Below are 441,965 nucleotides of genomic sequence, written 5' to 3'. Positions count from 1 at the left end.
TGATCGCGATGGCGACCAATGCACTGCTCAACGACGGCGACGAGCTGCTGCTGCCGGCGCCCGACTATCCGCTGTGGACCGCGGTCGCCAGCTTGTCCGGCGGCAGGCCCGTGCACTATCTCTGCGACGAGGACAACGGCTGGATGCCGAACCTCGACGACATCCGCGCCAAGGTCACGCCGCGCACCAAGGGCATCGTCGTCATCAACCCCAACAACCCCACGGGGGCGCTGTATTCGGATGAGCTGCTGAAGGGCATCGTCGCGATCGCGCGCGAGCATGGCCTCGTGATCTTCGCGGACGAGGTCTACGACAAGGTGCTCTACGACGGCGTCAAGCACACCGCGATCGCGAGCCTGTCCAAGGACGTGCTCACGCTCACCTTCAACTCGCTCTCCAAGAGCTACCGCTCATGCGGCTACCGCTCCGGCTGGCTGGTGGTGTCGGGCGACAAGAAGCTGGCGCGCGACTACATCGAGGGGCTCAACATGCTCTCGAACATGCGGCTGTGCGCCAACGTGCCCGGGCAATGGGCCATCCAGACGGCGCTCGGCGGCTACCAGAGCATCAACGATCTCGTCGCCCCTGGCGGGCGCCTGCGCCGCCAGCGCGACCTGGCCTACGAGCTCATCACGGCGATTCCCGGCGTGAGCTGCGTCAAGCCCAGCGCGGCGCTGTACATGTTCGTGAAGCTCGATCCGGCGGTCTATCCGATCGAGGACGACCGGCAGTTCTTCCTCGAACTGCTCAAGGAGACCAAGGTGATGCTGGTCCAGGGCACCGGCTTCAACTGGAAGACGCCGGACCATTTCCGCATCGTCTTCCTGCCCCACGAGGAGGATCTGCGCGAGGCCATCGACCGTATCGCCGGCTTCCTCGAGCGCTATCGAAGCCGGCTCGCCTGAGCTTTCCCGATTCCCCGAATTCAAGACGAAACCATGAAACCCATCCAAGTTGGCCTGCTCGGCATCGGCACTGTCGGTAGCGGCACCTTCAAGGTGCTCCAGCGCAATCAGGAAGAAATCAAGCGCCGCGCCGGCCGCGGCATCGAGATCACGATGGTCGCGGACCTCGACACGACGCGCGCCAGGGCGGTGGTCGGCGACGCCGTCAAGGTGGTCGACGATGCGCGTACCGTCATCGCCAACCCCGACATCGACATCGTGATCGAGCTCATCGGTGGCTACGGCATCGCGAAGCAGCTCGTGCTCGAGGCGATCGCCGCCGGCAAGCACGTGGTGACCGCCAACAAGGCGCTGCTCGCGGTGCACGGCACCGAGATCTTCGCGGCCGCGCATGCCAAGGGCGTCATGGTCGCGTTCGAAGCCGCGGTCGCAGGTGGAATCCCGATCATCAAGGCGCTGCGCGAGGGCCTCACGGCCAACAGCATCCAGTGGATCGCCGGCATCATCAACGGCACCACCAACTTCATCCTCTCGGAGATGCGGGACAAGGGCCTCGACTTCGAGACCGTGCTCAAGGAAGCGCAGCGCCTCGGCTACGCTGAAGCCGATCCGACCTTCGACATCGAGGGCGTCGATGCGGCCCACAAGGTCACGATCATGAGCGCGATCGCGTTCGGCATCCCGGTGCAGTTCGACAAGGCCCACGTCGAGGGCATCACGAAGCTCACCGCGCAGGACATCAAGTACGCCGAACAGCTCGGTTACCGCATCAAGCTGCTGGGCGTGACCAAGCGCATGGCGCAGGGCATCGAGTTGCGCGTGCACCCGGCGCTGGTGCCCTCGAAGCGCCTGCTGGCCAACGTCGAAGGCGCGATGAACGCAGTCGTGGTCAACGGCGATGCCGTCGGCACGACGCTCTACTACGGCAAGGGCGCGGGCAGCGAGCCGACCGCCAGTGCGGTCATTGCCGACCTGGTCGACATCACGCGACTGCACACGGCCGACGCGGCGCATCGCGTGCCGCACCTCGCGTTCCACCCCGATGCGATGAGCGACCTCAAGGTCCTGCCGATGTCGGAGGTGGTGACGAGCTACTACCTGCGCATGCGCGTGGCCGACGAAGCGGGCGTGCTGGCGAAGGTCACCGGCCTGCTCGCCGGCGCGGGCATCAGCATCGACGCGGTGCTGCAGCGCGAGGCCGACGAAGTGGGCGGCGAAGGCTCGACGCAGACCGACCTCATCATCCTCACGCACGACACGCGCGAAGGCACGCTCGACGAGGTGCTTGCCCGGGTGCAGGCGCTGCCGACCGTGCTCGCCCCGATCGTGCGGCTTCGCAAGGAAGAGGTGTCCTGATGCGCTACCTGTCCACGCGCGGCCACCCCGAACGTCGCCGCTTCTGCGAAATCCTCCTGGAAGGCCTCGCGCCCGATGGCGGCCTGTACCTGCCCGAGCAGTATCCGAAGGTCGATGCCGCCCTGCTTGCCAAGTGGCGCGGGCTGCCATATGCCGAGCTGGCCTTCGAGATCCTCTCGCTCTATGTCGACGACATTCCGCCGGCCGACCTGAAAGCGATCTGCGCCAAGACCTACACCGAGGAAGTGTTCGGCACGCCCGACATCGTGCCGCTGCGCGAGCTCGAGGACGGCGTCTACATCGAAGCCCTGTCCAACGGTCCGACGCTGGCCTTCAAGGACATGGCGATGCAGCTGCTCGGCAACCTGTTCGAGTACGAACTGGCCCGCCGCGGCGAACAGCTCAACATCCTCGGCGCGACCAGCGGCGACACCGGCAGCGCGGCCGAATACGCGATGCGCGGCAAGAAGGGCGTGCGCGTCTTCATGACCTCGCCGGATGGCCGCATGAGCCCGTTCCAGCAGGCGCAGATGTTCAGCCTCAAGGACGAGAACATCCACAACATCGCCATCGCGGGCGTCTTCGACGACTGCCAGGACATCGTCAAGGCGGTGTCGAACGACCTCGCCTTCAAGCGCAAGTACAAGATCGGCACGGTCAACTCGATCAACTGGGCACGGCTGCTGGCGCAGGTGGTCTACTACTTCGCCGGCTACTTCCAGGCCACGGCAAGCAATGACAAGCCGGTCAGCTTCACCGTGCCCTCGGGCAACTTCGGCAACGTCTGCGCGGGCCATGTGGCGCGCATGATGGGCTTGCCGATCCGCACGCTCGTGGTCGCGACGAACGAGAACGACGTGCTCGACGAGTTCTTCCGCACCGGCGTCTACCGCGTGCGCTCGGCGGCCGATACGCACGAGACCTCGAGCCCTTCGATGGACATCTCGAAGGCCAGCAACTTCGAGCGCTTCGTCTTCGATCTCGTGGGTCGCGACGCGGCGAAGACGCGCGCATTGTTCGAGGGCGAGCTGGGCCGCGCCGGCCGCTTCGATCTCGGCGGCGATCCGGTGTTCGCGAAGGCCGCCAGCCAGTTCGGCTTCGCGAGCAGCCGCAGCACGCACGCCGACCGTCTGGCGACGATCCGCGACACCGACAAGCGCTTCGCGACCCTGATCGACACGCACACGGCCGACGGCCTCAAGGTCGCGCGCGAGCATCTCGCGCCCGGCGTGCCGATGATCGTTCTCGAAACCGCGCTGCCGATCAAGTTCGCCGAAACCATCGTCGAGGCGCTGGGCCACGAGCCGGAGCGTCCCGCGCGGTTCAGGGGCATCGAGGACCTGCCCAAGCGGGTCGTCAAGCTGCCGGCCGATGCCCTGGCAGTGAAGGCGTACATCGCCAAGCACTGCGATTGACATCGCGCGGCGCATGAAAGTCATCGGATTCGCCGGTTTTTCCGGCGCGGGAAAGACGACGCTCGTCGAGCGCTTGATCCCCGTGCTCAAGCGGAAGGGACAGCGCGTTTCGGTGGTCAAGCATGCGCACCACAAGTTCGACATCGACCATCCGGGCAAGGACACCTACCGGCACCGCGAGGCGGGTGCCTTCGAGGTGGTGGTCGGCTCGGACAAGCGCCTGGCGCTGATCCGCGAATTCGAACAGCCGACCCGGCTCGACGTGCACGACCTGATCGCGGAGCTCGATCCCGGCGCCGACTGGGTCCTGGTCGAAGGCTTCAAGCACAGCGACCTGCTGAAGCTCGAGGTGTGGCGCGCGCCGGCCGAAGGCGATGAGCCGCGGCCGGTTCGCTACGTGGAGGACCGCTTCATCGTCGGCATCGCCACCAATACGCCGCAGAGCCTGCCGCAGACCACCGGGCTGCCGATCTTTGACCTCGACGACGTCGATGGCATCGCCGAGTGGCTCCTGCTGCACGCCGAACGATTCGAATACAAGGTGAAGCACCATGGCTGAAACTTCCCCGCGTCCCCCGCTGATGGCGCTCGACGAAGCGCTGTCCCGGCTGCTTGCCGCGGCCTCGCCCCGGCTCGCAGCTGAAAGCGTCTCTACCTTCGAGGCCGATGGCCGGGTGCTGGCGCAGGACGTGGTCTCGGGCCTCACGGTGCCGCCGCGCGACAACAGCTCGATGGACGGCTACGCGGTTCGCGCCGCCGATTGCAGGGCCGCGGGCGCCGTGCTGCGCGTGGCGCAGCGCATTCCGGCCGGCACCGTCGGCACGCCGCTAGCGGCCGGCACCGCGGCGCGCATCTTCACCGGGGCGCAGATCCCCGAAGGCGCCGATGCGGTGGTGATGCAGGAGGACACGCAGGCCTTGCCGGAAGAAGGCAGCCTGGGCAGCGTGCGCATCGAGATCGCGCCGGCGCAAGGCCAATGGATCCGCCGCGCCGGCGAGGACGTGGCCGCCGGCGACATCGTGCTGTCGAAGGGCGAGCGGCTCACGCCCGCGGGCCTGGGGCTGGCCGCCAGCGTCGGTTTGGCGAAGCTGCAGGTCTCGAAGCGTCCGCGCGTCGCGCTCCTGTCGACCGGCGACGAGCTCGTGATGCCCGGTGAAGTGGCGCCCGAGGCGATGAAGCCGGGCTCCATCTACAACTCCAACCGCTTCTTCATGCGCGCGCTTCTCGAGCGCTTCGGTTGCGAGGTCAACGATCTCGGCATCGTGCCGGACCGCCGCGAGGCCACCATCGAGGCCTTGCGCGAAGCGGCGCGGCACAACGACCTGATCATCACCACGGGTGGTGTCTCGGTCGGCGAGGAAGACCACATCAAGGCCGCCGTGCAGCACCTGGGCAGCCTCGAACTCTGGTCGCTGTCGATGAAGCCCGGCAAGCCATTTGCCTACGGCCGCATCGGGGACGCGCACCTGACAGGGTTGCCGGGCAATCCGGTGTCGAGCTTCCTGACCTTCCTGCTGCTGGTGCGGCCGTTCCTGCTCACGCTGCAGGGCGCCCTGCGCGTCGCGGTCGAGCCGGTGGCGATGCGCGCCGACTTCGACTGGCCGCGCGCGGACCGCCGCCGCGAATTCCTGCGGGCGCGGCGCAACGCGGCGGGTGGGCTGGATCTGTTTCCCAACCAGAGTTCCGGTGTTCTCACATCGACCGTGTGGGGCGACGGGGTCATCGACACGCCGGCCGGCCAGCCGTTCAAGGCCGGCGACACGGTCCAGTTCATCCCCTTCTCGTCGCTCTTGGCCTGAACATGAAGATCAACGTCCGCTACTTCGCCTCGGTGCGCGAGGCGCTTGGCACCGGGGCCGAGGCGATCGACACCTCGGCGCCGAACCTCGGCGCACTGCGCGACGAACTGATCGCGCGCGGCGAGCCGCACGCCAGCGTCCTGGCGCGAGGACGGGCCGTGCGAATGGCGCTCGATCAGGTGATGAGCAACGAGCAAGCCCTGCTCCGCGAAGGCAGTGAGGTGGCCTTCTTTCCGCCGGTCACCGGCGGCTGATCGCGGACTGGATCGCGAGCAGGCGATCCAGCAGATTGGCCGGCGAGCGGGTCATCGGCGGACGCAGCTCATCGGCGATCAGCCCGTCGTGCGCGAGCAGCGCCTTGATCGGACCGGGGTTCGCGTCGGCGAAGAGTGCCTCGATGAGCGGCGAAAGCGGCTGCCAGAGCGCCCGTGCCTCCTTCAGCCTTTCTTCGCCCAGAAGCCGCAGCACGTCGACGAAACGCGCGGTCTGCACATGCGCACTGGCAGCGATCGCGCCGGCGCCGCCTTCCAGGGCGGTGCCGAACATCTGCGCGTCTTCCCCCGCCAGCACCTGGAGGCGGCCGCCCGCGATCAGTGCGCGCGTCTTGGCCATGTCGCCGCCGCAGTCCTTGATCGCGCGGATGCGGGGATGCGCGGCCAGCGAGAGCAGGGTGTCGCGCGCGATCGAGGCGCCGGTGCGGTACGGGATGTCGTAGATCACGATCGGCACCGCGCTGGCATCGGCAATGGCAGTGAACCAGTCCCGAATCCCGCTCTGCGACGGACGAATGTAGTTCGGTGCCGGCACCAGCAGCCCCGCGATGTTCTGTTCGCCGAGCCGCCCCACCCAGGCGAGCGTCTTGCCGAGGTGATAGCCCGAAATCCCCATGATGCGCGGCATCGAGGGCGCGGCGCGCGCGACCGTGTCCAGCACCGCGAGTTGCTCGTCTTCATCGAGCGCGGCCGCCTCGCCGGTCGAGCCGCAGACGACGAAGCCGGCGATGCCGGTCGGGGCAAGCCGTTCGACCAGGCCGGCCAGGGCGGGATGATCCACCGCACCGTCGCGAAACGGTGTGATGAGCGGGATCCAGAGCCCGGAGAAGTCGGGGGAGAGGTGTGGGGCGTCTTGCACGCGGATTTCCTTTCAGGAATCGACCGATGGAGGAACCACCGTCGAATGCGCGCACACAACCGGCTGCAGCCTGGGCCTTGCGGTTCCGTCGCTCATCCGACGACGGAACCGAAGCTCCGGTCAGATGAGCTCGGTTTTTTTGGCTTTGCCTTGCAGGCGCGCGCAGGCCGTTTCTTCGAAGGAAGAAAGGAGGCATTGCGATTGCGGGGCGTTGCAGGGCATCGCGCGAGTCTATCGCAGTGCCACAATCCCGGGATGGCCGGTGCGCGCGTTTCGATCCAGACAGAAGACTTCGACCTTCAAGGCGAGATCGCCGCCTTGCGCGCGGGCGACCCGCGTGTCGGCGCGGTCTGCAGCTTCATCGGCACCGTGCGCGACCGCAACGACGGCAGCGACATCGCATCGATGGAGCTCGAGCACTATCCCGGCATGACCGAGAAGGCGATCGAATCGATGATCGACGAGGCGCATCGTCGCTTCGACATCCTCGGCGCGCGCGTGGTCCACCGCGTCGGCCTCCTGCAGCCGCAGGACCAGATCATGATGGTCGCCGTCATCTCCGCCCATCGCGGCGAAAGCTTCCAGGCCTGCGAGTTCCTGATGGACTACCTCAAGACCCAGGCGCCGTTCTGGAAGAAGGAACAGACCCCGGAGGGCGCCCGCTGGGTCGACGCCCGGGTCGACGACGACGCAGCCTTGGCACGCTGGGGCATCACGGCCAGCAACGCCTGAAGAGGGCGATTCTTATTGCGGTTGGAAGCCGCTGGCCTTGATGATCTGTGCCCAGGTCTGTGTGTAGCTGCGCACGCTGCCCGCAAACTGTCCTTGCGGCATGAAGCCGACCGTCAGGCCCATCGCCGTCAGCCGCTCTTTCACATCGGGTATCGCGAGCACCTTGGCCAGCGCCGTGCTGAAGCGGTCGATCGCCGCCTGCGGCGTGCCCACCGGCGCGAAGACGCCGTAGTAGGGCAGGTCCTCCAGCCCCGGAAGACCCAGTTCCTCGAAGGTCGGCACCTGCGGCAGCACCGCCTGGCGCTTCGCGCCGATCACCGCCACCACGCGGATCTTGCCGGCCTTCTGGTTCTCGATGAAGTCGGGGATGGAGCCGATGCCCGCCGAGATCTGGTTGCCCAGCATGTCGGACATCATCGGCGCGCTGCCGCGGTACGGCGCGGCCTGCAGGTCCAGCTTGTACTTGGTGCCGATGAGCTTGACGAGGAATTCGGGGATCGACGCCGGCGCGGGCACGCCGATCGTGTCCTTGCCGCCGCGCTGGGTGCGCACCCAGTTCACGTATTCGCCCATTGTCTTGGCCGGCGTGCCGCCCGAGACCGCGAGCGCGTTGGCGAAGGTCGCAAAGCCCGCGACCGGCACGAAGTCATGCGCGGGATCGAAGCCCGGGTTCTTCACCACCTGCGGCAGGATGGAGATCGTGTGGTCGTGCGTCAGGAACAGCGTGTTGCCGTCGGCCGGCGAGGACTTGAGCACCTGGGCTGCGATCTGGCCGCCCGCGCCCGCGCGGTTGTCGACCACGACGGGTGCGCCGAGTTCGTCCTTGAGCTTTTCCCCCAACATGCGGGCAATCGCGTCGGTGCCGCCGCCGGCCGGGAAACCGACCAGGAGGCGGATCGGCGTTCCGCCCGGCTGCGCGAGTGCCACGCCTCCCGCGGCCAGCAGGCCGGCCGCGAAAAGGCCACGCACCAGGCGCCTGGCGCCACCCCATGTTGACTTGAGCATCTATCGACTCCAAAGATTGCGGATTGAAAAATTCCGGGTCGACTTGATATCGACTCGGAACATCCCTATTTTGAATGCAGGAATCAAGCCATGCGTCAAGACAAACTCACCACCAAATTCCAGGAAGCCCTCGCCGATGCGCAATCGCTGGCATTGGGCAACGACAACGCCTACATCGAGCCGGTCCATCTGCTGGTCGCCATGCTGCGCCAGGACGATGGTCCGCGCGCGCTGCTGGAACGCGCCGGCGCCAATGTGCCCGGCCTGCTCCAGGCGGCCGAGGCGGCGATCAAGAAGCTGCCTCAGGTGCAGGGCCACGACCAGGTGCAGGTGAGCCCTGACCTCGGCAAGCTGCTGCAGGCCACCGAAAAGGAATCCATCAAGCGCAACGACCAGTTCATCGCGAGCGAACTCTTCCTGCTCGCACTGGCCGACAGCAAGGCCGACATCGGCAATCTGGCGCGCAGCCAGGGCGTGACGCGCAAGTCGCTCGAAGCCGCGATCGACGCCGTGCGCGGCGGCCAGGGCGTGAACAGCGCCGACGCCGAAGGCCAGCGCGAAGCCCTCAAGAAATACTGCCTCGACCTGACCGAGCGCGCCCGCCTCGGCAAGCTCGACCCGGTCATCGGCCGTGACGAGGAAATCCGCCGCGCCATCCAGGTGCTGCAGCGCCGCACCAAGAACAATCCGGTGCTCATCGGCGAGCCGGGCGTGGGCAAGACCGCGATCGTCGAAGGCCTCGCGCAGCGCATCGTCGCGGGCGAAGTGCCCGACTCGCTCAAGGGCAAGCGCGTGCTGTCGCTCGACATGGCGGCGCTGCTCGCGGGCGCCAAGTACCGCGGCGAATTCGAAGAGCGCCTGAAGAGCGTGCTCAACGAGCTCGCGAAGGACGAAGGCCAGACCATCGTCTTCATCGACGAGCTGCACACCATGGTCGGCGCCGGCAAGGCCGAAGGCGCGATGGACGCCGGCAACATGCTCAAGCCCGCGCTGGCGCGCGGCGAGCTGCATTGCGTCGGCGCGACCACGCTCGACGAATACCGCAAGTACATCGAGAAGGATGCCGCGCTGGAGCGCCGCTTCCAGAAGATCCTCGTCGGCGAGCCGAGCGTGGAGGCGACCATCGCCATCCTGCGCGGCCTGCAGGAGAAGTACGAGGTGCACCACGGGGTGGACATCACCGACCCGGCCATCGTGGCCGCGGCCGAGCTGTCGGACCGCTACGTGACCGACCGCTTCCTGCCGGACAAGGCCATCGACCTCATCGACGAGGCCGCCGCGCGCATCAAGATCGAGATGGATTCGAAGCCCGAAGCCATCGACCGCCTCGACCGCCGCCTGATCCAGTTGCAGATCGAGCGCGAAGCGGTGCGCAAGGAAAAGGACGAAGCCTCGCAGAAGCGCCTGGCGCTGATCGAGGACGAGATCAAGCGCCTGCAGAAGGAGATCGCCGACCTCGACGAGGTCTGGCAGGCCGAGAAGGCGCAGGCCCAGGGCAGCGCGCAGATCCGCGAAGAGATCGACAAGATCAAGTTCCAGATCGCCGAATTCACCAGCAAGGGCGACTTCAACAAGGTCGCCGAGCTCCAGTACGGCAAGCTGCCGGGCCTCGAGAAGCGCCTGAAGGAAGCCCAGGAAACCGAGTCGAGCAAGGGCAAGTCGAGCGCCCCCACGCTGCTGCGCACGCAAGTCGGTGCGGAAGAAATCGCCGAGGTGGTTTCGCGCGCGACCGGCATCCCGGTCAGCAAGCTCATGCAGGGCGAGCGCGACAAGCTGCTCATGATGGAAGACAAGCTGCACGAGCGCGTCGTCGGCCAGGACGAGGCGATCAGCGCGGTCGCGAACGCGATCCGGCGCTCGCGCTCGGGCCTTGCGGACCCGAACCGTCCGACCGGCTCGTTCCTGTTCCTCGGCCCGACGGGCGTGGGCAAGACCGAGCTGTGCAAGGCGCTCGCGGGCTTCCTGTTCGACAGCGAGGATCACCTCGTCCGCGTCGACATGAGCGAGTTCATGGAGAAGCACTCGGTTGCGCGCCTGATCGGCGCGCCGCCCGGCTACGTGGGCTACGAGGAAGGCGGCTACCTGACCGAAGCAGTGCGTCGCAAGCCTTACAGCGTGTTGCTGCTCGACGAGGTCGAGAAGGCGCACCCGGACGTCTTCAACGTGCTGCTGCAGGTGCTCGACGATGGCCGCCTGACCGACGGGCAGGGCCGCACCGTGAACTTCAAGAACACGGTGATCGTCATGACCAGCAACATCGGCTCGCCGATCATCCAGCAGATGGTCGGCCGGCCGACGGAAGAGATCAAGGAAGCGGTGTGGGAGGAGCTCAAGAACTACTTCCGCCCCGAGTTCCTGAACCGCATCGACGAGACGGTGGTGTTCCACGCCCTCGACGCGAAGAACATCGAGGCGATCGCTGCGATCCAGCTCAAGGTGCTGCAGCAGCGGCTCGCGAAGATGGATCTGTCGCTCGACGTGTCCCCGGCGGCGCTGGCGGAGATCGCCAAGGTCGGCTTCGACCCGGTGTTCGGCGCGCGGCCGCTCAAGCGTGCGATCCAGCAGCGCATCGAGAACCCGCTGTCGAAGCTGTTGCTTGACGGCACCTTCGGTCCGAAGGATACGATCGTGGTCACTACGGACCCGATCCAGGCGCCCGGCCAGTTCAGCTTCGAAAAGGCCGGGGAACCTGCGGCGAAGGCCGTGGCCTAAATCCGATGGTCAATTTTTTCGTCCGACTGATTCTCTTCATGCTGGGGCTGGTCTTCGCGGCCAGCCTCGCCGTCGCCGTGCTGCTGCTGGCGGCGGTCTGGGGCTTGCGCTACGCCTGGGCGCGGCTCACCGGCAAGCCGGTGCAGCCGTGGGTCATGCGCTTCGATCCGCGCAGCGGGTTCGATCGCTTCCGCTCTGCCGGGCGGCCCCAGGAGCCTACGGCGGCGGACGTGGTGAGCGCCCGTGCACGCGGCCAGGCGACCGACAGCCCGGTGCGCCTGAACGATGCGGGCAGCGTCACCGACGTGTCCGTGAAGCCGCCCTGCGGCGAATAAGCCGCTGCACGACGCGCTGCCTGCATGCTGCGGCCCACGGTCCTCGTCGATCCGTCCGAGGTCGAATTCAGCGCCATCCGCGCGCAGGGCGCGGGTGGGCAGAACGTCAACAAGGTGTCGAGCGCGGTGCACCTGCGCTTCGACATACCGGCCAGTTCGTTGCCGGACGACGTCAAGGCGCGGCTGCTCCACGCCCGCGACAGCCGCATCACCCACGAAGGCGTGCTGGTCATCAAGGCGCAGCGGCACCGCAGCCAGGACATGAACCGCATGGATGCCCTGGCGCGCCTGCAGGAACTGGTGGATGCGGTCGCGGCGCCTCCGCGCGTGCGGCGCGCCACCAAGCCGAGCTATGGCGCGAAGCAGCGCCGGCTCGAGGGCAAGAGCCAGCGCTCCGAGATCAAGAACTTGCGACGGCCGGTGCGCGATTGAGCGCGACCGGCGGCTCGTCCGGCACGGGACCGAGCGTGAGCGCCGCCAGCGCCTCGGCATCGGTGCGATAGCTGAAGAGCATCGGCCCGGGCGCCAGCAGCCCGGCACGCTCCAGTACCTGTTGCGCCGGCAGCTTGAGGCCCGAGATGTGCAGCCTCACCCCTTCCGATTCGAGCAGGCGGCGGATGCTGCCGAACACTTCCGCGCCGGTGATGTCCACCCGGTTGATCGGGTAGGCGAACAGGCAGACGTCGGTCAGCTTTTGCCGGGCGAGTGCGACGCTGATCGCCCGTTCGAGCGTGCTGCCCGATGCGAAGTCGAGCTCGGCATCCATGCGCAGCGCATAGAGGCTGGGCGCGAGCGGCGGCAGGTGCCACAGATGGCGGTCGCGCAGGCTGCCGTCCGGGTGCAGGCCGACCTCGATGATGCGCGGATGCAGGTGGCGGTACATGTAGTGCGCCAGCGCCGCGAGCAGGCCGCCGAGCACGCCCCAGTAGATCGAAGGGGCCGTCGCGATCGTGAGGCAGAAGGTCCCGAATGCGATCGCGGCTTCGATGCGCGAGATGCGCCACAGCGCCACGAAGGCGGAAGGCCGCAGCAGGCCGATGGTCGCGGTCGCCACGATCGAGGCCAGCACCGCCTGCGGCACGTGATAGAGCAGCGGCATTGCCCACAGCAGCGCGGCAGCGACCACCGCCACGCTGAACAGCGTCGACCATTGCGACTTGGCGCCCGCGTAGAGCGTGATCGCCGAGCGCGAGAACGACGAGCTCGTCGGGAACGAACCGGTGAGGCCCGATGCGATCTTGCCGAGGCCCTGGCCGATCAGGTCCTGGTTCTCGTTCCAGAGCTTGCCGGCACGCGCGTTGTCCACCTTGGCGCTCGACGCGGTCTCCAGGAAGCTCACCAGCGTGATGAGAAACGCCGGCAGCAGCAGGTTGCCGAATTGTTCGAGCGAACGCCAGCCCGGCCAGTAGAACGAAGGCAGGCCCGAAGGCAGGGCGCCGATCACGGCGCCGCCGCGCAGCGCATAGCTGAGGGCCGCGCTGATGACCGCTGAAGCCGCGACCAGCGCCATCGTCGTTGGAAAGCGCGGCACCCATCGCTTGCCCAGCCAGAGCGCGGCCATGCCGCCGAGCCCGAAGGCGATCGCGACGAGGTCCGGCGGCGGACCGTGCAGGACTTGCACCACGGTGCGTCCGGTGAAGCCCAGCAGCGCGGGCAGTTGCGACAGCGTGATGAGCACGGCCGCGCCCTGCGTGAAGCCCATCAGCACCGGCGAATTGACCAGCCGGAGCAGCCAGCCGAAGCGCGCCGTGCCGAGCACGACCTGCATGAGGCCGGACAGCAGCGTGAGCCAGACGGCGAGCGCCACCCATTCGCTGCTGCCCCGGATGGCCAGTGGCGCGAGCGATGCGCCGACCAGCAGGCTGGTGAGCGCCGTCGGCCCCACCGAGAGCCGGGCCGAGGAGCTGAAGAGCACGGCGACGAGCGCCGGGAAGAGTGCCGCATACACGCCGGTGACCAGCGGCATGCCCGCCAGCGCGGCGTAGGCCACGCCTTGCGGGATGACCATCAGCGCGACCGTGATGCCGGCCGAGGCTTCGGTGAAGAGGAGCGCGCGATCCGGTCGCGGCCATGCGAGAAAGGGGAGCCAGCGCGCGAGCTGGTCGCGGTTCAAGGCCATGGCCTCGGGGCGCGGGAGGTTGGGGCGTGCACCCGCCGATGATACGAAAGCGGCCGCGGCACTCGGCCTGCAGCGCTCAGGCTGCTGCGGATGCCGGGCTGACGTCGTTCGCCGCGCGCCGCTTGTGCTGGAAGGCGGTCGGCGACTTGCCGGTCGCGGCCTTGAACATCGCGCAGAAGGCGCTGTCGGTGGCATAGCCGCTGGCCGACGCGACCTGGCTCACCGCCATCCCGCGCGCCAGCAGCGGCAGCGCATGGGCGAGCACCGCCTGCTGCCGCCACTGCTGCCAGCTCATGCCGAGCTGGTCGCGGAAGAGGCGCGCCACGGTGCGTTCGCTCGCGCCGATGGACTCGGCGCGCTCCGCCAGCGTGGCCCGGCTCGCCGGGTTGCGCAGCAGCGCCTCGCACAACTGACGCAGCCGCTTGTCGGCGGGTAGCGGCACGTCGATGCGGATCTGGGTGGCGCGCTCCAGTTCGTCCACCAGCAGCGGGGCGATCCAGCGCTCGCGTTGCGCGGCATGCGGATCGACCGGCGGCAGGCCGTCGGGCGTGGTGTCGAGCGCGAGCATGAGCGCGCGCAGCAGGGGGCTGATCTCCAGCACTTCGCATTTTTCCCAGTTGGGGCCGAGCCAGCTGTGCAGGTACACGGTGCGCAGCTCCGCGTCCTCGATCAGCGTGATGCTGTGCGCCATGTTGGCCGGCACCCAGAGCGCGCGCGAGGGCGGCACGATGTAGCTGCCGTCCTCGGTGCTCAGGCGGATCACGCCGCGCGTCGAGAAGGTGAGCTGCGGCCACGGATGCGTGTGCAGCTCGACCAGCGTGTCGGCTTTGAGGAAATGTTCCTTGGCGCGCAGCGGGCGCAGCGCGTCGGGGGCGTAGAGGTGCGGCGTGAGCGGCCCCACGCTGTTGGTCGGTGCCGGATAGGGCGGGGTGGCGCGACGCGCGGGCGTGTCGACGGGCGCCGTGGACTGGGCGGCTGCGGACGGCATGGTTTCGACAAATATTGTCTCTGTATCGCCATTCTGCCGCCGCCCGGCCGCTTAGGATCGGTGCCCAACCCAGTTTCTTGTTGCAATCCATGTCTTCCAACACCGCCGCCGCCGGCGCGCCCACGCTGGGTGCCGACGCCAAGCTGATCGGCCTCGTGGGCCTGGCGCACGCCGTCAGCCATTTCAGCCAGCTCATCCTGCCGCCGCTGTTCCCGTGGCTGAAGGACGCCTTCAACGTGAGCTACACCGAGCTGGGTGCGGTACTGACCGTGTTCTTCGTCGTCTCGTGCATGGTGCAGGCGGCGTCCGGTTTCATCGTCGACAAGCTGGGTCCGCGCCCGGTGCTGTTCGTCGGCCTCTCGATGCTGGGTCTGGCCGGCTTCGGCTATGCCGCGGCGCAGAGCTACTGGATGCTGCTGCTGTGCGCCGTGGCGGCGGGCGTGGGCAACGGCGTGTTCCATCCGGTCGACTACACGCTCTTCAACCGCAAGGTCGCGCCGACGCGGCTCGGCCACGCCTACAGCGTGCACGGCATCACCGGCAGCCTGGGCTGGGCGCTGGCCCCGGCTTTCGTCGTGCCGCTGGCCATGGCCTTCTCGTGGCGCGTTGCGCTGGCCGGGGCCGGTGCGGTCGCGGTGGTCGTGCTGCTGATCCTGTGGGTCAACCGCAGCGTGCTGTCGCTCGACGCGGCCGCGGTGCACAAGGCCACGGGCACCGCAGCGGCGGGCGGCGAATTCGCCTTCCTCAGGATCCCGGCCGTCTGGATGTGCTTCGGCTTTTTCTTCTTCTATGCGATGGCGCTCAGCGCGGTGCAGACCTTCGCGCCGGCCGCGGCCGGCCGGCTGCACGCGGTGCCGGTGGCGCTGATCGCCATCTGCCTGACGGTCTACATGGTTGCGAGCGCCACGGGCATGGTGGTCGGCGGCTTCCTGGCGTCGGACCCGGCGCGCTGCGAGCGCATCGTCGGCGCCGGGATCGGCGCTGCAGCAGGCATCGCGCTGATCCTGGCGCTGGCGGACTTCGCGCCGGTGCTGGTGCCGGTGCTGTTCGGCGCGATGGGCTTCGCCGCCGGCATCGCGGGTCCTTCGCGCGATCTGCTGGTCAAGCGTTCGACGCCGGCCAATGCGTCGGGCCGCGTCTACGGCGTGGTCTACGCGGGACTCGACATCGGGCAGGCGGTCGCCCCGCTGATCTTCGGCCGGCTGATGGACCACGGCCAGTACACGAGCGTGCTGGTCGGCCTCGCAGTGGTGCAGGGCGTGCTGATCGTGAGCGCATTCAACGTGCGCCGGGTGCGCCGGGAATCGCTGGTCCCCGCGTCGGCGTGACTGGGCCCTATTGCTTCGGCAGAAGGTCGAGCACCAGGTCCGCCGGCCGGCACAGGCGCGTGCCGACGGGTGTCTCGACGATCGGGCGGTTCATCAGGATCGGATGCAGGGCGATGAAATCGAGCAACTGGTCGTCGGTCCACTTCGGATCGCCGAGGCCGAGCTCGTCATAGGGCGTGCCCTTCTGACGCAACACTTCACGCACCGGCACGCCCATCGCCTGGACGAGCGACTTCAGCCTGGCCTTGGTCGGGGGCGTCTTGAGGTACTCGACGACCTGCGGCTCGATGCCGTGTTCGCGGATGAGCGCGAGCGTGTTGCGCGAGGTGCCGCACGCGGGGTTGTGGAAGATGGTGACGGAGGAGGTTTCGTTGGCCATCGGGCGATTGTCCTCCGCGATCAGGCCGTCTCCGGACCTTCCCATCCCGGCTTGAACGGAAAGCGCGCCGCCCAGAAATCCGCAAGGCGCGGATCGGCATCGACGCGGCGCACCACCGCGGCCATGCGCGGCGCTTCGCGGTAGAAGCGGGTGCGTCCCGGTGTCCAGCGCGAGACCACTGCGACGTAGATGTCCAGCACGCCGATCCGGTCGCCCAGCAGGTAGGCTGTCCCGCGCGGCACCTGGGCATCCATGAGCCGCCAGCATTCGGCGATGCGCTCGCGCGTGCGTTCGAGGATCACCTTCTCGGCCTCCTTGTCCGCAGCGAGCCGCGAAGGCTCGTCGCGCACCCAGTACATCGCATAGATGGACGCGGGCACATAGGCCATCCATCGCAGGTACTGCGCACGCAGGGGATGATCGACCGGTGGTGCGAGCCCCGCCTCGGGATGCTGCTCGGCGAGCCACATCAGGATCGCGGCGCTCTCGGTCATGACTTCGCCCGACGGCAGCACCAGCGCCGGCGCCTGCCGCATCGGATTGACGTGCGCGAGCTTCTGGCGCTCGGCTTCGCCTTTCCACGGCGCGATGTCGACCGTCTCGACGGGCACCCCGATGAGCGTCAGCGCGGCATGAACGGGCGTCGCGCCCGAACCGGGCGCGCCGTAGAGGGTGCAGGGCGTGGCGACGATGCTCATCGTGCGAGCCTACCCGGTCGGGTGAGCCGCCTCGCCGAAGACCGTTCAGGCGGTGAGGATTGCGTCCAGCCGCTGCAGGCCTTCGATGGTCTTCACGCAGGCTTCGGCGGCCTCGGTGCCCTTCACCGCGAAATGGCGGTGGAAGTACTTGCGATGCTCCACGTGCTCGTGGAAGTGGTGCGGCGTGAGCACGGCGGAGAGCACCGGCACGTTGGTTTCGAGCTGCACCGTCATCAGCGCATTGACGACGGTGTTGGCGACGAATTCATGGCGATAGATGCCGCCATCCACGACGAGCGCCGCCCCCACGATCGCTGCATAGCGGCCCGAGAGCGCGAGCCGCTTGGCGTGCAGCGGAATCTCGAACGCGCCGGGCACGTCGAAGATGTCGATGGTGTCCAGCGGCACGCCCAGCCGCTTCATTTCGGCGAGGAAGGCGTCGCGCGCCTGGTGGACGATGTCCGAATGCCATTGCGCCTGGACGAATGCGACGCGGCGGCCGCGCGGTGCATCCTGCGCCGGGACGGCGGAGAGGGGAAGGTCGTTGATCTGACTCATGGTTTGCCTTTGAAGGGTTTGCCTGAATCAGGGCGCACGAAGCCGACGCCCGGCATGCGCGCGAACGCGCCCGCCCGGCAACGGCATCGCGCTCTCTTTCATCCGGACTGTGACCGTCGGCCCCGGAATCGCACCGGGTCTGCTGACCCCAGGGCGCATTGCACGCCGCGGGCGCTCGCGGGCTCGTACGGCCTTCGCCGCCATCACCGCCGGTGGGGAATTTCGCCCCGCCCTGAGAACGCTTGGCTCCAGCCTGGGCCGGAGCACCGGCGATTCTAGGCAAGCGGCGCGCTCGGCGCTGTCACGCACGAGGCAAAGCCCTGGAACTCGAGCGGTTCGCCTTCAAGGCGCGCGGATAATCCGCGCACCCCATTTGAAGCAGAGAGGCGCATCGCACATGAGCTCACCACAACCCGCAGGGCACCTGATCGTCGAGTGTCTGATCGAACAGGGGGTCGAGCTGGCCTTCGGCGTTCCGGGCGAGAGCTTCCTCGCGGTGCTCGATGGCTTTCACCAATACGGCGAGCGCATCCGCTTCATCGTGAATCGCCAGGAAGGCGGCGCGGCATTCATGGCCGAGGCGCACGGCAAGCTCACCGGACGGCCGGGCGTGTGCTTCGTCACGCGCGGGCCCGGCGCCACCAACGCGTCGATCGGCGTGCACAACGCGTTCCAGGATTCGACGCCGATGGTGCTGTTCGTCGGCGACGTCGGCAGCGACTTCCGCGATCGCGAGGCCTTCCAGGAGGTCGACTACGGCAGCTTCTTCGGACCGAGCACCAAGGGCTTCGCCAAGCGCGTGGAGCGCATCGACGATGCGAACCGCATCCCGGAGTACATCGCGCGGGCGTTCGCGACCGCGATGAACGGGCGTCCCGGGCCGGTGGTGCTGGTGCTGCCGGAGGACATGCTGCGCAGCACCACGGCATCGCGGCCGCTGCGCCGCGTGGAGGCGGTCGAGCCGTGGAGCGATCCCGGCGCATTGCGCACGCTGCGCGAGCTGCTGCTGAAGTCGCAGCGCCCGCTCGTGATCGCCGGCGGCGGTGGGTGGACCCCGCAGGCCGCGCAGGCGCTGCAGCGCTTCGCCGAGAACTGGAAGCTGCCGGTGGCGAATGCGTTCCGCTTCCAGGACACCTTCGACAACCACCATCCGCTGTATGCGGGCGACGTCGGCATCGCGATCAATCCAAAGCTTGCCGAGCGGGTGCGGCAAAGCGATCTGATCCTTGCGATCGGCCCGCGGCTCGGCGAGATGACGACCAGCGGCTACACGCTGCTCGAGGCGCCGAAACCGAAGCAGACGCTGGTGCACATCCACGCCAGCGCGGAGGAGCTCAACCGCGTCTACCAGGCCGACCTCGCGATCAATGCCGGCATGAGCGCGGCCGCACGCAGCCTCGAAGTGCTGACTGCGCCGACGGAGCTGCCGTGGGAAGCCTGGACCGCTGCGGCGCATGCCGATTACGTCGCGAACCTCGAACCGCAGGCGCTCGCGGGCCTGCCGCCCGAGTCACCACGGGGTGCGGTCGACATGGTGGCGGTCGTCCAACTGCTCCAGAAGCACCTTCCGCCGGATGCGGCGATCACCAACGGCGCGGGCAACTTCGCGAGCTGGGTGCACCGCTATTTCCGCTATCACGGTCTTGCGAAGGGCGCGAAGACGCAGCTCGCGCCGACCAGCGGCGCGATGGGCTATGGGGTGCCCGCCGGCATCGCGGCCAACCTCGCGACCGGGCGCGTCGCCTTCACGATCGCGGGCGACGGGGACTTCCTGATGACCGGGCAGGAGCTCGCCACGGCCTCGCAGCATGGCGGCAAGAGCATCATCGTGCTGCTCAACAACGGCATGTACGGCACCATCCGCATGCACCAGGAGCGCGAGTACCCGACGAAGGTGAGCGGCACGGAACTGCGCAACCCGGACTTCTGCGCGCTCGCGAGGGCGTACGGCTATGCGGCCGAGCGGGTCACCGAGACCACGCAGTTCGAGGGTGCGCTGCAGCGCGCGCTGGCGGCCGATACGGGCACGCTGATCGAGATTCCGCTCGACCCCGAGGTGATCACCACCCGCGGCACGCTGAGCGCGATCAGGAAGGCGGCGCAGGCGCGGTAGCGCGCAGGACGAAAAAAAGCCGGCGGATGCCGGCTTTCTCGATGGAGCGTGCAAGACGCCCCGGTGCTTACTTGACGTGCTTGCCGATCAGCGAGGCCAGTTCGAACATCGAGACTTGCGGCTTGCCGAAGATTTCCTTCAGCTTGGCGTCGGCGTTGATGTTGCGCTTGTTGGCCTTGTCCTGAAGGTTGTTCTTCTTGATGTAGTCCCACAGCTTGCTCACCACAGCGGTGCGCGGCAGAGGCGTCGAGCCGACCACGGCGGCGAGCGCCGGGCTGGGGGTCAGTGCCTTCATGAACGCGGCGTTGGGAGTGCGCTTCTTGGCGGGAGCCTTCTTCGCAGCAGCCTTCTTGGCCGGAGCCGCCTTCTTGGCGGGTGCTGCCTTCTTTGCAGGAGCAGCCTTCTTCGCGGGCGCGGCGGCCTTCTTGGCCGGAGCCGCCTTCTTTGCCGGCGCTTTCTTGGCCGGAGCCTTCTTTGCAGTTGCCATGGTTGATTTCCTTTTTTGGTTGGACGCTTTCACCAATGAGAGTGTGTCTCTTCACCGGCACTGCGGATGCTAAAGGAGAAGAAACACGTTTCCAAGGGAAAAAGGGGTTTTTTCATTGGGAGCTGTTGTTTTTTCAGAGGGAAGAAGCACAGCGTTTTCCCTTGGAGGCACTCTGAGAGCCTTTCAGGCACGTCGCACGGGCCATGTCGCGAGCACGACGCCGAGCAATGCCAGCGAGAACGCGACCACTTGCGGCGTCGAAAGGCTCTCGCCGAGCACCACGACGCCGACGAGCGCCGCACTCACCGGCAGCATCACGGTGAACACGCCCGCCTGCGATGCGGGCACGCCCTTGAGGCCGGTCATCCAGAGCCACACGGTCCAGATGCTCGCTGCGAGCGCATACACCACCAGCAGCCCCCACAGGCCCATCGGCACCGCGCCGAAGTCGAAGCGAAGGGCGAACCAGATGCCGAACGGCGTCGAGAGGACGAAGCCCCAGAGGTTGATGAGCGACGAGATGCGCTTGGGTCCGAGCCGTCCCGTGAGCGACTTGCCGATCACCGCATACGAGGCTTCGCACACCACGGCCGCGAAGACGAGCAGATTGCCCAGCCAGGCCAGGCGGCCCGCCGGCGTACCGGCCCCGTGCGTTGCAGCTTGCGCCGGTGCAAGGGCAAGCAGCCCGATCCCGAAGGCCGCGCATGCGATCGCGAGCCCGACGCGCGGGGTGATGCGTTCGCGCAGAAAGAGCCAGCTGCCGATCGCCACCACGGCCGGAATCGACGCCATGATCACGCCGGCCGACACCGCGCTCGTCAGGCTGACGCCGAAGAGCATGCAGATCGAGAACATGAAGTTGCCAAGGAAGGACTCGAGGAAGACGAGTCCGCGCGTGTGCCGCGTCATCGGCGGCTCGCCGCCGGGGCGCCGGAGCCAGTGCGGCATCGCCAGCGCCGCGATGCCGAAGCGCAGCCACGCGAGCAGCAGCACCGGAAATGCGGCAACCAGCGGCTTGGAAAGGGCGACGTAGCTGCCGACGAGCGACATGCTCAGCGCGAGGCAGCCATAGGCGACGAGACGGCGAGGTGCCGGAAGTGCGGTGTTCAATAGAGTGGAAGACGTGGAGAAAGGAGTCTCTGGATGATGCCGCAACCCGACCCCACGGCCCGTCATGTGTTCGTCTACGGCACGCTTCGCCGTGGCGGCAGCAACGACATCTCGCGCTTCACGCCGGCGCCGCAGCACGTGGCGAACGGCGAGATCGCGGGCACGCTCTACGACCTCGGGGCGTATCCGGGCGCGGTCCTCGGCGGGGCAGGGCGTATCAAGGGAGAGGTCTACAGGATCACGCCCGCGCTCGAAGCCCAGCTGGACGTGCTCGAGGAAGTGAAGCCCGATGGCACGGGGGAGTACAGCCGGCGCGAAGTGATGGTGGCGCTTGGCGATCGCTCGATCTGCTGCCTGGTGTATGAGATCCATCCGGCTCGCATCGGGGGCAAACCGATGATCGCGAGCGGCGACTGGATGGCGCGGTGTTGAGGCCCGCTGGCTGGCCGTTTCACGACGCAAAAGCGATTGCGTAATGTGGAAAGCGCAAGTGTTGCGCCGCAATAATTTTTCTCAATACAAGAAAAATTATTTCGCATTGAGAAAAATATTCGTAAGTTGTTGATTTTGTTGATTCAAAAATAACTCTTCTATAAGACATAAGAGTCGCGCGTCGGGCGTACAGTAGTCCCCAAGGACGCGAAGCGACCGACCCTTTCAACAACTCTCGGAGTGACCATGCCTCAGACCCTCACCGAACAGCTCAGCCGCGAACAGCAGATCGCCGCCCTCGAAAAAGACTGGGCCACCAACCCGCGCTGGAAGGGCGTGAAGCGCGGCTACAGCGCCGCCGACGTGGTCCGCCTGCGCGGCTCGCTGCCGATCGAATACACGCTCGCCCGCCGCGGCGCCGAGAAGCTCTGGGAAAAGATCAACGGCGGCGCCCGCAAGGGTTATGTCAATGCCTTCGGCGCCATCACTGCGGGCCAGGCCATGCAGCAGGCCAAGGCCGGCCTCGAGGCCGTGTACCTCTCGGGCTGGCAGGTGGCCGCCGATGGCAATACGTCCGAAACCATGTACCCGGACCAGTCGCTGTATGCCTACGACTCGGTGCCGACCATGGTCCGCCGCATCAACAACACCTTCAAGCGCGCCGATGAAATCCAGTGGTCGCGCGGCATCAACCCCGGCGACAAGGAATTCATCGACTACTTCCTGCCGATCGTGGCCGATGCGGAAGCCGGCTTCGGCGGCGTGCTCAACGCCTTCGAGCTGATGAAGAACATGATCGCCGCAGGCGCTGCCGGCGTGCACTTCGAAGACCAGCTCGCTGCCGTCAAGAAGTGCGGCCACATGGGCGGCAAGGTGCTCGTTCCCACGCAGGAAGCTTGCGAGAAGCTGATTTCCGCGCGCTTCGCCGCCGACGTGATGGGCGTCTCGACCATCGTGCTGGCCCGCACCGATGCTGAAGCAGCGAACCTGATCACCTCCGATCACGACGCCAACGACAAGCCGTTCCTGACCGGCGAGCGCACGCAGGAAGGCTTCTACCGCGTGAAGAACGGTCTCGAGCAGGCCATCAGCCGCGGTGTCGCCTACGCACCGTACGCCGACCTGGTGTGGTGCGAAACCGGTACGCCGGACCTCGGCTTCGCCCGCGAATTCGCACAGGCCGTGCATGCGGCGAGCCCGGGCAAGCTGCTGTCGTACAACTGCTCGCCGTCGTTCAACTGGAGGAAGAACCTCGACGACAAGACCATCGCCGCGTTCCAGGACGAACTCTCGGCGCTGGGCTACAAGTACCAGTTCATCACGCTCGCGGGCATCCACGTCAACTGGTACAACACCTTCAAGTTCGCCCATGCGTATGCGAACGGCGAAGGCATGAAGCACTACGTCGAGATGGTGCAGGAGCCCGAGTTCGCAGCGCGCGAACAAGGCTACACCTTCGTGTCGCACCAGCAGGAAGTCGGCGCCGGCTACTTCGACGACGTGACCACGGTCATCCAGGGCGGCTCTTCGAGCGTCAAGGCACTGACCGGTTCGACCGAGGAAGAGCAGTTCCACTGATCCGCATCGTCGTCAGTCGCTGACCGAATCCCCGCGCGAGAAATCGGCGGGGATTTTTCTTTGAGCGCTCCATTCGAGGTGTTGACCCTCTTCCGATCGCTGGTTTGGATGCGCCTAGAGTGGATTCCGGTCGTCGCAATCATGCGCAACCGCATCCACAGGAGCCACCATGATCAAGTACGCACTGTTCGCCCGTCTCGAAGCCAAGCCGGGCAAGGAAGCCGAAGTCCAGCAGTTCCTCGAGGCCGGCCTCGCGATGGCGCAGGACGAGAAGACCACGCCGATCTGGTTCGCCCTGCGGCTCTCGCCGAGCACCTTCGGCATCTTCGATGCGTTCGAGGACGAGGCCGGCCGCGAGAAGCATCTGAACGGTCCGATCGCCAAGGCGTTGATGGCGAAGGCGCCGGACCTGTTTGCCAAGCCGCCATCCATCGAGCCGATCGAGGTGCTGGGCCTCAAGAACGCCGCGCCGGCATCCTGAGCCGCTCGCGGATAGAATCGCCAGTTCCATCTCAGCAGCAACAAGAGCGAGAAAGGCACCCTGGTTATGACACCGCGAACTACGCCGCAAGGATTCAGCGGTCTTTTCCCTGAAGGAAAAGGCCGGTAGGCCGCGCACGCCGGGTTCCGGTACACCAAACAAGCCAAGCGCGGTCCCGTACCGCGCTTTTTTGTTTTCTCGCTCGAGGTTTTCCAATGATCCAGATCACGCTTCCCGACAACTCCCGCCGTGAGTTCCCCGGCCCGGTTTCAGTGGCCGACGTTGCCAAGTCCATCGGCCCCGGCCTCTCGAAGATGACGGTCGCCGGCAAGGTCGACGGCCGGCTGGTCGACGCCAGCGACGTGATCGATCGCGATGCCAAGCTGCAGATCATCACGCCGAAGGACGAGGAAGGGCTGGAGATCATTCGCCACTCGACGGCCCACCTCGTCGGGCACGCGGTGAAGCAGCTCTACCCGACGGCCAAGATGGTGATCGGTCCCGTCATCGAAGAGGGCTTCTACTACGACATTTCCTACGAGCGCCCCTTCACGCCCGAGGACATGGAGGCGATCGAGAAGCGCATGCGCGAGCTGATCGCGCAGGACTACGACGTCGTCAAGAAGATGACGCCTCGCGACGAGGTCATCGCGGTCTTCAAGGAACGCGGCGAGGACTACAAGCTGCGCCTCGTCGAGGACATGCCCGACGAGAAGGCGATGGGCCTCTACTACCACCAGGAGTACGTCGACATGTGCCGCGGCCCGCATGTGCCGAACACGCGCTTCCTGAAGGTCTTCAAGCTGACGAAGCTGGCGGGCGCGTACTGGCGCGGCGATGCGAAGAACGAGCAGCTGCAGCGCATCTACGGCACGGCCTGGGCCGACAAGAAGCAGCTCGACGACTACATCAAGCGCATCGAGGAAGCCGAGAAGCGCGACCATCGTCGCCTCGGCAAGGAGCTCGACCTCTTCCACATCGACGAGGTCGCGCCCGGCGTGGTGTTCTGGCACCCCAAGGGCTGGGCCATGTGGCAGCAGGTCGAGCAGTACATGCGGCAGGTCTACAAGGACACCGGCTACCAGGAGGTGAAGGGCCCGCAGATCCTCGACCGGAGCCTGTGGGAGAAGACGGGCCACTGGCAGAACTACCGCGAGAACATGTTCACGACGGAATCGGAGAAGCGCGACTACGCGCTCAAGCCGATGAACTGCCCGGGCCACGTGCTGATCTTCAAGTCCGACCTGCGCAGCTACCGCGATCTGCCGATCCGCTACGGCGAGTTCGGCCAGTGCCACCGCAACGAGCCCTCGGGCGGCCTGCACGGGATCATGCGCGTGCGCGGATTCACGCAGGACGACGGCCACGTCTTCTGCACGGAAGACCAGATCCTGGACGAATGCGTGGCCTACACGGCCCAGTTGCTCAAGGTCTATGCCGACTTCGGCTTCACGGACATCCTCTACAAGGTCGCGACGCGGCCGGAACACCGGATCGGCTCCGACGACCTGTGGGACAAGGCCGAAGGCGCCCTGATGGAGGCTTTGCGGCGCTCTGGCGTGGAGTTCGTCATCTCCCCGGGCGAGGGGGCCTTCTACGGCCCGAAAATCGAGTACACGCTGCGCGACGCCATCGGCCGCCAGTGGCAGTGCGGCACGATGCAGGTGGACTTCAACATGGCCGAGCGACTGGGTGCGGAGTACGTGACGGAGAGCAGCGGCCGCGCCCACCCCGTCATGCTGCACCGGGCCATCGTCGGCAGCCTCGAGCGTTTCATCGGCATGTTGATCGAACACCATGCGGGCGCGATGCCTTCATGGCTCGCTCCGGTGCAGGTGGCGGTGCTCAACATCAGCGAAGGACAGGCCGACTACGCATCTCAAGTTGCGAAAACGCTGCAAAATCAAGGGCTTAGAGTTTTGCTCGATCTGCACAACGAAAAGATTACGTATAAAATACGGAAGCATTCGTTGCAAAAGCTTCCCTACATCCTGGTCGTCGGTGACAAGGAGAAGGAAGCAGGAGCCGTCGCAGTGCGCGCCCGGGGCAATCTTGACCTCGGTGCCATGTCGGTCGAGGCGTTCTCCCAAAAGATCGCCCACGACATCCAACACAAGCTTTGAATTTTGAACAAATTCAAGGGCCGATTTTTCGATCAACCTGGCTTGTGAGCGCGAACGCATCGGTACCCGCTACGGTTTTGTAGCAATTTGTTTGAAGGAACTGACCATCGCTACTGCATTTCGCGACCGCCGCCACCGCGAGGAACGCCAACACCGCCTGAACCGGGAAATCATGGCCCCGGAAGTCCGCCTGATCGGGCCGGACAACGAGCAATTGGGAGTCGTGAGCCTGGCCGAGGCATTGCGCTTGGCAGGCGAGCAGGACGTGGATCTGGTGGAGGTCGTTGCTGCGGCCAACCCGCCCGTCTGCCGGCTGATCGAGTACGGCAAGTTCAAGTACCACGAGCAGAAGAAGGCGGCCGAAGCGAAATCGAAGCAGAAGGTCATCGAAGTCAAGGAAGTCAAGTTCCGGCCCGGTACGGACGAAGGCGACTACAACATCAAGATGCGCAACATCCGGCGCTTTCTTGAGGATGGCGACAAGTGCAAGATCACGCTGCGTTTCCGCGGTCGCGAGATCACGCACCAGGAGCTCGGTCTGGCGCTGTTGCAGCGCATCCGCGACGAACTCGGCGACTCGATCATCGTGGAGCAGTTCCCGAAGCTCGAGGGCCGGCAGATGATCATGATGATCGCGCCGGGCCGCAGGAAGGCCGGCGGCGGGGCTGCAAAGCCCGCTGCAGAGCCATCGGCCGCCCCGGCGGCGGCCTAGGCTTTCGGCGTAGACGAGGTTATTGAAGGGATTTCGCTTCTGCCGGCACTCCGGTGCCGGCAGGGCGGGATGAAGAAGTGTCTCGGGGCCAACAAGTCCGTGGAGTATCCGCGGCGCCTCACGAGCACAAACTAAAGGAGCATTCACATGCCCAAAATGAAGACCAAGAGCAGCGCGAAAAAGCGTTTCCGCGTTCGTCCCGGTGGCACCGTCAAGCGCGGTCAAGCCTTCAAGCGTCACATCCTGACGAAGAAGACCACCAAGAACAAGCGTCACCTGCGTGGTGCAACGGCAGTGCACGAGACCAACATGGTTTCGATGGCCGCCATGTTGCCCGGTAGCGGCATTTAATCCAGACGAACAAGGAGTACACACATGCCTCGCGTCAAACGTGGTGTAACGGCTCGCGCCCGTCACAAGAAGGTTCTCGCACTCGCCAAGGGTTTCCGTGGTCGCCGCGGCAATGTCTTCCGCATCGCCAAGCAGGCGGTGATGAAGGCAGGCCAATACGCCTACCGTGACCGCCGCAACAAGAAGCGCGTGTTCCGCCAACTGTGGATTGCGCGTATCAATGCCGCTTCGCGTGAACTGGGCCTGACCTACAGCCAGTTCGCCAACGGCATCCGCAAGGCCGGTATCGAGATCGACCGCAAGGTCCTCGCCGATATCGCCGTGCACGACAAGGCCGCTTTTGCCGGCATCGTGGAGCAGGTCAAGGCCAAGCTGGCTGCTTGATTCCGCAAAGCAGGTTGCCGCCTCCGGGATGGCCGCCTGCGCCCACGGCACAAGGGCTGGCGCTTGAAAGGGCACCAGCCCTTTTTTCATCGCTCCAGAGCCCGTTTTTCCTTTTGACCTCGAAATATTTCCCATGAACGAGTTGGACACCCTGGTCGAAACCGCACGTGCCGCCTTTGCCGAGGCGAAGGCGCCTGCCGAACTCGAGAACGCCAAGGCTCAGTTTCTCGGCAAGTCGGGTCGCATCACCGAACTGATGAAGGGCATGGCTGCCCTGAGCGTCGACGAGAAGAAGACCCGCGGCGCGGCCATCAACGTTGCCAAGCAGACCATCGAGGCGGCCCTCTCGGAGCGTCGCCAGCAACTCGCCGATGAGGAATTGGCCGTGCAATTGCGCGCCGAAGCGCTCGACGTCAGCTTGCCCGGCCGCCGTCGTGTCTCCGGCGGTTTGCATCCGGTGAGCCGCACGATGGAGCGCATCGAGGCGATCTTCTCGAGCATGGGCTTCGACGTCGCCGACGGCCCGGAGATCGAGAGCGACTGGCACAGCTTCACCTCGCTCAACAATCCGCCCAACCATCCCGCGCGGTCGATGCAGGACACCTTCTACGTCGACATCGACGGCGAGGACGGCATCCCGTACAACCTGCGTCCGCACACCAGCCCGATGCAGGTGCGCTATGCGCATCAGCACATCAAGAAGTACGCCGCGCAGTTCGAGGCAGCGGCGGCGGACACCACCGGCACGGTCAAGGCGCCCGAGATCCGCGTCATCGCACCTGGCCGCACCTACCGGGTCGACAGCGACGCGACGCACTCGCCGATGTTCCACCAGTGCGAAGGTCTCTGGCTCGGCGAGAATGTGAGCTTCAAGGACCTGAAGGTCGTCTTCACCGACTTCTGCCGCACCTTCTTCGAGAGCGACGACCTGATCCTGCGCTTCCGCCCGAGCTTCTTCCCGTTCACGGAGCCGAGCGCCGAGATCGACATCCAGTTCCAGAGCGGCCCCTTGGCCGGTCGCTGGCTCGAAGTGGCCGGTTCGGGGCAGGTGCATCCGAACGTGGTGCGCAACATGGGCCTCGATCCGGAGCGCTACATCGGCTTCGCCTTCGGCATGGGGCCCGACCGGCTCACCATGCTGCGCTATGGCGTGAACGACTTGCGCCTCTTCTTCGATGGCGACCTCCGCTTCCTGAGCCAATTCCAGTAACAGAACGAGAACGACGAGATGCAATTCCCCGAGTCCTGGTTGCGCGAGTTCTGCAACCCGCCGCTCAGCAGTGCCGAACTGGCCGAAACGCTCACGATGGGCGGCTTCGAAGTCGAGGAGCGCCGGCCGGTGGCGCCGCCCTTCACGAAGGTCGTGGTCGGCGAGATCAAGGAAGCCGCCCAGCACCCCAACGCCGACCGCCTGCGCGTGTGCCAGGTCGATGCGGGGCAGGGCGCCTTGCTGAGCATCGTGTGCGGTGCGCCGAATGCGCGCGCCGGCATCAAGGTGCCGCTGGCGCTGGTCGGCGCCGAACTGCCTGCGGGCGAGGACGGCAAGCCGTTCTCGATCAAGCTCGGCAAGCTGCGCGGCGTCGAGAGCCAGGGCATGCTTTGCTCGGCGCGCGAACTCAAGCTGAGCGATGACCATGGCGGCCTGCTCGAACTGGCCGCCGACGCGCCGATCGGCGCCGATGTGCGCGACGTGCTGAAGCTCGACGATTCGCTGCTCACCCTCAAGCTGACGCCCAATCTGGCGCACGGTCTGAGCGTCTACGGCATCGCGCGCGAGCTCGCCGCGTTGACTGGTGCCCCGCTCAAGACGCCGGCGATCACGCCGGTGGCGGCCATCGCTTCGGACAAGCTTTCGGTCAAGGTCGAAGCGCCCGAACTGTGCGGCCGTTTTTCGGGCCGCGTCGTGCGCGGCGTCGACACGAAGGTCGCCACGCCGGCGTGGATGGTCGACCGCCTGGCCCGCTGCGGCCAGCGCAGTGTCTCGCCGCTGGTGGACATCTCGAACTACGTGATGTTCGAGTACGGCCAGCCGTCGCACATCTTCGATCGCGACAAGATCCACGGCGGCCTCGTCGTGCGCTGGGGCAAGCCCGGCGAGCAGCTCAAGCTGCTCAATGGCAATACCGTGACCGTCGATGAAAAGGTCGGCGTCATTGCCGACGACCGCGAGGTCGAATCGCTTGCCGGCATCATGGGCGGTGACGCGACAGCCGTGTCCGACGACACCCGCAACATCTACATCGAGGCCGCTTTCTGGTGGCCGGAGAGCGTGCAAGGCCGCTCGCGGCGATTCAACTTCTCCACCGACGCGGGCCATCGCTTCGAGCGCGGCGTCGACCCGAGCCGTACCGTGGCGATCATCGAGCGCATCTCGCAACTGGTGGTCGAGATCTGCGGCGGCGAAGCGGGTGCTATCGACGACCAGATCCTGCGCCTGCCGCAAGCCAAGCCCGTCACCCTGCGCGTGGCGCGTGCAGCACGCGTGATCGGCATGCCGCTCTCGCAGACCCAGTGCGCCGATGCACTGCGCCGCCTCGCGCTGCCGGTCGAGGAGGGCAAGGGCACGCTGGTCGTGACTCCGCCGCCGCACCGTTTCGATCTGGTGATCGAGGAAGACCTGATCGAGGAAGTGGCCCGCCTCGTGGGCTACAACAACCTGCCGACGACGCCGCCGCTGGCGCCGATCACGGCGCGCGTTCGGCCCGAAGCGCGGCGCAGCCGCTCGGCGGTCCGGTACGGTCTTGCCGCGCTGGGCTATCAGGAGACGATCAACTTCAGCTTCGTCGAAGCGCATTGGGAGCACGATCTCGCCGGCAACGCCAACCCGATCAAGCTGCTGAACCCGATCGCGAGCCAGATGAGCGTGATGCGCTCTTCGCTGATCGGTTCCTTGCTGCACGTCCTCAAGTTCAACGTCGATCGCAAGGCCGCGCGTGCCCGCGTGTTCGAAATCGGCCGGGTTTTCCTGCGCGACGACACGGTGGCGACGACCGACAGCACCGTCCAGGGCATTCACCAACCGATGCGCGTCGCAGGCCTGGCCTGGGGCGATGCCGAAGAAGCCCGATGGGAAGGCAAGGGGCGCCGCACCGACTTCCTCGACATCAAGGGCGACGTCGAGGCGCTCTTGGCGCCGCGCGTGGCGACGTTCGAGCCGGTGGAGCATCCCGCCTTGCACCCGGGCCGCTCGGCCCGTGTGCTGCTGGACGGTCACCCGATCGGCGTCGTCGGGGAACTGCATCCGCGCTGGCGGCAGAAGTGGGACTTCGCCCATGCACCCGTCCTCTTCGAGCTCGATCTCGACGCAGTCGTCCAGCGACAGGTGCCTGCTGCACGGCCCGTTGCCAAGCACCAGGCGGTGGAGCGCGACGTCGCCTTCGTCGTCGCCGAATCGATCACGCACGATGCGCTGATGGGCGCGATCCGTGAAGCGGCCGACAGCAGCCTGTTGCGCGAGCTCACGCTGTTCGACATCTATCGTCCTGCGGTTGCCCGCGATGGCAGCGCCGTCGCCTCCGGCGGTCTGGCGCCGGGCGAAAAGAGCATGGCCGTGCGGCTCAGCTTCAACAGCGAAGCGGCGACGCTCACCGACGAGCAGGTCGAGGCGGCGGTGCATGCGATCGTTGCTCAACTCGGCGCCAAGCTCGGCGCGCGTCTGCGGGTATGAACGCCATGGAATTCACGCTCGAGGCCCTCGAAACGCCGGCGCTGACCAAGGCGCACCTGGCCGATCTGCTGTTCGAGCAGATCGGCCTGAACAAGCGCGAGTCCAAGGACATGGTCGAGGCTTTCTTCGACCTGATCGCCAGCAGCCTGATCGAGGGCACGGACGTGAAGATCTCGGGCTTCGGCAACTTCCAGATTCGCGTGAAGGCGCCTCGTCCGGGGCGCAATCCGCGCACCGGTGAAGCCATTCCGATCGGCGAGCGCCGCGTGGCGACCTTCCACGCGAGCGCCAAGCTCAAGGAACAAATCCACGGAAGCATCGCCGAGGATGCGCCGCAAGAGGTCGAATGGAGCCTCGGCGCGGAGTAGGTTTCTTGTTTTGCCGCTCCGAGGTGGAGTAACCTCTAAGGTTTCGCTCGCACCGTATTGATTTCAATGGAGAAAGCCCTCCCGCCGATACCCGTCAAACGCTACTTCACGATCGGTGAGGTCGGGGAGTTGTGCGGCGTCAAGCCGCACGTGCTGCGCTATTGGGAGCAGGAGTTCACGCAACTGCGCCCCATGAAGCGGCGCGGCAACCGGCGCTACTACCAGCATCACGAAGTGCTGATGATCAGGCGCATCCGCGATCTGCTGTACGACCAGGGCTTCACCATCAGCGGTGCGCGGAACAAGCTGCAGGAAATGGTCCAGTCGGAGCGCGAGCGCCGCAAGTCCGGCAACGAAGTGCCGCTCGAAGGAATGGAGGCGGTCGAGATCGATCAGGAGGAGTTCGACGCAGCCGTTCAGGACGACAAGGCTGCGCCGCAGCCGCCGGTTCGCACCGTGGACCTGTCGCAGTTGCTCAACCTTCGGCGCGAACTGAATGAAATTCGTGAGCTGCTGACGCCGAGTCACTGAATTCACACGGCTATAATCCAAGCTTCGGTGTGTGGCGCAGCCTGGTAGCGCACTTGCATGGGGTGCAAGGGGTCGAAGGTTCGAATCCTTTCACACCGACCAAAATCGCCAGATGGATCAACGGCTTACGCTCACAAGGCGTAGGCCGTTTTTCTTTGGTTTTGCTCTGCCGTATTGGGTCTTGGGCTGATTCATTGCGACCAGCCGCTTAGCCCGGTTGACTTGGCCAGAACCTTCAGCCACTAGCCCCACGCCGGAAGGTTCCGCAAGGCACCGTTGGGTCGATCAAGGATGTCGACGCCGGTGATGTCTCGTCCCCCCGGCAAGAGCTGAACATCGCAAATGACTTCCCATGCGTGGCTTTCGGTGCGCCGCGCAAGGCAGACCTCCTCACCGGAGGCTATGAGATTGACGCACTCCCCGATGCTGATGCGCCTTGCCGCGCCAAGCTCGAACTCTGTCGAACCGAACTCCTTGTCCACGACCGGATGAACGGCCACGAGATCGATCTTGTCGCCCTCGTAGTGAATGGCAGTGATTGCATGCTGGGCCATACGCGACCTCCATTCGAGTAGAGATGGTAGCGCTTGCACTGGCAGGCGGTCTGCCGGAGCTTCAGACAGCCCGCGTTGTCCCGCAGCGCGCGCTCGTGACCCCGCCACGCCTGCACGCCCGACACTATGTCGTCTGGCCGGCGATGAACTCGCACCCCAAATCCAGCCTCAGCGGTGGAACTTTCCCGGCCAACCTGGCGAGGATGTGTTCGGCTGCGCGTTGCCCGATGCTATGGCGTGGCGACTTGATGGTCGTCAGCCGAAGTGGCACGGCTTCGCCTATTTCCAGTCCGTTGAATCCTGCGAGCGCCAGGCGACCCGGCACCTCGATGCCTGCGACCAGACAATGCATCAGCCCACCGACAGCCATGTCGTCGTTCGAGAAGTAGACGGCATCCAAGTCCGGGTGAGCAGCGATCAGTTGCGCCAATCCGGACCGACCCAGCAGCAGCGACGAGGGCTGTTGGGCGGTGAAGCGGGCCTTCAGTTCCAGGCCGTTTTCTGCCAGTGCTTGTTCAAAGCCCTCTTTCCGTTTGGCGGCGCGCAGGTCGCGACTCAGATCGCCGCCCACATAGCCGATCCGACGGCGCCCCATGTCGGCAAGAAACCGGCCCATGTCGCGGCCTGCTTGCATATTCGAGAACCCAACCGCCATGTCAATTGGCTCTCCGTCGGTGTCCATCACTTCGACAACCGGACTGCGAACCTCGCGCAATATCTGCAGGGCACGGGGCGTGTGTTCGAGGCCGGCAAGAATCCAGCCGGACGGCCGCCACGCCTGCATCGCGGCAATGATCCGTTCTTCCTTCTCGAGGTCGTAGTCCGAAACACCGATGACGGCCTGGTAGCCAGCGGCGTCGAGGCACTCGTTGGCGCCTCGAAGTACCTCTGGAAAAACGATGTTGCTGAGTGATGGGACGATCACTGCAATCAATCGCGTCCTTGCCGTGGTGAGTGCGCCAGCCAAGCGATTTGGCACGTAGCCGAGGGCGGTCACTGCGGCTTGGACCTTGGCCCGGGTTTGTTCGGAGACGTTGACGTGGTTTTGCAGTACGCGAGACACCGTCATGCCGCTGACGCCGGCCAGGCGTGCCACATCCTCCAGGGTAATGGAGGTCGCCGGTTCGGATTGCACTTTCATTGTTCGCCTGCTTGCTTTTCGCTCTACGCAAAGCATAGCGGCCGCTTCGAACCGTTCACGTTCGGCGCCAACGCCTAGCTCCGGGGTTTGTACCTATTTGTTTGCGCAAACATTCGAACAAAATCAGATTGTTTGCGCAAACAAGTGTTGTGGTTGCGCAAACATTTCGGTGAGACACAACGCAACCAGGAGACCTTATGACCACATTGACCGCAGCCTCCGGTGAGGGGGCTGCCCTCGTCGCCGAGACTGACCGAACCTACGCAAAGGTGTTTTGGCGCATCGTGCCGTTGCTGATGCTCTGCTACGTGGTTGCGTACCTCGATCGCGTCAATGTGGGCTTCGCGAAACTGCAGATGTCGCAGGACCTGGGCTTCAGCGAGACCGTCTTTGGTCTGGGCGCGGGTCTTTTCTTCATTGGCTACTTTCTGTTTGAAGTACCAAGCAACGTCCTCCTGCACCGTGTAGGCGCGCGGGTCTGGATCGCCCGAATCATGGTCACGTGGGGGCTGTTGTCGGCCGCCTTCGCCTGGGTGCAGACGCCAACCACCTTCTACGTGATGCGCTTTCTGCTCGGGATCGCCGAAGCGGGTTTCTATCCTGGCGTGATCCTCTACCTGACGTACTGGTACCCCGCGCACCGCCGCGCAAAGATCATTGCGCTGTTCATGTCGGCGATTCCCGTGGCGGGCATCTTCGGCAACCCGCTCTCCGGCTGGGTCATGGACATCTTTCATGGTGCTAGCGGTTTCCGCGGCTGGCAGTGGATGTTCATCATCGAAGCCCTGCCTGCGCTGGTGATGGGATTGGTCGTCTTGGCTTGCCTCGACAACGGCATTCGCAGTGCGAAGTGGCTCGACGAGCGCGAGAAGCAGCTGCTTGAGCGCGAGATCGCCTCCGATCAAAAGGGAACCGAAAGCAAGCACTCCATCGGCGCCATCTTCGGCGACCGGCGCGTTTGGCTGATGTGCCTGATCTACTTCTGCTTCGTGATGGGCCAGTACGGACTGACGTTCTGGATGCCGACGCTGATCAAAGCCACTGGCGTCACCGGCAATCTCAACATCGGACTCTTCAGCGCGATTCCCTTTGGCTGCGCAATCGTGGCGATGAATCTGATCGGCCGAAGCGCCGATGCCCGCCGCGAGCGCCGCTGGCACCTGGTCGTGCCGGCCTTGTTCGGTGCGCTCGGCTTCGTCATCGCCGCTTCATTCGTGCACAACACCGTCGTCTCCGTCGCGGCGCTCTCGCTGGCTGCTGCGGGCGTGCTGACCTGTGCACCGCTCTTTTGGTCGCTGCCGACTTCATTCCTTTCCGGTGCGGCCGCTGCCGTAGGCATTGCTGCGATCAATTCGGTGGGCAATCTGGCCGGCTTTGTGAGTCCCTATCTGATCGGCTTCCTGAAGGACGCAACGCAGAGCACTCAGAGCGGCATGTATGTGCTGGCCGGCATGTTGGTGGCAGGCGCCATTGCGGTGCTGAGGACGCCGGCCAAATTGGTCAATCGTTGAGGAGAGAGAACATGAGCAATATCGGAGTCATCGGTCTTGGCGCCATGGGCTCGGGCATGGCGAAGTCGCTGCGGCGTGCAGGGCATACCGTCCATGTGTGCGATGCACGGCCGGGTGCAGCCGAGGCATTCGCCCGGGAAGGCGGTGTCGTGTGTGCCTCCCCCGCCGAGGTGGGCCGGGCCTGCGCGGTGGTGGTGTCGGTGGTCGTCAATGCGCAGCAGACGGAGACCGTGCTGTTTGGCGCCGAAGGCGCTGCCACGGCGATGGCCGCCGGCAGCCTGTTCGTGATGTGCTCCACGGTGGACCCCAACGTTTCGATTGCCTTTGAAGGCCGACTCGAAGCCCTCGGTCTGCACTATCTGGATGCGCCGATCTCCGGCGGCGCCGCCAAGGCGGCCTCCGGTGAAATGACGATGATGACGTCCGGAAAGCCCGCTGCCTACGCCTGCTGCGAGGGCTTGCTGGAAGCGATGGCCGCCAAGGTCTACCGGCTGGGCGACACGGCGGGCAACGGCAGCAAGGTCAAGATCATCAACCAGTTGCTGGCCGGTGTGCACATCGCCGCGGCGGCCGAAGCCATGGCTCTTGGCCTTCGCGAAGGCGTGAATGCCGCGGCCCTGTACGAGGTCATCACGAACAGCGCAGGCAACAGCTGGATGTTCGAGAACCGCATGGCCCACGTGCTGAAGGCCGACTACACGCCGCTGTCGGCGGTCGACATCTTCGTCAAGGACCTCGGGCTGGTGCTCGACACCGCGCGCGCCAGCAAATTTCCGCTACCGCTCGCGAGCACTGCGCACCAGATGTTCATGCAGGCGTCGACCGCCGGCTATGCGAAGGAAGACGACGCTGCGGTCATCAAGATCTTCCCCGGCATCGAACTCCCGAAGGCCGACCAATGAGCGCCGTGCAACCTCTGCTCGGCTGCATCGCCGACGATTTCACCGGTGCCACCGACCTGGCCAACAACCTGGTGCGCGCCGGCATGCGCACTGTACAGATCATCGGCGTGCCTGAGGACGAAGCGGCAGCGGTCGATGCCGATGCGATCGTGGTCGCACTCAAGTCGCGCACCATCGCCCCGGCCGACGCGGTGGCGCAATCGCTGACCGCGCTGCGTTGGCTGCAGGCTCAGGGGGTGCAGCAGGTCTACTTCAAGTACTGCTCGACCTTCGACTCCACGCCGGAGGGCAACATCGGTCCCGTCACCGACGCGCTGCTCGACGCGCTTTCCGATCTGCCGCAGGGCGGGTTCACCATTGCCTGCCCGGCGTTTCCGGAGAACCAGCGCACGGTCTTCAAGGGCCATCTGTTCGTCGGTGACCAGTTGCTCAGCGACAGCGGCATGCGCAGCCATCCGCTGACGCCGATGACGGATGCCAACCTCGTGCGCGTGCTTCAAATGCAGACGAAGCACAAGGTCGGCCTGGTGGCCTATGACGTGGTCGCACAGGGTGCGCGCGCCATTCGCGAGCGCTTCGCGGTGCTACAGGCCGAAGGGGTCCGCATCGCGGTCGTCGATGCGGTTTCGAACGCGGACCTGATGCACATCGGCGCGGCGCTGCAAGGCATGCCGCTGGTGACCGCCGGTTCCGGCGTGGCGATCGGCCTGTCGCAGAACTGGCCCGCCATCGAGCCAGGTGGGGCAGGCGCAAGAGCCGGCAAGCTGCCACCGGCAACGGGTCTTCGTGCGGTTGTGTCGGGGAGCTGCTCGCAGGCGACGAACGCGCAGGTGCTGCACTTCAAGCGCAGTGGACGGCCGAGCTTTGCTGTCGACCCGATGGCGATTGCGGCCGGCGACGACGTGGTCGGCGAGGCTTTGGCCTGGGCCGCCCAGCATGTGTCCGATGGGCCGGTGCTGGTGTATGCCACCGCCGAATCGGCGGCGGTCAAGGATGTGCAGGCGCAACTTGGGGTCGCCCGGGCCGGCGAGATGGTCGAACAGGCGCTGTCCTGCATCGCGCTCGGGCTGGTCGAGCGCGGCGTGCGGCAACTGGTTGTGGCCGGCGGCGAGACTTCGGGCGCAGCGGTGCGCGAACTCGACGTCCGCCAAATGAGCATCGGCCCGCAGATCGACCCGGGCGTGCCGTGGACGGCCGTGCAGTCGCCGGCTTGTGCCGGCGAGACGCTGCACGTGGCGCTGAAGTCCGGCAACTTCGGAAGCACGGATTTCTTCACGAAGGCCTTCGATCGGTTGGAGGCGGCATGACCAGCGCCCTGCGCGAGGAAATCTGCCGCGTTGGCGCGTCGCTGTTCGCCCGCGGATACGTGCACGCCACGGCGGGCAACATCAGTGTGCGCACCGACAGCGGCTTCCTGATCACGCCGACAGACGCCTGCCTCGGCGGCCTCGACCCGGCGCGATTGGCGCAGGTGAACCGCGAAGGCGTGCAGACAGGCGGCGACCGTGCATCCAAGACGCTGGCGCTGCATCGCCGCATCTATGCGGCCGATCCCGAGGCGCGCTGCGTGATCCACACCCACTCGACCCATCTGGTTGCATTGACGCTCGCGGGCGTCGGCAATGCGGATGACATCGTCCCGCCCATCACGCCGTACTTCGTGATGAAGGTCGGCCACGTCCCGCTGATTCCCTACCACCGGCCGGGCGACCCGGCGATGGGTGACGAGGTGGCGCGGCGCATCGAACACATGCGCACGGTGGGCTCGCCGATCCGCGCCGTGATGATGGAGCGGCTCGGTCCCAACGTGTGGCACTCCGATCCGGCGCAGGCCAGCGCGGTGCTCGAGGAACTCGAGGAGACGGCGCGGCTTTGGCTGATGACTCGCCCCACCCCTCTGACAGCGGCGCAGATCGATGAATTGCGCAGCGATTTCGGCGCGAAGTGGTGACTGCGCGCGAGAGCGATTCACCCCTTCCTTTCCATCCAGGAGTGCACCCGATGCCGCGTTTTGCCGCCAATCTCAGCATGCTCTATCCGGAGCTGGCTTTTCTCGACCGCTTCCAGGCAGCCGCACAGGACGGCTTTACAGCCGTTGAGTATCTGTTTCCCTATGCCTTCGAGGCTGAAGCTCTGGCTTCGCAACTGGCCGACCACGGATTGCAGCAGGTCCTGTTCAATGCCCCGCCAGGTGACTGGGACGCCGGCGAGCGCGGTACCGCCTGCTTGCCGGGGCGCGAGGCGGAATTCCGCGGCGGATTTGCCAAGGCGCTCGAGTATGCGCAGGTGCTGGCATGCCCTCGCGTGCATGTGATGGCCGGGCTTGCGCCTGAAGGCGTGGAGCGCGCGCGACTCCAGGCGGCCTACGAGGCCAACCTGGCATGGGCCGCCGAGCTGGCCGCGAGCGCCGGCCGCGACGTGCTGATCGAGCCGATCAACCGGCGCGACATTCCTGGCTTCTTCCTGAACCGGCAGGACGAAGCCCACCGCGTCGTGCAAGCGGTTGGTGCGCGCAACCTCAAGGTACAGATGGATCTGTACCACTGCCAGATCGTCGAAGGTGACGTCGCGATGAAGCTGCGCCAGTATCTGCCGACCGGCCGGGTCGGCCATCTGCAGATCGCGGGCGTGCCCGAACGCCACGAACCTGACCTGGGCGAACTGAACTACGACTACCTGTTCGATGTGATCGACGCGCTCGGGTTCGACGGATGGGTCGGGTGTGAGTACAGACCCAAGGAAGGCACGTCGGCTGGCTTGCGGTGGCGAACCCGCGGCGGGCACCGGGCGCTCAGATGACGCTCAGCTCGGCTTCCGCTTCCACGCGGAAGTCGACCGCCCTGAGCCAGACGGCGGACAGTGGCGCCGCATGATGGCGTTCCAACGCCTTGGCCTCGATCCGGTCGAAGTGGGCCTGGCAGGCGGCAGCAAGGTTCGCATCGTCACGGCGTGCGCCGAAGATCCGGTGCAGCGCATCGTCGGAGATACGGGCGATGATGCGCGGTCCATCGAAGCCATCCGGGTAAATCGCGAATCTGACAGTCTGCGTATCGCGGCAATGGATCGCTTCGCTGAACATGGTGATCTCCTTTTTCTCAAGCTTTTGGATTTCACGCTTTCATGAAGCAAGATGGACGCGGCATACTTCGTCAACCGCAGACAGATGCCGCCTACAGGAGGTGCTCGTCCATGAACGACCCCTTCGACTTGCAACGCTTCGTCGATGCCCAGGCCGACGTGATCGACACGGCGATGGATGAGTTGCGCGCCGGCAAGAAGCGCAGCCATTGGATGTGGTTCGTCTTTCCGCAACTGGCGGGCCTGGGCCGCAGCGCAATGGCTCAGCACTACGCCATCTCGTCGCTCGAGGAATCGCGTGCGTATCTCGAGCATCCCGTGCTGGGCGCGCGTCTCAGGGCGTGCAGCGAGATCGTGCTGGCCCTCAAGGACCGCACCGTCGGGGACGTTTTCGGAGCGCCGGACGACCAGAAGTTCTGGTCGTCGATGACGCTGTTCTCGATCACGGCCGATTCCTCGACCCCCGTGTTCAGCTCATGCTTGCAGAAGTACTTCGGCGGTAGCTCGGACCGCGGCACGCTGCTGCTTCTGCAGGGTGCCACGCCTTAGTTAGGGCCTGTTCACGCTATTTCCGGGGCGACCCCGGAAATAGTGTGAACAGGCTAGTGCAGGTCGCCGCTGAGGTACGGCTCGGGGTCCACCGCCACGCCCTGCTTGCGGATCTCGAAATGGAGCTTCACGCGGTCGGCGCCGCTGTTGCCGATCTCGGCGATCTTCTGGCCTTGCCGCACCACCTCGTTTTCCTTGACGAGGATCGTCTGTGCGTGCGCGTAGGCGGTGAGATAGGTGTCGTTGTGCTTGACGATGACCATGTTGCCGTAGCCGCGCAGTTCGCCCCCCACATAGACCACGCGGCCGTCGGCCGATGCGACGATGGGGTCGCCCATGTTGCCCGCGATGTCGATGCCCTTGTTGCCCGTGCCGTCGAACTTCGAGATCGTCCGGCCGGGCGCGGGGCGCAGGAAGGTCGCTGTCTTCGCGGGTGGCGCGGGACGAGCCGCGGCGGGTGGCAGGGGGTAGAAGCCGGGTGCGGGCCCCTGGTTCTGGTTCAGGGGCGTCGACTTGCAGGCGACCAGCATGACGGCCGTCGCCATGACGGCAGCGGTGCGAAAAAAGTGGTTGTGTACTTTCATGGCGGCTCTTTCGAACGCGATGGACGCCAGGGGGTTCCCGGCCTCACGACAGAAGGCCATTTTTAGCACGGCGCCGGCAGCACCGGTGCCACGAGTCCTGGCAGCATCGGCTGGCGCGCGTTTTCTCTGTTTCTACTTGACGGGGATCGGCGCCCCGCGATCGATGGGCACCGCGGTGACGCTGTTTTTCGGGGAACCGTCGACGAGGAAATCGGAATAGGTCAGGTAGACCAGCGTGTTGCGCTTCGCGTCGACCATTCGCACCACGCGAAGCCGCTTGAAGAGGATCGACTGGCGTTCGCTGAAGACCTCTTCGCGCTTGGGCAGCGGTTGCGCGATGCTGACCGGGCCCACCTGCCGGCAGGCGATCGACGCCTCGGCCTTGTCCTCGGCCAGCCCGAGCGCGCCCGAGACGCCGCCTGTCTTCGCGCGCGAAACGTAGCAGGTCACGCCGCTCACCTTCGGGTCGTCGTAGGCATCGACCACGATCTTGTGGTCGGGTCCGATGAGCTTGAAGGCGGTGTCGACGTCGCCGACCTGCTCGGCGCGGGCCCATATCGAGATCGCCGACAGGCCGAAGACGGCAGCGCGGTGCGCGAAACGGTTCATACGATGTCCAGCGTGTGGACGCGATCGAAGCTGCCGCGCCGCCGGTCCTCGAAGTAGCGCTCCAGCGCCGCCTTGACGGTGCGGAACGCGATCTCGTCCCAGGGGATTTCCTCTTCGGTGAAGAGCCGGGCCTCGAGCGTCTCGTGGCCCGGGTCGAAGCGGTCGCTCAAGAGGCGCGCGCGGTAGAACAGATGGACTTGGCCGACCCGCACCACGCTCATCACCGCGAAGAGGCCTTCCATCTCGTATTCGGCGCCGGCTTCCTCGTCGGTCTCGCGCGCCGCGCCCTGTTCGGTTGTCTCGTTGAGCTCCATGAAGCCGGCGGGCAGCGTCCACTTGCCCCAGCGTGGTTCGATGTTGCGCTTGCACAGCAGCACGCGATCGCCCAGCACGGGGATCGTGCCCACCACGTTCAGCGGGTTCTCGTAGTGGATCGTGTTGCACGCCGGGCAGATCGCGCGCTCCTTCGTGTCTCCGTCATCGGGGACACGGTAGACCACCGCGGTGCCACAGTTCTTGCAGTGCTTGATGGGAACGCGCAGGAACATGGATCAGTCCGCTCGCCGGGCCGCCCCAAGGGCGGACTGCGCCCCCTCGGGGGGCAGCGAACACACGAAGTGAGAAGCTTGGGGGCTCATGAACTTGTTCAGACCACCTTGACCGTCAGTGCCGGCAGGCCGGTGATCTCGCCGACCAGCGTGTCGCCGGCGACCACCGCGGCCACGCCTTCGGGGGTGCCCGTGAAGATCAGGTCGCCCGGCTGCAGTTCCCACGCGGCCGACAGGTGCTCGATGGTTTCGGCGATGTTCCAGATCAGCTTGCTCACGTTGCTGCGCTGGCGGTCGGCGCCGGCGACCTGGAGGGAGATCTCGGCCTTCTCGACGTCGCCCGCCTTGGCGACCGGCACGATCGGGCCGATGGGCGCGCTCTGTTCGAAGCTCTTGCCGATGTCCCAGGGACGGCCCTGCTTCTTCATGTCGTTCTGCAGGTCGCGGCGCGTCATGTCGAGGCCGACCGCGTAGCCGAAGATGTGCTTGTGCGCGTCCGCCGCCTTGATGTTCTTGCCGCCGGTGCCGATGGCCGCGACGAGCTCGATCTCATGGTGCAGGTTCTTGGTGAGGGTCGGGTAGGCCATGGTGCCGGTGGCGCCGGCATCGACCACCACCACCGCGTCGGCGGGCTTCATGAAGAAGAAGGGCGGTTCGCGGCCGGTGAAGCCCATTTCCTTGGCGTGCTCCTCGTAGTTGCGGCCGACGCAATAGATGCGATGCACCGGAAACCGGGCGGCTTGCCCGACGACGGGGATCGAGACCACGGGATGCGGGGTGAATACGTACTCGGAGGCCATGGAAATACAGTCCTTTTCAGCGCTTTCTTGCGAAAACGGCAGTGTGCCAGACGGCAGCGCGGGCCGCCCTCCGGCCTTGCCCTGCCTGCCTTGCTGGCCGCTGTCATGGCGCAGCGATATGCTTGCCGCATGATGAAGCTGCACAACTACTTCCGCTCCTCGGCCTCGTTCCGGGTGCGCATCGCCCTCCATCTCAAGGGCCTCGACTTCGAATACATCCCGGTGCACATCGCCCGCGGCGACCACAAGACCGGCCCGTTCTCCGCGATTTCGCCCGACATGCTCGTGCCGCTGCTCGATGACGACGGCGAGCGCCTCACCCAGTCGATGGCGATCATCGAGTACCTCGACGAGGTCTATCCCGAGCCGGCGCTGCTGCCGCACGATCCGGTGGGCCGCGCGAAGGTGCGGGCGCTGTCGCAGTCGATCGCCTGCGAGATCCATCCGCTGAACAACCTCCGCGTGCTGAAGTACCTCGTGCGCGAGCTCAAGCTCGACGACGACGCCAAGAACGCCTGGTATCGCCACTGGGTGCGCGAAGGTTTGCTGGCGTTCGAGCGCCAGCTGGCGCTGCTGCCCGCGGGCACCTACTGCTACGGCAGCACGCCCACCATGGCGGACTGCTGCCTCGTGCCGCAGATCTTCAATGGACAGCGCTTCGACTGCGACTTCAGCGGCCTGCCACGCACCATGGCGGCGTTCGAAGCCTGCATGCAGCTCGAGGCCTTCCAGCGCGCGCAACCCTCGCAGTGTCCCGACGCCGAAGCGTGACCCCCCTCGACTGGATCACCCCCGACTGGCCGGCGCCGTCCGGCGTGCACGCGGTGTGCACCACGCGCGCCGGCGGCGTCTCGAGGGGCAGCTACCAGGGCTTGAATCTCGGCGACCATGTCGGCGACGATCCGATCGCGGTGCGCTCGAACCGTCAGGCGCTCGCAGACGCGATCGGTGCGCGGCCGGTGTTCCTCCAGCAGGTGCACGCGGCCGAGGTGGCCGTGTTGGGCCGCGACGCAACCGATGGCATGGCCGCCGACGGCTGCACCACGGTCGAGAGCGGCGTCGCCTGCACGATCATGGTGGCCGACTGCCTGCCGGTGCTGTTCACCGATGAAGCCGGCCGTCGCGTGGCCGCGGCGCATGCGGGCTGGCGCGGTCTGGCCGCTGGTGTGCTCGAGGGCACGCTCGATGCCTTCAGGGAAGACGGCGATGCGACGCGCGTGATCGCATGGCTTGGCCCGTGCATCGGCCCTGATGCGTTCGAAGTCGGCGATGAAGTTCGCGTTGCGTTCGAAGCCATCTCACCCGAAGCGAGACAGTGCTTCGAGCCTGCAGGAGCGCAAGGGAAGTGGATGGCCGATCTCGCGGGCCTCGCACGTCTGCGTCTCTGCGCAGCGGGCGTCACGCGGCTGTACGGCAACGACAGCACGGATTCGTGGTGTACGGTGCACAACCCGTTACGATTTTTCTCGCACCGGCGCGACCGCATCAGCGGACGTTTCGCCGCCTGCGTCTGGCGCGACTGAGGCTGTGGCATGTGCACGAATGGCTGCATCGCGCTCGGCGGCTTCGCGTTCTCTCAGCGCGCGCCGGCGTGCCGGCGTGCCCATCAGGTAGAGCACCAGGGCGACCGGAATCAGGCCGTAGAGCAGAAACGTGAAGACCGCGCCCAGAACCGTGCCGTTGGTGTTGGTGGCCTCCGCGACCGCCATCATCACGGCAACATACAGCCAGGCAATCACGACGAGGTGCATAGGTGATATTTTCAGCAAGGTATCGAACGCCGCGCTGGTGGGGGCTGCTTGAATGCAGCATACTCAAATCCCGTTCGGAAGAGGTGAGGAAGCAGGAGACACCATGAAACAAGAACACGCCGCGGCAAGCGACACCTTCGCGCCGTTCCAACAGGCGCTTTCGCAGGGATGGAGCCAGGCACTCGAAGCATTCCAGTCGCTCGGCGCACACGGCAACGGACAAGGCCCTCGCTGGGAGCTCCCCAGGATTTCGCTGGACCCTGAAAGGCTCCAGGAACTGCAGCAGCAGTACCTGAGCGAAGCCGCCGAACTCTGGCAGCAGGACGTTGCGGCCCGCACCAGTGGCGACAAGCGTTTCGCCGGCGAAGCCTGGAGCCACAACCCCCTCTCGTCCTTCGCCGCTGCGGTCTACCTGCTCAATGCGCGGACCCTGATGAGCATGGCCGAGGCCGTCGATGCCGACGACAAGACCCGCGCGCGCGTGCGCTTCGCCGTCGAGCAATGGATGGCGGCTTCATCGCCGAGCAACTATCTCGCCTTCAATGCCGAGGCCCAGAAGAAGGCGATCGACACGCAGGGCGAAAGCATCGCCAAGGGCATCCAGAACCTGCTGCACGACGTGCAGCAGGGCCACATGAGCATGACCGACGAGAGCGCCTTCGAAGTGGGCCGCAACGTCGGCTCGACCGAAGGCGCGGTGGTCTTCGAGAACGAGCTGTTCCAGCTGCTCGAATACAAGCCGCTGACGCCCAAGGTCTACGAGCGGCCGCTGCTGCTGGTGCCGCCGTGCATCAACAAGTTCTACATCCTCGACCTGCAGCCGGCCAACTCGCTCATTCGGTATGCGGTGGAGCAGGGGCACCGCGTCTTCGTGGTGAGCTGGCGCAATCCGGATTCGTCGATGGCCCAGTACACCTGGGACCAGTACATCGAGGACGCCGCGATCAAGGCGATCCAGGTCACGCAGGCCATCACCGGGCAGGACAAGGCCGGCGGCAAGATCGACGCGCTCGGCTTCTGCGTCGGCGGCACGATCCTGAGCACCGCGCTGGCCGTGCTCGCTGCGCGCGGCGAGCAGCCGGCGTCGTCGGTCACGCTGCTGACGACCCTGCTCGACTTCACCGACACCGGCGTGCTCGACATCTTCATCGACGAAGCCTTCGTGCAGTTCCGCGAGATGCAGATGGGCAACGGCGGGCTGTTGAAGGGCGGCGAGCTCGCGTCCACCTTCAGCTTCCTGCGCCCCAACGACCTGGTGTGGAACTACGTGGTCGGCAACTACCTGAAGGGCGAGGTGCCGCCGCCCTTCGATCTGCTCTACTGGAACAGCGACGCGACCAACCTGCCGGGGCCGATGTACTGCTGGTACCTGCGCAACACCTACCACGAGAACAAGCTCGCCCAGCCCGGCGTGCTGACCGTGTGCGGCGAGACGGTGGACCTCGGCAGGATCGATGCGCCGGTCTACATCTACGGCTCGCGCGAGGACCACATCGTGCCGATCGGCGGCGCCTATGCGTCGACGCAGATCCTCTCCGGCAAGAAGCGCTTCGTGATGGGCGCTTCGGGCCACATCGCCGGCGTGATCAATCCGCCCGCGAGCAAGAAGCGCAGCCACTGGATCCGCGCGGACGGCAAGCTGCCGAAAACGCAGGCCGAGTGGCTGAGCGGTGCCACCGAGCATCCCGGCAGCTGGTGGACCGACTGGTCCGACTGGCTCAAGACGCACTCGGGCAAGCAGACCGCGGCCCCGAAGTCCTACGGCAAGGGGAGCGCCTACAAGGCGAGCGAACCCGCGCCGGGCCGATACGTCAAGGCAAAAGCCTGATCTTTTTTCTTTTCCCCCGCTGGGGCTGTTTTTTTAAGCACTGGAGAGCACCATGGAAGACATCGTCATCGTTTCGGCTGCACGCACCGCCGTCGGCAAGTTTGGCGGATCGCTGGCCGGCATCCCGGCGACCGAGCTCGGCGCCACCGTCATCAAGGAGGTGCTCGCACGCGCCAAGGTGGCGCCCGACCAGGTCGGCGAAGTCATCATGGGCCAGGTGCTGGCCGCCGGTAGCGGCCAGAACCCGGCACGCCAGGCGCTGATCAAGAGCGGCATCGTCAAGGAAACGCCCGCGCTCACCATCAATGCGGTGTGCGGCTCGGGCCTCAAGGCCGTGATGCTCGCCGCGCAGGCGGTGGCGACCGGCGACAGCGAGATCGTCGTGGCCGGCGGCCAGGAGAGCATGAGCCTGGCGCCGCACGTGCTGCCCAACTCGCGCAACGGCCAGCGCATGGGCGACTGGAAGCTGCAGGACACGATGATCATCGATGGCCTGTGGGACGTGTACAACCAGTACCACATGGGCATCACGGCCGAGAACGTCGCCAAGAAGTACGACATCAGCCGCGCCGCGCAGGACGAGCTCGCACTGGGCAGCCAGACCAAGGCGGCGGCCGCGCAGGATGCCGGCAAGTTCAAGGACGAGATCGTCGCGGTCAACATTCCGCAGAAGAAGGGTGATCCGGTCGTCTTCGACAAGGACGAGTTCATCAACCGCAAGACCAACGCCGAAGGCCTCGCGGCCCTGCGTCCCGCGTTCGACAAGGCGGGTGGGGTGACGGCCGGCAATGCCTCGGGCCTGAACGACGGCGCCGCCGCGGTGCTGGTGATGACCGCCAAGAAGGCCGCCGCGCTCGGCCTCAAGCCGCTCGGCCGCATCGCGAGCTATGCGAGCACCGGCCTCGATCCGGCCTTCATGGGCATGGGCCCGGTGCCGGCATCGCAGAAGGCGCTGCAGCGCGCCGGCTGGAAGCCGCAGGACCTCGACCTGCTGGAGATCAACGAAGCCTTCGCGGCACAGGCCTGCGCGGTGAACCGCGAAATGGGCTGGGATGTGAACAAGGTCAACGTCAACGGTGGCGCCATCGCCATCGGCCACCCGATCGGCGCGTCCGGTTGCCGCATCCTGGTCACGCTGCTGCATGAGATGCAGCGCCAGAATGCCAAGAAGGGCATCGCCTCGCTGTGCATCGGCGGCGGCATGGGCGTGGCTCTCACCATCGAGCGCTGAGCGCCGCAGCGCCAATCGAAAGCCGCGCCCCATCCGGGCGCGGCTTTTTTCTTTCCGGAACGACATTCACGACAAGGAGACAAGAAGGATGAGCGACAACGACAGCACCCTGTTCCAGCAGATCCGCGACGAGCTCTTAGTCGCCGCCGTGGGCGACGTGCTCGACACGATGGGCTATCACCATCAGTTCCTCCCGGCGGGCATCGCGCCGCTTCAGAAGTCGATGCGCATCGTCGGGCGCGCGATGCCGGTGCTCGAGGCCGATGTGATCAACGACGGACGGAAGTCGGCGGGCCCGCTGTCGGGCAAGCCCTTCGGCCTGATGCTGGAGGCGCTCGACGATCTCCGGCCCGGCGAGATCTACATCGCCACCGGTGCCTCGCTGCGCTATGCGCTCTGGGGCGGGCTGATGTCCACGCGCGCGCAGCACCTGAAGGCGGCGGGCGCCATCCTCGACGGCTACGTGCGCGACGCCAACGAGATCGAGCACCTGGGCTTCACCGTCTTCTGCCGCGGCACCTATGCGCAGGACCAGGGCGTGCGCGGCCAGGTGATCGACTACCGCTGCAGCATCGAGATCGAGGGCGTGCGCATCGCGCCGGGCGACCTGCTCTTCGGCGACCGCGAGGGCGTGCTGGTCATCCCGCGCGCGGTCGAGGCCGAGGCGGTGCAGAAGGCGCTCGAGAAGGCCCGCACCGAGAACAAGGTCGCCGACGCCATCCGCAACGGCATGAGCGCGTGCGAGGCGCTCGCGACCTTCGGCGTGATGTAGAACGATCCCGCGGGCTTAGGGAAAACAGAAGCCCGTCTTCCGAATTCGCAGATTGCGCGCCCGCCGGCCGGCAGCCACGATGCCATTCCGAGAGTTATCAAGGAGGCATGAATGAAACGCAAATCGGCATTTTTCGAGGCGCTCGCGTGGGCAGCACTGGCGTGCGGCCTGACCGGCCCGCAGGCATCCACGGCGGCAGAGGGCCCATGGCCCGACAAGCCCGTCACGCTGGTCGTGCCCTATTCGGCCGGCGGCCCCACCGACGTGGTGGCGCGCCTGCTCGCGGTCCCGATGGGCAAGTCGCTCGGCCAGACGGTGCTGGTCGAGAACACGGTCGGCGCCGGCGGCACCATCGCGCCGGCGCGCGTCGCCAGGGCGGCGCCCAACGGCTACACGATCCTCATCCACCACATGGGCATGGCGACCGCGCCGGCGCTGTACAAGAAGCTGCCCTACGACCCGCTCAAGGACTTCGAGTACATCGGGCAGGTGATCGACGTGCCGATGACGCTGCTCTCGCGCAAGGACTTCCCGGCCAACGACTTCCGGGAACTGCTGAGCTACGTGAAGGCGAACAAGGACAAGGTCTCGCTCGCCAATGCCGGCGTCGGCGCGGTGTCGCAACTGTGCGGGCTGCTGTTCACGAGCCAGATCGGCGTGGACCTCACGAGCGTGCCGTACAAGGGTGCCGGCCCCGCGCTCAATGACCTGATGGGCGGGCAGGTCGATCTGCTCTGCGACCAGACCACGCAGACCGCGCCGGTGATCAGGGACGGCAACCGCGTGAAGGTCTTCGGCGTGACCACGCCCAGGCGCCTGCCGAACCTGCCCGGCATCCCCACGCTCGACGAACAGGGCCTGAAGGGCTTCGACGTGCGCGTGTGGCACGGCGTCTATGCGCCCAGGGGCACGCCGAAACCGGTGCTCGACAAGCTCAACGTCGCGCTGCGCGCCGCGTTGCAGGACGACATGGTCAAGCGGCGCATCGCGGACCTGAGCTCCGAGATCGTGCCGATGGACAAGGTCACGCCCGAGGCCTTGCGCACGCACCTCGTGTCCGAGGTCGAGAAGTGGGGCAAGGTGATCCGCGCAGCCGGGATTCAAGGTGAGTAGAAAGCTCACCCCCAGCCTCGCGGCTCCGCGGTGTTTCCCGGCTAAGCCGTCAACTCGATGAAAACGGGCTGGTGGTCGGAGGCCTGGGTCTGCAGATCGACTTCGATGCGGCGCACGTGCGGTGCCAGCGAATCGCTGACGAACACGAAATCGCAGGCCATCGGGACGGGACCGTAGGTGCGGTCGAACAGGCGGAAGGTCGGGTCGTGCGGCCGGCCCGGATGGGCGAGCGGCCATGCATCCTGAAGGCGCTTGTCGGGCGCCCCGCCCGCCGGCGGCGCCGGATCGCGGAAGGGGCGCTGGATCTCGTCGTAGCCCGCATCGGTTGCCGGCATGTTGAAGTCGCCGCAGAGGATGGCTTGCGCGGCGTGCAGCTTGGCCTGGAAGGGCGTTCCGATCGTGTCCGGCACCGGCGGCGCGGCGGCCAGGGCGCAGGCCTCGACATGCAGTTCGCGCAGCGCCCTGGCCTGCGCGAGACGCTGCGATGCCGAGTAGTACTCGAGGTGCGTGGTCATTACCCGCAGCGCGCCCAGGTCGGGACAGCTCAGCGTCACGGTCGTGCACATGCGCGGCATGCTGGTCGCCTTCGGGTCGGGCGGCCAGGGCAGCGGGTGATGCTGCACGCGCGCGACCGGCAGGCGGCTCGCGATCAGATTGCCGAATTGCTGGTGCTTGCCGTTGGCATCGAACTCATCCACCGCCGAGCCGAAGAAGATCTGAAAGCCCGGCAGCAAGGACTTCACCTCCGCAGGCTGGTCGCCGGGTCGTCCCGGCATGCCGCCGAATCCGCAGGCGATCTCCTGCAGGCAGAGCACGTCGAAGTCGGCCATGGCTCGCGCGCCCTCGATGATGCGCTTCACGCTCACGACCCCGTCGAGGCCGCAGCACCATTGGGTGTTCCAAGTGACGAGTTTCATGGGGCGCCTCACTACCGTTGATGGGACCGTTTTATCAGCTTGGCTTGGCCCCGGCGCGTCATCCTGCTTCGCTTCGGCCGGAAGTCCTTGCGCAGTTCTTCGATCGTGGCCGCGGCGCTCGCGATGAATCGCTCGAGGGCGGGACTCATCCGTGCCGGGTTCCACACGAGCAGGGCCGGGGCGATCGCAGGTGCGCCGGTGAACGGCACGAACCGGACGTTGTCCACGTTCGACCGCGCGAGCGAGCGCGGAACCAGCGACACACCGAGCCCCTCGGCCACCATCGCGACGATGGTGAGCCACTGGCGCGCGGCGTGAACGGTCTTCGGATGCACGCCGGCGCGGCTGAAGATGGCGACGACGTTGTCGTAGTTCGCCGGTGACACCTCGCGCGAGAACATCACGAAACGTTCGTCGGCCAGCTCGTTCAGCTCGACGGCCTTCGCGCCGGCACAGCGGTGCGACGCCGGCAGGCAGAGCACGAATTCATCCTCGATGAGCGGCAGCGAGCGCAGCTGCGGCGGCACGACGAAGGCATTGAGAAAGCCCGCGTCCAGTTGCCCGTGCAGCAGGCCCTGGAGCTCTTCCGCAGTCGACATCTCGCGCAGGATCAGCTCGATGCCGTGGTCGTCGGCATTGAACCGCTGGACGATGGCCGGCACACCGCGATAGACGAGCGAGCCGGTCATGCCGACCTCCAGCCGGCCGCGGCTGCCGCTGGCGACCGCCAGCGCGATGGAAGAGGCGCGCGCCACGCGATCGAGGATCTGGCGGGCCTCCTCCAGAAAGGCCGAGCCGGCCGGCGTCAGTTCGACGTGCTTGCTGCTGCGCAGCAGCAGCTGCACGCCGAGCTCCTCCTCCAGTGCCTTGATCGCGAGGCTCAGCGGCGGCTGGGTGATGGCGAGACGATCGGCGGCGCGGCCGAAATGGAGCTCCTCGGCGAGCACCGTGAAGTAGCGCAGGAAGTGCAGCTTCATGCGGAACGATTCTAGAAATGAATCGTTCGAGCCGCAAAGTGAATTGGACGCAAATGATCGACGTCCCCAAGATGCGAGGCGTCGCGATCAGACGACGGACATTCAGGAGACAAGTCATGCAGCTTTTTCGACGGGCCTTCGCGCTGCTCGCGCTCGTGTCGGCACCACCCGCTTTCGCCCAGGCCTATCCCTCCATGCCGATCACGATGGTGGTGCCGTTCGCGGCCGGCAGCGGCACCGATGCCGTGGCACGCATCGTCGCGAAGCGCCTGGGCGAGCGGCTCAAGCAGCCGGTGCTGGTGGACAACAAGGCCGGCGCCAGCGCGCAGATCGGCGCGCAGTTCGTCGCCAAGGCCAGGCCGGACGGCTACACGCTGTTCATGACCACCAACACCTCGCATTCGGCCAACCCCGCGCTGTTCGCGAACCTCAAGTACGACCCGATCAGGGATTTCACGCCGGTCGCGCGCATCGGCGAGCTGCCTTTTGCGGTGGTGGTGGATGCGAAGTTCCCGGCCAAGAGCATGAAAGAGCTGATCGACTACGCGAAGGCCAACCCCGGCAAGCTCTCCTACGCCACGCCGAACAGCACGTCGCTGGTGGCTTCCGAGACCATCCGGCGGATCGCCGGCATCGACGTGCTCGGCGTGCCCTACAAGTCCAGCCCGCAGGCGCTGACGGACCTGATGGGCGGGCAAGTGCAGATGTACGTCGCCGATCTCGGTTCGAGCATGTCGATGATCAAGGCGGGCAGCGTCCGCGCGCTGGCGGTGACGACCCAGGGGCCCGTGAAATCGCTGCCTGGTGTTCCGCCGGTGGCGGATGCGGTCAAGGGCTTCGACCTCACCTCGTGGAACGGCGTCTTTGGGCCGGCCGGCATGCCCAGGCCGGTCGTCGAGAAGCTGGACATCGAACTGCAGCAGGTGCTGGCGGAGAAGGAAGTCCAGGCGCAGCTTGCGCAGCTCGGCTTCGAAGTCTGGCCCAGCAGCAGCCCGGACGATTTCGCGAAGTACGTGGCCGACCAGCTCGCGCACTGGACCACGCTCATCAAGCAGGCCGGCATCCGGCAGGAGTAGGCATGACGCAGCAGGCAAACTCCACGCGCGGCGGTCCACTCTCGGGCGTGCGCGTGCTCGACATGACCTCCGTGATCATGGGGCCGTACGCGACCCAGATCCTGGCCGAGCTGGGCGCGGAGGTCATCAAGCTGGAGAGCCCGGACGGGGACAACATGCGCCACGTCGGGCCGATGAACAACCCGGGCATGGGGCACATCTTCCTGCACACCAACGCGGGCAAGCGCAGCATCGTGCTCGACCTGAAGCACGAGCGCGGACGTGAAGCCGCGCTGAGGCTCGCCGAGCGCTGCGACGTGCTCATCAGCAACGTGCGCCCCAGGGCGATGGCGCGCCTCGGGCTGGACTACGAAGCACTGAGGGAGCGTCATCCGCAACTCATCCACGTGAGCTGCTGCGGCTTCGACCAGGACGGACCCGACGCGGCGCGGCCGGCCTACGACGACCTGATCCAGGGCGCCACGGGGCTGCCCTGGCTCATGCAGCAGTACGGCGCGCCGGAGCCGACCTACGTGCCGACGACGATCTCCGACCGGGTCACGGGCCTGCATGCCGTCTATGCCGTGACCGCTGCGCTCTATGCGCGCAGCCGGACGGGCGAGGGGCAGGCCGTGGTCGTGCCGATGTTCGAGGCGATGTCGCAGTTCATCCTGGGCGATCACATGGCCGGATCGACCTTCGACCCGCCGCTTGGAACGCCGGGCTACGCGCGCCTGTTGACGCCGCACCGCAAGCCCTATGCGACCGAGGACGGATGGCTCTGTGTGCTGATCTACAACGACAAGCACTGGCGCAGCTTCTTCGCCGCCATCGGCGAATCGGATGGCCTCGGCGCGGACCCGCGATTCGCCACGCACGGCGCGCGCGCCGCGCATATCGATGCGGTCTACGCCGAGGTCGCGCGCATCATGCGCACGCGCTCGACCGCGGCATGGCGCGCGCTGCTCGATGCGGCCGACGTGCCGAACATGCCGATGAACAGCCCGGCCGACCTGCTCTCGAATCCGCAGCTTCGCACCACCGGCTTCCTGCGCGACGCCGTGCATCCGACCGAAGGGCCGATGCACGTGATGGCGCATCCGACGCGATGGTCCCGCACGCCGCCTGAGCGCGAATCCGCGCCCGCGCCTCGTCTGGGGGAGCACACCGTGGCGCTGCTGCGCGAGGCCGGCTATTCGCAGGCCGCTGTCGACGAACTCCTGGCAAGCGGCGCGTGCGCCGCTGGGCCCTCCGAAGCGACGCTTGACCCATGAAACCGAAATACCTGATTCGCAGCGAAGACGTTCCCGCCTACCAGCCGGCCAACCATCATCACACGAGCAATCGTCGGCTCATCGGCGCCGACACCGTGGGCGCGCAGCAGATGGAAGTGCTGCTGGGCACGCTGCACAAGGGCGGCGGCGCATTGCCGCATGCGCATCCCGGCATCGAGCAGGCCTGCCATCTGCTGGAAGGCAGCGCGCATGTCGAGGTGGCGGGCGAAGCCTTCGAGATGGTGCCTGGCGACACCTGCTTCTTTCCGGCTGATGCGATGCATCGCTTCGAGGTGACGAGCGACACGCCGGTCAAGCTGCTGGTGATCTACAGCCCGCCCTACGGCGAGTCGCCGGACAAGGTGCGCCGCCCGACGCAGGATTGAATCAGGAGACGAACATGAACTTCAGCCTCACGCCGGAGCAGGCGCAGATCCGCGACGCGATCGAAAGGGTTTGCGCACCCTTCGATGCCGACTACTGGCTGCGCAAGGACCGCGAGGGCGGCTTTCCGGACGACTTCCACCATGCGCTCGCGGAATCCGGCTGGCTCGGCATCGCGATGCCGGAGGAACATGGCGGCGCGGGGCTGGGCATCAGCGAGGTGGCGTTGATGATGCACACCATCGCCGCCACGGGTGCGGGCCTCTCGGGCGCGTCCGCGGTGCACATGAACATCTTCGGCCTCCATCCGGTGGTCGTCTTCGGCACTCATGAACAGAAGCGGCGCTGGCTGCCGCCGCTGATCCAGGGCCGGGATCGCGCCTGCTTCGGCGTGACCGAGCCGAACACCGGGCTCAACACGCTGAAGCTGAAGACGCGCGCGGTGCGCGAGGGCGATCACTACGTGGTGCATGGGCAGAAGGTCTGGATCAGCACGGCGCAGGTCGCGAACAAGATCCTGCTGCTCGCGCGCACCACGCCGGTCGGGGACTGCAAGGGCACCGAAGGCCTGAGCCTGTTCTACACCGAGCTCGACCGCTCGACGGTCGAGGTGCGCGAGATCGAAAAGCTCGGCCGCAAGTGCGTCGATTCCAACCAGGTCTTCATCGACGGCCTTCGCATCCCGATCGAGGACCGCGTGGGCGAGGAGGGCAAGGGCTTCGGCTACATCCTGCACGGGCTGAACCCGGAGCGCATCCTGATCGCATCCGAAGCGATCGGCCTGGGCCGCGCCGCGTTGAAGCGCGCCGCCGGCTATGCCAACGAGCGCGAGGTCTTCGGCCGGCCGATCGGCATGAACCAGGCGATCCAGCATCCGCTGGCGAAGTCATGGATGGAGCTCGAAGCGGCCCACCTGATGGTGCAGAAGGCCGCATGGCTCTACGACCAGCACCTGCCTTGCGGCGCGGAGGCCAACAGCGCGAAGTTCCTGGCGGCGGAAGCCTGCTATGCGGCCTGCGAGAACGCGATCTTCACGCACGGCGGCATGGGCTACGCGAAGGAATACCACGTCGAGCGCTACCTGCGCGAAGCCTGGATTCCGCGCCTCGCGCCGGTGAGCCCGCAGCTCATCCTCTGCTTCATCGCCGAGAAGGTGCTGGGGCTGCCGAAATCCTATTGAGCCTTGGCGCGGGGCTTAGCTCGATGGCGGCGCGCATGAAGCTCTGGGCGCGGCTGCGCTCGGGCGGTACGCCCAGGTCGAGCAGCTCGGCTGCGTTTCTCAGGCCGAAGCGCGGTTTCGGCGGCGGACACCTTGCGCACCGACAGGCTGAAGCCGATATTGTCGACCGACCGACCGAGGTGAGGTCGCGGCCATCGTGATCAGCGCGATGGAAGACATCGGACCAGTATATGGAGCGGTTGTGACACCCGGTTGCAAAGAGGGGTCAGTGTTTTCCTGATCGGGCGTTGGTGAGAAACTTCGATAAAGTGACCATCGCCTGTTCAGGCTTCACCTCTATAAGGAACACTCATGAGCAAGAAAGTCGCATACGTCACCGGAGGCATGGGAGGCATCGGAACAGCCATTTGCCAGCGCCTTCACAAGGACGGATTCACCGTCATCGCAGGATGTGGTCCGACCCGGGATTACGCCAAGTGGCTGGCGGAACAGAAAGCCCTCGGCTTCGAGTTCCACGCATCGGTGGGCAATGTCGGGGACTGGCAGTCCACGGTCGAAGCCTTCACCAAGGCCAAGGCCGAGCACGGCACCGTCGACGTGCTGGTCAACAACGCGGGCATCACGCGCGATCGCATGTTCGTGAAGATGACGCCCGAGGACTGGAGCGCGGTGATCGAAACCAACCTCAACAGCATGTTCAACGTGACCAAGCAGGTCGTCGGCGACATGGTGGAAAAGGGCTGGGGCCGGGTCATCAACATCAGCTCGGTCAATGGCGCGAAGGGCCAGGCCGGCCAGACCAACTACTCGGCCGCCAAGGCCGGCATGCACGGCTTCACGATGGCGCTGGCGCAGGAACTCGCCGGCAAGGGCGTGACGGTCAACACCGTGAGCCCGGGCTACATCGGCACCGACATGGTGAAAGCCATCCGCCAGGAAGTGCTCGACAAGATCGTCGGCACCATCCCGGTCAAGCGCCTGGGCGAACCGGGCGAGATTGCCTCGATCATCGCCTGGCTGGCATCCGAGGACGGCGGCTATTCCACCGGCGCGGACTTCCCCGTGAACGGCGGATTGCACATGCACTGAGGAGGCCCGCAGCCTCGATGAAGCGAAGACCCGCCCTGGCGGGTCTTTTTTGTGCGCCCAGCATGGGCGCGATCTTCGGGGTGGAAGTCCCCGGCCGAGCTGACCACAGTGAGGCAAGCGAAGCGCAACTGCGTGAGGGCGACCGAGCGTGGAAAGGAAGCGTGGAGCGTAAACCGTGAGTCGAGGTACACGAACCTCATCTGAGGCGCTGCCGAGCAGGGCGAGCAGGCAAAAGGCTGCGAAGCTCTTGTGGTCAAGGCGAGGTGGCGTAAATGGGGCGACTGTGCGGTGAAGGATCGCGTTCTTACCTGGGGAGATCTCGCCTTATGCCTGAAAGGGCGACGGGCTTGTCCGGAGCGAGAAGTCAGCAGCGGTCGTAGTAGTCGGGGCGACCTGACGAAGGGCCAAACGAGAAGGACAGTGACGAGACATGTCGCTCGGAAGTGAATCGCATCAGAAGCCCGCTGGTTCAGCGGGGCGCGTAGGCCGCGCACAGGGTGAAGCCCGGTGTGAGCCCGCACGTGATGAATCGCGACCGGCGCGGGATGAACAAACGCACTGGGGGCCAGAGGACCTGCTTGGGCAGGCGCTGGCGAAGCGCAACATGGCGGCGGCGTGGAAACGCGTCAAAGCCAACAAGGGAAGCGCCGGCGTCGATGGGCGCACGGTAGAGCAGACCGAGGGGTACCTCAAGCGCCACTGGCCTGACATCCGGCAAAGTCTTCTGCTTGGAACGTACCGGCCCAGTCCGGTGCGCCGCGTGCAGATTCCGAAACTGGGCGGTGAGTACAGGGAGTTGGGTATCCCTACGGTTGTTGATCGACTGATCCAGCAGGCCCTGCTGCAAGTGTTGCAACCGGTGATCGACCCTACATTCAGCGAGCACAGCTTCGGGTTCCGGCCCGGGCGCAGCGCGCACGGGGCCGTATTGCTGGCGCACAGCTATGTCCAGCAGGGATGCACGGTAGTGGTGGACGTGGACCTAGAGAAATTCTTCGACCGCGTGAACCACGACATCCTGATGGAGCGACTGGCCCGACGCATCGCCGACAAGGCGGTGCTGTGGCTGATCCGCAAATATCTTCAGGCCGGGATCATGGACGGCGGGCTTCAACTGGAGCGCCACGAGGGCACGCCGCAAGGCGGGCCTCTGTCGCCTCTGCTGGCCAACGTGATGCTCGACGAAGTGGACCGCGAACTCGAACGCAGGGGGCACAACTTCGTGCGCTATGCCGACGACTGCAATGTCTACGTCAAGAGCATCGCGGCGGGTAAGCGGGTGCTGGCAGGACTGCGGCGCTGCTACGCGAAACTGCGCCTGTCGGTCAACGAGGCCAAGACGGCAGTGGCGCTGGTTTGGAAACGCAAGTTTCTGGGCTACTGCTTCTGGCTCTCGAAGACCACAGGCAAAGTCCATAGGGATGTGGCGGCGGCAGCGCTACAGCGCTACCGTCAGCGGGTGAGGCAACTCACCCGGCGGCAGACCGGCCGCAGCTTTGATCAGATCGCCAAGGACTTGCAGGCATTCATGCCCGGCTGGAAGGCCTACTTCCGGTTGACGCAGACGCCCAGCACGTTCCGCGAACTGGACAGTTGGCTGCGCCATCGGCTCAGAGCGATCCAGTTGAAGTTCTGGTGCCGTGGAACGACCGTATTCCGGGAACTTCGCGCCTTGGGCGCTTCTGTCGATCTGGCCGCGCAAGTGGCTGCCCACGCCCGTCGCTGGTGGTATTGCAGCGCCAACCTCGTCAATCGGGTGCTGACCAACGCGTACTTCGACAACTTCGGCATTCCCCGGCTATGCTGACCTCAACTTCTCGAACCGCCCGGTGCGGACCCGCATGCCGGGTGGTGTGGGAGGGGTCCGGTCTTCGTGACCGGCCCCTATCCCGATTGTTGGGAGGAACCAGGAGCCAGAATATGGGCCAGGCGTGCGGCAGTCGCGCCGATCCATAACAACCAGAGCAAGGAGTTCCTCCATGACCCCAGACGCACCGGCGCGCAAGAAGCCTGCGATCTATCAATCCCTCTACGCCCAGGTGATCACCGCGGTGATCATCGGCGTGCTTCTCGGCCATTTCTTCCCCGCGGTCGGCGAATCCATGAAGCCGCTGGGCGACGCCTTCATCAAGCTGATCAAGATGCTGATCGCACCGATCATCTTCTGCACCGTGGTGGTCGGCATCGCGGGCATGGAGGACATGAAGAAGGTCGGCAAGACCGGCGGGCTCGCGCTCTTGTATTTCGAGGTCGTGAGCAGCATCGCGCTGGTGGTGGGGCTGGTGCTGGTCAACCTGCTCAAGCCGGGCGCGGGCATGAACGTCGATCCGGCCTCGCTCGATACGCGCAGCATCGCGGCCTACACCGGGCCGGGCAAGATGCAGGGCACGGTCGACTTCCTGATGAACATCATCCCGAACACCGTGGTCGACGCCTTCGCCAAGGGCGAGATCCTGCAGGTGCTGCTGATCGCAGTGCTGTTCGGCTTCGCGCTGCACAAGTTCGGCGGCCGCGGCACGCTGGTGTTCGACGTGATCGAGAAGGGCTCGCACGTGCTCTTCGTGATCATCAACTACATCATGAAGCTCGCGCCCATCGGCGCCTTCGGCGCGATGGCCTTCACCATCGGCAAGTACGGCGTGGGCTCGCTGTTCCAGCTCGGCAAGCTGATGGGCACCTTCTATCTGACCTGCCTGCTGTTCATCTTCGTGGTGCTCGGGTCGATCGCGCGCTTCCACGGCTTCAGCATCTGGAAGTTCATCAAGTACATCAAGGAAGAGCTGTTGATCGTGCTCGGCACCTCCTCGTCCGAATCGGTGCTGCCGCGCATGATGGAGAAGATGGAGAACCTCGGCGCCCGCAAGACGGTGGTGGGGCTGGTGATCCCGACCGGCTACTCCTTCAATCTCGACGGCACCTCGATCTATTTGACGATGGCGGCTGTTTTCATCGCGCAGGCGACCAACACGCCGATGACGCTGATGCAGGAGATCACCTTGCTGGCGGTGCTGCTGCTGACCTCGAAGGGCGCGGCGGGCGTGACGGGCAGCGGTTTCATCGTTCTTGCGGCGACGCTGTCGGCGGTCGGGCATGTACCGGTCGCGGGGCTGGCGCTGATCCTGGGCATCGACCGCTTCATGTCCGAAGCGCGTGCGCTGACCAACCTGATCGGCAACGGCGTGGCGACGATCGTGGTTGCCAAGTGGACCGACGAGCTCGATGAGGAGCGGCTGCAGGCGGGGCTGAACAACGAGACCTGGATCGAGGCGCAGGAGCCCGAAGAGCTCGTCACTGCCCGCGAAGGAAAAATGGCCACCTGAAACCGGGGCAAAAGCATCGCTCTTGCAGAATGCAAAGGCGATGCCCCACAGCGTTTCACTGATCAACACCCTTGCCGCCGGCTTCGGGCTGGCGCTGTTGCTCGGCTTCCTGGCGGCGCGGCTCAAGTTGCCGGCGCTGGTGGGCTATCTGCTTGCCGGGGTCATCATCGGGCCGTTCACGCCGGGGTTCGTGGCCGATGCCGGCATCGCCGCGCAACTCGCCGAGATCGGCGTGATGCTGCTGATGTTCGGCGTCGGGCTGCATTTCTCGCTCGACGATCTGCTGGCGGTGCGCCGGATCGCGGTGCCCGGCGCGCTGGTGCAGATCGCGGTGGCGACGATGCTCGGCGGCGCGCTCGCAAGCTTTTGGGGCTGGGACCTCGGCGCCGCGCTGGTCTTCGGCCTGTCGCTCTCGGTCGCGAGCACGGTGGTGCTGCTGCGCGCGCTGGAGAACCTCGGCATCCTCGATTCCTTCACCGGGCGCATCGCGGTTGGCTGGCTGGTGGTGGAGGACCTCGCGATGGTCCTCGTGCTGGTGCTGATGCCGCCGCTCGCGACCGCGCTGGCCGGTGCCGATCCGGGGCCGCGGACCGGGCCGATCTGGCAGACGCTGGGCCTGACGCTGCTGCAGGTCGGCGGCTTCGTCGCGCTCATGCTGGTCGTGGGGCGGCGCCTGTTTCCCTGGGTGCTGTGGCAGGTGGCGCGCACCGGATCGCGCGAGCTCTTCACGCTCTGCGTGGTCGCGGCGGCGGTGGGCATCGCGTTCTCGGCCGCAGCGCTCTTCGGGGTGTCGTTCGCGCTGGGCGCCTTCTTCGCGGGCATGGTGATGCGCGAGTCCGAGTTCAGCCATCGCGCCGCCCGGGAATCGCTGCCGCTGCGCGATGCCTTCGCGGTGCTGTTCTTCGTCTCGGTGGGCATGCTGTTCAACCCGGCGGTGCTGGTCGAACGGCCGCTGCAGGTGCTGGCGGTGGTGCTGGTGATCGTGGTGGGCAAGTCGGTGGCCGCGTGTGCGCTGGTGCTGCTGCTGCGCTACCCGCTCGGCACTGCGCTCACGGTCAGCGCCAGCCTCGCGCAGATCGGCGAGTTCTCGTTCATCCTGGCCTCGCTGGGCGGCAGGCTCGGTCTGCTGCCGGCCGAGGGGCAGAGCCTGCTGCTGGCCGCAGGGCTGATCTCCATCGCGACCAACCCGCTGTGGTTCAGCCTGATCGCGCAGATCCAGAAATGGCTGCACGCCCATTCCTCGCTCGCGCGCGGCCTCGAAGCGCGCGACGATCCGCTGGCCGAGCTACCGGTGAGCACCGCTGCGAAGTACCTGTCGAAGCAGGTGGTGCTGGTCGGCTACGGGCGCGTCGGCCGGCGCATCGCGGCGGCGCTGTCGGCCCATGACATTCCCTTCGTCGTCGCCGAGCAGAACCGCGAGCTGGTCGAAAAGCTGCGGGCGCAGGGCATGGCGGCGGTGTGGGGCGACGCGGCCGATCCGGGCGTGCTGATCCAGGCGCACATCGCACGCGCCCGGGTGCTGGTGGTGGCCACGGCGGATGCGATCAACGTGCGGCAGATGATCGAGGCGGCGCGCACCCTCAACCCGGCGATCGAGACCGTCATCCGCAGCCACAACGAGGACGAGGCCCGCCTGCTCGCGCACGAGCTGTCAGCCACCGTGTTTCTCGGCGAGCACGAACTCGCCCAGGCCATGGCCCGCGCGGTGCTGAAGTAGAGCGCTCCCTGGAATCTACAAGTCCTCGATCACGAGCGTGCGGTAGCGCTGCGCGATCGAGTAGGGGACGGTGCGCACGAGCTCCATGAGCCTGTTGGCGGTCGCCTCGTCCCGGGTCCGCACGAGCAGCGCGGTATGGCCCTCGCGCGCGAGCTTGGTATAGGCCCGCACGGTGGCTGCATCGGTGCCGGCGGAAGGCAGCGGGTTGGCGTCATCGCGCACCGTAGGCGTGATCTGCTCGATGATCACATGCGGCGGGATCAGGTAGACCTCGTCGCCGCTGAAGCCGTGGTCGATGAGCTGGTGGCCCACACGGCTGGCATCCGCGGCGTCCGGAAACATCACCATCGAATGGCCGGTGGGATAGAAGGCTCCCCCGACGACGGCCGTCATGTGGGGGTCGAGGTTGAAATGCTTCATGTCTCCTCCTGATCGTGGATGGACATGAATCAGCTTAGGCGCGGCGCCCGCCGGGCGTTGTAGGGAAAGCTTGGTGACCGCGCCTGAAGGCCGATTCCGGCTCGATTCTGGGCTCTGGTGCATCCAGGGACTTGTCAAAAGTAAATCTTTTGGTCACATTTGTGACTAATCGTGAAATTGTACTTAGGCGTTAATAGGCGAGTTGACTAGCATCGGACGACCTACGAAGACCCGTGCCTAACCCTATGTCGCAATTGCGAAATATCGCGCTGACCGTTCAAGAACTCGAAGAGGGCGAGTTCTATTGGGTCTTGCTGGAAGCCACTGACGACGAGATGGACGACGACGCGCTGCCTTACCTGCCCATCGAGGCCGCGACCGATCCGTACGTCAGTTATTCCAACGCCCTGGTCGCCGGTGTCGCCGCGATCCGGAAACTGTTCGGCAAGGACGGCCCGCGAAGCTGAGCGGAACGCCGTCGATTCCTGAGGAAAGCATGCGAAAACTTGGAGGAGTGGCGATCGGCGCCGGCATTGGGATCCTGGTGGTGGTGGGCTGGTTCTTCCGGCCCACGACGTCGGCCGAATGGGCCGGCTGGGTGCAGACGATCGGCGTCCTGGCGGCCATCTTCTGGTCCGTGCGGCTGCAGTCGACGGCCTCGCGCCAGAGCCTGCGGCAAGCCGGCCAGGTCGCCGCCATGTTCGCGAGCCACATGCACTGGGTGTTCCGCGAGCTCAACGACGCCTGCATCAAGCGCAGTTGGGCCGACTACAGCGTCCATCGCCGCATCCTCCAGGAGGTGCTGATGCGGGGACGCGAGGTGACGCTGCAACTGCTGGACGGCCGTTCGCTCGCCATGGTGAGCAGCCTGCGCACCATCGCGGTCGAGGCGCTGGAGAAGACCGAAGGCCACACCGAATCGGGCAACTGGATGCAGTTGCAGCTGTACTTCGACCGCCGCCTGCCGAGCATCGCGGCCTGGTTGTCGGCGACCGGCAATCCGCCGGAGAGCAGCGGGCCGACCGACTACGCGGGGCTCAGGACCTCGTTCGGGCCGCTGGGCGATCTCTAGTCTAGGCTGGCTTAGAGCGGTGCGGGGAAGCTCGGATCCCTCGCCCAGATGTTCAGTGTCCGGCCGTCCAAGGGTCGATGATCGGGACGCCCGCCGCCTGAAAGGTGCTGGCGTCGCGCGTGGCGACCGCGAAGCTGTGGGCGGTGGCGATGGCGGCGATGTAGCCGTCCGGCGTGGGAAAGCCCTTGCCCGCATTTCGGGCCGCGACGGCAAGGTCGGCATAGTGACGGGCGGCCTCCGTATCGAAAGGGAGGATCCTGCCGTCGAACAGGCCGAGAAGCCCGTCGAGCGTCATGACGAGCTTCTGCTTGCGCCGTCCGTCCGGCAACGCGCCGATACCGAACAGCAGTTCCGCGACGGTGACGCTGGAAAGATAGAGGGTTTCGGCGACCTGCTCATCCAACCAGTCGCGCACGGCGGGGGCCGGCTCCGGCTTCATCGCCTCGGAGACGACATTCGTATCCAGAACGATCATTCGAAGCTCATGGGCGTGGCGGGCGTCCGGTCGCGGCTCTGTTCCAGCGCCTCGAAATCGGCATTGGTCAACCCGGCGTCGCGGCTCAACGCCGACAGGGCGGAGCCGAGACGGAGGCGACTGGCGGGACGAACCGCCGTTTCCAGAATGTCGCGCATTTCGGCCTCGGTGCTGCGACCATGATGCGCCGCGCGCACCTTGAGGGCGCGGTGCGCTTCTTCCGACAGGTTGCGGATGGTAACGGCGGGCATCTGATAGCGTCTCTCGAAATATGATGGCAATGATATCAATATAGTCGAAACGATATCGCACTGCCGGAACCGTGCGGAATCAAGTGGTCAGAGGCTTCCCCGCTGAGAAGCTCGATCGCAAGGCCGCGTAGAGCCCCTGGAAGCGGGCATGGCGCGTTGCGGTCATGCCCGCATGCGCGAGGTCCGGTTCGAAACGCTGCCGCACCGACGGCTGCCGGCAGACCGCCGCTTCCGATCCCCCATCCGCCAGCCAGGCAAGCCGCGCCGCACCCAGCGCACCGCCGGCTTCGCTGCCTTCGCACACCGCGAGCGGCACCTGGAGGATGTCGGCGAGCAGTTGCGCCCACCAGGCGCTGCGCGCGCCGCCGCCCACGAGCAGCAGGTCGCCGGCGGGCTTCTGGAGCGTGTCCAGCCCGTCGCGAAGCCCGAAGCCCACGCCTTCGGCGACCGCATAGGCGATCTCCGCCGGCCCATGCGCATGTGTGAGGCCGAACAGCACGCCCTCCGCATTCGCGTCGTTGTGCGGCGAGCGTTCGCCGGACAGGTATGGAAGAAAGAAGGGCGCCCGCCGCCGACCGTCCGCGCCGACAGTCGCCGCCGCCGCGAGCAGCGCGGCTTCGTTGCCCAGCCCGAAGCTGCGCGCGGCCCAGGTCACCGCGCTCGATGCCGAGAGCATCACCGACATCTGGTGCCACCGGCCCGGCAGCGCATGGCAGAACGCATGCACCGCGCGCGCCGGATCGGGCGCGAAGCGGTCGCCGCACACGAAGATCACGCCCGAGGTGCCGAGCGACACGAAGCCCTGTCCGGCCGACACGAGGCCCATGCCGACCGCGCTGGCCGCGTTGTCGCCGCCGCCCCCGGCGATCGGGATGTCGGCGGCGAGGCCCCAACGCGCCGCGAGTTCGGACTTGAGCCTGCCCGCGGCCGCACTGCCTTCGACGAGTTCCGGCATGTGTCTGCGGCCGAGCCCGCACGCGGCGAGGATCTCGTCCGACCAGTCGCGCGCCGCCACGTCGAGCCACAGCGTGCCCGAGGCATCGGACATGTCGCTCGCGCGCGTACCGCTGAGCATGAAGCGCAGCCAGTCCTTGGGCAGCAGCACCGAGGCCGTTCGCGCGAAAAGTTCGGGCTCGTGCTTGCGCATCCAAAGCAGCTTCGGCGCGGTGAAGCCCGGCATCGCGAGGTTGCCCGTGATGTCGGCGAGACGCGGCACGAGCGCCGCGAGCTCATCGCATTGCGCGGCGCTGCGGCCGTCGTTCCAGAGGATCGCGGGACGCAGCACCTGTCCGGTTGCATCGAGCGCAACCGCGCCGTGCATCTGGCCGGAAAGCCCGATCGCGCGTACTGCCGACAGCGCATCCGCATTGCCTCGGCGCAATGCCGCCATCGCGGCCTCCAGCGCTTCCCACCACTGCGAGGGCAGCTGCTGCGACCACAGCGGCTGCGGCCGGCTCACGGTCAGCGGCGCACGTGCCAGCGCGACGATGCGGTGGTCGTCGGCCAGCAGCAGCGCCTTCAGCTCCGAGGTGCCCAGATCGATCCCGAGGTACATGGGGCGGGTCATGGGACGCCGAAGCGGCTGTCGCTTTGCCGTCTGAACTCGGTCGGCGTCATGCCCTTGATTTCGAGGAAGCGCCGGTTGAAGTTGGCGACGTTGTTGAAGCCGACCTGGTAGCAGATGTCGGTCACGTAATGGTCGGTCTGCATCAGCAGGTGGCAGGCGCTGTTGATGCGCACACGGTTCACGAAGTCGGTGAAGCTGTTGCCGGTGGAGCGCTTGAAGAAGCGGCTGAAGCGGCTTTCGCTCATGCCCAGCTGGGTGGCGATGTCGGACATCACGATCGGCTCCGCGAGATTCGAGGTGATGCGGTTGACGATCACGTTGATCTGGTCGACCTCGGCATCGCCCTCGACACCCTGCATCTGCACGTTCGAGAGCAAGCGGTAGTCGGTGCACTTCACCAGCTCGGCCAGATATTCGAGGAAGCGCGCGAGGCGCTGCAGCCCATGCGTGGCCTTGACCGCTTCCCAGTGCTCGAGCGCGCGGTCCGCGATGCCGAAGAACTCGATGCCGTGGCGCGAGCGTTCCAGCAGTTGCAGCACCTCGCGCAGCTCGGGGATGCCCGAGGCCGCGCTCTCGATCGGCTCGTGCAGGAACTGGATCACGCGATCGCGCTCGGCCACGCCGCCTTCGGGCGCATCGAGCGAGAGCCAGTTGTGCGGCAGGCGCGGCCCGCACAGCACCAGGTGGCCGGGCTGGAAGGGGCCGATCCAGTCGCCGACGAAGGCGCGGCCCGAGGTCTCGGTGATGAGGTGCAGTTCATACTCCTCATGGAAGTGCCAGCGCACGAGCGGGCTTGGAAAGCCGTGCGCGAGGCACCGCACGAGGCCGGATTCCTCCGGCGCTTCGTAGCCGAGCGAAGGCGAGCGCGTGATCTCGCGCTCCAGCTCGGGCTCGCGATGGCGGGGAAGATGACGTTGGCGCGCCGCTGTCATATCAGCTCATGACGTTACCACCGTCGACGTTGAGTGTCTGCGCGGTGATGTAGCGGGCCTCGTCACTCGCGAGGAATACGGCGGCGCCCGCGATGTCGTCGGGGGCACCCATGCGGCCGAGAGGGACTTCGAGGCCGACCCGGCGCTTCTTCTCGCCCGGCGGGAGGTTCTGGAATTTCGCGAAGAGCGAATCGACATGGTTCCACATCGGCGTGTCGACCACGCCCGGCGAGATCGCGTTCACGCGGATGCCGTGCGGCGCCATCGCGAGCGCGGCGCTCTGCGTGTAGCTGATCACCGCTGCCTTGGTCGCGCAGTAGTGCGACACCAGCGCCTCGCCGCGCCGGCCGGCCTGCGAGGCCATGTTGATGACCGAGCCCCCTTTCACGCCCTCGTCGATCATGTGCTGCAGCACCCGCTGCATCACGAAGAACATGCCCCGGACATTGACCGCGAACAGGCGGTCGAACGAGGCCTCGTCGCTTTGCAGCAGCGGCGCCATGTCGAAGATCGCGGCGTTGTTGACCAGCGTGTGGATCGTGCCGTGCGCCGCGCGCGCCGCATAGAGCATGCCGCCGACCGACGGCGCCTGCGTCACGTCGGTCTCGACGTAGGCGAGCGCCTGCGGATATTTGCGGCGCAGCTGCTCCACGCCTTCGGAAGGCCTCGCCGCGAGGTCCGACAGCGTGCAGCGCGCGCCCTCGGCGAGGCAGGCCGCGGCGATCGCGAGCCCGATGCCGCCGCCCGCACCGGTGATCAGCACATGGCGCTCTGCGAGACGGCCGCTCATTGGGTAACCTCGACGCAGCAGCGCTGCGGTATTCGCCTTGGGGCGGCCCGGCGGCTCACTGGACTACCCTCGCGCAGCAGCGCTTCGGGATTCGCCTTCGGAACGGCCGGGCGGCTCATGGCGTGCGCCCCTGGATGAAGTCCCGCACCCGCGCGTCGGCCTTGCGCAGCGCTTCGACCAGCCGCGCATCGCCGGCCGTATCGCTCCACAGGGTGCGGCTGGCGGCCAGCGCCGCGACCGGGTCGGGCGCATCGCAGATCGCGTGTGCCGCCGCCTCGTCCATGCCCTGGTCCTGGTAGACGTACGGCAGCCCACCCCGGTGCCAGCGTTGCAGGAAGGCGAGGAACAGCGCCGGCAGCATCGCGACGCTGTCGATGCGCTCGCCGCGCGCGAGCCGCTCGCGCACCGTCGGCGCGATGAAGCCCGGGATCTTCGAGAAACCGTCCATCGCCACCCGCTGGTTGGTGTCGCGGATCGCGGGGTTGCCGAAGCGTTCGAGCACCACGTCGCGGTACGCCGGCAGGTCGACGGGGCTCGGGCGCTCCGGCGAATGCAGGCAGGGGATCACGTCGTCCGTCACGTAGTCGAAGGCCATGCGGCGGATCTCCGCGTCGCGCGTGCCTTCGTGGATGTACTGGAAGCCCGCGAGCGTGCCGGCCCAGGCGATGCAACTGTGGCTGGCGTTGAGGATGCGGATCTTCGCTTCCTCGTAGGGCGCGACCGACTCGACCAGCTGAACGCCGACACGGCCCCAGTCCGGCCGTCCGTTCGCGAAGTCGTCCTCGATCACCCACTGGATGAAGCTCTCGCCTGTCACCGGCGCGGCGTCGTCCCGGCCGGTGGCTTGCAGCACGCGCTGCCGCAGCTCGGGCGGCGGCCGCGGCGTGATGCGGTCGACCATCGCGTTGGGACAGGTCGTCTGCGTGCACACCCATTCGAGCAGCTGCTTGTCGCCCGCCTTCTCGATGAAGGCGAGCAGGCCCTTGCGGAAGCGTTCGCCGTTGTGACGCAGGTTGTCGCAGTTCAGCAGCGTCACCGCACCGGCATCGGCCGAACGGCGCGCGCGCAGGATCGCGCAGACCGCACCGTAGATCGTGGTGCCGGCTTCGCCGCGCCGCGCGCGATCGAGATCGGCCGCAAGGTCGGCGGCGGCGAAGTCAAGCCGGTCCGCCGGATCGAGGTAGTAGCCGGCCTCGGTCACGGTGAACGAGATCACGCGCGTGCGCGGATCGGCGCCGCGCGCGATCACCGCGGCAAGCGTCGGATCGTAGGGCAGCACTTCGCGGATCGATTCGATGCGCTGGTAGCGGTACGCGCCGGCAGGCGAGACGGTCTCCAGGATGTAGGCGCCGCCTTGCCTGACGAGCGCGGCTTCGACATCGGCCATGTCGGGCCGCAGGTTCGCGCCCGCGAGCGACCAGCGCGTGTCGCCCGCATCGATGAGCGCCTGCAGGTACACGGCCTGGTGTGCTCGATGAAAGGAGCCGAGTCCGAGGTGCAGCACCACGGATTCGGAGGGAGCAGGGTGGGCCATTGCAGCGACTCAGGCGGCGACGGCGCGACCGTCGCGATTGAAGAAGTGAAGCACCGAGGGATCGAGCTCGACGCTGACCGCATCGCCGGGCTGGAGTTCGGTGCGCTCGTTCTGCCGCGCGATGAGCGGCACACCCTCGACGTTGACATAGATCAGCGTGTCGGCGCCCAGCGCTTCGATCAGGTCCACGCGCGCCGTTGCAGCGCCGGCGTGGCCGTTGCGATGGACGTGCAGTTGCTCGGGGCGAACGCCGAGGAATCCGTCCGAGGGCAGCCGCCCGCCGGAGAGCGCGGAGAAGCTCGGGATCGCCTTCGCCTGCACCATGTTCATCGACGGCATGCCGATGAACTGCGCGACGAACTGGTTCGCGGGCCGGTCGTAGAGCTCCATCGGCGTGCCGACCTGCTCGATCAGCCCGTCGCGCAGCACCACCACGCGGTCGGCCAGCGTCATCGCCTCGACCTGGTCGTGGGTGACGTAGATGCTGGTCGCGCCGAGCGCGCGGTGCAGCTTGTGGATCTCCACGCGCGTGTTGCCGCGCAGCGCCGCATCGAGGTTGGAGAGCGGTTCGTCGAACAGGAACACCTTCGGCGCCCGCACGATCGCGCGGCCGATCGCGACCCGCTGGCGCTGGCCGCCCGAGAGCTCCTTCGGCGTGCGCTGGAGGTACTGCGTGAGGTTGAGCGTCTTCGCCGCGTATTCGACCTTGCTCTTGATGATGTCCTTCGACACCTTCGCGAGCTTGAGCGCGAAGGACATGTTGTCGTACACGCTCATGTGCGGATAGAGCGCATAGCTCTGGAACACCATCGCGAGATCGCGCTTGCCCGAGGGCGTGTGCGTGATGTCCTTGCCATCGAGCGAGAGCTTGCCGCTGGTGATCGATTCGAGCCCTGCGATCAGCCGCAGCAGCGTCGACTTGCCGCAGCCCGAGGGGCCGACGAAGACGATGAATTCGCCCTTGTCGATCTCCAGGTTCACGCCCTTGATGACGTGCGTGTCGCCGAAGCTCTTCTGGATGTTGTCGAGTTGGAGGTAGGCCATGTCAACGTCCTCTCTGAATTCGTTACTTCACTGCGCCGAAGGTGAGGCCTTGGACCAGTTGCTTCTGGCTGAACCAGCCGAACACGACGATCGGCGCGATCGCCATGACCGAAGCGGCGGAGAGCTTGGCCCAGAACAAGCCCTCGGGGCTTGAATACGACGCCATCATGGTGGCCAGCGTTCCGGCCTTCGCGGAGCTGAGATTGAGCGCCCAGAAGGCTTCGTTCCAGCTCAGGATCAGGCACAGCAGGCCGGTGGAGGCGAGGCCGCCGATCGACAGCGGCAGCACCACGTGGCGGAACTCGGTCCACAGGTTGGCGCCGTCCATGCGCGCGGCCTCGAGGATCTCGGGCGGGATGTCCTTGTAGCTCGTGTAGAGCATCCACACCATGATCGGCAGGTTCGACAGCGTGAAGACGATGGTGAGCGCGGTGCGCGTGTCGAGCAGCCCGGCGGTCTGCGCGATCACGTAGATCGGCACCAGCGCGCCCACCGCCGGCATCATCTTGGTGGAGAGCATCCACATCAGGATGTCGCGGGTGCGCCTGGTGCGGAAGAAGGCCATCGAATACGCGGCCGGCGCGGCGATCGCGAGGCCGATGATCGTCGAGCCGATGCTCGTGATGACCGAGTTCTTGGCGAACAGCAGGTAGTCGCTGCGCCGCTGAACTTCGGTGAAGTTCTCCAGCGTCGGCTCGAAGAAGACGAGCGGCGGCACGTGGATCGCCTGCAGCTCGGTCTTGAACGAGGTCAGCAGCAGCCAGCCGAGCGGGAAGAAGAGCAGCAGCGTCGCGAGCCACGCGGCGGCCGTGCGAAGCAGCAGGGGGAGGCGGCTTTGGTCAGACATGGCGTCCGTCCCTTCAGTCGAGGTTCTTGCCGATGATGCGGATCAGGAAGGCGGCCACGATGTTGGCCAGCACCACCGCGAACAGCGCGCCCGCGGAGGCCACGCCGACGTCGAAGTTCATCAGCGACTGCTTGAAGATCATGTACGTGAGGTTCGTGCTCTCGTTGCCGGGGCCGCCGGCAGTCGTGATCGCGATCTCGGCGAACACGGAGAGCAGGAAAATCATCTCGATCATGATCACCACCGCCATCGGCCGCGCGAGGTGGGGCAGCGTGAGATAGCCGAAGCGCTGGACCGCGGTCGCGCCGTCCATGCGCGCGGCTTCCATCTGCTCGCGGTCGAGCGATTGCAGCGAGGTGATGAAGATCAGGACGGCGAACGGCAGCCACTGCCACGCCACCATCACGATGACCGAGAACAACGGCAGGTCGGTGAGCCAGTCAACCGGCTCGGCGCCGAAGCTGCGCCAGACGTCGGCCAGGATGCCGTAGATCGGATTCATCATCATGTGCTTCCACAGCAGCGCGTTCACCGTGGGCATCACGAAGAAGGGCGAGATCAGCAGCACCCGCACGATGCCGCGCCCCGGGAAGGGCTCGTTCACCAGCAGCGCGAGCGCCACGCCGAGCACCACCGTGATCACGATCACGCTGCCGATCAGCACCAGCGTGTTCCACACCGCGGGCCAGAAGTCCGGGTCGGTGATGAAGTACTCGAAGTTGGCGAGCCCGTTGAAGGTGCGCTCGCCGGGCTGCATGAGGTTGTAGTTGACGAACGAAAAATAGATCGACATCAACAGCGGCGCCAGCATCCAGAGGACGAGGGCCACGACGGCCGGCGCCATCAATGCGCGGGGCAGAAGGCGGTTCGGGGCAGCGTCCGCTTGGCTGCGCCGGGCGCCGCCGAGGATCCGGCTCGGCCGGTCCGCCGGCGGCGTCCCCGGGGCGGGGGTGGGAAGATGCGACACGGCGAAGTGTCCTCAAGTCCGGGGGTTACTTGTAGTACCCGGCCTTCTTCATCTCGCGTTCGGCATTGGTCTGCGAGGTCTTCAAGGCCTGGTCGACGGTGACCTTGCCCGAGAGCGCCGCGCTCATCTGCTGGCCGACCGCGACCCCGATGGCCTGGAATTCCGGAATGGCCGCGTACTGCACGCCGACGTACGGCGACTTGGGCAGCGTGCTGTCGTTCGGGTTCGCGGTGTCGATCGCCTTCTTCTCGGCCTCGGCGAAGCGTGCCGCCTTGACGAACTCGGGCGTGGCGTAGGTCGACTTGCGCGTGCCGGTCGGCACCGAGCCCCAGCCTTCTTCCTTCGCGACCAGCTTGATGTAGTCCTTGGAGGTCGCCCACTTGATGAAGGTCTGCGCCGCATCGACCTTCTGCGATCCGGCGGGAATCGCGAGCGCCCAGGCCCAGAGCCAGTTCGCGCCCTTCGGTGTCACCGCGACCGGGGCCTGCGCGAACGCGACCTTGTCAGCCACCCTCGACTGCTTCGGATCGCTCACGAACGAGGCCGCGATGGTCGCGTCCACCCACATGCCGCACTTGCCCTCGTTGAAGAGCGCGAGGTTCTCGTTGAAGCTGTTGGCCGATGCGCCGGGCGGGCCGTAGGCCTTCATGAGGTCGACGTAGAAGCTGATCGCGTCATGCCAGGGCTTGGAGTCGATCTGCGGCTTCCAGCTGGTGTCGAACCACTGGCCGCCATTGGTATTGACCATGGTGGTCAGGAGCGCCATGTTGTCGCCCCAGCCCGGCTTGCCGCGCAGGCAGATGCCGTAGACGCCGTTCTTCGGATCGTGGATCTTGCCGGCGAGCTCCTTCACCTGCGTCCAGGTCGGCTGCTCCGGCATCGTGAAGCCGACCTTGTCCGCGAGGTCCTTGCGGTACATGAGCATCGAGCTTTCGCCGTAGAACGGCGCGGCGTAGAGCTTGCCATCGGCGGACAGGCCGGTGCGCATCGCCGGCAGCAGGTCGTCGACGTCATAGGCGGCGTCGGTTGCGATCGGGATCAGCCAGCCCTTCTTGGCCCAGATCGGCGTTTCGTACATGCCGATGGTCATCACGTCGAACTGGCCGCCCTTGGTGGCGATGTCGGTCGTCACGCGCTGGCGCAGCGTGCCTTCCTCCAGCGTGACCCACTTGAGCTTGATGTCGGGGTTGGCCTGCTCGAAGAATTTGGTGAGCTTCTGCATCTCGATCATGTGACCGTTGTTCACGGTCGCGATGACCAGTTCGGTCGCGGCATGCGCCAAGCCCGTGCCCGCAATCGCGAGCGCCAGGCCCGCCTTCAGAAATCGCTTCATGTTGGTCTCCTTGGATCGACGACGGCGGGTCGCCGTGATCGGATTCTGGAGACTCCGAATTGCGGGTTTGGTACTCGGATTGCCGTTGCCGATACTCAGATGCACCGATTGATTGGTGACTTCCCTAGCTTCGAGCAAGCAGGGATGTGCGAAAGGATCGGATGCCGCTCAGGCCGCCTGCAGCGACGAGGGTGCGCGGTCGCCGAGGCGGCTGCTCCATGCGGCCAGCGCCAGCGCGCCGAGCGTGATCGCCGCGCCGGCCCACGGCAGGTCCGCCAGCGGCATGCCGGCCGCGAGCATGCCGCTGCCGATCCAGGCGCCGGCGGCATTGCCGAGATTGAAGGCACCCTGGTTCAGGGTCGAGGCGAGATTGGGCGCGGCGCTCGCATGCTGGACGATGAGCGTCTGCAAGAGCGGCACGAGCGCGAAGGACAAGGTGGTCCACACCAGCATCGCCGCCACCGTCGGCGCGCGCATCGGCAGCACGAAATGCAGCAGCCCGAGCACCGCCGCGTTGAGGCCCAGCACCAGCAGCAATGAAGGCACGAGCCGGCGGTCGCCGAGCCTTCCGCCGACGGTGCTGCCGATGGTGAGCCCGACGCCCAGCAGGAGCAGGATCGGCGCGACCGCCGCGGCCGCGAAACCGCTCACGTGTGTGAGCAGCGGCGCGATGTAGGTGAAGACGACGAACAGGCTCGCCGAGACCAGCGCGCTGGTCGCGAGCGCCAGCAGCACGCGTCCGTCCGCGAGCACGGTGAACTCGCGCAGGATGTTGCCCTTCTGCATCTCGATGTGCCGCGGCAGCAGCGCGACGAGCGAGACGACCGCGGCCAGCGCGATCAGCACGATGGCCGCGAAGGTCATGCGCCAGCCGTAGTGCTCGCCGATGATGCGGCCGAGCGGCACGCCCAGCACGTTGGCGAGCGTGAGGCCGGTGAACATCAGCGCGATGGCCTGTGCGCGCTTGTTGGGCGCGACGAGTCCGGCGGCGACCACCGATCCGATGCCGAAGAAGGTGCCGTGCGCCAGCGCCGTGACCACGCGCGCGGCCATCAAGAGCCCGTAGCTCGGCGCCAGCGCGCACAGCAGATTGCCCAGCACGAACAGCGACGCCAGCGCGATCAGCGTCGCCTTGCGGGGCAGCCGCGCGGTCGCGACCGCGAAGACCGGTGCGCCGACGACCACGCCCATGGCGTAGCCGGTGACCAGCAGACCCGCCTGCGACAGCGTGACGCCGAGGTCCTGCGCCATGTCGGGCAAGAGCCCCATGACGACGAATTCGCTGGTGCCGATCGCGAACGCGGCGGCGGCGAGCGCCAGCAGGGCGATGGGCATGCGGGATGAAGCGGCGGGCGGCGTCTCGGCGGGGGTGGTCATGCGTTGGCTAGGGTTAACCCTTATTATCCCGGGAGCTGCTCCGAGGGGGCCCGCAAAAGGGCATTGCGGCGGAACTCCGTCGCATAGAACAGCAGCGCAACGACCGCGAAGCCGCCGCCGAGCAGGCTCAGCCCGTTCCAGCCGTGAAAGGCATAGACGGCCGCCGCCAGCCCGGAGGCCACGGCTGCACACAGAAAGATGAAGGTGAGAAAGAGGCCGTTGAGCCGCCCGCGCAATTCGGGCGCGAGCACGTAGAGGCTGCGCAGGCTGAGCACGTTGCACAGTTGCACCGCGCCGTCGAGCAGGATGCCGGCCGCGACCAGGGCGGTCAGCGACCTGTAATGGACCCCGACCGCGCCCAGTGCGAAGGACAGCAGCGCGGCGGCCATGGCCCAGCCGGTCGCCGGCCGCGCGAGGCCCCGGTCTGCCAGGCGGCCGGCCCAGGGGGCGGCGAGCGCGCCGGCCGCGCCCGCGAGCGCGAAGAGCGCGATGCCGGCCTGGCCCATGCCGAACTCGCGTGCCAGCGCCAGCGGCACCGCGGTCCAGAACGCCTGGAAGCCCGCGAACATCATCCCCTGGTAGAAGGCCCGGCGCCGCAGCAGCGGCGTGCGCCAGACGATGCCCGGCAGCGATGCCATCGTGCGCGCATAGCCGAACGAGGCATGCGGCCGGCGCTGCGGCAGCGCCCGCCAGAGCACGACGGCGAGTGCCGCCATCAGGAGCGCGGAAATCGCGAACACCGCGCGCCATCCGAGCGCCGAGGCCACGACGCTGGAGAACGGCCGCGCGAGCATGATCCCCGCGAGCAGCCCTGCCATGATGTTGCCCACCACCTTGCCGCGCGTCGCTTCGGGCACGAGATGCGAGGCCAGCGGAACCAGCACCTGCGCCGCCACCGCGCAAGTCCCGACCAGGAAGGACGCGGCGAGGAAGGTCGCCGCCGAATTCGAGAGCGCGATTCCCACCAGCCCGACCACCGCGCCGGCCATCGCGAAGATGATCAGCCGGCGGTTCTCCACCACGTCGGCGAGCGGCACGAGCAGCAGCAGGCCGGTTCCGTAGCCGAGCTGTGTCAGGGTCATGATCAGCCCCGCGAGGCCCGCGTGGAGTTGCAGGGCGGCGGCGATCGGCCCGATCAGGGGTTGCGCGAAGTAGATGTTGGCGACGCAGAGACCGCATGCCACGGCGAACAACAAAGTGAGGCCGGTGGAAAGACCGGCGGAGGCGGGTATGGCGGTGCGCGACAAGACGGATTCTTTCGACTCTTTTTTAGGGGTTAACCCGAGGGGTCGGCACCTTAGCACTTCTGCCGCGAGCCTGCAGCGCGAGGGGCGAGCGCGCCGCGCGGCATACAGCGAATGGCGCATGGCCCGCCGTGTGCGAAGCGGCCACACTGATGCGCATGAAGAGACTGATCGCAGCGGCCGTGCTGGCCTTGGCGGGCCTCGCGGGCTCCGGGACCGCGATGGCCCAGTGGCAGAACAGTCCGCAGTTCGATCGCAATCTCCATTTCTGCAGCTTCAGCCACAACTTCGAGCGCTGCATGTGGGACCGGGGCTGGCAGCGTGGCCAGGGCAAGCGATGGCTGCGCCGCGGGCCGGGCCAGCATTGGCACCAGCCTCCGCCGCCGAACTGGCACCAGCCGCCCCCGCCGCGGCGCAACCAGCCGAGGCTGAGCGACATGCAGCGGCGAGCCCTGGAGAACTGCAACTTCCTGCCGCCCAACGAGCAGCCGAGGTGCCGCGCCACCGTCTGGTCGACGGTTCGCTGAGGCCCGACGCCGGCGTGGGTCGGCGAGGCTGGGACAATGCGGGGAACAAAGCGTTTTCGAGTTCCCCGATGATCGACAAGGATCGACCCAACCGCCAGCTCGCCGCCATGCGCGTGAGCGTGGCGCCCATGATGGACTGGACGGACCGCCACTGCCGCTTCTTCCATCGCCTGCTCACGCGCCGCGCGCTGCTCTACACCGAGATGGTGACCACGGGCGCGCTGATCCACGGCGACATCCCGCGTCATCTGCGCTTCAGCGCCGAAGAGCATCCGGTCGCCCTGCAACTGGGCGGCAGCGAGCCCGCCGATCTCGCGCATTGCGCCAAGCTGGGCCAGGAATGGGGCTACGACGAGATCAACATCAACTGCGGCTGCCCGAGCGAACGGGTGCAGCGCGGGGCCTTCGGCGCCTGCCTGATGAACGAGCCCGAGCTCGTGGCCGATTGCGTGAAGGCGATGGTCGACGCGGTGGACGTGCCGGTCACTGTCAAGCACCGCATCGGCATCGACAAGGTCGAGAGCTACGAATTCGTGCGCGACTTCGTCGGCAAGGTCAGCGAGGCGGGTTGCGATACCTTCATCGCGCACGCGCGCAACGCGTGGCTCAAGGGCCTGTCGCCCAAGCAGAACCGCGAAGTGCCGCCGCTGCGCTACGAGATCGTGCACCGGCTCAAGCACGACTTTCCGGCGCTGCGCTTCTCGATCAACGGCGGCCTTAATGACAACCTGCAGGTGCAGGCGCATCTGCGGCTGCTCGACGGCGTGATGGTTGGGCGCGAGGCCTACCACAACCCCTGGTGGCTGGCGCAGTGGGATGCGGCCTTCTTCGGCGAAGCGCCGTCCGCGCTCACGCGCGAAGAAGTCGAAGAGCAGATGTGCGACTACATGGCGCGCGAAGCCGCCGAGCACGGCACGCCCTGGTCGAACATCGCGCGCCACATGCTCGGCCTGCGCAATGGCCTCCCCGGCGCGCGCCGCTGGCGCCAGGTGTGGAGCGACCATCGCCTGAAGTCGCACGCGCCGCACGAAGTCATGGCGATCGCGCGCGAGCCGGTCGCGCAGACGGCCTGAGCTCCTTTGGCCGCTGATCGCGGTCAGCCTGCGGCTTCGAGCCCGTTGCGGAAGTGCTGCTGCATGCGCGCCATGGCGGTCGCCGCGTCGCGCTCCTTGATGGCGGCCATCACGGCGCGGTGCTCCTTGAGCGATTCGGTGATCCGGCCCGACTTGAGCAGCGAGTTGTGGCGGTTGAGCTTCATCACCTTGCGCAGGTCGGCCACGACCTGGTCGCGCCAGCGGTTGTTGGCGATCGCGAGCAGCCGCATGTGAAAGCGCTCGTTGACCGCGAAGAAGTTCTCACGATCCACCTGGCCCGGCCTGCCCGCGGCTTCGAGCTCGCGATGGAGCGCCTCTAGCTCGGCCAGTTCGGCATCGGTGGCGCGCTCGGCGACCACGCCGGCGGCGTCGCTTTCCAGCAGGCTCAGCAGGTGGTAGACGTCGGCCAGGTCCTTTTCCGACACCTCGGTGACGTAGGCGCCGCGCCGGACCTTCATCGTCACCAGGCCTTCGGCTGCGAGCACCTTCAGCGCCTCGCGCAGCGGCGTGCGGCTGATGCCGTATTCCTCGGCCAGCTTGAGCTCGTCGATCCAGCTGCCCGGTTCGAGCTCGCGTTTGAAGATGCGCTGGCGAAGCAGCTCGGCGACTTCTTCGTAGAGCGCACGGGGAGTAAGGGTGGCGGCTGACATGGTTAGGACTGTAACCCAAAAAATGGGTTTGAATTAATAATTACAGATCGGTTAGACTCGGGTCATTCCGAGCGGCGCCACTGCGCGCCCATCCCCGAGACCCGACCGACACAGCAAGACGGCGCCATGAGCAAATCCGAACCGCAATTTTCCAACGCCACCCTCGAAGCCTGGGCCAAGGCCGCCGCCAAGTCGGCGCCGGGCGGCGACGTGAACGCATTGAACTGGATCACGCCCGACGGCATCAGCGTCAAGCCGCTGTACACGGCCGCCGATCTCCAGGGCCTCAAGTACGCCGACACGCTGCCCGGCTTCGAGCCCTACCTGCGCGGCCCGCAGGCCACGATGTACGCGGTGCGGCCGTGGACCATCCGCCAGTACGCGGGCTTCTCGACCGCCGAGGAATCGAACGCCTTCTACCGCAAGGCGCTCGCCGCCGGCGGCCAGGGCGTGAGCGTGGCCTTCGACCTCGCCACCCACCGCGGCTACGACAGCGACCATCCGCGCGTGACCGGCGACGTCGGCAAGGCCGGCGTGGCGATCGATTCGGTCGAGGACATGAAGATCCTGTTCGACCAGATCCCGCTCGACAAGGTCAGCGTCTCGATGACGATGAACGGTGCGGTGCTGCCGGTGCTCGCGGGCTACGTGGTGGCTGCGGAAGAGCAGGGCGTGGCGCAGGACAAGCTCAGCGGAACCATCCAGAACGACATCCTGAAGGAGTTCATGGTCCGCAACACCTACATCTTCCCGCCCGAGCCGTCGATGCGGATCATCGGCGACATCATCGAGTACACGGCCAAGAACATGCCGAAGTTCAACTCGATCTCGATCAGCGGCTACCACATGCAGGAAGCCGGCGCGAACCAGGCGCTCGAACTCGCCTTCACGCTCGCCGACGGCAAGGAATACGTGAAGACGGCGCTGGCCAAGGGCCTCGACGTGGACGACTTCGCGGGTCGGCTCAGCTTCTTCTGGGCCATCGGCATGAACTTCTATCTCGAAGTCGCCAAGATGCGCGCCGCGCGGCTGCTGTGGTGCCGGATCATGAAGGAGTTCGAGCCCAGGAACCCCAAGAGCCTGATGCTGCGCACGCACTGCCAGACCTCCGGCTGGTCGCTCACCGAGCAGGACCCGTACAACAACGTGGTCCGCACCACGATCGAGGCCATGGCCGCGGTCTTCGGCGGCACGCAGAGCCTGCACACCAACGCGCTCGACGAGGCGATCGCGCTGCCGACCGAGTTCAGCGCCCGCATCGCGCGCAACACGCAGCTCATCATCCAGGAAGAGACGCACATCACGAACGTGATCGACCCCTGGGCCGGCAGCTACATGATGGAGAAGCTCACGCAGGACATGGCCGATGCCGCCTGGAAGATCATCGAGGAGGTCGAGGCGATGGGCGGCATGACCCGCGCCGTGGACAGCGGCTGGGCCAAGCTCAAGATCGAGGCCGCCGCCGCCGACAAGCAGGCGCGCATCGATTCGGGCAAGGACGTCATCGTCGGCGTCAACAAGTACAAGCTCAAGGACGAGGACACGCACGAAATCCTCGAGATCGACAACCTCAAGGTGCGCGAAAGCCAGATCGCCCGGCTGAACGCCATCCGCGGCAAGCGCGACGGTGCGGCGGTGCAGGCGGCGCTCGATGCGCTCACCGCGGCCGCCGACAGCGGCCAGGGCAACCTGCTCGACCTGAGCATCAAGGCAGTGCGCCTGCGCGCCACGGTCGGCGAGATCAGCGATGCGCTCGAGAAGGTCTACGGCCGTCATCGCGCCGACACGCAGAAGGTCACCGGCGTCTATGCCGCTGCCTACGACTCGGCGGAAGGCTGGGAAGCGCTCCAGAAGGAAATCGCCGACTTCGCCGAGGAACAGGGCCGCCGTCCGCGCGTGATGATTTCCAAGCTCGGCCAGGACGGCCACGACCGCGGCGCCAAGGTGGTCGCCACCGCCTTCGCCGATCTCGGCTTCGACGTCGACATGGGGCCGCTGTTCCAGACGCCCGAGGAATGCGCGCGGCAGGCGATCGAGAACGACGTGCACGCGGTGGGCGTGAGCACGCTCGCGGCCGGCCACAAGACGCTGGTGCCGGCCATCATCGAAGAGCTGAAGAAGCAGGGCGCCGACGACATCATCGTGTTCGTGGGCGGCGTCATCCCGCGCCAGGACTACGACTTCCTCTACGACGCGGGCGTGAAGGGCATCTACGGCCCCGGCACGCCGATCCCGGCCAGCGCCAAGGACGTGCTGGAGCAGATCCGCGCGGCGGTTGCCGCCTGAGCATGCCGGTTCGATCAACGGTCACTGTCGAATCCGTGGTGGCGTCGGAAGGTCCTGCGCAGCGGCGTGCGATCGCCAAGACGATCACGCTGCTCGAATCGACCCGCGCCGATCATCGCGCGCAGGCCGACGAGTTGCTGACTGCCTTGCTGCCGCACACGGGCCAGTCGTTCCGGCTCGGCATCTCGGGCGTGCCGGGCGTCGGCAAGTCGACCTTCATCGAGGCGCTGGGGTTGTACCTGATCGGGCGCGGGCACCGGGTCGCGGTGCTGACCATCGATCCTTCGTCGACTGTGTCCGGCGGCTCCATCCTCGGCGACAAGACGCGCATGGAGAAGCTCTCGGTCCACGAGCGCGCCTACATCCGGCCCAGCCCCTCGTCGGGCACGCTCGGCGGCGTCGCCGAGAAGACGCGCGAGGCGATGCTGGTGTGCGAAGCCGCCGGCTACGACATCGTGATCGTCGAGACGGTCGGCGTCGGCCAGAGCGAAACCGCGGTCTCGGGCATGACGGACATGTTCGTGCTGCTGCAGCTGCCGAATGCGGGCGACGACCTGCAGGCGATCAAGAAGGGCGTGATGGAGCTCGCCGACCTGGTCGTCATCAACAAGGCCGATCTGGACAAGGACGCCGCCACGCGTGCGCAGGCGCAGATCACCTCGGCGCTGCGCCTCTTCGGGCACCACGGCAATCCGGCGCATGCGCATATCGTCCATGGGGCGCATGCCGCACCGGGTTCGGCTGCGCCGGCCGTTCAGTGGCAGCCCAAGGTGATCCAGATCAGCGCGCTGGTCGGCACCGGCGTGGATGCGTTCTGGGAAGCCGTTCTCGAATTCAAGTCACTGCAGACCGCCAACGGCCGGCTCGCCGCGCGCCGCGAGAAGCAGGCGCTCGCGTGGATGTGGGAGCGCATCGACGCCGGCCTCAAGCAGGCCTTCCGCCAGCATCCGGCCGTTCGCGAGCTGCTGCCACAAGCCATCGCCCAGGTCGCGGCGGGCAGGCTCCCCGCTTCGACGGCGGCGCGCAATCTTCTGGCGTCGCAGGGCGGACAGGCGTAGCCTGCCGCCCATGCCAAATGCCGAGAACCCGACACCCAACAAGATCAACTCCGACACCCATCAAGCCATGAAAGAAATCCTCGAAGAACTCGAAAAGCGCCGCGAGCAGGCACGCCTGGGCGGTGGACAGAAACGCATCGATGGACAGCACGCCAAGGGCAAGCTGACCGCGCGGGAGCGCATCGAGCTGCTCCTCGACGACAACACCTTCGAAGAGTGGGACATGTTCGTCGAGCACCGCTCCAGCGACTTCGGAATGGCCGACAGCAAGATCCCGGGCGACGGCGTGGTCACCGGCTACGGCATGATCAACGGCCGCCTCGTGTTCGTCTTCAGCCAGGACTTCACCGTCTTCGGCGGCGCGCTCAGCGAAGCGCATGCCGAGAAGATCTGCAAGGTGATGGACCAGGCCATGAAGGTCGGCGCACCGGTGATCGGCCTCAACGATTCGGGCGGCGCGCGCATCCAGGAAGGCGTGGCTTCGCTCGGCGGCTATGCCGAGGTGTTCCAGCGCAACGTGATGGCCTCGGGCGTGGTGCCGCAGATCAGCATGATCATGGGCCCGTGCGCCGGTGGCGCCGTGTATTCGCCGGCCATGACCGACTTCATCTTCATGGTCAAGGACAGCTCGTACATGTTCGTGACCGGCCCCGAGGTGGTGAAGACGGTGACGCACGAGGACGTGACCGCCGAGGAGCTCGGTGGTGCCTCCACGCACACGTCCAAGAGTGGCGTGGCCGACATGGCCTTCGAGAACGACGTCGAGGCGCTGATGATGCTGCGCCGCCTCTACAACTACCTGCCGCTCAACAACCGCGAGAAGCCGCCGGTGCGCCCGAGCGGCGACCCGGCGGACCGCGCCGACCTGTCTCTCGACACGCTGGTGCCGGACAACCCGAACAAGCCGTATGACATGAAGGAGCTGATCCTGAAGGTGGTCGACGACGGCGACTTCTTCGAGCTGCAGCCCGACTATGCGAAGAACATCGTGATCGGCTTCGCGCGCATGGAAGGACAGAGCGTGGGCATCGTCGCCAACCAGCCGCTGGTGCTGGCCGGTTGCCTGGACATCAAGTCGTCGATCAAGGCGGCGCGCTTCGTGCGCTTCTGCGACGCCTTCAACATCCCGGTCGTGACCTTCGTCGACGTGCCCGGCTTCATGCCCGGCACCAGCCAGGAGTACGGCGGCATCATCAAGCACGGCGCCAAGCTGCTCTATGCGTACGCCGAGTGCACGGTGCCGAAGATCACCGTCATCACGCGCAAAGCCTACGGCGGCGCCTACGACGTGATGGCCTCGAAGCACCTGCGCGGCGACGTCAACCTCGCCTGGCCGCGTGCCGAGATCGCGGTGATGGGCGCCAAGGGCGCGGTGGAGATCATCTTCCGCGAAGACAAGAACGACCCCGAGAAGCTCGCCGCGCGCGAAGCCGAATACAAGGCGCGCTTCGCCAATCCATTCGTGGCCGGCGCGCGCGGCTACATCGACGACGTCATCCTGCCGAGCGAAACCCGCAAGCGCATCTGCCGCAGCCTCGTGATGCTGCGCGAGAAGAAACTCGAGAACCCGTGGCGCAAGCACGGCAACATCCCCCTCTGAGCGCGCGAGAGAGAAGAAACATGTTCAAGAAAATCCTGATCGCCAACCGCGGAGAAAGCAGCCGCGAAGCGGCTGTTTCGGCGAAGCCAAAGTGCCTGCGTGCTCAGCACGCGAAGGCGATTTCTCCGCGAGGTCACCATGTTTAAAAAAATACTCATTGCAAACCGCGGAGAGATCGCCTGCCGCGTCATCAAGACGGCGAAGAAGATGGGCATCCTCACGGTGGCCGTCTATTCGGACGCCGACAAGGAAGCGCGCCATGTCGAGCTCGCTGACGAGGCCGTGCACATCGGCGCATCGCCGAGCCGCGAGAGCTACCTGCAGGCCGACCGCATCATCGAGGCCTGCAAGAAGACCGGCGCCGAGGCGGTGCATCCCGGCTACGGCTTCCTGTCCGAGAACGAAGCCTTCGCGCGCAAGGTGGAAGAAGAGGGCATCGTCTTCATCGGCCCCAAGCACTATTCGATCGCGGCCATGGGCGACAAGATCGCCTCGAAGAAGCTCGCGGGCGAAGCGCGGGTCAACACCATCCCGGGCTGGAACGACGCCATCGACTCGGCCGAACGCGCGGTCGAGATCGCCAAGGACATCGGCTACCCGGTGATGATCAAGGCCTCGGCCGGCGGCGGCGGCAAGGGCCTGCGCGTGGCCTTCAACGACAAGGAGGCGTTCGAGGGCTTCACCTCGTGCCGCAACGAGGCGCGCAACAGCTTCGGCGACGACCGCGTCTTCATCGAGAAGTTCGTCGAGGAGCCGCGCCACATCGAGATCCAGGTGCTGGGCGATGCGCACGGAAACGTGATCTACCTGAACGAGCGCGAATGCTCGATCCAGCGCCGGCACCAGAAGGTGATCGAGGAAGCGCCGTCGCCCTTCATCAGCGAGGCGACGCGCAAGGCCATGGGCGAGCAGGCGGTGGCGCTCGCCAAGGCCGTGAAGTACCAGAGCGCGGGCACGGTGGAGTTCGTGGTCGGCAAGGACCAGAGCTTCTACTTCCTCGAGATGAACACCCGGCTGCAGGTGGAGCATCCGGTGACCGAGGCGATCACCGGCCTCGACCTGGTGGAGCTGATGATCCGCGTCGCCGCGGGCGAGAAGCTGCCGCTGGCGCAGCAGGACGTGAAGCGGGATGGCTGGGCCATCGAGTGCCGGATCAATGCGGAAGACCCGTTCCGCAACTTCCTGCCCTCGACCGGGCGCCTCGTGCGCTTCCAGCCGCCGAAGGAGACGATGTTCTCGGCCGATACCGAGCACCTCTACGGCGTGCGGGTCGACACCGGCGTGTACGACGGCGGCGAGATCCCGATGTTCTACGACTCGATGATCGCCAAGCTGATCGTCCACGGGCGCGACCGCACCCACGCGATCGCGATGATGCGCGAGGCGCTCAACGGTTTCGTCATCCGCGGCATCAACAGCAACATTCCCTTCCAGGCGGCGCTGCTGGCGCACCCGAAGTTCGTCAGCGGCGAGTTCAACACCGGCTTCATCGCCGAGCACTACGGCAAGGGCTTCCATGCGGAGGACGTGCCGCACGATGATCCGGACTTCCTCGTCGCGCTCGCCGCCTACATGAACCGCCGCTACCGGGCGCGCGCCTCGGGCATCAGCGGGCAGCTCAATGGCCACGGCGTGAAGGTCGGGGAGAAGTTCGTGGTGGTCGTGCTGGACGAGAGCGGGCAGCACGTTCACAAGCAAGTGTCGGTCACCGACTTCCACGGCCAGACGGGCTCGAGCGCCGTGACCGTGGGCTCCAACAGCTTCAAGATCGACAGCAAGGCGCCGCTCGGCAGCATCCGCGTCGAGGGCACGGTCAATGGCCGCGCCTTCACCGCGCAGGTGGAGCGCGGGGCGGGCAAGAACCCGCTGGCGCTGCGCATCTCGCACAACGGCACGCAGATCGAGGCGATGGTCCTGTCGCCGCTGGGCTCGCGCCTGCTCAAGCTGATGCCCTACAAGGCGCCGCCGGATCTCAGCAAATTCCTGATGTCGCCGATGCCGGGGCTGCTGGTCGAAGTGTCGGTGCAGCCGGGCCAGCGCGTGCAGGCCGGCGAGAAGCTCGCGGTGATCGAGGCCATGAAGATGGAAAACGTGCTCTTCGCGGCCCACGACGGCGTGGTCGGCAGCATCGCGGCGGCGAAGGGCGAGTCGCTCTCGGTCGACCAGGTGATCCTGGAGTTCGCGTGATGGCGCGGCCGTTCAAGGTGCTGGGCGTCCAGCAGATCGCGATCGGCGGGCCCGACAAGCTGCGCCTGCGCAAGCTGTGGGTCGAGATGCTGGGGCTCGAGGTCACCGGCACCTTCAAGAGCGAGCGCGAGAACGTCGACGAAGACATCTGCGCGATGGGCAGCGGGCCGTTCAAGGTCGAGGTCGACCTGATGCAGCCGCTGGACCCCGAGAAGAAGCCTGCGGTTCACACCACGCCGCTGAATCACGTCGGGCTGTGGATCGACGACCTGCCGAAGGCAGTCGAATGGCTCACGGCGCAGGGCGTTCGCTTTGCGCCGGGCGGCATCCGCACGGGCGCGGCGGGCTTCGACATCTGCTTCCTTCATCCCAAGGGCAACGAGGAATTTCCCATTGCCGGCGAGGGTGTGCTGGTCGAACTGGTTCAGGCGCCGCCGGAGGTGGCCCGGGCCTTCGCGGCGTTGGCCGCGGCCTGACGCGGCGCGCGCTCAGGCGCCCGGGCGGCGCCAGACCGCGAGCGTGGCCGCCAGCAGCCACATCCCGGCCGCGCAGCCGCGATTGAGCGCCCGCAGGCTGCGCTGCGACAGCCATCGCACCGCCTGCGTGCCGGCCATCGCATAGCCGAGCATCACGCAGGTGTCGATGCCGACGAAGACCGCACCGAGGATCAGGTACTGCGTGCCTTGCGCACGAGCCGTATCGACGAACTGCGGCAGGAAGGCCGCGAAGAACAGCAGCGATTTCGGGTTCGACAACGCCACCGCCAGGCTGCGCGCCAGCGCGAGCCGTCCGCGCAGCGGTTTGGCCGCCGCTGCGGTCAGTTCGGAGGCGACGTCCGTCGGCCGGGTGCGCCAGAGCCTGACGCCGAGCCAGACGAGGTAGGCGACGCCGAAGATCCGGATCGCGTTGAAGAGGTATTCCGAGGCGGCGAGCAGCGAACCCAAGCCGAGCGCCACCGTCCCGATCACGATGGCGCTGCCGAGCGAGGCGCCGGCGATGCCCCAGGCCGCCGCCCGCATTCCACCTGCGATCCCGTTGGACATCGCCAGCAGCATCGTCGGGCCCGGCGTGATCGCGAGCGCCAGCGAGGCGATGACGAAGAGGAGGAGGGTGTCGATGCTCATGGCTTTCCGGATTCGGGGCTGGATTTGCCGGCGCGCGCCCGCGCGAGCGCGGCCTCGATGATCGCGCGTTTGCGGTCCACCGGGGCGGCCGGCGCCGCTTCCGCCGCCGGAGTGGGTTTCTCGCGCCGTCGCTGGCGGGCTTCGTAACGCTGGCGCGCATGGTCCGCCTGCTGTTGCGACCACGCCTGCCAGCCGGTCCTGCCCGGCGTGGCGGATTCGAGCGAGATGCAGTCGACTGGGCACACGGGGATGCAGAGCTCGCATCCGGTGCAGTGCGGCTCGATCACCGTGTGCATGCGCTTGTTGATGCCGACGATCGCATCGGTCGGGCAGGCGTCCAGGCAGAGCGTGCAACCGATGCACCAGGCTTCATCGATGACCGCGAGCATGCGCGGCCCCTCGACGCCGAAGTTCGGATCGACCGGCCCGGCAGGCTTGCCCGTCAATCGCGACAGGCGAATGACCCCTTCGGCCCCGCCGGGCGGGCACTGATCGATACCGGCCTCGCCGGCTTCGATCGCCTGGGCATATCCCGCGCAGTCCGGATAGCCGCAACGCGTGCATTGCGTTTGCGGCAGCGCCTCGAGGAGGCGCGCGGCCAGCGGGCTCACGACGTCACTTCGATTTGCGCGCGGTCGTGCGGGCCCGGGGCGCGCTGGTCTTGCGTGCCGCCGCCATGGCCGGGTGCTTCCTGGCCGTCGCCGTGGGGAGATCGGCATCTTCCTGCGCCAGCACCGACTGCGGGGCGCGCGTCTGCGGCTGGTCGTGCTCGAGGATGAAGGCCTTGACCTCAGGGTAGACCTTTTCGCGCCAGCGACGGCCGCTGAAGATGCCGTAGTGACCGGCGCCCTTGACTTCCAGATGCCGTTGTTCGTCGGACACGATGCCGGTGCACAGGTCGTGCGCGGCGCGCGTCTGGCCGGCGCCCGAGATGTCGTCGAGTTCGCCTTCGATGGTCAGCAGGCCGGTCGAACGGATGTCCTGCGGACGGACGAGTTCCGCAGCGCCCTTGGGATTCTTCACCTCCCAGGTGCCGTTCACGAGGTCGAACTTCTGGAAAACCGTGCGGATGGTTTCGAGGTAGTAGTCCGCATCCATGTCGAGCACGGCGTTGTACTCGTCGTAGAAGTTGCGGTGCGCCTCGGCACTCGCATCGTCGCCCTTGATCAGGTTCTTGAAGTAGTCGTAGTGGCTGCTCGCGTGGCGGTCCGGGTTCATGGCCACGAACCCGGTGTGCTGCAGGAAGCCCGGATACACGCGACGGCCCGCGCCCGGAAAGCCGTCAGGCACCCGGTAGATCACGTTGTTCTCGAACCATTCGAAGCTCTTGTTCATCGCCAGGTTGTTGACCGCGGTCGGCGACTTGCGGGCGTCGATGGGGCCGCCCATCATGGTCATCGAGAGCGGGGCCTTCTCGCCGCGGCTCGCCATGAGGGACACCGCCGCCAGCACCGGCACGGTGGGCTGGCAAACGCTGATGACGTGGCAGTTGCCGTACTCGGCCTGAAGGTAGCGGATGAACTCCTGGACATAGTTGACGTAGTCGTCGAGATGGAATTCACCCTTCGACAGCGGCACGAGGCGGGCGTTGACCCAGTCGGTGATGTAGACCTTGTGGTCCTGCAGCATGGTGCGCACGGTGTCGCGCAAGAGCGTCGCGTAGTGGCCCGACAGCGGCGCGACGATCAGGACGACCGGCTGGCTCTTCAGCGTCTGAAGTATCTTGGGTTCATCCGTGAAGCGCTTGAAGCGACGCAGCTGGCAGAACGGCTCGTCGACTTCGATGCTTTCATGGATCACGACGTCCCGGCCGCCGACCTTGACGGTCTTGATGCCGAATTCCGGCTTCTCGTAATCCTTGCCCAGCCGGTAGAGAAGGTCGTACCCGGCGGCCATCCGTTGCCCGATGGCGGTCTGGCCGAACACGGCGCCCTGGCCGTAGAGTTTGGAAGCTGCCTGCGCGAAGTCCGCAAAGGGCTCCATCAGGGAGCGTTGGGCTTCATAGAGTTGGTAGAGCATCGGAGGGGCCAATTGATTATTGCGATGCAATATATCAGCAGCTCAACTATGGAAATAGAGTGTGACCCCCACTCGGAGGCCACAGTTGTGACATTGAGCCTATGCGAGCGTTTGCAATACGGGGCGAATGCTTCAGGCGCCGTCGTCCACGGCCACCGGACGGCGTAGTCCGGTGCCTGCGCCTGAAGCTGATGAAGCGGCGCCGCGGGTCCTTCGCGGCGCCGATCGAGGTCAGAAAACCTTGGCGATGCTCTGGCAGACGTGGTCGATGTTCTTGCTGTTGAGCGCGGCCACGCACATGCGGCCACTGTCGGTGCCGTAGACGCCGAATTCCTCGCGCAGGCGGACCATCTGGTCCTTGCTCAGTCCGGAGTAGCTGAACATGCCGATCTGGGAGGTGATGAAGCTCATGTCCTGCTTCACGCCGGCGGCCTTGAGGCCGTCGACCAGCTTCTGGCGCATGGCCTTGATGCGGACGCGCATCTCGGCGAGTTCTTCTTCCCAGACGGCGCGGCGTGCCGGATCGTTGAGCACCGCGGCCACCACAGCGCCGCCGTGGATCGGCGGGTTGCTGTAGTTGGTGCGGATCGCGATCTTCAGCTGCGACAGCACGCGTGCGGCCTCGTCCTTGTCCTTGCACAGGACCGACAGGGCGCCGACGCGCTCGCCGTAGAGGCTGAAGCTCTTGGAGAACGAGGTCGAGACGAAGAAGGTCAGGCCGGCGTCGACGAACTTGCCGATCACCGCGCCGTCCTCGGCGATCCCGTTGCCGAAGCCCTGGTAGGCCATGTCCAGGAAAGCGGTGAGATTGCGAGCCTTGACGGCGGCGATCACCTGGTCCCACTGGGCGGGGGTGATGTCGTAGCCCGTCGGGTTGTGGCAGCAGGCGTGGAGCACGACGATGGTGCCGGCGGCGGCGGTCTGCAGGGCCGTGAGCATGCCGTCGAAGTTGATGCCGCGCCTGGCGGCGTCGTAGTACGGATAGGTTTCGACGGTGAAGCCCGCATGGGTGAACAGGGCGCGGTGGTTTTCCCAGCTCGGATCGCTGATCAGCACCTTGGCCGACGGGGCGAGCTTCTTGAGGAAGTCGGCGCCGACCTTGAGGCCGCCGGTGCCGCCGATCGCCTGGATCGTGGCTACACGGCCCGACTTGACGGGTTCGCTGTCGGCGCCGAAGACGAGGCCCTTGACCGCGTTGTCGTAGGCGGCGATGCCGTCGATCGGCAGGTAGCCGCGCGCGCTGGGGGCCTTCATCATGTCCTGTTCCGCCGCCTGGACGCACTTCAAGAGCGGCAGCTGGCCGTTGTCGTCGTAGTACACGCCAACGCCCAGGTTGACTTTTTGCGGGTTGCCGTCGGCAGCGTATTGCTCGTTGAGGCCCAGAATCGGGTCGCGGGGCGCCATCTCGACGGCGGTGAACATAGACATGGAGAAATCCTTTGGGGGGTGGTCGATTCGCGTGGATCCGGGGCAGCGTTTAAGCTTTCCGGTTCGCTTGAATTTTACCGGCCGCGCCCGCACCTTTTCCCAGTCCACGCCATGCCAGAAGCCTCCCAAGCCATTCCAGAGTCGCCACACGCCGAGTCCATGGACCCGGTGAAGCAGGGCGAATTCATCAGGTTTCCCGGGTCGCCGTTCGAGCTCTACCAGCCGTATCCGCCTGCGGGCGACCAGCCCACGGCGATCGCGGGCCTGGTCGAAGGCGTGCAGGACGGCGAGGTTTTCCAGACGCTCCTGGGCGTGACCGGCTCCGGCAAGACCTACACGATGGCCAACGTGATCGCGCGCCTGGGCCGGCCCGCCATCGTCTTCGCGCCCAACAAGACGCTGGCGGCGCAGCTCTACAGCGAATTCAGGGAGTTCTTCCCGAAGAACGCGGTCGAGTACTTCGTCAGCTACTACGACTACTACCAGCCGGAAGCCTACGTTCCCCAGCGCGATCTCTTCATCGAGAAGGACAGCTCGATCAACGAGCACATCGAGCAGATGCGGCTCTCGGCCACCAAGAGCGTGCTGGAGCGGCGCGACACCGTGATCGTTGCTACCGTGAGCGCCATCTACGGCATCGGCACGCCCGAGGATTACACGCAGATGCGTTTCATCATGCGCGAGGGCGACAGGATCGGGCAGCGCGACGTGATCGGCCGGCTGATCCGCATGCAGTACACGCGCAACGAGCAGGACTTCGCGCGCGGCACCTTCCGCGTGCGCGGCGACACCATCGATGTCTTCCCGGCCGAACACAGCGAGCTGGCGATCCGCGTCGAGCTGTTCGACGACGAGATCGAATCGCTGCAGCTCTTCGACCCGCTCACCGGGCGCATCCGGCAGAAGATTCCACGCTTCACCGTCTATCCGTCGAGCCACTACGTCACGCCGCGCGACAAGGTGTTGCGCGCGGTCGAGACCATCAAGCTCGAACTGGACGAGCGGCTGAAGTTCTTCCTGGCCGAAGGCAAGCTGGTCGAGGCGCAGCGGCTGGAGCAGCGGACGCGCTTCGACCTTGAGATGCTGGCCGAGATCGGCCACTGCAAGGGCATCGAGAACTACACGCGGCACCTCTCGGGCGCGGCGCCGGGCGACCCGCCGGCCACCCTGACCGACTACATGCCGAAAGACGCGCTGATGTTCCTCGACGAGAGTCATCAGATGATCGGCCAGCTCAGCGCGATGTACAACGGCGACCGGGCGCGCAAGACGACACTCGTCGAATACGGCTTTCGGCTGCCGTCGGCGCTGGACAACCGCCCTCTCAAGTTCGAGGAGTTCGAGACGCGGATGCGGCAGTGCATCTTCGTCTCGGCCACGCCGGCGCAGTATGAAAAGGACAACGCCGGCAATGTCGTCGAGCAACTGGTCCGGCCGACCGGCCTGATCGACCCGGAAGTCGAGGTCCGCCCCGCGACCCATCAGGTGGACGACGTACTGCAGGAAATCCGCCTGCGGGTCGAGAAGGGCGAGCGCGTGCTCATCACCACGCTGACGAAGCGGATGGCCGAGCAGCTCACCGACTACCTCGTCGACAACGGTGTCAAGGTGCGCTATCTGCACAGCGACGTGGACACGGTGGAGCGGGTCGAGATCCTGCGCGACCTGCGCCTGGGCGCCTTCGACGTGCTGGTCGGCATCAACCTGCTGCGCGAGGGGCTGGACATCCCCGAGGTGTCGCTGGTGGCGATCCTGGACGCCGACAAGGAAGGCTTCCTGCGCGCGGAGCGCTCGCTGATCCAGACCATCGGGCGGGCGGCGCGCAACCTGAACGGCAAGGCGATCCTGTACGCGGACCGGGTCACCGATTCGATGAGGAAGGCCATCGACGAGACCCTGCGCCGCCGGGCGCGCCAGATCGCCTACAACGAGGCCCACGGCATCACGCCGCGCAGCATCGTGAAGCAGGTGCGCGACCTCATCGACGGGGTCTACAGCGAAAAGGCGAGCAAGGAATCGGCCAAGCGCGACATCGAGCGGGCCAAGGTGGAGGACATGTCCGAAAAGGACATCGCGCGCGAAATCAAACGGCTCGAGAAGACGATGCTGGAGCACGCCCGCAACCTCGAATTCGAGAAGGCGGCGCGGGTTCGCGACCAACTGGCGCTGCTGCGCGAGCAGGCTTTCGGCGGTCCCGGGCACGACAACATCGTCCCGTCCGCCCCCGGCGAATCGACCGCTTGAGACCGTCCGGTCCTGCAATCGGGTTTACCCGAGCGCGCGACAGGGCCTTCTGGTATACTTGAGCGAAATACTCAACAAACTAGAAACTTCGCGATGAAGGGCCGACTCCCATTGACAGGTTCACCGGTCAAGCAGGGTCGGGCAGGGCGGAGACGACGTCACCAGGCCCTGGCCGCGGTGTCATTTCAACGGTAAGCACTCAAGGAGCTTGCGATGCGTCTCACTACCAAAGGCCGCTTTGCGGTGACAGCCATGATCGATCTGGCGCTGCGCCAGAACACCGGTCCAGTCACGCTGGCCGCAATCAGCCAGCGGCAGCAGATTTCGTTGTCCTATCTGGAACAACTGTTCGGCAAGCTGCGCCGGCACGAGCTGGTCGAATCGACCCGCGGCCCCGGCGGCGGCTACTCGCTCGGCCGCAAGGCTTCGGATATCACCGTGGCCGATATCATTGTTTCCGTCGATGAGCCGATCGATGCCACGCAGTGCGGCGGCAAGGAAAACTGCCTCGGCGAGGCCGGCCGGTGCATGACGCACGAGCTCTGGGCATCGCTGAACCAGCGCATGGTCGAGTTCCTCGATTCGGTCACCCTGCAGAAGCTGGTAGACGACCAGATCGCCAAGGGCGTGCAGATCGAGAACAAGCCCGCCGTCAAGCGCGCGATCTCGAGCCAGCCGGTCGTCAAGCCGATCCGGGTCAATGCGCCCAATTCGGTGTTCGCGCTCGGCAACGCCTTCGCGAAATCCTGAACCCGAAGGCGCCTTCGGGCGCCGATTCGCCGCACGAAAAGAACCCACCCCACGCCAGCCCGAGCCAGCCATGGACGTCACTCCCCATTTCCCGATCTACCTTGACTACGGCGCGACGACGCCGGTCGATTCGCGCGTCGTCGACGCGATGATTCCGTGGTTGCGCGAGCACTTCGGCAACCCGGCGTCACGCAGCCACGCCTGGGGTTGGGAAGCCGAGGAAGCCGTCGAAAAGGCGCGCGACTACGTGGCGGACCTGATCGGCGCCGATCCGCGCGAGATCGTGTGGACGTCCGGCGCCACCGAATCGAACAACCTGGCGCTGAAGGGCGCTGCCCATTTCTACAAGGGCAAGGGCAAGCACCTGATCACGGTGAAGACCGAGCACAAGGCCGTGCTCGACACCATGCGCGAACTCGAGCGCCAGGGCTTCGAGGTCACCTATCTGGACGTGCAGCAAGACGGCCTGCTCGACATCGAGGCCTTCAAGGCCGCGATCCGGCCCGACACGATCCTCGCGAGCGTGATGTTCGTGAACAACGAGATCGGCGTGGTGCAGGACATGGTGGCGCTCGGCAACATCTGCCGTGAGAAGGGCGTGATCTTCCACGTCGACGCAGCGCAGGCGACGGGCAAGATCGAGATCGACGTCAAGACGCTGCCGGTCGACCTGATGAGCCTGGCCTCGCACAAGACCTATGGCCCGAAGGGCATCGGCGCGCTGTACGTGCGCCGCAAGCCGCGCGTGCGGCTCGAAGCCCAGATGCACGGCGGCGGCCACGAGCGCGGCATGCGCTCGGGCACGCTGCCGACGCACCAGATCGTGGGCATGGGCGAGGCTTTCCGCCTCGCCAAGCTCGAAATGAAGGAAGACATCGCCAAGGCGCGCGCCCTGCAGAAGCGCCTGCTCGACGGCCTGAAGGATGTCGAACAGGTCTTCATCAACGGCGATCTCGAGCACCGCGTGCCGCACAACCTGAACATGAGCTTCAACTACGTCGAAGGCGAGTCGCTGATCATGGGCATCAAGGGAATAGCAGTGTCCAGCGGTTCCGCCTGCACCTCGGCCAGCCTCGAGCCCAGCTACGTGCTGCGCGCGCTGGGCCGCAGCGACGAGCTGGCCCACAGCAGCCTGCGCATGACGATCGGCCGCTTCACGACCGAGGAAGAGATCGACTATGCGATCTCCACCATCAAGCACAACGTCGCGAAGCTCCGTGAACTGAGCCCGCTCTGGGAGATGTTCCAGGAGGGCGTCGATCTCAGCACGATCCAGTGGTCGGCTCACTAAAAGTCCAAGAGGTACCCCATGTCTTATTCATCGAAAGTCATTGACCACTACGAAAATCCCCGTAACGTCGGCTCCTTTGAAAAGGGCGACGCCTCGGTGGGCACCGGCATGGTCGGCGCACCCGCCTGCGGCGACGTCATGAAGCTGCAGATCAAGGTCAACCCCGAGACGGGCGTGATCGAGGATGCGCGCTTCAAGACCTACGGCTGCGGTTCGGCGATCGCTTCGTCCTCGCTCGTCACCGAGTGGGTCAAGGGCAAGACGCTCGACGAGGCCGCCGCGCTGAAGAACGTGCAGATCGCCGAGGAACTGGCGCTGCCGCCGGTCAAGATCCACTGCTCGATCCTCGCGGAAGACGCGATCAAGGCGGCAGTCAGCGACTACAAGGCCAAGCATGGCGCTGCCACGAAGGCGGCGGAGGCTGCTCATTGATGAGCGCAGCGCAGGGCCGCCCCAAGCAAGCTCGCACCCCCTCGAGGGGCAGCGAGGACACGAAGTGCCGAGCGTGGGGGCAAGTATGGCTGTGACCCTGACCGAATCCGCCGCGCGCCACGTCGCCCGCTACCTCGGAAAGCGAGGCAAGGGCGTGGGGGTGCGGCTGGGCGTCAAGACCACCGGTTGCTCGGGCCTGGCCTACAAGCTCGAGTATGTCGACGAGCTTTCGCCCGAAGACGTGGTGTTCGAAGACCATGGCGTGAAGGTGCTGGTCGACCCCAAGAGTCTCGCCTACCTCGACGGAACCCAGCTCGACTTCGTCCGCGAAGGCCTCAACGAGGGCTTCAAGTTCAACAACCCGAACGAACGCGACCGCTGTGGTTGCGGCGAGAGCTTCCGCATCTGATCTCCTCAGGCCTCGAGCCCGAGCCGCCACCATGTCATGTGCTGGCGGCTTTTTGACAACCATGCCAGGGGCGGCCCGGCGACCTGCCTGATGAACCTCACCGATACCGACTTCGAACTGTTCGCCGTCCCGGCGACCTTCGCCCAGGACCGCGCGGCACTCGATGCCCGCTGGAAGGAACTTCAACGCGAAGCGCACCCGGACCGCTTTGCCGCCCAGGGCGCCGCCGCGCAGCGGGTCGCCATGCAATGGTCCGTGCGCATCAACGAGGCCTACCAGCGGCTCAAGGATCCCATCAGGCGCGCGACCTACCTTTGCGAGCTGAACGGCGCACCGATCAATGCCGAGAACAACACGGCGATGCCGCCGGATTTCCTGATGAACCAGATCGCGTGGCGCGAGGAACTCGAGGAGGCGGATGACGATGCCGGGATCGAGAAGCTCCGCGGCGAAGTGGAAGCCGGCCGTGCCCGCGCGCTGTCGTCGCTCGACTGGCTCATCGACGAAAAGGGCGACTACCCGGGGGCGGCAAAACAGATCAGAGCCCTCATGTTCATTGAGCGCTTTGCCCACGACATCGAAGTCAAGTCGGACCAGTTGGGACAATAGAACCATGAACCCCCACGCTCATCACTTCGTGTATTCGCTGCCCCCCGAGGGGGAGCAGGCCTCCCTTGGGGCGGCCCGGCGGGAGGCCTGATGTCACTGCTTCAGATTTCAGAACCCGGCCAGGCGCCCGATCCGCACCAGCGCCGCATCGCCGTCGGCATCGACCTCGGCACCACGCATTCGCTCGTGGCCGCGGTTCGCAGCGGGGTGGCCGAGTGCCTGCCCGATGGGGAAGGCCGCGTGCTCCTGCCGTCGGCCGTCCGCTACCTCGACAAGGACCGCCGCCAGATCGGATTCGATGCCCTGGCGGCGCGCGCCGAAGATCCTGCGAACGTGATCACCTCGGTCAAGCGGCTGATGGGCCGCGGCGTGCAGGACATCGAGAACCGCGATGCCATGGCCTACCACCTCACGGACGAGGCCGGCATGGTCCACGTCGTGACCACCGCCGGCGAGAAGTCGCCCATCGAGGTCAGCGCCGAGATCCTCGCGACGCTGCGCTACCGGGCCGAGGACACCTTCGTCGATGACCTGTATGGTGCGGTGATCACCGTCCCTGCGTACTTCGACGAAGGCCAGCGCCAGGCGACCAAGGACGCCGCGCAGCTCGCCGGCCTCCATGTGCTGCGCCTCATCAGCGAGCCGACGGCGGCCGCCATTGCCTACGGGCTCGACAACGCGAGCGAAGGCGTCTACGCGGTCTACGACCTGGGCGGCGGCACCTTCGACATCTCGATCCTGCGGCTGACGCAGGGGGTGTTCGAGGTGATCGCGACCGGCGGCGACTCGGCCCTGGGCGGCGACGACTACGACCTCGCGCTGGCCGAATTCGTCCTCGCGCAAGCGGGGTACAAGGCCAGCAGCGATGCCGACAAGGCCGCACTGCTGGTGGCGGCCCGGTCGACGAAGGAAGCGCTTTCCACGGCCGAGGCGGCCACGTTCTCGGCCAGCCTCCAGGCCGGCGAAGTCAAGCTCGAAGTGCGGCGCGAGCAGTTCGAAGCCGCCACCGAAAAGCTCACCGCACGCACGATCGCATCGGTCCGCAAGGCGCTGCGCGACGCGCGGCTGCAGCCGGCAGAGCTCAAGGGCATCGTGCTCGTCGGCGGCGCTACGCGCATGCCGCAGATCCGCAACGCGGTCGGCAAGTTCTTCGGCCGCGATCCGCTGACCAACCTGAACCCCGACGAAGTGGTGGCCCTCGGTGCCGCGATCCAGGCCAACCAGCTGGCCGGCAACGGCGGCGCCGATGACCTGCTGCTGCTCGACGTGATTCCGCTTTCGCTCGGCATCGAGACCATGGGCGGGCTGGTCGAACGCATCGTGCCGCGCAACCAGACCATCCCGACCGCGATGGCGCAGGACTTCACGACCTACGTGGACGGCCAGACGGCGCTGGCGCTGCATGTCGTGCAGGGCGAGCGCGACCTCGTGGCCGACTGCCGCAGCCTCGCGCGCTTCGAATTGCGCGGCATTCCGCCGATGGCCGCCGGTGCGGCGCGCATCCGCGTCACCTTCACCGTCGATGCCGACGGGCTGCTGAGCGTCAGCGCGAAGGAGCAGGGCAGCGGCGTGGAGGCGAGCGTCAAGGTCAAGCCGTCCTACGGGCTCACCGACGAGCAGATCGCCACCATGCTGCAGGAGAGCTTCTCCACCGCGCAGCAGGACATGCAGGCGCGTGCCCTGGTCGAAGCCCGCGTGGATGCCGACCGCATGCTGCTGGCCACGCAGAGCGCCCTGGATGCAGACGGGGCTCTCCTGTCCGTCGAGGAGCGCGAAGCCATCGATGCGCGGATGGATGCGCTGCGCCGCGCGCAGTCGTCCGGCGACGCGGCGGTGATCGAGGCCGCCACCAAGGCGCTCGCGGACGGCACCGAAGCCTTCGCGGCGCAGCGCATGAATGCCGGCATCGCGCGCGCGCTCGCAGGTCGCCAGATCGAGTCCCTCTAGAAGAACGCGCCATGCCCACGATCAAGATCCTTCCCCACGCCGAGTACTGTCCCGAGGGCGCCGAAATCAGCGCGCCCGCGGGCACCTCGATCTGCGAGGCCCTGCTCGAGAACAACATCCATATCGAGCACGCCTGCGAGATGAGCTGCGCCTGCACCACCTGCCACGTGATCGTGCGCAAGGGCCTCGAATCGCTGAACGACGCGGAGGAAGAGGAAGAGGACCTGCTCGACCGCGCCTGGGGCCTGGAGCCGCAGTCGCGCCTGAGCTGCCAGGCGATCCTTGCACAATCGGACCTCACGGTTGAAATTCCGAAGTACTCCATCAATCACGCCAAAGAAAATCATTGATGACCCGGCAGATCGTCCTCGACACCGAAACCACCGGCCTTTCCGCCGAGAACGGCGACCGCATCATCGAACTGGGATGCGTCGAACTGTTCAATCGCAAGCTCACCGGCAACGACCTGCACATCTACTTCAATCCCGAGCGTGAAAGCCATGAAGACGCGCTCAAGGTGCACGGCCTGACCACCGACTTCCTGCGCGACAAGCCCAAGTTCGGCACGCTGGCGAACGACATCATCGAATACCTTCGCGACGCCGAGCTGATCATTCACAACGCGGCCTTCGACGTCGGCTTCCTGAACAAGGAACTCGAACTGGCGGGGCTGCCGCCGCTGCGCAGCTTCGTTTCGGAGGTGACCGACACGCTGGCGATGGCGAAGTCGGTGTACCCGGGCAAGCGCAATTCGCTGGATGCGCTTTGCGACCGCTTCGGTGTCGATCGCTCGAACCGGACCTTCCACGGCGCCAAGCTGGATGCACAGCTGCTCGCGGACGTCTACATCAATCTCACGCGCGGACAGGACGCGCTGCTGATCGACGTCGCGACCGACGAGCCGAAGCAGGGCACCGTCCTGGTCGTCGACCTGCGCACTTTCGAGCTGCCGGTGCTCGTTGCCGCGGAGCATGAACTGGCCGAGCACGAGGAAGTCCTGGTGCAGCTCGACAAAAGTAGCGGCGGCCGGACGCTATTTCGCAAAATCGGCGAAATGGCTGTGGCATAATCTAAGGCTTCGCAGCGCAAGGCATCGCCGGCGCTTCGGGCGGTTAGCTCAGGGGTAGAGCACAGCATTCACACTGCTGGGGTCGCAGGTTCGAAGCCTGCACCGCCCACCAATTCCCTCTCTTCGGTTTCTCCGCTTCCTGCGCCCGGGTTGGCGCCTGCGAAGCCGCGAAGGGAACGGCCTGTTGCATCGCGTCTTCACCTCCCGTAGAACGGTGTGGTTGAAGGAGAACGCCATGGCCACCAGTCCAGATCTTCCGCCTCCCATCACGCCCGACCCACCGGACGTTCCCGAGCTTCCCGTCGAGCCCGACGAAGGACCCGCGACGCCGCCCGGCGATCTCGCGCTGCCGAAGACCGCATCCGCCGGCAAGGCGGGGTGATCGGCGGCCCCGCGCCGCTATGCTCGCGGCATGGATGAATTCGATTGCGCCGTCATCGGCGCCGGCGTGGTCGGTCTGGCCGTGGCGCGGGCCCTCGCCTTGCAGGGGCGCGATGTCATCGTGCTGGAAGCCGAGGGCGCCATCGGCACCGGCACGAGCTCGCGCAACAGCGAGGTGATCCACGCCGGCATCTACTACCCAAAGGGCTCGTTGAAGGCCCGGCTGTGCGTGGAGGGCAAGAAGCTGCTCTACGACTATGCCCGCGAGCGCAGCGTGCCGCATCGCCGCTGCGGCAAGCTCATCGTCGCGACCTCCGAGACGCAAGTCGAACAGCTCACCGGGATCATGGCCAAGGCGGCCGCCAATGGCGTGGACGACATGGTCCTGCTCTCGGGCGAGGAGGCGCGCGCGATGGAGCCGCAACTGGCATGCACCGCCGCGCTGCTTTCGCCGAGCACCGGCATCGTCGACAGTCATGCGTTCATGCTGAGCCTGCAGGGCGACCTGGAGCATGCAGGAGGCGTCGTGGCGCTGAAGTCGGGCGTCGCGAGCGCCCGGTGCGAGGGCGGGGGCATCGTGCTCGTGACCGCAGACGGCACGCACCTGCGCTGCGCCAGCGTGGTGAACGCCGCGGGACTCGCGGCCCCCGCATTGGCGCGGCGCTTCGAAGGGCTTCCTTCCGAATCGCTGCCGCAGGCCTTTTACGCGAAGGGAAATTACTTCACCCTGGCCGGGCGCGCACCTTTCAGCCGGTTGATCTATCCGGTCCCCGAGGCGGCGGGCCTCGGCGTGCATCTCACGCTGGACCTGGGCGGCCAGGCCAAGTTCGGGCCGGACGTCCAATGGGTGGATCGCCCGGACGACCTCGTGGTCGATCCCGCTCGCGGCCAGGGCTTTTACGCGGAGGTCCGCAAGTACTGGCCCGGACTGCCCGACGGCGCGCTCCTGCCCGGCTATGCGGGCATGCGGCCCAAGATCTCCGGCCCGACGCAGGCGCCTGCCGACTTCATGATCGCCGGGCCGGCCGACCACGGCATTGCGGGCCTCGTCAACCTGTTCGGGATCGAATCACCGGGCCTGACGAGCAGCCTGGCCATCGCACGTCAAGTGGCCGGACTTCTGTCGTAGATGCGGAGAGGCATGTACCATGCGGCGGTGCGTCGCTTGTCGGCGTGAGTTGCCGGCGCGGTGCCGGCGCGTTGAGGAGGACCTTTTTCAATGACTGCAACCACCAATCTCGAAGAGGCGGCAAACGCTGTAGCGGAAGACATCGCAAGCGACGTGCGCGGTGTGCTCGCCAGCAAGGATCTCGACTCCGTCCCTCACATCAAGGCCCTTCGCCAGCGCATCGACAGCAAGCTGGCGATCGCCCGCGAGCTGGCTGCCGAAAAGAGCCGCATCGCCGCCAAGAAGGCGCGGGAGGCCGCCAGCTCGGCCAACGCCTACGCACACGACGAGCCCTGGCAGATCGCCGGCGCTGCGCTGGCAGTGGGCGTCCTGGTGGGCCTGCTGCTTGGCCGCCGCTGAGTTGATCCGCCTCCGCGCCGCCGGGAAGCGGACCCGGCCCCGCTTCTGGCGGGGGGCTCGCGGGGCCGGCGCATGAGGCTGTCGTCGCTGTTCGGGATCAAGTCCCAGCTGCGGCGCCTGCGCATCCTGATCGGTGAGGGCGCCCTGGCGGCCGAAGACCGGGCCGAACTGCTGCGCTTTGCCTGGGAAGACGAGAAGAAGCGCCTGCGATGGATGCTCGGACTCGTCATTGCGGTGGCCGGACTCACCACGATCGCGATCGCGCTGCTCTCGGTGGCGATCGTCGTCCACTTCTGGGACACGCCGCAGCGCGCGGTCGCCGCCTGGCTGGTGGCGGCGGTCTGGGTGGCGCTCTGGCTGGCCTCGGTGGTGGCTCTGCTGTCGATGACGGGCAAGTCGTCGGCGGCGTTCGAGCCGGTCCTTCGCGAGTTCGAGCGCGACCGCGCATGGCTGCGTGAAAGCCTTGGAAAGGCCAAGCCGGGCGCGGCACCGCGCGAGCCCCGACCGCACACACGCGAGGAATTGCAGGCGCGCATCGAAAAGCAGCGCGTGCGCATTGCCACGCTCGAAGCCGCTTCGTCGCGACAGGGAGAAGCGCCGGTGCCGAACGAAAGCTCCAGCGCGGTGGCGATGCGCATCGCGCGCGAGCACCCGGTCGCGGCCGGCGTGGCTGTCGCGGCGGTGGTCGCCGTCCTCGGGCCGCGCCGCATCGTGCGCTGGGCCAGCGTGATCGTCCCGGTGCTCTGGCGGATGCGCTGATCTGGTCGGCCGCTCAGGCGCCGCCGCGGCGCAGCGCCTGGGCCACCTGCCGGACCAGCCCCGGCCCGCGATAGATCAATCCGGTGTAGATCTGCACCACGTCCGCACCGGCGTCGATCTTCGACTTCGCATCGGCCGCGCTCAGCACGCCGCCGACACCGATGATCGGGAACTTGCTTCCCAAGGCGGCCCGCAGCTGCGCGATGACGCGATTGCTGGCTTCCCTGACCGGTGCGCCCGACAGGCCGCCGGCCTCTTCGGCATGCGGCAAGCCCGCCACGGCCTCGCGCGACAGCGTGGTGTTGGTGGCGATGACGCCGTCCATCCCGTGCCGCAGCAGCGTCGCCGCGATCACCTTGACCTGGGCTTCGTCGAGATCGGGCGCGATCTTCACGAAGAGAGGCACCCGCCGGCCTTGCCGCGCGGCGAGCGCCTCGCGCTTGTCGGCCACGGCGCCGAGCAGTGCATCGAGGGCTTCGTCGCTCTGCAGCGAACGCAGGTTCGCGGTGTTGGGGCTCGAAATGTTGATCGTCACGTAGTCGGCATGCGGATACACGCCGTCCAGGCCGATCAGGTAGTCGTCCACCGCGCGTTCGATCGGCGTGGCGGCGTTCTTGCCGATGTTGAGGCCGAGCAGCATCGGCAGCTTCGAGGCATCGCGGCGGAAACGCGCGCGTTGCACGTTCGCGATGAAGGCCTCGAGGCCTTCGTTGTTGAACCCCAGGCGGTTGATGAGCGCCTGCTGCTGCGGCAGCCGGAACATGCGCGGCTTGGGATTGCCGGGCTGTGCCTTGGGCGTGACGGTCCCGACTTCGACGAAGCCGAAGCCCATCGCGGCGAAGGCATCGATGCAGCGCGCGTTCTTGTCGAGGCCGGCCGCGAGACCGACCCGGTTGGGAAAGGTCAGCCCCGCGAGCGTGATCCGATCCTCCACGCGCGGCGCGGCGTAGACGCAGGCGAGCGGCGTGTTCTGCGTGCGCGCGAGCGCATCGAGGGTGATTTCGTGGGCGTGCTCGGGGTCGACACCGAACAGGAAGGGACGTGCAAGTCCATAAAGCGACGAGGGCAACGGCAGGGGCATCGGATAATTCTCGACTTCAATCAGCCAAGGATTCTCCCCGATGACTTCTCCCGCTCCTGCACCGGCCCCGACCCAGGACGAACTCAAGGCGCAAGTTGGCCGTGCCGCACTGGATTTCGTCGTCAAGGGCGAGATCGTCGGCGTCGGCACCGGCTCGACCGTGAACAAGTTCATCGACGCGCTCGCCACCATCAAGTCGCAGATCCGGGGGGCAGTTTCCAGCTCGGTGGCATCGACCGAGCGGCTTCGGGCGCTGGGCATCCCGGTCTTCGACAGCAATGAGGTCGAGGAGCTCGCGGTCTACATCGACGGCGCCGACGAGATCGACGGCCGCGGCTACATGATCAAGGGCGGCGGCGCGGCGCTGACGCGGGAGAAGATCGTGGCCGCCCAGTCCCGGCGCTTCGTATGCATCGCGGATGCGTCCAAGCTCGTCAATACGCTGGGGGCGTTTCCGCTGCCGGTGGAGGTGATCCCGATGGCGACGCAGCGGGTGATGCGCCAGTTCGCCCGCCTCGGTGGGCAGGCCCAGGTGCGGCAGAAGGACGGGGCGCCGCTGGTGACGGACAACGGCCAGCACATCGTCGACGTGACCGGCCTGCGGATCACCGATCCGCTCGGCTTCGAGACCGAGGTGAACCAGTGGCCCGGCGTCGTCACGGTGGGGGTCTTCGCCCGCCAGCGGGCCAGCGTGTGCCTGCTGGGCACCTCGTCCGGCGTGCGGACGATGCGCTTCGGCTGAAGTCCTCCTAGAACTTGATGCCGGCGGGATTGCTCGGCGACGGCCCGCTCGACGGGGCCGCGGGTGCCGGGGTGGCGGCAGGCGCGGACGCTTCAGCGGCAGGCTTGGCGGCGGGCGCCAGGGCCACCAGCGGCTGGGCCGGCGGATTCTGATAGCTCGCCGGCAACTGCGAACTCTTCGGATAGCCCGCGGCGTCGAGGTACTGCGACCACTCGCTGTCCGAGAAGCCCTTGAGCTGCTGCGAGCCGATGGTCAGCAGCGGCACGCCGATCTGGCCGCTCAGGCGTTGCAGGGCGGCGATGTCCTCGTTGCTCTTGACCGTGCGTTCGCTGAATGGCACGCCGCGCGTCGTCAGGAGCGAACGCGCCGCACCGCACGGGCCGCACTCTTCGCCGGTATAGAGCGTGACCGGATAGCGCTGGGCCACCTGCCGCAATTCGTAGGGAAGCCCCGCGGCCGAACCGACCGTGTTGCCGGCTCGCGGCGTGGCGGGTTGCGAAGAGGCCGTCGGCGGCTGGTCGGAGAAGCTGACCCGGCCGTCCTTGTCGACCTGGCGATAGACCGCTTGCGCGAAGGACGAGGTGGCGACCAGCAGCAAGGCGAGGCCGGCGATGGCAGAGTGGTGTTTCATCGAGATTTCCCGGAGTCGGATGACGCCGAGTATCTCCGAAGCCTCAGGCCGGCTGCGTCTCGGTCATCCCCTGATGGCGCAACAGTGCATCGATCTGCGGTTCGCGGCCGCGGAAGGCCTTGAACGACTCCATCGCGGTGCGGCTGCCGCCCGCCTCGAGGATCGCTTGCCGGTACTTGCGACCCGTCTCGATGCTCGGCTCGCCGTGGGCGCCGGCGGTTTCCTCGAAGGCCGCGTAGGCGTCGGCGCTCAGCACCTCGGCCCACTTGTAGCTGTAGTAGCCGGCCGCGTAGCCGCCCGAGAAGATGTGGCTGAAGGTGTGGGGCGTGCGGCTGAAGGCCGGCGACGGCATGACCGCGACTTCCTCGCGCACCTTGCCGAGCAGGGCCAGCACGTCGCCCGGCTTGGCCGTCGTGGCGTCGTAGATGGTGTGCAGCAGCATGTCGAACAGCGAGAACTCGATCTGCCGCAAGGTCTGCAGGCCGCTCTGGAAGTTCTTGGCCGCCGTCATCTTGTCGAACAGTGCGCGTGGCAGGGGCTCGCCGGTGTCGACGTGCGAGGTCATGTGCGCGAGGACATCCCACTCCCAGCAGAAGTTCTCCATGAACTGGCTGGGCAGCTCGACTGCGTCCCACTCCACGCCGCTGATGCCCGAGACATCGCGCTCGTTGATCTGCGTCAGCATGTGGTGCAGGCCATGGCCGAACTCGTGGAAGAGCGTGGTCACGTCGTCGTGCGTGAGCAGCGGCGGCTTGCCGTCGACGCCCTCGGCGAAGTTGCAGACCAGCTGCGCGACCGGCGTCTGCAGCACGCCGTTGTCGGGGCGCAGCCAGCGCGCGCGCACGTCGTCCATCCAGGCGCCGCCACGCTTGGCCGGCCGGGCCGACGGATCGAGATAGAACTGCCCGACCTTCTGTCCGTTGCGTTCGATGCGGTAGAACTGGACGCCCGGATGCCAGACCGGCGCCTCGTCGCGGCGGATCGACACCTCGAACAGCGTCTCGACGATCTTGAACAGCCCCGCCATGACCTTCGGCGCGGTGAAGTACTGCTTGACCTCCTGGTCGCTGAAGGCATAGCGCGCTTCCTTGAGCTTCTCGCCGATGTAGCTCCAGTCCCAGGGCTGCGGATCGGCGATGCCGAGCTGCTCGCCCGCGAAGACACGCAGGTCGGCCAGATCGCGTTCGCCGTAGGGCTTGGCCTTGGTCGCCAGATCGCGCAGGAACTTGATCACCTGGTCGGCCGATTCGGCCATCTTCGGCACGATCGAGAGCTCGCCGAAATTCGGGTAGCCGAGAAGCTTGGCTTCTTCCTGGCGCAGTTCGAGGATCTCGCGGATCAGCTCGGTGTTGTCGAAGGCCGGATCGCCGAGCTCGCTCGCGCGCGTGACGTAGGCGCGGTAGAGCCGCTCGCGCAGTGCGCTGCTCCTGGCGAATTGCATCACCGGCAGGTAGGAGGGCATCTTCAGCGTCAGCTTGTAGCCTTCCTTGCCTTCGGCCTCGGCGGCCGCTCGGGCGGCGCTGATCACGTCTTCGGGCAGGCCCTCGAGCTCGCCGATCGATGCGTACCAGGCAAAAGCGTCGGTGGCATCGAGCGCGTGTTCGCTGAATTTCTGGCTCAGCTCGGCCTGGCGCTCCTGGATCTCGGCGAAGCGAACCTTGGCGGCACCCTGCAGCTCGGCACCGCCCAGCACGAAGTTGCGGATCGCGTTGTGATGCGCCTGGCGCTGTTCCGCGTTGAGCGTCGCGGGGTCGATCGCCTTGTACTTGGCGTAGAGGCGCTCGTCGGAGCCGAGCCGCGTCCAGAAGGCGGTCACGCGCGGCATCGCCTCGTTGTAGGCGGCGCGCAGCTCGGGCGTATCGGCGACCGCATTGAGGTGGCCCACCGCGCCCCACGCGCGGCTGAAGCGCTCGGATGCGACGTCGAGCACCCGCGAGATCGCCAGCCAGTCCGCCGGGAACTCCGGCGCGGTCACGCTCTGCAGCGCCGCTTCGGCGTCGGCCAGCAAGGCGTCGACCGCCGGCGCGACGTGCGCTGGCCTGATCCGGTCGAAGAGCGGGAGATCGGTGAAGTCGAGGAGGGGGTTGTCAGTGGTGGCCATGGTTTTACTTTGCGGCGCGTTCGGCGGCTTCAAGGGTGTTGGCGAGCAGCATGGCGCGGGTCATGGGCCCGACACCGCCGGGCACCGGCGTGATCCAGCTCGCGACTTCCTTGACGCCGTCGAAATCCACGTCGCCCGCCAGCTTGCCGTCTTCCTTGCGGTTCATGCCGACGTCGATGATGACCGCACCGGGCTTGACCATGTCCGCCGTCAGGATGTTGCGCTTGCCGACGGCGGCGACCACCACGTCGGCCTGGCGCGTGATCGCGCCGAGGTCCTTCGTCGCGCTGTGGCAGATGGTGACCGTGGCGTTCTTGGCCAGCAGCATCATCGCCATCGGCTTGCCCACGATGTTGCTGCGGCCGATGACGACCGCGTGCTTGCCGCGCAGGTCGTAGCCGATCGATTCGAGCATCTTCATGCAGCCGTGCGGCGTGCACGGCCAGAAGCCCGGCTGGCCGACCATCAGGGCGCCGGCGCTGGCGACGTGGAAGCCGTCCACGTCCTTGGTCGGCGAGATCGCCTCGATGACACGGTGGCTGTCCATGTGCCGCGGCAGCGGCAGCTGGACCAGGATGCCGTGCACCTTGGGATCCTCGTTGAGCGCGTGGATGCGCGCGAGCAGCTCGGCCTCGGTCATCGTGGCCGGATAGCGCTCGAGATTGGCGGCAAGGCCCGTTTCGCTGCTGTCGTTGACCTTGTGCTTCACGTAGACCTGGCTCGCCGGATCGTCTCCGACCAGCACGATCGCGAGCGTGGGTTCGACGCCGCTCGCCTTGAGCGCCGCGATGCGGCCGGAGACGTCGGCGCGGATTTTTCGGGACAGCGCATTGCCGTCGATCAGTTGGGCTGTCATCGTTTTCCTGTCTTCCAAGTAAAAACGCCCGCTTGCGCAGGCGTGGGGTGCGAGAGAGTGGCCGGCCGGGCTGCTTGCTAGGCCTTGGCGGGAGCCGCCTGGCCGAGGGCGATCTTCAGCAGGTCGGCCACGGTGTTCGCGTTGAGCTTTTCCATGATGTTGGCGCGGTGCGCCTCGACCGTCTTGATGCTGATGCCGAGGTCGTCGGCGATCTGCTTGTTGAGCCGGCCCGCCACGATGCGTTCCAGCACCTGCGCTTCGCGGCCGGTGAGCTTGGACAACAGGGCGTCGCGGCTGGCGGACTGCTGGTGCTGGGCAAAGGCGCCGCGGGCGTGTTCGAGCATCCGCTCGACCAGGGCCACGAGGGCCTCGTCGTTGAAGGGCTTCTGGATGAAGTCCATCGCGCCCTTCTTCATGCTGTCGACCGCCATCGGCACGTCGCCGTGACCGGTGATGACCACGATCGGCAGCGGCGAGCGGCGTTCGATCAGGCGGTCTTGCAGCTCGATGCCCGACATGCCGCCCATGCGGATGTCGACGATCAGGCAGGCGACTTCGCGCGGGTCGTAGCGGGAGAGGAACGATTCGGCCGAATCGAAGCAGCGGACCCGGTAGTCCTTGCCCTCGAGCAACCATTGCAACGAATCACGAACCGCCTCGTCGTCATCAACGACATACACCGTGCCCTTCTTGGGAATCAAACTCATGCAGGTACCTTCGCCTCGTTGCTTGCTATTGAATCGATAGCGTCAAACACCGGTATCCAGAAGGAAAAACGGCATCCGACCACATCCGGACCATTGTAGATGTTCTCCGCCTGCATCCGCCCCCGGTGGGATTCCACGATGGTGCGGCAAAGGTTCAGGCCGATGCCCATGCCTTCGGCCTTGGTGGAGAAGAAAGCCTCGTACAGCCGGTCCATGACTTCGGGCGAGAGGCCCATGCCGGTGTCCTGCACCGAGAACTCGACCGCGTTGTGGCCGTCGATGATCTTCGGCAGCACCCGCAGCTCGACGCTGCGGCGTGCCAGCGGCCGGTTCGCGAGGTCGATGGATTCGGCGGCGTTCTTCAGCAGGTTGACCATCACCTGCTCGATCAGGATCGGATCGACGCGCAGCACCGGCAGGCGGGCAGCCACGTAATGGTTCAGGCGCACGTTGCGGCGCCGCAACTCGATGCCCGCCAGTTCGACCGCTTCGCTGACCATCGTCGCGACCTCGGCCGGCGTGCGGTTGGGCTCGCTGCGCTTCACGAAGGAGCGGATGCGCTGGATGATCTGGCCCGCGCGCTGGGCCTGCTTCGAGGTCTTGTCGAGCGCCGCGAGCAGGGCGTCGGAATCGATCTGGTTGCCCTTGATCCGCGACATCATCCCGTTGCAGTAGTTGGTGATGGCGGTCAGGGGCTGGTTGAGTTCGTGCGCCACGCTGGAGGCCATTTCGCCCATCGTGATCAGGCGGCTGGCGGCATGCGCCCGGTCGGCCTGCGCGGCAGCCAGGTCCTCGGCGTCGCGCCGCGGCGTGATGTCGGTCGCGATCACGAGCTGGGCGAGCCGGCCGTCGACCCAGGTCAGGTAGCGCGAACGCACTTCGAGCCACTTGCCGAGTTCAGGCACGAAGATCTCGTTGTTCGCCGGCTGGGCCGCAGTGAGCTGGTCGATCGGGAGCCCGGCGAAGGGGTCCACGTCGTCGAGCTCCTCATCGCGCGCATGCGAAGTCGGAACCCCGGCCTGCGCCACCATGTTCAGGTGGCCGACGGTGTTGGAGCCGAACCAGAGGCGGTACAGCTTGTTCGCGAACACCAGCTCCTCGCTGCCGAGCGGCGCCACCGACACCGAGGCGTCGAGCGCTTCCAGCACGGTGGTGAAGCGCTCGTAGGAAGCCGACAACTGCTCGCGGATGCGCGTCGGCTCCGTGATGTCGGTCATCGAGGTCATCCACCCGGTCTGGTGGCCGCGTGCATCGATCAGCGGCGAGACGTACAGCCGCGCGTTGAAGACGCTGCCGTTCTTGCGCTTCACGCGGACCTGGAAGCCGCCAGGGAGCGCGCGGCCGTGCAGTTCTTCCTCGAGGCGCTCGTTCATCACCTCGCGGTCGGATTCCAGCCAGTAGGGGAAGGGCGGCGTCTGGCCGACGAGCTCGTTCTCGCTCCAGCCGGTCATCGCGCAGAAGGCCGCGTTCACGTAGGTGATGCGGCCTTCGAGATCGAGCACGCGCATGCCGGTGAGCATGGAGTTCTCCATGGCGCGGCGGAAGTTGGTTTCGGCCACCAGCGCCTGTTGCGCCTGCAGGCGGCGCCGGGTGTGGCGCCAGGTGCCGATCAGCATCCAGCTCGTCAGCACGCTGAGCGCGCCGACCAGCCAGAAGAGCCCGTTGCCCACCACGCCCTGGGAGGTTCGATAGGCCTGCGCGCGCAGCACCAGCGCATTGCCGACCGGCGACACGGGCACTTCGTATTCGTTGGTCCGCGCCCTCCACGGCAACAGGCGGTTGCCGGCGCCCCTGGGTTTCGCGACGGTATTGCCGGCGATCAGGCCGCCCTTGCCGTCGAGCAGCGACACCGCGTAGCGTGCCGAGACTTCGGCCGGCATGCCGTAGCGCAGCAGGCCGTCGATGGAGAACTCGCCGAGCAGCATGCCCGCGAACAGCCCCTGATCGAACAGCGGGATGTGAAGCTGCAGCATCGGCGCCGGATCACCCCCCGCCAGCGGTTGCGAGAACACCGGCTGCCGCAGCTCGCGCGCCAGGGCGTAGTTGCTTTCGGTGTCGCCGGGGCGCAGCACTTCGCCGACCGCGCGTTGCTGTGCGGGATGCACGCTGGGCGCCGCATAGCTGGCCTTGACGCGGCGGCGGTCATCGAGCCAGGTGACGGCCTGGAGTTCGGGGAACTGGCTGACCAGCGACTCGGCGCGGCTGGTGAATTCGGCGGTGTCGATCTCGCGGTTGGAGGCGTCGCGCGCCAGGCGCATGAGCTGCTCCTGGCGCTCGAGCAGCCGCAGGCGCACGCGCTGCTGCGCGTACTCGACGTCGCGTCTGACGGATTCCTGGACGCGCTCCATTTCCTCCGCGCGCAGATACCAGAAAGCCGAGATGATGGCCGCGAGAAAGAGCAGCACGGCGGCAAGCGGCGCGAGCATCGCCACCGCGTCCTGCAGCATCGGCGTCTGCCGGCGCCACCAGCGGCGCCACCATGAAAGCGGCGACGCGTGCACCGCGCTGCGCGCGACCGCGATCGGGGAGGTTAAGGGCATCGGTCGAGTTTAGGTGATCACCTTTCGGGCCGGGTGTCAACCAGCGCATTGAAAGGGCGAGGCAGGGGGCAAAGTCGCCAGAAAAGAACCAGCAGTTTCATTGGTGAATTTCATAATAAGAAATCGCTACGCACTATTTGAAATCTTGGGATTTCTATGAGAAACTCCCGCGGGCTGCCAAATCCGGCACTAAATTACTGCCACAACCCCCCTCACAAAGGAGACAAGCATGTCGGCGAATCCTCAGAACCTCTTCGGTTCGGCCGCTAACGATCAAGACGCGCAGGAAACCCGCGAATGGATGGATGCCCTCTCGGCAGTCATCGAAAGCGAGGGGCCGGAACGGGCGCATTTCCTGCTCGAGCAACTGCTCGAACATGCCCGCCAGAACAGCATCGACAAACCGTTCTCGGCCAACACGGCCTACGTGAACACCATCGAAGCCGACCAGGAAGAGCGCGTCCCGGGCAACATCGAAATCGAAGAGCGCCTGCGTTCCTACATGCGCTGGAACGCGATGGCGATGGTCGTGAAGGCCAACCGCCACCACCCGCCCGAAGGCGGCGACCTCGGCGGCCACATCGGCTCCTTCGCCTCGCTGGCGACCATGTTCGGCGCCGGCTTCAACCACTTCTGGCACGCCGAGAGCGAGAACCACGGCGGCGACTGCCTCTACATCCAGGGCCACGTATCTCCCGGCATCTACGCCCGCGCCTACCTCGAAGGCCGCCTGACCGAAGAGCAACTGCTCAACTTCCGCCAGGAAGTCGACGGCAAGGGCCTGTCGAGCTACCCGCACCCCAAGCTGATGCCGGAGTTCTGGCAGTTCCCGACCGTCTCGATGGGCCTGGGCCCGCTGATGGCGATCTACCAGGCGCGCTTCCTCAAGTACCTGCATGCGCGCGGCATCGCCAACACCGAGAACCGCAAGGTCTGGGTCTTCTGCGGCGACGGCGAGATGGACGAGGTCGAGTCGCTCGGCGCCATCAGCCTTGCGGCGCGCGAGAACCTCGACAACCTCGTCTTCGTCATCAACTGCAACCTGCAGCGCCTGGACGGCCCGGTGCGCGGCAACGGCAAGATCATCCAGGAGCTCGAAGGCGAATTCCGCGGCTCGGGCTGGAACGTCATCAAGCTGCTTTGGGGCAGCAACTGGGATCCGCTGCTGGCGCGCGACAAGGAAGGCGCGCTGCGCAAGATCATGATGGAGACCAACGACGGCGACTACCAGTCGTTCAAGGCCAATGACGGCGCCTACGTGCGCAAGCACTTCTTCGGCCGCGATCCGCGCACGCTCGAGATGGTCGCCAAGATGAGCGACGACGAGATCTGGGCGCTGCGCCGCGGCGGCCACGATCCGCAGAAGGTCTACGCGGCCTTCCATTCGGCCGTGAACCACAAGGGCCAGCCCACGGTGCTGCTGATCAAGACCGTCAAGGGCTTCGGCATGGGCAAGATCGGCGAGGGCAAGAACACGGTCCACCAGACCAAGAAGCTCGGCGACGAGGACATCAAGGCCTTCCGCGACCGCTTCAACATCCCGATCCCGGACAGCCAGATCGCCGACCTGCCGTTCTACAAGCCGGCCGACGACACGCCGGAAATGAAGTACCTGCACGAGCGCCGCAAGGCCCTGGGCGGCTATCTGCCGCATCGCCGCACCAAGGCCGACGAGAGCTTCACCGTGCCCTCGCTCGAAACCTTCAAGGCCGTGCTCGAGCCGACCGCCGAAGGCCGCGAGATCTCGACCACGCAGGCCTACGTGCGCTTCCTCACGCAACTGCTGCGCGACCAGGCGCTCGGTCCGCGCGTGGTGCCGATCCTCGTCGACGAGGCGCGCACCTTCGGCATGGAAGGCCTGTTCCGCCAGGTCGGCATCTACAACCCCGCGGGCCAGCAGTACACCCCGGTCGACAAGGACCAGGTCATGTACTACAAGGAAGACAAGGCCGGCCAGATCCTGCAGGAAGGCATCAACGAAGCCGGCGGCATGTCGAGCTGGATCGCGGCGGCCACGTCGTACAGCACGAACAACCGGATCATGGTGCCGTTCTACGTGTACTACTCGATGTTCGGCTTCCAGCGCATCGGCGACCTCGCCTGGGCGGCGGGCGACATGCAGGCGCGCGGCTTCCTGCTCGGCGGCACCTCGGGCCGCACCACGCTGAACGGCGAAGGCCTGCAGCACGAGGACGGCCACAGCCACATCCTCGCCAACACGATCCCGAACTGCGTGAGCTACGACCCGACCTTCGCGCATGAAGTCGGCGTGATCCTGCACCACGGCCTCAAGCGCATGGTCGAGCGGCAGGACAACGTCTACTACTACCTCACGCTGCTCAACGAGAACTACGCGATGCCCGGCCTGCAGCCCGGCACCGAGGAGCAGATCATCAAGGGCATGTACCTGTGCAAGCAGGCGCCGGCACTCAAGGCCAAGTCGCCCAGCGTGCAACTGCTCGGCAGCGGCACCATCCTGCGCGAAAGCATCTTTGCGCAGGAACTGCTCGAGAAGGACTGGGGCGTGAGCGCCGCGGTCTGGAGCTGCCCGAGCTTCAACGAGCTGACCCGCGACGGCCAGGAAGCGGAGCGCTGGAACCTGCTGCATCCGACCGAGACGCCGCGCGTGCCCTTCGTCGCGCAGCAGCTGTCGGCCAGCACCGGCCCGGTGGTGGCTTCGACCGACTACATGAAGGCCTACGCCGAGCAGATCCGCCCCTTCGTCCCGAAGGGCCGCAACTACAAGGTGCTCGGCACCGACGGCTTCGGCCGCAGCGACTTCCGCGCCAAGCTGCGCGAGCACTTCGAGATCAACCGGCACTTCATCGTGCTGGCCGCGCTCAAGGCCCTGGCCGAGGACGGCACCATCCCGGCACAGAAGGTGGCCGACGCGATCAAGAAGTACGGCATCAACGCCGACAAGATCAACCCGCTCTACGCATAAAACACCAACCAACAACCTACTGCGCCCTAGGGCGGGAGACACGATATGGCTACAGTGGAAGTCAAGGTGCCGGACATCGGCGATTTCGAGGAAGTCGCGGTCATTGAAGTGCTGGTGAAGGTCGGCGACACGGTCAAGGCCGAGCAGTCGCTGATCACGGTCGAGTCGGACAAGGCCTCGATGGAGATTCCGTCGAGCCAGGCCGGCGTGGTGAAGGAACTCAAGGTCGAGGTCGGCAGCAAGGTGAGCGAAGGCTCGGTCGTGCTGCTGCTCGAGGCCGAAGGCGCGGCTGCCGCGGCACCGGCACCCGCCGCCGCGGCGCCCGCCACTGCGGCGCCGGCCCCCGCGCCTGCTCCGGCGGCGGCGCCCGCGCCCGCCGCTCACGCAGGTCCGATCGAAGTGAAGGTGCCCGACATCGGCGACTTCAAGGACGTCGCGGTGATCGAGGTGCTGGTCAAGCCCGGCGACACCATCAAGGAAGAGCAGTCGCTCATCACCGTCGAGTCGGACAAGGCCTCGATGGAGATTCCGTCGTCGGCTGCCGGCGTGCTCAAGGAACTCAAGGTCAAGGTCGGCGACAAGGTCAACATCGGCGACCTGATCGCGGTGATCGAAGGCGCAGGCGGCGCTGCGGCCGCGCCGGCTCCGGCCCAGGCTGCCGCGGCGCCCGCGCCGGCGACCGCCTCGGTGCCGGCACCTGCACCGGCCGCAGCGCCTGCGGCATCCGCCGTCGCGCCGGCTCCGCATGACCCGACCGTCGCGCCCAGCGGCAAGCTGCCGCATGCATCGCCGTCGGTGCGCAAGTTCGCGCGCGAACTCGGCGTGCCGCTCGACGAGGTGAAGGGCAGCGGGCTCAAGGGCCGCATCACGCAGGAAGACGTCCAGAACTTCACCCGGGCGGTGATGACCGGCGCCGCGACCACCAAGGCCGCGGCCGCCAAGGCGCCGGCCGGTGGCGGCGGCGAGGCGCTCGGCCTGATCCCGTGGCCCAAGGTCGACTTCACGAAGTTCGGCAGCGTCGAGCGCAAGGACCTGTCGCGCATCAAGAAGCTCAGCGGCGCGAACCTGCACCGCAACTGGGTGATGATCCCGCACGTCACCAACAACGACGAAGCGGACATCACCGAGCTCGAAGCCTTCCGCGTCTCCACCAACAAGGAGAACGAGAAGTCGGGCGTCAAGGTGACGATGCTGGCCTTCGTGATCAAGGCTGTGGTCGCGGCGCTCAAGAAGTTCCCCGAGTTCAACACCAGCCTGGACGGCGACCAGCTCGTCTACAAGCAGTACTACCACGTCGGCTTCGCGGCCGATACGCCCAACGGGCTGGTGGTGCCGGTGCTCAAGGACGCCGACAAGAAGGGCATCATCCAGATCAGCCAGGAGATGGGCGAGCTTGCCAAGAAGGCGCGCGACGGCAAGCTCGGCTCGGCCGACATGCAGGGCGGCTGCATGTCGATCAGCTCGCTCGGCGGCATCGGCGGCACGCACTTCACGCCGATCATCAACGCGCCCGAAGTGGCGATCCTCGGCCTGTCCAAGAGCGCGATGAAGCCGGTCTGGGACGGCAAGCAGTTCGTGCCGCGCCTGACGCTGCCGCTGTCGCTGTCGTACGACCACCGCGTCATCGACGGTGCCGCGGCCGCCCGGTTCAACGCGTACCTGGGTCAGGTCCTCGCAGACTACCGCCGCATCCTGCTATGACGACGGTCGTGGCCGTCCGCAAAGGCGGTCAGGTCGTGATGGCTGCCGATTCGCTGGTGACGTTCGGCGACACGCGCTTGTCGTTCAACGCCGAGGCGAACCGGAAGCTCTTCATGGTCAACGACGCGGCCGGCCAGAGCATCTTCGCGATGGCCGGTGCCGCGGCGCACTACCTCGTGCTGCAGCACGCGCTGGCGGGGCAGCCGGTGGAGGCGCTGCGCTTCGGCAGCAAGGACGAGATCTTCCAGACCTTCACGCGGCTGCATCCGGTGCTGAAGGACTCGTTCTTCCTGCAGGCCAAGGAAGACGAGCACGAGCCCTACGAGTCGAGCCAGTTCACCATGCTGCTGGCCAACGCGAGCGGGATCTACGGCATCTACAGCTATCGCGAAGTCTTCGAGTTCAAGCAGTTCTGGAGCATCGGCTCCGGCCGCAGCTTCGCACTCGGCGCGATGCATGCCGCGTACGACAAGGCGCGCTCGGCGCGCGACGTGGCCGAGGCCGGTGTGGCCGCGGCCTGTGAATTCGATCGAAATTCGGCCGGACCGGTCGACTCTCTCACACTCAAACTGAAGGTGTCCAAATGAGCGAAGTACAAGTCAAAGTGCCGGACATCGGCGATTTCAAGGATGTCGCCGTCATCGAGGTGCTCGTGAAGGCGGGCGACACGGTCAAGGTCGAGCAGTCCCTCATCACGGTGGAGTCGGACAAGGCGTCGATGGAGATTCCCTCTTCGCATGCGGGCGTGGTCAAGTCGGTCGCCGTGAAGGTGGGCGACAAGGTGAGCGAAGGCTCGGTGGTGCTGATGCTGGATGCGGCCGAAGGTGCTGCGTCCGCGCCGGCACCGGCGCCTGCACCGGCGCCCGCTGCCGCGGCACCCGCTGCGACGCGCGCGCCTGCCCCCATCGCTGCGCCGGCGGCGGCATCGACCTATGGCGGCGCGGTCGATCTTGAATGCGACGTGCTGGTGCTCGGCGCCGGCCCCGGCGGCTACTCGGCCGCCTTCCGCGCGGCCGACCTGGGGCTCAAGGTGGTGCTGGTCGAGCGCTACGCGACGCTGGGCGGCGTGTGCCTCAACGTGGGCTGCATTCCGTCGAAGGCGCTGCTGCATGTGGCGTCGGTCATCGACGAGGTCCGGCACTTCGCCGACTACGGCGTCGCCTATGGCGAGCCCAAGGTCGACCGCGACAAGCTGCGCGCCCGCAAGAACCAGGTGGTGGGCAAGCTCACCGGCGGCCTGGCGATGATGGCCAAGATGCGCAAGGTCACGACCGTGCGCGGCATCGGCGAATTCATCGATCCGTACCACCTCAAGGTGCAGGAAACCGCGGGCGAGGCCAAGGACCCGACCGGCAAGTCGCAGGTCGTGAAGTTTCGCAACTGCATCATCGCGGCCGGCTCGCAGGCGGTGCAGCTGCCGTTCATGCCGAAGGACGATCCGCGCGTCGTCGATTCCACCGGCGCGCTGGAACTCGGCATTGAACCCAAGCGCATGCTGGTGCTGGGCGGCGGCATCATCGGCCTCGAGATGGGCTCGGTGTACTCGACGCTGGGCGCGCGCCTCGATGTCGTCGAAATGCTCGACGGCCTGATGCTGGGCGCGGACCGCGACCTCGTCAAGGTGTGGCAGAAGATGAACGCGCCGCGCTTCGACAACATCATGCTGAAGACCAAGACTGTCGGCGCCGAAGCGACCAAGGACGGCATCCGCGTGAGCTTCGAGGGCGAGCAGGCGCCGAAGGAGCCGCAGGTGTACGACCTCGTGCTGCAGTCCGTCGGCCGCAGTCCCAACGGCAAGAAGATCGGTGCCGAGAAGGCCGGCGTCGCGGTGAGCGAGCGCGGCTTCATCCCGGTCGACGTGCAGATGCGCACCAACGTGCCGCACATCTTCGCGATCGGCGACATCGTCGGCCAGCCGATGCTGGCGCACAAGGCGGTGCACGAGGCGCACGTGGCTGCCGAAGTGATCGCGGGCGAGCAAAAGGGCGACCATGAACTCGCGAGCGCGGCCTTCAATGCGCGCGTGATCCCGAGCGTGGCCTTCACCGATCCGGAAGTGGCCTGGGTCGGCCTCACCGAGGATCAGGCCAAGGCCGAGGGCGTGAAGGTGGAGAAGGGCCTGTTCCCGTGGACGGCTTCCGGCCGCGCGATCGCGAACGGCCGCGACGAGGGCTATACCAAGCTGCTGTTCGACGCCGAGACGCACCGCATCGTCGGCGGCGGCATCGTCGGCACCCATGCGGGCGACATGATCGGCGAGATCGCGCTGGCGATCGAGATGGGCGCGGATGCGGTCGACATCGGCAAGACCATCCATCCGCACCCGACGCTGGGCGAAAGCATCGGCATGGCGGCGGAGATCGCGCACGGCACGTGTACCGACGTGCCTCCGGTGAAGAAGCGCTGACCCGCAGCCTTGCCCAACAAAAAACCCGCCGGCGGCGGGTTTTTCTTTTGGCGTGGCGCGGGGTCAGTCGCCCGACGTCTTGAGGCCGTCGTCCTGCGCCGAAATGACGCGCCTTGCGCCGCTGAAGCGGCGCTGCCAATAGCTGCCGCTCATGTCTTCCACGCGAACCTGGGCGCCAGGCTTGGGCGAGTGGATGAACTTGCCTTCGCCGACGTAGATGCCCACATGGCTGAACGCGCGGCGCATGGTATTGAAGAAGACGAGGTCGCCGGGCTTGAGCTCGCTGCGGTCGATCTTCTGGGTGGCCGCGGCCTGTTCCTCGGCGCGGCGGGGCAGCAGTTGGCCGACCGTCTGGTTGTACATGGCGCGGACGAAACCGCTGCAATCAAAACCGGTCTCGACCGTGTTGCCGCCGCGGCGATAAGGGACGCCCAGGAAACCCATGGTCGTGACCACGAGGTCGGAAGTGCGGTCGACGACCGTCTGGCGCACTTGCTGGAACTGGCCCTTCAGGCTCTTGTCGACGACCTGCGCTTCGACAGCAGCGTCATCGCCGAAGTCCTGGCGCTGCTGCAATGGCGCGGCGTGGACCGAAAGCGCGAGCAGCAGGCTGGCGGTGAGTAGGATTAAACGCATGGCGCGTAAGGATATGGATGACACCGCTGGGTGTCAATTTGAAGCGAAACCGAGATTTTGCACGTAAGTTATTGCTGCTGATGGGGTTTTTCGATCCTCTCACATCAAAAAATGTAAAGGTTTCGGTTATCGCCCATAAACGTCGACAGGCCTGTAATGCAAAAGTCTTTGAAATTGGCTGGAATGACCAAACGATTGCAAATCCCGCTCCTTCGAAAGATGCACATGAGATCCTTGACGACGAACGGCCGTGCATGGGCTGCGCGGCTTCTCTGGATGGCGACCGCAGCCGCGGGAGCGGCGGTCGCGGCGCCCAGGCCGGAGGTGATCGCGTCCGGACTCGAGAACCCCTGGGGCGTGGCCTTTTTGCCGGGCGGCCGGTTCCTCGTGACCGAGCGACCGGGCAGGCTGCGCGTGGTCGGGCCCGATGGCAAGGTCGGTGCGCCGGTCAAGGGACTTCCGCCCATCGCCGCCGGCGGGCAAGGTGGCCTGCTGGACGTGCTTGCCGATTCCGGCTTCGAGAGGAACCGGACCTTCTACTTCTGCTTCTCCGAGCCCGATGCGAACGACAGCCGGGCCAACAGCACCGCGCTCGCCCGCGCCCGGCTGTCGACCGATGGCGGGCAGCTCGAGGAGCTGAAGATCATCTTCAGCCAGCAGCCGAAGGTGGTCAGCCGCAACCACTTCGGCTGCCGGATCGTGGAAATGCCGGACGGCACGCTCTTCCTCACGCTGGGCGAACGCTTCAGCCGCAAGGAAGACGCGCAGAAACTCGACAACCATCTCGGCAAGATCGTGCGCGTCACCAAGGACGGTGCGGCGCCGAAGGACAACCCCTTCGTCGGCAGGCCGGGCGCGCTGCCGGAGATCTGGAGCTACGGCCATCGCAACGGCCAGGGCGCGACGCTGGGGCCGGACGGCAGGCTGTGGATGCACGAGCACGGCCCGCAGGGCGGTGACGAGATCAACATCCCGGAGGCCGGCCGCAACTACGGATGGCCGGTCATCACGTATGGCGAGAACTACGGCGGCGGCAAGATCGGCGAAGGCATCACGCACAAGGAAGGCATGGAGCAGCCGCTTCACTACTGGGTGCCGTCGATCGCGCCTTCGGGCATGGCGTTCCTGACCAGCGACCGCTACGGGGCAGCGTGGAAGGGCAATCTCTTCATCGGCTCGCTCAAATTCGGCTATCTCGACCGCATCGAGCTCAAGGACGGCAAGGTGGTCGCCGAGCACAAGCTGCTCGAAGAAGGCCATGCGCGCATCCGCGACGTCAAGCAGGGGCCGGACGGCCTGCTCTACATCCTGACGGACGAGTCCAACGGCAAGTTGATGCGATTGCTGCCGGAATAGGGCACGGGCGCTTGTTCGATAATTCGGACCTTCCGAAAGACACTCCCCCATGCTGCTCGACGCATCGCAATCCCAACTGGTTCTGGTCGACTATCAGGCGCGCCTGATGCCCGCGATTTTCGAGGCCGACGCCGTCGCCAAAAATGCGGTGCGCCTCGGCAAGCTGGCGCAACTCGTGGGCGTGCCGGTCTTCGGCACCGAACAGAACCCGTCCAGGCTCGGCGAGAACCTGCCCGACATCCGCGCGCTGTGCCAGCGCACGCTCGCCAAGATGCATTTCAGCGGCGCCGAAGAAGGCCTCGGCGAATGGCTCCGCGCGCCGGCCAAGGCGCCGCAAGGCAATGCGCGCAGCTTGCCCAAACACCTTCAGAAGCAGCAGGCGGCCGAGGAGCGCAACACCATCGTGATCGCCGGCTGCGAAGCGCATGTGTGCCTGCTGCAGACCGCGCTCGATCTGCTGGAGGACGAATTCGAGGTCTGGGTCGTGACCGATGCCTGCAGCTCGCGCACCGAGCGCAACCGCGATGCCGCTTTCGACCGGCTGGCCGGCGCCGGCGCCGAGCTCGTGACCACCGAGATGGTCGGCTTCGAATGGATGCGCACGGCGGAGCATCCGCGCTTCAAGGATCTGCAGGCGCTGATCCGCTGAGCGCGATCAGTCGACCTCGAGCGAGCCCCGTCGCTCCACGATCAGGTCGTGCAGCGACTGTGCGGCGATCGAAAGGCTCCCTTCGCGCCGCTGCACAAGATGCACGGTGCGTGTGAGTCCGGCCACCGGGAGTGGCCGCGTCACCAGCGATTCGCGGCGGAAGTGAAACAGCGTGAGCCCCGGCACGATGCTCACGCCGAGCCCGGCTTCGACGAGGCCGGTCACCGTCGCGAGGTGCTCCACCTCGAACACCGCATCGAGCCGCACCGGATGAAGCGCTGCGTCCAGCGTCTGGCGCACGCTGCTGTTGCGTGCCATCTGGATGAAGGGCCAGCGCGCGATCTTCCTCGGCGTGAGGCGCGGCTCGTGCGCGAGCGGATGGTCGGCGCGGCACACGAGGTGAAAGCGGTCGGTGCACAGCGTGCGGCTCTGAAGGTCGTTGCCTTCCGACGCGCCGGCGCCTGAGGCGGCAAGCGCGAAGTCCGCCTGCCCGCCACGCACCAGCGCGAGGCAGGCATCCGACAGCGCATCGCTCAGGTCGATCGTGATGCCGGGCCACTTCTGCATGAATTCGGCGAACACGCCCGGCAGCCAGCCGGCCGCGAGCGAGGGCAGGGCCGCCACGCGGACGCGACCCTTGCGCCGCTCGACGTGATCCGCCAGATCGCGGATCGCACCGCCCATGTCCTCGAGCAGCCGGCGCGCCGAGCCCTCGAAGAGCCTGCCCTCGGGCGTGAGCTGCACGCTGCGCGTGTCGCGGTCGAAGAGCCGGGCGCCGAGATCGTCCTCGAGCGCGCGGATGAGCGCGCTGAAGGCCGGCTGCGACAAATGGCAGGTCTGGGCAGCGCGCGTGAAGTTGCGCTGGTCCGCCAGCGCCAGGAAGGCCCGCAGCTGGCGCGTCGAAAGCTCCGGCATCGTCTTCATGATTGATCCGTGATTTGGATGAATTCATCCGAACTTTCGATTTTACGGATGACGATCGGGGTTCTACAGTCGGCGGCATGGACAAACCTCCGCTCCTCGTCGGCTGTGCCGCAGGCTTCTCCGGCGACCGGACCGATGCCGCCGGCCCGGTGGTCGATACCCTGATTGCGCGGCTCGAAGCCGGCCCCGCGGGTCAGCGCGCCTTCCTGATCTTCGAGACCCTGGCCGAACGCACGCTGGCGCTGGCGCAGCTGCGGCGGCGTGCCGATCCCGAGGCGGGCTACGAGCCCTTGCTCGACGCGATGCTGCGGCCCGTGCTGGCGCGCTGCCTTGCGAACGGCATCCGCGTCGTGAGCAACTTCGGGGCGGCCAACCCGCGCGCAGCGGCGCGGCTCGTCGCACGCCTGGCGCGGGAGCTGGGCGCCGAAGCGCCGCGCATCGCGGTGGTCGAAGGCGACGATCTCTCGTCGCCCGGGCATCTCGCACTGCTGCGCGAGCAGTTGGGCGCACGCATGGATGGCATCCGCATCGTCAGCGCCAATGCCTACATCGGCGCGGAGCCGATCAGGGAGGCGCTCGATGCCGGCGCGCAGATCGTGGTGTGCGGCCGCGTGGCCGACCCATCGCTCACGGTCGGGCCGGCGATGTCGCACTTCGGCTGGCGCAGCGACGATTGGGACAGGCTCGGCCGCGCCACCATGGCCGGGCATCTGCTGGAATGCGGCGTACAGGTTTGCGGCGGCTATTTCGCCGACCCCGGCTACAAGGACGTGCCGGGCCTCGAGGCGGTCGGCTTCCCGATCGCGCAGATCGATGCCGACGGCGGCTGCACGATCGGCAAGGCCGACGGCACCGGCGGGCTGGTGAGCGAGGCGACCGTGAAGGAGCAACTGCTCTACGAAGTGCACGACCCGGCTGCCTACCTGACGCCCGACGTGGTCGCCGACATCTCCGAAGCCGAGGTGCATGCGCCGGGCCGCGACCGCGTCGTGCTGCGCGGCGTGAAGGGCCATCCGCGGCCGTCGCACTACAAGGTCAACGTGTGCCATGAAGGCGGCTGGCTGGCCGAAGGCGAGATCTCCTACGCCGGACCACGCGCCGAGGCGCGCGCGAGGCTCGCGGCGGATGTGCTCCGAAAGCGCCTGCCCGGACTGCAACTGCGCATCGACCTCATCGGCGCAGTCAGCGTGTTCGGCGACGACGCGGGCCGGACGCTCGCCGCCACCGCCGATGCGGGCCTGCGGGATGTACGCCTGCGGGCGGCCGCGGCCCACGACGATCGCGCGCAGGCCGAGCGGCTCGTGCGCGAAGTCGTGGCGCTCTACACCTGCGGGCCGGCTGGCGGCGGCGGTGTGCGGACCGCGCTCACGCCACGCCTCAACACCCTCTCGTGCCTGCTGCCGCGCGATGCGGTGCCGGTGCGCCATGTTTTCATCGAGGAGCCGGGGCCATGAGTTTGCACATCGAAGTGCCGCTCTACCGCGCCGCGCATGGCCGCACCGGCGACAAGGGTGATCGTTCCAACATCAGCGTGATCGCTTGGCACCCGGACCTGTATCCGCTGCTGGTCGAGCAGATCACGCCCGAGGCCGTCGCCGCGCAATTCCGGCACCGCGCGCCGACGCAGGTGCAGCGCTTCCTGCTGCCGAAGCTGCATGCGATGAACTTCGTGCTCGACGGCGTGCTCGACGGCGGCGTGAACGATGCGCTGAACCTCGACACGCACGGCAAGGCGCTGTCCTTCCTTCTGCTCGATCTTCCGATCCGCGTGCCGCGCGAACTCGCCGACAGGCTCGCGGGCCCCGATCAACTTTGACTTCCATTCGCGACCTTCAACCATTCAGGAGACCAACAGATGAATCGCTTTTCTTCCTTCGCGCTGGCTGCCGTGCTGGCCGCCTCGGCGGCGCATGCCGAGAGCTTTCCCGACAAGCCGATCACCTTCGTGGTGCCGTTTGCCGCCGGCACGGCCACGGACCAGATCGCGCGTGCGCTCGGCAACGGCGTGACCGCCGAGACGAAGCAGGCGGTGGTGATCGACAACAAGGCCGGCGCGAGCGGCTTCATCGCATCGCAGCAGGTGGCCAAGGCGCCGGCCGACGGCTACACGGTGCTCATCACCACCAACACCACGCATGCGGCCAACGAGCACCTGTTCAAGAAGCTGCCCTACGACCCGGTGAAGGACTACGCGCCGATCGCCGCGCTCGGCAAGGGCGGGCAGATCATGGTGGTCAACCCGTCGTTCCCCGCGAAGACGGTGGCGGAGTTCGTCGCGATGGCGAAGAAGAATCCGGGCAAGTACAGCTTCGGCAGCGGCAGTTCGTCGAGCCGCATCGCGGGCGAGCTGTTCCAGCAGATGGCCGACATCAAGCTGCTGCACGTGCCGTACAAGAGCAACACGCTGGCGGTGACCGACCTGCTGGGCGGCCAGATCGACATGATGATCACCGACACCGCGACCGGCCTGCCGCAGGTCAAGTCCGGCAAGCTGCGCCCGCTCGGCGTGTCGAGCTCGAAGCGTTCGCCGCTGGCGCCTGAAGTGCCGACGATCGCGGAGGCCGGCGTGAAGGGCTACGAGATGGGCTACTGGTTTGCCGCCTACGCGCCGGCGAAGACGCCGCCGGCCGTGGTCAAGCGCCTGAACGAACTGCTGGTGCAGGCCGCGAAGAGCGACGCCGCGAAGGCCGCGTTCTACGACCCGACCGGTACCGAGGTGTTCACCACCTCGCCCGAAGAGCTCGCGAAGTTCCAGGCGTCGGAGTCGCAGAAGTGGGGCCGGATCGTGAAGTCGGCCGGCATCGAGCCCGAGTGAGCGGCTGGTCGGCCGGCTACTTCTGAAGCCGCCGATAGGCGCTGAAGTGCCGGATCGCCTCGCGCCGGTGGCCGAGGTGGTCGTGCAGGCGCCCGACGTTGAAGTGCGCGTCGCCGATGCTCGGGTCGAGCTTGAGGCAGCGCTCGTAGGACCGGATCGCCTCGTCGAGCCGGCCCAGGTCTTCGAGCGCCACCGCGCGGTTGAAGTGCAGCAGCGGCACGTCGGGGAGCCGGCGCAGCGCGTCGTCGTAGAGCTCGGCGGCCTCGGCCTGGCGATCGGATTCGCAGAGGATCGCGCCGAGGTTCAGATAGGCGTCCGCGTGATCGGGCGCGATCGTGAGCACCGTGCGGTAGATGGTTTCAGCGGCTTTCATGTCGGTGGATTCGAGCGCTTCCGCCCGCGCGAAGAGCTCGTCCGCCGACACCGGAGGCGCGGCGACATGGCGCCGCCGGTCCACGAAGGCGACCGAGCCGCGCGCCGCGGCGACGTCGAAATCCATCAGCAACTGGCCCGTCTCGGCTTCCCACTGGCTCTCGCGGTCGCGCACCGCGATGGCGTTGCCGACCGCGGTGATCCTGAGGCCGGTCAGCGGCAGCTCTTCCGGCAGCGTGGCCTTCAGGCGCTGCAGCGCGCGGAGGATCTTGCGCGTCGGGATGTCCGCCTGCTTCAGATCGTGCGCGGTGCGCAGCAGCACGACGTCGCGGAACGAGAAGCGGTAGGCGTTGCGCGGCCCGCGCCTGGGGCTCACGAAGCCGCTCGCGATCAGCCCCGTGATGGCGCTGCGCGAGAGGCCCAGCATCTCCTGGATGCTGCGCAAGGTGTGCGGCGTTTCGTGATGCAGGGCCGTCACTTCCTGGATCGCACCTTGGCGGGGGCGGCTTCGACTGCGGCCTTGGCGGCCCGCTTGGCGCCCTTGCGTTCGTTCGCGGCCATCGGTGTGACGACTTCCTCGGCCGGCGCCCGGGCGGGCCGCTTGCCCGCGCCGGACTTAGCGAGGCTGGCCTTGAGCATTTCGGTGAGGTCGATGATCTGCCCGCCGCTGGCAGCCTCTTCGTGGTGCTCGACGGCGACCACCTGCTTGCCGGCGATCTTCGCGTCGATGGCCGCGAGGACTCGCTTCTTCTCCTCGTCGACGAACTCGGTCGGGTCGTAGCCGTCCTGCGAGATCTGGTCGATGAGCTGCAGCGCGAGCTTCACCTCGGCCTCCGAGGGCGTGACTTCCTCGATCTGGAGTTCCTTCATCGAGCGCACTTCGTCCGCGTAAAGCAGCTGCTGGAGCACGAGGCCATCCTCGTGCGCGCGCACCTGCACCACGTACTGCTTGCCTTTCCAGGTCCACTTGGCGAGCGCGCACTGGCCGCTCTTGCGCATGGCGGCGAGCAGCAGGGTGTAGGGCTTCGCGCCGCGCTTGTCGGGGGCGAGGTAGTAGGCCTTGTCGTAGTAGATCGGATCGACCGCCGGCCCGGGGATGAAGGCGACGATCTCGATGGTGTGGGTCGCGCTGTCCTCGACGGCCTTGAGCTCGTCGGGCGTGAAGATCACGTAGCGGTCCTTCTCGAATTCGTAGCCTTTCACCATCTCCGTGCGCGGCACGACGATCGACGGGTCCTTCTCCGAGACGTACTGCTGCTTGACGCGCGAGCCGTCCTTGGCGAGCAGGTTGAAGCGCACCGTCGCGCTGCTTTCCGTGGCGGAGTAGAGCTTGACCGGGATCGAAACCAGGCCGAAGCTGAGCGACAACGAAGCCAGTGAACGAGCAGCCATGCAGACCTCCGGGGATGGCGTGGAGCGAGTCCGGCCCAAGAATGCCACGTTCCGCGCCGGCCGGAAAGGCGCGTGGCGAAACGTCCACATCCTAGCGGGAGGCGCTTGGCAGTTGCGTCGGACGGGCCTCCACGACCCCGTCGATGACGATCCGCAGGTCGCGCGCCCCGGCTTCGATCGGACCCGCGCTGCCGATCAGGTCGCCTTCGGCGGGCATGGCCTGGCCGCTTGGCGAGATGCGCGCCTCCACGATGACACGGCCTGCGCCCGACAGGCGGTGATCCGGGCGCATCGCGAGGCTGTCGTCCAGCGTGAAGCTGAAAGGCAGTTCGCCCGCGCGGCGCTTCATCACGGCCAGGGGGATGCGCGGACCTTCGGCGGCGCGCGCGTAGACGAAGACGGTCTCGTTCGCTGCGGGCGTTCTCGGCAGCTGGTCGGCGAGGCGCACGCGGCCGGTGATCGCTTCGGCCGGCAGGGGCTGCGGGCCAGCCTTGTCCGGCGCGGCCTGCGTGCCGATCTGCGCAATGTTCGCCGCCACGCGCGCGGCCGTCTGGGAATCGGGCGGCAGCAGGCGGTGCAGGTGCTGCCACTGGCGCAGCGCTTCCTGCGTGTCGCCGCGCTCCATGGCGGCGCTGGCGGACAGTGCGAGCGCCTTCGGCTGGTCGGGGTCGAGCGCCAGCGCGCGCTGGATCTGCGCGAGCGCGAGCCCGTTGAGCACGCCGCCCTCGACGCTCGCGAGCACGTCGGCGTAGTCGGCGCGCAGCGCGGGCTCATCCGGCGAGAGCGTCACGGCCTTCGCGAAGGCCATCGCGGCGTCGCCCGGCCGCTCCAGCGCGGCGTAGGAGCGCGCGAGCATGACCCAGCCTTCGGGGTCGTCGGGCTCGCTGCGCAGGCGCTGGGCGAGCTGGTTCACCATGCCTTCGATCTGTGCGGCGCTCGGTGCGCCGGTCACTTCATGCGCGTGGTCCGGGTCCGCCGCTTGCCAGAGCGCGATGGGATTGCCGAGATGGAGGTACAGCACGATCGCTGCGCTCGGGATCAGCGCGAGCAGCAGGGCCGCCAGCAACGGGGAGGGGCGGCTCGCCGCAGAAGACCGGGCGGGCGATGCCGCTTCGAGCGAGGCTGCGTCATCGAGCAACCGGCGACCCACTTCGTCGCGGGCTTCGCGGCGATGCTCCGGCGCCACCGTACCGGCGCGGAGGTCGGCTTCGAGTTCGTCCAGCTGGCCGCGGTACAGATCGGCGGCCGTGTCGGTGTCGGCACGCTGCGGCGCCCGGCTGGCGCGCAGCAGCGGCGGCAGCAGGCCCGCCATCGTGACCACGATCAGCGCTGCCGCGAGAAGCCAGAAGATCGTCATCGCGGCGACTCCGGTGATCGTTCGAGCAGCGCATCGAGGCGCTGGCGCTCGGCATCGTCGAGCGGTGCCGGCGATGGGCCGCCGCGCCACCGCTTGCGAGCGATCGCAATGACCACCAAGGCCAGCAACAGCGAGGGCCCGAACCAGAGCAGCCAGGTCGAGGGCTTGAGCGGCGGCTTGTAGAGCACGAAGTCGCCGTAGCGCTGCACCAGGTAGTCCTTGACCGCCGCGTCGCTCGCGCCGGCACGCATCTGCTCGCGCATCTGCCGCCGCAGGTCCACCGCGAGATCGGCCTGGGAGTCGGCCAGCGTCTGGTTCTGGCAGACCACGCAGCGCAGTTGATGCGACAGCGCCTGCACGCGCGCGTCGAGTTGTTCGTCGCCCGTGGGCGCGGCAAGCGCGCTCGCGCAGGCCAAAGCCAGCAGGGTGGAGGCGATGCGTCTATGCATGACCTTCCTTCTCGCGCTCCAGTTCGCGCAGCAGCGGTGACAGGGTGCGCTCCAGCACCTCGGGCGTCATCGGCCCGGCGTGGCGGAAGCGGACCCTGCCGGCGCGATCGATCACGAAGGTCTCCGGCACGCCGTAGACGCCGAAGTCGATGCCGGTGCGGCCGTCGGCGTCGCGCATCGTCGCGGCGTAGGGATTGCCGAGCCGCTGCAGCCAGGCGCGTGCGGCCGCCGGCTGGTCCTTGTAGTTGAGGCCGTAGACCGGCACCCGCGTGCGCGCCGCGAAGTCGACCAGCAGCGGGTGCTCCAGCTGGCACGGCGTGCACCAGGAGGCCCAGACATTGAGCACCCACACCTTGCCCTGCATGTCGCTGCTGCGCAGGCTGCGCCCTTCGTCGTCGAGCAGCGGAAGCTCGAAGGCCGGGGCGGGCCGGCCGACCAGCGGCGAGGGGAGCTCGCGCGGGTCGCGACGCAGCCCGGCGGCGAGCGCAAGCGCGAGCGCGAGGAACACCCCGAGCGGCAGCAGGAAGCGCGTCATGCCTGGGCCTTCCCGGTGCCGGGCAGAAGCGGTGCCGGCGCGACGCTGTCGGCAACGCTCGCGCGGCGCGCGAGGCGATAGCGCCGGTCGCTGGCCGCAAGCAAGCCGCCGAGGGCCATCAGCAGGCAACCGAACCAGATCCAGCCGACGAAGGGCTTCACGTAGAGCCGCACCGCCCAGCCGTGCTCGCCGAGCGATTCGCCGATGGCGACGTAGAGATCGCGCGTGAAGCCGACGTCGATCGCGGCTTCGGTGGTCGGCACCTGCTGGCTGCGGTAGACGCGCCGCTGCGGCGACAGCGTTGCGACCGGGTGCCCGCCCTGCGTCACGGTCAGCGTGCCGGCCAGCGCTTCGTAGTTCGGGCCGACCGCCGGCGATACGCCATCGAAGCGGAACGCATAGCCCGCGACTTCCACCGTGTCGCCGTTCTTCATCGGCAGCTCGCGCGTGCTTTCCTGGCTGCTGACCAGCGTGACGCCCGCGATGAACACGCCCACGCCGGCGTGGGCCAGCAGCATGCCCACGTAGCCGGCGGGCAACTGGCGCAATGCGGTGAGCCGGCGGCCGCTCTGGTGGCGCAGGCGGTCGGCCAGGCTCGCGGCGGCGCTGGCGACGGCCCAGCAGGCGAGCGTCAGGCCCAGTCCGGTGAGGGCGGAGGCGTTGCGCAGGACGGCCAGCAGGCCGAGCGCGATCGCAAGGCTTGCCGCGGCGGACCAGCGCAAGCGCTTCGACAGCTCGCCGAGTTCGCTCCTGCGCCAACGCACCAGCGGCGCCGCCCCCATCAGCAGCACCGCCGGTGTCATCAGCGGCACGAAGACCTGCTCGAAATACGCCGGCCCGACGGAGATCTTGCCGGCCCCCAGCACATCGATCAGCAGCGGGTACAGCGTGCCGAGCAGCACCGTCGCCGCGGCCACCGCCAACAGCACGTTGTTGGCCAGCAGCAGGGCCTCGCGCGAGACGGCCGCGAACTCGGTGCGCCGTGCGAGCGCGGGCGCGCGCAATGCGAAGAGCAGCAAGGCGCCGCCGGTCACCAGCCCCAGCAGCGCGAGGATGAAGGTGCCGCGCAGCGGATCGACCGCGAAGGCATGCACCGACGTCAGCACGCCGGAGCGCACGAGGAAGGTCCCGACGAGGCTCAGCGAGAAGGTGAAGATCGCCAGCAGCACCGTCCAGGCGCGGAACGCGCCGCGCTTTTCCGTGACCGCCAGCGAATGGATCAGGGCGGTGCCGGCGAGCCAGGGCATGAAGGAGGCGTTCTCGACCGGGTCCCAGAACCACCAGCCGCCCCAGCCGAGCTCGTAGTAGGCCCACGCGCTGCCGAGCATGATGCCGATCGTGAGAAAGGCCCAGGCCGCGAGCGTCCACGGCCGCGCCCAGCGCGCCCATGCGGCATCGAAGTGGCCGGAGATCAGCGCGGCGACCGCGAACGCAAAGCTCACCGAGAAGCCGACATAGCCCATGTAGAGCATCGGCGGGTGCAGCACCATGCCGGGGTCCTGCAGCAGCGGATTGAGATCGCGCCCCTCCATCGCGGGCGGCAGCAGGCGCAGGAAGGGATTCGATGCGAACAGGAGGAAGAGCAGGAACCCGACGCTGATCGTGCCCATGACACCGAGCACGCGCGCTACCATCGCGGGCGGCAGCCGCCGGCTGAACAGCGAGACCGCGACCGACCAGAGCGCGAGCATCAGCGTCCACAGCAGCATCGAGCCTTCGTGCGAACCCCAGACGGCAGTGATTCGGTAGGCCAGCGGCAAGGCGGTGTTGGAATTCGCTGCCACATAGCGCACGCTGAAGTCGTTGTCGACGAAGGCCCAGGTGAGCGAGACGAAGGCCGTCAGCACCAGCGCACCCTGCAGGCGCGCAGCCGGGCGGGCCACGGCCATCCAGGCGCTGTTGCCAGTGGCCGCGCCGGCGAGCGGTAACACGGCCTGCACGGCCGCAACGAGCAGCGCGACGATGAGGCAGAAGTGGCCGAGTTCGACGTTCATGGCTTCTTCGGATCCGGCGCGGTATCGCTTGCATCGACCATCTGCCGGCGCACCTGATCGGCCTTCTTCAGCGCGTCGGCCGCCTCGGGCGGCATGTAGTTCTCGTCGTGCTTGGCGAGCACTTCCCTGGCGACGAAGACGCCATCGCCGCCGAGCTTGCCGTTGGCGACCACGCCCTTGCCTTCGCGGAACAGGTCCGGCAGAAGCCCGTGGTAGACCACGGGCACGGTGCACGCGGTATCGGTCACGACGAAGCGCACCGTCAAGCCATCGGCTTCGCGCCGGAGCGAGCCCGGCGCCACGAGGCCCCCGAGGCGGAAGGTGCGCATGGCCGGTGCTTCGTGCGCCGCCACCTGCGAGGGGCTGAAGAAGAAGACGAGGTTCGAGCGGAAGGCATTGAGCACCAGCGCCACCGCCACGCCCGCGCAGGCGAGTGCCGCGATCAGCATGAAGAAACGGCGTTGCCGAAGGGTCATGGGCGATCGCCCCGCGCGGCCTTGAAGCGCCGCCGCAGCGCGATGAGTTCGGCCGCCAGCAGCAGCGCCGTGATGCCGAAGGCCGCAGCTACGTAAGTTGCGTGGCCGCCAGATAGAAGCTGTGCAAACCAGTCCATCCGCATCTCCCGATTCAGGCGCCCAGCACGCCGCGCTCGCGCAGGATGCAGCGCACCCGCACCAGTGCGACCGCGATCGAATACATCCAGCAGGCCAGCGTCATCAGCAGCATGCCCAAGAGCATCGTCATCGCCATCGACGGCGCGGCCGTGAGGCTGACGGACGCGCCCTGGTGCAGCGTGTTCCACCAGCGCACCGAAAAGTAGATGACCGGCACGTTCAGCGAACCCACGAGCGCCAGCACCGCGCAGGCGCGTTCGGCGCGGCGCGGCTCGTCGATCGCGGCTTCGAGCGCGATGTAGCCGAGGTAGAGGAAGAAGAGGAGCAGCTCGGAAGTGAGCCGCGCGTCCCACACCCACCACGTGCCCCAGGTGGGTTGGCCCCAGAGGGCGCCACTCACCAGCGCGATCGCGGTGAACAGCGCGCCGGTTGGCGCGAGCGCGGAGGCCATCATCGACGACAGCCGGGTATGGAAGACCAGCGCCAGCGCCGAATACATCGCCATCACGAGGTAGATGAACATCGACATCCACGCCGCCGGCACGTGGATGAAGATGATGCGGTATACCTCGCCCTGCTGGGAATCGGTCGGTGCGACGACGAGGCCCACGCAGAGGCCGGCCAGCGCGAACACGATCGCCGCCGCGAAGAACCACGGTGCGAGCCGGCGCGCGAGCGGATCGAAGCGCCGCGCCGAGGCGAAGGCGAACCATCGCCAGCGTGAAGCGCTTGCCGCGTCGGGCGCATGAGGCGATGCATCCAGCAGATGGCTCATCGATGTGCTCACTCCATCGCGATGCGCAGCCCGGCGGCGGTGGCGATCGGGCAGAGGAAAAGGGACAGCGCCAGACACGCACCCAGCAGCGAGAGCTGCGGCGCGACATCGAGCCCCGCATCGGCCGCCGCACCCGCGCCCGCGCCGAAGATCAGCACCGGCACGCACAGCGGCAGCACGAGGATGCACAGCAGCACCGCGCCGCCGCGCAGCCCCAGCGTGAGGGCGGCGCCGACGCCGCCGATCAGGCTCAGCACCGGCGTGCCGATCAGCAGCGAGACGGCCAGCAGCAGGGAGGAAGACACGGGCAGGCCGTACTGCTGCGCGAGCAGCGGCGTGAGCAGCATCAGCGGCAGACCGCTCGTCACCCAGTGTGCGCAGATCTTCGCCAGCACCAGCAGCGCCAGCGGATGCGGGGACAGCAGGAGCTGGTCGAGGCTGCCGTCCGCATGCTCCTGCGAGAACAGGCGCGACAGCGAGAGCATCGAAGCGAGCAGTGCCGCGACCCACAGGATGCCCGGCGCGAGCGCGCGCAGCTGCTGCGGATCGGGGCCGATCGCGAGCGGAAACAGGCTGCTCGCGATGACGAAGAAGACGAGGCACGACAGGATGCTGCCGCGCCGCCGCCAGGCCAGTGAAACGTCGTGCAGCACGATGGCGCTGAAGAGCCTGGCCATGCGCCTATCCGCCCAGTTGCAGCGTGCGGCCACCGGCGGCCAGGCGCTGGTGCGTGGCGACGACCGCGATGCCGCCCGCGCGCAAGTGCGCATCGAGCGCTGCATGAAAGCACTCGCCGGCGCGCTCGTCGAGCGAGGCCAGCGGCTCGTCGAGCAGCCACAGCGTGCGCGGCAGCAGTGCCAGCCGCGCGAGCGCGACGCGGCGCCGCTGGCCTTGCGAGAGCGTGCGCACCGGGGCGTGCTTCGCCTCTTCCATGCCGAACGATGCCAATGCGCTTTCGATCTGCGCGAGCGTCGGCGTGCCGCCTGCCACGCGCATCGCGAACTGCAGGTTCTCGATGGCGTTCAGGTCGGGGTCGATGCCGTCGGCATGGCCCAGGTAGGCCAGCGATTGAAGGTAGCCGGATTCGCCCGCCCGCACCGGCCGTGCGCGCCAGCGCAATTCGCCCTCGTCGGGCGGCAGGAGGCCGCTCAGCACGCGCAGCAGGCTGGTCTTTCCGCTGCCGTTGGCGCCGATCACCTGCAGGAGTTCGCCCGGTCCGAGCGCGAAATCGATGCCGCTGAAAACAGGCCGCCCGGCGCGGCGGAAACCGAGCCCGCTGGCCGTGAGGCCGGATTCGATGACAGGGTCGTGAGGGCGGTCGGGCACGCGCTAGGGTTCCTTCGCCTGGCCCACGTCGGGCAGGCGGTGGGCGATGCCCTTGTGGCAATCGATGCAGGTCTTCTCGCCGTTCGCGAGGTAGGTCGAATGCGCGGTCTGTGCGCGCTGGCTCTGGCGCGTGAAGTCCATCGACTGGTAGTCGTGGCAGTTGCGGCATTCGAGCGAGTCGTTGGCTTTCATGCGCTCCCACTCGTGCTGGGCCAGGACGAGACGGTGGTCGAGGAACTTCTCGCGCGTGTCGATGGTGCCGAAGATCTTGCCCCACACCTCCTTCGAGGCCTGCATCTTGCGCGCGATCTTGCTCGTCCAGCGATGGGGCACGTGGCAGTCGGGGCACCGTGCGCGCACGCCGCTGCGGTTGCTGTAGTGGATGGTGGTCTGCAGCTCGGGGTACACGTTGTCGCGCATCTCGTGGCAGCCGGTGCAGAAGGCCTCGGTGTTCGTCAGTTCGAGCGCGGTGTTGAACGCGCCCCAGAAGACCACGCCGGCGATGAAGCCGCCCAGCGTGAGGAAGCCCAGGCTGAAATAGGCGCTGGGCCGGTTGATCGTGATCCAGTAGCGCTTGATCAGCTTGAACATGGCGGGCCCGCGCTACTTCGTCGAGCCCAGGACGCCGGGCTTGCGTTTCAGGAGCTGCTCCACATCGACGAAGTTGTTGCCGATGAGCGGCTTGGCATCCGCCTGCGCCACGTGGCACTGGGTGCAGAAGTAGCGGCGCGGCGAGACGTCCGCGAGCATGTTGCCGTTGCGGTCCTGGTAGTGCGTGATGCTCACCGGGATCGCGCCCGTCTCCTGCGTTTGCGTGCGCGCGTGGCAGAACATGCAGCGGTTGAACTCCTTGTCGACCTGGTAGCCGTCGATGGTGTGCGGGATGGTCGGCGGCTGCATCGCGAAGTTGCGGGTGCGCCGGATGTCCTTGTTCTCGGTCGGGAAGATCGGCGGCGGCTTGGTCAGCTCGGGGATCGGCGTCGGTCCGCGCATCGGGTCGACAAGACCCTGCGACGAGGCCGGCGGTGCGAAGAAGAGGACCGAGCAAGCGGCAAGCAGCATCGCCCACAACGTGCGCGGCAGGGTCCAGGATCGGCTCGGCTTCATCATGGCGGCTCCTAGACTTTCGTGATCTTGATCGCGCACTTCTTGAAGTCCGTCTGCAGCGAGATCGGGCAGGTCGCATCCAGCGTGACCTTGTTGATCAGCTGGCTGGCGTCGAACCACGGCACGAACACCAGCCCCGGCGGCGGCATGTTGCGCCCGCGCGTCTCGACGCGCGTGCGCATCTTGCCGCGCCGCGATGCCAGTTCGACCTCGACGCCGCGCCTGAGGCCGAGCTTCTTCGCATCGTCGGGATGCATGAAGCACACCGCGTTGGGCACCGCGCGATAGAGCTCGGGCACGCGGCGAGTCATCGATCCCGAATGCCAGTGTTCGAGCACGCGACCGGTCGCGAGCCAGAACGGGTATTCCTTGTCCGGCGATTCCGCGGGCGGCTCGTAGGGCAGCGCGAAGATCACCGCCTTGCCGTCCGGGTTGCCGTAGAACTGGAAGCCGGTGCCGGCCTTGACGTAGGGGTCGCTGCCTTCGCGATAGCGCCAGCGCGTCTCCTGGCCGTTGACCACCGGCCAGCGCAGCCCGCGCGTCTCGTGGTACATGTCGAAAGGCGCGAGGTCATGGCCGTGGCCGCGGCCGAACATGGCGTATTCCTCGAACAGCCCCTTCTGGATGTAGAAGCCGAAGGCCTTGGCCTCCATGTTGCTGTAGTCGGGGTCGGTGTCCTTCAGCGGGAACCTGTCGACCTGGCCATTGCGGTAGAGCACGTCGAACAGCGTCTTGCCCTTGACTTCGGGCTTCTTCTCGATGAGCTCGGCCGGCCAGACTTCCTCGACCTTGAAGCGCTTGGAGAACTCCACGAGCTGCCACAGGTCGGAGCGCGCATCGCCCGGTGCGTCGACCAGCTGGTGCCAGAACTGGGTGCGGCGCTCGGCGTTGCCGTAGGCGCCTTCCTTCTCGACCCACATCGCGGTCGGCAGGATCAGGTCCGCCGCGAGCGCCGTCACCGTCGGATAGACATCCGACACCACGATGAAGTTGTCGGGGTTGCGATAGCCGGGCCATCCTTCCTGCTGGAGATTGGCCGCCGCCTGCATGTTGTTGTTGACCTGCACCCAGTAGGCGTTGAGCTTGCCGTCCTTGAGCATGCGGTTCTGCAGCACCGCGTGATAGCCCGGCTTCTCGGGGATGGTTCCTGCGGGCAGCTTCCAGATCTCTTCGGCATGCTCGCGGTGCTTCGGGTTGGCCACTAGCAGGTCCGCGGGCAGGCGATGCGAGAAGGTGCCGACCTCGCGCGCCGTGCCGCAGGCGGAAGGCTGGCCGGTCAGCGAGAAGGGGCTGTTGCCGGGCGTGGCGATCTTGCCTGTCAGGAGGTGCAGGTTGTAGATCATGTTGTTGGCCCAGGTGCCCCGCGTGTGCTGGTTGAAGCCCATGGTCCACAGCGACATCACCTTGATGTTCGGGTCCGCATAGAGCTCCGCGAGCCGGTCGAGATGCTCGCGCGACACGCCCGAGAGCTTGCTGACGTAGGCGGCGTCGTACTTCGAGACGAACCTGGCGAACTCCTCGAACGAGATCGGCGTCGCCGCGTTGGGGTCGCCGGCGTTCTTGGCCGCCTGCTGCAGCGGGTGCTCGGGCCGAAGGCCATAGCCGATGTCCGTCACGCCCTGCTTGAACACCGTGTGCTTGTTGACGAAGTCCTGGTTGACCTTGTTGTTGCGGATCAGGTAGTTGGCGATGTAGTTCATGATCGCCAGATCGGTCTGCGGCTTGAAGACGATCGGCAGGTCCGCGAGATCGAAGGAACGGTGCGTGAAGGTCGAGAGCACCGCCACCCTGGTCTTCGGGGCGCTGAGCCGGCGGTCGGTGACGCGCGTCCACAGGATCGGATGCATCTCGGCCATGTTCGAGCCCCACAGCACGAAGGCGTCGGCGGCTTCGAAGTCGTCGTAGCAGCCCATGGGCTCGTCGGCGCCGAAGGTGCGCATGAAGCCCGTGACCGCCGAGGCCATGCAGTGGCGCGCGTTCGGGTCGATGTTGTTGGTGCGAAAGCCCGCCTTGTAGAGCTTCGATGCGGCATAGCCTTCCCAGACCGTCCACTGGCCCGAGCCGAACATGCCGAGCGCGTTCGGGCCCTTTTCCTTGAGCACGCGCTTCCACTGCTGCTCCATCAGGTCGAAGGCCTGGTCCCAGGTGACGGGCTTGAAGTCGCCGTCCTTGTCGTACTTGCCGTTCTTCTGGCGCATCAGCGGCTTGGTCAGCCGGTCGCCGCCGTACATGATCTTCGAGAGGAAGTAGCCCTTGACGCAGTTCAGGCCCTTGTTCACCTCGGCCTGGGGGTCGCCTTGCGTGGCGACCACCTTGTTGTCCTTGACCGCCACGGTCACGCCGCAGCCGGTGCCGCAGAAGCGGCACGGCGCCTTCGACCACTTGAGCTTGGTCATGTCGCCGTCGGTGACGAAGTTCGCCGCATCCGCCGGCAGCGTCACGCCGGCGACCGAGGCGGTCGCGGCGACCGCGGTGCGTTTAATGAAATCCCGGCGCGTGGTCATCGGTCATCTCCTCGGCCATGGCATCGGCGTCTTCGTTGTGCTGGTAGACGAGCGCGGCTGAAATAACACCATCCAGCCGGTGCAGGTATTCGAGCTGCGCGGCGATGGCGCGCATGCTGGGCGCTTCGAGCGTGACCACCAGCTTGCCGGCATCGTTGCCCGCATGGATTTCGGCGCCGGCCATCGTGTCGATGGCGGCGCGCACTTCGCCCAGCCTGGCCGGAAGGGCGTGCACGACGACGCCCGCGATATGCCATTCGTCGGCATGCCGTTCGGGCTCGATGTGGATGAGGCGCTTGGCAATTGCCACTGTGGATCTCCTGCGACTGGGACCATAGCTGTACGGAGCCGCGGGCGAAAACCGCCCGGCTCTTGTCAATTGCACCCGCGCACCGCCGTCAGTGCGTAGGAGGGCCGCTCAGCAGCTGATACATCCAGACAAGGAATCCATAGCCGCCGACGACGACGACGGACAGCACGGGCACCATGACGGCCGTCAGGAAGAGAAAGCTGCGAAGCTCCTCCTTCCTGCGCTGCGGATCGAGCGCGTCCTTGCTTTCCATCGTGGTCGTCCTCCGGGTGTGGATCAACCCTGCTGCTGATGAGCAGTACGGGGCAAATTAAAGGCATGTGCCCTGGGCTTGTCAAGAAAGGGCGGGGCGCGTTCTTACGGTTCGCAACGCTTGCACCAACGGGCCATTGACGCGGCTGCGCGCCGTCGGATACAGGGTGCCGTTCAGTCTCCGGCGTCGCCGGCGCCGCCCTGCATCTCGTCCACGCGCTGCATGTTCTCCAGCATCTGGAGCAGGTAGTGCAGCGTGTGGGTGATGTCGTTCACCGAGAAGCCCGCGAGCGCCTGCTCGTAGTAGTCGTGGATCTTCGGCTGGGCCTCCTTCAGCCACACATGCCGGCCCGACCTGGTCATCGTGATGAGGCGCGAGCGGCGATCGCGTCCGTCGGGCGCGATGCTCACATGCCCGTCGCGCTCCATGCGGCTGAGCAGGCCCGACAGGTTCTGCCGGCTGACCATCAGGTAGCGCGCCAGATCCCCCACGCTCATCCCGCCTTCGGCCTGCTCCCGCGACAGCGCGCCGAGCACCGCCCACTGCTGCGTCGTCAGCCCCTGGGCTTCGACGGCCTTGGTCCCGGTTTTATGCAACATGTTTGCACATTGGTACAGGCGAAAGAACACGCGATTGGCGAGCTCCATGCGTGCGGAATCCTTGTTTTCCCTAGGTTCTCTCATTGAAATTCTCACAAAAAGGGGCTTGCAAAGCACGGGCGGTGCCGCCAATAATATGACAACACATTGACGTATATGCAGCCGGCCACCGGCCGGACTGTTCCGACGATAGCAAGCATTCAGACGCAAGGAGAACCGAGATGCAGAGATTCGAAGGCAAGACCGTGGTGGTGACCGGCGGCGGCGGCGGGATCGGCGGCGCGACCTGCCGCCGCTTCGCACGCGAAGGCGCGAAAGTCGCGATCTGCGACCTGAACCCCGAGGCGGCCGAAAAGGTCGCCGCGCAGATCCGCGCCGAGGGCGGCGAGGCCGTGGCCCTCTGCTGCGACATCACCGACCGCACGAGCGTCGATGCGGCGGTGCAAGCCACGCTCACGCAGCTCGGCCCGATCGACGTGCTGGTCAACAACGCGGGCTGGGATGTCTTCAAGCCCTTCACCAAGACCGAGCCCGTGCAGTGGGACAGGCTGATCGCCATCAACCTGACCGGCGCGCTGCACATGCATCACGCGGTGCTGCCGGGCATGGTGGCGCGCAAGGCGGGGCGCATCGTCAACATCGCCTCCGATGCGGCACGCGTCGGCTCGTCGGGCGAGGCGGTGTACGCGGCCTGCAAGGGCGGGCTGGTGGCGTTTTCGAAGACGCTGGCGCGCGAGCATGCGCGCCACGGCATCACGGTCAACGTGGTCTGCCCGGGGCCGACCGACACCGCGCTCTTCGCCGACTACAAGGAAGGCGCGGGCAATCCCGAGAAGCTCATGGAAGCCTTCACGCGCTCGATCCCGCTCGGCCGCATCGGCCAGCCGGAGGACTTGCCCGGCGCCATTCTCTTCTTCGCCAGCGACGACGCCGCCTTCGTCACCGGCCAGGTGCTGAGCGTCTCCGGCGGCCTGACCATGGTCGGATGACCGACCTTCTCCCCCTTCATCACCGAAAGATCACCATGGACTACGAAGACATCCTCTACGAAGTACGCAACCACGTGGCGTGGATCACCATCAACCGGCCCGAGAAGATGAACGCCTTCCGCGGCCAGACCTGCGACGAGATCATCCGCGCCCTGAACCGCGCGGGCTACGACCGCGAGATCGGCGCGATCGTGCTCGCCGGTGCGGGCGAGAAGGCCTTCTGCACCGGCGGCGACCAGTCGGCGCACGACGGCAACTACGACGGGCGCGGCACCATCGGCCTGCCGATGGAAGAGCTGCACACCGCGATCCGCGACGTGCCCAAGCCGGTCATCGCGCGCGTGCAGGGCTTCGCGATCGGCGGCGGCAACGTGCTGTGCACGATCTGCGACCTCACCATCTGCTCGGAGAAGGCGATCTTCGGGCAGGTCGGTCCCAAGATGGGCTCGGTCGATCCGGGCTACGGCACCGCCTTCCTCGCGCGCGTCGTCGGCGAGAAGAAGGCGCGCGAGATCTGGTACCTCAACAAGCGCTATTCGGGCCAGGAGGCCGTTGCCATGGGCCTCGCCAACATCTGCGTTGCGCCCGAGAAGCTCGACGAGACCGTGCAGGAGTGGGCCGAGGTGATCTGCGAGCGCAGCCCGACCGCGATCGCCATCGCCAAGCGCAGCTTCAACATGGACACGGCCCACCAGGCCGGCATCGCGGGCATGGGCATGTATGCGCTCAAGCTCTACTACGACACCGACGAATCGCGCGAGGGCGTGGCCGCGCTCAAGGACAAGCGCAAGCCCGAGTTCCGCAAGTACGCGAAGTAGGCATCGCCGCCCGCGCCACCCCAGGAGACAAGAGATGAACCCCTATATCGACGACGACCTTGCGACGCTGGCCGAACATGCGCGTCGCTTCGCCCACGGGCGCGTGGCGCCGGGCTTCCTGGAGCGCGACAGGACGCGCGTGCTCGACCGCACGCTGATGCGCGAGATGGGCGAGATGGGCTTCATCGCGCCCGAGCTGTCCGAGGAGCAGGGCGGCCAGGGCATGGGCTGCCTCGCGGCCGGCGTGATCCACGAGGAGATCGCGCGCGCCGACCTGAGCCTGAGCTACGTCAACCTGCTGGCCTCGCTCAACGGCCAGATCCTGTCGCACCACGGCCGGCCCGAAGTGGCGCAGCCGTGGCTTCAGAAGCTCACGCGCGGCGAGGCGCTCCTGGCGATCGCGCTCACCGAGCCGCGCGGCGGATCGGACGCGGCCAACCTGCGCCTGCGCGTCGAGCGCGTGGGCAACGACTACGTCATCAATGGCGAGAAGACCTCGATCTCCGCCGCCGACCAGGCCGATGCGGCGGTGGTGTTCGGCCGCACCGGCAGCGTCGAATCCGGCGCGCATGGCGTGACCGCGCTGCTGGTGCCGATGGAACTGCCGGGCATCACGCGCAGCCCGCTTCGATTGCCACGGCCAGCGCGCCATCGGCCGCGGATCGCTGTTCTTCGAGAACGTGCGCGTGCCCGTCGACCATCGACTCGGGGAGGAGAACAAGGGCTTCGTGCAGGTGATGCAGGGCTTCGACTTCTCGCGCGCGCTGATCGGCCTGCAGGTGCTGGCGGTGGCACGTGTCGCGCTGGAGGAGACCTGGGAGTACGTCGCGCAGCGCGAGGCCTTCGGCAAGCCGCTGTCGGCCTTCCAGGGCGTGTCGCATCCGCTCGCCGACTTCGACACGCAGGTCGAGGCTGCGCGCCTCCTGTGCCTGCAGACGCTCTGGCTCAAGGACAGGGGCGCACCGCACACCGCCGAGGCCGCGATGTGCAAGTGGTGGGCGCCCAAGCTCGCCTACGACGTGATCCACCAGTGCCTGCTGATGTTCGGCCACGGCGGCTATGACCGCGGCCCGATGGAGCAGCGCCTGCGCGACGTGCTGGGCTTCCAGATCGGCGACGGCACCGCGCAGATCATGAAGACCATCATCGCCCGCACCCGCGCCGGACGCGAAGCCGTGCCGGCCTGAGCAATTACAACCAGGAGACAGAGCATGGAATTCGACGCCGTCCTCATTGCGCCGCGCCGCGCGCGGATGGTCGCGCAGGGCCACTGGCACGACCGCACCATCAACGACGACCTCGATGCCTGCGTCGCGGCCTGCCCGGACAAGGTCGCGCTCACCGCGCTGCGCGTGGAGGAGGGCGACACCGCCCGCCTCAGCTACCGCGAGATGGCGCGCATGGCCGATCGCATCGCGGTCGGGCTCGCGCGCCTCGGTGTGGGGCGCGGCGACGTGGTGGCGTGCCAGTTGCCCAACTGGTGGCAGTTCACGCTGAGCTACCTGGCGTGCGCGCGCATCGGTGCGGTGATGAACCCGATCATGCACATCTTCCGCGAGCGCGAGCTGTCGTTCATGCTCAGGCACGGCGCGGCCAAGGTGATGATCGTGCCGAAGCGCTTCCGGGGCTTCGACTTCGAGGCCATGCTGACCGGCCTGCAGCCGGATCTGCCCGACCTGAAGCAGGTGGTCGTGGTGGGCGGCAGCGGCGACAACAGCTTCGAAGCGCTCCTGAGTGGCCCGGCATGGGAAGAGGCCGCCGATGCGAAGGAGATCCTCTCGCAGAGCCGCCCGGGCCCCGACGACGTGATGCAGCTCATCTACACCTCGGGCACCACCGGCGAACCCAAGGGCGTGATGCACACCGCCAACACCACGATGGCGAACATCGTCCCGTATGCCGAGCGCCTGCGGCTGGGCAGCGAAGACGTGGTGCTGATGGCCTCGCCGATGGCGCACCAGACCGGCTTCATGTACGGGCTCATGATGCCGATCATGCTCAAGGCGAGCGTGGTGCTGCAGGACATCTGGGACCCGGCGCGTGCGGTGGCATTGATCCGGTCCGAGCGCGTGAGCTTCACGATGGCATCCACGCCCTTCCTCACCGACCTCACGCGTGCGGTGGCAGAGGGCGGCGGCGCGCTGCCTTCGCTGCGCACCTTCCTCTGCGCCGGTGCGCCGATCCCCGGCCCGCTGGTGGAGCAGGCGCGCAGCGTGCTCGGCAGCAAGATCGTCTCGGCCTGGGGCATGACCGAGAACGGCGCGGTCACGCTGATCGAACTCGACGATGATGACGAGCGCGCCTTCAACACCGACGGCCGCCCGCTGCCGGGGGTGGAGATCAAGGTGGTCGACGTGGACGGCAGGACGCTGCCGCCGGGCGTCTCGGGCGAGCTCATGCTGCGCTCGTGCTCCAACTTCGGCGGCTATCTCAGGCGCCCGCATCTCAATGGAACCGATGCCGAGGACTGGTTCGACACCGGCGACATGGCGCGCATCGACGAGCGCGGCTACCTGCGCATCACCGGCCGCAGCAAGGACGTGATCATCCGCGGCGGCGAGAACGTGCCGGTGGTGGAGATCGAGGCGCTGCTCTACCGCCACCCGGCGGTTCAGATGGCGGCCATCGTGGCCTACCCCGACGAGCGCCTCGGCGAGCGGGCCTGCGCGGTGGTCGTGCCGAGGCCCGGCCAGCGCATCGACCTGCCTTCGATCGTCGATTTCCTCAAGGGGCAGAAGGTCGCGCTGCAGTACATCCCCGAGCGCCTCGTGGTGCGCGACGCGATGCCCGCGACGCCCTCGGGAAAGATCCAGAAGTTCAAGCTGCGCGAACTGCTGCGGGGGGAGGGCGCATGAAGCAAGCCACCACGGCCGAGGCGCCGGTGCTCGTCGAGACGCACGGCCGCGTCGGCCTCATCACCCTGAATCGGCCGCGCCAGATGAACGCACTCGACGACGCGCTGATGGACGCGCTCGGCGACGCGCTGCGCGCCTTCGATGCCGACGAATCGATCGGCGCGATCCTGATCACTGGCAACGAGAAGGCCTTCGCCGCCGGCGCCGACATCGCGGCCATGGCCGACTGGGGCTACATGGACGTGGTCAAGTCCGAGTTCATCACGCGCAACTGGGAGACCATCCGCAGCGTGCGCAAGCCGGTGATCGCGGCGGTGGCGGGCTTCGCGATGGGCGGCGGCTGCGAGCTCGCGCTGTCGTGCGACATCGTCGTCGCAGCCGAGAGCGCGAAGTTCGCGCTGCCCGAGATCAAGCTCGCGATGCTGCCCGGCGCGGGCGGAACGCAGCGCTTGCCGCGCGCGATCGGCAAGGCGAAGGCGATGGACATGTGCCTGTCGGCCCGCATGCTCGACGCGCTGGAAGCCGACCGCTACGGCCTCGTCGCGCGCGTGGTGCCCGATGCGGAGCTGATGTCCCGAAGCCTTGCACTGGCCGCGAAGATCGCCGCCTTCTCGCTGCCGGCGCTGATCGCGATCAAGGAATCGGTCAACCGCGCCTTCGAGGGGTCGCTCTCCGAAGGCATCGGATTCGAGCGCAGGCAACTGCACGCGCGCTTCGCGAGCGACGATGCGCACGAGGGCATGAAGGCGTTCCTGGAGAAGCGCGCTCCGGTCTTCGCGCATTGCTGAGGGACGGGCGCTACAACTCCAGAAGATCGAAATCCGAGGATTCAAGAAGCACAGGCCGGCCGCAGCACGCGACGTGGCGCTCGAGGGCCCGTGCGTTGATGAGTCCGGCATTCCGCTCGTAGGCCTGAACCAGGCTCTCGCCGCCGCCGTCTGCCCCGAAGTAGTCCCTCAGGGGGTCTTCACTGATTTCCGCCACGACGCGGCCGCCACCCTCTGGGTAGATCGCGAACCGCACCGTCGCCGTATCGAAGCAGTAGATTGCCTCTGCTGTCATGGATGTCTCCGTCTATGCGCCGGCGGACTCGCCGCCGACCAGCGCGGCTCCCGGAAAGGCGCGCAGTAACTGTGCCACCGATAGCCTCTCGCTGGAAGCATAGTGGCGGATACCCGTGATGCAATCCTCGAATTCGAGCACCCCGGTCCCGGGCGGCAAGAGCAGTTCGGCGCCCTCCCACGCCTGGCCCGACCAGCCGCTGCTCGCGCCGGTGGTGCGCCAGACGGCGGGCCCGTCGAGCGTCGCGAAGAAGCGCACCGCCAGCGCGATCAGCACCCGGCCGCGATGCCGCCGCATGAAGGCTACGAGGTGCCGCGCGCGCGGCCCCTGCACTTCGAGCGGCTCGTAGCTGCCTTCGCGGAAGAATTCCGCCTCCCGCGCGCGCAGCGCCAGGAGACGCCAGGTGAGCCACAGCTTGGCGCGGCCGTCGGTGGCGGTGTCGACGAGTGCGCGCACCGCGGGCGCCAGTTCCGGTTCGGGGCCGGATGCAAGGGATTGCAACTCCTGCAAGCGCCTTTCTCTCTGCGCGTAGTCGACCGCCCGGCGGTTGTCGGGGTCGACGAGGCTGCGGTCGATGAGTTCGCAACCCTGGTAGATGTCCGGCACGCCCGGCGAGCAGAACTTGATGAGCGCGAGGCTGATGCCGTTGAGTGCGCCGTAGCGGTCCAGCGCGCCGGCGGCGCGGCGCAGCTCGCCCAGGAAGCGGTTGCCCGGGTCCGACGCCAGCACGCCGTAGACGAAACGCGCGAGCGACTCCTCGTAGGCCGGATCGGGATGCGTCCATGAGGTGCCGCGCTTGCCCTCGCGCGCGGCCTTCAGCATGTAGCGCTCGATGCGGTCGATGTAGGCCGCGCGCGCGTCCGCGTCTTGGGTCGAGGGGTCCATCGTGCCGAGCAGCGTCTGGTAGAGAAGGTATTCGTGCATCGCCGACACCGCGCCGCGATGCGGTGCATTCATCGCATGCCAGCGGCCGAGCGCGAGGCGCCAGAGTCCCGGGCATTCCGACAGCACGTCGATGCGCAGGCGCACGTCCTCGGAGCGCTTGTTGTCGTGCGTGGAGGTGGCGAGCATCGTGTGCGGCCATCGCCGCTGGCGGTCGGCGCTGGCTTCGTGGAATTCGGCCAGCGACATGCCGATGCGGTCGGGCTCGCCGCCGACCTCGGCGAGCGAGCAGAGCGGGAAGTAGCGATAGAAGGCCGTGTCTTCCATGCCCTTGGCAGCGGCCGGCGCGCTGAACTGCTGGAAGCGGCGCGCGAAGCGCACCGCCATGCGCGAGACGGCCGCATCGGCGCCTTCCGGCGCATGGCCGAGCAAGGCGTTGCGCACGAAGCCGAAGACCGAATCCTCCGGCAACTGGAGCTTCTCGCGCGCGAGCTCGACCGCCTGATCGACGAAATGCCTGTCCTGCGCGGTCGATACGTCGGCGTTGTAGGTGCGGTAGACCGTCAGCGAGGCGGCCACCGTCGCGATGATCTCGCGCAGCGTGTTGAGCGTGTAGTCGCAGCTGCGGCGGCTGCTCTTGGCGATGCGCAGCAGCGTGAGCGCGAGCACTTCGAGATCGGAGGCCAGCGCGCCGCGCACCACCTCGTGCTTGGCCTGCCGGACGACCTCGTCGAAGCGCTCGCGCGTGCCGGTGAAGGCGCGCCAGATCCTGTCGAGCCGCCGGGCCGACCCGCGCTCCACCAGCACCGCGTTCGCGACGTTGGCGAAGCGATAGCCGGTGGTGCCGTGGATGGCCCAGGATTCGGGCACTTCCTCGTGCGGCGCGGCGATCTTCTCGGCCACCACGTAGAGCGGTCGCAATGGCCGTCCATCCGCGCCGGCGAGGCCCATGGGTTCGCCGCAACGCAGCGCGAAGCCGTCCTGCAGGCGCTGGAAGTACTGCGCCGGGTCCAGCAGGCCGTCGGGGTGGTCGATGCGCAGTCCCTCGACCCAGCCGCGCGCCGCGAGATCGAGTGCGAGCGCATGCGTGGCTTCGAAGACGGCTTCGCGTTCGGTGCGCAGCGCCGCGAGCTCGTTGACGTCGAAGAAGCGGCGGTAGTTGATCTCGTCCGCCGCGGTGCGCCAGTACGCAAGCCGGTAGGACTGGGCGTCGATCAGCCCGTGCAGCGCGTCCCGCTGGCCGGGCGCGTTGAGCTCGTCGACCGCGGCGGCGATGGCCTCGGCGATCGCCGGCCGGCCGGCGGCCAGTGCGGCGAGTTCCGATTTCAGGCGCTGCCGGTGGCGTTCGCGCTCGTCCCAGCCGTCGCGCGCGGCGGGCGGCGCACAGGGAAGCTCGCGGAATGCCCAGGCGATACCGTTCAGCAGCGAGGTCTCGCCGGTGTCTTCGCGGCACAGCCGCACCGCGCGCTCGACGATGACGGCGTGGCTCTTCGGCGCGAGCGGAAAGCGGTGGTCGTAGTAGCGGATGCCGAATGCGCCGTCGACTGCATCCCATGCGAGGCGCAGTTCGCCGCGCTCCAGCACCTCGCCGTAGGGCGAGCCGAGCACCGGCACCAGCACCTTGCCCAGAAGGCCCGGCGTCGGCGAATGCCAGTCGATGTCGAAGTGGCGCGCGTAGCGCGAGGACGCGCCGTGCTCGAGCACGTCCATCCACCACCGGTTGTCGGTGCCGAGCACGCCCATGTGGTTCGGCACGAGGTCGATGAGCTGGCTCATTCGGTGCCGGCGCAGGGCCTGCGTGAAGCGCTCGAACGCCGGCATGCCGCCGAGTTCGGGATTGATCTCGTCGTGCGCCACCACGTCGTAGCCATGCATGCTGCCGGGCCGCGCGCGGTGGATCGGCGAGCAGTAGACGTGGCTGATGCCCAGGCTCGCGAGGTAGGGAACGATGCGCGCCGCGTCGTGGAAATCGAAGCCGCCGTGCAGTTGCAGCCGGTAGGTCGCGCGGGGCACGCGCGCGGGTGCGCGGCCGCGGTCCACGCCCGAGCGGTCCGGCTGCGGCCGGATGCGCACCATCGCGGCGTTGAGCTTTCGCATCGTCTCGGCGTCCCACAGCGTTTCGACCGGCAGCGCGTACTTGCGCCGCCAGTTCGGATGCTCGACGGTGGTGCCGGGGAGGTTCGGCTGTTCGACCTGTGCAAGAGCGTCTTCGAGCTGCACCATCATCACGCTCGAAGGCGCGCGGGCGAGGAAGGCGTGCAGCGCCGCGACATCGTCGGCTCCCGGCGGCGACTCGGCGCTGCCGGGGTCGGGCAGCGATTCGTGGCCGTCGGCGCGCACGGCGTCGAGCAGGCGCTGCCGGTCGTGCCTGCGTTCCTCGCGCAGGCGTTCGAGCGCCGCGTCGTCGACGAGGCCGAGCGCGCGCCGTTCCTTCAGGTCATGTGCCGACCACCAGCCCGCGAGCGGTGGCAGGTCATGCGTGCTCACGGCGGCGACGGCCTGGCGCGGGTAATCGGCCGGGGCGCGGAACCGGCCCGCGGCGTCGCGCTCGAAGTACAGCAGCCGGTACGACAGCACGCCGTAGCGGTCCAGCGTGTTGCGCATCTCCTCGGGCACCGTGCCGAGGTCCTCGCCGATCACGAGGCAGCGATGGCGCTGGCTTTCGAGCGCAAGGATCGCGAACAGCTCCGGGACCGGATAGCTCACGTAGGTGCCGTCGCGCGCGGTGCCCTGCGCAGGAATCCAGAAGAGCCGCATCAGCATCATCACGTGGTCGATGCGGATCGCGCCCGCGCCGCGCATGTTGGCGCGCAGCGCCTCGATGAAGATGCGGTATTGCGATGTGCGCAGGCGGTCGGGGCGCAGGGGCGGGAGTCCCCAGTCCTGCCCCCGCGGATTGAACGCATCGGGCGGGGCACCGACGCGCGCCGTGAGCGCGAAGGTGCGGCGATGCCGCCATGCGTCGGAGCCCGCGCGATCCACCGAGACCGCGAGATCGAGATAGAGCCCGAGGCCCATGCCGGCGGCTTTCGCTCTTTCGCCAGCGGTCTCCAGTTGCCGTGCGGCCTGCCACTGCAGGTACTCGTAGTAGCCGACGTGTTCGGCGTGTTCGATTGCGAAGCGGGCCACCGCGGGCGACGACGGATCGCCGTACTCCGGCGGCCATTCGGGCCAGCCCCAGATGTCGGCGTCGACCGCATGGAAGTGCGCCTGCAGGGCGTCGAAGAGCGCGTGCTGATGCAGCGCTTCGCCGCCTTGTTCGCGAAAGCGTGCGAAGGCGGCGGATTCGGCATCGGCCGGCTTGCGTCCGCGAAAGTGTGCATACAGCAGCCGCAGCACCTCGTGCTTGGCGGCTGCCACACCGGCGTAGTCGATCAGCGTGGCGGAACGCAGCGCCGACAGCCTCGCCTGGAAAGTCTGCGATTGCGCGCGTTCGCGGGCCGGGCCGCAATCGCGGAAGTCCGGCACCGCCTCGACGTCGATGTAGAGCACGTTCAGCTGCGCACGCGACGAGGGGCTGTACGGACTGGCGTGCAGCGGGTTGTGGGGGAACAGCGCATGCAGCGGGCTGAGGCCGACCACGTCGGCGCCTTCGCGCGCGGCATGTTCGGCGAAGTCCGCGAGATCGCTGAAGTCGCCGATGCCCCAGTTGCGCCGCGAACGCAGTCCGTAGAGCTGGAGCGTGAATCCCCAGATGCGCGCATCGCTGGCCAGCGCACCCGGCTGGTGGCAGCGCACGGGGGCACAGACCAGCAGGGTCTCGCCGGGAAATCCCACCAGGCTCAGCTGGTGATAGCCCTCGGGCAGCGCAAGGGTGAGCGGCAATCGGTAGTGCGCGTAGGCCTCGTCCTCGAAGCTCGCGCGCTCGATGACGTCGAGCCGCTCGGCGCGCACCGCGCCTTCGTGGAACGCGCCGCTCTCGTCGACCACGCGCCACTTGAAGTGCGCGATCTGGCTGGGCAGGCGGACGTCGATCTCGAACGCCTCGGCGCCGGGCGCGACGACCTGCACCGTCGGCAGCGGGTGGCGCCAGGCATCGAGCTCGGCCGTCGCCTGCGCGGCGGCGAAGGGCCGGTCGCCGCCGGATGCCGCGGCGGAGCCCGAATGCGCGACCAGGCCCGCATCGGCGAGCAGCGCCGCGAGCGCTTCGTGGGAAACGGCATGGCGGTGGCCGAAGGCATCCACGTAGTCGGTGGCAATGCCGTGGCGCCGGCAGAGTGCGAGAAGCGCCTCGGCCTCGTTCGGCGGCAGCGGGCCGGTTTCAGTCATTGGGCGCCTCGTCGATCGATGCGCACACGCCGCCGGGCAGCAACTGGATCTGCGCGGCATCGCCGGGCGCTTGCCTCGCCCGCATCATGTGGACGATGCGGCCCGGCGGCCATGCAACGCGGCCGGGCGCGCTGCCGAAGTGGGCGATCAGGTGCAGGCAGCCCGGCGCACGGGCATCGCCATGGCCTTCGTCGAGCTGCCACACGATGCGCAGGGTGTCGCCTTCGCAGGACCAGCGCTCAACGCGGGTGGCGTCGCCGAAGCGCGGCACGAGCTCGATCTGGCGCAGCACGAGCAAGGCAGCGATCGTGCGCAGCGCCTCGGCGTGCCAGCCGGTGCTGTGCTCGCTCCAGTCGAGCCGCGACGCGAGGAAGGTGGCTTCGTCGTTCGGGTCCGGGAGCCCGCCCACCGCGCCTGCGCCCGCGAAGGCGTCGAAGCCGCCGAACTCTTCGCGCCGCCCGGCGGCCACGGCGGCGGCCAGCTCGGGGCCGAAGTCGCAGAAGTAGCGGAACGGCGTCTTCGCGGCGTATTCCTCGCCCATGAACAGCATCGGCGTGTGCGGCGAGAGCAGCACGCAGGCACGCGCCGCGAGCAGGCGCGCGGGGTCGGCGAGCGCATCGATGCGCTCGCCGAGCGCGCGGTTGCCGACCTGGTCGTGCGTCTGCAGGAAGGAGACGAAGGCGGCCGGCGGCAGATAGTCGCAGGGCTCGCCGCGCGCTTCCCCGCCCCGGAACGGCGAGGGCTGGCCGGTGTAGACGAAGCCCTGCGCGAGCGCGAGGCCGAACTGCTCCAGCGGCCGCCGCGCGTAGTCGGCGTAGTAGCCGTCGGTCTCGCCGGTCAGCAGCACGTGGGCGGCGTGGTGCAGGTCGTCGTTCCACTGCGCGGTGGCGGCGATGGGCGTGCCTTCCAGCTCGCGTTCGAGCCGGTGGGACTCGTTGCGGTCGTTCTCCAGCACGATGTGGATCTCGCGATCGCGGCCCGGGCCCTGGCGCAGCGCGGTGCAGATCTCCTCGACGATCGGCGTGGCCGAGCGGTCGTGGATCGCATGCACCGCATCCATGCGCAAGCCGTCGAAGCGGTATTCCTCGATCCAGTAGAGCGCGTTGTGGACGAAGAAGTCGCGCACGGTGCGCGAGGCCGGCCCGTCGAAATGGATCGCCGCGCCCCATGGCGTCTGCCGCGCGGGGTTGAAGAACTCCGGGCAGTAGACGTGCAGGTAGTTGCCTTCGGGCCCGAAGTGGTTGTAGACCACGTCGATCAGCACCATCAGGCCCAGCCCATGCGCTGCATCGACGAAGGCCTTGAGCTCGGCCGGCGTGCCGTAGCTGGCATCGGGCGCGAAGGGCAGCACGCCGTCGTAGCCCCAGTTGTGCCGTCCGGGAAAGTCGGCCAGCGGCATCAGCTCGATCGCGGTGATGCCGAGCGCCGCGAGCTCGCCGAGCCGCCGCTGGGCACCGGCGAAGCTGCCCTCGGGCGTGAAGGCGCCGATGTGCAGTTCGTAGATGACGGCTTCCCTCCACGGGCGGCCGGTCCAGTCGTCGTCGTGCCATGCGTACGCGCGCGGATCGACGACCTCGCTCGGTCCGTGCACGTCGTCGGGGTTGCGGCGCGATGCCGGGTCGGGCACGCGCAGGCCGTCGGGCAGGCGGTAGCGATAGCGGTCGCCGGCAGCGGCTTCGGCGAGCGTGCATTCGTGCCAGCCGCCCTCGACGCGCTGCATCGCGCGCTCGCGCCATGCCCCCGCAGGCGCCCATTCGAGCGTGACGGAGGGCAGGCCGGGCGCCCACAGCCTGAATCGCACGCCGCGCCCGTCCAGGGGCGCGGCGCCGAAGGGCATGGCGTGCAGGTGCTTCATTGGGCAACCTCCGCGCAGCAGCGCTGCGGTATTCGCCTTCGGAGCGGCCGGGCGGCTCATGGCGTGTCCAGGCTTCGCCGCAGCAGGGCCAGCGAACGGTCCTGCAGCCGATACGGCGGCTCGGCCGCCGCCGCCGAGGTCGCGCTCTCGTGCGCGGTGTCGATCAGCCGCGTCCAGTGCCTGCCCGAGGTCGGGAGCACGAAGGGCAGGGGCTCGTGGTAGGCGTTCAGCAGCAGGAGGAAGTCGTGGTCCCGCTGCTGCTCGCCGCGCGGCCCCACGTCGATCAGGCCGGTGCCCGAGAACAGCATGCCGAGGCAGCGCACATGCGGACCCCAGTCGGCCGCCGCCATCTCCTCGCCGTCGGGACGCAGCCACACCACGTCCTTGGCCACGCCCTGGGCCGCCGGCTCGCCGCGGAAGAAGCTGCGGCGCCGGAAGGACGGATGCAGCCGCCGCGTGCGGATCAGCAGCGCGACGAAGGCCTGCAGGGCATCGGCCTCGGGCGAGGGCGTCCAGTCGAGCCAGGTGAGCTCGTTGTCCTGGCAGTAGGCGTTGTTGTTGCCGCGCTGGCTGTGGCTGCGCTCGTCGCCCGCGAGGAGCATCGGCACGCCCTGCGACAGCAGCAGCGTCGCCAGCAGGTTGCGCTTCTGGCGCTCGCGCAGCGTGTTGACTGCGGGGTCATCGGTGGGCCCTTCGGCGCCGCAGTTCCACGAGAGGTTGTTGTCGTGCCCGTCGCGGTTGGCCTCGCCGTTCGCCTCGTTGTGCTTCTGGTTGTAGGCGACGAGGTCCTGCAGCGTGAAGCCGTCGTGCGCCGTCACGAAGTTGATGCTGGCATGCGGCCCCTTGCCGGACCAGCCGTAGAGGTCCTGCGAGCCCGCGAGGCGCTTGGCGACTTCGCCGGCCAGGCCTTCGTCGCCCTTCCACCAGCCGCGCATGCCGTCGCGGTAGCGGTCGTTCCATTCGGCCCAGCCGGGCGGGAAGTTGCCGACCTGGTAGCCGCCATGGCCGAGATCCCAGGGCTCGGCGATGAGCTTGACGCAGTTCAGCGTCGGGTCCTGCCGGATCGCATCGAAGAAGCCGCCGAGGTTCTCGACCTTGCCGGCCTCGCGCGCGAGCGCGGATGCGAGGTCGAAGCGGAAGCCGTCGACGTGCATCTCCTCGGCCCAGTAGCGCAGCGAATCCATCACGAGCTGCAGCGCGCGCGGCTGTTCGAGGTTGACCGTGTTGCCGCAGCCGGTGAAGTCGTCGTAGTAGCGCGGCTGCTCGGCGTTGGCGATGTAGTAGGAGGCGTTGTCCACCCCGCGCATCGACAAGGTCGGGCCGAGGTGGTTGCCCTCGCAGGTGTGGTTGTAGACCACGTCGAGGATCACCTCGAAGCCGGCCGCGTGCAGGGTCTTGACCATGGTCTTGAATTCCTTCACCTTGCCCGATGCGCTGTAGCGCACCTCGGGGGCGAAGTAGCCGAGCGTGTTGTAGCCCCAGTAGTTCTGCAGGCCCTGGTCGGCGAGGTGGCGGTCGTTCAGGAAGGCGTGCACCGGCAGCAGCTCGATGGTGGTCACGCCCAGGCGCTTCAGGTGCTCGATCGCGGGCTCGGTGGCGAGCGCCCCATAGGTGCCGCGCAGGTGCTCGGGGATGTCCGGGTGCAGCTTGCTGAAGCCGCGCACGTGCATCTCGTAGATGACCATGTCCTGCCACGGCACCTCGGGCCGGCGGTCGTCGCCCCAGGTGAAGGCGGTTTCGAGCACCCGGCCCTTCGGCATGAACGCCGCGCTGTCGCGCCGGTCGAAGGAAAGGTCCTGCCGCTTGCTGCCGACCGAGTAGCCGTAGAGCGCGTCGCTCCAGCGCAGCTCGCCGATCAGGTCCTTGGCGTAGGGGTCGAGCAGCAGCTTGTGCGGATTGAAGCGGTGGCCTTCCTCGGGCTTGTAGCGGCCATGCACGCGATAGCCGTAGGCCATGCCGGGACGCGCCTCGGGCAGGTAGCAATGCCAGACGTCGTTGGTGCGCTCGCGCAGGCGGATGCGCTGGCGCTCATGGCGTCCCTTGTCGTCGAAGAAGCACAGCTCCACGCCTTCGGCGTGCCTGGAGAAGAGCGCGAAGTTGGCGCCGTGCCCGTCCCACGTGGCGCCGAGCGGGTACGGCCTGCCGGGCCAGATGGCCGAGAGCAGAACATGGTCGCGCTTCGTCACGGATGCGGCCGGTCGTGGTCGTTGCCGCGATGCGGCCAGCCGGCGACGTGCGGCCTCGGCGGGGTGGGCGCCTCACGCTGGATCGGCGGCTCGCGCAGGTTGCTTCGCGGCGGCACCGGCTGTTCGCGCGGCCACCATTCCTCGATGCGCCGCGCGGCCCAGTCCTTGCCGGCGAGCCCGAAGGCCAGCGCGAGCGCGAACACCACGCCGGCCAGGATGATGAGGAAGCTCTGGCGCACGATGTCGCCGCCGATCTTCACCTGGTCGAGCGCGATCAGCACCACGAACAGGAGAATCGCGTACTGCGCGACCTTGCCGAGCAGCAGCGAATCCTGCATGCCGGTGCTGCGGCCGTAGGTGCTCACCGCGTCGCCGACGAAGCGGGCGAAATAGGCGCCGAAGGCCAGCACCAGCAGGGCCACGATGAGATTGGGCACGAACCACATCACGCGGCCGAGCAGGTCGGTGACGTAGGCCAGGCCCAGGCCGTTGAAGGCGATCACGAGCGAGGCGAGGATCACCATCCAGTACGCGAGCACGCCGAAGACCGCGGTCGCATCCGACACCATGCCGCCCTGGCGCAGGAAGCCGTCGAGGCCCGAGCGCTCGGTGAGCACCTGGAAGTTGACCGCGTGCAGCCCGCGCACCACGGCGAAGCGCACCGCCTTCGCCAGCAGCCAGCCGACGGCCACCGCGAGCACCGCGAAGAGCAGCCGGGGGAGGAGGGCACCGATCTGGATCAGGAAGGCGCGCAGCGGTTCGAGATGCATCGAGAAGCTTTCCATGGAACTCTCCTGTGTCAGTTCTGAGGCCGCCGGGGCTGGTTCACAGCATCGCGAGGATGCCCTGGAGGGGCACGGGTATCCAGTCGAGGCGGTTGTCGAGTTCGTAGCGCAGTTCGTAGAACGCCTTCTCGAGTTCGAAGAGGTTCAGCAGTTGTTCGTCGACCGGGCCCAGCGCGGGCGAGAGCGCCTGGCTGTAGCCGGAGAGGAAGGCGTCGCGTGTCTCGGCCTCCCATTCGCGTGCCGCGGCATCGAGCCGGGCCAGCTCGTCCGCGTTCTGCGCGGCACGGCGCAGGGCACTCCAGCGCGCGTAGTTGAAGGATCGCAGCATGCCCGCGACATCGCGCAGCGGCGACTGCTTGCCGCGCCGCTCCTCGATCGGCCGCGCCGGCTCGCCTTCGAAATCGATGATGACGAAATCGTTGCGGGTGACCAGCACCTGGCCGAGGTGGTAGTCGCCGTGGTAGCGCGTGCGCCGGCCGGTCTTGCCCTCGATCGAGACGCGGTTGATGAAGGCGTTGATCGCGTCGTGCATCGACAAGAGGCGCGTCGCGTCCTCGGCCACCGACGCGGGCGGGTTGGTGCGCAGGTATTCGCGCAATTGCGCGAGCGTGGCGCCCGCTTCGGCGCGCACCGTGTCGCGCAGGTGTTGCAGATCCTGCGCGGTCAGTGGTTCGGGGGCGAAGGCCTTGTTGCCGGTGGGCCGCCCGAGCGCGTTGTGCAGCTCGGCGGTGCGGCGCCCGAGGATTTCCATCAAGGCCATGAAGGCGCCGTGCGAATCGGCGAGTGCGGAGGGATCGGTGTCCCGCAGCTCGTCGAGCACGCGCTCCAGGTAGGCGAGCGTGTATTCCCAGCCGTCGCCCTGATTCGGCACGTAGGCCTGCAGCAGGCCGAGCGTCATCTCGGTGCCGTCGCTGCCGGTGTATTCGATCGCGCCGACCACCGGCACGCCGTGCACGAAGCCGGCATCCTCGGCGAGGTAGCGGCCCATCTCGAGCTCCGGATTGACGCCGTAGCGCACATGGCGGTAGCCCTTGAGGAAGAGCGTCTCGCCGAGCGTGACCACGGTGTTGCTGCTGACCGGGCTGGGCTGGCTCACGCGCAGCGCGTCGATCGCCTCCAGCGCGAAATCGCGGCCGAGCGAGGTGGGACGGAAGTGCAGCCTGCCGTGTGCGGTCGGCAGGGTGGTGTCCTTCACGATCGCGCGGATGATTTCGCGGCAGAAGGGCTCGTCGTAGAAGGCGTCGGCCATCACGCCCACGTTGGCCTGCTGCCGCACCTTGGCGATCGCCGCGGGCTGCAGCGCCTTCATGCGATCTTCGTCATGGTCTTCCCACGCGAGCGCGAGCGGCATGAAGTAGATCGCGGGCTCGGGCGGGCCCTCGAGCGAGAGCAGCGGCAGCATCCAGTTGAAGGGGCCGATCGGCCAGACCGCATGGTCCCAGAACTGCGCGCGCGCGATGAGCGCGCCCTTGGTCGCATACCAGCGCTGGGCCTCGATGTGGCGCGGCAGCGTGTCGGTCTCGACCTGCTTGCTCAGGCGGTCGGCGAAGCCGATGCGCCACGGCACCACGCGGTCGCGGAACAGGCTGGTCCAGCCGTCGAAGAGCACCAGCACCGGCCGGTCCAGCAGCGCCACGCCTTCCTGGTGCCAGCTCGGCATCGGCGCCTCGTCGGCCAGCCTGAACCAGTAGAAGCCGTGCGTCGGCAGGGTGAGCAGGTAAGGCAGCTCGCCGATCGGCGGGAAGGAGGTGCGGCCCAGCATCTCCACCGGCACGCGGCCCTTGAAGGCCGACAGGTCGAGCTCCACCGGCTGCGCCGCGCGCGAGAGATTGAACACCGACAGGATCACGTCCTCGCCGTGTTCGCTGATGTAGGCCAGGATCTTGCGGTTGCCGGGCTTGAGGAAGGTGCGCTGGCCGCGGCCGAAGGCGCGGCTGGTCTTGCGCACCGCGAGCATGCGGCGCGTCCAGTGCAACAGCGAGCTCTTGTCGCGCAGCTGCGTCTCGACGTTGACCGCCTCGTAGCCGTACATCGCGTCCATGATCGGCTGCAGGTACAGGCGCTGCGGATCGGCGCGCGAGAAGCCGCCGTTGCGGTCGGGGCTCCACTGCATCGGGGTGCGCACGCCGTTGCGGTCGCCGACGAAGACGTTGTCGCCCATGCCGATCTCGTCGCCGTAGTAGATGATCGGCGAGCCCGGCATCGACAGCAGCATGCTGTTCATGAGCTTGATGCGGTCCTTGTCGTTGTCCATCAGCGGCGCGAGCCGGCGGCGGATGCCGAGGTTGATGCGCGCCTGCACGTCGGCCGCGTAGGTGGTGTACATGTAGTCGCGCTCGCGGTTGGTCACCATCTCCAGCGTGAGCTCGTCGTGGTTGCGCAGGAAGATCGCCCACTGGCAGTTCTCGGGGATGTCCGGCGTCTGCTGCATGATCTCGACGATCGGATCGCGGTCCTCCTGCGCGATCGCCATGTACATGCGCGGCATCAGCGGGAAGTGGTAGGCCATGTGGCACTCGTCGCCCTCGCCGAAATAGCCGCGCACGTCCTCGGGCCACATGTTGGCCTCGGCCAGCAGGAAGCGGTTCTTGTAGTTGGCGTCGATCGCGGCACGCAGCTGCTTGATGACCTCGTGCGTTTCCGGCAGGTTCTCGTTGCTGGTGCCGTCGCGTTCGATCAGGTAGGGAATCGCGTCGAGCCGGAAGCCGTCCACGCCCATGTCGAGCCAGAAGCGCATCACGCGGAACACCGCTTCGAGCACCTGCGGATTGTCGAAGTTGAGGTCGGGCTGGTGGCTGAAGAAGCGGTGCCAGTAGTAGGCCTTGGCGACCGGATCCCAGGTCCAGTTCGATTTCTCGGTGTCGGTGAAGATGATGCGCGTGCCGCTGTAGAGCGTGTCGGTGTCGCTCCACACATAGAACTCGCGCTCGGGCGATCCGGCCGGGGCGGCGCGCGCGGCCTGGAACCATGGGTGGTCGGTCGAGGTGTGGTTGATGACCAGTTCGATGATCACGCGCAGCTCGCGCTTGTGCGCTTCGCCGAGCATCTCGCGGAAGTCCTCCAGCGTGCCGTAGGGCGGGTGCACGCTCTCGTAGCCGGCGATGTCGTAGCCGTCATCGCGCAGCGGCGAGGGGTAGAAGGGCATCAGCCAGATGGTGTTGACGCCCAGGTCCTTCACGTAGTCGAGCTTGCTGGTGAGGCCCTTGAAGTCGCCGACGCCGTCGGCATTGGAATCGCTGAACGCCTTGATGTTGACCTGGTAGATGACGGCATCGCGATACCACGTCGGGTCCTCGGAGGTGTCGATCTCGGTGGTCTCGAGGACCAGTGACGGCAGGGGAGCGTTCATGGGGTCACTCTCATGCGTAGTAGTCGAAGTCCCGCTCGTCGCGCAGGCGCCGCCGCACGGCCATGACGTGGGCCGGCATGCGGTACGGATCGAGCTCGATGTAGTGGTGCGTGCCGCGCCAGACGAAGCGCTGGTCGGTCAGCAGGTCGTGCATCTGGAAGGGCCGATCGCGCGCCACGCCGATGTCGTCGGGCGCGAGGTGCAGCCAGCCGGTCTGCGTGCGGTGCGGATCGAGGTTGACCACCGTGACCACCGCGCGCGATTCGTCCGGCGAGGTCTTCATGTAGGCGATCAGCTGGTCGTTGTCGATGTCGAGGAAGCGCAGGCTGTGGTCCCACTGCAGGGCGTCGTTGGCGCGGCGGATCTGGTTGATGCGCGTGATGAAGGGGCGCAGGCCCGCATCGGCGCTCCAGTTCCAGTGGCGAAGCTGGTATTTCTCGGAGTCGAGGTACTCCTCGCTCGACGGTCCGCGCGGCAGGTGTTCGAAGAGCTCGAAGGCCGGCCCGTACATGCCGTAGTTGGCCGCGAGCGTCGCGGCGAGCACCAGCCGTGCCCTGAAGACCGGCTCCTCGCCGGTTTGCAAGGAGGCATGCAGGATGTCCGGCGTGTTCGGCCACACGTTGGGGCGGAAGTACTCCCGGCCCGGCGCGGTGTTGAGCTCGGTGAAGTACGCGGTGAGCTCTTCCTTGCTGTTGCGCCAGGTGAAGTAGGTGTAGGACTGCGTGTAGCCGAGCTTGGCGAGCCGGTGCATCACCTTCGGCCGCGTGAAGGCTTCGGCGAGGAAGATCACTTCGGGGTGCTCGCGCTTGAGCTCGGCGATCACCCATTCCCAGAACGCGAAGGACTTGGTGTGCGGGTTGTCGACGCGGAAAATCGTCACGCCCTGCGCGATCCAGTGGTCGAAGACCGACTTGAGTTCACTCCAGAGCCCCTCCCAGTCGACGCTTTCGAAGTGAAAGGGATAGATGTCCTGGTATTTCTTCGGCGGGTTCTCGGCGTACTGCACCGTGTTGTCGGGCCGCCAGCGGAACCAGGTGGGATGTTCCTTCACGTAGGGGTGGTCCGGCGCGCACTGGAACGCGATGTCCATCGCGATGTCGAGGCCCATGCGCGACGCCGCCGCGACCAGATGGCGGAAGTCCTCCGCCGAGCCGAGTTCGGGAAGGATGGCCTTGTGGCCGCCTTCGGCCGCACCGATGGCCCAGGGGCTGCCCACGTCGCCGGGCTCGGGGGTGAGCGTGTTGTTGCGCCCCTTGCGCTGCACGCGGCCGATCGGATGGATCGGCGGCATGTAGAGCACGTCGAAGCCCATCGAGGCGACGAGCGGCAGCCGTTCCTCCACGTCGCGGAAGCTGCCGTGCACGCCCGGCGTCGAGGAGGCCGAGCGCGGAAAGAGCTCGTACCAGGTGCTGAAGCGCGCGCGTTCGCGGTCCACCACCAGCGGGATCTCGGCGGCGAAGCGCGATTCGAGGTGGCGGTCCGGATGGTGCGCGGCGATCTCGGCGAGGTCCTCGTCGAGCGCGAGCGCCTTCAGCGCGGCGACTTCCATCGCGCGGTCGTCGGCGCCTTCCTGCAGCGAGCGCGCCCAGTGCGCGAGGGTTTCGCGGTCCTCGCCCTTGGCGCGTTCCGCGGCCCCGGTGATCTCCAGTGCGCCGGTGCGGGCGGCGAGGCGGATGTCGTCCTCGTCGACGCGGCGGGTCAGCTCGTGCCGCCACGACTCGAAGGCATCGACCCAGGCCACCACCGTGTAGTGGTAGCGGCCGATCACCGGCGGGGTGAACTCGGCATGCCACTCGTCGTTGTAGCGCAGCTTCATCGGCAGCTCGTGGCTGCGCGCGTCGCCGTCCTTCCACCACTGGAGCATCACGCGCGGCACGTCGTGTCCGTCGGTGAAGACATGTGCGGTGACGCGCAGGCTTTCGCCGACCGTGCGCTTCACCGCGAAGCGCCCGCGGTCCACGATCGGGAGGACCGCATCCACTACGGCGCGGCTTCGGCCGTCGACCGCGTCGACCGGCGCGGGTGCATCGTCACGCAGCAGGAGCTTGCTGATCATCGGCAACGACCTTCAGGAAGAGGGTGGACAGGGGCGGCAGCGTCAGGCACACCGAGTGCGGCTGGCCGTGCGAACGCATCGGCGAGGCGCGCACCGCGCCGAGGTTGCCCCAGCCCGAGCCGCCGAATGCGCGCGCGTCGCTGTTGAGGATCTCGGCCCAGGTACCGTCGGTCGGAACGCCCACGCAGTAGTTCTGGCGCGGCACCGGCGTCATGTTGGAGATCACCAGCAGCGAGCCGGCCGAGCGCGAACGTCGCAGGAAGGCAACGACGCTCTGTTCATGGTCGTTGGGTTCGAGCCACTGGAAGCCGTCGGACGAGAAGTCGAGCTCGTGCAGCGCCGGCTCTTCGCGCAGCAGGCGGTTGAGCTCGCCCACCAGGTGCTGCACGCCGCGATGCTGCTCGGACCGCAGAGACTCCCAGTCGAGCTCGCCTTCGTGCGTCCATTCGTGCCGCTGGGCGAACTCGCCGCCCATGAAGAGCAGCTTCTTGCCCGGGTGTGCCCACATGTACGACAAGAGCAGCCGCAGATTGGCGAACTGCCGCCAGTCGTCGCCTGGCATCTTGCTGATCAGCGAGCCCTTGCCGTAGACCACTTCGTCGTGCGAGAGCGGCAGCACGAAGTTCTCGCTGAAGGCGTAGACCATCGAGAAGGTCAGCCGGTGGTGGTGATAGCGCCGGTGCACCGGGTCCTCGCGCATGTAGGCGAGGGTGTCGTGCATCCACCCCATGTTCCACTTCATGCCGAAGCCGAGGCCGCCCGCGTCGGTGGGCCGAGAGACCTGCGGCCAGGCGGTCGACTCCTCGGCCACGGTGAAGGTGTCGGGATGGTCGCGGTAGGTGGCGCGGTTGAGTTGCTGGAGAAAGTGGATCGCCTCGAGGTTCTCGCGGCCGCCGTGGCGGTTGGGAATCCAGCCGGTGCCCTGGCGTGCGTAGTCGAGGTAGAGCATCGACGCGACCGCATCCACCCGCAGCCCGTCGATGTGATAGCGGTCGAGCCAGAAGAGGCCCGAGGACATCAGGAAGCTGCGCACCTCGTTGCGGCCGTAGTTGAAGATGGCCGAGTTCCATTCCGGATGGAAGCCCTGGCGCGGGTCCGCATGCTCGTAGAGGTGCGTGCCGTCGAACGAGGCGAGTCCGTGCGGGTCGGTCGGGAAGTGCGAGGGCACCCAATCGAGCAGCACGCCGATGCCGCGCTGGTGCAGGTGGTCCACGAAGTACATGAAGTCCTGCGGCGTGCCGTAGCGCGAGGTGGGCGCGAAATAGCCGGTGGTTTGATAGCCCCACGATCCATAGAACGGATGCTCGGTGATCGGCATCAGCTCGACGTGCGTGAAGCCGATCGAATTCACGTAGTCGGCCAGCGCGTGCGCGAGATCGCGCCAGTCCAGCGGCTGGCCGTCGTGGCGGCGCCACGATCCGGCGTGCACTTCGTAGATGGCGATCGGGGCGTCGGCGGCGTTGCGTGCGGCGCGTTGCCGCATCCAGTCGCCGTCGCTCCAGGTGTAGTCGAGCGACCAGAGGCGCGACGCGGTGGCCGGCGGCGCTTCGGCGAAGAAGGCGAGCGGATCGGCCTTTTCGAGCACGCGGCCGCCGTGCGCGGTGATGCGGAACTTGTAGGCCTGCCCGTGGCGGGCGCGCTGGCAGCGGCCTTCCCAGACTCCGGTCGAATCGGCGCGCGGCGCAAGCGCGTCGGCGTGGCCGTTCCAGTCGTTCCAGTCGCCGATGACCGACACCGAGGTCGCGTTCGGCGCCCAGACCGCAAAGGATGCGCCCTGTCCGTCGCCGGCCAGATGGGCGCCCAGCCTGTCATGCAGGCGCGAATGGGTGCCTTCCCGGAAGAGGTAGGCGTCCATGTCGTCGAATGCCTGGGTAAGGGGTGCAGCGCTCACGAAGTGTTCTTTCCACGTTGAGTGCCCCGGGCCAGGGCCGAACGTCATTTCTATGACGCCTCGCCGCGTTCGTGCAGGTGTCGAGTGCTGATCCGGCTGTCGGACAGCGGCTTACTGTCGAGTGGTCCGCAGGGGCGGCCGGTGCTCAGTTCGCCGGCTTGAGGGCGCGCTCCGGCAGCCGCACCGGCACGTAGGCCAGCCGCCGGTCGCGCATGACCAGCAGGGCGACGCTGCGGCCCGGCGCGACGGCCGAGAGGCTGCGCTGGAAGTCCTCGATGCGTTCGACGCGGGTGTCGTTCACCGCGACGATTAGATCGCCCGCGCGGATGCCCTCGCTGCGGGCCGCGCCGGCGGCTTCGCGCACCATGAGGCCACCGTCGATGCCGAGTTGCAGGCGCTGGCTGGACGACAGCTCGCCCAGGCTCAGGCCGAGGCCGTCGCCCCATTCGACCGCGACGCTCGGCCGCAGGATGCTGCGCGGCGCGGGCTCTTCGGACAGGACGACCCAGAGCGTGCGCGCCGCGCCGCGCCGCCACACCTCCAGCGCGCTGCGGCTGCCGGGCCGGCCTTGCGAGATCCGCTGCTGCAGGTCGGTGGAGCGCACGATCGGCTTGCCGTCGAAGGCGGTCACGACGTCGCCGCGCAGCAGTCCGGCGGATCGCGCAGGGCCGTTCGGATCCACGCCGACCACGAGCGCGCCGGCCGCCTGCTTCAGGCTGAAGGATTGCGCCAGCGCGGGGGTCATCTCCTGGAAGTCGGCGCCGATGCGCGCGCGTTGCACGCGACCGGTGGACTTCAGCTGCCCCGCGATCTTCATCGCCAGGTTGATCGGCACCGCGAACGACAGGCCCATGTAGCCGCCGCTGCCGCTGTAGATCATCGAATTGATGCCGACGACTTCGCCGCGGCTGTTGAACAGCGGGCTTCCCGAACTGCCCGGATTGATCGCGACGTCGGTCTGGATGTAGGGCACCTCGCCGCCGCCGGCGACATAGCGGTCGACCGCGCTCACCACGCCGGCCGTGACACTTCCGTGAAAACCGAAGGGCGCGCCGATCGCCGCCACCCAGTCGCCCGGCGCGAGGCCGGTGGAATCGCCGATGACCGCGGGCGCAAGGCCGCTGGCGTCGATCTTCATGAGCCCCACGTCGGTGCGCCGGTCGATGCCGACCACGCGCCCCGGGAAGCGCCGGCCGTCGTCGAGGCGGACCTGCGCTTCGTCCGCGCCCGCAACCACGTGCGCGCTGGTCAGGATCAGGCCGTCGCTCGTGAGGATCACGCCCGAGGCGAGGTCGCGGGTCTGGCTCAGCCGAACGCTCCCCGGCAGGGGCGAGGCGAGCCGGTCGGCGAAGTCCAGCTCGGGCGCGAGCTCCAGTTCGACCGCCCTGTCGTCGGCGCCTCCGATGCGCAGCGTGCTGATGTCGACGATGCTGGCGCTGCGGCTGGCCACGAGGGAGGAGAAGGCGGGGGCGGATGCCGCAGGTGCCGATGGCGCGCTGACAACGGCGATCGGGTCAGGCGGCGAGGATGGGGACGCGCACGCGCCGAGCAGGCCGGCCAGCGCGAGCATGACAACACGCTCGATCGAGCGGCTCGGCGCTCGATCGCTCGGGCTTGGCCCCCGGCCTGGCGTGATGAACGGGCACATGACGCTGGGTTGGATCGGCGCGCCAGCAGTCTGGTTCCTCGCAGTGAGAAGTCAGCCGAGGTACTTGCCCCGCAGGTACTCGAGGTAGGCCTTCGATTCGCGCGAGACGTAGGGCGAGACGAGCGCGAGCGTGTAGAACGCCGCCAGCCCCGGGTCGGCCTCGCGCAGCGCATCGCGGCCCGGCACCAGCCGCTCGAACGACAGCCAGCAGGTAGTGGTGAAGACCATCTGCAGCGCGAGCATCTGTGCTTCCTCGACCGTTGCCTCGATGACGCCCGCGGCCGCCAGCGCCTCGCACAAGGCCTGGGCCGCCAGCAGGTTCTGCGCGGTGAGCGCCCGCGCGCGCTCGCCGAGCACCGGGTATTCGCCGCTCAGGTAGGCCATGTCGCGATAGACGAAGCGGTATGCATCGATGGCCTCGAAGCGCAGGTGCAGCGACAGCCAGAGATCGTCGATCGCGCGCACGTTCGCCGCCGAGGCGTTGAGGAGTTCCAGCCGTTCCTCGAAGCGGCGGAACAGCCGCTCGACGATGAGCTGCTTGGCGTTGAAGTGGTAGTGCAGGTTGCCGGGGCTGATGCCGAGCTCGGCCGCGATGCGGTGCGTCGACACCGCCGCGAGCCCCTGCGCGTTGAAAAGCGCGAGGCTGGCCTCGAGGATGCGTTCGCGGGTTTTGAGACTGGCCACGGCTGGCGCGCTGCGGTCCGTTCGTCTTCAGCGCCTGCGGCGGTTGGGACTTTCGCCGCCGCGTTCCAGCCGGTCGATGCGCTCCTGCAGCAGGCGTACCTGCTCGTGCAACGCCTGGACTTCCTCTGCGCGCGGCAGGCCGAGGCGCTGCATCGCCGCTGCCACGCGCTGGTCGAACACGTCCTCGAACTTGCGCAGCCCGACGTCGAGCGCGGGAAATGCGCGCGCCGCGGCGCTCCTGCCGCTGACATTGCTGGTCTTCGGCATGCCGAGCAGGGTCTCGATGACGTTGGTCTGATGCTTGACGACGTCGTCGCGCACGCTGCCCAACGCCTGGAGGCCCGCGCGCAGCAGCCCCTTGGCGCTGCCGGTGCCCTGGGCGGGTGGTTCCGGCGTTGCCTCCGGCTTGCGCGCCGCCGGCTTCCTTCGCGGCGCGGCCTTGGTGGCGGGCGCGGTCTTGCCGGCGGCCGCCGGCGCCTGCTCCTTCTTCTTCAGGTTGTCGGTCTCATTGCGGCGAGTCGCCATGCCTTGCTCCAGAAGGATGTTCCGAAAGAGGGCCCGCGGCCCACTCGGGCATCGGGGTCAGGCCTTGAGCGCGCGCGACCCGCGCGGGGTGCGACGGCGCGCGGCGGGCGTCGCCCTCGACTTCGTCGCTTGTGCCCCATGCGAGCCGGATTCCGCGCTGCCGGCCACGCGGCGCTCGATTTTCTTCGCACCGGCAGCGACAGTGTCGGCGATCTTCACCGACGCGCTGGCGATCGGCTGGTGGACGCGCGCGAAGGCGTTGATGACGGAAGTGGTCAGCGGCGCTTCGACGCGCGCCGCGGCCTTGGCGATGGATTCGATGCCGCTCGTGGCGCTCTCGGCGAAGCGGTCCATGAGGGCGACCAGGCGGCCGGTTTCGATGTCGACGCGCTTCGCCAGGAAGCCCGTGCCCCCGAGCAGGCGGTACGCGCCTGCGCGATAGGCGTTGACCAGGGTCTTGCCGGCGTCGTTGTATTGGCCGACGACGTGGATGGCGGCCGAGGAGATGTTCTGCGTGGACATGAAGCTTCCTTTGAAGTGAATCGGTCTTCGCCGGATTGGCGCGACGGGTTCATCTTCTTCGCAAACACCTAGGCCGGGAAAGCTAGATCGGTTCGATAGTTAGGCCAACTGCCCTAGTGAATCGCCCTCGCACTGGCTGGCCCCGCAACCTGCGCCATGAAGGTCGTCAGGGCTTCGACGCGGGGGATGTGGATGTCGCGCCGACCCTTTTCCATGAAGCGGATGACATCGCTGCGGGCCAGGCGGGACAGCGCGCGGCTGACGGTCTCGAGCGTCATGCCCAGGTAGTTCCCGATCTCCGCGCGCGTCATGCGCAGGGAAATCTGGTCCGTGCGCAAGCCGCGCCGTGCCATCGCTTCGGCCCAGTAGTGCAGGAACCCTGCCACCCGGGCATCGGCCGGCAGCGCGCACAGGGACTGGAGGGACTCGTGATCGCGTGCCAGCTGCCTGCTCATCGCTTCGTGCAGCGCGGTCAGCAGCGCCGGCGTCCGCAGGGCGGCGCGCAGGAGGTCGTCATAGCGGAACGACCACACTTCGCCCGTGTCCATGGCAACCGCATCGCAGCCGTAGTGGCCGCCGGCGATGCCGTCCAGACCCAGCCAATCGCCCCGGAAGTGCAGGGCGACCACCTGTTCGCGGCCTTCGCTCGAAAGGTTCACCATCTTGACCAGGCCCGAATTCACGACATACAGCGAGCCGAACTCCTGGCCCACCTGGTAGATCGTGTCGCCGGCGTGAACCATGCGCCGTTGCACGGGCAGTGTCGCCTGCACCAGTTGGAGGGTGTCGGCAATACGCTGCGCGAACGATGCCTCATCCACTGCCCGCTGGTCGAATACCTGTGTCATCGCATTTGCTCCTGATCCTAATGAATGACCGTGAGCCTAGGCTTGCGATGAAACAGTTCGCGGAACGGAGAAAGCGGTTGCGTAACGCTGCGTAAATGCTCTGTAAACGAGAACAGCGAGCGCAGCGCGGCGTCGGGGCACGCCGGGGCAGCCAGGGAACCCGCAGGTCAGTCGATCATGAGGTCATTGACCACCGAGCTCACGCCGGGCGCCGACCAGGCCGCGCCCTGCACCGCGTTGAGTTCCGCCCAGGAGTGGACCCTGCCTTTGAGGCGGACCTCGGAGCCCTCCACCGTGACCTGGATGTGGCCGGCTTCGCGGTCGGCCTGGCGCGACAGGGCGTCGTGAAGCCGCTTCTCGATATCGACCACCTTCACCTTCGGAATGATCCTGATCGCGTTCGTGACGCCGGTGACGCCCATCAGGTTGCGCACCGCCTTCTCGGCGGCCCGGCGCTGGTAGTCCCACTCGACTTCGCCGTTCAGGGTGACCCAGCCGTTCTCGACCTCCGGCTTGATCGTGGCGGCCGGCACGAGCGCCGACCATTCGAGGCCGCGTTCGGCCGCGAGGGCGATGTCGGCGTCGCTGCGCGTCGCGTCGTCGGGCAGCTTGACGGTGATCTCCACCGCCAGTGCCTTGACCCCCTTGACGCGACGGGCCGCGGATTCGGCGGCGTGCTTCTCGGCGTGGCTGGCGACGTGGCCCGTCAGGGTGACGATGCCGTCCGCGGCGATCACCCCGATCTGGGTCGAGTGGATCGCGGGATCCCAGTCCAGTTCGGCCTGGACGTCGCTCCTGAGTTGTGCATCGGATCGCATGTGACTTCCTTTCATGGGGTGATGGCGCCAGGATGGGCGCTTAAAGGGTGGCGGTGGCTGCTTCGAGCGGGCCAGGCCGCGGTAGGTGGTGCGAGCCGTCCGCTCAGCGAAGGCCCTCGGGCACGAAGGTCCGCACGAAGTCCAGCGACGAGACGACGCCGGCAATGCCGTTGCGGTCGCTCACGGCCACGTGGTGGATGCCGCGCTCGACCATGAGCGCGGCCACCATGGCGACCGGTGTCCCGGCGTCCACCACGACCGGCTTGTAGGTGCACATCTGCCAGGCACGGGTCGTGGCGGGATCGCGGCCCTGCGCGTGGAAAGCCACGAGATCCGCGGCGCTGATGATCCCGGCCACCTCGCGATTCGTCGGCTCGAGCACGGGGACCCAGGTCAGGTGCCGGCTGGCGAGCAGTGCCTCCACCTGGGCCACCGTGTCGTCCATGCCCACGCTGACGACGGGACGCTGCATCAGGGAGGAAATGGCTTGGCTCATGTCGACTCCTCAATGCGCCATGAGGACCGGAAGCGTCATCGAATCCAGCACGGTCCGCGTCGCCCCACCGAGCAGCAGCTCGCGCGCGCGGCTGTGCCCGTAGCAGCCCATGACGAGCAGATCGGCATCGCAGTCGGAGGCGATCGAAAGGATCGCCTCGCCGTCGCTGTCCGGCGCGAGCCTTGCGTGCTCGTGGACCCGCTCGATGCCATGCAGGCGCAGGTAGTCGCGCACGTCGATGGGCACGGAATGCCACTCGGCCCCGTCTTCCTCGACCAGATGGACGTGGTGTGCCTTCTGCAGGAAGGGAATCGCCGCCGCGAGCGCGCGCGCGCACTCGCGCGTGGGCTTCCACGCCACCAGTGCGCTGTCCGGCGAATCCGCGATCTCGCCGGCGAAGGGAATGATCAGCGCCGGACGCCCGCTGCCGATCACGACCGATTCGACGAAGTCGGCAGGAACATCGAAGCCGGTCGCATCGGCCGGATCGCGCTGGCCCAGAAAGAGCAGATCGGCGAGCAGCGCCCGGCGGGTGAAGGTCTCGATGACCGGATCGCCGTCCAGTTCGAGCCATTCGCAGGGCTGGTTCGCGAGGGCGCAGGAGCGATCGTAGGTCGCCAGCGCACGTCGGCGGTGTTCGGCCTCGATGCGCGCGTCCGGCGGCAGCGGCGGCATGCCGGGGCCCACCGGCAGCAGGGGCAGGTGGCTCGGAGCGACCGCAAACAGTGCGCTGACGCGGGCCCGCCAGGCGAGCGCGAGTCTGAGCGCGAGGTTCATGCGCACCGCGGCGCGCGCCGTGCCGTCCAGGTGCACGAGAAGGGATTGAAACGCGGTCATGGTCCTTTGCCCGTCTTTCCGGACGCGCCTCGCTGTTCGGCTACTCGATCGACAGTGCCCCGGTCGGCTGGTGGATGCGGATCGCCTCGTTTTTCGCGTCCGCCTGCTTCCCTTCGTCTTGCGCACGCACCAGCAGGACCGGCACGGGTGCGAGGCGAAGAATCTGTTCCGCGCTGCTTCCCATGACGAGCCGCGAGACGCCGCGGCGCCCGTGCGTGCCGAGCACGATCAGGTCGGCACGCCATTGCGTGGCTTCCGTGATGACGACGTCCTGGACCGGGGATTCAGAGATGACCGCGGGGTATGCCGTCGCGGTGTAGCGTTCGTGCAGCGCGGTCTCGACCTCGACGCCGGCCGCCAGTGCGCTGCGCTTCGCGTCCTCGATGACACGCGCACCGTCGTCGCGTGCGGCCTGAAGCCACTTTCCCGGCGTGCCGGACTGAGCGTCCATGGCGAGGGCCAGCGACAGGTCGTCGACGACATGGACCAGCCGCAGCCGGCCATGGGTCAGCTGGGCGAGGCGGATGGCCTCTTCGAGTCCGTGCTGCGAGACCGGGCTGCCGTCGACGGGGACCAGGATGCGTTGGTACATGGAGCCTCCTTCGGTGCGGTGCAGGTAATGCGATGCGCCCAGTATCGAAAGGGCAGCGAAGGACGCGCTTGATCTGGCGCAAACGAGGGTCATCGGGTGCCGCCCGACGAAAGACTCAGGCGCTGCGCAAGGCGTCGACCAGCACGGCCTGCATGATGCGGCGGTGGTTGTCCTGCGCGGCTTCGTCGTCGACCGCCATGTCGCCGATCCACAGGACCCAGCGGCCGGGCCCGGAGGCGTCCGCGACCGCCGCCATCTTCTCGCCGCCGCCCTCGGCGCGGGTCTTCGTGAGGATCGCGACGCCCATCGCGCGGGCCGCGGCCATGAACATCCGGGCCCGCGCCCTGCGTCCGTTGCCGATGAAGACGATCCGCCGGTCGCCCGGGCCCTGGTGCTCGCAGAGCGTCCAGAGGTCCGCGATCACCCGGGCCGGATGGGTATCGAGTTCCAGGCCGGGGAACACCGGCACGCCGGCCTGCGACTCGATCAGCCGCCGGATCGAGGCATGGAGATCGGCGCAATCGATGCCGTCGTACATGCGGCCGAGCAGACGGGCCAGCGTACCGACCTCCTCGTCTGCTTGGCGGGTCCGCGCGGGGCGGGGAAATTCCAGCATGGCCACGCGGGCGCCGATTTCCTCGGCGGCATGTTGCAGGCTCGACGGCCCGGCGGAGGCATCCGGACGCAGCAGCGCGAGGTTCTTGCCGCGCAGCGGACGCGCGGCTGCGGGCCGCCGCAGTTGCTCGGCGGTCGCAATGAGGGAGGCAATCCCGGCGGAAGACAGGGGGTCGGCCACCGGAGGTCGCACGGCATGAGAGGCGATCACGCGGCCAACGCTACGCCGGTTGCGACGGGCGGACTTGACGCCGCTCAATATCGATGCGTCCTCAAGCGCCTGACAGGCGCCCGTGGCTCATTCGATCGCCAGCGCGCCGCTGGGCAGCGTCACGCGAAGCGGCTTGCGCCCGGCCTCCGCCTCCGTCTTTTCGCCCTCGGTCGGCTGTTCGATCGCGCGCACCAGCAGGATGGGGACGGGCGCGATGCGCAGGATCTGCTCGGCGCTGCTGCCGAGGAACAGGCGCTTCGCCCCGCGGCGGCCGTGGGTGCCCAGCACGATCAGATCGGCCGGCCAGCTCGCGGCCTCCTTCGTGACGAGCTCGGGCACCGAGCCGTCGAGGTTGTCGCGCAGTATCGTGTCCGCTGCGATGCCGGCGGCCAGGGCCTTCTGCCGGCATTCGGCCAGGAGCTTGCTGCCGTTCTCGCGCAGCAGGCCCACCCAGTCGCCGACATAGCCGGAATAGGCGTCCATCGCAAAGGCGGCGGACAGCTCGTCGACCACGTGGATCAGCCGCAGCCTGCCGTTGACGAGTCGCGCCATGTCGATGGCCTGCTCGAGGCCCTGCATCGAGGTCGCGCTGCCGTCGACGGGGACGAGAATCTGCTGGTACATGGCGTGCTCCTTGTGGGTGTTCTTGAACGAGCCCCAGTATGGCGCGCAGCCCGCGATCGCGATTGACGCAGGTCAAGCGCCGCAGGGGCCGATGCCGCTTGATCCGGATCAAGCGGCAGCGATATCCGCCAAAATAGCATCGAACGACCCAGGGAGGGCAAGGCCCACGCGGCGCACCGGACGAGACCATGAGCAGCATGACTTCGATGTTGGCGACCCTTGTGGCGGGATGGCTGCTTGCCTTCAGCGCCACCTGCCAGGCCGCGGCGGATGCCGGGGACCTCGCATCGAAGGCGTCGGCGCCATCCGCCGCCGCCCAGCCCGACGAAGCCGCCACGCTGCGCATACTCCATCGCGACATCCTCACGATGCGGGGGCGCATCGCCGGCATGACGCCGCAGGCGCGCGTGCGGCGGGCCCGCGAACGCCTGGAGGCGTTGCCGGACGAGGCGGTTGCGCTGCCGATCAATACCGTGCAGTTCCAGTCCGGCGGCGGCCGCGGCGTGCAGTTCCTGGTCGGCGACCTTCCCTTGTTCTCGGTGGTCGAGGGTGACGTCGACGCCGACACCAAGCAGGATTTCGACGCCCTGGTCGCCCAGACGCGCGACCACATGGAGGAGGTCCACGCCGCATGGGGCGAGATGCGCAGCAGGCCGCTGTTGCTGCAAGGCCTGTTGCGGTCGGCTGGTGCCACCTTGCTCTTCGTTGCGTTGGTCTGGGGCGCCTATCGGGTCATGGCCCGGGTGGTGGTGCTGATGGAAAAGAGGCGGGACGTGCTCGCGGCACGCTTTTCCCACGTCGACTGGCGCGAATTCCTCGCCAGGGTGGCGGTCGTTGTCCTGCAGGTGCTCCAATGGATCGTCCTGCTCGCGCTCACCTATTCATGGGCGCACTTCGTGCTCGGCAGCTTCGTGGCCACGGCGCCGATCGCGCGCGATCTCGGCGATTGGCTGGTGCACAAGCTCTCCTGGCTGGCCGAGGGCGCGCTGGACAGCCTGCCGGGGTTTGCAACCGTCGTGATCGTCCTCGCATTCACACGCCTGGTCGTCGACCTGCTGGGCTACCTGTTCGATGCGCTGCAGAAGGGCCGCCTGCGCCTGCCGCTGTTCCACCCCGAGACCGTGAGCGCGACCCGCCGCATCTTCACGGTCTTTGCCTGGTGCGTCGGCATCGCAGTGGCCTATCCTTTCCTGCCCGGCGCGAGCAGCGATGTGTTCAAGGGACTCTCGGTCCTGTTCGGCCTGATGATCACGCTCGGGTCCACCGGGCTGGTCACGCAACTCATGAGCGGGCTGGTCGTCATCTACTCGCGCTCGCTGCACAAGGGCGACTTCGTCGACATCAACGGCGTGCAGGGCGTGGTCACCGAGGTGGCCTCGCTCGCGACCAAGATCGTCAACGTGCGCAACGACGAAATCACGATCCCGAATTCGGTCGTGATCTCCAGTCCGATCCACAACTATTCGAAGCTCTCGGGCACGCACGGCACGCTGCTCAGCACCAAGGTCACCATCGGCTACGACGCGCCCTGGCGGCAGGTGCATGCACTGCTGATCGACGCGGCGCGCAGGACCCGCGGCGTGCGCGCGACGCCGGAGCCCTACGTCTACCAGCGCGCGCTGTCGGACTTCTACGTCGAATACGAGCTGTTCGCCAGCATCGAGAACCCGCCGGACCGCATCCCGATCCTTTCGGCCCTTCACGAGAGCATCCAGGACGCCTTCAACGAGCACGGTGTCCAGATCATGTCGCCGCACTTCCTGGGCCAGCCGGACCACGCGGTCGTGGTGCCGAAGACGCAGTGGTACGCGAGCCCCGCCTCGCCGGGCCCGCAGGTGTCATCCGTGCGCGGCCGCCAGGGGTGAGGGCAGGAGGGGCTCGTCGGCTGCGAGCGGCTCGGCGGCCGCGCGCAACTGCCGCAGCACGGCGGCGTCGGCCTCCGAGGCATCGGATGTGCGGGCGGCGAGGCGCTCGCGCAGGACCCCATCCGGTGCCTGGCAGGCGAGGATCTGGAACCGCACGCCGCACCGGCGTGCGAGTTCATGTGCCGCGTCGCGCTCGGCGCGACGCAGGAAAGCCGCATCGATCACCACGCTGAAGCCCGCGCCGAGGAGGGTGCGCGCGAGCGCGAAGAGCTGCTCGTAGGTGCGCGCCGTCGCCTCGCGCGAATAGATGTCGAGCCCGTGCGCGCGCGAGCTCTCGAGCGCACCCAGGCCGAACAGGCGCTTGCGTTCCACGTCGGAGCGCACGCGGATCGCCCCATGCTGCTCCAGCAGCCTTTGGGACTGGAAGGTCTTGCCGGAGCCGGGCAGGCCGTGCGTGATCACCAGGCGCGGCAAGGCCGGGTGCGACCATTCGAGTGCCGCGCGGACGTAGGCCGTTGCCGCGGCGCAGCGGCCCGCGCGCAGGTGCTCGACCTGGGCGCGCACCAGTGCCCGGTAGACGAGCGCGTAGCGCAGCACGCCTGCGGCTTGCTGCTCGCCGGTGGCGTCGAGCCATGCGTTGAGGAATCGCCAGGCGAAGTCCGGCCGCCCGCGCGCCGCGAAGTCCATCGCCGGAAACGCTGCATCTTCCGCAACGTCGATCCATCGCAGCGCGGGGTCGAACTCGATGGCGTCGAAGCCGGCGACCGCCCCGTCGAGGTCGACGATGTTGTCCAGGTGAAGGTCGCCGTGGCATTCGCGGACATGGCCGCTGCGGCGGCGCGAGACCCATTCGGGCTCGAGCTTGCGGGCGCCTGCCTCGAGCCACGCCTGCAGGCCTGCGCTCTCGGCGGCGGAGAGCATCGGGCGCACGCCCTCGAGCGCAGCCAGGGCGCGGCGCAGCGGGGGCGCGTGCCCCGTGTGCTCAGCGGTTACGTGGCGCCGGACGGGCGCTGCAGCGTGCGCAGCGGCCAGCATGGCGGCAAGCTCGTCCACGTCGCGCGCGGTGAGCGTGCCTGCGGCCAATCGCTCGCTGAAGAGGGCTCCATCGGCGAAACGTCGCATGTGCACGGCATAGTCGAGCACCGGCCCGGCGCCGTCGATCTCGGGCGCCGATGGGTTCCCCGTGATGCGTGCGACACCCAGGTACAGCGAAGGCGCCGTGCGGCGGTTCACGCGCACTTCCTCGTGGCAGAAGTGCCGCCGCTTGCGCAGCGTGGCGTAGTCCAGGAAGGCGAGGCGCACCGGCTTCTTCAGCTTGTAGGCGTGAGCGGGCGTGAGCAGGATCCAGGAGATGTGGGTCTCGATCACCCGCGCGCCCAGTCGCAGCGCGAGCGCGCGCACCAGGGCTGCGTGCTCCGCCAGCCGGCCCCGCGGGGGCGGACCGTCTGGTTCCGGGGTTGGCACGTGCACTGACTCGGGCGCCGGGTCAGTGGGCCATCAGCACGGGCACGGTCATGTGCGCGAGGATCTCGCGCGTCATCCCGCCCAGCACCAGCTCGCGCACGCGCGAGTGGCCATAGCCGCCCATCACGAGCATGTCGCTCTGGAGGTCGCACAGCCGTGACAGCAGCGCGTCGGACATCGGCACGTCGCCGACCAGGCGGTCGACCGTGGCCGCGATGCCGTGCCGGTCGAGCCAGCCGGCGAGATGCAGCTGCATCATCGGCCGCGCGTCCTCCGTGTCATCCTTCCCGGCGACATGGAGCAGCGTCACCTGGTCGGCGCGCGACAGCACCGGCAAGGCCGCGCCGAGGGCCAGCGCGGATTCGCGCGAACCGTTCCAGGCCACCATGACGCGGCGCGGGGCTGCCTTGAACTCTCCGGCGTAGGGCACCACCGCCACGGGGCGGCCAAGTCCCAGCATGACCTCGCCCACCAGCCCGTGGGAGGGGGTATCCGTCCGGTCGCCGCCGCCTTCCTGGCCGAGCACCACGAGATCGCTGGTGCGCCCATGCTCGATCAATGCGTCGGTGGTCAAGCCGTCGACCTGGCGCAACTCGAAGGAGACGGATCGCGAGGCCTTCATCTGCGTGCGGAAGGTCTCGGCGATGCCTTCGGCGCGCTGCTTCAGGTAGGCGGCCGATTCCGCAATGAAATCGCCCGCACCGGTGTCGATCGCGCCGGCCGGGATCGAGCCTTCGTAGAGGCCCGTCGGCAGCAGGCCGACCACGTGGGCATCGTGCTCGTGCGCCAGTGCCGCAGTGAAGGCGATGCGCGCCGCGCAACGGCTGCTGTTGTCGAGGTGGACCAGGATCGTCTTGTAGCTCACCGCTGTGCCCTTCTTCATGGATGCGATGCCGCATCTTCGCGCGCAGGCGCCGGCGGCGTTTGCGCTTCGTCAAGGCCGGGCGTCGAACTCCGGTTTGATCCAGCACAAACCGGCACGCCGGCGTCTTCCCTACATTGGGCCGAAGCGGGGGCCTCATGCCTCGCTCCCCATGTGAAAGGAATGCCATGAAATCCGATGCACCGGTCCCAAGCGGCGTGTTGGCCGAGCTCGACCGCCAGACCTTGCGCAGGCAGCTCGAGACCCTGAAGCAACGCACGCTGGACGAGCTGTGTCGGCGCACCGAGCCGCTGAACCCCCTCCAGGAGCGCGTGTCGTACGAACATGAGGTCCACGACAACGCGGACGATGCGGAACTGGAGCGCAGCGAGGACCTGCGCTTCGCCGAGATCGACGCCGATCGCCAGCGCCTGCGTGAGATCGAGCAGGCCCTGCGGCGAATGGACGAGGGCCGCTATGGCGTGTGCGTGGACTGCGCAGAAGGCATTCCGCGCGAGCGCCTCATGGCCTATCCGACGGCGCTGCGCTGCGGCGCCTGCCAGCTGGCCAGCGAAAGGCAGCGCCGCACCTGAAGTCGAAGGCCGCCGGCCGGGTTACGATGGCCCGGTGAACACAGTCGCCACCCCGCATCTCGCCGTCCTCGACGACGAGGTCGAGATCACCCGCATGCTGTCCGTCTACCTGAGCGCCCAGGGCTATCGCGTCAGCGCGGTCCACTCGGGATCGGACCTGATGGCGTTGATGGCCAGCGATCCACCGGCCCTGCTCCTGCTCGACCTCGGCCTGCCGGGGGAGGACGGTTTCGCGATCGCCCGGACCGTGCGCGAACACTGGCACTGCGGCCTCATCATCGTGACGGGCCGCGGCGACGCGGTGGACAAGGTGGTGGGGCTGGAGGTGGGGGCCGACGACTATGTCACCAAGCCCTTCGATCTGCGCGAGCTGCTGGCCCGCATCAAGGCCGTGCTGCGGCGCGTGGCGCCGGCCCCGCCGCCGGCTGCCCCGGCCGTGGCTTCGCCGCCGGCCCCGAATGGGCAGGTGCTGCGCTTTGCGAACTGGGCGCTCGACACGGCCGCACGACGCCTGCTCGATCCGAACGGCACGGAGACCGTGCTGACCACCGGGGAGTTCGAACTGCTCAGCGTGCTCGCAAGCCACCCGAACCGGGTGCTGTCGCGCGATTTCCTGCTCGAATCCACGCGCGGGCGCGAGGCGGGCCCGTTCGACCGGACCATCGACGTGCAGATCGGGCGTCTGCGCCGCAAGCTCGAAGCCGACCCGGGCAACCCCCAGATCATCAAGTCGGTGCGCGGGGCAGGCTACATCCTGGTCGCGAAGGTCGAAGCCGGCTGAACCCGGAGCCGTGGCCGGGTCGTGCCAGCGACCGTCATGGCTGTCGCACGAGGGTGGCCGGAAGTCCCGGTACATCGACGCGCAGTTGCAGAACGCAGCCGGACCACGGCATGGCTGCCAGCTCGTCGGCCGGCCGCTTCTCTCGCGCCGTGGTGATGTAGAGGGTGCGCAGGTCCGCCCCTCCGAAGCAGGGCATGGTCGGGCAACGCACGGGGAGCTGAACCGTGCGCAACAACTCGCCCTCTGGCGAGTAGCGCAGCACCCGGCCGCCTTCGAACATCGCCACCCAGTAGCAGCCCTCCGAATCGACGGCGGCGCCGTCGGGCCGGCCGGCGTAGTCTCCGGAGGGCGGGTGTGCGGCCGGTGGGTCGAAGCGCGCGAAGATGCGGCGGTTCGCGGGCTCGCCGCGCTTGAGGTCGTAGTCCCAGGCGGTGACCGTGTGGGCCTTGGTGTCGGCCCAGTACATCGTGCGGCCGTCGGGACTGAAGGCGAGGCCGTTGCTGGTCGTGATGTCGCCGGCGACGCGCTGCAGGCCCTGCGGATCGAGCCGGTACAGCGATGCCAGACGCTGGTCGCGTGGTTCGTAGATCGTCCCGACCCAGAAGCGGCCGCGCGGGTCGGTCTTGCCGTCGTTGAAGCGCTCGAACGCCGTGTCGTAGGGGGCGCTGGCCATCACGGTCCGCCCGCCGGTCGCCGGATCGAAGCCGAGCAGGCTGTCGCGCTGCGCCACGATCAGCGTGCCGTCGTCGCAGGCGGCGCAGCAGCCGAGATCGTGCGCGAAGGCCCAGCTCGCGTGTGCCTGGCTGCCGGGGTCATAGCGATGCAGGGTGCGGCCCGGGATGTCGCACCAGTACAGCGCCTGCTCGCGCGGATGCCACAGCGGCGATTCGCCGAGCAGGCAGGGTTCGACGGGCAGGCGTTCGATGTCCATCACATCAGGCGAGCTCGTCGCGCCGCGGCATGTCCGCGCCGCGGCGCGAACAGGTGATCGCGGCGGCGCGTGCGGCGAATCGCAGCAGCGCATCGAGCGATGCGGCATCCAGTTTCGACAAGGCTTCTGGCGCGAGCGCACCGTGCTCGTCCAGCCAGGTCAGCAGCGCCGCCTGGAAGGTGTCGCCCGCGCCGACCGTGTCGATGACCTTCGTCTCGGGCGACGGCACATTCGCTTGCGCGCTGCGGGTCCACGCGCTCGCCCCGTGCCGGCCGCGCGTCACGGCCACCAGCGATGCGCCCTGCGCCAGCCAGCGCGCCGCGACCTGCTCCGGTGTCTCGGCCGGGTAGAGCAGGCCCAGGTCCTCGTCGCTCACCTTCACCAGATGCGCGATCGACACCATCTGCTCGACCACCGCGCGCCAGTGCCCGAGGTCGGGCTCGACATTGAGCCGCACGTTCGGGTCGTAGGCGATGAGGCGCCGGTCGCGCTCGCGCGCCGCCAATGCTCGGAGCGCACTGCCCACCGGCTCCACCACCAGCGCATACGAGCCGAACTGCAGCACGCGCGTCGCCGCCGGCAGCGCAGGGAGCGTGTCCTGCGTGATCTGCCGGTCCGCCGCGCCGTTGCCGTGGAAGGCGTAGCGCGGCACGCCGCTCGCGTCGACGCTCACCACGCTCAGCGTGCTCGGCGCGTCGCTGCGCAGGATCAGCGAGGTGTCGACCCCTTCGTCCCGAAGCGAGGCCAGGAGCCGCTCGCCGAGCGCATCGCTCGACAGGCCCGTCAGGAAGGCGACGGGCCGCGCCAGCCGCGCCAGGCCCTGCGCCACGTTGAGAGGCGAGCCGCCGATGCGCGCATCCAGCGTCATGCCCGTGGGCGTGGACTCGCCCATGTAGACATCCATCAGCGCTTCGCCGCAGACCACGAACATGACGGTTCCTCCCGGCTTCAGCGCGGCGCCTGCCAGCCCTTGTAGTCCTTGACGTTGGTGCGCGTGATCAGCGTCGAGGGCAACAGCGTCATCGGGGACTCGGGCTTCTTGCCGTTGAGGATGTCATGCCCGATCTCCACCGCCTTCACGGCGATCATGTAGGGGTCCTGGCTGGCCGAGGCCTGCACCTGGGTGTCGCCCTTGAGCGCGGTCTCGATGTCCGGCGCGCCGTCCACCGAGGTGATGATGATGTTCTTGCGGTTGAGCTGCTTGGCCGCCAGGTCGGTGCCGATCGCCTGCGGGTCGTTGATGGCGAACACCGCATCGATCTTGGGGAAGCGCGTGAGGTGGTTCTGCATCACGTTCAGGCCCCCTTCGCGCGAGCCCTTGGCGTCCTGGTCGTCCGAGAGGACCTTGATGTCGGGGCTCTTCTTGAACACCGTCTTGCAGCCGTTGACGCGGTCGATCACGGCCGACACCTGCGGGCCGTTCTGGATGATCACATTGCCCTTGCCGCCGAGCTTGTCGGCGATGTACTGGCAGGCGATCTCGCCGGCCTGCACGTTGTTGGTCTGCACGGTGGCATCGGCGCCGTTGGCCGCCACGTCCACGCCGACCACGATGATGCCGGCCTTCTTGGCCTTCATCAGCGCCGGCTCGATCGCCTTGGCATCGACCGCGTTCACCAGGATCAGGTCCGAGCCGGCGGAGATGAAGCCGTCGATCTGCGAGAACTGCTTGTTCAGGTCGTAGTCGGCCGACAGCGCCGTGACCTTCACGTTCGGGTTGTACTGCTTGGCCCTGGCTTCGGCGCCCTTGGCGAGCGAGACGAAGAAGGGATTGCCCATCGAGCCCAGCGTGATGCCCACGTTCTTGAATTCCTTGTCCGCGGCGTGTGCGAGGGGCGCCGCGAGGGCAGCGGCAATGGCGGCGAGGGCGAAGAGTTGCTTGCGCATGAAGAGTCTCCAGGTGGTGGTTGGTGGGTGGGTTGAGGGGAAGCGATGCGGGGGTCAGGTCCTTGCGGAGCCCTTGCGGCGGTAGCGATCGAGCGCGACGGCGCCGATGATCACGAGGCCCTTGACGATGTATTGCCAGATGTCGGACACGCCCAGCAGGATCAGGCCGTTGGTGAGCACCGCGATGATCAGCGCGCCGACCAATGTGCCGACGATCGAGCCCGTGCCGCCGACGAAGCTGGTGCCGCCAAGGATCACGGCGGCGATCGCGTCGAGTTCGTAGGAGGCGCCCAGCTGCAGTCCATTGGCCGCGTAGAGCCGCGCCGAAGCCATCACGCCGCCCAGGCCCGAGAGCAGCCCCGAGGTGCAGTAGACGAACAGCAGCACCGCCCAGACCTTGATGCCCGCGAGGCGCGCGGCTTCGGGGTTGCCGCCGACCGAGTAGATGTTCAGGCCCAGCACCGTGCGGCGCAGGATGAACCACGACAGCGCGATCACCGCGAAGGCGATGATCACCAGCCATGGCACGCCCAGCACGTCGCCGTTGCCGATGAAGGCGAAGGGCAGCTGCGGGTTGAAGACGGTGGCGTCGTTGCCGATCAGCCGCGCGATGCCGCGCACCGCGGTGAGTGCACCGAGCGTCACGATGAACGGCGGCAGCTTCACGAAGGCCACGAGCACGCCGTTGATCAGGCCGAAGACGAGGCCGCAGCCGAGGCCCGCGGCGATGCCCAGCATGCCGAGGCCGGGAACGTTCGACATCAGCATGGCCACCACGGCCGAGGCCGCCAGGATCGAGCCCACCGACAGGTCGATGCCGCCGGTGAGGATGACGAAGGTCATGCCCGCGGCGAGCACGATGTTGATCGAGGCCTGCTGGGTGATGATGGAGAAGTTCTGCCAGCTGGCGAAGTTCTCGCTCGACACCGCAAAGCCGATGCACAGCAGGATCAGCACCGGCAGCATGCCGATGGCGCGCAGGAGGTCCTTGCTGCGCGATGTCGGCACGACGGGCTTCACGTGCTCCGTGACGGGAACGGCGGGCGTGCTGCTGCCGTCGGCGATCGGGGCGGCTGCCGGGAAGGGATCGGGCAGGGCCGGGTCGGCCGGGTGCGATGGGTTCATGGTGTGTCTCCGGATGCGTAGGGGTGAAGGGGTCAGTGCACGGTCGGGACGGTGCCGCTGGTGGCGCCGGTGGCCAGGGCCACGATGTTTTCCTGGGTGATCGCGATGCCGGTGTCGCCGCCGACTTCGCCGACGAGATGGCCCTCGCGCATCACGATCACGCGGTCGCAGATGCCGACCACTTCGGCCAGCTCGCTCGAGATCACGAGCACCGCGACGCCGCGGCGCGCGAGCTCGTCGATCAGGCGATAGATCTCGCTCTTGGCGCCGATGTCCACGCCGCGCGTGGGCTCGTCGAGGATCAGCACCTTCGGCTTGAGCTCCAAGAGGCGCGCCAGCAGCACCTTCTGCTGGTTGCCGCCCGACAGCGATCCCACGTTGACGCGCGGCGAGGCGACGCGGATCGAGAGCTGCCGAATCGCATCGCGGGCGCGCTCGACGGCGCGCCGGCCGTCCATCACGCCGCCGGCCTGGGCGTCCAGCGGGCAGACCATCACGTTGATGTTTTCGCGCACGCTCAGGTCGAGGAACAGGCCCTCGCCCTTGCGGTCTTCGGTCAGGTAGAGGATGCCCGAGCGGATGGCGTCGAGCGGCTGCTCGATCTTGAGGGGCTTGTCGCCCAGCTGCACTTCGCCGCTGGTGCGGGCATCGGCGCCGAAGATCAGCCGCGCCAGTTCCGTGCGTCCGGCGCCGACCAGGCCGGCAAGGCCGAGCACCTCGCCCGCGAACAGCTCCAGGCTGCAGTCGCGCACGCGGCGGCCGTCGGACATGTTGCGCACCGCCAGCATGCGCTCGCCCGTGTGCAGGCCCTGGTGTTCCTTGCGGTAGAAACCCGAGAGGTCGCGGCCGACCATCATCTTCACCAGCTTGTCGCGCGAGAGCTCGGCGCGCGCCAGCGTGCCGACGTAGGTGCCGTCGCGCAGCACCGTGACCTCGTCGGCCAGCTCGTCGATCTCGTCCATGCGATGGCTGATGTAGAGGATCGCGATGCCCTCGCTGCGCAGGCGCTTGATGAGCGCGAAGAGGCGGTCGGTCTCGTGGGTGGACAGCGGCGTGGTCGGCTCGTCCATCACCAGGATGCGGCAGTCGAAGTGCACCGCGCGTGCGATTTCCACCAGCTGGCGCTGCGCGATGGAGAGCGTCTCGACGATGGTGGACGGCCCGAAGTCCGCACCGAGGCGCTGCAGCGTGGCGGCGCACGATTCGGCCATGCCGGCGCGGTCGACCAGCGCGCCCTTGACCATCGGGCGGCCCATGTAGATGTTCTCCGCCACCGTGAGGTTGGGCGCGAGGCTGAGCTCCTGGTAGATCACTGACACGCCGAGCGCCTTGGCCGCCAGCGGGCCATCGATGGTCACGGGCTTGCCGTCGATGCGGATCTCGGCGCCGGGGTCGGGCATGTAGGCGCCCGAGAGGATCTTCATGAGCGTCGACTTGCCGGCGCCGTTCTCGCCCATCAGGGCATGCACGAGGCCCTTGTTGGCTTGCAGTTGCACGTTCTGCAAGGCCTTCACGCCGGGGAAGGTCTTGGAGATGTTGCGCAGTTCGAGCAGGTGAGGGGTGCCTTCAGGCATGGGTGGTCTCCTTGGCGGTGTGGGAGAAAGCGGAGGCGGACTGTCCGCGCAGCACGTCGGCGCGCGGCGAGAAACTGAAGAACATGGGCAGGCTGGCCGCGCCGACGGCGCCGGCATTGGCGCCGAAGCTGCCGCGCAGCAGGCGCGGCGTCTGCCGGGCTTCGGGTGCGATCTGCCTGAGGCCCGCATCGACGCGCCGGATGAGCTGGTCGACCAGGCCTTCGTCGATGTCGCAGTCGATCACCACGGCGGGCAGGTCGAGCACCGCGAGCGATGCGCGCAGCGAAGGAACGAGGGCATCCACGCAGTCGTCGAGCCATTCGTTGACTTCGCGGCCGCCGGATTGGACGCGCGCTTCGAGGTCGTCGTGGTTGCGCACCGGCAGGCCGTTGTGGCGCAGGTGGCGCGCCAGCGAATTCAGCGAGGCGCGCGACAGCAGGATGTCCCATTGACGGTCCAAGGGCGGGGCCGATGCCAGGCGGCTGGGCGGGACCGGCATGAGCCCGAGGTCGGCCGCGTTGCCGGTGCTGCCGCGCAGGCTCTCGCCGCCGATCACGGCGCCGGCGCCGAGCGCGGCGCCGATGAAGACGTAGAGGAAGTCGTTTTCCTCGCGGCCGACGCCGAAGAAAAGCTCGGCGATGGCGGCGGCGTTGCCGTCGTTTTCCTTGAACACCGGCTGCTGGACGGCCTGGGAGAGCAGGGCGCCGAAGTCGACGTCGTCCCAGATGCGGAAGTCGGCTTTCAGGTCGAGTTCGCGCAGCCAGCTTCCGAGGTTGTAGGGCTGGGCCAGGCCCACACCCATCAGGCGGCCGCGCTGCTCGCGGTCGAGCGCCGCGACCATGCGGGCCACGTCTTTCGTCACGAGCGCCAGCGCGCGCTCGGGATGGGGCAGGAGAAGGTCATGCGCTTCACGGGCGAGGATGCGGCCGCCGAGGTCGATCAGCACGGTTTCGATGCTGGTGCGGTCGAGCCGCACGCCGATGCCGTAGGCGCCTTCGGGGTTGATGCGGTAGAGGCCGGCGGGCTGGCCGCGCTGGCCTTCCTGGCGGCGGCCGGCCGTTTCGATCAGGTGGGACTCCTCGAGCGACTGGACGATGCTGCCGACGGCGGTGTTCGTGAGCTGGGCCCAGCGCGCCAGATCGGCCTTCGAGGCCTCACCGGCGCGGCGCAGGCGCTGCAGCAGCGTGCGCTCGTTGTAGAGCCGCAGGTTCACCGAATTCGTACCCCGTCCGGGGCCGCTTTGTCTCACCGCATGTCTCCTTGAGTGCCGGGCCGGCATTCGCATCGTCTCGGCTATTAATTAATTCAAGTTGAAGAAAGTTTAGTGCGTGGGTCGAGATGCGCGATCAGGGATTTCCCGATGTTTCGTTTCCGCGGATCCGGGTCCGACGGACGGTTGGGATCGACTCGGTCCAGGCTCAGGCCAGGCAAGGGCAAAGGACGGGTTGCCGAGGCGGGGCCTGGCGCTCCTTCCGCTGGGTCAGGGATTAGGGAGAACACTAAATAAATTCAATTGATTTATTAATATGAAGTGCCCATAATCCCCTTGTCGCAAGGGCGACAGACCAAGGAACCGCGGTCGGTCCGTCGACCGGCCGCACGTGGAGACAAGCTTGCTGAAGAACATCGACCCGCTCCTTTGCCCCGAACTGCTCAAGGTGTTGTGCGAAATGGGGCATGGCGACGAGATCGTCCTGGCCGATGCCAATTTCACGGCCGCGTCGCTCGGCCGCGGCAAGCCGATCCTGCGCCTGTCCGGCGTGGGGATGCGCGAGGCCTGCAGAGCGGTCCTGTCCGTGTTCCCGCTCGATGCAGCCGTGACCCAGCCGGTCGCGTTCATGCAGGTGAGCGGCACCCCCGAGGGCTATCGCTCGGCGCTGCAGCGCGACGTCATCGGCCAACTGGTCTCGCGCCGCGATGCGACGGACGCCCAGTGCGAGCCGGTGGAGCGTTTCGCGTTCTACGAGCGCGTGCGCGGCGCCTACGCCATCGTGCAGACGGGCGAGTTGCAGCCCTACGCCAACTTCCTGTTCAGGAAGGGCGTGATCGCACAGGACCTCCTGCCATGAACAGCGCCCAGGGTGCCGATGGGGTGCGTCCGCGCGGTTCCAACCAGGTGGGCATACGCCAGTTCAACGAGCGCGTGGTGCTGCAGGCGATCCGCCTGAACGGCCCGCTGCCGAAGGCAGAGATCGCGCGCCTGACCCATCTCTCGGCGCAGACGGTGCAGATCATCATCTCGCGCCTGGAGGCCGACGCGCTGGTGGTCAAGCGCGCGCCGCTGCGCGGCAAGATCGGGCAGCCGTCCGTGCCGATGGCGCTGAATCCCGAAGGCGCGTATTCGATCGGCATCAAGATCGGGCGGCGCAGCCTCGACGTGCTGCTGGTCGACTTCACCGAACAGGTGCGCGAGCGCCTGACGCTGGCCTACGAGTTCCCCGATCCCGACACCTTGTTCGACGAGATCCGCGCGCGCCTGAAGACCTTGCGCCAGTCGCTCGGCCCCGAGCGTGCGGAATTGCTGTACGGCATCGGCATCGCGGCGCCGCTGTCGCTCGGCGGCTGGCAGTCGCTGCTCGGCGTGGCGCCGGAGCAGGCCGCCAAGTGGAACGACATCGACATCCGCGCGCGGGTGGCTGCCATGACGTCGCTGCCGGTCGAACTCGTCAAGGACACGGCAGCCGCCTGCGTGGCCGAACTGGTGGCCGGGCGCGGACGCAGCGTCCGCAGCTTCCTGTACGTCTTCATCGACACCTTCATCGGCGGGGGGCTCGTGATCGACAGCCACCTGCGTCCCGGAGCCACCGGCAACGCCGGGGCCCTGGGGTCGATGCCGCTCGGGCTCGGCGGCGCCGACGGCGCTGCGCCGCGCCAATTGCTGAGCGTGGCATCCCTCTTCACGCTCGAGAAGATGTACGCGCAGGCGGGGCTCGACGCGCGCGCCGTCGCCGATGCGCGCGCGGTCGAGGCGCCATGGCTGCCCATCACGCGCGAATGGATGCAGGGGGCGAGCCCGGCGATCGCCATGGCCATTCATAGCGCGACGGCGCTGCTGGAGCTCGACGGCGTGATCGTCGACGGGTCGTTCAGCCGCGAGATGCTGGCTGAGGTTCTGGCGCAGATCGATGGCGCGCTGGACCGGTTCAGCTGGGAAGGCATCGCGCGTCCCGGACTGCTCGCCGGCGCCATTGGCGCCGATGCACGCGCGATCGGCGGCGCGATGTTGCCGCTGTACGCGAACTTCGCCCCCGATCGCGACCTGTTCCTCAAGCTCGATCGCTGATCCCCAACCCTACGGAGACCCCATGACCACCGACCGCAGCGCCCAACTCGCACAGCACTTTCCCGCTCCCGAGGACATCCCGGCCGAATACCGCCTGGCCGAACAGATCCACCAGCGCCACTCGCTGGTCGCCGGCCGGCTGATCGAATGGAGCGGCCCGAGCAAGACCGTGCTGTCGCCGGTGTGCACGCGCGATGCTGCCACCGGCGAAGTGCGCCAGGTCGAGATCGGCAGCTACCCGGTGATGGGCGAGGCCGAGAGCGATGCCGCGCTCGACGCCGCGGTGGCCGCCTATGCCAACGGCCGCGGCGAATGGCCGACCATGGCGGTGGCCGAGCGCATCGCCTGCATGCAGGAGTTCGTGCGCCGCATGGCGCAGCAGCGCGAGGCGATCGTGAACCTGATCATGTGGGAGATCGGCAAGAGCCTGGCCGATTCGCGCAAGGAGTTCGACCGCACCGTCGAGTACATCCAGGCCACCATCCAGGCGCTGAAGGACCTGGACAACGCGAGCTCGCGCTTCGAGATCGCCGAGGGCACCATCGGCCAGATCCGGCGCACGCCGCTCGGCGTGGTGCTCTGCATGGGGCCGTACAACTACCCGCTGAACGAGACTTTCGCGACGCTGATCCCGGCACTGCTGATGGGCAACACGGTGGTGTTCAAGCCGCCGCAGTACGGCACGCTCTTGTTCCATCCGCTGCTGGAGGCCTTCCGCTCGGCCTTTCCCGCGGGCGTGATCAACACCATCTATGCGCCCGGTGCGCTGGTGGTGCCGCGCCTCTTGGCCTCGGGCAAGGTCAACGTGCTGGCGCTGATCGGTTCGAGCAAGGTGGCCGACCACCTGAAGAAGCAGCATCCGAAGTCGCACCGCCTGCGGGCGATCCTCGGCCTGGACGCCAAGAACGCCGCCATCATCCTGCCCGACGCCGACATCGAGCTCACGGTCAAGGAATGCCTCCTGGGCGCGCTGTCGTTCAACGGCCAGCGCTGCACGGCGCTCAAGATGCTGATCGTGCACCGCTCGATCGCCGACCGCTTCCTGCAGCGCTTCGTGGAGGAACTCGACAAGCTCAAGATCGGCATGCCCTGGGAGAGCGGCGTGAGCATCACGCCGCTGCCCGGACTGCACCGCACCGCCTACATGACCGAGGCGCTCGACGATGCCCGCGCGAAGGGCGCACGCGTCGTCAACGAGGGCGGCGGCGAGTTCTGCCAGACGCTGTTCCATCCCGCGGTGGTGTACCCGGTCGCCGAGGGCATGAAGCTCTACCGCGAGGAGCAGTTCGGCCCGCTGGTGCCGGTGATGCCCTTCGACGACATCGAGACCGCGCTCGACTACGTCATCACCTCGGACCACGGCCAGCAGGTCAGCATCTTCGGCTCCGACCCGGGCCAGATCGGCGCGCTGGTCGACCCGCTGGTCAACCAGGTGTGCCGCGTCAACATCAACTGCCAATGCCAGCGCGGCCCGGACGTGTTTCCCTTTGCCGGCCGCAAGGACTCGGCCGAGGGCACGCTGTCGGTGGCCGATGCGCTGCGCGCCTTCTCGATCCGCTCGATGGTGGCCGCCAAGCAGACCGAGCAAGCCAAGAAGCTGCTCAACGCCATCGTGCAGGACCACCAGTCCAGCTTCATCAACACCGGCTTCATTCTCTGAAGGGGCGGGCCATGCATCGCCAACGCCAAGCCAAGATCGTCGCCACCCTCGGGCCGGCGAGCTCCGACGCCGAGACCATCCGTGCGCTCTTCGATGCCGGCGCCGACGTGTTCCGCTTCAACTTCAGCCATGGCAGCCATGAGCAGCACCGCGCGCGCTACGACATCGTGCGGCGCATCGAAGAGGAGACCGGGCGGCCGATCGCCATCCTGCTCGACCTGCAGGGGCCCAAGCTGCGGGTCGGCAGCTTCGCCGATGGTCCGGTCACGCTGATCGCCGGCAACTCTTTCCGCCTCGACCTCGATAGCGCGCCGGGCAGCGCGCGGCGCGCACCGCTGCTGCATCCGGAGATCTTCGCGGCGCTCGAAGCCGGCACCGATCTGCTGCTCGACGACGGCAAGATCCGCCTGCGCGTGCAGGCCTGCGGCCCTCATTTCGCGGACACCACGGTCATCGCGGGCGGCATCCTGTCGGAGCGCAAGGGCGTCAACGTGCCCGGCGTGCTGCTGCCGATCTCGGCGCTGACGGCCAAGGACCGCGCCGACCTGGACTTCGGCCTGGCGCTCGGCGTCGACTGGGTGGCGCTCTCGTTCGTGCAGCGGCCCGAGGACATGCAGGAGCTGCGCGGGATCGTGCAGGGCCGCGCGGGGGTGCTCGCCAAGCTGGAGAAGCCGGCGGCGATCGAACGGCTCGACGCCATCGTCGCGCTGTCCGATGCGGTGATGGTCGCCCGCGGCGACCTCGGCGTGGAGATGCCGGCCGAGCAGGTGCCGCGCATCCAGAAGCGCATCGTGCGTGCCTGCCGCGATGCCGGCAAGCCGGTGATCGTCGCCACTCAGATGCTCGAGTCGATGATCGGCGCGCCGGTGCCCACGCGTGCCGAGGCCTCGGATGTGGCGACGGCGATCTACGACGGCGCGGACGCGGTGATGCTGTCGGCCGAATCGGCCTCGGGCCGATATCCGCGCGAGGCGGTCGCGATGATGGACCGCATCATTGCCGAGGTGGAGCGCGATCCGCACTACCGCACGGTGATCGACGCATCGCACAGCGCGCCCCAGCCGACGGTGGCCGACGCGATCTGCGCGTCGCTGCGGCAGACCGCGAGCCTGGTGCCGGTGACGGCGATGGTCACCTACACGCGTTCCGGCTCCACGAGCCTGCGCGCGGCGCGCGAGCGCCCGGTGGTGCCGGTGCTTGGCATCACGCCCGAAATGCCGGTCGCACGCCGTCTTGCGCTGGCCTGGGGCGTGCACCCGGTGCACCTGGAACACGACGTCGGCGACGTGCCGGCCATGGTCGAGACGGGTTGCGCCGTGGCACGCAACGAAGGCCATGCGAACCCCGGCGACATCGTCGTGATCGCCGCCGGCATGCCCTTCGGCAAGGCCGGAACCACCAACCTGCTGCACATCGCGCGCGCCTGAAGGCCCACCCACCTCCGTTCGAGACCACCAAGATGAACCTCCATCCAGTGCTTGCCGCGGTCACCGACCGCATCCGCCTGCGCAGCGCGGCATCGCGCACCAGCTACCTGTCCCGGCTCGAGCGGGCCCGCGCCAAGGGCCCGATCCGTCAGGCCCTCGGCTGCACGAACCTGGCCCATGGCTATGCCGCGGCACCCGCGGGGGACAAGATCATGCTGCGCGAGATGCGCCGGCCCAACCTGGCCATCGTCTCGTCGTACAACGACATGCTGTCGGCGCACCAGCCCTTCGAGCGCTTCCCCGAGATCATCAAGCGGGCGGCGCGCGAGGCCGGCGCGACGGCGCAGTTCGCGGGCGGCGTGCCCGCGATGTGCGACGGCGTCACGCAGGGCGAGCCCGGCATGGAGCTGTCGCTCTTCAGCCGCGACGTGATCGCCATGGCCACGGCGGTGGCGCTGTCGCACAACATGTTCGACGCCGCGCTGTGCCTGGGCATCTGCGACAAGATCGTCCCGGGCCTCCTGATCGGCGCGCTGCAGTTCAGCCACCTGCCGGTGATCTTCGTGCCCGGCGGGCCGATGCCCTCGGGCATGTCCAACGACGAGAAGGCGCGCGTGCGCCAGCGCTTCGCCAAGGGGGAGGTGGGCCGCGAGGCGCTGCTCGAATCCGAGGAGAAGTCCTACCACGCCGCGGGCACCTGCACCTTCTACGGCACGGCCAACAGCAACCAGATGCTGATGGAGGTGATGGGACTGCACCTGCCGGGCGCGGCCTTCGTCAATCCGAACACGCCGCTGCGCGACGCGCTCACGGCGGCGGCGGCCAGGCGCGCCGCCGAGATCGGTGCCGCGGGCGCCGAATACACGCCGATCGGCCGCGTGGTCGACGAGCGTGCGATCGCCAACGCCATCGTCGGCCTGCTCGCGACGGGGGGCTCGACCAACCACACGATCCACCTCGTCGCGATCGCGCGCGCCGCCGGCATCGCCATCAACTGGGACGACTTCCGCGACCTGTCGGGGGTGGTGCCGCTCTTGGCCCGCGTCTATCCGAACGGCAAGGCCGACGTCAACCAGTTCCATGCGGCGGGCGGCATGGGCCATGTGATCGGCGAGCTGCTCGATGCCGGCTTGCTGCACGGCGACACGCTCACGGTGGCCGGCCCTGGCGGCCTGGCGCGCTATCGCCAGCAGCCTGGCCTGGATGACGGCGGCCAGCTCGCATGGCGCGATACGCCACGGGTGAGCAAGGATTCCGGCATCCTGGCGACGGCCTCGGCGCCGTTCAGTGCCGACGGCGGCTTGAAGCTGCTCACCGGCAACCTCGGGCGCGCCGTCATCAAGACCTCGGCCGTGAAGCCGGAACACCGCGTCGTGCAAGCGCCGGCGATCGTGTTCGACTCGCAGGAAGCGGTGATCGCCGCCTTCGATCGCGGCGAGCTGCAGCGCGACTTCGTGGCCGTGGTGCGCTTCCAGGGGCCGCGCGCCAACGGCATGCCCGAGCTGCACAAGCTCACGCCGATCCTCGGCGTGCTGCAGGACCAGGGCTTCCGCGTCGCGCTGGTCACCGACGGCCGCATGTCGGGCGCCTCCGGCAAGGTGCCGGCGGCGATCCACCTGACGCCCGAGTGCCTCGCCGGAGGACCTCTGGCGCGGGTGCGCGACGGCGACCTCATCGTGCTGGACGGCGAACGCGGGCTGCTCGAAGTCCGCGTCGTCGCCGCCGACTGGCGGGCGCGCCAGCCCGCCGGCGCCGATCTGGGCGAGTCGCACCACGGCATGGGCCGCGAACTGTTCGCGGCGTTCCGCGCCAACGCGCTGGGTGCCGAGGAGGGCGCGGTCACCTTCCATGCGGCCGAGCCCGGCGCATCGGCCACCGGGGCGCAAGGGGTACACCCCGCGCCCGTTCACGACCATTTCGCATTCGCACAAGGAGCCACGGCATGAACGTCCTTTCCATCATGCGCACCGGACCGGTGATCCCGGTCATCGTCATCGACCGGCTGGAAGACGCGGTGCCGCTGGCGCGCGCGCTGGTGGCAGGCGGCATCCGCGTGCTCGAAGTGACCCTGCGCACGCCGGCGGCGCTGAAGGCCATCGAGGCCATCGCGAACGAGGTCGAGGGCGCGATCACCGGCGTCGGCACCATCACGCAGGCGAAGGATTTCGACGCCGCGCTCAAGGCCGGCGCGCTGTTCGGCGTCAGCCCCGGGTTGACGCCGGAGCTGGTCGCCGCCGCCCGGGACAGCGCGCTGCCCCTGCTGCCCGGCGTGATGACGCCATCGGACGTGATCGCGGCGCGTGCCGCGGGCTTCACGGAACTCAAGCTCTTTCCGGCCCAGCAGGCCGGCGGCATCGGCATGCTGAAGGCGCTGGGCGGGCCTTTCCCCGAGCTGCGCTTCTGCCCCACGGGCGGCATCAGCGCCGCCACCGCGCCGGACTTCCTGGCCTTGCCCAACGTGGCCTGCGTCGGCGGCTCGTGGCTGACGCCGGCCGGCGCGGTCGCCGCGCGGGACTGGGGCCGCATCACGGCGCTGGCGCGCGAGACCGCCGGCCTGTCGCGCGCCGCGGACTGACACCACTCACGCAAGCAGGAACCCCCATGCCCAAAGTCAATTCATTCGATCTGCTCCTGTTCGGCGGCACCGGCGACCTCGCCATGCGCAAGCTGCTGCCCGCCCTCTACTTCCGTCACCGCGATGGCGACCTGCCGCCGCATGGCCGCATCCTGGGCCTGGCGCGCGAGACCCTGAGCCGGGCCGAGTTCATCGCCAAGGTGGAAGCGAGCTTCGACCGGTTCGTGCCCGCCGCCGACATCGACAAGGCGACCTTCGAGACCTTCGCCGAGCGCCTGGACTACGCCAAGGTCGAGGCGAACACGCCGCAGGACTTCGGCGTGCTGGCCGATACGCTGAAGGACTCGCCGGCACAGGTGCGGGTCTTCTTCCTTTCCACCGCACCGGACTTCTTCGCCCCGATCTGCAAGAACCTGGCGGCGGCCGGCCTGGTCGACGCGAACTCGCGCGTCGTGCTGGAGAAGCCCCTCGGGCGCGACCTGGCCTCGGCGCAGAAGATCAACGAGGACGTGGGCAGCGTCTTCACCGAGCCGCAGATCTTCCGCATCGACCACTACCTCGGCAAGGAGCCGGTCCAGAACCTGCTCGCGCTGCGCTTCGCCAACGCGCTGCTGGAGCCGCTGTGGAACCGCACCTGGGTGCGCAACGTGCAGATCACCATCGCCGAGCAGGTCGGGGTGGAGACCCGGGGCGATTTCTACGACCGCACCGGCGCGCTGCGCGACATGGTGCAGAACCACCTCCTGCAGTTGCTGTGCATCGTCGCGATGGAGCCGCCGACCTCCATCCACCCGGACGCGGTGCGCGACGAGAAGCTCAAGGTCCTGCGCGCGCTCGCGCCCATCACGCGCGCCAACGTCGGTGCCTGCACCGTGCGCGGGCAGTACCGCGCGGGGACGGTCAACGGCGCCGCGGTGCCGGGCTACCTCGACGAAGCCGGCATCCCGCCCGACACCTCGACGGAAACCTACGTGGCCATCCGCGCCGAGCTCGAGAGCTGGCGCTGGTCGGGCGTTCCGTTCTACCTGCGCACCGGCAAGCGGATGGCCGAGCGCGTGGCCGAGATCGTCGTCAACTTCCGCAGCATCCCGCATTCGATCTTTCCGTCGGCAGGCAAGGAAACGCTCGGCAACCGGCTGGTGATCCAGCTCCAGCCGGAGGAGGGGCTCGAGCTCTTCATGATGGCCAAGGTGCCGGGCGACACCATGAGCCTCAGGCCGGTCGGCCTGAACCTGGACTTCGCCGAGCAGTTCAAGCAGCGCCCGATGGAAGCCTACGAACGGCTGCTGCTGGACGCCATCCGCGGCAACCTGACGCTCTTCATGCGCAGGGACGAGCTGGACGCCGCGTGGCGCTGGTGCGAGCCGATCCTGGACGGCTGGCAGGCCTCCGGCGAGATGCCCAGGCCCTACGGCGCCGGCTCATGGGGGCCCGCCGCCTCCAGCGCACTCGTCGGACGCGACGGCGCGGCCTGGCGCGAGGAGTCCTGAGTTCCACGCAACCCCATTCCGAGACACACGATGAACACCCCTCGCTGCGATCAGACCCAGGCCTGGCGCGCCCTCGCCGAGCACTACCAGTCGCAAGGCAGCAGCTTCGACCTGCGTGACGCCTTTGCCCGCCACCCTGGACGCTTCCAGGCGCTCTCCTTCGAGGCGCCAGGCCTCTTCGCCGACCTGTCGAAGAACCTCGTCGATGCCCAGACGCTGCGCCTCCTGTTCGAACTGGCACGCGAATGCGAACTCGAACAGCGGCGCGACGCGATGCTCGCGGGCGCGGCGATCAACACCACCGAAGATCGCGCGGTGCTGCACACCGCCTTGCGCGCCCCCCGTGGCGACGGGCCCTTCAGCGACGAGGTGCACGGCGTGCTGGACGCGATGCTCGCCTATGCCGAGTCGGTGCGGGACACCCCGGCCAGCGGCATCCGCCACATCGTGAACATCGGCATCGGCGGCAGCGACCTCGGGCCGCAGATGGTGGTGCCGGCGCTCGAGGCCTTCGTGCACCCGCAGCTGCGCTTCCACTTCGTCTCCAACGTCGACGGCCACGACATCAGCTCGGTGCTGCGCCACCTGCATCCGGCCGACACGCTGTTCGTCATCGCGAGCAAGACCTTCACGACGCAGGAGACCATGGCCAACGCCCATGCGGCCAAGTCCTGGTTCCTGGCCAACGGCGGCAGCGACACGGCGAAGCACTTCGTGGCCACCACCACCAACGTGAAGGCGGCGGCCGAGTTCGGCATCGAGACCACCTTCGGCTTCTGGGACTGGGTCGGCGGGCGCTATTCGCTGTGGTCGGCCATCGGCCTGCCGATCGCCCTGGCCATCGGCGCGGACCACTTCCGTGCCCTGCTGGCCGGCGCCCACGAGATGGACCGCCACTTCGCCACCGCGCCTCTCGCAAAGAACCTGCCGGTGCTGCTGGGGCTGATCGACGTCTGGTATCGCAACTTCCACGGTTTCACGACCCGCAGCGTCGCGCCTTATCACCAGGGGCTCAGGCGGCTGCCGGCCTACCTGCAGCAACTGGAGATGGAATCGAACGGCAAGTGCGTGGACCAGGATGGCAACGCCTTGCCTTTCGCGACCAGCCCGGTGGTGTGGGGCGAACCCGGCACCAACGGCCAGCACGCCTACTTCCAGATGCTGCACCAGGGCACCGACGTGATCCCGGTCGAATTCGTGCTCGTCAAGCACCCGACGCACGACCTGGCCGACCAGCACACCAAGCTCCTGGCCAATGGCCTGGCGCAGGCGCAGGCCCTGATGCTCGGCAAGCGGACGGACCAGGCGCTGTCGGAGCGCGCGCCGACGGCCGCGAAGTCGCTGGCGCCGGAAGTCGTCGCGCGGCACCGGACCTTCCCCGGCAACCGGCCCAGCACCACGCTGCTGCTCGACCGGCTGACGCCTCGCAGCCTGGGCGCGCTCGTCGCGCTGTACGAGCACCGCGTCTTCACGAGCGGCGCGCTGTGGGGCATCAACAGCTTCGACCAGTGGGGCGTCGAGCTCGGCAAGGCGCTCTGCAACGAGCTGCTGCCGCGCATTGCCAGCGGCGACACGCAGGGCCTCGATGCCTCGACCGCGGGGATGATGAAGCGCCTGTTCGGCTGAGGCGGATCGGCCCGGTCTGCCTACTTGGCCGGGGCCTGCGGCGCGGCGGGTCCGGGACCGCGGGCCGTCTCGACGGCCTTCGCCGCGGCCTGCGCCGCCTTGCGGGTCGCCTCGGCGGCAGCTTCGAGCGCTTCGCGCGTGGCCTGGGCCGCCTTCTCGGCCTCCGCCTCGGTCGACTGCGCGGCAATCCTGGCGGCCTCTTCCGCGCGCCGCAGGGCCTCCTCGCTGGCCTGGGTCGCCTTCCTGCCTTCTTCCAGCGCCGCGTTCGCGGCTTCCTTGCTGGCGTCCAGTGCCATGGCCGACGATTCCGAGGCCTTTTCCTCGAAGCGTCTCGACGCGTCCGTTGCCTTCTTCGCGGCGCGCCGAATGGCTTCCGCCAACGCCTTCGAAATCTTCCCGGCGTTGATCTTGCCTTGCTCGGCGGCGGCGCTCGCGGCGTCGGCCGCATTCTTGGCCGCGCGTTGCGCCTCCTGCGCGGCCTTGCTGGCGGCGTCCTTGGCCTTCTGGGACGGCGTCGACACCGGGCTCAGCTGACCCGGAGGCTCCAGGCCCGCGGCGGAAGAGGCGGTGCCGAGGGTGAGGGCAAGAAGGGCGATCAGGATCTTCATCGGCATGGCTGGCTCCCAATGATCGATAGGGCGAGCTTCATGCGGGCAAGGCCCGAGGTGGTTGAGCTATCGCAAAGAACCTCGCTCGTCCTGCCATCGGCATCCATGTCTGCTGCTTCAGCGGACCGAAGCAGCGCAGAACAGCGCCAGTTCGGCCATGACCTGGCTGGCGGCACGCTGTGCGGCGATCACGCCGCCGTAGGGGTCCTCGGTGGGCGCGTCGACGCGGGCGTCGAACTCGCGGCTCGCCACGACCTTGCGGGTCGCGGTGTCGATCAGGGCCGCGCGCAGCGTCAGGCGCACATGGCTCGGTGTCGTCGAGAAGTCCTGCTGCAGCCGCACGATTTCGGTCTCCAGCCGGAACTGGCCGACCGCCGAGGTGGGCGTGCCCAGAACGGCGTGGAACGCGCCGGTGCCTCCGATCGCGCGCACCATCTGCGGGGCCAGCATGTTCGACGGCGTGTCCACCCATTGGTTGTGCGCGAAATACTCGATCTCGTAGGGCCGCCGCACGTAGGCGATCTGCGAGCTCTCGAAGCCCGGCGTGGCGCGTGGAAGATCGACGATCAGTGTCCGCGTGGGCGCAACCGGTCCCGCCGTCGCAGCGGACGCCTCGCTCTCGCCGGAAAGCGCGAACAGCGTCGGCGAAGCCGCCGGCTCCGGCAGGAGCGACCTGGCGCAAGCGCCCAGCAGGGCCGAAAGCAACGCGGCGATCAGCGCTGTGCGCGCGGCATGACCGGACCGGCGCATCATTTGGCAACCTCCGCGCAGCAGCGCTTCGGTATTCGCCTTCGGAGCGGCCGCGCGGCTCATGGGCGAGCCCCTTCGCCGGGGCCGGGCCTTCTCGTGGGGGCGCCCACCAGCAGGCTGTTCGGATTGCGTTCCGTCTGTTCGCTCAGGCGCTGCAGGGAAACGGCGAGCTGGTTCATCTCGCCCAGCAAGTTCGCCAGCGCGGGCGCCGCGTCGGCACTGACCGCCTGGAGGCCACCCGCCGCCGCCTCGACGCTGCGGCCGACACGCTCGCTCGCATCGTTGACCTTGCCGGCCATCCTGTCGACCGAGTCGGCGGCCGCCGCGATGCGGTCGACCGCACGATCGAGATGCTCGCTCGCGCGGGCCGTGTTGCCGGCGGTGCGCGCCGCGTCGGCGATGCCGCTCGAGAGCGCGGCCTGCTGCTCGGCCAGGGTATGGGTCAGGGCCGCGGTGTCCGCGAGCATCTGCTTCAACGCGGCCCGCGTATCGGCATCGAAGATGGCGTTCAGGTTCGAGGACATGCGGTCCACGCTGGCGAGCACCGTGGAGAGCACGCTTTCGAGCCGGGTGCTCAGCGAGGGCTTGGAGGGGATGGTGGGAATGTCCTCGGCATTGGCGGCGCGAAGCGGCGGCGAACGGGCCGTGCCGCCGCTGAGCTCGACATAGGCGATGCCGGTGAGCCCCTGGGTCTTCAGCACCGCCTCGGTGTCCTTCTTGATCGGCGTTCCCTGCTCGATCAGGAAGCGCAGCCGCACCTGGCTCGAATCCGCGGGATCGATCGCGATTTCCTTGACCTTGCCGACGTCGACGCCGAGGTACTTGACCGGCGCATCCACGTTCAGCCCGGAGACGGATTCGCGCATGATCGACTGGTAGGTCCCGTAGCGCTTGCCGCCATGGGCGCCGGCGGCCAGCCACAGCACGCCCGCCACCAGCGCGGCGCCGAGCAGGAGCACGAATGCGCCGACCAGTCCGTAGTTCACCTTGTCGTCCATGGCGCCTCCTTTTCGCGGCGATTCTGTGCCGCCGATGCGGCGGCCCGCTGCTGGCGCGGGCCCTCGAAGTAGCCGCGCACGATCGGGTGCTCGTGCCGCGACAGTTCCTCCATCGAGCCGCTGGCCAGCACCCGCCCTTCGCCGAGAACCGCAACGCGGTCGCAGACCTGCCACAGCAGATCGAGGTCGTGCGTGATGATCACGATCGTCAATCCATAGAGCGCGTGGGTGCGCAGGATCAGCTCGCTCACGCCCGCGGCGCTGTCCGGGTCCAGCCCGGAGGTCGGTTCGTCGAGGAACAGCAGCTCGGGGTCGAGCGCGATCGCGCGCGCCAGCGATGCGCGCTTGAGCATGCCGCCGCTGAATTCGCCCGGCTGCTTCAGGCCGGCATCGGGCGGCAGGCCGGTGAGGGACAGCTTCCACTCGGCGATGCGGTCGATCAGCGCGCGGTCGAGCCGGCTGTGCTCGCGAAGCGGAAGGCCGATGTTCTCGCGCACGTTGAGCGCGCTGAACAAGCCCCCGTGCTGGAACATGACGCCCCATCGCAGCCGCAGCGCATGCGCCTCGGTCACGCTGAGCGTCGCGGCGTCGTGGCCGAACAGATGGATCGAACCCGAAGTCGGGCGCTGCAGCAGGATCATCTCGCGCATGAGCACCGACTTGCCCGAGCCGCTGCCGCCCGCGATCGCGAGGATCTCGCCGCGCCGGACCTCCAGGTCGAGATCGGCGTGCACCGTATGGCTGCCGAAGCGGGTGCAGACCTTGTTCATCGCGATCACCGTGTCGGGGGGCGGCGCCATGGGTGCCCGGGCCCTACAGGTCCAGCATGTTGAAGGCGACGGAGAACAGGGCGTCCGCCACGATCACGAGGAAGATCGACTGCACCACGCTCTTCGTCGTCTGCCGGCCCACGCTGTCGGCGCTGCCACGGGTGCGAAAGCCCTGGAAGCAGCCGATCAGCGCGATCACGAGCGCGAACACCAGCGACTTGCCGACGCCCACCAGCAGCGTGGTTGCGTGCATCTCGCGGCCGAAACGATCGAAGAATTCCGGAAAGCCGATGTCCAGTTGCGCTCGTGCCATCACCATGCCGCCCAGCACGCCGGTCACGTCCGCGAACATGGTGAGCAGCGGCAGCGAGACGGCAAGCGCCATCACCTTCGGCAGCACGAGCAGCTCGATCGGATCGATCGCGATGGTGCGCATCGCATCGACCTCCTCGGTCACGACCATGGTGCCGATCTGGGCCGCGTAGGCGGAGCCGGAACGCCCGGCGATGATGATCGCGCTGATCAGCGGGGCGAACTCGCGCAGCATCGCATAGCCGACCAGATCGACCACGAACACGTTGGCGCCGTAGTGCCTCAGCTGGTCCGCGCCCTGGTAGGCCACGACCACGCCGAGCAGGAACGAGGTGAGTCCGATGATCGGGAGTGCGTCGAAGCCGTCGATCTGGATGTTGCGCAACGCGGTGCGCCAGCGGATGCGGCGCGGGCGCATCAGCAAGGCCAGCGCGGCCGTGGCGGCCTGTCCCACGAAGCGCAGCAGCCCGAGCGCCTGCTGTGCCGCGGCCTCGGCCTGGCGGCCGAGTCGCTCCAGGGGGGACCGCGCGGGCGGCTCCAGCAAGGGTCGATCGGGCTCTTCGCCGACCCGTGTCATCAGCATCTGCATGCGGGGCGGCCAGTTGCGCAGCGCGGCCTCCGCACCGTGCCGGCGCAGCCAGCGCTGGAGCACCCAGGCACCCGCGCTGTCGATGGCCGCGAGCGAGGCGCCATCCAGCACGACCGTGCCGGTGCCGCAGGCGTGCGCGTCGAGCGCTTTGGGCAAGTCGCCCAGACCGCGCACCGTCCAGCTGCCGGCCAGCGACCATCCACCATCGGCCAGCGGGGACATGCTGGCTTGGGACGGTTCCACGGTGGCGTGCATGGCGAGGATCAGGGGTTGTCTGCCGCACCCGGATCGAGCGCCGCGGCGATGGCATCGTAGACCGTTTCGGATGATCAGCCCATGCTAGGAACCGGAGCCTCCGGTCGATTGACGCATATCAATTGTTCGCTCGATCCCGTGCCGATGCGGCATGGACACGCGCATGGCAGGCTCCTACGATTTCCTGCACGTGCAGGCGCTGCGCGCCTCGCGGGATCGAATCGGCAGATGCAACGCCAGTGGAAAGGTCGATCATGAAGACAGATGCCCAACTCAAGAAGGACGTGGAGAGCGAACTCGAGTGGGATCCGGCGATCAACGCAGCCCACGTCGGGGTCATGGTGGAGAACGGCGTGGTCACGCTCACCGGGCACCTCGGCACCTACGGGGAGAAGTTCCTGGTGGAGCGCGCGGTCCAGCGCGTGCAGGGCGTCAGGGCGCTTGCGCTCGAGCTGGATGTCAAGCTTGCGCCGAGTCACCAGCGAAGCGATTCCGAGATCGCGGCCGCTGCGGAAGATGCGCTGACGTGGAGCGCGCAGGTCCCTGCCGGCATCAGCCTGAAGGTCGAGCAGGGATGGGTCACGCTCAAGGGCGACGTGGAGTGGGAGTACCAGCGCAATGCGGCGGCGCGCGCCGTGCGCTCGCTCAAGGGGGTGGTGGGTGTCAGCAACAGCATCGTTCTGAGGCAGCGTGCCGCTCATTCCAATGTGGCGACCAAGATTCGCGAGGCATTGGTTCGCCAGGCCGAGAAGGAGGCAGAGGACATCGACGTGGTCATCGATGGATCCGAGGCGACACTGCGTGGCACCGTCCACTCGTGGGCGGAGCGTACGGCCGCGCAGGCTGCCGCATGGTCCGCCGTGGGCGTCACGAGTGTCGTCAACGAACTGAAGGTCGCGAACTGAGGTCCTGCGGCCGAGCTCGAGGCCATGCCGCCCGTCATGCCGCCGCCGATCGATCCCTGGCTCTGGGGGACGATCGCGATGGACGTTGCGATGGCGTCCCACGCCAGTCGCGACGCCCTGGAGGAACGGCGCCGGCAGCGCCTGCGCCACCTGCTGGCCTGGGCCAGGGAGCGCTCGCCGTTCTACGGGCGTGTGCTGCGCAACCACGATGTCGACAGGGTCCGCCTCGAAGACCTGCCGGTGGCGAGGAAGTGCGAGCTGATGAGCCATTTCGACCAGTGGGTCACGGATCCCGCGATCCGGCTCGACGGCCTCTGCCGCTTCGTCTCGGATGCCAGCCGCATTGCCGAACCCTTCCTGGGCCGCTACCTGGCGTGGGAGAGCTCCGGCAGCAGCGGCGAGCCGGGTGTCTTCGTCCAGGACGATCTCGCACTCGCGGTGTGCGACGCACTCGACGCGGTCCGTGGGCCGATGTCCCGGGCCATGCGGCAGCTCTTCGGCCCCTGGGCGTGGGGCGAGCGGATCGCGTTCGTCGGCGCGACGAACGGCCATTTCGCGAGCACGGTCTCGATCGAGCGGCTGCGGCGGCTCAATCCCGCGCTTTGGCAGCGCTTGCGCTGCATCTCGTTCATGCAGCCGATGGAGGCCATCGTCCGGGACATCGATGCCCTGGCGCCGACGGTCATCGCCACCTATCCGAGCGCGGCGGCGCTGCTGGCTGAGGAGCGGCTCGGCGGACGGATGCGGACGGTCCCGCGCGAGGTGTGGACCGGTGGCGAGGATCTGTCGCCCGCCAAGCGCGACTTCATTCGCCGCGCCTTCGACTGCCGGCTGATCAACAGCTATGGGGCCTCGGAGTTTCTGTCGCTCGCCTTCGAGTGCGAACGGGGCGCCATGCACCTGAACTCCGATTGGGCCATCCTGGAATCGGTGGATGACCGGGGCCGCGCGGTGCCGGCCGGCGAAGCCGGCGCGACGGTGCTGCTGACGAATCTTTCCAACCACGTCCAGCCGATCATCCGATACGACCTGGGCGATCGCATCGTCGTGCATGCGGACCCATGCGCGTGCGGCTGCCATCTGCCCGTGATCGAGGTACAGGGTCGTTGCGAGGACACGCTCTGCCTGGGCAGCGAGCGCGCCGGTTCCGTCAAGGTGCTCCCGCTCGCATTGAGCACCGCGATCGAGGAGGGGGCCGGGCTCTTCGATTTCCAGCTCGTTCAGAAGGGGCCGTGCGATCTCCTGCTTTGCACCGGATCGCGCAGTGCCGATGCGGAACTCGCGCTCCGGAGGGCGCAGCGCGTGCTGGGCGAGTTCCTGCGATCGCAGGGGGCGACCGACGTGCGGATCGAGTGCCGATGTGGAGAGCCGGGGCGCGTCGGCCGCAGCGGCAAGGTGTCGCGGGTGGTGGGCGCTCCCGCGCCGTCTGCCTGACGCAGGATTCAGGCGCCGAGCAGGGTGTGGACCAGCACGGCCTGCATGATGCGCCGGTGGCTTTCCTGCATGGCGTCGCGGTCGATGGCCACGCCGCCGATCCAGAGGATCCAGTGGCTGGCCCGGGAGGCGTCCGCGATGGCCGGCGTTCCTTCGCCCCCGGCATCGGCGAGCGACTTCATGAGGATCGCGATGCCCATCGTGCGGGCCGCCGTCACGAACATCTGGGCCCGCCGACTGCGTCCGTTCCCGACGAAGACGATCCGCCGCCCAGCCGGCGCCTGGCGCTCGCAGAGCGTCCAGAGGTCTGCGATGACCCTGGCCGGATGGGTGTCGAGCGCGAGGCCCGGGAAGACGGGCACGCCGGCGTGCAACGCGATCAATCGCTGCGCCGAGGCGCCCAGGTCGTCGCAATCGATGGCGTCGTACATGCGGCCGAGCATGCGTGCCAGCGTGATGAGCTCGCTGCTTGCATCGGCGCTGCCGTCCTGGGGAGCGAAGTCCAGCAGGGCCACCCGCGCGCCGAGCGCTTCGGCGGCATGTTGAAGTTGCGACGCCCGGGGAGCCCCCTTGGCGCGAAGCAGCGCGAGGTTCTTGCCACGCAACGGCGCGGCCGAGGACTGCCGCAGCTGGTCGGCGGTCGCGATGAGTGAAGCGATCCTGCTGGCGGACGTCAAGGGATCGTCCGCTGCACTTCGCACGGCATGAAGCATCGTCACGTGGACGACGCTACGCCGGTTGAGCCCGCCGGACTTGACGCTGCTCAAGTCTGCTGTGTTCTCGCGTGGACGCAGTTTCAGCGCAGCTCACTGCGCCCGGTTCTTGAGCACCCGGCCGATCGCGCGTTCGAGCTCGGCGCGGGTATAGGGCTTTGCCAGCACCTCCCACCCCATCGGGTCGTCGAGCAATTCACCGGAATAGCCCGACATCAGGAGGATCGGAAGGCCGGGGCGTCTGCGCCTTGCCCTGGCCGCCACCTCGGTGCCACGCAGGCCGGGGCCGAGGAAGACGTCGGTCAGCAACAGATCGACCGGCTGGTCTTCCAGTACCTGCAGGGCCTGCTGACCGTCCGTGCAGGGCAGCACCTCGAGGCCCATCGATGTCAGAAACTGCCGGACCACGGCGATGACTTCCGGGTCGTCCTCGACGAGCAGGACCTTCAAGCCCTTGGGGATATTCGCTCTGGGGCTGGCGCTTTGCACTTCGGCCTGGACCTCGCCGCCGCCCACGCGCGGCAAGTACAAGGTGACGGTGGTGCCGTGGCCCGGCGTGCTCTCGAGGGTGGCCGCCCCCCGCGATTGGTGTGCGAAACCGTACACGGTGGCCAGGCCGAGCCCGGTGCCTCGCCCGCTTTCCTTGGTGGTGAAGAAGGGTTCGAACGCCCGCTCGCGGACGGCTTCCGGCATGCCTTCACCGGTGTCCGAGATCTCGATGGCGATGAAGCCTGCCGCGCCCGCCTCCGCGAGCTCGAGTTCCGGCGGCTTCGTCACGGCCACATGGCAGTTGAACCTCAGGGTGCCCCCCTTCGGCATGGCATCGCGCGCATTGAGCGCAATGTTCAGGAGCGCGGACTCGAGCTGGACGGGATCGACCGTGCACCGCAGGTCGACGGCGACGTCGAGTTCGATCGCGATGCGCTGGTCCAGCGTCCGGCGCAGCATGCCGGTGAGGGAGCGCAGCAGAACGCCGAGGTCGACCACGGTAGGTTGAAGCACCTGGCGGCGCGAAAAGGCCAGGAGCTTGGCGGTGAGTTCGGCGCCGCGCTGCGTGGCGCGGAGGGCCGAGTCGACCAGCGGCTGCACGAGCGCATCCGATGCGTACGCGGGCACATCGCGCAGGATCTGGAGATTGCCGGAGATCACCGTGAGCAGGTTGTTGAAGTCATGCGCGATGCCACCGGTGAGCTGGCCGACCGATTCGAGGCGCTGTGCATGGTTCAGCGCATCTTCGCTGCTGGCGCGCTGCAGGACCGTCGCCAGCAGGCTCGACAGCGATTCCAGAAAGTTCAGTTCGTCCTCGCCAAAGGTGCGCCGGGTGCGGGAACGCACGGCCAGCGCCCCGATCGTGCGGCCCCGGTCCGCCAAGGGCACCAGCAGCTTGCAGACGACCCCGGTCTCGCGATCGCTGGGCGTCAATTCGAGGCTTCGTTCGGCGTGCCCGTCGCTGTCACCCGCCACGACGGCCTTGCCTTCGGCCAGGACCATTTCGAGCGCGGAGCCCGGCTCGATCGCGAGCCTGAGGCCAATCCTCTGTGCCGAATCCGGGCCAGCGGCCGTGGCGACCCGGACCTTGAGTCCGTTCGGCTCGAGCAGCCGGACTTCGGCCATTTCCACCTGCAGTGCATCGGCAGCCACGACGGGCACCTCGGCCAGGAGTTTTTCCGATTCGCGGGCATCCACGGCGAGGCGCCCGAATTTGGCCAGGTGCTCCGCATAACGCGCCCGCTGAAGCGCCTGCTTGACGCGCGGATAGTCCGTGATGTTGCGGATGGCCGCCACCACGTAGGGCAGCCCATGGTCCTGCAGCGGGCTGAGGGCGATCTCGACCATCACTTCGCGCCCGTCACGGCGCCTGGCGACCAGGTCCATCTGCGTTCCCATCGGACGGGGCCGCGGGTGCGCAGCATAGGCATCCCGGTACGCCGCATGGCGCGGACGGATGGCATCGGGCACGAGGACATCGACGCCGAGGCCCAGCAACTCGTCGGCTTCGTAGCCCAGGAGCGCGAGCGCGGCGGGATTGGCCAGGCGAATGATGCCTTCCAGATCGACCACCAGGAGCGCGTCCGGATAGGCAGCGAAAAGCGAGCGGAAGACCGTACCTTCGTCGAATTCGGGAGCTTCGTTCATGGCGCTCATTCTCGGCCACCGCGCGGTTCCACCGAAGCAGCGGTCATGGGCCGGCCCGCGGCTCGCGGGTGGCGAAAGACCATGGCGGTTCAGGCCTGGCGCGTCCGCGCCCGGCGGACAGGCATCCGATGGCCCCGCCTGGACGCGAGGTGAAGGTAGAAGAAGCGCTTCGCGATCTCCACCAGCACCAGATAGGTCGCCACCATGCCCGCGAGCCAGGCCAGGAAGACCGTCGGCGGCGGCTCCAGGTGCACGAGCCGGCCGAGCGGCGCGTAGGGCAGCGCCAGGGCAACGGCCACGACGGCCAGCGAAGTGCCCGTGAGCATCGCGCCGGGCCGGCTGCGCCAGGGCCGGTCGCGCGTGCGGATCACGAAGATCACGAGCACCTGGGTGATCAGCGACTCCATGAACCACCCGGTGCGAAAGAGCGTGGCATCCGCGTGCAGCACGCCGAGCAGGACCCAGAAGGTCAGCGCGTCGAAGGCCGAACTGATCAGGCCGAAGAGCCACATGTAGCGCTGGATGAACCCCATGTCCAGCGTGCCGGGTCGGCGCAGGCCCTGTTCGTCGACGCGGTCCAGCGGGATCGCCGCCTCCGACATGTCGTAGAGGATGTTGTTGAGCAGGATCTGCGTCGGCAGCAGCGGCAGGAAGGGCAGGAACAGCGCGGCGCCCGCCATGCTCAGCATGTTCCCGAAGTTGGAGCTCGTGCCCATCATGATGTACTTCATCACGTTGCCGAAGGTCCGCCGGCCTTCGAGCACCCCGGCGTGCAGCACGCCGAGGTCGTGGTCGAGCATCACCATGTCGGCCACTTCGCGCGCGACGTCGACCGCGGAATCCACGGTCAGGCCCACGTCGGCCGAGCGAAGCGGCGGCGCATCGTTGACCCCGTCGCCCAGGTAGCCCACCACGTGGCCGCGCGCCTTCAGCGCGAGGATGATGCGGTTCTTCTGCGTCGGATTGACGCGGCAGAAGAGGTTGGTCCTCTGCACGCGCGCGCGCAGCGCGGCCTCGTCCATGGCGGCGATCTCGCGTCCCGTGAGCACGCCGGTCACCGGAATATGGAGCAGCTGGCACAGGTGCTCGACCACGAGTTCGCTGTCGCCGCTGACGATCTTCACGGCGACGCCGCTTCGGGACAGCGCCGCGAGCGCTTCGCCTGCGCCGGCCTTGGGCGGGTCGATGAAGGCCGCGAAGCCGGCGAACACCAGGTTGCTTTCGTCGCGCACGTCGGCGTGCGGATGATCGGGCGCCACGTCGCGCCACGACACACCGAGAACGCGCAGGCCCTGCCGCTCCAGCTCGCGGCATTGCGTGCGCAGCCGCTGCCTCGCGGGGTCATCGAGTGGCACCCGCGAGCGGCCGCCGTCGACTTCGTGATGGCTGCATGCGGCGATGACATCGTCCGGCGCACCCTTGACGACCAGCCAGCGCGCGTCGCCGCGATCGACCAGCACCGAAACCCGCCTGCGCTCGAAATCGAAGGGCACTTCATCGATCTTCTTCCACGGCCCAGCGTCGATCTCGCGGGCGAGGATGGCCTCGTCCAGCGGGCTCTTGAGACCGCTCTCGAAGACGCTGTTGAGGTGGGCCAGCATCAGCACGCGCTGGCTGTCCCGCCCCTCGGGATCGATGCAGCGCTCGAGGCTGATCCGGGCCTCGGTCAGCGTGCCCGTCTTGTCGGTGCACAGCACATCCATGGCGCCGAGGTTCTGGATCGCGGGCAGCCGCTTGACGATGACGCGGCGCTGCGCCATGCGCAATGCGCCGCGCGAGAGCGTGACGGTCACCACCATCGGCAGCAGCTCGGGAGTCAGGCCCACCGCCAGCGCGACGGCAAACAGGAAGGATTCGAGCAGCGGCCGGTGCAGCACCAGGTTGACCAGCATGACGAACAGCACCATCCACAGCGTCACGCGCACGAGCAGCATGGCGAAGCGGTGCATCCCCGCTTCGAACGCGGTCGGCGGCGGCTCCGACTGGATGCTGTGGGCCACTTCGCCGAGCGCCGTGGCGGCGCCCGTCGCCATGATGCAGACGCGCGCACTGCCGGACACCACCGTGCTCCCCATGAATACCGCGTTGGAGGCCTGCTGCAGCTCCGTCGCGCCGCGATCCAGTTCGCCCGGACGCTTCTCGACGGGATAGGACTCCCCGGTCAGCAGGGCCTGGTTGACGAAGAAGTCACGCGCCTCGATCAGCCTGCCGTCGGCCGGGATCCGCTCGCCCGCGGCGAGCAGCACGACGTCGCCAGGAGCCAGCTGCGCCACCGGCAGTTCCTGCTGCCGCCCCTCGCGAATCACCGTGGCGCGCAGTGCCACCGATTCGCGCAGCTTTTGCGCCGCGCGGTTGGCCCGATGTTCCTGGACGAAGTCCAGCGTGACGCTGAGCAGCACCAGCGCCATGATGATGAAGAAGTTGGCAGCGTCGCCGGTCGCGGCCGAGACGGCGCTGGCGGCCAGCAGCACGAGCACGAGCGGGTTGCGAAAGCGTTCGAGGAACTGCAGCGCGAGCGGACGCTCGTTGTGCGCCTCCAGCGTGTTGGGGCCGTGCCGGGCCAGCCGCTCCTCAGCCTCGGACCGGGACAGCCCTTCCGTCGCCGCCGGTGCGGGATCGACCCACCAGGCGGAAGAAGGTTCGGGAGAGCCCACGGCGCGGCTAGGCGGGGTCTGCGCCGGGGTGCCGGACGAGCAGGACAGGCACCGGAGCGGCGCGCACGACCAGTTCCGCATCGCTGCCCAGCGTCAGGCGGCTGACGCCCCGGCGTCCATGCGTTCCCATCACGATCAGGTCGCAGCCGGTGGCCTTCGTTTCCGCGAGCACGATGGTGGCAATGCGCGCCCCCGTCACCTCGCGCAAGGCGACCTCGGCCTTCACGCCGGACTTGGCCGCGAGTTCCTGCGCGTCGGAGAGCAGTTTCTCGCCGTAGTCGCGCAGCGTCTGCAGCACGTTGCCGTAGGCAGCGACATCCGTCAGCTCCCCGAGCATCGGGAAATCATCGATCACATGGAGCAGGTGCAGGCTGGCCTTCTGTTCTGCAGCCAGGCGAATGGCTTCCTGCAGGCCCTGTGCCGCAGTCTTGCTGCCGTCGATGGGGACGAGGATACGGTGGTACATGGCTGAGCCTTCCTCTAGGTCGACGCCGCTGCTTCACCTTGGGACGCGCCCTCGGGCGCGCGCACCAGGAGGACCGGAACGGGCGCCGTGCGCAGGATGTTCTCGGCGCTGCTGCCGAGGAACAGCCGCTTCGCTCCGCGGCGTCCATGGGTGCCCAGCACGATCAGATCGGCAGGCCAGCTCGCGGCTTCCTTCGTCACGAGCTCGTGCACCGGTCCGTCCAGGTTGTCGCGCAGCACCGTCTCGACGGAAATGTCGGCCGCCTCGACCTTCTGCAGGCAATCCTGCAGCAGCTTGGCGCCGTTCTCGCGCAGCACGCCCAGCCAGTCGCCGGTGTAGCCCGCATAGCCATCCGTCGCGAGCGCGTAGGACAGCTCGTCGACGACGTGGATCAGGCGAATTCGACCGTTGGTGAGCCGCGCCATCCCGATGGCCTGCTCGAGGCCCTGCATCGACGTCGCGCTGCCGTCGACGGGAACGAGGATCTGCTGATACATGGAAGACTCCTTGCGCTGGTGTCCAGAAACATTCAGTATCCGCCCGCAGGGCACCGGACCATTGACGCCGCGCAAATCGCGAGCGTTGTCATGGTGTCGTGCGTCAGGCCTGACGGCAAGAAGAAGGAGACACGATGCGCATCCGGTTTCTCGGTGGAACCGACACGGTCACCGGGTCGAAGTACTTGCTGGAGCACGCGGGCCGCCGCCTCCTGGTGGATTGCGGGCTGTTCCAGGGCCTGAAGCAATTGCGCCTGCGCAACTGGGAGCCCTTGCCGGTCAAGGCCTCCGAGATCGATGCGGTCTTGTTGACGCATGCGCATCTCGATCACAGCGGCCTCGTTCCGCGCCTGATCAAGCTGGGCTTCAACGGCCCCGTCTATGCCACGCAGGCGACGCGCGATCTGTGCGAGTTGCTGCTGCCCGACTCCGGCCACCTGCAGGAGGAGGAGGCCGATTACGCCAATCGTCACGGCCATTCCCGCCACAAGCCCGCACTGCCGCTGTACACGGAGGACGATGCGCGTGCGGCCCTCGAACGCTTCGAAGTCCTGGATTTCGACAAGACGCATGCCCCCTGGCCGGGCTGGACATGGCGACTGCGACGCGCCGGGCACATCCTCGGCGCTGCGAGCATCCACCTTGCCTGGGAGGGCGGCAGCATCCTCTTTTCCGGCGATCTGGGCCGGGATGACGATCTGGTGATGCGCCCGCCCGAGCGGCCGGAGCCTGCCGACTACGTGGTCATCGAATCCACCTATGGCGATCGCCTGCATGCCAAGGTCGACACCTTGTCGGCGATTGCAGAAGTGATCGACCGGACGGCCGCGCGGGGCGGCATCGTCGTGGTGCCGGCCTTCGCGGTGGGCAGGGCCCAGACACTTCTGCACTGCATCCACCTGCTCAAGGCGGCGCGCCGGATTCCCGACCTGCCGGTGTATCTCAACAGTCCGATGGCAGCGGATGCGACGCACATCCTGCGGCGTCATTCGGACCAGCATCGCCTCGATGCCGCGCAGTGTGCCGCGCTGAGCAAGGAGGTGAAATTCGTCAACACGGTCGAAGAGTCGAAGCGGCTGAACGGGCTGAGCTTTCCGTCGATCATCATCTCGGCGAGCGGCATGGCGACCGGCGGGCGCGTGCTGCACCACCTGGAAGCGTATGCGCCCGATCCGAGGAGCACGATCCTCTTCGCCGGCTACCAGGCCGCCGGGACCCGTGGCGCGGCGATGCTGGCCGGGGCGAGGGACATCAAGATCCATGGCGCCTATGTGCACGTGCGCGCCGAGGTGGTCGGGCTGGACATGCTCTCGGCGCATGCCGATCGCAGCCAACTCCTGGCCTGGCTGGAAGGATTGCCGGCGCCGAAGCGCGTGTTCGTGACGCACGGCGAGCCGGTCGCCGCCGACGCGCTGCGCCTGGCGATCGAAGAGCGGTTCAACTGGCAGGCCGGCGTGCCGGACTATCTGCAGACGGTGGCCCTTTGATTCCCGCGCCGTCGGCTCAGGGCATGTACTTGCCGCCGTTGATCGACAAGGTGATGCCGGTGATGAAGCCCGCGTCCTCCGATGCGAGGAACACCACCGCGCGCGCGATCTCGGCAGCCGTCGCGAGGCGGCCGACCGGCACGGTCTTGAGGATTCCTGCGAGCACCTCGGGCGGCACCGCGCCGACCATGGCGGTGTCCGTGTAGCCGGGCGCGATCACGTTGGCCGTGATGTTGCGCGAGGCGCCCTCCAGGGCGAGGGACTTCGTGAAGCCGATCATCCCCGCCTTGGTTGCCGCATAGTTGCACTGGCCGGCCTGCCCCGCGAGCCCGTTGACGGAACCCATGTTGACGATGCGTCCATGGCGGCGCTCCCGCATGCCTTCGATGACAGCGCGGCACATGTTGAAGCAGCCACCCAGGTTGACGTCGATCACTTCGCGCCAGTGCGCGTCCGACATCTTGTGCAGCATGGCGTCGCGGGTGATGCCGGCGTTGTTGACCAGCACGTCGACGTGGCCGAGCTCGGCTTCCACGCGGGCCACGCCCTCACGGCATGCGACTGGGTCGGCCACGTTCCATGCAAACGCAGGAATGCCCGTGCACTCGGAGAGGCGACTTGCGTCTCTTCATGGGGGGCAGTGCGAGAGGCTGATATGACCGCGCGCCGGCGGGAGGCCGCTCGCTTGACCTAGCGCAAGCCCGGAGTCGAGAAGAAGGCGAAAGATGTCAGCAGGAGGTGTCTTTAGAGATGTCGGCCAAGAAACTGCTGTTTCGCGAGGAGGCTCGCGACAAGATCCGCCGTGGGGTCGATACCCTGGCCGAGGCGGTCAAGGTGACGTTGGGGCCAAGAGGGCGCACGGTGGTGCTCGACCGCGAGTTCGGCGCGCCCCAGATCGTCAATTCCGGCGTGGTCGTCGCGAAGTCGATCGAGCTCGAGGACCGCTTCGAGAACATGGGCGCACAACTGATGCGCGAAGTCGCCGCGCGCACCAGCGAGATGGCCGGCGACGGCACCACGACGGCCACCGTGCCGCTGGAAGACGTCGCGGTGCTGCTGTACGACCAGAAGCTCTCCGGCCTGCAGGAGCTCGTGCCCTTGCTCGAGTCGAGCTCGAAGGCCGGGATGCCCCTGCTGGTCGTCGCCGAAGAGGTGGATGCCGATGCCTTGGCGACGCTGGTCGTGAACAGCATCCGCGGTGTGCTCAAGACCTGCGCCGTCAAGGCGCCGGGCTTCGGCGACAGGCGCAAGGCGATGCTGGAAGACATCGCGCTGGTCACCGGCGGGCAGGTGGTCTCCGCCGAACTGGGCCTCACGCTCGAGAAGGCGAAGCTCGAGCACCTCGGCCGCGCCCGCCGTGTCGTGGTCGACAAGGAGAGCACGACCATCGTCGGCGGGGCGGGGGATGCTTCCGCCATCCGCGACCGCATCGTGATGCTGAAGAAGGAGCGCGAGAAGCTTGCCAGCGACTACGACCGCGAGAAGCTGGACGAGCGCATCGCCAAGCTGTCGGGCGGCGTGGCGGTGATCAAGGTCGGCGCCGCCACGGAAACCGAGCTGAAGGAGCGGAAACTGCGTGTCGAGGACGCCTTGCACGCCACGCGCGCGGCGATCGAGGAGGGCATCGTTCCGGGCGGCGGGGTCGCCTTGCTGCGTGCACGCAAGGCGCTGCAGGGCGTGACGCTGCCCACGCTCGACGAGGACTCGGGCCTGAAGATCGTGGTGCGCGCGCTGGAGGAGCCGATGCGCCTCATCGTTCTCAATGCGGCGCAGGAACCGTCCATCGTTCTGGACCGCGTGGATGCCCATGCGCAGCCGAGCTTCGGCTACAACGCGGCGCGCTGCGAATATGGCGACATGCTTGCGATGGGGGTCATCGACCCGGCCAAGGTGACGCGGCTCGCGCTGCAGAACGCGGGTTCCATCGCAAGCCTGATCCTCACGATCGACTGCATGGTGGCCGATGCGCCGAAGAAGGAACTGCCGCCACCCGGCGTGCCCTCGCCCGACATGTTCTGAGGCGGTCACGGCCGCCGCCGCGGCGCCGGCAGCGTGACCATGTCGGTGTCGAGATTGAGGGGCAGCGTCATCGGAATCTCCTGGCAAGCAGATACCCGGCCGGCCCGGCGGGACCGGAGCCCGGGGCCGGCACCTGCGCTTACTCGATGAGAATCTTCGAAGCGGTGGCGGGCGCCTTCTTGGGGAGTTCCAGCGTCAGCACGCCATCGGCGTACTTGGCCTGCACCTTGGTGTCGTCCACGTCCTGGCCGAGGCTGAAGGTGCGCGAGATCGAGCCGTAGTAGCGCTCGCTGCGCAGGACCTTGTCGCCCTCGCCGCGGGTTTCCTTCTCGCTCTTGGTCTCGGCATCGATGCTGACGATGTGGCCCTCGACCTTGATGCTGATGTCTTCCTTCTTCACGCCGGGGATGTCGGCCTTCACGTTGAAGGCCTTCTCGTTCTCGGTCACGTCGATGCGCATCTTCAGCGGGGCGGGCTCGCCCTCGAAGACGGCGGGGGAGAGGAAACGGCGCAGCGCCGTTTCGAAGTCGTTGCCGAACACCGGGTCCAGCAGTCTCAGGCTGTTCATGATGGCTCCTCAGGATCGAAAGTGGATGATCAAGCGTGGCTACTTTGAACCGCGCAAAATTCAATGTAGGCCGCTGCAGGAGCGAGCGGCTTGATCTGGCTCAATCGCTCGCGTGAACCCGGTTTCGACAATGCCGACATGAAACGATGCTGCACGCCCGTCCTGGTCCTCGCGGGCGCCATTTGCTTCTTCTTCTCGACTGCGACCCTGAGTGCGGCGCTGCCGTCCCCCCAGGAATTGACCGCGGCCTACCGCAGCCAGGTGGACCGCGCATTCGCCGTGCCCGCGGGCGAAGTGCGGCGCTATCGGAGGCTCGCCGAGACGGCCCTGCGCGACGCGCAAGCGGACTTGTCCAGCGCGCAGTATTTGCTCGTGGTCGATCGCGACCCCAGGGTGCAGGCGGCGCTGCTGTTCTGGCGCTCGGAATCCGGCGACTACCGCTTCATCGGCGCATCGCCGGTGTCCACGGGACGTCCCGGTACCTTCGATCACTTCGAGACGCCCGCGGGCGTGTTCGAGCATTCGCCATCCAATCCGGACTTTCGCGCCGAGGGGACCTTCAACAGCAACGGGATCCGCGGCTATGGCCGAAAAGGCATGCGGGTGTACGACCTCGGCTGGCAACGTGCACCGAAAGGCTGGGGCGATCGCGCGACCATCGACATGCGGCTGCAGATGCACGCGACCGAGCCCGATTCGCTGGAGCATCGCCTTGGCAGCGTGCAGTCCAAGGGCTGCGTCCGCATTCCGGCCACGCTGAATACGCTCCTGGACCACTATGGCGTGCTGGATGCCGAGTACGAGCGGCTTGTGGCCGACGGCCAGGCGCCATGGGTCCTGAAGGAAGACCGCGAGACGGTTGCCGACCCCGGTCGCTATGTCGTCATCGTGGACAGCGGCCTGAAGGCGCGGGCGGCCTGGACCGTCTCGCCGAAAGCGCCGCAGGGACACGCACAGGGCGGGTGAAACTTGACGCGCCGCAAACTCAGCAGTGCGCTGCGCGGCGACGATCGGGCGATGGATCAATCCCGTGTTTGCCCTGCCGGTCACGGACCGGCTGTCATGGATCTGCCGCTCAAGCAGTGGATTGCACAGCTTGCCAACGGCATCTCTCCCGCTTCGCTCGCGCAGGCGCAGTCGGACTGGCTGGTGCACCTGCTGGTGTCGCCGGCGAAGCAGGCCGAGCTGTCGGCGAGCGCACTTCGCAAGTCGCTGGCGTGGTGGCTGGCCCTCGTGTCGAGCGAGCACGATGCGCAGGCGGATGAGGCCATGGCCCGACAGGACAGGCGATTCGCGCACAAGGAGTGGGCAGAGCCGCCCTTCGACGCAATGGCTCGTGCCTTCCTGTCGGCTCAGCAGTGGTGGGAGGAGGCGACGCATGGTGTGCGCGGTGTCTCGAAGCACCACGAGGATCAGGTCGCCTTCGTTGCGCGCCAGTGGCTGGACATGCTGTCGCCGTCCAACTTCGTCGCGACCAATCCGGAGGTGCTGAAGCGGACGCTGACGACGGGCGGCGCCAACCTGGCGAACGGATTCGTCAATTGGGCGCGCGATGCGGTGACGGTCGCGGGCAATGGCAAGGCCCGCGGCGTGGAGGACTTCCTGCCGGGCCAGGCCGTGGCGCTCACGCCGGGCAAGGTCGTCATGCGCAACGAGCTGGCCGAGCTGATCCAGTACGAGCCCGCAACCGCGACCGTTCTGCGTGAGCCCGTGTTCATCGTTCCGGCATGGATCATGAAGTTCTACATCCTCGACCTCACGCCGCAGGATTCGCTGGTGAAGTACCTCATCGAGAACGGCCACACCGTCTTCATCGTGTCGTGGCGCAACCCGCGAAGCGAACAGGCGGGCCTGGGAATGGAAGACTACGTCCGGCGCGGTGTGCTCGATTCGCTCGCCACCATCCGGTCGCTGTATCCGAAGACCGGCATCCATGCGGCAGGCTATTGCCTCGGCGGTACGCTGCTGGCCATCGCCGCGGCACTGCCGGAATGCCGGGACGTGCTGCGGACACTGACGCTGTTCGCGGCGCAGACCGACTTCTCCGAGCCCGGCGAGCTGGGGCTCTTCATGGACGAGAGCCAGGTGGCCTTTCTCGAGGACCTCATGACGGAGAACGGATACCTCGACGGCAGGCGGATGGCCGGGGCTTTCCAGCTCATCAATTCAAAGGACCTGGTGTGGTCCAAGCTGGTGCACGAGTACCTGATGGGCGCCACCACACCGATGACCGCGCTGCGCGCATGGAACGCCGATGCCACACGCATGCCCGCGCGCATGCACGCGGAGTATCTGCGGCATCTGTACCTGCGCAACGATCTGGCCGAAGGCCGCTTCTGCTGCACCTCGCGCGACCCGGTGGACCTGTCGCGGATCAAGGTCCCGATGTTCGCCGTCGCGACCGAGAGGGATCATGTGTCGCCGTGGAAATCCGTCTACCGGGTCCATCGACTCGTCGATTCCGACATCGACTTCGTGCTGACGTCGGGCGGCCACAACGTGGGCATCGTCAACCCGCCGCAGGGGCCTGCCGCGCATGCGGCCGCTTCATACCGCCAGATGCACCACGCTGCGCACCAAGCTCCGGCGGAGCCCGACGACTGGCTCGCCGGCGCGCAGCGATTCCAGGGCTCGTGGTGGCCGGCGTGGACGCATTGGCTGCGCGAGCACTCGAGCGGAGAAACCGCGGCGAGGGCCGTCCGCAGCGTCACGATCGACGGACGGATCGTTCCCGCGCCGGGCGCGTACGTGCGAGAGTCCTAGCCGGCGCGTGACGGGAATCGCGGCCCGAGTGCTGAGTTGACGCGGCGCAAGGCGGCGCGCCCAACCAGGGCGCAGACTGCCGGCGACCAAAGCGTTGAAAGGAACGGCCGTGCAGACCCCGAAGTCCATCCTGCTCCATCTCGACAGTTCGCCGCGCGCCACGGTGCGGATCCAGCTTGCGCGATCCTTGGCCGATGCCTTCGAAGCGGAGGTCACGGGCCTGCCCTGCACCCTGACGGCCCTGATGCGCTATCCGTACGCATTGAGCGCGGCGCCGGATGCGATCTCCATCATGAAGGAGCTCGACAAGGAACGCCGGGACAAGGCACTCGCCCTCTTCGTGGATGCCGCTGCCGGCTCGCCGCGCCTGCATTGGGAAGAAGCCTTGGGCGACGAGCCCTGGGCGTTTGCCCGGCGGGCGCTGTATGCCGACCTGCTGGTCCTCGGCCAGCGCAATGAAGAGGATCCCGACGCGGCGGACCTGCCGCCGGAGTTCGTGTCCAGCGTGCTCGTCGAATGCGGCAAGCCCGCGTTGATCGTGCCCTACGCGGGAACCGTGGCGGCGGTCGGGCAGACCGTCCTCATCGCCTGGAAGGAAACGCGCGAGTCCGCTCGCGCCGTGACAGCCGCGCTGCCCTGGCTCTCGCGTGCGCGCTCCGTGCAGGTGGTGGCTTACGGCGAGGCGGCCGAAGCTTCACTGCGCCGGCTGCAGACCTATCTGCGGACGCAGGGCGTCGATGCCTCGGTACGAACGGGCGGGGTGGACGACGGCGAGATCGGCGAGCGCTTGTTGTCGCTCGCGGCCGATGTGGGTGCAGATCTCCTGGTGATGGGCTGCTACGGTCACAGCCGCGCGCGCGAATGGGTGGTCGGCGGCGCCACCCGTTCGATCCTGCAATCGATGACCTTGCCGGTGCTGATGGCGCACTAGCGCTTGCAGAAGCGCTCAGCCGTCGAGCGGGACGCCGCCGCCGAAGCGTGCGGTCCATCGATCCCAGGCGTCCTGGTAGAGGGCGACAAAGGTCTGCGTCCACTCTCCCATGGCATGAAGCTGCGCTTGCTGGAGCTTTTCCAGCTGTTCCTGGAACAGGTGTTGCCACCCGAGTGCGGAAAGAAGAAAGGCATCCTGAAGATGCGCCTGGGGCGATTCGGAGCTGTTCATACGGGGGTCTCTTCGCTGGTGGGGCTGTGCTCGTTTCCATGCTAGGCGCCTGCGCGGGGAGCCTGTTGATCTGCGTCAACGCAAGCGAGGGCGCTGCGTTGACAGGCAGCGGGCATTGGCGATGATTCTGAGTGCACCCGGTGCCTTCGCACCGGGAATGGAAAGGGGGCCTGCATGGCATCCATTTCACCCAGCCGCCGCGGCGCTGTGGACGGCGCGGCGACCCGGCCTCCATGGGCTTCGATCTGCGTGCTCGCCGCGATGCTGGCCACGCCGTTGACCGTGGCGCAGGCGCAGACGCCGCCGCCCGCGGAACAGGCGCCCGCGGCTGCGCCTTCGAAGCCCTGTTCCGTCTGCGGCAAGGTCGAATCCGTACGTCAGGTCAAGAGTTCGAAGCCGACCTCCGGCGTGGGTGCCGTGGCCGGCGGCGTGGTCGGTGGCGTGATCGGCCACCAGATCGGCAGCGGCAGGGGGCGGACCGTCGCCACCGTCGCCGGCGCGGCCGGCGGCGCCTACGCGGGCAACACGGTCGAGAAAAAGAAGAACGCCAAGACGGCCTACGAGGTCAGCGTGCGGATGCAGGACGGCTCGATGCGCACGGTTCAGACCACGACCGCGCCACCGGTCGGACAGGCGGTCACGCTGAAGGGGGACGTGCTGCAGCCGGCGAGCAGCAAGAAGAAGTAGCCGCCGGGCCTTCGGTGCCTGGCGGGCTAGGTTTTTGTTTCATCCTGCTGCGTCAGATATTTTTCGATGCGCGAGTCGGGCAGGAACCAGAGCGCGGCCATCGCCGTGAGGATGGAGAACGTGGCGATCGTGCTGTACAAGCTGCAGCCCACGGCCAGGGCGTAGACCAGGAGGGAGAGCTTTCCCTTGCGGTCCTTGCCCAGGGTGCTGGCGAGCACCGAGGCTTTGCCCTCCGACGCGATGATGGCGCGCTCCAGCACCCAGTAGGCGGCGGAGCACATGAAAAGCACCAGGGCATACAACGCCGTCGGAAGCGCCAGCAGCCCCGACTTTCCAGCCCAGGTCGTGGTGATCGGAATCATGGTCAGCCAGAACAGCAGGTTCAGGTTGGCCCACATGATCCGGCCGTTGATGCCGCGCACCACCTGGAACAGATGATGGTGGTTGTTCCAGTAGATGCCGACATAGATGAAGCTGAGGACGTAGCCGAAGAAGTGATAGGCCTCGGTCTGCAACCCGTTCCAGGTGAATTCGGCCGGCAGCTGGATCTGATAGAGCATCAGCGTCAGGCTCACCGAGATGACGCCATCGCTGAAGGATTCGAGCCGGCTCTTGTTCATGCTCCGAATCCTGCGTCAGATGAACTGCTTGCGAAAGGACAGGCTAGCCAGGTACAGGACGACCAGCATGAAGGGCAGCACGCTCCAGAACCCCAGGCGCACGTAGAGCACCGCGCCCAGAAACGCGCCGATCACGAAGCCCGCCACGACGCTGCCGCTCTTGAACAGGGCCTGTCCATGCTCGCGGCTGGGCTCGCGCATGAAGTTGGACAGGTCGATGCCGAACTGGGTGGTATTGCCCGTCATGATGGTGCTGGGGCTGATGTGCTTGATCAGCGTCTTGCTCGCCGTGTTGCGGATGGCCAGGGCCATGAGTCCCAATGCGCCGGTCAGTGCCAGGGTGCCTGCATTGGGGTCGCTGAACGGCTCGAACCTGAGGCCCGCCAGCATGAAGCCCGACAGGAACACCGCCTCCGCCACGAACATCCAGCCGATGGTCTTGTGGGACTGGCTGCAGCGGTCGATCCACATCTTGGTGAGCATGACCGTGGCGATGAAGAGCGGTATGGCGCCCAGCTTGATCCAAAGGCCCTCGCCCCCCTTCACGAAGGCCGCGCCGGCCAGCACCAGGTTGCCGGTCACATGGGCCGTGAAGAAGCCCAGCAAGGCGATGAAGCCGATGGTGTCGATGGCGCCACCCACGATGGTGAGCAGGACCGGCGCGCGGCATTGCTCCCAGAGGCCCGGAGCCTGTTCGATGGCCGGTGACGATGAGTTGGAGGCAGTCATGCGTGTACGTCTCCTCTAGGTACTCCAGATATTGGCCGATCGTCCGCGGCCCTCAGTCCGCGGCCCGGCTTGGCTGCAGATCGAGCCAGGCCACGAGCAGAAAGCCGCCGACCAGGCCCAGATGCTCGAAAAAGGAATTGGCCGCCATGAAGCGCTCCTGGCCCGCGGGCAGCTCCCAGAAGCGCAGTGCCAGCAGCGTCGCCAGCAAGGTGAAGCCCGCCAGCGCCAATGCGCCCAGCCAGCGCAGCCGCCCAACCAGGATCAGCGCGGAAGCGCCCAGCTCCAGCACGATCACCAGCACCGCGAACACGGGCGCCGGCGCCAGGCCGAAATGATGCATCTCGCCGATGGCACCCTGAAAATCGCTGAGCTTGACGAGTCCGCCCTGCAGATAGGCTGCGCACAGGCCCAGATAGGCCAGCCAGCGCAGCGCACGGCTGCCGAAGACGGGCCGGGCAATGGGTGCCAAACGGCCTTCGATGCTGAGGTTTGTCATCGCGGCGCTCCTGCTTCAAGCCATCCAGCACGAGCAGCCGAGTGCGCCGAAGAAGCTCTTCGGGTCGGACGCCGGAACACTCGATGCCCATGCATTGGCATGGCTGTGGCCATGCAGGCCGCAGCGGGTGCCACAGGCGCAGGCAGCCATGCTGCGGTAGCGCGCCGGATGGAGCGAATTCCTGCCGGCGCCCTCGGGCTCGCCCCAGGCTGCGTAGCCGCCAAAGCGGCGCACCGGCGACCAGTCGGGCATGGCGGGCGGCAGCGGGTTGTCGTCGAAGCGCTGGAACACGCCCGCACCATAGACCACCCGGCCGCCGACCACGGTGAGGTCGGAAGTGAGAAAGGCGATCTCGTCCTCGGGCACGCCGAAGTAGTCCTTGCTCGGCACGATCAGGTCGGCGAACTGGCCGGCCTCGATGCGGCCGCGACGGCCTTCCTCGCCCGAGAACCAGGCCACGTTCTCGGTCCACATGCGCAGCGCGGTTTCGCGGTCCAGCAGGTTGCGCTCGGGGTACATCTTCATGCCGCCCACGGTCTTGCCCGTCACCATCCACGACAGCGACACCCAGGGGTTGTACGAGGCGACGCGGGTGGCATCGGTGCCGGCAGATACCTTGACGCCCTTCTCGAGCATGCGCTTGATGGGCGGCGTGGCCTCCGCGGCGCGGGCGCCGTAGCGCTCGGCGAAGAATTCGCCCTGGTAGGCCATGCGATGCTGCACGGCGATGCCGCCGCCCAGCGCGGCGATGCGGTCGATGGAGCGGTCCGAGATGGTCTCGGCGTGGTCGAAGAACCAGTTCAGGCCCGCGAGCGGCGTTTCCCGGTTGACCTTCTCGAACACATCGAGCGCGCGCGAAATGGTCTCGTCGTAGGTGGCGTGCAGTCGCCAGGGCCATTGGTTCTGCACCAGGACGCGCACCACGTCCTCGAGCTCGCTCTCCATGTTCGGCGGCATGTCGGGGCGCGGCTGGCGAAAGTCCTCGAAATCCGCGGCCGAGTACACGAGCATTTCGCCCGCCCCGTTGTGACGGAAGTAATCGTTGCCTTGCTTGTATTTCACGCTCGAGGTCCATTGCAGGAAGTCCTGCTTTTCCGCCTTGGGCTTTTGCGTGAACAGGTTGTAGGCGAGGCGCACGGTGATCTGGCCCGCGTCGTCGAGCTTCTTGATCACCTCGTAGTCTTCGGGGTAGTTCTGGTTGCCGCCGCCCGCATCGATCACGCCGGTGACGCCGAGCCGGTTGAGTTCGCGCATGAAATGGCGCGTGGAGTTGACCTGGTAGTCGAGCGGCAGCTTGGGCCCCTTGGCCAGCGTGGCGTAGAGGATGGTGGCATTCGGCTTGGCCAGGAGCAGGCCCGTGGGATTGCCCTGGGCGTCGCGCGTGATTTCGCCGCCGGGCGGCTCGGGCGTGTCCTTCGTGTAGCCCACGGCACGCAGCGCGGCGGCGTTGAGCAGGGCACGGTCATACAGGTGCAGCAGGAACACCGGGGTATCGGGTGCCACGGCGTTGATCTCGTCGATCGTGGGCAGCCGCTTTTCGACGAACTGGTGCTCGGTGAATCCACCCACCACGCGCACCCACTGCGGCGCCGGGGTGACCGCCACCTGGCGCTTGAGCATGTCCATGGCGTCCGCGAGCGAGCGCACGCCGTCCCAGCGCAGCTCCATGTTGTAGTTGAGCCCGCCGCGGATCACGTGCGTGTGGTTGTCGAACAAGCCCGGCAGCACGCGGCGGCGCTGAAGGTCGATCCTGCGCGTCGCACCGTTGGCCAGGGCCAGCACTTCTTCGTCGCTGCCCACGGCGACAAACCGGCCGCCTTTGATCGCCACGGCGCTGGCGACGGGATTGCGCTTGTCCAGCGTGGTGATCTGGCCGTTGTGGAAGATGACTTCGGGCATATCGGTCGGCATGTCGGTGGTTCCTGGTTCCTTGGGGTCGCAAACGAATCTCAGCTGTCGCGCTGCTCGTTCTGGATGGAACGAGTCTTGAGAGCGGTCGAAGTACGCCCAGGCAGTTGCCCCAGTACATGCTCCGTCGCCTGGGTCTTCTCGCAAGCCGTGCCGAAGGCCGTGCCGTGCAGCAGTTGCTTGCCCACGGGAATGACCTGCTCGCCGACCAGAATGCCCAGCAGCCCGACCAGCGCGACCAGCGGCGGGGCCGGCGAGCGCACGTCCAGCAGGTTGTAGATGATGCCGACCAGCAGGCCGGCGCCGAGTGACATTGCATAGAGCTTCATGGTCGGGCCTCCTGCCTGCTGCTTACTTGGCCGGGTTGGGGCCGATGCGCTCGCCATGCTGCACGCGTTCGGGCGCCTTGTGCACCATGGTGTAGGCATAGTCCACGCCCATGCCGTAGCCGCCGGAGTGCTCGCGCACGATGTCGATCACCGCGTCGTAGGTCTCGCGGCGTGCCCAGTCGCGCTGCCATTCCAGCAGCACCTGCTGCCAGGTCATGGGCACCGCGCCGGCCTGGACCATGCGGTCCATGGCGTAGTTGTGCGCATCCAGCGAGGTGCCGCCCGAGGCGTCGGCCACCATGTAGATCTCGTAGTCGCTGTCGTGCATGGCCGACAGGGCGAAGGTGGTGTTGCACACCTCGGTCCACAGGCCCGAGACGATGATCTTCTTGCGACCCTGCGCGGCGTTGGCAGCGAGCGAATCGCGCACGTTCTGATCGTCCCAGGAGTTCATCGAGCTGCGCTCCAGAATCCTCTGCTCGGGGAACACGGCCAGCAGTTCCGGATAGGTGTGGCCCGAGAAGGCCTCGGTCTCCACCGTGGTGATGGTGGTCGGGATACCGAAGGCCTTGGCCGCCTTGGCCAGGCCGACGACGTTGTTCTTCAGGACCTGGCGGTCGATGGACTGGACGCCGAAGGCCATCTGCGGCTGATGGTCGATGAAGATGAGCTGGCTGTTCTGCGGGGTCAGGACTTCGAGGTACTTGCGGTTGGACATGACGGACTTCTCCTTGGCGGGGGGTGGATGAAAGTGAAGGAAAGGGGTGGATCAGTGCACTGCGGCGGCGTCCACCAGCACGATCTCGGTGTCTTCGCTCGCAGTGATGCGGATGCTTTTCTCGGCGTGCATGGCAGCACCGTCGCGGGCAGCCAGTTGCACGCCGTTGACTTCGGCGCTGCCCTTGGCCAGCACCAGGTAGCCATAGCGATCGCCCTCGGCGAATTGGTATTCGGCGCTCTCTCCGGCCTTGAGCGTGGCGCCCAGCACCCGGGCGTCGGCGCGGATCGGCAAGGCGTCTTCGTCGCCACTGGCGCCGCTGGCCAGCGTCACGAAGTGACCTGCGCGGTCGCCCTTGGGAAAGGGCTTGGTGCCCCAGGAGGGCAGTTCGCCCCGCTGGCTCGGCAGGATCCAGATCTGGAAGATGCGGGTGACCCCGGGCTCGAGGTTGTATTCGGAGTGGCGAATGCCCGTGCCCGCGCTCATGACCTGCACGTCGCCGGCCTCCGTGCGACCCTGGTTGCCCAGGTTGTCGCGGTGCGTGATGGCACCTTCGCGCACGTAGGTGATGATTTCCATGTCGGCATGCGGGTGGGGCGGAAAGCCCGTGCCCGGCGCGATGGTGTCGTCGTTCCACACCCGCAATGCGCCCCAGTGCACGCGCTTGGGATCGTGGTATTCGGCAAACGAGAAGTGGTGCTTGGCGTCGAGCCAGCCATGGCTGGCGGCACCCAGGTTGTCAAAGGAACGGCGTTCGATCATGGTGTTCTCCGGTGGCTTCGTGAATGACGATGGAGGCAGTCTAGAAGCCGGGGATCACAATGAAAATATCAATGATGGAATTCCATCCTTTCCATTTTTGACATAGATTCGCAGCAAACGACCTGCCCGGCCAACGTACGCCGCGAGGATGTCGTCCCCAAGACCGATCATGAAAAAACTGCCAGACCTGGAAGCCTGGGCGATCTTTGCCAAGGTCGCGGAAACCGGCTCGTTCGCGCGCACCGCGGCCGAGTTCTCGCTGTCGCAAGCCACGGTGTCCAAGGCCGTCTCGCGGCTGGAAGCGCGCATGAAGGCCACGCTGTTCCACCGCACCTCGCGCCGCATATCGCTGACCGCGAACGGCCATGCAGCGCTGGGGCGCGCCGCGCGCATCCTCGAGGAGGGCCAGGCCGTGGAAGCCGAGGTGGCGGAGCAATCCACGAGCCTGCGCGGCGTGATCCGGCTGTCCGCGCCCATGTCTTTCGGCATCGTGCGGCTGGCGCCGGTGCTGCCCGGCTTTCTGCAGGCCCACCCCGACGTGGAACTGGACGTGAAGTTCAGCGATGAGCAGGCGGACCTGGTGGGTGAGCGCTTCGATCTGGCCCTGCGCATCGCCAACCTGGTGGACTCCAGCCTGCTGGCCCGCGAGCTGTGCAAGGTGCGGATCCTGCTCGTGGGTTCGCCCGCCTACTTCGAGCGCCATGGCCGGCCGCGCCACCCCAGCGACCTGGCCCGCCACAAGGCGCTGCAGTACAGCTACCAGAGCAGCGGCACCCACTGGCGCTTCAAGCATTCCCGGCATGGCGAGTTCACCCAGTCGATGGCCGTGCAGATGCAGGCCAACAATGCCGATGCGCTGACGCCGGCGCTGCTGGCCGGCCTGGGTGTGGCGCTGCAACCCGCCTTCCTGGTCTGGCAGGAGTTGCAGACGGGCGCGCTGGAAGCCGTGATGGAGGAATGGCAGGTCGAGCCGATCGCGCTGCACATCCTGACCCCGCCGGGCCGCAACCGCCCCGCACGGGTGCAGGCCTTGATCGAGCACCTGGCCCAATCCTTCACCAACGAACCTTGGGCCGGGGTAGGGTAGCGAGCGCGGCCCCTCCGCCCTAGGACGCGGCCGACCTCAACTGCGTCTTCATATCTCCCTTCCCTTTCGGCTCGGTCGCCACATCTTGACGCCTTGTTGCGTGTCCCCGCACTGTGGCCTGTCCGAGCGACACGCCCGTGGTGTAGGTCTTGCTCATGAAGTCGATGAAGTTGTCACGGAACTGGCGCGTGTGCGCATGCGCCAGTTCGTCGGCCTTGGCGACGTCCCGCGCTCGGATCGCCTCGAGCATCTCGTCGTGCTCGTCCGTCAACAGGTAGCCCTCGCTGGTCCGTTCGAGGAAATTGAAGTGCATGTGCATCATGCGCCGTCCCTGGTCGAGCAGGCGCTCGTAGAACCCCGCGAGATATGGGTTTTGCCCCGCATGCGCAATGGCCATGTGGAAGTCCTTGTTGGCAGCCGACATGGCCAAGTGATTGCCCGTCTTGACGGCTGTCTCGAATCGCCGCTGCTGGCGCGCAATGATCTTCAGGTCCTCTTCGGTCCGACATTCGGCAGCCAAGCGCGTATTCATGCGCTGAGCGATGTCCAGTGCGTCAACGTATTTCGGAAACGCCGAAAGCTCCAGCGGAGCAACGATCGTGCTGCGATTGGGCAGGGTCACGACCAAGTCCTCGCCGGCCAAGCGGATGAGGGCCTCGCGCACGGGCGAGCGTGACATCTCGAAGCGCTCCGCCAAGGTCGTTTCATCGAGCAGCTGACCGGGCGGCTGCTCGAGGGACAGGATTTCCGTCCTCAGCGCGTCGTAGACGCTCTTCCAGCCCGTGCCCTTGGCACGCTTGACCTCTTCTTCCAGTTCCATTTCTTGCCTCTTCGGGTTCCGAATCAAACATACCCGTGCGGGCAGTGTGTCGACATAGTGTATTCCCTATGCATCTTGCCGACATTGTGCCGACATACTTTCGTGTCGGCAGCGTGCCGACACAAGCTCGGGGCGCCAGCCGGCGCAAGCAAATTCGTTAAAGGAGATAGAGATGTCATTGAAGCTAACGAACCTCGCAGCACGGCTGTTCGCAGTCGTCGCCATTGGCGCCGCCGCCGTGGCCGCCACGGCCCAGACCCCTGCCCAGGGCTATTGGCAAGGGGTTCAGAAGGCCGGCGTGCTGCGCTGCGGTGCCGCTGTCGCGCCGCCGTACGTCATGCGGGACCCCGCAACAGGTGAGTACTCGGGATTCTTCGCGGACCTTTGCCGGCAGTTCGCGGACACCCTCAAGGTCAAGCCGCAGTTCGTGGATACGAACTGGGACAACATCGTTGCCGGCCTGCAGTCGGGAAAGTGGGATATGTCGCTCGCGTTGAACCGTACGCCGGCGCGTGCAATGGCCGTGAATTTCTCGATCCCGGCGATGCAGTACTCGATCTCGCTGGCCTACAACAAGACCAACCCCAAGGTCCAGGCCAATCCGCGGGGCGTTGCAGACATCGACAAGCCCGAGATCACGCTGGCCGTCATGTCCGGAACGGCAGCGGACAAGGCCATTTCGGCAGCAATCAAGAAGGCCAAATTGCTCCGCCTGCCCAGCGCCGACGAGACGCGCCTGGCCGTGATCTCCAAGCGCGCAGACCTGGTCGTGGACGCCGCCGACACCAACCTTCTCTTCGTCCAGTCCAACCCCGATTGGGCGGTGGCGTTCAACCCGTCGCCCGCATTGGCTTCCCAAGGGGTCGCGTTCGGCTTGCCGTTGCAAATGGCGGCCTCCGATGTCGCGGTCGTGAACATCTTCCTGGAGGAAAAGGTCGCCACGGGAGAGGTCGATGCCTTGATCCACAAGTCGGTCGACCAAGTGCTCAAGAGCGTGGCGAAGAAGTAGGGGACCGCCATGCAAGCAATAGCGCCCGACACGGGCGTCAATCGGCGCTCCGTCCTGCAAGGTCAGACCTCCGGAACTACCGCTCGCCAGCACGAGGATTCGACCGTCGTCTCCAGCGCGACCCAGCCCCTCGTGAAGGTGACCGGCCTGCACAAGAGCTACGGGCCGCAGATCCAGGTGCTCAAGGGCCTGGACATCGAAATGAAACCCGGCGAGCGCATGGTGGTGATCGGCCCGAGCGGCGGTGGCAAGAGCACCCTGCTTCGCGTCATGATGGGCCTCGAACAGATCGACCAGGGGTGTGTCATGTTCGACGGCAAGCCCTACATCAGCGTCAAAGAGGGCCAGCGCAAGACCCTGATCGACACCGCGGTCCGCCGAGAGATTGGCATGGTGTTCCAGCACTACACGCTGTTTCCGCACCTGAACGTCGTGGAGAACTTGATCCTTGCGCCGTGCAAGGTGCGCGGTGAGGGCAAGCGGGAGGCCACCGAACGTGCTGAAGGTCTGCTCGCGCGCTTCGGGCTGAGTGCCAAGACGCGCGTCTACCCGAGCCAACTGTCCGGTGGGCAAAAGCAGCGGGTTGCAATCGCTCGTGCGCTCATGCTTGAGCCGAAGCTGATGCTGTTCGACGAGGTCACGTCCGCCCTTGACCCGGAGCTGGTGGCCGAAGTGGAGCAGGTGATCATGCAGCTTGCCGGCCAGAACATGCCGATGATGATCGTGACCCACGACATGTGGTTCGCGAAGCACATTGCCTCTCGAGTCGTGTTCTGCGCCGGCGGGGTCGTCGTGGAGGATGGCCCTCCCGAACAAGTCCTGGGATCGCCGCTGTGCGCGCGGACCAAGGAGTTCATCGACCGCGTTTTCCACATCCGTCAGTGAGGCGCGCATGTCATACGCATTCGACTTTCACTCGATCACGCAAAACCTCGGACCGCTGCTCGAAGGCCTCGTCACGACCGTCGAACTGACGATCGCCGCCAACGTGGTGGGTCTCACGTTGGGGTTCGTGATCGCGATGCTCACGCTCAGCCGCTGGAAGGCGCTTCGCTTGCCGGCCACCTTGTTCGTCGAGTTCTTTCGGTGCACGCCGGCAATCGTTCAGGTGATCTGGATCTTCTATTGCGTGCCGATCCTGTTTGACGTGTATTTCGACGCTATCGCGATGGGTGTACTCGCGCTGGGCCTGAACCTCGCCGCTTTCAACGCGGAGGCCTATCGCGCTGCAATCCAGGCAGTTCCGCGTGAGCAATTGGATGCGGGCGTTGCCCTTGGGCTCAATCCGCTGCAGCGCGTCTTGTACATCGTGCTTCCCAGCGCCGTGCGCACTTCGGTGCCAGTGCTCATCACCAACGGCATCGGCACCTTCCAGCAAAGCGCACTGGTTGCACTGGTCGCCGTTCAGGAATTGATGTACGTCGGCAAGTCCCTGGCGACCGAGTCGTACCGGCCGATCGAGACCTTCACCGTCGTGGCGCTGGTCTATTTCGCGGTCTCCTTTCCGGTGTCGCAACTCGTCGAGTACTTCGAGCGGCGTCGCGGCGCGGCTGGAATTTGAAGGAGTTTCGCCATGAAGACCGATTTCACCATCTTGCTGGGCTTCGAGGCGGCCCTGTTCCAGGGCCTGCTGACAACGCTGAAGCTGACGCTGATCTGCATCCTCCTGGGTTGCGTGCTTGGCTTCTTCGTCGGTTTGGCGCGGGGCTCGAGCAGCCGCTGGCTGCGCGGTATCACCCGACTCTATGTCGAGTTCTTCCGCGGCACCCCGGTCATCGTGCAGCTGTTCTGGATCTTCTTCTGCCTTCCCCTCGTGCTCGGCGTGGAGCTGTCGAACCTCACGTCTGCCGTGATCGCTCTCACCTTGTACATGGGCGCCATTACCAGCGAGACGTTTCGCGCGTCCCTCAGGAGCGTGGGGCGAGAGCAGCTCGATGCGTGCGTGGCCCTGGGCCTTCCGAAACGAGTGCAGGTAGCCAATGTCATCTTGCCCCAGGCATTACTGAGGTCCATCCCGACGCTGCTTTCGAACTGCGTCAGCCTCTTCAAGGAGAGCGCGCTCGTCTCCGCGGTCGGAATGGCCGATCTGATGTTCGTTGGCCAGAACATTTCCAACAACACAGCCCGCCCGATCGAGGTCCTGACGGCTGTTGCGCTGATCTATTTCGCTATCGCGTTCCCTCTCACCCGTGCTGTGACGGGCGTGGAAAGGCGGCTGCTTTCAAAGCTCGCTGCCTGACCTGTTCCCGACTTTCAACCATTCCATCCAGGAGATCATCATCATGAAAATGACCGGCGTCATGCCTGCCCTCGTCACCCCGTTCGACGCGAACGGAAAGATCGACTTCAAGAGCTTCGAGAAGTTGCTGCACAAACTGCGCGCCGATGGCGTGAAAGGGTGGGTGCCATGCGGGTCCACCGGCGAATACAACGCGCTAACGGCTGCCGAGCGCGCCTCGGTCCTCAAGTTCGTCGCCGAGTTCGCCAACAAGGACGAGCTGCTGATTGCCGGCACAAACGCCGGCTCCACCTGGGAAGTCATCGAACACACCCGGTGTGCCCGCGAACTCGGCTACAAGACCGTCCTGCTGTCAGCTCCCTTCTACGCAACCCCGGCTGTCGATGAGCTCATTCGACACTATCAGTCGGTGCTCGATGCCGTGGATGTCGAGATCGTCCTCTACAACTATCCGCCCAAGGTCGGGGTCGAGGTCGGCCTGCCGGTGCTGGAAGCGTTCAAGGACAACCCCCGGGTCATCGGCATCAAGGAATCCAGCGGCAACCTGCTGCGCGCGATCGACATCCGCGCACGCTTCGGCGATCGCTACCAGGTCACGAACGGATCCGATGACCAGACCTTGGACTTCTACCTGTGGGGCGCCACCTCCTGGATCTGCGGTCCGGCCAACTGCATGGCCAAGGCATGCGTGGACTTGGTCAACACCATCGAATCCGGCGACTGGCTCGCCGCGCGCGACAAGATGCAAGTCATCTACGGCGCCATGTCGAGCCTGGAGAGCGGAAAGTTCGTCCAGAAGGTGAAGTACGGCTGCGAACTCGCCGGCACGCCGGTGGGCCTTGCTCGCCAGCCCTTGCTCGAGCTCACGGCCGAGGAGAAGGCGGCCTTCCGCAGAGCCATGGAACCCGTGATCGGTTGATTGCCGTGGCCTCCAGCGGACTCAATTCGGTCACCGTTGTCGGCGCGGGGATTGTCGGCACGGCGGTAGCACTTGAACTCCAGCGCCGCGGAGGCCGGGTGACGCTCGTTGATCGGGACGAGCCTGGCAGGGGCGCGTCATTCGGCAACATGGCGAGTATCGCGGTGACCGAATTCATGCCTTCATCGCGGCCTTCGATGTGGTCGCGCCTGCCGGGCTGGATCCTTGACGCCGAAGGACCGGTCCGGCTCAAGCCGTCCTACTTGCCGCAGCTCACGCCTTGGTTCCTGCGTTTCATTGCTGCGAGTACACCCCGGCGTGTGAAGGAACTGGAGGCCGCAGGCGCTGTTCTGTGCAAGCGGGTCTACGAAGACCTGCTGCCGATGTTGCGGGAGGCAGGAGTCACTGAAATGCTCAGCGAGGAAGGCTGTCTCAGCCTCTACGCCGACGATGCGGAATTCAAGGCCGACCGCGAACATCTGGAGGTCATCGATCGCTTCGGTTTCGAGACACGCATCCTCGAAGGCGAGGCAATCCAGGGTCTGGAGCCGGCGATCAGTCGCCAGATTCGCCGGGCCGTTCTGTTTCCGCAGAACCGCTCCATCAGCAGTCCCTATGGGCTTGTCTGCGCGCTGCTTCGCCGGTTCAAGGAACTTGGCGGGCGGGTCGAGCAAGGAGATGTCGGCGGGTTCGAACGCGCAGGCTCCTCGCTTGCCGCGATCAAGCTCAAGGATGGCCGTCGCCTCGAGGCGCGCTCGGCGGTCATCTGTGCCGGCGCGTACACCGGCAGGCTGTCCAGGATGCTCGGCGAATCGATCCCGATGGAAACCGAGCGTGGCTACCACACGCAGATCATGGCCTCGGGGGTCAGCATGCGGCACTCGATCATCTGGCCTGCCAAGGCTTTCATGGTGACCCCCACCGCTGGCGGAATTCGCGTGGGAGGCACGGTGGAAATGGCCGGACTCGACGCGCCGCCGGACTTCCGACGCGCGCGCGTGCTGGTCAAGCGCGCGCAAGAGGCCTTGCCCGCCTTGCGAGTCGAGCAGCATTCCGAATGGATGGGCCATCGCCCGGCCTTGCCGGACACCGTGCCGGTGATCGGACCGTCTGCGACGACGCAAGGCGTCTTCTACGCGGCAGGGCATGGCCACTTGGGTCTGACCTATGCCGCGACGACCGCGCGGCTGGTCGGCGACCTGGTCAACAAGGTGGCCCCACCGATCGACATGTCGCCCTACCGGGCCGACCGCTTCTAAGAGGGTGCAACATCATGAGAAACGAACTCTTCATCAATGGCGAATGGATCCTGCCCGCCAAGCGCGGCACATTCGACGTTATCAATCCCGCGACCGAGGAGGTGATTCACCATGCCCCGGCAGGCACTGCCGAGGATGTCGATGCAGCGGTGCGGGCCGCGCGCGCTGCATTCGACCATGGCCCGTGGCGACGCACGACCGGCAAGGACCGCGCTGTCTTTCTGAGGGGGTTTGCACGGCTCATCCGCGAGCGACTCGATGAGTTGTCCGAGATGGAAGTACTGGACAACGGCAAGCCTCTGCCCGAAGCAAAATGGGACATCGGGGACGCGGCTGGCTGCTTCGAGTATTACGCGGGACTGGCCGAGGAACTGGATGCGCAGCCGAGCGAGCCTGTCGCCCTGAGCGATGACCGATTCACCTCGAAGATCGTGCGCGAGCCCACCGGAGTCGCGGGCGCCATCATCCCTTGGAACTACCCCTTGCTGATGGCTGCCTGGAAGGTTGCGCCCGCACTGGCTGCCGGATGCACCATCGTCTTGAAGCCATCGGAACTGACGCCGCTCACCGCCCTCGAGCTGGGTACGATCGCCCAGGAGATCGGCCTTCCTCCGGGCGTGCTCAACATTGTCGCGGGACTCGGGCCTGAGGCTGGGCGGCCCTTGTGCGATCACCCGGGTGTGGACAAGCTGGCGTTCACGGGCTCCGTGCCCACCGGCGCAAAGATCATGGCCGCCGCGGCTCGCGACATCAAAAACGTGAGCCTCGAGTTGGGCGGAAAGTCGCCCTTCATCGTTTTCGAAGACTCCGACATTGAGCAGGCCGTCGAATGGATCCTGTTCGGGATCTTCTGGAACCAGGGGCAGGTCTGCTCGGCCACATCCCGTGTGCTCGTCGAGCGGTCGCTCTACCCGCGGCTTCTGGACCGCTTGGTCGAAGAAACGCGCAAGATCCGAATTGGTGACGGCATGAAGGCGGGCACGCTTCTGGGGCCTTTGGTCTCGAGCGCGCAGTACGAAAAGGTGCTCGCTGCGATCGCGCAGGCGGAGCGCGAAGGCGCAATGATCGCGTCCGGTGGCGCCCGCGCAAAAGGCATGGAAGCCGGCTACTTCGTGGAGCCAACCATTCTGGTCGATGTGCCGCTCGAAAGTGCGGCCTGGAAGGAAGAGATCTTCGGACCCGTGGTCTGCATTCGCGCCTTCACGTCTGAGAGCGAGGCGGTTCAACTGGCCAACGACAGCCCCTTTGGCCTTGCTGGCGCAGTGATGTCAAAGGACGAACGCCGCGCCGAAAGAGTCGCGGCGGCACTGCGTGCCGGGATCGTGTGGATCAACTGCTCGCAGCCCACCTTCACGGAGGCACCCTGGGGCGGCTACAAACAGTCCGGGATCGGGCGTGAACTGGGCCGCCGGGGTCTGGACAACTACCTGGAGACGAAGCAGATCACCCGCTACGTCGCCGACACGCCGTGGGGCTGGTACATCAAGTAGGAGCTCATGATGGAACCCCTTCGCTGGAACAAGTCGATCGAGCTCCTGCTGGTCCACTGCCAGGGCGAGATCGGCAAAGTCATCGTCGATGGTGCACCGGAAATTCCCGGGGCCACGATGCTCGAGAAGATGAACTACATCAACGAGCGCGACGACAGCTTGCGCCGGTTCGTCACGCTCGAACCTCGTGCAAGCGTCAACATGTCGGTCAACTTGCTGCTTACTCCGACTCGCGACGATGCAGATGCAGGCTTCATCGTTCTGCAGTCCGATCGGGCTCATCCCATGTCCGGGAGCAACTGCATCTGTGTGGTGACGGCGCTGCTCGAATCGGGGCGTGTGAAGATGACGGAGCCTGAAACGACGGTTCGACTCGAGACGCCCGCGGGCCTCATCACGGTCAAGGCCCGTTGCGAGGACGGTCGTTGCCAGTCGGTCAGCCTGGACAACGTTCCGGCCTTCGTGGAGGCGCTGGACAAGATCATCAGCACGCCGAAGTGGGGGGACATCCCCGTCGACGTCGCGTTCGGAGGGGTCTACTACGCCATCGTGGACGTGAAGCGGGTCGGTCTGTCGATCGCTCCGGAAAATGCGAGAGCGCTCGCCGAAGCAGGCATCGAAATCAAGCAGTTGATCGCGGACCAGGTTCGAGTCAGTCACCCCGAACTCCCAAGCGTGAATCAGATCGCCTACGTGATGTTCCGCGATCAGGAGGCCGACGGCAGTGTGCGTACCTGCACAACCCTGCTTCCCGGGCGGGTGGACCGCTCGCCGTGCGGCACAGGCAGTTCCGCGAATCTCGCGGTGCTTCACGCCAGAGGGCTCGTCAAGCCCGGCGATAGCCGGCGCTCGCGTTCCATCATCGGTGGCGAATTCGTGGCGACCGTTGTTGGCGAGACCAGAGTCGCAGGTCGTCCCGCCATCTATCCCCGGATCACAGGCCAGGCATGGATCTATGGCGTCGAGCGCCTCCGAATGGACGCGTCGGACCCGATGGCAAAGGGCTTCGTGCTTTCGGATTCGTGGGGTCCCTACGTCAACGCGCTCTGATCGACAACTGCCGCAGCGGCTTCGGCTGGGAGGAGGGCGGTTGGTCTGATTGGACAGTTAAGTTTGCTGCATTCCTGCCAAAGAACCGTAGAAGTTTCGGGTTTGATGCCCATAAAGTCGGTGAATCGACCTTCCGAATCAACATCTTCCAGCAGGGTTTGACGATGAAAGTACCTGTTCTCGGCGGCGGCGTCATCGGCACCACCACGGCCTACTATCTCGCCCGCGGGCTGGCGATGGATCGCTACGCCAGCACCGCGCGCCTGCGCGCGCGGCAACCTGCTGGTCTCCCGGCATGAGCCGCCCCAGCCGGGCGCTGATCGACATTCAAGCCCTTCGAAGAAACTATCGCCTGGCTCGAGAGCTTCATGGCGGCCGGGCCCTCGCGGTCCTCAAGGCGAACGCCTATGGGCACGGTGCTGTCGCGTGCGCACAAGCGCTGGAGTCGACAGCGGATGGGTTCGCAGTCGCATTTCTTGACGAAGCGATCCAACTGCGCCAGGCCGGAATCGAGGGCCCTATCCTTATCCTGGAAGGATGCTTTACGCAGGCCGAGCTTGTCGAGGCGCATGCACACAACTGCTGGGTTGCTGTTCACCAGGAAGAGCAACTGAGAGCCTTGGAAAAGGCGCCTTCGCAGATCCGCGGCATCCATGCATGGCTCAAGTTCGACAGCGGCATGCGTCGGGCGGGATTTCCACTCGCCTTGGCCGATACGGCCGCCCAACGCCTGCAACGCTGCGAGGCGGTGTCGCGCATGACGCTCATGACTCATTTCGCCAGGGCGGACGAACCTGATTCGCAAGCCACCGAAAGGCAAATTGCAGCCTTCGATACCGCGACCGCCGGAATCTCCGCCGAACGAAGTCTTGCAAACTCGGCCGGTCTTCTCGCGTGGCCCGCTGCCCGTCGTGACTGGGCTCGTCCTGGAATCCTGCTTTACGGCGCGGACCCGCTTCCGGGAAGCCCGAGCGCACTCTTGCCGGTCATGACGCTGGAGAGCGAGGTCTTCGCGGTGCGCAAACTGGAAGCCGGTGACGCACTCGGCTATGGCGCTCACTATGTTGCCGCCGCGCCGCGGAGAGTCGGCTTGGTCGCGGTCGGCTACGCGGACGGGTACCCACGAACGGTGCCGCAGGGAACCCCGGTGATGGTCGGGGCGCACCGGACTCAGATCATCGGCCGGGTCTCAATGGATATGTTGACCATCGACCTGACGGACGTTCCGGGCGAGGGGGTGGGAAGCAAGGTCGAGCTCTGGGGAAAGAACGTTCCGGTCAACGACGTCGCATCGGCGGTCGGGACGATCGGGTATGAACTGCTGTGCCACGTTCAGCGGGTGCCTCGCATCTACCAGGACGCGATCGCGACGGGCTGACAGCCGAGCCGGAAAGCCTGCCCGCTCGGCGGCCTTGAATCGACATGCAGGAATGGAAAGACGGCGCGCCGGAGCTCTGAGCCGGCGCGACGCGAGCATCTTGTCATGACGGAAAGCGTCTGGAACGGCAGTCGAGCCTGCGCCGACGAACGCCTTGGCATAAGGTCCGGCATGGAATGACGCCAGCGACACGCCAAAGTGACAGGTTGCCATTCGATCGCAGAAGCGCCCCAAAATTCGACACTCTATTTCGCGTTTCGACACTCTATTTGCTCGCAACACGAGTAGTGGTGTGTGTGTGGTGCCGACTGTCAGTTCCCTGCAAGCAGACCATCAATAATTATGAATTCAGTTTCTGGCTATTCCGAAACCTGAACAAGGAGACACGCCTCATGGACCGTTATGCAGAGTTCTATCGCCGTTCCATCGACACGCCGGAGGCCTTCTGGGCAGAGCAGGCGAAGCTCATCGACTGGAAAACGCCGCCCGGGCAGATCCTCGATGCGAGCCGGCCGCCGTTCGTGAAATGGTTTGCCGGCGGAACGACCAACCTCTGCCACAACGCGGTGGACCGGCACCTGGCGAGCCGTGGCGACCAGCCGGCGCTGATCTTCGTGTCCACCGAGACCGGCGTCGAAAGAAGCTATTCCTTCCGCGAGCTTCACGCCGAAGTCCAGCGCACCGCCGCGAGCCTGATGGAGCTCGGCGTGGGCCAGGGCGACCGGGTGCTGATCTACATGCCCATGATCCCGGAGGCGGCGTTCGCGATGCTGGCCTGCGCGCGCCTCGGCGCCATCCACTGCGTGGTGTTCGGCGGCTTTGCCAGCGGTTCGCTGGCGTCGCGCATCGAGGATGCGACGCCGAAGGTCGTCGTCAGCGCCGATGCCGGCTCGCGCGGCAACAGAGTGCTGGCGTACAAGCCGCTGCTGGACGAGGCGATCCGCCTGTCGGCGCACAAGCCGCAGTCGGTGCTGCTGGTGGACCGGGGCCTCGCGCCGATGGACCTGGTGCCGGGGCGCGACCACCTCGCCGCCGCGCTGCGCGACCGGCACATGGATGCGCAGGTGCCGTGCGCCTGGCTGGACGCCACCGACATCAGCTACACCATCTACACCAGCGGCACCACCGGCAAGCCCAAGGGGGTGCAGCGCGACACCGGCGGCTACGCGGTGGCGCTGGCGGCGAGCATGAAGCACATCTTCGACGGCCGCGCGGGCGAAACCTACTTCTCCACCAGCGACATCGGCTGGGTGGTCGGGCACAGCTACATCGTCTACGGCCCGCTGATCGCCGGCATGGCGACCATCATGTACGAGGGGCTCCCCACGCAGGGCATCGACCGCGAGCCGGACGGCGGCATCTGGTGGCGCCTGGTCGAGAAGTACAAGGTGACGGTGATGTTCAGCGCGCCGACGGCGGTGCGCGTGCTCAAGAAGCAGGACCCGGCGCTCCTGAAGAAACACGACCTGTCGAGCCTGCGCGCGCTGTTCCTCGCTGGAGAGCCGCTCGACGAGCCCACCGCGCGCTGGATCAGCGACGGCCTGGGCGTGCCGATCATCGACAACTACTGGCAGACCGAATCCGGCTGGCCGATCCTCACGGTGGCGAACGGCGTCGAGCGCATCCCGAGCAAGTTCGGCAGTCCGGGCATTCCTATGTACGGATTCAAGGTCAAGATCCTCCACGAATCGACCGGCGAGGAACTCACCGGCGCCAACGAGAAGGGCGTCGTCGTGATCGAGGGGCCCACGCCGCCGGGCTTCATGCAGACGGTGTGGCGGGACGACGCCCGCTTCGTCAACACCTACTGGAACAGCATTCCGGGCAAGACGGTCTATTCGACCTTCGATTGGGGTATCCGGGACGAGGACGGCTATTTCTATATCCTGGGGCGCACCGACGACGTGATCAATGTCGCCGGGCATCGGGTCGGCACGCGCGAGATCGAGGAGAGCATCTCCGGTCATCCGGGCGTGGCCGAAGTGGCGGTGGTCGGCGTCGCCGATTCGCTCAAGGGGCAGGTCGCGCTGGCGTTCGTCGTCTCGAAGGAAGCCGCGGCCGTGATCGATGCCGATTTGGCCTTGCGGCTGGAAGGGGAAATCATGAAGCGGGTGTCCGACGACCTCGGCGCGCTCGCCCGGCCGGCGCGGGTGCGCTTCGTCAGTGCACTGCCCAAGACCCGCAGCGGCAAGCTGCTGCGCCGGGCGATCCAGGCCGTCTGCGAGCACCGGGACCCCGGCGACCTGACGACGATCGACGATCCGTCCACGCTCCAGCAGATCAAACAGTTGCTCTGACGCCACTGCACCCGAAGGGCCGCCAGGGCCGGGCGCTTCGGGTTTTCCCGATCGGTGGCACAATGCGCAGCCGTACTCAGGCCCTTCCCAGCCACAGTCGCATCCGCCAATCGGTTCAGCCGTGTCGCGGAAGGTTTCTTAACCAGCTCGTGCTTCCCCCAGGGGAGCGAAGGTCAGCGCAATATGAGCGATTCATCGTCGGCTCCATCCGTCTACACCGCCTATCAAGGCAATACGTACCTCTTCGGCGGCAACGCACCGTATGTCGAGGAGATGTATGAAAACTACCTCTCCAATCCCGGCAGCGTTCCCGACAACTGGCGCGCGTACTTCGACGCGCTGCAGAACGTGCCCGCCACCGACGGCAGCCACACCAAGGACGTTCCCCACCTTCCGGTCATCAACGCCTTCGCCGAGCGCGCCAAGGCGGGCACCACCAAGGTCGTCCAGGCCAGCGGCGCCGATTCCGAGCTCGGCCGCCAGCGCACCGCCGTCCAGCAGCTGATCGCAGCCTACCGCAACGTCGGCGCCCGCTGGGCCGACCTCGATCCGCTCAAGCGCGCCGAGCGTCCCGCCATTCCCGAACTCGAGCCTTCGTTCTACGGCTTTTCCGACGCCGACCTCGAGACGGTGTTCAACACCAGCAACACCTTCTTCGGCAAGGACACGATGTCCCTGCGCGACCTGCTCAACGCGCTGCGCGAAACCTACTGCGGCACCATCGGCGCCGAGTACATGTACATGACCGACCAGTCGCAGAAGCGCTGGTGGCAGCAGAAGTTCGAAAGCGCCCGCACCAACCCCAAGCTCAGCGCCGACCAGAAGAAGCGCGTGCTGGACCGCCTCACCGCCGCTGAAGGCCTGGAGCGCTTCCTCCACACCAAGTACGTCGGCCAGAAGCGCTTCTCGCTCGAAGGCGGCGAAAGCTTCATCGTCTCGATGGACGAGCTCATCAACCAGGCCGGCGCCCGCGGCGTGCAGGAAATCGTCATCGGCATGGCCCACCGCGGCCGCCTGAACGTGCTGGTCAACTCGCTGGGCAAGCTGCCCGCCGACCTGTTCGCCGAGTTCGACCACACCGCGCCCGAAGACCTGCCGAGCGGCGACGTGAAGTACCACCAGGGCTTCAGCTCGGACGTCTCGACCCCCGGCGGCCCGGTTCACCTGAGCCTCGCGTTCAACCCCTCGCACCTCGAAATCGTCAACCCGGTGGTCGAGGGCTCGGTGCGCGCCCGCATGGACCGCCGCGCCGACCCGCTCGGCAAGCAGGTGCTGCCGGTCATCGTGCACGGCGACGCGGCCTTCGCGGGCCAGGGCGTCGTGATGGAAACGCTGGCGCTGGCTGAAACGCGCGGCTATTCCACCGGCGGCACGGTGCACATCGTCATCAACAACCAGATCGGCTTCACCACCAGCGACCCGCGCGACAGCCGCTCGACGCTGTACTGCAGCGACATCGTCAAGATGATCGAGGCGCCGGTGCTGCACGTGAACGGCGACGACCCCGAAGCCGTGGTGCTCGCGACCCAGCTCGCCCTCGAATTCCGCATGGAATTCCAGAAGGACGTGGTGGTGGACATCGTCTGCTTCCGCAAGCTCGGCCACAACGAGCAGGACACCCCGGCGCTGACGCAGCCGCTGATGTACAAGAAGATCGCCCAGCATCCCGGCACGCGCAAGCTGTACGCCGACAAGCTGGCGGCCCAGGGCCTGGGCGACACGCTCGGCGACGACCTGGTCAAGGCGCAGCGCGCGGCCTTCGATGCCGGCAAGAACACCACCGACCCGGTCATCACCAACTTCAAGAGCAAGTACGCGGTCGACTGGACCCCGTTCCTCAACAAGAAGTGGACCGACGCCGGCGACACCGCGATTCCGCTGGCCGAATGGAAGCGTCTCGCCGAGCGCATCACCAAGTCGCCCGAACACTTCACCGTGCATCCGCTGGTCAAGAAGGTGCTCGACGACCGCGCAGCCATGGGCCGCGGCGAAGTCAACGTCGACTGGGGCATGGGCGAGCACATGGCCTTCGCCTCGCTGGTCGCCAGCGGCTACCCGGTGCGCCTGTCGGGCGAGGACTGCGGCCGCGGCACCTTCACGCACCGCCATGCCGTCCTGCATGACCAGAACCGCGAGAAGTTCGACGAAGGCACCTACGTGCCGCTTTCGAACGTGGCCGACAACCAGGCGCCGTTCGTCGTCATCGACTCGATCCTCTCCGAAGAGGCGGTGCTGGCCTTCGAATACGGCTATGCCTCGAACGACCCCAACACGCTCGTGATCTGGGAAGCGCAGTTCGGCGACTTCGCCAACGGCGCGCAGGTCGTGATCGACCAGTTCATCGCCTCGGGCGAAGTGAAGTGGGGCCGCGTCAACGGCATCACGCTGATGCTGCCGCACGGCTACGAAGGCCAGGGTCCGGAGCACAGCTCGGCGCGCCTGGAGCGCTTCATGCAGCTGTCGGCCGACACCAACATGCAGGTCGTGCAGCCGACCACGGCCAGCCAGATCTTCCACCTGCTGCGCCGCCAGATGGTGCGCAACCTGCGCAAGCCGCTGATCATCATGACGCCGAAGTCGCTGCTGCGTAACAAGGACGCGACCTCGCCGCTGTCCGAGTTCACCAGGGGCGGCTTCCAGACCGTCATTCCCGACGTCAAGGACCTCAAGGCCGAGAAGGTCAAGCGCGTGATCGCCTGCTCGGGCAAGGTCTACTACGACCTGGCCAAGAAGCGCGAGGAGAAGGGCAACGACGACGTGGCGATCATCCGCGTCGAGCAGCTCTATCCGTTCCCGCACAAGGCCTTCGCTGCCGAACTGAAGAAGTACCCCAATCTGGTCGATGTCGTCTGGTGCCAGGACGAGCCGCAGAACCAGGGCGCCTGGTTCTTCGTGCAGCACTACATCCACGAGAACATGCAGGAAGGCCAGAAGCTCGGCTACGCCGGCCGCGCCGCGTCGGCATCGCCGGCCGTGGGCTACTCGCATCTGCACCAGGAACAGCAGAAGGCGCTCGTCGACGCCGCCTTCGCGAAACTCAAGGGCTTCGTGCTGACCAAGTAAGAAGAACTCGAACCATCTCACAAGAAACGCGAAGCGGTATCACAAATGTCCATCGTTGAAGTCAAAGTCCCCCAGTTGTCCGAATCCGTGGCCGAAGCCACGATGCTCCAGTGGAAGAAGAAGCCCGGCGAAGCGGTCGCCGTCGATGAAATCCTGATCGAGATCGAGACCGACAAGGTCGTGCTCGAAGTGCCGGCGCCCGCCGCCGGCGTGCTGGCCGAGATCGTTGCCGGCGACGGCGCGACCGTGGTGGCGGATCAGCTGATCGCCAAGATCGACACCGCAGCCAAGGCCGGCGCGGCCGCGCCCGCTGCTGCGCCTGCCGCAGCACCGGCTGCCGCCCCCGCAGCGGCCGCTGCCGCTGCCGGCGGCACGTCGAAGTCCGACGTCGCGATGCCCGCCGCCGCCAAGCTGCTCGCCGACAACAAGCTCGCTACCTCCGACGTGACCGGCACCGGCAAGGACGGCCGCGTCACCAAGGGTGACGTGCTGAGCGCCGTGGCCGGCGGCGTGACCGCGAAGGTCGCCGCCCCCGTGGCGATCCCGACCGGCGCGCCGAAGACCGCGCTGCCCCAGGTCGCTGCGCCGGCCAGGGCGCCCGAACTCGGCGACCGTCCGGAAGAGCGCGTGCCGATGAGCCGCCTGCGCGCCCGCATCGCCGAGCGCCTGTTGCAATCGCAAGCCACCAACGCGATCCTCACGACCTTCAACGAAGTCAACATGGCCCCGGTCATGGAAATGCGCAAGCGCTTCCAGGAGAAGTTCGAGAAGGAGCACGGCGTCAAGATCGGCTTCATGAGCTTCTTCGTGAAAGCCGCGGTGCACGCGCTCAAGAAGTACCCGGTGCTCAACGCCTCGGTGGACGGCAACGACATCGTCTACCACGGCTACTTCGACATCGGTATCGCCGTCGGTTCGCCGCGCGGCCTGGTGGTGCCGATCCTGCGCAATGCCGACCAGATGAGCTTCGCCGACATCGAGAAGAAGATTGCCGAATACGGCGCCAAGGCGCGCGACGGCAAGCTGGGCATCGAGGAGATGACCGGCGGCACGTTCTCGATCTCCAACGGCGGCGTGTTCGGCTCGATGCTGTCGACCCCGATCATCAACCCGCCCCAGTCGGCCATCCTCGGCGTGCACGCGACCAAGGACCGCGCCGTCGTCGAGAACGGCCAGATCGTCGTCCGTCCGATGAACTACCTGGCGATGAGCTACGACCACCGCATCATCGACGGTCGCGAAGCCGTGCTCGGCCTCGTGGCCATGAAGGAAGCGCTCGAAGATCCGGCGCGCCTCTTGTTCGACATCTGACCCACCCCCGTTGCTTGCTCACTTCGTGTAGCCGCCTCCCCCCTCGAGGGGGCACCGCCAGCGGCCCGGCAAAGCCGGTTCCGCGGCGGTTCCCGAACGGCCCCGCTTCGCGGGCCTTGAACGGGATGGATGCGTGATGAGCACGGTCACCACATAGAGAAAGACTCACATGTCCAAACAATTCGACGTCGTCGTCATCGGCGGCGGCCCCGGCGGCTACGTGGCCGCGATCCGCGCGGCGCAGCTCGGCTTCAACGTGGCCTGCATCGACGAGTGGAAGAATGCCAAGGGCGGGCCCGCCCTCGGCGGCACCTGCACCAACATCGGCTGCATCCCCTCGAAGGCGCTGCTGCAATCGTCGGAGCACTACGAGCACGCCGGCCACGCTTTCGCGGACCACGGCATCAAGGTCGAAGGCCTCGGCATCGACGTCGCGAAGATGCTGGCGCGCAAGGACAACGTCGTGAAGCAGAACAACGACGGCATCGCCTACCTGTTCAAGAAGAACAAGGTTGCCTTCTTCCACGGCCGCGGCTCGTTCGTGAAGGCTTCCGAAGCCGGCTACGAGATCAAGGTGGCAGGCGCCGCCGAAGAGAGCATCACCGGCAAGCACGTCATCGTGGCGACCGGCTCGAACGCGCGTCCGCTGCCGGGTGCGCCGTTCGACGAGGAGAACATCCTCTCGAACGACGGCGCGCTGCGCGTCGGCGCGGTGCCGAAGAAGCTCGCGCTGGTCGGCTCGGGCGTGATCGGCCTCGAGATGGGCTCGGTGTGGCGCCGCCTGGGTTCGGAAGTCACGGTGCTCGAAGCGCTGCCGACCTTCCTCGGCGCGGTCGACGAGCAGATCGCCAAGGAAGCCAAGAAGGCCTTCGACAAGCAGGGCCTGAAGATCCACCTCGGCGTGAACGTCGGCGAAGTCAAGTCGGGCAAGAACGGCTTGAGCATCGCCTACACCGACTCGAAGGGCGAAGCGCAGAAGCTCGACGTCGACAAGCTGATCGTCTCGATCGGCCGCATCCCCAACACCATCGGCCTGAACCCCGAGGCGGTCGGCCTGCAGCTCGACGAGCGCGGCGCGATCGTGGTCGACGACGAGTGCAAGACCAGCCTGCCCAACGTCTGGGCGATCGGCGACGTGGTGCGCGGCCCGATGCTCGCGCACAAGGCGGAGGAAGAGGGCGTTGCCGTGGCCGAGCGCATTGCCGGCCAGCATGGCCACGTCAACTTCAACACCATCCCGTGGGTGATCTACACCTCGCCCGAGATCGCGTGGGTCGGCCAGACCGAGCAGCAGCTCAAGGCCAGCGGCCGTGCCTACAAGGCCGGCACCTTCCCGTTCCTCGCGAACGGACGTGCGCGCGCCCTGGGCGACACGACCGGCATGGTCAAGTTCCTGGCCGATGCGGCCACGGACGAGATCCTTGGCGTTCACATGGTGGGCCCGATGGTCAGCGAGCTGATCTCGGAAGCCGTCGTCGCGATGGAATTCAAGGCCAGCGCCGAAGACATCGCACGCATCTGCCACGCGCATCCTTCGCTGTCCGAGGCGACGAAGGAAGCGGCGCTTGCCGTCGACAAGCGCACGCTGAACTTCTGAAGCCTTGACCGTTCTTCAGGCTTACGAAGCGGAACTGGCGGCGCGGGGTTTCAAGAGCGACCCCGCGCAGCTGCGTGCCGTCCAAGCGCTCGATCGCTGCGCCCGCGAGTGGGCCGGGTACAAGGCGCAGCGCTCCAATGCGTTCAAGAAGCTGATCAACCGGCCGGAGATCCCGCGCGGGGTCTACATGTACGGTGGCGTCGGCCGCGGCAAGAGCTTCCTGATGGACTGCTTCTACAACGCGGTCCCGCTGCGCCGCAAGACGCGGCTGCACTTCCACGAATTCATGCGCGAGGTGCACCGCGAGCTGGCCGAGCTGCAAGGCACGGTCAATCCGCTGGATGAGCTCGGCCGCCGGATCGCCAAGCGGTACAAGCTCATCTGCTTCGACGAGTTCCATGTCGCGGACATCACCGACGCGATGATCCTGCATCGCGTCCTGGCGGCGCTGTTCGAGAACGACGTCGGCTTCGTCACCACGTCCAACTTCAAGCCCGACGACCTGTATCCGGGCGGGTTGCATCGCGATCGCATCCTGCCGGCGATCCAGCTGCTCAACGAGAAGCTGGAGGTGGTCAACGTCGACAACGGCACGGACTATCGTCGCCGCACGCTGGAACAGGTCCGGCTCTACCTGACGCCGAATGGTGCCGAGGCGGACAGGGAGATGCGCAAGGCCTTCGAGCGCCTGGCGGAGTCCGCGGACGAGAATCCCGTCTTGCACATCGAGGCGCGCGAGATCCACGCGCTGCGCAAGGCCGGGGGCGTGGTGTGGTTCGATTTCAAGACGCTGTGCGGCGGTCCGCGCTCGCAGAACGACTATCTCGAGATCGCGACCCAGTTCCACACGGTCCTGCTCTCGAATGTGCCCTACATGCCGGTGCGCATGGCGTCGGAGGCCCGGCGCTTCACCTGGCTGGTGGACGTGTTCTACGATCGACGTGTGAAACTGATCATGTCGGCTGAAGTCCCGCCCGAACAGTTGTATACCGAAGGGCCTCTGGCCCACGAATTTCCCAGAACCGTTTCGAGACTCAACGAGATGCAATCGGCCGAGTTCCTGGCGCTGGAACGCCGCGTCGTCGATACCCGCCTGACATGAAAGCCAAGCTTGCCGCCGTCCTGATCGGGCTGTCTGCCCTGCCTCTTGGGGCGCAGACGACGGCCACGACCGCCGGTGCCGACTTCGATGCCGAGCGCGCGCGCCTCGTCGAGGAGCAGAAGGCCATCGACGCGCGTTACCTGACCGAGCAGAAGGCCTGTTACCAGAGATTCGCGGTCGAGAGCTGTCTGCAGGACAGCCGCCACCGACGGCGCACCGCCACCGACGACGTCAAGCGTCAGCAGGCGGCCATCAACGATTTCGAGCGCAAGCGCCGGGGCGCTGCCGAGCTCGAAAAGCTCGAGCAGCAGAATGCCTCGCAAAAGTCGCGGGAGGCGGATGCACAGCGCGAGCAGTCGCTGAAGTCGCAGCGGGAACGCGAGCAGCGCGCGGCCGAACATGCCGCCAGCCGTGAGCAGGCCGCTGCGCAGGAGGCGGAGAACCGCCGGCAGTTCGAGAACAGGCAGCGCGAACATGCGCAGCAGCAAGCCGACGCCGCCAAACGAAAGGCCGAGGCCCCGGCAGCGCGTGCCGAATACGACGAGAAGCTGAAGAAGGCCGCAGAGCATCGCGCCGAACTGGAGCGCAAGAACGCGGCAAGGGACAAGCCGCGATCGGCGCCGCTGCCGGATCCCGGTGCGGCGGCTCCGGCGCCCAAGAGCCCCTGAGCCTTGTTGCCGCCCCCTTATTCGGCCGGGGGCAGATCCTCGATCTTCAGCACGGCGATCGAGAGGTTGTCGCCGGTCCCGCGCGCACGCCGGCGCGCTTCGGCGACCAGCAGCTCAACGGCCGCGCGTGGCGGCTGGTCGGCGAGGAGGGCGCCCATTTCCTCCGGCGTGAAGTAGTGCCAGAGCCCGTCGCTGCAGGCCATGAGCACATCGCCGGGCGCAAGGCGCGGGATCAGGTGGACATCCACCGGCGGCGGGGTCGACTTCATGCCCAGGCAGCCCAGCAGGATGTTGCTTTGCGGGTGCAGGCTCGCTTCCTCTTCGTCGATCTCGCCGCGGTCCACGAGGACCTGGACATACGAATGGTCCTTGGTGCGCTTGACGAGCCGGCCCTGATGGAAGTGGTAGATGCGCGAATCACCGGCATGCACCCACGCGCAGTCGCCCTCGGGATTCAGCAGGAAGGCGGCCAGCGTGCTGTGGGGTTCCTGTTCGCTGGACACGGCGGTGAGCTTGATGACCGTGTGGGCGTCCTCGAGGATCTGCCGAAGGACGCCGACCGGTTCGTCCCGGCCCGGCTTGTAGCGCGCGAACAACTGGCGCGCCGTCATGAGGACCTGATCGGATGCCTTGCGCCCGCCGCTGCGTCCGCCCATGCCGTCGGCGATGACGCCGAGCACGCAGCCCGGCACCCGGGGGTGGGAGAGGACCATGACCTGGTCCTGCTGATAGGGGCGATCGCCCTGGTGGAGGCCGGTGGCGGCGGAGAGTCGAAAGTTTCGAGTCATGCTGGCGCTGGGGCGCCAGTGGCGCGATCTCTCATGGTTTTCTTGTTGCAGCGAAACGAAGACGTATTATCGAGTCAACACAGGCAGGGGAAGCCCCGCCGCCCGTGCCGTTCGTGAATTGCGCCCGTTGGACTCCAATCTTCATTCCCTTTCGCGTCAGCTGATCGAGCTGCGGATCGAGCACGCCGACCTCGATGCCTCGATCGATCGCCTGGCGGACGCCGTCTCGCGCGACGAACTTCTGCTGCGCCGCCTGAAGAAGAGGCGCCTCGCGTTGCGCGACGAGATTGCGCGCCTCGAGCGCCTGCTCGATCCCCAAGAGCCCGCCTGATGTCTCTCGAGCAGGAAGTGCGCGAGGCGTTTGCGCAGGACGGGGTGCTCTCGCAGGCCGCGGAGCAGTTTCGCGAGCGCGAGGGGCAGACGCAGATGGCGCTCGCCGTCGCCCGCACCATCGCCCAGGGCGGGGTGCTGGTCGTCGAGGCCGGGACCGGGGTGGGGAAGACCTTCTCCTACCTCGTGCCCGCGCTGTTGAGCGGCGAGCGGGTGCTGCTCTCCACCGCGACGAAGACGCTGCAGGACCAGCTCTTCGGCCGTGATCTGCCGCGGCTCGTCGCCGCCCTCGGGTTGCCGGTGCGCACTGCCTTGCTCAAGGGGCGGGCCAGCTATCTGTGCCTGCACCGGCTCGACCTGGCGCGCCATGACGCATCTCCGGAACGCGCATCGCTGCGCACGCTGGCGAAGATCGAGCAATGGTCCAAGGCCACGCGCACCGGCGACCTCGCTGAACTGCCGGGCCTCGACGAGCGCTCGCCGGTGATCCCGCTGGTGACTTCCACGCGGGAGAACTGCCTGGGCGCCCAGTGCCCGCAATTCAAGCCCTGCCACGTCAATCTCGCCCGGCGCGAGGCGATGGCGGCCGACGTGGTGGTCATCAACCACCATCTGTTCTTTGCCGATCTCGCGGTGCGCGAATCGGGCATGGCGGAATTGCTGCCGACGGTGCGGGTCGTGGTGTTCGACGAGGCGCACCAGTTGAACGAGACCGGCGTCCAGTTCCTCGGCGTCCAGCTCGGCAGCGGGCAGGCGCTGGATTTCGCACGCGACCTGCTCGCCGCCGGACTTCAGCACGCGCGCGGACTGGTCGACTGGCAGCAACGGGCGGCCGGGATCGAGCACGCTGCACGGGAGCTTCGGCTCGCGGTCGGCAAACAGTACCCCGGCGCCAAGCTGCGCTGGTCGGGCGGATCGCCGGAAGGGGTTCCGACCGAGGCGTGGCAAGGCGCGCTGGAAGCGCTGGGGCAGGCCTTCGCCGAAGCGGCGCGCGGGCTCGATACGGTGAGCGAGCTGTCGCCGGATTTCGTCCGGCTCCATGAGCGTGCCTTGCAGCTTTCCGAACGCGCGTCCCGGTTTGCGCAGGCCTGTCCGACCGGATCGGTGCGCTGGGTGGACGTGGGATCGCAGCTGCGGCTGGTCGAATCGCCGCTCGACATTGCCGAGGCGGTCCGCACGCGCGTTCTCAAGTCCGAAGCGGCCGAGCCCGACGATGACGGCCGTGCATGGGTGTTCACCTCGGCCACGCTGGGCGACGATCCGCAGCTCAAGTGGTTCACCGAGCCCTGCGGCCTCGAAGACGCCGAAGTGCTGCGTGTCCGAAGTCCCTTCGACTATGCGCGCCAGGCCGCGCTCTACGTGCCGCGCCGATTCCCCAAGCCCAGCGATCCCGCGCACGGACACCACGTGGCGCGGCTCGCGGCCCATGGCGCTCGCCGCCTCGGCGGCCGCACGCTGGTGCTGACGACGACCCTGCGCGCCCTGCGCACGGTGGGCGACGCGATCCGGCAGGACTTCGAGACGCTGGAGCCCGCGCAACGGCCGGAGGTGCTGGTGCAAGGCGAGTTGCCCAAGCGCACGCTGATGGATCGCTTCCGCGAAGGTGCGGCCCAAGGGCGTGCCGGCTGCGTGCTGGTCGCATCGGCGTCCTTCTGGGAAGGCTTCGATGCGCCCGGCGATGCACTGCAACTGGTGGTGATCGACAAGCTGCCGTTTCCGCCGCCCAATGACCCGCTGGTGGAGGCGCGCTCCCAGCGCCTCGAGTCGCAAGGCCGCAGCGCGTTCAGCGACTATTCGCTGCCCGAGGCGGCGGTGGCGCTCAAGCAGGGCGCCGGCCGGCTGATCCGGCGCGAAACCGACACCGGCGTGCTCGTGATCTGCGATACGCGCCTCGTTGCGATGGGCTATGGCCGGCGCCTGCTGGCGGCGCTCCCCGCCATGCGAAGAATCGAGGACGAGACCGGGTTCGACGCCGCCCTGCAGGACCTCAAAAACAAAATGCCCGGGGATTAGCCCGGGCATTTCAGGGGGAGGGGTTGCGCGAAGCGCCCTACCAGACCTTCCACCAGGGATCGTCCTTGGCGCGGAAGCCGCGGGACAGGTACTCGCTCTTCGGATAGTTCTGGGTCAGCACGCGCTTGGCGTCGTCGCGCAGCTCGGTCATGCCGAGCTTGTCGTACGACATGTACATGATGTAGAGCGCCTCCTCGAGCGCCGGCACTTCGCGGTAGTCCGCGAGCGCGATTTGCGCGCGATTGACGGCCGCCAGGTACGCGCCGCGCTCGTAGTAGTAGCGCGCCACGTGCACTTCATACTGGGCCAGCGAGTTGACGATGTAGTTCATGCGCTGCCGGGCATCCGGCGTGTAGCGCGAGTCGGGGAAGCGGGTCACCAGCTCCTTGAAGGACTCGAAGGATTCCTTCGCGGCTTTCTGGTCGCGCTCCGAAAGGTCCTGGCGCGTCATGAACGCGAAGAGACCGAGATCGTCGTTGAAGTTGATCACGCCCTTGAAGTAGAGCGCGTAGTCGATCGCCGGGCTCGCGGGATGCAGCTTCATGAAGCGATCGAGCGTGGCGATGGCGGCGGGCTTGTCGCCCGCCTTGAACTGGGCATAAGCCTTGTCGAGCTGGGCCTGCTGGGCCAGCGGCGTGCCGGCAGCGCGGCCTTCGAGCTTTTCGTACAGCGGAACGGCCTTGTCGTAGGCGCCCGAGTCGACTTCGTCCTTCGCTTCGGAGTAGATGCGATTGGGGCTCCAGTTCGCGGTCTTGTCGACGTCGGTCGACGAGCAGCCGGCCACCAGCCATGCCGCCGCACAGAGGGCCAGCCAGCCGGGGACAACCGATAATTTGGCGCGAAACATCAAGTAAGGCTTTCGTGAAACAGGTGCCCTCAATTATATCGACCGGCCCCTCGGGCGCCCCCCCGGACGCGGCGGAGCACGACGAGGCGGGCGAGCTCTCCGACGCCAGCGAAATCCGCACTTTCCGGATCGGCGAGAGCCAGCACGCGCAGCGCCTGGACCGGGCACTTGCCGCGCTCGTGCCGGAGTTCTCCCGCAGCTATCTCCAGCAACTCATCGACGCCGGCATGGTGGAGGTGCAGGGCCGCCTGGTCACCAAGCCCTCGGCGGTGGTGCATGCCGGCGAATCGGGGCGCATCGAGCTTCGGCCGACGCCGCAAAGCCAGGCTTTCCGGCCGGAGACGATGCCGATCGAGGTGCTGCACGAGGACGAGCATCTGCGGGTGATCGACAAGCCGGCCGGACTCGTGGTGCACCCGGCGCCGGGCAACTGGAGCGGCACCTTGCTCAACGGATTGCTGGCGCTCGACCCGCGCGCGGCGCTGCTGCCGCGCGCCGGCATCGTGCATCGGCTCGATCGCGACACGAGCGGGCTGATGGTGGTGGCCCGCAGCCGGGCGGCGATGGACGCGCTGGTGGCGCTGATCGCGGCGCGCGAGGTCAAGCGGCAGTACATCGCGATGGCGCACCGGACCTGGCAGGGCGCCGAAATGCGGCACGTGGACAGCCCGATCGGCCGGGATCCCCGCAATCGCCTGCGCATGGCGGTGGTCGATCCGGACCGCCACCCGGGCAAGCCGGCGCGGACCCTGATCGAAGCACTCGACAGCAACGAACTCGGCTGTGCGGTGCGTTGCACGCTCGAGACGGGGCGCACCCACCAGATCCGTGTGCACATGGCTTCGATCGGACATCCGCTGGTCGGCGACACCCTGTACGGAGGGGCCGAGGCGGCCGGGCTGACGCGGCAGGCGCTGCACGCCTTCAGGCTCGGCCTCGTGCATCCGGTGACCGGCCGGAACATGGAGTTCCAGTCGCCGCCGCCGGCCGATCTCGTGCAAGGCATGTCACTTTGGGGGCTGGATTACAATCGTGCCTGACGGTCCCGAGGGGCCGCGCCGGCGACCTGATGTCGGCTTCGCGTTGCGTATGCCGCGTGCCCGCAGCGCCTTCTTCCATCCATCTGAACAAGCGTCCCCGTGGCGCCTTTTCCCGGATAACGCGAACCATGAATACGGCGGATGCCAAGCGCATTCTCGAAACCGCCTTGATCTGTTCGACACAGCCGTTGCCGGTGCGCGAACTGCGCGTGCTGTTCGACGACGAACTGGGTGCGGACACCATCAAGTCGCTGTTGCTCGAGCTGCAGGAAGACTGGTCGCAGCGCGGCCTCGAACTCGTGAGCGTGGGAAGCGGCTGGCGCTTCCAGAGCCGCCCCGAGATGCGCGATCACCTCGACCGCATGCACCCCGAGAAGCCGCCGCGCTACACGCGCGCCGCGCTCGAAACGCTGGCCATCATTGCGTACCGCCAGCCGGTCACCCGCGGTGACATGGAAGACATCCGGGGCGTCACCATCAATTCGCAGATCCTCAAGCAGCTCGAGGACCGCAGCTGGATCGAAGTCATCGGTCACCGCGAGACGGTCGGACGGCCCGCGCTGTATGCGACCACCCGGCAGTTCCTTGACGATCTCGGCCTCGCTTCGCTCGACCAGTTGCCGGTGATCGAATCGCCGGCGCAGCAAGGGGCGCTGATCGACGCGCTGGACCGGGCGGCCGATGGCGAGCAATCGGCCTTGCCGATCGACGAGCCGGCCGACGAGGGCCAGCCGGTGACCGCCGAGAGCGATCCTTCCGCTGCGCTTCTCGTGGCCGACCCGCAGGACGTCTCGCCGGCCCCGCCCTCATTCACCCCTGTCGATGCAGAGGCCGCGCCCGAAGAGGCCGACATCACCGCTGTCACTTCCGGAACCCGATCATGAGCTCCAACGATCCCCACGACGCAGCGACGCTGCCGACCGAACCCGTTTCAGAAGAACGCGGGGATATCGCGCAGACGCCTTCCGAATCCGACGCCGCCGTCCAGACGGCAGATGCCGCGGCCGAAGCGCCCCGCAAGCGTCGCCCGCGCCGTCGCAAGCCCGCTGGCGATGCCGAGGCCGCGGCGCAGCAGCCTGTCGAATCGGCCGAGCCGGTCGGGCCGGTCGAGGCGGCCGAATCCGACGCTGCCGTCGTCGAAGTGCCCCCGGTGCCCGCGCCCGAAGTGGCGCCGGTGGTTGAAGCACCGCTCGCCGCGGAAGCCGACGGCGAACACGAAGACGAAGACGAGGAACCGGACGAGGAGGAAGACGATCTCGACCGCGCCCGTCGCGCCGCGGAGCGCGAGCAGCGCAACGCACCGCCGCCCGAGCCGATCCGGTTTGCCGACGTCATCTCGGGCCAGTTCGACGCCGACGAGGAAAGCCCGGAGGTGCCGCCGCTCAAGCGCGTGCTGCTGCCGGAAGCCGATTCGCCCAAGCTGCACAAGGTCCTGGCCCAGGCGGGCCTGGGTTCGCGGCTCGAGATGGAGCAACTCATCCTCCAGGGCCGGATCTCGGTCAACAACGAGCCGGCCCACATCGGCCAGCGCATCCAGTTCGGGGACCAGGTCAAGATCAACGGCAAGCCAATCCGCTTCCGCATCGCGCCGCCGCCGGCCCGCGTCATTGCCTACCACAAGCCCGTCGGCGAGGTCGTCACGCACGACGATCCGCAGAACCGGCCCACCGTCTTTCGCAAGCTCCCGCGGCTGCAGCAGGGCAAGTGGCAATCGGTCGGCCGGCTGGACCTGAACACCGAAGGGCTGCTGCTCTTCACGAGCTCCGGCGAACTGGCCAACCGGCTCATGCATCCGCGTTTCGGGCTGGAGCGCGAATACGCCGTCCGGGTGCTCGGCGCACTCAGCAACGAGGAAAAGCAGCGCCTGCTCGAAGGGGTCCGCCTCGACGACGGCATGGCGCAGTTCGGCACGATCGAGGACGGCGGCGGCGAAGGCTCCAATTGCTGGTACCGCGTCACCATTTCCGAAGGCCGCAATCGCGAGGTGCGGCGCCTGTTCGAGTCGGTCGGCCATGCCGTGAGCCGCCTGATCCGCATCCGCTACGGCGCGATGGTGCTGCCGCGCGGGCTCAAGCGCGGGGCGTGGATGGAGCTCGACGAGCGCGACATCCGCGCGCTGTTCCAGGCGGCCGGCGCGCCTGTCGAGCGCGCCGGGCGCTCCGGCGGAGGCGGCAAGCCGCAGGAGGGCGGCGGAAGAAACGGCCGCGGTCGGAAGCGGCGCGGCAACCGCAACGGCAGCGGCAGCGGCAATGGCACGCAGGGCGATCGCGAGGCATCCATCCCGAATCCGTTGACGCACGGTCCGGCGGCACGGGCCGAGCGCGGCGGAAAGGGCCCGTCCCAGGGCCGCCGCGGCCGAGGTGGCCAGGGGCAGGGCCAGGGCCAGGGGCAGCAGGGTCGCAACCGGCAGGGCGAAGATCGCCAGCCGGGCGGCGCCAGTCAGCCCGATCCGATGAAGACCTCGCTGGGCTACATCGGCGCCGACAGCTTCTCGCGCCAGCGCAAGGAACAACGCCAGGGCGGACGCCGTGGCGGTCCGTCCGGCGGCAACTTCGGCGGGCAGGGCGGCGGCGGAGGCCGTCGCCGCGGCCGCTGATATCCAGCACGCGCGGCAATGTTTCGCCCGCACTTTTGCGGGTCGACCCTGCCCTGCAGGTTAAAATCAAAGGCTTTGTCAAGGGCCGCAATCCCGCGTTGCGGCACTGATGGAACCCTATTCACATCCAAGTACTCAGGAAAGCACTTCCATGGCTATCGAACGCACCCTCTCCATCATCAAGCCCGACGCAGTGGCCAAGAACGTGATCGGCAAGATCGTCTCCCGCTTCGAGGCCGCCGGCCTGAAGATCGTGGCCGCCAAGCTGGTCCAGCTGTCGCGCGCCGAGGCGGAGCAGTTCTACGCCGTCCACAAGGAGCGTCCCTTCTTCAAGGACCTCGTCGAGTTCATGATCTCGGGTCCGGTCTTCGTGCAGGTGCTCGAAGGCGAAGACGCCATCGCCAAGAACCGCGACCTGATGGGTGCCACCGACCCCAAGAAGGCAGCTGCCGGCACCATCCGCGCCGACTTCGCCGACAGCATCGATGCCAACGCTGTGCACGGCTCGGACGCTCCCGAAACCGCTCGCGTCGAAGTTGCTTTCTTCTTCGCCGGCCTCAACGTCTACGCACGCTGAGGACCAGACTCCCCGCGCAATGACCACGGCCAACCTGCTCGACTTCGATCTGGAGGGATTGGCCGCGTTTTGCGAGCGGCTGGGAGAAAAGCGCTTCCGCGCCACGCAGCTGTTCCGCTGGATCCACCAGCGGGGCGCCAGCGATTTCTCTCAGATGACCGATCTCGCGAAGTCGCTTCGCGAGAAGCTCGCCACCACGGCGCGCGTCGAGGCGCTGCCGGTGCTGACCCAGCATGAATCCGCCGACGGCACGATCAAGTGGCTGTTCGACGTCGGCGACGGCAACGCGGTCGAGGCCGTGTTCATCCCCGAGGACGACCGCGGTACCTTGTGCGTCTCCTCGCAAGCCGGCTGCGCGGTCGGCTGCCGCTTCTGTTCCACCGGCCACCAGGGCTTCAGCCGCAACCTCACGACGGGTGAAATCGTGGCGCAGCTGTGGTTCGCCGAGCATTTCCTGCGCAAGCACCTGCAGCAGGGCGAGCGGGTCATCTCGAACGTCGTGATGATGGGCATGGGCGAACCGCTGCAGAACTACGCCGCGCTGGTGCCGGCGCTGCGCACCATGCTCGACGACAACGCCTATGGACTGTCGCGCCGCCGGTTGACGGTCTCGACGTCGGGCGTCGTTCCCATGATGGACCGGCTGGGCGAGGACTGTCCGGTCGCGCTCGCGGTGTCGCTCCACGCGCCGAACGATGCGTTGCGCAGCGACCTGGTGCCGCTGAACCGCAAATACCCGATCGCCGAGCTGCTAGAGGCCTGCAAGCGCTACCTCGCGCACGCGCCGCGCGACTTCATCACGTTCGAATACTGCATGCTCGACGGCGTGAACGATCAGCCGGAGCATGCGCGCCAACTGGTGGAACTGGTGCGTTCGCAAGGTGTCTCCTGCAAGTTCAACCTGATCCCGTTCAATCCGTTCCCGGCCTCCGGCCTGGTGAGGTCGCCCCAGCCCCGGGTGCTCGCTTTCGCCAAGGTTCTGAGCGAGGCGGGGATCGTGACGACGGTACGAAAGACGCGCGGCGACGACATCGATGCCGCCTGCGGCCAGCTGGCCGGCGACGTCAAGGATCGCACCCATGCGGCCGAGCGCATGGCGCAGCGGCGAACCGTTGTTTTGCATCCGACCCTTGCGAGGGCCGCCAAATCCACTGCCAAGGAGCAATGATCCGATGAGCAAGGCTTTTCCCTTTGCGCATGAGATAGCGCTGCGAGCGCTTTTCGCGCTTGCAGCGGCATTCCTGCTGGCCTCTTGCGCGACCAAGGACGGTGCTGTGCCGAGCACCTCGGGCGGCACCAATGCCTCTGCCATCGTGACCGAGTCGGATGAATCCAATGCCCGCAAGCGCGCGAAGCTGCGCGTCGAGCTGGCCATCGGCTATTTCCAGCAAGGTCAGACCACCGTGGCGCTGGACGAGATCAAGCAGGCCCTGGCGGCGGACCCGACCTTCCCCGATGCCTACGTCCTGCGCGGCGTGGTCTACATGCGTCTGGACGACCCCGCCGGCGCCGAGGACAGCTTCCGGCGTGCGCTGGCCCTGAATCCGCGCGAGCCCAATGCGCTGCACAACTACGGGTGGCTGCTGTGCCAGCAGAACCGCTTTGCCGATGCGCAACAGCAGTTCAACGCGGTGCTGTCCATCCCCAGCTACGCGGACCGCGCCAAGACCCTCATGACGCAGGGCGTCTGCCAGCTCAAGGCGGGGCAGCGCGCGGAGGCGGAACGCAGCCTGACGCAGGCCTACGAGATCGACGCCGGCAATCCGGTGATCGGCTACAACCTCGCCTCGGTCCTGGCGCAGCGCGAGGAGTGGTCGCGCGCCCAGTTCTACATCCGTCGCATCAACAACGGCCCGTCGGCCAGCGCCGAGACGCTCTGGCTCGGCATCAAGATCGAACGCCAACTCAACAACCGTGAGGCGGCTGCGCAGCTGGGTGCCCAGTTGCAGCGTCGCTTCCCCCAGTCGCGGGAGGCGCTGGCTTTCGAGCGCGGAAATTTCAATGATTGAGCGGGCAAGCGAATTCGGGGCATCGGCTGCGGTGCCCCTGGTCGGTGGCGACAGTACGAACATGACCGCTGGCGGCATGCTGCGCGAAGCGCGGGAGGCGCATGGTCTGCACCTCGACGTGGTGGCGGCCGCGCTCAAGGTGTCGCCGCAGAAGCTCGCGGCATTGGAGGCCGACGACATCGCCTCCTTGCCCGACCCGGTCTTCGCCCGTGCGCTGGCGGCAAGCGTCTGCCGGGCCCTGCGGATCGATCCGGCGCCGGTGCTCGCCAAGCTGCCGGGCGCCCAGCGTCCCGCCCTGGCGGAAGCCGACCGCACCATGAGCAAGAGCCTGCGCTCGGCCTCGCCGCGCTCGGGCGGCGCGGGCGCCTTGCCGTCCCGGCCGCTGGTGATCGTGGTCGTCCTGCTGCTGATCGGCGCCGCGGTGCTGTTCTGGCTGCCGCAGTCGCTCTTCGATCGGGTGAGCGAATCGATCTCCCACCTGGTCCAGCGCGATGCCTCCAGCGAGCAGGCGGCAGGTTCATCGAAGCCCGAAGCTTCGGCTCCAGGGGGCGCGACCGAGGCGGTTACGCCCGCGCCGGCGGCCGAGCCCGTGCCACCGCCCGCGGAGGCGGCCCCGGTCGAGCCCGCGCCGGCAGCTGCCGCTGTGGCGGCGCCCAGCAACGACCTGATCGTCTTCGTCGCCCGCGACGACACCTGGATCTCCGTGAGCGAAGCCGGCGGCAAGCAACTGCTGCATCGCACCGTCAAGGCCGGCGAAACCGTCGGATTGACCGGCACGCTTCCGTTGTCGGTGATCGTCGGCCGCGCCTCCGGCGTGCAGGTGCAGGTTCGCGGCAAGCCCTTCGACCTCGCACCGCTTGCGCGCTCCGGAGGCGTGGCGCGGTTCGAAGTCAAACCTTGAGCGAGACACCATGACCGATAGCGCCAGCAATCTTGGCTGCCTGCCGATCGAAGCCGCCGCACCGAAGGCGCGGCGGTCGCGGCAGGCCAGCGTGACGTGGGGGCCGCGCACCGTCACGATCGGCGGCGATGCGCCGGTGCGCGTGCAGTCGATGACCAACACCGACACCGTGGATGCGATCGGTACCGCGATCCAGGTCAAGGAGCTCGCGCTCGCTGGATCGGAGCTCGTCCGCATCACCGTCAACACGCCGGAAGCGGCGGCGCAGGTGCCGTACATCCGCGAGCAGCTCGATCGCATGGGCGTCGACGTTCCGCTGGTCGGCGATTTCCACTACAACGGCCACCGGTTGCTGACCGAATTCCCGGCCTGCGCCGAGGCGCTGAGCAAGTACCGCATCAACCCCGGCAACGTCGGCAAGGGCGACAAGCGCGACCGCCAGTTCGGCCAGATGATCGATGCGGCGATGCGGTGGAACAAGCCGGTGCGCATCGGCGTGAACTGGGGCAGCCTCGACCAGGAACTGCTGGCCAGCCTGATGGACACCAACAACCGGCGCGCGGAACCCTGGGATGCGAAGCAGGTGATGTACGAGGCGCTGATCACCTCCGCCATCGAATCCGCCAGGCTTGCCGAATCGATGGGCATGGACGGCAAGCAGATCATCCTGAGCTGCAAGGTCAGCGGCGTGCAGGACCTGATCTCGGTCTATCGCGAGCTCGCGCAGCGCTGCGACTACGCCTTGCACCTCGGCCTCACCGAAGCCGGCATGGCCACGAAGGGCACGGTGGCTTCGGCGACCGCGCTCTCGATCCTGCTGCAGGAGGGCATCGGCGACACGATCCGCGTGTCGCTCACGCCGCAGCCGGGCGAATCGCGCACGCAGGAAGTCGTCATCGCCAACGAGATCCTGCAGGCGCTCGGCCTGCGCGTATTCGTGCCCAGCGTGACCGCATGCCCTGGATGCGGCCGCACCACCAGCACGACCTTCCAGGAGCTTGCCAAGCAGATCGACGATTACCTGCGGATGCAGATGCCGGTCTGGCGCACCCGCTACCCGGGCGTCGAGACGATGAAGGTCGCCGTGATGGGCTGCATCGTCAACGGCCCGGGCGAGAGCAAGCACGCCGACATCGGCATCAGTCTTCCCGGCACCGGCGAAGCGCCTGCGGCGCCGGTCTTCATCGACGGCGAGAAGGCGCTCACGCTGCGCGGCGACGACATCGCGCGCGAGTTCCACAAGCTGGTCGAGAACTACGTAGAAAAACGCTTCGGCGGCGAGCATGCCGCGCAAGCTGTCTGAGCACTGCATCCATGGCTGAAAAACTCAATGCCGTCAAAGGCATGAACGACATATTGCCGCCCGAGTCGGCGCGCTGGGAATGGCTCGAAGCCACCGTGCGCGAGGTGATGGCGCGCTTTGCCTATCGCAACGTCCGCACGCCGATCCTCGAGCACACGGCGCTGTTCGTGCGCGGCATCGGCGAAGTGACCGACATCGTCGAGAAGGAGATGTATTCCTTCCAGGACCGCTCGGACAAGTACGGCGACAACGACCACCTGACGCTCAGGCCCGAGAACACGGCGGGCCTCGTGCGCGCGGTGGTCGAGCACAACATGCTCTACGACGGCGGCAAGCGCCTCTGGTACATCGGTCCGATGTTCCGGCGCGAAAAGCCGCAGCGCGGGCGTTTCCGCCAGTTCCACCAGATCGGCGCCGAGGCGCTGGGCTTTGCCGGGCCCGACGTCGATGCCGAATTGATCCTGCTGGCCCATGCGCTCTGGAAAGCGATCGGCCTCGCCGACGTGCGCCTCGAGCTGAACAGCCTGGGCCAGCCGGCCGAGCGCGCGCAGCACCGGGCCCAGCTGGTCGCCCATTTCGAGCGCCACGCCGAGCTGCTCGACGAAGACGCGAAGCGGCGCCTGCACAGCAATCCGCTGCGGATCCTGGACACCAAGAATCCGGCAATGAAGGAGATCGTGGAGTCGGCGCCCAGGCTGATCGACTTCCTGGGCGCCGAATCGCTCGCGCACTTCGATGGGCTCAAGGCCATCCTCGACGCCAACGGCATCGCCTACACGATCAATCCGCGCCTGGTGCGCGGTCTCGACTACTACAACCTCAGCGTGTTCGAGTTCGTGACGGACCGCCTGGGCTCGCAGGGAACGGTCTGCGCCGGCGGCCGCTACGACGATCTGATCGCGCAGATCGGCGGCAAGTCTGCACCGGCGGTGGGCTGGGCGATCGGCGTCGAACGGATCCTCGAACTGGTGAAGGAGCAGGGCGCCGCGATCCCGGTTCCGGTGCCCGATGTCTACGCCGTGGTGCCTGATGCGGCAGCGATGCCCGTCGCGCTGCGCACCTTGCAGCAACTGCGCGAAGCCGGCGTGCGCGCGCAGATGCACGCGGCCACCGTCGATGGTCTCGGAAGTTTCAAGTCCCAGTTCAAGAAGGCCGACGCCAGCGGTGCGAACTATGCGCTGATCTTCGGGACGGATGAACTCTCTCGCGGAGAAGTCATGGTGAAGGCGCTGCGCGACGGCACCGGCGCCCAGACGGCCCGTCCGCTGGCCGACCTGGCCGTTTGGGCTGCCACCCTACAATCCTCGGCTCCCAGGGAAACGCCGGGCCGTTCCCAAGTTTCCCTGTCCCCCTCGGGGGGCGGACTCGGCGAGCCGAGTCCTGGGGGTCTTTCAACCAATAGATAGCGCATGGCTACCCACCTCGATCTCGAAGAACAGGAACAGCTCGACCAGCTCAAGCATTTCTGGAACACCTACGGCACCCTGATCACTTGGGGCGTGCTTCTCGTGGCCGGCGCCTTCGTGGCGTGGAACGGTTGGCAGTACTTCCAGCGCAACAAGGCAGCGCAGGCATCGGCGCTCTATGACGAAGTCGAGCGCAGCGCGCAGGCCGGCGACACCGCCCGCATCGAGCGCGCGCTGGCCGACATGAAGGCCAAGTTCGCCGGCACCGCCTATGCGCAGCAGGCGGGCCTGCTGGCAGCCAGGACGCTCCACGACAAGGGCAACGCGGAAGCGTCCCGTGCGGCGCTCGCGTGGGTGGCCGAGAACGCGGTCGATCCCGGCTACAGGATGGTCGCGAAGCTGCGGCTTGCCGGCGAATTGCTGGATGCCAAGTCCTACGACGAAGCGCTCAAGCAGCTTTCCGGCGACGTGCCGAAGGAATTCGACGCGCTGGTGGCCGATCGCAAGGGCGACATCTATCTCGCGCAGGGCAAGCGCGAAGAGGCCAGGGCCGAGTACCAGAAGGCGTGGTCCGCCTTCGACGCGCGCACCGACTATCGCCGTCTCGTGGAGATCAAGCTCAACGCCGTCGGCGTCGATCCGAAGAGCCTGGCGCCCTCGGCCGGTGCCGCATCCCCTGCCAAGAACAACACACCATGAATCTCAAGCGTTATCTGCCCTCGGCGCGCGTTTTGCGCACAGGGTCCGCCGTGGTCCTGATCGCCGTGCTGGCGGCCTGCTCCGGGACGCCGCGTCCGAAGCCGGTCGAACTGCCTGCCAACGTGGCCGTCATGGGCGTGCGCCAGGCCTGGACCGTGCGCATTCCGGCGGCCAACTTCCCGTTGGCGACCAACGTCGCCGGCGACAACGTCGCGGTCGCTTCGAGCGACGGCACCGTCGTGGTGATCGATTCGCGTGCGGGCCAGGAAGTCTGGCGCGCGAATGCGGGTGCGCCGCTGGTGGCGGGCGTCGGCAGCGACGGCACGCTGGTGGCCGTGATCACCACCAACAACGAACTGGTCGCGCTGCAAGGCGGCAAGGTGCTCTGGAAGCAGCGCCTGAGCGCCCAGGCCTTCACGCCGCCGCTGGTGGCGGGTCGCCGCGTCTTCGTGCAGACGGCCGAGCGCACCACCAGCGCGTGGGATGGCCAGACCGGGCGGCGCCTGTGGGCGCAGCAGCGCACGGCCGAGAACCTGGTGCTCAAGAAGCCCGGCGTGCTCCTTGCCGTGGGCGATACGCTGCTGGTCGGCGTCGGCGGCCGGCTGGTCGGTGTCAACCCGGCCAACGGCACGAGCCGCTGGGAAGCACCCATCGCCGCGCCGCGCGGCACGAACGACGTCGAGCGGCTGGTCGACCTGACCGGCAGCGTGAGCCGCGTGGGCGACAGCGTCTGTGCGAGGGCTTATTCGGCCAGCGTCGGATGCGTGGACGCCGTTCGCGGTGCGCTCGTCTGGAGCAAGCCGGCATCGGGCGCGGACGGCATCGGCGGCGACGATCGCTTTGTCTACGGCACCGAGGACAACGGCACCGTGGTGGCATGGCGCCGCGCCGATGGCGAGCGCGCATGGCAGCAGGCGGACATGCTGAAGTACCACTTCCTCACCGCGCCGCTCGCCGTGGGCCGCTCGCTGATCATCGGCGATGCAACCGGCCAGGTGCACTTTCTTTCCCGTGACGATGGGGCGCCGCTGAATCGCATCACGCCGGATGGCTCGCCGATCGCGGCAACGCCGGTGCTTTCCGGCAACACGGTCGTGGTCGTCACCCGCAACGGTGGCGTGTTCGGCTTTCGGCCGGAGTAATCCGATGAAAGGGCGCCTTCAATGAAGCCGGTCATCGCACTGGTCGGGCGTCCGAACGTCGGCAAGTCGACGCTGTTCAATCGCCTGACGCAAACGCGCGACGCGATCGTCTCGGATTTCGCGGGACTCACGCGCGATCGCCACTACGGCAACGGCCGCCTGGGCAGGCACGAGTTCATCGTGATCGACACCGGCGGCTTCGAGCCCGATGCCGGAAGCGGCATCTTCAAGGAAATGGCCAAGCAGACGCGGCAGGCGGTGGCCGAGGCCGATGTGGTCATCTTCGTGGTCGACGCGCGGGAAGGCCTGTCGGCGCAGGACCATGACATCGCCAACGAACTGCGCCGCCTCGGCAAGCCCTGCCTGCTCGTCGCCAACAAGGCCGAGGGGATGCAGGACAGCGCGAAGCTGGTCGATTTCTACGAGCTCGGGTTCGGCGAAGTGCACGGCATCTCGGCGGCGCACGGGCAGGGCATCCGCGGCCTGGTCGAGCTTGCGCTCGAACCGCTCGATCTTCCGGAAGACGACGAAGACGAGGAAGAGGACGCCAACAAGCCGGTCAAGCTGGCGGTCGCCGGCCGTCCGAACGTCGGCAAGTCGACGCTCATCAACACCTGGCTCGGCGAGGAGCGCCTGGTCGCCTTCGACATGCCGGGCACCACGCGCGATGCGATCATGGTGCCCTTCGAGCGCAACGGGCAACGCTTCGAGCTCATCGATACGGCCGGCCTGCGTCGCAAGGGCCGGGTGTTCGAGGCGATCGAGAAATTCTCGGTGGTCAAGACGCTGCAGGCCATCGAGTCGGCCAACGTGGTCCTGCTGCTGCTCGATGCGACGCAGGGCGTCACCGACCAGGACGCCCACATCGCGGGCTACATCCTCGAAAGCGGCCGCGCCGTGGTGATCGCGATCAACAAGTGGGACGCGGTGGACAGCTATCAGCGAGAACAGGTCCAGCGCCAGATCGAGATGCGCCTGCCGTTCCTCAAGTTCGCGGCGCTGCACTTCATCTCGGCGGCCAAGCGGCAGGGGCTGGGCCCGCTCTGGCAATCGATCGTGCAGGCGCACAAGTCGGCGACGCGCAAGATGTCGACGCCGGTCCTCACCCGGCTGCTGCTCGAAGCCGTGCAGTTCCAGGCGCCGAAGAAGTCGGGGATGTTCCGGCCGAAGATGCGCTACGCCCACCAGGGCGGCATGAACCCGCCGGTCATCGTGATCCACGGCAACTCGCTGGAGCACGTGACGGACGCCTACAAGCGCTTTCTCGAAGCGCGCTTCCGCAAGGAGTTCGACCTCATCGGCACACCCTTGCGGATCGAGCTCAAGACCTCGCACAATCCATACGCGGACAAGGACGCCTGAGCGGCTCGGTGCCGGGCGAGAGACGCCTTTTTTTCGAAGGCTTTTGGCGTTTTTTGCTGCGGCGCGGAATCGCTGTGTTAAGGTGACCGGTTCAACAACAACTCTTGAACACGGAGAATATCGTGAGCAATAAAGGGCAACTTCTACAAGACCCATTTCTGAACACCCTGCGTCGAGAGCACGTGCCGGTTTCGATCTACCTGGTCAACGGCATCAAGCTGCAAGGTCAGATCGAGTCTTTCGACCAGTACGTCGTGTTGCTTCGCAATACGGTGACCCAGATGGTCTACAAGCACGCCATCTCCACCATCGTGCCCGGGCGGGCCGTCAACTTCTCGGTGACCGAGAGCGACGAAGCGGCAGCCTGAGAAGGCACGGAGCGCGGTGGACCACCCACCGCGCTTTCCCCCAATTTGATTCCGATTGTCTGAGCCAATCCCCCGGAAAGATGGCGCCGTCGTTCTTGTCGGCGTGGACTTTGGGCTGCCCCATTTCGACGGCGAGCTCGAGGAACTGGGCCTGCTCGCGCAAACCGCCGGGCTCGAACCCGTTGCTCGCCTCGTCTGCAAGCGCAAGGCGCCCGACGCGGCGCTGTTCGTCGGAAGCGGCAAGGCCGAGGAAATCCGCGAACTTGCCGAGCTGTACCGTGCCAGCGAAGTCATCTTCGACCAGGCCCTGAGTCCGGCTCAGCAGCGCAACCTCGAGCGACAGCTCGGCGTCGCGGTCTACGACCGCACCTTCCTCATCCTCGAGATCTTCGCCCAGCGTGCGCGCTCCCACGAGGGCAAGCTGCAGGTCGAACTGGCGAGGCTGCAATACTTGAGCACGCGGCTCGTTCGCCGCTGGTCCCACCTCGAGCGCCAGCGCGGCGGCATCGGCACGCGCGGCGGTCCGGGCGAAACGCAGATCGAACTCGACCGCCGCATGATCGGCGAGGCCATCAAGCGCACGCGCGAGCGCCTCTCCAAGGTCCGGCGCCAGCGCGGCACCCAGCGCCGGCAGCGCGAGCGGCGCGACACCTTCAACATCTCGCTGGTCGGTTACACGAACGCCGGGAAGTCGTCGTTGTTCAACGCGCTGGTCAAGGCGCGTGCCTACGCAGCCGACCAGTTGTTCGCCACGCTCGACACGACCACGCGCCACCTCTACCTGGGCGACGCGAGCCGCAAGGTCTCGCTGTCCGACACGGTCGGCTTCATCCGGGAGCTGCCGCACGGGCTGATCGATGCCTTCAAGGCCACCTTGCAGGAGGCGGTCGATGCCGACCTGCTGCTCCATGTGGTCGATGCCTCCAATCCCCACCACCCCGAACAGATGGCCGAAGTGCAGGCCGTGCTCAAGGACATCGGCGCGGACGGCGTGCCGCAGCTGCTGGTATTCAACAAGCTCGATGCCATCGAGGCGAACCGGCGACCGCTCCAGTTGAGTGACGAGATCAACATCGACGGGGTGCAGGTGCCCCGGATCTTCCTCAGTGCCCGAACGGGCGAAGGGCTGCCGGCAATGCGCGCCGAACTGGCGCTGCGCGCCCGTCCGGAGCCCGAGGAGGGCATGACCCCAAGGGCCGGCGCCGAATTGCACGATGCCGCCAGTTGAATTGGGCACAATCAGCTTCAACTGACTCAAGAACACCAACCGAATGAATGCAAAGCCAGTGTGGAGAAGGTTTCATGGCATGTTCAATCTGAACGACGGCCGGTGGGGCCGTGGCGACGATTCCTCGTCCAACGGCGACCGTCCCGCCGCCAACCGGCCTGATGGCGAACCTCCGGCGCCGCCGCCTTCTGGCAACAACAACAGGCCGCGAGGGCAGGGTCCCAACCAGGGGCCGCCGGACCTCGACGAACTCTGGCGCGACTTCAACCGCAAGCTCGGCGGCCTGTTCGGCGGGCGTGGCGGTGGTGAGCGCCCGAACGGCGGCAATGGCGGCGGCCTCAAGCCCGACATGAAGAACGCGGGCTTCGGGCTCGGCCTAGTGGCGGCGGTGGCCGTGCTGATCTGGCTCGGCACCGGCTTCTTCATCGTCAACGAAGGCCAGCAGGCGGTCATCACGCAGTTCGGCCGCTATAAGGCGACCGTGGGCGCCGGCTTCAACTGGCGCCTGCCCTATCCGATCCAGCGCCACGAGGTCGTGGTGACCACGCAGATCCGCTCCGCGGACGTCGGGCGCGACACCATCGTGCGCTCCACCGGCCTGCGCGAATCGGCCATGCTGACCGAGGACGAGAACATCGTCGAGATCAAGTTCGCGGTCCAGTACCGGCTGAACGATGCGCGCGCCTTTCTCTACGAGAGCAAGGCGCCGGCCGACGCGGTGGTGCAGGTCGCCGAGACCGCGGTGCGCGAAGTGGTCGGCAAGATGCGCATGGATGCGGCGCTGGCGGACGAGCGCGACCAGATCGCTCCGCGCGTGCGCAATCTCATGCAAACCATCCTCGACCGCTACAAGGTCGGGGTCGAGATCGTCGGCATCAACCTGCAGCAGGGCGGCGTGCGTCCGCCCGAGCAGGTGCAGGCGGCCTTCGACGACGTCCTCAAGGCCGGCCAGGAACGCGAGCGCACCAAGAACGAGGCGCAGGCCTATGCCAACGACGTGGTGCCGCGCGCCACCGGCACCGGCGCCCGCCTGAAGGAGGAGTCGGAAGCCTACAAGGCACGGATCATCGCCCAGGCGCAGGGCGACGCGCAGCGCTTCAGCTCGGTGCTCGCCGAATACCAGAAGGCCCCGCAGGTCACGCGCGACCGCATGTACACCGATGCGATGCAGCAGATCTACAGCAGCACCACCAAGGTGATGGTCGATTCGAAGCAGAACTCGAACCTGCTCTATCTCCCGATCGACAAGCTGATGCAGATGGCCAGCCAGAACAGCAATGCCGCCACGCCGTCCGATGCCGCCAGCCCCAACGTGGCTGGATCCACGCCGCCGCAGTCGTCCGTCATTCCGGTCGCGCCGGCCGATTCCCGGGCGCGCGATGGCCGCTCACGTGACCGCGACGTGCGCTGAGGACTGACCCCATGAACAGAATCGGATTCATCGTTTCCTCGATCCTCGTCGTGCTCGCGCTGGCCAGCTCGACGCTTTTCGTGGTCGACCAGCGCCAGTTCGGCGTGGTCTACGCCCTGGGCCAGATCAAGGAAGTCATCACCGAGCCGGGCTTGAACTTCAAGCTCCCGCCGCCGTTCCAGAACGTGTCGTACATCGACAAGCGCCTCTTGACGCTGTCCAGCCTCGATCCCGAGCCGATGCTCACGGCCGAAAAGCAGCGCGTGGTGGTCGACTGGTACGTGCGCTGGCGCATCACCAACCCGTCGGAATACATCCGCAACGTCGGCCTGGACGAGAACGCCGGCGCGGTGCAGCTCAACCGCGTGGTGCGCAATGCGTTCCAGGAGAACGTCAACAAGCGCACCGTGCGCGACCTGATCTCGGTGCGCCGCGAGCAGCTGATGTCGGACGTCCAGCGCGAGGTGCTGGAAGTCGTGAAGGGCGCGAAGCCCTGGGGTGTCGACATCATCGACGTGCGGATCACCCGCGTCGACTACGTCGAGGCCATCACCGAATCCGTCTACCGCCGCATGGAGGCCGAGCGCAAGCGCGTGGCCAACGAGCTGCGTTCGACCGGCGTGGCCGAAGGCGAGAAGATCCGCGCCGACGCCGACCGCCAGCGCGAGGTGATCGTCGCCAACGCCTACCGCGATGCGCAGAAGATCAAGGGCGAGGGCGATGCCCGCGCCGCGAGCCTGTATGGCGAAGCCTTCGGACGCGATCCGCAGTTCGCGCTGTTCTACAGAAGCCTCGAAGCCTACAAGCAGAGCTTCAACAAGAAGAGCGACGTGATGATCCTGGATCCGTCGTCCGACTTCTTCCGCTCGATGCAGAGTTCCGGCTCCACCTCGAACGCGCCGCGGCGCTGAGCGCGGATCCGGGGCGGCATCGGCCTGAAGTCGGTCATGGACTCCGATACCTTCTGGAACGCCATCGCGCTGGTGCTGGTGATCGAAGGGCTGCTGCCGCTCTTCTCGCCCGGCGGATGGCGAAAGGGCTTCGGCCAGCTCATGCAGCTGCGGGACGGACAGCTCCGGTTCTTCGGTCTTTGCAGCATTGTCCTGGGGCTCTTCCTGCTCTGGCTCTTGGCCTAGGTTGTGTGCGCCCCCACGCTCCCTCACTGCGTGTGGTCGCTGCCCCCCAAAGGGGGCCGCAGGCCACCTTGGGGCGGCCCGGCGTCGGCTGCGGTGCCGGTAGAATTCCGGTTTAACCACGCCGCCGATCCCCATGTCCGCCTGGGTCCTTCCGGATCACATTGCCGATGTGCTGCCCTCCGAGGCGCGCCACATCGAAGAACTTCGACGCCAACTGCTCGACACCGCCCGTGCCTTCGGCTACGAGCTGGTCATGCCGCCGCTGCTGGAGCATCTCGAATCCCTCCTTTCGGGCACCGGCGAGGCGCTCGATCTCCAGACCTTCAAGCTGGTGGATCAGCTTTCCGGCCGCAGTATGGGCCTGCGGGCCGACACCACGCCGCAGGTCGCCCGCATCGATGCCCATCTGCTCAACCGGGCCGGCGTCACCCGGCTGTGCTACTGCGGCCCCGTCCTCCACACCCGGCCTGACCGCCCGCATGCGACGCGCGAACCGCTCCAGTTCGGTGCCGAGATCTACGGTCACGCCGGACTCGAAGCCGACACCGAGGTGCTTCGCCTCGCGCTCGACTGCCTGAACGCAGCCGGCGTCACCGGCCGCGCGCAGGCGCCGGTGATCGTGGACATGGCCGACGCGCGCATCGTGCGCTCGCTGTTCGCCGGCGTGCCGGTCGATGCGGCGGTGATCGCCCGGGTGCACGCGGCGCTGGCCGCCAAGGACGCCAGCGGCCTGCGCGAACTCACCGCGGACTTTCCGGCACAGTCGCGCGAAGGCCTGCGGACGCTCGTCCAGCTGTACGGCGACGTCGCCGTGCTCGACGAGGCGGCCAAGGTCCTGCCCGACAGCGCCGGCGTGCGGGCGGCGCTGTCGGACCTGCGTCAGCTCGCCGGCCGCATCGACGGCGCGCAGGTCAGCTTCGATCTGGCCGATCTCCGTGGCTACGCCTACTACAGTGGCATGCGCTTCGGCATCTACACGACCGGCGCCAGCGACGCGCTGGTGCGTGGCGGGCGCTACGACGAAGTCGGCGCCGTGTTCGGCCGCAACCGCCCGGCGGTCGGCTTCAGCCTCGACGTGCGCGAACTGGTGGGCGTGCTTCCGGCCCAGCCGCTGCGGGCGGCCATCCGTGCGCCGTGGAGCGATGCCGAATCCCTGAACAAGACCATCGCCGCGCTGCGCAGCGAGGGCGAGACCGTCGTGTGCGTGCTGCCCGGCCACGACAGCGAAATCGACGAATTCCATTGCGACCGAGAGCTCGTCGAGCTGGGCGGCCAATGGCGCGTGCAAGCCATCTGAATCCTCTGAAGCGAAACATCATGAGCGTAACCACCGGAAGAAACGTGGTCGTCGTCGGCACCCAATGGGGCGACGAGGGCAAGGGCAAGTTGGTCGACTGGCTGACCGAGAGCGCGCAGGGGGTCGTGCGATTCCAGGGCGGCCACAACGCGGGCCACACGCTGGTCATCAACGGCGTGAAGACGGCACTGCACCTGATCCCGAGCGGCATCATGCGGCCGGGCGTCAAGTGCTACATCGGCAATGGCGTGGTGCTGTCGGCGGCCAAGCTGTTCGAGGAGATAGAGGGTCTGGAGAAAGCCGGTGTCGAGGTCCGCTCGCGCCTTCGCATCAGCGAGGCCTGCCCGCTGATCCTGCCTTTCCATGCGGCGCTCGACATCGCGCGCGAGGCGTACCGCGAAAAGGGCGGCATCGAGAAGATCGGCACCACCGGCCGCGGCATCGGCCCGGCCTATGAAGACAAGATCGCCCGCCGTGCGCTCAGGGTGCAGGACCTGAAGCATCCCGAGCGTTTCGCGAGCAAGCTCAAGATCCTGCTCGAACTGCACAACCACGTGCTCACGGAGGTGCTGGGCGCGTCACCGATCGGGTTCGATGCCGTCTACGACGAAGCCATGCGCCACGCCGAACTTCTGAAGCCCATGATGGCCGACGTGTCGCGCGAGCTCAACGACGCCCATCGCGACGGCGCCAATCTGCTGTTCGAAGGCGCGCAGGGAACGCTGCTCGACGTGGACCACGGCACGTACCCGTATGTCACCTCAAGCAACTGCGTGGCGGGCAATGCCGCAGCCGGGTCCGGCGTCGGGCCGGGCCTCTTGCACTACATCCTGGGCATCACCAAGGCCTACTGCACGCGCGTCGGCGGCGGTCCGTTCCCGACCGAGCTCGACTGGGAAAAGCCCGGCACGGTCGGCTACCACCTGAGCACCGTGGGCGCCGAGAAGGGCGTGACCACCGGGCGCAGCCGCCGCTGCGGCTGGTTCGATGCGGCGCTGCTCAAGCGCTCGGCCCAGGTCAACGGGCTCTCCGGCCTGTGCATCACCAAGCTCGACGTGCTCGACGGCCTGAAGGAACTCAAGCTCTGCACGGGCTACATGCTCGACGGCGAATACACCGACATCCTGCCCATGGGCGCGGACGAGATCGAGCGCTGCACGCCGGTCTACGAGACGCTCGAAGGCTGGAGCGAAAGCACCGTGGGCGTCACGCAATACGAGAAGCTGCCGGTCAACGCGCGGCTCTACCTGCAACGCATCGAACAGGTCACTGGCGTGCCGATCCACATGGTCTCGACCAGCCCCGACCGTGATCACACGATCATGATGCGCCACCCCTATCTCGCAGACTGACCCACCGCAGGAGACGATCCTTCATGTTGACCGAAGACGGCAAGCACCTCTACGTAAGCTACGACGAGTACCACAACCTGATCGAGAAGCTCGCGATCAAGGTGTACCAGTCGGGCTGGCAGTTCGACACCATCCTGTGCCTGGCGCGCGGCGGCATGCGGCCCGGCGACGTTCTCTCGCGCATCTTCGACAAGCCCCTGGCGATCATGTCGACCAGCTCCTACCGGGCGGACGCCGGCACGGTGCAGGGACACCTGGACATCGCGCGCTACATCACCACGCCCAAGGGCGAGATCGCGGGCCGGGTGCTGCTGGTCGATGACCTCGCGGATTCGGGCCACACGCTGCACGCGGTGGTCGAGATGCTCAAGAGCAGCTACAAGCCGATCAGCGAGCTGCGCAGCGCGGTGCTCTGGACCAAGGCGCTGTCGACTTTCACGCCCGACTATTCCGTCGAGTTCCTGCCGACGAATCCGTGGATCCACCAGCCCTTCGAGGGCTACGACTCCCTGGGCGCGGAAAAGCTCGTGGAAAAGTGGTCGGTGTAGCAGCTCGCCACCAGCCTTGCCCACTTCGTGTGGCTCGAAGTGGGCAAGCAACGGGGGTGGGTAACATTCCAGTATGCCCACGAAGCCCATCACCGACCTGATCCACCATCCTTATGTGCCTCCCGCGAAGTTCGGCTCGCCCCAGGTGGGCGTGTACAAGGCATCGACCGTGTTCTTCGCCGACGTGGCCGCCATGCGCGCGCGGGACTGGAAGACCAAGGCGGGATACACCTACGGCCTTCACGGCACACCGACCACCTTCACGCTCGAGGAGCGGCTCGCCACGCTCGAGGGCGGCGCCGAATGCCTGCTGGTCCCCAGCGGCCTGGCCGCCATCTCGCTGGTGTCCTTCGCGCTCTTGAAGACCGGCGACGAAGTCCTGATCCCCGACAACGCCTACGGCCCGAACAAGGCGCTGGCGAACGGCGAGCTCGCCAATTTCGGCATCACCCACCGGCTGTACGACGCGATGAATCCGGCGGATCTCGCGGCCAAGATCTCCGATCGCACCAAGCTGGTCTGGGTCGAGGCGGCGGGCTCGGTCACGATGGAGTTTCCGGACCTGCCGGCGCTCGCCAAGGTCTGCCGCACGCGCGGGGTCATCGTTGCGCTCGACAACACCTGGGGCGCGGGCCTGGCCTTCGCGCCGTTCGACTTCAACGGCAGCGGGCAGGGCGTCGACATCTCGGTCCAGGCGCTGACCAAGTACCCGAGCGGTGGCGGCGACGTGCTGATGGGCAGCGTGACCACGCGCGACGAGCGCCTGCATCGCGCGATCAAGCTCACCCACATGCGCATGGGCTGGGGGATCGGCGTGGGCGATGTGGAGACGGTGCTGCGATCCCTGCCCAGCATCGCCCTGCGCTACGCGGCGCACGACCGCAGCGCGCGCGAACTGGCCCTGTGGCTGCAGGACCGCGCCGAGATCGCGCAGGTGCTCCATCCCGCGCTGGAGGGCTCGCCGGGGCATTCCAACTGGCTGCGCCTCTGCGGCGCCACCGACCTGGCCGCCGGACTGTTCTCGGTGGTCCTCGATGCGCGCTACGGCACCGAGCAGGTCGACCGCTTTTGCGACAGCCTGTCTCTTTTCAAGCTTGGCTACTCGTGGGGCGGCCCGATCAGCCTGGTCGTACCCTACGACATCGGCCTCATGCGCGACCCCAGCGTCGCGCCCTGGCCGCACAAGGGCACGCTGGTGCGCTTCTCGGTCGGCCTGGAGGACGTGGACGATCTGCGCGCCGACCTCGAACAGGCGCTCGCGGCACTCTGAAGGCGGACCGATATCGCGTACAGTGCGACGAAGTGCAGGCACCGTGCCTGCCTGGCGTTTGAAGGAGCAGCCTGTGGCAACACCCAACTACGGCTATGAGAAGCGACAGAGGGAACTGGCGAAGAAGAAGAAAAAGGAAGACAAGGCCAGAGAGAAGGCACAGCGCAAGCTCGTGCCCAGCAGTGACGGGCTCGCGCCGGGTGACCCGGAAACCGACGTGGCTTCGCTCGAACACGATCCGCCGACCATTCCCAACCTGCCCACCAAGAACGGCTGAGTCGGCCCGTTTCAATCAGCAATAAAGCCGCTGCGGCGCGAGGCCGCAGCGGCTTTATTGCTTATCGGGGTCACTTGGGCAGCATCTTGCGCAGCGGCGGCCAGACGTTGTCGAGCATGCGCGGCTGCGCGGCCGCGGTGGGGTGGATGCGATCGGCCTGGAAGAGCATCGCCGCGTCGGGGCTGTCCGCCACCCCTTTCAGCAGGAAGGGCACCACCGGCGCCTTGGCCGCGCCGGCCACCTTGGGAAAGATCGCCTCGAAGCGCCGCGTGTAGTCGCTGCCGTAGTTGGGCGGCACCTGGATGCCGACGATCAGCACCTGGGCGCCCGCGGCCTGCGCCGCCTTGGCCATCTGGAGCAGGTTGTCCTCGGTGCTGGTGAGCGACAGGCCGCGCAGCGCGTCGTTGGCGCCCAGCTCGAGCACCACGTGCGTCGGCTGGTGCTGGGCAAGCAGCCCGGGCAGGCGCGAACGACCACCTGCGGAGGTGTCGCCGCTGATGCTCGCGTTGACCACCCTCGCCGGGATCTTCTGTTCCGCGAGGCGCTTCTCGAGCAGGGGCACCCAGCCATCGCCGCGCCGGAGCCCGTATTCGGCGGACAGGGAGTCGCCGAGCACCAGGATCACGGGCGGCTTGTCCGTGGCGGCCAGGGCGGAAATCGAAAACCCTGCCGCCGCGCCGCTCAAGATAAAGTGACGTCGATTCACTACGCGATACCTTTCAATGTCCTCAATCCAATCGGGTGGCTCGTCCGCAGCAGCCATCGTTGCCGTCGAGCATGTCTTCAAGTCCGTCACGGATTCCACCGGAACGCTGGACATTCTGCGTGACATCGACTTCACGCTGGGCGCCAAGGAGACCGCCGCGATCGTCGGCGCATCGGGGTCGGGGAAAAGCACGCTGCTGTCGATCGTCGCGGGCCTGGACACGCCCACCCGCGGCACCGTGAAGCTGGCCGGGGAGGACCTGTTCGCCATCGACGAAGACGAACGTGCGGCCCTGCGCGCGCAGAAGGTCGGCTTCGTGTTCCAGAGTTTCCAGCTGCTCGGCAACCTGAGCGCGCTCGAAAACGTGATGCTGCCACTCGAACTGGCCGATCGCAAGGACGCGCGCCGGGCGGCGACCGAAATGCTCGAGCGTGTCGGGCTCGGCCAGCGGCTCGGCCATTACCCCAAGGTGCTGTCGGGCGGCGAGCAGCAGCGCGTGGCGCTCGCGCGCGCCTTCGTGGTGCAGCCGGCGCTGCTGCTGGCGGACGAGCCGACCGGCAGCCTCGACTTCGCGACCGGCGAGCAGGTGATGGAACTGATGTTCGATCTCAATCGCGAGCTCGGCACCACGCTCGTGCTGGTCACGCACGACCGCGGCATCGCGGCACGCTGCGACCGGCGGATCACGATCGAGGCGGGCCGGGTGGCCGCCGAGGACCGCAGCGCCTGAGCGCTCGCGATAATCGCCCAATGTCTTCCCCCAAAGTGATCTTCGGCTTCCACGCCGTGGGCGTGCGCATCAAGACCGCGCCGAAATCCGTCATCGAGGTGCTCTTCGATGCCAGCCGGCGCGATGCGCGCATGCGGCAGTTCATCGCACGCGCGCAGGAGGCCGGGGTCCGGCTGATCGAGGCCGACGGCCTGCGCCTGTCGAAGCTCGCCGGCAGCCACGGCCACCAGGGCGTGGCTGCCCGGGTCGAGCCGATCCGCCAGACCCATTCGCTCGACGAACTGCTCGAAGGCCTCGAAAGCGCCGGCACCATGCCCTTGCTGCTGGTGCTCGACGGCGTGACCGATCCGCACAACCTCGGCGCCTGCCTGCGCGTGGCGGATGGCGCAGGCGCGCACGCGGTCATCGCGCCCAAGGACCACGCGGCCGGCATCAATGCCACCGTCGCCAAGGTGGCGAGCGGCGCGGCCGAGACGATGCCGTATTTCATGGTCACCAACCTCGCGCGTACGCTGGGTGAGCTCAAGGAACGCAACATCTGGTGCGTCGGCACCAGCGACGATGCGCCGGGCACGCTCTACCAGTGCGACCTCAAGCGCCCGCTCGCGCTGGTGCTGGGCGCCGAAGGCGAGGGCATGCGCCAGCTCACGCGCAAGACCTGCGACGAACTGGTGAGCATCCCGATGGCGGGGGCGGTCGAGAGCCTCAACGTCTCGGTCGCGAGCGGTGTGTGTCTCTACGAAGCCATGCGCCAGCGGCTGGCCTGAGGCCGCCCCGCCGATGGCGCCTGCCCTGACCTACGACCCGAATCCCTCGGCGCCGCGGCTGCGCCTGCCGGCGGGCGCGTGCGACGCGCACGTGCATGTGTTCGGGCCGGCCGCCCGTTTCCCCTTCGCGCAAGACCGCGGCTTCACCCCGGCCGATGCACCGAAGGAAGCGCTCTTCGCGTTGCATCGCCAACTGGGCATCGATCGCTGCGTCATCGTCCAGTCGCTCTGCCACGGGCTCGACAACCGGGTGGTCGAGGACGCGATCGCCGCGGGCGGCGGCAACTACCTGGGCGTCGCGCTGCTGCCGCTCGATGTGAGCGATGAAGAGCTTGCGCGCCTCGCGGGCGCGGGCTTTCGCGGCGTTCGCTTCAATTTCACGCAGGCGCCCAACCCGGCCTTCGACGTGGATCGCGTGGTCGCCTTCGCGCGGCGCCTCGAGCCGCTTCGCATGCACCTGCAGGTGCATTTCGAACGTGGCCTGATCCACGAACTCGCGTCGCCGCTGAGCCGGAGCGCGGTCCCGGTCGTGGTCGATCACATGGCGCGGGTCGATGCCGCCCAGGGGCTGGACCATCCCGACTTCGTTGCGCTTCTGGCGCTCATGAAGAACCCGCTGTTCCGCGTGAAGCTCAGCGGCATCGACCGCATCACGCGCGATGCGGGCCGCGATGGTTACCGCGCCGGCATCGCGGTCGCGCAGCGCTTGCTGCGGGAGTATCCGGAGCGCTGCTTCTGGGGCACCGACTGGCCGCACCCACTGCACGATCATGTGCCGGACGACGGCGTGCTGGTGGATGCGCTGGAACGGATCGCACCCGATGCCGCGCTGCGCGAGCAACTGCTGGTGCACAACCCGCAGCGCTTCTACCGCTTCGCCGCTTCGTAAGAGGGCTACAGCAGCGCGAAGAAGCGCATCACCACCTGCGCGGGATGCCGGACGCCGACGCCGACGAACATGCGGTCGTTGATCCAGCCCAGCGCCTTCGACGAGGTCTCGAAGCGCGGATGGCAGCGGAAATAGACCTGCGCCGGATCGACCGGCTCGCCGCGCAGCAGCTTGGCCATCACATCGGCCGGCGCGGCGCGCACCGCGTGGTTCTGCACGTAGATCAGGTCGCCGGCATCGGTCTCCAGCCCGTAGCGGGCGTCGAGCTCGGACAGCGTGTCGCTCACGATGAGCTGGAAGTCGGTGCCGCCCGGCAGCACGCGCGCGGTCCAGCCGTTGCCGCGGGCGCGGCCGCCGGTGATCGGCACCAGCCGGCGCATGCCGCGCGCGCCTTGGCCGAGCACCTGCGGCGTGGCGACTTCGACCTCGAGGTCGGCGAAGTGGTCGAGCGAGGGCGGGGCGAGCGGGTCGACGGTGGTCATTAGGTAACCTCCGTGCTTCGCACTGCGGTGCGAGCCCCCTTCGGAACGGCCGGGCGGGGGCTCATCCGCTCACTCTTCCGCGCTGGCCTTGTCGAGCATCGCGATGATTTCGGCGTCGAGCTCGAGCTGCGCCGCGGCGACCAGCTCGTCGAGCTGTCCGATCGAGGTGGCGCTGGCGATCGGCGCCGTGACCGCTGGCCGGGCGATCTGCCAGGCCAGCGCGATCTGCCCTGGCTTGGCGCCGATCGCCTTCGCCGCCTTGTCGAGCGCATCGAGGATGCGCAGCCCGCGCGGATTGAGGTACTTCTTGGTCGTGCTCGCGCCGCGCGCGCTCTTGGCCGCGTCGGCCTCGGTGCGGTACTTGCCCGTGAGGAAGCCCGCCGCCAGCGCGTAGAAGTTGATCACGCCGACGCCGCGCTCCTTGCAAAGCGCCTCCAGGTCCTTTTCGAACACGGCGCGGTCGTACAGGTTGTAGAGCGGCTGCAGGCTCTCGTAGCGCGGCAGCCGCTGCTTCTCGGCAACGTCGAGCGCTTCCTGGAGCCGGGGCGCGCTGAAGTTCGAAGCGCCGATCGCGCGCACCTTGCCAACCCTGATGAGTTCCGCAAAGGCTTCTGCCGTGTCCGCGAGCGGCGTGTCCGGATCGTCGTCGTGCGATTGGTAGAGATCGATGTGGTCGCATTTCAGCCGGCGCAGCGACGCATCCACCGCCTCGCGGATGTAGGCCGGGGAGAGGCCCTGCTTGCCATCGCCCATCGGCTTGCCGAGCTTGGTCGCGAGCACGATGCGGTTGCGCTTGCCGGTCTGCCTGAGCCACTTGCCGATCAGGGTCTCGGACTCGCCGCCGGTGTGGCCGGGGACCCAGCGCGAATACACGTCGGCGGTGTCCACGAAGTTGAAGCCCGCATCCACCCAGGCATCGAGCAGGCGGAAGGACATGGCTTCGTCGGCCGTCCAGCCGAAGACGTTGCCGCCGAAGGCGAGCGGGGAAACCTGCAGGTCGGAGCGGCCGAGGGTGCGAAGTTGCATGGATCGATTCCTTGACGAAGTTTCAGACAAGGCCCACAGCGCCGAGCAGGGCCCCGGCGCCCAGGAGCCACAGAAGATGGATGCGGGTGCGCCACACGATAAAGGCGGCGACGCCGGTCAGCAGCCACAGATGCCAGGCGGGCGCGTTGCCCGAATGGTTACCCGATGCCAGCACCCAGCCGGTGGCGATCAAGAGGCCCACCACCACGGGCGCCATGCCCTGCTTGAAGGCGCGCACGCCGCGCCTGGTGCGATTGCGGTGGCCCCATCGCGTCGCGAAGTAGGTGAGGGTGGTGCTCGGCAGCATGATGCCGACCATCGTTGCCGCGAGCCCGAGCAGGCCCGTCAGCCATGCGTGCGGGCCGGCGCCGATGCCGCCGCCGGCATTAAGCCCGACGTTCCAGCCCATCAATGCGACGAACAGCACGTTCGGGCCCGGGGCCGCCTGCGCGATCGCCACCGACGAGCTGAACTGCGCGTCCGTGAGCCAGCCGTGCTGCGCGACCAGGTAGCGGTGCATGTCGGGCACCGTGGTGATCGCGCCGCTGATGGAGAGCAGCGAGAGCAGCATGTACTGCCCGAAAAGGGCCAGCCAGTCATGCCAGTGCATCGTGATGCTCATGTGTCGAGCCTCCACCACGTCCACACGCAGGCCGTGCCGCCCACCACGATCAGGACCCAGCCGAGCGGCACGCGCGCGAAGGCGATGGCCGCGAACACCAGCGCCACGATGCCGGTGCACGCCGCGAAGCCCAGCGGATGCCTTCGCAGCGCGGGGATCAGCTTGATGCCGGTCGCCGCGATCAGCCCGCCGGCCACCGCGCCCATGCCGCGCAGCGCGCCCGCCACTTGCGGATTGCCGGCGTAGTGGGCATAGAGCACCGCGAGCACGAGGATCACGCCCAGCGGCACCGTCAGCATGCCCGCCACCGCCGCGATCGCGCCGCGAAGGCCGAAGTGGCGATCGCCGATCATGAGCGCGAGGTTGATCACGTTCGGACCCGGCAGCACCTGGGCCACCGCCCAGTCCTCGAGGAATTCGTCCGCGGTGAGCCAGCGCCTCTTCTCGACCATCTCGCGCTGCACGACGGCCAGCACGCCGCCGAAGCCCTGCAGGGCCAGCCAGGTGAAGGAAAAGAAAAGGTCGCGAATGGACTGGGGGTGCGGCCGGTCGCTCGCCGGTGCCGCAGAGTGGAGGGCCTGGTGCATCGCCGGCGATTATGCGCGGCGGTTTCGCGGCGCGCTGGCCGCCAAAGGCTGCGACACTGCGCGCATGAAAGCCCTACGCGCGCTTTTCGACCTCTGCAGGCAGTCCTTCGAGTCGTGGCGGGCGGACTACGCCCAGAGCATGGGGGCGGCACTGGCCTACTACACGGTGTTCTCGCTCGCGCCGCTGATCCTGATCGTGATCTCGGTGGTGGGGCTGGTGTTCGGCCGCGACGAGGCGCGCGGCGAGATCATGCAGCAGATCTCGGGCCTCATGGGCGCAGACGGCGCGCGTGCGGTGCAGGTGATGCTGGAGCATCTGAACCGGCCCGCGCAGGGTGTCGTCGCGACGGTGGCCGGCATCGGGCTCCTGATCGTCGGCGCGACCACGGTCTTCGGCGAGTTGCAGGACGCCTTCGACCGCATCTGGCGCGCACCCGCACGCGACGACACCAACGGGCTGCTGAACCTGGTGCGTACGCGGCTGCTGTCGTTCAGCATGATCATGGGCATCGGCTTCCTGCTGATCGTCTCGCTCATCATCAATGCGGCCCTCGCCGCACTCGGCGAATGGTGGGCGCCGTACTTCGGCGGCTGGGCGCACCTGGCGCAGAACGTGAATTCCGCCTTCGGCTTCGCGATCGTGACCGTGGGCTTCGCGATGATCTTCAAGATCATGCCGCGCGTGAGCGTGCAATGGCGCGACGTGTGGATCGGCGCTGCGGTCACGGCGGTGCTGTTCATCATCGGCAAGTACCTGATCGGCCTGTACATCGGCAAGACCGGCGTGGCATCGGGCTATGGCGCGGCGGGGTCGCTGGTGGTGGTGCTGGTGTGGGTGTACTACTCGGCGCAGATCTTCCTGCTCGGCGTGGAGTTCACGTGGATCTACGCGCACGAGTACGGCTCGTTCAAGGGGCGCCCGCGCCCCGGTGCCGAGCGCTCGCCGATGCGCGCTGACGGGGCCGACGGCGCAGGCAACGAGGGCGAGGCCTCCCGGTCAGCCTGAGAAGCCGCCGCCGTCGAGGTAGGCCTGCTCCTCGGGCGTCGTGCTTCGCCCGAGCACCCTGTTGCGATGCGGAAAACGTCCGAAGCGCGCGATGAGGTCGCGATGCAGCACCGCGAAGCGCTGCGTGTTGGCGTCGAGCGCGGCATTGAGCGCGACCGAGCGCTCCTGGTCGGCCAGCGACTCCGAATGCATGAAGGGCAGGTAGAAGAACGGCCGCAGCTGCGGATCGACCTGCCGGTCGTGCCCGGCGTCGATCGCGGCGCGCGCGATCGCCAGCGCCTTGCCGTCGGTGGCGAACATGTGGCCGCTGCCGCGCCACGCATTGCGCGGGAACTGGTCGAGCAGTACCAGCAGCGCGAGCGCGCCTTCGGCATCGGCGGCCCAGCCGTCGAGCGTGCCGGTCGCGGCGGCATGGTGCGCGGGCTCGAAGCGCGACTTGAACTCGGCATCGAAGGCGTCGTTCTTGTCGAACCAGCGGCGAGGGCCCGCTTCGTGCCAGAAGCGCACGACGTCCCGGGCGGTGGGGAGTTCGTTCATGGGGCACGAATCATGCCATTGCGGCATCGAATTCGGGTCGATGGCCGACAGCGCGCGCTCCCGATGCTTCCTATGCTGGCCGCTCGTCAACCAAGGAGATCGCACATGACACGACGCTATGGCTTCCCCCTTCGCATGCTCGTGGTGACCGGCATCGCGGCCACCGCCCTCGCAGGCTGCGGGATGATGTCCAGATCCAACACGGTGGCCTTCAGCGGCGCCATGAACGCGGCCAGCGAAGTGCCTCCCAACATGACGCGCGGCAGCGGCATGGCCGAGGCGACGCTGAACAAGGAGACCAACGTCCTCAAGTACAAGGTCACCTATGACGGCCTGAGCGGCCCGGCCACCGGCGCCCACTTCCACGGACCGGCCGCGGCCGGCGTGAACGCGGCCATCGTGCTGCCCTTCAACAGTGCCTCGAGCCCGATCGAGGGCACGGCGACGCTCACGCCCGCGCAGGCGGCCGACCTGATGGCTGGCCGCTGGTACGCCAACGTCCACACCGCCGCGAACCCGAACGGCGAGATCCGGGGGCAGATGCTGCCGAAGATGTAGCACCGCGGGAGGCGGAGGGCGGCCGCTCTGGTGTCCAATGGCGCCATGGCCACGAAGAAAAATTCCTCTTCCTCCGCATCCTCCTCCGATTCCGTCCGTCCCGGTTCCAGCTTCGACTTCGCCGCCGTCAAGAAGGCGCTCGTCCTTCAGGGCGGCGGCGCGCTCGGTGCGTACCAGGCCGGGGTCTACGCGGGCGTCTTCGAGCGCCACAGGTCGCTCGACTGGGTCGCCGGCGTGTCGATCGGCGCGATCAACGCCGCGCTGATCGCCGGCAATGCGCCCGAGATGCGGGTGCAGCGGCTGCGCGAATTCTGGGACCTGGTGTCCTCCGGCCCGGCGCAGCGCGTGCCCGCATGGTGGGCCTTCGACCGGTCCTCGTTCAACCAGTGGAGCGCGACCTCGGCGGCGGTGTTCGGCGTGCCGGGCTTCTTCGAGCCGCGACGCTCGCCCTCGCTGCTTCTTGGCGGGGCCGCGCCGCTGCTCAGCTACTACGACACCGCGCCGCTCAAGTCGACGCTGGAGCGGCTGGTGGATTTCGACCGCATCAACCATGACAGCGTGCGCTTCAGCGTCGGCGCGGTCAACGTGCGCACCGGCAACTCGATCTACTTCGACAACCGCACGCAGCGCATCGGCCCGGAGCACATCATGGCCAGCGGCGCGCTGCCGCCGGGCTTCGCTCCGGTGCACATCGACGGCGAGGACTACTGGGACGGCGGCATCGTCTCGAACACGCCGCTGCAGTACGTGCTCGACGCGCATCCGCGCAGCGAGCCGCTGATGGTGCTGCAGGTCGACCTGTTCAGCGCGCACGGCATCATGCCGCGCACGCTTGCCGAGACCCTGGAGCGGCAAAAGGACATCACCTATTCGAGCCGCACCCGGATGAACACAGACGCGCTGGCCTCGAACATGAACCTGCAGCAGGCGCTCGCGGACCTGCTGACCAAGCTGCCGCCGGGCCTGCGCGACGACCCGAGCGTGACCTCGGTGTGCGCCGCGCTCTCGCACAAGCCGATCGAGATCGTGCACCTGATCTACCGCGACAAGCCCTACGAGCTCGAATCCAAGGACTACGAGTTCTCGCGCGCTTCGGTCGACGAGCACTGGGACGCCGGCCTGCGCGACATCCGCAACACGCTCGACCATCCGGATTGGCTGGTCAGCGCGTCGCAGACCAACGGCGTCACCACCTTCGACCTGACCGAGCCGAACGCGCGGCGCGTGCGCCGGCCGATGAACCTGCCGCACATCCCCGCTGCGCAATGAGAACGGACCTACAAGCGGAGGATCTCGGCGGATTGACGCTCAAAGCCTCAATTCCCAGGTCTCGCCGACCAGCTGCCGGCCGAAGCCCTCGTAGGGCTCGGACTTCACGAGCCTGAAGCCGCGCGCCGCGTAGATCGCGCGCGCCGCGGTGAGGCAGCTGTTGGTCCACAGCACCATCTTCCTGTAGCCCTTGCTGCGCGCGAAGGTGATGCACTCGTCCGTGAGCCGGCCGCCGAGCCCGAGGCCGCGCGCTTGCGGCGTGAGGATCAGCATGCGCAACTGCGCGGTGGTCGCCGATTTGCGCACGACGAAGATCGCGCCGACGCGCTCGCCGTCGAGTTCGGCGATCCAGCAGCGCTCCCACGCGGGCTGGAACTTGCGCAGGAACTGGCCGGCGATGTCGGCCACCAGCGCCTCGAACTCGCTGTTCCAGCCGTATTCGCGGGCATAGATCTCGCCGTGCTGCTGCACCACCCAGCCGATGTCGCCGGGTGCGGGGTCGCGCAGGATGACGGTCTGCGCCTTGGCCGGCGGCGCGGCGGCGGGCGCCAGCAACCGCTGCAGCGTGCCCATGGCGCCGATCAGCTGTGCGCGGTCCGACGGCGAAAGCGGCGAGAGCAGGGCGGCGGCTTCCTCGCGCGACTTCTGCTGCAGCGGCGCGAAGGCGGCATGGCCGGCCTCGGTCAGCCGCAGCAGGCTTTGCCGCGCATCGCGGGGGCTCGCCTCGCGCACCAGCCAGCCCTGCGCCTCGAAGCGGCGGAGGATGCGGCTGAGATAGCCCGCATCCAGTTGGAGGTCCTTGCCGATCTCGCTGGCGACCGGCGATTCGCGGTGCGCGAGCTCGTACAGCACGCGGACGTCGGTGAGCGACATATCGCTGCCCAGATAGGGGTCGAGCACGCCGATGCAGCGCGTATAGAAGCGGTTGAACTGGCGGATCGCCTTGACGGCGGAAACGTCCGGCGGGAAGGTGGCGGCGGCATCCATGACTGCCATTGTCAAGCGATTGATTGACAAAAGCAACAAATTGCCCGCCCGACGCCGCGTACGGGAATCGCCTTCCGGGGCGACAGTTCCAATGGAAAACCCTAAAATCGAGGGTTGCCCACGAGGCCCTCCGGCCTAATCCACCCCCGATGAACGCCCCCGTCGACGTCTCCTTTTTCGCGCGCGCCGCCAAGCCGCTGACCAGCTACCGCAAGTACTGGGCGGCCCGCTTCGGCACGGCCAAGTTCCTGCCGACCTCGCGCGCCGAGATGGACGCGCTCGGCTGGGACAGCTGCGACATCGTCGTCGTCACCGGCGACGCCTACGTCGACCATCCGAGCTTCGGCATGGCGGTGATCGGCCGCATGCTCGAGGCGCAGGGCTTCCGCGTCGGCATCATTGCGCAGCCCGACTGGCACAGCGCCGACCCGTTCAAGGCGCTCGGCAAGCCGAACCTGTTCTTCGGCGTGACCGCCGGCAACATGGATTCGATGATCAACCGCTACACCGCCGACCGGAAGATCCGCAGCGACGACGCCTACACGCCCGGCGACGTCGCGGGCAAGCGGCCGGATCGCGCCGCCATCGTCTATTCGCAGCGCTGCAAGGAAGCCTGGAGCGACGTGCCGATCGTGCTCGGCGGCATCGAAGGCTCGCTGCGCCGCATCGCGCATTACGACTACTGGCAGGACAAGGTTCGCCGCTCGATCGTGGTCGATTCGAAGTGCGACCTGCTGCTCTACGGCAACGCCGAGCGCGCGATCGTCGAGATCGCGCATCGCCTTGCGGCGCGCGAGCCGGTGCACCGGATCACCGATGTGCGCGGCACCGCCTTCGTGCGGCGCGAGACGCCGGAAGGCTGGTTCGAGATCGACTCCACCACGGTGGACGAACCGGGCCGGGTCGAGGCGCACATCAATCCCTACCTGATGGTCAGCGAGCAGGCCAAGGCCAACGGCGCGAGCTGCGCGCGCGAAGAGGAGGCGCAGGCCGTGGCCGAGGCGGCCGAGGCGGCCGAGGCGGCCGGCAGCGTCGCGAATGCGGCGATCCAGCCGATCCGGTTCGTGCCCAACCCGGCGCTGCAGGGCAAAGGCAAGGTCAAGGTGCCGCCGCGCGACCGCTCGGTGATCCGATTGCCTTCCTACGAGCAGGTGCGCGCCGACGCGGTGCTCTATGCGCACGCCAACCGCGTGCTGCACCTCGAAACGAATCCCGGCAACGCCCGCGCGCTGGTCCAGGCGCACGGCGAAGGCGCCACCGCGCGCGACGTGTGGATCAACCCGCCGCCGATCCCGCTGACCACGGCCGAGATGGACCACGTCTTCGACCTGCCGTACGCGCGCAGCCCGCATCCCGGCTACGCCGACGCGCACGGCGGCCACGACGGCGAGACCCGGATCCCGGCGTGGGAGATGATCCGCTTCAGCGTGAACATCATGCGCGGCTGCTTCGGCGGCTGCACCTTCTGCTCGATCACCGAGCACGAGGGCCGCATCATCCAGAGCCGCTCCGAAGACTCGATCATCAAGGAGGTCGAGACCATCCGCGACAGCGTGAAGGGCTTCACCGGCACCATCTCCGACCTCGGCGGGCCGACCGCCAACATGTACCGCATCGGCTGCAGGTCGCCCGCGATCGAGGCCGCCTGCCGCAAGCCGAGCTGCGTGTATCCGGGCATCTGCCAGAACCTCAACACCAACCACGACCCGCTCATCAGGATCTACCGCCGGGCGCGTGCGCTCAAGGGCATCAAGAAGATCCTGATCGGCTCGGGCCTGCGCTATGACCTCGCGGTCCAGTCGCCCGAATACGTCAAGGAACTGGTGCAGCACCACGTCGGCGGCTATCTCAAGATCGCGCCCGAGCACACCGAGCAGGGCCCGCTCACCAAGATGATGAAGCCCGGCATCGGCAGCTACGACCGGTTCAAGCAGATGTTCGAGAAGTACTCGGCCGAGGCGGGCAAGAAGCAGTACCTGATCCCGTACTTCATCGCCGCGCATCCGGGCACCAGCGACGAGGACATGATGAACCTCGCGCTCTGGCTCAAGAAGAACGGCTTCCGCGCCGACCAGGTTCAGACCTTCTACCCGTCGCCGATGGCGACCGCGACGGCGATGTACCACTCCAGCAAGAACCCGCTGCGCAAGATCACGCGCGACAGCGAGACGGTGGACATCGTGCGCGGCGAGAAGCGCCGCCGCCTGCACAAGGCCTTCCTGCGCTACCACGACGCCAACAACTGGCCGCTGCTGCGCGAGGCGCTCAAGGCCATGGGCCGCGCCGATCTCATCGGCAACGGCAAGCACCACCTGATCCCGACCTGGCAGCCGCTGACCGACGGCAGCTACCAGAGCGCGCGCCGCAAGAACTCGACGCCGGTCGCGCAGAAGACGGTCAAGCCCGTCAAGGGACGCATCCTCACGCAGCACACCGGGCTGCCGCCGCGCGAGACCGGGGCAGGGCGCGCGAAACCGGCGCCGGCCAAGCCGATCCGCAAGGGCCGGTAGGCCTGCGCTGACGGACCGCGACACCGCCTCGTTGTATGGTGTCGCCCATGAACGCATCGCTGGCCGCGCTTCTCGTCCGTCTCGGCGTCCGGCTCTTGCTCGGCGTTGCGGCGCTCGGCTCGCTCGCGGCAGAGGCGAAGCTCGAAGCGGGTTCCGCGCAGGCGATGCGCGAGCTTCATCGCCAATACGCCGACCCGCTCGCCCACAGCCCGCTCAAGCGGGCGGTGGTCATCGATTCGGCGGAGACCGACGGCGGCCTGCAGGGCGACATCTATGCGATCGTCGACCACCCGATCGACGAGGTGCGCCGCGCACTCGAGCGCTCCTCGCAGTGGTGCGACATGCTGGTCCTGCACATCAACAACCGGCGCTGCCGCGCGATGCGCTCGCCCGACGGCGAGAAGCTCACGCTGAGCGTGGTGCCGCGCTACGACAAGCCGATCGAACAGGCTTTCGAGCTCGGCTTCGTCCACCGCATCGTCCATGCGACGCGCGACTACCTGCAGGTGGAGCTCTACGCCGAGGAAGGCCCGATGGGCACCAGCCAGTATCGCGTGATGCTCGAAGCGATCCCGCTCGGCGAGCGCCAGACCTTCCTGCACTTCGCCTACGCCTACGACCACAACATGGTCGCCCGCCTCGCCACCATGGCCTACCTCGCCACCTTCGGCAGCAGCAAGGTCGGCTTCACGGTGGTGGGCAAGACCTCCGACGGCCAGCCCGACTACATCCGTGGGCTGCGCGGGCTGATGGAACGCAATGCGATGCGCTACTTCCTCTCGCTCGACGCCTACCTCGACGGCTTCGCCGTGCCACCGCCGGAGCGCGCCGACAAGCGCCTCCACATCTGGTTCCAGTCGGTCGAGCAGTACCCGACCCAGCTGCACGAGGTCGACCTCGCGACCTACCTCGCCGTCAAGCGCGAAGACCGGCAGCGCGATGCCGTGTCGCGTTGAGATTCAGCGCAGCACCAGCACCGGCGTGTGCGAGTGCGTCAGGACGTGCAGGGTCTCGCTGCCCATCAAGAGGCGCTTGATGCCGCGCCGGCCGTGCGAGGCCATCACGATCAGGTCGCAGTGGTGCACGCGGGCGGCTTCGATGATGGCCTCGGAAATGAGCTCCCCCTGCATCACGAGGGAGCGCGTGCTTTTCACGCCGCGGCCGTCCGCCTTCTCCTTGACGGCGTCGACCACGCGCTGCGCCTCGGCGTCGGCCTGTTCGCGCAGGCGCGAGACCTCCGTCTGGCTCAGCAGCAGGGAGCCTTCGAAGTAGCTGGCGGGGTAGTGATGCACCACCTTCACGACCATGAGTTCCGCCTGCGTCAGGAGTGCCAGATCGATAGCGCTGTTGACCGCCAGATCGGACAGCTCGGAGCCGTCGGTGGCGACGAGGATGCGTTCATACATGGCCTTGCTCCCCGGGCGGGAGACGCCCGCCCGCACGGGGAGCGTAGTACGGGCGGGCGGGCGCGGCAAGGCGCCGGCAGGCATCTAGACGGGCCTGCCTAGCCCATCTTTCTCAGAGAAAGATGGGCTAGCGCCGGCGGGTCACTGGCCGGCCCAGTGCGTGCCGAACGGGTTCGACGCGCCGATGGCCGGGAGGTCCACGAAGGCCTGGCTGCAGTCGAGCACCTTGTCCGCGTCCACCTTCAGGCTGGCCTCGCCGTTCACCACGATGCGGTTGGCGGTCGAGGCCTGGATCGGCAGGTTCACGTTGGCCAGCGTCAGGTTCGCGTCGGACGAGATCAGCGAGATCTGCGCCGGATCGTCCGCGGCCACGTCGGTCATCGACATGACCAGCGGGTAGGCCGGCAGGTAGCCCGTCGGGTAGGCCGCGGTCGGCGTGAAATAGCCGCCCGTGTTCGCCGCGAAGCCCTGCAGCTTGACCTTGGACGCGCCGAGGATGCGCACGTTGTTCAGCGCGATGTCGTGGAAGTTCGGCACCTTCGGTCCGCCCGCGGGCAGCGCCTTGGTGCTGTAGTAGGGGGTGAACAGCAGCGCGTTCTGCGCGTTCTTGATGCAGATGTCGCGGTAGTTGATGTTGCTCACCTCGCCGCCGCGTGCGTAGTCGGACTTGATGCGCAGCCCTTCTTCCGAATCGAGGAAAGAGTTGTCGTAGACCTCGACGTTGGTCACGCCCGCGTTGGTCTCGCTGCCGATCGAGATGCCGTGGCCCCAGTAGATGTGGTTGTGCGCGACCACGATGCCCCAGGTGCGGTCGCCGCGCTTGCCGCGGTTGCCGTCGATGCCGAAGCCGACCGCGTTGGGGTTGCTGCTGCCCTTGAGCGCCATGTCGTCATCGCCCGTGCTCACGTAGTTGTAGGCAAAGACGAAGTTCTTCAGGTAGCCGTCGAAGGACATCTTGGCGGGCGAGCTGGTCGTGCTGCCGGTCGTGAGCGCGTTGGACTTGGCGCTCCCCGCGGAGCCCGGATCGAAGGCGTCGGTGTTCTTCACGTTGTCGGCGTTGAAGGTCTCGCCGGTGTAGAGCGGATTGCCGTTGCCCGCCGGGTTGGCGAAGGCCGCCAGCGTCGGCGTCTGCACCTTGACGTTCCAGACCGTGAGGCCATCGACGCCGCTCGGCACCACGTGGAAGTTGGCGCTGTTTTGTCAACAGTTGTCGTACAACTGGCGGGATTTCATCAGACCGAATTTCGACTGTCAACGGAGAGAAGTCATAGCAAAAACCCGTATGCGGGTGAATTGGATCCTCGCCAAGTCATACGATGTCATATGACAACTGACGTGATTTGGAGACATTCGGGGGATCTGTCCCAAGCGTTCCGGCCAAATAGCCTAGACCGTTATTTAAGGTTTGCTGAGGGCTTCGTTAAGCAATTCTTAGCGGCGGGCGAAAGGCCCGATTCCTAGACTTTCTTCCCAGCAGGAGAGCGCACGGTGCGCCCGCCGCTGAACCGGAAGAGAAGGACTCCCATGAACATCGATCCGCGCGAAATGCGCCAAGTCGCGGCGGCCTCCGCCCCCCGTGTCGACCTGTATGCCGGCATCCACAAGGCCCTGCGCGCGCTGATGGCCGACACCCTGCTGGCCCTGGGGCGCATGGACCATGACGATGCGCTCGAACTCGCGCAGACCACGCAGCGCGTGCTGGAATTGCTGGGGTTCTGCGGCGCGCACCTGAAGCACGAGAACGACTTCGTGCACGCCGCGATGGAATCGCGCGCCGCCGGCTCCAGCGGCCGGATCGCGCACGAGCACCAGGAGCACGTCGAGGCGATCGAGGCGCTGGCCAGCCAGACGACTGCGCTGCTGCAGTGCGACGCCGCATTGCGCGCCGAACGCACGCTTGCGCTGTACCGCGCGCTGTCGGTCTTCATCGCGCACAACTTCGAGCACATGCACGTGGAGGAAACCGCGCACAACGCGGTGCTGTGGGCGCGCTTCACCGACGCCGAACTGATGGAGATCCACGGCGCACTGGTGGCCTCGATCCCGCCCGAGGAAATGATGTTCGTGGTGCGCTGGATGGTGCCCTTCATGAACCCGGCCGAGCGCACCGAGATGCTCGGCGACATGCGCGCCCATGCGCCCGCGCCGGCCTTCGCCGCGGCGCTCGAGGTGGTGCGCCCGCACCTCGCCGACCGCGAATGGGCCAAGCTCGCCGCGAGCCTGGGCCTGCCGGCGTCGTCGTGGGTGGAGCAGGGCTGAGCCAGCGCCGGCTCAGCCCGCGATCTCGGTGAGCGTGACCGGCCGTTCCACCTGCAGCCTGAAGCGGCCGCGACCGGTCTTCTCGATGCGCAGGTGCGGGCTGTTCTCGGCCAGCCGCCGTTGCAGCAGCACCAGCCGCGCCTCGAGGTTGTCCGCGAGATCGGGCAGGCGGATCGACGGGTCGAGCCGCAGTTCGCGGTTGCTGAACTCGGTGCGGCCCTGCTGCGAATACTCGCGCAGCAGCTTGCCGAGGATCGCGCCGGCAACGCCCTTGATCAGGTAGTTGTCGGCGACGAACACGCTGTTGTTCGCGAGGTAGTGCCGTACCGGCAGCGGCGCACCGCTGGCCGATGGCGCGGCGGGCGGCGCCGGCTCCTCGGCGGCGGGCTCGTCGGCCTGGCGCAGCAGTTCCAGCGCGGCGCCGAGATGGCTCGCGATCGCGACCAGCGCATCCTCGTCCTCGAAGCTGAAGTGCATGTCCAGCGGGCTTTCGACGAACAGCGCGCCGAGCAGCCGCCCGCCCGACACGATCGGCGCCGCCAGCTGGCTGTGCGGCTCGGCCAAACCCGGGAACGGGATCTCGGTATCGAGCGCGATGCCCGGCTCGGTCGCCCGCAGGCTGCTGCGCACCGCGTGGCTGTAGCTCGCCGCGTTCGTCATATGGCTGATCCGCACCGGCGTGCGCTCGCGCGCGGCGACGCCGATCACGCCGTGGCCCATCTCGATCTCCGAGCCGATGCCGGAAATGGCGTAGCCGCAGCTTGCCACGGTGTAGAGGCGCTGCGTCGCCGCGTCCAGCATCAGCACCATCGCATGGCGCACGCCGAGGTGGTCGTTGAGCGCGGCGAGCACCGTCTGCAACAGCTCGTCGGTCGCGCAGCATGCCGCCATGCGCTCGGCGGCCCGGCGCACGCCGGCAAGCAGGCCGGGCTTCGGAGGGGAGACCGGCGCGAGCCGTTCGCCCTCGACGCTCTCGACGGCCTCGACCTCGTAGACGTCGGCACCCAGCAGACGGAACACGCCCGCCATGCCCGAATGCGAAGCGATACCCGCGAGCTGCGCCTTCATGCGCTCGAACAGCGCGCCGCCGGACTCGGTGCGCAGGTAGCGAAGCCGCAGCCGGTAGAAGGCCGCGATGACCGGGTCCATCAGCAGCACGCTCGCGCGGGGGTTGGCGAGGATGTTCGCGCGGGTCTTGTTGAAGAACTGGTAGGACAGCGCGACATGCCGCTCGTCCACGTAGTGCACCTGGGAGATGTAGGCCACATTGGGCGTGCCGTCCCGGGCGCAGGTCGCCATGATGGCCGGGATCGCGCCTTCGAAGCAGGCCCGGATGTCGTCCAGGGATGGCGGGCAGGTGCTCATCGCTTTTCGTCGCCTCACGCCGCAGGCAGGGCGCTGCCGGCCTTGGGGCCCGGGGTCTGGTCGAAGGCTTCGGCGGGCGTGAAGCTGATCGCCACCAGGTCGTCGAGCCGGAAGGCCAGCATGGCGCGCACGAAGGGCACGTCGACGCCGACCGCGCCGACCTCATCCTCCATCGACGCCAGGTAACGGCGCAGCACCGGCAGGTCGTCCTCATGCGCCGGGCGAAGCTCGGCTTCGGTGGCCTTGACCTGCACGGTGCGATGGCTCAGCGGCTGGCTGAAGACCACGGCGACACGGCCGGTGGCGGCGATGTCCTGCAGAAGCTGGCGCGACTGGCTGCGCGCGACGAAGACGGTGATGTGCGTGCCGTCCGCCGAGATGCGCGTGCCGACCGCGCGCATCAGGCTCGGCCTCAGCGCCGCGTCGCGCGAGGCCACGATGGCCGACACGCCCTTGTCGATCAATGCGATGTGCTCGGGACTCAGCAGTGGAGGAGGTGCGGCGACGTCGGGCATGGCTTGGTCGGGAAAGAGACGGGATTTTGATTCAAAAGTCCTCTTTCCCGACAGGGCCTGCGCCGTCGGCCTCAGGTTCGCCAGCGTGCGCGGCGCTTCCTTGCCGGCGGCGGCTGCTGCTGCGCCGGCGGGGCGAACACCAGCCGCAGCGAGGCTTCGAGCGCCAGTGCGCGCTCGGTCGGCGCCATGCGCGGCCCGTCCTTCAGGAGCAGCGGGTCGCCGAAGATCCTGCGCAGGTGCCGCAGCGCGGTGTCGACCGCGTCGCGCGACCGGCCCAATCGGGTGGCGGTCCGCGCGAGGCTGCGCTCGTCCATCAGCGTGCTGAAGACGCGCAGCAGTTCGACGTCGGCGGTGGCATTGACGGTGGCGTTGGGGCGTGACATGGCGCTCATCGCACAGCCTTGGTGCCGCGATGCACCGGCGCCGATCGCCGATGGCTTGGCGGGCAGGCCTGGCCGTGTTCCAGCCCTGACGCAAGCGATTGGCGTGCCATGGTCTCGTCCGCGCCCGGGCATCGGTCTTGCTCGGCGAGCCCATGACCACCCCCCACCATCCCACGCGCCGCGGCGCGCTCCAGCTTCTGGCGGCCGGCGCCGCCTCGTTCGCGCTGCCGGCGTTCGCGCAATGGCCGGACAAGCCGATCAAGATCATCGTCACCTTCCCGCCCGGCGGCTCGAGCGACATCCTCGCGCGCATCATGGCCGAGCAGCTCGGCAAGAAGCTCGGGCAGCCGGTGGTGGTCGACAACAAGCCCGGCGCGGGCGGCACGATCGGCGGCATGCTGGTCGCCAGCGCGCCGGCGGACGGCACCATCTTCATGCTCTCGAACACCACGCCGCTCGCGCTCGGTCCGTTCCTGCTCGAGAAGCAGCCCTACGATCCGGTGACCGCCTTCACGCATGTCGCCTACCTCGGCTCGGCGCCGCTGGTGATCATGGCGAGCAAGCCCTCGGGCATCACGAGCTTCGCCGACGTCGAAGCGCGCGCCCGCAAGGACGGCCGTCTCGATTTCGGTTCGGGCGGCCCCGGGTCGATCGGCCACGTGCACGGCGAACTCATCCGGAAGATCACCGGCGCCAACCTCGTGCACGTGCCCTACCGCGGCGGCGCGCCGATGACGACCGACCTGATCGCCAACGTGATCCCGGTGGGCATCGACGTGATCACGGCCTACGTGCCGTACTTCAAGGGCGGGCAACTCGTGCCGCTGGCCGTGACCAGCAGCGCGCGCTCGCCGCTGATGCCGGACGTGCCGACCATCGTCGAGCTGGGCCAGCCCAGGCTGGTGCTGGAGAACTTCTTCGGACTCAGCGGCCCGGCCAGGCTGCCGCCCGAGTTGGTCGCGAAGCTCAACAGCGCGTGCAACGAGGTGCTGGCGATGCCGGAGGTGCAGAAGAAGCTGATCGAACTCGGCATCGTCGCCAGGCCCGAGAGCGCCGCGCGCTTCGAGGCGGTCGTGAAGGAGCAGGTCGCGGTGCTCGCGCCGACCGTCAGGAGCGCCGGCATCAAGCTCTGAGTGGCCTTCCGGGGCGGCGCTTGCGCGAGCCGGCGCACGGACAGATGATGCCGGTTCGCTGGACCCAAGGAGGTTCCGATGCTCCGACATTCACGTCCCGACCCGATCCGCCGGGGCCTGCTCGCGGCGGGCGGCTGGGCTCTGCTGGTGGCGCTCGCACCGCGCAGCGCAGCGCAGCAGCGCAGACGACTTTCGGCATGCGCATCGGCATCATCGGCGCGGGCCGCCTCGGCGGCACCATCGGCGGCCTGTGGGCGAAAGGCGGCCATCCGGTGATGCTGTCGTCGCGCCATCCGGAAGAACTCAAGGACCTCGTCGCGGGCCTCGGTCCGCTCGTCAAGGCCGGCACGGTGGCCGAGGCGATCGCGTTCGGCGACGCGCTGTTCATCGCGGTGCCCTACGGCGCGCTGCCGCAGATCGGCAAGGATTACGGCGATGCGCTCAAGGGCAAGATCCTGCTCGATGCCTGCAACGCCGTGGCCGGGCGCGACGGCAGCGCCGTGGCCGACGAGGTGGAGCGCGAAGGCATCGGCGTGGTGTCGCAGAAGTACCTGGACGGCGCACGGCCGGTGCGCGCCTTCAACACCATGTCCTACGCGATCTTGGCGCGCGAGGCCAACCGGCCGCCGCCGAGGCTCGCGATCCCGATCGCCGGTGACGACCCCGAAGCGGTGAAGGTCGCCGCGGCGCTGGTCACCGACGCCGGCTTCGATCCGGTGCTGGTCGGCAAGCTGGCCGATGCGCGCAAGTTCCAGCGCGGCGGGCCGGGCTACGGCCAGCCGGTGAGCGCGGCCGAACTCAGGCAGAAGCTGTCGCTCGCGCCATGATGTCGCAGGGGCCCTGGCTGCGGCGGGTGGTTCCGGCCACGCCGCAGGAGCTGGCGGCTGCGCTGTGGTCCTTCGGCTATTTCTTCGCGCTGCTCGCGGGCTACTACGTGCTGCGGCCGCTGCGCGACCAGATGGGCATCGCGGGCGGCACGGGGGCCTTGCCATGGCTCTTCACCGCCACTTTCGTGACGCTGCTGGCGGCGCAGCCGCTCTACGGTGCGCTGGTCGCGAAGCTGCCGCGGGCGCGCTTCATCCCGGTCGTCTACCACTTCTTCGTAGTCAATCTCGCGCTGTTCTGGGTGCTGCTCGCACTGGGCATCGCGCCGGTGGTCGTGGCGCGGGTCTTCTTCGTCTGGGTCAGCGTGTTCAACCTGTTCGCGGTGGCGGTGTTCTGGTCCTTCATGGCGGACCTCTTCACGAGCGAGCAGGCCACGCGGCTCTTCGGCTTCATCGGTGCGGGCGGGACCGCGGGTGCGCTGCTGGGGCCGGCGATCACCATCGCGCTCGCGGTGCCGCTCGGTCCGCACAACCTGCTGATCGCGGCGATCGTGTTCCTGGAGATCGCGGTCTTCTGCGCGCATCGGCTCGAAGGAAGCGTCGGCGTGCGGCAGGGCGGGCCCAGCGAGCCGGCGCGCCTGGGCGGCAGCGCGTTCGCGGGCCTCTCGGGGCTGTTCCGTTCGCCGTACCTGCTGGGCGTGGGCGCGTGGGTCAGCCTGCTGTCGTTCGGCGCGACGATCCTGTATTTCATGCAGGCGAACGTGGTGTCGGCGACGATCCAGGGCGCCGGCGAGCAGACGCGCATCTTCGCCAGCATCGACCTCGCGGTCGGGCTGCTCACGCTGGCGACGCAGGTCTTCGCGACCGGGCGCTTCCTGCAGCGATTCGGAACCGGCATCGCAGCCGGGGCGCTGCCGGCGGTCTATGTCATCGGCTTCCTGGCGATCGCGTGGTCGCCGGGCCTGGCGGTGGTGCTCGTCTTCCAGGTGCTCCAGCGCTGGATGAACTTCGCGATCGCGAACCCGGCGCGGCAGGTGTTCTTCACCGTCGTCGACCGCGAGGACAAGTACAAGGCCAAGAACCTGATCGACGTGGTGGTCTACCGCGGCTCCGATGCGCTCTCTGGCTGGGTCTACGACGCGCTGCACGCCGCGGGGATCAAGATCGGCGCGATCGCCTTGTTCGCGCTGCCGGTGGCGCTCGCCTGGCTGCTGCTGTCGGGCGCGCTCGGGCGCACGCACGAGCGCCGCGCATCGCAATCCGCCGGCAACGCGCCGGCTCCTGCGTCGACTCGAGGAGAGGCGTCATGGAATCGATGACACGGCGGCACTTTTCCGCACTCGCGGCCACGGCGCTGTGGCCACTTTCCGGCTGGGGGCAGGGCAAGGAGGCCGCGCTCGTCACCCGCGCCATTCCGTCGAGCGGCGAGCGCATCCCGGCCGTGGGACTGGGCACGGCGGTCGTATTCAACAACGACGACGCGAGGATCCGCGAGACCGCGACGCAGATCCTGCGCACGCTGCTCGACAACGGTGGCCGGCTCATCGACACCGCCTCGTCCTACGGTGACGCGGAGCTGGTTCTGGGCCACGCGATGCCTGCCGCAGCCTCGCGCGACAAGTTCTTCGTCGCGACCAAGCTCGAGTCGCCCGATGCCGCCGAGCTCGAGCGTTCGCTGACCCGGCTCGCAACGCGCCGCATCGATCTGCTGCAGCTTCACAACGTGCGCGACCCGGCACAGTCGCTGGCGCAATTCAAGACCTGGAAGACACAGGGCGTGTGCCGCTACGTCGGCATCACGTCGACCTCCCGGCGTGCCTACGGTGCGGTCGAGGCGGTGCTGCGGCGCGAAAAACCGGATTTCGTGCAGATCGACTACTCGCTCGACAACCGCGAGGTGGAGGAGCGCATCCTGCCGCTGGCCGCCGAGGTCCATGCCGGCGTGCTGACGGCGCTGCCCTTCGGCCGCGGCCGGCTGTTCCGCGCGGTGCGCGGCAAGTCGCTGCCCGACTGGTCGGCGGTCTTCGCCGAGAGCTGGGCGCAGTTCTTCCTGAAGTACCTCTTGGGCGACGAGCGGGTGACGGCCGTGATCCCGGGCACCTCCGATCCGGCGCACATGGCGGACAACCTCGGCGCGATGCGCGGCCGCCTGCCCGATGCGGCCGAGCGCAAGCGCATGGTGGCCTTCGTGCAGAGCCTGTGACGCCCGCCGGGCGCCTGAACTCGGGCGCTCCGCCGGAAGTCCAACACGGGATTCCAGTGGAGGTGCTCCATGAAGAGACTCGCACGGGCCCTGATGGTGGCCGCCGTGGCTGGCGGCGTGACGATGACCAGCCTGGCCTTCAACGGCATGCAAGGGGGCGGCGCCGGCGGAGGGGGGCGTGGCATGCGCGGGGGCGGTGGGCATTCCATGGCCGTCGTGCCGGCGCACAACGGGTTCGTCGGGCATCCGGGCTTCGCGGGGCATCCGGGCTTCGGGCATCCAGGCTTCGGGCATCCAGGCTTCCCGGGGCGCCGGGTGTTCGTGACTCATTCCGGCTTTCCCTTTCACCGGGCCGTGGTGGTCGGTGGTCCGTTCTTCTTCGGGACACCGCCGGTGGTCTTCGTGAGCGGCTTTCCGGCGATCTGGTATTGCCAGGACCCGATCGGCTATTTCCCGACGATCCAGGCCTGTCCGGTCGGCTGGATCGAGATGTCGCAGTACTGAGAGCCCTGAGGGCCGGTGCGTTCAGTCCGCCAGCGTGAGCAAGGGCACGTCGCGTTCGCGCGCCATGGCCTCCAGTTCGGAGCGGGTGCGCGTGGCGATCCAGCGCGCGATCGCTTCATGCGTCTCGGCCGAAGCCATGTTCTTCGACGCCGCGCCCGCCGCCTCGCACAGGCGGGCGGCGAAATGCGGCTCCAGCGCCGCCACCGCCACGCGGCCGTCGGCGCACGGGTAGACGCGATAGCCCGCATGCGCGCCGCCCACCGCGCCGCTCGGCGTGGTGAGACCCCAGGTGCGCGGCAGCGCCAGCCAGTCGGCGGCGGCGTTGAGCGCGACTTCGAGGCAGATCCCGGAAGCGGGCGACGACGTCTTGTGCAGCGCCGCCTTCAGCACGGCTTCGCTCGCAAGCAGCGCGCCGCCCATGTCGGCATAGAGCGTGGGCGGCAGTTCGGTGCCGGTGACGAGCCCGCATTCGGCGAGGTAGGTGAGATCGTGTCCGGGCTCTTCGGCGCGATCGCCCGGTGCGCCGACGATCGCCACCTGCGAGAGCTTCGGGTGCCGGGCATGCAGCTCGTCCCAGTCCAGTCCCAGCTTCGAGAGCGCCGAGGGCCGGAACGAAGTCAGCAGCACGTCGGTCGCCTCGAGCAGGCGATGCAGATGCTGCTGGCCCGCCTCAGTCTTGAGGTCGGCGACTTCGATGCTCACGCCCTCGTGCAGCGCCGCATAGGCGGCACGGTTGTAGTGGCCCATCGGATCGCCCGACGGCGGTTCGAGCTTGGTGCAGGTCGCGCCCATGGCGCGGCAGCGCATCAGCGCGGCGGGGCCGGGCAGGTTGAGCGCGAGGCTCAGCACCCGGAGGCCGGCCAGCGGCGTGAAGGCTTCGGAAGCGGAAGAGGGCGCGGACATGGATCGGATCCCCGGTTGAAAACCTGTCCGGGAGCTTACCGGTTCGCGGCCGCCGATCTACGATGCGCGCTGCACAGCCCGTTCAATCCGACGAACCCAAGGAGACCCGCATGTACCAATCCGATCTGATGGCCGGCCAGCGCATTCTCGTGACCGGCGGCGGCACCGGCCTCGGCCGCGCGATGGCCGAGCGCTTCCTGGGCCTGGGCGCCGATGTCGCGATCTGCGGCCGGCGCCAGAGCGTGGTCGAGCAGACCGCGAGCGAATGGCGCACGCAGTTCCCGGGGCGGCGCGTCGACACCTTCGGGGTCGACATCCGCAACGCGCAGGCGGTGGAGGAGATGGTGGAAGGCCTCTGGCAATCCGGCGGCTTGACCGGGCTCATCAACAACGCGGCGGGCAACTTCGTCTCGCCGACCGAGGCGCTGTCGCCGCGCGCCTTCGACGCGATCGCGAACATCGTCTTCCACGGCACGTTCTACGTCACGCAGGCGGTGGGCAAGCGCTGGATCGCCGAGGCGAAGGCAGGCCAGTGGAAAGCGGGCGACCCCTACCGCAGCGTGATGAGCATCATCGTGACCTGGGTCGACAACGGCGGCCCCTACGTCGTGCCCTCGGCGATGAGCAAGGCCGGCATCGAGGTGATGACCAAGTCGCTGGCCATCGAGTGGGCGCGCTACGGCATCCGCCTGAATGCGGTCGGGCCGGGCGAGATCCCGACCGAAGGCATGAGCAAGCGCCTGAACCCCGGCGAGGAGCCCGGCGCGCGCAGCAAGGCGCTGAACCCGATGGCGCGCACCGGCCAGATGAGCGAGCTGCAGAACCTCGCGGCCTTCCTCATGGCACGCGGCCAGTGCGACTGGCTCAACGGCCAGAGCATCATGATGGACGGCGGCGGTGCGCTCGCGACCGGCGGCAACTTCTACGAGCTGCGCCAGTGGAGCGATGCCGACTGGCTCGCGGCGCGCGAGCGCATCGAGGCGCAGAACCAGAAGGACAAGGCGCAGCGGTAGAGCTTGCGCATCGCGGACCCGGCTCTGCCGGGCCGCTACAGGCCGGCGCCGGGCCGCCCCAAGGCGGCCTGCGGCCCCCTTGGGGGGCAGCGACTACACGGAGTGAGGGAGCGTGGGGGCTAGGTGCGCCCCCTCGAGGGGGCGCGCCGAAGGCGCATGGGGGTGTCTTCATCATTCAGCGGGCGGCGCGCCCACCAGGCGGCGAGCCCGAGGCCCGCGATCATTTCCCAGAAGCCCCACATGCCGGCGACCACCGCCATGCCGCCGAGACCGCCGAAGAAGCTGAAGATCAGCGCCAGCCCCAGGCCGCCGTTGCGGATGCCAACCTCGAAGCTGACCGCGCGGCGGTCGTATTCGGCAAGACCGGTCGCGCTGGCGCAGGCATAGCCGGTGGCGAAGGCCAGCGCGTCGTGCAGCGCGACCGCCAGCAGCACGAGGCCCGCATAGTCCACGAAGTAGCGCCAGTTGCCCGCGATGGCCGCGAGGATGAAGCCGATCAGGCAGACGAGGCTCAGGATGCGTGCCGGCTTCTTGATGCGTTCGGTGAGCTTCGGCAGATAGTGCGCGCATGCGATGCCGATCACGAACGGCGCACCGATGATCGCGATGATGTGCACGACCACCTCGCCCGGATCGAGTGCGATGGTCTTCAGGAGCGGCGCGGCCGTCGGATGGATGCCGCCCCAGAACGCGAAGTTCAGCGGCATCACGAAAATCGCGATGAGGTTCGACAGCGCCGTCATCGACACCGACAGCGCCACGTTGCCGCCCGCGCGATGCGTGAGGATGTTCGACGTGCTGCCCGGCGGGCAGCAGGCGATGAGGATCATGCCCAGCGCGATGCTCGGTCCCGGCTCGAGCAGCAGCGTCAGCGCGAAGGTGGCCGCCGGCAGGACGATGAACTGCGCCGCGACGCCGACCGCCATCGCCACCCGCATCTGCATCACGCGCCTGAAATCCGCGACGCGCGTGTCCAGCGCGATGCCGAACATCAGGAAGCCGAGCACCGCATTGAGCAGCGCCAGCGAGGCCGGATTGAAATTCAGGCGCACTTCGTCGAGTGGGAGCATGGGACGTGTTCTCGGTGCCGGGGGTTCAGATCAATGCCGCAGAATGCGCTGAGGCGGCTCAGGCGCCTTTTTCGGGGACGATGTCGGCGCCGCGCTCCGCGAGCAGCGCCCGCAGGAACGACCGATGGCAGCGCGCCTCGTCCTCGCAATAGCAGCCGATCGAGAACGAGGCCTGGTGCGACAGCGCGGCGAGCAGGTCCAGGCTGCGGCTCGCGTCGGGCTCGGCCATCTCGCTCCTGAACTTGCGGCCGAAGGCGTTCCATTCCGAGGCCACGCCCGAGGCCTGCGCGGCCTGCGCCATCTTCATCGTCTCGGGCGACGGCGCGAGGTTGGGGTACCACACGTCGTACCAGTTCTGCGACGAAAACTCGCCCTTGGGCACGCCGCGCGGCGGGCGGCGCACGGTGCCGATGCGCAGGCCTTCGCCGGGTGCGCGCTCGCTGCCGAGTCGAACGATGCGGATGGGCATTTGTCTTTTCCTCCTGGGTGTCTCTGCGATGTTGGGTGGGCGACACCCCGATCATCGCCGACCGCGCATACTCGGGCGAGACCAGGAGACACCGCATGAACGACCGCATCGAATCCATCCGCCACGCCGACGGCGTGGTCGAACTGCACCTGAACCGCGCCGACAAGATGAACGCGCTCGACCCCGCGATGTTCGATGCGCTCATCGACGCCGGCAGCCGGCTGCAGGGCGATGCCAGCGTGCGCGCCGTGGTGCTGGCCGGTCGCGGCAAGGCCTTCTGTGCGGGGCTGGACATGCAGTCGTTCGAGCGCATGCAGGGCGACGCCGCGAACATTGTCGGCGACGCTTCGAACGGCAAGGACCTGACCGATCGCACGCACGGCATCTCCAACGCCGCGCAGTACGTGGCGATGGTCTGGCGCGAACTGCCGGTGCCGGTGATCGCCGCCGTGCACGGCGTGGCCTTCGGCGGCGGGCTGCAGGTGGCGCTCGGCGCGGACCTGCGGCTGGTCGCGGCCGACACGAAGATGTCCGTCATGGAAATCAAGTGGGGCCTCGTGCCCGACATGGGCGGCATGGTTCTCATGCGCGAGCTGGCGCGCAACGACGTGGTGCGCGAGCTCACCTACACCGGTCGGATCTTCTCGGGCGCCGAAGCCGTGGCGCTCGGCTTCGCGACGCGGGTGGCGGCCGATCCGCTGGCCGAGGCGCTGGCGATCGCGCACGAGATCGCGCAGAAGAGCCCGGATGCGATCCGCGCCGGCAAGCGGCTGCTCAACGCCGCCATGGGCCACGGCGCGACCGAGCTGCTGCTGGCCGAATCGGTGGAGCAGAAGGCGCTGATCGGCAGCCCCAATCAGGCCGAAGCGGTGCGCGCCAACATCGAGCGCCGCGCGCCGAAATTCAAGTAACTGGCTCACCCCCAGCCTCGCCCACTTCGTGTGGCTCTGCACCCCCTTGCAGGGGGCAATCCCAGCGGCCCGGCAAAGCCGGTTCCGCGGGATTCCCCGAACGGGCCTCGCTTCGCTTGCCGGTTTCTTTCATGCGTCGCAGAGGACGCGTGGCGACGTGGGGGTCTACCTCAGGCACCCCTGAAGCGCAGCCATTCCTCGGCGGGCGCGCGGTCGCTCACGAGGCCGTTCACCGGGTGGTCCGGATCGCGGTGGCCGATCGCCATGCCGCAGAACAGCATGCGCTCCGGCGGCAGCCCGATGGCCCGGCCGATCGTCACCGGGTAGATCGCCCAGCATTCCTGGGCGCAGCTGTCGAGCCCTTCGCCGCGCAGCAGCAGCATCACGGTCTGCAGGTACATGCCGAGGTCGGACCACTGCGGCGGACCCATCGAGCGGTCGACCGAGCAGAACAGCGCCGCCGGCGCACCGAAGAAGTCGAAGTTGTTCGCGAACCAGCGGCGGCGCGCGGCCTTGTCCTCGCGCGGGATGCCCAGGCGCGCGTACATCGCCTCGCCGACCTGGAAGCGCCGGTCGCGCCAGGGCGAGCGCAGGTCGGGCGGGTAGATCGCGTAGTCGGTGGGCTCGGGTTCGCGGCCTTCCATGAGGTTGCGGCGCATCTGCGCGCGCAGCCCGGCGAGGGCGTCGCCGGTGAGCACGTCGATGTGCCAGGGCTGGAGGTTGCCGCCCGAAGGTGCGCGTGCGGCCAGGGTCAGGACCTTGCGGAGGGTCTCCGGATCGACCGGCGTCGGCAGGAATGCGCGGATGGAGTGGCGGCTGGCGACGGCTTCCTGGATCTGCATGGGCGGCGGGGTGGATGTCGATGGCTCGATTTAAGCAGTTTCTCATTCGGCAGGCGGCATACTCCCGGGCGTGCCAATGCATCTACTCCACCGTCTGGCGGCCCAAGAGCTGCCCATCGCCGTCACGGGCGGCCAGCAGGTCGACGCCGTCCGCGTCCTGAGCCTCGCCGGCCACGTCAAGGCGTCGATCCCGAAGCCGGTTCGCACGCTCGACGGCTTCGAACAGCCTGCGGCGATCGTTTCCGAGATCACCTCGCTCGGGCGCAGCATGCTCAAGCGCTTTCCGCTCAAGTAGCCGGTAGCCCGCAGTGCCCCGCAAGGGGGCGAGCACACCACGTACGCAATAGCGAACTTGCTTCCGGACCATCCCCGCGGGGCAAAGGGCCGCCCGGATTGCGTGGCCCCTCGGGCCCGCCGGACGGCCTGTTCGAGTTCGGGATCGAGTGTCGGATCGTGATGGTGTCGTCGTCAACGACGACCTCCTTGACGAGCAGCCTGACGATGCGCTGTCGTTCCAGAACGTCCAGATCCTGCACCTGCATGCGCAGGCGTTCAAGGAACTCGCCCAGTGTGTGAGCGAGGCGCAGATAAATTGCTTGATCGGCCAATTGGCTTCGCAACGATTCGATTTCCGCCTTCAACCGTGTCTCGCGCTGGCGCAACTCGGGCATGCGTCGGCGTAGCTCGTCCAGGCTGAGCAGGTCCTCTTGGTAGGCCGTCAGCAGCCGGTCAACGCGCCGCTGAACCTGCAGCAACTCGCGCGTGATCCTCTCCTGGTTGCGTTGGGCCGGATGGGATGTGCGCGCCGCCTCCACCCGCCGGGTCAGTTCGGCCTGAATCAGCCCAGGGTCTTCGAGCAATCGAGCAACCTCGGTCCACACCGTATCCTCCAGCAGATCGAGCCGGATGGGCCGCGCATTGCACCGCGCCTTCCCTTGGTAGCGCCACGCGTCCGATCCCAGGCATCGGTAGTAGTAGATCTTGCGCGCGCTGCTGCACGTGGAAGTCCGATACAGCGCATAGCCGCATTCGGCGCAGTGCACCAAGCCCTGCAAAATACTCGGCTCGACCGTACGGCGTGGGGAGAACTTCTTGTTGTCTTGCAGTCGCTCTTGCGCCAGATCGAATGTCTGCTCATCCACCAGCGCAGGAACGGGGATCTGTATCCACTGATCAGGGGGCGTTTCGTGTTGGGTTCGAGTACCGCGCCGCGGTGGTCGGCTGCTCATGCGCACGGCACGGCTGCTGCGGCGCTGTCGCGGGGCCTCTTGTGTCTTGCCGAAGCAGGCCAAGCCTCGATACGCCGGATTGCGCAGCATCGCCCAGATCGTCGAGCGCTCCCAGCAGGACTGCCCCTTCCTCGTGGGCACGGCGACCTCGTTGAGTCGCCGCGTGATTGCACCGATGCTCAGCGCCTGCGCTGTGTACAGATCGAAGACCTGACGGACCACCTCGGCCTGCTCCTCGATGACCTCGTAGTAGGCCGCTCGTTCCTCGGTCTTGCGCATGTAGCGATAGCCATACGGGGCGCCACTGAGCACGCTGATCTCGCCCTGTTTGGCGCGGTGGCGCTTGCCGCGGCGCGAGCGCTCCAGGATCTGGGCGCGTTCGTATTCGGCGATCATGCCCTGGAACTGCAGCAGCAACTGGTCCTCAGGTGTTTGCGACTGCGGCGCTTTGATGAAGATCGTCTCCACGCCGTGACGCAGCCATTCCTCGGTGAGCAGGACCTGGTAGGCATACTTGCGACTGAGTCGATCCGGCGATAGCACCAGAACGGCCTGAATCTGACCTTCAGCGACGAGGTCTCGGACTCGCTCCAGGCCTGGTCGAATCAGTGTGGCTCCGCTAAAGCCCTCGTCCTCGAAGATCCACTCAGCCGGTACGCTGAAACCTTGGCTTGAAGCGAACGTCATCAGTGCGGCCGTTTGACTGTTGATCGTCTTGTCCTCCTTCTGCTGGTCGGAGGACACCCGTGCATAGATCGCCGCTGTCTTCATGAGCGTGCCCTCCTATTCGGCCAGCCTCGCCGGTACGGCGGGTTCGATCGGGAACCAGGATGTCATAGACCTGTTCGAGCTTGGCGCTGAACAAGCGGTCAAAACAATATTCGAATCGGACCTGGCGACTGTGGCGGCGCTCAGCCACGCCGACGCTCCCGAGCCACCAAGGCCGAGACGGCACGCGAAACCACATCGCCGATCGTCGAACCCGTGGCATGCGCGTGCTCGCGCAGCGTCGTGACGATGTCCCCGGGCACCTTGATGGTGATGGCCACGCTGGGTGCCGAGACCGCCACAGGGCGTTTGATCGTCTGGGCTTCCTGCAAATAGCGATAGGCTTGGCGCTGCGACAACCCGAACTGTTCGGTCAGCATCGCCGCAGCCTGCGCGACAGCATGGCCTTGAGTGAGCAGATCGAATGCAGCGTTCAAGCGTTGGGCCCTTTCGGCGCCGGAGGATCGCGACATTGGACGCAAACATATTACCTCTTGCGTCTAAAGTCAAGAATCGATCGCGTCCGGCACAACGCAACGCACCGCTCAAACTCGAAGTTGCCTTTTGCGTCTATGGCGTGTGTTTTCCCTTATGCGGGGCATACAGATCGGCCTCAAATGTCCTATTGACGGGACAAGAGAACGGCGCAACCATCGGGCCCCATGTCCCAGATGCCGCTGCCGAAGTACCACCAGATCTATCTGTTGCTGTGCGAGCAGTTGGCCGAAGGCCGGTTCGAGGGCGGGCTGCCCGGCGAGTTCGCGCTGATGGAAGAGTTCGGCGTCGCGCGCGTCACTGTGCGCCGCGCGCTGGAGAAGATGGCGGCCGAGGGCCTGATCTCGCGCGAGCCGGGCCGCGGCACGCGCCCCATCGGCCGACCGCCTGTTTCCATCGACCAGGGCGGGCACGACGTGCAGCGCGCCAACCTCGGCGGCCTGCTCGAAAACCTCGTCAGCATGGGCCTGCGCACCTCGGTCAGGGTGATCGACGTGCAGACCGTCACCGCGTCGGCCAGCGTCGCCGCCGCGTTGCAGTTGAAGCCCGGCGACGCGGTGCAGAAGGCGGTGCGCGTGCGTTCCACGCGCGAAGGGCCACTGTCCCACATCACCACCTACGTGCCCGCCGATGTCGCGCGCCGCTTCGGCCGCCGCGAGCTGGCGCGCAAGCCGATCCTCGTGCTGCTCGAAGAAGCGGGCGTGCAGGTCGGCCGGGCGCACCAGACCATCACGGCCAAGCTTGCCGACGCGGCGCTGGCTCAGCACCTCGACGTCTCGGTCGGCTCGGCGCTCCTGGCCGTGCGCCGGCTGGTCTACGACGTCAACGAAAGGCCGGTGCAGTGGCTGCACGGCCTGTACCGGCCCGACCGCTACACCTACGAGATGCAGTTGTCCCGCGTGGGCGGCATCGACGCCAAGGTGTGGGTCAGCAAGGAGCTCGGGGCGCAGTTCACCTAGCCCTTCTTCACCGATTCACCACGATTCACAACGAGGAGTCCCCATGGAAAACCGCCGTCGCTTCCTGTCGCAGACCGCCGCCCTCGGCACGTCGCTCGCCTTTCCGCTGATCGGGGGCGCGCAGCCCAAGCCGGTGCGGGTCGGCGTGCTGCATCCCGTGACCGGGGCGCTGGCCTATTCCGGGCAGCAATGCCGGCTCGGCGCGCAGATGGCGATCGACGACATCAACCAGGCCGGCGGCATCAAGTCGCTGGGCGGCGCGAAGATCGAGGCGATGCTGGGCGATGCGCAGTCGCAGCCGCAGGCCGGCGCTGCCGAGGTCGAGAAGATGAACGAGGCGGGGGTCTCGGCGGTCGTCGGCGCCTACGCCTCGGCGATCTGCCTGGCCACCACGCAGGCGGCCGCAAAGTACAACCTGCCGCACGTGGTCGACGTCGGCGTGGCCGACCAGATCGTCGAGCGCGGCCTGAAGAACACCTTCCGCTTCGGGCCCGGCTACAAGAAGTCCACCGAAGTCGCGATGGCGAACCTGCTGGTGCTCAACAAGGCGGCGGGCAGCCCGGCGAAGACCGTGATGATCATCCACGAGGAGTCGCTCTTCGGCACCGGCACCGCGCAGCTGCTGTCGCGCGAGCTGCCGGGCTACGGCTTCGAGGTGAAGGAAGTGGTGAAGCACGCGAACCCGACGCGCGACTTCAACAACATCGTGCTGCGCATGAAGTCCGTCAATCCGGACATCGTGATCCCGGCCAACTACTACAACGAGTACGCGCTGCTGGTGCGCACCATGCAGCAGCAGAAGGTGCAGCCGAAGGCGATCTTCTCGGTGCTCGGCGGCGCGGCGTCGAGCTACAAGTTCGTCAAGGAGTTTCCTGAGGCTGCCAACGGCATCATCGACTGCAACCACTGGTTCAACCCGAAGGACAAGCGCTCGCAGGAGCTGCGCAAGCGGGTCGAGGCCAAGGGCCAGTTCTTCAGCTACGAGGTCTTCATGACCTACACCGCGATGATGCTGCTGGCCGATGCGCTGGAGCGCGCCAAGTCGAGCGAGCGCGCCGCGATCATCGATGCGCTGGAGAAGAGCAGCTTCTCGAACCACATCATGCCGTACGGTCCGACGAAGTTCGTGGGTGGGCAGAACGAAGGCGCGCAGCCCTTGATGACGCAGGTGGTGAAGAACGACATCAAGGTCATCATCCCGCGCGACTACCGCGAGGTGGAGCCGGTCTTCCCCCTGCGTGCGGCCTGAGCCTGGAAGCGGGATGTTCGATTTCGCCATTCTCTTCCCGTCGGTCCTGAACGGACTGACGACCGGCGCGGTCTATGCACTGATCGCGCTCGGGCTCACGCTGATCTACGGCGTCCTGCACATCATCAACTTCGCGCACGGCGCCTGCCTGATGCTGGCGCTGTACGCGGTGTACTTCCTCAAGGAACGGCTGGGCATCGATCCGTACCTGGCGCTGCCGATCGTGGTGCCGGGCATGTTCGCGCTCGGCTATGGCTTGCAGCGCATCGTGATCAACCGCGCGGGCCACGGCAAGGACGAGAACATCCTGCTCGCGACGCTCGGCATCGCGATCGTGATGGAGAACCTCGCGCTGCTGTTCTTCAAGTCCGATACGCGCAACATCGACACCGCCTATTCGCTCGCCACCGTCGCGATCGGCCCGGCGATGATCGCGGTGCCCAAGCTGGTGGCCTTCGCCGGCGCGCTGGTGGTGTCGGCGGTGCTGTTCTGGATCATGGGCCGCACCGACCTCGGCCGCGCGATCCGCGCAGTGGCCAAGGAAAAGGAGGGCGCGAAGCTCATGGGCATCGACGTGGATCATGTCTATGCGATGAGCTTCGGCATCGGGCTCGCATGCCTCGGCGCGGCAGCCTGTTTCCTGCTGCCGGCCTATTACGTGAATCCGCAGGTCGGCGGCGGCTTCGTGCTGGTGGCCTTCACCATCGTGGTGCTCGGCGGCATGGGCAGCTTCGTGGGTGCGCTGGTCGGCGGCTTCCTCATCGGCGTGGTCGAGTCGCTCGGCGGGCTCTACCTGGGTGAATCGCTGGGGCAGATCGGCATCTTCGCGATCTTCATCGGCGTGGTGCTGTTCCGGCCCCAGGGCATGTTCGGAGCACGGGCATGAGCGCGGCTTCCAGCGTATCGAACGCCGGTCTGCGGCATCTGGCCGGCATCGCGCTCTTCGCGGTCCTGGTGGCCTGCCTGCCGCTCGTGACTTCGTCGGGCGTGGCGCTCAACTTCGCGATGATGGCGCTCTACGCCACGTTGATCGCGCAGGCCTGGAACATCCTCGGCGGCTTCGGCGGCCAGTTCTCCTTCGGGCATGCGCTGTTCTTCGGAACCGGCGCGTACATCCAGGCGATCGCGCAACTGCAGGGTGGGATCAACGCGTGGGTGGCGCTGCCGATGGCGGTGGCGGGCAGTGCGCTCGTGGGTTTGTTCGTCGGCGCGCTGACGTTCCGCTACGGGCTCAAGGGCTCGTACTTCGCGCTGGTCACGCTGGCTTTTGCGGAGGTGTTCCGCATCCTCGCGCTGTCGGTCAATTTCACCGGCGGCGGCGTCGGGTTGATGGTGCCGCTGCGCGAGTCGGCGGCCAATCTGCAGTTCGCCTCGCGCGCCGGCTACCTGTGGGTGGTGCTGGCCTTCGTCATCGCGGCGCTGCTGGTCACATGGTGGCTGCGCAACGGCCGCTTCGGCGCCTATCTGCAGGCAGTGCGCGACAACGAGGATGCCGCGCGCGCCGTTGGCGTCGATCCGTTCCGCATCAAGCTCGCGGCCATCGCCATCTCGGGCGCCTTCATGGGCGCCGCGGGGGCGTTCTACGTGCAGGTGTTCCAGTACATCGATCCCGGCATCGCCTACGGCTCGGCCACCTCCGTGGAGGCGCTGGTCGCGGCCATCGTCGGCGGCATGGGCACGCTGTGGGGGCCGGTGCTCGGCGCCGCCGCGCTGCATGTGCTGTCGGACTTCACGCGCAACCTGTTCGGCGAGCTGCCGGGCATCAACATGGTGATCTACGGCGTGGTGCTGGTCTTGATCGTGATCTTCCTGCCGCGCGGCATCGCGGGCATCGGGCTGTCGGTGCGGCAGCTCTGGGCAGGGAAGGGGGGCCGCCGTGGCTGAGCCTCTCCTGGTGCTCGACGGCATCTCGCGCTCCTTCGGCGGGCTGAAGGCGGTGCAGAACGTGAGCCTCTCGGTGCGCGAAGGCAGCCTGAGCGCGCTGATCGGCCCGAACGGCGCGGGCAAGACCACGCTGTTCGCGCTGATGTCGGGCTTCCTCGAGCCGGACACCGGCAGCGTGCGCTTCGCGGGGCAGGACATCACCGGGCGCGAACCGCATCGCAATGCCCTCCTGGGCATGACGCGCACCTTCCAGATCGTGAAGCCCTTCGCGGCGCAGACGGTGCGCGAGAACATCGCGGTCGGCGCGCACCTGCATGTGCGCGCCCGCGGCGAAGCGCTGCAGCGTGCGGAGGATGTCGCGGCGCGCGTCGGCCTTGCACCGCAGCTCGACAAGCCGGCATCCGATCTCACGGTGGCCGGACGCAAGCGCCTCGAACTCGCGCGCGCACTCGCGACGCAGCCAAGGCTGCTGCTGCTCGACGAAGTGCTCGCCGGACTCAACCCGCAGGAGATCGCCGAGATGATGCCGGTGGTGCGCGGCATCGCCGACGATGGCGTGACCGTGCTGATGATCGAACACGTGATGCAGGCGGTGATGAATCTTGCCGAGCATGTCTGGGTGCTGGCGCAGGGCCAGTTGATCGCCGAGGGAAGCCCGGCAGAGGTGACCTCGAACGACAAGGTGGTCGAGGCCTACCTGGGCCATGGCACCGCGGCGCGTCTGCGCAAGGCGGCTGCTGCGAATGCACCGCAGGAGGCCGCGGCATGACCACGCTGCTCGACATCCGGAACCTGCGCGGCGGCTACGGCCGCGTCGAGGTGCTGCGCGGCGTGGACCTGCGCGTGAACCCGGGCGAGATGGTCGCGCTGCTCGGCAGCAATGGCGCGGGCAAGTCGACGCTCAACAAGATGATCTGCGGCCTGTGCCCCGCCTGGAGCGGCACCGTCCATTTCGACGGCCAGGACCTGAGCGGCGCGCATTACCGCGAGGTGGTGAAGGCCGGGCTCATCCAGGTGCCCGAAGGGCGCAGGGTGTTCCCGAACCTCAGCGTGCTGGAGAACCTCGAACTCGGTTCCTTCACCCGCGCGCGCGAGCGCCGCGCAAGCAACCTCGACAAGGTGTTCGGCATCTTCCCGCGCCTGAAGGAACGCAGCGGCCAGCCGGCCGGGACCATGAGCGGCGGCGAGCAGCAGATGCTCGCCATCGGCCGCGGGCTGATGGCGGAGCCGGTGCTGCTGATCCTCGACGAGCCTTCGCTCGGCCTGTCGCCGCTGCTCGTCGAGGAAATGTTTTCGCTCATCCGCCAGCTTCGCGAGGATGGTCTCGCGGTACTGCTGGTCGAGCAGAACGTCGGCCAGTCGCTCGAGATTGCCGACCGGGCCTATGTGCTCGAAAACGGAAGCGTCCGCTTCTCCGGGCTGCCGCGGGAACTGCTGGGCAGCGACGAGCTACGCCGCGCGTACCTGGGCCTTTGACGTCCGTCCGCGTCGCGCATTCATCGAACGAGAGACAACATGAAACGTCGAGACATTCTTCTTTCCTCGGCCGCGCTCGCGCTGGCCGCGGGCGCCCGGGCGCAGATCGGCGGCGTGCCGGTGCGCATCCTCGTGGGGGCGCCGGCCGGCGGTTCCACCGACACGCTGGCGCGCACGCTGGCTGCCAGCATGGGGCCTGCGCTCGGCCGGACGGTGATCGTCGAGAACCGCCCCGGCGCAGGCGGCAACATCGCGGCCGAGCTGGTCGCCAAGGCGCCGCCGGACGGCAACACGCTGCTGATGAGCTTCACCAGCCATGCGATCAACGCGACGCTCTATCCCTCGCTGCCCTTCGACCCGGTCAATGACTTCACCCCGCTGACGCTGGTGGCGACTTCGCCATCGATCCTCGTCGCGCATCCCTCGGTGCCGGCCAACGACGTGAAGGAGCTGATCGCGCTCGCGAAGGCCAAGCCGGGCCAGCTCAACTTCGCGATCGGCTCGGTCGGCTCGTCGCTGCACATGGCCGGGGAGGCCTTCAAGATGCAGTCGGGCGTGGACATTGTGAACATCCCGTACAAGGGCACGGCGCCCGCGGTGCAGGACGTGCTCGCCGGCCAGGTGCAACTGATGTTCGCGGCCGTGGGCAATGCGCAGGCGCACATCCAGGCCGGCAAGCTCAAGGCGCTGGGCGTGACCACGGCCAGGCGGCTGCCGCAGTTCCCCGAGGTGATGGCGATCGCCGAAGTGCTGCCGGGGTATGAATCGAGCGCCTGGTTCGGCCTCTTCGGGCCCGGCCGCATGCAGCCCGACTCGGCGCGCAAGATCAGTGATGCGGCGCGTCAGGCGATTGCCACGCCCGAGATGCAGAAGCGCCTCGAAGCCGAGGGCGCGATCCCCGTCGGCAATTCGCCCGAGCAGTTCGCCCCCTTCGTGCAGAGCGAGATCAAGCGCTGGGCCAAGGTCGTGAAATTCTCCGGAGCCAAGCCCGAATGAACGCCATGGCCTCCGCCCACACGCTGGCGCAGAAGCTGATCGCGCGCGCGAGCGGGCGCGAAAGCGTGGCGGTAGGCGACATCGTCACCTGCGGCGTCGATCTCGCGATGTTCCACGACTCTTCCGGTCCGCGCCGGCTCCAGCCGATGCTGGAGGAACTCGGTGCGCAGATCTGGGACCGCTCGCGCGTGGTGCTCGTGATGGACCACTACGTGCCTGAGCGCGACGACGATTCGCGCCGCATCGTGCGCATTGCGCGAGACTGGGCGCGCGACCAGCAGTTGCCGCACGTCTACGACAGCCAGGGCATCTGCCATGTGGTGGTGCCGCAGCATGGGCACATCCGTCCCGGGATGATGTGCGTGGGCGGCGATTCGCATTCGCCGACCGGTGGTGCTTTCGGCGCCTACATGTTCGGCGTGGGCAGCACCGAGATGCTCGGCGTGGTGGTGACCGGCGAGATCTGGCTGCGCGTGCCCGAGACGATCCAGATGTGGTGGGACGGCGCTTTGCCGAAGGGCGTGACCGCCAAGGACATGATGCTTCACATGATCGGCCGCTTCGGCATGAACGGCGGGCGCTACCAGGCGGTGGAATTCTGCGGGCCGGCGGTGACCGCGCTGTCGATGCAGGAGCGCATGACGCTCTCCAACATGAGCGCCGAGCTCGGCGCGCAGGCCGGCTTGATCGCGCCCGATGCGACCACGGCCGCCTATCTGGCGGGGGCCGGTGTGCCGCACGTCGACACCCGGCCGTGGTTCACCGACGAGGACGCCGAGTTCACGCGGCACCGCTTCGACGCGAGCACGCTGGAGCCGCACATCGCCGCGCCGCACAGCCCGGCCAATTCGCATGGTGTGAGCCGCTTTGCCGGCATGCCGATCGACATCGCCTACATCGGCGCCTGCACCGGCGCCAAGCTCGACGACCTCCGCGCAGCCGCCCAGGTGCTGCGCGGACGCAAGGTCGCGAAGGGCGTGCGGTTGATGGTGGCGCCCGCGAGCGTGCGCGACCAGAAGCTCGCAGAGGAGGAGGGCGTACTGCAGGCGTTGACCGATGCGGGCGCGGAGCTGTTCCCGACGGCGTGCGGCGCCTGTTCCGGCTATGGCGATCCGATGGGCGACGACGTGACCGTCATTTCCACCACCGCGCGCAACTTCAAGGGCCGCATGGGTTCGCCGACCGCACAGGTCTATCTGGGCTCGCCCTATACCGTCGCCGCCGCCGCATTGCGCGGCAGCATCGCCGATCCGCGGGAGGTGCTCGCATCATGACCATCTCGACGCAGCACCGCGTCTGGCGCCTGGGCGCCGACATCGACACCGACGCGCTCGCGCCCGGCCATGCGATGAAGCATGGCATCGACATCATCGCCAGGCACTGCCTGGAGGCCGTTCGCCCGGAGTTCGCGGGGGACGTGCAGCCAGGGGACGTGATCGTGGCCGGTCCGAACTTCGGCATCGGTTCATCGCGCGAACAGGCCGCGGCCGTTCTGGTGAAGCTCGGCGTCGCGGCCGTGATCGCACCGGCCTACAGCGGACTCTTCTTCCGCAATGCGTTCAACCTCGGCCTGTTGCTTCTGAGCTGCCCGCAGGCCGAGACGCTGCGCGAAGGTGACCGCATCGAGATCGACCCCGCGATGCCTGCGGTGATCGCACCGGACGGCACGCGCCTCGAATGCGAGCCGGTGCCTTCGTTCCTCATGGACATGGTCCGCGCCGGCGGACTGTTGAACCAGCTACGCCAGCGTGCTGGCAAGAAAGCAAGCCATGCCTGATCCTTCCCATGCCCCAGCCATCGACCCCGTGACGCTGGCCGTGCTTCGCGGCCGGCTCGAACAGGTGGCCGACGAGATGGACGCGACGCTCTACCGCAGCGCGTTCAACCCCATCATTGCCGAGGCGCACGACGCCTGCCACGGCCTCTACGACGCCACCACCGGAGACACGCTGGTGCAGGGCAAGTCGGGCCTGCCGGTGTTCGTCGGCGCGATGGCCTTCGCGGTGCGTGCCACCGCCAAGGCCGCAGAATCGCGCGGCGGCATGCAGGACGGCGACATCTGGATCAGCAACGATGCCTACGACGGCGGCACGCATGCCAACGACTTCAAGCTGGTGCGGCCCTTCTTCCGCAACGGCAAGCTCTACTGCCAAATGGCCTCGGCCGCGCACTGGCACGACGTCGGCGGCGCGGTGCCCGGCAACTACAACCCGGCGGCGACCGAGTGCTGGCAGGAGGCGGTGCAGATCCCGCCGGTGCGCATCGTGCGTGATGGCGTTCTCGACCGCGACGTGCTCGCGATCCTGCAGGCCAACACGCGCCTGCCCGACAGCCTCTGGGGCGACCTCAACGGCCAGCTCGCCGCGCTGGAGCTCGGCGCGAAGCGGCTCCATGGCCTGCTCGACGAATACGGCGACGAGCTCGTGCTGCAGGCGCTCGGCGAACTGCGCAGCCGCGCGCTGCGCCTGATGCGCTCGCACATCGGATCGTTGCCGGACGGCCGCTACAGCTTCGAGGACGTGCTCGACAACGACGGCATCAGCCCCGAGGCGCTGACGATCGCGCTGGACATGACCGTTTCCGGCGACCGGCTGCTGCTCGACTTCTCGCGCACCTCGCCGCAATGCGCGGGGCCGGTGAACATCTCGCGCGCGACCGCGATCGCGGCCTGCTACGTGGCTCTCAAGCACCTCTTCCCCGATGTGCCCGCGAATGCCGGCGTGCTCGACGCGGTGGACTTCGTGCTGCCGGAGCGCCTCGTCATCAGCGCCGAGCGGCCGCGGCCGGTGGGCGGCTACACCGAGACCATCCTGCGCATGATCGACGTGATCTTCAGCGCTGCCGCGAAGGCCGATCCGAAGCGCGCGGTGGCGCAGGCCTACGGCACCATCAATGCGCTGTCGATCGCGGGCCTGCGCAGCGACGCCGGCCGCGAAGGCCAGCGCTGGGTGATGTTCAGCTTCTTCGGCGGCGGGCACGGCGGTCATGCGGGCGGCGACGGGCTGTCGCACGGCAATGCGCCGATCTCGACCGCGACGATTCCGCCGCTGGAGATCCTCGAGGCGGCCTATCCGGTGCGCTTCACCGAATGGGCGCTGCGTCCGGATTCGGGCGGCGAAGGCCAGCATCGCGGCGGACTCGGCGCGGTCTACGAAATCGAACTGCTGGAGAAGGACGCCGAGGTGTTCGTCTTCGGCGAACGCGGCACCTCGCCGCCCAAGGGCATCGCCGGCGGCGGCGCAGGCGCGCTGAACGTCTTCCGCTACGAGAACGACGGCGCATGGCACGTGCCGCCGATGGTCTCGAAGATGCGCGGCATCCGCCTCGTGCGCGGCGAGCGGGTGCGCCTCGAAACTCCCGGCGGCGGCGGGTGGGGCAGTGCGGCCGAGCGACAGCCCGAAGAGCGCGAGCGCGACCGCGCGATGGGCTACGTGACCACCGGCGCCGACGCCGGCAGGAAAGCATCCGAATGAATTCGAAACAACCCTCTCTCGTCGTCGGCGTGGACGTCGGCGGCACCTTCACCGACCTCTTCGTGCTCGACGATTCGAGCGGCAGCGCGCGCATCGTCAAGGTGCCTTCCACGCGCGGCGAAGAAGCGCGCGGCTTCATGAACGGCGTGGCGCGCGTGACCGATTCGGCCGCCGCGATCGCGACCATCGTGCACGGCACCACGGTCGGCACCAATGCCTTGCTCGAACGCAAGGTGGCGCGCACCGGCATCATCACCACGCGCGGCTTTCGCGATGTGCTGGAGATGCGCCGTCGCGATCGTCCGCAGACCTGGGGGCTGCGCGGCAGCTTCACGCCGGTGGTGCCGCGCGACCTGCGGCGCGAGGTCGACGAGCGCGTGCTGGCCGACGGCACGCTGCACACGCCGGTCGACCTCGACCAGGTGCGCGCCGAGGCGCGTGCGCTGCTCGATGCGGGCTGCGAGGCGGTGTGCGTGTTCTTCATCAACACCTACGCCAATCCCGAGAACGAACGGCGCGCGGTCGCCGCGGTGCGCGAGATCTGGCCCAACGCGCACGTCACCTCGGCGAGCGAGGTGCTGCCCGAGATCCGCGAGTTCGAGCGCTGCTCGACCGCGACGCTCAATGCATCGCTGCAGCCGGTGGTGGGCGGCTATCTCGCGCGGCTCGAATCCGATCTGCGCGCGCAGGGCTTCGGCGGTGAATTGCTCGTCGTGCAGAGCAACGGCGGCGTGATGTCGCGCCAGACCGCAAGCGATCTGCCGGTGCGCACCGCGCTCTCCGGCCCGGCGGCGGGCGTGATTGCCTGTGCGGCCATCGCGCGCGCGGCGGGCTTTCCGAATGCGATCACCGGCGACATGGGCGGCACGTCCTTCGACGTGTCGCTGGTCGCCGAGGGTGAAGCGGCGCTCGCGGCGCAGACGGCGATCGAGTTCGGCATGGTGATCCGCTCGCCGATGATCCAGATCGAGACCATCGGCGCGGGCGGTGGCTCCATTGCTTCGGTGGATGCGAGTGGCATGCTCCAGGTCGGTCCCGAATCGGCGGGCAGCGTGCCCGGGCCGGCCTGCTATGGGCGCGGCAACATGCGGCCGACCGTCACCGATGCCAACGTGCTGCTGGGCCGCATCGCCGCGGACCGGCCGCTCGGCGGCGGGCTGCTGGCGGCTTTGGATGCGGAGAAATCGCGCCAGGCCATCGAAGCGCATGTCGCGCGGCCGCTCGGGCTCGATGTGCATGCGGCCGCGGAGGCGATCCTCACGGTGGCGAATGCGCGCATGGCGGGTGCGATCCGGCTGGTGTCGATCGAGCGCGGCCACGATCCGCGCCGCTTTGCCTACATGCCCTTCGGCGGCGGTGGCGCGCTGCATGTGTGCGCGATGATGCGCGAGGTCGGCGTGGGCACGGGCATCGTGCCGCGCTATCCGGGCGTCACGTCGGCGCTGGGCTGCGTGATCGCGGACATGCGGCATGACGCGGTGCAGACCATCAACCGGCCGCTGACCGAAGTCGACGTGGCCGATCTGCAGCGGCGCATCGACGAACTCGCCGCCGCGTGCCAGCGGCGCCTCGATTCGGCGGGCGTGCGCTTCGAGGCGGTGCGCGAGGTGATCGCGCTCGACATGCTCTACGCGGGGCAGACGCACACCTTGCCAGTCGAGCTCCCGGATGCGCGCAGCAGGCCGCTCACGGTCGATTCGATCCGCGCGGCCTTCGAGGCGGCCTACACCACGGCCTTCGGTCGCGTGCTCGACGGCATTCCGATCCGCGTGATGAACCTGCGCTATGCGCGCATCGGCGTTCGGCCCAAGTTCGATCTGGCCGTTCTCGCACCTGAGGGCGCGGGCCGCGTCGAATCGCTCGGCACGCAGCGCGTGTTCCACGAAGGCAAATGGCACGACGCGCTGCGCCATGCGCGGCTCGAATTGCCGGTGGGAACGCGCATCGACGGGCCGGCGATCCTCGAACAGCCCGACACCACCGTGTGGCTCGAACCCGGCTTCCATGCCGAGGTCGATGCCCACGGCAACCTGCTGGTGAGGCCGTCATGAGCCGCGCGGCCGTTCCGGAGGCGAATCCCGAAGCGCCGCTGCGCGAGGTAGTCCAGTGAGCGCCGGCGCACCCCTCGTCGGCGCCAAGAGCGCGCTGGTCATCATCGACCTGCAGAACGATTTCCTCGACCCGAAGGGCGCCTATGCGCGCGGTGGCGACAGCAATCCGCCGGCGCTGCTCCTGCCCGCGCGCGTGGCCGAAGTGGCGCGTGCGATGAAGGCCAGGGGCGGCATGGTGGCCGCGAGCCAGTTCACGCTGTGGCCGGATGCGTCGGGCGCGCCGATGGTGTCGCCGCATCTCAAGGCGCTGCGGCCGTATCTGAAGAAGGGCGACTTCGCGCCCGGAAGCTGGGGGCAGGCGAATGTCGACGCGCTCGCGGGGCTGGTCGATGTGTCGGTCTGCAAGGTCGCGTATTCGGCCTTCTTCAATACGCAGCTTGATTGGGTGCTGCGCCGCGCGGGTATCGACACGGTCGCGGTCTGCGGCATCGTGACCAACGGCGGCGTGGCCAGCACGGTGCGCGATGCGCACATGCGCGACTACCGCACGCTGGTGCTGTCCGACGGCTGCGCGGCCTTCGGCGACGAGCGGCACCAGACCTCGCTCGCCGACATGCGCAACGTGGCCGAGGTCACCGACTGCGCGGCCTTCATCCAGGCGCTGGGTCGGTGATGGCCGAATCATCTCCCCGCCGAATCCGGCGTGCGCCAGCCATCGATGCCGAGGCGCGAGTGCCCGTGGCGATCATCGGCGGCGGCGCCTGCGGACTCACCGCGGCGCTGATGCTCGCCGATGCCGGCGTCGACTGCGTGGTGCTCGAACGCGATGCGGTGCCGAGCGGATCGACGGCGCTGTCTTCAGGATTCATCCCCGCGCCCGGCACGCGCGTGCAGCGCGAACATGGCGTGAGCGACGACAGCCCCGCGCGCTTTGCGGCCGACATCCAGGCGAAGGCGCACGGGCGCGCATCGCCCGTGCGGGTCGATGCCTACTCGAAAGCGGTCGGTCCGGCGCTGGATGCGCTCCAGGCGCGGCATGGCCTCGACTGGATCCTGCTCGACGGCTTTCTCTATCCGGGCCACAGCAGGCACCGCATGCACGCCTTGCCGCAGAAGACCGGCGCCGCGCTGATGGCGGGGTTGCAGTCGGCCGCCGAAGCGGCGGGCATTCCGGTGCTGACGCAGGCGGTGGTCGATACGCTGGTGATGAGTCCGGACGAGCGCGTGATCGGCATCGAATACCAGCGGCCGGACGGCCATCGCGAGACGCTGGGTTGCGATGTGCTGCTGCTGGCCTGCAACGGCTTCGGCGGCAATGCCTCGATGGTGCGCGAGTTGCTGCCCGAGATGGCCGAGGCCACTTTCGGCGGCCATGTCGGCAACGACGGCAGCGCGATCCTCTGGGGTGAAACGCTCGGTGCGCGGCTGTGCGATCTCGGCGGCTATCAGGGGCACGGCTCGTGGGTCACGCCGCAGGGCGCGCTGATGTCGTGGGCGGTGATCATGGAAGGCGGCGTCCAGGTCAACCGCGAAGGCCGGCGCTTCCACGACGAGACGCAGGGCTATTCCGAAGCCGCGGTGCATGTGCTCGCGCAGCCCGGCGGCATCGCGTGGAATGTGTTCGATGCGCCGCTGCTCGAACTCGCGCGCGGCTTTCCCGATTTCTGCGATGCGGAGGCGGCCGGTGCGCTGCGGCGCTGCGAGACGGTGGCCGATCTGGCGGCCTGCATCGGCTGCGACGAGGCGGTGCTCGCGGCCACGCTGTCGGCGTTGCAGGAGAAGCAGCCGCAGCCCGATGGCCGCGTGTTCTCGCGCGGCATCGAAGCGCCGTACTTCGCGGTGAAGGTGACCGGCGCGCTGTTCCACACCCAGGGCGGCCTCGACACCGGGGACGACATGCGCGTGCTGCGCGCGGACGGCACGCCCTTCGTCAACCTGCTCGCGGCAGGCGGCGCGGCGGGCGGCGTCTCGGGCGATGCGGTGTGGGGCTATCTCTCGGGCAACGGATTGCTGAGCGCGGTGGCCGGCGGCTACATCGCTGCGCGGACGGCCGCGGCGCTGCTTTCTTCCAGGGAGTCGATGAAATGACGGACAAGACATTCAAGGCGCGTCTGGCGTCGAAGGACATCGTGCTCGCGCCCGGCGTCTACGACGCGCTGAGCGCGCTGGTCGCCGAGCAGGCGGGGTTCGAGGCGCTTTACCTCTCCGGCGCTTCGATCGCCTACACGCGACTGGGCCGCTCGGACATCGGCCTCACCACCTTCACCGAAGTCGCCGACACGCTCGCGCGCATCACCGAGCGCGTAAGCCTGCCGGTGATCGTCGATGCCGACACCGGCTTCGGCAACGCGCTCAACACCCAGCGCACCGTGCGCGGCTTCGAGCGCGCCGGCGCGGCGATGGTGCAGATCGAGGACCAGACCTTTCCGAAGCGCTGCGGCCATCTCGACGGCAAGGCGGTGGTGCCCGAGCGCGAGATGGTCGGCAAGCTCAAGGCCGCTCTGGATGCGCGCGCCTCCAGCGACACGCTGATCCTCGCCCGCACCGACGCGGTGGCGGTCGAAGGGCTCGACGCCGCGCTCGATCGCGCCGAGGCCTATCTCGAATCCGGGGTGGACGCGCTCTTCATCGAGGCGCTGCGTTCGCCCGAGCAGATGGACGCGGCCTGCCGGCGTTTCGCGCATCGAGTTCCGCTCCTGGCCAACATGGTCGAAGGCGGCAAGACGCCGATCCAGGATGCGGACGCCTTGCAGGCGCACGGCTTTCGCATCGCGATCTTCCCGGGCGGTACTGCGCGCGCGGTGGTGCACACGCTGCAGGGCTACTACGGGAGCTTGCATGCGCATCGCACCACGCAGCCGTGGCGTTCGCAGATGCTGGACTTCGATGCCCTGAATGAAGTGATTGGCACGCCCGACCTGATGCGCACCGGGCGACAGTACGAATAGCGGCGCACCCAAACCCAGAAATCCCGCGGAACCGGCTTCGCCGGGCCGCCGGGATTGCCCCCGGAGAGGGGGTGCCCGAGCCACACGAAGTGGGCGAGGCTGGGGGTGAACTTAGTTTCAGGCGCAGCGCGCGTACACCAGGGCGAGGTAGTCCGTGTGCTTGCGCAGCGCCTCGAGCTGCTGGAGCGTCGTGCCGGTCACGCGGTCATCGGGGTCGAACTTCAGGCTGCCGTCCGGAAGCAGGACAAAATGCGTGGCGCCGCGCGGCAGGCCGGGGCGGTTTCCGACGTTGACATAACCGCAGCCGGCACCGGTGGAGCGGTTGTACTTGACGCCCGAGAAGGTCGCGAATCCATCGGGAAGCTGCTTGCGCACGCTGGTCTCGACCTTCCAGACCGGAAAGTAGAACCACCACACGGCAAGGCAGCCGACAAAAAGCGCGATCCCGACCAAGGCCGATACGAGCACTCTCATGTTTCGCTCCTTTCCCCCAGGAGTGAAACATTTTAATAACAATTAAAACTTTTGTTTAATTCTCGGCGCCATATTCCGATCGGCCGGTTGGCATTGTTCAGCGTACGGTCGACATCACCGTGGCGCGGCACCGGCGCTGCTCGTGCGGCGCCAGCAGCGAGCAATTGTCGAGGGCGCGTTGCTGCATGTCGCTCAGGCGGGGGCGCGAGGGCTGGGCGTAGTAGCCCGACGCGTAGCCCGGTGCGTAGGCAGGTGGCGCCGGACGGTAGTAGGCGGGTGGGGCGGGCGCCGGGTAGTAGACGGGCGGAGGCGCCTCGTAGTAAACCGGGGGCGCAGGCTGGTAGTAGGCCGGCGGCGGCGCCACGTAGGCGGGTGCGGGTTCGTAGTAGACGGGACCGCCGACACCGACGGACACGCTCACTTCCGCATGGGCCGCCACGGCAGCCGAGAGCGCGGTTGCTGCGATTGCAGCCGAAAAAGCCAGTTTGGCAAGCGAAGAGCCATTGAAGCTCACTGAAATTCTCCGAAGTTGGATATGTCCGTCAGATCTGAACGCGGCGCACGGGAGGGCGGTGGACACGCCCAACAATCTGTGACGCCTGCAGCGTACCTGACGCGATTTTGCCTTCGTCGACCCGCAAATCGGGATAGGGGCCGGTCACGAAGACCGGACCCCTCCCACACCACCCGGCATGCGGGTCCGCACCGGGCGGTTCGAGAAGTTGAGGTCAGCATAGCCGGGGAATGCCGAAGTTGTCGAAGTACGCGTTGGTCAGCACCCGATTGACGAGGTTGGCGCTGCAATACCACCAGCGACGGGCGTGGGCAGCCACTTGCGCGGCCAGATCGACAGAAGCGCCCAAGGCGCGAAGTTCCCGGAATACGGTCGTTCCACGGCACCAGAACTTCAACTGGATCGCTCTGAGCCGATGGCGCAGCCAACTGTCCAGTTCGCGGAACGTGCTGGGCGTCTGCGTCAACCGGAAGTAGGCCTTCCAGCCGGGCATGAATGCCTGCAAGTCCTTGGCGATCTGATCAAAGCTGCGGCCGGTCTGCCGCCGGGTGAGTTGCCTCACCCGCTGACGGTAGCGCTGTAGCGCTGCCGCCGCCACATCCCTATGGACTTTGCCTGTGGTCTTCGAGAGCCAGAAGCAGTAGCCCAGAAACTTGCGTTTCCAAACCAGCGCCACTGCCGTCTTGGCCTCGTTGACCGACAGGCGCAGTTTCGCGTAGCAGCGCCGCAGTCCTGCCAGCACCCGCTTACCCGCCGCGATGCTCTTGACGTAGACATTGCAGTCGTCGGCATAGCGCACGAAGTTGTGCCCCCTGCGTTCGAGTTCGCGGTCCACTTCGTCGAGCATCACGTTGGCCAGCAGAGGCGACAGAGGCCCGCCTTGCGGCGTGCCCTCGTGGCGCTCCAGTTGAAGCCCGCCGTCCATGATCCCGGCCTGAAGATATTTGCGGATCAGCCACAGCACCGCCTTGTCGGCGATGCGTCGGGCCAGTCGCTCCATCAGGATGTCGTGGTTCACGCGGTCGAAGAATTTCTCTAGGTCCACGTCCACCACTACCGTGCATCCCTGCTGGACATAGCTGTGCGCCAGCAATACGGCCCCGTGCGCGCTGCGCCCGGGCCGGAACCCGAAGCTGTGCTCGCTGAATGTAGGGTCGATCACCGGTTGCAACACTTGCAGCAGGGCCTGCTGGATCAGTCGATCAACAACCGTAGGGATACCCAACTCCCTGTACTCACCGCCCAGTTTCGGAATCTGCACGCGGCGCACCGGACTGGGCCGGTACGTTCCAAGCAGAAGACTTTGCCGGATGTCAGGCCAGTGGCGCTTGAGGTACCCCTCGGTCTGCTCTACCGTGCGCCCATCGACGCCGGCGCTTCCCTTGTTGGCTTTGACGCGTTTCCACGCCGCCGCCATGTTGCGCTTCGCCAGCGCCTGCCCAAGCAGGTCCTCTGGCCCCCAGTGCGTTTGTTCATCCCGCGCCGGTCGCGATTCATCACGTGCGGGCTCACACCGGGCTTCACCCTGTGCGCGGCCTACGCGCCCCGCTGAACCAGCGGGCTTCTGATGCGATTCACTTCCGAGCGACATGTCTCGTCACTGTCCTTCTCGTTTGGCCCTTCGTCAGGTCGCCCCGACTACTACGACCGCTGCTGACTTCTCGCTCCGGACAAGCCCGTCGCCCTTTCAGGCATAAGGCGAGATCTCCCCAGGTAAGAACGCGATCCTTCACCGCACAGTCGCCCCATTTACGCCACCTCGCCTTGACCACAAGAGCTTCGCAGCCTTTTGCCTGCTCGCCCTGCTCGGCAGCGCCTCAGATGAGGTTCGTGTACCTCGACTCACGGTTTACGCTCCACGCTTCCTTTCCACGCTCGGTCGCCCTCACGCAGTTGCGCTTCGCTTGCCTCACTGTGGTCAGCTCGGCCGGGGACTTCCACCCCGAAGATCGCGCCCATGCTGGGCGCACAAAAACAGCCCGCGCGAGGCGGGCTGTCTGCTTGCTCAGAAGAACGGGGCGGGGCTCAGGGCACGTTGGCCGTGTTCATCTGGTAGGGCTTGCCGGGCAGCGCCATCGCGCCGCCGTACTCGGCCGCGGAACCGTTGATCGCGTTGATCGGGCAGCCGGTCGGTCCTGGACATGCACCGCCGTCGCTGAAGATCACCGGTCCGTAGCGGTAGTTGCGCACCGCCTTGCCGGCGTAGTCGAGCGCGCTCAACACATAGCCCTGGTTCGCGAAGTTGTCGGCGTCCTCCACGGCGATCAGGTCCTTCATCTCGCTGTGCTGGATCGTGCGAACGACGCTGCCGCTGTTGCCGTTGGAGGCGAAGCGCACCCAGTTGATCTTGTTGTCGCCGCGGGAGGCAACGATCACCTGCTGGCTGCTCGGCTCGATGCTGGTGTCGCCCGGTTCGCCCTTGGAGGTCGCGAGCGACGTCGGGTTGCGGCCGATGCCGGTCACGGTGCCCACTTCGGCGATGTTGCTCGCCGGCGGGTTGGCCACCATCTGCCAGCCGCCAGCCGGCGTGAAGCCGTCGAGGCTGTAGATGTGCAGCGTGCCGTCCTGCGTCGCGATCCAGGCGCGCGGGGTGGAGCCGAAGACCGTGGTCTTCACCGCGGTCGGGCGCGCACCCAGCGACACCGTCTTGAGCACCGTCGGCTTCTGCGAGGCCTGCACGTCGAAGGTGAACGGCCACTGGTTGGCCGCCTGGCCGAAGTTGGTCGTCTGGCTCACGTTCGAGCTGAAGTACATGCCGTTGATGTAGCTGAACAGCGGCTTCAGGTCGATGAACGCGGCCTTCTGCTCCGACTTGGAGATCACCACCGCCACGCCGCCCTTGGCGTAGTTGTAGTAGTTGGCGCCACCGCTCGCGAAGCTCTGCCAGTTGTTCGTCAGTGGCGAGTTGTCCAAACCGATGAACTGGCCGACCTTCGAGCCGGTCTGGTAGAGCGTCTTGAACTGGTCCATGCCGGTGGTGACGGCGATCTCGGTGGGCGCGTTGATGCCCGGCAGGTCGACGTAGCCCAGGATCTTCATGAAGGCGATGTCGCCCATGTTGGCAAGACCCGGGTAGACGCCCATCCACTCCTGCCACCAGTTGTACCAGGCCGAGTAGCCGATGCCGTTCGTCGTGTGGTCCGCGGTGCCGTTGTACGGATCGCAGCCATCGCACAGGCCGGCCAGCGCGATCACCGCCACTTGGCCCTTGAGCGCCTGCGTGTCCCACACCGTGACCAGCGCGAATTCGCTGTTGTTGGTCATGGCGATGGCGGTCGGCACCTTGTTGGCGGGCAACTGCACCGTGGTCCGGTTGCGCGCAGTGTTGCTGCCGAACGTGCCGATGACACCGTTCTGGAACGCGACCAGGCCCTCGGCGCAGAAGCCGGGGCGGCCGGTGCAGCGGCCGACGGCGATCGGATTGCCGCTCACGATGCCCTGGTCACGGTAGCCCATCACGTTGATGCTGTCGATGCCGCCTCCGGTGACGGCAGCGCGCGTCCAGCTCAGCTGAGGCAACTGGGCGAACGTGTTGTACATGTAGTTCGAGACCTGGATGTCGGACACGCCCACGCGCTGCGTCGGGTCGTCCGCGACGAAGGTGATCGAACCCTGGTTCGATGAGTAGGAACCGGCATTGCTGGATGCCTGCCCGACCTGCCACCAGAACGGGTAGTCCGGTGCCGGCGAGGTGAGCTTGGTGTCCGTGCGCTTGTACAGCGCCGGGCCGGTGTTGGCCGTGCCGGAAGAGATGGCGTCCGGGCCGTAGCGATAGGTGATGCCGGCGTCCTGGCTCAGCTGGGCGGCCATGGCGGTGTATTGCGCCGGGATGATGTTCAGGCTGCTGTCCACGATGTCGCCGGACACGGGTGCCGGTGCCGGCGCGGGGGCCGGGGCCGGAGCGGGTGCGGGTGCCGGAGCGGGTGCGGGTGCCGGAGCGGGTGCGGGCGCCGGAGCGGGTGCCGGAGCCGGTGCGGGTGCCGGAGCCGGAGCGGGTGCCGGAGCCGGTGCGGGTGCCGGTGCCGGTGCGGGTGCCGGAGCCGGTGCGGGTGCGGGTGCCGGTGCGGGTGCCGGTGCGGGTGACCCGCCCCAGCGGCGCCATTTCTCCAGATCCGCCTGATCCTTGGCTGCGCTCGTTCCGCTCGCAGCGGAGCCCGACGTGCTGCCATCTGCGACTGTCATCGCGCTTCCATCCACAGTGGCCGCGGCGACCGTTCCGGTGCCTGCGCTGGTACCCGCGAGCGCGCTGATACCACCACTGCTACCCCCACCCCCACAACCTGCTAGCGTTCCTGCTGCAATAAGCAGCAAAAGAGAACTTTTCTCTATGGTTTTCACAAAAAAGACCCCACGATTAAGAAGAATCCGGTTTGTACGTTGACCCTTCTTGCGTCGCAAGCTTTCTTTCAAATCCTTTCCCAATGTTTTTCTTATGCTTAGGCGGCGGTTACAACGGTAGTTCTCAGTGACGTCTTTGCCGTTAACTTCCTTCTTATTTGCAAAATCTGCATGTAACCGTAGGCAACCCCTTTCATCATCTGGGATGCGAAAATTGATGAATTCTGGCTGCGTTTCTCGCCTACATGCGTTCGGGATGGCGTGCCACGACGCGCGGCTTTTCATCCGCCTAGATTGAACGGTGAACCCCTAGAGGCTCACTGTTCGAAAGGAGCGTTGAAATGTTCAGCAAGGATTGCATCCGCACGCCGCCGCTTCTGCGAATTGCGGTCATCGCGGCGTCGTGCATCCTCGGCGCGGCGGCATGCACCGACCGTGCTGCCGACGAATCCACGAAGCGGCAGGTGGACGCCGCGGTGGATCAGGTCGGCAAGACCGCCTCGGCGGCGGCCGACAAGGCCACGGAACTGGCGGAAATCGCACGCGACAAGACCAAAGCTTTCGTGACCTCGCCGGAGGTCAAGCAGGACGCCGTTGCAGCCAAGGAAGCCATCAAGCACCTTGGCGAGGCGACCGTCGCGAGCACCGACGACGCCGGCGTGACGCTCGCGGTGTCCGCGGCGCTGGCCCGGGACCCGGATCTGACCGTCTCGCGCATCGACGTCGAGGCCCGCAACGGCGCGGTCCGGCTCACTGGTCCGGCGCCGAGCGAGGAGGCCAAGGCGCGGGCAGGCGAGATCGCCAAATCGGTCAAGGGCGTGGTTTCCGTCGACAACGCGCTGGAAGTCAGATCCACTGGTTAACCCTGACGGAAGAACATGCAGCTGTATGAATATCGGTCAATCAACCTGTTCTGAAATCAGGCGAATGACCATCTTCTCGAATGAGGAACCAGCCGGGTCGAGGGCGCACGATGGTGGCACGGAGTGTGCAGGTTTCGGGCATCGCTTCAGGAGACTCGCATGGATCATCGCCAAGACCCCGTCACTGCCGCCGCGGCCGCGCACCCGGTTCTGGACGCCGACATCGCCATCCTCGATCTTTCGCTGCGCACGACCAACGTGCTGCGGCTGAACGAGCTCCACACCGTGCGCGATCTCACCCGGCTGCCGGCGCGCAAGCTCTTCGTGCTGTCGAGGCTGGGGCGGAATTCGCTGCGGGAGATCGTCGAAAGCGTCAACCGCAAGGGCCTTCGTCTCGCCGATTGAGGCTTCAGCGGCCCTGGTTGAGCCGCCGCATCCCCTGCTCAGTGAGGAAGTTGCTTCCCTGTCGGTCGGACGTCACCAACCCGTTCGACCGGAGGCGTTCAGAGACCCTGATTGCATCCGTCGGCAACTTCTGGGTGTGCGCTTCCAAGAGCGCCTGTAAGGTGTTCCATTGCTCATCATTGAGCCGAATCTTCTTGACCACGGCATCCCCACTTTCCTGGCGGCGAGTCTGAAACAACTTGTGCTTGATGGCCTCCTCAAAACGGTTCTTGCATTTCGGCGAAGTTCGGGTTAGGGAAAACGATGAAGCAAACTGCCCGCGCGTCGTCATAGGCGCGACGCGGCGCGCGGCGCCTTGCTGGTAAAACCGCCCGCAACCATGTCCATTCCCACGAATTCCCCGACGGCGGCGCCGCTGCGGCCCGTGCGTACCGCCGCCACCCTGATCGTTCTGCGCGATGGCCTCGCCGGCATGGAGGTGCTGATGCTGCGCCGTGCCGAGAAGGAGGCCGACCAGAACAGCGGCGCCGCCGTGTTCCCCGGCGGCACGGTGGATCCGAACGACCGCGCGCTGCATGGGCTTTGCGCGGGCGTGGACGACGTTGCGGCAAGCCTGCGCCTGGCGATGCCCGCGAACGGCCTCGATTACTACGCCGCCGCCGTGCGCGAATGCTTCGAGGAAGCCGGACTGCTCTTCGCCACCGGTGCCGACGGCCGGCTCATCACGCTCGACGGCCTGCCGTCCGCGGAACTCGCGGCGCTCCGGGCGACGGTGGAGGCGGGCGGCGACGCCATGCTGCGCCTGTGCGAACGCCAGGGCTGGCGCCTCGCGGTCGACCGGCTGACTTACTTCAGCCACTGGCTGACGCCGCCCGGGATGCCGAGGCGTTTCGACACGCGCTTTTTCGTGGCGGTGGCGCCGCCGGCGCAAAGCGCACGTCCCGACGGGCGCGAGACGGTCGAACACCTCTGGCTCCGGCCCGCCGATGCGCTGGACCCGGCGCGAGGCCTGCGGCTGATGAACGTCCAGCGGCGCATCCTCGAGCAGCTCGCGACCTTCGGCAGTGCGCTGGATTGCGTGGAGCACGCGCGTGGCCTGCGCGAAGTCCGCCTGGTGATGCCCCGGCTGGCCGAAGGCCCGGGCGGCCGTCGGCCGGTGAATCCGGGCGAGCCGGCCTACGAGGAGATTTCGCTGATCGATCCCGACGGCCAGTGCCACGGGCGCTACGAGCTCACGCCGGGGCTCGCGATGCGGCTGTCATCGCGAGTGGTGCGCGTGACGGGCCGCAGCGGCGATCTTCTGGTCAACAGCTATTTCGTCGGCGGCGAAGGCGGCGATTGGGCGCTGATCGATGCCTGCCCGGGCGACGAGGCGCATGCCGCGATGCTGCTCGCATCGGCGCCCGGCCGGGTGCGATGGACCCTGGCGCTGCGCGGCACGGTCCCGTTGCCCGGCGACCGGCTGGCCATTGGCGGATGCACCCTGCGCGTGCTGCGACCGGCGGACCAGCCGGATTCGGCGGCCTGTCTGCTGCTGGAGGAGGAGAAGCTGCTGTTCCTGCGCGAAGCGGATCAGCGCTCGCCGCTGGCGGCCGAAGGCGTCGAATGGCTGGCGCCGGCCAGCGGCTTTCTCAGGCGGGCCTGAGCTTCGGTCTGGTCGCGCGCGAGGCCGGATCGTTCTTCGAGGTCGCGGGCCAGGACGCCGCATTCGAGCAGCGAGATGTCGGGATCGCCTTGCCGGATGCGGACATCCAGCAGGCATCTGCGGAGCAGGGCCATGGTCGGTGAAGAGGAAAGGCTTCCTTTCGGAGGCCGATCTCGCGATTCTCGATTTGCCGGACCCGCCGGGTTTCTGCGCCTTGAGGACGGGTCGTCCATGAAAGCGAAACAATGGCCTTCCTCGGCGGGCGCTCAGCCGACGATCTTCGCGATCAACGCGACATCGGCCACGCCGTTGGCCGGCAGGCCGTGCTGGGCCTGGTAGTCCTTCACGCCGCGGAACGAGGCCTGGCCGAACACGCCGTCGGCCTTGATGTCGGCGCCCAGATCGGACAGCCCCAGCTGCAGCAGCCGGACGTCGAGCCCGCGCGCGAGCGGCGACTGCACCGTGAGCACGCGCGAACCCGGCGGCGGTCCGTCGTAGCAGCCCGGCGGCATGGCCGAGAGCGTGGCGGCCGAGATCTCCTGCCCGCGCACCACCAGTGGCAGCTCGAGCCCCCAGAAGCCCTGGTCGATCAAGCGCTGGAAGGCGTCCATGCGATACACGGTCGCGCGGATGTCGGCGCGCTTGTTCGTGGCCATCCAGTCGCGCCGCGCCGAGACGTAGGCCTTGATCCACGCCTGCTCGCCCGCTGTGCCGACCTGCCCGACGGCGGCGATCGTCCGGTCGCGGATCAGCGCCCACGAGCCATGCACCGTGCTGTCGTAGACCACCGCGACCCCGAGCGGCGAGACGATGCCGAGCTTGCCTGCGGCGGCCAGCGCGGGCTGCCAATAGCTGTCGTCGAAGAAGGCGTCCTGCGTCTCGCGCATCACCGGATCGTCGGCCGAGGCGCGCAGCACGTTCTGGAGCTTGCCGTCGTTGTCGAGCGTGAGGTCGCGCTGCTGGAAGCGCGGCAACGCTTGCGCAAGGCGCGCGCCGAAGCGTGCGCCGAGGTTCGCGCAATAGCGCTGCAGCAGCGTTGCGAGGTTGCCGGAACCCAGCGTGGTCTGCGAGCGGCCGTAGGTGAGATGGCCCGTGTCGCCGGGGATCAGCGTCACCTGGCCGTAGTCGCCCAGCACCGAGCCGGTTTCGAACACGTTCACGATCGCCTGCGCGCTCTTGACCTGGGTCGAGGTGAGCGGTGCGCCCGCGGCGGGGGCAGTGGCCATTGCGTTCCTCCTGCAACCGTATCGGCGGCGATTGCAGCAGAAAGGCATGACGCCTGCCATCCACCATTCAGTGGATGGCCGTTCGTGGAGGCGAGCGATGCGCCCTGTTTTCGCTGTACAGGCCGAGGCGTTGCCGCTACGCTCGCGCGGATTCGCCAACATGGCCGGAGGAGTTCGAATCGTGATCATGTACCCCTTGCCCGGTTCCCGTGACTACCAGGAACGGCTCTTTCCCGATCCCGCGCTGCTCGACCCGGCGACGCGCGCGAAGCTGAAGCTCGACACCTACGAGGACGTCATCGCGCACTTCACCGCGAGTTCGCTGGCGGAAGACGGCATCCAGATCGAGGCCGGATCGCTCGCCGTGACCAAGGGGGCGGGCGCGACCGGCTACATGGTCGCATTCCGGGCGCTGCCGGCCTTCGCGCAGCAGGCCGAGCACTTCGCTGCCATGCACGTCGCGATGCTCGATGCGCAGCATGCGGGCCTCGCGCTCGACGGCTGCGATGCCTGCCGCGAAACGCCCGCCTGGAATCCGATGTCCGGCTTTCCGGTGAATCGCAGCGACGGTCCTTCGCAATGGCTGCCGTGCCTGCCGGTCGGCATGCCGATCGCCAACCACCAGGCGGTGACCTTGATGCACTACCCGCCGATCGTCGCCTACCAGACCGCGAACTACCTCAACAACATGACGCTGCGGCGCTGGGCGCAGATCCTCAAGTGCGCGGGCATCGGTTCGCCGGAGCGCTATCACGCGATCCTCGATGTCAATCCGATCGCCGCGCCGGGGTCGGGCGAGAGCGAATACCCCAACGACTACTTTCCGATCAGCCTCACCTCGATGTTCTTCGACAACGACGCGCGCGGCCTGACCTACGTGCGCTCGATGCTCGAACTCATGCTCAACCCGCCGTCGAATGCGGAGAATCCGCTGACCCTGCCGCTCCTGGTGTGCGGATCGCCGCTCTACGACCCGCAGGCGCCCGGCTGGTTTCGCACGCGCTACAAGGAGCATCTGCCGAAGGACGCCAACGGATCGCCGACGGTCAACGTGCTGCAGGCGGGCTTCATCCGGGTGTTGCCCGGCAGTCCGAAGAAGACGCCTTACCTGATCGCCAACCACATGATCGCCGCCGGCGTGACCGGCCGCTGCACCGACAACCCGGGCCAGATCCCGGACATCCGCAAGTACGAGGCCCAGGACCTCGCGGCCGCAAGCTTCCTGGGCCTGTGCGCCGATGCGGCGAAGCGCGGCGAGGAGGTCGATCCCGGCGAGGCCATCCGCACGGCCTGCGAGCGCTGGTTCGGCCCCAACCAGGGCGACGGCAGCGGTGCGCCGAACCCGGCCAGCGAGAACGACCGTCTGACCATCTGCGCACTGGCGCAGATGGACCTTTGCTTCAATCCGAAGACGATCTCGCCGACCTATACCTACGAACAAGCGCTCGCGCGCTGCCAGAGCAAGGGCGGCGCCGATTTCTCGCCCTGCTTCGGCTGCGCCTGAGCGCCCCGGGGGCCCGGCCCTACTTGTGGAGCAGGCGCTCGAACCCTTCCCACTCCTCGAGGGGTTCGCGCATGTAGCGGGTGCAGCGTTCGATGAAGATGCGTGGGACGGGATCGTGCGGGTCCGCAGCGCTGGCCTTTTCGAACAGACCGAGCGCGGCTTCGAACTCGCCCTCGAAGTACAGCGACATCGCCGAATCGAGCCGCTCGCGGGTCGCGAGCTTGGCATCGCGGCGCTCGGGCGCCTCGGCATCGATGACCTCATAGACGTCCACGGCGATGTTCTTGCCCTTCACCGCCACGCGATCGACGCGCCGCAATGCGAAGGCCTCGGGCGCGCGCAGGGCGTGGTAGGTCGCCTCGCCGATCAGCAAGCGCGCGTGGTAGACCTTGGTGAGCTGCTCGATGCGCGAAGCGAGGTTGACCGGGTCGCCGATCACCGTGCACTGGATGCGCTCGTCCCCGCCCACGGTGCCCAGCAGCAGCGGTCCGGTGTTGACGCCGATGCCGGCCGCCAGGGTCGGCTGGCCGCGGGCGACGGCGCGTTCGTTGAAGACTTCGAGCGCCCGGCACATCGCGATGCCGGTGCGCACGGCGGCGTCGGGCTCGGTGTCGAAGAGCACCTTGATCTCGTCGCCCGCGAAGGAGTCGATGAAGCCGCCGGCCTGCTTGATCTGAACCTCCATGCTGCCGAAGTAGCGGTTGAGCAGGTCGATGGTGCTGCGCGGGTCGAGCCGCTCGGACAGCGGCGTGAAGTCGCGCAGATCGGAGAACAGCACGCTCATGGTCTTGGCGACGCTTTCACCGAGGCTCACGCGCGCGATGTCGCGGCGATCCAGGCTTTCGAGGAACTGGCTGGGAACGAAGCGGCGCTGCGCCTCGATCAGGCGCTGCTGCCGCTGGTAGAGCCGCGCGTTCTCGATGGAGATCGAGACCTGGGCGGCGAGCAGCTGGATCACTTCGATGCGCTCTTCGGTGAAGACGCCGCCCGTCAGGCTGTTCTCCATGTAGATCGCACCTTCGCAGCGGCCGTGCTGGCGCAGCGGAATGCACAGCACCGACTGCGGCTGGCGTGCCTGCAGATAGGCATCGCGCGAAAAGCGTCCGGCGCGCGCCGCATCGTGCAGGACGATCGGGCTCTCGGTGTTCAGCACGTGGTAGACGATCGAGATCGGGAGGGCGAGCGCACCTTCGTTGCTGTCGAAGGGAACGGCGCGCGACGGCACCGTCGCTTCCTGGCCTGCCTCGCACAGTCCTTCGATGACGAGCTGTTCGTCTTCGCGCACCACGAAGCAGCCGCGCTGCGCACCGGCGTTCTCCAGCATGATCCGCATCGTCGCGGTCCAGAGCTGATCCAGCGCGATCTCGCTCGCGATGGCCTGCGAGGCCTTCATCACCGAGGCGAGGTCGAGCGAGGCGGAGTCGAGATTGGCGGCGCTGGATTTCGACGCATCGCCGCGCGGCCGCGTCGCCGATGACGACTGCGCGAGCGCCGGGAACTCCTCCTCCATGTGGGCGACCTTGCGCCGCGCGCCCCAGCCTTCGTAGAGATTGCGCGCCGCGCGCAGGTAGCCCTCGGCGGCCTTGCGACGGCCCGAGGCGAGCAGGTGGCGGCCCGCGAGTTCGTTGGCCATCGCCTCGTCGCGCCGGAAGCCCGATTCGTGCGCGGCGGCCATCGCCATTTCATAGGCCTGCAGAGCGGCCTCGACGCGACCGTCGAGGCGCGCGAGCTCTGCCTGCATCAGCCGCTGCAGGTGCAGGAAGTTCGCTGCGCAGTGGCTCGCCCAGCGCGTCATCCGCCGAAGATCGGCGCGCATCCGCGCCCGGGTGGCCGCCTGCTCGTCGGCCGGCATGCCCGGCAGGCAGGCCGCCAGCGTAAGGTAGGCCACGATGTAGAAGCGCGCGAGCTGCGGCAGCGACATCGCCGAGGCGATGAGCTTGTCCTGTTCGCGCACATGGGCCAGCGCCTGCTGGTGCTCGCCGTAGAACCAGAAGATCTCGGCCTTGTAGATGTGATAGTTGGCCACGCCCGTCATGAAGCGGCGCTGCCGCATGCCTTCGAGGCAGCGCGCTTCGTCGAAGCTCGCATCGTTCATGGAGCACAAGCCGTCGGTCTGGCCGAGGAAATTGCGCTGCATCTGCAGGAACAGCGTCCCCGAATCGAGCGAGTCCTGGTATTCGCAATCGCGCACGATGGTGAGGAAGTCCGCGTGCTCCTGAGCGGCGGCTTCGAGATCGAGCTTCGGGTCCCAGATGATGCAGTCCTGCGCGCTGTAGGCCAGGTAGAGCAGGTCGCCCGACTGGTAGCCGGCCTCGATGCCGCGCCGGAACCATGGCGTCATCGTCGACCAATGGTTGCTCCAGTGGTGCACGAACATCGCATAGACGTAGATCACGCGCGACTTCAGCGCGATGTCGTCGCTCAGGTCGTTCATCGCGACCGCGAGCTGGCCGTACTCGTAGCCGAGCGGCGCGTCGTCCAGCGCGCCGCACAGCAACATGCCGTAGGCCGCGTAGGCAAAGGCCGATTCGGGGCTGTTGCCGTGGCGCAGCGAGATGTTCACCGCGCGCAGGACGAGGAACGGGAAGAGATTGCCGCTGCCCGAGAGAAAGGCCGCCGGGAAGATCTCCATCAGGAGCCGGATCGCGACCTGCTGCACCGGATCCGACATCGGCGGCGCGTCGATGAGATCGGCGATCCTGCGCCCGCCGAGGTTGCGCCGCACGGCGGCGATCTCGCGCCCGATCGCCGCTCGGTCCGGGTCGTCGGTGATCCGCATGCCGAGCAGCGCGAGGCCGGTGGTCGCGGCGCGGATCGACTCGGCCATCTTGCCGATGGTGGCGTACTGGCGCGTGCGCATCGAGAGGATCTCGGCCTTTTCCAGGTTCGATCGCGCATGCGCGAGCATCTGCTCGATCCACGACTCGGCCTCGCTGTAGTTCGCGGTGAGGTAGGCGCATTGCTGGTACTCGGTCGCGAGCGCCATCTTGAGGTCGAGGTCGCTGGTCCACGCATCTTCCGGCAGCAGCGCGAGCCCGTGGCCCAGATAGGCGAGCGCCGATTCGTAGGCCGACGAGCGCAGCGCGCGGCTGCCGGCTTCGAGGTTCATGCGCGCCAGCGCCTTGCGTTCGGCCGGATCGTCGATGAGCCGGTGGCATTCGTTGAGGTGGCCGACGATCTCGATCAGCCGCTCTCCGCGTTCCTCGGGCGTGGCGTGGCGCTGGATCAGCCGGCCGATCGAGAGGTGCACGCTTTCCTTGCGATCGGCGGCGATCAGCGCGTAGGCCGCCTGCTGCACCCGGTCATGCTGGAAGCGGTAGCTCGGATTCAGCCCGGCGGTGGCCGCCTCGCCGCCGCTGCCGACCAGCTTGTAGTCCTCGTTGAGCGGCACCACCAGGTGGCGCTGCATCGCGGGCAGCAGGTCGGCTGCGGTGCGCTCCATCGATTGCTCGTGGATGATCGACAGCGTGCGCAGATCGAAGGTGTCGCCGATACAGGCCGCGAGCTCCAGCACGCGCTGTGTCGCGGCCGGCAGCTTGCGCAGGTTGGCGAGCACGAAGTCGACCACGTCGCTGCCCAGGCCGCTGCTGCGCACCGCCTCCATGTCCCAGCGCCAGCGGCCCGATTCAGGCGCGAAGGCGATGGCGCGCGCCTGCTCGAGCGCGCGCAGCAGCGCCGTGAGGAAGAAGGGGTTGCCCTGCGCGCGTTCGTGCAGCAACTCGGCCAGCGGCCGGCACGCGGCCACGTCGGCGTGCAGCGCATCCGCCACCAGTTGCTCGACCGCGGGCAGCGCGAGGGGCCGCAGGGCCAGTTCGTGGATCGCACGGCTTTCCTGGATCTCGTTGAGCGCCAGCCGCAGCGGATGGCCGACGTCGACCTCGTTGCTCCGGTATGCGCCGATCAGCAGCAGATGCCGCAGGTCGCGCGCCGTCGCGAGCCAGCGCAGCAGGTTGAGCGTCGACGCGTCGCTGAACTGCAGGTCGTCGAGGAACACCACCAGCGGCTGCTCGCTCGCGAGCGCGCGCACGAAGTTCAGGAAGGCGATCTGCAGTCGGTTCTGCTGCTCGTTGGGCGGCAATGCGGGCACGGGCGGCTGGGGGCCCATGATCTCTTCGAGCTCGGGAATCAGCTCGACGAGCAGCCGGCCGTTCGGCGCGACCGCCGCCACCAGCTTCTCGCCCAGAGTCCGGCGGCGGTCCAGCGATTCGGCCATCAGCTGGCGCGCGAGGCTGCGAAATGCCAGCGCCACCGCGGAGTAGGGCGTGCTGCGCTGGAACTGGTCGAACTTGCCCTGGATGAGGTAGCCCTCGCGGCGCACCAGCGGCTTGGCGATCTCGTTGACCAGCGCCGACTTGCCCACGCCGGAGGGACCCGAGACCATGCAGAACTCGGTGCCGCCCGCGGCCACACGCTCGAACAGCGCGAGCAGCGCGGCCTGCTCGGCTTCGCGTCCGTAGAGGCGCTGCGGGATGTTGAACTTGCGCGAGACGTCGCGATACCCGAGCGCGAAGGGCGAGATGCTGCCCGTTTGCGCCAGTTCGCGCTGGCAGCGGCCGAGGTCCTCGATCAACCCGTAGCTGCTCTGGTAGCGGTCCTCCGCGTTCTTCGCCATCAGCTTGAGGACGATCGCCGACACCGGCTGCGGGATCGCCGGGTTCATGTCGCTGGGCGAGGGCGGCGCCTTGCCGATGTGGCTGTGCACCCATTCGAGCACGGTGCGCGCATGGAAGGGCAGCTCGCCGGTCAGCAGCTCGAACAGCGTGATGCCGAGCGAATAGAAGTCCGAGCGGTAGTCGAGCAGCCGGTTCATGCGTCCGGTCTGCTCGGGCGACATGTAGCGCAGCGCGCCTTCGAGCCGGCGCGACAGCGCGTCGTTCTGGCGCTCCAGCGAGAGCTCCGACGCGATGCTGAAGTCGATCAGCCGGACGTCCTCGGCCGCGTCGACGAGGATGCTGTGCGGCTCGATGTTCTTGTGCACCACGTCGAGCTCGTGCACGCGCGCGAGCGCCTCGGCCAGCGCGATCGCGATGCGGAACAGGCTTTCGAGCGGCAGCCCGCGCTCGCCCTGTGCGGCGGCCTGCTCGGCCAGCGAGTGGCCGAAGGGCTCGAGCACCAGCGCCACGTTGCCGTTGCCCCAGGTCTCCAGGGCATGCACCCGCACCACCGATTCGATCGACTGCAGGCGCTTGAGCAGGCTGTACTCGTGGCGCAGTTCGGCCACTTCCTGCCGGCCGGGGTATTCGGCATCGAGCGTCTTGATGACGACCGGATGATCGTCCGCGATGCGCACCGCGCGATAGATCGCGCGGCGCTGGGACTGGTGGATGCGCTCGCCGATCCGGTAGCCGGGAATCGTGACCACCGCGCTCCGATCCGGCGCCTAGGCGCCGAACACCTGGCGTGCGCGCTCGGCGTAGGCCTCGGCCGCGGTGTCGCGCAGCGGCGTGCCGTGCCCGCACAGCGCATGGCGGTAGGGCATCGCGCCGAGGCGCGCGTAGTCGCCGACCTTGGGCTGGTTGACCTGCATGAACAGCGGGCCGAAGTTGGCCGGCTGGAAGAAGCCCATGCCGCGCATCATCTCGCGCGACTCGTCGGAGAAGTACTCGTTGGGTTCGACCCAGTTCTGCAGCGCGTCACAGGCCACCAGGATGCCGCCCGCGCGGTCGATGCGCAGCACGCACTCGGGCATGCGCGTGGTCTCGAATGCGAACACGGTGCAGCCCTCGAACGGCACTTCCGAGTCGGGCTTGAGCACCTTGTCGGGCACCAGCCCGTAGGCGTGCTGCGTGCCCGGCGGCGCCCAGAAGGTCGCGCCATAGCGCAGCTTGTAGAAGGCGTTGTCGCGGTCGTGCAGCGAGCCGATCTGCACCACGTGGGCGATGCGGCCGAGCGATTCGAGCTTTTCGAGTCCCGCTTCATCGAGCCGCATCGGATTGACGAGCGTCAGGTCACTGCCGTCGCGCACCACGGTCATGTTGCGGCTGAAGTGCCAGGGGGCGTCCATGAGGACGGTCTTCATCGTGCCTGTCACGAAAAAGACATCGGGAAAGACTTCCTCGATCTCGCCGTGGGGCAGGGCTGGCGGCAGTTCGTGCAGCGCGTCCATCAGATAGCTCCTTTGCTTGGGTAGGCGCGAGCGTACCGTACTTCGGTGCCTGCGGCGCGGCAAGCCAATTCATGCATAGTCGAACCGCCCCACATACGCGTATTCGTGCATGTAAGCGTGCAGGTACTCATCGAGATAGCGCCGCTGCGCCGGCGTGAAGCGGCCGAGGCGTACGTCTTCGAGGGTTTCGCGGCCGTCGGATTCGTCCAGGCGCTTGAGGTGGAAGAGCGTCATGTCGCGTCCGCCGAAGTAACGCTGCAGATAGCGGTGGTACGCGCGCGCCGCGCTCATGTCGAAGACGCAGCCCGCGAGCGCGGTGTACTGCGGCCGGCGGGCGAGTTCCTCGGCATCGAAGACGGGGTAGTTGCCCGGCGGGGGAACGAAGGGCGGCGGCTCGGGATTGGTCTGCACCGGATGGCGGCGCAATGCATCGACATAGGCCGCATCGAGTCCCGCATGCGTCGCGCCCTGCACCAGGATGTTGAGGTAGCGCTGCGTGGGCAGGCAGGCGTCGTTGAGGAAGGCGGGCAGGCCGGCGTAGGCGATGGCCGGCTGGCGGCCCTCGTCGGTGTCCAGCGTGACTTCGATGCGGTCGTAGCCGTGGCCGTAGGCTTCGGCGGCGTCGAGCAGCGCCATGTGCGCGTCCTCGCAGAGATGAAGCACGCCGCGCACCACGTCGGACGGATCGCCCGTGCGCTCGATGTTGCCGACGCCGCCTTCGTGGCGGAAGAAGTGCTGCACGTTGAAGCGCAGCCGCCAGCCCTGCAGCGCGGCGCGGCGCGACCGGTGCGGCTCCACGCCCTTGGCGCGCAGGGACGTCATGTCCATGTTCGATCCGTAGCCGAAGTACCAGAACACGAGAATCCTCCTGTACAGCCGGCGGCCGGCACCATTAGTATTCGCCGCTGGGGAGTTGGGGCGACCGGGCCGCTGTGGCTGCGGGATTGTCCGTGAAGGCGACATCAGTCTTCAATCAGGAGTTGCGAAAAGTGAGCCACAACACACCCGCGAGCCAGGACTTCGTGATCAGCCGCACGCCCGCCCGGGGCGCTTCCAAGGGCAGCCCGGGCTATGGGCTCTGGCGTTTCGATCCCGATGCGGACGAGATCCTGGAGCCGATGCCACTGGCGTCCAACGCGGCATTCGACCCCACCCACTCGCTGGTGCCGATCGGCCGCTACCTGCTCGAATGGGGGCCGCTGATGCTGCAGCCCTACCAGCCGTGCTTTCCGTACCGGCTGTTCGAGTTCGACCCGCAAAGCCCCGATCCGCTGAACGCCACCGCCTTGCAGCACGGCCTGTGGACCAAGGCGAAGTTCTGGCAGTACCGGCCCGACTTCGGCAATCCGCAGGGCGCGCACGAGGGCTACGACTCGGGCAACGAGCTGCTCCTGCTGCCGCTCGGCGGCTTCATGCTCAACGTGATTCCGACCGAAGGGCGCGGCACCTTCCAGCTGTGGAACTTCGACCCCAGCCCGCTCAAGCCGGGCGCGGCCGATCCCTTGCCCGTGCCCTATACGCCGCAGGGTTCGTTCGACAGCATCCAGTTCGGCCACGAACTGATCCCGCTGGGCAACTACGTGCTCGACCGCGTGCCCGAGACCGGCGAGTACTGGGTCTGGAGCTTCGACCCGCAGAGCGTGATGCCGCTCGGCCAGCCCGCGATCCAGCGCGGCCAGTGGACCGACATCGACGCCAGCCACAGCCTCGCGGTGATCGGCGACCTGGTGCTTGACTGGACGCCCGCCGACGGCGCCTACCGGCTCTGGCGATTCGATCCGGCGAGTGCCAATCCGCTGACCGGTCCGCTGCGCCAAGGCACCCTGCCGGAGGGCCTGCGCAGCGGCGTCGAGCTCACGGGCATCCAGTCGCTGCGCGCGATCGACCCGGCGCGCGCCGAGATGCCGGGCACCATCGACTTCATGCGCTCGAAGATCAAGCATGTGGTCTACCTGATGCTCGAGAACCGGTCCTTCGACCACGTCTGCGGCTGGCTCTACGGCAAGGGCGAGACCGGCATCCACTTCGTCGGCGACGACCGGCCCTTCGACGGCGTCGACGAAGCCATGTTCAACCTCGACCCCGGCATGCCCGACAAGGAGGGCAAGCCCACGCCGGTGTTCGTCAAGAAGTACAAGGACGGGCAACTGAGCGAGGACTGGGACCTCGACTTCCTGCCCGAGGACCCGTATCACGACAAGTCCGACGTGCTGCGCCAGCTCTTCTTCTCGAACCGCGACGGCTACGCGCAGCGCGCTGCGCCGGACATGGGCGGCTTCGTGTGGAACAACGGCGTGCACGAGGTGATGTGGACCTACATGCCCGAGCAGCTGCCGGTGCTCAATGGGCTCGCGAAGGGCTTCGGAATCTCCGATGCGTGGTTCAGCGCGATGCCTGGAGCGACCGATCCGAACCGCGCGATGTCTTTCACCGGCTCGGCGCTCGGGCAGCTCAACAACTTCCAGAACGGTACGCAGTACACCTACTGGCCGCTGTCGCCGCACCGCCAGTCGATGTGGAAGGTGCTGTGGAGCAACGGCTTCACCGACTGGAAGATATACAACTCGGTGGAGTGGATGAACTTCGTCCACACCTACCACCTGTACCTGCAGGGCCAGATCCCGTCGGTCGACGCCGCGATCTCGCAATGCCAGACGAGCTTCATCGAAGGCATCCAGAAGTTCAAGGAGGATGCGCGCGCCGGCCGGCTGCCGGCCTTCAGCATGCTGGAGCCGGCGTGGATCGCGACCTCGGGCACCTCGTCCTACCACCCGGGCGCGGACTTGGTGCCGGGCGAGGTGGCGCTCAACGAGATCTACGATGCCCTGCGCGCGGGGCCGGCGTGGAACGAGACCCTGTTCGTCATCACCTTCGACGAGCACGGCGGCATCTTCGATCACGTGAAGCCGCCGTATGCGGTGAACCCGTGGCCGAACGACGTCAACGACGGCTTCCGCTACGACATCATGGGGGTGCGCGTTCCGACCATCGTGGTGTCGCCGTGGATCAAGGAGAAGACGGTGTTCCGCTCGCCCAATGAAGTGGCCTACGACGGCACCTCGTTCGCGGCGACGCTGCTGCGCTGGTTCGGCATTCCCGAATCGCGCTGGTGCATGGGCGACCGCATCCTGCAGGCGCCGAGCTTCGAAGGGGTGCTCCAGTGCACCAGCCCGCGCACGGATGCGCCGACGCTCACGCCGCCCTACGACAAGACCTTCCCGCGCGAGGGCAAGTCGGGCCGCAAGGAGCGTCTGCACGACCTGCACCGCCTGATGGCGCCGCGCGCGGTGACGGCGCTTGCGGCAGGCAAGCTGAGCTCGGACGAGATCAACAGGATCTCGCAGCAGATCCTGGCCGACGCGACCGACCTGAAGTCGTTGCACGCGATGATCGATGCGCTCGCGAAGCGGCTGGCGTAGGGCCTGCTGACAGGCCCCGACTACAGAAGCTCTTCATCCACCATCGCGGCGAGCATCTGCAGGCGCAGCCTGCGCGCCGCGGTGGCGTTCGGCTCCTGGCTCAGCACGACTTCCTCCTTGCCGCGCTGCGAGACCCATTCGATGCCCTGCCGGCCGGGCGTGCTGCGCACCTGGTAGCTGCGCGGCAGGCGGTCGTTGCGGAGCAGTCCCGCCACCTGCGATGCGAGGGCGGGGCTGTCGACGATCAGGCTCATCTCGGTGTTGGCGTTTGCCGAGCGGCGGTCCATGTTCATCGAGCCGATCGAGAGCCAGCGGCGGTCCACCACCGCGAGCTTCGCGTGCAGCCGGCCGAGCGAGGCGTGCGGGCCATCGGCATGCGCTTCGTGCTCGTCGTCGCCGGGCATGAGCTCGTAGAGCGCGACGCGGCGTTCCAGCAGCGCCTGCCGGTAGCGGGCATAGCCGAAGTGCGCGAGCGGCTCGTCCGTCGTGGCCAGCGAGTTGGTCATGATCGACACGTGCACCTGGTTGTCCGCCGCCTGCTGGAGCACTTCCATGGTGCGCCGCCCCGGCACGAAGTAGGGCGAGGCGATCAGCACCTCGGAATGCGCCGATTGCATCAGGTCGAGGTTGCCGTTCATCACCACGCCGTCGGCGAGCGATTCGTGGCCCGGATCGGCCTTGCGCGGTGAATCCGCGACCACGCGCACCGCGGCCATCTGCAGCTGGATGCGGCCGGCGGCGATCTGCGGGCCGATGGAAGTCTGGCCGAGCGAATCTCGCGCCGGCGCCGCGTCGGATGCGGCCGCCGATGCGGTGATCCTGTCGAAGTGCCAGCGCGCCGCTTCGGTGCTGATGCCGGTCGCGAGATGCTCGATCGGGTAGGCGTGCGGGCTGTTCCAGTAGGCGTCGAAGACGGCCGTCATCTCGGCCACCACGGGACCGGCGGACAGCATGTCCATGTCGATGAAATTGGCGGGCTCGCTGCGTCCGAAGTACTCGTCGGCGATGTTGCGGCCGCCGCTGATCGCAAGAACGCTGTCGGCGACGAAGAGCTTGTTGTGCATGCGGCGGTTGATGCGCGAGAACTCGTTCATCGAGAAGAACACCCGCGCGCCCACGCTGCCTTCGCGCACCGCGAGCGGATTGAACATGCGCACCTCGATGCCGGGATGGGCCGCGAAGCCGGCGAGCAGCGCGTCCTGGCCCGCGGCCTGCAGGTCGTCCACCAGCACGCGCACCCGCACGCCGCGGTCGGCCGCATTGCGCAACTCGCGCAGGAATTGCCGGCCCGTGGCGTCGTCCGCGATCTGGTAGTACTGCGCGTCGATCGACTTCTCTGCCGCGCGTGCCAGCGCGATGCGGGCCTCGAAGGCCTGGTCGCCGGCCGGCAGCAGGCGCAGGCCGGAGAGGTGCGGGGGCTCTGCATCGACCGACGCCGCGGCCACTGCCGCGAGCCGCGTGTCGGCGACGTCGGTGGCCGCTTGCGACACGGGCCTTTCGACACCCGGCGGCAGGCTCGCACAGCCCGCGAGCACGGCGAACATCAGCAGCAGCGCGAGGATGCGAAAGACCCGATTCGACATGCTGCGAATCTAGGTCGTGCGCCACTGCTTCGCCATGAAGCAGTTCCCAGGCCGAAAGTGACATTGATCACATCCCCTTGCGGGTTTGATAATCCCCCGCAGGTTGCCGAACCCCACGCCGCGCAGCCCGGAGCATCCGATGAGTTCCGCCAGCGACCGCCTGCCGCAGTCCCTGCTCGACGCCATTGCGCCGCGTGGCGTGACCCGCGCTTTTCCCGCGCACGCGATCCTCATCAACGAGGGGGACACCACCGATTCGCTCTATATCGTTCTGAGTGGCCGCGTGAAGGTCTATGCGAGCTCCGAAGACGGTCGCGAAGTCGTGTTGACCGAGTACGGCCCCGGTGAATATTTCGGCGAGCTGGCCATCGACGGCGAGAAGCGCTCGGCATCGATCAAGGCGCTCGGCCCGTGCACCTGCCGCGTGGTGCAGGGCACCGATCTGCGGCAATTCCTGGTCGAGCAGCCGGACTTCGCGGTGCATCTCACGCGCAAGCTGATCCGCATGGTGCGCCGGCTCACCGACCAGGTGCGCAGCATGGCGCTGCAGGATGTCTACGGCCGCATGGTGCGGGTGCTGACGGAGCTTTCCGACCCGGTAGGCGAGGAGCGCCTGATGCGCAACAAGCTCACCCAGCAGGACATCGCGGACCGCATCGGCGCATCGCGCGAGATGGTCAACCGCGTGATGAAGGAGCTCACCGCCGGCGGCTACATCGGCCAGCGCAACGGTCGCATGGTGATTCTTCGCAAGCTGCCTTCGGCCTGGTGAGGGCGGGCGACCCGGCTGGTTTTCGCCGGGAATCTTCTCTTTGATGCAGCGGCCCGATGGCAGGCCGATGCACCGTCACTACACTGCCCCCGCTTCATCAACGACCGCCGGCAAAAAAAGGCGGCTCAGGGGGACTTCCATGAAACTGACGTCGAGCCAGGCACGGCTCCTCTACGCCCTCGAACAGGAAGGGGGGCGTGTCGTCACCGCGCCTTATCTCTGTCTGCGCCTGACGGGCCAGCCGATCGGCAAGGCGGGCGCTGCCGAGCGTTCGGCGATCCAGCACGACATTGCGGCGCTGTGCGAAGACGGTCTCGTGCTGCGGTCCTGTTCGGGCGACCGGGACGTGATCGCCATCACCGTCCGCGGGCGCATCGAACTGAGGTGGGGACCGCGCACCTGGAAATGTCGTTTTGCGACCCTGTTCGGCTTCGGCCTTCATCCGGTGCCGGAGGACTCCGGCGCGATGGCGGTCCGCTTCTCGCATCCCACCCGCTGATCGTGCCGCCGGCGGACTGCCGGCGGCCGTCCGCATTCAGGCTCGCGCGCCTTCGGCGCCCAGTTCGGCGCGCTGGTCGTGGCCGACCACGAGCACGAGCGCGATCGCCACCACCGACAGCGCCGCGAGGAACAGCACCGCGTAGAAGTCGTTGCCCATCCGGTCCTTGAGCACGCCGAAGATCGTCGGCCCGATGTAGCCACCCAGGTTGCCGATCGAGTTGATCCAGGCGATGCCCGCGGCGGCCGCGACGCCGCTCAGCAGTGCGGTCGGCACGGTCCAGAACACCGGCAGCGCCGAGAAGATGCCCGCGGCGGCCAGCGTGACCGCCGCCATCTTCGGCACCGGCGAGCTGATCTGCGCTGCCGCCACCAGTCCCACGAAGATGCAGGCCAGCGGAATCAGCAGAAAGAGCTTGCGCTCGCGCCGCGCGTCGGACCAGCGCGACCAGAGCACCATCGCGATCGAGCCGACCAGATACGGAAACGCATTGATGAAGCCGATCTCGACATTGCCGAGGCCGCCGAAGCCCTTGATGATCTGCGGCAGGAAGAAGCTGAGCCCATAGAGCGGCACCGTGATGCCCATGTAGACGATGCCCAGCGAGATCACCTTCCAGTTGAGCAATGCCTGCTTCCACGAGATGCGGTGGATCGACTCGCGATGCACCCGCTCGGCGTCGAGCTTCTTCTGAAGCCAGTCGGCTTCGTCGGCCGAGAGCCACTTCGCATCCTTCGGACGATCGGGCAGATACAGCAGCACGACGAAGGTCAGCACGATCGCCGGTATCGCCTCGAGGATGAAGAGCCACTGCCAGCCGCGCATGCCCCAGAAGCCGTCCATATTGAGGATGTAGCCGGAGATGGGGGAGCCGATGACGGTCGAGATCGGGACCGCGAACATGAACCAGCCGACGATGCGCGCGCGGTACGCAGCCGGAAACCACAGGGTCAGGTAGAAGATCACGCCGGGAAAGAAGCCGGCCTCGGCCAGGCCCAGCAGGAATCTGACGACGTTGAAGCTCGTCGCGCCGCCGACCCAGGCCTGCGCCATCGAGAGCACGCCCCAGGTGAGCATGATCCGCGCGATCCAGCGCCGCGCGCCGAAGCGCTCGAGCGCCAGGTTGCTCGGCACCTCGAACAGGAAATAGGCGATGAAGAAAATTCCCGCCGCGTTGCCGAACACGGTGGCGCTGAAGCCCAGGTCCTTCGACATCGACGCGCCGGCGAAGCCGAGGTTCACGCGGTCGAGGTAGGCGATGAAATAGCTGACCATCAGGAGCGGCAGCAGCCGCCAGCTGATCTTCGAAATGATGCGTTGTTCGATGGGTTCCATGTTGTTGTCTGTCTCTTTCCTTTTTTGTCGCCCACACGGCGGGGCCGATGTTTATACATCGGCGATATGGGCGATGCGGGCGATGCGGGCGAGGCGGGCGAGGCGGGCGGCGCGGGCGCGCGCTCAGTCGTTCGCGCCGCGTGCGCGCAGCCGGTCGAACAGCACCGCGACGATGATGAAGCTGCCGACGAAGGTCCCCTGCCAGAAGGTGCTGATGCCGAGCAGGATCAGGCTGTTTCGGATCACTTCGATCAGCGCCGCGCCCACCACCGCGCCGAACGCGGTGCCGATGCCGCCGGCGAGGTTGGTGCCGCCGATCACCGACGCGGCGATCACCGACAGCTCCATGCCTTGCCCGAGGCTGGTCGTGACCGTGCCCAGCCATCCGACTTCGAGGATGCCCGCGATCCCCGCGCAGAGGCTGCAGAACATGTAGACGCTGACCTTCACCGGCTTCACCGGCACGCCGGTCATCGTCGCGGCGCGCTCGTTGCCGCCGATGGCGTAGAGATGGCGGCCCCATCGCGTCCAGCGGAAGGCAATGCTGGCGATCACCAGCAGCACGAGGAGGAAGATCACCGGACTCGGAATCCGTATCGGGTCCATGAGCGGCAGCGAGAGGTTGACGAAGCCGCCGCCGAGCGCCAGCAGCCTGGGCTGGTCGGGCCCGAACTCGTACACCATGCGGTTGTTCGACAGCACCATCGCGAGGCTGCGCGCGATCGACAGCACGCCCAGCGTGACCACGAACGGCGGCACGCCGACATACGCGATCATGAGCCCGTTGAATGCGCCCACCGCCAGCGACACGCCGAGCGCCAGCGGAACCGCCAGCCAGATCGACAGGCCCGCATGCATCGTCATGCCGATCACCATGCCCGAGAGCACCAGCACTGCACCCACCGAGAGATCGATGCCGCCGGTGATGATCACGGCCGTCATGCCGATCGCGATGATCGCGACGAAGGCGAAGTTGCGCGTGACGTTGAACAGGTTCTGCTGCGTCGCGAACACGTCGCTGGCGAGCGAGAGCGCGACGAAGGCCACCACCGCGGCCACCGAGACCCAGAAGGTCTGCTGGCTCACGAGCCAGCCGAGCCAGTTGCCGTGAGCGCGGCGGTCGATCTGTTCTTCGAGCGTCGCGGCCATGTCATGCCTCCTGCCGAGCCGCCTCAAAGGAGGCATGCGCCCCCTCGGGGGGCAGCGAATACACGAAGTGATGAGCATGGGGGCACATGTTTTCCTCAGGCTCAGGCAAGCTCGATGGCGCCGGTGATCAGCCCGGTCACTTCTTCGGGCGAGCTCTGCGCGATCGGCTTGTCGGCCACCTTCGCGCCGCGCCGCAGCACCACGATGCGGTCCGCGACCGCGAAGACGTCCGGCATGCGGTGGCTGATCAGCACCACCGCGATGCCGTGGTCGCGCAGGCGGCGGATCAGGCTCAGCACCTCGGCGATCTGCCGCACGCTGATCGCGGCGGTCGGCTCGTCCATCAGCACGATGCGCGGGTCGGCCAGCCGCGTGCGCGCGATCGCGACCGCCTGCCGCTGGCCGCCGGACATGCGCCGCACCAGGTCGCGCGGCCTCGTCTCCGACTTCAACTCGGCGAAGAGCTCGCCGGCGCGCTGGAACATCGCGCGGTAGTTCAGCACCTTGAACGGGCCCAGGCCGAAGGTCAGCTCGCGGCCGAGATAGACGTTCTCGGCGGCCGTGAGGTTGTCGCACAGCGCGAGGTCCTGGTAGACGATCTCGATGCCTTCCTCGCGTGCGTCGGCGGGCTTGTGGAAGACCACCTTGCGGCCTTCCATGCTCACCATGCCTTCGCTCGGCGGGTAGTTGCCCGCGATGATCTTCACCAGGGTCGACTTGCCGGCCCCGTTGTCGCCCATCAGGCCGACGACCTCGCCGGCCCTGAGCGACAGGGACACGTCGCAGAGCGCCTGGATCGCGCCGAAATGCTTGGAGATCCGGGACAGCTCCAGCACGGATGGCGCCGCAAGCTGGCCCGTCGATTCGCCGGTCACTTGGCCGGTCACTTCGCCGGGCACTTGTCCAGGTTGGTCGGCACGCATTCGTCCAGGCCCGTGTAGAGCGGGTCCGCGACCTGCTTGCCGTTGATCAGGTCGATCAGCACGGCCGGCGCGCGGTGGCCCATCTCGAACGGGCGCTGGCCGATCTGCGCATGGCTGCGCCCGGCCTTCAGCGCATCGAGCTGCGGCGGCAGCGTGTCGCCCGCGATGACGATCAGTTCCTTGGACTTCAGCTTGGGCATCACCTGGTCGGTCACCTGCGCATAGGCCTGCGGGCCGAACTGGGCCCAGCCGCCCACGAGGATGAAGGCATTGAGCTTCGGGTTCTTGGTGAACACGTCCGACATCTGCTGGTTCGCGAGGTCGATCTGGTCGTTGGTGAAGAGCGGACAGCCGGCGACCTCGGTCCAGCCGCCTTCGCCCTTGAGCCGGTCGATGCCCTTCTTGCCGCTGATGGTGTCGCGGAAGCCCGCCGCGCGCGCGTTGATGTTGTCGGCCGCGACATTGCCGAGCTGCATGCACACCGTGCCGCCCTTGGGATTGAGCGCCTTCAGGTGCTTGGCCATCAGCACGCCCATGTCGTAGTTGTTGGTGCCGAGGTAGGTCTTGCGCAGCGCTCGATCCGAAGCCGCGAGGTCGGCGTCGATCGTCATGATCGGCATCTTCGGGGCCTTGGCCTTGAGCATCGTCGCCATGGCCGGCGCGTTCGACGGCGAGATCGCGATGCCCGCGACGCCCTTGTTGATGAGGTCCTCGACGATCTGGACTTCGCCTGCCTCGTCGGCGCTCGATGCCGGGCCGGTGTAGAGGCAGGTGTACTCGGCGCTGGCGTTCTCCTTGTTCCAGAGCGCGCAGCCGTCGCCGAGCACGGTGAAGAAGGGGTTGTCCAGGCCCTTCACGACGACGGCCAGCGTCTTCTTCTGGGCCATGGCCGGCGCGGCGGCGAGGAGGGCGGCGAGGAGGGCGGCGAGCAGGGTGCCTGCGACCATGAGAATCGACTTTTTCATTGCGTCTCCTTCGAGGTGGATATGCACTGTCGAGCTCTCCTGCGCCACGGGCAGCGGCGGCATCTTCCGGGGGGCTGTCGCGGCCCAGGAGGAAAGCGACTATAGGACTCGCATTCCCCCGTGTCGAGTCGGCGCCGCCGGCAGCCAGGGAGGAACACAATCGGCGGTCAGCTCATCGGTTCAACTTGTTTTCAGCGTGCGACTCAAGATTCATCACATGACGGCCCGCCTGGCGGGAATGGCACTGGCCTCGCTGGCCTTCTCCGGGGGCGTGCGCGCAGCCGATGACGGCGACGGCGCGCCGCCCATCACACCCTATCGGCCCTCGGTCTCCAGCCCCGCTCAGCTGCCTGCGCCGGGCCAGCTCGAACTCGAACTCGGCGGCCAGCGCAGGAGCGACAGCCAGTCCTTGCGCAACAGTGCGCCCTACCTCCTGAAGCTGGCCTTCGACGATCAGTGGGGCGTGCTCGTCGGCGGCGAGGCCTACGTCTCGCAGCACGGCGACATCGGCCGCTCGCAAGGCGTGGGCGACACCGTCCTGACCTTGAAGCGGGCATGGGTCGTGGACGCCGCGACGGCGTTCGGCATGGAGTTCGACGTCAAGCTGCCGACCGCCAACGACGTGATCGGCAGCGGCAAGACCGACTACACGATCAACACCATCTTCAGCCGCGACCTCGGACCGGTGCACATGGACGCCAATCTCAACGCAACGCAGCTGGGCCAGGCCGACCCCGGCAGCTCGCGCACGCAGATCGGCGCGTCGACTGCGTTCTCCACGTCGCTGTCAGGCCCCTGGGGGCTGACCGGCGAGGTCTCGGGCACTCACCGCAACGGCGCCGACAACGGCGTGCAGCTTCTTGCGGCGCTCACCTTCAGTCCCACGCGGCGACTGACTTTCGACGTGGGCGTCGCGCGCGCATTCCGGCCCCGGCCTGCGGCAACCTCGCTGTTCACCGGCGTCGTGCTGCCCCTGGCCCGGCTCTGGTGAGAGCGCAAGGCACGACGGCCCCCTACGGGTGCTCGTGCGTGTGGTGTGCATCCGGCACATGCGGATGCGAATGCTGCAGGGGCTCGTGGCGATGCGGGTGACTGTGCGGGCCGGCGGGCACCGGGTCGTGCGTGTGCATGTGGTGCCCGTCGTCATGCGAGTGCGCATGCTCGTGCTCGAGTTCGTCGTGAGCGTGTTCGTGGCCGTGCGATTCCGCCAGATGCAGCACGACGCCCGCGAGCATCAGCACGCCGCCGAAGGCCATGCCGGCACTGAGCGACCGGTCGCCGAGCGCGATCGCGCCGAGGGCGCCGATGAAGGGGGCGAACGCGAAGACCGAGCCGGTGCGCGCGGCGCCGAACGCGCGCTGCGCCAGCAGGTAAAGCCGCAGGCTCAGGCCGTAGCCGCTCGCGCCGATCGCCAGCAGCCCGAGCGCGGCGCCCCAGCCGGGCACCGGCTCGCCGGACGCGATCGCCAGCAGGGTGGTGATCGTCGCGCCCAGGAGGGACTTGCCGAACACGACTTGCCCGGGATCGCGTTCTGCCAGCGGGCGCGACAGCGTGTTGTCGACGCCCCAGGCGGCAGTGGCGCCGAGCACCGCGAGCAGGCCGAGCCCTTGCATGCCGCCGGTCAGCCCCCGATCGAGCACGAGCGCGACGCCTCCGGCGAGCAGCAGGAGCATCGCCGTCCACACGCGGCGATCCATCACCTCGCGGTACAGGAGGCGGGCGAGCACCGCGGTGAACAGCGCCTCGAGTGCCAGCATGAGCGAGGCACTGGTGCCGCTCGTGTGCTGCAGACCCCAGGCGAGCGCAACCGGTCCGATGCCGGCGCCGAAGAGCGCCATCAGTGCCAGGCGGCCGAGATCGCTGCGTCGCACGGCCGCCTCGCGTTCGACCGGCTGGCGCAGCAGCGCGCCGATGACGGCCGCGCCGGCATAGAGCAGCGCTGCGGTCGAAAAAGGCCCGAGCCCGGTGCCGGCACGCTGGACGAAGGGCGTGCTGACGCCGAAGAGCGTCGCGGCCAGGAGCGCGAGGAGGCCGCCTCGGACGGCGGGCAGGGTGTTCATGGGGCGATGCTCGGGCGGTTGGGATCGGACGCTTCTACCGCACCGAGTAGACACGAATTTCCGCCGCCGCTGAAGCGCCTGCCGGAACGGCAATGAAGAGCGCGGAAAGGTCCGGCACGAACAGGCCGGTTCGAGCCCCTGGTGCGGTGGGTATGCGCTCCGACAGTTCGAAGCGCTGGGCGTCTCGCCGAATGACGTCGATCCGGCCCTCGCCGCATACGACGTAGAGCCGCTGGCGTGGTTCATCGAAGAACAGCTCATCGGCATCCCGACAGGCGGGAAGCCGGTCGACCTCCTTTCCGGTCCGGGTGTCGAAGACGACGAGCAGCGCCGGCGATCGGGTCACGACGAACAATTGGTGCCCGCTCTCATCGAGCGCCATCGGGAAGTTCCGTGCGGCCCTTTCGATCGGCCAGGCCGCAATGACCTTCCCGAGCTCGCGATCGACGACTGCCACATGGCCTGCGTCGGGGACGTCGACGTAGATCCTGGCGCCTGAGCGATCGATCTGGAACGACTCCGGGTGCCCTGCAAGAGGGATGCGCTGGACGACCCGCAGGGTGTCCGGGTCGAGCGCGACCAGCGCCTTGCCGGCGCCGACGTACACCTTGCCGCTCCACGGGTCCAGGCGCAGGTTGTCTGCATCATCGAGTGACGCCTGACGGGCGACTGGCGACGCGCCATCGCCGAAGGCCTGTACGCCACCGCCAGCGCCGTTCGCAACCAGCAGGCGCTTGAGGCGCGCCAGATAGAGCACGCCCTGCGGCTCGTGCAGCGATGTGATCCGGTTTGCACGCCTGCCTTCGCGCAGATCGACGATTTCCAGCGAATCGGACCCCAGCGCCGCGACAAAAAGCCGCTGCCCTTCGAGGTCGACCGCCATGTGATCGATGCGGCCCCGGACCGAAGGCAGTTCGATCCGGCGCCCCGGCACCAGCGACTGTGCCGTGGCCGACGGAACGAAACCGCCCGGGAGCCATGCACTCAGTGCCGCCACGACCAGAGCGCCAAGGCGCACCCGGCGCCGGGTCGAGCCCCTGGAGCCGCCTTGACCCCCTGAGGCCATCAGGGTCGAATTCATGTCATAGAGTCTACATAGATGTAGGATTATCTACATGAACACAACGGACCCATCGTGGTTATTGCTGATCGTCTCCTTGCCGACCTCGAGCGCGACGGCGCGCATGCGCGTCTGGCGCGGGCTCAAGGGGCTCGGCTGCGCGGCCTTGCGCGACGGCGCGCATCTGCTTCCTGCGCGGCCCGAGCACGAGAAGGCCCTGCAGGAACTCGGCGACGAGTGCCTGCGCGAAGGCGGAAGCGCCTGGCTGATGTCCGTGCAGCCTCGCTCCGACGAGGACGCCATGGCCTACCGCCAGCTGTTCGATCGCAGCGACGACTACGCGCAGCTGCGCAAGTCGTGGAAGGAGTCGAATCGCGGCCTCGCATCGATGGGCCCCTCGGAGCTCGCACGATTGCAGCGCAAGCTGCAGCGCGAATTCGATGCGACCCGGGCGATCGACTTCTTTCCCGGCGATGCGAGCGCCGAGGCGGAAGCGGCATGGACCGACTTCGACAAGCGCATCGAGACCCTGCTCTCGCCCGACGAGCCGCACGAGACGGAAGGCCGGATTCCCCGGCTCGAGATCGGCGACTACCAGGGCCGCGTCTGGGCCACGCGCCGTCGCCTGTGGGTCGATCGCGTCGCGAGCGCATGGCTGATCCGCCGATTCATCGACCGGGATGCCCGATTCCAGTGGCTTGCCAGGCCTTCGGACTGCCCGAAGCGTGCACTCGGCTTTGACTTCGACGGCGCCACCTTCACGCATGTGGGCGATCGGGTCACATTCGAAACGCTGCTGGCCAGCTTCGGACTGGAACTCGACCCGGCACTCGCGCGCCTCGGGGTCATGGTGCACGCGCTGGACGTGGGCGGCGATCCGGTGCCCGAAGCCAAAGGATTCGAAGCCGTGATGGCCGGTGCGCGCGAGCGCCTGGCCGACGACGACGCGCTGCTGGCCGAGATGGGCACGGTGCTGGATTCGATCTACGCGCACTTCCAGCGCGAAGCCCAGCGAAACAACGGAAACAACGAGAAAGCGCAAACACGATGACCGAGATGAATGAGATGAACGAGATCAAGCCTTCGCAGCCCGGCTACTCGCTGTGGCAGATCGCGCGCTACATGCTCGCCCTGGGCACCTGGGGCTTCGGCGGGCCCGTGGCGCTGGTCGGCTACATGTATCGCGATCTCGTCGAGCGGCGCCACTGGATCTCGGAAGGCGAATACAAGGAAGGCATGGCCCTGGCGCAGCTGATGCCCGGCCCGCTCGCCGCGCAGCTCGCGATCTACCTCGGCTACGTGCACTACCGCCTGCTCGGTGCCACGCTGGCCGGCCTGGCCTTCGTGCTGCCTTCGTTTCTGATGGTCGTCGCCATCGGCGCGGTCTACAAGGCCTATGGCGGCATTGCGTGGATGCAAGCCGTGTTCTACGGCGTCGGTGCGGCCGTGATCGGGATCATCGCCATGAGCGCCTACAAGCTCACGACGAAGAACATCGGCAAGGACAAGCTGCTGTGGGCCATCTTCGTGGTGAGCGCGGCAGTCACGGTGATCACCCAGTCCGAGATCGTGTGGATCTTCCTCGGCGCCGGCGTCCTGGTCTGGCTGTGGCGCGCACCGCCGAAGTTTCTCTCCGGCGGCACCGTGAACAGCGTCGCAGCGCCGCTCGCGGCCTTCTTCGCGATCGACGCGCTGGACTGGCACAAGCTCGGCCAGATCGGGGCCTTCTTCGCCTATGCCGGCAGCTTCGTGTTCGGAAGCGGCCTGGCGATCGTGCCATTCCTCTACGGCGGCGTGGTCCAGGAGCACCACTGGCTGACGGACCGCCAGTTCGTCGATGCCGTGGCGGTCGCGATGATCACGCCCGGGCCGGTCGTCATCACCACAGGATTCATCGGCTTCCTGGTTGCCGGCTTCTGGGGTGCGGTGGTCGCGGCGGCCGGCACCTTCATCCCGTGCTACCTCTTCACCATCCTGCCCGCGCCGTACTTCAAGAAGCACGGCAAACGCCCCGGCATCGTGGCCTTCGTCGACGGTGTGACCGCCGCCGCCATCGGGGCGATCTCCGGAGCGGCGATCGTCATCGGCCAGCGATCGATCACCGATCTGCCGACGGCTGCCCTGGCACTGATCACCGTCGGTGTGCTGTGGCGCTTCAAGAAAGTACCGGAGCCCGTCGTGGTGGTTGTCGCCGCGCTGGCCGGGCTGGTGCTCTATCCGCTGGCCGTCCATCCATGATGGTGAACACCATGGCCGCCCCGCGCCCGATGTCCGTGGCCTTGCTCTACCCAGGCGATCGCGCGGCGCGCGAGCGCAGCGATCCGGCCGAGAGCCGCTTCGCGGCGCTGTTCGCGGCTTTCGCGGCGGCCGGCGTGGCTGCGGAGCCGGCCGTCTACCACGACGATTTTGCCGATGAGGTGGCCGCCCAATTGCGGCGCGTCGACGCCGTGCTCGTCTGGTGCAACCCGATCGAGGGCGGCCGGCGGCGCGATCGGCTCGACGCCGTCCTGCGCGAGGTGGCGCAGGCGGGCGTCCTCGTCAGTAGCCATCCGGACACGATCCTGCGCCTGGGTACCAAGGATGTCCTGGTCGAGGTGCGCGACTTGCCGTTCGGCAGCGATGCGGTCCGGGTGGAGAGTCTGGATCAGCTCGCGGCCGGCTTGCCCGATCGCCTGCGCGCCGGGGCGCGGGTGCTCAAGCAGTACCGGGGGCACAGCGGCATCGGCGTGTGGCGGGTGGAGCACGTCGAGGGCTCGCCGCTGCTTCGCGTGCGGCATGCGCAGCGCGGCAGCGAGGAGGAGCGCATCGACCTGCCGGCATTGCTCCAGCGCATGGCGCCGTACTTCGAGCCCGCCAACGGCGGGCACATGATCGACCAGGCCTGGCAACCGCGCCTCGTCGACGGCATGGTGCGCGCCTATCTCGTCGAGGACCGCGTGACCGGCTTCGGTCACCAGGCGATCAATGCCCTCTATCCGGCGCGGCCGGGAGAGGCGGCGCCGGCGCCCGGGCCCAGGCTCTACCACGACGCGGAACTGCCGCAATTCCAGGGACTCAGGCGGCTGCTGGAAACGCAATGGATCGGGCAGCTCAGAGAGCGCGCGGGATTGACCCGCGCCGAGTTGCCGCTGCTGTGGGACTGCGACTTCATGTTCGGCGAGCCGGCGGCCGGGCATGCCGAACGCTTCGTGCTCTGCGAGATCAACGTCAGCAGCGTGTCGCCGTTCCCGCCGTCGTGCATCGAGCCGCTGGTCCGCGCCGTGATGGCGCGCGTTGCGTTGCACGCTGCCTGAGCGGGGCGGCGGGCGCAGCGCGAGAGAATGCGAGGGATGCAGAGAACCAACGCCCCATTGCTTTGCCGCGCGCGGCGCACTGTCTCCGTGCTTGCCTTCGCGACCCTGGCGGGTTGCGCCACCACCCAGCAGCCGCCTGTCGCGCCTGCAAGCCCCGCCCAGCCATTGCCGCCGCCGGCTCGGCCGCAGGCGCCCGCGGCCCAGAATCCGCCCGGCCCCGAACAGGGATTCGCCCAGTGGGTCAAGGACTTCCGCGCCGAGATGCGCGCGGCCGGCGTCGGCGAGGCCGCGCTGCGCGATGCCTTCGACAAGGTGCAGTACCTGCCGCGCGTGATCGAGCTGGACCGCGCGCAGCCCGAATTCGTTCGCCCCGTGTGGGACTACCTCGACACCGCCGTCTCCGCGCAGCGGGTCGCAACCGGCCAGGAAAAGCTCGCGCAGATCCGTTCGGCTGCCGATGCGGCATCGGCGCGCTACGGCGTGCCGCCCGGCGTCATCGCGGCGATCTGGGGCATCGAGAGCAACTACGGTGGCAACTACGGCAATACGCCGGCCATCGATGCGCTGGCGACGCTCGCCTACGAAGGCCGCCGTCGCGACTGGGCGCGCGGCGAGTTGCGCGCGGCGCTCAGGATCATCGAGAACGGCGACATCGACCACGCGCACATGGTCGGCTCCTGGGCCGGCGCGATGGGGCAGACGCAGTTCCTGCCGTCGAACTTCCTGCGCTATGCGGTCGACGCCGATGGCGATGGCAAGCGCGACATCTGGGGCAGCATGCCGGACGTGATGGCGTCCACTGCGAACTTCCTCGCGAGCTCGGGATGGCAGCGCGGCCAGCCCTGGGGCGCGGAGGTGCAGTTGCCTTCGAACTTCGACTACGGCCGCGCCGATTCGAGCGTGCGGCAGGCGAGCGGCCAGTGGGCCGCCGAGGGCGTGCGCAGCATGGACGGCCGGCCGCTGCCCGACTTCGCCGATGGTGCGATCCTGCTGCCGGCCGGTGCGCGCGGGCCGGCCTTCCTGGTCGGGCCCAACTACCGGGCCGTCCTGCGCTACAACAACTCGGACAGCTACGCGCTCGCGGTTGGCCTGCTGTCGCAGCGCCTCGAAGGCGGCCCGGGCGTGCAGGCGCAATGGCCGCGCGAGCTGACCCCGCTCACGCGAAGCCAGATGCGCGAGCTGCAGACCGTGCTGAACCAGGAGGGCTTTTCGAGCGGCGAGCCCGATGGTCTGCTCGGCCCGGCGACCCGCGCCGCGGTGCGCCGCTACCAGCACAGCGCGGGCCTCGTCGCCGACGGCTTCCCGACGCTGGAATTGCTCCAGCGTCTGCAGGCGCCCTGAGCGGTCAGCGGAAGAGCTCGTTGAGTTCGGCGCCCGACGCCGCGTCCGCGAATCCGTCGAAGCGGCCCTCGGCCAGCGTGCGGGTGGCGCGCATGAAGCCGCCCCAGGCCGCGCGCGCGAGTGCGCCGCCGACGCTCACGCGCCGCACGCCCATGGCCTCGATGTCCGCGAGCGTGAACTCGCTGGTCGCGCCGACCAGCAGGTTGACCGGCTTCGGCGCGACCGCGGCAACCACCGCCGCGATCTGCTCGCGCGTGCGGATGCCCGGCGCGTAGAGGCAGTCCGCGCCCGCCTCGGCGTAGGCCTTGAGCCGCCGGATCGCGTCATCGAGATCGGGCCGGCCGGCGAAGAAATTCTCGGCCCGGCCGACGAGCAGTGTGTCGCCGCCTTCCTGGTCGATCGCGCCGCGTGCCGCGCGCATCCGCGCCACCGCGACATCGAGTTCGAAGAGCGGCGCGGCCGGATCGCCGGTGGAGTCTTCGATCGACAGGCCTGCGACGCCGGTGTCGATGGCCATGCGCACGCTTTGCGCCACGCCTTGCGGATCGCGCGCAAAGCCGTTCTCGAAGTCCGCATTCAGCGGCAGGTCGGTTGCGGCGACCATCTGGCGCAGATGCGCGAGCACCTTCTCGCGCGTTACAGCGCCGTCGCGGCAGCCCTCTGACCATGCGTGGCCCGAACTCGTCGTCGCGAGCGCCTTGAAGCCCTGGCTCTGCAGAAAGCGCGCGCTGCCGACGTCCCACGGATTGGGCAGGATGAAGCAACCCTGTTCATGAAGCGCGCGGAAGGCCGCGCGCTTTTGTGCAACGGTCAGTGTCATGGGCGTCGATTGTGGATCCTCGGCGCGAAGCCGGATAGTGCCAGGGGTGAGACCTCCCGGCAGCATCGCCGATCGGCGCCGGGCGCGGACTTACTTGAGATCGTGCACCACTTGCCGGAGCTCGCGCAGACGGGCGTTGCGCGGCGGCGGCCGCTCGGCGGAGCTGCTTTCCTGGCCGTGCCAGCCGGTCGGATGCCGCAGTCGCGCCTCGATCGCGCGCCGGCGACGCGCCTTGCGCGATTCCACCGAATCGACGAAGGCCACGATGATGAGGCCCACGATCGAGGCCACGCAGGACACCAGCGCGGCGACCATGATCAGGAGCTGGAAGTCGTACAGATCGATGTCCATCGCCGCATGGCTTCCGAGCGCGTCGGCCAGGACCGCCGAGGACTGCGGAGAGATCCTGACGCCCTGCGGAAAGAACACCTCCAGGGCGATCATCGCGAACATGAGAAGCGCGGATACGACGAAGGTCCAGGCGAAGAAGCGCCGCAAGCCGTCGCGTGTTTCTGCTGTTGAGTTTTGCATGATGCCCATTGCGCGCTCCACCGCTCCTGCGGAAATTCGCAAGCTACCGTTTTCATGCGGCGCGGGCCTGCCGGCTGTCAGACGAGGGCTGATGCGTCTGTGCGTCTGGAAGCGCTGCGACCGTGCCGAGGGTGGCGTGTACCGGGCCAGCGGACTCAGCCGCTGGCCTTGCCATGGCCTGCGGCTTCGTCGTCGATGGCCTTCTGCACGGCCTTGTAGAAGGCCTCCCGCGCTTCGACGTCGGCGCGGTTGTTGGCGCCGCCGGCCCAGTCGCCGTTGGAGGCGATCACGAGCCTGCGCCTGGGGTCGATGAAGATGCCCTGCCCGAAGATGCCGCGCGCCGCGAAGCTGCCGTCGTCGTAGGTCCACCATTGGAAGCCGTAGCCGCGGCCCGGCCGGCCGATGTCGGCCTGCCGGGTGGTGGCCTGCGCGAGCCAGTCGTCCGGCACGATGGGCTGGCCGCCCACCTTCGCACCGCCGAGGACGAACTGCCCCAGGCGCGCGAAATCGCGCGTGGCGGCCTGGATGCAGCAGCCGCTGATCTCCTGGCCGGTGCGGCTCAGGATCCAGGTGGCCTTTTGTTCCATGCCGGCCGGGATCCAGATCTTTTCGGCGAGGTAGCTGGCGAGCGGCTTGCCGGTCGCGCGGGTCACCAGGATGCCCACGAGGTTGGTTTCGCCGGTGCTGTAGTTCCAGCGCGTGCCGGCCGGCGCGGCCCGGGGCAACTTGCGCAGGTAGCTCACGAGCGCATCGACGCCTTCCTCGGGCTGGTGGTTGACGAAGCGCGCCACGTCGGAATTCGGATCGGCGTAGTCCTCGTTCCAGCGCACGCCCGAGGTCATGGTCAGCAAATGCCGGATGCTGACGTCGTCATAGGCCGAGCCTTTCATCTCCTGGATGTAGTCGCTGACCTTGTCGTCGAGGCTGCGGATATGGCCGTCGCGCACCGCAGCGCCGAGCAGCGTGGAGGTCATGGACTTCGCGACCGAGAAGCTGGTCCAGCGTCCGTCGCGGTCGAAGCCGAGGCCGTAGCGCTCCAGCCGCAGCTTGCCGTCGTGCAGGATCACGATCGCGGCGCTGCGCTGCTGCGCCATGTAGGCATCGAGGTCCAGCGGCAGCGCCAGGGGCGGGCCGGGCGGCAGGGGCGACGGCGTGCCGCCGGCCGGGACGACGCGCGCCTTGGCGAGGAACGGAAGCCGGTCCAGCGCACGGAAAGCCGCATCGCGCTCCGGCTGGCTCCAGAACAGCACGTCGCGATTGGTCGGCAGCGTGGCGAGCACGCCGCGCGTTTCCTTGTCCAGGCTGAACCATCCCGCTGCACCGGCCACCACGGCCACGGCCAGCGCCCCGAGAACGACCTTGCCAGGCTTCATGCTGCAAATCCCTTGTTGATGAGCAGCGCATTGGACATCAATCGGGCCGATGCGCCATCCGCATCGGCCCGATGAGTGCTTCAGAAAGCGGCAGGACCTGTCGCATAGAGGACGCCGCGCGGCGCGCGGCACAGGCCCCAGAGCCGCAGCCCGGAAAGCCGGGCCATCTGCACGCCGGTCGCGGTCGGCGCCGAAATGGTCGCCAGCGCCGCGATGCCGAGCCGTGCGCACTTGCGCACCAGCTCGTGGCTGGCGCGGCTCGACATGACGACGAAACCGGGCTCGCTCAAGCGGCCCGCGCGGGCCAGCGTGCCCAGCAGCTTGTCGAGCGCGTTGTGGCGGCCGACGTCTTCGAGCACGTCGGTGAGTTCTCCGCCCAGCGTCGACCAGCCGGCGGCATGGATCGCGCCGGCCTCGGCATTGAGCACCTGCCGCGCAGGCAACGCAGCGAAGGCGCGCAGCACCGCCTCCAGATCGATGCGCTCGATCCACGCACGCCGCGCGACCGGGGCGGGCGCGAGATCGAGCGCCGCGAAGCTTTCGACGCCGCAGACGCCGCAGCCGGTGCGGCCGGCCATGCTGCGGCGGCGGCCCTTGAGGCGCTCGAAGCAGCGCGGCGAGATGTCGAGATGCACCTCGATGCCGTCGAGGCCGCCAGGCAAGCCGGCGTCCGTCGCGTCGACCGTGCGCACCTCGATGTCGCGGCAATCGCGCACGTGGTCGATGATCCCTTCGCTCTGCGCGAAGCCGAGCGCGAACGATTCCAGGTCGGCCGGCGTCGCCATCATCACCGCGTGCGAGACGCCGTTGAAGACCAGCGCCACCGGCGCCTCGGCGGCCAGCGTGTCGTCGCAGAAGCGGCCGGCCGCGGGTCCGCCGGCTTCGCCGAGCACCCGCACCCGATGCCGTGACAGCGGCGGCGCGAGCTGCGCCGGCGGCGCGTCCTCGATGAGCGTGCTCAAGGCGCCACCTCTTCGGCGGCGGCCTCCGCCTCGGGCGTGGCGTCGTGCAAGGTGAGGATCACCGGAATCGACTTGGACGCCGGCGTGCCCGCGTTGCGCGCGACCGCGTCGAGCGGCACCAGCGGATTGGTCTCCGGGTAATAGGCCGCGAGATTGCCGCGCGGAATGTCGTAGGCCACGAGACGGAAGCGGTCCGCGCGACGTTCCTCGCCGTCGTCCCAGACGGTGTGCAGATCGACCCAGTCGCCGTCCTTGAAGCCCAGCGCGCGGATGTCGTCCTGGTGGATGAACACCACGCGGCGCTGGCCGAACACGCCGCGATACCGGTCGTCGAGCCCGTAGATCGTGGTGTTGTACTGGTCGTGCGAGCGCGTGGTGAGCAGCGTGAAGACGATGGCATCGCGCACCCGCGCGCGGGCCAGGTGCGAGGGCGTGTCCAGCGGCACCGCATGCGTGGCGAAGTTCGCGCGGCGCGTGGGCGTCTCCCACACGCGCTCGCTGGCTGCGTTGCGCAGGCGGAAGCCGCCGGGCACGGCCACGCGGCGGTTGAAATCCTTGAAATCGTCGAACACCGCCTCGATGCGGTCGCGGATGCGGCCGTAGTCCTCGATGAGCCAGAGCCACGGCGTCCGGCTGCGCTGGCCGATGGTCGCGGCCGCGAGGCGCGCGACGATTGCGGGCTCCGACAGCAGATGCACCGAGGCCGGCGGATTGATGCCGCCCGAGATGTGCACCATGCCCATCGAATCCTCGACCGTCACGCCTTGCGGGCCGCCGGCCTGCATGTCGATCTCGGTGCGGCCGAGGCAGGGCAGGATCAGCGCCTCGCGACCGTGCACCACGTGGCTGCGGTTGAGCTTGGTCGTCACGTGCACCGTGAGGTCGCACTTCTGCAGCGCCTTCCAGGTGGTCGGCGTGTCGGGCGTGGCGGCCGCGAAGTTGCCGCCGAGCGCGAAGAAGACCTTGCCCTTGCCATCGAGCATTGCGCGAATCGATTCGACCGTGTCCCAGCCGTTGCTCCGCGGCGGCTCGAAGCCGAAGACATCGCGCAGGCGGTCGAGCAAGGCGGCGGGCGGCTTTTCCCAGATGCCCATGGTGCGGTCGCCCTGTACGTTGCTGTGGCCGCGCACCGGGCAGGGCCCCGCGCCTTCGCGGCCGATGTTGCCGCGCATGAGCAGCAGGTTGACCAGCATCTGGATCGTCGCGACCGCATGCACATGCTGCGTGATGCCCATGCCCCAGCAGACGATCGCGCTCTTCGCGTGGCGATACACCTCGGCCGCGGCGCGGATCTGCGCTTCGGTGAGGCCCGATTCGCGTTCCAGCAGCGGCCACGATTCGGCGCGCAGGTCGGCGGCCAGCGCGTCGAAGCCGGTGGTGTGCGCTGCGATGAAGGCATGGTCGAGCACCGCATCGCCCGCATCCTCGCGCTCGACGAGGTGCTTCATCATCCCCTTGACCAGCGCGAAGTCGCCGCCCACGCGGAGCTGGAAGTAGTGCGTGCTGATGGGCGTGGAGCCCAGGGTCGCCATCTCGAGCTTGTCCTGCGGATCGGCGAAGCGCTCGAGCCCGCGCTCGCGCAGCGGATTGAAGCTCACGATCTTCGCCCCGCGCCGGTGGGCCGCTCGCAGCTCGCCGAGCATGCGCGGGTGGTTGGTGCCCGGGTTCTGGCCGAAGATGAAGATCGCGTCGGCGCGCTCGAAATCGTCGAGCGTGACCGTGCCCTTGCCCACGCCGATCTGAGCACGCATGCCGCTGCCGCTGGGCTCGTGGCACATGTTCGAGCAGTCTGGGAAGTTGTTGGTGCCGTACTCGCGAACGAAGAGCTGGTAGAGAAAGGCGGCCTCGTTGCTGGCCCGGCCGGAGGTATAGAAGATCGCCTGGTTCGGATCCGGCAGCGCCTCGAGGTGGCGGGCGATCAGCGCGAAGGCGTCGTCCCATTCGATGGGGCGGTATTTGTCGCTTGGGGCGTCATAGACCATCGGGTGCGTGAGCCGGCCCTGGTCTTCGAGCCAGAAGTCGCTCTGCTGCGCGAGCTCGGCCACGGTGTGGCGATCGAACAGCTCCGGGCCCGCGCGGCGCGCGGTGGCTTCGGCCGCGACGGCCTTCACGCCGTTCTCGCAGAACTCGAAGCTGGAGCTGTGGTTGCGGTCCGGCCAGGCGCAGCCGGGGCAGTCGAAGCCGCCCGGCTGGTTGGCCGAGAGCATCGTCTGCGCGCCCTTGATCGGGATGTCCTGCTTCAGCAGCGTGTGGGTCACGCTGCGCAACGCGCCCCAGCCGCCGGCCGGTCCCTTGTAGAAGGCAATTCGTTGTTCCTGCATCCGGCGAGTTTTCAAAATCCGCCGGCTCCGGGTCAAATTGAATCGCGACATGCCGCGATTCAATTCGGAAATGATCGCGGCCGCGCCTCACTTCGTGTCCGGCGGCACGCTGGCGTCGCTGCGGCCGGATTGCTGGACGTTGTCGTCGTCGTGCGTGGTGTCCTCGTACTCGAGGTCGGCGTCAGGCACCGTCGGCGGGGACTTGTCCGCGGGTAGGGCCGGCGCCTTGCTCTTCGGGCTCTTCGGGCTCTTCGGGGGAGCATTTTCCTTTGTCATCGTCGTTCCTTTCGGTTTTCGCGGCCCGATGGCCGCGCAGCCTTTCAGTGTGGCGGCCCGGCCGCCGGGACGCTGTCGGCGGAGCGATGAGGCGCTTGTGCGACTTGGCCTAGGCGCGAACCGTCATCGCACTGCCATCTGCGGCCGGTAGATTCGGGGGAATCCATGAGTTTCCGCCAGTCCGTTCACATGCACGTCACGCCGATCGCAAAGATCCTCGCCACCACCGCCGCCGCGTGGATGCTCGCGAAAGATGACCGCGCACGCGCCGCAAAGCCCGACGCCGCTCAGTCACGCCAGCGCTGACGTCAAGAGGGCACCGCCGCGCAGGGGCGGTTCATGAGACCATCCGCAGATCCGCATCCAGCATCGCGCGCATTTCGCGCTCCTGCCAGATGTCCGCCACTGCACCACCGCTGATCGAGACGCTCACCGAGGTCAACATCGTCGACATCCTGGATTCGGCTGGCCTGTTGCGTCTTCGTGGCACGCCTTTGCGCCACATCTTCCGGCCGACGGCTCGCCGCTTCGCCCTGACTGCCCACGAATTCGACACGCGTGTCGGCAACGAGGGTCTTGCCCAGGGCAGTGCGTGGTTGATGAGCCGCATGACAGCCGGCCTCGTCACGTCGGGCATCGAGCATGTTCCGGTGCAAGGCCCTCTGATCGTTCTGGCCAACCACCCTGGAATGACGGATACGGTCGCTCTCTTCACCAGTCTCGCGTTGCGGCCGGACCTGCGGGTGATTGCCTCGGATCGCCCCTTTCTGCGCGCCTTGCCCAATGTGGCGCGACAACTCTTTCTTCTGCCTGAGGACCGGGCAGGGCACTTGGCCGTCATGCGAGGTGCCGCAAGGCATTTGCAGGAGGGAGGCGCTCTGTTGACCTTCCCGGCGGGAGACATCGAACCCGACCCTGCGACCTTTGGTCCGCAGCGGGCCGTTGCCTCGTTGCGGAACTGGTCCAGCAGTTTTGCCTTGTTCGCCCGGCTGGTCCCTCACGCGCGATTCGTGCCTGCGCTGGTGAGCAATGTGATTTCGCCGGACGCGCAGAGGCATCCGCTCACCCTGTTGCGTCGCACGGCGCGCGACAGAGAGAGGCTTGCTGCCGCGATGCAGGTTGCGCTTCCTCGCTATCGCGGGCTTGTCGCCAGAGTCGCGTTCGGCCGCGTGTCGAACGCAGGGCCGGACCGGGCCCATGAACTCAGTGCATCCGTTGCTGCGCAGATGCGTCACCTGATTCTTGCGGAACGCGCGGCCCAACGCATGGACCAGGCAAGAGCTGGGCGAGGGATTCCCCGGGGGTGAGGCCGGCTTCAGCCCTTGGCGTCTTGCGTGGCCTGTGCGGCTTGTGCCGCGGCCATCAGGCGCCGCTGCCGCTCCGGATACCAGCTGGTGAACCAGAAGGCAAACACCATCGCACCCACCGACAGGGCGATGCCGATCCATAGCGGCACCTGCGGCATGCGCGCCATCACATGGTCGGCCGCGGTGAGCACCAGGAAGGCCAGCGCCCACACGCCCGAGAGGATCTGGTTGACGCGCAGGAACTGCGGCCTGGCGGCGATCTCGGGGCTGACGCGTTCGCGTGCATATTGCAGCGTGAAGGGCTGGCGGATCAGCATCGAGAAGGCCACGATGAGGAACAGGCCGCCGTCCACCCAGAAGCGCACCTCGGCAATGCCCCATGCGCCGCCGCGTGACCAGGCAACGAGTGCCAGGCCGCAGAAGAGCAGGGCGGTGCCTACCTCGAGGATCCTGATGCTGCGCTTGTGGCGCGCGACGTCGTTGAGCAGTTGGACGATGGCCACCAGCGCGGCCGCGGCGAGCGCCAGCGTGACCGGGACCATGCGCGAAAGAGCGGCGAAGGCGATGAAGGGCGCGAAGGCCAGCAGGATCTGCATCATGCGTCTCCAAGGTTGAGGCCCGATTCGGACCAACGGCACCCGAAAGTGCCGCTGGCTGTCTGCAGTGGAATGCATGCCGTAGTGCTGTTCACGCTGGTCGTTGGCGAGCAAATCACTCCGGCGTGATCCGTGCACTGCGGATCAGCTCGCGCCACACGGGGGCCTCGCGCTGGATTCTCTCGATCATCGCCTCGCCGCTGCCGGGCTCCACGATGCGGCCGATGGCCTCGTAGTCCCGCCGCAGCGCCAGCGCCGCCCGCGACATCTCGGCCTGGATCGCAACCCGGGTTGCGGTGGGCAGCCCCGGCGGCGCCACCAGCCCCATCCATATCTCACCGATGCCAGGCACGCCCAGCTCGTCGAAGGTCGGCACCTCCGGCAGCACCTCGAGCCGCCGGCTGCCGCCCACGGCCAGCGCCCTCAAGCGCCCGCTGCGGATGTAGGGCAGCAGCAGGGCCACGCCTTCGAGGGTGAGGTCGACTTCGCCCGCCAGCACGGCCTGAATCCCGGCGGGGCCGCCATGGTAGGGAACGTGCAGGAGCTTCATGCCGGTGTTGGCGCGCAGAAGTTCCAGGCTCAGATGCTGGGGCGAGCCGACATTCGGCGTGGCATAGCGCAAACCCTCGGGGCGCGCCTTGGCCAGCGCGATCAGTTCAGCGAAGTCGTGCACCGGCAGCGCGGCCGGCACCACCAGCACCTGCACGCCGACGAACAGGATGCCGATGTGGGTGAAGTCGTGCACCGGGTCGTATGGCAGCTTCGGAAACAGCGCCGGTGCGGCCGTCATCTGCATGGCATAGACGAGGCCCAGTGTTCGCCCGTCGGGCGGTGCCCGGTGGACGAGGTCCAGGGCGACGATGCCGCCCGCGGTCGGCCGGTTGTCGACGATGAGCGTCTGGCCGGTCCGCGCCATGAACGCCTCGCCGATCTGGCGGGCGACGATGTCCATGGTACTGCCGGGCGCAGAGCCCACCAGCAGGCGCAGTGGCTGTTCGTGGAGTTGCGGCCATGCCGCGCCGCACAGGCCCGCCAGCGCCGCGCCGAGCAGCGATCTGCGGGCCATGGAGGGGATGTTGTCACGGAGCATGATGAACTCCTTTCAACAGCGGGCAGTGGTCAGGGCCGGGCGCGCCGCGTGCCTGGCGAGGCGGCGCGCCGGGTCGAGTCCACGGCGCCAGGTTCATCCGGGCGCCTGGCGGCGCGGGCCGGGCGCCGGCGCCCGTTGCCGGGACGTACGAGCGCCGAATTGCCCTCCACGACCCGCGTCAGCAGCTCCAGGAACAATTGGCGTTCCTTCTCGGTGAGCGGCTCTAGCACCCGGTCCTGCGCCGCCAGCACCAGCGGGCGCAGACGGCTGCGCAGCCGGCGGCCCGCCTCGGTCAGATGCAGCGCATAGGCGCGCCGGTCGCTCGGCACCGGTTCGCGGCGAACCAGGCCCATCGCCTCCAGCTCGTCCACCAGCCGGCTGGCCGAATTCGGGTCGATGCTCTGCCGCTCGCAGAGGCGCTGCTGGCCAATCCCCGGCTCGAGCTGGATGGCGCGCAGGACCCCCCAATGCATCGACACCAGACCCGAGCCCTCGAGCGCGCCTGACATGGCCCCGAGCGTGATCTGGTGCAGACACCGGGCCAGGTAGGTTTGCCCACGCCGGTGCACGACCGGCTCGGCGCTGTCCCGCTGCGGCGCATCGGCACCGAGGTAGCGCTGCATGAATGACGTTGCGGCCATGATTCGCGTATATCGTTAGAATTATGATTATCATAATAGTGAAAAGCGCCTTGTTCAAGGCGCACCTTGCAAGCGCACAATCCCTGCGATGGAAGAAGAAGTCGCTGCGAAAGGAGCGTCGCCATGAACACTGCGCCCCAGATGGCCTTCGCCCATATCGGCATCTACGTCACGAACATGGCGCCGATGACGGACTTCTATACGCGCGTGCTCGGCTTCTGCGTCACGGACCGCGCCCGGATTCGCGGCCGCGACCTGGTCTTCCTGTCACGCAATCCGCAGGAGCACCATCAGATCGTGCTGGTGCCCGGGCGCGATGGCGCGGCGGTCTCGACCATCAATCAGATCTCGTTCCGCGTGGTTTCTCTGGCTGAACTCCGGCGCGTGCACGGCCTTCTGCGCGAGGAGGAGGTGAAAGGCCTGGATCCCACCAACCACGGAGGCGCGTGGTCGGTGTACTTCCTTGATCCGGAAGGCAACCGGATCGAACTCTTCGCCCAGACGCCCTGGTACGCGCCGCCCGTGTCGGTGCCGCTCGATCTTTCGCTGTCCGATGACGCAATCCGCGCGCTGACCGAGGCCATGGTCAAAGCCACTCCAGGGCACATGCCGCGAGCCGACTGGCACACGCAAATGCGGCGCCGGATGCTTGAAGAAGGGACCTTGGAGCAGCGCGCTGTCGCACCTTGGTGACCCGATCGCTTGCGTCGACCCCCGAACACCGTGAGAAATAGAACAACCCGACGCACGCTGCCGATCCTGACAGCAAGGGAACGGCCTTTCGGGCCGTCGCGAGTTCAGCGGCCCATGACCTTCCTTCCCAGTGCCCAGATGAATGGCGGCACGATCATGCGCGCAATGGTCTTGGCCTGGTCGATTCGCGCGGGGTGCAGGAAGGTCGATGCCGATTCATCGCCATGGCGCTTGCCCGCGAACGGGCTCGTGTAGAAGTACGCGGCTACCGAACGCCTCGGCCGTCCGTCCGGTGTCTTCAGCGGCTTCGTATGCCCGTGATAGCTCACGGGACCGTGGGGCAGGATCATCGTCCTGCCGAACTCGGGCTGAATCGACTTCGCGCAGCGATCGGCCTTCTTGTCCCACAGCTCCAGCGCCGAGCCCCATTCGGGCTGCCACCCCTTGTTCAAGTAGGTGATGAAGACCATCGCATTGCGCAAGCCGATGTCACGGTGGCGGTAGAAATCGCGATGGATCGAGAAGGCGCCGCCGGACCGGCTTTCGTGCAGCCCACCGCCCCACAGTTTGGGATCCGACAGCAAGTAGGGCACGCCCGTGATCGAAGTCAGCCACGCGGTGAACCAGCCCGAACTCACGATGTCGAAGTACAACTGCGAAGCGGTCTGCAAGCTCTCGCCCGGCAGCAAGCGGCGCGTGCATTCGTACGGGCTCTTGACCTCAGCCCAACTGGAGGCAGGCTGCGTATCGAACTCCTCTGCGACGAGTTCCAGCAACGCCGGATGGAACAGGCCATCGAGCACGAGATGCGGGAAGGGCTGGGCAAGCTCCAATTGCTGGCGCAGGCGCTCACGTTGCTCGGGGGCGAAGAAGGATCGGTCGACGAGTTCCGAGTACCGCAACCGGACGCCGCGGATGCACACATGATCGTCCAGCAAGGGCCGCGGCGATTCAGTGCCTTCAACGGGCAACGGCGATTGTTCCGCGCGTGACCGCCCGGATTCGGTTGGCATCAGAGCTGACATGACAGCACCTCCTCGTGTTCATGGAAGTTATGGCTCTTCAGTCCGTTGGGCCACTCTAAATCAAGGTGGGCAAGCCCCTCAAGGAAGGATGTCACACGCGCCCTGATTTCGTCACCTCGAGCCTGCGCACGGTCGCCTCGCATTCAGCAAATTCCGGCGCTGCGCGTGCACTTCTTCACGACGCAAGCTGTCCGCGGCGAGGCAAACTGGTTCCATGCTGCGGGCATTCTTTCTCCTTCTTGCTGTCCTCGTGCCGGTTGGACTGGTCTACGCGTGTGGCTGGTGGGTACTGCTGGCGCTATTCGGAGTCTCGGCCACAACACTGTTCCTTTCAACGCGGCAGGCGAGCGGCGCCGAGGAGACGCAGGGCGGCCGGCTGACTGAATACGGCACCACCACGATGTCGAACTTCTAGGCGCTGGCCTCGTACAGACCGCATTTTCGTGTGCGGACCGGAGTCGCTGCGGCAGAATCTGGGCCCGAGCCGTGGCTCGCGGGCACCTTCCGCCTATGCTGTCAGACATGAAGCGCAGCACTCTTCCTGACCTTGAACGCCGGCTTGTCGCGATGGTCCGTTCGTCGGAAGAGTTGATGGTGGCACTCAGGGGCGTCGCTGGGTAGCGGACCTTCGCGTCGCGCACAACTGTCTGCGGCCGTACGATGACGGGCCATGCCCATATCCGCCTTTATCGTGAAAGTCCCCGGCGCCGAATCGCTGGTTGGGCCGCTGCGCGAGCGCTTTGACGCCACATCCAAGCTCGGCGTCCCGGCGCACATCACGGTGCTGGTTCCTTTCATGGACCCCGGCGACATCACCGCCGGCGTGCTGGAGAAGGCGCGGCGCGCCTTGGAGCGGACCGGAGCGTTCCCCTTCGAGCTGCGCTCAGTCGGCAGATTTCCTGCGACAGCCTACCTCGTGCCTGAACCAGCAGCGCCGTTCGTCGCGATGACGCGAGCGATAGCAGAAGCCTTCCCTGACTTCCAGCCGTATGCAGGCGAACATCATGGCGTCGTGCCACACCTTACGGTGGCACATGGAAGTGCCGCCGAAGCCGACGAGGCAGCGGAGACACTCCGGCTGCGCCTCGACCGAGGTGCCAAGGTGACGGCGCACTGCAGTTCTGTCGCCCTGATTGAGAGCTCGTCGGGCCGGTGGAAAGACCTGCTCGAGTTCCGTCTTCCGCAGACCGTTTCCGTGCCCAATCGTGCCCCTGAGCAGGAAGCGACACCGCAAGAGCCGAAGAGAATTCGAGTCCGGCCTGCAACGGAAGACGATGCAGCTGCCGCGTGCAAAGTCATCAGGAGCTCAATCCTTGAGTGTTGTCGCGAGGACCACCGCGACGATGTCGCAGTAGTCGAAAGATGGCTGCGCAACAAGACACCCGAGTTCATTCGAAAGGTCATCGCCGCTCCGACCGCGTTCTCGTTTCTCGCCAGCGTTGGCGACGAAACAGTCGGGTTCGCGTCCGCGTTGGAGACAGGAGAGGTGACGCTTTGCTATGTCGTTCCTTCCGTGCGGTTCACAGGCGTGGGCAAGGCATTGCTTGCAGCAATCGAAGGACTCGCGGCCGCTGAGGGGGTCGAGGCATTGCACCTGGAGAGCACCCGCACAGCCCGGTCGTTCTACCTGCGCAACGGATTCGTTTTCGACGGGCCTCCGATTTCGGCGTTCGGTATCGAGGGCCTACCCATGCGAAAGCAGCTCAGGCCTGAGGGCTAAGACGAGCGGCACCTGGAGAGCACAAGGGGCCACGAGCGGGCATTGGTCGTGGGCCCCTACTTGAGAACGCGATGAACCCCAAACTCTTGATCGACGGCGGCAATCACATCCAGCTCTTCGCCGTAGAGCGCAGGAGAGCGAACTTAACGACCAGGAGAGGCCAGAGGAGCCAGCCAGCCGCCGCCGCCGCCGGGCGCGCGCCACAATCACAAGACTGGCCTGCCCGGAGGGGATCGAACCCCCGACAACCTGCTTAGAAGGCAGGTGCTCTATCCAACTGAGCTACGGGCAGCGAGTGTGGGTGCGAGATTCTAAGGCGGCGAGGGGATCCGCTGGCCGGAAGGGCTCAGACCACCATCGGCGTCGCCGCGCCATCCATCGAGACAATCGCGCCGGAGATATAGCTCGCGCCCGGCGATGCGAGGAAGACCACCGCGTTGGCGATGTCCTCCGGCAGGGCGAGGCGGCCGAGCGGCAGGCGCGTCTGGGCGTCGCGCAGCACCTCGGCTTCGGGAATCTGGCGCAGGCGGGCATCGGCCGCGATGCCTTCGGCCATGCGGTCGGTCAGCGTCAGGGCCGGATTGACCGCGTTGACGCGGACGCCGCGCGGCCCGTAGGCCGCGGCGAGGCCGGCCGTGGCCAGCATCAGCGCCGCATTCGCGGCCCCGCCCGCGAGATGCGTCGGCGTGGCCACCTTGCCGCCCATGCCGATCACGTTCACGATTGCGCCCGAGCCCCGTTCGGCCATGCGCTTGATCACCGGGTCCATCACGTTGATGTAGGTGAAGAATTTCGCCTGCATCGCATCCTGCCAGGTCTGCGGCCGCAGTTCGTCGAAGGGCGTGCGGCGCGCGGCGCCGGCGGAGTTGACGAGGATGTCGATCGGGCCGGACTCGGCCTCTACCGCGTCGACCATGTTCTGCGCGGCACGCGGGTCGCCCAGGTCTGCGCTGTAGCCGCCGACCGCGTGACCTTCAGCCAGGAACTGCGCGGCGGCCGCGTCGAGATGCGCCGGGCTTCGGCCCGCGATGCTGACCTTCGCGCCTTCCTTGAGGAACGCACGCGCGCAGGCCAGCCCGATGCCCCGACTGCCGCCCGTGACGAGTACGTGTTTGCCGGTCAGTTGAAGGTCCATGTCATCTCCAGGAGGTCGTTCGCAATCGATGCATTGTGAGGTGTTGCCGGGACTGGACTCGTCCATACTGCCGGCACCTGAATCGCCACCTGGGGATATTCTTGATGAGACCTCTTCTGCTTGTCGCGATCGCGTTGCTCGCCGGGTGCGCCAATCTTGGAAAGCCCGCCGGCAGCGCGCTGGACCCGCCCTTGATGGGCCACTATTGCGATGCGCCGGTGGAGGGGGCCTGTCTGGGCTGCGACATCCGCTGCCCGTACCAGGAGCGCGCGAGTTGCAAGGCCGGCGTGACGACGCGCGTCGCGGGAAGTGCGCAAGGCGTATGCACGCGGGGCGCGGTGTGCGAGTGCAAATGAAGAATGCCCGCAGCGACTGGCGTCGATGCGGGCATTGCGTTTTGATGGTCGGGGCGGCGGGATTCGAACTCGCGACCCTCTGCTCCCAAAGCAGATGCGCTACCAGGCTGCGCTACACCCCGACAAGCCTTTTATTCTAACCTGACAGCGGCGCACTTCCGGGCGCAGCGGATCAGCGACGCTGGTATTGCGTCTTTCCGAAGAGGATCTCGCGTTCCTTTTCGCCCGTGATCGGCGTGCGCAGGTCCGCGAGGACCTTGACGCCGCGCTGCACCGCGGGCCGCGCCGCGATGCCTTCGAACCATCGCTTCAGGTATGGAAAGTCCTCGAGCGTGATGCCCTGGTTCTCGTAGCTGCGCAGCCACGGGAAGATCGCGATGTCCGCGATCGAATAGCTGTCGCCCGCGATGAACTTGTGCGTCGACAGCTGCTTGTCGATCACGCCGTAGATGCGCTTGGCCTCGTTCGAGTAGCGGTCGATGGCGTAGGGGATCTTCTCCGGCGCGTAACTGCGGAAGTGGTGGGTCTGCCCGAGCATCGGTCCGACGCTGCCCATCTGGAACATCAGCCACTGCAGCACCGCGAAGCGGCCGCGGTCGTTCTCGGGCAGGAACTTGCCGGTCTTGCCGGCCAGATAGACGAGGATCGCGCCGGATTCGAAGAGCGAGAGGGGCTTGCCGTCCGGCCCTTGCGGATCGGTGATCGCGGGGATCTTGTTGTTGGGACTGATCTTCAGGAAAGCGGGTTCGAACTGGTCGCCCTTGCCGATGTTGACCGGATGCGCGCGATAGGGGAGGCCGCATTCCTCCAGCATGATGTGAACCTTGTGGCCGTTCGGCGTGGCCCACGAATAGACGTCGATGGGGGCTTGAGACATGTCTCGGGATTCCAGGGAGTGATGACGGGCCGGCCAGCATAGCCGTCGCCGCCGATTCGTGCAGGGGATGCCTTCAGGCCACCGCGCCCTCGCGTGCCGCGAGGTGCTGATGGATGAGCGCGACGACTGCCGCGCCTTCGCCGATGGCGCCGCCCACTCGCTTGACCGAACCCGAGCGCACGTCGCCGACCGCGAACACGCCGGGCACGCTGGATTCGAGCGGCGCAGCCACCTTGGCCGGAAAGCCGCCGCGCGCCGCGGCCCCCGTCAGCACGAAACCGTTCCTGTCGAGCGCGACGCCGCAGCCTGCGAGCCAGTCCGTTTCCGGCACCGCGCCGATGAAGAGAAAGATGTTGTGCGCCGGGCAGTCGTGCTGATCGCCGCTGCGGCGGTCGCGCCAGGTGGCGCCGTTGAGGCCGGTGGCCGGCTCGCCATGCAAGTGCACGAGCTCGGTGTAGGGTTGCAGCGAGATGTTGGGCGTGGCCTCGATGCGGTCGATCAGGTAGCGCGACATGGTGGCCGCGAGCGACGGGCCGCGCACCAGCACGTTGACCTTCGCGGCGTGCTGCGAGAGGAACACCGCGGCTTGTCCCGCCGAATTGCCGCCGCCCACCAGCGCGACTTCCTGCTGTGCGCACAGCTTCGCTTCGAGGGAGGATGCCCAGTACCAGATGCCGCGCCCCTCGAATTCCGCCAGGCGGGGAACCTCGGGCCGCCGGTAGCGCGCGCCGCTGGCGATCACCACCGTCCTGGAGCGCAGCCGCCGGCCATCCACCAGTTGCACCGAGATCTCGCCCTTCGATTCCGCCGCTGTGCAATCCAGCGAGGACACCTGCGCCGGGATCAGCATCTCGACGCCGAATTTCTGCGCCTGCACGTAGGCGCGGCCGGCCAGCGCGCCGCCGGAGATGCCGGTCGGAAAGCCCAGGTAGTTCTCGATGCGCGCGCTCGCGCCGGCCTGTCCGCCGAAGAAGCGGCAATCGACGACGATGACGCGAAGCCCTTCCGATGCCGCGTAGACGGCGGTTGCGAGCCCGGCCGGACCGGCGCCGACCACGAGGACATCGAAGAGCTCCTGCCGCTCGATGGTGTCGACCATGCCCAGGCAGCGCCCCAGGGCGTTCTCCGTCGGATTGACCGAGACCGAGCCGTCGGGGCAGACCACCAGCAGCTCCGCCTCGCCATATTGTTCGAGCAGGGCCGCGGCGTCGCGGTCCTGCGTGGCGTCGACCACGTGGTAGGGATGGCCGTTGCGGCCGAGGAAGTTCTGGATCCGCAGCAGATCCGCCGACTGCGGCGGGCCGATGAGGACCGGGCCGCTGGCGCCGGATTCGATCAGCGCGACCCGCCGCAGGATCATGGCGCGCACCAGGCGCTCGCCCAGGTCGGCCTCGGCGATGATCAGCGCGCGCAACTGGTCCGGCGGCACCAGCAGGGTCTCGACCCGGCCTTCGGCATGGCCGTCGACCAGCGCCGGGCGTCCGGAAAGCTGGGCGACTTCGGCCAGGAACTGGCCGGGCCCCTGCCGTTCGATCGGCACCACGCGCCCCAGGCCGTCGCGCTGCGTGATCGCCACCACGCCGTCCAGCACGACGAACATGCCCGGCCCGGGCTCGCCGGCCGTGAAGAGGCACGCCCCGTCCTCATAGTGGCGGACGGTGCCGAAGCGGCGGATGCGCGCGATGTCCGCGGCGCTCAGCACCGGAAACATCTGGTGGCGGCGGGTCTCGACCTCGATACGTGCTTCGTTGGCCATGAAAACTCCAGGACTCCATTGAGCGAATTCCCGGCATTAAACGCCGATACGGCCGATTGGGTGCGAGTCACGCAATTGCCACCGGACTGACACGCTTGTTTCACCGCGGATGCCGAGACTCCGTCCGCAGAAAGGGACCCCGCATGAAAGAACTGCCCACACCGACGTTTCCGTTCTCGCAACTGGGCCTGCGTGCCGCCCTCTGGCCCGCCCAGACCCCGGTGCAGCGCTCCGAGGCAATCACCGTGCCGCGCGCAGCGCAGGCGGCGGCGAAGGAGGCGGCTGGCGGCATCAGCGTGACCTGGGCGCGTCATCTGGATGAAGTGCGCGCGGCGCAGCGCCTGCGCTACGAGGTCTTCGCCGGCGAGATGGGCGCCCGCCTCTCGACCCCGATCGAGGGTCACGACGTGGACCTGTTCGACGACTTCTGCGAGCACCTGCTGGTGCGCGACGATGCGACCGGCCGCGTGATCGGCACCTACCGGGTGCTCACTCCCGCGCAGGCCCGGCGGGTCGGCAGCACGTACAGCGACACCGAATTCGACCTGACCCGGCTGCGCGACCTGCGCCAGCGCATGGTCGAACTGGGCCGAAGCTGCGTCCATGCCGAGCACCGCCAGGGCGGCGTGATCCTCGCACTCTGGGGCGCGCTGGCGGATTTCATGAGCCGCAACGGCCTCGACACCATGATCGGCTGCGCCAGCATCCCGATGTGGCACAACGGCGTGACCAGCGGTGACGCGGCAGCGAGCATCTGGAGCCAGTTGTCGGCAACGCACCTTGCGCCTATTCAATACCACGTGCAGCCGCGCCTGCCGCTGCCGGTGCACCGGCTCAACGACGCGCTCGACATCGAGCCGCCCGCGCTGATCAGGGGCTACCTGCGGCTCGGCGCCAAGGTGCTCGGGCCGCCGGCCTGGGATCCGGATTTCAATACGGCCGACTTGCCCATGCTGATGCGCATCGAAGACCTGCCGGCGCGCTACCGCAAGCACTTCCTGGGTCATCCGGCCGATTGAGACAGCGGGGAAACACCGTCACACGAATGTCATGCAACTGTCATAAGTGGTGGTGAAACTGTCATGTTTTGGTCTATGGTTGCATCTGTGTCGGCTGATCCTGAGTTCGTTTCCCCCTTGCCGGAATCCGGCGACGTCCTGAACGCCCCCGTCAAACCCGGGCTCACGCTGCTCGATCGTGACCACAGCATCCTGGCCTTCAACGAGCGCGTGCTCGACTGGGCGCATCGCACCGAGGTGCCGCTGATCGAGCGGCTGCGCTACCTCACGATCGTTTCGTCGAATCTCGACGAGTTCTTCGAGGTTCGCGCCGCGCCGCATCTGGCCGCGCATCTCGCCGGCGAGCACAAGGGCAACTACAACGTCGAATCGTTCGAGCGGCTGGCCGAGGCGGCACACGCGCTGGTGGACCGGCAGTACGCGCTGTACAACGACGCGCTCATCCCGGCCTTCGCGGCCAAGGGCATCCAGATCATCTCGCATGGCGAACGCAATGCGGTGCAGCGCAAATGGGTGCACGACTATTTCGAGCGCGAGGTCCGCCCGCTGCTCATCCCGGTCGGGCTGGACCCGGCGCATCCGTTCCCGCAGGTTGCGAACAAGTCGCTGAACTTCATCGTGCGCCTGGGCGGCAAGGACGCCTTCGGCCGTGAAAACCCGATCGCGATCCTGAAGGTGCCGCGGGTGCTGCCGCGCATGATCCGCATGCCGGCCAAGGTGTCGGGCGGCAAGACGCTGTTCATTGCGCTGTCGAGCGTGGTGCGGGCGCACCTGTCGAGCATGTTCCCGGGGCGCGAGGTCGGCGAGTTCTCCCAGTTCCGGGTGACGCGCCATTCCGACCTCGCGGTCGACGAGGAGGACGTCAAGAACCTGCGCACCGCGCTCAGGCAGGGTCTTCAGCACCGTCATTTCGGGCAGGCCGTGCGCCTGGAGGTGTCGTCGAGCTGCGCCGAGTCGCTCGCGAGCTTCCTGCTGGCGCAGTTCGACCTGCCGCCGCAGGCGCTGTATCGCGTTCACGGGCCGGTCAACCTCGCGCGGGTCGCGCAGATGATCGACCTGATCGACGAGCCGCAGCTCAGGTTTCCGCCGTACCAGGCCTCCTACCCGGTGGCGCTGTCGCCGGGGCAATCCTTCTTCGAGCGACTGCAGCGCGGCGACGTGCTCATCCACCAGCCTTTCGAGAACTTCGAAGGCGTGCTCGCGTTCCTGCGCGAAGCGGTGCAGGACCCGCAGGTGCTCGCGATCAAGCAGACGATCTACCGCACCGGCGCCGACTCGCAGATGATGGACCTGCTGCGCGAAGCGGTGCGGCGCGGCAAGGAAGTGACCGCGGTCGTGGAGCTCAAGGCGCGCTTCGACGAAGAGGCCAACATCAATTGGGCCGAGATGCTCGAATCGATCGGCGCCCAGGTGGTCTATGGCGTGGTCGGCCTGAAGACGCACGCGAAGATGCTGCTGGTCACGCGCCGCGAGGGCAAGCAGATGCGCCGCTACGGGCATCTGTCGACCGGCAACTACAACCCGCGCACCGCGGCGCTCTATACCGACATCAGCCATCTGACGGCCGACCCGCTGCTCACGGCCGACATGGAGGCCGTCTTCGTCCACATGGCCAGCCAGAGCCGCCTGCCGAAGCTCAACCGGATGTGGCTTGCGCCCTTCGACCTGCATCGCAATCTGATCGCGCGCATCGACGCGCTGGGCGCGGCCGCGGCCGCCGGCGAGCCGACCCGCATCGTCGTGAAGATGAACGCCCTGACCGACGAGGCCCTGATCGCCGCGCTGGTGAAGGCAGGACAGAAGGGCGTGAAGATCGACCTGATCGTGCGCGGGGCCTGCACCTTGCCGGCGAAGGTGCCGGGGCTGACCGACAACATCCGCGTGCGTTCGGTGATCGGCCGCTTCCTGGAGCATTCGCGCGTCTTCTATTTCCGGCAGGGCAACGACGAATCGCTCTACCTGTCGAGCGCCGACTGGATGAACCGCAACATGCTGCGGCGCATCGAGCTGGCCTGGCCCGTGACCGACCCGGTGCTGCGGCAGCGGCTCATCGACGAATGCCTGGTGGCCTACCTGCATGACGGGCGCGATGCCTGGAACCTGGATTCCGACGGCGTCTACCACCGCGTCTACAAGGACACCCACGCGGGCGAGGAGGGCGCATCGCGCACCATCGAAGCCCATGGCGCGCAGACGGCGCTCATGAATCGTTATGCATCGCGCGGACTCCAACGCGCTGCACCACGGAGCTGACAGCATGGATCTGATTTTCTGGCGCCACGCCGAGGCCGATGAGTCGGTCGAGGGCATGGACGACATGCAGCGCTCGCTGACCCCGCGCGGCGAGAAGCAGGCCAAGCGCATGGCCGCATGGCTGGACCGTCAGCTGCCGGAAGGCACCCGCATCGTCTGCAGCCCCGCCCGCCGCTGCGAGCAGACGGTGCTCGCGCTCGGCCGCAAGTACAAGCTGCGCAGCGAGCTTGCGCCCGACACGACGCCCGATGCCTTGCTATCCGCCGCGGGTTGGCCCAACGGCAAGTCGGTGGTGCTGATGGTCGGCCACCAGCCTTCGCTCGGGCAGGCCATTTCGCTGCTGCTCGGCCTGCAGCAGGACAGCTGCCCGGTGCGCAAGGGCTCGGTCTGGTGGATCCGCACGCGCGAACGCGACGGCGACGTGCAGACGGTCGTGGTGACGGTGCAGGCGCCCGAGCTGCTGTAGATTAGGCGGCCGCCTTCATCAGCCCGCCGGCGAGCTCGACCCGCCAGTTGGTCTTCTGCCACGACAGGACCTCTTCCCGCAGGAGGTGGCTCGATTGGGGATAGATCTCGGCCCATTCCGGCCTCGTGGTGATGGTGAAGAGCCGGCTGCCGGGGGTGTGGCCGATCCTGAAGCCCTCCAGGTCCGGATCGCGCCGTGCGTGGCAGAGGATCACCGCCAGCCGCAGGGCGAGCAGCTGCCAGACGAAGGCCTCGTCGTCCAGCACCATTTCCAGCTTGCGCAGCTTGCCCCGGTGGCCGAGCACGAGCTGGCTGAGCCAGTGCATCTCGTTGACCGCGAAACCGGGCGCCTCGGTGTTGTCCAGGATGTAGGCGCCGTGCTTGTGATAGTCGCTGTGCGAAACATGGGTGCCGATCTCGTGCAGCTTCGCGGCCCATCCGAGCTTGCGCAGCGAGCGGCCGGGACGGCTGGTGGTGCTGGCGCCGCGTGCGCGCGGCTCGAGCTGCAGGAACAGTTCGGCCGCGGTGTCGCCGACCCGCCGGGCCTGCGCGGCATCCGCCGCAAAGCGGTTCGCCAGCCGGGCGACCGTGGAACTGCGCAGATCGGCCACGACATGGTCGCGTTCCAGCAATTCGTAGAGCACGCCGTGCCGCAGGGCGCCCTGGGCGACCCGCATCTCCTCGATCTCCAGCAGGTCGAACACCGCGCGCAGCACGCTCACGCCGCCGCCGATCACCGCCTTGCGGTCCTCGCGCATGCCGTCGATGCGCAGGCGGTCCGCGCTGCCGGCCTTCAGCAGCCGGTCGAGCAGCCAGTCCAGCCCCTCGCGCGTGATGCTCCCGGGCTCGCTGCCGGCGGCCGCGAGCACGTCGCCGACCGCGCCGATCGTGCCCGACGAGCCGTAGGCCACGTCCCAGCGGTCCGGCACGTAGGTGGACAGCGCATCGTCGAGCACCGCCTTGGCCGCGACCTCGGCGGCGCGGAAGGCGGCGGGCGTGAACAGGCCCTGCCCGAAGTGCTTCATCGACCAGGCGACGCTGCCCACGCGGTAGGACTCCATGGCCTCGGGCTCGAGCCCCTGGCCGAGGACGATCTCCGTCGAGCGCCCCCCGATGTCGACGACCAGCCGGCGCTCGGTGTTCGAGGCGTCGGTGTGCGGCAGCATGTGGGCGACGCCCAGATAGATCAGGCGCGCTTCCTCGTGACCGGAGATCACGTCGATCCCGAACCCCAGAATGGTGCGTGCGCGCAACAGGAACTCGTCGCGGTTGCGAGCCTCGCGCAGCGTCTGCGTGGCCACCGCGCGGACTTCCGAGCGCTTGAAGCCGGCCAGCCGTTCGGCGAAGCGGGCGAGGGTGTCCCAGCCCCGCTGCATCGCTTCGGGGGTGAGATTGCGGGCGCTGTCGAGGCCGTTGCCCTGGCGGACGGTCTCTTTGATGTACTCGGTACGGTGGATCTGGCCGTGATCGACCCGGCCGATTTCCAGGCGATAGCTGTTCGAGCCCAGGTCGACCGCGGCGAGGCGGGTTCCGTTTTGCATGTTGAAGTTGGAATTTCGGGGCTTGATCGTAGCCGGACGGGCGCAATGGCCGTTTCCGGCGAGGGGACAAGGCTAGGCGCGCCATATGACGGTTCGATGACAGCGTCACACACCGGCGCCTGTTCCGGGGCATGATTCTCCTCTGTCGAATGTGTCATCGCACTGTCACACAAGCTTTCTAGAGTCCGTGCCAACCCCTGAGAGGGGGCTTTTGTGCATACCAAAGGAAGCCTTTATGAAAATGATGTTCAAGTTCGCAGCAGCCGCCGGCCTGATTGCCGCCGCGTTCGCCGCGCATGTTTCCGCCTTCGCCGAAGAGGCCACAGGCGCCGGTGCCAGCTTCCCGGCGCCGCTGTATTCGAAGTGGGCCTCCGACTTCAACAAGGCCACCGGCGCCAAGATCAACTACCAGTCCGTGGGTTCGGGCGCCGGCATCAAGCAGATCGACGCCAAGACCGTGGACTTCGGCGCCTCGGACATGCCGCTGTCGGACGACGAGCTCAAGAGCAAGGGCCTGATGCAGTTCCCCACCGTCATCGGCGGGGTGGTGCCGGTGGTCAACATCCAGGGCATCAAGGCCGGCGAGCTCAAGCTCAGCGGCCAGGTGCTGGGCGACATCTACCTGGGCAAGATCGCCAAGTGGAACGATGCGGCCATCAAGGCGCTGAACCCGTCGCTGAACCTGCCGGACGCGGCCATCGCGCCGGTGCGCCGCGCGGACGGCTCGGGCACCACGTTCCTGTTCACCAACTACCTGAGCAAGGCCAACCCCGAGTGGAAGGCCAAGGTCGGCGACGGCACGGCCGTGAACTGGCCCACCGGCGCGGGCGGCAAGGGCAACGAGGGCGTTGCCGCGTTCGTGAACCGTCTGCCCAACTCGATCGGCTACGTGGAGTACGCCTACGTCAAGCAGAACAAGATGAACTACGCCCAGATGCAGAACAAGGACGGCCACTTCGTGTCGCCGGACGATTCGGCCTTCAAGGCGGCTGCGGCGGGTGCGGACTGGTCCAAGAGCTTCTACCAGGTGCTGACCGACCAGGCGGGCAAGGAGTCGTGGCCGATCACCGGCGCGACCTTCATCCTGATGCACAAGACGCAGGACAAGCCGGCGCAGGCGACGACCACGCTGAAGTTCTTCGACTGGGCCTACAAGAACGGTGACAAGACCGCCGGCGACCTGGACTACGTGCCGATGCCCGACAAGGTCAAGGGCGTGATCGCCACCGCCTGGGGCGACATCAAGGACGCGTCGGGCAAGCCCGTCGCTCCGGTTTCGGGCAAGTAAGCAAGACACCCGGCGCGCCCATGGGCAATCCGCTTGACGGCGCGCCGCTTTCGGAGCGACCTGTGTCAACCACATTTCCTGCGAACGCCGCGCCGCTCGACGTGACCACCGAGCGCGCCCGTGCGAAGGCGAGCCCGCCGCCGGCCAAGCGCCCGCGCTCCGGCCCCACGGCCGATCGCCTGTTCGGCCTCGCCGCAAAAGGCGCGGCGCTGCTCACGCTCGCGATGCTGATCGGCATCCTCCTTTCCTTGCTGGCCGGCGCCTGGCCGGCCATCTCCAAATTCGGTCTCGGCTTCCTCACCAGCAGCGTGTGGGATCCCGTGCAGAACGAATTCGGCGGCCTCGTGATGATCTACGGCACGTTGGCCACCTCCTTCATCGCCCTGGTGATTGCCGTGCCGGTGAGCTTCGGCATCGCGCTCTTCCTCACCGAGATGTCGCCGGCCTGGCTCAAGCGGCCGCTCGGCACCGCCATCGAACTCCTTGCGGCCGTGCCTTCGATCGTCTATGGCATGTGGGGCCTCCTGGTTTTCGGCCCGATCCTTTCCACCTATGTGCAGCAGCCGCTGCAGAAGCTCTTCGCGGGCGTGCCCTACCTCGGCGCGCTGGTGTCCGGGCCGCCGGTGGGTATCGGCATCCTGTCGGCGGGGATCATCCTCGCGATCATGATCATCCCGTTCATCGCCGCGGTGATGCGCGACGTGTTCGAGGTCACGCCCGCACTGCTCAAGGAATCGGCCTACGGGCTCGGCTCCACGACGTGGGAAGTGGTGTCGAAGGTCGTGCTGCCCTACACCAAGGCCGGTGTGATCGGCGGCGTCATGCTCGGCCTGGGCCGCGCGCTCGGCGAGACCATGGCCGTGACCTTCGTGATCGGCAACACCAACCAGCTCGCATCGCTGTCGGTCTTCGAGGCCGCGAACAGCATCACCTCCGTGCTCGCCAACGAGTTCGCCGAAGCCGGCGCGGGCCTGCACCAGGCATCGCTGATGTATCTGGGCCTCGTGCTGTTCTTCATCACGTTCGTGGTGCTGTCGCTGTCGAAGCTGCTGCTGCAGCAGATGCGCAAGAGTGAAGGGAAGAAGGCATGACGACCGCTGCTGAACGTCTGCGCAATGCCAAGGCGCTCGAACAGACGCGGGCGGCCAAGTTCGCCGGCCGCAAGCGCGTCAACATCATCGCCCTGGGGCTGTCGCTCGCCGCGATGGCCTTCGGCGTGTTCTGGCTCATCTGGATCCTCTGGGAGACGCTGCGCCTGGGCTTCGGCGGGCTCACGCTGGCCGCGCTGACCGAGATGACGCCGCCGCCGAACGAAGCCGGCGGCATCGCCAACGCGATCTTCGGGTCGGTGGTGATGGTGGCCCTTGCCACCTTCATCGGCGCGCCGATCGGCATCATGGCCGGCATCTACCTGGCCGAGTACAACCCCAAGGGCTGGCTGTCGGCCGTCATCCGCTTCGTCAACGACATCCTCCTGTCGGCGCCGTCGATCGTGATCGGCCTGTTCGTCTACGCGCTCGTCGTCGCCCAGTTCAGGTCGTTCTCGGGCATTGCCGGCGCCGTGGCGCTGGCGCTGATCGTGATCCCGGTCGTGATCCGCACGACCGAGAACATGCTGCAGCTCGTGCCGCCGGGCCTGCGCGAAGCGGCCTATGCGCTGGGCACGCCGAAGTGGCGGGTGATCCTGAGCATCACCCTGCGTGCCGCGCGTGCGGGCGTCGTGACCGGCGTGCTGCTGGCCGTGGCGCGCATCGCAGGCGAAACCGCGCCGCTGCTCTTCACCGCGCTGAGCAACCAGTTCTGGACTGCCGACCTGACGCAGCCGATGGCCAGCCTGCCGGTGACGATCTTCAAGTTCGCGATGAGCCCCTACGAGAACTGGCAGCAGCTCGCCTGGGCCGGCGTGTTCCTGATCACGCTCGCGGTTCTTGCACTCAACATCCTCGCGCGCGTCCTCACGCGCAACAAGCTCTGAACAACATGCCATCCACCATCGCTCAACCCACGCGCGCGAAGATCTCGGTCAAGGACCTGAACTTCTACTACGGCAAGTTCCACGCGCTCAAGGGCATCAACCTCGACATCCCCGAGAACAAGGTCACGGCCTTCATCGGCCCCTCGGGCTGCGGCAAGTCGACCCTGCTGCGCACCTTCAACCGCATGTTCGAGCTGTACCCGGAGCAGCGCGCCGAAGGGGTGATCGCGCTGGACGGCGAGAACCTGCTGACCTCCAAGCAGGACGTGGCGCTGATCCGCGCCAAGGTCGGCATGGTGTTCCAGAAGCCGACGCCGTTCCCGATGTCGATCTACGACAACATCGCCTTCGGCGTGAAGCTGTTCGAGAACCTGAGCTCGTCCGAGATGGACGACCGCGTCGAGTGGGCGCTCAAGAAGGCGGCGCTGTGGACCGAGGTGCGCGACAAGCTCCAGCAAAGCGGCTCGGGCCTGTCCGGCGGCCAGCAGCAGCGGCTGTGCATCGCGCGCGGCATCGCGATCAAGCCCGAAGTGCTGCTGCTCGACGAGCCCTGCTCGGCACTCGACCCGATCTCGACCGCGAAGATCGAGGAACTGATCGCCGAGCTGAAGAACGAATACACCGTGGTCATCGTGACCCACAACATGCAGCAGGCCGCCCGCTGCAGCGACTACACCGCCTACATGTACCTCGGCGACCTGATCGAATTCGGCGCGACCGAAGAGATGTTCTTCAAGCCCAAGCGCAAGGAGACCGAGGACTACATCACCGGGAGGTTCGGTTGACCACCCCCAGGCTGCGCGCACTTCGTGTCGCTTCGCCAACCCCCTTCGAGGGGGCAACACCAGCGGCCCGGCAGAGCCGGTCCCGCGGTGTTCCCCGTAAAGATGCGCGCTGACCAGGAGTTATGAGATGACAGAAAAGCACCTTTCCAGCCAGTTCGACAGCGAACTGAACATGGTGTCGTCGCGCGTGATGGAGCTCGGCGGCATCGTGGAATCGCAGATCAACCAGGCGGTCTATGCGCTGCAGGAGTTCGACTCCGAGACGGCCGAGCGCGTCATGGAGACCGAGAACCGCGTCAACGCGATGGAGATCGAGATCGACCGCGAACTGTCGTCGATCATCGCGCGCCGCCAGCCGACCGCGCGCGACCTGCGGCTCCTGATCGCCATCTCCAAGACCACCGCCAACCTCGAGCGCGTGGGCGACGAGGCGAACAAGATCGCGCGCATGGTCAAGTCGATCATCGAGAGCGGTGCGGCGCGCGCCTTGCCGTCGACCGAGCTGCGCATCGCCGCGGACCTGGCCTCGGGCCTGCTGCGCAAGGCGCTCGATGCGTTCGCGCGGCTCGATACCGCCGCGGCGCTGTCGATCCTCAAGGACGACGACCTGATCGACAAGGAGTTCGACGGCTTCGTGCGCAAGCTGGTCACCTACATGATGGAAGACCCGCGCACGATTTCCGCGAGCCTGGACCTGCTGTTCCTCGCCAAGGCGATCGAGCGCATCGGCGACCACGCGAAGAACATCGCCGAGTTCATCATCTACATCGTGAAGGGCGCGGACGTCCGCCACGCCTCGATGAACGAGATCGAAGCACAACTGCAATGAGCACGCGAGGCGGTCGTGTGCCGCCTTGCGAATGAACGGAGAATCTGAGGATTCATGAAGAAACCACGCATTCTGATCGTCGAGGACGAGTCTTCGATCGCCGAGCTGATCGCCGTCAACCTCCGGCACAACGGTTTCGAGCCGATCTGGGCTGAAGACGGCGAATCCGCGCAGCGCGAGATCGATGCGTTCCTGCCGGACCTGGTGCTGCTGGACTGGATGCTTCCGGGCCAGAGCGGATTGCAGCTCGCGCGCCAGTGGCGCAAGGACCCGCGCACCAAGACCATCCCGATCCTGATGCTGACCGCGCGCGGCGACGAGCCCGACAAGGTCGCCGGGCTGGACGCCGGCGCCGACGACTACATCACCAAGCCTTTCTCGACGCAGGAGATGCTCGCACGCATCCGCGCGGTGCTGCGCCGCCGGGCGCCCGAAGTCGTGACGGAGCGCGTCGAGATCGGCGAGCTTGCGCTCGACACCGCGACGCACCGCGTCACCTGGCAGGGCAATCCGCTGAAGGTCGGGCCGACCGAGTTCAAGCTGCTGGGCTTCCTGATGCAGCATGCCGAGCGCGTGCACAGCCGGGCCCAACTGCTCGACAAGGTCTGGGGCGACCACGTCTACATCGAGGAGCGCACGGTCGACGTCCACGTCAAGCGCCTGCGCGAATCCCTCGGCCCGGCCGCGCCCATGGTCGAGACGGTCCGGGGTGCAGGCTACCGGCTCACCGCACAGGCCACCGTCTGAGAGGCCCGCCCGCTGAGTTGGGCGGGATAATGTCCGGGCATGCCGTTTCGTATCGCGACTTTTCTCCTGGCTTCGCTCGTGGGCGGCGGCGTTGCTGCATTCGTCGCCTGGCGCCACATCTGGCTCGGTGCATGGGTGGGTGCGCTGGCGTGGCTCGCGCTCGACACATGGCGCGCACACCGGCTCCTGAATGTGCTGCGCAACGATGCCGTCGGGCTGCCTTCGCGTGGCCCGGGGCTCTGGGTCGAACTGGCTGAGCGCATCCGCAAGCTGCTGCGCGATCGCGAAAAGCTCGCGCAGCAGGCCGAGGAGCGGCTGCAGGAGTTCCTCGCAGCGATCCAGGCCTCGCCCAACGGCGTGGTGCTGCTCGACGAGCAGGGCCGCATCGAATGGTGCAACCAGACGGCGGGGGAGCAACTCGGCATCGACACCGAGCGCGACCTGCTGCAGCACCTTTCGAACCTGGTGCGCGACCCGGCCTTTGTCGCTTACCTGGCTTCGTGGAACTACAGCCGCGATGTAGTGATCGATGCGCCCTCGAAGGCGATGCACCGCAACCAGCCCTGCCGTTTGTCGGTTCAGGTGCACCCCTATTCGGGCAACCGCCGCATGCTGCTTACACGCGATGTCACGGCCCTCGAGCAGGCCGAGGCCATGCGGCGCGATTTCGTGGCCAACGTCTCGCACGAGATCCGCACGCCGCTGACCGTACTGGCCGGGTTCGTCGAGACCTTGCAGAACCTGCCGCTGGATGCCGAGGAGCGCGCCCGCTACCTCAACCTGATGAGCCAGCAGTCGCACCGCATGGAAACGCTGGTCAACGACCTGCTGACCCTGTCGCGCCTCGAAGGCAGCAGCGCACCGCCGCCCAACCGGTGGATCCGCGTGCGCGCCTTGCTGGCCCAGTGCGAGGACGAGGCGCGCGGGTTGTCGAGCCGCCTGTCGCAGCAGGGCCATCGCCTGTCGTTCAGCATGGAGGCGGACTCCGAGATCGCAGGCGTGCCCACCGAACTGCAAAGCGCCATGTCGAATCTCGTGAGCAATGCCGTGCGCTACACGCCGCCGGGCGGCGAAGTCACCGTGGTCTGGCGCGTGCTGCCTGACGGCCGCGGTGAGTTCTCGGTGCGCGATACCGGTCCCGGGATCGCCGCCGAGCACATCCCGCGGCTCACGGAGCGCTTCTACCGCATCGACCGCAGCCGTTCGCGCGAAACCGGCGGCACCGGCCTCGGCCTCGCGATCGTCAAGCACATCGCGCAGCGGCACGGCGCCGAATTGCGCATCGAGAGCAAGGTGGGCGAGGGCTCGCGCTTCACGCTGGTGTTTCCGGTCACGCGGCTGCGCAAGACTCCTGCTGCGGTCACCGCCGTCGCCTGACGGTCCACGCGAGCAGCACCAGAAAGAGCACGGCCGTGATGAAGAGCGCGACCGCGCTCATGAGCCAGAACGCGAGCGGTGACTGCATCGCCGCCCAGGGCCCGATCCCGCGATAGGCCAGCAGATAGCTGCCCCCCAGGCCGACGCCCCACAGCAGCGTGCAGTAGAGGATCAACGGCATCACCGTCACCTGATAGCAGCGCAGCACGAAGACGCACAGCGTCTGCAGCGCGTCGGCAAGGTGATAGGAGGAGGTTGCCAGCAGCAGCGTCGCGCCCAGCGCGATGACCGCAGGATTGGCCGAATAGATGCCGGCCAGCTGCCAGCGCAGGAGCGCCATCGCCGATGCAACGAGCAGCGCGAAGAGTACGGTCAGCTGGAAGCCCTTGCGCCCCGCCTGCCGCGCGAGCAACGGATCGCCCGCGCCGAGCCAGAAGCTCACCCGCGCGCTCGTGGCGATGGCGAGCGACAGCGGCACCATGTAGGCGACCGCCGTCAGGTTTGCAGCGATCTGGTGCGCCGCCGAGGCCGTTGTCCCGAGGCGGGCGATGAACAGCGCCATCAGCGTGAACGAGGTCACTTCCACCAGCACGGCGAGCCCGGCGGGAATGCCCAGCCTCCCGAACCGGCGCAGCTGGGCCCAGTCCGGCGGCTCGATCCGCTGCCAGAAGCGGTACTCGCGGTACGAAGGCTCGGCGCGCAGCAGCCAGAGTGCCGCACCGAGCATCGCGTAGTTCACCACCAGCGTGGCCCAGCCGCATCCGACGAGGCCCATCGCCGGCAGGCCCGCACCGCCGAAGGCGAACCAGATCGACAGCGGCAGCTTGATGCCCAGCGACGCCAGCTGCAGCCAGGTCACGAGCTGCGGCTTGCCGAGGCCCTGGTTGAGCGTGCTGAAAAGGCGAAAGGAGAGGGCCGGCGCCAGCGCGAAGGCCAGCACGCCGAGATAGGCCTCGACGTCGCCGCGCATGCTTTGGGGCACCTCGGTCCAGCGCAGCATCGGCGCGGGGAACAGCAGGATCGCCATGCCGATCGCGATCGCGGCGCCGCAGACATAGAGGGATTGCCGGACCGAGCGCCCGACCTCGGATGCGCGCCGTGCGCCGTGGAGCTCGGCCCAGATCGGCAGCAGCGCCTGCAGCGCCCCCATCAGCGAGACATAGACACTGATGAAGATCGCGGAGCCCACCGACAGTGCCGCCAGCGCGCCTTCGGCATAGCGGCCCGCGACGATCGTGTCGGTGACGCCGAAAGCCATGACCGCCATCTGCCCGACGAAGACCGTCGCGGCGTGGCGTCCGATGACGCCCCGTTCGCTAGCCACCGATGGGCGTCAGTCGCTGGTACAGCAGCAGGTCGTCCGCGGCGCTGGTCGGACGGCGCAGGGTGCCGACGAGGCGCCAGCTTTCGAGATTCACGATCTCGTGGAGCTTCGCGATCGCGTCGGGGTTGACCAGCAGCCAGGGGCAGGGCGGACCGCCGATCAGCGGCTGGACGTTGAAATTGCCGTGATAGCGCAGCGCCGCGATGTGCGGCCGGCCGAGCGCAAGCTCGGAAATGCAGCCCGGCTGGCCGACACGCTCGGCGATCGCGTTGACCTGCGGCACATAGCTGCGGGCAAAGTCGAGCACCGGCAGCCACAGGGTCATGACCAGCATCCAGCAGAGGGCGGCGCCGCCGGCGGGCAGGACGAGGGTCTTCCACAGCGCCGCGCGATGGCGGCCGGTACGCCAGCGCACGAGCCAGGCCCAGGCCAGCGTCGCCGTCAGCGCGAAGATGAAGGGCGCGAAGGAAAAGTGCGGGACGAACCCGGGGGCCAGCTTGGCGACGTTGGCGGCGGGCTTGGCCGGCACGCCGGTCTGCATCGCGACCCAGATCACCCAGATGATGATCGCCGAGCCGCTGAAGAACAGGAGCGTGAACCAGTCGATCAGCGCGGCCACGCTGCGCCGGAATGTCGGCAGCGCGAAGGCGGCGAGGGTCGCGAAGGCCGGCAGGCCGAGCAGCAGCGACCGTTCGGAGAAGTTGGTGGTCCAGGTCGCCAGCAGGGGCACGGCCGCGAACCAGAGGGGCAGGGCGACATGGCGTGCGGTCAACTGCCGGCGCCAGCGCCAGAGCGTCCAGATGGCGAGGGGCCAGGTCGGCCAGGTGAACCAGAGCAGGAGCCTGGCCTGGTTGCGCACTTCGGGCAGCAGGCGCTGGGACGTCGGCAGATCGATCCGCCACTCGAAGAGGCCGAGTGCGGCCGCCAGCGCCACCGCAAGCAGCGTGATGCCGAACACCGCCGCGATCGAGGCCGTCGTGTAGGTGGGTTCGGACGCGGGCACTTCCTCGGCCGGCAGCCGCTTGCGTTCGACCAGCAGGATCACGCCGCAGCCGATACCGAGCGTCAGGCCCACCGTCGGGCCGCCGCTGAGCGCCAGCCCGAAGGCGCCCACGATCAGCGCGGCGACCGGGCCGATGCGCCGGTACGGCAGCGCCGCGACACCGAAGAACAGGTTCGAGGCGAAGAACAGTTGCGCGAGGGCGGGCGTGGTTTCGTGCCCCAGTTGGGCCAGTCCGAGCGATGCGATCAGCGCGAGGAGCGCGCCGTCGGCGATGGCGCGCGCATAGTCGGTCGGCCGCGCCTCGCCGCCGAAAGCGAACGCCACCGGCTGGGCCCGGTACGTGCGTGCCAGGTAGTAGACGGCATACCACGTGGCGGTGAAGGCGCCCGCCAGAAGCAGCGCGAAGGCGATGCGCACCGCCAGGTCGGGATTGATCCACGAGGGGGCGATCTTGATCGCCCAGGCCCCGATCCAGTAGGGAAGCAGGGCCGGCGTCTCGGGCCGCAGCCCGAGCAGCACCGGGTCGAACCAGGCGGCAATGCCGTCCCTGCTCTGGGCCAGTTCGGCCATGTAGCCGAACGCAGTGATGTCCGCGCTCTTCCAGGGGCCGCGGCCGAGCAGGCCGGGCATCAGGTACGCCGCGCACAGGAGCAGCAGTGCAATGCGCGGCAGCCGGCGCACTGCGCTCTGGGCAACGATGGCGGGCGTCGGGTGATTCACCTCGAAAGGAGAGCGTGCTCGTTGGGAAAGAAAAAGGGCAGCGCGGTAAACCGGGCTGCCCTCGACACGAAAAGCGCCTTCCTTACTTGGAAGCCGTCTTGCCGAAGCGGTTGCGGAATTTCTCGACGCGGCCGCCCATGTTATCGACCGACTTCTGCGTCCCGGTATAGAAGGGGTGCGATTCGCTCGAGGTATCGAGCTTGAAGAGAGGCAGTTCACGACCATCGTCGGTCTTGCCGGTTTCCTTGGTGTTGACGCACGAACGGGTCACGAACTTGAAGCCGTTCGACAGGTCGACGAACAGAACTTCGCGGTAGTTCGGGTGAATGCCTTCTTTCATGATGATTCCTTTGGTCGATGCGAGAGCCACAACCACGCGGCACAACGCCGCGGTGCACTTTTCGCGAAGCCCGCAATTATCGCATACTGGACCTTTTATGCGCCAGAGGCCCCAGCCATGTCCCAAACCACCCTGCGTGCCGGCCTGGTCGGCTATGGATTCGCCGGTCAGACCTTCCACGCCCCGGTGCTCTCGGCCGTGCCCGGATTGGAGCTCGGCGCCGTGGCGAGCTCGCAGCCGCACAAGGTGCATGCGGACTGGCCCGGGGTGGATGTGGTCCCGGACGTGGACGCGCTGTTGCGCCGAACCGACATCGATCTGATCGTCGTCGCGGCGCCCAACGCCCAGCACCACCCGGTCGCCAAGGCGGCGCTTGCGGCCGGCAAGCATGTGGTGGTGGACAAGCCGTTCACCCTCGATGCGGGGCAGGCGCGCGAACTGGCGGCGCTGGCCGAGCGGCAGGGGCGGGTGCTTTCCGTCTACCAGAACCGCCGCTTCGATTCGGATTTCCTGACCTTGCGAGACGTCCTGGCCAGCGGTGAGCTGGGGCGCCCGGTGTATTTCGAATCGCATTTCGACCGCTTTCGGCCCGAAGTGCGGGCCCGCTGGCGCGAGCAGCCCGTGCCGGGCGCCGGTCTCTGGGTCGACCTCGGTTCGCATCTCGTCGACCAGGCGGTCCAGCTGTTCGGCCGCCCCGATGCACTTCAGCTCGACAGCGCGGTCCTGCGCGATGGGGCGCTCGTCGAGGACTACTTTCATGCCGTGCTGCGCTACGAGAGCGGTCCGCACGCGCCGCTCAGGGTCGTGCTGCACGCGACCACGCTGGCTGCATACGCGGCGCCGCGGTACATCTTGCATGGCACCACGGGCAGTTACGTCAAGCGCGGCGTCGATCCCCAGGAAGACGCCTTGCGCGCCGGTGGGCGTCCTTCGGATGCCGCATGGGGCGCGGATCCGATCGACGGCGAACTCACGCTGTGCGCGGCCGACGGCCGCATGCAGACGCGCAAGCTGCCCACGAAGGCGGGCAACTATGTCGCCTACTACACCGCGCTGCGCGATGCGATTCTGGGGCAGGGCCCGAATCCGGTGCTGCCGGAACAGGCGGTCGAGCTCATGGAACTGCTCGACCTCGGCCGACAAAGCGCCGCCGAAGGGCGGGCCCTGGCGGCGCGCTGATCAGCCGCCGCGACGCATCATGTCGAAGAACTCGACATTGGTCTTGGTGGCCTTCATGTTCTTGAGCATGAGCTCCATCGCCTCGATCTCGTCCATGTTGTACATGAGCTGACGCAGGATCCGGGTCTTCTGCAGGATCTCGGGCGGCAACAGCAGTTCTTCGCGACGGGTGCCGCTGCGGTTGAGCTGGATCGACGGGAACACGCGCTTCTCGTAGAGGCGGCGGTCGAGGTGGATTTCGGAATTGCCGGTGCCCTTGAACTCTTCGAAGATCACTTCGTCCATGCGGCTGCCGGTGTCGATGAGGGCGGTGCCGATGATCGTCAGCGAGCCGCCTTCTTCCACATTGCGCGCCGCGCCGAGGAAGCGCTTGGGACGCTGCAGGGCGTTGGAATCCACGCCGCCCGTCAGCACCTTGCCGGACGAGGGCACGACGTTGTTGTAGGCACGGGCGAGGCGGGTGATCGAGTCGAGCAGGATCACCACGTCCTTCTTGAGTTCGACCAGGCGCTTGGCGCGCTCGATCACCATTTCGGCGACGTGCACGTGGCGTGCTGCGGGCTCGTCGAAGGTCGAGGCAATGACCTCGCCCTTCACGGTGCGCTGCATCTCGGTCACTTCCTCGGGCCGCTCGTCCACCAGCAGCACCATCATGTGCACCTCGGGGTAGTTGGCGCTGATCGCGTGCGCGATGTGCTGCATCATGACCGTCTTGCCGCTCTTGGGCGGGGCCACCAGCAACGCGCGCTGGCCTTTGCCGATCGGGGCGATGATGTCGATGATCCGGCCGGTGATGTTCTCGTCGCCCTTGAAGTTGTCGCGTTCGAGGCGCATCAACTGCTTGGGGAACAGCGGGGTCAGGTTCTCGAACATGACCTTGTGCTTGTTCGCCTCCGGCGGACCGTCGTTGACCTTGTCGAGCTTGGTCAGCGCGAAATAGCGCTCGCCGTCCTTGGGCGTGCGCACTTCGCCTTCGATCATGTCGCCGGTGTGCAGGTTGAAGCGGCGCACCTGGCTCGGCGAGATGTAGATGTCGTCCGTGCTCGCGGTGAAGCTGGTGTCGGGGCTGCGCAGGAACCCGAAGCCGTCGGGCAGGATCTCGAGCACGCCGTCGGCAAACACCTGTTCGCCGGCCTTCGCACGCTTCTTGATGATCGCGAACATCAGTTCCTGCTTGCGCATGCGACCGACGTTTTCGATCTCCAGGGCCTCGGCCTGCTTGAGGACTTCGGAGACGTGAAGTGCCTTGAGTTCGTTTAAGTGCATGGAACGACCCCTTGCGGGGATAGCTGTCAAAACTTGGGGGGGAGGTTTGATGTGAAGCGAGAGATGCCTCACAACCCGGGGAACTCGAACCGGGCCCCGGAAAGGGCCGGTGAACTGCGGGTAATTATGACAGGAAAAAAGCCGCCAACGCATTGCGCGCTGGCGGCCGGGAGACTCTTTTCAGGCGAGCTGCTGGTCGATGAAGGCGGTCAGTTGCGCCTTGCTCATCGCACCGACCTTGGTCGCGGCGAGCTGGCCGTCCTTGAACAGCATCAGGGTAGGGATGCCGCGGATGCCGAACTTGGCGGGGATGTCGCGGTTCTCGTCGACGTTCATCTTGGCGATCTGCAGCTTGCCTTCGTAGGTGCTGGAGACCTCGTCGAGGATCGGCGCGATCATCTTGCAGGGACCGCACCATTCGGCCCAGTAATCCACGAGCACGGGCTTGCCGGACTTGAGCACGTCGGCTTCGAAAGAAGAGTCGGAGATGTGTTTGATGAGTTCGCTGGCCATGGATGTGTCCTTCTGCGCTGAGAGTTTCGGTGCAGCTAAAGTGCGGGTCATTGTGACAGAAACCAAGTTCCGGCGTGACCGGCGCGGAAGCTATGGCTGCGATAGCCAAAGCACGCCTTCGACATCCCATGCATCCTTCTGAGCAGCACCCTGCGCACGCGCTCTGGTGCGACCCCGGCCGCGGCATCGTCGGCCGCATCGCGCGCCTCGTGGCCGAGCGCGGCCTGCATCCTGCCCGCACGGTGGTTCTGGTGCCGTATGCGCAACTCATGCAGGCTGCGCGCGCCATGTGGGCGACTCACGGTGCGCCGGGTTTCGCGCCGCGCTTCGAGACCACGCGCAACTGGGCGCGCAGCATCGGCGGCTTCGTGCCGGACGCGGACGACATCGCCTTCGACATGGCGCGCGATCTCCTCACCGCACAGTCGCTGCTGGGGCGGGCCGGGTTCGGCGCGTCGCGCAATGCGCTTGCAGGGCGCCTGGTCGAGATCGCATTGCAGTTGGCGCCCCTGGCCGCGGCCGAGTTGCCGGACGAACGCATGGCATGGATGCAGCGCGTGCGCGAGTCGATCGAGGCCGGGCGCGGCTCGGAGTGGTTCGACGTCGAAAGCGCGCTGAACGGCGTGGCGCTCGCCTGGGCTGGCAGTTCGGGCTACGCGACCGATGTCCTGTTCGCCACCGGTGCCCTGGCGCAGGTGGATCAATTGATCGTGCTCGACGGCCTGCAGCCCGATCCGCTCATCCGCAAGCTCGCCGAGCGATTCGGCGAACGTTGCCTGCGCCTGCCGCTCGCGACGACGAACCAGCCGTCACAGGTTGCCCTTCATGCGGCCGGCGATCCCGAGGACGAGGCGGAACGGGCTGCCGCCTGCGTGCTGCGCCACCTGGCGCAAGGCCGGGCGCCGGTCGCCCTGGTGGCCACCGACCGGGCCCTCACGCGACGCATCAGCGCGCATCTCGCCCTGCACGGCGTCGCGCCGCACGACGAGACCGGCTGGAAGCTGTCGACCACACGCGCGGCGGCCGGATTGATGAGCGCGCTGCGCGCCTCGGTCCACGACGCCGGCAGCGACCAGGTGCTGGACTGGCTCAAGCATGCCGACGCCTTCGATCGCGGCGCAGTGCTCTCGCTCGAGTCGCGCCTGCGCGACCGCGCCATGCGCGACTGGCGCGGCTGGTGCTCGTTCGTCGCGGCCAGCGCCAAGCCGCAGGACCTGGCGCTCGCGACGCTGACGGAAACCGTCGAGGCGCTGCGTGCCACGCTGTCGCGCCCGCGTCCTCTCGGCGAGTGGCTCGCCGACACGCGCGCGCTGCTCGACGCCAGTGGCCAATGGCTCGGCCTGATGGGCGATGTCGCCGGTGCGGAGGCGATCTCTGCGCTGCATCTGGATGCCGAGTCCGGGGAGATCCGCGGCCCGCGCTGCACGCTGGTCGAGTTCACGGCGTGGGTGCGCGATGTGCTCGAAGCGGCGAGCTTCGTGCTGGTGCCCGCCGAATCGGAGCCGCTTCAGGTCGTGATCCTGCCGCTCCATCATCTGCTCGGTCGCCCCTTCGCCGCCGTGGTGGTGCCGGGCTGCGACGATCAGCGTCTGCCGGCGTCACCCGAGCCGCCCGGCGACTGGAGCGCTTCGCAGCGCGAAGCACTGGCACTGCCCTCGCGCGAGGCTTTGGAGGCCGCGCAGCGGGCCGGCTGGGCCGTTGCGACGGGCGCGCCGCATTGCGACGTGCTCTGGCGCCAGTTCGATGCGAGCGGCGAGCCGGTGCGGCCGAGTCCTCTCGTGCAGATGCTTCATCTCGACGGCGCGGCCGAAGACGCGGCCGATCCACGCCAGCCCGTGCAAGTGGCGACGCAGCCGACGCCGCATCCGCGCCCGCACGGCGATGCGCTGGTGCCGGCCACGCTCTCGTCGACCGCGTACGAAGACCTGCGCCGCTGCCCCTACCGGTTCTTCGCGCTGCGCCAGCTCGGCCTGCGCAGCAGCGACGAACTCGACGCCGAGCTCGACAAGCGCGACTTCGGCAACTGGCTGCATGCGGTGCTCGGCCACTTTCATGAGGCGCTGAAGAACGACCCGACTCCCGAACTGCAGGCGCGGCGAAGCATGATGGCGGCCGCCGAAGAACAGGCGACGCGCGAATTCGGTCTTTCCGAAGCCGAGTTCCTGCCGTTCGCCGCCGCCTGGCCCGCGACGCGGGACGGATACCTCGCCTGGCTCGCGGGCCATGAGGCCGGCGAGGGCGCGGTGTTCGTGGAATCCGAACCCTGGAAGGAAGTGCCGCTGGCGCGCATCAGGCTGGTCGGCCGGCTGGATCGCGTCGATGCGACGCCCGACGGCCGGGCCTTCGTGATCGACTACAAGACCGAGTCCGCCGACAAGACCCGCGACCGCGTGAAGGACCCCTGCGAGGACACGCAACTCGCGTTCTACGCCGCCCTTTTCCCGGACGACACGCTGCGCGCCGCCTACGTCAACGTCGGCGAGAAGTCGTCCGGCACGCGCACCTTCGAGCAGGAGGACATCGTGCAGGCCCGGGACGCGCTGGTGAACGGCGTGATCGATGACCTCGATCGCATCGCCGAGGGCGCTGCGCTGCCGGCGCTCGGCGAGGGGCAGGTCTGCGAGCACTGCGCCGCGCGCGGCCTCTGCCGCAAGGACTTCTGGGAGGGGCAGCCATGATTGCTGCCGCCTACGAACACAACAGCGCGCATGTTTCGCGCGAGCGTTTCTACGAGATCGCGTGCGATCCGCGCCGCTCGGTCGCCGTGGAAGCGTGTGCCGGCGCGGGCAAGACCTGGATGCTGGTCTCGCGCATTCTTCGCGCCCTGCTCGTGGACGGCGATGCCGCCTGTGCGCCGCACGAGATTCTCGCGATCACCTTCACCAAGAAGGCGGCCGGCGAAATGCGTGAGCGGCTGGACCAATGGCTGGAGAAATTTGCCGGCCAGCCGATCGAGGAACTGGTGCCCGAGCTGCGGATGCGCGGCATGGCGCCCGAAGCGGCACAGGCCGCCGCGCCGCGGCTGAAGGGCCTCTATCGCGAGCTTCTGGGACACGGCCGGCCGGTGCAGTTCCGCACCTTTCACGCGTGGTTCGCGGGCCTCTTGCGCAGCGCGCCGGTCGCGGTGCTCGAGCGATTGCGGCTGCCCGCCAACTACCAGTTGCTCGAAGACGATGCGAAGGCGCGAGTACGTGTCTGGCGCCCGTTCTACGCAGCGGTGACGGCGGACGCGCAGGCCTCCGAGGACTACCGCGCGCTGGTCGCCAGGCATGGCCGATCGCAGGTGGCCAAGGCGCTCGACGAAGCGCTCACGCGCCGCGTCGAGTTCGCGCTCGCCGACGCGCACCAAGCCGTCGACGGCGCCGTCACGCCGATGCAGGGGATGGATCCCGCCTTCGCGGGTGCCGAGTCGCCGGACGACGTGCTGCTGCACGACCCCGCCTGGCGCGGCGCGCTGCTGGCGGCTGCGCGCGCGCTGGGCCGCGCGAGCGCGTCGACCTTCTCGCGCCGCGGCGTCGAGCTCGAGCAGGCCGTGACCGACGGCGATGCCGAGGCGGTGCTCGATGCGCTGCTCACCCAAAAGGGCGAGCCGCGCAAGTTCGGCGAAAAGCTCGCCGGCATCGAGGATGTGCGCGCGGCACAGCAGCGCGTGCTGCAGTACTGCGCGGCGCGCGCCCAGCACGAAGCGTGGCTCTACCAGCAACGCATGGCCCGCCTGACGCGGCTGCTCGTCAGCTGCTTCGCCGAGGTGAAGGTGTCCAACGGCTGGGTCGACATGAACGATGTCGAACAGGCGGCGCACCTGTTGCTCGGCAATGCGGAGCTCTGGGGCTGGGTGCAGGAGCGGCTCGACGCCGGCGTGCGGCACCTGCTCATCGACGAGTTCCAGGACACGAACCCCTTGCAATGGCAGGCGCTCAACGGCTGGCTCGGCAGCTATGCCGGCGCGGGTGCGCGGCGGCCGGGCGTGTTCATCGTCGGCGACCCTAAGCAGAGCATCTACCGCTTCCGCCGCGCCGAGCCGCAGGTCTTCATCGCCGCCAAGGAATTCGTGCAGCAGGGGCTCGGTGGCGACCTGCTCAACTGCGACCACACGCATCGCAACGCGCAGGCCGTGATCGGCCTCGTGAACGCCGCGATGGACGAGGCGCAGCAGGCGGGCGAGTTCAGCGGCTTTCGCGATCACACAACCGAATCCGGCAGCGCGGGGCGCATCCTCAAGCTGCCGCTGATCGGGCGCGACGCGATCGCTTCGGCTTCGCCGGACGAGGCGGCGGACATCGCGCCTGCGTGGCGCGACAGCCTGACGACGCCGCGCCTGCTGCCCGAAGAGAAGCTGCTGCAGAAGGAATGCCAGCAGGCCGCCCGATGGATCGCGGCGCGCATCGCCGAGGGCCTCGCACCGAGCCAGATCATGGTGCTCGCGCGGCGCCGCAGCCGCCTCGCGGTGATGCAGGACGAGCTGCGCAGGCTCCATGTCGCGGTCCAGCAGCCGGAAAAGAACGAGCTGCACGACGCACCGGAAGTGCAGGACATGGTCGCGCTCATCGATGCGCTGGTGTCGCCGGACCACGACCTGTCGCTCGCGCGTGCGCTGAAGTCGCCGCTGTGGGGCCTCCCCGACGACGCGCTGGTGCAGATCGCACTCCGGCAGCGCGATACCCGCACGAGCTGGTTCGATCTGCTGCAAGCGCCGGGTTGGCCGGCGCCGCTGGCCGGCATCGGTCCACGGTTGCGCGAATGGCAGCAATGGCTGCACGACCTGCCGCCGCACGATGCGCTCGCCGCGATCTATCACGACGCCGACGTGCTTTCGGCCTTCGCCGCTCCCGCGCCGGCGGCGATGCGGGCCTCCGTTCTCGCCAACCTCCGAGGGCTTCTGGCCGCATCGCTCGAACTCGACGGCGCGCGTTTCGCGACACCCTACGGCTTCGTGCGCGCGCTGCGCGCCGGCGGTGTGCGCGCGCCTTCGCTGTCGGTGGCGGAGGCGGTGCAGCTGCTCACGGTCCACGGCGCCAAGGGCTTGGAGGCCAAGGTGGTGCTGCTGCTCGACACCGACGCTTCGGCGCAACGGGCGCAGACCATGGGCGTGCTCGTGAAGTGGCCCGGCCATGCGCCCGCGCCCGAGCGCTTCGTGTTCATCGCGAGCGAAAAGAATCCCCCGGCCTGCGCGACGGACGACCTCGCGCAGGAACAGTCGGCAAGGCATCGCGAGGAAATCAACGCGCTCTACGTGGCGACCACGCGCGCGCGCGAGGAACTGGTCGTTTCCGCCGTCGCCGCCGCGCGGGCCAATGGCCAGAGCTGGTGGGCGCGGCTCGAACCGCGCTGCGATGCCATCGAGGACGTGGCGGCGGCTGTTGCCGCATCGTCCGTGCCGGCACCGCCGTCGTTCGAGATGCTCGGCCTTCCCGATCTGGCGACGGAGGCGGTCGCGAGGCCGTCCGGCCCCGCGCTTCGTCGCACCGACACGCGCGCTTCGGCGCTCGGCCAGGCGATGCATCGCCTGCTCGAATGGACGCAGCCGGGCGCACCGCTGGCGACGGAGCATCTGCGCGCCGCCGCGCGCGAATTCGCGCTCGATCTGCAGGCCACGCGCGCGGCGGCCGCGATGGCGCAGCGCATTCGCGTCGGCGCGGGCGCCTGGGCGTGGGACATCGAATCGCTGGACTGGCACGGCAACGAGGTCACGCTGGTCCACCAGGGACAGGTCCTGCGCATCGACCGGCTGGTGCGCCATCGCGAGAGCGGCGCGTGGTGGGTGCTCGACTACAAGTCGGCCGCCCGCCCCGAACGCGACGCGGCGCTGATCGCACAACTGAACCGCTACCGCGATGCGGTGCGGGAAGCCTATCCCGGCGAAACCGTGCGCGCGGCATTCCTGACCGGGCAGGGCGAACTGGTCACACTCGAATGAACAAAGACAAGTCAGTCGCCATCGTCGGCGGCGGTCCCGCGGGATTGATGGCGGCCGAGGTCCTGAGCCGGCAGGGCGCCCAGGTCCATCTCTACGACGCCATGCCGTCGGTGGGACGCAAGTTCCTGCTTGCGGGGCGCGGCGGGCTCAACCTCACGCATTCCGAGCCCTTCGACCGCTTCGCCCTGCGTTTTGGCGAGCGACGTGCGCAGGTGGAGCCGCTGCTGCGCCGGTTCGGCCCCGACGCGCTCTGCGAATGGGCCCACGGGCTCGGGATCGAAACCTTCGTCGGGACATCGGGCCGGGTCTTTCCGAAGGACATGAAAGCCGCGCCGCTGCTGCGTGCCTGGCTGCACCGGCTGCGGCAGGCCGGGGTGCAGTTCCACATGCGTCATCGTTGGACCGGATGGGCCGATGATCCGGCGCCGGCGACCACCTTGCGTTTCAGGGCGCCGGGCGGCGATATCGCCGCGTCGCACGATGCGGTCGTGCTCGCGCTCGGCGGCGCGAGCTGGGCGCGGCTCGGCTCCGATGGCGCATGGGCGCCGTGGCTGGCGGCGCGCGGCATCGATGTCGCGCCGCTGGTCCCGGCAAACTGCGGTTTCGATCTCGGGTGGACGCCTTACTTCGCCGAGCGCTTCGCCGGCATGCCCTTCAAGTCGGTGGCGATCTCGTTCACCGACACGCGGGGGCGCCGATTTGCACGCAAGGGCGAATTCGTCGCGACCGCGACGGGCATCGAAGGAAGCCTGGTCTACGCCGCGTCCGACTTGCTGCGCGACGAGATCGCGGCGCATGGCAGCGCCACCTTGGCGCTCGACCTCTTGCCCGACCGCACGCCGGAGCAGGTGCGCGCCGCGGTGCTGCATCCGCGCGGTTCGCGATCGGTTGCGAGCCATCTGAAAAGCCGGCTGGGCCTCGATGGCATCAAGACGGCCGTGCTGCACGAAGTGCTCGCGAAAGACGAGATGCATTCGCCCGAAAGGCTCGCCGAAACGATCAAGGCGGTCCCGCTTCGGCTGGTCGCGCCGAGGCCGATCGACGAAGCCATCAGCACCGCCGGCGGTGTGCGCTTCGAGGCGCTCGACGGCAACCTGCAGAGCCTGGCATTGCCGGGCGTCTTCGTGGCCGGCGAGATGCTCGATTGGGAAGCGCCGACGGGCGGCTATCTGCTGACGGCCTGCATGGCCAGCGGCGTCGTCGCGGCCGAGGGCGCGCTTCGTACCCCACATAGCGTGAACAGGCCCTTCTATGAGGACTGAATTGTCAAGGGGTTTCACATCCAGATATCGACAGTGGCGTTGATTGCGGTAGGTGCGGGCAAGAGTGCGATGGCCGTTCGGAAGGAGTGCCTCGTGATGCGAGGTTGGGGCGTGACAAGCGTTCGAGCCAAGGCTCGGACAACCTTCTATCCGTGCCGGGTATGCGCATCCGGCACCACATGCAACATGCACGCATCGCGCTTGGGCTTACCCCTGTTACCGGCGCGCCCCATCTAGTAGGACGGTCCCTGTGCGGTGACCCTGGCCTGTTTCGGGCGCGTCGACCTGTGATCATGAAGATGCCTTCGTCTGGGCCAGGGTGGCTTCTACGCGACGCCCTTGAGCGTGGCGCCCGCTGGGATCTCGCCATGCTCGAGGTAGCGCCACAACGCTACCGCCAGGCGGCTTCTACGCGACGCCCTTGAGCGTGGCGCCCGCTGGGATCTCGCCATGCTCGAGGTAGCGCCACAACGCTACCGCCAGGCGGCGCGCCAGCGCCACGATGCCGATGCGTCGCATACGCTTGGCGCCTGCACCGAAGCGACGCATGAACCACTGGCTCAAGGCACTGTCGGGCTGATAGCGCAACCAGCTCCACGCCAGCTCCACCAGCAAGGTGCGCGCTCGTTTGTTGCCGGCCTTGTTGATGCCTTGCTCGATCTGGCTGTTGCCGCTGGCATAGGGCGTGGGTGCAAGCCCCAGACAGCCTGCCAATTCGCGCCGATTCGCAAAGCGTCGCCAGCCGAACAACTCCTTGACCAGCAACCAGGCGCTAGCGACTCCGATCGAGCGCAGCTTGGCCAGTTGCGACACCTGTGGCTGCACGCGGTCTTCCACTTCCTTGCGCTGCGTCGCCTCGAGCGTGCGCATCTGCTGTTTGACCAGCATCAGCCGCACACACTCGCGCTCGATCTCGCCGCGCAGCGCCGGCGGTACCTGCGCGCAGTGGCTGTCCCACCACGCCTGCCAGTTTCGCCCACCGATGCAATGCACTCGCAGGTTGTGCAAAACCAGCAACGAGCCGATGCGGTTGGTGTGGGCGGTGTGTTCGTGCGACAGTCGCTGCAGCTCGCGGTGCAACCGGCGCGCGTCTTCCTGCCGTGGCGTGGGTTCGCGCAGCACCGACCATACGCGCACCTCGCCCGCGCGATAGCGCTGCAGCATCGCCAACAGCTTGTCGCCGTCGAGTCGATCGGTCTTGGCACGTCTGGCGTGCCGGTTGACCTCGATGCTGGCCGAGTCGACCACGATGTTGTGGATGCCTTGCTCGACCAGCCAGCGGTGCAGCCACCAGCCATCCCGACCTGCTTCGTAGCACGCGTGAACCGCCGCCTCGGCTGGTATCCCAAAGCGCACTCGGGCCTTGCCAATACGTTCGAGCACGGCCGTGCAATCGCCAGCGGCCACAGTGCACCGGCTGGGGCCACGGATGCCGTCGCCGAAGGTCAGGTTCCAACGCTTGTCACTCAGCTCCAAACTCATGTACAGATCGTGCGCATTCGTCCTATCCTTGCCTTGAAGGACTGTCTCGGGTGCAGACATGGCCGTGCTCCTTTGGTTTGCTGCCTGGGAGTTCCCGTTCTAGCTCAATGGGACTCGCCTGGGGCAGCCCTTCATAGCATCTAGCCTACACCGCCGCCGGACGAAGCCGCCAGTGCCTCACGGTGGTGGCGATGACCCGCGCCGCATGGGTCTGGAGGCTGACTTCGCGCGCGGTCGGAACAGCCGAAGCGATGGAAAAGGGCCACGAAGATCGGCCGACCCGCGGCCGAGGTGCAAATGGAAGCACTCGCGCTGCGGCCTGGGGGGAAGGGTGGGTGGTCATGTCGTCGCCTCGAGATTGTTCTTGGAGACGACGAATTCTACTCGGATCACTGTATTTAAATGCGGCGTATCCGCTTAGCTCCACTGACTGAAATAACTGGATGTCCATCCAGCAATACTAGTCCTTTTGGCGCCCGGCCGCACCTGCCTGGACCACGTCCTCGTAGGTCACCGGAGCGGTGACCACGGACTGCTGCAGGAGCCGGTAGAACAGCATGCCGCGCGAGCTCGATGTGCGGCGGTTGAAGCGGAAGACGAACTCATCCAGATAGGCGTCCAGGTGCTCGGGCTGCACCGAGCCGTGGTGGGTGCCCAGAATCCAGCGCTTGACCAGCGCCGCCACCCGGTGCACGCCGGCCATGGACACATGGGCGGGCGCGTCCGAGCCCAGCATGACCGTGCGCTGGTGCTCGTAGCCCAACTCCTTCAGCGAGCGATAGGCCGCGGAGCCGTCTGTGCACACCTGGGTGCCCGGCTCGACGGAGTCCTGCACGAACGGGATGACATGGGCGGCGGAATCCCTGGGGATGCGGCGCAGGCGAATCCGGCCGAACCCCTTGGGCTCCAGCAACTCGACGGCCACCGCGACCAGAATCTTCGAGGTATTGCTCTTGCGCCCCTGCGGTGAGGCGGGCGCTTCGCGGTCCGTCAGCGCCAGATAGGTTTCATCCACCTCCACCACGCCGTGCAGGCGGTCACGACCCGGGCGCACCATCGCGCGGCGAAACCGGTGCAGCATGGCCCAGGCGGTTTCGTAGCTGCCCAGGCCGAGCACGCGCTGCAGGCCCAGGGCGCTGACGCCTTGCTTCTGGTTGGTCAGGTACCAGGCCGCAGCCAGCCACACGCGCAGCGGCGTTCGCGTCTTCTCGAAGATGGTGCCGGCGGTCACGCTGCCCTGGTATTTGCAGTCCCGGCACATCAGACGGGTGCGGCTGGCACGGTACGGCTCGGCCGTGCTGCCGCAGCGCGGGCAGACGAATCCAGCGCCCCAGCGCAGCCGCTCCAGGTAGGCCAGACATGCCTCCTCGGAGCCAAACCAGTCGAGAAACTCGTTCCAGTTTCGGGGGTAGTCCTTCCCGGCTTCCGGTACTACGATATGGACATCCATCCAGTCATTGTGCGCCGAGTGGAGCTAACTGGATACCCCTTATTTAAATACAGTGTTTTCGAGCTTTGAAATGAGGTTGACGAGCCTTACCCCCGGCACTGGCTACGCAGTTAGGGCTGCTTGGTTCCCCACCTGACCCGGTTGGCCGCTTCACCATGCGGGGAGGCCCGTCAACCTACGATTGTAGGCGACGATTCACCACGCCTTCTTGCCAAGACGAGCGGTCTTGAATTCCGACTGCAAGAAGGCCTGGATCGCGGCCGGGGCGCATCGGCGGCCGACCTAAAATGCGCCGATGGCCTACCTCGTGCTCGCTCGAAAACACCGTCCAAGAACCTTCAGCGAGATGGTGGGGCAGGAGCATGTCGTGCAGGCGCTCGAAAACGCGCTGACCTCGCAGCGCCTGCATCACGCCTATCTCTTCACCGGGACGCGCGGTGTCGGCAAGACCACGGTGTCGCGCATCCTGGCCAAGTCGCTCAACTGCCAGGGCCCGGACGGGCAGGGCGGCATCACCGCCACGCCGTGCGGCCTGTGTCAGGCGTGCCGGGACATCGATGCGGGCCGCTTCGTCGATTACACCGAGCTCGATGCGGCTTCCAACCGCGGCGTGGACGAGGTGCAGGCGCTGCTCGAACAGGCGGTCTACAAGCCGGTGCAGGGCCGCTTCAAGGTCTTCATGATCGACGAAGTGCACATGCTCACCGGCCATGCCTTCAATGCGATGCTGAAGACGCTGGAGGAGCCGCCCGAATACCTCAAGTTCGTGCTGGCCACCACCGATCCGCAGAAGGTGCCGGTCACGGTGCTGTCGCGCTGCCTGCAGTTCAACCTGCGGCCGATGGCGCCCGAGACCGTGCTCGAACATCTCACGCGCGTGCTGGAAACCGAATCGGTCCCGGCCGAGCCGCAGGCGCTGCGCCTCATCGCACGCGCCGCGCGCGGGTCGATGCGCGATGCGCTGTCGCTCACCGATCAGGCGATCGCTTTCGGCAACGGCGAGCTCCAGGAAACCGGCGTGCGCCACATGCTGGGCAGCGTCGACCGCGGCCATGTGTTCCGGCTGATCGAGGCGCTGGCACAGGGCGACGGCAAGACCGTCGTCGAGACTGCCGAGGGCCTGCGGCGCGATGGCTTGTCGGCCGCATCGACGCTCGAAGAAATGACGGCGGTGCTGCAGGGCATGGCCGTGATGCAGGCCGTGCCTTCGCGCGCGGCGGCGGACACGGGTGGCGATCCCGATGCGGCAGAAACCGCTCGCCTCGCCGCGCTGATGCCTGCCGACGAGACGCAACTGCTCTACAGCCTGTGCCTGCACGGGCGCACCGAGCTGGGGCTGGCGCCGGACGAGTACGCGGCGCTGACGATGGTGCTGCTGCGCCTTCTGGCATTCAAGCCGAGCGGCGCGGCCGCCCTGGAAAAAAAAACTCTGAATGAAGCGCCGCGGCGCGAAGTGCCGGTGGCGCGCGCCGCGCCGGCAGAGCTTGTCCCTTCGCCCGTCGCGGCACCGCCGCGCGTGGAGCCGGTGGCGACCGCTGCGCCTGCGGCCGTTGGCGCGAGGCCGGGCCATCGCCTGCCGGTCGTCGATGCACCGGCGCTGAACGCTGGCGCGACGTCGCGGCCGATGGCCAGCGACGAACCCGAACCGGCCCTGACCCGGGTCATGGCCGTGCCGGTGCGGGTGCAGCCGCCCGCGGGTGCGCGCGAGGGCGAATCGGCAGCCACGGCCGCATCGCGCCCGATTCCGCCCAGCGAGGAGGGGGATTTCTGGTACGCCACGGTTACGCAGATGGTGGCGGCCGAATCCATCACGGCGCTGGCACGTGAGCTGGCGCTGCAATCGCAACTGGTGGCGCGCGACGTCGACCAGTGGCTGCTGCGGGTCGAGCGAGAATCGCTCAATCAGTCCGGCAGCCGCGACAAGGTCCAGGCGGCGCTTGCGGCGCTCGGGCATGACGTGAGAATCGCGATCGAGATCGGCAGCGTCGTCGACAGCCCGGCCCGTCGCAACAAGCAGGCTGCCGAAGAGCGCCAGCGCATTGCCGAGGAGGCGATACGCAACGATCCGGAGGTGCAGTCGATGATGCGCGACTGGGACGCGAGGATCGTCCCGGGCACGCTCCGGCCCGCCTAGTGTTTTCTTCAATTTCTTTTTTCAACGATCGACAGGACCAACGATGTTCAACAAAGGACAACTGGCCGGCCTCATGAAGCAGGCGCAGGCGATGCAGGACAACCTCAAGAAGGCGCAGGAAGAGCTCGCCACGATCGAGGTCGAGGGCGAATCGGGTGCCGGCCTCGTGAAGGTGGTGATGACGTGCAAGCACGACGTCAAGCGCATCACGATCGACCCGAGCCTGCTCGCCGACGACAAGGACATGCTCGAGGACCTCGTGGCGGCCGCCTTCAACGCCGCGGTGCGCAAGGCCGAGGAGACCAGCGAGCAGAAGATGGGCAAGATCGCCGCCGGCATGCCGGGCCTGCCGCCCGGCATGAAGCTGCCGTTCTGATCGCCCGGGCCTCGATGGCGGATTCCAGTTCGCTCGATGCGCTGGTCGACGCGCTGCGCCGCCTTCCCGGCGTGGGTGCGAAGTCGGCTTCGCGCATGGCCTTCCATCTGCTTCAGCATGACCGCGAGGGCGCGCAGATGCTCTCGCGCGCGCTGCAGCAGGCGGCGAGCAGCGTGCGGCATTGCGAGCGGTGCAACACCTTCACGGAAGCATCGATCTGCAACGTTTGCAGCGACCCGCGACGCGATGCGAGCAAGCTGTGCGTCGTCGAGACGCCCGCCGATCAGGCCGCGCTCGAGCGTACCGGCGCCTTCAAGGGTTACTACTTCGTGCTGATGGGCAAGCTCAGCCCGCTCGACGGCATCGGGCCCAAGGACATCGGGCTCGCCAAGCTGTTCGAGCGCGCGCTCGACGGCGCGGTGACCGAGGTGATCCTCGCGACCAACTTCACCGCCGAAGGCGAGGCGACCGCGCATGTCATCGGCGAGGCCCTCAAGCAGCGCGGCCTCACGGTGACGCGCCTCGCGCGCGGCGTGCCGGCCGGCAGCGAGCTCGAATACGTCGACCTGGGCACCATCGCGCACGCACTGGTCGACCGCCGCTGAGCGAAAAGTCATCGCCTTTTCGCCGGCCGCTAGAGGCCTTCATGTTTACGTGAAAACCCGCACGGGATGTTCCCGATGCAGGCGCTCAGTCGCGCCCCTAAGCTCGTTTCGAACCTCGAATACAGAGCCCCAGGCGTCGTCATTCATGCTGCTCAATCGCCGTACCTTCACCATCGCTGCGGCCCTGGGAGCGGCCGCAGTCGGGGTGCCCCTGGTCCATGGTCAGCCGAAGCTCGAGAAGTCGAAGATTTCGATCGCGGTCGGCGGCAAGGCGGCGTTCTACTATCTGCCACTCACCATCTCCGAGCAGCTCGGCTACTTCCAGGCCGAAGGGCTCGAAGTCGAGATCTCGGACTTCGCCGGCGGCTCGCGCGCATTGCAGGCGGTGGTGGGGGGTTCCGCCGATGTCTGCTCGGGTGCCTTCGAGCACACCATCAACCTCCAGGCCAAGAACCAGTACTTCCAGTGCTTCGTGCTGCAAGGGCGTGCACCGCAGATCGCCATCGGCGTGTCGACGAAGAACATGCCCTCGTACGGCGGCGTCGCCGATCTCAAGGGCAAGAAGATCGGTGTCTCCGCACCCGGCTCGTCGACCAACATGGTGGCCAACCTCGTGCTCTCGCGCGCTGGCCTCAAGGCCAGCGACGTGAGCTACATCGGCGTCGGCGTCGCGGCCGGCGCGCTGACTGCGCTGCGGTCGGGCCAGATCGACGCCATCAGCAACACCGATCCGGTGATGACGATGCTGGAGCAGAAGGGCGACGTGAAGATCATCAGCGACACGCGCACGCTCAAGGGCACGCAGGAGGTGTTCGGCGGGCTGATGCCGGCGGCGTGCCTCTATGCATCGTCCGAGTTCGTGCAGAAGCATCCCAACACCTGCCAGGCGCTGGCCAATGCGATCGTGCACGGCCTCAAGTGGCTGCAGACTGCGGGCCCGGGCGACATCATCAAGACGGTGCCCGAGACCTATCTGCTCGGCGATCGCGCGCTCTATCTCGCTTCGTTCGACAAGGTCCGCGAGGCCATCGCCACCGACGGGATCGTCCCGGCCGAGGGGCCGAAGACCGCATTGAACGCCATCGCGAGCTTCGACCCGACGGTCAAGGCCGACAAGATCGATCTGTCGAAGCTCTATACCAACGAGTTTGCGCGGCGCGCGAAGGACCGGTTCAAAGCCTGACCCGCGCGTCCAGCAACCCGGCCTCGGCCGGGTTTTTTCTTGGATTGCATGGTGGACTACGCACTCGAACTCCTGGACATCAGTTGCATCTTCCGCGCCAAGGACGACCGGACGCAGCGCTACACGGCCGTGCGAGGCGCCACCCTGCGCGTGCGCGCGGGCGAGTTCGTCTCGGTGGTCGGGCCCACGGGCTGCGGCAAGTCGACGCTGCTCAACGTGGGGGCCGGATTGCTCGAACCCTCGTCGGGCGAGGTGAAGGTCTTCGGGCAGCCGCTCGAAGGCATCAATGCACGCGCCGGGTACATGTTCCAGAGCGAAGCGCTGATGCCCTGGCGCAGCGCGATGGACAACGTGATGCTCGGCCTGCAGTACCGGGGCATTGCCGATGCGAAGGCGCGCGGCCTGGCGGGCGAATGGCTCGCGCGCGTGGGTCTCGCGGGCTTCGGCGACCGCTATCCGCACCAGCTTTCCGGCGGCATGCGCAAGCGTGCGGCGCTCGCCCAGGTGCTGGCGCTGGACCCCGACATCATCCTCATGGACGAGCCTTTCAGCGCGCTCGACATCCAGACGCGGCAGTTGATGGAGAACGAGGTGCTCGCGCTCTGGGCGAGCAGGAAGAAGGCGGTGCTGTTCATCACGCACGACCTCGACGAAGCGATCGCGATGAGCGACCGCGTGGTCGTGCTCTCCGCCGGTCCGGCCACGCGCCCGATCGGCGAGTTCGACATCGACCTGCCGCGCCCGCGCGACGTGGCCGAAGTGCGCACGCAGCCGCGATTCGTCGAGCTGCATTCGCAGATCTGGGCCGTGCTTCGCGACGAAGTGCTCAAGGGCTACGCGCAGCAACTCAAGAAGGCCGCCTGACATGAAGCTTCGCCCCCATGAAGGCAACGCGCGCTTCTGGCAGGTCGTGCTGCTGTTGCTCGTGCTGGTGGCGTGGCACCTTTCGTCGCGCAACGAGCAGTTCGCATTCTTCGTCGGCGAACCGGTCCAGGTCGCGGGACGGATCTGGAGCTGGTTCATGCCGGTCGCGATTCCGCCGAATCCGCTCTTTCCCGAGGGGCTGCCCGGCAATGCGGATGTCTACCTGCACCTCGGCGTGACGCTCGTCGAGACCGTGCTGGCCTTCATCATCGGCACGGTGCTGGGGCTGGCCTTCGGCCTCTGGCTGGCGCTGGCGCCGACCGCGAGCCTGGTCTTCGATCCCTACATCAAGGCGGCCAATTCGATGCCGCGCGTGATCCTGGCGCCGATCTTCGCGCTGTGGTTCGGGCTCGGCATCTGGAGCAAGGTGGCGCTGGCGGTCACGCTGGTGTTCTTCATCGTGTTCTTCAACGTCTACCAGGGCGTGCGCGAGGTGAGCCCGGTGGTGCTCGCCAATGCGCGCATGCTCGGCGCGAACCAGCGCCAGCTGCTGCGCACGGTGTACCTGCCGAGCGCGACGAGCTGGGTGTTCTCGAGCCTGCACACCTCGGTCGGGCTGGCCTTCGTGGGCGCGGTGGTCGGCGAATACCTGGGTTCGGCGCGCGGGGTGGGCTACCTCATCCTGCAGGCCGAAGGCACCTTCGACGTGAACACGGTGTTCGCCGGCATCGTGGTGCTGACCGGCTTCGCTCTCGTGCTCGACGGCATCGTCGGCGTGCTGGAGCAGCGGCTGATGAAGTGGCAGCCGCGCGCCGGCGAAACTGAAAAACTCTGATCGCAGGGCAGCGCGCTCAGCGCTTCTTCTTGGAGGGCGTTCCGCCGCGCGGCTCGCGCACCACCTGTTTCTCGACCGGCTTCTTCGAGATTTTGGATGGTGTGCCCTTCGGCTCCCTCGACGTCACGCTGTCGGCCTTGAGCGTCTTGAGCGTCTTGCCGCCGGTCAGGTGCGCGAGCCCGGCGCCGACGCGCGTGGCGGGGGCCGCCTTCACCGGCAGGTACACCACCACGTCGTAGCCCTTCGGGAAGGCGTGGTTGGTCTTCACGTCGTTCCATTCGGCCACGCTTGCCGGATTCAGGCGAAAGCGTTGGGCGATGCTGGCGACGCTGTCGCGCTTGCCCGCCTTGATCACGGTGCGGCGCGTGACGATCTCGGGCTGGAAGCTCAGGTGTCCGGTGTCGGCCACCACTGCGTCCACGTCTTCCTGCACGCGCGCGGTGCGCGGCACGATCAGCGTCGAGCCGGCCTTGATCAGCATCCGCGGCGGCACGTTGTTGATCGCGCGCAGGTCGGCTTCGCTCATGCCCGAGCGCTGGGCCGCGTCCGCGACGGTCATGGTGCTGGGGACGGTCCATGCGGTCCAGCTCGCGTACTGGCCTTGCGAATAGGCCTCGAAATTGCGCTGGAAGACCGCCGCGTTGTCCCACGGCAGCAGGATCTCCGGTGTGCCCGCGGCCAGCAGCACCGGCTTGTGGGCCGACGGATTGAGCGCGCGGAAGTCGTCGATCTTGACGTCCGCCAGCTTCACCGCGAGGTCGACGTCGAGGTCGCGCTTGAGCTCGACGGTCTGGAAGTACGGGTGGTTGGCGATGAGCGGCAGGTCGGTGTTGAAACGCTCCGGATTGGCGACGATGTTCTTCACCGCCTGCAGCTTCGGCACGTACATGCGTGTCTCGGCGGGCATCGCCAGGTCGGTGTAGCCGGTGGGGAGGCCGGCCCGCTGGTTCTTCGCGATCGCGCGGCTCACGTTGCCTTCGCCCCAGTTGTAGGCAGCGAGCGCGAGATGCCAGTCGCCGAACATGCCGTAGAGCTTCTGCAGGTAGTCGAGCGCCGCCCGCGTGGAGGCGACCACGTCGCGGCGGTCGTCGCGGAAGATGTTCTGCTTGAGGTCGTAGTCGGTTCCGGTGGCCGGCATGAACTGCCACATGCCCGCCGCACGGGCGCTCGACACGGCTTGCGGATTGAAGGCGCTCTCGACGAACGGCAGCAGCGCGATTTCGGTCGGCATGTCGCGGCGCTCGAGCTCCTCGACGATGTGGAAGATGTAGCGGCTGGAGCGCCCGGTCATGCGCTGCAGGTAGTCGGGCCGGCTTGCGTACCATTGCTCGCGGTCATGCACGAGGTCGTTGTCGAGCTCCGGCATCTTGAAGCCGCGGCGGATGCGGTCCCACATGTCGGTGGGCGGCGCGAGCGTCACGACGGCGCGTGATTTCGTCTGGCCGGAGGTGATCGGCTTGAGCGCCCCGTCCGGATAGACCGGCGCGGCGCCGGATCCCGAGGACAAGGGACCCGTACCGGTGGCGCAGCCCGCGAGAAAGAGGGAGCCCGCGAGGCAGGCGGCAACGATGAATCTCATCGAAAGTCGTTCTTCCATTGGCGCAGCGCAGCGAACACCTCGGTCTCGGCGGCCTGGGCCTTGAGGCCGGCATGGGCCTGGACTGCCAGGCGGACGGTGGATTCGCGGCTGCGAAGAAAAGGGTTGATACGGCGCTCGGTCGCGAGCTGCGATGGCAGCGTCGGCTGGCCGCGCGCACGCAAGGCTTCGCATTGCGCCGTGTACTGAGCGAGATCGGCGTTTCCGGGTTCCACGGCGCGCGCGAATCTCAGGTTAGCAAGTGTGTATTCGTGGGTGCAGCACACGCGCGTGGCGCCCGGCAGAGCGGCAAGCGCGTCGAGCGATGCGAGCATCTGTGCGGGCGTGCCCTCGAAAAGTCGCCCGCATCCACCGGAAAACAAAGTGTCACCACAAAAGACCAGCGGAGCGATGTCGCCCGCCGATGCGCTCTGCGCATCGGCCGGAAGGAAGTAGGCAATATGTCCCGCGGTGTGGCCCGGAACCTCGATGACCTCGAAACGCAGACCCAGCACGTCGGCATGATCGCCATGGACGAGCGGTGTGAAGGGCTCGGGGATCCGCTCGCGGGCAGGGCCGAACACCGGTGCGCCGGTGGCTTCGCGCAACGCGGCCACGCCGCCGGTGTGATCGGCGTGATGGTGCGTGACTAGAATCGCGGCCAACTGCAGATTGTCGCGCTGGAGTGCTTCGAACACCGGCCCGGCATCCCCTGGGTCGACCACGATCGCGTTGCGTCCGTCCTGCAGCATCCAGATGTAGTTGTCGGCAAAAGCGGGCAGCGGAACGAGGGTCATGAGCGGTCAAATTATAGGTTTGCACGATTGGTTCGAGACCCCTCCAGGGCGCTACCTGCTGGACTGGGAGCAGGCCCAGTTCGACCAGGCCGTGGCGGACGTCTTCGGCTATCACGCGCTCCAGCTCGGGCTGCCCGAGGTGCACGGCCTGCGTGCCAACCGCATGCCGCATCGCTGGCTGGCGCTGTCGGAGTCGGCGATGGCGCCGCGCAGTTCGCTCGTCACCGACTTCTCGGCGCTGCCGTTTCCGGCCAACAGCCTCGACCTCGTCGTGCTGCCGCACACCCTGGAGCTGAGTCCGGACCCGCACGCGACGCTGCGCGAGGTCGAGCGGGTGCTGGTGCCCGAAGGGCGGGTCGTCATCTGCGGGCTCAACCCGGCGAGCCTGTGGGGCATGCGGCAACGGCGGGCACGGATCTACCAGCGGCTGGGTTTCGGCGAACTCTTCCTGCCGGACGCGGGCGAGTTCATCGGCTACCGGCGCATGCGCGACTGGTTGCGCTTGCTGAGCTTCGAGGTCGAATCGGGCCGCTTCGGCGTCTATCGGCCGGCCGTGCGCAGCGAGGCGTGGCTCGAGCGCTGCCACTGGTTCGATGCCGCCGGCGAGCGCTGGTGGCCGATCTTCGGCGCGGTCTATTTTCTGGCGGCCGTGAAGCGCGTCCGCGGCATGCGGCTCTTGAGCGCCGACTGGCGCCGGGCGGCCGCCCGGGCCAGCGCCCCGGTGCCGATCGCGGGCGCCGGGCGGGTGCACCGGGACCACCGCGACCACGCACGCCGTTCATCTCATCGAAAGAAACAAGGAAAAGGTTCTTGAACGAAGTACAGATCTACACCGATGGCGCCTGCAAGGGCAATCCCGGCCCCGGCGGCTGGGGCGCCTGGCTGAAATCGGGGGCGAGCGAGAAGGAGTTGTTCGGCGGCGAACTCAACACCACCAACAACCGCATGGAACTGCAGGCCGTCATCGAGGGGCTCGCGGCGCTGAAGCGGCCCTGCAAGGTCACGCTCTACCTCGACAGCCAGTACGTGCGCATGGGCATCACCGAGTGGATCCGCGGCTGGAAGGCCAAGGGCTGGCGCACCTCGACCAAGCAGCCGGTCAAGAACGTGGAGCTCTGGCAGCAACTGGACAAGCTGGTGTCTGAGGGCGGCCACCAGATCGAATGGCGCTGGGTCAAGGGCCATTCGGGCGATCCGGGCAACGAGCGCGCGGATGCGCTGGCCAACAAGGGCGTCGAGCGGGCGCTGGGACGGATCTAGCCGCTGAAGGCCAAAGGCTAAAGGCGCTCGGGCGCTTCCGGCACTTCGCCCATCCGGGCCCGGAACAGCTGGTCGTCGGTGATCCGAAGCCGGCGGCTCATCTCGCGCGCGATGTTCATCTGGATCAGCGCGAACTGCTCGACGTCGTGCTCGAACAGCCGGTAGAGGTTGTCCGAGGTGAGCTCGATGGCGCTGCAGTCCTCGTCGGCTCGCACGGTCGCGCTGCGGGGGAAGAGATCGAGCAGGGCCATCTCGCCGAAGCAGTCGCCGGGGCCCAGGCGCCGGATGAGCAGCTCGTGCTCCTGCCAGCTTTTCGAAACCGTGACGTGGCCGCTCTCCAGCACGAACATGCAGGTGGGGGTGTCGTTCTCGTGGAAAAAGAAGTCGCCGCGCCGCACATGGCTCACCGGCGCTTCACCGAGCAGGAATTCGATGGTCTCCGCTCCGATGGCGCCGAAGATGGGCATCTGCTGGATCAACTCGATTCTCGATGCCATGCACCGCTCCTTGCCGGCCGGGAGGCAGGCGCTAGATGACGCCGTCGAACATCATGACGTCGACCGGGTCGCCGTCGGCCACGCTGCCCTGGTCATGATGCAGCACGACGAGGCCGTTGGCTTCGACCATCGAGCTCAGCACGCCCGAGCCCTGGTTGCCCGCGATGCGGACTTCGGGCAATGACCCGGCCACCGGCCGGACGTAGCCGCGCTGGTATTCGGTGCGCCCGGGCTTCTTCCGGATCGCGCCGACGCTCCTGGCGCGAAGCAGCGGCGGCGGGGCTGCACAGGCGTCGTTGCAGCCCATCAAGCGCAAAAGCGCCGGCCGCACGAACGCGAGGAAGGTGACCATCACCGCGACCGGATTGCCGGGCAGGCCGAAGAGCACGGCCGGTCCGCGATCCGGCTTGTCCGTCGGGATCAGGCCGACCGCCATCGGCCGGCCGGGGCGCATTGCGACGCACCAGAACGCCATGTCGCCGAGGCGCTGCATCACGGCCCGCGTGTGGTCGGCCTCGCCGACGCTGACGCCGCCGCTGGTGATGATCGCGTCGGCCTCGTTCGCCGCGCGGCAAAGCGCCGATTCGAGCGCGGCCGGATCGTCCCGCACCAGGCCGAGGTCGATCACCTCGCAGCCGAGCCTGGTCAGGAGCCCGAAGACCGTGTAGCGGTTGCTGTCGTACACCGCGCCTTCGCGCGGCAGTTCGCCGAGGCTCAGGATCTCGTCGCCGGTCGAGAAATAGGCCACGCGCAGGCGCCGCAGCACCGGCACCATCGGCAGCCCGATGCTCGCCACCATGCCGAGCGCCGCGGGCGAAACGATCTCGCCGCGCCGCAGCGCGGGCTTGCCCTGCATGAGGTCCTCGCCGGCCAGCCGCCGGTTGTCGCCGCGCCGCAGCGCCTTGGCGGGGAAGCGGACGCCGTCCCCCTCGACCGTGCAGAACTCCTGCGGGACGACGGTATCGAGGCCCACCGGCATCACGGCGCCGGTCATGATCTTCACCGTGTCACCGGCGTCCACGCTGCCGCGCCAGGCCGCGCCGGCCAGGGCGGTGCCGACGATGCGCAACTGCAGCGTTTCATCGTCGCCGGCGCCATCGAGCAGGCGGCCGTCGAACGCGAAGCCGTCCATGGCCGAGTTGTCGTGCGGCGGCACGCTCACCGGCGAGATGATGTCCTCGGCCAGCACCCGGCCCAGCGCGTCGCGCAAGGCGATGCGCTCGACCTGCGTGACCGCGGCCGGTTCCGCCAGCCGGGCAAGGAAGGCCTGAACGGCATCGACGTCCAGCGCCTTCGGGTCGTAGCCCGCCAGTGCGGCGGCGATGTCTGCGATACGGCTCATGGAGGCAGCAGGGGATTCAGGAGCGCTGGGCTTCGAGCGCGTGCAGCTCGGCCAGCGTGTTGGCATTGAAGAAGGCGTCCGGCGCGTCGCCGGGGCGGTCGAACGGCACCAGCACCGTGCGATGCTGGGCGGTCCATGCGTCGATCTTGCGCCCGCCCGCCTGGGTGAAGCGCACGAGGCTTTCGAGCAGGGTGGCGTTCAGCAGGCAGAACACGGGCTGGGCGCGCAGGACGGGGGTGCCGCCGGGTTCTTCGGGGGGCTCGGGGGCCGACACCATCGCGATCTCCGCATCGTTCGCCACCAGCGCTTCGGACAGCCGGCTCGCCAGATCGAGCGGGAAAAGCGGTGTGTCGCAGGGCACCGTGAGCAGATAAGGGGTCTCGCAGCGCTCCAGTCCGGTGAGGAAGCCGGCCAGCGGCCCCGCATAGTCCGCCAGCCCGTCGGGCCACACCGGCACGCCGAACGATTCGTAGGCCGAGAGGTTGCGGTTGGCGTTGATCATGATCTCGCCGACCTGCAGGCCCAGCCGCATCACGGCGTGCATGGCGAGCGGCGTGCGGTTGAAGCTCTGCAGGCCCTTGTCGACGCCGCCCATGCGGGTGCCGCGCCCGCCTGCGAGTACGAGGCCGGTGATGTCGCCGGTGGCGATGGCGGGTGGGGTGGTCATCCGCCGATGTAGCTCATTTCGACCCGCCGCGGCGCAGTGCCGTCGGTCTCGGGTCCGCGCAGTGCGCGAAGTTCGGAATAGCGGTCGCTGCGGCCCTGCCAGATGTGGCCGATGGTCGAAGTGATCTCTTCGTCGCTCGCGCCGCCGCGCAGCAGCGGGCGCAGGTCATGGCCCGCATTGGCGAAGAGGCAGAGGTAGAGCTTGCCTTCGGTCGACAGCCGTGCGCGGTTGCAGTCACGGCAGAAGGCCTGCGTGACGCTGCTGATCACGCCGATCTCGCCGCCGCCGTCCTGGTAGGCCCAGCGCTGCGCGGTTTCGCCCGGCGCGGTGGCTTCGAGCGGGGCGAGCGGGAATTCCTCCGCGACGCGCCGCACCACCTCCGCGGACGGCAGCACCTCGTCCATGCGCCAGCCGTTGGTGGCGCCGACGTCCATGTACTCGATGAAGCGCAGCACCACGCCGGTGCCGCGGAAGTGGCGGGCCATCGGCAGGATCTCCTGCTCGTTGGTGCCGCGCTTGACGACCATGTTCACCTTGATCGGACCGAGGCCCGCGGCCTTGGCCGCCTCGATGCCGGCGAGGACTTCCGCCACCGGGAAATCCACGTCGTTCATGCTGCGGAACACCGCGTCGTCGAGGCCGTCGAGGCTGACCGTCACGCGCCGCAGCCCGGCCGCGCTGAGTGCCTGGGCCTTGCGGGCCAGCAGCGAGCCGTTGGTGGTCAAGGTGAGATCGAGGGGCCGGCCGTCGGGCGTGCGCAGGGCCGCGAGCTGCTCGACGAGGACCTCGAGATTCTTGCGCAGCAGCGGCTCGCCGCCGGTGAGCCGGATCTTGTGCACGCCATGCGTGGCGAAGAGGCGCGCGAGCCGGGTGATTTCCTCGAAGCTCAGCAGCGCGCTGTGCGGGAGGTACTGGTAGTCCTTGTCGAAGACTTCCTTCGGCATGCAGTAGCTGCAGCGGAAGTTGCACCGGTCCGTGACACTGATGCGCAGATCGGTCAGCGGCCGCTGCAGGCGATCGAGCAGCACGCCGGTGGCCGGGATCGCAAGCCCGGCCATCGCCGCCGCTGGACGGGCGCGGCCGATCTCGGAGACGGGGACGACATGCTGGCTCATGAGGCAGGCAAATTTAACCGATCGCTCCGCGAGCCGGCAGGCGGAAAACGTTTGACCCTGAGGCGATGAGGCCGGCCACGGCGGTCATCATCCGTGCCGGATCGCGACGGTCTTGAGCGTCGTGAATCCGTAGAGCGCCTCGAAGCCCTTTTCGCGCCCGTAGCCCGAGGACTTGACGCCGCCGAAGGGCAGCTCGACGCCGCCGCCCGCGCCGTAGTTGTTGATGAACACCTGGCCGCTCTTCACGCGCTTGGCCATGCGCAGCTGGCGGGCGCCGTTCTCGGTCCAGATGCCGGCGACCAGCCCGAAGCGCGTGGCGTTGGCGAGGGCGACGGCCTCGTCCTCGTCGCAAAAGGACATCGCGGCCAGGACGGGGCCGAAGACTTCCTCCTGCGCGAGCCGGTGACCGACCGGCACGTCGCGCAGCAGCGTCGGGGCCTGGTAGAAGCCGCTTTCGGGCGCTTCGTCGACCACCGTGCCCTGGCCCACCATCGGGATGCCGGCGACGTGGGCGTCCGAGAGGAAATCCCATACGCGCTGCTGCTGCGTCTGGCGGATCAGCGGGCCGACGTCGAGGTCCATCGCGGCCGGGCCGACGCGCAGCGCCTCGAAGGCGTGTCCGAGGCGCTCGAGGAGCGGCTCGTAGATGCCCTGCTGGATCAGCACGCGCGAGCCGGCCGAACAGGTCTGGCCGGCGTTCTGCACGATCGCCTTGATCAGCACCGGGATGGCCGCATCCAGGTCGGCGTCGGCAAAGAGGATCTGCGGGCTCTTGCCGCCGAGCTCGAGCGTGACGGGGCAGTGCCGCTCGGCCGCCACCTGCTGGATGATCGTGCCCACCGACGGGCTGCCGGTGAAGCTGATGTGGTCGATGCCTTCGTGCCGCGCCAGGGCGTCGCCGACCTCGTGGCCGTAGCCGGTCACGATGTTGATCGCGCCGGGCGGGAAGCCGACCTCGGCGGCGAGCTGCGCCACGCGGATCAGCGAGAGGCAGGCGTCTTCCGACGGCTTGACCACGCAGACGTTGCCCGCCGCCAGCGCACCGCCCACGCTGCGGCCGAAGATCTGCATCGGGTAGTTCCAGGGAATGATGTGGCCCGTGACGCCGTGCGGCTCGCGCCACGTCAGCACGCTGTAGCCGTCCTGGTAGGGGATGGTTTCGCCGTGCAGCTTGTCGCAGGCGCCGGCGTAGAACTCGAAGTAGCGCACCAGGGCCAGTGCATCGGCGCGCGCCTGCTTGACCGGCTTGCCGCAATCGCGCTGTTCGATCAGCGCGAGTTCGTCGGTGTGCGCCGCGATCTTCTGCGAGAGCTTGTAGAGCAGCCGTCCGCGCTCGGCAGCACTGACTTTCCGCCAGCCGGTCTCGAAGCAATGGTGCGCGGCCTGCACCGCGGCATCGATGTCCGCCGCGTTGCTGCGCTGCAACTCGTCGAAGGTCTGACCATCGGAGGGATCGATCACCGGCAGCGTGCGGCCGGACGCGGAGGCAACGCTCTCGTTGCCGATGTAGTTCAGTTGCATGGGGGAAATCTTAGCGCTCAGCGCGCGGCCGTCGCCCTGGGCAGCGCGCGCAGCGCATTCAGCATGCGCTCGACGTGCTTGTCCGGGTTGAGGTTCTGGTAGTAGTAGGCGACGAGACCGTTGGGCGTGACCACGTACGAGAGCCGGTTCGCGAAATCCGGCCGGGTCTGCATCACCGCGTCGAAGCCCTGGATGACCGCCTTGGACTGGTCGGAAGCCACCGGGAAGCGGCTCTGGCAGGATTTGACCGAGAACCTGGTCAGCGTGTCGATGTCGTCGGCCGACACGCCGATCACCGTGGCGCCGAGGGCAGCGAACTGGTCGACCGCCTCGGCGAAGGCGTGCGCTTCGATCGAGCAATCGGCGCTGTCCGCCGCGGGGAAGAAATACACCACCACCGGCCCCTTGGCCAGCGCTTCGGCGAGCGAGTAGCTGAAGACCTTGCCGCCCAGCGCCGCGGTGGCGGTGAACTTGGGAACGGCGTCGCCGATGTCGAGTGCTGCAAAGGCGGTCGGCGCCGCGGCTGCGGCCAAGGCAAAAAGCGCGGCGCGCAGGGAGGTCTGGAGCATCATGATGTAACCCCGGAAGAAGGCGTATCGAATTCTAGGACCGGGGGGGCGCCATCGGCAGGCAACAGAAGAGAAGGGGAATCGAACATGACATCCATGGCCTTCGCTTTCGCCCGCGTCATGGGCGCCGTGGCCTTGTCCGGGGCCCTTGCCCTGCTCGCGGCCTGCGGCTCGCTGCCGAAGATGCCGGAGCGGCCGGACGAGCGTGCTGCCGCGCCCGATCCGTCCGCGATGCTGGCGAAGATCGCGCTCGCCTCGACGCCGCCCGGCGAGCACTCCGGCTTCCGGCTGATGCCGCTGGGCGTCTATTCGCTCGATGCCCGCATCCAGCTGGCGCAGCGCGCGCAGCATTCGCTCGTGGTGCAGTACTACCAGCTCGAGAACGACGCGACCGGCCGGCTGCTGATGCGGGCCTTGCGTGAAGCCGGTGCGCGGGGCGTGAAGGTGAGGGTGCTGGTGGACGATCTCTACACCAGCAAGAGCCAGCAGCCGCTGCTGGGGCTGGCGCAGACGCCGAACGTGGAGGTGCGGCTTTTCAATCCCTTCTGCTGCGGGCGCGGCGGCATCGTGTCGCGCTTCGCGGCGTCGCCGCAGGACATTCCGCGCCTCAACCACCGCATGCACAACAAGCTGTTCATCGCCGACGGCGTGATGGCGGTGGTCGGCGGGCGCAACATCGCGGACGAGTATTTCGTGCTCAGCGAGGCGCAGAACTTCATCGACATGGACGCGCTCGTGGTCGGCAAGGTGGTGGCCGAACTGGAGGCGGTCTTCGATGCCTTCTGGAATGCCGAACAGGTCTGGCCGATCCAGGACATCGTGACGGGGGAGGGCGGCCGCAAGCCCACCGCGCAAGAGTTCGACGACTGGATCGGCATGGCTGCGCCGCCGCCGAAGCTGCAGATTCCGCCGGTCGACGTGCTGGGCTACGGCCCGATCGCCGAGGAGCTCGACGCCGGCCGCATGGGCCTGCTGTGGGGCGAGGCGCACGCCATTGCCGACCCGCCGAGCAAGCCCAAGGCCATGAGCGCTGACGAGGCCCTCGCGACCAGCGTGACGATGAAGGTGTGGGGGCTGCTGCTCGAGGCGAAGTCCCAGGTGGACCTCACTTCGCCCTACCTGGTGCCGGGCGAAAAAGGCATGGCGGCCTTCGACGACCTGATGCGCCGCAAGGTCAAGCTGACGCTCCTGACCAATTCGCTGGCGGCCAACGACGAGCCGCTGGTGCATACCGGCTATGTGCGCTATCGGGAGCGGTTGTTGCGCAGCGGCGCGGATCTCTACGAGCTCAGTCCCGAGCGGACCACCGCCAACAAGCGCCTGGGCATGTTCGGCAATTCGCTGGGCAGACTGCACGCGAAGACGGCGGCGATCGACAAGCAGCGCATCTTCGTGGGGTCGATGAATCTCGATCCGCGCTCGGCCACCCAGAACACCGAAATGGGGGTGGTGGTCGACAGCCCGCAACTGGCGCGCGAGATGCTCCGGGTGATCAACATCAGCAAATTGCAGAATTCCTACCGCCTTCGTCTGGATGCGGAAACCGGATCGCTGCAATGGCTGACCACCGACGGCGAAAAGGAAATGATCCTGACGTCGGAGCCGGAGGCGGGATTCTTCCAGCGTTTCTACAACTCCCTGGTCGCGCCGCTGGTGCCGGAAATGCTGTTGTAATCCCGGGATGCTGCTGTCGCTTCCTCCCCCTTGCAATCCGCCGCTGGCGCCTCACATGCTTCGCATGAACGCTACCAACACCCATGCTCACAAGACCGATCTGGCGGTGACGCACGTCCTGGCCCAGCTCCTCGAGCGGCTCGAGCACAGCCCGGTGCCGGTGGGCGCCGAGCAATACCGCTCCGTCGTCATGCATCTGGTCGACGAGTTCCGCGATGTGGAACCGGGCGCCCAGCTCGGTCAACTGCTGGATGCCTATCCGGCCGCGGCCGAGGTGTACGAGAACATGTTCTACCAGCATGCGGGGCTCTGCCGCTCGGGACTGGATGCGTCGCTCGGCGCCGAACTGGCCGCCAGGAAGGCCATCGAGCGCGCCATGGGCCACGGCCCGGAGGCCGCGCATGAGTAAGGCCGACGTCAAGACCACCGTGCTGGCCGACGGGCTGCGCTACAAGGCCAAGGCGCCGGGTTCGCCGTTCCGTGCTTCCGCCTCGTTCAGCGGCGCCACGATGTCGTGCTTCATGTGCGGCAAGCACCGCGTTCGCTCGCAACTGCGCACGCGCCAGTTGCTGGGCAAGTCGCAGACGGTCTGCGCACCGTCCTGCAAGGCGCTCGACGAACTCATGGCGAACGGCGGGGGCGGCTGAACCCCCTGGCCCGCGTGACTTGTTGCACGGATGGGCCAATTGGGCGCGTTGAATTTAGTACTTCATACCGCCTATCAATTCGGAAAAAATCGATCTACAGTTAGAAACAATTGATGTGAATTGCGTCAATACCAAAGTTTTAATTGATGATCGATTCAAATGATCCCGATGCACTCAAAGGCCGTGCCGGCCCGGGTCTGTTTCGATTGAACGCGAAAGGACGGACCCAGTGAGCCGACAACGCCACGTCGTCATGCAAGTCGTCAAGCGCTCCGGCGGATCGACGCATCACGTAGAGTTCGTGATGGATGACACCTTCGCGGAGCGCCTGAAGCAGTTGCGCTCGCTGGTGCCGCCACTGAATTCGCTCAACAAGCAGCGCGATCTGGTGATCGATAAGGTCCGCGTGCGCATGCCCTCGGCAGTGTGGCGATACGGCAGCGACATCGACAGCCAGGTCGACGGCTCGTGCATCGTCATCGCGTCGGAGGGCTACTTCAATTGCGGCGCCAAGGACCGCAAGACGAAGGAAAAGCTGGTGACCTACACCTTCCCGATCGCGCGGCTGATCGAGCTCCACCTGGAGCGCCCGGCCGGCGAAACCTTCTACATCCGCGACGGCGTCTTCACCAACGACGAGCCGGCGGAATCGGCGGCGGGCCGCTGGGTGGCGTCTTTGCACGAGCACGAGGAAATGCGCCCGCCCGAGGCATCCTCGGATTTCGACACCCTGCAGGGCGCCCCGCTGCGCAGCGAGCCTTCGCGCACCGTCAGCCTGAACTGATCGCGGTCATTCCCACGAAGACCCGCACCGGCCGGTGCGGGTCTTTTTCTTTGTGCTGCAGCACCTTCACTTGGACGCCGCGGCCACCGGTGCCTCCGTTGCGGGCGCCGCAACCTGGGGCGCGACGGGGGACGCGGGCGCGCTCACCGGTGCGGAAGGGGTCGGCGCAGGCGCCGCATGCGCACCGACATCGCCGGCGTGGAACTTGACCACCAGCGGCACGATGAGCAGCGCCACGATGTTGATGATCTTGATCAGCGGATTCACCGCCGGGCCGGCCGTGTCCTTGTAGGGGTCGCCCACCGTGTCGCCGGTCACCGCCGCCTTGTGCGCTTCGGAGCCCTTGCCGCCGTGGTGGCCGTCCTCGATGTACTTCTTGGCGTTGTCCCAGGCACCGCCGCCGGTGCACATCGAGATCGCGACGAACAGGCCGGTGACGATCGTGCCCATCAGCAGTCCGCCGAGCGCCTTCGGCCCGAGCAGCAGGCCGACCAGGATCGGCACCACCACCGGCAGCAGCGAGGGGATCATCATTTCCTTGATCGCGGCGCCGGTCAGCATGCTCACGGCGCGGCCGTATTCGGGCTTGCCGGTGCCTTCCATGATGCCCTTGATCTCGCGGAACTGGCGACGCACTTCCTCCACCACCGAGCCGGCCGCGCGGCCGACGGCTTCCATCGCCATCGCGCCGAAGAGGTAGGGGATCAGGCCGCCGATGAAGAGGCCCACGATCACCATCGGATCGCTCAGGTTGAAGCTGATTTCCTGCCCGAAGCTTTCGAGCTTGTGGGTGTAGTCGGCGAACAGCACCAGCGAGGCCAGGCCCGCCGAGCCGATCGCATAGCCCTTGGTCACCGCCTTGGTCGTGTTGCCGACGGCGTCGAGCGGGTCGGTGATGTCGCGCACCGCGGCCGGCAGCTCGGACATCTCGGCGATGCCGCCCGCGTTGTCGGTGATGGGACCGTAGGCGTCGAGCGCGACCACGATGCCGGCCATGCTCAGCATGGCGGTCGCCGCGACCGCGATGCCGTAGAGGCCCGCGAGCATGTAGGCCACGATGATCGCGATGCACACGAAGAGCACCGGCCATGCCGTCGATCGCATCGACACGCCCAGGCCCGCGATGATGTTTGTGCCATGGCCCGTGGTCGAGGCCTGCGCGATGTGGCGCACCGGCGAATACTGCGTGCCGGTGTAGAACTCGGTGATCCACACCAGTGCGGCCGTGAGCGCGAGGCCGACGAAGCAGGCGCCGAAGAGCTTCATCTGGCTGCCGGACGGGGTGATCGCGTTGTCGGGGATCAGCCAGCCCGTGACGAACCAGAACGCGATCAGCGACAGCACGCCCGCCACCGCAAGCCCCTTGTAGAGCGCGGGCATCACGTTGACCATGCCCGGCTTCGCCTTCACGAAGAAGCAGCCGATGATCGACGCGATGATCGACACGGCGCCGAGCGCAAGCGGGTACATCACCGCGTTGACCGGTGCCGCGCCGACCATCAGCGCGCCCAGCACCATGGTGGCGATCAGCGTCACCGCGTAGGTCTCGAACAGGTCGGCGGCCATGCCGGCGCAGTCGCCGACGTTGTCGCCCACGTTGTCGGCGATCACCGCGGGGTTGCGCGGGTCGTCTTCAGGGATGCCGGCTTCCACCTTGCCGACCAGGTCCGCGCCCACGTCGGCGCCCTTGGTGAAGATGCCGCCGCCCAGCCGCGCGAAGATCGAGATCAGCGATGAGCCGAAGGCGAAGCCGATGAGCGGATTGAGGACTGCGGAAAGCTTCTTGTCCGGCGTCAGCACGCCGTTGCCCGCGAGGAACCAGTAGAACGCCGTCACGCCCAGGAGACCCAGGCCCACCACCAGCAGCCCGGTGATCGCGCCGCCGCGAAAAGCGACGTCGAGCGCGGGGCTGATGCCCTGCGTGGCGGCTTGCGCGGTGCGCACGTTGGCGCGCACAGAAACGTTCATGCCGATGAAGCCGCAGGCGCCCGAGAGCACTGCGCCGACCACGAAGCCGATCGCCGTGGTGCCGTCGAGGAAGATGCCGATGAGGATCGCGAGCACCACACCGACGATCGCGATGGTGCGGTACTGCTTGGCGAGATAGGCCGCCGCGCCGGTCTGGATCGCCGCGGCGATCTCCTGCATTCGTGCGTTGCCCGCGTCTTTCGAGAGGATCCAACTGCGCGCCCAGAAGCCATAGGCCACGGCCACGAGGCCGCAGACGATGGCGAGGACGAGTGGGGTGTTGCCGGTCATGCGTTGCTTCTCCAGTAGTTCGTCAGACTTGATGGAGACGTAAGCCGGACCCGGTGCGCAGCGCGTACGGGTCAGTGCTTCCGTCGCGTTGCTTCCTCGAGGCCCCGGTGCCTGGACGGCAGGGAACGATTGGCCAACGAGGGCAATTTACAGGCAAATCCGCGCTTTCGTGCGACCGGGCCGTGACATGGAAAGTAAACTTCGGGTTTGTCCGCATCCCGATAACACTTTCAAACTACCAAGCACGATCATGTCCCTCGGTCAAGTTTCCCCCGGTAAAGACGCCCCCGAAGCCTTCAACGTCGTCATCGAGATTCCGATGAACGCCGACCCGATCAAGTACGAAGTCGACAAGGAATCGGGCGCGATCTTCGTCGACCGCTTCATGACCACCGCCATGCACTACCCGACGAACTACGGCTACGTGCCGCAGACGCTGTCGGGCGACGGCGACCCGGTCGACGTGCTCGTGATCACGCCTTACGCGCTGGTGCCCGGCGTCGTGGTGCCGTGCCGCCCCCTCGGCATCCTGATGATGGAAGACGAGGCCGGCGTCGACGGCAAGGTGCTCGCGGTGCCGACCGACAAGGTCCTGCCCATCTACAGCCACTGGAAGAAGGTCGAGGACGTGAACCCCATGCGCCTGAAGGCCGTGACGCACTTTTTCGAGCACTACAAGGACCTGGAAGCCGGCAAGTGGGTCAAGGTGCTCGGCTGGGAAGGCGTCGATGCCGCGAAGAAGGAAATCATGGACGGCATCGCGAACTACAAGAAGTAATTCACGCGTCGGCTCTTTTCGGAAAAGGCGCCTCGCTGCATCTGCGGCGAGGCGCTTTTTCTTGCCGACCGGTATCGTTTGATCCACGTCAAGTTCCGCTCGCGATCGCGGCGCTAGGCTTGCCCCCATGCAAGCTGCGCTCACGCACGGCCCGGCCGGGCGTTTCGATTCTTCTCGCGACGAGGCGGTGCCGCAGCCGGACTGGGCGCTGCTGGACGATCCGGCCGAATGGCCGGTGTTCGGGCGCTCGCTCGGCGGCGACAAGGCCGGCGAGCGCTGGGAATCGCAGGTCGTCGTCGATGGCATGCACTGCGCAGCCTGCGCACTGGCCGTCGAAGAGGCCGTGGGGCGGGTCCCCGGCGTGGAGAGCGTGGAAGTCAACGCCGCCAGCCACCGGGCGCGCATCGTCTGGTCTTCCGCCGCAGTCAGACCTTCGCGCTGGTTCGCGGCCTCGGCGGCGGCTGGCTACCCGCTGGTGCCGGCCGGCGACCTGTCCGTGCGTGCGCGGCGTTCGCGCGAGGCAAGGCTCGCGCTCTGGCGCTGGCTGGTGGCGGGCTTCTGCATGATGCAGGTCATGATGTACGCCTATCCCGCGTACATCGCGCAGCCCGGCGACATGTCGGCCGACGCAGCCCAGTTGCTGCGCTGGGCCTCCTGGGTGCTGACGCTGCCGGTGATGCTGTTCTCCTGCGGGCCGTTCTTCCGCAGCGCCTGGCGCGATCTGCGCGCGCGGCGCATCGGCATGGACCTGCCGGTCTCACTCGGCATCGCGATCGCGTTCGTCGTCAGCACCGCCGCAACCTTCGATGCGCAAGGGCCGCTCGGCCACGAGGTGTATTTCGATTCGCTCACGATGTTCGTGTTCTTCCTGCTCACCGGCAGGTGGCTGGAGGCACGGCTGCGCGACCGCACGGCCGGCGCGCTCGAAGCGGTGATGAACCGGCTGCCGGACAGCGTCGAGCGTCTTGGCGAAGGCGGGGTGTTCACCCGCGTTTCGGTTCGACGCCTCGCCATGGGCGACGTGGTCCGCGTGCTGCCGGGCGAGGCGTTTCCGGCGGATGGCGTCGTGATCGCGGGCGACACGACCGCCGACGAAGCGCTGCTGACCGGCGAATCGCGCCCCGTTCCGCGTCCTTGCGGGGACCGGGTGCTGGCGGGCAGCCACAACATCGCCTCTGCGGTGCAGGTACGGATCGAATCGATCGGACAGGGCACGCGCTTCGCGCAGATCGTCGCCTTGATGGAAAGCGCATCGCTGCAGAAGCCGCGGCTCGCGCAACTCGCCGATCGTGCCGCGCGCCCCTTCCTGCTGGCGGTGCTCGTCGCCGCGGCGCTCGCGGCGGCATTGTGGTGGCACATCGATTCGGGCAAGGCGCTGATGGTGGCGGTCTCGGTCTTGATCGTCACCTGTCCCTGCGCGCTGTCTCTGGCCACGCCCGCCGCGATGCTCGCCAGCGCCGGCTCGCTCGCACGCCACGGCGTGATGGTGCACAACCTGCAGGCACTCGAGACGCTGGCCTCGGTCGACACGGTGGTCTTCGACAAGACCGGCACCCTCACGCATGACGTGCCTCGACTCGAGCGCGTCTATTGCCGCAAAGGCTTGCGGCCGGGCGATGCGGTGGAACTCGCGGCCGCGCTGGCGGCGCATTCGCTTCATCCCGCGTCGCGCGCGCTGATGAATGCCTGGAATGCGCAGTTCCGTTCATCGCCGGCATGGGATCTGGTCGAAGGGAAGGAGCACGCGGGAGAAGGAATCGCCGGCCTCCTGCGTCGCAAGGGCGACGCAGGAGGCAAAGTGCGGGCCCTTCGGCTGGGCGCTTCGGCGTTCTGCGGGGTCGAACCGCTGCAGTCGGATGCCGCGCAGGTGCATCTGGCGGATGAGGAAGGCTGGGTCGCGAGCTTCGTCCTGGCCGAGGATCTTCGCGCCGATGCTGCACCGGCCGTGACCGAGCTGGAGGCACAAGGCCTCGCGGTGCAGCTTCTTTCCGGCGATCGCGATGCGGCAGCCAAGGACGTTGCCGAGCGCGCGGGGATCCGTGCTGCGCGCGGAGACTGTCTGCCTGAAGAGAAGCTGCGCGTCATCCGCCAGGCGCAGAGGGCGGGCCATCGCGTCGTGATGGTCGGCGACGGCCTCAACGACGGTCCGGTGATCGCGCAGGCGGACGCCTCCTTCGCGTTCGGGCATGCGGTGCCGCTGACCCAGGCGCGCGCGGATTTCATCGTCATGGGCGGCGAACTCTCTGCCATCGTGCAGACCCTCTCGCAGGCCAAGCGCACCTTGCGCGTGGTGCGGCAGAACCTCTGGTGGGCCGGCGGCTACAACGCCCTGTGCGTACCGCTGGCGCTGGCGGGCTGGTTGCCGCCGTGGCTCGCGGGGCTCGGCATGGCAGGCAGTTCGGTGCTGGTCGTGCTCAATGCGGCGCGGCTCGCGCGGCAACCCGGAGGCTGAGGGCGATGGACATCCTCTTTCTGCTCATCCCGTTCTCCGTGGTGCTCGTGCTGATGATCCTCGGCGGGCTCTGGTGGGCGGTGCACTGTGGTCAGTTCGAAAACGTCGACCACGAAGGCGAGCGCATTCTGCGCAACGATTGATCTGCATCAATCCCGCTCCGGCGGGCCACTTGGACACTCGGACCAGTTCCATAAGAGAAGGTCCGACGATGCAATCTCCGAATCCTCCCGCAGCGGTCTACAGCGACACCGCGGTGCGGCAGTTCGCCATCATGTCGGTGGTCTGGGGCGTGGTGGGCATGCTCGTCGGCGTGGTCATCGCGTCGCAACTGGCGTGGCCCGAGCTGAACTTCGGCATTCCCTGGCTCAGCTACGGGCGGCTGCGTCCGCTGCACACCAACGCGGTGATCTTTGCGTTCGGCGGATGCGCGCTGATGGCGACGAGCTTCCACGTGGTGCAGCGCACCTGCCAGGTCCGCCTCTTCGCGCCGGCCCTCGCGTCCTTCGTGTTCTGGGGCTGGCAGGCGGTGATCGTGGCCGCCGCCATCAGCCTGCCGCTGGGCTACACCAGCGGCAAGGAATACGCCGAGCTCGAATGGCCGATCGACATCCTGATCGCGGTGGTGTGGGTGGCCTATGCGATCGTGTTCTTCGGCACCCTCGCGGTCCGCAAGGTGAAGCACATCTATGTGGCCAACTGGTTCTACGGTGCGTTCATCATCGCGGTCGCCTTGCTGCACATCGTCAACAGCGCGGCCGTTCCCGCGGGCTGGATGAAGAGCTACTCGGCCTACGCGGGCGTGCAGGACGCGATGGTGCAGTGGTGGTACGGCCACAACGCGGTGGGCTTCTTCCTCACCGCGGGCTTCCTCGGGATGATGTACTACTACATCCCCAAGCAGGCGGGGCGGCCGGTGTATTCGTACCGGCTGTCGATCGTGCACTTCTGGGCGCTGATCTTCACCTACATGTGGGCGGGCCCGCACCATCTGCACTACACCGCGCTGCCCGACTGGACGCAATCCATCGGCATGGTGTTCTCGCTGATCCTGCTCGCGCCGAGCTGGGGCGGGATGATCAACGGGATCATGACGCTCTCGGGTGCATGGCACAAGCTGCGCACCGACCCGATCATCCGTTTCCTGATCGTGGCGCTGTCGTTCTACGGCATGGCGACCTTCGAGGGCCCGATGATGTCGGTGAAGACGGTGAACGCGCTGTCCCACTACACCGACTGGACCATCGGCCACGTGCACGCCGGCGCGCTCGGCTGGGTGGGCCTGATCACGATGGGGTCGCTCTACTACCTGATCCCGCGCCTGTACAACCGCACCGAGATGTACAGCATGAAGGCGGTCGAGCTGCACTTCTGGATGTCGACCATCGGCATCGTGCTCTACATCGCCGCGATGTGGATCGCCGGCGTGATGCAGGGGCTGATGTGGCGTTCGATCAACCCCGACGGCACGCTCACCTACACCTTCGTCGAAGGCGTGAAGGCCACCTATCCCTACTACGTGGTGCGCCTGATCGGCGGCGTGCTGTACCTCGCCGGCATGCTGGTGATGGCATGGAACGTCGTGATGACGATCGGCGCCGGCCAGTCGGTGCGGGCACGTATTCCGCTGCCTGCCGCGGCCCATGCCTGAAGGAATCGAGGAAAGAACAATGAGCTCCACGAACCCTGAGTCCTCCACTTTCTCGCATCAGAAGATCGAGACCAACAACTTCCTGATGATCGTGCTGATCCTGCTGGTCGTCGCCGTCGGCGGCCTGGTCGAGATCGTGCCGCTGTTCTTCCAGAAGTCGACCACGGAGCCGATCACCGGCCTCACGCCGCCCACTGCGCTGCAGGTGCTCGGCCGCGACGTCTACGTGCGCGAGGGTTGCTACAACTGCCACTCGCAGATGATCCGGCCGTTCCGTGCGGAGACGCTGCGCTACGGGCACTACTCGGTGGCGGGTGAATTCGTCTACGACCATCCCTTCCAGTGGGGCAGCAAGCGCACCGGCCCCGACCTGCATCGCGTGGGCGGCCGCTACAGCGACGAGTGGCATCGCATCCACCTGCACAACCCGCGCGACGTGGTGCCCGAATCGAACATGCCCGCGTATCCGTGGCTCGAGAAGACCCAGGTCACGCCGTCCGACGCCGCGGACCACATGCGCGCCCTGCGCCGTGTCGGCGTGCCGTTCACCGACGAGCAGATCGCCGCCGCGCCCGGCGACGTCAAGGGCAAGACGGAACTGGATGCGCTGGTCGCCTACCTGCAGTCGCTCGGCCTCGCGCTCAAGTAAAGAGGACCACCATGGACATCACCACCTTGCGCATCATCGCCACGCTGGTCTCCTTCGTGACCTTCATCGGCATCCTCGTGTGGGCCTACTCGCGCCGTCGCGCGCAGGCCTTCGAGGCCGCGGCCCGCTTGCCCTTCGAGCAGGACTGACACCATGAGCGACTTCATTCACGATTTCTGGTCGCACTACATCGCGATCGCCACCATTGGCGGCATCCTGGCCTGCCTGCTGCTCCTGTGGATCACGGCGCGCAGCAGGACCCCGGCCAGTGCGGACAACACCACCGGCCACGTCTGGGACGAGGACCTGCGCGAGATGAACAACCCGATGCCGCGCTGGTGGATGGGCCTGTTCGTGCTCACCATCGTGTTCGGGCTGGGCTACCTCTTCGTCTTCCCGGGGCTGGGCAGCTACAAGGGCCGGCTCGAGTGGAGCACCGACGGCGAGTACGCCAAGGACCTCGCGAAGGCCAACCGCGATCTCGAACCGGTCTATGCCGCCTACACCGCACTGCCGGTGGAGAAGGTGGCGGCCGATCCGGGCGCGATCGCGATCGGCGAGCGCCTCTTCCTCAACAACTGCGCGCAGTGCCATGGCTCCGATGCGCGCGGCGGCAAGGGCTTTCCGAACCTCACCGACAACGACTGGCTGCACGGCGGCACGCCGGAGAAGATCAAGGAGTCGATCACCCTCGGCCGCATCGGCGTGATGCCGCCGATGGCCGAAGCCGTCGGCACGCCTGAGGACGTGAAGAACCTTGCCAACTACGTGCTGAGCCTCTCTGGCAGCCCGCACGACTCGGTGCGTGCGGGGCTGGGCAAGAGCAAGTTCACTGTCTGCGCGTCGTGCCACGGCATCGGCGGCGTCGGCAACACCGCGGTGGGTGCGCCGAACCTCACGGACCAGATCTGGCTGCACGGCTACGGGCTGGAGGCCATCATGCAGATGATCAACTCCGGCAAGACCAACCAGATGCCGGCGCAGCAGGGGCGCCTGACCGAGGCTCAGATCCACGTGCTGACCGCTTACGTGTGGGGCCTGTCGAACGGCAAGGCGCCGGCGGCCGGCTCACCTTGAGGGTTCACCCGTGCGGGATTCCGCTTCGCCGCCACCAAGCAGCGCGCCGCGCCGCGTGATCCCGATCGCGGCGGCCGAGAAGAGCGTGGGCCTGTACGAGGCGCACAAGAAGGTCTACCCACGCTCCATCGACGGCGTCTTCGCGCGCTGGCGCTGGGTCATGGTGTTCGTCACCCAACTGGTGTTCTACGGCATGCCGTGGCTCGAGTGGGGGCAGCGGCAGGCGGTGCTCTTCGACCTGGCCACGCGGCGCTTCTACATCTTCGGGCTGGTGCTCTATCCGCAGGACCTGATCTACCTGACGGGGCTCTTGGTCATCTCGGCGCTCTCGCTCTTCCTCTTCACCGCGGTGGCGGGGCGCCTGTGGTGCGGCTATACCTGTCCGCAGACGGTCTATGCGGAGATCTTCCTGTGGATCGAGCAGAAGATCGAAGGCAACCGCGCCGCGCGCATGCGGCTGGACGACGGCGAGCTCTCGATCGAGAAGCTGGTCAAGAAGTGGTTCAAGCACGTGGTGTGGCTCGGCATCGCGGTGTGGACCGGCTTCACTTTCGTCGGCTACTTCACGCCGATACGCGATCTCGGCCTGGACTTCCTGCAGACGCGCATGAGCGGCTGGGAAGTCTTCTGGGTGCTGTTCTACGCCTTCGCGACCTATGGCAATGCGGGCTTCATGCGCGAGCAGGTCTGCAAGTACATGTGCCCGTACGCGCGCTTCCAGAGCGCGATGTTCGACCGCGACACGCTGATCGTGAGCTACGACACCGAGCGCGGCGAGCCTCGCGGCGTGCGGGCCAAGGGCGCGGATGCGCGGGCGCTGGGGCAGGGCGACTGCATCGACTGCTCGCTGTGCGTGCAGGTGTGTCCGACCGGCATCGACATCCGGCAGGGCCTGCAGTACGAGTGCATCGGCTGCGGCCTGTGCGTGGACGCCTGCAACACGGTGATGGACAAGCTCGCCTCGCCGCGCGGCCTGATCCGCTACGCCACGCAGAACAGCATGGCGGGGCACTGGTCATCGCGGCAGATGTTGCGCCGCGTGCTGCGGCCGCGGGTGCTGATCTACAGCGGCGTCCTGGTCGCGCTGTGCATCGGCCTGCTGGCCAGCCTGGTGATCCGCACGCCGCTCAAGGTGGACGTGGTGCGCGATCGCGGCACGCTGGCGCGCATCGCCGAAGGCGGCCGGATCGAGAACGTGTACCGCCTGCAGATCATGAACGCGACCGAAAAGACGCAGCACTACCGCATCGAGGCTCGCGGTCTCGACGGACTGCGCGCGTCGCCCGAACAGCCTGTGGAAGTGGGGCCTGCGCAGTCGCGCTGGGTCGCGGTGCGCCTCCAACTGCCGTATGGCGGCGCGGAGCCGGGTTCGCACCCGGTGTATTTCGACGTCCGCGCCGCCGAGGGCGGGGCGCAGGTTTCGGAGAAGGCGACCTTCATGGTGCCCCGTTGATGCGATTCAAGGAGATGACGATGAACGCAACGAACAAGAACGATGCAGTCACCAGCCAACCCTGGTGGCGCTACCCGCTGCTGTGGATGGTCCTGGCCGGTCCGGCGGTGGTGGTGGTCGCGAGCTTCGTCACGCTGTGGCTGGCCATGCGCTCGCCGGACCCGGTCGTCGCCGAGGACTACTATCGGCAGGGCATCGAAATCAACAAGACCCTGGCCGACAAGAAGCTGATGCCGGCCTTGAGCGGCCGCAACCATGCCGCGACGCCGGCGGACGATGTGCGGTGAAGGGTGCACCCAGCGGCCCGGCAGGGCCGGTTCCGCAGGTGTCTTGGATTGGTGGGCGGCGCCGATCAGCAGGCGGCCGGCGTGATGAGCCGGCGCAGGCCCTCGGCATCGACGATGCGCAGGTTGCGCTGCTGGACCTCGATGAGCCCCTCTTCCATGAACTTGGAGAGGGTGCGGCTCACGGTTTCGAGCTTGAGCCCGAGGTAGCTGCCGATCTCCTCGCGCGTCATGCGCAGCACGAGTTCGGAGCGCGAGAAGCCGCGCGCATGCAGGCGCTGCGCGAGATTGAGGAGGAAGGCCGCGAGGCGCTCTTCGGCGCGCATGCTGCCCAGCAGCATCATCACGCCGTGCTCGCGCACGATCTCGCGGCTCATGATCTGGTGCACGTGCCGTTGCAGCGCGGTCACCTCGCGCGAAAGCTCCTCGATGCGGTCGAAGGGCATCACGCAGACTTCGGAATCCTCCAGCGCCACCGCGTCGCAGGTGTGCTGGTCGTTGACGATGCCGTCGAGGCCGATGATCTCGCCGGCCATCTGGAAGCCCGTTACCTGGTCGCGGCCGTCCTGGCTCGCCACCCGGGTCTTGAAGACGCCGGTGCGGATCGCGTAGAGCGAGGTGAAGCGATCGCCGTTGCGAAAGAGCATCTCGCGGCGGCGGACCTTGCGCCGTTTGGCCACGATGTCGTCGATGCGTTGGAGCTCGGAGGGATCCAGCCCTACCGGCATGCAGAGCTCCCGCAGGTTGCAGCTCGAGCAGGCAACCTTGATGTTTTCGATTTTCATTGATGTACGTCGAGTATGTTGTTGATTCTGAAGCCGGGCGTGGCCGCGGGTGTTGATCCGCATCAATGATCGAGGAGCGTCCTGGCGGCATAGTGGCCGCAGACCGCCTTTGATCGCCTGCGATGAACTCTTTCCCTGCATTCGCGACCGCTTCACCTTCCCTGGAGCTGCCGTCGCCTGCCGTACTGCGGCGTTTCGACGTCTCCGGTCCACGTTATACCTCCTACCCGACGGCCGATCGATTCGTGGATGCTTTCACGGCCGACGACTACATCCAGGCGCTGCACCAGCGCAGCGCCACCGGGATGCACGGGCGGCCGCTCTCGCTGTACGTGCACCTGCCGTTCTGCGAATCGCTCTGTTACTACTGCGCGTGCAACAAGATCGTCACCCGCCACAAGCACTGGGCGGTCGAATACCTCGACTACCTGGAGCGCGAGCTGGCGCTGCAGGTCGCTGCGCTGGGTCGGGGGGCGGTGGTCAGCCAGGTGCATCTGGGGGGCGGCACGCCGACCTTCCTCGACGACGAGGGCCTCGGCAGGCTGCTCGCGATGCTCGGGCGCGAATTCACGCTTTCGCCGGAGCGGGAACAATCCATCGAGATCGACCCGCGCACCGTGGACGGCGCCCGGCTCGAGCGGCTGGCCAGGCTCGGCTTCAACCGGCTGAGCTTCGGCGTGCAGGATTTCGACCCGGACGTGCAGAAGGCGGTGCACCGCATCCAGCCCGCGGCCGAGGTCTTCGACCTGATGGCGAGCGCGCGTTCGCTGGGATTCCGCTCGATCAACATCGATCTCATCTACGGGCTGCCCAAGCAGAGCCGGGCCTCTTTCGACCGCACGCTCGCGCAGGTGTGCGACCTGCGGCCGGACCGGATCGCGCTCTATGCCTATGCGCATCTGCCGGAGCGCTTCAAGCCGCAGCGGCGCATCGCGGCAGAGGATCTGCCGGACGCGAAGACCAAGGTCGAGATGCTGTCGCGGGCGATCGCCGCCTTCACCGCCGCCGGCTACGTCTACATCGGCATGGACCATTTCGCGCTGCCGGACGACCCGCTCGCGATCGCCAAGCGGCAGGGCCGCCTGCATCGCAATTTCCAGGGCTACAGCACACAGCCGGACTGCGACCTGGTGGCGCTGGGCGTTTCGGCCATCGGGCGCGTCGGCGCGACCTACAGCCAGAACGCCAAGACGCTCGAGGAGTACTACGACCTGGTCGACCAGGGCCGCATTCCGGTGGTGCGCGGTCTGGCGCTCACACGGGACGATGTGCTTCGCCGGGCGGTGATCATGGCCATCATGTGCCAGGGCCAAGTGGACTTCGAGACCATCAGCCTCGCGCACCTGATCGATTTCAAGGACCATTTCGCGCACGAGCTCGCCGCGCTCGGACCGCTGGCCGCGCAGGGACTGGTGCGCGTGAGCGAGCGCGACCTCGAAGTCACGCCCACCGGCTGGTTCTTCGTGCGCGCCATCGCGATGGCGTTCGATCGCTACCTGCAGGCCGATCGCAACCGGTCGCGCTTCTCGCGGATCGTCTGAAGGATGCAGACCGGATTGCTCGGAGCGGGGCTCCTCATGGGGCTGGCCGGCGGGCCGCACTGCGTCGCGATGTGCGGCGCGGCCTGCGCTGGCGTCATCCGGATCGTGCGAGCGCCCGAAGGCGGTGCCGCTGCGCTGACCGGCCTGGGCATGCACGGGCAGGGGGCGACGCTGGCATTCCACGCAGGACGCATGCTGAGCTACGCCGCAGCCGGCGCGATCGCCGCGGTGGCCATGCAGGGCATCGGATTCACCAGCGACCGTATCGCGGCCATGCGGCCGTTCTGGGTGCTGCTGCATGTCGCGGTGCTCGTGTGGGGGCTGTCGCTCGCCGTGCTCGGCCGCCAGCCGGTCTGGGCCCATCGGGCCGGGCGCACGCTGCAGGCGCGGCTTCGGCCGCTGACCGGATCGCCGGCAGGCGTGCTGGCGGCGGGTGCGCTCTGGGTCCTGATGCCGTGCGGCCTGCTGTATTCTGCGCTGATGCTGGCGGCGCTGGCCGATGGCCCCGTCCAGGGTGCGATGGTGATGGCCGGTTTCGCAGCCGGGAGCGGCGTCTCGCTGGCCGCCGCACCCTGGCTCTGGCAACGGCTCGGCGCCGGAGCGGACGTGGCGCGCAAGGAGTGGGGGAGCCGGGTCGCCGGTGCGCTGCTGGCGGCCGTCGCCTTCCACGCGCTGTGGACCGATCTCGGCCGGCAGATCGAACTCTGGTGCCGCTGAACGGCGTTCCCGGACCCGGCCGTTTGCGCGCAAACTCGATTTTCAAAAGGAGAATGAAAAGATGAAGATGAAGATGAAAACAACGTGCGCCGCGGCGCTCTGGCTCGTATTGCTCGGCTCGGCATCGGCCGCCACCTGCGATGTGGAGATCGAGGGCAATGACGCGATGCAGTTCAACAAGAGCAGCATCGACGTGCCGCAGAGCTGCAAGCAGTTCACGGTGAAGCTCAAGCACGCCGGCAAGCTGCCGAAGGCGGCCATGGGCCACAACTGGGTACTGACGACCCCGACCGATGCGCAGGGCGTCGCAGCCGATGGCATCGCGGCCGGTCTCGACAAGAACTACCTCAAAGCCGGTGATTCGCGCGTGATCGCCTTCACGCCGGTCGTCGGCGGCGGCGAATCGACGTCGGTGACTTTCGACACCAGCAAGCTCAAGGCAGACCAGAGCTACATGTACATCTGCTCGTTCCCGGGCCACTCGGCGCTGATGAAAGGCACGCTGAAGCTCGTCAAGTGAGTTGTCGGATGCGCGCCGCTCGTGCGCGCATTTGATCTGCCTCAAGGCCGCAACGCACGTCGGGTGCGAAGCTGCCTTCAATCACGGAGACAGGCATGACACACGCTTCCCTGCGGATCATTCGCGATGAACACTCGGCCCTTTCGGCCATGCTGCGGTCCATCGTTCTCTTGCTGGCAGAGCATCGCGCGAAGCGCACGCTGCCCGACTTCGCGGCGCTGCGCGCGATGCTCTTCTACGTCGACGAATTTCCCGAGAAGCGGCATCACCGCAAGGAATCCGAGCTCTTGTTCCCGAAGCTGCGCGCGCGCACGCCGATCTCGCGCGAGCTGCTCGACCGGCTGGATGACGATCACGCGCGCGGCGAGCGCAAGATTCGCGAGGTGGAGCATGCGCTCCTCGCCTTCGAGATGATCGGCGAGCCGCGCCGCAAGGCCTTCGAGCAGGCCGTCGAGCGCTACGTCGAGTTCTACCTGTCACATATGGCGCTGGAAGAAAGGGAGATCCTTCCGCTTGCCGAGAAGGTGCTCACCGAGGATGACTGGGCAGAGCTCGACGAGGCGTTCAACGCGAATCGCGACCCGTTGACGGGCTGCGAACCCGAGCCCGACTACGAGGCGCTCTTCAGGCGCATCGTCAACGCGGTGCCGGCGCCGATCGGACTGGGCGCGCAGCGCTGAGCTTTCAATATCAGTCCTCGTGGCGGAAGGGGCTGCGTTCCCCGAGGTGGTCCATGTAGTTCTGGATGCCGGCGTCTTCGCGCGCGAGGAAACGCTCGACCGCATCCGCAAATGCGGGATGGGCGAGCCAATGGGCGCTGGTGGTCTTGACCGGCATCAGGGCGCGCGCCATCTTGTGCTCGCCTTGCGCACCACCCTCGAAGCGCTGCACGCCGTGTTCGATGCACCACTGCAGGGGCTGGTAGTAGCAGGCCTCGAAATGCAGGCAGTCCACGCGCTCGACCGCGCCCCAGTAGCGGCCGTAGGCCAGCAGCGGGTGGTCGGAGGCGTTGTCGCCGGCCACGCCGGCTGAAAGCGCAATCAGGCTCGATGCGATCGGCTTGCCCGCGCGCTCGGCAATGAAGAGCAGCCACGCTTCCGGCATCGTCGCCGCCATGCGGTGGAAGAAATCGCGGTTCAGGTACGGCGGATTGCCGTGCTCGCGGTAGGTGCGCGCGTAGCAGCGGTAGAAGAAATCCCAGTCCGCATTGGAGATGTCCGCGCCGCGCGCCCAGCGGAAGCGCACGCCCGCGCCCTGAACCTTTCGGCGTTCCTGGCGGATCTTCTTGCGCTTGTCGTGCGCGAGGCCGGCGAGGAAGGCGTCGAAATCGCTCCAGTTCTCGTTGGTCCAGTGGAACTGGACCGTGTGGCGAAGCATGAGCCCGGCATCCTCGCAGGCCGCGACGTCGTCGTCGGCGCCGAAGAGCAGGTGCAGCGAAGAAACCTCCGCCTGTTCGCACCAGGCGACCAGTGCGCGCACCAGCAGCGCACGGCTTTGCGCATCGCGAGCGAGCACGCGCGTTCCGGGTACGGGGGTGAACGGCACCGCGACGACCGCCTTGGGGTAGTAGTGCAGTCCGTGCTGCTGGTAGGCATTGGCCCAGGCCCAGTCGAAGACGTATTCGCCGTAGGAATGGTCCTTGACATAGAGCGGACAGGCGGCCATGAGCCGTTGGTCCTGCCACAGCGTCACGAAGTGCGGCGCCCAGCCGGTGTCCGGCGATGCGCTGCCGCTGGCGTCGAGCGCGTTCAGATAGGCGTGGCGCATGAAGGGGGACGGCGCGGCCTGCGCGGCGAGCAGCCCGTCCCAGGCGGCGGCGTCGATCTCGGCGACCGAGCGGTGGATGCGGATGACCGGTTCGCTCAAGGGATGACCGAGTCGAAGAGGTTGGCGAAGGCAGAAGCGGTGCGCATGGCTGGGCGAGGGTAACAGCCCCTGCGATCGTGTGTGGCTTGAGGGCTTGCGCGCCCGGTTTTCCGAAATGCGGATGACATAATCGTTCGGCCTTTCCCCGCTTTGAATGAAAGACCGTATGAAGCAAATCACAGCCATCCTCAAACCGTTCAAGCTCGATGATGTGCGCGAGGCCCTGGCCGAGGTGGGCGTCACCGGCCTCACCGTGACCGAAGTCAAGGGCTTCGGCCGCCAGAAGGGCCACACCGAACTCTACCGGGGTGCCGAGTATGTCGTGGACTTCCTGCCGAAGATGAAGGTCGAGGTCGTGGTCAACGAGAACGACGTCGACCGTTGTGTCGACGCGATCGTCAGCGCGGCGCGCACCGGCAAGATCGGCGACGGCAAGATCTTCGTGACGAATGTCGAGCGGGTCGTTCGCATCCGAACCGGCGAAGAAGACGAAGCGGCGGTTTGAACCCGCCCCCGATCTAGAGGACTTCGGCCAGCTTGTCGCCTCGGGGGTGGCGGCCGGCTTCCTCGATGAGGGCTTGGAGCAAGGCGGGTGCCTCGTTGCCGGAGCGCACGAGTTCCATCTGCCACTCGCCCATGAAGCCTTCGCGCACGCTGTGCGCCAGGAAGCCGAGCAGGGCGTCGTAGTAGCCCCCGACGTTCAGGATGCCGACCGGCTTGTCGTGGTAGCCGAGCTGGCGCCAGGTCCAGATCTCGAACAGTTCCTCCAGGGTGCCGATGCCGCCCGGAAGGGCCAGGAAGGCGTCGGCGCGTTCGCCCATCATGGCTTTGCGCTCGTGCATGGTGTCGACGACGTGGAGTTCGTCGCTCTGGCGATTGGCGAGTTCCTTGTCGACCAGCGCCTTCGGAATGATGCCGACCACGCGGCCGCCGGCCGCGCGGGTGGCTTCGGCGATGGTTCCCATCAGGCCGGTGCGGCCGCCGCCGTAGACCAGTTGCCCGCCGCGTTCGCCGATCCACCGGCCGACCGCCTGCGCCACCTGGACGAATTCAGCGTGCTCGCCGAGCCGGGAGCCGCAATACACACAAATCGAAAAAGAAGGAGTCATCCCCCGATCATGCCGCGGCCGGGCGTCGGCTATGTGGCAAAGCGTTGCCACAGGGCGGCGACCAGACGCCGCCGCACAGGAGAAGCGGCAGCAGCAACGCCGCGCTGCCGACCCGGATCATACCAATTTGCGTTCAATAGATTAGATATCATGTCTGTCCACGTACTTCAAGGAGTCGTGGATGAAGAGTCTGATCGTTGGGGATAAGGCGACCGTGATGCGCTTGGCAGAACGGCTCAAGCAAGCCGACAGCCATGCGCAGTACCAGCGCATCCAGTGCGTGCTGATCAGGGCCACGCTGGGCAGCTCGGCCGCGCAGATTGCACAGTTGCTGGGTTGGTCAACCACCACCGTGCATGTGATGCACTCTCGATGGGCCAAGGAAGGTGATGCCATCTTCGATCTTCGAGGCCGCGGTGGCAGACACCACCAGCATTTGAGCGCCGAACAGGAGCAGGAGTTGCTGGCACCCTTCGTCGAACGCGCACAGGCAGGCGGGATGTTGACGGTAGCTGAGATCCAGCAGGCCTACCAGAAGCAACTCGGCAAGGCGGTGGCGCCCTCGACGATCTATCGGCTGCTCGACCGTCACGGCTGGCGCAAGGTCGTGCCCCGGCCCCGGCATCCCAAGGCGGACGTCGCGGCACAGGCCGCCTTTAAAAAAACTCCGCCGCCAGGTACGCCAAGAGGTCGTGCGCCAGGCTGAACAAGGTCGCGCGGTGCGGCTGATGTTCCAGGACGAGGGGCGATTCGGATTGCTGGGCACGCCGCGTCGCTGCTGGGCGCCACACCGCATTCGACCTGTCGTCGGCGCTCGCCTGGAGCGCAAGTACATCTATGCCTTCAGTGCCGTCAGCCCACACGACGGCGTGATGGACAGCCTCGTGCTGCCCTGGGTGAACGCCGAGACCATGTCGCTATTCCTGGCCGAGGTCGCCCAGCGCCATGTCGAGGAATTCATCGTGATGGTCATGGACCAGGCGGGCTGGCATCTGGCAGGTCAACTCGCGGTCCCGGATCACATGCGACTGATCTACCTGCCTCCGTACAGCCCCGAACTCAACCCGGCCGAGCATCTGTGGGAGGCGATTCGCGAGGACTGCTTTGCCAACCATGTCTTCGCCAACCTCGACGCCGTCGAACGCGCCCTCACGACAGGGCTGGTGGCGCTCGAATCAGATCACGAGAGAACCCGATCGATGACCGGTTTCGATTGGATAACTTCTATATCTTTGAACGCAACTTAGTATCAGCCCACGCCGAGCCTTCTGGGGGTTGGCGATGGGCCCGGTGCTGCTCATCGTCTGCTGAGCGGCTTCGACACGACCAGCCGGGTGCCGGCCCACACGTCATGCCAGAACTGGCGCTCGGGCTGAAAACGCGCCAGCAGCGCCCACACGGCGACCCAGCCAAGGACCAGCACCACCGATTCGCCCGCACCGAGCCCGAACGGCGAGATTGCCGCCAGCGGCGGCAGGAACCAGACCCAGCTCAGCAGATAGCGCAGCAGCGCCCGACCCTGGGTCAGTGCGCGGCCATGCCGGTCGACGACCCGGATGCCCCAGGTCTTCATCGCCAGCGTCTGCCCATGGGCCCAGAACCAGACGAAATAGACGCCGAAGACGACGAACAGAAACGCCTGAAGCAGATGCCGCCGCGAATCCATGCCGCTTCGCATCTGGCCCAGGGTGCTGAAAAGCCAGCCGGCGATGAATACGACGGCGAAAAGCAGCATGCCCTCGTAGAGCCAGCAGGCCATGCGGCGCCACAGTCCGGGCGCCATCAGGGGCGCAGCTAGCGTGTCGTCGGCGGGCGGACGAAGAGAACCGGAGTTGCCGGAAGGCGCGGAAGGCATCGGCACCTGGCTCAGGGCGCCGAAGCCGGTTGTGGTTCCGAAGCCCTCGGCGCGACGTCCGTCGCGTTGGGCGGCGGGAACTGTGCTTCCGCGCTGACCGGCGGAAGGCTCGGCGCGGGGGCTGGAGCAGGCGCAGGCGCAGGAGCCGGCGCCGGACGCGCGGCCGCGACGGGGGCCGGGGCCGGCGGCGGCGCGAGCTGGATCCTCGGTGTGCGCTGGCCGTCCTGCCCGGCGGCGGGAATGGGCACCAGCTTTTGTTCGGGAACGGGGCGGATAGTCGATGCAGCGCCGGGCGCCTTCGCGCTCTTGGCGCGTTCCGCGAGCTTGCTCTTTTCCTCCTCGCTGAGCGCCTGGTAGGCCTCCCACTTGGCCTTCCGCTCGTCGACGGGGACTTGCTTGACGGTGGCGAAGTTGGCACGCGCCTGGGCGCGTTGCTGGTTGGTCAGGCCCGACCATTCGGTCATGCGGCTGTGGAGCACCTCCTGCTCCTCCGGCGTCATCTTGGCGTAGTCGCGGGAAAGCGCCAGCCACTTGCGCTTGTGGGATTCCGCCAAATCGTCCCAGTAGGGGGCGAGCGGTTGCAGGGCCTTCTGCTGCCGCGCCGTGAGCTCGTGCCACAGCGGCCTGGAGGCGGCCGCCGGCTTGGCAGGGGTGGTTTGCGGCGACGCCGAACTCTTCACCGACTGGGCCTGCACCGACGACGCGGCGAGACCAGCGGCCCCGACGGCGAGGCCGGCGCTCAACCAGACGGCAGCCGCCCGCGGACGAGCGCGCGCGAGACCGGGCGCTTCAGCACGGGAGGAGGGGCGTTGACGCATTCGGATGCCGGAAGATCAGCGTTCGGACGAGTCGTCCGATGTCTTCAGGAACTGCGCGAATCCCGGATCGGTGTAGGCCGCAGGCGGGAGGTCGTCGGTCAGCAGGGCCGAGTCGATCGCGGCAAGCTCGTTGGTGCGGTTGTCTTCCTGCATCACGCTGATCGCGACCAGTCCCGCGGCCAGCGCGACCAGGGGGATCACCGAGCCGATCCGCGTCCACCAGCTCGCGCCCAGGGTCGCTGCTCTGCCACGCGACAGCACCACGGGCGTCGGGCGAAGCTGCTGGGCGACCTTGCGACGAGCGACCGCCTGCACTCGCGCAGCTCGCAAGCGCTCGCTGACCTCGTGCGGCAACTCGACGTTGCCGGCCGTCAGCCGCGCGGCCAGCAGGCGACCAAACCGCTCCTCGAGGGCGGCGGAAGAGGCAGATTGCGTTGTGTTCATAGCGAAATTCCCTTGGCTTTGAGCGCCTTGCTCAAGGCGTGGACGGCGCGCGAGCAGTGGGTCTTGACGCTCCCTTCGGAACATCCCATGGCGGCCGCCGTCTCTGCGACATCCATTTCCTCCCAGTAACGCATCAAGAAGGCCTCGCGTTGACGACCCGGCAGGGCGGCAATTTGTTCCTCGATTTCGCGAAAAATCTGCGCCCGCCTCGTCGTGTCTTCGGCGCTCTCGGATTCCTGGCCTTCCGCCGAAAGGTGGATGTGCTCGAGAAGGTCGAAATCACCGTCGTCGTCCAGATTCTCGAAATCGCTCAGGTTGGAGAAGAGCGCCTTGCGGGTCTTCTGGCGCCGGAACCAGTCGAGGGTGCAGTTCGACAGGATGCGCTGGAACAGCAGCGGCAGCTCGTTGGCCGGCTTGTCGCCGTAGTGCTCGGCCAGCTTCATCATGCTGTCCTGCACGATGTCCAGCGCCGCTTCTTCGTCCCGGACGTGGTAGACGGACCGCTTGAAGGCGCGTCGTTCGACGCTCTTCAGGAAATCGGATAGTTCTTTCTCAGTGGCCAAGCGAGTCCGGCGCCGGGGGCGCCGCGTGGGAAGTGTCTCGGGGACAAGGGTGACTTTTTCGCCGCGGATTATGCCCTGCGAGGCTTTATCGACTGTGTCACGGCCTTCGCGGCGGCTTCCGGTGTCATAATCCGCGCTGCAAGTCAAAAGGCAAACGGGTCACGATCCGGTGGTATGACAAATCCACCCATGGTTGTGGCCTCAAGTCCCGACGCGGCTTCAAAAGAGCTGGCGAAGGGGCACCCAAGGTTTTTCGTTCCCGAAAATCGCAAAGGTTGATCATGGAAATGTCAAAGGCGGAACTTGCTTCCGCAGCAGCCGTCACCGGCAGTCAAACGCAAGAACTCATGGGCGCCGAGGTGCTGGTCAAGGCACTTCAGGCAGAAGGCGTCAAGTACGTCTGGGGCTACCCGGGCGGCGCGGTTCTCTACATCTACGACGCTTTCTACAAGCAGGACACCATCCAGCACGTGCTGGTTCGCCACGAGCAGGCCGCCGTGCATGCGGCCGACGGCTACGCCCGTGCCACCGGCGACGTGGGCGTGGCGCTCGTGACGTCCGGACCGGGCCTCACGAATGCCGTGACCGGGATCGCGACTGCCTACATGGACAGCATCCCGATGGTCATCATCTCCGGCCAGGTGCCCACGGCGGCGATCGGCCTGGATGCCTTCCAGGAATGCGACACGGTCGGCATCACCCGGCCCATCGTCAAGCACAACTTCCTCGTCAAGGACCCGAAGGATCTGGCCCTGACGATGAAGAAGGCCTTCCATATCGCGCGCAGCGGCCGCCCCGGCCCCGTGGTTGTGGACGTGCCGAAGGATGTTTCCTTCAAGAAGGTCGCCTACAGCGGCTATCCCGAGAAGGTGGAGATGCGCTCGTACAACCCGGTGCGCAAGGGCCACGGCGGACAGATCCGCAAGGCGCTGCAGCTGCTGCTGAGCGCCAAGCGCCCCTACATCTATACCGGCGGCGGCGTGCTGCTCGGCAATGCGACGAACGAGCTGCGCACGCTGGTCGATATGCTGGGCTATCCGGTCACGAACACGCTGATGGGCCTGGGCGCCTATCCGGCGACCGACCGCAAGTTCCTCGGCATGCTCGGCATGCACGGCACCATCGAGGCCAACAACGCGATGCAGAACTGCGACGTGCTGCTGGCCGTCGGCGCGCGCTTCGATGACCGCGTGATCGGCAACCCCAAGCACTTCGCGCAGAACGAACGCAAGATCATCCACATCGACATCGACCCGTCGAGCATCTCGAAGCGGGTGAAGGTCGACATCCCGATCGTCGGCGACGTCAAGGACGTGCTCACGGAGCTGATCTCGATGATCCGGGAAAGCACCACGCGCCCCGACGCCGCCGCGCTCGCGAGCTGGTGGGACACCATCGAAGGCTGGCGCAGCAAGGATTGCCTGAAGTACGACCGCGGCAACAAGGACGTGATCAAGCCGCAGCACGTGATCGAGACCCTCTGGAACATGACCAAGGGCACCGACACGTACATCACGTCGGACGTCGGCCAGCACCAGATGTGGGCGGCGCAGTACTACCGTTTCGATGAACCGCGCCGCTGGATCAACTCGGGCGGGCTGGGCACGATGGGGGTCGGCATTCCATACGCGATGGGCATCAAGCTCGCCAAGCCGGATTCGGAAGTCTTCTGCGTCACCGGCGAAGGCTCGGTGCAGATGTGCATCCAGGAGCTGTCGACCTGCCTGCAGTACAACACGCCGATCAAGATCTGCTCGCTGAACAACCGCTACCTCGGCATGGTGCGGCAATGGCAGGAGATCGAGTATTCCGGCCGCTACAGCCACAGCTACATGGACGCGCTGCCCAACTTCGTCAAGCTCGCCGAAGCCTATGGCCATGTCGGCATGCTGATCGAGCGCCCGCAGGATGTGGAGCCGGCGCTGCGCGAAGCGCGCAAGCTCAAGGACCGCACGGTGTTCATGGACTTCCGCACCGACCCCACCGAGAACGTGTTCCCGATGGTCAAGGCGGGCATGGGCATCACCGAGATGCTGCTCGGCTCCGAAGACCTGTAAACCCAGCAACCCAAGTCCCCGGTCCGGAGGACCGGGTTTCAACTTTTAATCCGACGAATCTATTGCCCGCCAAGCCCGCGCATTACCGTGTGCGGGGGAGGGCGGCGAAAAGAGGAGTCCCATCGCCATGAAACACATCATTGCCGTGCTGCTCGAGAACGAGCCCGGTGCACTTTCCCGCGTCGTCGCGCTGTTTTCCGCCCGCGGCTACAACATCGAGTCGCTGACCGTCGCGCCCACCGAGGATCCGAGTCTTTCCCGGATGACCATCGTCACGGCGGGTTCCGACGACGTCATCGAGCAGATCACCAAGCACCTCAACCGCCTGATCGAGGTCGTCAAGGTCGTCGATCTCACCGAAGGCGCCTACACCGAGCGCGAGCTCATGATGGTGAAGGTGCGTGCCGTCGGCAAGGAGCGCGAGGAGATGATGCGGATGGCCGAGATCTTCCGCGGCCGCATCATCGACGTGACCGACAAGAGCTACACCATCGAGCTCACCGGCGATCACGGAAAGAACGACGCATTCCTCGAGGCCATCGATCGTGGCGCGATCCTCGAGACCGTCCGTACCGGCGCCAGCGGCATCGGCCGCGGCGAGCGCATCCTGCGCGTCTGACAACCCCAGTTCCACACCCACCGAATCAACGAAGGAGAAATCTCATGAAGGTCTACTACGACAAGGACGCCGATCTCAGCCTGATCAAGGGCAAGACCGTGGCAATCATCGGCTACGGCAGCCAGGGCCATGCGCACGCGCAGAACCTGAACGACAGCGGCGTGAAGGTCATCGTCGGCCTGCGCAAGGGCGGCGCCTCGTGGTCGAAGGTCGAGAAGGCCGGTCTCAAGGTGGCCGAGGTCGCCGAGGCCGTCAAGGCGGCCGACGTGGTCATGATCCTCCTGCCGGACGAGCAGATCGCCAATGTCTACAAGAACGATGTCGCGCCGCATATCAAGGAAGGCGCTTCGCTCGTCTTCGCGCACGGCTTCAACGTGCACTACGGCTTCGTTCAGCCGCGCGCCGATCTCGACGTGTGGATGGTCGCGCCCAAGGCGCCCGGCCACACCGTGCGCAGCACCTACACGCAAGGTGGCGGCGTGCCGCACCTGATCGCCGTCCACGCGGACAAGAGCGGCAAGGCGCGTGACCTCGCGCTGTCGTACGCAACCGCCAACGGCGGCGGCAAGGCCGGCATCATCGAGACCAACTTCCGCGAAGAAACCGAAACCGACCTGTTCGGCGAGCAGGCCGTCCTGTGCGGCGGTACGGTCGAGCTGATCAAGGCGGGTTTCGAGACGCTGGTCGAAGCGGGCTATGCCCCCGAAATGGCCTACTTCGAGTGCCTGCACGAACTCAAGCTGATCGTCGACCTGATCTATGAAGGCGGCATCGCCAACATGAACTACTCGATCTCGAACAACGCCGAGTACGGCGAGTACGTGACGGGTCCGCGCGTCGTGACCGAGGAAACCAAGAAGGTCATGAAGCAGGTTCTCAAGGACATCCAGACCGGCGAATACGCCAAGAGCTTCGTGCTGGAAAACGCCGCCGGTGCGCCGACGCTCATCAGCCGCCGCCGCCTCAACGCCGAGCACCAGATCGAAGTGGTCGGCGAGAAGCTGCGCGCGATGATGCCGTGGATCAAGAAGAACAAGCTCGTCGACCAGACCCGCAACTGATCGGCTACTTCCCGAGCATGTTCAGGGCCACCTCCGGTGGCCCTTTTCTTTCTGGGCGCCGTGGCGCCTGAACTACACTGCGAGCGATGCGATCGACCCCCTCATTTGTCCTGAATCCGACAGTCATTTGCGCTGCCAAGGCATGCGCTGGAGGCCGGCTGCATGCATGACGACACGATGCCGGACGAGCTGGCGCCCAAGAAGCGCCGGAAGGGCATCTACATCCTGCCGAACCTGTTCACGCTGGCGGCCTTGTTCGGGGGCTTCTACGCCATCGTGATGGCGATGAATGCGCGCTTCGATCTGGCTGCGCTGGGCGTCTTCGCCGCCATGATCCTCGACAGCCTCGACGGCCGCGTCGCGCGCCTCACCAACACGCAGAGCGCGTTCGGAGAGCAGATGGATTCGCTGTCCGACATGGTGTCCTTCGGTGCGGCCCCGGCGTTGATCGCCTACGAGTGGTCGTTGAAAGGGCTCGGTCGCTGGGGTTGGATCGCCGCTTTCGTCTACTGCGCATGCGCCGCGTTGCGACTGGCCCGGTTCAACGTCAACACGGGTGTCGTCGACAAGCGCTGGTTCCAGGGCTTGCCGTCGCCTGCCGCGGCGGCGCTGGTCGCGGGGTTCATCTGGCTGGTGACCGAATGGGGCAAGCGCGGCGGCGAGGTGCTGTATCTCTCGTGGCAGCAGATCACGTGGGTCACTTTCGGCTTCACGCTGTACGCCGGACTTTCGATGGTGACCAATGCGCCGTTCTACAGCTTCAAGGACGTGCAGATGAAAAAGAGCGTGCCCTTTGCCGTGATCGTTCTGATCGCGCTCGGGATCGCCGTCGTCAACATCCATCCGCCGACGGTCCTCTTCGGCGTGTTCGTGGCCTATGGCTTGAGCGGCTATGTCGTCTACGGGTGGCGCAAGGCGAAGGGGCAGCAGGTGAGCGTCATCAGCATCTCGACCGATGAACCCGACGAGCGCGGTCTGCACAAGTAGCCACGGCTGTGCTACATTCCAGCCTTCCATGAACAAGATTTCGCTGGCCCTACTACTCATCCCCCACGGGCGGAGAAGGTAGCGCGCGCGCAAGATCCTCACAACGGCCCGTTCGCACCAGCAACGGGCCGTTTGTCTTTGGGGTTGCTGGTTGATCCAACCACAGCGAGAAATATCAGATGTTGAAGCAACCCAACCTCAAGTACCGTGCGTTTGCGCCGGTCGGCCTCAAGGATCGCAGCTGGCCGGACGCCGTGCTGACCCGCGCCCCGATCTGGCTGTCGACCGACCTGCGCGACGGCAACCAGGCGCTGGTGGAGCCCATGGACATCGCCCGCAAGATGCGGATGTTCGAGATGCTGGTTGAGATCGGCTTCAAGGAGATCGAGGTCGGATTTCCCTCCGCCTCGCAGATCGAATTCGACTTCGTGCGCAAGCTCATCGAGGAAGACCGCATCCCCGACGACGTGACCATCCAGGTGCTCACGCAGGCCCGCGACCATCTGATCGAGCGCACCTTCGAGGCCTTGCAGGGTGCGCCGCGCGCGATCGTCCACCTGTACAACGCCGTGGCGCCGGTCATGCGCCGCGTGGTGCTCGGCATGGACGAGGACCAGATCGTCGAACTCGCGACCGCGCATGCGCGCATGTTCAACGAACTCGCCGCAAGGCAGCCTCATACGCAGTGGACGTTCCAGTATTCGCCGGAGATGTTTTCGGGCACGGACCTCGCGTTTTCCAAGCGTGTGGTCGACGCGGTGACCGAGCAGTGGGCGCCGACCCCGGAGAAGAAGTGCATCATCAACCTGCCCTCGACGGTCGAGCATTCGACCCCCAACATCTTCGCGGACATGATCGAGTGGATGCACCGCCATCTCGCGCGCCGCGACTCGATCGTCCTGTCGGTCCATCCGCACAACGATCGGGGCACCGGCACCGCGGCCGGTGAGTTCGCGCTCATGGCGGGCGCCGATCGCATCGAAGGCTGCCTCTTCGGCAACGGCGAACGCACGGGCAATCTCGACCTCGTGAACGTCGCGCTCAATCTCTATACGCAGGGCGTGTCGCCCGAGCTCGATTTCTCGAACATCGATGAAATCCGCGCCACCGTGGAGCACTGCAACCAGTTGCCGGTGCATCCGCGCCACCCCTACGTGGGCGATCTGGTCTACACCTCCTTCTCGGGTTCGCACCAGGATGCGATCAAGAAGGCGTTCGCGGCGCGCAAGGAAGGCGACATCTGGGACATGCCCTACCTGCCGATCGATCCCAAGGACGTAGGGCGCACCTACGAGGCCGTGATTCGCGTCAACAGCCAGTCGGGCAAGGGCGGCATCGCGTACCTTCTCGAGAGCGAATACGGGCTGGAACTGCCCCGGCGCCTGCAGATGGAATTCAGCCAGATCGTCCAGCGCGTGATGGACGTGGCAGGCAAGGAGCTCACGGCTGCCGATCTCTGGGCCCTTTTCGAGGGCGAGTACCGCATCCGCGATGCGGCCGGCCCGCAGCACCGCGTGCTCGAAGAGCAGGGCGAGGGGCCTGACGCCTCGGTGATCCTGCGCGCGGACTTGCCGTGGGACGGCGAAGTGCGCCGCATCGAAGGTCGTGGCAACGGCCCGATCGACGCCTTCATCCATGCGCTGGCGCAAGCTACCGGCCACTCGATCCGCGTCATCGACTACCACCAGCACGCGATCGGCTCCGGCGCCGACGCCCAGGCGGTGGCCTACCTCGAGCTGCGCGTCGACGAGTCGAAGACGCTGTTCGGCGTCGGGATGGACGCCAACATCATCGCCGCTTCGCTCAAGGCCATCTTCTCGGGATTGACGAGGGCTCGGGTGCAGGTCGCAGCCAGCGCACAATCGGTGGCTGAACCCGCGTAATGCGGCGAAAGGGCCGCGGTGCGGCCTTCGCCCGGCAGCGCGTGCTGCCGGGCGGCGATACGGAACAAAGGAGATCCACGATGGCCGACAAACTGATCATTTTCGACACCACGCTGCGCGACGGCGAACAGTCGCCCGGGGCTTCCATGACCAAGGACGAGAAGCTGCGCATCGCGCGCCAGCTCGAGCGCCTCCGGGTCGACGTGATCGAAGCCGGATTTCCCGCCAGTTCCAATGGCGACTTCGACGCCGTGGTGGCCATCGCCCATGCCATCAAGGAATCGACCGTGTGCGGCCTGTCGCGCGCCAACGACCGCGATATCTCGCGCGCTGCGGAGGCGCTCAAGGGCGCGGCCCGCGGCCGGATCCACACTTTCATCGCAACCTCGCCGCTGCACATGGAGAAGAAGCTGCGCATGACCCCCGATGAGGTGTTCGAGCAGGCGAGGCTGTCGGTGCGCTTTGCGCGCAACCTGATCGCCGATGTCGAATTCAGCCCCGAGGATGGCTACCGAAGCGACCCCGATTTCCTCTGCCGCGTGCTGGAGGCGGTGATCAACGAGGGCGCCACCACGATCAACGTGCCCGACACCGTCGGCTATGCGATCCCCGAGCTCTACGGCAACTTCATCAAGATGCTGCGGGAGCGGATCCCGAACAGCGACAAGGCGATCTGGTCCGTCCACTGCCACAACGACCTCGGCATGGCGGTCGCCAATTCGCTCGCCGGCGTGAAGATCGGCGGCGCCCGGCAGGTCGAGTGCACCATCAACGGCCTGGGCGAGCGCGCCGGCAATTGCTCGCTCGAAGAGGTCGTGATGGCGGTCAAGACCCGCAAGGACTATTTCGGCCTCGATCTCGGCATCGACACCCGGCACATCGTGGCGGCGAGCCGCATGGTCAGCCAGACGACCGGTTTCGTCGTCCAGCCGAACAAGGCGGTGGTGGGGGCCAATGCCTTCGCGCACGCTTCGGGCATCCACCAGGACGGCGTCCTCAAGGCCCGCGACACCTACGAGATCATGCGCGCCGAGGACGTGGGCTGGACCGCCAACAAGATCGTCCTGGGCAAGCTCAGCGGCCGCAATGCGTTCAAGCAGCGCCTCCAGGAACTGGGCGTGGCGATGGAGAGCGAAGCGGAGATCAACGCCGCGTTTGCGCGCTTCAAGGAACTCGCCGATCGAAAAAGTGAGATTTTTGACGAAGACATCCTCGCGCTGGTCAGCGACGAGGATCACTCGCACGTTGGTGAACAGTTCGGTTTTGTTTCCCTGTCGCAACATAGTGAAACAGGCGAGCGGCCTCAGGCCCGCATCGTGTTCACCGTGAACGGCAAGGAGGTCACCGGGGAGTCGGATGGCAATGGTCCGGTCGATGCTTCGCTGAAAGCGATCGAGGCCCACGTCAAGAGCGGGGCCGAGATGGTGCTCTATTCGGTCAATGCGATCAGCGGATCGACGGAAAGTCAGGGAGAAGTGACCGTGCGCCTGCAAAATGCAGGCCGGGTCGTCAATGGTGTCGGGGCGGACCCCGACATCGTGGTGGCGTCGGCCAAGGCTTATTTGAGTGCGCTCAACAAGTTACAGAGCCAAGCTGAGAGAGTGGCGGCACAAGGTTGAATAGGAAAGTGCTCCTTGTTTTCGAATGAAGAAGAGGATGCAAGTAACTGATATTGCGTGCCTTTTTTGATTTGGATACACTGTGACACCTAATTCGTCCGCTGGAGAGTTTGTAATGCCCGAAGCCCGTTCAAATCGAGTTTCATGCCAGCGGTTCCTTCCCGCGTTTCGCCTGCTCGCCGTCGCGCTGTGCGCCACGGCGTTTTTGTTGCCTGCCGCCCAAGCCGCAAAGAAAGAACCGGTGGCCAAGAAGACGGCCACGGTGGACGGGAAGCGCAAGACCGCAACGGTGCCGACCCGTGAGACTGCGTCTTCCAAGCGGAAGGCTGCTGCGGACAACAATGAAAAGGTCGTCAGCGGTGGCCGGAACGTCGTCGCATCGGTGCGCCAGAAGAATGGCCGGACCGTCGTGGCCGTGCAGCGCCGATCGGTCGTGCGTGTGGCAGAACCCGCGCATCTTTCGTTCGGCCAGATGGCTGGTCTGCACGCGACCCCGGATGCGCTGGATCTGAAGTCCAGCGTCGCGCTGGTCATCGACCAGGACACCCACGAAGTGCTGCTGAGCAAGAACGACCATGCGGTCCTTCCCATCGCCTCGCTGACCAAGCTCATGACCGGCCTGCTCATCAGCGAAGCGCAACTGCCTTCCGACGAGCTGATCACCATTACGCAGGATGACGTCGACACCGAGAAGCGAAGCGGCTCGCGACTCGGCGTCGGGACGACCCTGCCGCGCGGCGAGCTGCTCCACCTGGCGCTGATGTCCAGCGAAAACCGCGCCGCACATGCGCTCGGCCGCACCTACCCCGGCGGTCTGGAGACCTTCGTGAGCGTCATGAATGCGAAGGCGAAGATGCTCGGCATGAAGGACACGCGCTACGTCGAGCCGACCGGCCTGTCGAGCCGCAACCAGTCGAGCGCGCAGGATCTGGCGCTGCTGGTGAATGCGGCTTCCGCGGATGCCACGGTACGTGAGCTTTCGACCTCGCCCGAGTATCAAGTGGAAGTCGGCAATCGCGTGCTGCAGTTCAACACGACCAACCGTCTCGTGAAGAACCCGGATTGGGACATCGGCGTCCAGAAGACCGGCTACATCACCGAAGCAGGCCAGTGCCTCGTGATGCAGGCGAAGATCGCCGGCCGCAAGCTGATCATGGTGTTCCTCGACTCGGCCGGGAAGCTGAGCCGCATTGGCGATGCCGAGCGCGTTCGCCGCTGGGTGGAAGCCAATCACATGATCAACAAGGCCGCGCAGCAGCGCGTGGCATCGACCAGCGCGACCTGAAACTGTTTCGACCCTTCTTGACGGGGCCGCTTCATCCATCCGGGTGGCGGCCCTTCGGCTTTCAGGCTGAACCGGGCTGGCTCGCCTTGTAACCCAGCGCGCTGGAAATCTCGTTCGCGGTGGCCTGCAGCTTGGGCAGCCAGCCGTCGTCCAGCCGGTCGGCGGGGGCCGAGATCGACAGCCCGGCCACCAGCTTCCCCTGGTCGTCGTAGATGCCGGCCGCCATGCAGCGCACGCCGAGCTCGAGTTCCTCGTTGTCTCGCGCGATGCCGTACTGGCGCGCCTTCGACAGCTCCCGTTCGAGAACAGGCAACTGCGTGATGCTGTTGCGCGTGTGGCCGGCAAGGCCGGTGCGGGTCGCGTAGCTGCGCACGCGCTGGGGCTCGTCCACCGCGAGAAAGAGCTTGCCGGTCGAGGTCAGGTGCAAGGGCGCCCGGCCGCCGATGGCGCGGACCACCTGCATGCCGGAGCGCTCGCTGTAGGCACGCTCGATGTAGACGATCTCGTCGCCCTGCCGCATGCTGAGGTTCACCGGTTGCTGCGTGAGCTTGTGCAGCTCCCGCATCGGTGCCATGGCCGCGTCGCGGACGTTCAGGCGGCCTTTGACGAGGTTGCCGAGCTCCAAGAGTCGCATACCGAGCCGATAGCTCCCGGCTTCCGGGCGATCGACGAAGCGGCCGACCGCCAGGTCGTTGAGGATGCGGTGGGTCGTGGACGGGTGCAGCCCCGTCTTCTCGCTGATCTCCTTGAGCGAAATCGCTTCTTCCCGGGAGGCGAGGACGTCGATGAGCGCGAACATGCGCTCGAT

At 67.3% G+C, this 441,965-nt stretch carries 419 protein-coding genes, 4 tRNA genes, 1 other RNA gene, 4 pseudogenes and 1 riboswitch (2 of these 429 running past the window's edge); of the genes and pseudogenes, 241 read left to right on the top strand and 187 right to left on the bottom strand.

Annotated elements, in window-relative coordinates:
* The 6 genes in view from VAR608DRAFT_RS31350 to moaD are tightly spaced (at most 33 nt apart) and all read left to right on the top strand, a layout consistent with a single transcriptional unit that may run on beyond the window.
* On the top strand, positions 1 to 905 hold the 3' portion of the coding sequence (locus VAR608DRAFT_RS31350) for a pyridoxal phosphate-dependent aminotransferase (RefSeq protein WP_088957621.1). 319 nt of this gene lie to the left of the window's left edge; the window shows 905 of its 1,224 coding nt (coding positions 320-1,224); its start codon lies off the left edge, out of view; the stop codon is at positions 903 to 905.
* Positions 906 to 938: 33 nt separating this feature from the next.
* Entirely contained in the window at positions 939 to 2,261 is a 1,323-nt protein-coding gene (locus VAR608DRAFT_RS31345) for a homoserine dehydrogenase (protein WP_088957620.1), read from the top strand.
* Positions 2,261 to 3,676 carry a threonine synthase gene (gene thrC / locus VAR608DRAFT_RS31340; RefSeq protein ID WP_088957619.1) on the top strand — a complete coding sequence of 472 codons (1,416 nt, stop codon included), beginning with the start codon at positions 2,261 to 2,263 and terminating at the stop codon, positions 3,674 to 3,676. The genes VAR608DRAFT_RS31345 and thrC overlap by 1 nt, the downstream gene beginning before the upstream one ends.
* Positions 3,677 to 3,689: 13 nt before the next feature.
* Entirely contained in the window at positions 3,690 to 4,235 is a 546-nt protein-coding gene (mobB, locus tag VAR608DRAFT_RS31335; protein ID WP_088957618.1) for a molybdopterin-guanine dinucleotide biosynthesis protein B, read from the top strand.
* Positions 4,228 to 5,475, top strand: coding sequence for a molybdopterin molybdotransferase MoeA (locus VAR608DRAFT_RS31330; protein ID WP_231973026.1), 1,248 nt, complete (start codon positions 4,228 to 4,230; stop codon positions 5,473 to 5,475). Before mobB ends, VAR608DRAFT_RS31330 begins: the two co-directional genes overlap by 8 nt.
* Positions 5,476 to 5,477: 2 nt before the next feature.
* Positions 5,478 to 5,729 carry a molybdopterin converting factor subunit 1 gene (moaD, locus tag VAR608DRAFT_RS31325; protein ID WP_088957616.1) on the top strand — a complete coding sequence of 84 codons (252 nt, stop codon included), beginning with the start codon at positions 5,478 to 5,480 and terminating at the stop codon, positions 5,727 to 5,729.
* Here moaD and dapA read toward each other — a convergent pair.
* Positions 5,716 to 6,606, bottom strand: a complete 891-nt coding sequence (gene dapA / locus VAR608DRAFT_RS31320; RefSeq protein ID WP_172843926.1) for a 4-hydroxy-tetrahydrodipicolinate synthase — start codon at positions 6,604 to 6,606, stop codon at positions 5,716 to 5,718. The genes moaD and dapA overlap by 14 nt on opposite strands.
* 255 nt (positions 6,607 to 6,861) lie before the next feature.
* Here dapA and VAR608DRAFT_RS31315 point away from each other — a divergent pair, with 255 nt between their 5' ends.
* Positions 6,862 to 7,338 (top strand): molybdenum cofactor biosynthesis protein MoaE, encoded by a 477-nt coding sequence (locus VAR608DRAFT_RS31315; RefSeq protein ID WP_088957615.1) that lies wholly within the window; start codon positions 6,862 to 6,864, stop codon positions 7,336 to 7,338.
* 12 nt (positions 7,339 to 7,350) lie between these two features.
* Here VAR608DRAFT_RS31315 and VAR608DRAFT_RS31310 read toward each other — a convergent pair whose 3' ends face one another.
* On the bottom strand, positions 7,351 to 8,343 hold the full coding sequence (locus VAR608DRAFT_RS31310) for a Bug family tripartite tricarboxylate transporter substrate binding protein (protein ID WP_088957614.1): 993 nt from the start codon (positions 8,341 to 8,343) through the stop codon (positions 7,351 to 7,353).
* Between the two features lie 90 nt (positions 8,344 to 8,433).
* Here VAR608DRAFT_RS31310 and clpB point away from each other — a divergent pair, with 90 nt between their 5' ends.
* From clpB to arfB, 3 genes are read left to right on the top strand one after another with little or no spacing between them, the layout of a single operon-like run.
* Complete coding sequence (clpB, locus tag VAR608DRAFT_RS31305) at positions 8,434 to 11,055, top strand: ATP-dependent chaperone ClpB (protein WP_088957613.1); 2,622 nt, start codon at positions 8,434 to 8,436, stop codon at positions 11,053 to 11,055.
* 38 nt (positions 11,056 to 11,093) lie between these two features.
* Positions 11,094 to 11,390 (top strand): hypothetical protein, encoded by a 297-nt coding sequence (locus tag VAR608DRAFT_RS31300; RefSeq protein WP_331713008.1) that lies wholly within the window; start codon positions 11,094 to 11,096, stop codon positions 11,388 to 11,390.
* 24 nt (positions 11,391 to 11,414) lie between these two features.
* Positions 11,415 to 11,822 carry an alternative ribosome rescue aminoacyl-tRNA hydrolase ArfB gene (arfB, locus tag VAR608DRAFT_RS31295; RefSeq protein ID WP_088957611.1) on the top strand — a complete coding sequence of 136 codons (408 nt, stop codon included), beginning with the start codon at positions 11,415 to 11,417 and terminating at the stop codon, positions 11,820 to 11,822.
* On the opposite strand, the gene VAR608DRAFT_RS31290 is transcribed toward arfB, so the two are convergent.
* Positions 11,791 to 13,509, bottom strand: a complete 1,719-nt coding sequence (locus tag VAR608DRAFT_RS31290; RefSeq protein ID WP_088957610.1) for a SulP family inorganic anion transporter — start codon at positions 13,507 to 13,509, stop codon at positions 11,791 to 11,793. The genes arfB and VAR608DRAFT_RS31290 overlap by 32 nt on opposite strands.
* Positions 13,510 to 13,585: 76 nt before the next feature.
* Positions 13,586 to 14,497 carry an AraC family transcriptional regulator gene (locus VAR608DRAFT_RS31285; RefSeq protein WP_231973025.1) on the bottom strand — a complete coding sequence of 304 codons (912 nt, stop codon included), beginning with the start codon at positions 14,495 to 14,497 and terminating at the stop codon, positions 13,586 to 13,588.
* 89 nt (positions 14,498 to 14,586) lie between these two features.
* On the opposite strand from VAR608DRAFT_RS31285, the gene VAR608DRAFT_RS31280 reads away from it, so the two are divergent.
* Complete coding sequence (locus tag VAR608DRAFT_RS31280) at positions 14,587 to 15,825, top strand: MFS transporter (protein WP_088957609.1); 1,239 nt, start codon at positions 14,587 to 14,589, stop codon at positions 15,823 to 15,825.
* Between the two features lie 13 nt (positions 15,826 to 15,838).
* Here the strand turns inward: VAR608DRAFT_RS31280 and arsC are convergent.
* From arsC to VAR608DRAFT_RS31265, 3 genes and pseudogenes are all read right to left on the bottom strand, one after another.
* Positions 15,839 to 16,204, bottom strand: a pseudogene (gene arsC / locus VAR608DRAFT_RS31275) (arsenate reductase (glutaredoxin)); the annotation flags it as partial.
* Positions 16,205 to 16,224: 20 nt separating this feature from the next.
* Positions 16,225 to 16,902: a glutathione S-transferase family protein gene (locus VAR608DRAFT_RS31270; RefSeq protein ID WP_088957607.1), complete on the bottom strand. Its 678-nt coding sequence runs from the start codon at positions 16,900 to 16,902 to the stop codon at positions 16,225 to 16,227.
* A gap of 45 nt (positions 16,903 to 16,947) precedes the next feature.
* Entirely contained in the window at positions 16,948 to 17,460 is a 513-nt protein-coding gene (locus VAR608DRAFT_RS31265) for a 6,7-dimethyl-8-ribityllumazine synthase (protein ID WP_088957606.1), read from the bottom strand.
* A gap of 86 nt (positions 17,461 to 17,546) precedes the next feature.
* Positions 17,547 to 17,704, bottom strand: a riboswitch (FMN riboswitch).
* Positions 17,705 to 17,857: 153 nt separating this feature from the next.
* On the opposite strand from VAR608DRAFT_RS31265, the gene VAR608DRAFT_RS31260 reads away from it, so the two are divergent.
* The gene (locus VAR608DRAFT_RS31260) at positions 17,858 to 19,573 is read left to right on the top strand and encodes a thiamine pyrophosphate-binding protein (protein ID WP_088957605.1); all 1,716 of its coding nucleotides are present in this window, start codon (positions 17,858 to 17,860) and stop codon (positions 19,571 to 19,573) included.
* A gap of 67 nt (positions 19,574 to 19,640) precedes the next feature.
* Here VAR608DRAFT_RS31260 and VAR608DRAFT_RS31255 read toward each other — a convergent pair whose 3' ends face one another.
* Both VAR608DRAFT_RS31255 and VAR608DRAFT_RS31250 read right to left on the bottom strand, forming a co-directional pair.
* Positions 19,641 to 20,060: an SWIB/MDM2 domain-containing protein gene (locus tag VAR608DRAFT_RS31255; protein WP_088957604.1), complete on the bottom strand. Its 420-nt coding sequence runs from the start codon at positions 20,058 to 20,060 to the stop codon at positions 19,641 to 19,643.
* Between the two features lie 183 nt (positions 20,061 to 20,243).
* Positions 20,244 to 21,170, bottom strand: coding sequence for a DMT family transporter (locus VAR608DRAFT_RS31250; protein WP_088957603.1), 927 nt, complete (start codon positions 21,168 to 21,170; stop codon positions 20,244 to 20,246).
* A 36-nt stretch (positions 21,171 to 21,206) separates the two neighbouring features.
* On the opposite strand from VAR608DRAFT_RS31250, the gene VAR608DRAFT_RS31245 reads away from it, so the two are divergent.
* The 12 genes from VAR608DRAFT_RS31245 (at position 21,207) to VAR608DRAFT_RS31190 (ending at position 31,899) form a co-directional block, all read left to right on the top strand.
* Positions 21,207 to 21,602 (top strand): gamma-glutamylcyclotransferase family protein, encoded by a 396-nt coding sequence (locus tag VAR608DRAFT_RS31245; protein ID WP_088959074.1) that lies wholly within the window; start codon positions 21,207 to 21,209, stop codon positions 21,600 to 21,602.
* Positions 21,603 to 21,848: 246 nt separating this feature from the next.
* On the top strand, positions 21,849 to 23,180 hold the full coding sequence (gene aceA, locus VAR608DRAFT_RS31240; RefSeq protein ID WP_088957602.1) for an isocitrate lyase: 1,332 nt from the start codon (positions 21,849 to 21,851) through the stop codon (positions 23,178 to 23,180).
* A gap of 169 nt (positions 23,181 to 23,349) precedes the next feature.
* The gene (locus VAR608DRAFT_RS31235; protein ID WP_088957601.1) at positions 23,350 to 23,661 is read left to right on the top strand and encodes a putative quinol monooxygenase; all 312 of its coding nucleotides are present in this window, start codon (positions 23,350 to 23,352) and stop codon (positions 23,659 to 23,661) included.
* Positions 23,662 to 23,876: 215 nt separating this feature from the next.
* Complete coding sequence (gene thrS / locus VAR608DRAFT_RS31230; protein WP_088957600.1) at positions 23,877 to 25,784, top strand: threonine--tRNA ligase; 1,908 nt, start codon at positions 23,877 to 23,879, stop codon at positions 25,782 to 25,784.
* Positions 25,785 to 25,884: 100 nt separating this feature from the next.
* Complete coding sequence (gene infC, locus VAR608DRAFT_RS31225; RefSeq protein WP_269458572.1) at positions 25,885 to 26,496, top strand: translation initiation factor IF-3; 612 nt, start codon at positions 25,885 to 25,887, stop codon at positions 26,494 to 26,496.
* 147 nt (positions 26,497 to 26,643) lie between these two features.
* The gene (gene rpmI, locus VAR608DRAFT_RS31220; protein ID WP_028253491.1) at positions 26,644 to 26,847 is read left to right on the top strand and encodes a 50S ribosomal protein L35; all 204 of its coding nucleotides are present in this window, start codon (positions 26,644 to 26,646) and stop codon (positions 26,845 to 26,847) included.
* Positions 26,848 to 26,871: 24 nt separating this feature from the next.
* A complete protein-coding gene (gene rplT / locus VAR608DRAFT_RS31215; protein ID WP_088957598.1) occupies positions 26,872 to 27,231 on the top strand; it encodes a 50S ribosomal protein L20 in 360 nt (119 codons plus the stop codon).
* Between the two features lie 133 nt (positions 27,232 to 27,364).
* On the top strand, positions 27,365 to 28,441 hold the full coding sequence (pheS, locus tag VAR608DRAFT_RS31210) for a phenylalanine--tRNA ligase subunit alpha (protein ID WP_088957597.1): 1,077 nt from the start codon (positions 27,365 to 27,367) through the stop codon (positions 28,439 to 28,441).
* A gap of 18 nt (positions 28,442 to 28,459) precedes the next feature.
* Positions 28,460 to 30,898, top strand: a complete 2,439-nt coding sequence (gene pheT, locus VAR608DRAFT_RS31205) for a phenylalanine--tRNA ligase subunit beta (protein ID WP_088957596.1) — start codon at positions 28,460 to 28,462, stop codon at positions 30,896 to 30,898.
* Positions 30,895 to 31,266 carry an integration host factor subunit alpha gene (locus tag VAR608DRAFT_RS31200; protein ID WP_088957595.1) on the top strand — a complete coding sequence of 124 codons (372 nt, stop codon included), beginning with the start codon at positions 30,895 to 30,897 and terminating at the stop codon, positions 31,264 to 31,266. The genes pheT and VAR608DRAFT_RS31200 overlap by 4 nt, the downstream gene beginning before the upstream one ends.
* A gap of 66 nt (positions 31,267 to 31,332) precedes the next feature.
* A complete protein-coding gene (locus tag VAR608DRAFT_RS31195) occupies positions 31,333 to 31,797 on the top strand; it encodes a MerR family transcriptional regulator (RefSeq protein WP_088957594.1) in 465 nt (154 codons plus the stop codon).
* 25 nt (positions 31,798 to 31,822) lie between these two features.
* Positions 31,823 to 31,899, top strand: a tRNA-Pro gene (locus VAR608DRAFT_RS31190).
* Between the two features lie 140 nt (positions 31,900 to 32,039).
* Here the strand turns inward: VAR608DRAFT_RS31190 and VAR608DRAFT_RS31185 are convergent.
* Both VAR608DRAFT_RS31185 and VAR608DRAFT_RS31180 read right to left on the bottom strand, forming a co-directional pair.
* Complete coding sequence (locus VAR608DRAFT_RS31185; protein WP_088957593.1) at positions 32,040 to 32,351, bottom strand: hypothetical protein; 312 nt, start codon at positions 32,349 to 32,351, stop codon at positions 32,040 to 32,042.
* A gap of 124 nt (positions 32,352 to 32,475) precedes the next feature.
* Positions 32,476 to 33,492 (bottom strand): LacI family DNA-binding transcriptional regulator, encoded by a 1,017-nt coding sequence (locus VAR608DRAFT_RS31180; protein ID WP_088957592.1) that lies wholly within the window; start codon positions 33,490 to 33,492, stop codon positions 32,476 to 32,478.
* Positions 33,493 to 33,689: 197 nt separating this feature from the next.
* Between VAR608DRAFT_RS31180 and VAR608DRAFT_RS31175 the strand changes: the two genes are divergently transcribed.
* The 5 genes from VAR608DRAFT_RS31175 to otnI are packed head-to-tail and all read left to right on the top strand — an operon-like array spanning position 33,690 to position 38,704.
* Positions 33,690 to 35,003, top strand: coding sequence for an MFS transporter (locus tag VAR608DRAFT_RS31175; protein ID WP_088957591.1), 1,314 nt, complete (start codon positions 33,690 to 33,692; stop codon positions 35,001 to 35,003).
* 11 nt (positions 35,004 to 35,014) lie between these two features.
* Positions 35,015 to 35,905 (top strand): L-threonate dehydrogenase, encoded by an 891-nt coding sequence (ltnD, locus tag VAR608DRAFT_RS31170; protein WP_088957590.1) that lies wholly within the window; start codon positions 35,015 to 35,017, stop codon positions 35,903 to 35,905.
* Positions 35,902 to 37,212, top strand: coding sequence for a 3-oxo-tetronate kinase (otnK, locus tag VAR608DRAFT_RS31165; protein WP_172843925.1), 1,311 nt, complete (start codon positions 35,902 to 35,904; stop codon positions 37,210 to 37,212). The genes ltnD and otnK overlap by 4 nt, the downstream gene beginning before the upstream one ends.
* Entirely contained in the window at positions 37,209 to 37,856 is a 648-nt protein-coding gene (locus VAR608DRAFT_RS31160; protein WP_088957589.1) for a class II aldolase/adducin family protein, read from the top strand. The genes otnK and VAR608DRAFT_RS31160 overlap by 4 nt, the downstream gene beginning before the upstream one ends.
* Positions 37,857 to 37,906: 50 nt before the next feature.
* Complete coding sequence (otnI, locus tag VAR608DRAFT_RS31155; RefSeq protein WP_088957588.1) at positions 37,907 to 38,704, top strand: 2-oxo-tetronate isomerase; 798 nt, start codon at positions 37,907 to 37,909, stop codon at positions 38,702 to 38,704.
* Here the strand turns inward: otnI and VAR608DRAFT_RS31150 are convergent.
* Positions 38,697 to 38,984 carry a DUF1488 family protein gene (locus VAR608DRAFT_RS31150; protein ID WP_088957587.1) on the bottom strand — a complete coding sequence of 96 codons (288 nt, stop codon included), beginning with the start codon at positions 38,982 to 38,984 and terminating at the stop codon, positions 38,697 to 38,699. The genes otnI and VAR608DRAFT_RS31150 overlap by 8 nt on opposite strands.
* Positions 38,985 to 39,094: 110 nt before the next feature.
* Between VAR608DRAFT_RS31150 and VAR608DRAFT_RS31145 the strand changes: the two genes are divergently transcribed.
* A complete protein-coding gene (locus VAR608DRAFT_RS31145) occupies positions 39,095 to 39,532 on the top strand; it encodes a DUF1810 domain-containing protein (RefSeq protein ID WP_088957586.1) in 438 nt (145 codons plus the stop codon).
* Positions 39,533 to 39,585: 53 nt separating this feature from the next.
* Here VAR608DRAFT_RS31145 and VAR608DRAFT_RS31140 read toward each other — a convergent pair whose 3' ends face one another.
* From VAR608DRAFT_RS31140 to VAR608DRAFT_RS31125, 4 genes are all read right to left on the bottom strand, one after another.
* Positions 39,586 to 40,116, bottom strand: a complete 531-nt coding sequence (locus VAR608DRAFT_RS31140; protein WP_231973024.1) for a murein hydrolase activator EnvC family protein — start codon at positions 40,114 to 40,116, stop codon at positions 39,586 to 39,588.
* Positions 40,117 to 40,248: 132 nt separating this feature from the next.
* Positions 40,249 to 40,725, bottom strand: a complete 477-nt coding sequence (locus VAR608DRAFT_RS31135; protein ID WP_088957584.1) for a CreA family protein — start codon at positions 40,723 to 40,725, stop codon at positions 40,249 to 40,251.
* Positions 40,722 to 41,273, bottom strand: a complete 552-nt coding sequence (locus tag VAR608DRAFT_RS31130) for an NUDIX hydrolase (RefSeq protein WP_088957583.1) — start codon at positions 41,271 to 41,273, stop codon at positions 40,722 to 40,724. The genes VAR608DRAFT_RS31135 and VAR608DRAFT_RS31130 overlap by 4 nt, the downstream gene beginning before the upstream one ends.
* A 98-nt stretch (positions 41,274 to 41,371) precedes the next feature.
* On the bottom strand, positions 41,372 to 42,073 hold the full coding sequence (locus tag VAR608DRAFT_RS31125; RefSeq protein ID WP_088957582.1) for a fumarylacetoacetate hydrolase family protein: 702 nt from the start codon (positions 42,071 to 42,073) through the stop codon (positions 41,372 to 41,374).
* Positions 42,074 to 42,205: 132 nt separating this feature from the next.
* On the opposite strand from VAR608DRAFT_RS31125, the gene maiA reads away from it, so the two are divergent.
* Together maiA and pgeF are read left to right on the top strand one after the other, a co-directional pair.
* The gene (gene maiA / locus VAR608DRAFT_RS31120) at positions 42,206 to 42,844 is read left to right on the top strand and encodes a maleylacetoacetate isomerase (protein ID WP_088959072.1); all 639 of its coding nucleotides are present in this window, start codon (positions 42,206 to 42,208) and stop codon (positions 42,842 to 42,844) included.
* On the top strand, positions 42,841 to 43,596 hold the full coding sequence (gene pgeF, locus VAR608DRAFT_RS31115) for a peptidoglycan editing factor PgeF (protein WP_088957581.1): 756 nt from the start codon (positions 42,841 to 42,843) through the stop codon (positions 43,594 to 43,596). Before maiA ends, pgeF begins: the two co-directional genes overlap by 4 nt.
* Here pgeF and VAR608DRAFT_RS31110 read toward each other — a convergent pair.
* Positions 43,528 to 43,824, bottom strand: a complete 297-nt coding sequence (locus tag VAR608DRAFT_RS31110; protein ID WP_088957580.1) for a hypothetical protein — start codon at positions 43,822 to 43,824, stop codon at positions 43,528 to 43,530. The genes pgeF and VAR608DRAFT_RS31110 overlap by 69 nt on opposite strands.
* Before the next feature lie 103 nt (positions 43,825 to 43,927).
* Here VAR608DRAFT_RS31110 and phaC point away from each other — a divergent pair, with 103 nt between their 5' ends.
* The 4 genes from phaC to VAR608DRAFT_RS31090 all read left to right on the top strand — a co-directional run bounded on the left by phaC (position 43,928) and on the right by VAR608DRAFT_RS31090 (position 48,768).
* Positions 43,928 to 45,652, top strand: coding sequence for a class I poly(R)-hydroxyalkanoic acid synthase (phaC, locus tag VAR608DRAFT_RS31105; RefSeq protein WP_088957579.1), 1,725 nt, complete (start codon positions 43,928 to 43,930; stop codon positions 45,650 to 45,652).
* A 52-nt stretch (positions 45,653 to 45,704) separates the two neighbouring features.
* Positions 45,705 to 46,883, top strand: a complete 1,179-nt coding sequence (locus tag VAR608DRAFT_RS31100) for an acetyl-CoA C-acetyltransferase (RefSeq protein ID WP_088957578.1) — start codon at positions 45,705 to 45,707, stop codon at positions 46,881 to 46,883.
* An 88-nt stretch (positions 46,884 to 46,971) separates the two neighbouring features.
* The gene (locus tag VAR608DRAFT_RS31095; protein WP_088957577.1) at positions 46,972 to 47,655 is read left to right on the top strand and encodes an RraA family protein; all 684 of its coding nucleotides are present in this window, start codon (positions 46,972 to 46,974) and stop codon (positions 47,653 to 47,655) included.
* A 111-nt stretch (positions 47,656 to 47,766) separates the two neighbouring features.
* The gene (locus tag VAR608DRAFT_RS31090) at positions 47,767 to 48,768 is read left to right on the top strand and encodes a tripartite tricarboxylate transporter substrate-binding protein (protein ID WP_088957576.1); all 1,002 of its coding nucleotides are present in this window, start codon (positions 47,767 to 47,769) and stop codon (positions 48,766 to 48,768) included.
* 41 nt (positions 48,769 to 48,809) lie between these two features.
* Here VAR608DRAFT_RS31090 and VAR608DRAFT_RS31085 read toward each other — a convergent pair whose 3' ends face one another.
* Entirely contained in the window at positions 48,810 to 49,685 is an 876-nt protein-coding gene (locus tag VAR608DRAFT_RS31085; protein WP_088957575.1) for an endonuclease/exonuclease/phosphatase family protein, read from the bottom strand.
* Positions 49,686 to 49,696: 11 nt separating this feature from the next.
* Complete coding sequence (locus tag VAR608DRAFT_RS31080) at positions 49,697 to 50,662, bottom strand: LysR family transcriptional regulator (RefSeq protein WP_088957574.1); 966 nt, start codon at positions 50,660 to 50,662, stop codon at positions 49,697 to 49,699.
* A gap of 116 nt (positions 50,663 to 50,778) precedes the next feature.
* Here VAR608DRAFT_RS31080 and VAR608DRAFT_RS31075 point away from each other — a divergent pair, with 116 nt between their 5' ends.
* The 8 genes from VAR608DRAFT_RS31075 (at position 50,779) to ybaL (ending at position 60,681) form a co-directional block, all read left to right on the top strand.
* Positions 50,779 to 51,738 (top strand): Bug family tripartite tricarboxylate transporter substrate binding protein, encoded by a 960-nt coding sequence (locus tag VAR608DRAFT_RS31075; protein ID WP_231973023.1) that lies wholly within the window; start codon positions 50,779 to 50,781, stop codon positions 51,736 to 51,738.
* Between the two features lie 2 nt (positions 51,739 to 51,740).
* Positions 51,741 to 52,991, top strand: a complete 1,251-nt coding sequence (locus VAR608DRAFT_RS31070) for a CaiB/BaiF CoA transferase family protein (RefSeq protein WP_088957573.1) — start codon at positions 51,741 to 51,743, stop codon at positions 52,989 to 52,991.
* Entirely contained in the window at positions 52,988 to 53,377 is a 390-nt protein-coding gene (locus VAR608DRAFT_RS31065) for a cupin domain-containing protein (RefSeq protein WP_088957572.1), read from the top strand. The genes VAR608DRAFT_RS31070 and VAR608DRAFT_RS31065 overlap by 4 nt, the downstream gene beginning before the upstream one ends.
* Before the next feature lie 14 nt (positions 53,378 to 53,391).
* A complete protein-coding gene (locus tag VAR608DRAFT_RS31060) occupies positions 53,392 to 54,555 on the top strand; it encodes an acyl-CoA dehydrogenase family protein (RefSeq protein ID WP_088957571.1) in 1,164 nt (387 codons plus the stop codon).
* A 351-nt stretch (positions 54,556 to 54,906) separates the two neighbouring features.
* Positions 54,907 to 55,644 (top strand): acetoacetyl-CoA reductase, encoded by a 738-nt coding sequence (gene phbB, locus VAR608DRAFT_RS31055; protein ID WP_088957570.1) that lies wholly within the window; start codon positions 54,907 to 54,909, stop codon positions 55,642 to 55,644.
* Positions 55,645 to 56,074: 430 nt separating this feature from the next.
* Positions 56,075 to 57,451, top strand: coding sequence for a group II intron reverse transcriptase/maturase (gene ltrA / locus VAR608DRAFT_RS31045; protein WP_088955248.1), 1,377 nt, complete (start codon positions 56,075 to 56,077; stop codon positions 57,449 to 57,451).
* 172 nt (positions 57,452 to 57,623) lie between these two features.
* Complete coding sequence (locus VAR608DRAFT_RS31035) at positions 57,624 to 58,964, top strand: dicarboxylate/amino acid:cation symporter (RefSeq protein WP_088957568.1); 1,341 nt, start codon at positions 57,624 to 57,626, stop codon at positions 58,962 to 58,964.
* Positions 58,965 to 59,004: 40 nt separating this feature from the next.
* Positions 59,005 to 60,681 carry a YbaL family putative K(+) efflux transporter gene (gene ybaL / locus VAR608DRAFT_RS31030; protein ID WP_088957567.1) on the top strand — a complete coding sequence of 559 codons (1,677 nt, stop codon included), beginning with the start codon at positions 59,005 to 59,007 and terminating at the stop codon, positions 60,679 to 60,681.
* Between the two features lie 15 nt (positions 60,682 to 60,696).
* Here the strand turns inward: ybaL and VAR608DRAFT_RS31025 are convergent, their stop codons facing one another.
* On the bottom strand, positions 60,697 to 61,101 hold the full coding sequence (locus VAR608DRAFT_RS31025; protein WP_088957566.1) for a hypothetical protein: 405 nt from the start codon (positions 61,099 to 61,101) through the stop codon (positions 60,697 to 60,699).
* Positions 61,102 to 61,346: 245 nt separating this feature from the next.
* Between VAR608DRAFT_RS31025 and VAR608DRAFT_RS31020 the strand changes: the two genes are divergently transcribed.
* Positions 61,347 to 61,568: a hypothetical protein gene (locus tag VAR608DRAFT_RS31020; RefSeq protein WP_088957565.1), complete on the top strand. Its 222-nt coding sequence runs from the start codon at positions 61,347 to 61,349 to the stop codon at positions 61,566 to 61,568.
* Positions 61,569 to 61,597: 29 nt separating this feature from the next.
* Entirely contained in the window at positions 61,598 to 62,173 is a 576-nt protein-coding gene (locus VAR608DRAFT_RS31015; RefSeq protein ID WP_157731169.1) for a hypothetical protein, read from the top strand.
* Positions 62,174 to 62,225: 52 nt separating this feature from the next.
* Here VAR608DRAFT_RS31015 and VAR608DRAFT_RS31010 read toward each other — a convergent pair whose 3' ends face one another.
* The 12 genes from VAR608DRAFT_RS31010 to VAR608DRAFT_RS30955 all read right to left on the bottom strand — a co-directional run bounded on the left by VAR608DRAFT_RS31010 (position 62,226) and on the right by VAR608DRAFT_RS30955 (position 74,537).
* Positions 62,226 to 62,648 carry a type II toxin-antitoxin system VapC family toxin gene (locus tag VAR608DRAFT_RS31010; RefSeq protein WP_088957563.1) on the bottom strand — a complete coding sequence of 141 codons (423 nt, stop codon included), beginning with the start codon at positions 62,646 to 62,648 and terminating at the stop codon, positions 62,226 to 62,228.
* The gene (locus VAR608DRAFT_RS31005; protein ID WP_088957562.1) at positions 62,645 to 62,899 is read right to left on the bottom strand and encodes a FitA-like ribbon-helix-helix domain-containing protein; all 255 of its coding nucleotides are present in this window, start codon (positions 62,897 to 62,899) and stop codon (positions 62,645 to 62,647) included. The genes VAR608DRAFT_RS31010 and VAR608DRAFT_RS31005 overlap by 4 nt, the downstream gene beginning before the upstream one ends.
* Positions 62,900 to 62,978: 79 nt before the next feature.
* Positions 62,979 to 64,454, bottom strand: a complete 1,476-nt coding sequence (gene xylB, locus VAR608DRAFT_RS31000) for a xylulokinase (protein WP_088957561.1) — start codon at positions 64,452 to 64,454, stop codon at positions 62,979 to 62,981.
* An 8-nt stretch (positions 64,455 to 64,462) separates the two neighbouring features.
* Positions 64,463 to 65,398 carry an AraC family transcriptional regulator gene (locus VAR608DRAFT_RS30995; RefSeq protein WP_088957560.1) on the bottom strand — a complete coding sequence of 312 codons (936 nt, stop codon included), beginning with the start codon at positions 65,396 to 65,398 and terminating at the stop codon, positions 64,463 to 64,465.
* 1 nt (position 65,399) lies between these two features.
* Positions 65,400 to 66,188, bottom strand: a complete 789-nt coding sequence (locus VAR608DRAFT_RS30990; protein WP_088957559.1) for an L-iditol 2-dehydrogenase — start codon at positions 66,186 to 66,188, stop codon at positions 65,400 to 65,402.
* A gap of 115 nt (positions 66,189 to 66,303) precedes the next feature.
* The gene (gene dalD / locus VAR608DRAFT_RS30985) at positions 66,304 to 67,722 is read right to left on the bottom strand and encodes a D-arabinitol 4-dehydrogenase (protein ID WP_172843924.1); all 1,419 of its coding nucleotides are present in this window, start codon (positions 67,720 to 67,722) and stop codon (positions 66,304 to 66,306) included.
* A gap of 9 nt (positions 67,723 to 67,731) precedes the next feature.
* Entirely contained in the window at positions 67,732 to 68,766 is a 1,035-nt protein-coding gene (locus VAR608DRAFT_RS30980) for an ABC transporter ATP-binding protein (protein WP_088957558.1), read from the bottom strand.
* A gap of 22 nt (positions 68,767 to 68,788) precedes the next feature.
* Positions 68,789 to 69,613: a carbohydrate ABC transporter permease gene (locus tag VAR608DRAFT_RS30975; protein WP_088957557.1), complete on the bottom strand. Its 825-nt coding sequence runs from the start codon at positions 69,611 to 69,613 to the stop codon at positions 68,789 to 68,791.
* Between the two features lie 13 nt (positions 69,614 to 69,626).
* Entirely contained in the window at positions 69,627 to 70,457 is an 831-nt protein-coding gene (locus VAR608DRAFT_RS30970) for a carbohydrate ABC transporter permease (RefSeq protein WP_088957556.1), read from the bottom strand.
* 148 nt (positions 70,458 to 70,605) lie between these two features.
* Positions 70,606 to 71,913, bottom strand: a complete 1,308-nt coding sequence (locus VAR608DRAFT_RS30965; protein WP_088957555.1) for an ABC transporter substrate-binding protein — start codon at positions 71,911 to 71,913, stop codon at positions 70,606 to 70,608.
* Positions 71,914 to 72,081: 168 nt separating this feature from the next.
* On the bottom strand, positions 72,082 to 73,248 hold the full coding sequence (locus tag VAR608DRAFT_RS30960; RefSeq protein ID WP_088957554.1) for an MFS transporter: 1,167 nt from the start codon (positions 73,246 to 73,248) through the stop codon (positions 72,082 to 72,084).
* Between the two features lie 65 nt (positions 73,249 to 73,313).
* Entirely contained in the window at positions 73,314 to 74,537 is a 1,224-nt protein-coding gene (locus VAR608DRAFT_RS30955; protein ID WP_231973022.1) for an MFS transporter, read from the bottom strand.
* 155 nt (positions 74,538 to 74,692) lie between these two features.
* Here VAR608DRAFT_RS30955 and VAR608DRAFT_RS30950 point away from each other — a divergent pair, with 155 nt between their 5' ends.
* Together VAR608DRAFT_RS30950 and dusA are read left to right on the top strand one after the other, a co-directional pair.
* Positions 74,693 to 75,061 (top strand): hypothetical protein, encoded by a 369-nt coding sequence (locus VAR608DRAFT_RS30950; protein WP_088959069.1) that lies wholly within the window; start codon positions 74,693 to 74,695, stop codon positions 75,059 to 75,061.
* Between the two features lie 68 nt (positions 75,062 to 75,129).
* Positions 75,130 to 76,134: a tRNA dihydrouridine(20/20a) synthase DusA gene (gene dusA, locus VAR608DRAFT_RS30945; protein ID WP_088957552.1), complete on the top strand. Its 1,005-nt coding sequence runs from the start codon at positions 75,130 to 75,132 to the stop codon at positions 76,132 to 76,134.
* Positions 76,135 to 76,157: 23 nt separating this feature from the next.
* On the opposite strand, the gene VAR608DRAFT_RS30940 is transcribed toward dusA, so the two are convergent.
* Positions 76,158 to 76,805 carry a GntR family transcriptional regulator gene (locus tag VAR608DRAFT_RS30940; RefSeq protein WP_088957551.1) on the bottom strand — a complete coding sequence of 216 codons (648 nt, stop codon included), beginning with the start codon at positions 76,803 to 76,805 and terminating at the stop codon, positions 76,158 to 76,160.
* 126 nt (positions 76,806 to 76,931) lie between these two features.
* Here VAR608DRAFT_RS30940 and scpA point away from each other — a divergent pair, with 126 nt between their 5' ends.
* The 5 genes from scpA (at position 76,932) to VAR608DRAFT_RS30915 (ending at position 84,412) form a co-directional block, all read left to right on the top strand.
* The gene (gene scpA / locus VAR608DRAFT_RS30935; RefSeq protein ID WP_088957550.1) at positions 76,932 to 79,091 is read left to right on the top strand and encodes a methylmalonyl-CoA mutase; all 2,160 of its coding nucleotides are present in this window, start codon (positions 76,932 to 76,934) and stop codon (positions 79,089 to 79,091) included.
* 2 nt (positions 79,092 to 79,093) lie between these two features.
* Complete coding sequence (meaB, locus tag VAR608DRAFT_RS30930; protein WP_088957549.1) at positions 79,094 to 80,149, top strand: methylmalonyl Co-A mutase-associated GTPase MeaB; 1,056 nt, start codon at positions 79,094 to 79,096, stop codon at positions 80,147 to 80,149.
* 67 nt (positions 80,150 to 80,216) lie between these two features.
* Positions 80,217 to 81,749 (top strand): acyl-CoA carboxylase subunit beta, encoded by a 1,533-nt coding sequence (locus tag VAR608DRAFT_RS30925; RefSeq protein WP_088959068.1) that lies wholly within the window; start codon positions 80,217 to 80,219, stop codon positions 81,747 to 81,749.
* Positions 81,750 to 81,887: 138 nt separating this feature from the next.
* Positions 81,888 to 83,936 (top strand): acetyl-CoA carboxylase biotin carboxylase subunit, encoded by a 2,049-nt coding sequence (locus tag VAR608DRAFT_RS30920; RefSeq protein ID WP_088957548.1) that lies wholly within the window; start codon positions 81,888 to 81,890, stop codon positions 83,934 to 83,936.
* Positions 83,936 to 84,412 carry a VOC family protein gene (locus VAR608DRAFT_RS30915; protein ID WP_088957547.1) on the top strand — a complete coding sequence of 159 codons (477 nt, stop codon included), beginning with the start codon at positions 83,936 to 83,938 and terminating at the stop codon, positions 84,410 to 84,412. The genes VAR608DRAFT_RS30920 and VAR608DRAFT_RS30915 overlap by 1 nt, the downstream gene beginning before the upstream one ends.
* A 12-nt stretch (positions 84,413 to 84,424) precedes the next feature.
* Here the strand turns inward: VAR608DRAFT_RS30915 and VAR608DRAFT_RS30910 are convergent, their stop codons facing one another.
* The 4 genes from VAR608DRAFT_RS30910 to VAR608DRAFT_RS30895 form a co-directional block, all read right to left on the bottom strand.
* Positions 84,425 to 85,060: a LysE family translocator gene (locus VAR608DRAFT_RS30910; protein WP_088957546.1), complete on the bottom strand. Its 636-nt coding sequence runs from the start codon at positions 85,058 to 85,060 to the stop codon at positions 84,425 to 84,427.
* On the bottom strand, positions 85,057 to 85,671 hold the full coding sequence (locus tag VAR608DRAFT_RS30905) for an RnfABCDGE type electron transport complex subunit B (RefSeq protein WP_088957545.1): 615 nt from the start codon (positions 85,669 to 85,671) through the stop codon (positions 85,057 to 85,059). Before VAR608DRAFT_RS30905 ends, VAR608DRAFT_RS30910 begins: the two co-directional genes overlap by 4 nt.
* A 4-nt stretch (positions 85,672 to 85,675) precedes the next feature.
* Positions 85,676 to 87,079, bottom strand: a complete 1,404-nt coding sequence (locus tag VAR608DRAFT_RS30900; RefSeq protein ID WP_088957544.1) for a polyhydroxyalkanoate depolymerase — start codon at positions 87,077 to 87,079, stop codon at positions 85,676 to 85,678.
* Positions 87,080 to 87,310: 231 nt separating this feature from the next.
* Positions 87,311 to 88,507, bottom strand: a complete 1,197-nt coding sequence (locus tag VAR608DRAFT_RS30895) for an amino acid aminotransferase (protein WP_088957543.1) — start codon at positions 88,505 to 88,507, stop codon at positions 87,311 to 87,313.
* A 111-nt stretch (positions 88,508 to 88,618) separates the two neighbouring features.
* Here VAR608DRAFT_RS30895 and uvrB point away from each other — a divergent pair, with 111 nt between their 5' ends.
* The 14 genes from uvrB to VAR608DRAFT_RS30825 all read left to right on the top strand — a co-directional run bounded on the left by uvrB (position 88,619) and on the right by VAR608DRAFT_RS30825 (position 99,926).
* Entirely contained in the window at positions 88,619 to 90,751 is a 2,133-nt protein-coding gene (gene uvrB, locus VAR608DRAFT_RS30890; protein ID WP_088957542.1) for an excinuclease ABC subunit UvrB, read from the top strand.
* Between the two features lie 213 nt (positions 90,752 to 90,964).
* Positions 90,965 to 91,501 carry a Fe-S cluster assembly transcriptional regulator IscR gene (iscR, locus tag VAR608DRAFT_RS30885; RefSeq protein WP_088957541.1) on the top strand — a complete coding sequence of 179 codons (537 nt, stop codon included), beginning with the start codon at positions 90,965 to 90,967 and terminating at the stop codon, positions 91,499 to 91,501.
* A 70-nt stretch (positions 91,502 to 91,571) separates the two neighbouring features.
* Positions 91,572 to 92,792: an IscS subfamily cysteine desulfurase gene (locus tag VAR608DRAFT_RS30880; protein WP_088957540.1), complete on the top strand. Its 1,221-nt coding sequence runs from the start codon at positions 91,572 to 91,574 to the stop codon at positions 92,790 to 92,792.
* A gap of 18 nt (positions 92,793 to 92,810) precedes the next feature.
* Entirely contained in the window at positions 92,811 to 93,224 is a 414-nt protein-coding gene (gene iscU, locus VAR608DRAFT_RS30875) for a Fe-S cluster assembly scaffold IscU (protein WP_088957539.1), read from the top strand.
* A gap of 85 nt (positions 93,225 to 93,309) precedes the next feature.
* The gene (gene iscA / locus VAR608DRAFT_RS30870; protein WP_088957538.1) at positions 93,310 to 93,633 is read left to right on the top strand and encodes an iron-sulfur cluster assembly protein IscA; all 324 of its coding nucleotides are present in this window, start codon (positions 93,310 to 93,312) and stop codon (positions 93,631 to 93,633) included.
* Between the two features lie 90 nt (positions 93,634 to 93,723).
* A complete protein-coding gene (hscB, locus tag VAR608DRAFT_RS30865; protein WP_088959067.1) occupies positions 93,724 to 94,242 on the top strand; it encodes a Fe-S protein assembly co-chaperone HscB in 519 nt (172 codons plus the stop codon).
* A 90-nt stretch (positions 94,243 to 94,332) separates the two neighbouring features.
* Positions 94,333 to 96,189: a Fe-S protein assembly chaperone HscA gene (gene hscA, locus VAR608DRAFT_RS30860; RefSeq protein WP_088957537.1), complete on the top strand. Its 1,857-nt coding sequence runs from the start codon at positions 94,333 to 94,335 to the stop codon at positions 96,187 to 96,189.
* An 11-nt stretch (positions 96,190 to 96,200) separates the two neighbouring features.
* Entirely contained in the window at positions 96,201 to 96,539 is a 339-nt protein-coding gene (gene fdx / locus VAR608DRAFT_RS30855) for an ISC system 2Fe-2S type ferredoxin (protein ID WP_088957536.1), read from the top strand.
* Entirely contained in the window at positions 96,539 to 97,258 is a 720-nt protein-coding gene (gene dnaQ / locus VAR608DRAFT_RS30850; protein ID WP_088957535.1) for a DNA polymerase III subunit epsilon, read from the top strand. The genes fdx and dnaQ overlap by 1 nt, the downstream gene beginning before the upstream one ends.
* 37 nt (positions 97,259 to 97,295) lie before the next feature.
* A tRNA-Val gene (locus VAR608DRAFT_RS30845) sits at positions 97,296 to 97,370 on the top strand.
* Between the two features lie 123 nt (positions 97,371 to 97,493).
* Entirely contained in the window at positions 97,494 to 97,640 is a 147-nt protein-coding gene (locus tag VAR608DRAFT_RS30840; RefSeq protein ID WP_088957534.1) for a stereocilin, read from the top strand.
* Between the two features lie 30 nt (positions 97,641 to 97,670).
* Positions 97,671 to 98,768, top strand: a complete 1,098-nt coding sequence (locus VAR608DRAFT_RS30835; protein WP_088957533.1) for an NAD(P)/FAD-dependent oxidoreductase — start codon at positions 97,671 to 97,673, stop codon at positions 98,766 to 98,768.
* Between the two features lie 90 nt (positions 98,769 to 98,858).
* A complete protein-coding gene (locus VAR608DRAFT_RS30830) occupies positions 98,859 to 99,167 on the top strand; it encodes a glycine zipper domain-containing protein (protein ID WP_088957532.1) in 309 nt (102 codons plus the stop codon).
* A 72-nt stretch (positions 99,168 to 99,239) separates the two neighbouring features.
* Positions 99,240 to 99,926, top strand: a complete 687-nt coding sequence (locus tag VAR608DRAFT_RS30825) for a phage holin family protein (protein WP_088957531.1) — start codon at positions 99,240 to 99,242, stop codon at positions 99,924 to 99,926.
* 13 nt (positions 99,927 to 99,939) lie between these two features.
* Here VAR608DRAFT_RS30825 and VAR608DRAFT_RS30820 read toward each other — a convergent pair whose 3' ends face one another.
* Positions 99,940 to 101,007 (bottom strand): quinone-dependent dihydroorotate dehydrogenase, encoded by a 1,068-nt coding sequence (locus VAR608DRAFT_RS30820; RefSeq protein ID WP_088957530.1) that lies wholly within the window; start codon positions 101,005 to 101,007, stop codon positions 99,940 to 99,942.
* Positions 101,008 to 101,047: 40 nt separating this feature from the next.
* On the opposite strand from VAR608DRAFT_RS30820, the gene rpiA reads away from it, so the two are divergent.
* Positions 101,048 to 101,749, top strand: a complete 702-nt coding sequence (rpiA, locus tag VAR608DRAFT_RS30815; RefSeq protein WP_088957529.1) for a ribose-5-phosphate isomerase RpiA — start codon at positions 101,048 to 101,050, stop codon at positions 101,747 to 101,749.
* A 7-nt stretch (positions 101,750 to 101,756) separates the two neighbouring features.
* Here the strand turns inward: rpiA and VAR608DRAFT_RS30810 are convergent, their stop codons facing one another.
* From VAR608DRAFT_RS30810 to VAR608DRAFT_RS30790, 5 genes are all read right to left on the bottom strand, one after another.
* Positions 101,757 to 102,380, bottom strand: coding sequence for a glutaredoxin family protein (locus VAR608DRAFT_RS30810; RefSeq protein WP_088957528.1), 624 nt, complete (start codon positions 102,378 to 102,380; stop codon positions 101,757 to 101,759).
* Between the two features lie 43 nt (positions 102,381 to 102,423).
* Positions 102,424 to 104,481, bottom strand: a complete 2,058-nt coding sequence (locus VAR608DRAFT_RS30805; RefSeq protein ID WP_088957527.1) for a M3 family metallopeptidase — start codon at positions 104,479 to 104,481, stop codon at positions 102,424 to 102,426.
* Between the two features lie 4 nt (positions 104,482 to 104,485).
* Entirely contained in the window at positions 104,486 to 105,337 is an 852-nt protein-coding gene (folD, locus tag VAR608DRAFT_RS30800; protein WP_088957526.1) for a bifunctional methylenetetrahydrofolate dehydrogenase/methenyltetrahydrofolate cyclohydrolase FolD, read from the bottom strand.
* 77 nt (positions 105,338 to 105,414) lie between these two features.
* Complete coding sequence (locus VAR608DRAFT_RS30795; protein WP_028253580.1) at positions 105,415 to 106,044, bottom strand: response regulator transcription factor; 630 nt, start codon at positions 106,042 to 106,044, stop codon at positions 105,415 to 105,417.
* A complete protein-coding gene (locus VAR608DRAFT_RS30790; RefSeq protein ID WP_088957525.1) occupies positions 106,041 to 108,584 on the bottom strand; it encodes a PAS domain-containing sensor histidine kinase in 2,544 nt (847 codons plus the stop codon). Before VAR608DRAFT_RS30790 ends, VAR608DRAFT_RS30795 begins: the two co-directional genes overlap by 4 nt.
* A 229-nt stretch (positions 108,585 to 108,813) precedes the next feature.
* Between VAR608DRAFT_RS30790 and aceE the strand changes: the two genes are divergently transcribed.
* From aceE to lpdA (VAR608DRAFT_RS30770), 4 genes are read left to right on the top strand one after another with little or no spacing between them, the layout of a single operon-like run.
* Positions 108,814 to 111,528 (top strand): pyruvate dehydrogenase (acetyl-transferring), homodimeric type, encoded by a 2,715-nt coding sequence (gene aceE / locus VAR608DRAFT_RS30785; protein WP_088957524.1) that lies wholly within the window; start codon positions 108,814 to 108,816, stop codon positions 111,526 to 111,528.
* A gap of 45 nt (positions 111,529 to 111,573) precedes the next feature.
* Positions 111,574 to 113,229 (top strand): dihydrolipoyllysine-residue acetyltransferase, encoded by a 1,656-nt coding sequence (aceF, locus tag VAR608DRAFT_RS30780; protein ID WP_088957523.1) that lies wholly within the window; start codon positions 111,574 to 111,576, stop codon positions 113,227 to 113,229.
* Positions 113,226 to 113,816 (top strand): MFS transporter, encoded by a 591-nt coding sequence (locus tag VAR608DRAFT_RS30775; protein ID WP_088957522.1) that lies wholly within the window; start codon positions 113,226 to 113,228, stop codon positions 113,814 to 113,816. The genes aceF and VAR608DRAFT_RS30775 overlap by 4 nt, the downstream gene beginning before the upstream one ends.
* The gene (gene lpdA / locus VAR608DRAFT_RS30770) at positions 113,813 to 115,636 is read left to right on the top strand and encodes a dihydrolipoyl dehydrogenase (RefSeq protein WP_088957521.1); all 1,824 of its coding nucleotides are present in this window, start codon (positions 113,813 to 113,815) and stop codon (positions 115,634 to 115,636) included. Before VAR608DRAFT_RS30775 ends, lpdA (VAR608DRAFT_RS30770) begins: the two co-directional genes overlap by 4 nt.
* A 63-nt stretch (positions 115,637 to 115,699) precedes the next feature.
* On the opposite strand, the gene VAR608DRAFT_RS30765 is transcribed toward lpdA (VAR608DRAFT_RS30770), so the two are convergent.
* Positions 115,700 to 116,272, bottom strand: a complete 573-nt coding sequence (locus VAR608DRAFT_RS30765) for a C40 family peptidase (protein ID WP_088957520.1) — start codon at positions 116,270 to 116,272, stop codon at positions 115,700 to 115,702.
* Between the two features lie 276 nt (positions 116,273 to 116,548).
* Here VAR608DRAFT_RS30765 and VAR608DRAFT_RS30760 point away from each other — a divergent pair, with 276 nt between their 5' ends.
* Together VAR608DRAFT_RS30760 and VAR608DRAFT_RS30755 are read left to right on the top strand one after the other, a co-directional pair.
* On the top strand, positions 116,549 to 117,628 hold the full coding sequence (locus VAR608DRAFT_RS30760) for a PQQ-dependent sugar dehydrogenase (RefSeq protein ID WP_172844003.1): 1,080 nt from the start codon (positions 116,549 to 116,551) through the stop codon (positions 117,626 to 117,628).
* Between the two features lie 49 nt (positions 117,629 to 117,677).
* A complete protein-coding gene (locus tag VAR608DRAFT_RS30755; RefSeq protein ID WP_088957519.1) occupies positions 117,678 to 118,277 on the top strand; it encodes an isochorismatase family protein in 600 nt (199 codons plus the stop codon).
* Positions 118,278 to 118,283: 6 nt separating this feature from the next.
* Here the strand turns inward: VAR608DRAFT_RS30755 and VAR608DRAFT_RS30750 are convergent, their stop codons facing one another.
* Positions 118,284 to 119,201: a LysR family transcriptional regulator gene (locus VAR608DRAFT_RS30750; protein WP_088957518.1), complete on the bottom strand. Its 918-nt coding sequence runs from the start codon at positions 119,199 to 119,201 to the stop codon at positions 118,284 to 118,286.
* A 77-nt stretch (positions 119,202 to 119,278) separates the two neighbouring features.
* Between VAR608DRAFT_RS30750 and VAR608DRAFT_RS30745 the strand changes: the two genes are divergently transcribed.
* Genes VAR608DRAFT_RS30745 through VAR608DRAFT_RS30735 form a run of 3 tightly spaced genes read left to right on the top strand, consistent with a single transcriptional unit; the run spans position 119,279 to position 122,016 of the window.
* Positions 119,279 to 120,655 carry an acyclic terpene utilization AtuA family protein gene (locus tag VAR608DRAFT_RS30745; protein WP_088957517.1) on the top strand — a complete coding sequence of 459 codons (1,377 nt, stop codon included), beginning with the start codon at positions 119,279 to 119,281 and terminating at the stop codon, positions 120,653 to 120,655.
* On the top strand, positions 120,652 to 121,017 hold the full coding sequence (locus VAR608DRAFT_RS30740; RefSeq protein WP_088957516.1) for an AtuA-related protein: 366 nt from the start codon (positions 120,652 to 120,654) through the stop codon (positions 121,015 to 121,017). The genes VAR608DRAFT_RS30745 and VAR608DRAFT_RS30740 overlap by 4 nt, the downstream gene beginning before the upstream one ends.
* A 39-nt stretch (positions 121,018 to 121,056) precedes the next feature.
* On the top strand, positions 121,057 to 122,016 hold the full coding sequence (locus VAR608DRAFT_RS30735; RefSeq protein WP_088957515.1) for a Bug family tripartite tricarboxylate transporter substrate binding protein: 960 nt from the start codon (positions 121,057 to 121,059) through the stop codon (positions 122,014 to 122,016).
* A gap of 16 nt (positions 122,017 to 122,032) precedes the next feature.
* Here the strand turns inward: VAR608DRAFT_RS30735 and VAR608DRAFT_RS30730 are convergent, their stop codons facing one another.
* The 17 genes from VAR608DRAFT_RS30730 to VAR608DRAFT_RS30650 form a co-directional block, all read right to left on the bottom strand.
* Positions 122,033 to 122,866 (bottom strand): tetratricopeptide repeat protein, encoded by an 834-nt coding sequence (locus VAR608DRAFT_RS30730; RefSeq protein WP_231973021.1) that lies wholly within the window; start codon positions 122,864 to 122,866, stop codon positions 122,033 to 122,035.
* The gene (gene ku / locus VAR608DRAFT_RS30725) at positions 122,863 to 123,780 is read right to left on the bottom strand and encodes a non-homologous end joining protein Ku (RefSeq protein WP_088957514.1); all 918 of its coding nucleotides are present in this window, start codon (positions 123,778 to 123,780) and stop codon (positions 122,863 to 122,865) included. The genes VAR608DRAFT_RS30730 and ku overlap by 4 nt, the downstream gene beginning before the upstream one ends.
* 91 nt (positions 123,781 to 123,871) lie before the next feature.
* Positions 123,872 to 125,137 (bottom strand): c-type cytochrome biogenesis protein CcmI, encoded by a 1,266-nt coding sequence (gene ccmI / locus VAR608DRAFT_RS30720; protein ID WP_088957513.1) that lies wholly within the window; start codon positions 125,135 to 125,137, stop codon positions 123,872 to 123,874.
* Positions 125,134 to 125,586 carry a cytochrome c-type biogenesis protein gene (locus tag VAR608DRAFT_RS30715; RefSeq protein ID WP_088957512.1) on the bottom strand — a complete coding sequence of 151 codons (453 nt, stop codon included), beginning with the start codon at positions 125,584 to 125,586 and terminating at the stop codon, positions 125,134 to 125,136. Before VAR608DRAFT_RS30715 ends, ccmI begins: the two co-directional genes overlap by 4 nt.
* Positions 125,579 to 126,121, bottom strand: a complete 543-nt coding sequence (locus VAR608DRAFT_RS30710) for a DsbE family thiol:disulfide interchange protein (protein ID WP_088957511.1) — start codon at positions 126,119 to 126,121, stop codon at positions 125,579 to 125,581. The genes VAR608DRAFT_RS30715 and VAR608DRAFT_RS30710 overlap by 8 nt, the downstream gene beginning before the upstream one ends.
* The gene (locus VAR608DRAFT_RS30705) at positions 126,118 to 128,115 is read right to left on the bottom strand and encodes a heme lyase CcmF/NrfE family subunit (protein ID WP_088957510.1); all 1,998 of its coding nucleotides are present in this window, start codon (positions 128,113 to 128,115) and stop codon (positions 126,118 to 126,120) included. Before VAR608DRAFT_RS30705 ends, VAR608DRAFT_RS30710 begins: the two co-directional genes overlap by 4 nt.
* On the bottom strand, positions 128,112 to 128,591 hold the full coding sequence (gene ccmE / locus VAR608DRAFT_RS30700; protein ID WP_088957509.1) for a cytochrome c maturation protein CcmE: 480 nt from the start codon (positions 128,589 to 128,591) through the stop codon (positions 128,112 to 128,114). The genes VAR608DRAFT_RS30705 and ccmE overlap by 4 nt, the downstream gene beginning before the upstream one ends.
* Positions 128,588 to 128,728, bottom strand: a complete 141-nt coding sequence (gene ccmD / locus VAR608DRAFT_RS30695; RefSeq protein WP_157731168.1) for a heme exporter protein CcmD — start codon at positions 128,726 to 128,728, stop codon at positions 128,588 to 128,590. The genes ccmE and ccmD overlap by 4 nt, the downstream gene beginning before the upstream one ends.
* Before the next feature lie 14 nt (positions 128,729 to 128,742).
* On the bottom strand, positions 128,743 to 129,504 hold the full coding sequence (gene ccmC / locus VAR608DRAFT_RS30690) for a heme ABC transporter permease CcmC (protein WP_088957507.1): 762 nt from the start codon (positions 129,502 to 129,504) through the stop codon (positions 128,743 to 128,745).
* 8 nt (positions 129,505 to 129,512) lie between these two features.
* On the bottom strand, positions 129,513 to 130,181 hold the full coding sequence (ccmB, locus tag VAR608DRAFT_RS30685; RefSeq protein ID WP_088957506.1) for a heme exporter protein CcmB: 669 nt from the start codon (positions 130,179 to 130,181) through the stop codon (positions 129,513 to 129,515).
* 4 nt (positions 130,182 to 130,185) lie between these two features.
* Positions 130,186 to 130,830 (bottom strand): cytochrome c biogenesis heme-transporting ATPase CcmA, encoded by a 645-nt coding sequence (ccmA, locus tag VAR608DRAFT_RS30680; RefSeq protein ID WP_088957505.1) that lies wholly within the window; start codon positions 130,828 to 130,830, stop codon positions 130,186 to 130,188.
* Between the two features lie 3 nt (positions 130,831 to 130,833).
* A complete protein-coding gene (locus VAR608DRAFT_RS30675) occupies positions 130,834 to 131,421 on the bottom strand; it encodes a cytochrome c3 family protein (RefSeq protein WP_088957504.1) in 588 nt (195 codons plus the stop codon).
* Positions 131,422 to 131,433: 12 nt separating this feature from the next.
* Positions 131,434 to 131,937, bottom strand: a complete 504-nt coding sequence (locus VAR608DRAFT_RS30670; protein ID WP_088959064.1) for a nitrate reductase cytochrome c-type subunit — start codon at positions 131,935 to 131,937, stop codon at positions 131,434 to 131,436.
* A gap of 11 nt (positions 131,938 to 131,948) precedes the next feature.
* The gene (napA, locus tag VAR608DRAFT_RS30665) at positions 131,949 to 134,441 is read right to left on the bottom strand and encodes a periplasmic nitrate reductase subunit alpha (protein ID WP_088957503.1); all 2,493 of its coding nucleotides are present in this window, start codon (positions 134,439 to 134,441) and stop codon (positions 131,949 to 131,951) included.
* Positions 134,416 to 134,751 (bottom strand): chaperone NapD, encoded by a 336-nt coding sequence (locus VAR608DRAFT_RS30660; RefSeq protein ID WP_088957502.1) that lies wholly within the window; start codon positions 134,749 to 134,751, stop codon positions 134,416 to 134,418. The genes napA and VAR608DRAFT_RS30660 overlap by 26 nt, the downstream gene beginning before the upstream one ends.
* Positions 134,752 to 134,839: 88 nt before the next feature.
* On the bottom strand, positions 134,840 to 135,004 hold the full coding sequence (gene napE, locus VAR608DRAFT_RS30655) for a periplasmic nitrate reductase, NapE protein (protein WP_088957501.1): 165 nt from the start codon (positions 135,002 to 135,004) through the stop codon (positions 134,840 to 134,842).
* Positions 135,005 to 135,177: 173 nt separating this feature from the next.
* Positions 135,178 to 135,687, bottom strand: coding sequence for a MarR family winged helix-turn-helix transcriptional regulator (locus VAR608DRAFT_RS30650; RefSeq protein WP_088957500.1), 510 nt, complete (start codon positions 135,685 to 135,687; stop codon positions 135,178 to 135,180).
* A gap of 137 nt (positions 135,688 to 135,824) precedes the next feature.
* Here VAR608DRAFT_RS30650 and badH point away from each other — a divergent pair, with 137 nt between their 5' ends.
* From badH to VAR608DRAFT_RS30625, 5 genes and pseudogenes are all read left to right on the top strand, one after another.
* Positions 135,825 to 136,592 (top strand): 2-hydroxycyclohexanecarboxyl-CoA dehydrogenase, encoded by a 768-nt coding sequence (badH, locus tag VAR608DRAFT_RS30645; protein ID WP_088957499.1) that lies wholly within the window; start codon positions 135,825 to 135,827, stop codon positions 136,590 to 136,592.
* A gap of 35 nt (positions 136,593 to 136,627) precedes the next feature.
* Positions 136,628 to 137,410 (top strand): 2-ketocyclohexanecarboxyl-CoA hydrolase, encoded by a 783-nt coding sequence (badI, locus tag VAR608DRAFT_RS30640; RefSeq protein WP_088957498.1) that lies wholly within the window; start codon positions 136,628 to 136,630, stop codon positions 137,408 to 137,410.
* Positions 137,411 to 137,444: 34 nt separating this feature from the next.
* Positions 137,445 to 138,597: pseudogene (gene aliB / locus VAR608DRAFT_RS30635) on the top strand (cyclohexanecarboxyl-CoA dehydrogenase).
* Positions 138,598 to 138,621: 24 nt separating this feature from the next.
* On the top strand, positions 138,622 to 140,265 hold the full coding sequence (gene aliA, locus VAR608DRAFT_RS30630; protein ID WP_088957497.1) for a cyclohexanecarboxylate-CoA ligase: 1,644 nt from the start codon (positions 138,622 to 138,624) through the stop codon (positions 140,263 to 140,265).
* On the top strand, positions 140,262 to 141,053 hold the full coding sequence (locus VAR608DRAFT_RS30625; RefSeq protein ID WP_088957496.1) for an enoyl-CoA hydratase: 792 nt from the start codon (positions 140,262 to 140,264) through the stop codon (positions 141,051 to 141,053). The genes aliA and VAR608DRAFT_RS30625 overlap by 4 nt, the downstream gene beginning before the upstream one ends.
* A gap of 10 nt (positions 141,054 to 141,063) precedes the next feature.
* Here VAR608DRAFT_RS30625 and VAR608DRAFT_RS30620 read toward each other — a convergent pair whose 3' ends face one another.
* The 19 genes from VAR608DRAFT_RS30620 to VAR608DRAFT_RS30530 form a co-directional block, all read right to left on the bottom strand.
* Positions 141,064 to 141,327, bottom strand: coding sequence for a hypothetical protein (locus VAR608DRAFT_RS30620; RefSeq protein WP_088957495.1), 264 nt, complete (start codon positions 141,325 to 141,327; stop codon positions 141,064 to 141,066).
* A gap of 12 nt (positions 141,328 to 141,339) precedes the next feature.
* Positions 141,340 to 146,478, bottom strand: coding sequence for a malto-oligosyltrehalose synthase (gene treY, locus VAR608DRAFT_RS30615; protein ID WP_088957494.1), 5,139 nt, complete (start codon positions 146,476 to 146,478; stop codon positions 141,340 to 141,342).
* The gene (gene treZ / locus VAR608DRAFT_RS30610) at positions 146,471 to 148,333 is read right to left on the bottom strand and encodes a malto-oligosyltrehalose trehalohydrolase (RefSeq protein ID WP_088957493.1); all 1,863 of its coding nucleotides are present in this window, start codon (positions 148,331 to 148,333) and stop codon (positions 146,471 to 146,473) included. The genes treY and treZ overlap by 8 nt, the downstream gene beginning before the upstream one ends.
* A 56-nt stretch (positions 148,334 to 148,389) precedes the next feature.
* Complete coding sequence (gene glgX / locus VAR608DRAFT_RS30605; protein WP_088957492.1) at positions 148,390 to 150,519, bottom strand: glycogen debranching protein GlgX; 2,130 nt, start codon at positions 150,517 to 150,519, stop codon at positions 148,390 to 148,392.
* Positions 150,516 to 151,304, bottom strand: coding sequence for a mechanosensitive ion channel family protein (locus VAR608DRAFT_RS30600; protein ID WP_088957491.1), 789 nt, complete (start codon positions 151,302 to 151,304; stop codon positions 150,516 to 150,518). The genes glgX and VAR608DRAFT_RS30600 overlap by 4 nt, the downstream gene beginning before the upstream one ends.
* 40 nt (positions 151,305 to 151,344) lie before the next feature.
* On the bottom strand, positions 151,345 to 154,653 hold the full coding sequence (treS, locus tag VAR608DRAFT_RS30595; protein ID WP_088957490.1) for a maltose alpha-D-glucosyltransferase: 3,309 nt from the start codon (positions 154,651 to 154,653) through the stop codon (positions 151,345 to 151,347).
* A gap of 10 nt (positions 154,654 to 154,663) precedes the next feature.
* Positions 154,664 to 156,709, bottom strand: coding sequence for an alpha-1,4-glucan--maltose-1-phosphate maltosyltransferase (locus VAR608DRAFT_RS30590; protein ID WP_088957489.1), 2,046 nt, complete (start codon positions 156,707 to 156,709; stop codon positions 154,664 to 154,666).
* Positions 156,684 to 158,564 carry a 1,4-alpha-glucan branching protein GlgB gene (gene glgB / locus VAR608DRAFT_RS30585; protein ID WP_231973616.1) on the bottom strand — a complete coding sequence of 627 codons (1,881 nt, stop codon included), beginning with the start codon at positions 158,562 to 158,564 and terminating at the stop codon, positions 156,684 to 156,686. The genes VAR608DRAFT_RS30590 and glgB overlap by 26 nt, the downstream gene beginning before the upstream one ends.
* Positions 158,565 to 158,745: 181 nt before the next feature.
* Positions 158,746 to 160,170, bottom strand: a complete 1,425-nt coding sequence (locus tag VAR608DRAFT_RS30580; RefSeq protein WP_088957487.1) for a trypsin-like peptidase domain-containing protein — start codon at positions 160,168 to 160,170, stop codon at positions 158,746 to 158,748.
* A gap of 129 nt (positions 160,171 to 160,299) precedes the next feature.
* Positions 160,300 to 160,932: a TetR/AcrR family transcriptional regulator gene (locus VAR608DRAFT_RS30575; protein WP_088957486.1), complete on the bottom strand. Its 633-nt coding sequence runs from the start codon at positions 160,930 to 160,932 to the stop codon at positions 160,300 to 160,302.
* A 27-nt stretch (positions 160,933 to 160,959) separates the two neighbouring features.
* Positions 160,960 to 161,457, bottom strand: a complete 498-nt coding sequence (locus VAR608DRAFT_RS30570) for a phasin family protein (RefSeq protein WP_088957485.1) — start codon at positions 161,455 to 161,457, stop codon at positions 160,960 to 160,962.
* A 57-nt stretch (positions 161,458 to 161,514) separates the two neighbouring features.
* Entirely contained in the window at positions 161,515 to 161,979 is a 465-nt protein-coding gene (locus tag VAR608DRAFT_RS30565) for a hypothetical protein (RefSeq protein WP_088957484.1), read from the bottom strand.
* 113 nt (positions 161,980 to 162,092) lie between these two features.
* Positions 162,093 to 162,827 carry a Crp/Fnr family transcriptional regulator gene (locus tag VAR608DRAFT_RS30560; protein ID WP_088957483.1) on the bottom strand — a complete coding sequence of 245 codons (735 nt, stop codon included), beginning with the start codon at positions 162,825 to 162,827 and terminating at the stop codon, positions 162,093 to 162,095.
* A gap of 167 nt (positions 162,828 to 162,994) precedes the next feature.
* Positions 162,995 to 163,645, bottom strand: a complete 651-nt coding sequence (locus tag VAR608DRAFT_RS30555) for a BON domain-containing protein (RefSeq protein WP_088954156.1) — start codon at positions 163,643 to 163,645, stop codon at positions 162,995 to 162,997.
* 103 nt (positions 163,646 to 163,748) lie between these two features.
* Positions 163,749 to 164,141 carry a CBS domain-containing protein gene (locus VAR608DRAFT_RS30550; protein WP_088957482.1) on the bottom strand — a complete coding sequence of 131 codons (393 nt, stop codon included), beginning with the start codon at positions 164,139 to 164,141 and terminating at the stop codon, positions 163,749 to 163,751.
* 9 nt (positions 164,142 to 164,150) lie between these two features.
* Entirely contained in the window at positions 164,151 to 164,978 is an 828-nt protein-coding gene (locus tag VAR608DRAFT_RS30545) for a universal stress protein (RefSeq protein ID WP_088954159.1), read from the bottom strand.
* 40 nt (positions 164,979 to 165,018) lie between these two features.
* The gene (locus VAR608DRAFT_RS30540) at positions 165,019 to 165,570 is read right to left on the bottom strand and encodes a universal stress protein (protein ID WP_088957481.1); all 552 of its coding nucleotides are present in this window, start codon (positions 165,568 to 165,570) and stop codon (positions 165,019 to 165,021) included.
* A 115-nt stretch (positions 165,571 to 165,685) separates the two neighbouring features.
* On the bottom strand, positions 165,686 to 166,366 hold the full coding sequence (locus tag VAR608DRAFT_RS30535) for a hypothetical protein (protein ID WP_157731167.1): 681 nt from the start codon (positions 166,364 to 166,366) through the stop codon (positions 165,686 to 165,688).
* 117 nt (positions 166,367 to 166,483) lie between these two features.
* Complete coding sequence (locus VAR608DRAFT_RS30530) at positions 166,484 to 167,020, bottom strand: universal stress protein (RefSeq protein WP_088957479.1); 537 nt, start codon at positions 167,018 to 167,020, stop codon at positions 166,484 to 166,486.
* Between the two features lie 188 nt (positions 167,021 to 167,208).
* On the opposite strand from VAR608DRAFT_RS30530, the gene VAR608DRAFT_RS30525 reads away from it, so the two are divergent.
* Positions 167,209 to 168,885, top strand: coding sequence for a mechanosensitive ion channel family protein (locus VAR608DRAFT_RS30525; RefSeq protein WP_088957478.1), 1,677 nt, complete (start codon positions 167,209 to 167,211; stop codon positions 168,883 to 168,885).
* Here the strand turns inward: VAR608DRAFT_RS30525 and VAR608DRAFT_RS30520 are convergent.
* Complete coding sequence (locus VAR608DRAFT_RS30520; protein ID WP_231973020.1) at positions 168,859 to 170,349, bottom strand: bifunctional aminoglycoside phosphotransferase/ATP-binding protein; 1,491 nt, start codon at positions 170,347 to 170,349, stop codon at positions 168,859 to 168,861. The genes VAR608DRAFT_RS30525 and VAR608DRAFT_RS30520 overlap by 27 nt on opposite strands.
* 22 nt (positions 170,350 to 170,371) lie before the next feature.
* The gene (locus VAR608DRAFT_RS30515; RefSeq protein WP_231973019.1) at positions 170,372 to 171,232 is read right to left on the bottom strand and encodes a universal stress protein; all 861 of its coding nucleotides are present in this window, start codon (positions 171,230 to 171,232) and stop codon (positions 170,372 to 170,374) included.
* A gap of 167 nt (positions 171,233 to 171,399) precedes the next feature.
* Here VAR608DRAFT_RS30515 and VAR608DRAFT_RS30510 point away from each other — a divergent pair, with 167 nt between their 5' ends.
* Positions 171,400 to 171,804, top strand: coding sequence for a TraR/DksA family transcriptional regulator (locus VAR608DRAFT_RS30510; protein WP_088957477.1), 405 nt, complete (start codon positions 171,400 to 171,402; stop codon positions 171,802 to 171,804).
* Positions 171,805 to 171,838: 34 nt separating this feature from the next.
* The gene (locus VAR608DRAFT_RS30505; protein WP_231973018.1) at positions 171,839 to 172,585 is read left to right on the top strand and encodes a winged helix-turn-helix domain-containing protein; all 747 of its coding nucleotides are present in this window, start codon (positions 171,839 to 171,841) and stop codon (positions 172,583 to 172,585) included.
* 34 nt (positions 172,586 to 172,619) lie between these two features.
* On the opposite strand, the gene VAR608DRAFT_RS30500 is transcribed toward VAR608DRAFT_RS30505, so the two are convergent.
* The 6 genes from VAR608DRAFT_RS30500 to VAR608DRAFT_RS30475 are packed head-to-tail and all read right to left on the bottom strand — an operon-like array spanning position 172,620 to position 179,351.
* Entirely contained in the window at positions 172,620 to 173,516 is an 897-nt protein-coding gene (locus tag VAR608DRAFT_RS30500) for an SMP-30/gluconolactonase/LRE family protein (protein ID WP_088957475.1), read from the bottom strand.
* A gap of 4 nt (positions 173,517 to 173,520) precedes the next feature.
* Positions 173,521 to 174,447 (bottom strand): carbohydrate kinase family protein, encoded by a 927-nt coding sequence (locus VAR608DRAFT_RS30495; protein WP_088957474.1) that lies wholly within the window; start codon positions 174,445 to 174,447, stop codon positions 173,521 to 173,523.
* A 17-nt stretch (positions 174,448 to 174,464) separates the two neighbouring features.
* Positions 174,465 to 175,403, bottom strand: a complete 939-nt coding sequence (locus tag VAR608DRAFT_RS30490; protein WP_088956438.1) for an ABC transporter substrate-binding protein — start codon at positions 175,401 to 175,403, stop codon at positions 174,465 to 174,467.
* Positions 175,404 to 175,457: 54 nt separating this feature from the next.
* Positions 175,458 to 176,528 carry an ABC transporter permease subunit gene (locus VAR608DRAFT_RS30485; RefSeq protein WP_088957473.1) on the bottom strand — a complete coding sequence of 357 codons (1,071 nt, stop codon included), beginning with the start codon at positions 176,526 to 176,528 and terminating at the stop codon, positions 175,458 to 175,460.
* 32 nt (positions 176,529 to 176,560) lie between these two features.
* On the bottom strand, positions 176,561 to 178,102 hold the full coding sequence (locus tag VAR608DRAFT_RS30480; protein ID WP_088957472.1) for a sugar ABC transporter ATP-binding protein: 1,542 nt from the start codon (positions 178,100 to 178,102) through the stop codon (positions 176,561 to 176,563).
* Positions 178,095 to 179,351 (bottom strand): ROK family protein, encoded by a 1,257-nt coding sequence (locus VAR608DRAFT_RS30475; RefSeq protein WP_231973017.1) that lies wholly within the window; start codon positions 179,349 to 179,351, stop codon positions 178,095 to 178,097. The genes VAR608DRAFT_RS30480 and VAR608DRAFT_RS30475 overlap by 8 nt, the downstream gene beginning before the upstream one ends.
* 364 nt (positions 179,352 to 179,715) lie before the next feature.
* Between VAR608DRAFT_RS30475 and VAR608DRAFT_RS30470 the strand changes: the two genes are divergently transcribed.
* Genes VAR608DRAFT_RS30470 through pgi form a run of 8 tightly spaced genes read left to right on the top strand, consistent with a single transcriptional unit; the run spans position 179,716 to position 190,163 of the window.
* Complete coding sequence (locus VAR608DRAFT_RS30470) at positions 179,716 to 180,171, top strand: RbsD/FucU family protein (RefSeq protein ID WP_088959061.1); 456 nt, start codon at positions 179,716 to 179,718, stop codon at positions 180,169 to 180,171.
* Positions 180,168 to 181,385 carry an ROK family transcriptional regulator gene (locus VAR608DRAFT_RS30465; protein ID WP_088957470.1) on the top strand — a complete coding sequence of 406 codons (1,218 nt, stop codon included), beginning with the start codon at positions 180,168 to 180,170 and terminating at the stop codon, positions 181,383 to 181,385. Before VAR608DRAFT_RS30470 ends, VAR608DRAFT_RS30465 begins: the two co-directional genes overlap by 4 nt.
* 22 nt (positions 181,386 to 181,407) lie before the next feature.
* Complete coding sequence (locus VAR608DRAFT_RS30460) at positions 181,408 to 183,045, top strand: NADP-dependent glyceraldehyde-3-phosphate dehydrogenase (RefSeq protein ID WP_088957469.1); 1,638 nt, start codon at positions 181,408 to 181,410, stop codon at positions 183,043 to 183,045.
* 11 nt (positions 183,046 to 183,056) lie between these two features.
* A complete protein-coding gene (gene pyk / locus VAR608DRAFT_RS30455; RefSeq protein ID WP_088957468.1) occupies positions 183,057 to 184,472 on the top strand; it encodes a pyruvate kinase in 1,416 nt (471 codons plus the stop codon).
* 32 nt (positions 184,473 to 184,504) lie between these two features.
* On the top strand, positions 184,505 to 186,418 hold the full coding sequence (gene edd, locus VAR608DRAFT_RS30450; RefSeq protein ID WP_088957467.1) for a phosphogluconate dehydratase: 1,914 nt from the start codon (positions 184,505 to 184,507) through the stop codon (positions 186,416 to 186,418).
* Positions 186,415 to 187,047, top strand: coding sequence for a bifunctional 4-hydroxy-2-oxoglutarate aldolase/2-dehydro-3-deoxy-phosphogluconate aldolase (gene eda / locus VAR608DRAFT_RS30445; RefSeq protein ID WP_088957466.1), 633 nt, complete (start codon positions 186,415 to 186,417; stop codon positions 187,045 to 187,047). Before edd ends, eda begins: the two co-directional genes overlap by 4 nt.
* A gap of 26 nt (positions 187,048 to 187,073) precedes the next feature.
* Positions 187,074 to 188,537: a glucose-6-phosphate dehydrogenase gene (gene zwf, locus VAR608DRAFT_RS30440; RefSeq protein WP_088957465.1), complete on the top strand. Its 1,464-nt coding sequence runs from the start codon at positions 187,074 to 187,076 to the stop codon at positions 188,535 to 188,537.
* 30 nt (positions 188,538 to 188,567) lie between these two features.
* Positions 188,568 to 190,163, top strand: a complete 1,596-nt coding sequence (gene pgi / locus VAR608DRAFT_RS30435) for a glucose-6-phosphate isomerase (protein ID WP_088957464.1) — start codon at positions 188,568 to 188,570, stop codon at positions 190,161 to 190,163.
* Between the two features lie 20 nt (positions 190,164 to 190,183).
* Here pgi and VAR608DRAFT_RS30430 read toward each other — a convergent pair whose 3' ends face one another.
* The 5 genes from VAR608DRAFT_RS30430 to VAR608DRAFT_RS30410 all read right to left on the bottom strand — a co-directional run bounded on the left by VAR608DRAFT_RS30430 (position 190,184) and on the right by VAR608DRAFT_RS30410 (position 194,445).
* Complete coding sequence (locus VAR608DRAFT_RS30430; RefSeq protein WP_088957463.1) at positions 190,184 to 190,777, bottom strand: hypothetical protein; 594 nt, start codon at positions 190,775 to 190,777, stop codon at positions 190,184 to 190,186.
* Positions 190,778 to 190,888: 111 nt separating this feature from the next.
* The gene (locus VAR608DRAFT_RS30425) at positions 190,889 to 191,524 is read right to left on the bottom strand and encodes an ABC-type transport auxiliary lipoprotein family protein (protein WP_157731166.1); all 636 of its coding nucleotides are present in this window, start codon (positions 191,522 to 191,524) and stop codon (positions 190,889 to 190,891) included.
* Positions 191,525 to 191,580: 56 nt separating this feature from the next.
* Entirely contained in the window at positions 191,581 to 192,519 is a 939-nt protein-coding gene (locus tag VAR608DRAFT_RS30420; protein WP_088957461.1) for an MlaD family protein, read from the bottom strand.
* Positions 192,504 to 193,319 (bottom strand): ABC transporter ATP-binding protein, encoded by an 816-nt coding sequence (locus tag VAR608DRAFT_RS30415; RefSeq protein WP_088957460.1) that lies wholly within the window; start codon positions 193,317 to 193,319, stop codon positions 192,504 to 192,506. Before VAR608DRAFT_RS30415 ends, VAR608DRAFT_RS30420 begins: the two co-directional genes overlap by 16 nt.
* A gap of 13 nt (positions 193,320 to 193,332) precedes the next feature.
* Complete coding sequence (locus VAR608DRAFT_RS30410) at positions 193,333 to 194,445, bottom strand: ABC transporter permease (RefSeq protein WP_231973016.1); 1,113 nt, start codon at positions 194,443 to 194,445, stop codon at positions 193,333 to 193,335.
* A gap of 254 nt (positions 194,446 to 194,699) precedes the next feature.
* On the opposite strand from VAR608DRAFT_RS30410, the gene VAR608DRAFT_RS30405 reads away from it, so the two are divergent.
* Positions 194,700 to 195,350 (top strand): BON domain-containing protein, encoded by a 651-nt coding sequence (locus tag VAR608DRAFT_RS30405; RefSeq protein ID WP_088954165.1) that lies wholly within the window; start codon positions 194,700 to 194,702, stop codon positions 195,348 to 195,350.
* A gap of 24 nt (positions 195,351 to 195,374) precedes the next feature.
* Complete coding sequence (locus VAR608DRAFT_RS30400; protein ID WP_088957459.1) at positions 195,375 to 196,784, top strand: phenylacetate--CoA ligase family protein; 1,410 nt, start codon at positions 195,375 to 195,377, stop codon at positions 196,782 to 196,784.
* An 8-nt stretch (positions 196,785 to 196,792) separates the two neighbouring features.
* Here the strand turns inward: VAR608DRAFT_RS30400 and VAR608DRAFT_RS30395 are convergent, their stop codons facing one another.
* The 5 genes from VAR608DRAFT_RS30395 to VAR608DRAFT_RS30375 form a co-directional block, all read right to left on the bottom strand.
* Complete coding sequence (locus tag VAR608DRAFT_RS30395; RefSeq protein WP_088957458.1) at positions 196,793 to 197,551, bottom strand: hypothetical protein; 759 nt, start codon at positions 197,549 to 197,551, stop codon at positions 196,793 to 196,795.
* Positions 197,552 to 197,590: 39 nt separating this feature from the next.
* Positions 197,591 to 199,633 carry a PAS domain S-box protein gene (locus VAR608DRAFT_RS30390; protein WP_231973015.1) on the bottom strand — a complete coding sequence of 681 codons (2,043 nt, stop codon included), beginning with the start codon at positions 199,631 to 199,633 and terminating at the stop codon, positions 197,591 to 197,593.
* 89 nt (positions 199,634 to 199,722) lie between these two features.
* A complete protein-coding gene (gene mgtA / locus VAR608DRAFT_RS30385) occupies positions 199,723 to 202,287 on the bottom strand; it encodes a magnesium-translocating P-type ATPase (protein WP_231973014.1) in 2,565 nt (854 codons plus the stop codon).
* Between the two features lie 7 nt (positions 202,288 to 202,294).
* Complete coding sequence (locus VAR608DRAFT_RS30380) at positions 202,295 to 202,753, bottom strand: universal stress protein (protein WP_088957455.1); 459 nt, start codon at positions 202,751 to 202,753, stop codon at positions 202,295 to 202,297.
* A 14-nt stretch (positions 202,754 to 202,767) separates the two neighbouring features.
* The gene (locus VAR608DRAFT_RS30375; RefSeq protein ID WP_088957454.1) at positions 202,768 to 203,250 is read right to left on the bottom strand and encodes a universal stress protein; all 483 of its coding nucleotides are present in this window, start codon (positions 203,248 to 203,250) and stop codon (positions 202,768 to 202,770) included.
* 134 nt (positions 203,251 to 203,384) lie between these two features.
* Here VAR608DRAFT_RS30375 and VAR608DRAFT_RS30370 point away from each other — a divergent pair, with 134 nt between their 5' ends.
* Positions 203,385 to 204,737: an MBL fold metallo-hydrolase RNA specificity domain-containing protein gene (locus VAR608DRAFT_RS30370; protein WP_088957453.1), complete on the top strand. Its 1,353-nt coding sequence runs from the start codon at positions 203,385 to 203,387 to the stop codon at positions 204,735 to 204,737.
* Between the two features lie 16 nt (positions 204,738 to 204,753).
* On the opposite strand, the pseudogene VAR608DRAFT_RS30365 reads toward VAR608DRAFT_RS30370, so the two are convergent.
* Positions 204,754 to 205,341: pseudogene (locus VAR608DRAFT_RS30365) on the bottom strand (3-oxoacyl-ACP reductase); the annotation flags it as partial.
* A 146-nt stretch (positions 205,342 to 205,487) separates the two neighbouring features.
* Between VAR608DRAFT_RS30365 and groEL the strand changes: the two are divergent.
* Positions 205,488 to 206,756, top strand: coding sequence for a chaperonin GroEL (groEL, locus tag VAR608DRAFT_RS30360; protein ID WP_088957451.1), 1,269 nt, complete (start codon positions 205,488 to 205,490; stop codon positions 206,754 to 206,756).
* A 139-nt stretch (positions 206,757 to 206,895) separates the two neighbouring features.
* On the opposite strand, the gene VAR608DRAFT_RS30355 is transcribed toward groEL, so the two are convergent.
* Positions 206,896 to 207,324, bottom strand: a complete 429-nt coding sequence (locus VAR608DRAFT_RS30355) for an Hsp20/alpha crystallin family protein (RefSeq protein ID WP_088957450.1) — start codon at positions 207,322 to 207,324, stop codon at positions 206,896 to 206,898.
* Positions 207,325 to 207,414: 90 nt separating this feature from the next.
* On the opposite strand from VAR608DRAFT_RS30355, the gene VAR608DRAFT_RS30350 reads away from it, so the two are divergent.
* The 3 genes from VAR608DRAFT_RS30350 (at position 207,415) to VAR608DRAFT_RS30340 (ending at position 211,018) form a co-directional block, all read left to right on the top strand.
* Positions 207,415 to 208,290, top strand: coding sequence for a L,D-transpeptidase (locus VAR608DRAFT_RS30350; RefSeq protein ID WP_157731165.1), 876 nt, complete (start codon positions 207,415 to 207,417; stop codon positions 208,288 to 208,290).
* A gap of 96 nt (positions 208,291 to 208,386) precedes the next feature.
* Complete coding sequence (locus VAR608DRAFT_RS30345) at positions 208,387 to 210,087, top strand: PHA/PHB synthase family protein (protein WP_231973013.1); 1,701 nt, start codon at positions 208,387 to 208,389, stop codon at positions 210,085 to 210,087.
* Positions 210,088 to 210,196: 109 nt separating this feature from the next.
* Positions 210,197 to 211,018, top strand: coding sequence for a universal stress protein (locus tag VAR608DRAFT_RS30340; RefSeq protein WP_088957449.1), 822 nt, complete (start codon positions 210,197 to 210,199; stop codon positions 211,016 to 211,018).
* A 15-nt stretch (positions 211,019 to 211,033) separates the two neighbouring features.
* Here the strand turns inward: VAR608DRAFT_RS30340 and VAR608DRAFT_RS30335 are convergent, their stop codons facing one another.
* On the bottom strand, positions 211,034 to 211,249 hold the full coding sequence (locus VAR608DRAFT_RS30335) for a hypothetical protein (RefSeq protein WP_088957448.1): 216 nt from the start codon (positions 211,247 to 211,249) through the stop codon (positions 211,034 to 211,036).
* Positions 211,250 to 211,423: 174 nt separating this feature from the next.
* Between VAR608DRAFT_RS30335 and VAR608DRAFT_RS30330 the strand changes: the two genes are divergently transcribed.
* On the top strand, positions 211,424 to 211,936 hold the full coding sequence (locus VAR608DRAFT_RS30330) for a glycine zipper 2TM domain-containing protein (protein ID WP_088957447.1): 513 nt from the start codon (positions 211,424 to 211,426) through the stop codon (positions 211,934 to 211,936).
* A 26-nt stretch (positions 211,937 to 211,962) separates the two neighbouring features.
* Here the strand turns inward: VAR608DRAFT_RS30330 and VAR608DRAFT_RS30325 are convergent, their stop codons facing one another.
* From VAR608DRAFT_RS30325 to VAR608DRAFT_RS30295, 7 genes are read right to left on the bottom strand one after another with little or no spacing between them, the layout of a single operon-like run.
* Positions 211,963 to 212,556: a TMEM175 family protein gene (locus VAR608DRAFT_RS30325; protein ID WP_088957446.1), complete on the bottom strand. Its 594-nt coding sequence runs from the start codon at positions 212,554 to 212,556 to the stop codon at positions 211,963 to 211,965.
* 15 nt (positions 212,557 to 212,571) lie between these two features.
* Complete coding sequence (locus tag VAR608DRAFT_RS30320; RefSeq protein WP_088957445.1) at positions 212,572 to 213,285, bottom strand: YoaK family protein; 714 nt, start codon at positions 213,283 to 213,285, stop codon at positions 212,572 to 212,574.
* A 52-nt stretch (positions 213,286 to 213,337) separates the two neighbouring features.
* On the bottom strand, positions 213,338 to 213,781 hold the full coding sequence (locus VAR608DRAFT_RS30315; protein ID WP_088957444.1) for a DoxX family protein: 444 nt from the start codon (positions 213,779 to 213,781) through the stop codon (positions 213,338 to 213,340).
* A gap of 15 nt (positions 213,782 to 213,796) precedes the next feature.
* Positions 213,797 to 215,692 carry an amidohydrolase gene (locus VAR608DRAFT_RS30310; RefSeq protein ID WP_088957443.1) on the bottom strand — a complete coding sequence of 632 codons (1,896 nt, stop codon included), beginning with the start codon at positions 215,690 to 215,692 and terminating at the stop codon, positions 213,797 to 213,799.
* 38 nt (positions 215,693 to 215,730) lie between these two features.
* A complete protein-coding gene (locus tag VAR608DRAFT_RS30305; protein ID WP_088957442.1) occupies positions 215,731 to 216,018 on the bottom strand; it encodes a XapX domain-containing protein in 288 nt (95 codons plus the stop codon).
* A 22-nt stretch (positions 216,019 to 216,040) separates the two neighbouring features.
* A complete protein-coding gene (locus VAR608DRAFT_RS30300; RefSeq protein ID WP_088957441.1) occupies positions 216,041 to 216,736 on the bottom strand; it encodes a hydrolase in 696 nt (231 codons plus the stop codon).
* A gap of 51 nt (positions 216,737 to 216,787) precedes the next feature.
* On the bottom strand, positions 216,788 to 217,498 hold the full coding sequence (locus VAR608DRAFT_RS30295) for a pirin family protein (protein WP_088957440.1): 711 nt from the start codon (positions 217,496 to 217,498) through the stop codon (positions 216,788 to 216,790).
* Between the two features lie 169 nt (positions 217,499 to 217,667).
* Here VAR608DRAFT_RS30295 and VAR608DRAFT_RS30290 point away from each other — a divergent pair, with 169 nt between their 5' ends.
* A complete protein-coding gene (locus tag VAR608DRAFT_RS30290) occupies positions 217,668 to 218,585 on the top strand; it encodes a LysR family transcriptional regulator (RefSeq protein WP_088957439.1) in 918 nt (305 codons plus the stop codon).
* Positions 218,586 to 218,604: 19 nt separating this feature from the next.
* Here the strand turns inward: VAR608DRAFT_RS30290 and VAR608DRAFT_RS30285 are convergent, their stop codons facing one another.
* Entirely contained in the window at positions 218,605 to 219,405 is an 801-nt protein-coding gene (locus VAR608DRAFT_RS30285; RefSeq protein WP_088957438.1) for a GntR family transcriptional regulator, read from the bottom strand.
* A gap of 172 nt (positions 219,406 to 219,577) precedes the next feature.
* Here VAR608DRAFT_RS30285 and VAR608DRAFT_RS30280 point away from each other — a divergent pair, with 172 nt between their 5' ends.
* From VAR608DRAFT_RS30280 to VAR608DRAFT_RS30210, 16 genes are all read left to right on the top strand, one after another.
* Positions 219,578 to 220,414, top strand: a complete 837-nt coding sequence (locus VAR608DRAFT_RS30280; RefSeq protein ID WP_088957437.1) for a transporter substrate-binding domain-containing protein — start codon at positions 219,578 to 219,580, stop codon at positions 220,412 to 220,414.
* Positions 220,415 to 220,546: 132 nt separating this feature from the next.
* On the top strand, positions 220,547 to 221,299 hold the full coding sequence (locus VAR608DRAFT_RS30275) for an amino acid ABC transporter ATP-binding protein (RefSeq protein ID WP_231973012.1): 753 nt from the start codon (positions 220,547 to 220,549) through the stop codon (positions 221,297 to 221,299).
* Between the two features lie 7 nt (positions 221,300 to 221,306).
* Positions 221,307 to 221,975 carry an amino acid ABC transporter permease gene (locus VAR608DRAFT_RS30270; RefSeq protein WP_088957435.1) on the top strand — a complete coding sequence of 223 codons (669 nt, stop codon included), beginning with the start codon at positions 221,307 to 221,309 and terminating at the stop codon, positions 221,973 to 221,975.
* Positions 221,976 to 221,987: 12 nt separating this feature from the next.
* Complete coding sequence (locus tag VAR608DRAFT_RS30265) at positions 221,988 to 222,653, top strand: amino acid ABC transporter permease (RefSeq protein WP_088957434.1); 666 nt, start codon at positions 221,988 to 221,990, stop codon at positions 222,651 to 222,653.
* A 43-nt stretch (positions 222,654 to 222,696) separates the two neighbouring features.
* Entirely contained in the window at positions 222,697 to 223,572 is an 876-nt protein-coding gene (locus VAR608DRAFT_RS30260) for a dihydrodipicolinate synthase family protein (protein ID WP_088957433.1), read from the top strand.
* A gap of 5 nt (positions 223,573 to 223,577) precedes the next feature.
* On the top strand, positions 223,578 to 224,831 hold the full coding sequence (locus VAR608DRAFT_RS30255) for an NAD(P)/FAD-dependent oxidoreductase (RefSeq protein WP_088959057.1): 1,254 nt from the start codon (positions 223,578 to 223,580) through the stop codon (positions 224,829 to 224,831).
* A 14-nt stretch (positions 224,832 to 224,845) separates the two neighbouring features.
* Positions 224,846 to 226,321: an aldehyde dehydrogenase family protein gene (locus VAR608DRAFT_RS30250; protein WP_088957432.1), complete on the top strand. Its 1,476-nt coding sequence runs from the start codon at positions 224,846 to 224,848 to the stop codon at positions 226,319 to 226,321.
* Positions 226,322 to 226,330: 9 nt separating this feature from the next.
* On the top strand, positions 226,331 to 227,371 hold the full coding sequence (locus tag VAR608DRAFT_RS30245) for a proline racemase family protein (RefSeq protein WP_088957431.1): 1,041 nt from the start codon (positions 226,331 to 226,333) through the stop codon (positions 227,369 to 227,371).
* 164 nt (positions 227,372 to 227,535) lie between these two features.
* Positions 227,536 to 227,670, top strand: a complete 135-nt coding sequence (locus VAR608DRAFT_RS38330; protein ID WP_269458506.1) for a hypothetical protein — start codon at positions 227,536 to 227,538, stop codon at positions 227,668 to 227,670.
* A complete protein-coding gene (gene alr / locus VAR608DRAFT_RS30240) occupies positions 227,667 to 228,749 on the top strand; it encodes an alanine racemase (protein WP_088957430.1) in 1,083 nt (360 codons plus the stop codon). Before VAR608DRAFT_RS38330 ends, alr begins: the two co-directional genes overlap by 4 nt.
* Positions 228,750 to 228,925: 176 nt before the next feature.
* The gene (locus VAR608DRAFT_RS30235) at positions 228,926 to 231,046 is read left to right on the top strand and encodes a propionate--CoA ligase (RefSeq protein ID WP_269458505.1); all 2,121 of its coding nucleotides are present in this window, start codon (positions 228,926 to 228,928) and stop codon (positions 231,044 to 231,046) included.
* Between the two features lie 183 nt (positions 231,047 to 231,229).
* Positions 231,230 to 234,109 carry a 2-oxoglutarate dehydrogenase E1 component gene (locus tag VAR608DRAFT_RS30230; RefSeq protein ID WP_088957428.1) on the top strand — a complete coding sequence of 960 codons (2,880 nt, stop codon included), beginning with the start codon at positions 231,230 to 231,232 and terminating at the stop codon, positions 234,107 to 234,109.
* Positions 234,110 to 234,154: 45 nt separating this feature from the next.
* Positions 234,155 to 235,420 (top strand): 2-oxoglutarate dehydrogenase complex dihydrolipoyllysine-residue succinyltransferase, encoded by a 1,266-nt coding sequence (odhB, locus tag VAR608DRAFT_RS30225; protein ID WP_088957427.1) that lies wholly within the window; start codon positions 234,155 to 234,157, stop codon positions 235,418 to 235,420.
* A 169-nt stretch (positions 235,421 to 235,589) separates the two neighbouring features.
* On the top strand, positions 235,590 to 237,017 hold the full coding sequence (gene lpdA / locus VAR608DRAFT_RS30220; RefSeq protein WP_088957426.1) for a dihydrolipoyl dehydrogenase: 1,428 nt from the start codon (positions 235,590 to 235,592) through the stop codon (positions 237,015 to 237,017).
* Positions 237,018 to 237,021: 4 nt separating this feature from the next.
* On the top strand, positions 237,022 to 238,119 hold the full coding sequence (gene zapE / locus VAR608DRAFT_RS30215; RefSeq protein WP_088957425.1) for a cell division protein ZapE: 1,098 nt from the start codon (positions 237,022 to 237,024) through the stop codon (positions 238,117 to 238,119).
* Positions 238,116 to 238,787, top strand: coding sequence for a hypothetical protein (locus VAR608DRAFT_RS30210; RefSeq protein ID WP_088957424.1), 672 nt, complete (start codon positions 238,116 to 238,118; stop codon positions 238,785 to 238,787). Before zapE ends, VAR608DRAFT_RS30210 begins: the two co-directional genes overlap by 4 nt.
* Positions 238,788 to 238,804: 17 nt before the next feature.
* Here VAR608DRAFT_RS30210 and VAR608DRAFT_RS30205 read toward each other — a convergent pair whose 3' ends face one another.
* Positions 238,805 to 239,575 (bottom strand): PP2C family protein-serine/threonine phosphatase, encoded by a 771-nt coding sequence (locus VAR608DRAFT_RS30205; RefSeq protein ID WP_088957423.1) that lies wholly within the window; start codon positions 239,573 to 239,575, stop codon positions 238,805 to 238,807.
* Between the two features lie 127 nt (positions 239,576 to 239,702).
* Between VAR608DRAFT_RS30205 and VAR608DRAFT_RS30200 the strand changes: the two genes are divergently transcribed.
* Both VAR608DRAFT_RS30200 and VAR608DRAFT_RS30195 read left to right on the top strand, forming a co-directional pair.
* Positions 239,703 to 239,906, top strand: a complete 204-nt coding sequence (locus tag VAR608DRAFT_RS30200) for a DUF465 domain-containing protein (protein WP_088957422.1) — start codon at positions 239,703 to 239,705, stop codon at positions 239,904 to 239,906.
* The gene (locus VAR608DRAFT_RS30195) at positions 239,906 to 241,918 is read left to right on the top strand and encodes an ATP-dependent DNA helicase (protein ID WP_088957421.1); all 2,013 of its coding nucleotides are present in this window, start codon (positions 239,906 to 239,908) and stop codon (positions 241,916 to 241,918) included. The genes VAR608DRAFT_RS30200 and VAR608DRAFT_RS30195 overlap by 1 nt, the downstream gene beginning before the upstream one ends.
* A gap of 37 nt (positions 241,919 to 241,955) precedes the next feature.
* Here the strand turns inward: VAR608DRAFT_RS30195 and VAR608DRAFT_RS30190 are convergent, their stop codons facing one another.
* Entirely contained in the window at positions 241,956 to 242,765 is an 810-nt protein-coding gene (locus VAR608DRAFT_RS30190) for an outer membrane protein assembly factor BamD (RefSeq protein WP_088957420.1), read from the bottom strand.
* A gap of 14 nt (positions 242,766 to 242,779) precedes the next feature.
* Between VAR608DRAFT_RS30190 and VAR608DRAFT_RS30185 the strand changes: the two genes are divergently transcribed.
* The 22 genes from VAR608DRAFT_RS30185 (at position 242,780) to VAR608DRAFT_RS30080 (ending at position 264,687) form a co-directional block, all read left to right on the top strand.
* Positions 242,780 to 243,805, top strand: coding sequence for an RluA family pseudouridine synthase (locus VAR608DRAFT_RS30185; protein ID WP_443082901.1), 1,026 nt, complete (start codon positions 242,780 to 242,782; stop codon positions 243,803 to 243,805).
* A gap of 128 nt (positions 243,806 to 243,933) precedes the next feature.
* Positions 243,934 to 244,689 (top strand): SMC-Scp complex subunit ScpB, encoded by a 756-nt coding sequence (gene scpB / locus VAR608DRAFT_RS30180; RefSeq protein WP_088957418.1) that lies wholly within the window; start codon positions 243,934 to 243,936, stop codon positions 244,687 to 244,689.
* Positions 244,686 to 246,401: a pseudouridine synthase gene (locus VAR608DRAFT_RS30175; RefSeq protein ID WP_088957417.1), complete on the top strand. Its 1,716-nt coding sequence runs from the start codon at positions 244,686 to 244,688 to the stop codon at positions 246,399 to 246,401. The genes scpB and VAR608DRAFT_RS30175 overlap by 4 nt, the downstream gene beginning before the upstream one ends.
* Positions 246,402 to 246,552: 151 nt before the next feature.
* Positions 246,553 to 246,978, top strand: coding sequence for a nucleoside-diphosphate kinase (gene ndk / locus VAR608DRAFT_RS30170; RefSeq protein WP_088957416.1), 426 nt, complete (start codon positions 246,553 to 246,555; stop codon positions 246,976 to 246,978).
* Positions 246,979 to 246,997: 19 nt separating this feature from the next.
* Positions 246,998 to 248,146: a 23S rRNA (adenine(2503)-C(2))-methyltransferase RlmN gene (gene rlmN, locus VAR608DRAFT_RS30165; RefSeq protein WP_088957415.1), complete on the top strand. Its 1,149-nt coding sequence runs from the start codon at positions 246,998 to 247,000 to the stop codon at positions 248,144 to 248,146.
* Between the two features lie 4 nt (positions 248,147 to 248,150).
* A complete protein-coding gene (gene pilW / locus VAR608DRAFT_RS30160; protein WP_088957414.1) occupies positions 248,151 to 248,987 on the top strand; it encodes a type IV pilus biogenesis/stability protein PilW in 837 nt (278 codons plus the stop codon).
* Positions 248,980 to 249,888 carry a helix-turn-helix domain-containing protein gene (locus tag VAR608DRAFT_RS30155; RefSeq protein ID WP_088957413.1) on the top strand — a complete coding sequence of 303 codons (909 nt, stop codon included), beginning with the start codon at positions 248,980 to 248,982 and terminating at the stop codon, positions 249,886 to 249,888. The genes pilW and VAR608DRAFT_RS30155 overlap by 8 nt, the downstream gene beginning before the upstream one ends.
* A gap of 10 nt (positions 249,889 to 249,898) precedes the next feature.
* Positions 249,899 to 251,191, top strand: a complete 1,293-nt coding sequence (gene ispG, locus VAR608DRAFT_RS30150; RefSeq protein WP_088957412.1) for a flavodoxin-dependent (E)-4-hydroxy-3-methylbut-2-enyl-diphosphate synthase — start codon at positions 249,899 to 249,901, stop codon at positions 251,189 to 251,191.
* A gap of 11 nt (positions 251,192 to 251,202) precedes the next feature.
* A complete protein-coding gene (gene hisS / locus VAR608DRAFT_RS30145; protein ID WP_088957411.1) occupies positions 251,203 to 252,597 on the top strand; it encodes a histidine--tRNA ligase in 1,395 nt (464 codons plus the stop codon).
* 3 nt (positions 252,598 to 252,600) lie between these two features.
* Positions 252,601 to 253,296 (top strand): YfgM family protein, encoded by a 696-nt coding sequence (locus tag VAR608DRAFT_RS30140; RefSeq protein WP_088957410.1) that lies wholly within the window; start codon positions 252,601 to 252,603, stop codon positions 253,294 to 253,296.
* On the top strand, positions 253,293 to 254,438 hold the full coding sequence (bamB, locus tag VAR608DRAFT_RS30135) for an outer membrane protein assembly factor BamB (protein ID WP_088957409.1): 1,146 nt from the start codon (positions 253,293 to 253,295) through the stop codon (positions 254,436 to 254,438). Before VAR608DRAFT_RS30140 ends, bamB begins: the two co-directional genes overlap by 4 nt.
* Before the next feature lie 21 nt (positions 254,439 to 254,459).
* Positions 254,460 to 255,800 (top strand): ribosome biogenesis GTPase Der, encoded by a 1,341-nt coding sequence (gene der / locus VAR608DRAFT_RS30130; protein ID WP_088957408.1) that lies wholly within the window; start codon positions 254,460 to 254,462, stop codon positions 255,798 to 255,800.
* Positions 255,801 to 255,922: 122 nt separating this feature from the next.
* A complete protein-coding gene (gene hfq, locus VAR608DRAFT_RS30125) occupies positions 255,923 to 256,168 on the top strand; it encodes an RNA chaperone Hfq (RefSeq protein ID WP_088957407.1) in 246 nt (81 codons plus the stop codon).
* A gap of 55 nt (positions 256,169 to 256,223) precedes the next feature.
* Positions 256,224 to 257,396, top strand: a complete 1,173-nt coding sequence (hflX, locus tag VAR608DRAFT_RS30120; RefSeq protein ID WP_088957406.1) for a GTPase HflX — start codon at positions 256,224 to 256,226, stop codon at positions 257,394 to 257,396.
* Positions 257,397 to 257,475: 79 nt separating this feature from the next.
* Positions 257,476 to 258,807 (top strand): FtsH protease activity modulator HflK, encoded by a 1,332-nt coding sequence (gene hflK, locus VAR608DRAFT_RS30115; RefSeq protein WP_088957405.1) that lies wholly within the window; start codon positions 257,476 to 257,478, stop codon positions 258,805 to 258,807.
* A gap of 11 nt (positions 258,808 to 258,818) precedes the next feature.
* Positions 258,819 to 259,718, top strand: a complete 900-nt coding sequence (hflC, locus tag VAR608DRAFT_RS30110) for a protease modulator HflC (protein ID WP_088957404.1) — start codon at positions 258,819 to 258,821, stop codon at positions 259,716 to 259,718.
* A 36-nt stretch (positions 259,719 to 259,754) separates the two neighbouring features.
* Entirely contained in the window at positions 259,755 to 259,943 is a 189-nt protein-coding gene (locus tag VAR608DRAFT_RS30105; protein WP_088957403.1) for a DUF2065 domain-containing protein, read from the top strand.
* 133 nt (positions 259,944 to 260,076) lie between these two features.
* The gene (locus VAR608DRAFT_RS30100) at positions 260,077 to 261,240 is read left to right on the top strand and encodes an ATP phosphoribosyltransferase regulatory subunit (RefSeq protein WP_088957402.1); all 1,164 of its coding nucleotides are present in this window, start codon (positions 260,077 to 260,079) and stop codon (positions 261,238 to 261,240) included.
* A gap of 20 nt (positions 261,241 to 261,260) precedes the next feature.
* Positions 261,261 to 262,592 (top strand): adenylosuccinate synthase, encoded by a 1,332-nt coding sequence (locus VAR608DRAFT_RS30095; RefSeq protein ID WP_088959056.1) that lies wholly within the window; start codon positions 261,261 to 261,263, stop codon positions 262,590 to 262,592.
* Positions 262,593 to 262,615: 23 nt separating this feature from the next.
* A complete protein-coding gene (locus tag VAR608DRAFT_RS30090) occupies positions 262,616 to 263,140 on the top strand; it encodes a phosphoribosyltransferase (protein ID WP_088957401.1) in 525 nt (174 codons plus the stop codon).
* A gap of 73 nt (positions 263,141 to 263,213) precedes the next feature.
* On the top strand, positions 263,214 to 264,410 hold the full coding sequence (locus tag VAR608DRAFT_RS30085) for a cystathionine beta-lyase (RefSeq protein ID WP_088957400.1): 1,197 nt from the start codon (positions 263,214 to 263,216) through the stop codon (positions 264,408 to 264,410).
* Between the two features lie 73 nt (positions 264,411 to 264,483).
* Positions 264,484 to 264,687 carry a hypothetical protein gene (locus VAR608DRAFT_RS30080; protein WP_088957399.1) on the top strand — a complete coding sequence of 68 codons (204 nt, stop codon included), beginning with the start codon at positions 264,484 to 264,486 and terminating at the stop codon, positions 264,685 to 264,687.
* Between the two features lie 70 nt (positions 264,688 to 264,757).
* On the opposite strand, the gene VAR608DRAFT_RS30075 is transcribed toward VAR608DRAFT_RS30080, so the two are convergent.
* On the bottom strand, positions 264,758 to 265,393 hold the full coding sequence (locus VAR608DRAFT_RS30075; protein WP_231973011.1) for an arylesterase: 636 nt from the start codon (positions 265,391 to 265,393) through the stop codon (positions 264,758 to 264,760).
* A gap of 16 nt (positions 265,394 to 265,409) precedes the next feature.
* Between VAR608DRAFT_RS30075 and VAR608DRAFT_RS30070 the strand changes: the two genes are divergently transcribed.
* The 3 genes from VAR608DRAFT_RS30070 to VAR608DRAFT_RS30060 are packed head-to-tail and all read left to right on the top strand — an operon-like array spanning position 265,410 to position 267,779.
* Positions 265,410 to 266,123, top strand: a complete 714-nt coding sequence (locus tag VAR608DRAFT_RS30070; RefSeq protein ID WP_088957398.1) for an ABC transporter ATP-binding protein — start codon at positions 265,410 to 265,412, stop codon at positions 266,121 to 266,123.
* A gap of 20 nt (positions 266,124 to 266,143) precedes the next feature.
* Positions 266,144 to 266,890: a 23S rRNA (guanosine(2251)-2'-O)-methyltransferase RlmB gene (rlmB, locus tag VAR608DRAFT_RS30065; protein WP_088957397.1), complete on the top strand. Its 747-nt coding sequence runs from the start codon at positions 266,144 to 266,146 to the stop codon at positions 266,888 to 266,890.
* A 13-nt stretch (positions 266,891 to 266,903) separates the two neighbouring features.
* The gene (locus tag VAR608DRAFT_RS30060; RefSeq protein ID WP_088957396.1) at positions 266,904 to 267,779 is read left to right on the top strand and encodes an amidohydrolase family protein; all 876 of its coding nucleotides are present in this window, start codon (positions 266,904 to 266,906) and stop codon (positions 267,777 to 267,779) included.
* A 5-nt stretch (positions 267,780 to 267,784) separates the two neighbouring features.
* On the opposite strand, the gene VAR608DRAFT_RS30055 is transcribed toward VAR608DRAFT_RS30060, so the two are convergent.
* The 4 genes from VAR608DRAFT_RS30055 to VAR608DRAFT_RS30040 all read right to left on the bottom strand — a co-directional run bounded on the left by VAR608DRAFT_RS30055 (position 267,785) and on the right by VAR608DRAFT_RS30040 (position 270,496).
* Complete coding sequence (locus VAR608DRAFT_RS30055) at positions 267,785 to 268,261, bottom strand: DUF3237 domain-containing protein (RefSeq protein WP_088957395.1); 477 nt, start codon at positions 268,259 to 268,261, stop codon at positions 267,785 to 267,787.
* Positions 268,262 to 268,330: 69 nt separating this feature from the next.
* On the bottom strand, positions 268,331 to 269,287 hold the full coding sequence (locus VAR608DRAFT_RS30050) for an aldo/keto reductase (protein ID WP_088957394.1): 957 nt from the start codon (positions 269,285 to 269,287) through the stop codon (positions 268,331 to 268,333).
* A 22-nt stretch (positions 269,288 to 269,309) separates the two neighbouring features.
* The gene (locus tag VAR608DRAFT_RS30045) at positions 269,310 to 269,909 is read right to left on the bottom strand and encodes a chromate transporter (protein WP_088957393.1); all 600 of its coding nucleotides are present in this window, start codon (positions 269,907 to 269,909) and stop codon (positions 269,310 to 269,312) included.
* On the bottom strand, positions 269,906 to 270,496 hold the full coding sequence (locus tag VAR608DRAFT_RS30040; RefSeq protein ID WP_088957392.1) for a chromate transporter: 591 nt from the start codon (positions 270,494 to 270,496) through the stop codon (positions 269,906 to 269,908). The genes VAR608DRAFT_RS30045 and VAR608DRAFT_RS30040 overlap by 4 nt, the downstream gene beginning before the upstream one ends.
* 64 nt (positions 270,497 to 270,560) lie before the next feature.
* Here VAR608DRAFT_RS30040 and VAR608DRAFT_RS30035 point away from each other — a divergent pair, with 64 nt between their 5' ends.
* Entirely contained in the window at positions 270,561 to 271,502 is a 942-nt protein-coding gene (locus tag VAR608DRAFT_RS30035; protein WP_088957391.1) for a YihY/virulence factor BrkB family protein, read from the top strand.
* Here the strand turns inward: VAR608DRAFT_RS30035 and VAR608DRAFT_RS30030 are convergent.
* Positions 271,494 to 272,039 carry a DUF924 family protein gene (locus tag VAR608DRAFT_RS30030; protein WP_088957390.1) on the bottom strand — a complete coding sequence of 182 codons (546 nt, stop codon included), beginning with the start codon at positions 272,037 to 272,039 and terminating at the stop codon, positions 271,494 to 271,496. The two genes, VAR608DRAFT_RS30035 and VAR608DRAFT_RS30030, sit on opposite strands and share 9 nt — an antisense overlap.
* Before the next feature lie 105 nt (positions 272,040 to 272,144).
* Between VAR608DRAFT_RS30030 and VAR608DRAFT_RS30025 the strand changes: the two genes are divergently transcribed.
* Positions 272,145 to 272,597, top strand: coding sequence for a CHRD domain-containing protein (locus tag VAR608DRAFT_RS30025; RefSeq protein WP_088957389.1), 453 nt, complete (start codon positions 272,145 to 272,147; stop codon positions 272,595 to 272,597).
* Between the two features lie 45 nt (positions 272,598 to 272,642).
* Positions 272,643 to 273,866, top strand: a complete 1,224-nt coding sequence (locus tag VAR608DRAFT_RS30020) for a DUF3734 domain-containing protein (RefSeq protein ID WP_088957388.1) — start codon at positions 272,643 to 272,645, stop codon at positions 273,864 to 273,866.
* Between the two features lie 39 nt (positions 273,867 to 273,905).
* On the opposite strand, the gene VAR608DRAFT_RS30015 is transcribed toward VAR608DRAFT_RS30020, so the two are convergent.
* Positions 273,906 to 274,853: a bifunctional helix-turn-helix transcriptional regulator/GNAT family N-acetyltransferase gene (locus VAR608DRAFT_RS30015; protein WP_443082900.1), complete on the bottom strand. Its 948-nt coding sequence runs from the start codon at positions 274,851 to 274,853 to the stop codon at positions 273,906 to 273,908.
* A gap of 149 nt (positions 274,854 to 275,002) precedes the next feature.
* On the opposite strand from VAR608DRAFT_RS30015, the gene VAR608DRAFT_RS30010 reads away from it, so the two are divergent.
* On the top strand, positions 275,003 to 277,363 hold the full coding sequence (locus tag VAR608DRAFT_RS30010) for a YgiQ family radical SAM protein (RefSeq protein ID WP_088957386.1): 2,361 nt from the start codon (positions 275,003 to 275,005) through the stop codon (positions 277,361 to 277,363).
* A gap of 47 nt (positions 277,364 to 277,410) precedes the next feature.
* Positions 277,411 to 278,319: a hypothetical protein gene (locus tag VAR608DRAFT_RS30005; RefSeq protein ID WP_088959054.1), complete on the top strand. Its 909-nt coding sequence runs from the start codon at positions 277,411 to 277,413 to the stop codon at positions 278,317 to 278,319.
* Positions 278,320 to 278,322: 3 nt separating this feature from the next.
* Here the strand turns inward: VAR608DRAFT_RS30005 and VAR608DRAFT_RS30000 are convergent, their stop codons facing one another.
* Together VAR608DRAFT_RS30000 and VAR608DRAFT_RS29995 are read right to left on the bottom strand one after the other, a co-directional pair.
* Entirely contained in the window at positions 278,323 to 278,769 is a 447-nt protein-coding gene (locus tag VAR608DRAFT_RS30000; protein ID WP_088957385.1) for a universal stress protein, read from the bottom strand.
* 141 nt (positions 278,770 to 278,910) lie between these two features.
* Positions 278,911 to 279,966, bottom strand: a pseudogene (locus VAR608DRAFT_RS29995) (glycosyl hydrolase family 28 protein); the annotation flags it as partial.
* A gap of 327 nt (positions 279,967 to 280,293) precedes the next feature.
* Here VAR608DRAFT_RS29995 and VAR608DRAFT_RS29990 point away from each other — a divergent pair.
* A complete protein-coding gene (locus VAR608DRAFT_RS29990; protein ID WP_088957383.1) occupies positions 280,294 to 281,028 on the top strand; it encodes a hemerythrin domain-containing protein in 735 nt (244 codons plus the stop codon).
* Between the two features lie 12 nt (positions 281,029 to 281,040).
* Here the strand turns inward: VAR608DRAFT_RS29990 and VAR608DRAFT_RS29985 are convergent, their stop codons facing one another.
* The 3 genes from VAR608DRAFT_RS29985 to VAR608DRAFT_RS29975 all read right to left on the bottom strand — a co-directional run bounded on the left by VAR608DRAFT_RS29985 (position 281,041) and on the right by VAR608DRAFT_RS29975 (position 283,291).
* Positions 281,041 to 282,393, bottom strand: coding sequence for a GAF domain-containing protein (locus VAR608DRAFT_RS29985; protein ID WP_088957382.1), 1,353 nt, complete (start codon positions 282,391 to 282,393; stop codon positions 281,041 to 281,043).
* A gap of 14 nt (positions 282,394 to 282,407) precedes the next feature.
* Positions 282,408 to 282,908 (bottom strand): hypothetical protein, encoded by a 501-nt coding sequence (locus VAR608DRAFT_RS29980; protein WP_088957381.1) that lies wholly within the window; start codon positions 282,906 to 282,908, stop codon positions 282,408 to 282,410.
* 71 nt (positions 282,909 to 282,979) lie between these two features.
* Positions 282,980 to 283,291 (bottom strand): helix-turn-helix domain-containing protein, encoded by a 312-nt coding sequence (locus VAR608DRAFT_RS29975; RefSeq protein WP_088959053.1) that lies wholly within the window; start codon positions 283,289 to 283,291, stop codon positions 282,980 to 282,982.
* A 152-nt stretch (positions 283,292 to 283,443) separates the two neighbouring features.
* Between VAR608DRAFT_RS29975 and VAR608DRAFT_RS29970 the strand changes: the two genes are divergently transcribed.
* From VAR608DRAFT_RS29970 to VAR608DRAFT_RS29950, 5 genes are all read left to right on the top strand, one after another.
* Positions 283,444 to 284,424, top strand: coding sequence for a Bug family tripartite tricarboxylate transporter substrate binding protein (locus VAR608DRAFT_RS29970; protein ID WP_088959052.1), 981 nt, complete (start codon positions 283,444 to 283,446; stop codon positions 284,422 to 284,424).
* A gap of 197 nt (positions 284,425 to 284,621) precedes the next feature.
* A complete protein-coding gene (locus VAR608DRAFT_RS29965; RefSeq protein ID WP_088957380.1) occupies positions 284,622 to 285,251 on the top strand; it encodes an NADPH-dependent F420 reductase in 630 nt (209 codons plus the stop codon).
* Positions 285,248 to 286,567, top strand: a complete 1,320-nt coding sequence (locus tag VAR608DRAFT_RS29960; RefSeq protein ID WP_197700435.1) for an NTP/NDP exchange transporter — start codon at positions 285,248 to 285,250, stop codon at positions 286,565 to 286,567. The genes VAR608DRAFT_RS29965 and VAR608DRAFT_RS29960 overlap by 4 nt, the downstream gene beginning before the upstream one ends.
* The gene (locus VAR608DRAFT_RS29955; RefSeq protein ID WP_088957379.1) at positions 286,555 to 287,451 is read left to right on the top strand and encodes an aldo/keto reductase; all 897 of its coding nucleotides are present in this window, start codon (positions 286,555 to 286,557) and stop codon (positions 287,449 to 287,451) included. Before VAR608DRAFT_RS29960 ends, VAR608DRAFT_RS29955 begins: the two co-directional genes overlap by 13 nt.
* A 69-nt stretch (positions 287,452 to 287,520) precedes the next feature.
* Complete coding sequence (locus VAR608DRAFT_RS29950; protein WP_157731164.1) at positions 287,521 to 287,955, top strand: hypothetical protein; 435 nt, start codon at positions 287,521 to 287,523, stop codon at positions 287,953 to 287,955.
* Between the two features lie 21 nt (positions 287,956 to 287,976).
* On the opposite strand, the gene VAR608DRAFT_RS29945 is transcribed toward VAR608DRAFT_RS29950, so the two are convergent.
* A complete protein-coding gene (locus tag VAR608DRAFT_RS29945; protein ID WP_088957377.1) occupies positions 287,977 to 288,858 on the bottom strand; it encodes a CoA transferase in 882 nt (293 codons plus the stop codon).
* Positions 288,859 to 288,968: 110 nt separating this feature from the next.
* Between VAR608DRAFT_RS29945 and VAR608DRAFT_RS29940 the strand changes: the two genes are divergently transcribed.
* Positions 288,969 to 289,871 (top strand): SDR family oxidoreductase, encoded by a 903-nt coding sequence (locus VAR608DRAFT_RS29940; protein WP_088957376.1) that lies wholly within the window; start codon positions 288,969 to 288,971, stop codon positions 289,869 to 289,871.
* A 119-nt stretch (positions 289,872 to 289,990) separates the two neighbouring features.
* Here the strand turns inward: VAR608DRAFT_RS29940 and VAR608DRAFT_RS29935 are convergent, their stop codons facing one another.
* Both VAR608DRAFT_RS29935 and VAR608DRAFT_RS29930 read right to left on the bottom strand, forming a co-directional pair.
* On the bottom strand, positions 289,991 to 290,941 hold the full coding sequence (locus VAR608DRAFT_RS29935; protein ID WP_088957375.1) for a bile acid:sodium symporter family protein: 951 nt from the start codon (positions 290,939 to 290,941) through the stop codon (positions 289,991 to 289,993).
* Positions 290,942 to 290,999: 58 nt separating this feature from the next.
* A complete protein-coding gene (locus VAR608DRAFT_RS29930) occupies positions 291,000 to 291,410 on the bottom strand; it encodes a DUF488 domain-containing protein (protein WP_088957374.1) in 411 nt (136 codons plus the stop codon).
* 95 nt (positions 291,411 to 291,505) lie between these two features.
* Between VAR608DRAFT_RS29930 and VAR608DRAFT_RS29925 the strand changes: the two genes are divergently transcribed.
* Positions 291,506 to 292,321, top strand: a complete 816-nt coding sequence (locus VAR608DRAFT_RS29925) for a crotonase/enoyl-CoA hydratase family protein (RefSeq protein WP_088957373.1) — start codon at positions 291,506 to 291,508, stop codon at positions 292,319 to 292,321.
* 170 nt (positions 292,322 to 292,491) lie between these two features.
* Here the strand turns inward: VAR608DRAFT_RS29925 and VAR608DRAFT_RS29920 are convergent, their stop codons facing one another.
* Positions 292,492 to 293,163, bottom strand: coding sequence for a nitroreductase (locus VAR608DRAFT_RS29920; RefSeq protein ID WP_088957372.1), 672 nt, complete (start codon positions 293,161 to 293,163; stop codon positions 292,492 to 292,494).
* Between the two features lie 76 nt (positions 293,164 to 293,239).
* On the opposite strand from VAR608DRAFT_RS29920, the gene VAR608DRAFT_RS29915 reads away from it, so the two are divergent.
* The gene (locus VAR608DRAFT_RS29915; RefSeq protein ID WP_088957371.1) at positions 293,240 to 293,458 is read left to right on the top strand and encodes a hypothetical protein; all 219 of its coding nucleotides are present in this window, start codon (positions 293,240 to 293,242) and stop codon (positions 293,456 to 293,458) included.
* Here the strand turns inward: VAR608DRAFT_RS29915 and VAR608DRAFT_RS29910 are convergent.
* Both VAR608DRAFT_RS29910 and VAR608DRAFT_RS29905 read right to left on the bottom strand, forming a co-directional pair.
* Positions 293,451 to 295,163 (bottom strand): recombinase family protein, encoded by a 1,713-nt coding sequence (locus VAR608DRAFT_RS29910; RefSeq protein WP_088957370.1) that lies wholly within the window; start codon positions 295,161 to 295,163, stop codon positions 293,451 to 293,453. The two genes, VAR608DRAFT_RS29915 and VAR608DRAFT_RS29910, sit on opposite strands and share 8 nt — an antisense overlap.
* 140 nt (positions 295,164 to 295,303) lie before the next feature.
* The gene (locus tag VAR608DRAFT_RS29905; protein WP_197700434.1) at positions 295,304 to 295,597 is read right to left on the bottom strand and encodes a hypothetical protein; all 294 of its coding nucleotides are present in this window, start codon (positions 295,595 to 295,597) and stop codon (positions 295,304 to 295,306) included.
* Between the two features lie 225 nt (positions 295,598 to 295,822).
* Between VAR608DRAFT_RS29905 and VAR608DRAFT_RS29900 the strand changes: the two genes are divergently transcribed.
* From VAR608DRAFT_RS29900 to VAR608DRAFT_RS29835, 14 genes are read left to right on the top strand one after another with little or no spacing between them, the layout of a single operon-like run.
* Complete coding sequence (locus tag VAR608DRAFT_RS29900) at positions 295,823 to 296,614, top strand: GntR family transcriptional regulator (protein WP_231973010.1); 792 nt, start codon at positions 295,823 to 295,825, stop codon at positions 296,612 to 296,614.
* A gap of 43 nt (positions 296,615 to 296,657) precedes the next feature.
* Positions 296,658 to 297,863, top strand: coding sequence for an ABC transporter substrate-binding protein (locus VAR608DRAFT_RS29895; protein ID WP_088957369.1), 1,206 nt, complete (start codon positions 296,658 to 296,660; stop codon positions 297,861 to 297,863).
* 13 nt (positions 297,864 to 297,876) lie between these two features.
* Positions 297,877 to 298,749: a branched-chain amino acid ABC transporter permease gene (locus VAR608DRAFT_RS29890; protein WP_088957368.1), complete on the top strand. Its 873-nt coding sequence runs from the start codon at positions 297,877 to 297,879 to the stop codon at positions 298,747 to 298,749.
* A complete protein-coding gene (locus tag VAR608DRAFT_RS29885) occupies positions 298,746 to 299,747 on the top strand; it encodes a branched-chain amino acid ABC transporter permease (protein WP_172843920.1) in 1,002 nt (333 codons plus the stop codon). Before VAR608DRAFT_RS29890 ends, VAR608DRAFT_RS29885 begins: the two co-directional genes overlap by 4 nt.
* The gene (locus tag VAR608DRAFT_RS29880) at positions 299,740 to 300,516 is read left to right on the top strand and encodes an ABC transporter ATP-binding protein (protein WP_088957367.1); all 777 of its coding nucleotides are present in this window, start codon (positions 299,740 to 299,742) and stop codon (positions 300,514 to 300,516) included. Before VAR608DRAFT_RS29885 ends, VAR608DRAFT_RS29880 begins: the two co-directional genes overlap by 8 nt.
* Complete coding sequence (locus tag VAR608DRAFT_RS29875; protein ID WP_088957366.1) at positions 300,513 to 301,223, top strand: ABC transporter ATP-binding protein; 711 nt, start codon at positions 300,513 to 300,515, stop codon at positions 301,221 to 301,223. Before VAR608DRAFT_RS29880 ends, VAR608DRAFT_RS29875 begins: the two co-directional genes overlap by 4 nt.
* Positions 301,224 to 301,262: 39 nt before the next feature.
* Entirely contained in the window at positions 301,263 to 302,219 is a 957-nt protein-coding gene (locus tag VAR608DRAFT_RS29870; protein WP_088957365.1) for a tripartite tricarboxylate transporter substrate binding protein, read from the top strand.
* A 5-nt stretch (positions 302,220 to 302,224) separates the two neighbouring features.
* Positions 302,225 to 303,493 (top strand): 3-isopropylmalate dehydratase large subunit, encoded by a 1,269-nt coding sequence (locus VAR608DRAFT_RS29865; protein ID WP_088957364.1) that lies wholly within the window; start codon positions 302,225 to 302,227, stop codon positions 303,491 to 303,493.
* Entirely contained in the window at positions 303,490 to 303,996 is a 507-nt protein-coding gene (locus VAR608DRAFT_RS29860; protein ID WP_088957363.1) for a LeuD/DmdB family oxidoreductase small subunit, read from the top strand. The genes VAR608DRAFT_RS29865 and VAR608DRAFT_RS29860 overlap by 4 nt, the downstream gene beginning before the upstream one ends.
* The gene (locus VAR608DRAFT_RS29855) at positions 303,989 to 305,692 is read left to right on the top strand and encodes a hydantoinase B/oxoprolinase family protein (protein ID WP_088957362.1); all 1,704 of its coding nucleotides are present in this window, start codon (positions 303,989 to 303,991) and stop codon (positions 305,690 to 305,692) included. Before VAR608DRAFT_RS29860 ends, VAR608DRAFT_RS29855 begins: the two co-directional genes overlap by 8 nt.
* Positions 305,689 to 307,743 (top strand): hydantoinase/oxoprolinase family protein, encoded by a 2,055-nt coding sequence (locus VAR608DRAFT_RS29850; RefSeq protein WP_088957361.1) that lies wholly within the window; start codon positions 305,689 to 305,691, stop codon positions 307,741 to 307,743. Before VAR608DRAFT_RS29855 ends, VAR608DRAFT_RS29850 begins: the two co-directional genes overlap by 4 nt.
* 55 nt (positions 307,744 to 307,798) lie before the next feature.
* Entirely contained in the window at positions 307,799 to 308,416 is a 618-nt protein-coding gene (locus VAR608DRAFT_RS29845; protein ID WP_088957360.1) for a cysteine hydrolase family protein, read from the top strand.
* The gene (locus tag VAR608DRAFT_RS29840; protein ID WP_088957359.1) at positions 308,416 to 309,831 is read left to right on the top strand and encodes an FAD-dependent oxidoreductase; all 1,416 of its coding nucleotides are present in this window, start codon (positions 308,416 to 308,418) and stop codon (positions 309,829 to 309,831) included. The genes VAR608DRAFT_RS29845 and VAR608DRAFT_RS29840 overlap by 1 nt, the downstream gene beginning before the upstream one ends.
* Positions 309,828 to 310,691 (top strand): isocitrate lyase/PEP mutase family protein, encoded by an 864-nt coding sequence (locus VAR608DRAFT_RS29835; RefSeq protein ID WP_088957358.1) that lies wholly within the window; start codon positions 309,828 to 309,830, stop codon positions 310,689 to 310,691. The genes VAR608DRAFT_RS29840 and VAR608DRAFT_RS29835 overlap by 4 nt, the downstream gene beginning before the upstream one ends.
* 117 nt (positions 310,692 to 310,808) lie before the next feature.
* Here VAR608DRAFT_RS29835 and VAR608DRAFT_RS29830 read toward each other — a convergent pair whose 3' ends face one another.
* The 4 genes from VAR608DRAFT_RS29830 to VAR608DRAFT_RS37320 form a co-directional block, all read right to left on the bottom strand.
* The gene (locus VAR608DRAFT_RS29830) at positions 310,809 to 311,165 is read right to left on the bottom strand and encodes a hypothetical protein (RefSeq protein ID WP_088957357.1); all 357 of its coding nucleotides are present in this window, start codon (positions 311,163 to 311,165) and stop codon (positions 310,809 to 310,811) included.
* A gap of 97 nt (positions 311,166 to 311,262) precedes the next feature.
* Entirely contained in the window at positions 311,263 to 311,679 is a 417-nt protein-coding gene (locus VAR608DRAFT_RS37325) for a hypothetical protein (RefSeq protein ID WP_157731163.1), read from the bottom strand.
* Between the two features lie 214 nt (positions 311,680 to 311,893).
* Entirely contained in the window at positions 311,894 to 313,270 is a 1,377-nt protein-coding gene (gene ltrA, locus VAR608DRAFT_RS29820) for a group II intron reverse transcriptase/maturase (RefSeq protein WP_088955248.1), read from the bottom strand.
* Between the two features lie 434 nt (positions 313,271 to 313,704).
* The gene (locus VAR608DRAFT_RS37320) at positions 313,705 to 315,546 is read right to left on the bottom strand and encodes a hypothetical protein (protein WP_157731162.1); all 1,842 of its coding nucleotides are present in this window, start codon (positions 315,544 to 315,546) and stop codon (positions 313,705 to 313,707) included.
* A gap of 812 nt (positions 315,547 to 316,358) precedes the next feature.
* Here VAR608DRAFT_RS37320 and VAR608DRAFT_RS29805 point away from each other — a divergent pair.
* Entirely contained in the window at positions 316,359 to 316,880 is a 522-nt protein-coding gene (locus VAR608DRAFT_RS29805) for a BON domain-containing protein (protein ID WP_088957356.1), read from the top strand.
* Positions 316,881 to 317,039: 159 nt separating this feature from the next.
* On the top strand, positions 317,040 to 317,285 hold the full coding sequence (locus VAR608DRAFT_RS29800; protein ID WP_088957355.1) for a DNA-directed RNA polymerase subunit alpha C-terminal domain-containing protein: 246 nt from the start codon (positions 317,040 to 317,042) through the stop codon (positions 317,283 to 317,285).
* A gap of 4 nt (positions 317,286 to 317,289) precedes the next feature.
* Here the strand turns inward: VAR608DRAFT_RS29800 and VAR608DRAFT_RS37315 are convergent, their stop codons facing one another.
* Positions 317,290 to 317,487: a hypothetical protein gene (locus tag VAR608DRAFT_RS37315; protein WP_157731161.1), complete on the bottom strand. Its 198-nt coding sequence runs from the start codon at positions 317,485 to 317,487 to the stop codon at positions 317,290 to 317,292.
* Positions 317,488 to 317,664: 177 nt separating this feature from the next.
* Between VAR608DRAFT_RS37315 and VAR608DRAFT_RS29790 the strand changes: the two genes are divergently transcribed.
* Both VAR608DRAFT_RS29790 and VAR608DRAFT_RS37310 read left to right on the top strand, forming a co-directional pair.
* Positions 317,665 to 318,930, top strand: a complete 1,266-nt coding sequence (locus tag VAR608DRAFT_RS29790) for an NUDIX hydrolase (protein WP_088957353.1) — start codon at positions 317,665 to 317,667, stop codon at positions 318,928 to 318,930.
* Positions 318,891 to 319,073: a hypothetical protein gene (locus VAR608DRAFT_RS37310; protein ID WP_157731160.1), complete on the top strand. Its 183-nt coding sequence runs from the start codon at positions 318,891 to 318,893 to the stop codon at positions 319,071 to 319,073. Before VAR608DRAFT_RS29790 ends, VAR608DRAFT_RS37310 begins: the two co-directional genes overlap by 40 nt.
* 123 nt (positions 319,074 to 319,196) lie before the next feature.
* Here the strand turns inward: VAR608DRAFT_RS37310 and VAR608DRAFT_RS29780 are convergent, their stop codons facing one another.
* Positions 319,197 to 320,156, bottom strand: a complete 960-nt coding sequence (locus tag VAR608DRAFT_RS29780) for a chitosanase (RefSeq protein WP_197700433.1) — start codon at positions 320,154 to 320,156, stop codon at positions 319,197 to 319,199.
* Positions 320,157 to 320,337: 181 nt separating this feature from the next.
* On the opposite strand from VAR608DRAFT_RS29780, the gene VAR608DRAFT_RS29775 reads away from it, so the two are divergent.
* Positions 320,338 to 321,660, top strand: coding sequence for a hypothetical protein (locus VAR608DRAFT_RS29775; protein ID WP_088957350.1), 1,323 nt, complete (start codon positions 320,338 to 320,340; stop codon positions 321,658 to 321,660).
* 19 nt (positions 321,661 to 321,679) lie between these two features.
* Here VAR608DRAFT_RS29775 and VAR608DRAFT_RS29770 read toward each other — a convergent pair whose 3' ends face one another.
* The 3 genes from VAR608DRAFT_RS29770 to VAR608DRAFT_RS29760 all read right to left on the bottom strand — a co-directional run bounded on the left by VAR608DRAFT_RS29770 (position 321,680) and on the right by VAR608DRAFT_RS29760 (position 328,624).
* Positions 321,680 to 327,022, bottom strand: coding sequence for an AAA family ATPase (locus VAR608DRAFT_RS29770; protein ID WP_088957349.1), 5,343 nt, complete (start codon positions 327,020 to 327,022; stop codon positions 321,680 to 321,682).
* Between the two features lie 18 nt (positions 327,023 to 327,040).
* Positions 327,041 to 327,766: a hypothetical protein gene (locus tag VAR608DRAFT_RS29765; RefSeq protein ID WP_197700432.1), complete on the bottom strand. Its 726-nt coding sequence runs from the start codon at positions 327,764 to 327,766 to the stop codon at positions 327,041 to 327,043.
* Positions 327,767 to 327,835: 69 nt separating this feature from the next.
* On the bottom strand, positions 327,836 to 328,624 hold the full coding sequence (locus tag VAR608DRAFT_RS29760) for a gamma-glutamylcyclotransferase family protein (protein WP_088957348.1): 789 nt from the start codon (positions 328,622 to 328,624) through the stop codon (positions 327,836 to 327,838).
* A gap of 131 nt (positions 328,625 to 328,755) precedes the next feature.
* Here VAR608DRAFT_RS29760 and VAR608DRAFT_RS29755 point away from each other — a divergent pair, with 131 nt between their 5' ends.
* The gene (locus tag VAR608DRAFT_RS29755) at positions 328,756 to 331,185 is read left to right on the top strand and encodes an alkaline phosphatase family protein (RefSeq protein ID WP_197700431.1); all 2,430 of its coding nucleotides are present in this window, start codon (positions 328,756 to 328,758) and stop codon (positions 331,183 to 331,185) included.
* A gap of 20 nt (positions 331,186 to 331,205) precedes the next feature.
* Here VAR608DRAFT_RS29755 and VAR608DRAFT_RS29750 read toward each other — a convergent pair whose 3' ends face one another.
* Positions 331,206 to 332,768, bottom strand: a complete 1,563-nt coding sequence (locus VAR608DRAFT_RS29750; RefSeq protein ID WP_088957347.1) for a phospholipase D-like domain-containing protein — start codon at positions 332,766 to 332,768, stop codon at positions 331,206 to 331,208.
* A 139-nt stretch (positions 332,769 to 332,907) separates the two neighbouring features.
* Between VAR608DRAFT_RS29750 and VAR608DRAFT_RS29745 the strand changes: the two genes are divergently transcribed.
* On the top strand, positions 332,908 to 333,540 hold the full coding sequence (locus tag VAR608DRAFT_RS29745) for a Crp/Fnr family transcriptional regulator (protein ID WP_088957346.1): 633 nt from the start codon (positions 332,908 to 332,910) through the stop codon (positions 333,538 to 333,540).
* A 139-nt stretch (positions 333,541 to 333,679) separates the two neighbouring features.
* On the top strand, positions 333,680 to 334,039 hold the full coding sequence (locus VAR608DRAFT_RS29740; protein ID WP_088957345.1) for a hypothetical protein: 360 nt from the start codon (positions 333,680 to 333,682) through the stop codon (positions 334,037 to 334,039).
* A gap of 36 nt (positions 334,040 to 334,075) precedes the next feature.
* On the opposite strand, the gene VAR608DRAFT_RS29735 is transcribed toward VAR608DRAFT_RS29740, so the two are convergent.
* From VAR608DRAFT_RS29735 to VAR608DRAFT_RS29720, 4 genes are all read right to left on the bottom strand, one after another.
* A complete protein-coding gene (locus tag VAR608DRAFT_RS29735) occupies positions 334,076 to 335,374 on the bottom strand; it encodes an MFS transporter (protein WP_088957344.1) in 1,299 nt (432 codons plus the stop codon).
* Positions 335,375 to 335,497: 123 nt separating this feature from the next.
* On the bottom strand, positions 335,498 to 336,523 hold the full coding sequence (locus VAR608DRAFT_RS29730) for an ABC transporter permease (RefSeq protein WP_088957343.1): 1,026 nt from the start codon (positions 336,521 to 336,523) through the stop codon (positions 335,498 to 335,500).
* 101 nt (positions 336,524 to 336,624) lie between these two features.
* Positions 336,625 to 337,410, bottom strand: a complete 786-nt coding sequence (locus VAR608DRAFT_RS29725; protein WP_231973008.1) for an ATP-binding cassette domain-containing protein — start codon at positions 337,408 to 337,410, stop codon at positions 336,625 to 336,627.
* Positions 337,407 to 338,411: a substrate-binding domain-containing protein gene (locus VAR608DRAFT_RS29720; protein ID WP_088957341.1), complete on the bottom strand. Its 1,005-nt coding sequence runs from the start codon at positions 338,409 to 338,411 to the stop codon at positions 337,407 to 337,409. The genes VAR608DRAFT_RS29725 and VAR608DRAFT_RS29720 overlap by 4 nt, the downstream gene beginning before the upstream one ends.
* 217 nt (positions 338,412 to 338,628) lie before the next feature.
* On the opposite strand from VAR608DRAFT_RS29720, the gene VAR608DRAFT_RS29715 reads away from it, so the two are divergent.
* Positions 338,629 to 339,402 (top strand): transporter, encoded by a 774-nt coding sequence (locus tag VAR608DRAFT_RS29715; protein WP_157731159.1) that lies wholly within the window; start codon positions 338,629 to 338,631, stop codon positions 339,400 to 339,402.
* 22 nt (positions 339,403 to 339,424) lie between these two features.
* Here the strand turns inward: VAR608DRAFT_RS29715 and VAR608DRAFT_RS29710 are convergent, their stop codons facing one another.
* Together VAR608DRAFT_RS29710 and VAR608DRAFT_RS29705 are read right to left on the bottom strand one after the other, a co-directional pair.
* Positions 339,425 to 340,471: a DMT family transporter gene (locus VAR608DRAFT_RS29710; protein ID WP_088957340.1), complete on the bottom strand. Its 1,047-nt coding sequence runs from the start codon at positions 340,469 to 340,471 to the stop codon at positions 339,425 to 339,427.
* Between the two features lie 34 nt (positions 340,472 to 340,505).
* A complete protein-coding gene (locus VAR608DRAFT_RS29705; protein ID WP_157731158.1) occupies positions 340,506 to 341,354 on the bottom strand; it encodes a hypothetical protein in 849 nt (282 codons plus the stop codon).
* Between the two features lie 232 nt (positions 341,355 to 341,586).
* On the opposite strand from VAR608DRAFT_RS29705, the gene VAR608DRAFT_RS29700 reads away from it, so the two are divergent.
* From VAR608DRAFT_RS29700 to VAR608DRAFT_RS29685, 4 genes are read left to right on the top strand one after another with little or no spacing between them, the layout of a single operon-like run.
* Entirely contained in the window at positions 341,587 to 342,582 is a 996-nt protein-coding gene (locus VAR608DRAFT_RS29700) for a chromate resistance protein ChrB domain-containing protein (protein WP_157731157.1), read from the top strand.
* The gene (locus tag VAR608DRAFT_RS29695; RefSeq protein ID WP_088957338.1) at positions 342,579 to 343,769 is read left to right on the top strand and encodes a chromate transporter; all 1,191 of its coding nucleotides are present in this window, start codon (positions 342,579 to 342,581) and stop codon (positions 343,767 to 343,769) included. The genes VAR608DRAFT_RS29700 and VAR608DRAFT_RS29695 overlap by 4 nt, the downstream gene beginning before the upstream one ends.
* 11 nt (positions 343,770 to 343,780) lie before the next feature.
* Positions 343,781 to 344,824, top strand: a complete 1,044-nt coding sequence (locus tag VAR608DRAFT_RS29690; protein ID WP_088959045.1) for a Cj0069 family protein — start codon at positions 343,781 to 343,783, stop codon at positions 344,822 to 344,824.
* Between the two features lie 36 nt (positions 344,825 to 344,860).
* Positions 344,861 to 346,165: a lytic murein transglycosylase gene (locus VAR608DRAFT_RS29685; protein WP_088957337.1), complete on the top strand. Its 1,305-nt coding sequence runs from the start codon at positions 344,861 to 344,863 to the stop codon at positions 346,163 to 346,165.
* Positions 346,166 to 346,169: 4 nt separating this feature from the next.
* Here the strand turns inward: VAR608DRAFT_RS29685 and VAR608DRAFT_RS29680 are convergent, their stop codons facing one another.
* The 6 genes from VAR608DRAFT_RS29680 to VAR608DRAFT_RS29655 form a co-directional block, all read right to left on the bottom strand.
* On the bottom strand, positions 346,170 to 346,985 hold the full coding sequence (locus VAR608DRAFT_RS29680; protein WP_088957336.1) for an isocitrate lyase/PEP mutase family protein: 816 nt from the start codon (positions 346,983 to 346,985) through the stop codon (positions 346,170 to 346,172).
* Positions 346,986 to 347,075: 90 nt separating this feature from the next.
* Positions 347,076 to 347,516, bottom strand: a complete 441-nt coding sequence (locus VAR608DRAFT_RS29675) for a hypothetical protein (protein WP_157731156.1) — start codon at positions 347,514 to 347,516, stop codon at positions 347,076 to 347,078.
* A gap of 155 nt (positions 347,517 to 347,671) precedes the next feature.
* Positions 347,672 to 348,889 (bottom strand): serine hydrolase domain-containing protein, encoded by a 1,218-nt coding sequence (locus VAR608DRAFT_RS29670; RefSeq protein ID WP_088957334.1) that lies wholly within the window; start codon positions 348,887 to 348,889, stop codon positions 347,672 to 347,674.
* 80 nt (positions 348,890 to 348,969) lie between these two features.
* Positions 348,970 to 349,851 carry a formate dehydrogenase accessory sulfurtransferase FdhD gene (gene fdhD / locus VAR608DRAFT_RS29665; protein WP_088957333.1) on the bottom strand — a complete coding sequence of 294 codons (882 nt, stop codon included), beginning with the start codon at positions 349,849 to 349,851 and terminating at the stop codon, positions 348,970 to 348,972.
* Complete coding sequence (locus tag VAR608DRAFT_RS29660; RefSeq protein ID WP_088957332.1) at positions 349,848 to 352,172, bottom strand: FdhF/YdeP family oxidoreductase; 2,325 nt, start codon at positions 352,170 to 352,172, stop codon at positions 349,848 to 349,850. The genes fdhD and VAR608DRAFT_RS29660 overlap by 4 nt, the downstream gene beginning before the upstream one ends.
* Positions 352,173 to 352,259: 87 nt before the next feature.
* Complete coding sequence (locus tag VAR608DRAFT_RS29655) at positions 352,260 to 352,448, bottom strand: hypothetical protein (protein WP_088957331.1); 189 nt, start codon at positions 352,446 to 352,448, stop codon at positions 352,260 to 352,262.
* 165 nt (positions 352,449 to 352,613) lie between these two features.
* On the opposite strand from VAR608DRAFT_RS29655, the gene VAR608DRAFT_RS37305 reads away from it, so the two are divergent.
* Both VAR608DRAFT_RS37305 and VAR608DRAFT_RS29650 read left to right on the top strand, forming a co-directional pair.
* A complete protein-coding gene (locus tag VAR608DRAFT_RS37305) occupies positions 352,614 to 352,754 on the top strand; it encodes a hypothetical protein (RefSeq protein ID WP_157731155.1) in 141 nt (46 codons plus the stop codon).
* Between the two features lie 89 nt (positions 352,755 to 352,843).
* Positions 352,844 to 353,755 carry a 1-acyl-sn-glycerol-3-phosphate acyltransferase gene (locus tag VAR608DRAFT_RS29650; RefSeq protein ID WP_088957330.1) on the top strand — a complete coding sequence of 304 codons (912 nt, stop codon included), beginning with the start codon at positions 352,844 to 352,846 and terminating at the stop codon, positions 353,753 to 353,755.
* 8 nt (positions 353,756 to 353,763) lie between these two features.
* On the opposite strand, the gene VAR608DRAFT_RS29645 is transcribed toward VAR608DRAFT_RS29650, so the two are convergent.
* The 3 genes from VAR608DRAFT_RS29645 to VAR608DRAFT_RS29635 form a co-directional block, all read right to left on the bottom strand.
* Complete coding sequence (locus VAR608DRAFT_RS29645) at positions 353,764 to 354,354, bottom strand: hypothetical protein (protein WP_197700430.1); 591 nt, start codon at positions 354,352 to 354,354, stop codon at positions 353,764 to 353,766.
* 112 nt (positions 354,355 to 354,466) lie between these two features.
* Entirely contained in the window at positions 354,467 to 355,441 is a 975-nt protein-coding gene (locus VAR608DRAFT_RS29640) for a Bug family tripartite tricarboxylate transporter substrate binding protein (protein ID WP_088957329.1), read from the bottom strand.
* 29 nt (positions 355,442 to 355,470) lie between these two features.
* Positions 355,471 to 356,082 (bottom strand): MarR family winged helix-turn-helix transcriptional regulator, encoded by a 612-nt coding sequence (locus tag VAR608DRAFT_RS29635; RefSeq protein WP_088957328.1) that lies wholly within the window; start codon positions 356,080 to 356,082, stop codon positions 355,471 to 355,473.
* A gap of 141 nt (positions 356,083 to 356,223) precedes the next feature.
* On the opposite strand from VAR608DRAFT_RS29635, the gene VAR608DRAFT_RS29630 reads away from it, so the two are divergent.
* The gene (locus tag VAR608DRAFT_RS29630; RefSeq protein ID WP_088959043.1) at positions 356,224 to 356,775 is read left to right on the top strand and encodes a VOC family protein; all 552 of its coding nucleotides are present in this window, start codon (positions 356,224 to 356,226) and stop codon (positions 356,773 to 356,775) included.
* Between the two features lie 104 nt (positions 356,776 to 356,879).
* Here VAR608DRAFT_RS29630 and VAR608DRAFT_RS29625 read toward each other — a convergent pair whose 3' ends face one another.
* Positions 356,880 to 357,713 carry a 2OG-Fe(II) oxygenase gene (locus tag VAR608DRAFT_RS29625; protein WP_157731154.1) on the bottom strand — a complete coding sequence of 278 codons (834 nt, stop codon included), beginning with the start codon at positions 357,711 to 357,713 and terminating at the stop codon, positions 356,880 to 356,882.
* A 301-nt stretch (positions 357,714 to 358,014) separates the two neighbouring features.
* Here VAR608DRAFT_RS29625 and VAR608DRAFT_RS29620 point away from each other — a divergent pair, with 301 nt between their 5' ends.
* Positions 358,015 to 358,215 carry a hypothetical protein gene (locus VAR608DRAFT_RS29620; RefSeq protein ID WP_088957326.1) on the top strand — a complete coding sequence of 67 codons (201 nt, stop codon included), beginning with the start codon at positions 358,015 to 358,017 and terminating at the stop codon, positions 358,213 to 358,215.
* 255 nt (positions 358,216 to 358,470) lie between these two features.
* Entirely contained in the window at positions 358,471 to 359,520 is a 1,050-nt protein-coding gene (locus VAR608DRAFT_RS29615; RefSeq protein ID WP_088957325.1) for a GNAT family N-acetyltransferase, read from the top strand.
* A 215-nt stretch (positions 359,521 to 359,735) separates the two neighbouring features.
* Here the strand turns inward: VAR608DRAFT_RS29615 and VAR608DRAFT_RS29610 are convergent.
* Positions 359,736 to 359,812 (bottom strand) — tRNA-Arg (locus VAR608DRAFT_RS29610).
* A 54-nt stretch (positions 359,813 to 359,866) separates the two neighbouring features.
* The gene (locus VAR608DRAFT_RS29605; RefSeq protein ID WP_157731153.1) at positions 359,867 to 360,655 is read right to left on the bottom strand and encodes an SDR family NAD(P)-dependent oxidoreductase; all 789 of its coding nucleotides are present in this window, start codon (positions 360,653 to 360,655) and stop codon (positions 359,867 to 359,869) included.
* Positions 360,656 to 360,759: 104 nt separating this feature from the next.
* Between VAR608DRAFT_RS29605 and VAR608DRAFT_RS37300 the strand changes: the two genes are divergently transcribed.
* Positions 360,760 to 361,011, top strand: coding sequence for a hypothetical protein (locus VAR608DRAFT_RS37300; protein ID WP_157731152.1), 252 nt, complete (start codon positions 360,760 to 360,762; stop codon positions 361,009 to 361,011).
* Positions 361,012 to 361,056: 45 nt separating this feature from the next.
* Here VAR608DRAFT_RS37300 and VAR608DRAFT_RS29600 read toward each other — a convergent pair.
* The 3 genes from VAR608DRAFT_RS29600 to VAR608DRAFT_RS29590 all read right to left on the bottom strand — a co-directional run bounded on the left by VAR608DRAFT_RS29600 (position 361,057) and on the right by VAR608DRAFT_RS29590 (position 363,644).
* Positions 361,057 to 361,133 (bottom strand) — tRNA-Pro (locus VAR608DRAFT_RS29600).
* 50 nt (positions 361,134 to 361,183) lie between these two features.
* A complete protein-coding gene (locus VAR608DRAFT_RS29595) occupies positions 361,184 to 361,888 on the bottom strand; it encodes a glutathione binding-like protein (RefSeq protein ID WP_088957323.1) in 705 nt (234 codons plus the stop codon).
* 73 nt (positions 361,889 to 361,961) lie between these two features.
* The gene (locus VAR608DRAFT_RS29590) at positions 361,962 to 363,644 is read right to left on the bottom strand and encodes an FAD-dependent oxidoreductase (RefSeq protein ID WP_088957322.1); all 1,683 of its coding nucleotides are present in this window, start codon (positions 363,642 to 363,644) and stop codon (positions 361,962 to 361,964) included.
* A 143-nt stretch (positions 363,645 to 363,787) separates the two neighbouring features.
* Here VAR608DRAFT_RS29590 and VAR608DRAFT_RS29585 point away from each other — a divergent pair, with 143 nt between their 5' ends.
* The 3 genes from VAR608DRAFT_RS29585 (at position 363,788) to VAR608DRAFT_RS29575 (ending at position 367,382) form a co-directional block, all read left to right on the top strand.
* Positions 363,788 to 364,663: a GNAT family N-acetyltransferase gene (locus VAR608DRAFT_RS29585; protein ID WP_088957321.1), complete on the top strand. Its 876-nt coding sequence runs from the start codon at positions 363,788 to 363,790 to the stop codon at positions 364,661 to 364,663.
* Between the two features lie 75 nt (positions 364,664 to 364,738).
* Positions 364,739 to 366,916, top strand: a complete 2,178-nt coding sequence (ppk1, locus tag VAR608DRAFT_RS29580; protein WP_088957320.1) for a polyphosphate kinase 1 — start codon at positions 364,739 to 364,741, stop codon at positions 366,914 to 366,916.
* Positions 366,917 to 366,920: 4 nt separating this feature from the next.
* Positions 366,921 to 367,382, top strand: coding sequence for a SixA phosphatase family protein (locus VAR608DRAFT_RS29575; protein WP_088959042.1), 462 nt, complete (start codon positions 366,921 to 366,923; stop codon positions 367,380 to 367,382).
* Position 367,383: 1 nt separating this feature from the next.
* Here VAR608DRAFT_RS29575 and VAR608DRAFT_RS29570 read toward each other — a convergent pair whose 3' ends face one another.
* On the bottom strand, positions 367,384 to 368,922 hold the full coding sequence (locus VAR608DRAFT_RS29570; RefSeq protein ID WP_088957319.1) for a Ppx/GppA phosphatase family protein: 1,539 nt from the start codon (positions 368,920 to 368,922) through the stop codon (positions 367,384 to 367,386).
* A gap of 235 nt (positions 368,923 to 369,157) precedes the next feature.
* Between VAR608DRAFT_RS29570 and pstS the strand changes: the two genes are divergently transcribed.
* The 7 genes from pstS (at position 369,158) to phoR (ending at position 375,923) form a co-directional block, all read left to right on the top strand.
* Positions 369,158 to 370,210 carry a phosphate ABC transporter substrate-binding protein PstS gene (gene pstS / locus VAR608DRAFT_RS29565; RefSeq protein WP_088957318.1) on the top strand — a complete coding sequence of 351 codons (1,053 nt, stop codon included), beginning with the start codon at positions 369,158 to 369,160 and terminating at the stop codon, positions 370,208 to 370,210.
* Positions 370,211 to 370,230: 20 nt separating this feature from the next.
* Positions 370,231 to 371,301, top strand: a complete 1,071-nt coding sequence (gene pstC, locus VAR608DRAFT_RS29560) for a phosphate ABC transporter permease subunit PstC (protein WP_088957317.1) — start codon at positions 370,231 to 370,233, stop codon at positions 371,299 to 371,301.
* Positions 371,298 to 372,185: a phosphate ABC transporter permease PstA gene (gene pstA / locus VAR608DRAFT_RS29555; RefSeq protein WP_088957316.1), complete on the top strand. Its 888-nt coding sequence runs from the start codon at positions 371,298 to 371,300 to the stop codon at positions 372,183 to 372,185. Before pstC ends, pstA begins: the two co-directional genes overlap by 4 nt.
* Positions 372,186 to 372,190: 5 nt before the next feature.
* A complete protein-coding gene (gene pstB, locus VAR608DRAFT_RS29550; RefSeq protein ID WP_088957315.1) occupies positions 372,191 to 372,970 on the top strand; it encodes a phosphate ABC transporter ATP-binding protein PstB in 780 nt (259 codons plus the stop codon).
* 127 nt (positions 372,971 to 373,097) lie between these two features.
* Positions 373,098 to 373,799, top strand: a complete 702-nt coding sequence (phoU, locus tag VAR608DRAFT_RS29545; protein WP_088957314.1) for a phosphate signaling complex protein PhoU — start codon at positions 373,098 to 373,100, stop codon at positions 373,797 to 373,799.
* A gap of 54 nt (positions 373,800 to 373,853) precedes the next feature.
* Positions 373,854 to 374,546, top strand: coding sequence for a phosphate regulon transcriptional regulator PhoB (gene phoB / locus VAR608DRAFT_RS29540; protein WP_088957313.1), 693 nt, complete (start codon positions 373,854 to 373,856; stop codon positions 374,544 to 374,546).
* Positions 374,547 to 374,585: 39 nt separating this feature from the next.
* Entirely contained in the window at positions 374,586 to 375,923 is a 1,338-nt protein-coding gene (gene phoR, locus VAR608DRAFT_RS29535) for a phosphate regulon sensor histidine kinase PhoR (RefSeq protein WP_157731151.1), read from the top strand.
* On the opposite strand, the gene VAR608DRAFT_RS29530 is transcribed toward phoR, so the two are convergent.
* The 3 genes from VAR608DRAFT_RS29530 to VAR608DRAFT_RS29520 all read right to left on the bottom strand — a co-directional run bounded on the left by VAR608DRAFT_RS29530 (position 375,907) and on the right by VAR608DRAFT_RS29520 (position 379,310).
* A complete protein-coding gene (locus VAR608DRAFT_RS29530; protein ID WP_088957312.1) occupies positions 375,907 to 377,247 on the bottom strand; it encodes an MATE family efflux transporter in 1,341 nt (446 codons plus the stop codon). The genes phoR and VAR608DRAFT_RS29530 overlap by 17 nt on opposite strands.
* The gene (locus tag VAR608DRAFT_RS29525; RefSeq protein ID WP_088957311.1) at positions 377,240 to 378,970 is read right to left on the bottom strand and encodes a hypothetical protein; all 1,731 of its coding nucleotides are present in this window, start codon (positions 378,968 to 378,970) and stop codon (positions 377,240 to 377,242) included. The genes VAR608DRAFT_RS29530 and VAR608DRAFT_RS29525 overlap by 8 nt, the downstream gene beginning before the upstream one ends.
* An 82-nt stretch (positions 378,971 to 379,052) precedes the next feature.
* Positions 379,053 to 379,310, bottom strand: a complete 258-nt coding sequence (locus VAR608DRAFT_RS29520) for a type B 50S ribosomal protein L31 (protein ID WP_088957310.1) — start codon at positions 379,308 to 379,310, stop codon at positions 379,053 to 379,055.
* A gap of 117 nt (positions 379,311 to 379,427) precedes the next feature.
* Here VAR608DRAFT_RS29520 and VAR608DRAFT_RS29515 point away from each other — a divergent pair, with 117 nt between their 5' ends.
* Positions 379,428 to 380,489, top strand: a complete 1,062-nt coding sequence (locus tag VAR608DRAFT_RS29515; RefSeq protein ID WP_088957309.1) for an oxidoreductase — start codon at positions 379,428 to 379,430, stop codon at positions 380,487 to 380,489.
* Here the strand turns inward: VAR608DRAFT_RS29515 and rho are convergent, their stop codons facing one another.
* Both rho and trxA read right to left on the bottom strand, forming a co-directional pair.
* Positions 380,490 to 381,755 carry a transcription termination factor Rho gene (rho, locus tag VAR608DRAFT_RS29510; RefSeq protein ID WP_088957308.1) on the bottom strand — a complete coding sequence of 422 codons (1,266 nt, stop codon included), beginning with the start codon at positions 381,753 to 381,755 and terminating at the stop codon, positions 380,490 to 380,492.
* 180 nt (positions 381,756 to 381,935) lie between these two features.
* Positions 381,936 to 382,268 (bottom strand): thioredoxin TrxA, encoded by a 333-nt coding sequence (gene trxA / locus VAR608DRAFT_RS29505; protein ID WP_088957307.1) that lies wholly within the window; start codon positions 382,266 to 382,268, stop codon positions 381,936 to 381,938.
* 128 nt (positions 382,269 to 382,396) lie between these two features.
* On the opposite strand from trxA, the gene VAR608DRAFT_RS29500 reads away from it, so the two are divergent.
* The 3 genes from VAR608DRAFT_RS29500 to VAR608DRAFT_RS29490 are packed head-to-tail and all read left to right on the top strand — an operon-like array spanning position 382,397 to position 389,447.
* Positions 382,397 to 384,946, top strand: a complete 2,550-nt coding sequence (locus VAR608DRAFT_RS29500; RefSeq protein WP_088957306.1) for a PD-(D/E)XK nuclease family protein — start codon at positions 382,397 to 382,399, stop codon at positions 384,944 to 384,946.
* Positions 384,943 to 388,185: a UvrD-helicase domain-containing protein gene (locus VAR608DRAFT_RS29495; protein ID WP_088957305.1), complete on the top strand. Its 3,243-nt coding sequence runs from the start codon at positions 384,943 to 384,945 to the stop codon at positions 388,183 to 388,185. The genes VAR608DRAFT_RS29500 and VAR608DRAFT_RS29495 overlap by 4 nt, the downstream gene beginning before the upstream one ends.
* Positions 388,182 to 389,447 carry a TIGR03862 family flavoprotein gene (locus tag VAR608DRAFT_RS29490; RefSeq protein WP_088957304.1) on the top strand — a complete coding sequence of 422 codons (1,266 nt, stop codon included), beginning with the start codon at positions 388,182 to 388,184 and terminating at the stop codon, positions 389,445 to 389,447. The genes VAR608DRAFT_RS29495 and VAR608DRAFT_RS29490 overlap by 4 nt, the downstream gene beginning before the upstream one ends.
* Before the next feature lie 408 nt (positions 389,448 to 389,855).
* Here the strand turns inward: VAR608DRAFT_RS29490 and VAR608DRAFT_RS29485 are convergent, their stop codons facing one another.
* The 3 genes from VAR608DRAFT_RS29485 to ffs form a co-directional block, all read right to left on the bottom strand.
* Positions 389,856 to 390,989 (bottom strand): IS110 family transposase, encoded by a 1,134-nt coding sequence (locus VAR608DRAFT_RS29485; RefSeq protein WP_088957303.1) that lies wholly within the window; start codon positions 390,987 to 390,989, stop codon positions 389,856 to 389,858.
* A gap of 400 nt (positions 390,990 to 391,389) precedes the next feature.
* Positions 391,390 to 392,379 carry an IS1595 family transposase gene (locus VAR608DRAFT_RS29480; protein WP_088956592.1) on the bottom strand — a complete coding sequence of 330 codons (990 nt, stop codon included), beginning with the start codon at positions 392,377 to 392,379 and terminating at the stop codon, positions 391,390 to 391,392.
* A gap of 75 nt (positions 392,380 to 392,454) precedes the next feature.
* Positions 392,455 to 392,551, bottom strand: an RNA gene (ffs, locus tag VAR608DRAFT_RS29475) — signal recognition particle sRNA small type.
* Between the two features lie 123 nt (positions 392,552 to 392,674).
* Here ffs and dnaX point away from each other — a divergent pair.
* From dnaX to VAR608DRAFT_RS29445, 6 genes are all read left to right on the top strand, one after another.
* The gene (gene dnaX / locus VAR608DRAFT_RS29470; RefSeq protein WP_088957302.1) at positions 392,675 to 394,513 is read left to right on the top strand and encodes a DNA polymerase III subunit gamma/tau; all 1,839 of its coding nucleotides are present in this window, start codon (positions 392,675 to 392,677) and stop codon (positions 394,511 to 394,513) included.
* A gap of 43 nt (positions 394,514 to 394,556) precedes the next feature.
* The gene (locus VAR608DRAFT_RS29465) at positions 394,557 to 394,889 is read left to right on the top strand and encodes a YbaB/EbfC family nucleoid-associated protein (RefSeq protein WP_088957301.1); all 333 of its coding nucleotides are present in this window, start codon (positions 394,557 to 394,559) and stop codon (positions 394,887 to 394,889) included.
* Positions 394,890 to 394,903: 14 nt separating this feature from the next.
* On the top strand, positions 394,904 to 395,494 hold the full coding sequence (gene recR, locus VAR608DRAFT_RS29460) for a recombination mediator RecR (RefSeq protein WP_088957300.1): 591 nt from the start codon (positions 394,904 to 394,906) through the stop codon (positions 395,492 to 395,494).
* A 145-nt stretch (positions 395,495 to 395,639) separates the two neighbouring features.
* Positions 395,640 to 396,677, top strand: a complete 1,038-nt coding sequence (locus tag VAR608DRAFT_RS29455; protein ID WP_172843918.1) for an ABC transporter substrate-binding protein — start codon at positions 395,640 to 395,642, stop codon at positions 396,675 to 396,677.
* Positions 396,678 to 396,725: 48 nt separating this feature from the next.
* Complete coding sequence (locus VAR608DRAFT_RS29450) at positions 396,726 to 397,541, top strand: ABC transporter ATP-binding protein (RefSeq protein ID WP_088957299.1); 816 nt, start codon at positions 396,726 to 396,728, stop codon at positions 397,539 to 397,541.
* Position 397,542: 1 nt separating this feature from the next.
* Entirely contained in the window at positions 397,543 to 398,376 is an 834-nt protein-coding gene (locus VAR608DRAFT_RS29445; protein ID WP_088957298.1) for an ABC transporter permease, read from the top strand.
* A 16-nt stretch (positions 398,377 to 398,392) separates the two neighbouring features.
* On the opposite strand, the gene VAR608DRAFT_RS29440 is transcribed toward VAR608DRAFT_RS29445, so the two are convergent.
* Positions 398,393 to 399,955: a transglycosylase SLT domain-containing protein gene (locus VAR608DRAFT_RS29440; RefSeq protein ID WP_088957297.1), complete on the bottom strand. Its 1,563-nt coding sequence runs from the start codon at positions 399,953 to 399,955 to the stop codon at positions 398,393 to 398,395.
* Positions 399,952 to 400,749, bottom strand: a complete 798-nt coding sequence (gene gloB, locus VAR608DRAFT_RS29435) for a hydroxyacylglutathione hydrolase (RefSeq protein WP_088957296.1) — start codon at positions 400,747 to 400,749, stop codon at positions 399,952 to 399,954. Before gloB ends, VAR608DRAFT_RS29440 begins: the two co-directional genes overlap by 4 nt.
* Between gloB and VAR608DRAFT_RS29430 the strand changes: the two genes are divergently transcribed.
* The gene (locus VAR608DRAFT_RS29430) at positions 400,748 to 401,563 is read left to right on the top strand and encodes a class I SAM-dependent methyltransferase (protein ID WP_231973004.1); all 816 of its coding nucleotides are present in this window, start codon (positions 400,748 to 400,750) and stop codon (positions 401,561 to 401,563) included. The genes gloB and VAR608DRAFT_RS29430 overlap by 2 nt on opposite strands.
* On the top strand, positions 401,560 to 402,009 hold the full coding sequence (gene rnhA / locus VAR608DRAFT_RS29425; RefSeq protein ID WP_088957294.1) for a ribonuclease HI: 450 nt from the start codon (positions 401,560 to 401,562) through the stop codon (positions 402,007 to 402,009). Before VAR608DRAFT_RS29430 ends, rnhA begins: the two co-directional genes overlap by 4 nt.
* A gap of 17 nt (positions 402,010 to 402,026) precedes the next feature.
* Here the strand turns inward: rnhA and VAR608DRAFT_RS29420 are convergent, their stop codons facing one another.
* The 6 genes from VAR608DRAFT_RS29420 to VAR608DRAFT_RS29395 form a co-directional block, all read right to left on the bottom strand.
* Complete coding sequence (locus VAR608DRAFT_RS29420) at positions 402,027 to 402,506, bottom strand: Crp/Fnr family transcriptional regulator (protein WP_088957293.1); 480 nt, start codon at positions 402,504 to 402,506, stop codon at positions 402,027 to 402,029.
* 31 nt (positions 402,507 to 402,537) lie between these two features.
* A complete protein-coding gene (moeA, locus tag VAR608DRAFT_RS29415; protein WP_088957292.1) occupies positions 402,538 to 403,848 on the bottom strand; it encodes a molybdopterin molybdotransferase MoeA in 1,311 nt (436 codons plus the stop codon).
* A gap of 16 nt (positions 403,849 to 403,864) precedes the next feature.
* The gene (gene mobA, locus VAR608DRAFT_RS29410; protein WP_088957291.1) at positions 403,865 to 404,515 is read right to left on the bottom strand and encodes a molybdenum cofactor guanylyltransferase MobA; all 651 of its coding nucleotides are present in this window, start codon (positions 404,513 to 404,515) and stop codon (positions 403,865 to 403,867) included.
* On the bottom strand, positions 404,512 to 405,630 hold the full coding sequence (gene moaA / locus VAR608DRAFT_RS29405) for a GTP 3',8-cyclase MoaA (protein ID WP_088957290.1): 1,119 nt from the start codon (positions 405,628 to 405,630) through the stop codon (positions 404,512 to 404,514). Before moaA ends, mobA begins: the two co-directional genes overlap by 4 nt.
* 87 nt (positions 405,631 to 405,717) lie before the next feature.
* Complete coding sequence (locus VAR608DRAFT_RS29400; protein WP_088957289.1) at positions 405,718 to 407,151, bottom strand: aldehyde dehydrogenase family protein; 1,434 nt, start codon at positions 407,149 to 407,151, stop codon at positions 405,718 to 405,720.
* 17 nt (positions 407,152 to 407,168) lie between these two features.
* Positions 407,169 to 407,723, bottom strand: coding sequence for a peroxiredoxin (locus tag VAR608DRAFT_RS29395; protein ID WP_088957288.1), 555 nt, complete (start codon positions 407,721 to 407,723; stop codon positions 407,169 to 407,171).
* Positions 407,724 to 407,807: 84 nt separating this feature from the next.
* On the opposite strand from VAR608DRAFT_RS29395, the gene VAR608DRAFT_RS29390 reads away from it, so the two are divergent.
* The 4 genes from VAR608DRAFT_RS29390 to VAR608DRAFT_RS29375 all read left to right on the top strand — a co-directional run bounded on the left by VAR608DRAFT_RS29390 (position 407,808) and on the right by VAR608DRAFT_RS29375 (position 410,825).
* On the top strand, positions 407,808 to 409,394 hold the full coding sequence (locus tag VAR608DRAFT_RS29390; RefSeq protein WP_231973003.1) for a phospholipase D family protein: 1,587 nt from the start codon (positions 407,808 to 407,810) through the stop codon (positions 409,392 to 409,394).
* Positions 409,395 to 409,449: 55 nt separating this feature from the next.
* Positions 409,450 to 409,803: a hypothetical protein gene (locus VAR608DRAFT_RS29385; RefSeq protein WP_088957287.1), complete on the top strand. Its 354-nt coding sequence runs from the start codon at positions 409,450 to 409,452 to the stop codon at positions 409,801 to 409,803.
* Positions 409,796 to 410,041 (top strand): hypothetical protein, encoded by a 246-nt coding sequence (locus VAR608DRAFT_RS29380; RefSeq protein ID WP_088957286.1) that lies wholly within the window; start codon positions 409,796 to 409,798, stop codon positions 410,039 to 410,041. The genes VAR608DRAFT_RS29385 and VAR608DRAFT_RS29380 overlap by 8 nt, the downstream gene beginning before the upstream one ends.
* Before the next feature lie 229 nt (positions 410,042 to 410,270).
* On the top strand, positions 410,271 to 410,825 hold the full coding sequence (locus VAR608DRAFT_RS29375) for a hypothetical protein (protein WP_088957285.1): 555 nt from the start codon (positions 410,271 to 410,273) through the stop codon (positions 410,823 to 410,825).
* 66 nt (positions 410,826 to 410,891) lie between these two features.
* Here the strand turns inward: VAR608DRAFT_RS29375 and VAR608DRAFT_RS29370 are convergent, their stop codons facing one another.
* The gene (locus tag VAR608DRAFT_RS29370; RefSeq protein ID WP_088957284.1) at positions 410,892 to 413,084 is read right to left on the bottom strand and encodes a sodium-translocating pyrophosphatase; all 2,193 of its coding nucleotides are present in this window, start codon (positions 413,082 to 413,084) and stop codon (positions 410,892 to 410,894) included.
* A gap of 250 nt (positions 413,085 to 413,334) precedes the next feature.
* Between VAR608DRAFT_RS29370 and ppa the strand changes: the two genes are divergently transcribed.
* The 9 genes from ppa to VAR608DRAFT_RS29325 all read left to right on the top strand — a co-directional run bounded on the left by ppa (position 413,335) and on the right by VAR608DRAFT_RS29325 (position 421,431).
* Positions 413,335 to 413,862, top strand: coding sequence for an inorganic diphosphatase (gene ppa / locus VAR608DRAFT_RS29365; RefSeq protein ID WP_088957283.1), 528 nt, complete (start codon positions 413,335 to 413,337; stop codon positions 413,860 to 413,862).
* A 127-nt stretch (positions 413,863 to 413,989) separates the two neighbouring features.
* Complete coding sequence (locus VAR608DRAFT_RS29360) at positions 413,990 to 416,314, top strand: heavy metal translocating P-type ATPase (RefSeq protein WP_088957282.1); 2,325 nt, start codon at positions 413,990 to 413,992, stop codon at positions 416,312 to 416,314.
* Between the two features lie 5 nt (positions 416,315 to 416,319).
* Complete coding sequence (gene ccoS / locus VAR608DRAFT_RS29355) at positions 416,320 to 416,457, top strand: cbb3-type cytochrome oxidase assembly protein CcoS (RefSeq protein ID WP_088957281.1); 138 nt, start codon at positions 416,320 to 416,322, stop codon at positions 416,455 to 416,457.
* A gap of 68 nt (positions 416,458 to 416,525) precedes the next feature.
* On the top strand, positions 416,526 to 417,965 hold the full coding sequence (gene ccoN / locus VAR608DRAFT_RS29350) for a cytochrome-c oxidase, cbb3-type subunit I (protein ID WP_088957280.1): 1,440 nt from the start codon (positions 416,526 to 416,528) through the stop codon (positions 417,963 to 417,965).
* 19 nt (positions 417,966 to 417,984) lie between these two features.
* Entirely contained in the window at positions 417,985 to 418,614 is a 630-nt protein-coding gene (gene ccoO / locus VAR608DRAFT_RS29345; RefSeq protein WP_088957279.1) for a cytochrome-c oxidase, cbb3-type subunit II, read from the top strand.
* Between the two features lie 11 nt (positions 418,615 to 418,625).
* On the top strand, positions 418,626 to 418,763 hold the full coding sequence (locus VAR608DRAFT_RS29340) for a cbb3-type cytochrome oxidase subunit 3 (protein ID WP_088957278.1): 138 nt from the start codon (positions 418,626 to 418,628) through the stop codon (positions 418,761 to 418,763).
* A 4-nt stretch (positions 418,764 to 418,767) separates the two neighbouring features.
* Positions 418,768 to 419,691 (top strand): cytochrome-c oxidase, cbb3-type subunit III, encoded by a 924-nt coding sequence (ccoP, locus tag VAR608DRAFT_RS29335; protein ID WP_088957277.1) that lies wholly within the window; start codon positions 418,768 to 418,770, stop codon positions 419,689 to 419,691.
* 10 nt (positions 419,692 to 419,701) lie between these two features.
* Entirely contained in the window at positions 419,702 to 421,144 is a 1,443-nt protein-coding gene (gene ccoG, locus VAR608DRAFT_RS29330) for a cytochrome c oxidase accessory protein CcoG (protein ID WP_088957276.1), read from the top strand.
* Positions 421,145 to 421,164: 20 nt separating this feature from the next.
* Positions 421,165 to 421,431 carry a FixH family protein gene (locus VAR608DRAFT_RS29325; protein WP_088959038.1) on the top strand — a complete coding sequence of 89 codons (267 nt, stop codon included), beginning with the start codon at positions 421,165 to 421,167 and terminating at the stop codon, positions 421,429 to 421,431.
* A 65-nt stretch (positions 421,432 to 421,496) separates the two neighbouring features.
* Here VAR608DRAFT_RS29325 and fnr read toward each other — a convergent pair whose 3' ends face one another.
* Entirely contained in the window at positions 421,497 to 422,276 is a 780-nt protein-coding gene (fnr, locus tag VAR608DRAFT_RS29320; RefSeq protein ID WP_088957275.1) for a fumarate/nitrate reduction transcriptional regulator Fnr, read from the bottom strand.
* Between the two features lie 59 nt (positions 422,277 to 422,335).
* On the opposite strand from fnr, the gene hemN reads away from it, so the two are divergent.
* The 4 genes from hemN to VAR608DRAFT_RS29300 all read left to right on the top strand — a co-directional run bounded on the left by hemN (position 422,336) and on the right by VAR608DRAFT_RS29300 (position 425,671).
* The gene (gene hemN, locus VAR608DRAFT_RS29315; RefSeq protein WP_443082899.1) at positions 422,336 to 423,754 is read left to right on the top strand and encodes an oxygen-independent coproporphyrinogen III oxidase; all 1,419 of its coding nucleotides are present in this window, start codon (positions 422,336 to 422,338) and stop codon (positions 423,752 to 423,754) included.
* A 3-nt stretch (positions 423,755 to 423,757) separates the two neighbouring features.
* The gene (locus VAR608DRAFT_RS29310; RefSeq protein ID WP_088957274.1) at positions 423,758 to 424,471 is read left to right on the top strand and encodes a sulfite exporter TauE/SafE family protein; all 714 of its coding nucleotides are present in this window, start codon (positions 423,758 to 423,760) and stop codon (positions 424,469 to 424,471) included.
* 73 nt (positions 424,472 to 424,544) lie between these two features.
* Positions 424,545 to 424,991, top strand: coding sequence for an azurin (gene azu / locus VAR608DRAFT_RS29305; protein ID WP_197700429.1), 447 nt, complete (start codon positions 424,545 to 424,547; stop codon positions 424,989 to 424,991).
* A gap of 95 nt (positions 424,992 to 425,086) precedes the next feature.
* The gene (locus tag VAR608DRAFT_RS29300) at positions 425,087 to 425,671 is read left to right on the top strand and encodes a hemerythrin domain-containing protein (protein ID WP_088957272.1); all 585 of its coding nucleotides are present in this window, start codon (positions 425,087 to 425,089) and stop codon (positions 425,669 to 425,671) included.
* A 10-nt stretch (positions 425,672 to 425,681) separates the two neighbouring features.
* On the opposite strand, the gene VAR608DRAFT_RS29295 is transcribed toward VAR608DRAFT_RS29300, so the two are convergent.
* Positions 425,682 to 426,857 carry a GNAT family N-acetyltransferase gene (locus VAR608DRAFT_RS29295; RefSeq protein ID WP_172843915.1) on the bottom strand — a complete coding sequence of 392 codons (1,176 nt, stop codon included), beginning with the start codon at positions 426,855 to 426,857 and terminating at the stop codon, positions 425,682 to 425,684.
* 166 nt (positions 426,858 to 427,023) lie between these two features.
* Here VAR608DRAFT_RS29295 and VAR608DRAFT_RS29290 point away from each other — a divergent pair, with 166 nt between their 5' ends.
* Positions 427,024 to 427,362 carry a P-II family nitrogen regulator gene (locus VAR608DRAFT_RS29290; RefSeq protein WP_088957270.1) on the top strand — a complete coding sequence of 113 codons (339 nt, stop codon included), beginning with the start codon at positions 427,024 to 427,026 and terminating at the stop codon, positions 427,360 to 427,362.
* 13 nt (positions 427,363 to 427,375) lie between these two features.
* On the opposite strand, the gene VAR608DRAFT_RS29285 is transcribed toward VAR608DRAFT_RS29290, so the two are convergent.
* Positions 427,376 to 427,966 carry a TIGR00730 family Rossman fold protein gene (locus VAR608DRAFT_RS29285; RefSeq protein WP_088957269.1) on the bottom strand — a complete coding sequence of 197 codons (591 nt, stop codon included), beginning with the start codon at positions 427,964 to 427,966 and terminating at the stop codon, positions 427,376 to 427,378.
* Positions 427,967 to 428,147: 181 nt separating this feature from the next.
* Between VAR608DRAFT_RS29285 and VAR608DRAFT_RS29280 the strand changes: the two genes are divergently transcribed.
* Together VAR608DRAFT_RS29280 and VAR608DRAFT_RS38150 are read left to right on the top strand one after the other, a co-directional pair.
* The gene (locus VAR608DRAFT_RS29280; protein ID WP_088953016.1) at positions 428,148 to 428,672 is read left to right on the top strand and encodes a winged helix-turn-helix domain-containing protein; all 525 of its coding nucleotides are present in this window, start codon (positions 428,148 to 428,150) and stop codon (positions 428,670 to 428,672) included.
* Positions 428,590 to 429,213: an IS630 family transposase gene (locus tag VAR608DRAFT_RS38150; RefSeq protein ID WP_231973569.1), complete on the top strand. Its 624-nt coding sequence runs from the start codon at positions 428,590 to 428,592 to the stop codon at positions 429,211 to 429,213. Before VAR608DRAFT_RS29280 ends, VAR608DRAFT_RS38150 begins: the two co-directional genes overlap by 83 nt.
* 50 nt (positions 429,214 to 429,263) lie before the next feature.
* Here VAR608DRAFT_RS38150 and VAR608DRAFT_RS29270 read toward each other — a convergent pair whose 3' ends face one another.
* From VAR608DRAFT_RS29270 to VAR608DRAFT_RS29255, 4 genes are all read right to left on the bottom strand, one after another.
* Positions 429,264 to 429,821 (bottom strand): RDD family protein, encoded by a 558-nt coding sequence (locus VAR608DRAFT_RS29270; protein ID WP_088957268.1) that lies wholly within the window; start codon positions 429,819 to 429,821, stop codon positions 429,264 to 429,266.
* 11 nt (positions 429,822 to 429,832) lie between these two features.
* The gene (locus VAR608DRAFT_RS29265; RefSeq protein WP_231973001.1) at positions 429,833 to 430,564 is read right to left on the bottom strand and encodes a DUF3106 domain-containing protein; all 732 of its coding nucleotides are present in this window, start codon (positions 430,562 to 430,564) and stop codon (positions 429,833 to 429,835) included.
* A 90-nt stretch (positions 430,565 to 430,654) separates the two neighbouring features.
* Positions 430,655 to 431,083, bottom strand: coding sequence for a DUF3619 family protein (locus VAR608DRAFT_RS29260; protein ID WP_088957266.1), 429 nt, complete (start codon positions 431,081 to 431,083; stop codon positions 430,655 to 430,657).
* On the bottom strand, positions 431,080 to 431,646 hold the full coding sequence (locus VAR608DRAFT_RS29255) for an RNA polymerase sigma factor (protein WP_088957265.1): 567 nt from the start codon (positions 431,644 to 431,646) through the stop codon (positions 431,080 to 431,082). The genes VAR608DRAFT_RS29260 and VAR608DRAFT_RS29255 overlap by 4 nt, the downstream gene beginning before the upstream one ends.
* Before the next feature lie 281 nt (positions 431,647 to 431,927).
* Between VAR608DRAFT_RS29255 and VAR608DRAFT_RS29250 the strand changes: the two genes are divergently transcribed.
* From VAR608DRAFT_RS29250 to VAR608DRAFT_RS29220, 7 genes are all read left to right on the top strand, one after another.
* Complete coding sequence (locus tag VAR608DRAFT_RS29250; protein WP_088957264.1) at positions 431,928 to 433,703, top strand: acetolactate synthase 3 catalytic subunit; 1,776 nt, start codon at positions 431,928 to 431,930, stop codon at positions 433,701 to 433,703.
* Positions 433,704 to 433,830: 127 nt separating this feature from the next.
* Complete coding sequence (ilvN, locus tag VAR608DRAFT_RS29245; protein WP_088957263.1) at positions 433,831 to 434,322, top strand: acetolactate synthase small subunit; 492 nt, start codon at positions 433,831 to 433,833, stop codon at positions 434,320 to 434,322.
* 44 nt (positions 434,323 to 434,366) lie between these two features.
* Positions 434,367 to 435,383: a ketol-acid reductoisomerase gene (gene ilvC, locus VAR608DRAFT_RS29240; RefSeq protein WP_088957262.1), complete on the top strand. Its 1,017-nt coding sequence runs from the start codon at positions 434,367 to 434,369 to the stop codon at positions 435,381 to 435,383.
* Between the two features lie 162 nt (positions 435,384 to 435,545).
* Entirely contained in the window at positions 435,546 to 436,370 is an 825-nt protein-coding gene (gene pssA / locus VAR608DRAFT_RS29235; protein ID WP_088957261.1) for a CDP-diacylglycerol--serine O-phosphatidyltransferase, read from the top strand.
* A gap of 179 nt (positions 436,371 to 436,549) precedes the next feature.
* Positions 436,550 to 438,253 carry a 2-isopropylmalate synthase gene (leuA, locus tag VAR608DRAFT_RS29230; RefSeq protein WP_088957260.1) on the top strand — a complete coding sequence of 568 codons (1,704 nt, stop codon included), beginning with the start codon at positions 436,550 to 436,552 and terminating at the stop codon, positions 438,251 to 438,253.
* Between the two features lie 80 nt (positions 438,254 to 438,333).
* The gene (locus VAR608DRAFT_RS29225; RefSeq protein ID WP_088957259.1) at positions 438,334 to 439,872 is read left to right on the top strand and encodes a 2-isopropylmalate synthase; all 1,539 of its coding nucleotides are present in this window, start codon (positions 438,334 to 438,336) and stop codon (positions 439,870 to 439,872) included.
* Between the two features lie 115 nt (positions 439,873 to 439,987).
* Positions 439,988 to 441,157: a serine hydrolase gene (locus VAR608DRAFT_RS29220; RefSeq protein ID WP_088957258.1), complete on the top strand. Its 1,170-nt coding sequence runs from the start codon at positions 439,988 to 439,990 to the stop codon at positions 441,155 to 441,157.
* Positions 441,158 to 441,218: 61 nt separating this feature from the next.
* Here the strand turns inward: VAR608DRAFT_RS29220 and VAR608DRAFT_RS29215 are convergent, their stop codons facing one another.
* Positions 441,219 to 441,965, bottom strand: partial view of an IclR family transcriptional regulator gene (locus VAR608DRAFT_RS29215; protein WP_088957257.1) — the 3' portion only. The gene runs 48 nt beyond the window's last position; the window shows 747 of its 795 coding nt (coding positions 49-795); its start codon lies off the right edge, out of view; the stop codon is at positions 441,219 to 441,221.

The sequence above is a fragment of the Variovorax sp. HW608 genome, from assembly GCF_900090195.1.
Classification (GTDB): domain Bacteria; phylum Pseudomonadota; class Gammaproteobacteria; order Burkholderiales; family Burkholderiaceae_C; genus Variovorax.
This window is presented reverse-complemented; position numbering and strand designations above follow the sequence as displayed.

Bases quoted from the DNA above. Each gene is read 5' to 3' on its own strand.
- VAR608DRAFT_RS29645 (WP_197700430.1), bottom strand. From the start codon at position 354,354: ATGATGCAGATCCTGCTGGCCTTCGCGCCCTTCATCGCCTTCGCCGCT.
- VAR608DRAFT_RS29380 (WP_088957286.1), top strand. From the start codon at position 409,796: ATGAGTAAGGCCGACGTCAAGACCACCGTGCTGGCCGACGGGCTGCGC.
- VAR608DRAFT_RS30090 (WP_088957401.1), top strand. From the start codon at position 262,616: ATGTTGACCGAAGACGGCAAGCACCTCTACGTAAGCTACGACGAGTAC.
- VAR608DRAFT_RS29385 (WP_088957287.1), top strand. From the start codon at position 409,450: ATGCTTCGCATGAACGCTACCAACACCCATGCTCACAAGACCGATCTG.
- VAR608DRAFT_RS30235 (WP_269458505.1), top strand. From the start codon at position 228,926: ATGACGCCAGCGACACGCCAAAGTGACAGGTTGCCATTCGATCGCAGA.
- VAR608DRAFT_RS29990 (WP_088957383.1), top strand. From the start codon at position 280,294: ATGAACATCGATCCGCGCGAAATGCGCCAAGTCGCGGCGGCCTCCGCC.
- aceE (WP_088957524.1), top strand. From the start codon at position 108,814: ATGTCGGCGAATCCTCAGAACCTCTTCGGTTCGGCCGCTAACGATCAA.
- VAR608DRAFT_RS30820 (WP_088957530.1), bottom strand. From the start codon at position 101,007: ATGCCCCTGCCGTTGCCCTCGTCGCTTTATGGACTTGCACGTCCCTTC.
- VAR608DRAFT_RS30485 (WP_088957473.1), bottom strand. From the start codon at position 176,528: ATGAACCCATCGCACCCGGCCGACCCGGCCCTGCCCGATCCCTTCCCG.
- VAR608DRAFT_RS29935 (WP_088957375.1), bottom strand. From the start codon at position 290,941: ATGCTCCCACTCGACGAAGTGCGCCTGAATTTCAATCCGGCCTCGCTG.
- moaA (WP_088957290.1), bottom strand. From the start codon at position 405,630: ATGAGCCAGCATGTCGTCCCCGTCTCCGAGATCGGCCGCGCCCGTCCA.
- VAR608DRAFT_RS30345 (WP_231973013.1), top strand. From the start codon at position 208,387: ATGGATCTGCCGCTCAAGCAGTGGATTGCACAGCTTGCCAACGGCATC.
- otnI (WP_088957588.1), top strand. From the start codon at position 37,907: ATGCCGCGTTTTGCCGCCAATCTCAGCATGCTCTATCCGGAGCTGGCT.
- folD (WP_088957526.1), bottom strand. From the start codon at position 105,337: ATGACAGCCCAACTGATCGACGGCAATGCGCTGTCCCGAAAAATCCGC.
- VAR608DRAFT_RS31290 (WP_088957610.1), bottom strand. From the start codon at position 13,509: ATGGCCTTGAACCGCGACCAGCTCGCGCGCTGGCTCCCCTTTCTCGCA.
- VAR608DRAFT_RS29370 (WP_088957284.1), bottom strand. From the start codon at position 413,084: ATGACCGGCAACACCCCACTCGTCCTCGCCATCGTCTGCGGCCTCGTG.
- VAR608DRAFT_RS30285 (WP_088957438.1), bottom strand. From the start codon at position 219,405: ATGGAACTGGAAGAAGAGGTCAAGCGTGCCAAGGGCACGGGCTGGAAG.
- ilvC (WP_088957262.1), top strand. From the start codon at position 434,367: ATGAAGGTCTACTACGACAAGGACGCCGATCTCAGCCTGATCAAGGGC.
- phbB (WP_088957570.1), top strand. From the start codon at position 54,907: ATGAGCAAGAAAGTCGCATACGTCACCGGAGGCATGGGAGGCATCGGA.
- treS (WP_088957490.1), bottom strand. From the start codon at position 154,653: ATGAACGCTCCCCTGCCGTCACTGGTCCTCGAGACCACCGAGATCGAC.
- VAR608DRAFT_RS30190 (WP_088957420.1), bottom strand. From the start codon at position 242,765: ATGTTTCGCGCCAAATTATCGGTTGTCCCCGGCTGGCTGGCCCTCTGT.
- VAR608DRAFT_RS30370 (WP_088957453.1), top strand. From the start codon at position 203,385: ATGCGCATCCGGTTTCTCGGTGGAACCGACACGGTCACCGGGTCGAAG.
- VAR608DRAFT_RS31080 (WP_088957574.1), bottom strand. From the start codon at position 50,662: ATGAAGCTGCACTTCCTGCGCTACTTCACGGTGCTCGCCGAGGAGCTC.
- VAR608DRAFT_RS30045 (WP_088957393.1), bottom strand. From the start codon at position 269,909: ATGAGCATCACGATGCACTGGCATGACTGGCTGGCCCTTTTCGGGCAG.
- VAR608DRAFT_RS30390 (WP_231973015.1), bottom strand. From the start codon at position 199,633: ATGAACGAAGCTCCCGAATTCGACGAAGGTACGGTCTTCCGCTCGCTT.
- VAR608DRAFT_RS29290 (WP_088957270.1), top strand. From the start codon at position 427,024: ATGAAGCAAATCACAGCCATCCTCAAACCGTTCAAGCTCGATGATGTG.
- VAR608DRAFT_RS31200 (WP_088957595.1), top strand. From the start codon at position 30,895: ATGAACGCCATGGAATTCACGCTCGAGGCCCTCGAAACGCCGGCGCTG.
- VAR608DRAFT_RS29690 (WP_088959045.1), top strand. From the start codon at position 343,781: ATGGCCGCCCCGCGCCCGATGTCCGTGGCCTTGCTCTACCCAGGCGAT.
- maiA (WP_088959072.1), top strand. From the start codon at position 42,206: ATGAAGCTGCACAACTACTTCCGCTCCTCGGCCTCGTTCCGGGTGCGC.
- VAR608DRAFT_RS29840 (WP_088957359.1), top strand. From the start codon at position 308,416: ATGGCCGAATCATCTCCCCGCCGAATCCGGCGTGCGCCAGCCATCGAT.
- VAR608DRAFT_RS30230 (WP_088957428.1), top strand. From the start codon at position 231,230: ATGAGCGATTCATCGTCGGCTCCATCCGTCTACACCGCCTATCAAGGC.
- VAR608DRAFT_RS30330 (WP_088957447.1), top strand. From the start codon at position 211,424: ATGGCATCCATTTCACCCAGCCGCCGCGGCGCTGTGGACGGCGCGGCG.
- VAR608DRAFT_RS30960 (WP_088957554.1), bottom strand. From the start codon at position 73,248: ATGCCCATCGCCCTGCTGGCGCTCGCCGCCGCCGCGTTCGCGATCGGC.
- VAR608DRAFT_RS29910 (WP_088957370.1), bottom strand. From the start codon at position 295,163: ATGAAGACAGCGGCGATCTATGCACGGGTGTCCTCCGACCAGCAGAAG.
- treZ (WP_088957493.1), bottom strand. From the start codon at position 148,333: ATGAAGCACCTGCACGCCATGCCCTTCGGCGCCGCGCCCCTGGACGGG.
- VAR608DRAFT_RS31265 (WP_088957606.1), bottom strand. From the start codon at position 17,460: ATGAGTCAGATCAACGACCTTCCCCTCTCCGCCGTCCCGGCGCAGGAT.
- VAR608DRAFT_RS29980 (WP_088957381.1), bottom strand. From the start codon at position 282,908: ATGCCCGACGTCGCCGCACCTCCTCCACTGCTGAGTCCCGAGCACATC.
- ltnD (WP_088957590.1), top strand. From the start codon at position 35,015: ATGAGCAATATCGGAGTCATCGGTCTTGGCGCCATGGGCTCGGGCATG.
- VAR608DRAFT_RS29870 (WP_088957365.1), top strand. From the start codon at position 301,263: ATGAAACGTCGAGACATTCTTCTTTCCTCGGCCGCGCTCGCGCTGGCC.
- VAR608DRAFT_RS30010 (WP_088957386.1), top strand. From the start codon at position 275,003: ATGAACGCCCCCGTCGACGTCTCCTTTTTCGCGCGCGCCGCCAAGCCG.
- VAR608DRAFT_RS31185 (WP_088957593.1), bottom strand. From the start codon at position 32,351: ATGGCCCAGCATGCAATCACTGCCATTCACTACGAGGGCGACAAGATC.
- VAR608DRAFT_RS29225 (WP_088957259.1), top strand. From the start codon at position 438,334: ATGGCCGACAAACTGATCATTTTCGACACCACGCTGCGCGACGGCGAA.
- VAR608DRAFT_RS30405 (WP_088954165.1), top strand. From the start codon at position 194,700: ATGAAGACAGATGCCCAACTCAAGAAGGACGTGGAGAGCGAACTCGAG.
- VAR608DRAFT_RS30765 (WP_088957520.1), bottom strand. From the start codon at position 116,272: ATGCGTTTAATCCTACTCACCGCCAGCCTGCTGCTCGCGCTTTCGGTC.
- lpdA (WP_088957521.1), top strand. From the start codon at position 113,813: ATGAGCGAAGTACAAGTCAAAGTGCCGGACATCGGCGATTTCAAGGAT.
- VAR608DRAFT_RS30805 (WP_088957527.1), bottom strand. From the start codon at position 104,481: ATGGCCACCACTGACAACCCCCTCCTCGACTTCACCGATCTCCCGCTC.
- VAR608DRAFT_RS29925 (WP_088957373.1), top strand. From the start codon at position 291,506: ATGAACGACCGCATCGAATCCATCCGCCACGCCGACGGCGTGGTCGAA.
- VAR608DRAFT_RS29885 (WP_172843920.1), top strand. From the start codon at position 298,746: ATGAGCGCGGCTTCCAGCGTATCGAACGCCGGTCTGCGGCATCTGGCC.
- VAR608DRAFT_RS29715 (WP_157731159.1), top strand. From the start codon at position 338,629: ATGACGGCCCGCCTGGCGGGAATGGCACTGGCCTCGCTGGCCTTCTCC.
- VAR608DRAFT_RS30975 (WP_088957557.1), bottom strand. From the start codon at position 69,613: ATGTCTGACCAAAGCCGCCTCCCCCTGCTGCTTCGCACGGCCGCCGCG.
- VAR608DRAFT_RS29430 (WP_231973004.1), top strand. From the start codon at position 400,748: ATGAGCGGTCAAATTATAGGTTTGCACGATTGGTTCGAGACCCCTCCA.
- VAR608DRAFT_RS30415 (WP_088957460.1), bottom strand. From the start codon at position 193,319: ATGGCGCCGCCCCCCGACACGGTGATCGCGATGAACAAGGTCTGCACC.
- napE (WP_088957501.1), bottom strand. From the start codon at position 135,004: ATGGAAAGCAAGGACGCGCTCGATCCGCAGCGCAGGAAGGAGGAGCTT.
- azu (WP_197700429.1), top strand. From the start codon at position 424,545: ATGAAAACAACGTGCGCCGCGGCGCTCTGGCTCGTATTGCTCGGCTCG.
- VAR608DRAFT_RS30810 (WP_088957528.1), bottom strand. From the start codon at position 102,380: ATGAAACACCACTCTGCCATCGCCGGCCTCGCCTTGCTGCTGGTCGCC.
- VAR608DRAFT_RS29780 (WP_197700433.1), bottom strand. From the start codon at position 320,156: ATGGCCACTGCCCCCGCCGCGGGCGCACCGCTCACCTCGACCCAGGTC.
- iscR (WP_088957541.1), top strand. From the start codon at position 90,965: ATGCGTCTCACTACCAAAGGCCGCTTTGCGGTGACAGCCATGATCGAT.
- eda (WP_088957466.1), top strand. From the start codon at position 186,415: ATGAACGTCCTTTCCATCATGCGCACCGGACCGGTGATCCCGGTCATC.
- aliA (WP_088957497.1), top strand. From the start codon at position 138,622: ATGGAATTCGACGCCGTCCTCATTGCGCCGCGCCGCGCGCGGATGGTC.
- VAR608DRAFT_RS29800 (WP_088957355.1), top strand. From the start codon at position 317,040: ATGGATCATCGCCAAGACCCCGTCACTGCCGCCGCGGCCGCGCACCCG.
- VAR608DRAFT_RS30035 (WP_088957391.1), top strand. From the start codon at position 270,561: ATGAAAGCCCTACGCGCGCTTTTCGACCTCTGCAGGCAGTCCTTCGAG.
- gloB (WP_088957296.1), bottom strand. From the start codon at position 400,749: ATGACCCTCGTTCCGCTGCCCGCTTTTGCCGACAACTACATCTGGATG.
- groEL (WP_088957451.1), top strand. From the start codon at position 205,488: ATGTCGGCCAAGAAACTGCTGTTTCGCGAGGAGGCTCGCGACAAGATC.
- iscA (WP_088957538.1), top strand. From the start codon at position 93,310: ATGGCTGTGACCCTGACCGAATCCGCCGCGCGCCACGTCGCCCGCTAC.
- odhB (WP_088957427.1), top strand. From the start codon at position 234,155: ATGTCCATCGTTGAAGTCAAAGTCCCCCAGTTGTCCGAATCCGTGGCC.
- VAR608DRAFT_RS29220 (WP_088957258.1), top strand. From the start codon at position 439,988: ATGCCCGAAGCCCGTTCAAATCGAGTTTCATGCCAGCGGTTCCTTCCC.
- mobA (WP_088957291.1), bottom strand. From the start codon at position 404,515: ATGACCACCCCACCCGCCATCGCCACCGGCGACATCACCGGCCTCGTA.
- dusA (WP_088957552.1), top strand. From the start codon at position 75,130: ATGATCGACAAGGATCGACCCAACCGCCAGCTCGCCGCCATGCGCGTG.
- arfB (WP_088957611.1), top strand. From the start codon at position 11,415: ATGCTGCGGCCCACGGTCCTCGTCGATCCGTCCGAGGTCGAATTCAGC.
- VAR608DRAFT_RS30030 (WP_088957390.1), bottom strand. From the start codon at position 272,039: ATGAACGAACTCCCCACCGCCCGGGACGTCGTGCGCTTCTGGCACGAA.
- VAR608DRAFT_RS29720 (WP_088957341.1), bottom strand. From the start codon at position 338,411: ATGAAAAAGTCGATTCTCATGGTCGCAGGCACCCTGCTCGCCGCCCTC.
- VAR608DRAFT_RS31085 (WP_088957575.1), bottom strand. From the start codon at position 49,685: ATGAAACTCGTCACTTGGAACACCCAATGGTGCTGCGGCCTCGACGGG.
- VAR608DRAFT_RS29670 (WP_088957334.1), bottom strand. From the start codon at position 348,889: ATGAAGCCTGGCAAGGTCGTTCTCGGGGCGCTGGCCGTGGCCGTGGTG.
- VAR608DRAFT_RS30915 (WP_088957547.1), top strand. From the start codon at position 83,936: ATGGCGCGGCCGTTCAAGGTGCTGGGCGTCCAGCAGATCGCGATCGGC.
- VAR608DRAFT_RS30715 (WP_088957512.1), bottom strand. From the start codon at position 125,586: ATGCATAGACGCATCGCCTCCACCCTGCTGGCTTTGGCCTGCGCGAGC.
- pilW (WP_088957414.1), top strand. From the start codon at position 248,151: ATGAGCAAGGCTTTTCCCTTTGCGCATGAGATAGCGCTGCGAGCGCTT.
- VAR608DRAFT_RS31020 (WP_088957565.1), top strand. From the start codon at position 61,347: ATGTCGCAATTGCGAAATATCGCGCTGACCGTTCAAGAACTCGAAGAG.
- VAR608DRAFT_RS31160 (WP_088957589.1), top strand. From the start codon at position 37,209: ATGACCAGCGCCCTGCGCGAGGAAATCTGCCGCGTTGGCGCGTCGCTG.
- VAR608DRAFT_RS29515 (WP_088957309.1), top strand. From the start codon at position 379,428: ATGTCCCAAACCACCCTGCGTGCCGGCCTGGTCGGCTATGGATTCGCC.
- VAR608DRAFT_RS30015 (WP_443082900.1), bottom strand. From the start codon at position 274,853: ATGGATGCCGCCGCCACCTTCCCGCCGGACGTTTCCGCCGTCAAGGCG.
- VAR608DRAFT_RS29445 (WP_088957298.1), top strand. From the start codon at position 397,543: ATGAAGCTTCGCCCCCATGAAGGCAACGCGCGCTTCTGGCAGGTCGTG.
- VAR608DRAFT_RS29495 (WP_088957305.1), top strand. From the start codon at position 384,943: ATGATTGCTGCCGCCTACGAACACAACAGCGCGCATGTTTCGCGCGAG.
- VAR608DRAFT_RS30195 (WP_088957421.1), top strand. From the start codon at position 239,906: ATGTCTCTCGAGCAGGAAGTGCGCGAGGCGTTTGCGCAGGACGGGGTG.
- VAR608DRAFT_RS29890 (WP_088957368.1), top strand. From the start codon at position 297,877: ATGTTCGATTTCGCCATTCTCTTCCCGTCGGTCCTGAACGGACTGACG.
- phoB (WP_088957313.1), top strand. From the start codon at position 373,854: ATGAAGAAACCACGCATTCTGATCGTCGAGGACGAGTCTTCGATCGCC.
- VAR608DRAFT_RS30940 (WP_088957551.1), bottom strand. From the start codon at position 76,805: ATGTCAGCCGCCACCCTTACTCCCCGTGCGCTCTACGAAGAAGTCGCC.
- VAR608DRAFT_RS30280 (WP_088957437.1), top strand. From the start codon at position 219,578: ATGTCATTGAAGCTAACGAACCTCGCAGCACGGCTGTTCGCAGTCGTC.
- bamB (WP_088957409.1), top strand. From the start codon at position 253,293: ATGAATCTCAAGCGTTATCTGCCCTCGGCGCGCGTTTTGCGCACAGGG.
- VAR608DRAFT_RS30260 (WP_088957433.1), top strand. From the start codon at position 222,697: ATGAAAATGACCGGCGTCATGCCTGCCCTCGTCACCCCGTTCGACGCG.
- VAR608DRAFT_RS29395 (WP_088957288.1), bottom strand. From the start codon at position 407,723: ATGATGCTCCAGACCTCCCTGCGCGCCGCGCTTTTTGCCTTGGCCGCA.
- ccoS (WP_088957281.1), top strand. From the start codon at position 416,320: ATGGACATCCTCTTTCTGCTCATCCCGTTCTCCGTGGTGCTCGTGCTG.
- rpmI (WP_028253491.1), top strand. From the start codon at position 26,644: ATGCCCAAAATGAAGACCAAGAGCAGCGCGAAAAAGCGTTTCCGCGTT.
- thrS (WP_088957600.1), top strand. From the start codon at position 23,877: ATGATCCAGATCACGCTTCCCGACAACTCCCGCCGTGAGTTCCCCGGC.
- VAR608DRAFT_RS30305 (WP_088957442.1), bottom strand. From the start codon at position 216,018: ATGAAGCTCTATGCAATGTCACTCGGCGCCGGCCTGCTGGTCGGCATC.
- VAR608DRAFT_RS31075 (WP_231973023.1), top strand. From the start codon at position 50,779: ATGCAGCTTTTTCGACGGGCCTTCGCGCTGCTCGCGCTCGTGTCGGCA.
- ccmC (WP_088957507.1), bottom strand. From the start codon at position 129,504: ATGAGCCATCTGCTGGATGCATCGCCTCATGCGCCCGACGCGGCAAGC.
- VAR608DRAFT_RS30600 (WP_088957491.1), bottom strand. From the start codon at position 151,304: ATGGAAAGCTTCTCGATGCATCTCGAACCGCTGCGCGCCTTCCTGATC.
- ltrA (WP_088955248.1), top strand. From the start codon at position 56,075: ATGTCGCTCGGAAGTGAATCGCATCAGAAGCCCGCTGGTTCAGCGGGG.
- zwf (WP_088957465.1), top strand. From the start codon at position 187,074: ATGCCCAAAGTCAATTCATTCGATCTGCTCCTGTTCGGCGGCACCGGC.
- VAR608DRAFT_RS30545 (WP_088954159.1), bottom strand. From the start codon at position 164,978: ATGACCGCGTTTCAATCCCTTCTCGTGCACCTGGACGGCACGGCGCGC.
- VAR608DRAFT_RS30590 (WP_088957489.1), bottom strand. From the start codon at position 156,709: ATGATCAGCAAGCTCCTGCTGCGTGACGATGCACCCGCGCCGGTCGAC.
- VAR608DRAFT_RS30910 (WP_088957546.1), bottom strand. From the start codon at position 85,060: ATGAGCATCGACACCCTCCTCCTCTTCGTCATCGCCTCGCTGGCGCTC.
- ccmD (WP_157731168.1), bottom strand. From the start codon at position 128,728: ATGGACTGGTTTGCACAGCTTCTATCTGGCGGCCACGCAACTTACGTA.
- VAR608DRAFT_RS29835 (WP_088957358.1), top strand. From the start codon at position 309,828: ATGACGGACAAGACATTCAAGGCGCGTCTGGCGTCGAAGGACATCGTG.
- VAR608DRAFT_RS29680 (WP_088957336.1), bottom strand. From the start codon at position 346,985: ATGACACTGACCGTTGCACAAAAGCGCGCGGCCTTCCGCGCGCTTCAT.
- glgB (WP_231973616.1), bottom strand. From the start codon at position 158,564: ATGGACGCCTACCTCTTCCGGGAAGGCACCCATTCGCGCCTGCATGAC.
- rplT (WP_088957598.1), top strand. From the start codon at position 26,872: ATGCCTCGCGTCAAACGTGGTGTAACGGCTCGCGCCCGTCACAAGAAG.
- VAR608DRAFT_RS30245 (WP_088957431.1), top strand. From the start codon at position 226,331: ATGGAACCCCTTCGCTGGAACAAGTCGATCGAGCTCCTGCTGGTCCAC.
- VAR608DRAFT_RS29640 (WP_088957329.1), bottom strand. From the start codon at position 355,441: ATGCTCCGTGACAACATCCCCTCCATGGCCCGCAGATCGCTGCTCGGC.
- ccmB (WP_088957506.1), bottom strand. From the start codon at position 130,181: ATGGCCAGGCTCTTCAGCGCCATCGTGCTGCACGACGTTTCACTGGCC.
- VAR608DRAFT_RS29575 (WP_088959042.1), top strand. From the start codon at position 366,921: ATGGATCTGATTTTCTGGCGCCACGCCGAGGCCGATGAGTCGGTCGAG.
- VAR608DRAFT_RS31135 (WP_088957584.1), bottom strand. From the start codon at position 40,725: ATGAACCGTTTCGCGCACCGCGCTGCCGTCTTCGGCCTGTCGGCGATC.
- VAR608DRAFT_RS31110 (WP_088957580.1), bottom strand. From the start codon at position 43,824: ATGCACCTCGTCGTGATTGCCTGGCTGTATGTTGCCGTGATGATGGCG.
- VAR608DRAFT_RS29450 (WP_088957299.1), top strand. From the start codon at position 396,726: ATGGTGGACTACGCACTCGAACTCCTGGACATCAGTTGCATCTTCCGC.
- VAR608DRAFT_RS29930 (WP_088957374.1), bottom strand. From the start codon at position 291,410: ATGCCCATCCGCATCGTTCGACTCGGCAGCGAGCGCGCACCCGGCGAA.
- mobB (WP_088957618.1), top strand. From the start codon at position 3,690: ATGAAAGTCATCGGATTCGCCGGTTTTTCCGGCGCGGGAAAGACGACG.
- VAR608DRAFT_RS29830 (WP_088957357.1), bottom strand. From the start codon at position 311,165: ATGAGAGTGCTCGTATCGGCCTTGGTCGGGATCGCGCTTTTTGTCGGC.
- VAR608DRAFT_RS30650 (WP_088957500.1), bottom strand. From the start codon at position 135,687: ATGAGAGAACCTAGGGAAAACAAGGATTCCGCACGCATGGAGCTCGCC.
- VAR608DRAFT_RS30835 (WP_088957533.1), top strand. From the start codon at position 97,671: ATGGATGAATTCGATTGCGCCGTCATCGGCGCCGGCGTGGTCGGTCTG.
- ccoN (WP_088957280.1), top strand. From the start codon at position 416,526: ATGCAATCTCCGAATCCTCCCGCAGCGGTCTACAGCGACACCGCGGTG.
- VAR608DRAFT_RS31015 (WP_157731169.1), top strand. From the start codon at position 61,598: ATGCGAAAACTTGGAGGAGTGGCGATCGGCGCCGGCATTGGGATCCTG.
- VAR608DRAFT_RS37310 (WP_157731160.1), top strand. From the start codon at position 318,891: ATGGCTGGCGCCGGCCAGCGGCTTTCTCAGGCGGGCCTGAGCTTCGGT.
- VAR608DRAFT_RS30620 (WP_088957495.1), bottom strand. From the start codon at position 141,327: ATGACAGCAGAGGCAATCTACTGCTTCGATACGGCGACGGTGCGGTTC.
- VAR608DRAFT_RS30380 (WP_088957455.1), bottom strand. From the start codon at position 202,753: ATGTACCACCGTATCCTCGTCCCCATCGACGGCAGCAAGACTGCGGCA.
- VAR608DRAFT_RS38330 (WP_269458506.1), top strand. From the start codon at position 227,536: ATGAAAGTACCTGTTCTCGGCGGCGGCGTCATCGGCACCACCACGGCC.
- pyk (WP_088957468.1), top strand. From the start codon at position 183,057: ATGCATCGCCAACGCCAAGCCAAGATCGTCGCCACCCTCGGGCCGGCG.
- VAR608DRAFT_RS31025 (WP_088957566.1), bottom strand. From the start codon at position 61,101: ATGAAGCATTTCAACCTCGACCCCCACATGACGGCCGTCGTCGGGGGA.
- ppa (WP_088957283.1), top strand. From the start codon at position 413,335: ATGTCCCTCGGTCAAGTTTCCCCCGGTAAAGACGCCCCCGAAGCCTTC.
- VAR608DRAFT_RS30175 (WP_088957417.1), top strand. From the start codon at position 244,686: ATGAGCTCCAACGATCCCCACGACGCAGCGACGCTGCCGACCGAACCC.
- VAR608DRAFT_RS29945 (WP_088957377.1), bottom strand. From the start codon at position 288,858: ATGTCCGCGCCCTCTTCCGCTTCCGAAGCCTTCACGCCGCTGGCCGGC.
- VAR608DRAFT_RS31245 (WP_088959074.1), top strand. From the start codon at position 21,207: ATGCCGCAACCCGACCCCACGGCCCGTCATGTGTTCGTCTACGGCACG.
- VAR608DRAFT_RS30750 (WP_088957518.1), bottom strand. From the start codon at position 119,201: ATGAAGACGATGCCGGAGCTTTCGACGCGCCAGCTGCGGGCCTTCCTG.
- VAR608DRAFT_RS29650 (WP_088957330.1), top strand. From the start codon at position 352,844: ATGTCCGCCACTGCACCACCGCTGATCGAGACGCTCACCGAGGTCAAC.
- VAR608DRAFT_RS30005 (WP_088959054.1), top strand. From the start codon at position 277,411: ATGAACGCATCGCTGGCCGCGCTTCTCGTCCGTCTCGGCGTCCGGCTC.
- VAR608DRAFT_RS29465 (WP_088957301.1), top strand. From the start codon at position 394,557: ATGTTCAACAAAGGACAACTGGCCGGCCTCATGAAGCAGGCGCAGGCG.
- VAR608DRAFT_RS30510 (WP_088957477.1), top strand. From the start codon at position 171,400: ATGAAATCCGATGCACCGGTCCCAAGCGGCGTGTTGGCCGAGCTCGAC.
- VAR608DRAFT_RS29250 (WP_088957264.1), top strand. From the start codon at position 431,928: ATGGAAATGTCAAAGGCGGAACTTGCTTCCGCAGCAGCCGTCACCGGC.
- VAR608DRAFT_RS29915 (WP_088957371.1), top strand. From the start codon at position 293,240: ATGCATCTACTCCACCGTCTGGCGGCCCAAGAGCTGCCCATCGCCGTC.
- hisS (WP_088957411.1), top strand. From the start codon at position 251,203: ATGGCTGAAAAACTCAATGCCGTCAAAGGCATGAACGACATATTGCCG.
- VAR608DRAFT_RS29850 (WP_088957361.1), top strand. From the start codon at position 305,689: ATGAATTCGAAACAACCCTCTCTCGTCGTCGGCGTGGACGTCGGCGGC.
- phoU (WP_088957314.1), top strand. From the start codon at position 373,098: ATGACAGAAAAGCACCTTTCCAGCCAGTTCGACAGCGAACTGAACATG.
- VAR608DRAFT_RS29620 (WP_088957326.1), top strand. From the start codon at position 358,015: ATGCTGCGGGCATTCTTTCTCCTTCTTGCTGTCCTCGTGCCGGTTGGA.
- VAR608DRAFT_RS31280 (WP_088957609.1), top strand. From the start codon at position 14,587: ATGTCTTCCAACACCGCCGCCGCCGGCGCGCCCACGCTGGGTGCCGAC.
- VAR608DRAFT_RS30430 (WP_088957463.1), bottom strand. From the start codon at position 190,777: ATGCCGATGAAGATCCTGATCGCCCTTCTTGCCCTCACCCTCGGCACC.
- recR (WP_088957300.1), top strand. From the start codon at position 394,904: ATGGCGGATTCCAGTTCGCTCGATGCGCTGGTCGACGCGCTGCGCCGC.
- VAR608DRAFT_RS30320 (WP_088957445.1), bottom strand. From the start codon at position 213,285: ATGACTGCCTCCAACTCATCGTCACCGGCCATCGAACAGGCTCCGGGC.
- VAR608DRAFT_RS29310 (WP_088957274.1), top strand. From the start codon at position 423,758: ATGCAGACCGGATTGCTCGGAGCGGGGCTCCTCATGGGGCTGGCCGGC.
- ilvN (WP_088957263.1), top strand. From the start codon at position 433,831: ATGAAACACATCATTGCCGTGCTGCTCGAGAACGAGCCCGGTGCACTT.
- VAR608DRAFT_RS31125 (WP_088957582.1), bottom strand. From the start codon at position 42,073: ATGGCCTCCGAGTACGTATTCACCCCGCATCCCGTGGTCTCGATCCCC.
- VAR608DRAFT_RS30480 (WP_088957472.1), bottom strand. From the start codon at position 178,102: ATGCCTGAAGGCACCCCTCACCTGCTCGAACTGCGCAACATCTCCAAG.
- VAR608DRAFT_RS29700 (WP_157731157.1), top strand. From the start codon at position 341,587: ATGAACACAACGGACCCATCGTGGTTATTGCTGATCGTCTCCTTGCCG.
- VAR608DRAFT_RS30050 (WP_088957394.1), bottom strand. From the start codon at position 269,287: ATGCAACTTCGCACCCTCGGCCGCTCCGACCTGCAGGTTTCCCCGCTC.
- VAR608DRAFT_RS30400 (WP_088957459.1), top strand. From the start codon at position 195,375: ATGCCGCCCGTCATGCCGCCGCCGATCGATCCCTGGCTCTGGGGGACG.
- phaC (WP_088957579.1), top strand. From the start codon at position 43,928: ATGAAACAAGAACACGCCGCGGCAAGCGACACCTTCGCGCCGTTCCAA.
- VAR608DRAFT_RS29805 (WP_088957356.1), top strand. From the start codon at position 316,359: ATGTTCAGCAAGGATTGCATCCGCACGCCGCCGCTTCTGCGAATTGCG.
- VAR608DRAFT_RS29740 (WP_088957345.1), top strand. From the start codon at position 333,680: ATGAAACTGACGTCGAGCCAGGCACGGCTCCTCTACGCCCTCGAACAG.
- VAR608DRAFT_RS30270 (WP_088957435.1), top strand. From the start codon at position 221,307: ATGTCATACGCATTCGACTTTCACTCGATCACGCAAAACCTCGGACCG.
- lpdA (WP_088957426.1), top strand. From the start codon at position 235,590: ATGTCCAAACAATTCGACGTCGTCGTCATCGGCGGCGGCCCCGGCGGC.
- VAR608DRAFT_RS29420 (WP_088957293.1), bottom strand. From the start codon at position 402,506: ATGGCATCGAGAATCGAGTTGATCCAGCAGATGCCCATCTTCGGCGCC.
- VAR608DRAFT_RS31180 (WP_088957592.1), bottom strand. From the start codon at position 33,492: ATGAAAGTGCAATCCGAACCGGCGACCTCCATTACCCTGGAGGATGTG.
- VAR608DRAFT_RS30555 (WP_088954156.1), bottom strand. From the start codon at position 163,645: ATGCGATCCGATGCACAACTCAGGAGCGACGTCCAGGCCGAACTGGAC.
- xylB (WP_088957561.1), bottom strand. From the start codon at position 64,454: ATGTACCTCGGGATCGATCTGGGCACCTCGGAGCTGAAGGCGCTGCTG.
- VAR608DRAFT_RS30560 (WP_088957483.1), bottom strand. From the start codon at position 162,827: ATGACACAGGTATTCGACCAGCGGGCAGTGGATGAGGCATCGTTCGCG.
- VAR608DRAFT_RS30290 (WP_088957439.1), top strand. From the start codon at position 217,668: ATGAAAAAACTGCCAGACCTGGAAGCCTGGGCGATCTTTGCCAAGGTC.
- VAR608DRAFT_RS30070 (WP_088957398.1), top strand. From the start codon at position 265,410: ATGTCCTCAATCCAATCGGGTGGCTCGTCCGCAGCAGCCATCGTTGCC.
- VAR608DRAFT_RS29730 (WP_088957343.1), bottom strand. From the start codon at position 336,523: ATGGCCGCGACGCTCGAAGAACAGATCGACCGCCGCGCTCACGGCAAC.
- VAR608DRAFT_RS29520 (WP_088957310.1), bottom strand. From the start codon at position 379,310: ATGAAAGAAGGCATTCACCCGAACTACCGCGAAGTTCTGTTCGTCGAC.
- edd (WP_088957467.1), top strand. From the start codon at position 184,505: ATGAACCTCCATCCAGTGCTTGCCGCGGTCACCGACCGCATCCGCCTG.
- badI (WP_088957498.1), top strand. From the start codon at position 136,628: ATGGACTACGAAGACATCCTCTACGAAGTACGCAACCACGTGGCGTGG.
- VAR608DRAFT_RS29875 (WP_088957366.1), top strand. From the start codon at position 300,513: ATGACCACGCTGCTCGACATCCGGAACCTGCGCGGCGGCTACGGCCGC.
- VAR608DRAFT_RS31100 (WP_088957578.1), top strand. From the start codon at position 45,705: ATGGAAGACATCGTCATCGTTTCGGCTGCACGCACCGCCGTCGGCAAG.
- rlmN (WP_088957415.1), top strand. From the start codon at position 246,998: ATGACCACGGCCAACCTGCTCGACTTCGATCTGGAGGGATTGGCCGCG.
- VAR608DRAFT_RS29660 (WP_088957332.1), bottom strand. From the start codon at position 352,172: ATGCAGGAACAACGAATTGCCTTCTACAAGGGACCGGCCGGCGGCTGG.
- VAR608DRAFT_RS30880 (WP_088957540.1), top strand. From the start codon at position 91,572: ATGGACGTCACTCCCCATTTCCCGATCTACCTTGACTACGGCGCGACG.
- VAR608DRAFT_RS29950 (WP_157731164.1), top strand. From the start codon at position 287,521: ATGAAGAGACTCGCACGGGCCCTGATGGTGGCCGCCGTGGCTGGCGGC.
- VAR608DRAFT_RS30565 (WP_088957484.1), bottom strand. From the start codon at position 161,979: ATGTCCACGCAGAACATCTCCTCGGCCGCCATCCACGTCGTCGGCCAA.
- hscA (WP_088957537.1), top strand. From the start codon at position 94,333: ATGTCACTGCTTCAGATTTCAGAACCCGGCCAGGCGCCCGATCCGCAC.
- VAR608DRAFT_RS31010 (WP_088957563.1), bottom strand. From the start codon at position 62,648: ATGATCGTTCTGGATACGAATGTCGTCTCCGAGGCGATGAAGCCGGAG.
- VAR608DRAFT_RS30540 (WP_088957481.1), bottom strand. From the start codon at position 165,570: ATGTACCAACGCATCCTGGTCCCCGTCGACGGCAGCCCGGTCTCGCAG.
- VAR608DRAFT_RS29270 (WP_088957268.1), bottom strand. From the start codon at position 429,821: ATGCCTTCCGCGCCTTCCGGCAACTCCGGTTCTCTTCGTCCGCCCGCC.
- scpA (WP_088957550.1), top strand. From the start codon at position 76,932: ATGAGCAAATCCGAACCGCAATTTTCCAACGCCACCCTCGAAGCCTGG.
- pstC (WP_088957317.1), top strand. From the start codon at position 370,231: ATGGGCAATCCGCTTGACGGCGCGCCGCTTTCGGAGCGACCTGTGTCA.
- VAR608DRAFT_RS30020 (WP_088957388.1), top strand. From the start codon at position 272,643: ATGGCCACGAAGAAAAATTCCTCTTCCTCCGCATCCTCCTCCGATTCC.
- VAR608DRAFT_RS30675 (WP_088957504.1), bottom strand. From the start codon at position 131,421: ATGTTCAAGCTGATCAAGCGCTACTGGATCACGATCAACCGGCCCAGC.
- aceA (WP_088957602.1), top strand. From the start codon at position 21,849: ATGCCTCAGACCCTCACCGAACAGCTCAGCCGCGAACAGCAGATCGCC.
- VAR608DRAFT_RS29615 (WP_088957325.1), top strand. From the start codon at position 358,471: ATGCCCATATCCGCCTTTATCGTGAAAGTCCCCGGCGCCGAATCGCTG.
- VAR608DRAFT_RS30995 (WP_088957560.1), bottom strand. From the start codon at position 65,398: ATGACAGCGGCGCGCCAACGTCATCTTCCCCGCCATCGCGAGCCCGAG.
- VAR608DRAFT_RS30965 (WP_088957555.1), bottom strand. From the start codon at position 71,913: ATGAAGCGATTTCTGAAGGCGGGCCTGGCGCTCGCGATTGCGGGCACG.
- VAR608DRAFT_RS30105 (WP_088957403.1), top strand. From the start codon at position 259,755: ATGGACTCCGATACCTTCTGGAACGCCATCGCGCTGGTGCTGGTGATC.
- VAR608DRAFT_RS29325 (WP_088959038.1), top strand. From the start codon at position 421,165: ATGAACGCAACGAACAAGAACGATGCAGTCACCAGCCAACCCTGGTGG.
- moaD (WP_088957616.1), top strand. From the start codon at position 5,478: ATGAAGATCAACGTCCGCTACTTCGCCTCGGTGCGCGAGGCGCTTGGC.
- VAR608DRAFT_RS30900 (WP_088957544.1), bottom strand. From the start codon at position 87,079: ATGCTCTACCAACTCTATGAAGCCCAACGCTCCCTGATGGAGCCCTTT.
- VAR608DRAFT_RS29955 (WP_088957379.1), top strand. From the start codon at position 286,555: ATGGAATCGATGACACGGCGGCACTTTTCCGCACTCGCGGCCACGGCG.
- VAR608DRAFT_RS29960 (WP_197700435.1), top strand. From the start codon at position 285,248: ATGATGTCGCAGGGGCCCTGGCTGCGGCGGGTGGTTCCGGCCACGCCG.
- VAR608DRAFT_RS31310 (WP_088957614.1), bottom strand. From the start codon at position 8,343: ATGCTCAAGTCAACATGGGGTGGCGCCAGGCGCCTGGTGCGTGGCCTT.
- VAR608DRAFT_RS31175 (WP_088957591.1), top strand. From the start codon at position 33,690: ATGACCACATTGACCGCAGCCTCCGGTGAGGGGGCTGCCCTCGTCGCC.
- ybaL (WP_088957567.1), top strand. From the start codon at position 59,005: ATGCCCCACAGCGTTTCACTGATCAACACCCTTGCCGCCGGCTTCGGG.
- pgi (WP_088957464.1), top strand. From the start codon at position 188,568: ATGAACACCCCTCGCTGCGATCAGACCCAGGCCTGGCGCGCCCTCGCC.
- VAR608DRAFT_RS30425 (WP_157731166.1), bottom strand. From the start codon at position 191,524: ATGATGCGCCGGTCCGGTCATGCCGCGCGCACAGCGCTGATCGCCGCG.
- VAR608DRAFT_RS31260 (WP_088957605.1), top strand. From the start codon at position 17,858: ATGAGCTCACCACAACCCGCAGGGCACCTGATCGTCGAGTGTCTGATC.
- VAR608DRAFT_RS30790 (WP_088957525.1), bottom strand. From the start codon at position 108,584: ATGCCCTTAACCTCCCCGATCGCGGTCGCGCGCAGCGCGGTGCACGCG.
- VAR608DRAFT_RS30325 (WP_088957446.1), bottom strand. From the start codon at position 212,556: ATGAACAAGAGCCGGCTCGAATCCTTCAGCGATGGCGTCATCTCGGTG.
- VAR608DRAFT_RS29490 (WP_088957304.1), top strand. From the start codon at position 388,182: ATGAACAAAGACAAGTCAGTCGCCATCGTCGGCGGCGGTCCCGCGGGA.
- VAR608DRAFT_RS30250 (WP_088957432.1), top strand. From the start codon at position 224,846: ATGAGAAACGAACTCTTCATCAATGGCGAATGGATCCTGCCCGCCAAG.
- VAR608DRAFT_RS30990 (WP_088957559.1), bottom strand. From the start codon at position 66,188: ATGAGCGGCCGTCTCGCAGAGCGCCATGTGCTGATCACCGGTGCGGGC.
- treY (WP_088957494.1), bottom strand. From the start codon at position 146,478: ATGACTGAAACCGGCCCGCTGCCGCCGAACGAGGCCGAGGCGCTTCTC.
- VAR608DRAFT_RS29570 (WP_088957319.1), bottom strand. From the start codon at position 368,922: ATGCAAAACGGAACCCGCCTCGCCGCGGTCGACCTGGGCTCGAACAGC.
- VAR608DRAFT_RS30000 (WP_088957385.1), bottom strand. From the start codon at position 278,769: ATGTATGAACGCATCCTCGTCGCCACCGACGGCTCCGAGCTGTCCGAT.
- VAR608DRAFT_RS30515 (WP_231973019.1), bottom strand. From the start codon at position 171,232: ATGAAGAAGGGCACAGCGGTGAGCTACAAGACGATCCTGGTCCACCTC.
- VAR608DRAFT_RS30710 (WP_088957511.1), bottom strand. From the start codon at position 126,121: ATGACGCGCTTCCTGCTGCCGCTCGGGGTGTTCCTCGCGCTCGCGCTT.
- VAR608DRAFT_RS31270 (WP_088957607.1), bottom strand. From the start codon at position 16,902: ATGAGCATCGTCGCCACGCCCTGCACCCTCTACGGCGCGCCCGGTTCG.
- VAR608DRAFT_RS30550 (WP_088957482.1), bottom strand. From the start codon at position 164,141: ATGAGCCAAGCCATTTCCTCCCTGATGCAGCGTCCCGTCGTCAGCGTG.
- VAR608DRAFT_RS30755 (WP_088957519.1), top strand. From the start codon at position 117,678: ATGCTGCTCGACGCATCGCAATCCCAACTGGTTCTGGTCGACTATCAG.
- VAR608DRAFT_RS31195 (WP_088957594.1), top strand. From the start codon at position 31,333: ATGGAGAAAGCCCTCCCGCCGATACCCGTCAAACGCTACTTCACGATC.
- VAR608DRAFT_RS30025 (WP_088957389.1), top strand. From the start codon at position 272,145: ATGACACGACGCTATGGCTTCCCCCTTCGCATGCTCGTGGTGACCGGC.
- VAR608DRAFT_RS30085 (WP_088957400.1), top strand. From the start codon at position 263,214: ATGCCCACGAAGCCCATCACCGACCTGATCCACCATCCTTATGTGCCT.
- VAR608DRAFT_RS29765 (WP_197700432.1), bottom strand. From the start codon at position 327,766: ATGGACGCGCTGCACGAACTGCCGCCAGCCCTGCCCCACGGCGAGATC.
- VAR608DRAFT_RS31060 (WP_088957571.1), top strand. From the start codon at position 53,392: ATGAACTTCAGCCTCACGCCGGAGCAGGCGCAGATCCGCGACGCGATC.
- VAR608DRAFT_RS31255 (WP_088957604.1), bottom strand. From the start codon at position 20,060: ATGGCAACTGCAAAGAAGGCTCCGGCCAAGAAAGCGCCGGCAAAGAAG.
- pstA (WP_088957316.1), top strand. From the start codon at position 371,298: ATGACGACCGCTGCTGAACGTCTGCGCAATGCCAAGGCGCTCGAACAG.
- VAR608DRAFT_RS29340 (WP_088957278.1), top strand. From the start codon at position 418,626: ATGGACATCACCACCTTGCGCATCATCGCCACGCTGGTCTCCTTCGTG.
- VAR608DRAFT_RS30205 (WP_088957423.1), bottom strand. From the start codon at position 239,575: ATGACTCGAAACTTTCGACTCTCCGCCGCCACCGGCCTCCACCAGGGC.
- VAR608DRAFT_RS31235 (WP_088957601.1), top strand. From the start codon at position 23,350: ATGATCAAGTACGCACTGTTCGCCCGTCTCGAAGCCAAGCCGGGCAAG.
- VAR608DRAFT_RS31315 (WP_088957615.1), top strand. From the start codon at position 6,862: ATGGCCGGTGCGCGCGTTTCGATCCAGACAGAAGACTTCGACCTTCAA.
- VAR608DRAFT_RS31145 (WP_088957586.1), top strand. From the start codon at position 39,095: ATGAACGACCCCTTCGACTTGCAACGCTTCGTCGATGCCCAGGCCGAC.
- VAR608DRAFT_RS30410 (WP_231973016.1), bottom strand. From the start codon at position 194,445: ATGCACGCCACCGTGGAACCGTCCCAAGCCAGCATGTCCCCGCTGGCC.
- VAR608DRAFT_RS30335 (WP_088957448.1), bottom strand. From the start codon at position 211,249: ATGAACAGCTCCGAATCGCCCCAGGCGCATCTTCAGGATGCCTTTCTT.
- VAR608DRAFT_RS30100 (WP_088957402.1), top strand. From the start codon at position 260,077: ATGTCCGCCTGGGTCCTTCCGGATCACATTGCCGATGTGCTGCCCTCC.
- pheT (WP_088957596.1), top strand. From the start codon at position 28,460: ATGCAATTCCCCGAGTCCTGGTTGCGCGAGTTCTGCAACCCGCCGCTC.
- VAR608DRAFT_RS30420 (WP_088957461.1), bottom strand. From the start codon at position 192,519: ATGGACGACAAGGTGAACTACGGACTGGTCGGCGCATTCGTGCTCCTG.
- VAR608DRAFT_RS29695 (WP_088957338.1), top strand. From the start codon at position 342,579: ATGACCGAGATGAATGAGATGAACGAGATCAAGCCTTCGCAGCCCGGC.
- pstB (WP_088957315.1), top strand. From the start codon at position 372,191: ATGCCATCCACCATCGCTCAACCCACGCGCGCGAAGATCTCGGTCAAG.
- VAR608DRAFT_RS29500 (WP_088957306.1), top strand. From the start codon at position 382,397: ATGCATCCTTCTGAGCAGCACCCTGCGCACGCGCTCTGGTGCGACCCC.
- fdx (WP_088957536.1), top strand. From the start codon at position 96,201: ATGCCCACGATCAAGATCCTTCCCCACGCCGAGTACTGTCCCGAGGGC.
- meaB (WP_088957549.1), top strand. From the start codon at position 79,094: ATGCCGGTTCGATCAACGGTCACTGTCGAATCCGTGGTGGCGTCGGAA.
- hscB (WP_088959067.1), top strand. From the start codon at position 93,724: ATGAACCTCACCGATACCGACTTCGAACTGTTCGCCGTCCCGGCGACC.
- VAR608DRAFT_RS31140 (WP_231973024.1), bottom strand. From the start codon at position 40,116: ATGAAAGTACACAACCACTTTTTTCGCACCGCTGCCGTCATGGCGACG.
- hemN (WP_443082899.1), top strand. From the start codon at position 422,336: ATGAACTCTTTCCCTGCATTCGCGACCGCTTCACCTTCCCTGGAGCTG.
- VAR608DRAFT_RS30580 (WP_088957487.1), bottom strand. From the start codon at position 160,170: ATGCTCGCGCTGGCCGGCCTGCTCGGCGCGTGCGCGTCCCCATCCTCG.
- VAR608DRAFT_RS30055 (WP_088957395.1), bottom strand. From the start codon at position 268,261: ATGACCACCGTCGACCCGCTCGCCCCGCCCTCGCTCGACCACTTCGCC.
- VAR608DRAFT_RS31090 (WP_088957576.1), top strand. From the start codon at position 47,767: ATGAAACGCAAATCGGCATTTTTCGAGGCGCTCGCGTGGGCAGCACTG.
- VAR608DRAFT_RS30500 (WP_088957475.1), bottom strand. From the start codon at position 173,516: ATGGACATCGAACGCCTGCCCGTCGAACCCTGCCTGCTCGGCGAATCG.
- VAR608DRAFT_RS31300 (WP_331713008.1), top strand. From the start codon at position 11,094: ATGCTGGGGCTGGTCTTCGCGGCCAGCCTCGCCGTCGCCGTGCTGCTG.
- VAR608DRAFT_RS30950 (WP_088959069.1), top strand. From the start codon at position 74,693: ATGAAGAGACTGATCGCAGCGGCCGTGCTGGCCTTGGCGGGCCTCGCG.
- der (WP_088957408.1), top strand. From the start codon at position 254,460: ATGAAGCCGGTCATCGCACTGGTCGGGCGTCCGAACGTCGGCAAGTCG.
- VAR608DRAFT_RS30530 (WP_088957479.1), bottom strand. From the start codon at position 167,020: ATGTACCAGCAGATTCTCGTCCCCGTCGACGGCAGCGCGACCTCGATG.
- VAR608DRAFT_RS30705 (WP_088957510.1), bottom strand. From the start codon at position 128,115: ATGAACGTCGAACTCGGCCACTTCTGCCTCATCGTCGCGCTGCTCGTT.
- VAR608DRAFT_RS29400 (WP_088957289.1), bottom strand. From the start codon at position 407,151: ATGCAACTGAACTACATCGGCAACGAGAGCGTTGCCTCCGCGTCCGGC.
- VAR608DRAFT_RS29900 (WP_231973010.1), top strand. From the start codon at position 295,823: ATGTCCCAGATGCCGCTGCCGAAGTACCACCAGATCTATCTGTTGCTG.
- dnaQ (WP_088957535.1), top strand. From the start codon at position 96,539: ATGACCCGGCAGATCGTCCTCGACACCGAAACCACCGGCCTTTCCGCC.
- VAR608DRAFT_RS29975 (WP_088959053.1), bottom strand. From the start codon at position 283,291: ATGTCACGCCCCAACGCCACCGTCAATGCCACCGCCGACGTCGAACTG.
- VAR608DRAFT_RS29455 (WP_172843918.1), top strand. From the start codon at position 395,640: ATGCTGCTCAATCGCCGTACCTTCACCATCGCTGCGGCCCTGGGAGCG.
- VAR608DRAFT_RS30040 (WP_088957392.1), bottom strand. From the start codon at position 270,496: ATGCACCAGGCCCTCCACTCTGCGGCACCGGCGAGCGACCGGCCGCAC.
- VAR608DRAFT_RS29750 (WP_088957347.1), bottom strand. From the start codon at position 332,768: ATGTCGAATCGGGTCTTTCGCATCCTCGCGCTGCTGCTGATGTTCGCC.
- VAR608DRAFT_RS29485 (WP_088957303.1), bottom strand. From the start codon at position 390,989: ATGTCTGCACCCGAGACAGTCCTTCAAGGCAAGGATAGGACGAATGCG.
- VAR608DRAFT_RS30795 (WP_028253580.1), bottom strand. From the start codon at position 106,044: ATGAGTTTGATTCCCAAGAAGGGCACGGTGTATGTCGTTGATGACGAC.
- VAR608DRAFT_RS29360 (WP_088957282.1), top strand. From the start codon at position 413,990: ATGCAAGCTGCGCTCACGCACGGCCCGGCCGGGCGTTTCGATTCTTCT.
- ndk (WP_088957416.1), top strand. From the start codon at position 246,553: ATGGCTATCGAACGCACCCTCTCCATCATCAAGCCCGACGCAGTGGCC.
- trxA (WP_088957307.1), bottom strand. From the start codon at position 382,268: ATGGCCAGCGAACTCATCAAACACATCTCCGACTCTTCTTTCGAAGCC.
- alr (WP_088957430.1), top strand. From the start codon at position 227,667: ATGAGCCGCCCCAGCCGGGCGCTGATCGACATTCAAGCCCTTCGAAGA.
- ccmI (WP_088957513.1), bottom strand. From the start codon at position 125,137: ATGACGATCTTCTGGCTTCTCGCGGCAGCGCTGATCGTGGTCACGATG.
- VAR608DRAFT_RS30970 (WP_088957556.1), bottom strand. From the start codon at position 70,457: ATGGCGCCGGCCGTCGTGGCCCTCGTCCTCTGGATGCTGGCGCCGCTG.
- VAR608DRAFT_RS30625 (WP_088957496.1), top strand. From the start codon at position 140,262: ATGAAGCAAGCCACCACGGCCGAGGCGCCGGTGCTCGTCGAGACGCAC.
- VAR608DRAFT_RS30830 (WP_088957532.1), top strand. From the start codon at position 98,859: ATGACTGCAACCACCAATCTCGAAGAGGCGGCAAACGCTGTAGCGGAA.
- uvrB (WP_088957542.1), top strand. From the start codon at position 88,619: ATGCCAGAAGCCTCCCAAGCCATTCCAGAGTCGCCACACGCCGAGTCC.
- VAR608DRAFT_RS31095 (WP_088957577.1), top strand. From the start codon at position 46,972: ATGAGCGACAACGACAGCACCCTGTTCCAGCAGATCCGCGACGAGCTC.
- VAR608DRAFT_RS29970 (WP_088959052.1), top strand. From the start codon at position 283,444: ATGACCACCCCCCACCATCCCACGCGCCGCGGCGCGCTCCAGCTTCTG.
- VAR608DRAFT_RS30095 (WP_088959056.1), top strand. From the start codon at position 261,261: ATGAGCGTAACCACCGGAAGAAACGTGGTCGTCGTCGGCACCCAATGG.
- ppk1 (WP_088957320.1), top strand. From the start codon at position 364,739: ATGGTTGCATCTGTGTCGGCTGATCCTGAGTTCGTTTCCCCCTTGCCG.
- VAR608DRAFT_RS31035 (WP_088957568.1), top strand. From the start codon at position 57,624: ATGACCCCAGACGCACCGGCGCGCAAGAAGCCTGCGATCTATCAATCC.
- VAR608DRAFT_RS30375 (WP_088957454.1), bottom strand. From the start codon at position 203,250: ATGTATCAGCAGATCCTCGTTCCCGTCGACGGCAGCGCGACGTCGATG.
- pssA (WP_088957261.1), top strand. From the start codon at position 435,546: ATGCATGACGACACGATGCCGGACGAGCTGGCGCCCAAGAAGCGCCGG.
- VAR608DRAFT_RS30060 (WP_088957396.1), top strand. From the start codon at position 266,904: ATGGCGCCTGCCCTGACCTACGACCCGAATCCCTCGGCGCCGCGGCTG.
- VAR608DRAFT_RS31005 (WP_088957562.1), bottom strand. From the start codon at position 62,899: ATGCCCGCCGTTACCATCCGCAACCTGTCGGAAGAAGCGCACCGCGCC.
- VAR608DRAFT_RS30355 (WP_088957450.1), bottom strand. From the start codon at position 207,324: ATGAACAGCCTGAGACTGCTGGACCCGGTGTTCGGCAACGACTTCGAA.
- VAR608DRAFT_RS30300 (WP_088957441.1), bottom strand. From the start codon at position 216,736: ATGTCCAACCGCAAGTACCTCGAAGTCCTGACCCCGCAGAACAGCCAG.
- dnaX (WP_088957302.1), top strand. From the start codon at position 392,675: ATGGCCTACCTCGTGCTCGCTCGAAAACACCGTCCAAGAACCTTCAGC.
- VAR608DRAFT_RS29390 (WP_231973003.1), top strand. From the start codon at position 407,808: ATGACATCCATGGCCTTCGCTTTCGCCCGCGTCATGGGCGCCGTGGCC.
- VAR608DRAFT_RS29735 (WP_088957344.1), bottom strand. From the start codon at position 335,374: ATGGAACCCATCGAACAACGCATCATTTCGAAGATCAGCTGGCGGCTG.
- VAR608DRAFT_RS30210 (WP_088957424.1), top strand. From the start codon at position 238,116: ATGAAAGCCAAGCTTGCCGCCGTCCTGATCGGGCTGTCTGCCCTGCCT.
- VAR608DRAFT_RS29940 (WP_088957376.1), top strand. From the start codon at position 288,969: ATGTACCAATCCGATCTGATGGCCGGCCAGCGCATTCTCGTGACCGGC.
- dalD (WP_172843924.1), bottom strand. From the start codon at position 67,722: ATGGCCCACCCTGCTCCCTCCGAATCCGTGGTGCTGCACCTCGGACTC.
- VAR608DRAFT_RS29985 (WP_088957382.1), bottom strand. From the start codon at position 282,393: ATGAGCACCTGCCCGCCATCCCTGGACGACATCCGGGCCTGCTTCGAA.
- ku (WP_088957514.1), bottom strand. From the start codon at position 123,780: ATGGCTGCTCGTTCACTGGCTTCGTTGTCGCTCAGCTTCGGCCTGGTT.
- VAR608DRAFT_RS29280 (WP_088953016.1), top strand. From the start codon at position 428,148: ATGAAGAGTCTGATCGTTGGGGATAAGGCGACCGTGATGCGCTTGGCA.
- rlmB (WP_088957397.1), top strand. From the start codon at position 266,144: ATGTCTTCCCCCAAAGTGATCTTCGGCTTCCACGCCGTGGGCGTGCGC.
- otnK (WP_172843925.1), top strand. From the start codon at position 35,902: ATGAGCGCCGTGCAACCTCTGCTCGGCTGCATCGCCGACGATTTCACC.
- VAR608DRAFT_RS37300 (WP_157731152.1), top strand. From the start codon at position 360,760: ATGAGACCTCTTCTGCTTGTCGCGATCGCGTTGCTCGCCGGGTGCGCC.
- VAR608DRAFT_RS29590 (WP_088957322.1), bottom strand. From the start codon at position 363,644: ATGGCCAACGAAGCACGTATCGAGGTCGAGACCCGCCGCCACCAGATG.
- iscU (WP_088957539.1), top strand. From the start codon at position 92,811: ATGTCTTATTCATCGAAAGTCATTGACCACTACGAAAATCCCCGTAAC.
- thrC (WP_088957619.1), top strand. From the start codon at position 2,261: ATGCGCTACCTGTCCACGCGCGGCCACCCCGAACGTCGCCGCTTCTGC.
- VAR608DRAFT_RS30525 (WP_088957478.1), top strand. From the start codon at position 167,209: ATGAGCAGCATGACTTCGATGTTGGCGACCCTTGTGGCGGGATGGCTG.
- clpB (WP_088957613.1), top strand. From the start codon at position 8,434: ATGCGTCAAGACAAACTCACCACCAAATTCCAGGAAGCCCTCGCCGAT.
- VAR608DRAFT_RS30295 (WP_088957440.1), bottom strand. From the start codon at position 217,498: ATGATCGAACGCCGTTCCTTTGACAACCTGGGTGCCGCCAGCCATGGC.
- VAR608DRAFT_RS30840 (WP_088957534.1), top strand. From the start codon at position 97,494: ATGGCCACCAGTCCAGATCTTCCGCCTCCCATCACGCCCGACCCACCG.
- VAR608DRAFT_RS30140 (WP_088957410.1), top strand. From the start codon at position 252,601: ATGGCTACCCACCTCGATCTCGAAGAACAGGAACAGCTCGACCAGCTC.
- VAR608DRAFT_RS30460 (WP_088957469.1), top strand. From the start codon at position 181,408: ATGACCACCGACCGCAGCGCCCAACTCGCACAGCACTTTCCCGCTCCC.
- VAR608DRAFT_RS29710 (WP_088957340.1), bottom strand. From the start codon at position 340,471: ATGAACACCCTGCCCGCCGTCCGAGGCGGCCTCCTCGCGCTCCTGGCC.
- VAR608DRAFT_RS30775 (WP_088957522.1), top strand. From the start codon at position 113,226: ATGACGACGGTCGTGGCCGTCCGCAAAGGCGGTCAGGTCGTGATGGCT.
- VAR608DRAFT_RS30570 (WP_088957485.1), bottom strand. From the start codon at position 161,457: ATGGCGACTCGCCGCAATGAGACCGACAACCTGAAGAAGAAGGAGCAG.
- moeA (WP_088957292.1), bottom strand. From the start codon at position 403,848: ATGAGCCGTATCGCAGACATCGCCGCCGCACTGGCGGGCTACGACCCG.
- VAR608DRAFT_RS29300 (WP_088957272.1), top strand. From the start codon at position 425,087: ATGACACACGCTTCCCTGCGGATCATTCGCGATGAACACTCGGCCCTT.
- napA (WP_088957503.1), bottom strand. From the start codon at position 134,441: ATGACCACGCGCCGGGATTTCATTAAACGCACCGCGGTCGCCGCGACC.
- VAR608DRAFT_RS30735 (WP_088957515.1), top strand. From the start codon at position 121,057: ATGAATCGCTTTTCTTCCTTCGCGCTGGCTGCCGTGCTGGCCGCCTCG.
- VAR608DRAFT_RS29630 (WP_088959043.1), top strand. From the start codon at position 356,224: ATGGCCTTCGCCCATATCGGCATCTACGTCACGAACATGGCGCCGATG.
- pheS (WP_088957597.1), top strand. From the start codon at position 27,365: ATGAACGAGTTGGACACCCTGGTCGAAACCGCACGTGCCGCCTTTGCC.
- hflC (WP_088957404.1), top strand. From the start codon at position 258,819: ATGAACAGAATCGGATTCATCGTTTCCTCGATCCTCGTCGTGCTCGCG.
- rho (WP_088957308.1), bottom strand. From the start codon at position 381,755: ATGCACTTAAACGAACTCAAGGCACTTCACGTCTCCGAAGTCCTCAAG.
- VAR608DRAFT_RS30745 (WP_088957517.1), top strand. From the start codon at position 119,279: ATGGACAAACCTCCGCTCCTCGTCGGCTGTGCCGCAGGCTTCTCCGGC.
- fnr (WP_088957275.1), bottom strand. From the start codon at position 422,276: ATGCGGATCAACACCCGCGGCCACGCCCGGCTTCAGAATCAACAACAT.
- VAR608DRAFT_RS31345 (WP_088957620.1), top strand. From the start codon at position 939: ATGAAACCCATCCAAGTTGGCCTGCTCGGCATCGGCACTGTCGGTAGC.
- VAR608DRAFT_RS29635 (WP_088957328.1), bottom strand. From the start codon at position 356,082: ATGGCCGCAACGTCATTCATGCAGCGCTACCTCGGTGCCGATGCGCCG.
- pstS (WP_088957318.1), top strand. From the start codon at position 369,158: ATGAAAATGATGTTCAAGTTCGCAGCAGCCGCCGGCCTGATTGCCGCC.
- VAR608DRAFT_RS29440 (WP_088957297.1), bottom strand. From the start codon at position 399,955: ATGAGATTCATCGTTGCCGCCTGCCTCGCGGGCTCCCTCTTTCTCGCG.
- VAR608DRAFT_RS29675 (WP_157731156.1), bottom strand. From the start codon at position 347,516: ATGCAAAACTCAACAGCAGAAACACGCGACGGCTTGCGGCGCTTCTTC.
- VAR608DRAFT_RS31065 (WP_088957572.1), top strand. From the start codon at position 52,988: ATGAAACCGAAATACCTGATTCGCAGCGAAGACGTTCCCGCCTACCAG.
- VAR608DRAFT_RS29920 (WP_088957372.1), bottom strand. From the start codon at position 293,163: ATGCAGATCCAGGAAGCCGTCGCCAGCCGCCACTCCATCCGCGCATTC.
- VAR608DRAFT_RS30155 (WP_088957413.1), top strand. From the start codon at position 248,980: ATGATTGAGCGGGCAAGCGAATTCGGGGCATCGGCTGCGGTGCCCCTG.
- VAR608DRAFT_RS29595 (WP_088957323.1), bottom strand. From the start codon at position 361,888: ATGTCTCAAGCCCCCATCGACGTCTATTCGTGGGCCACGCCGAACGGC.
- hflK (WP_088957405.1), top strand. From the start codon at position 257,476: ATGTTCAATCTGAACGACGGCCGGTGGGGCCGTGGCGACGATTCCTCG.
- leuA (WP_088957260.1), top strand. From the start codon at position 436,550: ATGTTGAAGCAACCCAACCTCAAGTACCGTGCGTTTGCGCCGGTCGGC.
- ccoO (WP_088957279.1), top strand. From the start codon at position 417,985: ATGAGCTCCACGAACCCTGAGTCCTCCACTTTCTCGCATCAGAAGATC.
- VAR608DRAFT_RS29260 (WP_088957266.1), bottom strand. From the start codon at position 431,083: ATGAACACAACGCAATCTGCCTCTTCCGCCGCCCTCGAGGAGCGGTTT.
- VAR608DRAFT_RS30310 (WP_088957443.1), bottom strand. From the start codon at position 215,692: ATGCCGACCGATATGCCCGAAGTCATCTTCCACAACGGCCAGATCACC.
- VAR608DRAFT_RS29605 (WP_157731153.1), bottom strand. From the start codon at position 360,655: ATGGACCTTCAACTGACCGGCAAACACGTACTCGTCACGGGCGGCAGT.
- VAR608DRAFT_RS30980 (WP_088957558.1), bottom strand. From the start codon at position 68,766: ATGGCCTACCTCCAACTCGACAACATCCAGAAGAGCTTCGGCGACACG.
- VAR608DRAFT_RS31285 (WP_231973025.1), bottom strand. From the start codon at position 14,497: ATGCCGTCCGCAGCCGCCCAGTCCACGGCGCCCGTCGACACGCCCGCG.
- VAR608DRAFT_RS30920 (WP_088957548.1), top strand. From the start codon at position 81,888: ATGTTTAAAAAAATACTCATTGCAAACCGCGGAGAGATCGCCTGCCGC.
- VAR608DRAFT_RS29855 (WP_088957362.1), top strand. From the start codon at position 303,989: ATGCCTGATCCTTCCCATGCCCCAGCCATCGACCCCGTGACGCTGGCC.
- VAR608DRAFT_RS30925 (WP_088959068.1), top strand. From the start codon at position 80,217: ATGAAAGAAATCCTCGAAGAACTCGAAAAGCGCCGCGAGCAGGCACGC.
- VAR608DRAFT_RS29705 (WP_157731158.1), bottom strand. From the start codon at position 341,354: ATGGCGGTCGACCTCGAAGGGCAGCGGCTTTTTGTCGCGGCGCTGGGG.
- VAR608DRAFT_RS29480 (WP_088956592.1), bottom strand. From the start codon at position 392,379: ATGGATGTCCATATCGTAGTACCGGAAGCCGGGAAGGACTACCCCCGA.
- ltrA (WP_088955248.1), bottom strand. From the start codon at position 313,270: ATGTCGCTCGGAAGTGAATCGCATCAGAAGCCCGCTGGTTCAGCGGGG.
- VAR608DRAFT_RS31150 (WP_088957587.1), bottom strand. From the start codon at position 38,984: ATGTTCAGCGAAGCGATCCATTGCCGCGATACGCAGACTGTCAGATTC.
- VAR608DRAFT_RS29865 (WP_088957364.1), top strand. From the start codon at position 302,225: ATGGCCTCCGCCCACACGCTGGCGCAGAAGCTGATCGCGCGCGCGAGC.
- VAR608DRAFT_RS29965 (WP_088957380.1), top strand. From the start codon at position 284,622: ATGCGCATCGGCATCATCGGCGCGGGCCGCCTCGGCGGCACCATCGGC.
- VAR608DRAFT_RS31130 (WP_088957583.1), bottom strand. From the start codon at position 41,273: ATGTTCCTGCGCGTTCCCATCAAGCACTGCAAGAACTGTGGCACCGCG.
- VAR608DRAFT_RS30760 (WP_172844003.1), top strand. From the start codon at position 116,549: ATGGCGACCGCAGCCGCGGGAGCGGCGGTCGCGGCGCCCAGGCCGGAG.
- ccoP (WP_088957277.1), top strand. From the start codon at position 418,768: ATGAGCGACTTCATTCACGATTTCTGGTCGCACTACATCGCGATCGCC.
- VAR608DRAFT_RS30315 (WP_088957444.1), bottom strand. From the start codon at position 213,781: ATGACAAACCTCAGCATCGAAGGCCGTTTGGCACCCATTGCCCGGCCC.
- VAR608DRAFT_RS29285 (WP_088957269.1), bottom strand. From the start codon at position 427,966: ATGACTCCTTCTTTTTCGATTTGTGTGTATTGCGGCTCCCGGCTCGGC.
- ispG (WP_088957412.1), top strand. From the start codon at position 249,899: ATGACCGATAGCGCCAGCAATCTTGGCTGCCTGCCGATCGAAGCCGCC.
- VAR608DRAFT_RS30490 (WP_088956438.1), bottom strand. From the start codon at position 175,403: ATGCGCAAGCAACTCTTCGCCCTCGCCGCCATTGCCGCTGCCCTCGCG.
- VAR608DRAFT_RS29895 (WP_088957369.1), top strand. From the start codon at position 296,658: ATGGAAAACCGCCGTCGCTTCCTGTCGCAGACCGCCGCCCTCGGCACG.
- VAR608DRAFT_RS31070 (WP_088957573.1), top strand. From the start codon at position 51,741: ATGACGCAGCAGGCAAACTCCACGCGCGGCGGTCCACTCTCGGGCGTG.
- phoR (WP_157731151.1), top strand. From the start codon at position 374,586: ATGCCGTTTCGTATCGCGACTTTTCTCCTGGCTTCGCTCGTGGGCGGC.
- VAR608DRAFT_RS30670 (WP_088959064.1), bottom strand. From the start codon at position 131,937: ATGAAGCCGAGCCGATCCTGGACCCTGCCGCGCACGTTGTGGGCGATG.
- VAR608DRAFT_RS31330 (WP_231973026.1), top strand. From the start codon at position 4,228: ATGGCTGAAACTTCCCCGCGTCCCCCGCTGATGGCGCTCGACGAAGCG.
- VAR608DRAFT_RS30265 (WP_088957434.1), top strand. From the start codon at position 221,988: ATGAAGACCGATTTCACCATCTTGCTGGGCTTCGAGGCGGCCCTGTTC.
- VAR608DRAFT_RS29655 (WP_088957331.1), bottom strand. From the start codon at position 352,448: ATGACAAAGGAAAATGCTCCCCCGAAGAGCCCGAAGAGCCCGAAGAGC.
- VAR608DRAFT_RS30895 (WP_088957543.1), bottom strand. From the start codon at position 88,507: ATGTCTATGTTCACCGCCGTCGAGATGGCGCCCCGCGACCCGATTCTG.
- VAR608DRAFT_RS29790 (WP_088957353.1), top strand. From the start codon at position 317,665: ATGTCCATTCCCACGAATTCCCCGACGGCGGCGCCGCTGCGGCCCGTG.
- VAR608DRAFT_RS30825 (WP_088957531.1), top strand. From the start codon at position 99,240: ATGAGGCTGTCGTCGCTGTTCGGGATCAAGTCCCAGCTGCGGCGCCTG.
- badH (WP_088957499.1), top strand. From the start codon at position 135,825: ATGCAGAGATTCGAAGGCAAGACCGTGGTGGTGACCGGCGGCGGCGGC.
- VAR608DRAFT_RS29860 (WP_088957363.1), top strand. From the start codon at position 303,490: ATGACCATCTCGACGCAGCACCGCGTCTGGCGCCTGGGCGCCGACATC.
- VAR608DRAFT_RS29685 (WP_088957337.1), top strand. From the start codon at position 344,861: ATGCAGAGAACCAACGCCCCATTGCTTTGCCGCGCGCGGCGCACTGTC.
- VAR608DRAFT_RS37305 (WP_157731155.1), top strand. From the start codon at position 352,614: ATGAGTTTCCGCCAGTCCGTTCACATGCACGTCACGCCGATCGCAAAG.
- scpB (WP_088957418.1), top strand. From the start codon at position 243,934: ATGAATACGGCGGATGCCAAGCGCATTCTCGAAACCGCCTTGATCTGT.
- VAR608DRAFT_RS30495 (WP_088957474.1), bottom strand. From the start codon at position 174,447: ATGTTCGTGGTCTGCGGCGAAGCGCTGATGGATGTCTACATGGGCGAG.
- ccmE (WP_088957509.1), bottom strand. From the start codon at position 128,591: ATGACCCTTCGGCAACGCCGTTTCTTCATGCTGATCGCGGCACTCGCC.
- VAR608DRAFT_RS29585 (WP_088957321.1), top strand. From the start codon at position 363,788: ATGAAAGAACTGCCCACACCGACGTTTCCGTTCTCGCAACTGGGCCTG.
- VAR608DRAFT_RS30740 (WP_088957516.1), top strand. From the start codon at position 120,652: ATGAGTTTGCACATCGAAGTGCCGCTCTACCGCGCCGCGCATGGCCGC.
- aceF (WP_088957523.1), top strand. From the start codon at position 111,574: ATGGCTACAGTGGAAGTCAAGGTGCCGGACATCGGCGATTTCGAGGAA.
- VAR608DRAFT_RS29745 (WP_088957346.1), top strand. From the start codon at position 332,908: ATGAGTTCCGCCAGCGACCGCCTGCCGCAGTCCCTGCTCGACGCCATT.
- rpiA (WP_088957529.1), top strand. From the start codon at position 101,048: ATGACTTCTCCCGCTCCTGCACCGGCCCCGACCCAGGACGAACTCAAG.
- VAR608DRAFT_RS30465 (WP_088957470.1), top strand. From the start codon at position 180,168: ATGAACAGCGCCCAGGGTGCCGATGGGGTGCGTCCGCGCGGTTCCAAC.